Source organism: Kaistia sp. SLG-1 (assembly GCF_059699055.1).
The window spans coordinates 1,552,332-1,998,236 of record NZ_AP048544.1; the positions used below are offsets into that span (position 1 = coordinate 1,552,332).

Sequence of the window (445,905 nt, forward strand, 5' to 3'; positions counted from 1 at the left end):
CGAGTTGGACCAATTACTACGCGACCCAGTGGGCGGATTCGACGGCGAGCGCCACCGATGCCCTGAAGCGCTGGGACGAACTCGCCGGCGCGACGATCGTGTTTCGCGATGCGCTTTTCGGCACCACGCTGCCGGCCGAGGTGAAGGACGCGGCCAGCGCGACGCTGGCCCTGCTGCGCACCGCCACCGTCATCCGTCTGGAGCATGGCGAGCTCTGGGCCTGGGAGGGCCAGCATACGCATGACGGATCCTGCGAGGGGAGCTGCACGCATGTGTGGAACTATCAGCAGGCGCTGCCGCATCTCTTCCCGGCCATCGAGCGCACGCTGCGCGAGACCGAGCTTGCCTACAATATGCTGCCGACAGGCGGCCTGACCTTCCGCCAGAAGCTGCCGCTCGGCTCTGGATTCGACATCATCGGCCCCTGTGCCGACGGGCATTTCGGTGCCGTCATCAAGACCTATCGCGAGTGGAAGCTCGCCGGCGACACCGAGTGGCTGCGTCGGCAATGGCCGCTGTTGAAGCGCGCCGTCGAGTATGCGTGGAGCCCGGAAAACCCGGACCGCTGGGATCCGGACGAGACCGGCATTCTTTCGGGCCGCCAGCACCAGACGCTGGACATGGAACTGTTCGGCCCCAATTCCTGGCTCGGCTCCATGTATGTCGCGGCGCTGCTCGCGGCGGCCGAGATGGCGGCGGCCATGGGCGACGCGGAATTCTCCGAGAAGACCGCTCGCCTCGGCAAGGCCGGCGCCGACTACATCAACGACGAATTGTTCAACGGCCGCTGGTTCGTCCAGAAGATCGATCTCTCCGACCAGTCCGTCCTCGTGCCGTTCGATGTCGGCCGCACGGCCGGCGTTCTCGCCGACGGGTTCATGGAAACCTATTGGTCCGAGGAATTCTCCGAACTCAAATACCAGATGGGCGAGGGCTGCATCTCCGACCAGATCCTCGGTCAGTGGCATGCCGAAGTCGCCGGGATCGGGTCGTTCCTCGACGGAGACAAGGTCCGGACGGCGCTGCGCTCCGTGCACGCCAACAATTTCCTGCCGTCGTTCGACGACCATTTCAATCCCTGCCGCAACTACGCCTATGAGGATGAGGCCGGGCTCTTGATCGCCACCTATCCGGAGGGCATCCGCCAGCCGATGGTCGCGGCCCCCTATGCCGAGGAGGTCTGGACCGGCATCGAATACATGTCGGCCTCGCACCTGATCATGCACGGCCTCGTCGAGGAGGGCCTCGACATCGTCCGCGCCGCCCGCAACCGCCATGACGGCGCCCGCCGCAACCCGTGGAACGACATCGAATGCGGCTCGTACTATGCCCGCTCGATGTCGGCCTGGCAGCTCGTCAATGCCTTCTCCGGCCTTGCCGCCGATTTCGTCGCGGGAACGCTCGGCTTCGCGCCGAAGGGAAGCGGCGATTACCGCCTGTTCTGGTCCGCCGGCAACGGCTTCGGAACCTTGACGAAGTCCGGCGAGACGCTCACGCTTTCGGTCGAAGGCGGCTCGCTCGATGCCCGGGAGGTCCGGGTCGACGGGCGCCGGCATTCCGGGCCCGTAGCGCTCGGAGCGGGGGAGAGCCTCGTGCTGCAGGTGTCCTGATGGCTGCGATCGAACTCAAATCGGTCACCAAGAGCTTCCAGGGCCTCGACGTCATCCATGGCATCGATCTCGCCATCAAGGACGGTTCGTTCACCGTCTTTGTCGGCCCGTCGGGCTGCGGCAAGTCCACGCTGCTGCGGATGATGGCGGGCCTTGAGGAGGTGACGGGCGGCGAGGTCCATATTGACGGAACGCGCTGCGACCATCTCCTGCCGTCCGCCCGCGGCATGGCCATGGTGTTCCAGTCCTATGCGCTCTATCCGCATATGACCGTCGAGGCCAATCTGCGGTTCGGGCTGGAGAACCACAAGCTCCCCAAGGCCGAGATCGACGCCCGCGTCGCCAAGGCCGCCGGCATCCTGCAGATCGGCCATCTCCTGGCTCGCCGGCCGAGCCAGCTTTCGGGCGGGCAGAGCCAGCGCGTCGCCATTGGCCGCGCCATCGTCAAGGAGCCGAAGGCGTTCCTGTTCGACGAGCCGCTAAGCAATCTCGACGCCGAACTCAGGGTCAAGATGCGCGGCGAACTGATCAGCCTGCACAAGCGCCTGAAATCGACGATGATCTATGTCACGCACGATCAGGTCGAGGCCATGACCATGGCCGACGAGATCGTCGTGCTGCATGACGGCCGCGTCGAGCAGGTCGGCTCGCCGCTCGAGCTCTATGCGCGGCCCCGCAACCTGTTCGTCGCGCGGTTCCTCGGCGCCCCGCCGATGAACTTGCTGAAGAGCACGATCCGGCGGGACGGCAATGCGCTCGCCGTGCATCTCGACGAGGGCACGGCGATCCCGCTTCCCGGCCGCGACGTGGCGCTCGCCGATGGCAGCGCGGTGACGCTGGGCATCCGGCCCGAGCATGCGCAGCCCGCCGCCGACGGGATCGAGATCCGCATCGAGAATGCCGAGATCCTCGGCTCGCAGACGATTCTCCATGCGACGCTGAAATCCGGCGAGCCGTTCACCGCCGCGCTTTCCGGCATCCGGGCGGCCCGGTCGGGCGACGTCCTGCGCATGGGCTTCGGCGCGGATTTCGTCCACCTCTTCGACGAGGCGGGCCAGGCGATCGGCGCCACCGACGACTGGCGAGCGGCCTATCTGATCTAGGCCGCGGCCCAAAAGCGGCCGATCGCTATAGCTCGACGCGGAAGCGGTAGCGGTCGGCCCGATAAGTCACCACGGCGAATTCGACCGGCATGCCGGCGGCTGATTTCGCGATGCGGGTGACCACCAGCACCGCCGAGGCGGGCTCGACGTCGAGCAGGCGGGCGATCTCGTCGCTCGCGAGATTGGCCTCGATGAACTCGACGCCGCCCGAGATCTCGACCTCGAGATTCTCGCGCAGCCACGCATAGAGCGATCCGCCGGCCAGTTGCCCCTCGGTCGGCGGCTCGACGCTGCCGAAGAGATCCGGACGGATCCACGAGACCGAATAGCCCATCAGCCGGTCGTTTGCCCTGAGCAGGCGGTCCGAGCGGAACGGCTTGTCGGACGAGGCGAGGCCCAGCGCATGCGCGACCTCGCCGCTGGCCTGCTCCCAGCCGGCCGAAAGGACGGCGAAGGAGGGCTTCAGCCCGCGCAGCAGCATGTCTTCGGTGAAGCCGCGGATCTGGTTGACCGGCTGGTCGACCCGGCCGCCGAGCACGATTGACCCGACGCCGGAGCGGCGCGTGATCAGCCCTTCCTGCACCAGCTTGTTCAGCGCCGAGCGCGCGGTGGTGCGGCTGACGTCGAACACGTCGTTCAGATGCGCCTCGGTCGGCATGACGTCGCCGGCCTGGAATTCGCCCTCGACGATCGACTGCCTGAGGATGTTGGCGATCTGAAACCACTTCGGCGCGCCGTCGTCCGAAAGTCGTGTCGCGTCCCAGCCCATCATATCCCGCCAAATGTCATGACAATTGCATGATTTATCATCCCGGACGGCGGGACGGCAAGGGCATCGCGGCCGCTCATTCCGCGACGTGGCAAAACGCGAGAACTCCCGGACGCAGCGTTGCCGTGGATTTAGTCCAAATGATCAAATTATAGCCAATGCATTCTTCAGCGCATTTTTTGCGCAATACCCGCTTGCTCAAATGTAATGACAAAGTTACAAATCAAACCATCGCATGGGAGGACGCCTTGGTGCACTACCTTTTTGTCGGCGATATCAGTCTGGATCTGAGCCTGCAGGCGCCGCACATGCCGGCGCCGGACGAGAAGGTGCACTGCACTGCCTCGACCGAGGGCATGGGTGGCGTCGTCACCAACACCGCCGTCGCCTTCTCCCGCGCCGGCGGCGACGCAGCGCTCGCGATCCAGCTCGGCGACGACCACGCCTCCGTCCAGGTCCGCCACGAGTTCGAGGCGATGCGCCTCGATCTGCGGCCGGCGATTGTGCCGGGTGGGCTCTGCCGCGTCGTCACCGTGATCGAGCCGCATGGCGAGAAGCGGCTGCTGCTCTATCCGGGCGTCTCGATCTATCCCGACGACGCCGCGGTTCAGGCGCTCCGCCTCGACGACGTCGCCCATCTCCACACCGCCTGCTTCGGCCCCGCCGCCCCGGCGCTGGTCGCGCGGGCGCGGCAGGCCGGCATCCGCTGGTCGGTCGACCTGGAGCCGGCGAGTTTTCCGGGCGGCATCGCCACCCTGGCTCCGGTTCTGGATGGCGCCCGCGTCGTCTTCGTCAACGACCGCGCCGCCGATGTGATCGGCCACGACCCGATCGCCCGCCTGCGCGACCTCGGCGTCCGCGACGTGGTCCGCACGCGCGGCCCCCTCGGCGCCGAGCTCTACCTTGAGACGGGCGAGATGTTGTACGCGCCGCCGCCCAAGGGCCTCACCATCGTCGACACGACCGGCGCGGGCGATTGCCTCGCCGGCTGGTTCCTCGCCGGCCTCGCCGCCGGCTGGCGCATCGACATCGTGCTGGCGCGCGCCGTGCGCGCCGCGTCGATCGCCTGCACCCGGGTCGGCGCGCAGACCGCCTATCCGACGCTTTCCGAACTCGAAATTCACGAACAGGACTGAAGAGGTAAAATGTCTCCCCCCATCGTGATGCCGGCCAAGCCGAGCGCCCTCGAAACCCATTTCGACAAGAAGAAGCCGATCATCGGCGTCGTGCATCTGCGCGCGCTCCCCGGCGCGCCCCGCTATGAGGGCGAGGCGATGCGCGACATCATCGCCGCGGCTCTGCGCGACGCGCGCACGCTCGCCGATGGCGGCATCGACGGCATCATGGTCGAGAACGCCAGCGACATGCCCTTTTCGCGGCCCGAGCATATCGGCTTCGAGACCGTGGCGGCGCTTTCGGTCGTCTGCCAGGAGATCCGCAACGCCGTCAGCGCGCCGATCGGCATTACCTGCGTGGCGAACGGCGCCATTCCCGGCCTCGCCGTCGCCAAGGCGGTCGGCGCGCGCTGGGTGCGCGTCAACCAGTGGGTCAACGCCTATGTCGCCAATGAGGGCTTCCTGAACGGCCCGGCCGCCGAGGCGCTGCGCTATCGCGCGCAGATCGGCGCCAAGGATGTTTCCATCTTCGCCGACGTGCATGTGAAGTTTGGCGCCCACGCGATCACCGGTGACCGCTCGATCACCGAGCAGGCGACCGACGCGGAATGGTTCGACGCCGATGTGCTGATCGCCACCGGCACCCGCACCGGCTCGCCGACCCAGCCGGAGGAAGTGGCCGAGGTCCGCGCTGGCACCAATTTGCCTGTCATCGTCGGCTCCGGCCTGTCGCCCGAGCAGGTGCCGAGCCTGATGCCGGTCGCCGACGGCGCCATCGTCGGGCAATGGCTGAAGGTGGATTCGCGCTGGTGGAACCCGGTGGACCCCGTCCGCGTCGAGCGACTGATGAGCGCGGTCGAAAAGGCGCGGACATGACCAGCCTCACCGGAGATACCGACGTCTTCGCGTCGGCATCGTCAGGCGCCTCGCCCAGGGCCTCGGTGATGTTCGTCGCGACGCGTCAGGACGAGCTGCCCGGCGTCTATGGCGAGGAGCACCGCCGCGCCATCCTGGCCGTGCTCGACGAACTCGCCGCCGAGGGCTGGACGCTGTCGCTGCGCCGCGTCTTCGATCCCGATGCCGCCAACGTGGCGCGGGCGCTCGACACCGGCTTCACCCACACGCACGACATCGCCGGCGTCTTCGAGGCGCCCGACCTCGAAAGCGCGCTCGCCGGGACGATCCGGCTCGAAAAGGCCGGCTGGGCGCGGGCGTTCCGGACGGAATGGCTGATGGGCGCCAAGGAGTTCGCCCCCGTCCTGGGCAAGGGCGCGCTCACCGATCACGGCTGGTCCTTCCTGGCGCTCTGGGAATGGAACGACCAGTGGTGCGAGGCGACGCCGGAAGAGCGCACCGAATACGACTTCGAGTGCGACATCGCCTTCAAGGGCGACCTGGCGCTCGGCGTCAACATCGCCGGCCGCCACCGCATGGACTGGTCGCATTCCTGGCACCATCTCGGCGCCTGGGAGATCGACGGCCCCGACACCGCCGACGCCGCCATCCGCGGCCACGAGCGCGTGGCCGACTTCAAGTTCACCACATCGCGTCACATCGTGGGCCGCCTCGCGCCGCTCGCGGACCTGATCGCTCCGAGGCACGGCTGACATGACCCAATCCGTCTGGATCCACTATTCCCGCCCGCGTCCGCACTGGTACCTGCTGGACGACAAGGACAAGCAGGCGCTCGCCGACGCCTGGCAGGCCGTCCGCGACGGCGCGAAGGCCGCCGGCGCCGAGTTCCACGGCCGCTTCCACATCCGCGGGCAGCACGACTTCCAGGAAGTCGAGATCTGGAAGTTCGCCGGCACGACCGAGGCGTTCAACCATTGGCAGGCGCTCTGCGCGGCGCGCTACAACGAGTTCTACGCCTTCTCGAACAATATCGGCCTGGAAACGGGCACATGAGCGCGCCGCTGCTGGAAGCGACCGGCATCCGGCGCACATTCGGCCATGTGCAGGCCCTGAAAGGCGCCGATTTCCGCGTCATGCCGGGCGAGATCGTCGCGCTGATCGGCGACAACGGCGCCGGCAAGTCGACCCTCGTCAAGATCCTCTCCGGCGCCGACAAGCCGGACGAGGGCACGCTCCGGGTCGAGGGGAGGGCGGTGACCTTCACCTCGCCACTCGACGCGCAGGCATGCGGAATCGCCACGGTCTACCAGGATCTGGCGCTCGCCCCCGATCTGACGCCGGCCGACAATCTCTTCCTCGGCCGGGAGCTCACCCGCAGCGGCCTTCTCGGCAAACTAGGCTTCCTCGACCGTCGCACCATGCAGCGCCAGGCGGTCGACCAGTTCGCCAAGCTCGGCGTCCAGCTGAAGTCGCAGCGCGTGTCGATCGCCTCGCTCTCCGGCGGCCAGCAGCAATCCGTCGCCATCGCCCGCGCGGCGATGTGGGCGAGCAAGCTCGTTATCCTCGACGAGCCGACTGCCGCGCTCGGCGTGGTCCAGACGCAGCGCGTGCTCGACCTCTGCCGCCGCGTCCGCGACGCCGGAACCTCCGTCGTCCTGATCAGCCACAACATGCCCCAGGTGCTGGAGGTCGCCGACCGCGTGCACGTGCTGCGCCTGGGCCAGACCGTCGCCGACCTCCGCGCCGCCGAGGCGAGCGTCGAGGACCTGGTGCGCGAAATGACCAGCGGGCAAGCCAAGGAGCTGGCAGCATGAGCAACGAACTCGCCATCGCCCCCGTCGAGACCACGGAGGACCGCCTGCTGCGGCTGGTCGCCGGCGGCTGGATCTTCCTCCTGCTGCTCGCCCTGATCGCGATCTTCCTGGTTCTGAAGCCGGCCCAGTTCGGTTCCGGCTACAATGTGCAGCAGCTCTTCATCAACGCGGCCATCCTGCTCGTGCTGGCCGTCGGGCAGACCTATGTGGTGATCACCTCGGGCATCGACCTCTCGGTCGGCTCGGTGCTGGTCTTCGCCTCGGTCGTCTCGGCCAAGCTGATGCTGCTCCTTTCCGGCGCCGGCGGCACCACCTACGGCACCACCGCCGCCGGTTGGGACATCATCGCGATCGGCACCGTCGCGGCGCTGCTCGTCGGCGCGGCCTGGGGCGCTTTCAACGGCATCCTGATCGCCGTCACCAAGATCCCGCCGCTCATCGTCACGCTCGGTACCATGGGCATGGCGCTCGGCGGGGCCCAGATCCTGTCCGGCGGCGTCGACGTCCGCGCCATGCCGGAACTGCTGGTCACCCATGTCGGCTCCGGCCGCATCCTCGGCATCCCGGTGCTGGTCGTGATCGCCGCCGTCACCGTCATCATCGCCGGCATCGTGCTGCATCTGACCCGCTTCGGCATGCATGTTTTCGCCGTCGGCTCCAACGCCGAGGCGAGCCGCCGCAGCGGCATCCCGACGACGGCGCGGCTGATCCAGGTCTACGCGATCTCGGGCCTCATGGCCGGCATCGCCGCCGTCATGTCCAACGCCCGGTTCTCGACGACCACCATCAACGGCCACGCCATGGACAACCTCGCCACCATCTCGGCGGTGGTTCTCGGCGGCACCAGCCTGTTCGGCGGCGTCGGCAGCGTGTTCGGCACGGTCGTGGGCGTCTTCATTCCCATCATCCTGCTCAATGGCTTCGTCATCCTCGGCATTCCGCCGTTTTGGCAGACGGTCGCCATGGGTGGCGTGCTGATCCTCGCCGTCTGGATCGACCAACTGAAGCGACGGCTTCGCAAACGGGGCTAGCGCCACGCACGCTCCGCAATACCAAAGGGGAATAAACAATGACAAAGACGATCGTTTCGGCGGCGGTAGGCCTCGTGCTGACCTCGCTCTCTGCCTCGGGCGCCTTCGCCCAGGATGCCAACACCGTGGCCCTCGTGCTCGGCTCGAGCGGCAGCCCGTTCTACCAAGCCATGCAGTGCGGCGCGCAGGCCCGCGCCAAGGAACTCGGCCTCTCTCTCACCGTCTCGGCCGCCGACCAGTTCGCCGCCGACGCGCAGATCCCGGTGGTCAACGCCGTGACGGCGAGCGCCCCCAAGGTCGCCGCCATCGTGCCCACCGACATGCAGGCGCTGATCCCGCCGATGCGGGAGCTCGCCGGGCGCGGCACGCAGGTGATCACGGTCGACCAGACCATCTCCGATCCCTCGATCCTGAAGACCCAGGTTCTGACGGACAACAAGGCCGGCGGCGGCATGGCGGCCGACGCGCTGGCGGCGCTGATCGGCAAGAAGGGCAAGGTGCTTGTGATCACCCAGCCGCCGGGCTCGCTGGCTCAGGACGCGCGCGAGGCCGGTTTCGCCGCGACGCTCGCCGCGAAGTACCCGGACATCCAGTATCTCGGCCCGCAATACCAGTCGAACGATCCGCAGCGCGCCGCCGAGATCGTCACCTCGACGCTCTCCGCGCATCCGGACCTCGCCGGCGTGTTCTCGACCAATGACCAGGGCGCGATCGGCGCGATCACCGGCCTCCGCCAGGCCGGCGCCGTCGGCAAGGTCAAGATGGTGGCCTATGACGCCGCGAGCGCCGAGGTCGCCGCGCTGAAGAATGGCGAGCTGCAGGGCCTGATCGCCCAGAGCCCGAGCCAGCAGGGCGCCGTCGCGATGGACATCGCCGCGAAGCTGATCGCCGGCCAGGCCGTCGAGCCCGTCACCATGGCCGAGATCGTCGCCATCGGCGCCGACCAGCCGGAACTCGCCGACAAGTACGAATACGTCGCGGGCTGCATGTAGCCAACTCCGTGGCCGCCCAACTCCCGGGGCGGCCACCTTTCTCTTCGCGTTTTGTCAGCCCGTCGGGCGACCCATCTGCGGCACCGCGTCCAGCAGCTGTTTCGTGTACGGATGAAAAGGCGGCGCGTAGACGTCTTCCGTCGCGCCGATCTCGCAGAGCGCGCCATAGCGCAGGACGGCGACGCGGTCCGCCAGCCAACGTACCACGGCGAGATCGTGCGAAATGAAGAGGATCGCGATGCCTTGGTCGCGTTGCAGCGAGCGCAGCAATTCGATGATTTCGGCCTGCACGGAGACATCGAGCGCCGATAGGATCGCGTCGCAGACCAGAACCTTCGGCTGAGCCGCCAGGGCGCGTGCGATCGCCACGCGCTGGCGCTCGCCGCCCGAAAGCTGGCGCGGGTAGCGCGATGCATAGTCTCCGCTCAAGCGCACGTCGGCGAGGAGCGCATCGACTTTCGAACGCACGGTCGCGCTGTCGAGGCGGTGGAAGGCCCGGATCGCTCGGCCGAGGATGAAGCCAATCGAATGCCGAGGGTTCAAGGAAGCGTCCGGGTTCTGGAACACGATCTGGATGTCGCGCCGGAGGTCCTGGCTCCGCCTCTCGATCGGGATGTTGATGTCCCGCCCGTCAAACCGGATCATTCCCTTGCGTGCCGTCACGAGGCCGCTGATGGCGCGCGCGATCGTGGACTTGCCGCTGCCGCTTTCTCCGACCAGCGCCAGCGTCTCGCCCCTGGCCAGGTCGAAGGAGATGTCGCGCACGGAAGCTGCCGGCTCGCGTCGGCCGAGCGCCGCGAGCCAGCCGCGGCCCGGATAGGCGATCTCGACGCCGGACAGGGCAAGCAGCGGTTTTGCTTCGGCGCTCATGCGCTCGCTCCAAGCTCGCGCCAGCGGGAGCAGGCGACCGAATGGTCCGGCGCAACGGTCTCAAGATGCTGGACGGTCGCCGCACAGGCATCGATCGCCGAGGGGCAGCGCGGCGCGAACCGGCAGCCTTCCCCCAGCGCGTCGCGCCGCAGGATGCCTTTCAGCGCCGCGCTCCTGTCCGGCGCACGGTCGAGGCGCGGCACCGACGCCATCAGCCCGCGCGTATAGGGGCTTCGTGCTCCGTTCAGAAGCTGTTCGCTCGTGCCGATCTCGACCAGTTCGCCGGCATACATAATGCCGACGCGGTCGCAGAGGCTGAAGAGCGCGCCGAGATCATGGCTGATGTAGAGGAGGGCCGAGCCGATCCGCGTGCGCAGATCGGCCAGGAGGCGGAGGATCCGCGCCTGCGTCGTGACGTCGAGGCCGGTCGTCGGCTCGTCGAGGATGATCAGGCTGGGCTCGCAGGCGATCGCCATGGCGATGACGACGCGCTGCTGCTGGCCGCCGCTCAGTTGATGCGGAAATCGCTCGGCGATCACGGCGGGATCCGGCAGGCCGACGGAGTCGAGCAGTTCCACGACACGGGCCTGCACGCCGTTCGGCGGGCGAATGCCGTGAAAGCGCAGGACCTCCGCGACCTGGCGCCCGACCGTCATCGCCGGAGAGAGGCTGGTGGTGGGATTCTGCGGGACGAAGCCGATCTCCCTGCCGCGCAGGGCGCGCAGCTCGGAAGGCGGAAGGTCGAGAATGCTCCGGCCCGCGAAGGTCACGCGACCGGCGCGGATACGGCTTCCTGCCCGCAGATAGGCGAGCAGCGCGTAGCCGACCGTGGATTTGCCCGAGCCGGACTCGCCCGCGAGCCCGAGGATCTCGCCGCGCCGGATTTCAAAACTCACGCCGGTCACCGCGTTCGACCAGCGCGACTTCGACCCGTAGTCGACGGCGAGGCCGTCTACCTGCAACAAGGAACGATCCTGGGTCACACGCGTGGCCTCGAGGCGTGGCCGGTGCCGATCCGGCCGGCGATCGCGTCGGTCACCAGGTTCAGCGAGACGACGAGGATGGCCATCGCCGCGGCTGGCGCCAGCACCGGCCAGAGCGAGACGCTGATCGTGCTGCGGCCCTCATTGATCATCACGCCCCATTCCGGCGTCGGCGGCGGCGCGCCGAATCCCAGGAAGCCGAGAGCGCCGATGAAGACGATGATGAAGCCGGAGCGGACCGCGAACTCGACCAGGATCGTGCCAAGCACGTTCGGAAGCAGCTCGACGAAGACCATGGAGAACGGCGGGACGCCGCGCGTAACGGCGGAGGTGATGTAATCTTCCGATACGATGGCCAGCGTCGCGGCGCGCACGACGCGGGCGATGCGCGGCACGTTGATGAACGCCACGGTGACGACCACGAGAACGGCCGTGTTTCCCGCGGCGCTCAGGATGAGCATGCCCAGAATGAGCGTCGGCACGCTGATCAGCGCATCGAGCCCGCGCATGAGCAACTGGTCGAACCATCCGCCGAGATAGGCCGCAAAAAGACCGAGCGTCGCCCCGACCGTGACCGCGAGCAGCGCTGCGGAGATCGACATGATCAGCACGGGCCGGCTGCCGAGCACGACGCGGCTGAACACGTCGCGGCCGAGGGAGTCGGTGCCGAGAAGGTGGTCGGCACCGGGCGGCGCCAGCGGCATCCCCACCATCACGGCGGAGGGATCGTAGGGCGCCCAGAGCGGCGCGGTGAGCGCGACGACCACATAGGCGAGCACGATCGAGGCGGCGACCAGCGCCGGCGGCTCGATCGACCTGAGCTCCCGCAGCATAGTGTCGAACCAGGTCGTTGCCGATGGCAGGGATGCGCTGCTCATCGGCGCGTCCGCAGTTTCGGGTTGAGCGCCATGATCGACACGTCCGCCAGAAGGTTGGCGAGCACGTAGACCGCGCAGAGCAGCATGACGATCGCCTGGATGACGGGCGTGTCCTTGTAGCGGATGGAATCGACCAGCAGCCGCCCAAGCCCGTCGAAATTGAAGACGGTCTCGACGAGCACGATGCTGCCGATCAGCCAGGCGATGTTGAGCGCCAGCACGTTCAGAGCCGGTCCGAGCGCGTTCGGCAGCGCGTGCCAGCCCATGATCCGCCAGTTGGGCAGGCCCTTGAGACGCGCCAGCTGGATGTAGTCGGAATCGAGGATCTGGATCAGGCTCTCGCGCATCAGCCGCACCGAATAGGCCGACATCGCCGCCGTCAGCGTCAGAACCGGCAGGAAAAGCATCCGGACGAGGTCGCCGAAACCCTGGGCCGTATCGAGAAGGGCTAGCGCCGGGAACAGGTTCAGCGTCACGGCGAACAGGGAGACCAGAAAGATCGCGATGACGAATTCCGGGATGCACATGCCGAGGAGCACGAAGACGGTGAGCCCGACGTCGACGGCCGTGCCGCGATAGACGGCGGTCAAAAGCGCCAGAGCCAGGCTGACCGGCACATAGAGCACCAGCGCGAACGCGGCCAGAATGGCGGAGTTCTGGACGCGGCTCGCAACATAGTCGGCGACCGGCTGTCCCGCGATCATCGAGGTGCCGAGATCGCCCCTGAGCAGACCGCTCATCCAGGCGAGGTAGCGATCGAGCGCCGAATGGTTGAGGCCGAGCTGCTCGCGGAGCACGGCCAGCCCCTCGGTCGTCGCATCCTGGCCGAGCACGCGCTCGGCCGCGTCGCCGGGGAGCAGGTCCACCAGCCAGAAGACGAGGATGGAGACGAGCAGCAGGCTGAGCAGCGACAGCGCAGCCTGGATCGCGATGTGACGCGTCATGTGCAGGCCGACATTCTCAGCCGCCGATCGCAATCTGCGAGAAGTCCTGGGCGTTCTTCTGGGGATGGATCTCGAAGCCGGTCAGGTCCTTGCGATGGGCGCCGACGGAATTGGCGAACATCGGCACGATTACACCGCCGTCGTCACGCAGAAGGCGCTGGGCCTTGCGATAGAGCTCGGCGCGCTTGCCGGCGTCGAGCGTCTGGCGCGCCTCGGTGATCAGATTGTCGAATTCCTCGCTCTTCCAATGCGTGTCGTTCCAGGCGGCATTCGACAGGTAGAATTGCGACAGCGCCTCGTCGGCGTTGCGCGCGCCCTTGGACGTGCAGAGGAAGGGCACCTTGCGCCAGACATTGGCGAAATAGCCGTCGCCGGGAACCTTGTTGATTGCGACCCGGATGCCGGCCTCGGCCGCCATCGCCTGGTAAAGGGCTGCCATCTCCAGGAAGCCCGCGGTTGCCTCCGAGGTGTAGAGCTCGACGTCGATGCCGTCGGGATGCCCGGCTTCGGCGAGCAACTGCTTGGCCCTTGCCACGTCGCGGGCGGGCGCCGGCTCCTCGAGCCCGTACTGGACCCAGGAGGCGACCGGCTGGTCGGAAGCCGGTTTTCCCAGCCCGCCGAGAACCAGATCGATCATGCGCTGGCGGTCGACGACCAGCTTCATCGCCTGGCGGACCCGCACGTCGTTGAAGGGCGGTACGTCGACCATCAGGGTCAGCGACATCACGTAGGGCGAGGGAACGGTCACCACGGTCAGGTTGGGTGCGGCCTGAAGCGCCTGCAGGCCGACGCGCGGCACATCCCAGGAAAGATCGATCTGCCCGGTCAGCAGCGCCGACAGGCGCGCAGACGTGTCCGCGATGGCCCGCAGCTCCACCCGGTCGACCTTCGGCAGGCCCTCGCGCCAATAGGCTTCATTCTTGACGAAGACGCTCGGCTCGCGGCCGGGCACGAATTCCTGCACCTTGAAGGGGCCGGTGCCCTGGCCGTGGGTGCGCAGCTCCTCGGCGGTCGAGCCCTCGGGCACGATGTAGGTGAAGCGGTTGGCGATCAGCGAGGGGAACTCGACGACGGGGCTCTTCAGGGTGAAGCGTACCGTCTTGTCGTCGACGGCCTCGATACCTTCGGGCGTCAGCTCGCCGAAGGTGGTGGCAACGGGCGAGGCGGTCTTCGGATCGATCAGGCGGCGATAGGTATAGACCACGTCGGCGGCGGTGAGCGGCTTGCCGTTGTGGAAGGAAATTCCGGGCTTCAGCTCGATCGTCCAGACATCGCCCTTCTCGTTGCTTGACCAGGATTGCGCCAGTTGCGGCTGTGGTTCGAAGTTCTTGTCGAGGATGATCAGGCGCTCATAGACGAGCGAGATGCGAGCGGCATCCGCGTCGATCTTGTTGAAGGCGGGATCCATGGTGCCGGTTGGCCCGTCGGACTCTCCCGAGGCGAGGCGCAGCACGCGGGACGCCGCTGCGGAAGCCTTCCCGGACCCTCCGAGAACCGCGACGCTGCCGGCCATCGCCGCCGACGACAGAAGCAGCCTGCGTCGAGAAATGCCCTTGAGAACCGACTCCATGCCCAAATCCGTCCCGTTGATCCGAATTGACTTTGTTCCAAATAGTCACATTCTGTTCCAGAATATGCAAAGAATTCGGTCCCTATCCTGCGGCGCGAATTAGAATGACGTCTTCGCGAAGCGAGGAAATCGCGGCAGGCTATTCTCGAATATCGGCAGGGCGTTTCATTATTTGGAAGAAATCCGGGAAGCTCGGGCAAGACGGTCCTTGGCCGCACGGCTGACGCTTGGTCGCGCTTCCGGGCGCGCGGGCGCCGATCTAGAAGCCGACCACCAGTGCCCCGCCGGTCAGGCCGGCGCCGGCGGCGGCCAGCAGCAGTTTCTCGTGACGCCGAAAGGGATCGGCATTGTGGGCAACCGATAGGGACAGGGGGATCGTCGCTGCCGACGAATTGCCATAGTCGGCGATGGTCTTGACGATGCGTGCATCCTCGATGCCGAGCGACTTGCTGACGGCGTCGAAGATGCGGGCATTCGCCTGGTGCGGCACGAAACGGTCAATATCCGACGCCGAAAGGCCCGCCGCCTCCAGAGCCTCCAAGGAACAGCCGCTCATCATCTCCACCGCCCTGGCGAAGACGTCGCGGCCGTTCGCGATCGTCATGCGCGTTTCGAGGATGTCGGTCTCTTCCGCGAAGGGTCGGTTGCTGCCGCCGGCCGGAATCTGGATCAGGCCATAGGCGGAGCCGTCCGAGGCGAAAGAGGCGCCAAGGATGCCGTGGCCGGGATCGTCGGACGGCGCCAGCACCACGGCGCCGGCGGCATCGGCGAACAGCACGGCGCTCGCCCGCTCGGTCGGATGGATCCTACGGCTCAGTATGTTGGCCGCGATGACGATGGCCGGCTTGTTGTGCAGGCGCACGAAGCCGTCGGCGAAGCTCAGGGCGTAGAGGAAGCCCGCGCAGGCGCCCGCGAGGTCGATCCCGCCTGCCCTTGCGAGGCCGAGCTTGTGCGCGACGAGCGGCGCGCTCGGCGGCAGCAGGTGATCCGGCGTCGATGTCGCGAGGAGCAGCAGGCCGATGTCCCTGCGATCGATGCCGGCGGCCTTGAGCGCGATGTCGCCGGCCTCGGTCGCTAATCCGGAAAGTGTGTCGCCGGGCTCGGCCCAGAAGCGCGAGCGGATGCCGGTGCGCCGCTCGATCCAGCCCGCCTCCAGCCCGAGGTCGGCCTCGATCTCGGCATTTTCGACTCTGCGCGCTGGTACGTGATGTCCGAGGCCGATGATCCGCGCCGTGCGGTTCATCGCTCATCGCCCGCGAGCCCGGCCGCCTCGTCGATGGCGTCGTAGAGCCGGTCGAGTTCGTTCGATGTCACGCAATAGGGCGGCAGCACGTAGAGGACGTTGCCAAGCGGCCGCATCAGCAATCCGCGCTCGAGGAAGAAGCTGCGCAGCGCCGGGCCGACCTCAGCCAGATAGCCGGCGCTGCCGACGCGAAGCTCGAGCGCCGCGATGGTGCCGGTCGTGCGCACATTCTCGAAGCGAGGATCTCCGTCGAACCGGGCAACCCGCTCCGCCTGCATCCGCGCCAGCGCTGCCACGCGCTCCGCCACCGGCTCGTCGTTCCAGATCTCGACATTGGCGAGCGCCGCGGCGCAGGCGATCGGGTTCGCCGTGTAGGAGCTCGAATGGAAGAAGGTCCTCGCCCGGTCGCTGGAATAATGCGCGCGAAAGATCGCGTCGGTGGCAAGCGTCGCCGCGAGCGGCAGCGAACCGCCCGTCAGGCCCTTGGACGTGCACAGGATATCGGGCGCGACCCCCGCCTGCTCGCAGGCGAACAGGCTGCCGCAGCGGCCCCAGCCGGTCATCACCTCGTCGGCGATCAAGAGCGTTCCAGAGGCTTCGGCAATGCGCTTCAGTTCGGCGAGGACGGAGGCCGGATACATCTTCATGCCGCCGGCGCCGAGCACCAGCGGCTCGACGATCAGCGCGGCGACGTCGCGGTCGCGCGCCAGCTTCTCGAAGGCGTCAAGCGTTTCCTGCTCCCTGCCCGCCGCCGGGAAGGGGATCGTGTCGACCTGAAACAGCAGCGGCTCATAGGCGGCGTTAAAGACGCCGCGCGCGCCGACGCTCATCGTCCCGATGGTGTCGCCGTGATAGCCGTGCTCCATGACGACGATGCGCGACCGTGGCGCGCCGTTGTGGCGGTGAAAGCCGAGCGCCATCTTGAGCGCCACTTCGACGCTGGTCGAGCCGCTGTCGGAATAGAAGATCCAGTCGAGGCCCGCCGGCGCCATCTCGACCAGCGCCGAAGCCAGTCGTTCGGCCGGCTCGTGGCTGAGGCCGGCGAAGATCACCTGGTCGAGCGTCTCGGTCGTGTGCCGGATGGCTTCCTGGATTTTCGGGTGGCGGTGGCCGTGGGTGATGACCCACCAGGAGGAGATCGCGTCGAGCAGGCGCTTGCCGTCCTGCGTCTCGACATAGGCGCCCTCGGTCCGCGCGATCATCGGCGGCGCCGGCTCGATGGCATGCTGGGTGAAGGGATGCCAGACGGCGGAGCGGCTCATCGCGGGATCTCCATGAAGTCGGACCGTGGACGGCGTGTTTCGGTCATCGCGATCGGCGCCGTCATCGTGGCTCCCATGCCTCGGCAAGGGCATCGAACAGGGCCGAGACCTCGTCCTCGCCGACATTCAGCGTCAGCGAGACGCGCAGCCTCGCCGTGCCCTCGGGCACGGTCGGCGGGCGGATGCCGCGCACGTCGAACCCGCGCGACTGCAGCGCCTGCGCCAGAGCCATGGCGCGGGCATTGTCGCCGACCAGGATCGGCAGGATCTGCGAACCGCTCGCTGGCAGGCCGAGGTCCTCGGCCCGCTTGCCGGCCAGCGCGACCAGCCCCGCCAGCCGCTCGCGGCGATCCGGCTCGTCAGCGACGATGTCGAGGGCGGTCGCCGCCGCCACCGCCATCAGAGGCGAGGGCGCGGTGGCATAGATGAAGGGCCGGCAGCGGTTGACCAGATAGTCGCAGAGGATCGCGGGCGCGGTGACCAGCGCGCCGGACGCGCCGAGCGCCTTGCCGCAAGTATGCAGCACCACGACATTGTCGCGACCTTCGAGGGCGTGCGCGAGGCCGCGCCCGCCCGGGCCATAGACGCCGGTGGCATGCGCTTCGTCGATGAACAGGAAGGCGTCGTGACGCTCCGCGACCTCGGTGAGTTCGCCGAGCGGAGCCCGGTCGCCGTCCATGCTGTAGAGGCTCTCGACCGCGATCCAGGCTTGGCCGGTGCCGCCCCGCGCGCGCCAGCTCCGGATCACGTCGTCCACGGCGTTCGCATCGTTGTGCGCGACTTCCGTCGCTTCGGCCCGGCCGGCTCGCGCTCCCTCATGCGCGCTGGCATGGATGAGTTCGTCCAGCACGACCAGATCGCCCTTCTGCGGCAAGGTCGTCAGCACCGCGAAATTGGCGACATAGCCGCCGCCGAAGAACAGCGCCCGCTCGGCGCCGAAGAAGCCGGCCGCTTTCGCTTCCAGCGCCTCGTGTTCGGGATCGTTGCCGCGCAGGAGCCGCGAGCCGGTCGCCCCGACCGGCGTACCGGCGGCGAGCGCCGCCGCGACCGCCTCCGCCATGCGCTTCGATCGCGCCAGGCCGAGATAGTCGTTGGAGGAGAAATCGGCGCCGGCGCGGTCGCGGAGCGTCCGCAACCGGTCCTTGCGGGCCAGCCCGCGCAGGCTGGTCTCGTAGCGGTCGAGCATGGCCATACTGTTTGCCAACCTGCTGGCGCGTGGATCGAAGGCTGTCTTCTATGGGTAATCCAGCCCGATATCCAGGATCGGCGCGCTGTGGGTGATCCAGCCGACGGAAATCAGGTCGACGCCGGTCGCCGCGATGGCCGGGGCCGTCTGCGCCGTTACCCGGCCGGAGGCCTCGGTGGTCGCGCGGCCGCCGACCCTCGCCACCGCCTCGGTCAATTGCGCGACGGACATGTTGTCGAGCAGCACCGCGTCGATGCCGGCTGCCAGCGCCAGGTCGAGCTGCTCCAGCGTATCGACCTCCACCTCGATCCGGACCATGTGGCCGACGCCGGCGCGCGCCCGTTCGATGGCGGTGCGGATATCGCCTGAGATCGCGATGTGGTTGTCCTTGATGAGCACGGCGTCGTCGAGGCCGAAGCGATGATTGCCGCCGCCGCCAGCGCGCACGGCGTATTTCTCCAGCGCGCGCAGGCCCGGCGTGGTCTTGCGGGTGCAGACGATGGTGGCCTTGTGGTCCCGCACGGCTTCGACCACCGTCGCGGTCTGGGTGGCGATGCCGCTCAGATGGCAGAGGAAGTTGAGCGCCGTCCGCTCGGCCGTGAGCAGGGCGCGCGCCGGTCCGTGCACCGTCGCGACGACATCGCCGGCCGCGAGAACGGAGCCGTCCCGCTTGGCCACGCTGATTTCGATCCTGGGGTCGATCAGCTCGAAGGCGAGGGCGGCGACGTCGAGGCCGGCGAGCACGCCCGGCTGACGCGTTGCGAGCACCATCGTCGCGGTCGCATCGGCCGGGACGATCGCGTCGCTGGTGAGATCGCCGGCGCGGCCGAGATCCTCAAGCAGGGCGGCGCGCACCAGCGGCTCGATCATCACGCGCGGCAGCGGGGTCAGGGGCATGGTCAAGCGCTCCGGTCGAGCCGCGCTTCCGCGGCGGATGGGATGTCGGCAACGGCTGCTGCCGCCTGGAAGGTTTCGTCGATCGTCAGCCGCAGCGAGCGCGGCTGGGCATCGCGTCCGGGGAAATCATTCCGGAGGTGCGAGCCCCGGCTCTCCTCGCGACGCAGGGCGGCAATGGTGATCATCAGCGCGACGAGGGCGGGGTCCGAGGCGGCATCGTCGCCGGTGGCGATCGGTGCCAGAACTCTCGCGGCTTCGCGCAGCGTCTCTCCGTCCCGTTCGATGCCGAGCGCCTTCGAGGCGATCTGGCGGATGCGAGAGGGATCGGGTCGCCCCGGCACGATCGCCGGCATCGGCCGTCTCGGCGTGCCCGGCGACGCGGCGGCGACGCTCGCGGCGGTCCATGCGGCTGATGTCGCCGCCTCGATGAGCGAGTTGCTGGCGAGGCGGTTGGCCCCGTGCAGCCCGGTGCGGGCGATCTCGCCGCAGGCCCAGAGGCCGCGAAGCGAGCTGCGGCCGTCGGCATCCACCGCCACGCCGCCCATGTGATAATGCGCGGCGGGACGCACGGGGATCGGCTCGATGGCGGGATCTATGCCGGCTTCGCGGCAGAGCAGGGCGATCGCCGGGAAGCGCTCGGCAAATCGCGGCCCGAGACACTGCCGCGCGTCGAGGAACACGCGATGCCCGGCGGCGAGCTGGCGCCAGACGCCACGCGCAACGACGTCGCGCGGCGCCAGTTCTGCGCCCGGCGTGTCGGCGAGGAAGCGCCGGCCGCGCTCGTCGACGAGAACCGCGCCTTCGCCGCGCACCGCTTCGCTGATCAACGGCATCGGACGCTTCGGGCCGTCGAGCGCGGTCGGGTGGAACTGGACGAATTCGAGATCGGCGAGCTCCGCGCCGGCGCGCGCGGCAAGCGCCAGACCCTGGCCGAACGAGCCGAGCGGGTTGGTCGTATGGTCGAACAGGCCGCCTATGCCGCCGGTCGCAAGCACCACGCGGCCGGTCGAAAGCGAGATCGCCTCGTTGTTGCCGACGGCGAGCACGCCGGTGATCTCGCCGTCCTCGAAGAGCAGGCGCCGCACTTCGACGCCTTCGAGAACCGCGATCGAGGGTGTTCGTCTGACCGCCGCGGCGAGCGCGCGGATGAGCTCGCGGCCCGTGGAGTCGCCGCCGGCGTGGACGATCCGCCGGCGCGAATGCGCGGCTTCGAGCCCGAGCCGAAATGCGCCGTCGGGAGCACGGTCGAAGGCGACGCCGAGCCGCGCGAGTTGGTCGATCGCCTGCGGCGCCGCCTCGACGACGCGCTTCACCGCCGCCTCGTCGCAGAGCCCGTCGCCGGCGGCGAGCGTATCGGCGAGATGCAGGCCCGGGCTGTCGTCGCGGGCGAGGCTCGCGGCAACGCCGCCCTGGGCGAGGATGCTGGAGGAGGGGCCCTCCAAAGGCGAGCTTGTGATGAGAACGACCGGTTCCGGGGCCAGATGCAGCGCCGTCATCAGCCCCGCGATACCGCCGCCGATGATGACCGGCCGGCCGTGGAGGTCGCGCGCGGTCATAGGACGAGCATCCTCTCGACCGCAAGGCGTGCGCGATCGGCGACGCCGGGATCGATCTCCACGACGTGGCGGTTCTCCTCGAGCGCCGTGCGGATGTTGGCGAGCGTGATGCGCTTCATGTGCGGGCAGAGATTGCAGGGCCGCACGAAATCGACGTCGGGATGCTCGACGGCGACATTGTCGCTCATCGAGCATTCGGTCACCAGCACGACGCGCGCCGGCTTGTACCTGCCGACATAGTCGGACATCGCCGCGGTCGAACCGGCGAAATCCGCCACCGCGACGACCTCCGGCGGGCATTCGGGATGGGCGAGCACGGTGACGCCGGGATGCGCTTCGCGCAGCTCGTGGATGTCGGCGGGCGTGAAGCGCTCATGCACCTCGCAGTGGCCCTTCCAGGCGATGATCTCGACCTTGGTCTGCGCCGCGATGTTCTGCGCCAGATATTCGTCGGGCAGCATGATGACGCGCGGCACGCCGAGCGATTCCACCACCGCCAGCGCATTGCCCGACGTGCAGCAGACGTCGGATTCGGCCTTCACCGCGGCGGAGGTGTTCACGTAGGTCACGATCGGCACGCCGGGATAACGCTGCCGCATCAGCCGCACGTCAGCCGCGGTGATGGATTCGGCCAGCGAACAGCCAGCGTCCTGATCCGGAATGAGCACCGTCTTGCCGGGATTGAGGAGCTTGGCCGTCTCGGCCATGAAGTGCACGCCGGCGAGCACGATGACGTCGGCATCGACCGTCATGGCCTTGCGCGCCAGCGCCAGGCTGTCGCCGACGATGTCGGCCACGCAATGGAAGATCTCGGGCGTCTGGTAATTGTGCGCGAGGATGACGGCGTTGCGCTCGCGCTTCAGCGCCAGGATGGCGTCGATGTCGTCGGTGAAAGCAGGCCATTCCACCGGCGGAATGACCCGTCGCACGCGATCATAGAGCGATGCGGCGGTGGGGAGTGAGACAGACATCGGCGCCTCCATTATTCTCAAAGAGAGTATAATTTCGACATATACTTACTTTGAGAATAAGTACCGTCAAGCGCGCGGGAGTGGCAATTTCGTGCCCGCGGCAACCCGCTCGTCGAGGACGGCGTGGCGGAAGCGGAACAGCTTCGCCGGCCGCCCGACCGTGTCGGCGGTGGTCCCTCCGGCTTCCTCGACCAGATCCTGCTGCTCGATGAGGCGGCGGAAGTTCGGCTTGTGGACCAGCCTTCCGGAGAGCGCTTCGACGGCGCGCTGCAGCTGGAGAAGGGTGAAGACGGGCGGCATCAGCTCGAAAACGACAGGCCGGTATTTGATCTTGGAACGCAGCCGCGCGATCCCGGTCGCCAGGATGCGGCGATGATCGGCGATCATCGGGACCCCGGGTATCGGCGGGGAAGCGCTCCGCTCCGTTCCGCGCATCGCCTCCTCGATCAGGCCCGCCTCATAGAGGAGCTCGTAGCGCTGCAGGACGAGCTCTTCGTTCCACTCGTGACCATCCATGCCGAAGACGATCGCGGCGCGACGCTGGCGTTCGCGCCGCTCCGCGTCCAGCTCCGCGCCGTCCGCCCAGGCCAGCAGGCGCGGTTGCAGAATGTTGGCAAGAATGAGCGGAATCCCGGAGCGATGGTCTTCCCAGGGGAAGTAGTCATACCAGCTCCGCCAGGCGCGCTTGCCCGATGCGTCGGCGTTGTCGGCACGCGTCAGGGCCAGATAGCTGATCGAGATCACCCGCTGCTGGCGCTGCTCGCCGATCCGGTCGCGGTCGGCGAAGGTGTAGAGCTGCTCGATATAGCCGAGCTGATGGCCGGTCTGGTGTTCCACCCAGGTTCGGAGACCGAATTGAAGCGAGCGATGGCCGAGCTCGAAAGGTCCGGAGGGCAGGGCATTGGCCTGGCCGACGGTGAGAACGCTCGGCCCGTGATCGGTCATCGCCACGACCACTGCGATCAGGTCCACATTCGCATCGAGAGCTTTGCCGGAGGGGCCTTCTTTGCTGGTGGTGGCTCGCTGGTCCTGCATGATCTCGCGAATGTTTCGGCCGACCTCCTGTCGGGCGCCTGAATCGGGTCGTCGCGAAGGTGTACTGCGCCCGTCGATCCGTCAACGTGGCTGGACGACGGAGGCTGGATGGAGCCGTTGGGCCTGTGAACGGCGCGCTCAGCGCGCCGGCAGGTAGTCCAGACCGGGATCGATTTTCGTCGGGCGACCCTCGAGGAAGAGCTCGCCGATGCGCGGTGCACTTCGGGAGATTACCTTGCCGCCCTTCACGACCCAAAGTCGCGTCGGCTTGAGCCGGAGCGCCTCGACGACATCGGCGGCCTGAAGCACGATGAGATCGGCGTTGCAGCCGACCTCCAGCCCGTAGCCTTCGAGCCCCATGGTCTTCGCCGAGTTCACCGTCAGCGCCTCGAAGATCTTCTGCTTGTCCTCGATGCCGCCCATCTGCGCCACATGGATGGCCATGTGGCCGACTTCCAGCATGTCGGCGGAGCCCATCGAGTACCAGGGATCCATGGTGCAGTCCTGGCCGAAGGTGACGTTGAGCCCCGCGTCCATCAGCTCGCGCACGCGGGTCATGCCGCGGCGCTTCGGATAGGTATCGTGGCGCCCCTGCAGCATGATGTTGATCAGCGGATTGGGGATCACGTTGATCTCGGCCTCGGCCATCAGGGGGATGAGCTTCGAGACGTAGTAGTTGTCCATCGAGTGCATGGATGTCAGGTGCGATCCCGCCACCCGTCCCTGCAGGCCGTGGCGCACGGTCTCGGCCGCCAGCGTCTCGATATGGCGCGACATCGGGTCGTCGCTCTCGTCGCAATGGATGTCGACGGGAAGCCCGCGCTCGGCGGCGATGCGGCAGAGCGCCTCCAGCGAGCGGCGGCCATCCTCCATCGTCCGTTCGAAATGCGGAATGCCGCCGACGATGTCGAGGCCCATGTCCAGCGCGCGCTGCAGGGATTTTTCGCCGTCGGCGGCGCGGTAGTAGCCGTCCTGCGGGAAGGCCACGAGCTGCAGATTTATGTAGGGGGCGACCCGCTCGCGGACCTCGATCAGCGCCTCCGCCGTGACCAGCCTCGGATCGGAGGTGTCGACATGGCTGCGGATGAACAGCAGGCCCTGGCTGACGGCGAGGTCGCAGTAGCGCAGCGCGCGTTCGACCAGCGCTGCCTTGGTGAGAAGCGGGCGCAGCTCGCCCCAGAGCGCGATGCCTTCCAAAAGGGTGCCGGAGACGTTCATGCGCGGCAGACCGAGCGAAAGCGTCGCGTCCATATGGAAATGCGGATCGCAGAAGGGCGGGCTCACCAGCCTGCCGGTCGCATCGATCTCCTCTTTCGCCGACGCCTCGAGATGCGTCTCGATCGCGGTGATTTTGCCGTCGGCGAGGCCGATATCCAGGCCCTGGCGACCATCGGGCAGGTTGGCGTTTCGGAGGATCAGGTCGAACATGCTTGGCTTTCTCCGTTCAGCGCTCGCCACGCCGATAGGGTTGCATCAGGGCCTGCGGTACGCGGGCGCGCCGCGCCATGATGGCGAGCGCCGCGATCGACAGGATGTAAGGTATCATTAGGAATAGCTGATAGGGCACGGTTCCGCCCAGCGCCGTCTGCAGGCGCAGCTGGAAGCCGTCGAAGAAGGCGAAGAGCAACGCGCCAAGAAGCGCCCGTTCCGGCCGCCAGGAGGCGAACACCACGAGCGCGATGCAGATCCAGCCGCGCCCCTGCACCATGGTCGGAAAGAAGCTGTTGAAGGCCGCGAGCGTCAGGAAGGCGCCGGCCATTCCCATCAGAGCGCTGCCGACGATTACGGCGCCGTAGCGCACCACCATCGGGTTGATCCCCTGCGCCTCGGCCGCATGCGGGTTCTCGCCCGTCATGCGGATCGCAAGGCCAAGCGGCGTGCGGAAAAGGACATAGGCCAACACGAGGGCGAGCAGGATCGCCAGATAGGTCGGAGGCGTCTGGGCGAAGAAGGCGGGACCGAGTACGGGCAGGTCGCTCAGGCCGGGGATGGCAATCGGCTGGAACGGGGTGATGGTCGGCGGCGTTCCGGCAACCGGCACGGCCAGACGGAAGACGTAATAGCTGAAGCTTCCCGCGAACAGCGTCACGCCGAGCCCGGCCACATGCTGCGACAGTCCGAGCGTGACCGTCAGGCCCGCATGCAGCAGCCCGAAGACGCCGCCGGAGAGAGCCGCCAGCAGGAAGCCAGTCCAGAGGTCCGCGCCGTTGTAGACGGCGAGCCAGCCGATCATCGCGCCGAAGGTCATGATGCCTTCGATGCCGAGATTGAGTACGCCCGAGCGCTCGCACAACAAGGCGCCGAGCGTGCCGAGGATCAGCGGCGTTGCGATCCGGAGCACTGCCGCCCAGAGCCCGGCAGAGGCCAAGATGTCGAGGATGGCGCTCATCGACGGATCCTGTATTGGGTGAAGAAGACGGCGACCAGCATGGACAAGAGCGACAGCGCCACGATCACGTCGGCGATGTAGCTCGGAATTCCGAGGCTTCGGCTCATGCCGTCCGCTCCGACGAACATGGTGGCCGTGAACAGTCCCGCGAGCACGACGCCGAGCGGGCTGAGATTGGCCAGCATGGCGACCACGATGCCGGAATAGCCGTAGCCAGGCGAGAGGTTGGTCGTGACATAGCCCTGGACGCCCATGACCTCGACCGCGCCGGCAAGGCCGGCAAGACCGCCGGAGATGCAGGCGACTGCCACGAGGGTTCTGCCCAGCGGCACGCCGGCGAAGGCGGCCCCCTGCGGGTTGATGCCGGCGGCGCGTGATTGCATGCCGAACACCGTGCGCGACTGGACGAAGGCGAGGACGAACGCCAGCACGATGGCGATCACCAGGCCGAGATGGAGCCGCGACCGGGCCAGGAGCTTCGGCAGCATGGCGGCATCGGATACCGATTGCGACTGGGGCCAGCCGAAGGCCGTGGGATCCTTGAGCACCGTGTCGATCAGCATCGACACGAAAAGCACGGCGACGAAATTGAGGAGCAGGGTCGTCACGACCTCGTCGACGGAGAAGCGCAGCCTCAGCCAGAGCGGCACGAGCAGAAGGATCATGCCGGCGACGGCGCCGAAGAGGAGCAGCAGCGGGATCTGCACGATCGAAGGCCAGGTGCCGAAGAGATGCGAACCCGCCCAGGCGGCGGCGATGGCGCCGAGATAGAGCTGCCCCTCCGCGCCAATGTTCCAGAGCCGGGCGCGGAAGGCGACGGCAGCGGCAAGGCCTGTGAGGATCAAGGGTGTTGCGCGGGTCAGCGTCTCGGTCGCCGACAGGCGAGATCCGAACGCGCCCACCAGAATGCGCCAATAGGCTTCGAGAACCGGCGCGCCGGCAATGGCGATCAGGACGCCCGCAATGGCGAGAGCCGCGGCGATCGCGATCAGCGGCGTCGCGATGACGAGCGCGACCGGGCGGTGTTCCCGCCGTTCAAACCGCATAGGTCACCTCGTTCTCCCATTCGCCTGCCATCATCAGTCCGAGTTTTCGCGCCGATGCCTCTTCGGCTGAGATCGGTGGCGAAAGCCTGCCGCCGACGATGGCCTGGATCCGATCGGCGAGCGCCATCACCTCGTCCAGGTCCTCCGAGATCAGCAGCACGGCCGTTCCCTGCCGCCGCGCGTCCAGGAGGCGCTCGTGAACGGCTGCGACCGCACCTTCGTCCAGCCCTCGCGCCGGTTGCGCCGCCAGCAGGATCCGCGGCCTTTCGATCAGGTTGCGCCCCAGGATCAGCTTCTGCATGTTGCCGCCGGAGAGCAGGCGAATGCGGCTCGCCGGTGTTCCGCCGCGGACGTCGAACTGGTCGATGATCTCTTGCGCAAAGGCGACGGCGCGCTTGCGATCCACCAGCCCACGGCCCGAGAACGAAGCCAGCCGTTCGAGGATCGCGTTTTCCCAGATCGCCATTTCACCGATGGCGCCTTCCTTGTTCCGGTCTTCCGGAATGCGGCCGATCCCGGCCGCGACGACGTCGGCGACCGAAAGGGCATCGACCGCCTGGCCGTACAGCAGCAGGTCGCCGCTGGCCTTCGCGGTCGTGCCCGACAGCAATTGCGCCAGGGCGGCCTGTCCATTGCCGGAAACGCCGATGATGCCCAGCACCTCGCCGGCGCGAAGCCGGAAATCGATCGCCTTCAGCCTGTCCACGCCGCCGGAGCGAACGGTCACGGCAGCCGCCTCGAGGACTAGTTCCCCCGGTGTCGACGGCTCGCGGACAGGTCGGGTCACGGTACGGCCGACCATCAGCTCGGCGAGTTCGGACTTGCTGGTCTCGGAAGCCCGGCGTTCAGCAACGTGGCGGCCGCCGCGCAGGACAACCACGCGGTCGGCCGTCGACATGACCTCGTCCAGCTTGTGGGAGATGAAGATCAGCGACAGGCCATGCGCCGCCATATCCTTCAGCGTCGCGAAAAGCCGCTCGGCCTCGATCTGGGTCAGGACCGCCGTCGGTTCGTCGAGGACGAGAATCCGTGCCTCGTTGTAGAGCGCCTTCAGGATCTCGACCCGCTGCTGCTCGCCGACGGAGAGATCGCCGAGCCTTGCGTCCGGATCCACCTTCAGGCCGAAGCGCTGCGATATGGCGAGCAGCTTGGCGCGCGCCTCGGCCCGGTGCGAGCGCGGCGACCACAGGCTTTCCGTCCCGGTCGTGACGTTCTCGATCACGGTGAGGTTCGGCGCCAGGGCAAAATGCTGGTGAACCATGCCGATGCCGGCGCGGATCGCCGCGCGCGGCTTGCCCTGCGGCAGTTCCTGCCCATCGACCAGGACATGGCCGCTGTCCGGCACGTAGTGGCCGAACAGAATGCTCATCAGCGTCGTCTTGCCGGCGCCGTTCTCGCCGAGCAGCGCGACGATCTCGCCCTTGCCGAGCGTCAGCGAGATGTCGTCGTTGGCAAGCGTCGTGCCGAACCGCTTGCTGACGCCGACGATTTCGAGAACCGGCTTGTTCATGCGGGCAATCCTGCGACGGGCAATCCTGCGACGGGAAAGCGGTGCTGCCAGCGACCTTCCTGCTCCAGCGACGCGGCAAGCGCCAGCAGAAGCCGGTCATGCCCCATGGGGGCCAGAAGCTGGATCGGCAGCGGCAGACCCGCCGCATCCGCGCCAAACGGCAGGGTGATCGCCGGAAAGCCCGTGATGTTGGCCAGCGACGCCAGCGGGGCGAAGGACGTCATGCGCCGGACCTGCAACTCGGTATCCTCATGGTCGAACGGGAAGGATCCTAGCGGAAGCGGGGCGCTCGACAACATTGGCGTCAACAGGCAATCGACCTCGTCGAAGATGTCCCAGAGCGCCCGGCCGGCATGGATGCCGGCATCGAGCGACGCCCAGAGGGATTGGGCGGCCAGCGCCTGACCCCTGCGGATGAAGGCCCGGGTGAGGGGCTCGGCCTTCCGCGCATCCAGAGCCGCCGCGTCGACGAAATTGGCAAGATTGACCGCGACGATATCCGCGAACGCCCGACCGCTGGCGGCGACGGCGTTTTCAAGCCGGCTCCAGGCGATCGGCACGATGGCATGGCCTTGGGCTTCCAGCGATTTCGCGGCCGCCTCGACCGCAACGGCGCGCTCGGGATCCAGCGGAAATTCACTGCCGAAATCGCTGACGACGCCTATTCGCAGCGGGCCGGATCTTGGCTCGGGCAGAAACGGATCCGCGAACGGGCCGCGCGCCGTGCCGCTCGCGGCTTGGAACACCGTGGCGAGATCTCTCGATGAGCGGCAGATCGCGAGCTCGCTGGCGATGCCGCCGAGATGGTTGCCGAAGCCGGGGCCGGCCGGCATGGCCCCGCGGGTCGCCTTCAGGCCCACCAGGCCGCAGCAGGCCGCCGGAACCCGGATCGACCCCCCGGCGTCGGTGGCGTGGGCGATCGCAACGATGCCGGCGGCGACGGCCGCCGCCGCGCCACCGGAGGACCCGCCTGATGTCAGGGATGGATCCAGCGGATTGCGAGCGAGCGGCCCGACTGCGGGCTCGCTGGACAGCGACAGACCCATTTCGGGCACGGTGGAAAGTCCGAAGAAGCAGAGGCCGGAGGCGCGAAGGCGCGCGGCAAGGTCGGAGTCGGGCTCCGCCGAGCGCCGATCGAACATGCCGGAGCCGGCCGCGACCGGAAGCCCGAGAAACGGACCGCCGAGATCCTTGGCGAGGCTGGGAACGCCGGCGAAGGGCACACGGCCGGCCGCGTCATCGCGCAGCCGCTCGTCGATCGTCCGCGCTGTTTCCAGCCCAAGGTCCCGGTCGAGATAAGCGATGGCACCGAGGTCGGACCGGCGCTCAGCCTCATCGAGCGCGGCCTGCATAGCCTCCAAGGCACTGAGGCGACCCAAGCGGATCGCCTCAGCCAAGGACGTTGCATCATCCTGCATGGCCGAACTCTATTGCTTGGGCTCGTCCATGACCCTGGGCACTTCGAACGTACCGGCCTTGATCTCGGCGCGCTTGGCTTCCATGGCCGCCTCGGCATCCGCCGGCGCCACGCCCTTGACGTAGGCGATGTCGCTGCCGCCCTCTTTCATCAAGCCATAGGCCGTATAATCGCGGCCGGTCGGCTTGCCGGCAGCGGCGTCCGCGATGGCGGCGTTGAGGATCGGGCGGAAATTCCAGAGCGCGTTGGCAAAGACCGTATCCGGGTAACGCGGCGTGTAGTCGATGAGCGAGCCGACCGACTTGATGCCGCGCTCCTTGGCCGCGTCGGCCGTGCCGATACGCTCGCCGAACAGGATGTCTGCCCCGGCGTCGATCTGGGCAAGGCCGGCTTCGCGCGCCTTCGGCGGATCGAAGAAGGTGCCGATGAAGGTCACCAGAAGCTTGGCGTCCGGATTCACCGACTTAACGCCCGCCCCGAAGGCATTGATCAGCATGTTGACTTCCGGGATCGGCATGGCGCCGACGGCGCCGACGATGTTGGTCTTCGTCATCTTGCCGGCCAGCATGCCGGCTAGGTAGGCGCCGTCAAAGTTCCAGGTGCCGAACACGCCGAAATTGTCACCCGACGGCTTGCCGCTCGAGCCCATGACAAAAGCGGTTTCCGGATAGTCGGCGGCCACTTCGCGGGCCTGCTTCTCGACCGGGAAGGTCTCGCCGATGATCAGCTTCGCGCCCTGTTCCGCATATTCGCGCATGGCGCGGGGATAGTCGGTGCCGGAAACGCCTTCGGAGAAGACGTATTCGATGATCCCCTCCGAATCCGCATCCTGAAGTGCCTTGTGCAGCACCGAATTCCAGGCATTCTCGACCGGTGAGCCGTGGATGCCGGCGACCTTGATCTTGTCGGCGGCGCGAGCGGAGGGAAGGTATGCGAAGGCGCCGAGTGCGAGGCCCGACGCAAGAACGCCGCGCCGAGACATCAGAATTTTGCTGGCCATTATCTGTTCCCCAGTTTTTACCAACTGGTGAAAATCGTTAGCCAGCGCCTAAATTGGAGTCAAGGATATGATGTGCGCATAAATTGCGCATATCTGTTCGATTTAGTGCAATTATATAAATGTATTTGAGAACAAGGTGTTGGCGAGAGCGTATTGGGCGAGCAGAGGGTGCGCGAGCCTTCGAAAAGTCCGCCGATGGCTTGTTTCATTCGCTGCCTTAAACTTCATCGTCGCAACTTCGATTGATCCGATTGGCAGTTTTCTACTTCTGGTTTCGAGGCCGGGATAGCCGCTTCGTCTCGATCCGTCGTCAAAGCAAAGTAGTATCGGGTCCAGAAATTCTGTCCTGCGAAGCGTCTTCCGCAAAGTAGCTGTCGGTGCAGGCGCGGCTCAATTCCGCGTGACCGCGTGGCTTGGGATCCAGCGTTCCAACGCGCGGGACGCACCGTTTGCTCCTCAGTGTGTGGCGTAAATAGTGGCGTATTTGACATTTGAGACAAGCCGGCTTGGGCCTAGGTGAGAGGTGTCAACATCCAAGGAGCCCAGCATGGGTAAGTCGCTTGAAGGGAAGATCGCAGTCATCACCGGCGGCAGCGCCGGCATAGGCTTCGCGACGGCCAGGACGTTCGTCGACGAGGGCGCCTATGTCTTTGTTACCGGGCGACGACAGGCCGAACTCGATGCGGCGGTTGCGGAGCTTGGGCCGAACGCACTGGCCGTCCGGGCCGACGCGTCCAGCCTCGCGGACCTCGATCGACTCTATGCCGAGGTAAAGGACCGCAAGGGACGGATAGACATCCTGTTCGCCAATGCTGCGGCGGCGGAGACGGCGCCGCTCGGATCGATCACCGAGGATCACGTCGATCGTCATCTGAGCGTCAACGTGAAGGGGACCGTGTTCACGGTCCAGAAGGCGCTCCCGCTTCTGGTCGACGGCGGCTCGATCATCCTCATGTCGTCGGTTTCGGCCTTCACCGCCGATCCGGGGCTCAGCATCTACTCGGCAACGAAGGCGGCGATCCGCAGCTTCGCGCGCTGCTGGGCGCTCGATCTGAAGGAGCGGAAGATCCGCGTCAACGCGATCAGCCCGGGTTCGACGGAAACCGCGGGTCTCGCCGGGCTCGCCGGCCCGGGTGGCAACGTGCAGGGCCTGTTCGACTATCTCGGTGGACGGATCCCCCTCGGTCGCCTGGGCCAGCCGAGCGAGATCGCGGCGGCGATCGCCTTCCTCGCTTCGGACGCGTCGAGTTTCGTCAACGGGGCCGATCTTCAGGTCGATGGCGGCGCAGAGCAGATCTGAGTATCCGGAGGCCCCCGACGGCCACGCTACGGCTGTCGGTGGGGCCTCCTTTCGGGGCGATCCTCAGATCGTCCGACGCTGCGCCAGGGCGTAGCGCTTCGCAGGCTCGGCGCGCGACAGGTTCGGCCCCAGCGCGGCGCGGGCCTGCTCGAAGGCGTCCCAGTCGGACTTCTCGGGAAGCGACGGGATGGTGACGAGTTCGCCCTGTTCGAGGCCGGCGAGGGCGGCGTCGACCATGTCTTCGGCCGACATCACGATCGCCTCGGGCAGATGCTCGAGCGGCGTGCCCGCGATCTCCCAGAAATCGGTCGCGGTCGCACCCGGCAATACGGCCTGGACGCGAACGCCCTTCGCGCCCAGCTCATGATGCAGCGATTGGGAGAAGGCGAGCACGAACGCCTTGCTGCCGCCGTAGACGCCGTTCAGCACCTCCGGCGCGATGGCGACGATCGAGGCGATGTTGATGATCGTGCCTTCGCCGCGTGCCACGAAGGCGGGAGCGGCGGCATAGGCGAGCCGGGTCGGCACTAGGACGTTGAGCGTGATCATCTGCTCCATCTTCGCGATTTCGGACTGGAGCAGCGGCGCGGTTGCGCCGACGCCGGCATTGTTGATCAGCAGCGTGATGCTGGCATCCGTCTTCAGGACCGCTTCGACCCGGGCGAGATCGGCCGGGTTCGTCAGGTCGGCGGCGATCACGTCGACCGATCGTCCGTGTTTCTCGATGAGCCGCGCGGCGATCGTGCGCAGCCGCTCGGCGTTGCGCGCCACGAGAATGAGGTCATAGCCGGCGCTCGCGAGCCGGTCGGCATAAACCGCTCCAATGCCCGAGGACGCGCCGGTGATAAGGGCTGTGCCCTTCCGTGTGGTGGTGGTCATAGCTGGTTCCTCTATCCGGCCCTTGCCGGGATAGGCGGAACGTAAGCGCGCTGGCCTTTGTCTCAAATGTCATATATGCCACTTTTTATGACAGATATCGTCGTCGGAGGCTGGAATGCGCACGATCGGAATTGTCCTGAGCCCGAACTTCCAGCTTCTGAGCCTTTCGGTCATGACGGGGTTCGAAATCGCCAACACGCTGCGTGGCGAGCGGGAGTACGAGCTGCGCTATCTGTCGGAACATGGCGGCCCGGTCGTCAGCTCCACATCGCTCCCCGTCGTCACCGAGGCCTTCAGCGGTTCCTACTGCGATACGTTGATCGTGCCGGGTGGCATGGCGCCGGAAAAGGCCAGTCCGGGACTGCTTGCCTATCTGCGGGAGGCCGCAACGATATCGCGCCGCGTGGCGGCGACCTGCATGGGGGCCTTCATCGTCGCGGAGGCCGGCTTGCTCGATGGCAAACGCGCGACGACGCACTGGGCGTTTGCGCGCGCCTTCCAGAAGGAATACCCGGCGATCAAGGTCGAGGAAGACCGCATCTTCATCACCCAGGGCAATATCTGGACTTCGGCCGGCATGACGGCGGGGCTGGATCTGGCCCTGGCCCTGATCGAGCAGGATCTCGGATCGGATTTGTCGAAGGCCGTTGCGAAAAACCTGGTCGTGCACCATCGCCGCAGCGGCGGGCAGTCGCAGTTCTCGGCGCTTCTGGAGCTTTCGCCAAAATCGGACCGCATCCAGACGGCCCTGATGTATGCGCGCACGCATCTGCGGAACGAGCTGTCGGTCGAGGAACTCGCGGATGCGGCCCGCCTGAGCCCCAGGCAGTTCAGTCGGCTCTTCAGCGCCGAGACCGGCCAGTCGCCGGCGAAGGCCGTCGAGCTCCTGCGTCTGGAAGCAGCCCGCGACATGATCGAGAGGGGAAGCCACGCCATCGAAACGGTGGTGCGGGAAGCCGGCTTTGGCGACCGCGAACGGATGCGCCGCGCCTTCCTGCGCGTCTACGGCCAACCGCCCCAGGTGGTGCGACGGCAGGCCCAGTTGTCGAGGGAGGACGTCGTCTGAAGCTGTCGGGCGGCTTTGGGGGATTTGCGCGCCTTGGGCCGTCGTCAGACTCCGAAGCGAGTTCAAATGGCGCTCACCCTTTGCACTCGATTTATGATTGCGAAGAATGCGCGCCGTCTACTCCGGTGTTCGCGGCATCGAGCTTGAGTTGGTCCGCCATGCGAACCAGCTCGGCAAGCGAACCGGCCTGCATCTTCTGCATGACCCGCGCCCTGCGAACCTTCACCGTGACTTCCTTGACGCCGAGTTCAGAGGCGATCTGCTTGTTCAGGAGCCCCCGGACGACCCGGTTGAGCACGTCGCGCTCGCCGGCGTTGAGGTTTTCCCAACGTCGTTGAAGCTCCGAGGAAATCCGTGCCTGGTCCAGCCTCTGCTGATCCCGGGCGATGGCAATCTGCACCGCGTCGAGCAGATCGTGATCACGGAACGGCTTCGTCAGAAAGTCGATGGCCCCGTCCTTGATGGCCTTGACGCCCATGGCGATATCGCCGTGGCCGGTGATGAAGACGACGGGAATCCGGATGTCGAGGCTCTCCATCTGAAGGTGGAAATCCGTCCCGCTTTGCTCGGGCATCCGGACGTCGAGAACGAGGCAGGCCGGACCCGTCGTGCGCGCGTGGTCCAGGAACTCGCGAACAGAGGAAAATGCCACGGCCTGCAAGGCAACCGAGGCGAAGAGATCCTCGAGCGACACCCGCATCGAGCGATCGTCGTCGATGATATAGACGACGGGGCGGGGAGGGTTCGGTGCAGTCATACCGTCGCTCCCGTCGCCTTCACGTTGAAGAGGAAAATCACGCCCGGCCCGCCCGCGACCGGTTGCGTCCAGATGTGTCCGCCATTGTTCTCCACGATCGCGCGGCTGATGGTCAGGCCGAGGCCGAAGCCTCGTTCCTTCGTCGTCCAGAAGGCGTCGAACAGATGCTGCGCCGTCTCGGACGAGAGGCCGGGTCCGTTGTCCGAGATCGAGAACCGGATCGTTCCTGCCTTTTCCAGTTCGGTCGCGATCGCGAGCCGGAGCGTGCGGTCGGGGAGGGCCGACGCGGCCTCCATGGCGTTCAACACCAGATTGCCGACGACCTGCTGGATCTGGACCCGATCCGCGAATGCCGCCGGCAGCCCTTCTGCCAGCGACAGGGAGACTTCCGCGCCGGTTCGGATCATGTCGCCTTGCGACAGCTCCAGGACTTCGCGGACCGCCTGGTTGAAATCGAATTCGGCCTTGCGCGGCGCCTCGCTTCTCGCCATGCCGCGCACGCGGGCGAGGATATCGCTGGCCCGGTTCGCGTCGCTGGCAATCCGCTCGACCGCCGCCAGGGCTTTCTCCACATTGGGCGGTTCCTGCGCCAGCCAGCGGCTGCACGCGCTGGCGCTGGTGGCAATCGCCCCGAGCGGTTGGCTGACCTCATGCGCGATGGAGGTCGTCAATTGGCCGAGCGTCGTTAGCCGGGCCATCCGCAACAACCGTTCGCGCGCCTCATGCGCCGATTGTTCCGCGGATTTCAGCTTCAGGCCCAGATAGGCCGTCACCCCGATGACCACCACGCTGATGGTCGTGTTGATGATGCCGACCTCATAGGCGCCGGAACGGGTAAGCTCGAAACTCACAAGGGTCAGCAGGACGCTGGCGCCCGTCAGGATGACGACCGTGCGGACCGAGAGAAATCGCGTCGCGATCAGCAGGACGGCCGTGTAGAGGACGGCCGCCGCGACGGCGTAGTCGGTCACCGTATCGACGACGAAAATCACCGTCATCAGGGCGATCAACATGGCAAGCACGACCGTCGACCGCGAAATCGCGGGGACGCGTGATACCGCCTTCCTCAGCATGGCCCGGCCTTTCGAATTGTCACCCCGGATGCCTCACGTCCCAGCGACGATCCGTTTCCATCCAAGCTTCTTGCAGCATGACGGCCGATACTAACCTCTAAGCGCCTGCGATGCGCCAGCGTGCCGAGGTGATGCGCGGTTCCAGGCTGAGCCGGCCGATGATCTGCTCGAGAAGACGATGCTGCCGGTCGTCGGCGTAGATCGAGGCGCAAACCTCGACGCGATCGGTGTCCTCGATATTGGTGCTCTCCAACTCGCGGATGTGGAGCCGGTCGCCGAGGTCGCGCAGGAGCAGGGCCCGGACATGGGCTTCCGCCTCGCCATGGCAGATGATGCTGATGGCATAGCTGTTGTCGCCTTCGCTTTGGCCGATCGCCTGCCGGTCCAGCAGGCGAACCAGCGGCCGGAGCAGGCCATTCACCGCGATGACGAATGCCGTGGCGATGGCCGCATGGAAGAAGAAGCCGGCGCCGCAAAGCGTGCCGATCGCCGCGGAACACCACAGGGTGGCCGCGGTATTGAGCCCCCGGACGTTTAATCCTTCCTTGAAGATGATGCCCGCGCCGAGGAAGCCGATCCCCGAAACGACCTGTGCCGCGACGCGTGTCGGACTTGCATCCCCCGGGAACAGGCCGGCGAAGACCACGAACATCGATGCCCCGAGAGCGACCAGCGTGTTGGTGCGCAACCCGGCCATCCGCTGGTGCAATTGCCGCTCGAAACCGATCAGGCCACCCAGGAGAAACGCGCTGCCCAGAGCGGCCACCGTCGGCAAGAGACTTTCCCAATTCGCGTCCATCTTCGCCTGCTACCAACGACTTTTGCGGAGAAGCCTTATCGAGGTCCGGTTCAGGCGATTGGCCCAGCGGAACAGCAGGCCCAGCTCGGCGCGGCTGAGAAAGCCGCTTCGAGCCAGCTTCATCGTCACCTCGAACAGCTTGTGCGAAGCGGCGGCCATCAGCCAGCACAACCACCGCTCGATGCGGCAGCGCATGCGCGCCAGAAAGCCCTTGGGACGCTTGTGGGATGGCTCCGCAGCCGGTCGGTACGGTGGGGGCGTGCGACGCGGCGCCGGCGAAGACGCGGAGGTATCGACGAACGCCAGAGCGAACGGGGCATCGCGCATGGCTGGTCTCCTTTGACCCTTCAGGATTTTCGCGGGATTGGCGATGGCGGACGGCGACGATCGCCACCCGCCATCGCGTTTGTTTCCGGTCAGCCGATCACAGCCACTGGCGGAAGCGGCGGATGTAGAAAGTCTTCATGGTCTGGGCGACGAGGCAGTAGCTGAGCAGCGTTCCGGCCAGCCAGGGGAAGTATTCCCACGGCAGCGGCTGCAGGCCGACCATCGCGCCGAGCGGCGAGAACGGAATGTAGATGCCAAGGACGCAAACTAGCCCGGTCATCAGCATCACCGGCAACGCCGCCGTGCTCTGGATGAACGGAATCTTCTGGGTGCGCAGCATGTGCACCACCAGCGTCTGCGACAGCAGGCCCTCGATGAACCAGCCCGACTGGAACAGCGACTGGTGCTCGGGAGTATTGGCCGCGAAGACGAACCACATCAGCGCGAAGGTCGTGATGTCGAAGATCGACGACGTCGGTCCGATCCAGATCATGAAGCGGCCGATGTTCCTGGCGTCCCACTTGCGCGGCTTCTTCAGGAACTCCTCGTCCATCCGGTCCCAGGGCAGCGACAGCTGCGAGATGTCGTACATCAGGTTCTGGATGAGGAGATGGATCGCCAGCATCGGCAGGAAGGGAATGAAGGCGCTCGCCACCAGCACCGAGAACACGTTGCCGAAGTTCGAGCTCGCGGTCATGTTCAGGTACTTGATGATGTTGCCGAAGGTCTCGCGTCCCTTGATGACGCCTTCCTCCAGGACCATCAGGCTCTTTTCCAGAAGGATGATGTCGGCCGATTCCTTGGCGATGTCGGTGCCGCTGTCGACCGAGATGCCGACATCGGCATCGCGGAGCGCCGGGGCGTCGTTGATGCCGTCGCCCAGGAAGCCGACCGTATGGCCGTTGGCCTGCAGGGCCTTCAGCACGCGCGACTTCTGCAGCGGCGTCAGCTTGGCGAAGATCGTCCGTTCCTCGACCGCGACGCGAAGCGCGTCGTCGTCGAGCTTCTCGATCTCCCGGCCCAGAAGCGGGATGCCCGGCTCCAGGCCGACCTCGCGGCAGATCTTCGTGGTGACGACCTCGTTGTCGCCGGTCAGCACCTTGACCGTCACGCCATGGGCGGCGAGAGCGGCGATGGCCGGCCCGGCCGTCTCCTTCGGCGGATCGAGGAAGGTGACGAAGCCCCGGACGACGAGATCCCTCTCGTCGCTGATGGTGTAGCGAGCCTTCGACTCGACATCCGGAATGTCGCGCGTGGCCAGCACCAGAACGCGGAAGCCGTCGGCGTTGTAGGCCCGCGCCATGGCAGCCAGCCGCGCGCGCTCGGCATCGCCGAGATCGCGCGTGGCATCGCCGTCCCGGACACGGGTCGAGATCGACAGCATCTCCTCCACCGCGCCCTTGCAGACGAGCAGCTGGCTTCCCTTGCCGTCCTCGACCACGACCGACAGCCGCCGCCGGACGAAGTCGAAGGGCAGTTCGTCGACCTTGCGATAGGCCATCGCGGAATGCAGGATCTCGGGCGACCGCTCGGCGAACTGGACCACGGCCTGATCCATCAGGTTCTTGATGCCGCTCTGGTGATGGCTGTTAAGCCAGGCGAGCCGGAGCACGCTGCCGTCGCGCTTGCCCTCGACATCGACATGATGCTCCAGGATGATCTTGTCCTGGGTCAGCGTGCCGGTCTTGTCCGTGCACAGCACGTCCATCGCGCCGAAGTTCTGGATGGCGTTGAGGCGCTTCACCACGACCTTGCGCCGCGCCATGGCCACCGCGCCCTTGGCTAGGTTGGACGAAACGATCATCGGCAGCATTTCCGGCGTCAGGCCGACGGCGACGGCCAGCGCGAACAGGAGGGCCTCCATCCAGTCGCCCTTGGTCAGCCCGTTGATCAGGAAGACGATCGGCACCATCACCAGCATGAAGCGGATCAAAAGCCAGCTCACGCTGTTGACGCCGCGGTCGAACGCCGTTTCCGCCCGCGACCCGACGATCGCCTTGGCCAGCGAGCCGAAATAGGTTCGCGTTCCGGTCGCCACGACGACGGCCGTGGCGGTGCCGGAGACCACGTTCGTGCCCATGAAGCAGATGCTGGGCAGATCGAGCAGGCCGGCCTGGTCGTCGGCGATGGCGGCTGCCGACTTTTCGGCGACGGCCCCCAGCGTGTCGTACTTCTCGACGGGCAGCGCCTCGCCGGTCAGCGCCGCCTGGCTGACGAATAGGTCGCGCGACTCGACGAGGCGGACGTCGGCCGGGATCATGTCGCCGGCCGAAAGCCGCACGATGTCGCCCGCCACGATCTGCGCCATCGGGACTTCGCGGATTTCCGGCCGAGACGTCGCAGTTGCGCGGCGCACCACGGTCGCCGTGGTGCGCACCATCGCCTTCAGCGAATCGGCGGCCTTGCCGGAGCGGTATTCCTGCCAGAAGCGGAGCAGGGCGCTCAGGATCACCATGGTGACGATGATGGTGACCCCGGTGAAGTCGGGATCCTCGCCCTCGCGCAGCGGCAGGATGATATCCGTGACCGCGTTGATGGCGGCCAGCACGATCAGCACCGCGATGAAGGGGTTCTTGAACGCCAGCAGGAATTGAACGAGCGCGTGCGGCCGCTTGTCGTGCGCCACCTCGTTCGGTCCGGACTCGGCAAGACGGCTCTCGGCTTCGGCGAAGGTCAGGCCGTCGAGACGGCCGTCGACGTTCGCAAGCGTCATGTCGATGTCGTTGCGGGCCTCGATGACCGCCCGCATCGACAGTTTGCGGTTGTCCAGCTTCTCGGCCTTCAGCGAGGCTGGTTTTACGGCAGTGTTCATTGGCGTGATCTCCTGCCGCACGTCACGGCAACGACGCCGAGCTTTCGACAGGAAAGCTCGGGCCGAGCGGCGAGGCGCGGTCGGTGGGGTTGAAGGATCTCTTGGGAAGGTCGGCCGCCGTCGGCAGGCCGCGCGCGGCTAGGCTTGCGGCGCGCCGGGAGGCTGTTGCCGTCGCCCTGGCAAGGGCGTGCCGATCCTGCGCCCCAACCGATGCAGGCGGAGGCGCAGGATGACCGAGGCGAGCATCAGCGCGAGGACGATCGAGGTCGCCGTGCCGGCCAGGAGCGAGGTCATCGGAACGACCCCGTCCCGCGCGATGGCTGGACCGCGGCGAGGATCAAGCCCGCGCGCTCGATCCAGGGGCGGGACAGCCATTCGGCGATCTCATCACCGTCGGTCGTCCACCGGCATTCGACCCGGCCCGTGTCGGGATTGACCGACCAGACGGCCACGGGCCGTGGGTCCGTCGAGGCCGATTTGGCGCGGAACGTCAGGAAGGACGGCGCAGCGGCCGCGGCTCCGATTTTGGGGGAGAAAGCGCTCGCGGAGAAGAAGCGAGCGTTGTTGCGAGCGGATACGCTCCGCGAGGCGAAGAATACGAGGTTCATGTCTCACTCCTTGACGCGCCGCGCCGGCCGTCAGGGCGAGACCGATTTCTCAGACCCGACCGAATGGCCCTTGCGGCACGTTTATTCGACTACTGTCGCTGGGCATTTCAGGGTTTCCATTTGACTGTCGGAGGACTTCGCCGTCCGAACGCCGCACCAATATCAAGGCGATCGATGTACATCCATCCCAAAAGCGGTGCTTGGGAAAGGCAATCGAATAGGGCGTATATACCAAAGGATATCATCGACTTGCGGTTGCCAAGCCGTCCCGGTGGGGGCGGGGTTTCTTAGGCCCTTGCCGCGCCAGATCTCGGTCGGATTGCGGGGAGCAACGGCCACATCATGGCCGCTCGCGGCTTGAAGCGCTCCAGAAAGCCGATCCCTCGGGCGATCGATCTTTCCCGGAGCGTTCTCGCGGGTCCGCGCCCGACGCGTCCTGGCGCCGCCATGCCTGCTGCTTCGCTTGTCGTTCGGCGGCTCAAATAGGCGTCACCCGATTATCAATCGGTCAAAACCCACAAAATGCCCCGTCATAGCCCGCCAGGTTTAGGCTTTTCCAAACTGGCACACCCTTTGCAATTGGCTGTTCTGACCGTTTGCCAGACATGGCGGTCTCAAGAACGACAAAGGGGAACTCGATGAATTCGGAATTCAATCGTCGTCGTTTTCTGCAGGGAGCAGCCGGCGCAGCCGCTGCTGCCGGATTGATGCAGATAAATCCCGACTTCTTTATCTCTTCGGCCTACGCGCAGTCCGGCAAGGCCATGACCTTCCTGTCGGCCGAGAACATCACCGGCAATTGGGATCCGACGGCCCACACGACTCTGTCCCAGAAGAACATCGAAGGCTTCGTCATGGGCTTCCTGACGCGGACGCCGATGAAGATCGAGAGCCCCGGCGACGTCGTCTACGAGCTTGCCACCGAGATCAAGCTGCTCGACCCGAACCGCCTGCAGATCAAGCTTCGCGAAGGCATCACCTTCCACGATGGAAAGCCGTTCAAGGCGGAGGACGTCAAGGCAACGTTCGAGTACGGCTCGCGGACCGACCGCCCGGCCCAGTGGTATCCGGGGCCGACCGAGACGCTGACGATCGAGACGCCGGACGATTACACGGTCATCGTCGACACGTCGAAGGGCGGCTATCCCGCGCACCTCTTCATCTTCCTCGCCTCCTACCTTCCGATGATGTCGGCCAAGGATATCGCGGGCGGCCCGGGCGGCCCGCTGTCCCAGCGTCTGAACGGCACCGGTCCGTTCAAGTTCGTGGCGCAGCGCGGCAACGACACGGTGCTCGAAGCCAATGATGGCTACTTCAAGGGCAAGCCGGGCATTCCGGGCATCAACTTCACCTTCACAGGCGATTCCACCACGCGCCTGCTTTCGCTGATGAACGGCCAGGCGTCGATCGTCGAGCGGCTGGAGCCGGAACAGGTCGATTCCATCAAGGACAATCCCGCGATCTACATCAATCAGGTCGTCTCGGTGGAAAACAAGTATCTCTGGTTCCGCTGCTCCAAGCCCCCGTTCAACGATGAGCGCGTTCGCATGGCCGCCTGCCACGCGATCGATCGCGACATGATCATGGAGCTGATGGGAACGGCCGGCCACGCCTCGTCAAACTACGTCTCGCCGGTCAAGTTCGGCTATATCGACCTGCCGAACTACCCGAAATACGACCCGGAGAAGAGCCAGGCCCTGCTCGCCGAGGCCGGTTTCCCGAACGGCAAGGGCTTGCCTCCGCTCGAATACATTACCTCGGTCGGCTTCTATCCGAAGACCAAGGAATATGGCGAGATGATCACGTCGATGCTCCAGGAGCAGGGGTTCCCCGTAACCCTTACCGTCCTGGAGCCGGCGGCCTGGAACGAGCGGCTCTATCATCGCCCCGGCGGCGGCCCCGGCCATATGGTCGATTGCGGCTGGTCGACCGGATCGCCGGAACCCGACCTGGTTCTGCGCGCGCATTTCCATTCCACCTCGCACCGCATCTGCGGCATCGAGGACAAGGAGATCGATGCGAGCCTCGACAAGGAGCGCAGCGCGCCGACGCTCGAGGCGCGCCAGCAGATCCTCCAGAACGAGACCATGCCGCTCATCGCTTCGAAGGTGCCGTCGCTCTCGCTGTTCACCTCCGTGATGATCCACGCCATGCAGAAGGAATTCCAGGGCCTCTACATCTATCCGGACGGATCGATCGACGCCTCGAAGTCCGCCGCCTGACCCGTGATCGGCCGCGCGCCGCTGCCTTAGAGGCGGCGTGCGGCCTCTCCAGAGCCCCTGACGCGGAGTCGATGGAATGTTCGCCGTCAATTTTCTGATGCGACGCCTGATGCAGGGCGTCGTCATCATCTTCCTTGTGTCGCTGCTGATCTTCACGCTCTTGCGGGTCGTCCCGGGTGATCCGGTGCGCCTCATGGCGGGCGGAATGGCGCCCGAAGCGCTGATCGAGAAGATCGCCACTGATATGGGGCTGCGTGACCCCATCCTCGTGCAGTTCGGACGCTATATGGGCGGCGTCGTCCATGGCGACCTCGGGCAATCCTTCGTTCGCCCGGCCAATGGCGCGGCGACGGGCGGCGCGACCTTCAACGACAGCACCCGCGGCGAACGGGCCAAAGTCTTCGACCTGATCTTCGAGGCGCTTCCCATGACGCTGCAGCTCGCGGCGGTCACGCTGGTGATCGCGCTGATCTTCTCGGCGATCGTCGGCATCGGCGGAGGACTGGCGATCGGCCGCTGGCCTGACAAGGTGGCGTTCTACGTCTCCTCGATCTTCATATCGCTCCCCAATTTCTGGCTGGGGATCGTGCTGGCTTTGCTGTTCTCCGTCAAACTCGGCTGGCTGCCGGCGATCGGCTATCAGGGCTTTGGCTACACGATCCTGCCGGCAATCGTCCTGGCGGTCGAACTCTCGCCGGTGCTGATCCGCACGCTCGTCAGTTCCGTGTCGACCCAGATGATGGAACCCTATGTGTCGGTCGGTCGCGTCCGCGGCCTCAGCCGTCCGAGGATCATCGCCAACCACGCGATCCGCAACGCTTCCGTTCCCTTGCTCAATCTGCTCGGCGTGCAGTTCTCGAGCCTTCTCGGCGGGGTGATCATCGTCGAATACATCTTCGACTATCCCGGCCTCGGCCTGCTCACCATCAATGCCGTGCTGCAGCGCGATTTCCCGCTCATTCAAGGCATCGCGATCGTCACCAGCGCGATCTTCGTCCTCATCAACATCATCGTCGATCTCGCCGCGACGACCATCGATCCGAGGCTCGAATACTGATGACCCTCACCTCGACCGCAGATATTCAGATCGTCAAGCAGACCGCCTCCAAATCCATCTCCCGGCGAATTCTCGATCGCGCAGCGTCGACACCCGGGTTCCGGATCGGACTTGCCATATTCGTGATCCTGGTCATCGCTGCCGCGCTCTATCCGGACTTGAGCGGCATTGATCCGACCAAGATGGATGTCCGCTCAAGACTTCTCCCGCCTCTCTTCCTGGGCGACAAATGGAGCTGGGCGCATCCGCTCGGCACCGACCAGATCGGCCGGGATATGCTCGTGCGCTCGCTGGTCGGCCTGCGCTATTCCTTCCTGATCGGCGTGGCGTCCGTTTTCGTGACGCTGACCATCGGCTGCGCGCTCGGTACGGTCGCCGGCTATTTCGGCGGCCGGACGGACATGCTGATCATGCGGCTGACCGACGCCCAGTTGTCCATTCCCATGATCATCCTGGCGATCGCCGTGCTCGGGGTGTCGCGCCCGACCATTCCCGCCATCATCCTGGTTCTCGGTCTGTCGAACTGGCCGGTCTATGCCCGCATCATGCGCAGCATCATGATGACGGAGCGCCAGCGCGAATATGTGCGGGCGGCCAAGCTCGGCGGATCGACGGATCTGCGCGTTATCCTGACGCTTCTCGTGCCGCTTCTGCTTCCCCCGGTCGTATTCACCTCGGTGCTCGACGTCGCGCGCATGATGATCTTCGAGTCGACGCTCGGCTTCCTCGGGCTCGGCGTGCAACCGCCGACGCCGACCTTCGGAAACATCATCGCCGATGGCCGAAAGTACCTGCTGAATGCCTGGTGGATCGCCACCATGCCCGGCGTCTTTCTCGGTCTTACGCTCACCAGCATAAATCTCGTCGGCGCATCGCTGGAGCGGGCGCGCAACACGATCCACGGAGGTTCCGAGTGATGAACCCGCCGCTTCTCGAACTGAAGAATCTCACCGTATCGGCCGGCCGAAACGAGAAGGCGCGGATCATCCTGAATGACGTGTCCCTGACGCTGGCTCCGCGGGAAATCGTCGGCGTGGTGGGGGCGAGCGGCGCCGGCAAGACGGTGCTGTCCAAGGCGGTCGTCAACTGGCTGGAACCGCCGCTCGCCCTCAGCTCGGGCGCCGTGCTCTTCGAAGGCAAGGACATCTACGATCTCAACGAGAGCGAGATGCTTACGCTCCGCCGGCGCGTCGCCTATGTCGGCGCGAACCCGATGGGCGCGCTCGACCCGACCCTGCCTGTCGGCACGCAGATCGTCGAGAAGCTGCGCGCCGTCGTTCCGGGCACGTCGCGGGAGGAGGCGAAAAAGCGCGCCATCGAACTGCTGGAAGCCGTGCGCATCCCGTCGGCGCGGAGCCGCTTCCTCGATTATCCCTCGCAGTTCTCGGGCGGCATGATGCAGCGCGCCCTGATCGTCGACGCGCTCGTCACCAATCCCGCGCTTCTCGTCGCTGACAACGTCACCCAGCCCCTCGACGTGACGGTGGCGGCGCAGGTCATCCGGCTGATGAAGGAGCTGACCGAGAGCTTCGACACCGCCGTCCTTTTCGTGACCTCGTCTCTTCCCGTCGCGCGGGAGGCCTGCGGGCGGATCCTCGTGATGGATGAGGGACGTATCGTCGAGGAGCAGGAAACGGAGCGCCTCATCGTCGCGCCGGCCTCTGCCTACACGCGGGAACTGGTCGCCCAGACCCCGAAGATCTGGATCGAGAAGACCGAATTGCCGCGCCTCAACGAGAAGCGCGACGTGGTCCTGAGCCTTCGCGACGCCTCGCAGATCTACAAGGTCAAGAAGAAGACCGGCCTCGGCGGCTTCAACCAGGTGCGCGCCGTCCGCGACGTCACCTTTGATATAAGGCGCGGCGACAGTTTCGCGATCGTCGGCGAGTCCGGTTGCGGCAAGTCGACCCTGATGCGGCTTCTCAGTCGGCTCGAATTGCCGAGCTCCGGCCAGGTGCTGTGCGGGGGCGAGGATATCGCGACCCTTTCCGGCAAGTCGCTTCTGTCGTTCCGCAAGAAGCTGCAGATGGTGCTGCAGGATCCGTTCGGCTCGCTCCCGCCCCGGACCTCGATCGGCAAGATGCTGGAAGGGCCGCTGCGCACTCATGGCTGGAATGACAGCGCTAGGATTCGCCAGCGCGTGCTCAAGGTCATGGGCGAGGTGGGTCTGCCGGACCAGCTCTACGAGGAACTGCCGCTTGGCCTGAGCGCCGGCCAGCGCCAGCGGGTCAACGTGGCTCGTGCGCTGGTTCTGGAGCCGGAAATCCTCATCATGGACGAGACGCTTTCGGCGCTCGACCAGACGGAGCAGTTCAAGCTTCTCGACCTCTTCCAGAAGCTGCAGAAGGAATACGATCTCACCTACATCTTCATCTCGCATGACCTCGCCATGGTTCGAAAGGTCTGCAACCGGGTTGCCGTGATGTATCTGGGCGAGGTCTTCGAGCTTGCCGACAATGAACGGCTGTTCTTCGATCCCGGCCACCCCTACACGATGGCGCTACTCAGCGCGATGCCGACACTCGAGACGCGGCGCTACTGGCCGGAAGATTGCCTGCTGGAAGGCGAGCCGCCAAGCCCGATCAACATCCCCGCCGGGTGCAGCTTCAAGTCGCGCTGTCCGCGCGCCATCGAGGAATGCGGCAGCGTGCACCCGATCCTGACCGTTCGCGGCAGCCAGGACTTCGCCGCCTGCCATCTCGTTGAAGTGCCAACGAGCCATCCAAATGTCGTTGCCAGAAATATAGCGCCGGTCTGACGATGGCTATGACCCCCGCAGGGGCCGGGGATTGGTTTCAATACAAGGTAATACTTATGAGTTTTACGGAACATCGTCTCAATATTATTCTGGAAGAGCTGAAGCAGAAGCAGCGCGTCTATGTGAACGAGCTCGTGACGCAGCTTGGCGTCAGCCAGGAATCGATAAGACGTGACCTCAGGGAGTTGGAGCTTCGGGGGTATGCCCGACGTCTCTATGGCGGGGCGGTGATCAACCAGCAGGAAAGCGATCAGCCATTCGCCGATCGTCTGCGCGTCGGAGCCAGGGAGAAGGCCAGGATCGGCGAGGCGGCGGCCGCGCTCGTGGAAGACGGCATGAAGGTGTTCATCGACACGGGCACGACGACGCTTGCATGCCTGAAACATCTGGAGACCCGCAAGGACATCACGGTCGTGAGCAATTCGCTCGCGATCGCCGCGCATTTCTTCAATTTCCCGCAGGCGGGGGTCCGCGTTCTGGGCGGACGGATGCGACCCGAATATCAGGCGACCTACGGTCACGAGACCGTCGCGGCGATGAAGGAGCACTTCTTCGATCTCGCGATCATCGCCATCTGCGCCGTCCATATCGAGCGCGGCTTCATGGATTTCGGCGAGGACGAAGCCGTCCTTCGCCGCATCGCGCAAGCGCAATCGAAGCGATCCGTCATCGTCGCCGACAGCTCGAAGTTCGGCCGGCTGGGCTCGATCCATACCCTCGGGCTCGACGAGGTCGACGCCGTCGTGACGAGCGGCGTGATCGCCAAGGAATTCTCGGACCAATTCAACCAATCGAACGTGGAAATCATCCATGCATGACGTCTCTTCTTCCTCCCAAGCCCCGATCGACGCCGAACGCCTCCAGGAAATGATGGAGGCGGTTTCGACCTTCGGCGGCGGCCCCGACGGCTCGATGACGCGCCTTACGCTCAGCCAGGAAGACGGCATGGCGCGGGACTGGCTCGGCCGGTGGTTTTCCGCCAACGGCTTCGAGCAGGCCATCGACGCCATCGGCAACCAGTTCGGCAAGATGACGCTTGCGGGCGCCAACGCCCCTGTTGTCATGGTCGGCTCGCATATCGACAGCCAGCCGAACGGCGGCCGTTTCGACGGTGCCTTTGGCGTCGTCGCTGCCTGCGAGGCGATCCTCGCGGTCTCGGAGCGCCTGAAGGCGGAAAACCGGCTTTCGGCCTGCAATTTCCAGGTCGTGAACTGGACGAACGAGGAGGGCGCGCGCTTCCAGCCCAGCCTTCTCGGCAGCAGCGTCTTCGCCGGCGCCGCCGAACTCGACTGGGCGCTCGATCGCCGGGATGGCGACGGCATCTCGGTGCGCGAGTCGCTCGACGCGATCGGCTATGCCGGCACGGACAAGGTGGCCATTCCCGACGCCCTGATCGAACTGCATGTCGAGGGCAATTCGACGCTCGAGGATGCCGGCGAGCGGTTCGGCATCTTCACCGGCTTCTGGGGCGCCACCAAATATCGCCTCGCGTTTCTCGGGCTGCAGGCACACACCGGCCCGACGCCCATGGCGATCCGCAAGGATGCCCTGCTCGCCGCGGCCTATCTCATCGGCGACCTCAAGCAGATCGCGGGCGAGCATGGTCTCGACCTGCATACCTCGGTCGGCCGCCTCGAAGTCTATCCCAATTCGCCGAACGTCGTGCCGGCGGAGGCGGTGCTCTTCATCGAGCTGCGCTCCGGTTCGCCGGAAATCCTCGCGGAAGCCGAACGAAAGCTGAAGGTCCGGATTGACGAGGCGGCGCTGAAGGCGGGCGTCGGCTTCGAGGTCCGCTCAATCGATCGCCGCAAGGCCGGGACGTTCGCGCGCGGCCTGATCGAGCTCGCGGAGAGGGCCGCCGCCGGTCGCGGCGAGACGGCCCGGCATCTCGCGACCATCGGCGGCCATGACGCCGTCGCCATGTCGGGCGTCTGTCCGTCCGTGGTGATCGCTGTCCCGAGCCGGGATGGCGTCATCCATCATCCGACCGAATACACCTCGCCGGAGGACCAGGCGTTCGGAACGCAGCTTCTCGCGGACATGCTCTACCGGATCGCTTGCGAAGGGCTCCAGGAAGTCGAGCGCAGCGAGGCTGTCGCATGAAAGCCCTGGGGTCTCCCGAGGATGCTCTGGAGGCGCGCGCGGAGCAGGCGCTTGCCGCCTTCTCCGTCGTCGACACAGGCGCGGCGACATACGAGCCGGCGATGCCGGCTGTAGCGTCGCCCTCCTATCACGCCGTCGAATCCCGGACCTTCACCGTGGCTCGGGCCGGCGCGGAGGCGACGCATTTCCTCCGTCTCGGGCTTGAGGAAGTTGCCGATCTGGTGGACGGCGAGATGGCCTTAGCCGCAGCGAGGCGCCTTCATGCGCTGGGGTTCTCGCCCGAGGTAATAGGCCACGATCCCGGGACGGGCAGCATGCTCTTTGCCCGGCTGGGCGATGGTTGGCGGGCGGCCAGGATCGACGACCTCATTCCCGAGGCGCGGGTGACCCGCCTGATCGCGATGCAGAAGGCGATCGGCCAGGGAAAGCCCTTCGGTCGCCCATGGTCCGTCTTCGACGGCGTCGGGCAGCTCCGGCAGATCCTCGGCGACGAGGTCGACTTGCCGGATGACGTCGACTGGATGCTCGCCTGGATGGGGTCGATCCGGGAGGCGATCGAGGCCTCAGGCGTGGATCTCAAGCCGGCGCATGGCGACCCGCATTCTTCCAACGTCATGCTTGGCCCCGACGGCGCGATGCAACTCGTCGATTTCGACATGGCCGGAGACGTCGACCCCTACTACCAGCTCGGCGCGCAGATGAACGAACTCTACCAGTTCGACAGCCAGATGAAGCCGTTGCTCGAAATGCATGACGGCGCGTTCTCGGAAAGGGCCTTCAACCGTTGCCGCGCCTATGCGGCGGCCGACGATCTCTACTGGGCGCTGCGCAGTCTCGTGCTCGAATTGCGCTCGCCGCGGCGCGGCGTCGAATTCCTGAAATATGCCGGCTGGCGCTTCCTGCGCTGCCGGATGCTGCTGGGTCACCCGGACTTCGAAGGGCGGCTGCGCACTCTCTGAACGCACCGATAAACCGGAACGAACGACATGAACGAAGTGGGAATGGCCAGGTCCGATGCCGAGCGCGCGGTCGAGGCTGCCATCGTCCAGGTGGAAGCCTGGAAAGGGCGCCGCCTGCGATACAGTCCGGTCTCCGGGGGCATCAGCAACACGAATTTCCGTATCGAGGTCGAAGGCGACGACCTTGGCTATTTCCTGAAGATACCCGGTCGTGGCACGGAAATGTTCATCGACCGCAAGGCCGCCGCCGCTGCGAGCAAACAGGCAGAGGCCATCGGAGTGGGCCCGCGAACCTTCGACTATCTCGACCATTTCGGCATCGAGATCGCCGAATTCATCGACGGCCGCCGGCCCTCGACGCACCACGATTTTGCCGACCCGGCGATCCGCAACGAGGCGGTCCGTATCTATCGTCAGTTCCACGCGGCTCCTGCGCTGCCGTTGACGAAGACCGTCTTCGACATGATCGAGGAGCACTATGCGCAGGTTCGCGAACTGGGCGGCTACTGGCCGCTCGACCATGGCTGGCTCTATCGATCCTACCGACAGGCGCGCGAGGCGCTGGAGGCCTCGGGCCTGGATCTCGTGCCATGCTTCAACGATCCCATGCCGGGAAATTTCCTGATCGGCGAAGACAAGACGATCAAGCTGATCGATTTCGAATACGCCTCGAACAACGAACGTCTCTACGATCTGGCGATCTGGAGCAGCGAAGTCTTCTACTCCGAAGACGTCGAGCGCGCTGTCATCGAGGAATATTTCGGTCGCTACGACAAGGGCCTGCACGCCCGTCTCATAGTCCACAAGGCGCTCGCGGACATCAAGTGGAGCACCTGGTCGATGGTCCAGAACCGGATCTCGACGCTGGATTTCGATTTCTACAAATACGGAATCTGGAAGCACATGCGCGCCCGCTCGATCATTGGCGATCCCCGCTGGCCGCTGTTCCTGAAAGCACTGTAATGCCTGACGTCGATATCAGCCCGGCGGAAGCCGATACCTATGCCGCGTTCGCGGCCGAGCTTGCCGACGCGGCGCGGCCACTGGCCCTTTCTTACTTTCGCACGCCGCTCGAAATCATCTCGAAGCTCGATGAAAGCCCGGTGACGATCGCGGACCGGACGATCGAAAAGCATTTGCGGGAGAGGATCGAGGCACGCTTTCCCGAACACGGCATCTACGGCGAAGAGATGGGCGTGAAGGAAGGCAATGCCTTCACCTGGGTTCTCGATCCGATCGACGGGACGAAGAGCTTCATTACCGGGTTTCCGCTGTTCGGCACGCTGGTCTCGCTAACCCATGACAGCAAGCCTTTCTGCGGGCTGATCGACATACCGGCGACCGGCGAGCGATGGGAGGGCGGTCCGCGAGGGACAGCTTTCGCAGGCGCGGTCGCGCGCACGAGCGGCTGCGAAGCCCTCGCCGACGCCCGTTTCTATACGACCTCGCCCGACATGTTTTCAGGCGACGAAATCGAGCTTTACAGCGCCCTCTCGGCCGCGGCGCGAATGCGCCGTTTCGGCGGAGATTGCTATATCTACGGCCTGCTGGCGTCCGGACATTGCGATCTCGTCCTCGAGACGGCTCTTCAGCCTTACGACTACATGGCCCTGGTGCCGGTCGTGCGGGGCGCCGGCGGTTGCATCACGGATTGGGAAGGAAACGCGCTTTCCATTCATTCGGAAGGCCGGGTGCTGGCTTCGGCGTCACGGCGGCTTCACGACGAAGCGCTAAGCTTCCTCAACCGGTGATCCTGTCCCATGGCCTATCAGACGACGATCGAGCAGACGGTCTTCCGTTTCGACGACCTGAAGCAGTTGATGGCGAAGGCGACGCCGGAGCGGTCGGGCGACCAGTTGGCCGGCGTCGCGGCGGACGGTCCGGTCGAGCGGCTGGCGGCGCAGATGGCGCTGGCCGATCTGCCGCTGAAGGCGTTTCTGGCCGAGGAACTGATCCCGTCCGAGGAGGACGAGGTGTCGCGGCTGATTGCCGAGCAGCATGACGCCGAGGCGTTTTCGCCCATCGCCTCGCTCACAGTAGGCGAATTCCGCGAATGGCTGTTGAAGCCCGAAACCGGGCAGGGGCAGCTGGCAGCCGTCGCCTTCGGGTTGACGCCGGAAATGGTCGCCGCCGTCTCCAAGATCATGCGGGTGCAGGACCTGATCTCGGTCGCCTCCAAGCGCGAGGTCGTGACACGCTTTCGCTCGACGATCGGGCTCAGGGGCCGGCTGTCGACCCGCAACCAGCCGAACCATCCGACCGACGATACCTTCGGGATCGCCGCTTCCGCCATCGACGGGTTGCTGATGGGATCGGGCGACGCGGTGATCGGCGTCAATCCGGCGACCGATGCGACGGAGGACTACATCCGCATCGTCACGCTGCTCGACGAGTTGCGCGCGCGGCTGGCGATCCCGACCCAGACCTGTTGCCTGGGCCATGTGACGACGGCGATCCGGGCGATCGAGAAAGGCGCGCCCGTCGATCTCGTCTTCCAGTCGATCGCAGGCTCGCAGAAGGCCAATGACGGGTTCGGGGTCAGTCTCGCCATTTTGGGGGAGGCACATGAGGCCGTGCGCTCGCTCAAGCGCGGGGCGCCGGATGCCAATCTCATGTATTTCGAGACGGGGCAGGGGGCGGCGCTCTCCGCCGACGCGCATTTCGGCATCGACCAGCAGACGATGGAAGTGCGCGCCTACGCGGTGGCGCGGCAGTTCGCACCGCTGCTCGTCAATACCGTCGTCGGCTTCATCGGGCCGGAATATCTGTTCAATGGCAAGCAGATCATCCGCGCCGGGCTGGAGGATCACTTCTGCGCCAAGCTGATGGGCCTGCCGATGGGTGTCGATGTTTGTTACACCAACCATGCGGATGCCGATCAGGAAGACATGGACATGCTGCTGACGCTTCTCTGCGCGGCGAACGTCAACTTCGTCATCACCGTGCCCGGCTCCGACGACATCATGCTGAACTACCAGTCCCTGTCGCATCACGACGCCGTCTATTGCCGCGAGACGCTCAACCGGCCGCCGGCACCGGAATTTGAGCGGTGGCTGCGGGAGGTCGGACTGATCGATCCGAACGGCGTGCTGGTGGACGGGCCGGCCCGCCTGACGAGCCAGATCTCCGCGCTCCGGCTGCTCGAAGCATGAGAGGGCTGAGGGTGCGATGAGCACGCTGGATATCACCGCAGATATGGCCGTGCCGACGCCGGCCGAGGCGCCGGCCGCGAGCGAGCGCGGCCTCGATCTGAAGGCGATGACGGATGCGCGGGTGGCGCTCGGGCGTTTCGGCGCCGGCTTGCCGACGAAGGCGCAGCTCGCCTTCCTGCTCGACCATGCCCGCGCCCGCGAAGCCGTCTGGACGGCGGCCGACCGCCAGGGGCTAGGAGCGCGCATCCAGGCGCTGGGGCTCGATGCGGTCGAGGTCGAGAGCCTGGCCGAGGAACGCAGCGTCTATATCCGCCGGCCCGATCTCGGGCGTCGGCTTTCGGAACGCTCGCAGCAGATTTTGAAGGCCGCGAACGCCCAGCATGGCGCTGCGGATGTGGTGATCGTCGTTGCGGACGGATTGTCGTCCAGTGCCGTTGAGATCAACGCGGTGCCGCTCATCGAGGCATTGTCGGGTTTGTTCCCGCAGAAGGGCCTGTCGCTCGGCCCTATCGTGCTGGCGAGCCAGGCCCGCGTCGCGCTGGGCGATCCGGTCGGCGAGGCGCTCGCCGCCAGGGTCTCCGTCATCCTGATCGGCGAGCGGCCCGGCCTCTCGGCGGCGGACAGCCTCGGGGCCTACATCACCTATGGTCCGAAGAGCGGCACGCCGGATTCGCGGCGCAACTGCGTTTCCAACATCCGTGACGGCGGCATGGCGATCCCCCTCGCCGCCGATGCGATCGCCGCGCTGGTGCGCAACATGCTCGCCACCGGCATCAGCGGTGTCGGACTGAAGGATGCGGCGTCCAGGCTCGCCTCGTTTTAACGGCGAATGACGGCCCGTCGCGATTGTAACGAGCCGCCCGACACGTAGGCCGCAGTTCACATTGTGAGACAGGATCGGCTGCGGCCTCGGCGCGAGACTTTTCTCGCGCGGCGGCCCATGCAACAACTTTGTCCCAGGCGGGCACAAGCTGCCTTTGGGGGATAGACCGGAACCTTTGGGATTTTGGGTGCGGCAGCGAATGCGTTGCCGGCCGACGGGCGAGCTTTGCCCGGCTTCCCTGGCGAGTTGCAGATAGAACGGACATGAGATGATCAGCGAACATTTGAGAACCAACGCCGTCTGGCCGGTCATGCTGACGCCGATGACGTGGAGCGGCGCGATTGACTGGGACGGCGTGGATCGCCTGACCGACTGGTATATCGACGCGGGTTGCCGCGGCCTCTTCACCAACTGCCGCTCGAGCGAGGTCGAGTTCCTGACGGCGGAGGAGCGCGTCGAGCTGGCTGCCCGGGTGGTGAAGCGCACCAATGGCCGCGCCGCCGTTATTGCGACGGGCACGTTCGGCGCGTCGCCGGAAGAAGAAATCATCTCGATCAAGCAGATCGCCGATGTGGGCGCCGACGCCGTTTGCCTGCTCACCAACCATCTGGGACCGCAGGGTGCGTCCGAAGCGCAGTGGAGCGGAAATCTGAAGCGCATCGTCGACGGAACCGGCGATATCCCGCTCGGTTTCTACGAGTGCCCGACTCCCTGGAAACGCCTCGTCCCGACGACGGTCTACGAATGGGCCGCCAATTCCGGCCGCTTCGTCTTCCATAAGGACGTCAGCCATTCCGTGCCGGACATGAAGGCCAAGCTCGATGTCTCGCGTGGCACGCCGATGCGGTTCTACAATGGACAGATCTCCTCGGTGATCGAATCCATGCAGATGGGTGGCTCGGGCCATTCCGGCTATGCCTCGACCCTTGCGCCGGAGCTGCTGGTCTGGCTCTGCGCCAACGGCACCCGCGACGACGAGCAGACACGGCTTGTCCAGCGTCTCCTGACCGTGTTCGAGCGCATGATCAACGTGAAGTATCCGAGCTCGCTCAAGCAGTTGTTGAATGAAACCGACCGCGTGCGCATGACCCCGTTCAGCCGCATGACGGGCGCGGAGCCGCTCGGCGCTCACGAGTTCGATCCGCTTCTCAATATGGTCGACCTCATTAAGAGCCTGAACATCCAGACTCAGTGATGAAGGAAGCCCGGCGGCGGGCGCCACCCGCCGCCGGGCTGTCGTTCGCGATCAATGACAACAAGCAGGAGGAAGCCGCCCATGATGATGTTCAAGCTACCGAAGTCCCGGCAATCCCTGCCACGTCGCGCCACGCTCGCCTTTGCCCTGTTGGGAATGATGACGGCGGGCAGCTCCGCCGAAACCCTGACGCTGGCGGTCGCGCTCGACAACGGCTCCTTCGACCCGGCCATCGTCGAGAACGGACCGAGGGCCCAGTACTGGTCGGCCGTCTATGACACGCTGCTGCTGATGCGGCCCGACGGCTCCATCACGGGGAACCTGGCCGAGAGCTATGAGTACAGCAAGGACAACACGGTCCTGACCCTGAAGCTGCGGCCGGGCGTGAAGTTCACGGATGGAACGCCGTTCAACGCCGCCGCGGTCAAGGCCAATGTCGAGCATCTGCGCGGGGGAAGCGGCCAGAACAGCTTCATGGTCGGCTCGGTCACCGATATCGTGATCGTGGACGATCTTACGGTCGAGCTGCATCTCGGCGCCGCCAATCCGGCCCAGCTCACCTACCTCACGATGGCCGGCGGCGTCATGGGCAGTCCGGCTGCCCTGGGCAAAGAGGAGATCATCTCCGTTCCCGTCGGCTCGGGGCCCTATGTGCTGGACACAGGCAATTCCGCGCGGGGCGCGCGATATACCTTTGTGCGGAACCCCGACTACTGGAACCGGGACGCCTTTCCCTATGATGAGGTCGTTCTGATCCCCATGGGCGAGATTACCGCCCGGATGAACGCCTTGCGCTCCGGTCAGGTCAATGGCGCGCAGGGCACGGCCCAGACCGCGGCCGAGGCCGAGTCTTCGGGTCTTGTCGTCAATCGCACGCCGATCGACCGGCATGGCCTGATCCTCGCCGATCGCAACGGCGTGCTCGTGCCTGCCCTGGCCGACGTGCGGGTGCGGCAGGCGATCAACTATGCCATCGACGGCGAGGGCCTGCTTGCCGCCATCCAGCGCAAACTGGGCCATCACTCGACGCAGGTATTCCAGCTGAACAGCGCCGCCTATCTGCCCGAGCTCGACAAGCGCTATCCCTTCGACCCGGACAAGGCGCGTGCGCTGCTGGCCGAGGCCGGCTATGCGAACGGCTTCGAGTTGAAGTTGCCCGAGAACCCGACCGTTGCCGCGAACCCGATCATCGCCCAGCAACTGGCCGACGTCGGGATCCGGGTCGTGTGGGACAAGGTCGTCTCGGAGAACTACGTCACGGAAGCGCAGTCCAAGCGCTATGGCGCCTTCTGGATGTCGCTGAGCACGGGCAATCCGTGGTGGGATGCCACCAAGCAGATTTCCGCCGCAGGCCCGTGGAACCCCTTCGACAGTTCCACTCCGGAGCTCGATGCACTGCTCGCCCAGGCCCGCAGCGCCAGCGGGGCGGACTATGACGCCCTGATGCAGAAGATCAACACCTACGTGACCGAAAATGCCTGGTTCAACATCTGGTACCAGGCCGACGCGGTCTATTTCTCCTCACCCGACGTGACGGTCACCATGCACCCTCAGAACGTCGTTCCCTATATCCGCGACTTCGCGCCGGCGCGTTAGTTCCCAGCGGTTCTCGGACGGAGCGATCCCGGTCCCCTCCGGGGTCGCTCCTGCAATTCGGAAAGGAACGGGGATGACCGGCTTTGTCGTCCGAAAACTCGCTTCTGTCGCGCTGCTGCTCCTCGCCATCACGGCCGTCGCGTATGTCCTGATCTATAGCGGCGGCGCCAACATCTCCCGCTCGATCCTGGGAGAGCTGGCCACCGCGGAGCAGGTGGCGGCCAAGAATGCGGAACTCGGCCTGGATAAACCGCTGCCGGTTCAATACGGCAACTGGCTTGCCGGCGCGGTCCGGGGCGATTTCGGCCGTTCCTGGTTCAGCTCCGAGCGCGTATCCGATGCGATCCTGTCGCGCCTCGGCGTCACGCTCTCCATCGTCTTCGCAGCCATTCTGGTATGCACGTTCATCAGCATCGCGATGGGCGCCTTCGCAGCCGTCCGGCGCGGCTGGTGGGACAGGGCCGTCCAGATCGTCGCGGTGGGAGGCGAGGCCCTGCCGAATTTCTGGGTAGGCCTGCTTCTGGTCGCCACCTTCGCGATCTCCATGCGCGTCTTTCCTGCCACCGGTTTCATCCCGATCACTCGGTCCCCGCTCGGCTGGCTCAGCACGATCGCCCTGCCGGTGACCGCCCTGGTGATCGGCGGCGTGGCCTCGGCGGCCGCGCAGGTTCGCGGCGCGCTGATCGACGTCCTGAACCGCGACTATATCCGCACCCTGCGGGCACGCGGTTTGCCGGAGAGCCGTGTGATCCTGCGCCACGCGCTTCGCAACGCGGCGCCTGCCGCCATCACCGTTTTGTCCCTGCAATTCATCGGCATGATCGGCGGAGCGGTGATGATCGAGAAGGTCTTTGCCCTGCCCGGAATGGGCACCCTGGCCATCGAGGCCACGGTGCGTGGCGACATTCCCGTCATCATGGGTGTTCTCATCACCATGGTGCTGATCGTGGTCATCGTGAACCTCTTCGTCGATCTGGCCAATGCGTGGTTGAACCCGAAAGCGAGGGCGGCGTGAGCACGACGGATCTACAGGCTTCGGCCCCTTCGCTCCCCAGCGTTGCCCGGGGTCGCGCGGTGCTTCGGCGGTTCCTCAGCAATCCGCTGGCCCTGATTGCCAGCATGCTCTTTCTTCTCATCGTCCTCACGGCGGTGCTCGCGCACTGGATTGCCCCCTTTGGTCCGAATTACACGCGCCTCGCGCTGGTAACGGCGCCGCCGGGTGGCGAATTCTGGCTCGGCGGCGACGGGGCGGGGCGCGACGTTCTGAGCCGGCTCATCTATGCAAGCCGGCTGACCCTGTCCGGCTCCTTTCTGACCGTCATCGTCGCAGCCACCCTCGGCGTCAGCACCGGCCTCATTGCCGGCTATTTTGGCGGCTGGTTCGAACGCGTCGGGGACTGGCTCGCGAACTTCCTCATTGTTCTTCCCGGCACGATCGTGCTCGTGGCCATGTTCACGCTGATCGGGCCCAACATCTTCATCACCATGGTGGTGCTGGGCATCCTGATCGCGCCGAACTTCTTCCGTCTGGTGCGCAATCTCGTCCTGTCGGTGCGCAGCGAACTCTATGTCGACGCCGCCCGCGTGTCCGGCTTGTCCGATGCGCGCATCATTCGGCGGCACATTCTGCCCGTCGTCCGCGCGCCGATCATCATCATGGCCGCTTCCGTTTGGGGCATCGCGATCGTGGTGCAGGCCGGCCTCGAATTCATCGGGCTGGGCGATCCTTCCACGCCGACCTGGGGCAGCATGCTGCTCGACGCCTACAACAACATCTACATTGGCCGGCATCTGCTTCTGCCGCCGGGAGTTATGATCGGCGTTACCGTCGGTTCGCTGATCCTCATCGGCAATGCCCTGCGCGATGCCCTTAACGGCGACGACGTCCTGCCGCGAGCCCGGCGAACGGCCGCCATGCCGGCATCGGCAAGTGCGCGGGCGACGCAATCTGCACCCGACGCCTTGCTGGAGGTCAGCGGCCTGTCGGTCGGCTATGCCGGGCGGGACGGCAACACAACGACGGTCGTGAAATCCGTCAGCTTCACCATCGCCCGCGGCGAAATCCTCGGCCTCGTGGGGGAGTCGGGCTCCGGCAAGACCCAGACGGCTCTCAGCATCCTGCGGCTGCTGCCGGAAGGCGGGAAGCTGACCGGCGGCAGCATCTGGCTGGAAGGCCAGAACCTGATCGATGTCCCGGAAAGCCAGATGCAGGCCATCCGTGGCCGGCGTATCGGCTACATCCCGCAGGAGCCGATGAGCAATCTCGATCCGCTCTTCCGGATCGGCGATCAGCTCTGCGAGCCCCTGCAGGTGGTTGGCGGTCTCTCGCGTCGGCAGGCCGAGGAAAAGGCCCTGGCCCTGCTCGAGCGCGTCGGCATCGCCGATCCGCGTCGCGCCTTCAAGAGCTATCCGCATCAGATCAGTGGTGGCATGGCGCAGCGTGTGCTGATTGCCGGCGCGCTTTCCTGCGATCCCGACCTGCTGATCGCCGACGAGCCGACCACCGCGCTCGACGTCACCGTGCAGGCCGAGATCCTCGATCTCATTCGCGATCTCAAGGCGGAGCGCAATCTCGGCGTGCTGCTGGTGACGCACAATTTCGGCGTGGTGGCCGATCTCTGCGACCGGGTCGCGGTGATGCGTAATGGCGAGATCGTGGAGCAACGCCCGGTTCTCGACATCTTCGCCCAGCCCCAACACGACTATACGCGCACGCTCCTGGGGTCGACGTTGGAGGGCGCCCCCCTTCGTCCGCCGCTGGTTCCGCGTCCGCCACGCCAGACCCTTGCCTTGGCCCAGGAGGTCACGTCTTGAACACGCTGCACGATGCGAGCGGGATCTCAGATCTCCTGGAAGTGAAGGACGTGGTCGTCCACTACGGGCGCTATCTCGCGCTCCGGAACGTGTCGATCTCCATCGCTCCGGGGGAGACCCTGGGTCTGGTCGGGGAGTCGGGCTCCGGCAAAAGCACGCTGGGGCGTGCCGTGCTCGGGCTCGCCCAGGTCTCCTCCGGCAGCATCCGCTATCTCGGCCGTGAGATCAGCCAACTCAATCGTGCCGGGCGCAAGCAATTGTCCCGCGAGATCCAGGTGGTGTTTCAGGATCCCTATACATCGCTGAATGCCATGCTCACGGTGGGCGACATCCTGGTCGAACCCTTGCTCGTCCAGGGCATTTCCGGCGTCGAGGCCCTCCGGCGGGTTCAGGAACTGCTCGACCAGGTAAGGCTGCCGTCCGACGCCGCCAGCCGCTTGCCGCGCGAGTTTTCCGGCGGCCAGCGGCAGAGAATTGCCATCGCCCGGGCCCTGGCGATCAATCCGCAGTTGATCGTCTGCGACGAACCAGTCAGCGCCCTCGACCTGTCGACGCAGGCTCGAGTGCTCGACCTCTTCATCGAGATCCAGGAGCGCACCGGCGTCGCCTATCTCTTCATCACGCACGACCTTGCCGTCGTGCGTGCGATCAGTCACCGCGTGGCTGTGATGAACAAGGGCGAGATCGTCGAACAGGGCCCGGCCGACTTGGTCACCAGTACGCCCCGACAGCACTATACCAAACGGCTGCTGGCGGCGGCGCCGGTGCCCGATCCCGTCGCCCAGGCGGAACGCCGTCGCGAGCGGCTGGCGCTGGAAGGCTAGCCGCGCTAGTTCGGCGTCAGGCGCAGCAGCCGTCCGGGGTTGTCGTCCTCGATGACCCAGAGCGCGCCGTCGGGGCCGACGGCGACGTCGCGGATCCGGGCGCCCATGTCCCAGCGGTCGGCTTCGTCCGCGCCGCCCTTGTCGTCGAAGGTCACGCGGACGAGGGCGGAGGCGGCGAGGCCGCCGATGAAGGCGGAGCCGCGCCAGTTCGGGAACATCGTCCCCTCGTAGAAGGCAAGACCCGCTGGGGCGATGACGGGCGTCCAATACAACACGGGCGCCGTGAATTCCGGTCGCGTCGCGTGGCGCGGGATGGGCGTGCCGTTGTAGTTGTCGCCGTTCGAAACGAGCGGCCAGCCATAATTGCGGCCGGGCTCGATCCGGTTCAGCTCGTCGCCGCCGCGCGGGCCCATTTCGTGCAGCCAGAGCCCGCCGTCCGGCGCGAAGGCGAGGCCGTAGGGATTGCGATGGCCCGTGGTCCAGGTCTGCGCCGGCACGCCGCCCTCCCTGGCATGCGGATTGTCGGCCGGCGTCGATCCGTCCAGGTTGAGGCGAAGCAGCTTGCCGCGCGCCTGGGCCGGATCCTGCGCCGTCTCTGGCCGCATGCGATCGCCCACCGTCAGGAACAGGTGCTTGCCGGCCGGATCGAAGGCGATGATGCCGCCGGGCTGTCCACCGCCACCGGCCGGCGACTGCCGCCAGATCACCTCGAAATCGTCCAGGTTGGCCTTGTTCGGCGCGGTCGCGAGGGTGGCGCGCGCCAGCGCCAGCCGGCTACCTTCTCCGGCCGGCTCGACATAGGTGATGTAGATCTTTCCGTCCGACCGGAAGCCGGGCGACACGGCGACGTCCAGAAGCCCGTTCTGGCCGCCGGCGGCGACCTTCGGAACGTTGGTGACCCGGGTCTTGCGGCCGTTCCGCGTCACCAGGAAGAGCTTGCCGGGCTTTTCGGTGACCAGCAGGTTGCCGTTCGGCAGGAAGGCGAGGGCCCAGGGCGTATCGAAGCGGGTGATCTCCTTGGCGACGAACGGTTTGGTCGGGTTCGTCGGGCGGTCGCCCGCATTGATGCTCTCCGCCTGGGCCAGACCGGTCAGAGCCGCCCAAACCGCGATCACCGCCAAGATCTTCATGCCTGTTCCTTCAATCCGCCGCCGTCATCCGGGCAATACTGAACTAGCCATCGCCCGGAGCATAGTTCATCGGCGGCGGCGCGGTTCCCCGCACCGGCGCCTTGACGGTCAGCAACCGGCCCGACAAGGGCGCGTTCTCCAGAACCTCGCGCGCCAGATCCATGCGGGCCGTCGTCACATGCAGGGTGCCGTCGGAGCCATCGGAAAAGGCCAGCCCGGTGGGCCGCGGCACGGGCAGGGCGATGACGTGGTCGATCTCGCCGACATGGGTCAGCCGGGCAATGCTCCAGCCATCGTACAACGCCACCCACAAGCGCCCATCCGCGTCCACGGCCAGTCCGTGCGGTTCGCCCGATGCCTTCGATATCCGAGCCAGAATGCGAGGATTGGGCGAGGCCTGCGTCAGCGAATAGATCAGGCCGCGCTGCGGCACGGAGGCGTAGAGCGTGCCGCCGTCCGGAGACCAGACCATATGCTCGACATGGGCTGCGAGGCTCCAGCTTTCGACGATCTCGCCGCTGGCGGCCATCGTGCCGATCTTGGTTCTGGCTTCATATTCGCAATAAATCGCGCCGAACGGCGTTCCATCCGCGCGGACCGCCAGACAGGTCAGGTTCTTCAATGGTTCGAACCGGCGCTCATGCGCCAATCCGTTTTCGTCCACCAGCAGAAGCGAGCCCTTGGCAAAGGCGACCGCATACCGACTTGTGTGTCCTACCGCATCGATGGCGACTTCCGACGTGAAGCCATGCGCGCGCGTCGTCGCTTCGCTCGAATGCAGGCGGGGCGCAAACCTGTCCGCCCAGTGCAGGCACTGTCGCCCGGCGTCCCAACTCGGCGACACGCCATGCAATGCGGGATCCCGATGACCCGGATGGGCCGCAGGCCAGTCGGCCGGATGGGCCGGCGTCGGAACCGGACTGCGCAGGAGCTGGGCGATATCGTGCGCCACCTGCGCCACTTCCGGCCCGAGCCGCTCCACCCGCTCGTTCGTTACGCGATAGGTTGGCCCGGCAAGGCTGATGGCGGCCACGGGACGGCCGGCACTATCGAGTATCGGCGCGCCCACGCAACGCGTCCCGATGGCCGCCTCCTCGTCGTCGATCGCGTAGCCGCGCTGACGAATGATCCGCAATTGCGAGCGCAGGAGGTCCGGATCCGTGATCGAATGTTTCGTGCTCGAGCGAAAATTCATTCGGGCGATGAGCGCCTCGACGTCGTGCTCTGGCAGGAAGGCCAGCACCGCCTTGCCCTGGCTGGTGGAATGAAGCGGTTTCCGGATGCCAAGCCGCGCGGCGTCCTTATGTGGATGTGGGCCCTCGAACTTGCCCAGGGCCAGCATCTGGTCGCCCTGGAGCACGCCGAGATGCGTTGTTTCGCCGGTGATGTCGCGCAATCGCCGCAACTCCAGCGAGGCCGTCGTCACCAGATCTCCGGACGACCAGACGTTCTGGGCCAGCTCGATGAAGCGGAATCCCAGCGTGTAGGTGTTGCTCCTGGGATCAAGCCTGAGGAAGCCATGCGCCGTGGCCGCGCTCAAAATGCGATACAGAGTGGCGCGCGGCCAACCGGTCTGGCTGCTGAGGCCGGCAACCGTGACATCCCCCGGGCTTTGCCCCACGATGTCGAGCACGACAAAGAGCTTTCGCAGCAAAGCCGTGCCAGGAATGGTCTTTTCCAAGACTGTCGAATCCTTCCCGGATCATGCGGTCCCGTAGTCGATCCCGACAGGATAGGCTGCGAAATATGCAATCTCAAAGCCTGGAGTTGACAGCGCTTCTCACGATGTGGGCGGACGATCCATCCACGCATCCTCTGTTGTGTTTGGGCGTAAGGGAAATGCTCGGCTCTGCGAACTCGATCGAGTCGCAGAGCCGATCGTGGCGCGCGTGGCCTCTGTGACGGGCGGCAGGTTCGCGTCGGAAGTCTGCCGGCCCGCCGATCAACCTTTGACGCCGCCCGTGACCGCGCCGTGGACGATGTATCTCTGGGCGAAGAAGAACAGGATCAGCGTCGGCAGCATCATCAGGACGCAACCCGCCATCAGGTTTCCCCAGTCGGTCGTGTATTGCTGCACGAACATCTGTATTCCGACGGGAACCGTCAGCGAGTTCGCGGTCCTCAGAAACACGCTCGCAATGAAGAACTCGTTGAATGCCGCGAGGAACGAGAAGACGGAGATCACCGCGACGCCGGGACCCGAGAGGGGGATGACGATCCGCCATAGCGCCCCCAATTGCGAGCATCCGTCGATCCGCGCCGCCTCCTCGATCTCCGTCGGTATGCTGTCGAAATAAGATCGCGACATCCAGGTGACGAAGGGCAGGTTGAAGACGGTGCAGAGGATGATGACCGGTATCGGCGTGTTGATCGTGCCGAGCTCCCTGAAGATCGGGAAGACCGGGATGAGAACCAGCACGACCGGAAACATCTGTACGACGAACAGGCTGTACGAGAAGACGGTCAGCAGCGGGCTGCGATAGCGCGACATCGCATAGCCTGCCAGCAACGCCAGCACGGCGGACAGCACGGTCGTGCCGAGGGCTATCGTCAGGCTGTTCGCGAGATAGGTGAAGAAAGGCGTTCTCGCGAGCACCGTCTCGTAATTGGCCAGGGTCAGCGATGTCGGAATAACCCCGGCGGTGCTGGACATGTTCGAGGTCGTCTGGAACGACCCCAGGATTACCAGCATCACCGGAATGTTCATGAGGGCGACGGCGGCCCAGGCCACGCCGCTCAGGGATAGTCGGGAATACCACGTCATGCGGTTCATTTGGGCTGCCTCTGCTGGCGGAGGCTCATGACGATGAGGACCATCAGGACGACCAGGGTCATGATGGCGATGGCGGTGCCAAGGCCGACATTGGAGCGCTTGAACGTGTAGAGGTAGGAGAGCACGACGAGGTTCTGGGTCGCGTAGCCGGGCCCGCCCTGCGTCAGCAGCCACACCGTCTCGAAATCATTCACCGACCAGATCGCCATCATCAGGCTGAGAACGATCGAGACCGTCTTCAGCTGAGGCAGCGTGACGTTGAAAAACGTCTGCAATCGATTGGCGCCGTCGATCGCCGCGGCTTCGTAGAGCGACCGGTCGATCGCCTGAAGTCCCGCCAGCAGCGACAGCATGACGAACGGTATGCTGCGCCAGATCTTGATCACGATGACGGAGATGACGGCCCAGGTGTCGTCGCTCAGGAAGTAGACCGTGTTCTGCCCGATGGCGCGCAGGAACAGGTTCGCGAGGGCGTCCTCGCTGCCGATCACCTGCCGCCAGCCCGCCACCGCGACCACCGAGGGGATGACCCACGGCATCAGGAACAGCACGCGCAACAGACCACGGGCCGGCAGGGTTTTCTGCAGCAAGAGCGCGATGCCGAGACCGAACACATAGCAGCCGGCGATGCTGGTAACGGCAAAGATCGCCGTAAATCTCAGGGCGCTCAGAAACTCCCGGTTGGAGAAGAGGCTGACGTAGTTCGCCCAGCCGACGAAGCCGCTCGTCTTCATCAGCGAGCCTTTCGTCATGCTCAGATACATGGCGGAGACGAGAGGGAAGGCGACCACGACCACCAGAAGGATCAGCGTCGGAAGCACATAGGGCCATCCTTCGCCGATCCAGGTTTCATACCTGGACCGGGCGCGTGGGCGCCTGGTCCTGTCACTGCGCACAGCGATCGACATTACTGGCCGTTGACGATGGCTTCGAGGCGCTGCTGCGCAGCCGGGAGCAACTGATCGACCGGCTTGCCCTGCCAGATCTGCTGCACGGTCTTGGCGATGAAGCCGTCGCCTTCCACCGCGTTCAGTTCGGGGAACGACTGCTTGGCCTTGTTGTAGATCGGCTTCGCCACGGGCAGATACTGGTCGGCATACATCGTGGTGATCGGGCTCTCGGTGAAGAACGGATCCTTGCGGATCGAGGCCCGGACCGGCAGCATGCCGCCACCCGCCTTGGTCCATAGCGGGGTTTCGTTCTCCGACCACCAGCGGATGAAGGTCATCGCCTCCCTCGGGTGCTGCGTCTGGCTGTAGGCCATGATGCCGGCGTTCCATGCGGCCGTGCCCTTGTCGCCATGCGGCCCCGCTAGCGGCGGCAGGATGCCGATCTTTGCCTGCGTCTCGGCATCGGCGTTGGCCAGCAGCGACGGCCCCGAAAGGTAGAAGGCCGCCTTTCCGCTGATGAAGGCCTGGATCGCGTGGTTGCCGTCGTAACCCACCGAAGCCCGGTCGACGGAGCCGTCTGCCTGCAGCGCCGCGAGAAATTCCACGGTCTCCCGGTTTCGCTCGCTCAGCAGATCGGGCTTGCCGTCCTCGTCGAAGAAGCCGCCGTCATTGTTCTGCAGGAGCGTGATCAGGATTTTGTCGTGATCGCCCGAGGACATGATGCCGTAGACGCCATCGCCGGTGACGGCTTTCGCCGCCTCGCGCAATTCCTGCCACGACGTCGGAGGCTGGATGTTGAACTTCTCGAGAATGTCCTTGCGATAGTACCAGCCCGCGAAGTCGACGGCCCAGGGCAGGGCGATGTAGTGCCCGTCGACATGATAGGTCTCGAGATTGGCCTCCGGGATGTCGGCCAGGCTGCCGTCCTTCCGCATTGCCTCGATGAGATCATCGATGGGAAGGATGGCATCCTGGGAGTGGAAGTAATTGGGCTGGAAGCTTGCCCCCGTCGACACGTCGGGAGCGGAGCCCGAGGCGACGGCCGTCACGAAAGTCTCGAACCAGTTCGTCCACGGTACGATCGTGAGCTCCACCTGGATGTCGGGATGCTCGTTGTTGAACCGATCGACCAATTGCTGGGCGACGACCTGGTAGGAGGCATTGCCCCACTGAAGATCCCAGAAGCGGAGCGTAACGGGGGCTGCCATCGCCGGTGCGGATGAGAGCGTAGCCGCGGCAAGCGCAAGCATCGCGGCGCCGTGCTGCAGGATAGTGCGACGTCGAAGGTTCATGGTCTCCTCCCATGTTGAACCGACACATCCAATTTGTGCTGGGCCAGTTGTTGGATGGCCCAGCCAGCCGGGTCGCGCTTTCGCGACCCGGCCGTCGTGCTTGATCAGTCCTTCAGGAAGATCTCGATCACCGGAACGACTGCATCGGGCCTCTCATGCGGAAGCTCGAGCGTGACCATGCCGTCGTCGCGGAATTTCTCGATGTTGAGGTAGTTCCAGCCGAAATCCGCGATCTTGATGTCGCTGCCGTCGTGGAGGAACTGCGCGTGGCGGATCTTCCCCTCGAGGCCGGGGAGGTGCACGTGGCGGAATGGCCAGGCAAAGAGGTGGACATAGAGGCGGTTGCCGTTCTGCGTCAGCCGCGCATCCGTCGGGGGATCGAACTGCGAGGGGCCGCAGCCGTAGATGCTTCGGCTATGCAGATCCATCCACTTCGCATAGACGTCGAGCTCCGCCAGCGCCCGGTCGTTGAAGCGCCCGCGGGCGGTCGGGCCGATGCCGTACAGCATGTTCGACCCGACCGAGACCAGGTGGATCAGGGTCTGGACGATCTGGGCCGCTTCCTTCTCGTGGTTGAAGGCCCGTGCCGTCGACGAATAGGCCCACTGGTCGGAGAAGACGATGCAGGTTTCCTGCGGAATGGTCTGGGCGCTCATCTTCTTGCGCGACTGCGGAATGAACTGCTCCGGAGTATCGAAGTCCGGCAGGATCCCGCTTTCCTTGGGAAGTCCGAGGCGATTGTTGATCACCATGTCGGGCTGCAGCTCCCGGGCCAGCGCGTGGAGCTTCTCGCTTTCCCAGTCCTTGGCTCCCTTGCCCATCCAACGCTCGTGGATCACCTGGCCAGGCACCGGGATTTCGTAAGAGTAGTCGAACCACATCAGGTCGATCTTGCCGTAGTTCGTCAGGAGCTCGCGCACCTGGTTGCGCATGAACTCGGCGTAGACCGTCATGTCGCGCGTCTTGTTCATTTCCTCGATTTCGGCGAGGGGGCGCGGCGCCATCGGGGTCTTGGGGTCTTCGCGGGTTCGACACAGCGGATGGACGCTGTCGATCGGGAATTGCTCGTGGTGCCAGTCGATCAGCGAATAATAGAGCCCTACCTTGATCCCTTCTTTCCGCAGCGCATCGACATAGGGCGCGATGACGTCGCGGCCTGCCGGCGAATTCGTGATCTTGTAATCGGAATAGGCAGTATCCCAGAGCGAGAAGCCGTCATGATGCTTGGTGGCCAGGATCGCGTAGCGAATGCCGGCCTGGCGCAGGAGCCGCGCCCACTCATACGGATCGTAGAGATCGCCTTCGAAGACCGACTGATAGCGGTCGTAGTCAGCGCAAGTATTGAGACCTCGCTGGAGACCCCAGGAGGCCTCCTTGCCTGAATGCGAGTAGATACCCCAATGCAGGAAGACGCCGAAGCGGTCGTGGACGAACCACGCCTTGGGATCTGCATCGAGTGCTGCTGCGGTAGACATCTTAGGTGAGTGCTCCCTAGTTCTGGTTTGTTGGTCTAATGGTCCAACCAGCAATTTGATCATTGTCCCCTTGATCTTGCCTGTCAAGGTTATGGATAGGGTCGGATTAGATCTCGTTTGTAGAGTTGGTAAGAATTACTGACCAATATCGGTGGTTCAGCATGGCGCAGTTGTTCGTTCCGTTGCGCGAGAAGCGAACGGATCTAAGAAATGATGCGCGGCGCGATGTGTGAGCGGTCTATTCTCTAAAGAAGACCAGGATCACGGTTTTCGCGTAGGGGAGAGTGGGCGCAGCTGGGGCGATGTGCATCGAGGGACCTAACGTTTCGAAAGAAAAGTAAGTCAGCCGTCAGTCGCTTCAAGCTGGCCAACAGGTCCAGCCACTTGATCATTAGTCCTATTGAGGCATACTCGTCAATGATGAAACCGGGTAAGCTGCGTTTGCCTTGCTGGACAACGACAGGTCGCGCGACTAGCTTCAGACAAGGTGAACGAACAGCGCATCTAAGGCATTGAGATAAATGAGTAATCCTCCTAGGGGTGAGGATATCGCCCATATGCGCCTGCCTCAACTTGAGACGACCCGCCTCTATCGTCGGATCGCCGAGCTTCTCGAGACGCGGATCGACCAGGGCCTGTTTCCGGTCGGAACATTTCTTCCGTCCGAACGCGAGCTCGCCGAACAACTTGGCGTCAGCCGCACCTCGGTCCGCGAGGCCCTGATTGCCCTGGAGGTCACCGGGCGCGTCGACGTGCGTCAGGGGCATGGCGTCGAAGTGCTGGCCGGGAAACAGCGATCGGTTCGACAATCCAGTGACCTGGACATCGGTCCAATCCAGATCCTCGAAGCGCGTCGTGTCATCGAGCCGCGGATCGCGGAGCTGGCGGCGGCCAATCACCGCAAAGAGAACCTCGATGCCATGCGAGCCGCGATGGCGCTCCAGGCCTCCGCCTCTTCGGCGACGGTGGAAAATTACCGCGAAGGCGACCGCGAGTTCCATCTGGAGATCGCTCGCGCCAGCGGCAATCCGGCCTATCAGGTCGTGGTCGACAAGCTGTGGGAGTATCGAACCAAGCCCCTGTTCGAGCGCTTCGAAAGGCTTCTGGTCGGACCGGATCGCCCGCGCGATACGGCCACGGAGCACGAGGCCATCTACGCGGCGATCGAGGCTGCGGATACCGCCGCCGCCGGGCGGGCGATGAAGCAGCACCTCGACGCCGTGCTCAGTGCCTTCATCAAGGGCTCCGCCGCCGACTAGACCTTCCACGCGCGCTCGCGGGGAGGGGGAATGGCGTAGGTGCCGATTGAACCACGCGGCGCCGCGCCCCTCCTGTCGCGCGCTCAGCGATTGCGCATGGCGCGGGAGAGGAAGCTGCGCGTGCGCTCCTGCTGCGGGTTGCGCAGGACGTCGCGCGGGGTTCCGTCCTCGAGAATCCTCCCATCGGCCATGAAGATCACGCGGTCGCCGACATCCTCGGCGAAAGCCATCTCGTGGGTGACGACCAGCATGGTCATGCCGTCCTTGCCGAGCTCGCGCATGACCTTCAGGACTTCGTCGACCAACTCCGGGTCGAGCGCCGAGGTGACCTCGTCGAACAGCATCAGTTTCGGCTTCATGGCGAGTGCGCGCGCGATCGCCACGCGCTGCTGCTGGCCGCCGGAAAGCTGGCTGGGATAGTGGCCGGCGCGTTCGGCGAGGCCGACGCGTTCGAGCAGGGCCATCGCCATGTCGCGGATCTCGGCCTTCGAGCCGCGACGGTGGGCGAGCGGGGCCTCGCAGACATTCCCGAGCGCCGTCATGTTGGGGAACAGATTGAAATGCTGGAACACCATGCCGATCTGGGCGCGCTGCTGGCGCAGCAGCCGCGCCGACACGCGGGCCGGATCGTCGCTGCCGATCTGCTCGCCATTGATGCGGATGGCGCTGCCGGCATCCGGTGTCTCGAGATAGTTGACGCAGCGCAAAAGCGTCGACTTGCCGGAGCCCGAGGCGCCGATGAGGGAGACCACCTGTCCGGGCTCGACCCTCAAGTCGATCCCTTTCAGGACCATCTGCTCGCCCCAGGATTTACGCAGATTGACGATCTCGAGCATGAAACGGCTGCGGTTGGCGGAAGCGTTGGGGTCGATGGAATCCATCAGCATGTCTCTTGTCGTGCTCAAGGAAGGCTCACGCGGCGCTGAACCCAGGCCTGAAGCAGGGCAAGCAGCGAGCTCAGGGCGAGATAGGCGACGGCGGCAAAGGCGAGGAACTCCACCGACCTGTAGGTCTCGGTGATCTTGGCCATGCTTTCGGCGGTGAGTTCGTTGACCGCGACGATCGAGGCGATCGAGGTGGCCTTCATCGTCACGATGGCGCGGGTAAAATAGGGCGCGCAGAGCACTGGCAGCGATTGCGGTACGAGGATCCGGCGGGTGAAACGCCAGGGCGACAGGCCCAGTGCCTCGGCCGCCTCATACTGCCCCCGGGGCACCGCCATCAGCGCGCCGCGAAAATCTTCCGACAGATAGGCGGTGGTGACGAGGGTCAGGCCGATCATCGCCGCCACGAACGGCGGAACGAAGACGCCGAGCGCCGGCAGGCCGTAGAAGGTGAAGAAGAGGATGACCAGCAGCGGCAGCGAACGGATGACGTTGACATAGGTCGCGCCCGTCGTTCGCAGCAGCCTGTTGCGGGAGAGGCGCGCCAGCGCCACCAGGAGCGCCAGCGGCGTGCAGAGCGCCATGATCGCCAGGAACAGCCAGATCGTCGTCTCGACGCCCTGGATCAGGGGATCGATGTTGTCGAGCAGGATAGCGGTGTCGAAATTCATGCCGCGCGCCTCCGGGCTTGGCCCCAGTGCCTTTCGCACCACGTCTGAATGGCGATCAGAACCGCGTCGATCAGGCCGTAGATGACGGCGACGCCGATCAGGATCTCGAAGGGGCGGTTGGTCGCCACGATCGCCTGATTGGCCCGGGTGACGAGTTCCATCACGCCGATGGAACCTGCAAGCGCAGTGCTCTTCACGATGTCGGTCGCATTGGAGATGTAGGGTGGCACGATGACGGTCATGGCCTGCGGCAGGATGATACGGCGCAGGGCCCGAAACGGCGGAATGCCCATCGCGGCGATGGCCTCGTGCTGGCCGCGCGGCACCGCGCGCAGGCCGGCGGCGACGATCTCCGCGCAGATGAAGGTGTTGTAGAGGGTAAAGCCGAAGATCGCGGCCGGCAGCGGATCGAGCCGCCAGTCGAAGGCGATCGGCAGGATGTAATAGGCGCCGAAAAGGATGATCAGGGGCGGCACGCCTCTCGCCAGCCAGCTGAGGCAGGCGACGGCGAGCCGCAGCCACCGGTTTTTCGCCGTGAGGGCGAGACCCGCCACCAGCGCCAGGGGCGCGCTGATGGCGAGTACCGACACGATCAACGCAAGCGTCAGCCAGAAACCTTCCAGAATGTAGGGACCACGGTGCAACCAGACTGAAAGGTCCAAGGCGATCACTCTTTCCGATCAGTAGGCTAGCTTGCTCAGCAGATCGGACGTATCCGGCACGCCCCATTTCTCGTTGATGGCCTTCATCGTGCCGTCGGCGCGATATCGGGCGATCAGGAAATTGACGGCGTTGAGCAGATCGGCCTCGCGGTGATTGACGCAGAAGCTGGCGACGCCGACCGAGGTAGGCTCGGGCAGGATCGTGAACTTGTCGCCATCGGGACCTTCCATGGCGGCGGCAGCGATGTGCAGGCCGGTGCCGTACACGTCCATCTGCTTGTTGAGCAGCGCCAGACGGGCTTCGCTGATGCCCGGCAGCGAAAGGACGCCGTCCGGGGAGGCGTTGAGCTTGGTCAAGAGGCTCTGGAGTTCGACTTCGCCCTTCACGCCGCCGAGCTTCTTGCCGGCCATGTCGACATAGGACTGGATGCCCGAATCCTTGCGCACCATCGCGACGTTGACCTGAACCTGGATGGGACGGGTCAGGAAGAAGTCCTGCGAGGACAGGCGCGCATTCGTCCAGAGCGCGCCTTCGCAGCCGAGGTCGAAGCGGTTCGCCACGAGACCCGGAATGACGCCGGGCCACTCGACCTTGGCGAATTCGGGCTTGAGGCCGAGATCGTCCGCCATCTTGGTCCAGAGGTCGATGAGTGCACCCTGAAGCTCGCCATTGTCGCCGATGAAGGATTCCTTCTCGGTCTGCCCGCTGGTGGCGATCACCATCTTGCCCGGCTCGATCAGGTTCTTGAGCGGCCAGGGCTTTGGCGCGTCGAGGCTGACCTTCATGCTCGACAGGTCGATGCTGTCGGCTGATGCCGGCACCGCGGCAACGACGAGGCAGGCCGCCATGGCGAGGCCTGCGATGGTGGATTTCGAACAGGTCTTCATCGTGATCCTCTCTGGTGTTCCGGACGCCTCGCTGCGGGTCCCGTCCCTTCAGCGCGGGCTCGCCATTCCTGTGGGGCGCCTTCTGAATGACGCTTCCCAAGTCGGTGGACCTGTCCAGCTAGAGCCAACCGAGCATGAAATACAATGAAAATATTGTGAAATATATCATGAGGCCAAATATCGGTATTCATTGCTGAATTTGTCAGCAAAATGCCTCGCGGGATGCCTATGGGGCGGGCAGAAGTTGGACGATGTCAGAAAGCGACGCGGGGCGTCGCATCGGCGCCGAAGACGCGAGCGAGACGGCCTGCGGCCTCTTCCACGGCGGGCATAACGGCCGCCATGACCGCGGCAAGGTCGCCGTGTTGGCCGCAAGGTTGCTTCGGGAAGGTGCCCGTCGGCCGGCGCCGGTTGCGGCTGACGAGCCGCGTCGCTCGGTCCGCTCGGCATAGGAGCGCTCCACGATGTCAGGCGGGCTGATCCTGGGGCACCGTCGCCCCTTGAATAATTCATGCCTTGTGATATTTCATAAGAAATTCTTGTGATGTATCGTGTGGCGTTCGCGTCCGCTCGATGAGGTCATACCGTGCTCGCTGGCGTCACCCTCGACGATACCCCGTGCTCCTTCCCGGACTGCCGAAACGCCCGTGAAAAGCCCGGATCTCCGAGGCGCCTGCCGATCGCTCCCTACCGCAACTGACGATGGTCCATTCCCCATGACGCGCATTCTCGTTCTCAATCCCAACAGCTCGGTCGACGTCACGCAGTCGATGGATGCGGCGCTGGACATCCTGCGCACGCCGGGCGGTCCCGAGATCGTCTGCGCGACGCTGCGGGTAGGCCCTCCGGGCATCGAGACGCAGGAGCATGTCGAGAGCGTCGTTTTGCCGATCACGCGCTATTTCGAGGCGAACCCGGCCGACGCCTATGTCATCGGCTGCTTCTCCGATCCTGGCCTGGCGCTCGCTCGCGAGAACCTGAAGCGGCCGGTTCTGGGCATTGCGGAATCGGGGTTCCATCTGGCGACGGGGCTCGGTCGCCGCTTCGGCATCATCGCCATCAAGCAGGGTTCGATCGCCCGCCACATGCGCGCGGTCCGCAGCCTCGGCTACATGGACCGGCTAGCCGGCGACCGTCCGCTCGACATCGGCGTTACCGAGATGCAGGGCAGCGGCGTCGTCGACCGCATCGTCGAGGTGGGCATGGAACTGCGCGACCGCGATGGTGCCGACGTCCTGATCCTCGGCTGCGCCAGCATGGGCGGCTATCGGAGCGAGATCGAGGATCGGCTCGGCCTTCCGGTCGTCGATCCGACCCAGGCCGCCGTCATGCGCGCCATGAGCACGCTCTCCCTCGGCTACAAGCAGGCGGTGTGAGGTTCGTTTTGGTCGTAGCGCTCGCGGCGGGCCGGAGCGGCTGCGTTCCCTGGACCCTCTTTCGAGGCCCGGCATTGCCGGGCACCTCAGGATGATGGCGGAGTTTGGGGTATGCAGTCGGGCGGGAGGACACGGCTGCCGCTCGACCGGCGAGCTATGGCGGGAAGGAAAGGGGCCTAGAGGCTGATCTGGGCGAAGCCGGGCGAGCTCGTGAGGGCCCTGAACAGGCCCTCGCGGGTGATCTCGTTGTGCTTGATCATGATCTCGCGCGCCGCGACCGGATCGCGTGAGCGCAGCACTTCGACGATCGCCTGGTGATCGCTGATCGTTTCGTTGTTGACGTCGCGCAGGCGCGCGCCGAGGTAGAAGAAGCGCTCCAGTTCGTCGATCTGCCGCGTGATCATCAGTTGCAGCCGTTCATTGCCGGATGCCTTGGCGATGGCCGAGTGGAAGTCGCGATTGGCCTTGATGAAGCGCTGCAGGCTCGGCTGCTCGCCGCGCTCATAGACGACGTCCGCCAGCTTCTGCAGATGGTCGAGTTCGGCATCGGTGATGCGGGCGCAGGCGAGCTCGGCGGCGCCGGCTTCCAGGATCTTGCGCAGGTCGAACAGCTTGTTCAGGTCGCCGAAAGTGATCGGCACGACCTGATAGCCGCGACGCGGAAAGGTGCGCACAAATCCTTCGGAGCGCAGCGTCGCCAAGGCCTCGCGGACGGGCGTCTTGCTGACGTCGAAGCGCTGCGCCAGTTCGGCTTCCGACAATTCGCGGCCGGGCTCCAGCGCGCAGGTCAGGATCTCCGCGCGCAGGAGATTATAGACCTTGTCGGTCAGCGAAGCCTTGTCAGCCTTCTTGGGTGCGCGCGCCTTCTTCACGGTCGCCGGGATGGCCTTTTCTGCATTCTTGTCGGCGACCAAATCCATCATCCCCAAGTTTAGCCCGTCAGGCCTTCTCGGCTCGTCCGCCCATGAGGCAAACGCCGCATTATATCCTTGCTCATATCAAGCGCTACACGCTCACAATGCCCGATGCAATCCGCACGTGGCATGCGGACTCATATGCCGTCACGCACATCCTCGCGGATGCGATGAGGACGGCGGGAGGCAGTTCTCGCCGTCCTTTCTGCCTCGAGGCTAAAGCTTCAGATTGAAGCGTGCCTTGAACGCGGGCCCGCTGGACGGAACATCAGATGATCCTTCGGCGGCGCCAACGGCGTCCTTCACTCGTAGAAAGTTCGCCTAAATCCACGAATGCTGGGGCGGTCGCACGCCGTTGAGGTAATAATTCCCCACGGCATGGAATTTCCAGCGGACGGGATCGTGCAACGTGTGCGTCCGGGCATCTCGCCACAGCCGGTCCAGATTGTAGTGGCCGAGGGTCGAGCGGGTCCCGGCGAGTTCGAAGAGCTTGTTGGAGGCGCTGAGGGCCACCTCAGTCGACATAACCTTGGCTTCGGCGTTCGCGATCTTGGCTTCCGCGATCGCTGCATCGCTATTTTCAACGATCGTTCTGTCCAAGACGCGGCCGGCCCGCTCCAACAGCGCTTCCGCGGCATGCAGCCGGATCTTGAGGTCGCCGATCGCCGCGATCGTGTAGAGGTCGGCCGATGCGGTTTCCTCGCCGCTGTCGATCCATGGACGAGACTTGGTCTTGACGAATTCTATGGTCTCGCGGATCGCCGCGTCCGCTATGCCGATATCGATGGCCGAATGAATAAGCTGGCTCTGCGGGCCGACGGCGCTCGGGTTCTCGTAGACCAGATGGGCTGGCAGAACGCGAGCGGCCGGAATGTAGACGTTCTTCAGCACCACCGTTCCCGACGCCGTGGTGCGCTGCCCGAACGCCGACCAGTCGTTGATGACCTCCAGTCCCGGCGAAGCTCGATCCGCGACGGCGACCACGACGTGGCCGTCGTCATCGAGGGCGACGATCGGCACAAGATGCGCAAAGAGCGCGCCGGTGGAATAGAACTTTTCGCCAGAGACCCTGAAGCCTTCGCCATCCCGGGTGAGCCGGGTCTCGAAGGCCTCGACGTTCTTGCCCTTGAACTCGGAGAACGCGTTGCCGAGCCGATAGCCCTTCAGGACCAGGCCGAAAAGCTCCCGCTTCTGTTCCTCGGAGCCCGTTTGCCGGATCACGTCCAGGATCTCGAAGCTGTTCTGCGCGATCTGCGCCACCGACGCGTCGCCAGAGGCCAGGATGGCGAAGACTCGGCCAAGGGTCGCGAAGGAAACCCCGGCGCCGCCATACGCCTTCGGCACGGTGATGCCCCAAAGGCCGCTCTGCGAGAAGATGTCGACCTCGGCGAAGGGGAGCCGGCGCTCCCTGTCCCGCTCCGCCGCTTCCGCGGCGAAGGTGGAAACCAGCGACTGGGCAACGGAGATCGCTTCCTCGTCATTGCCGATCACATGGGCGGGGGCCGCCGGTATTTCTGGAAGCCAGCCGTCGATTCCCGGCTTGGGTTTTGCTGATGCAATTTCACTCATCCAACGTGCTCCTTCCGGCTGGCGTCCAGTTTCGAAATTGCGCGGTGCGATCAGAAGGCAGCGATGATCTGCCCCTTGTAGTGATCCGCGATGAACTGGCGCGTCTCGTCGCTGTTGAGGGCCTTGGCGAGAATTCCAATAGCCTTGTCGTCCTTGTTTTCGGGACGCGTCACGAGATACTCGCTCCACACGTTGAAGCCGTCCTGGCCGCGATCGATTAGCAGGGACTTGGAGAGGTCGAGCTTGGCCTCGAAAACATAGTTGCCATTGAGCGCCGCAAGATCCACTTCGCTCAATGCGCGGGGCAGGATCGCCGATTCAAGTTCAACGATCTTAAGATCTTTCGGATTCTCGGTAATATCCTTGATCGTCGGCAGCTTGTCGTCGGGAGCCGTCAGGACGGCCTTGCCGCTCACCTTGATGAGGCCGAGCTGCTGCAGGAGCAGCAGGCCGCGACCGCCGTTCACCGGGTCGTTCGGAATGGCGACCGTCGCGCCGTCGGCGAGCTGATCAACGGAGGTGATCTTCGTGGAGTAGGCGACGAAAGGCTCAATGTGGACCGGCACGATCGGTACAAGATTGGTGCCGCGTTCGCGGTTGTAGTCATTCAGGAACGGTCGGTACTGATAGTAGTTCGCGTCAAGCTCGCCCGAGACGAGCTGCGCGTTCGGCTGGATGTAGTCCGTGAAGACGCGAATATCGAGATCGATACCTTGCTTGGCGACAATTGGCTTCACGAACTCGAGGATCTCCGCATGGGGAATGGCCGTCGCCCCCACGGTGAGTTTTTCACCCGCATGGGCGCCCGTGAAGGTGCTGAGTGCCAGGGCAGCTGCGGCAAGAATGGATCGTACGCTTTTCATGCTCATTCTCCTTCGGGGTTTGATTGATCGGTTCAACTGCGGGAAAAGCGCCGGACGACGCGGTCGCCCGTCATTTGAATGAGCTGGACGAGCACGATCAGGATCGTGACGCAGACCAGCATGATTTCCGTCTTGAAGCGCTGGTAGCCAAAGCGGATGGCGAGATCGCCGAGACCGCCGCCACCGATGGCGCCGGCCATGGCGGTGTAGTCGATCAGGACCACCGCTGTGAGCGTGATGGCGGCGGCCAGGCTCGGATAGGCCTCGGGAAGCACGGCACGGAAAATCGTCTGGGCCGTCGTGGCGCCCATCGATTCACTGGCCTCGATGATGCCCTTATCGACCTCGCGCAGAGCCGTCTCCACGAGCCTCGCGAAGAAGGGCGCCGTCCCGACCACCAGGGGAAAGATGACGCCACGCACGCCGAGCGAGGTGCCGGTGACGATCACGGTCACCGGCATCAGGACGATCAGCAGTATGATGAAGGGGACGGAGCGAATGATGTTGAGGACAAACGATATCCCGCCATAGGCCACCGGCTGTTCCAGCGCCTGGCGCCGGCCCGTGAGAAACAGGAGGATGCCGAGGGGAAGGCCGATCAAGACGGTGAAAACAAGCGATCCCGCGAGCATGGCCAGCGTCTGGCCGAGCGCGCGAAAGATGTCGCTCCAATAGATCGCGTCAAACGACATCGGCGATTTCCTCCGGCGTCACCCGTTCGACGTGGACGCCGGCATGGCGGAGCACCTTGACCGCGCCATTCTCGTCCCCGCCAAAAAAACGCACGACGAACTTGGCGTACCGAACTTCACGGACATGGCCGACGCGGCCTTCAACGATTTCGAAATCCACGCCCGTTTCGCGCGCCGCGAGGCTGAGTACCGGCTTGTGTGCGGTCTCGCCCGTCAAGGTCAGCCGGTAGAGGCGCCCCGCATCCCCCGCGTCCAGATCCACGACGGGATCGAGATGCTCGGCTTCGCGCACCAGCTTCAGCGTTGCCGGATGTTTCGGATGCAGGAAGACGTCGAGGGTCGGCCCGGTTTCGACGACACGGCCGTGGTCGAGCACCGCCACGCGATCGCATGTCTGGCGAATGACTTCCATTTCATGCGTGATGAGCACGATCGTCACGCCGAGATCGCGATTGATCTCGCGAAGAAGCGAAAGCACCGATCGCGTCGTGACGGGATCGAGGGCGCTGGTTGCTTCATCGCACAGCAGCACTTCGGGATCGTTGGCCAGCGCCCGGGCAATGCCGACACGCTGCCGCTGGCCGCCGGAGAGTTGCCTTGGATATTTGTCGGCATGCTCGACGAGCCCGACGCGCGCGAGCAGCCCCGAAACCTTCGTATCGATTTCGCGGCGGCGGAGGCGGCCCGCGAGTTCTAACGGATAGGCGATGTTTCCGGCGACCGTGCGGGAGTTCAGGAGATTGAAGTGCTGGAACACCATGCCGATGCGTCGCCGCAGGCGCCTTAGCTCTTCTCCCCGTGCGGAAGTAATCCGCTCGTCGCCGAGAAACACGTCGCCTTCGGTCGGTCGCTCCAGAAGGTTGATGGTGCGAACCAAAGTCGACTTGCCGGCGCCAGAGGCGCCAATGATGCCGAAGATCTGCCCCGCCGGAACTTCCAGATTGATCCCGTGAAGGGCGCGAGTGATCCCGACACGCGTGGAGAAATCGCGCGCAATGTTGACGAGTCGGATCATGGCCGGGCGACGCTCACGCCGCGAACACCGGCAGCGTCGTACCCAGGCGGCGCTTGCAACGGCACCTCGCAAAGTTCAAGAGGAGCGGACATCAGGCCTCTGCAATCGCTGCTTCGATGAGGCTTTCGCGGCGCTTTACAGCCTCGATGTCCCGGTAGGCGTCAGCTGGATGGTTCTTGGGAAGATACGGCCCATCGCCAAAAAGCTTCTCGCGAAGGGTTCCCGGCTTGTAGGCCGTCGGATAGACGCCGCGCTTCTGGAGTTCGGGAACCAGCAAGTCGACGGCCTGCTCGAAACTCTCCGGCGTCACGGCATAGGCGAGGTTGAAGCCGTCGACGTCCGTCTCTTCCGCCCATTCCTGCAGGATGTCGGCGATGGTGCTCGGGGAGCCGACAAAGACCGGACCGACGCCGCCGATCCCGCCCCATTTGGCCAGTTCATCGACGGTCCAGGTCTGTTCGTTCCCTGCGAAGTGCTCGACCATCGAAACGATCGCGTTGGTCTCGACCTTCTTCAGGGCGTCCGTCGGGGCATATTGACCGAAGTCGATGCCGCTCCACCCGGACATGAAAACCAGCGAACCGTCGTAGGAAACGTAGTTCTGGTATTCCTCGAACCGCTTCTGCGCTTTCTCGTCCGTCTCATCGATGATCAGGGTAGTCAGATTGTAGATCAGAACCTTGCGAGGATCGCGGCCGGCGGCGGCCGCCCGTTGTCTGATCTCGGATACATACGCCTTGAGAAGAGGCTTGGTCGGCGCGCCCACGAAGACGCATTCCGCGTGCGCGGCAGCAAACGCCTTGCCGGGACCGGAAGCGCCTGCCTGATACAGAACCGGCGTCCGCTGGGGCGACGGTTCGGAGAGGTGGTAGCCCGGCACGTTGAAGAACTTGCCCTTGTGGCCGATCTCATGAACCTTGCTCGGATCCGTAAAGATGCCACGCGTCGGGTCGCGCAGGACGGCGTCTTCCTCCCAGCTTCCCTCGAAAAGCTTGTAGAGCACCTCGACATATTCGGCCGCTATCTCGTAGCGGTTGTCATGATTTTGCAGCCCCGCCTGGCCGACGTTCTTCGCGCCGCTTTCGAGATAGGAGGTGACGATGTTCCAGCCGACGCGCCCCTTGGTGTGGTGATCGGCCGTCGAGAGGCGTCGGGCGAAAGTGTAGGGATGCTCGAACGAGGTCGATGCTGTGATGCCGATGCCCAGATGTTCGGTCGCGAGCGCGATCGGCGCGGCCAATTGCAGGGGATCATTGACCGGGATCTGCGCGGCCTGCTCGATGGCGTGATAGTTCGACCCTTTGTAGACGTCGTAATAGCCAATGACGTCAGCGATAAAGATGCCGTCGAAGACGCCGCGCTCCAGCGTGCGCGCCAAATCCTGCCAGTAATCGAGATCCTTGTACTTCCAGGATCTGTCACGCGGATGCTTCCACAGGCCGGGCGACTGATGGCCGACGCAGTTCATATCGAAGGCATTAAAGCGAATCTGGCGGGGCATGCGGGTTCCAACGAGGACTGATGACAGCAAGCCTAGCGGCGCCCCTTCTTAAAGATAGATAATCTATAGTTATTATCGGCTAATAGTTGGAAGATTTTTCGAAGCATAGGCGCCAAATCGAACGGGAATACGTGGATTTGGATGCGTTCTGCGCGGGGCCATGCAATGTTTACTTCAAATGATGGACTTGAGGTCCTGCGCAGTCCTGGCGGCAGGCGTCCCGGCTCCAGTGGCTGAAGGATAGTGAGCCAGCCGGCCGGACCGAGCCCTTGCTGCCCGGGGGGCAAGGGCTCGCATTGCGTTGGCGACCTCGACGCCCGGCAACTTCAAGCGCAATCGTCTGTGAGGGGAGCGGGCGATTCCGCATTGCGTGGCGGCCATTGCCGGGCATGATGGGCGCCATGAATGCCGCCTCGACGCTCCGGATCCTTGTGATCGACGACAACCGTGTTCGCGTCTCCGTCATCGAGGCGGGGCTGCGCGATGCCGGCTATGACCGGGTGACCATCATCCACGACGTCACCGACATCGCGCGGCGCATCGGCGAGATCGAGCCGGATGTCATCATCATCGATCTGGAGAATCCCAATCGCGACATGCTGGAGCACATGTTCCAGCTGTCGCGGGCCGTGAAGCGGCCGATCGCCATGTTCGTCGACCGCTCCGACACCGCCTCGATCGAGGCGGCGGTCGCCGCCGGCGTCTCGGCCTATGTCGTCGACGGGCTGCGGCGGGAACGGGTCAAGCCGATCCTCGACATGGCCGTCAGCCGATTCCGCGCCTTCTCGCGCATGGAGCGGGAGCTGGAGGAAGCCCGCTCCGAGCTCGAGGGACGCAAGGTCATCGAGCGCGCCAAGGGGATTTTGATGAAATCGCGCGGGCTTTCCGAGGCGGAGGCCTATGCGCTGCTGCGCAAGACCGCGATGAACCAGAACCGCAAGATCGGCGATATCGCCCAAAGTCTCGTGACGGCGGCGGGCCTGCTCGGGGGCGACCTTTGAGCGACCACGTCATCACCGCCGGCATCATGCCGCTGCTCGACAGCGCGCTGCTCGTGGTCGCCCGCGAAAAGGGGTTTGCCGAGGCCGAGGGGATCGAGCTCCGCCTGGTGCGCGAGATTTCCTGGGCGAATATGCGCGACCGCATGGCTGTCGGCCATTTCGACGTGGCGCATATGCTGGCGCCGATGCCGATCGCCTGCAATCTGGGGCTGACCCCGCTCGCCGTCCCGACGCATGTGCCGATGGCGCTCGGCCTCGGGGGCAATGCCGTTACGGTCTCGAACGCGCTCTGGCGGCGGATGGAGGATGCCGGCGCGAAGCCGGATCTCGATCCGGCGCTCGCGGGCAGGGCGCTGCGCGCGGTGCTGCGCGAGCGGGCAAAGGCCGGCGATCCGGTCACGCGGTTCGGCGTCGTGCATCCGCATTCCGGCCATGGCTACGAGCTCCGCTATTGGCTCGCCGCCTGCGGCATCGATCCCGAGCAGGATGTCGAGATCGTCATCCTGCCGCCGCCGCTGATGGCGGATGCGCTGGGCGCCGGCCATATCGACGGCTACTGCGCCGGCGAGCCCTGGAACTCGATCGCCGTCGCCTCGGGCGTCGGTCACATCGCCACCGTCAAGGCGAAGATCTGGCGCCTGAGCCCGGAAAAGGTGCTTGGCGTCGCCGCCGGCTGGGCGGCGGAAAACCCGCACGCGCTCGACGCACTGCTCAGGGCGCTCTATGGCGCGGCGGAATGGTGCGGCAATCCCGGAAACCGCACTGAGCTGGCGGCGCTGATGGCGGAGCCCGACTATGTCGATCGGCCGGCCGAGTGGCTGCTGCCGGCACTCACGGGCGATATCCCGACAGGCTCCGGCAACAGCGTGCTGGTGCCCGATTTCCTCGTGCCCCATGCCAAGGGGGCGACCTTTCCGTGGAAGAGCCATGCGCTCTGGTTCTATTCGCAGATGGTACGCTGGGGCCAGATCCCGGCTTCCGACCAGAACGCGGCCATCGCCAGCGAGACCTATAGGCCCGATCTCTACCGCTCCGCGTTAAAACTGCTTGGCGTGGCGTTGCCGGGGGCGAACGCCAAGGTCGAAGGGGCCCTGACCGAGGCGACGCCGGTCGGCTCGGCGGGCGCCAGCCTGGTGCTCGGCCCGGACGGGTTCTTTGACGGCGGCGTGTTCGATCCAGGCCAGCTCGAGGCTTATATCGCGGGCCAGATCGGCCGTTCCTGACGGCGGGCGCCGCGTTTCGAAATTGGCCGATACAAAAGCGGGCAGCTTGATGCATTGCATATGAATTGTGCAATGCGATGCGAAGGGCTGCCGGATCTGTGCGCGTCGAATGGCGCCGCCGAAAGCGCCTCGATCCGGCGCGGGCCTTGATTTCATGGAACAATTCCGCCCGGCATGAAGTTGGCACGGTTCATGCTGGAATAGTTCCAGGCCCAGTGTAGGGCCACCGAATTGGCGTCCAACGACGGGCGCATCCAGGCAAAGCCGCCGTACAGGTCAAGCTGCGATCCCCGCTCGGGGAGCGCCGTCGATCTGTCCGGCGGCTTTTTGTTTTTCAGTCGCAGCGCGGCCGCCACGCCGCCCCATGGAGCCAGGAATGACGAATCCAGCCCCGACCAGCGCAGAACCGGACCCGGCCGCCAGCCGCGCCCTGGTCATTTCGACGATCGCCTTCACCGTTTGCTTCGCCGTCTGGACGATCTTCTCGATCATCGGCATCAAGATCAAAGCCGAGATGGGCCTGAGCGAGACCCAGTTCGGCCTGCTCATCGGCATGCCGGTGCTGACGGGATCGCTGGTCCGGATGCTGCTCGGCATCTGGACCGACCGCCTCGGCGGCCGGCTGGTCTATACGGTGACCATGCTGGCGGCGGCGATCGCGACGTTCCTGCTCGCCTTCGCGACGACCTATCCGCAGATGCTGCTCGCGGCGCTGGGCGTCGGGCTTGCCGGAGGTTCCTTCGCGGTCGGCGTCGCCTATGTGTCCCGGTTCTATCCGGCCTCAAGGCAGGGAACCGCGCTCGGCATCTTCGGCGTCGGCAATGTCGGCGCGGCGGTCACCAAATTCTGCGCGCCCTTCGTCCTGCTCGCCTGGGGCTGGCAGAGCGTGGCGTTGATCTGGGCGGCGGTGCTCGCCGTCATGGCGGCGGTGTTCTGGTTTTCGACCGAGGACGATCCGGTCATCCGCCAGCGCCGCCTTCATGGCGCCGGACCAACCCGCAGCTTCATCGCCGAATTCGCGCCGCTCCGGGACATCCGCGTCTGGCGCTTCGCCCTCTATTACTTCTTCGTCTTCGGCGGCTTCGTCGCCCTGGCGCTGTGGCTGCCGCGCTACCTGATCGGCGTCTACGGCTTCAATATCGCCACCGCCGGCATCATCGCCGCGGCCTATTCTATTCCCGCATCGGTATTCCGCGCCTATGGCGGCGTGCTGTCGGACAGGATCGGCGCGCGCACGGTCCTCTACTGGACCTTCGCGGTATCGGCGCTTTGCTGTGCGGTGCTGGCTATGCCGGCGACGGACTATACGGTGCGCGGCATCAACGGGCCGATCGCGTTCCATGTCGAGATCGGCTGGCTGCCCTTCATCGTCGCGGCCTTCGTGCTCGGCTTCTTCATGGCGATCGGCAAGGCCGCCGTCTTCAAGCACATCCCCGCCTATTACCCGCAGAATGTCGGCGCGGTCGGTGGCCTGGTCGGCATGATCGGCGGGCTGGGCGGCTTCGTCCTGCCGATCGCCTTTGGCGCGCTGAACGACCTGACGGGCGTCTGGTCGAGCTGCTTCATGCAGCTCTTCGTAGTCGCCGCGCTCTGCCTCGCCTGGATGCACGTCACCATCCTGCGCCTCGAATATCGCCGCGCGCGGGCGGAGGAGACCCTGGTCTCTCCGGCGCTTGCCTCTCCGGCCGAATGATCGACGGGAAACAGCGAACATGACCGAGAAACTCGTCATCGTCGGCAACGGCATGGCCCCGGGCAGGATGCTGGAGCACCTGCTCGAGGCGGCGCCCGACCGCTACCAGATCACCATCTTCAACGCCGAACCGCGCGTGAACTACGACCGGATCATGCTGTCGCCGGTCCTGTCAGGCGAGAAGGCGTATGAGGAAATCGTCATCCATGGTGACGGCTGGTACATCAAGCACGGCATCACCCTCTACAAGGGCCACCGGATCGTCGCCATCGACCGTGCTGCGAAGACGGTCACCTCCGACCAGGGTGTGACGGAGAGCTACGACAAGCTGGTCATCGCGACCGGCTCGCAGCCCTTCATCATCCCCGTGCCCGGCAAGGACCTGCCGGGCGTGCTCTCCTATCGCGATCTCGATGACGTCAACGCCATGCTGCTCGCCGCGCAATCGCGTAGCCGGGCGGTGGTGATCGGTGGCGGATTGCTGGGGCTCGAGGCGGCAGCCGGCCTCCGGGAGCGCGGCATGGACGTCACCGTGCTGCACGTCATGCCGACGCTGATGGAGCGCCAGCTCGACCCGACCGCCGGCTATCTCCTGCAGAAGGCGGTCGAGCAGCGCGGCATCACGGTGCGCACCAAGGCCAACACCAAGGCGATCATCGGCAACGGCAAGGTCGAGGGTGTCGAGCTCGATACCGGCGAGATCCTGCCCGCGACGCTCGTCGTCATGGCCGTCGGCATCCGCCCGAATACCGGCCTCGCCAGGGAGGCCGGCCTCGAGGTCAATCGCGGCATCGTCACCGACGATCGCATGCAGACCTCCGATCCCGACATCTTCTCGGTCGGCGAATGCACCGAGGTCGGCGGACGGGTCTACGGCCTCGTCGCGCCGCTCTACGAGATGGCGAGGGTCGCAGCCTCAGCGCTGGCGGAAAGCGAGGACAAGCGCTTCGTCCACGCGGACACGCCGACCAAGCTGAAGGTCACCGGCATCGACCTCTATTCGATCGGCGACTTCGCCGATGGCGACGACCGCGAGGAGATCATCCTGCGCGACGCTTCTGCCGGCATCTACAAGCGCGTCATTCTCCAGGACAACGCGATCATCGGCGCGGTCCTGTTCGGCGAGACGGGCGATGGCGCCTGGTTCAACGAGCTGAAGAAGAAGGCGACCAACATCTCGGAGATGCGCGACACGCTGATCTTCGGTCAGGCGTTCCAGGGGGGCGCCTCCTCGGACCCTTTGGCAGCCGTTGCAGCGCTGGCGGATGATGCGGAGATCTGCGGCTGCAACGGTGTCTGCAAGGGGACGATCACCAGCACCATCACGGCGAAGGGCCTGACCTCGCTGAACGACGTCCGCGCCCACACCAAGGCGTCCGCCTCCTGCGGTTCCTGCACCGGGCTGGTCGAGAAGCTGATGTCGCTGACGCTCGGCGACAGCTACCAGCCGGCGGCCGTGCAGCCGATATGCGCCTGCACGGAGCTCGGCCATGACGAGGTCCGCCGGCTGATCCAGGCCAAGGGACTGAAGACCATTCCGGCGGTCATGCAGGAGCTGGAGTGGAAGACCTCCTGCGGCTGTGCCAAATGCCGGCCGGCGCTGAACTATTACCTCGTCTGCGACTGGCCGGACGAATATGCCGACGACTACCAGTCGCGCTTCATCAACGAGCGCGTCCACGCCAACATCCAGAAGGACGGCACCTATTCGGTGGTGCCGCGCATGTGGGGCGGGATGACGTCGGCGAGCGAGCTGCGCGCCATCGCCGATGTCGTCGACAAGTTCGCCATTCCCGCCGTCAAGGTCACCGGTGGCCAGCGCATCGACATGCTGGGGGTCCGGAAGGAAGACCTGCCGGCTGTCTGGGCGGATCTCGGCAGGGCCGGGTTCGTTTCAGGTCACGCCTATGCCAAGGGCCTGCGCACGGTGAAGACCTGCGTCGGCACGGACTGGTGCCGCTTCGGCACGCAGGATTCGACCGGCCTCGGCATCCGCATCGAGAAGTTCATGTGGGGCTCGTGGACGCCGGCCAAGGTGAAGATGGCGGTGTCGGGCTGTCCCCGCAATTGCGCGGAATCGACCTGCAAGGACGTCGGCGTCATCTGCGTCGATTCCGGCTACGAGATCCATTTCGCCGGCGCGGCCGGCCTCGACATCAAGGGCACGGAAGTGCTCGGGCTGGTGAGGACGGAGGACGAGGCGCTGGAGGCGATCGTCGCGCTGACGCAAATGTATCGCGAGCAGGCTCGCTATCTCGAGCGCATCTACAAATGGGCCAAGCGCATCGGCCTGGACGAAATCCGCCGCCAGATCATGGCCGACCTGGACCGGCGCAAGGCCCTCTACGACCGCTTCGTCTTCAGCCAGATATTCGCCCAGGTCGATCCATGGTCGGAGCGCGTCTCCGGCAAGGACAAGCACGAATTCCGGCCCTTGGCGGTCACCGAACTGGCCCCGGCGGCGGAGTAGCGATCATGTGGCTCGACATCGGAGAGATCAACGACATCCCCCGGCGCGGCGCGCGCTGCGTGAACACGCCGCGCGGAAAAATCGGCGTCTTCCGCACGCAGGACGACCGGATCTTCGCCATCGAGGATCACTGCCCCCACAAGGGAGGGCCGCTCACCCAGGGCATCGTGCACGGCACGTCCGTGACCTGCCCGCTGCACAATTGGGTGATTTCGCTGGAAACAGGCAAGGCGACGGGCGCCGACGAGGGATCGGTGCCGACGATCCCCGTCCGGGTCACGGAGGGCCGGATCGAGATTGCCTTGGGCGAAGCGCTTGTTGCGGCGGAGTAGCCCGATGGACCCGATGCTGACAGCCGAGGTGAGGACGACCTGCCCCTATTGCGGGGTCGGTTGCGGCGTGCTGGCAAAGGTAGCCGCGGACGGAGCCGTCTCCGTCCGCGGCGATCCGGATCATCCCGCCAACCGGGGCAAGCTCTGCTCCAAGGGCATGGCGCTCGGCGAGACGACGGGGCTCGAGAGCCGGGTGCTCCATCCCGAGATCGGTGGCAGGCGCGCCGATTGGGATACGGCGCTCGAACTGACGGCCAGGCGGTTCGCGGAGACGATCGCCGCGCATGGCCCGGATTCGGTCGCCTTCTACATTTCCGGCCAGTTGCTGACCGAGGACTACTACGTCGCCAACAAGCTGATGAAGGGCTTCATCGGCTCCGGCAACATCGACACCAATTCGAGGCTCTGCATGGCGTCCTCCGTCGCCGGCCATCGCCGGGCCTTCGGCGAGGACATCGTGCCCGGCGTCTACGAGGATTTCGAGCAGGCTGATCTGATCGTGCTGACCGGGTCCAACACCGCATGGTGCCACCCGATCCTCTATCAGCGCATGCTCGCGGCGCGGGCCGAGCGCGGCACGAAGATCGTCGTGATCGATCCGCGCCGGACCGCCACAGTCGATGCGAGCGACCTGCACCTCGCGCTCGACCCGGGCACGGACGTGCTGCTGTTCAACGGGCTGCTCGCGCATCTCGCGCGCTCGAACGCTGTCGACGAGGCCTATGTCTCCGCCCACACCTCCGGCTTCGACGCCGCGATCTCGGTCGCCTCGGCGGACGCGCCCACCATCGAGAAGGTGGCGCAGGGCTGCGGCCTGTCCGCTGCCGACGTCAGGCGCTTCTACGCGCTCTTCGCCGCGACGGAGAAGGTCGTCACTGTCTACAGCCAGGGCGTCAACCAGTCGGCGCATGGCACCGACAAGGTGAACGCCATCCTCAACTGCCATCTGGCGACCGGCCGCATCGGTCGTCCCGGTATGGGACCCTTCTCCGTCACCGGCCAGCCGAACGCCATGGGCGGCCGCGAGGTCGGCGGGCTCGCCAACCAGCTCGCCGCGCATATGAACTTTGACGATGCGGCCGATATCGACCGGGTCTCGCGCTTCTGGCGCGCGCCGAACATTTCGCGAAAGCCCGGCCTGAAGGCCGTCGATCTGTTCCAGGCAGTGGGCGAGGGGCGGATCAAGGCGCTCTGGATCATGGGAACCAATCCGGCCGTCTCGATGCCGGACGCGGGTCGCGTGCGCGCCGCGCTCCGGGCCTGCGATTTCGTCGCCGTATCCGACATCACCCGCACCGATACGACACGCTATGCCGATGTCTTCCTCCCCGCCGCGACCTGGGGCGAAAAGGTCGGGCTCGTGACCAATTCCGAGCGCCGGCTGTCTCGGCAGCGGGCCTTCCTGCCGATGCCGGGCGAGACGCGGCCGGATTGGCGCATCGTCTGCGAGGTGGCCCGGCGGATGGGGTTCGGCGAGGCGTTCGACTATGAGAGCCCGGCCGCGATCTTCCGCGAGCACGCGGCGCTGTCGGCCTTCGAGAACCAGGGCGAGAGGCTGTTCGATCTCGGCGCCCTGGAGGCCATTGCGGATGCCGACTACGAGCGCTTCGCGCCGCGCCTCTGGCCGCAGCCGAAGCATGGTGAGAGCGGCGAGAGGCTTCTGTCTGACGGCCGCTTCCCGACGCCCGATGGACGGGCGCGTTTCGTGGCGGTGCGGCAGGAAGGCGTGGCGCAGGCCGCAAGCCCGGACTTCCCGCTGACGCTCAACACCGGCCGCTTGCGCGACCAGTGGCACACCATGACGCGCACCGGCCTGGCGCCCCGGCTGATGGCCAACGCGCCGCAGCCCCTGCTCGATCTCCATCCGCGCGACGCCAGCGCGAACGGGCTGGCCGAGGGCGATCTGGCACGGCTGACGACCCCGTACGGCTTTGCGCGCGCCAGGGTGCACGTCACCGAAAACCAGCGGCCCGGCCATGCCTTTCTGCCGATGCACTGGAGCGGCCACTACGCGGCGAATGCCGGCGCCGGACCACTCGCCTCTCCGGCGACCGACGTCTTCTCCGGCCAGCCCGAGCTGAAGCATGCGCCGCTCCGGATCCAGCGCGAGGCCGTCGCCTGGGAGGGCGTGCTGATCACGCGGCGGGATCTGAGGCCGACCGGCTTCGTGCATTGGAGCCGGCAGCGCGTCGAGGGCGGCTGGGTCTACGAACTCTGCGGCACGGAGACGCCCGACCAGGGCATCCTGCTCGCGCGAAAGTTCATCGAGGCCTATCCGGCGGAGCGCCTGCTCGAATACCGCGACCGGCGGAGGCTTTCCTATCGCGCCGCCGTCGTCGACGACACGGACCGGATGGCCGAGGCGCTGCTCGTCGCGCAGGCCGGGCTGCTGCCGGCGCGCGACTGGCTCGTCTCGCTTCTCGGCGCCGGCGAGCCGCTGACGATGGCCGACCGTCTGGCGCTGCTGTCCGGCCGCTCGCCGTCGCCGGCGCCCGCCGTCGGGCGGATCGTCTGCTCCTGCTTCAACGTCGGCGCCAATCAGCTCGCCGATGCCGTCGCCGCCGGCTGCGACAGCCTGCAGGCGATCGGCGAGACGTTGAAGGCGGGGACCAATTGCGGCTCATGCCGCTCCGAGATCAGGAGTATCATCGATGCAAATCGTGTCGGGGCAACGCGTGTCGAGGCCGCCGAGTGAAGCCGGTTCCGCCCGCATCCAGCCCTTAGCCGTGCTTCCGGTCTTCCTCGATCTCGATGGCAAATGTGCCGTCGTCGTGGGCGGCACCGATGCCGCCGCGTGGAAGGCGGAGCTGCTTTCGGCCGCCGGCGCGCTGGTCGATCTCTACGCGCCGGACGACGAATTGTCGGAAGCCATGCGCCGGATCCTCCGGGATAGCCCGGCGATTCTGCATCACGCCCGGCGGTGGAGGCCGGCGGATCTGGTCGGCGCGGAGTTGGCGCTGGCCGATCTCGACGCGGACGAGGCGGCCGAATTCGAGCAGGCGGCGCGCGAGGCGGGCGCTGCCTGCAATGTCATCGACAAGCCGGCCTTCTGCCATTTCCAGTTCGGCGCGATCGTCAATCGTTCGCCTGTCGTCGTCGGCATATCGACCTCCGGCGCCGCGCCCATTCTGGGGCAGGCGATCCGCCGCCGCATCGAGACGATCCTGCCGCCGTCGCTGGCAGAGTGGGCGGCGCTCGCGCAGACCCTGCGCGAGCGGGTCGCCGGGGCGCTCGCGGGGAGCGTCCGCCGGCGGGTGTTCTGGGAGAGATTGGCGGACCGCGCCTTCGTCGCCGCGCCAGACACCGGCACGGAAGCGGAGCTGCGCGAGGCCATCGCGCTCGGATCGGCTGCGTCGACCGCCGGCCATGTGAGTTTCGTCGGGGCCGGTCCCGGCGACGCCGAACATCTGACGCTGAAGGCCGTGCGCGCCCTGCAGGCGGCCGACATCATCCTTTACGACGATCTCGTCTCCGCCGAGGTGCTGGAACTGGCGCGCCGCGAGGCGAAGCGCGTTCCGGTCGGCAAGCGCGCCGGGCGGCCGAGCTGCCAGCAGGAGGAGATCAACGAGAGGATGGTGACGCTGGCAAAGGCCGGGCACCGGGTCGTCCGGCTGAAATCCGGCGATCCGATGATTTTTGGGCGCGCCGGCGAGGAGATCGCCGCGCTCGAGGCGCATGGCATAGTCTACGACGTCGTGCCGGGTGTCACCGCCGGCCTGGCGCTGGCCGCCTCGCTCGGCGTGTCGCTGACGCATCGGGATCAGGCGCGCTCCGTGCGCTTCGTCACCGGTCATTCGAAACAGGGCGGCCTGCCGGACGATATCGACTGGCGCGCCATCGCCGATCCCGCCACGACGACGATCTTCTACATGGGCGGACGCACCGCCGGCGCCATCGCCGAGCGGCTGGTCGGGGCAGGGATGCCGGCCCGGACGCCGGTCATCGTCGCCGCCTCGGTCGGCCGCGCCGGGCAGGTCGTTAAGTCGGGCACGCTGGCGGACCTGCCCAATCTGGCCGCGACGTTCGACGCGACCCAGCCCATCCTGATCGGCATCGGCACGGTCTTCGCGGCCCGCGCGGAATGCGCCACAGACGTCCCGCTCGACCGCCAGGCCTCGCGCTTCTGAGGGGTAGCTGGATTTGGCGACGCGAAGGCTGGCGCGGCGCGCCGGCCGAATGCGATCGCCATGGCATTCCGGCAGGATTGCAAGCGGCCCTCAGGATCGCGGTTGAGGTTGCTCCGTCAACACAACCCCTTCGTGCGACTGCTGGTGTGGGCAAATCGTGGGATTTCGACCTCACGAAATTTCTCTCTTGCATCCATTCGGCAATCAATTAAAACGTTTTCCGTAAATCGTTTTAAAAATGCTTGTGCTCTGGGAGGGGTGTGGCGTTATGGTTGTATCCATCAAAGACGTTGCCAGCAGGGCCGGCGTTTCCGCCGGGACCGTCTCCAACGTCTTTAGTGGCAATCGCGTCGTAAAGCCCGACCTCGCGGAACGTGTGCGCCGCGCGGCAACCGATCTTGGCTACCAGCCGGACCGCGCGGCGTCTCAGCTGCGAGCCGGCAAGGCAAAGGTCGTGGCCGCCATTGTTCCCGATCTGAACAATCCGTTCTTCACCAGCCTGATCGCTTCGATCGAGGCGAGCGTCCGGGGGGAAGGGTACGACATCATCGTCGCAAGCTCCCATGGCGATGCTGAGGAAGAAGCGCGCCGGCTGTCCGCCCTTCTTGGCTGGAAGCCCGCGGGCGTCGTGATCATCCCCTGCACGGACGAGTTTGCGAGCCGCGAACTCCTGTCAGGCAGCGGCGTTCCTTTCGTCGTGGCGGATCGCGTGCCTTCGCTATTCGATGGAGATGCCGTGACCGTCGACAACGTCGATGCTGGCGTGAAGGCGGCGGAGCACCTTGTCGCTCTCGGTCATCGTCGGTTCGTCGTCGCGGCCTCCTCCATGAAGCTGCAGAACATCCGCGAGCGCTGCGAGGGCATCGAAGCGGTGCTTTCCAGGGAGGGCCTGGCGGCGCCGACCCTCATCGAGGTCGGCCTCGATTTCGATACGGCCGCCGAGCGCCTGGGCACGTTCATGGAAGGCGAACGGCAGGCCACCGCATTCATCGCTCTGACGAACTTCGCGACCCTCGGAATTCTTGCTTCCGCCAACAAGAACGGACTGTCGGTCCCCCAGGACATCTCGGTGCTCGGTTTCGACGATTATTCCTGGATGCACGCGTTCAAGCCGCCACTGACTGCAATCCGGCAGCCAGTTGACGAGATGGGACGCGCAATCTGGAACAGGCTGCGGGGCCACCTCGGCGATGAGAGCCAGCCCTCCGCACGCGAGCGATTATTGTGTGATTTGCTGGTCCGGGCGTCGACAGGCGCGCCGGCTGCCGAAGGGGTGCGCTCCGCATAGCGTGCCGAGAAGCGCGCGCAGATAAACGTCACCCGCAAGAGAAGACCAATGTGGTGGAGCGATTCACCGCACGGGAGGAGCTTTGTCGACGCTCTGGCGCCGTCACAAGCGTAGTCGAATGCGCCTTTAACCTGGAGGAGTACTATATGCTACATGCGAAAATGATCGGTCTGCTCTCTGCCGCAGCGATGCTCACGGCATCGGCGGCCGCGGCCGAGGATATAGACTGGAAGGGCCAGCTCGGCGACCACTCGGGCAAGACCCTGCGCGTGATGACCATCACCGATCCGTTCATCGACTCGATGAAGGCCGTGAAGGACGGCTTCACCACGGCGACCGGCGCGAAGGTGGAAATCGACGGCTACGGCTATGACGCCCTGCACGAGAAGGAACTGCTTGCCTGTTCCCAGAACGACGGCAGCTACGACGTCATGCTGATCGACGGCGTCTGGATCGGCGAATTCGCCGAAGCCGGTTGCCTGGATCCCGTCGAAGCCAAGATCGCCGAGAATCCCGAAGTCTTTGCCTGGGACGACTTCACCCGGGCGGGAGCCGGCCAGGCGAGCTGGGAAGGTGAGCGCGTCTGCCTTCCGGTCGGCACCTACTATGAACTCATGTACTACCGCTCGGACCTGTTCGAGAAGGCGGGCATCAAGGTTCCGGAGACGTTCGAGGAGCTGAAGAAGGCGGCAGCCACCTTCACCAACAACAAGGATTTCCCAGGCGTCTACGGCTATGCGATGAACAACAAGCGCGGCGCGGCGGCCGGTCAGCAGTGGTTCGAGTGGATCTACAGCGCAGGCGGCAAGCCCTGGGCATCGAACGACATCGGTTCGGCGGAGCCCTACAAGGATCAGACGCCGCTCCTCAACTCCCAGGAATCGGTCGATCTCGTCCAGTTCTTCCGCGATATGGTCGCCTATGGTCCTCCGGGCGTGGAATCCTTCGCCTGGGATGAGCGCGCCAACGCGTTCGCGGCGGGCAAGCTCGCCATGATCAACGATTGGTCCGTTCGTGCGCAGATCGCCAACGATCCCAAGCAGAGTCAGATCGCCGGGAAGTTCAAGGCAGCGCTGATGCCGCACAAGGAGGGTGGAAAGACCATCACTCCGGTCGGCGGCTGGATCGCCTGCGTCAACACGCATGGCGCTCAGAAGGACATCGCCTGGGACTACCTGAAGTGGTTCGCGAGCAAGCCTGTCCATCGCGACTTCGTGCTGGCCGGCGGACCGCCGAGCCGTCTGTCGGCGATGGAGGACAAGGAGATCCAGGCGAAGTTCCCCTGGACGTCGGTCCTCTTGGAAGGTCAGAAGGATTCGTGGGCTGAAGTTCGTCCGCGCAATTCCGTTGCATTCCAGCTCATCGACACGGTCGGAGCCCAGGTCAACAAGGCGATCATCGGCGAGAAGAGCCCGAAGGATGCCATGGATGGCGCGAACGAGGACGTGACGAAGCTCCTCAAGCAAAACGGGCAGCTTTGACGAACTCTTTCCGGGGGCGGGCGATCCGTCCGCCCTCGGATTTCGTGTTTACTGGAGGATTTCACGATGGCTGATGCCGTTATACAGGCTGGTGTGCCCCGGGCAGCGCCCCGGCGCGCTTTCATTCATGGCGATCGGTTCCAGATGACGGCGTTCATCGTTCCGACTTGCATATTCCTGGCCCTGTTGACCATCTGGCCGTTCCTCTACTCCGTCTACCTCAGCCTGCATGCCGTGAAGCTGACGGCGTTGAAGCGCGCGGTGTTTGTCGGCGCGGACAACTACATCAATCTGCTGACCGATCCGCTTTTCCTGCGGGCGATGCTGAATACGGGCCTGCTTGCGGTCGTCTCGATCACATTCGAGATCGTGATCGCCTTCGTCATCGCGAAAGCGTTCGTGAGCCTCAGCCATATCAAGTGGGTGAACGGCCTCCGCTCCCTGTTCATGGTCCCGATGATGGTCACGCCGCTGATTGTCGGCATGATCTTCTCTTACGTCTTCAATCCCGTGCTCGGCATCGCGAACTACCTGCTCGGCGGCGTGGGCCTTGGTCCGGTTGCGTGGTTCGGCGGATCGACCGCCGCCATGATCTCGATCCTCCTGATCAACGTCTGGCAATGGACCCCGTTCATGATGCTGCTGATCATGGCGGGTCTGCTGTCGATCCGCTCCGATCTGTACGAGGCGGCGCGCGTCGATGGAGCGAAGTGGCATCACGTGCTGAGACTGCTGGAGATCCCTTCCATCAAGGGCATCGTCCTCCTCGGCGTCATCCTGCGCATCATCGACACCTTGCGGTTCTTCGACGTGGTCTACGTGACGACGCGCGGAGGCCCCGGGGATTCCACCATGGTTCTGACGCTCTACGCCTACCAGCAGAATTTCCAGTTCTTCCAGGCGGGCGTCGGATCGGCCGCTGCCGTCATCATCCTCGTCATCTCGATGGTCATCACAACGTTTGCCGTGAAGCTCCTCAGGAGAATTGAAGATGAATAACGCTTTCCGGCTGCGCGACCTTGGCCCGCTCGTCCTGGTTCTGCTCTTCGTGTTCGTGTCGGTGGCGCCGCTGCTGTGGCTGACGCTGGCGGCCTTCAAGCCGACAGCGGACATCATTGCCATACCGCCCGTCTGGATCCCGGACTTCACGTACCTGCAGAACTTCTATGATGTGATCACGCAGTTCTGGCCGTTCATCGTCAATTCGCTCGTGGCGACGATCGGCGCGACGATCCTGGCGCTCCTTTTTGCGGTTCCAACGGCATTTGCGCTGGTCAATCATCGGTTCCGCGGTCGCGAGGCCCTGGCGGACTGGATTCTCTCGACCCGAATGATGCCGCCGATCGCAGCCGCGGTGCCGCTGTTCGTGATCTTCCGCGGCGTCGGCCTGCTCGACTCGCTTCCAGGCCTGATCATCGCCTATGCCGGCTTCAATCTGCCGTTCGCCGTCTGGATGACGATGTCGTTCATCCGACGCGTCCCGAAGGAGCTCATCGAGGCCGCGCGTCTCGAAGGCTGCACGTGGTGGCAGGTGCTGCGGGACGTCGTTCTGCCGCTCAGCAAGAGCGGTCTGGCAGCGGTGTCGACGTTCGTCTTCATCTTCGCCTGGAATGAATTCATGCTGGCGCTGTTCCTGACGACGCGCGAGGCAAAGACATTCCCGGTCGTGATCTCGTCCTTCATCGGCACTGGCCGAGTGTACTGGGAATACATTGCCGCGGCATCTGTCATCCAGTGCCTGCCTCCGGTGCTCTTCACCTTCTTCATGCAGAAACACATCGTCTCGGGCGTCACCATGGGCGCAGTCAAAGACTGAGACACAGAAACACGTTACGGAGAATTCTCATGATACCGAACCGCGGACGGAACAAGGCGGCACTGGTGACGGGCGCCTCCCGGGGCATTGGAAGAGCGATTGCCGAGCGCCTGGCGGCGGAAGGCTACCGGGTGTTCGCCAACGATCTTCCGGCGCGCGAGGCTGAGCTCGCGGATCTCGCCGCCACGGTCCAGGCAAATGGCGGCCAATGCGAGATCGTCTATTGCGACGTGAGCAATCCCTCGTCGGTCGAGGCCATGGCGCAGGAGGTGCTGGCGAAGGCTGGTCGCCTCGACGTGCTGGTCAACAATGCCGGCGTCCGCTCGGTTCATACGGCTGAAAACATCGAGCCGGACGAATGGGATCGGATGTTTGCCGTGAACACGAAGGGCACCTTCCTCGTCACCAAGGCCTTCCTGGCGCACTTCACTGCCAACGGGCGGGGCCGCGTCATCAACATCGCCTCGATTGGTGGCAAGTTGGGCGGTCCGACCGAAACGCACTACTGCGCTTCGAAGGGCGCGGTGGTCAATTTCACCCAGGGCCTCGCCAGGGAGGTCGCGAAGAGCGGCATTACCGTCAATGCGGTCTGCCCCGGCGTGATCGCCACGGAGATGGGCCGGACACACCTTGAAGATCCGGAGACCCTCCGGAAGGTTCTTGAGAAGACGGCAATGGGCCGCGTTGGCAATCCGGAAGACGTCGTTGGCGCGGTTGCCTTCTTCGCTTCGGACGACGCGTCTTTCATTACCGGACAATCCTTGAACGTCGATGGCGGGATCGTCTTCCATTGAAGCGATCGGCGTCGATCGCGGCGCGTGCACGTCGCGTACTACCGGAGGAAACACATTGGGTCAGATAACGCTGCAGAACGTCGTCAAGAGCTTTGGCGACGTCGATATCATTCGTGATATCAGCCTGACGATCAACGAAGGCGAGTATGTGGTCTTCGTCGGCCCATCTGGCTGCGGAAAGTCTTCGTTGCTCCGGCTCATCACGGGCCTCGAGGATGTCACGAGCGGCCGCATCATGATCGACGGACGGGATGTGACCCACGTTGCCCCCTCCGAGCGGCAACTCGCGATGGTCTTCCAGTCCTACGCTCTGTTCCCGCATCTGACGGTCGCAGACAATATCGGCTTTGGCCTCCGGGTCTCCGGAAGGCCGAAGGCTGAAATCAAGGAACGGGTCCTCACGGCGGCGCGTGCCCTGGCGTTGGAGCCCTATCTGGACCGCTACCCGCGTCAGCTTTCCGGCGGTCAGCGGCAGCGTGTCGCGATCGGCAGGGCGATCGTGCGCGAACCGACCGCCTTCCTGTTCGACGAGCCGTTGTCCAATTTGGATGCAGCCCTTCGCGTCCAGATGCGGCTCGAGCTGATCCGTCTCCACGACGAATTGAAGACCACGATGATCTACGTGACGCACGATCAGGTGGAAGCCATGACCATGGCCGACCGCATCGTCGTCCTCAACGCGGGAAGGGTGGAGCAGTTCGACACGCCGATCGCGCTTTACGACGCGCCCGCCAACAAGTTCGTCGCGGGCTTCATCGGCTCTCCGAAGATGAACTTCATCGATGCAACGACGGCCGGCGACAACCGCATCGAAACCGCGGCCGGTGCAATCGAGATCGCCAACCTCAAGGCGCCCCTCACGTCCGGCAAGGTGACGTTCGGCATCCGCCCGGAGCACCTTCGCTACGATCGCGAAATTGGCCTTTGGTCCGGAAAGATCCTGGTCGAGGAGCAGCTCGGCAGCGACGCGTACTTCACCGTGGATGTGAAGGGCCTGGGAACGCTGACCGTCCGCGCGGTTGGGGAACGCGGCTATCGTCGCGGCGACACCATTTTCCTCACGCCGGATGCCGCGCGCTCGCACGTCTTCGGTGAGGACGGCCGTGCTCTGACGGCGCCGGCAGCCCCGTCTTCAGTCTCGCCGCAGCCGTTACAGGCCGTCTCCGCGTGACTGCATTTCTGTTTTGAATGGAAACACCAAATGTACATGGAAAAACTGAGACTGGACGGCAAGCTCGCGGTGGTCACCGGTGGCAGCCGCGGCATCGGGCTTGCGATCTCCGAGGCGCTCGCTGAAGCCGGCGCCAAGGTCATCCTGCTGGATCGCGATGCCAATTCGCTGGAGGAGGGGAAGGCCTCCCTCGCGGCGAAGGGTTTCACCGCCCTGTCGCATGTCGTGGACGTTACGGATTCCGCTGCGGTGCAACGGGTCGCGGATGAAATCGCTAGCGAACATGGCGCCGCGGATATTCTCGTGGCGAATGCCGGGATCGGCCGGCCGCCTGTCGCCGCCGAGGACGTCGAGGATGCCGACTGGCTCGCCGTCAATGATGTGAACCTGAATGGCGTGTTCTGGTGTGACCGCGCCTTTGGCCGTCACATGCTGGCCAAGGGTTCCGGATCCATCGTCAACATCGGATCCATGTCCGGCCTGATCGTCAACCGGCCCCAGGGCCAGTCGCACTACAATGCCTCCAAGGCCGCGGTGCACCATCTCACCCATTCGCTCGCGGCGGAATGGGCTGGCCGAGGCGTTCGCGTCAACGCGGTCGCTCCGACCTACATCGAAACCCCGCTGATCGGCCATGCGGAAAGCAGCGGCCTCGCAGCCGTATGGCGGCGCGACACCCCCATGGGCCGCTTCGGCCAGGCCCACGAAGTGGCCAGCGTCGTGCACTTCCTGGTTTCGGACGCGGCCAGCCTGATGACCGGCGCCGTCGTCCCGGTCGACGGTGGCTTCACCTGCTGGTGAGCAGGGACGCTTTCGGCGCTTGGCGCGACCGCCGTCTCTTCTGGTGGTCGCGCCGGCGCCGCGGTCACGTCGTTTCTGAACGGGATCTTTCATGAGTAGCATTGAGAGTAACGCGCGCCAGATCGCGGATATCGCGCTCGAGCGGTTCACCGGCGCAAACCGGCGCGTCCTGATCGCCGTGGCGGGCGCGCCCGGATCCGGCAAGTCGACCTTGGCGGAACGCGCCGTCGAGCTGCTCAACGAGGGCGGCGCGGCCAGCGCCGCGCTCTTCCCCATGGATGGGTATCACTACGACGATGTCGTGCTGGAGGCCGCGGGACGCCGCGCCTTCAAGGGGGCGATCGATACGTTCGATGCCCATGGTCTCCGGCACATGCTTTCGCGCCTGAAGGCGAACACGGACGACGTCGTCGCCATTCCCGTCTTCGACCGCGCGATCGAAATCGCTCGCGCAGGCGGCAGGCTCATTCCCCGGTCGGTCGACATCATCGTCTGCGAGGGAAACTACCTGCTGGCGCAGCAGGCGCCCTGGGATCTCCTGAAGCCGATCTTCGATTTCTCGATCTTCGTTGACGTCGACGAGAACGAGTTGCGGCGCCGTCTGCAGCAGCGCTGGCGCAGCTTCGGACTGGATGAAGCCGAAATTGCCAGGAAGGTCGAGGAAAACGATCTCCCCAACGGTTTGGCGATCATCGCTGGAAGCGCTGAACCGGACCTTCGTCTGAAGAACTCCGAGAGCCACACTTTGGCATCCTGAAGCGCCAAAGATTTCCGAATGCCGACGAGCTGTCGGCGAAAACATGCAGCAAAAATTCAGAGAGACTTCCATGAAGCACGGAATTTATTACTCCTATTGGGAAAAGGAATGGAGCGCCAAATTCGGCCCGTACGTCGAGAAGGTGGCAAAGCTTGGCTTCGATGTCATTGAAGTCGCTGCGCATCACATCAACGAATACAGCGATGCCGAACTGGCTGCTATCCGGCAGATCGCGAGGGACAACAACATCGTCCTGACCGCGGGAATTGGTCCTTCGAAGACCAAGAACCTGTCCTCCCCGGACAGCGCCGTGCGCCAGGCGGGAAAAGCATTCTTCGAGCAGACGCTCACCAATGTGGCGAAGCTCGATATCCAGACCATCGGTGGCGCGCTTCATTCCTACTGGCCGGTCGACTACTCGAAGCCGGTCGACAAGGAGGGTGACCGGGCGCGGGGTGTCGAGGGCATTCACGGCATTGCCGACTTCGCCGCCGACCTCGGGATCAACCTCTGCATCGAAGTGCTGAACCGCTTCGAGAACCACGTCCTCAACACGGCCGCCGAAGGCGTGGCCTTCGTGCAGGATGTTGGCAAGCCGAACGTCAAAGTCATGCTCGACACGTTCCACATGAACATCGAGGAAGACAGCTTCGGCGAGGCCATCCGGACCGCCGGCCCGCTGCTCGGACATTTCCACACGGGCGAGAGCAACCGCCGCGTCCCGGGCAAGGGCAGAATTCCGTGGCATGAAGTCGGCCTCGCGCTTCGCGATATCAACTACACCGGTGCCGTCGTGATGGAGCCGTTCGTCAAGACCGGCGGAACGATCGGATCCGATATCCGGGTCTGGCGTGATCTCAGCGATGGTGCCGACGAAGCGAAGATGGACGAGGACGCACGAAACTCGCTCGCCTTCTCGCGCTTCGTGCTCGAGGGTTGAGCAGGCGCCGGGGCCGGGGAGAATTCCCGGCCCACCCATCGCCTCCAGGCCAAAACCGCGCGCCTGGATAGCCCTTTGCAGAGGGGGCTTGCCGCGTTTAGCGCAGTCGGGATCCCGTCCGAGCTCGAACCGCTCCCGCCATCGGCAGAGGGGCTCGGACGTTCCCTGCCACTTCAGGAGAATGTCAGTCGCGGGCATGCGCGGTTAGAGGGCGCGTATCCGCTATTGGGCGGTCGGGGTATCGGAACTCAGGATTTCGCGCACGGTTCTGGAAATGAGCTGCGTCAGCGCGTCCTCGTCGACCTCACTCAGGCTGCGGACTTCGACCACGTTCTTCAGGATGCTCGCGCCCGCCAGCAGCGCCATCGCCATGGTGGCGCGCAGATGGGACGGCTCGTCTCCCTCGTCGGAAAGCCCCTTGAGAAAGTCGGGTGCATTCTCTCTCAGGGCACGCGAGGCGTCCGGGCTCGAACAGGACCGCACAAAGATATCGAGCGGGCGGACGTCCTTCGCCATGTCGGGGCTGACGACATTCTGGACCAGGGCGTCGATCAGAGCCTCGCGACTGCTCGCCTCCGCGTGGTCTTTCATCGTGGCTCTGACGCATTCTGCGAAGAGCGCTTCCTTGGATCCGAAGCAGCGATGCACATAGGCAACGTCGACCCCGACGGCAGTGGCGACGTCGCGAAGTCCGGTCGACTCATAGGAATTATTGGCAAATTGGACGATCGCCGCCCTGAGGATGCGATCGCGCGTCGTCTCTTCCTTCGGCGATGCGCCGGCCCCCTTCGCCATTGATCAGTCTACCTTAAATATTAGCCCGCTATCTTTCTCCTCCCAGAATAGTCTGATGCCCGATTTCGGTCAACGCGCGTTGATCTGGCGCTAGACACTCGTCAACCATGGTTGATCCCAATTTCATGACAATCAACAACGGTTGATTTACGCCAATTCGGCCTTGCTTCCTGCCAATAAATTGCCGATCTCGATTTACGTATTCTGCGTATATACCAAATATCTATAAAGTAATTTTATACGTTTATTACGTAAACTGACGCATATACTGAATATTGCCACCAATCGGTACTTGAGTGAGGCGTCTAAATTCAACCGGCAGATGCGTAAAGACGAGTTATGTTACAGTTATGCGTCTGGATGTTCTTCTTGGTGTTGCAATTCGGCTATATCGGGCCGTCCGACCGTCAGTAATAGTCAGTGCAGGAATCGCAAAACGAGGTTCCGTCGCATCCGCGCCCTTCCCGCAGTTGCGGGGCCGAAGGACCGAATGTGGCTAAACGGGGGTAGGACGGAATTCGTGCGAGCTGACGAGAAGGGGTGATCCCGCGGGATCGACTCGGCGGCGACGAGAAGAACGAAATGCTCTCCTGGTTTTACCTTTTTGGAGGTCAGGATATGAACTTTAAGACCCTTCTCCTCGGCTCTGCGGCAGCCATGATCATGGCTGGCGGTGCTCAGGCGGCGGATCTCACGGTCGCCGAGCCGGTCGACTACGTGAAGGTCTGCGACGCTTTCGGCACGGGCTTCTTCTATTCGCCGGGCACGGACACCTGCATCAAGGTCGGCGGCTACGTTAAGTTCGGCACCTCGTTCGGTGATCGTGGCGGCGACAAGGCCCTGGTTGGCAGCTTCAACCCGGACTATTCGAACAGCAATTGGGGCAACTTCTACACGGAAGCCTCGATCCAGCTGACGGCTTCGTCGGTCACCGAATACGGTAACCTGACCGGCTGGATCGACTACCGCGCCAAGACCGGCAACGTCCGCGGCTCGGGTGACGTCAACGACTACATCAACGCCTCGACCAACTCCGCCTATGTCGACAGCGCCTACCTCGAGCTCGGACCGCTCAAGGCCGGTTACTTCACCTCGCTGTTCGACTTCGGCCGTGGCTATGACGACACCGGCATGTTCGGTTCGGACTCGACCACCGACCACATCCAGCTGACCTACGCCGTCAACGGCTTCGGTCTGGCGGTGTCGGTGGAAGATCAGCGTGATCGCAGCTCGTTCGGCCAGGCCAGCGGCACTCTGGACGGCAACCCGATCAGCTCGACCAATCCTGCCTACTATGGCGGCCAGGACAACGTTCCGGACATCGTCGGCGCCGTCACCTACGCTTCCGGCATCTTCTCGGCCAAGGTCGCCGGGGCTTGGACGCATCAGGCGGTCAGCATCACCCCGTCGGGCATTCCGAACACGTTCGACGTCGACGCCAAGGACGGCTGGGCCGTCGGCGGCGGTCTCGAGGTCGCGCTCGACAAGTTCTCGGCTGGCGACCGCTTCTTCGTGTCGGCTGCCTATGGCGACAACGCCAACTCCTACACCGGCATCGCCGGCGGCACCTCGGTGGCTGGCTTCATCGGCCCGATCCGCAACTACAACGCGGCTTCGTCGACGGGCTCCAGCTGGAGCGCGCTCGCTTCGTACAAGCATGTCTGGACCCCGCAGCTGTGGTCGTCGCTCTCGGGCGGCTACGCTCAGTTCAGCGGCAAGGACGAGCTGGACGGCACGACCGTCGACGCCTGGCGCGCTGGCTTCAACACCACCTACACGCCGGTCAAGGGTCTCGATGTCGTCGGCGACGTCTTCTACACGGACGTCAAGCTGAAGAGCGACGATCCGACGATCGCTGAAGAAAGCGGCAATGGCTGGACGTTCAACCTGTTCCTGAAGCGCTCCTGGTAATTCCAGGACAGCTTGACGATCGAAGGCCCGGTGGAGCGATCCGCCGGGCTTTCATTGTTGCGCCGGAACCGGAGAAACGCGACGCCTTCGAATTCAAGGCATGTCAGCGCCAAATCGGGCGTTCATCTGGCGATTTACTTCGGAATGTCTTGCCGCCGGCGTGCGCGCTTTTGAGCCCAGGGGATCCGGCCGCGTTCCCTGGGGGCGAGAACGCGGCCGGCAGACTGACCTGCCGGAGGGAAGGCAGGCCCGGGGTCTCGGTCACGACTCCGCGTCAGTCGCGGATCCGGGCCTACGCCTCTTCCGGACGACTGCGCAGCGTATTGGGAAGTCGGTGAAAACGGTTTGGTTTTGGCTCGCCATTTCGAGCGGAAACTGCGGAAATAGTAAGTCAACCGCTGTTGATTTGCAAGCCGGCAGCCGTCGATTTAGATGCCCCTCCGGCCTTGCCGCGGCAGAGCAAATGGACTGCGCGCGACGCTCAGCCTGCTGCCGTCGCGGCCCGTCAGGGCGGCGGCTCTCGGCCAGGCCGGGTCACGGCGCAGCCGATCCCGTCGATGCTTCGGATAGCGATGTCAGGCGCGGCGCGCCGAAAACATGGCGGCGTAGTCCCGGTCCTCGGGCTTGTCCTTGCGGCTGATCCGGTCGCCGGGCAGGGGATGCGACCGCACCCAGTCATTGATGACGAGGATGTGATCGCGCAGCAGCTCGGCCGCCGCGTCGATGTCGCCGGCAGCCAGATGCGCAGCGATCGCCTCGTGCTCCCTGAACGAGCGCACGCGATAGCCGCCCTCGCCACCCTGCAGGCGCACGCGCAGGGCCTCCAGCGCGGTGGATGTCAGCAGATAGGCGCGCTCGATATAGCGGTTGTCGCACTCCTCGAGAAAGGCGGCGTGGAAAGCGCTGTCGTGCCGGCGATAGCCGTCCCAGTCGCTCCGCTTCAGCGCGCGCGCCATCGCGGCGATTGCCGTCTCGAGCCGCGCGAGCACGCGACCAGGATTGCGGCGCATCGATTCACGCAGCGCCTCGTCCTCGAGCAGGGCGCGGAAGCGGCTCATGGTGAGCACGTCCTCGGCAGTGGGGGAGAACACATAGGTGCCCGATTGCGGTACCACCACGACGAGGCCCTTGTCCCGCAGGGCGATGAACGCGGCGCGTACCGGCGCCTTGCTCATGCCGAGCGCGTTGGCGATCTGGGTCTCTGACAGCGGCTCGCCGAATTCGAGTCCTCCCGACACGATGGCGTCGCGGATGCGCTCGAACGCCTCCGTGGTCATCGACATGACGTCTTCTCCATTCCGATTCCGTCCGCCGTCATAGCTCAGGCGGCGACTCTTGACAATAAACTGAACTTCTAGAATTCTAGAATTGCAACGATAAGCCCGATGGGCCTGCCCGAGCAGGGCGAGGGAGGACATCATGACACCGATGACGACCAAGCTGACCGGAGCCATAGCTCTTTTGATGCTGTCGACCGCGGTCGGCCACGCCGAGCCTTTCAAGATCGCGGTCTCGAACTCGTATATCGGCAATGAGTGGCGCGTGCAGATGATCAACTTCATGCAGGCCTATGCCGACAAGGCGCTCAAGGACAAGGTGGTGCTCACCGTCGACAATTCCGGCACTGACGCGCAGAAGCAGATCGCGGTGCTGTCCGACATGATCGCCTCGGGCGCGAATGCCATCCTGGTCAATCCGGCCTCCGACACCGCGCTCAACAGCGTGATCGAGGAGGCCTGCGCCCAGGGGATCACCGTCATCGCCTTCGACCAGCCGGTCACGGCGCCGTGCGCCTATGTCGTGGCGGTCGATTTCAACGAGATCGGCCGCATTCATGCCCAGTGGCTGGCCGATGCGCTCGGCGGCAAGGGCAACGTCATCATCAATCGCGGCGTCTCGGGCTTTCCGGCTGACACCAACATGAATGCCGGCATGACCGGCGTATTGGCCAAATATCCCGACATCAAGGTCGTCGCCGAAGTCTATGGCAAGTGGGACAATGCCGTCAGCCAGCAGGAGCTGACCAAGGCGTTGACCGCCAATCCGGAGGTCGACGGCATCCTGAACCAGTACGGCACCTATGGCGCGTTGCAGGCGCTGCTCAACCTCGACCGCCCGCTGGTCGCGATGTCGGGGCAGGGCGAGAATGGCTGGCGCCAAGCCATGCTGCAATACAAGGACAAAGGCTTGAAAGGGGTCTCGGCCGGCGATCCGGCTGTGATCGGCGCCTATGCCCTCAAGGTCGCCGCCGATATCCTCAGCGGCAATCCGCCGGCCGACAAGCGTGTCGCGGTGCCGGTGCCGACGGTCTCTACCGACACGCTGAAGCCCGGCGTCAACGTGTTTCCCGATCTGCCGCCGACGCTCGATGCCGACAGCGAGATTCCCGGCGCCAACCTCGGTCTCAAGATCGCGGACGGCATGAAGAAATAGCGGCGCCGCCAGAAAACGGGTACGGCCCATGCTGCGCCTTGTCGCCATCGACAAATCCTACGGGGCGACGCGCGCTCTGCGCGCCGTCACGATGGAGGCTGCTCCCGGCGACGTGCTCGGCCTTGTCGGCGAGAACGGCGCGGGGAAGTCGACGCTCCTCAAGATCCTGAGCGGCGCCGTCGAAGCCGATGCTGGGCGGATCGAGCTCGACGGCCGCGAGGTCGTCCTGCACGGCACGCATGATGCGCAGGCCCTCGGCATCGCCTCGGTGTTCCAGGAACTGACGCTGCTGCGCGACCTCAGCGTTGAGCAGAATCTCTTCCTGGCCGAGGCGCCGCTGACACGCTGGGGCACGGTCGACCGGCGTCGCCTGCGTCGGCACGCCGCCGAGGTGCTTGCGGCCCACCAGCTTGCGCTTGTCCCGTCCGCCCGCGTCGCCGCCCTGTCGCTCGGTCAGCAGCAACAGCTCGAGATCGTGCGCGCCGTCGCCCGCAAGCCGCGCATCCTGCTGCTCGACGAGGCGACCTCGGCGCTCGGCGCCACCGAGGTCGCCTGGCTCCGCGCGCTCGTCGCGCGGCTCGCGGCGGCGGGCACGATCGTGCTGTTCATCTCGCATCGATGGGACGAGATCGTCGGCTTCTGCAACCGCGTCGCCGTGCTGCGCAACGGCGAATGCGTCGGCGAGGCCGAGACGGCCGCGCTGGACGAGCCGGAAGCCGTCCGTCTGATGACGGGCCATGCCGCGAGCGAGCATGCCTTCCCGGCCAAGGCCAATGCGGCGGACGAGGTTGCGCTGCGCGCCACGCAGCTGGCGAGCCCGGTGCTGCATGGCGTCAGCCTCGCTCTCAGGCGCGGCGAGATTCTCGGTCTGGGCGGGCTGGTCGGCCAGGGGCAGGGCCATCTGCTCGAAGCCCTGTTTGGCGCCCATCGCGCCGCCGGAACCGTCGAGATCGGCGGCAGGCCGCTACGGCCCGCCTCGCCGCGCCAGGCGATGGCGGCGGGCCTCGCCTATGTGCCACAGGAGCGCAAGACCCAGGGCCTGCTGCTGTCCAAGTCCGTCGGGCTCAACCTCACGCTCGCCATCCTGCCGCGGCTGCGGGCGATGCTGGGGCTGATCGACCCGCGGGCTGAAGCTGCGATCTTCCGCGGTGCCATCGAGCGGCAGAAGATCAAGACGGCCGGCGCGGACGAGATTGTCCGCCACCTCTCGGGCGGCAACCAGCAGAAGGTTCTGCTCGAACGCTGGCTGCTGGCGCGCCCGGTCATCCTGTTGCTCAATGACGTGACGCGCGGCGTTGACATCGGCACCAAGCAGCACATCTACGAGGTCATCGCCGGCATCGCCCGCGAAGGCGTCGGCGTGATCTGGTACTCGACCGACGCTCGCGAGCTGGTCGGCGTCGCCCACCGCGTCCTCGTCATGCTCGGCGGGCGGGTTGTCGCCGAACTCGCCGGCGAAGAGATGACGGCCGGCCGTATCGTCGAGGCTGCTGTGCTCGGCGGGGGCAGCCGATGACGCGCCTCCGCTCCGCCGTCTCGGACGCCTGGCCGGTGCTGGTCTTCCTCGGCCTCCTCGCCATGCTCGTCCTGCTCAAGGGCCGGTTCAACGGCTTCGACATGCGTGCGCTTAGCGTCAACGCCCTGCCGCTCGTCCTCATCGCGCTGGCGCAGTTCCTCGTCATCCTGACGCGCGGCATCGATCTGTCGCTGGGGCCCGTCGCCAGCCTCGCCGGGGCGCTGATGGCCCTGCACGTCACCGACAGTCCGGCTCTCGGTTTCGCGCTGCCGCTGGCCGCGGGTCTCGCCGCCGGGCTGCTCAACGGCGCCCTCGTGGTCGGGCTCCGGCTGCCGCCAATCATCGTGACGCTGGCGACGATGTCGATCTGGCAGGGCGTGGCGTTGCTGGTGTTGCCCAATCCCGGCGGCTCCATTCCCGCGCTCTACCAGTCGATCTTCATGGGCGGCTTTTCGGCGCCTGCGATCGGCCTCGCCAGCCTCGCCGTCTGGACGGTGCTGCTGAGCTGGCTCATGGCGTCGCGCTTCGGGCTGGACCTCCGGGCCATCGGCAGCGACGAGGCCGCGGCGCGCATGAGCGGCATTCGCGTGGCGCGCGCCAAGCTTGGCGCCTATGCCGCCGCGGGGTTGCTGGCCGCGTTCAGCGGCATGTATCTCGGCGTCGCCATGGCGTCGGGGTCACCCGTCGTCGGCGACGGCTACATCCTCACCTCGATCGTCGCCGTCGTCATCGGCGGCATACCGCTGACCGGCGGACGCGGCGCGCCGATCGCCGTCGTCATGGGAGCGCTGATCCTCACCATCATGGCGAGCCTGCTCTATTTCGCGCAGGTCTCGTCCTTCTACCAGAGCCTCATCAACGGCCTCATCCTGCTCGCTGTCGTCGGTACGCCCGGCGCGCGCGGCTTCGCTGCCGGACTGTTTCGTCCATGACCGCCGCCGATCGCCTGCCGGCCGCGCCCCGGGTCCGGACATCCTCGCCGCGGCTCGCCGCCGCCGTGCCGCTCTTCCTCATCCTGCTGGCCATCGCCATGCTGGGGATCGGCGCGGCGCTCGCGCCCGGCTTCGCCTCCGCTGCCAATCTGCTGCAATTGCTGAAGATCGCTTCGTTCCTCGGCCTGGTGGCGCTCGGACAGACGCTGGTGATGCTGGTCGGCGGCATCGATCTCTCAGTCGCCTGGGTACTGACCGGCTCGGCCGTCGTCTTCACCGCGCTCTGCGCGGGGCAGGACGCCAATACCGCAACCGCTTGCCTCGCCGCGCTCGCCGTCGGCATCGCGGCGGGCGCCGCCAACGGCTTTGGTATCGTCAAGCTGCGCATCTCGCCGATCGTGATGACGCTGGCGATGAACAATATCGCGCTCGGCGGAACGCTCGTCTTCACCGGGGGAACGCCGAGCGGCGGGGTTTCCCCGCTGGTGCGCGGCATCGCCACCGGCGGCGTCGGCGGCATCCCCTACATGGTGATCGTCTGGGGTCTCGTGGCGACGCTCGCCATCGTCGCGATCCGTTATTCGCGCTGGGGCAGGCGGCTGCTGGCCGTCGGCGAGAACGCCACCGTCGCCCATCTGAACGGGATCGCCAATGACCGCGTCACGATCGGCGCCTATGTGCTGTGCGGAGCGCTGGCATCGGCCACCGGCATCCTGTTCGCTGCGTTCTCGGGATCGAGCTTCCTCGGCATGGGCGACCAGTTCGTGCTGCCGGCCATCGCCGCGGTAGTGCTGGGCGGCACCTCGATGTTCGGCGGCCGCGGCGGCTATGGCGGAACCTTCGCCGCCGTGATCTTCACCACCGTGCTGTCGACGGTGCTGGTCATCGGCAATATCCCCGCTGGTGTCCGCTCGATCATCTTCGGCGTCGCGATCCTTGTGGCGCTGGTCGCTCAGCGCGTGCTGACGCGCGGCGAGGACCGCGAATGAGGAACCCCATGCCACGGCGACAGATCACCGACGCGCATCATCATTTTTGGGATGTCGACCACGGCTATGCCTATCCATGGCTACAGGATCGCGGCGGCGGCGAGGGAATGCTCGGCGACCTCGCGCCGATCGCGGTGAGCTATGGACCGGGTGACTATCTCGCCGATGCGGCGGGCTACGACGTCGTGAAATCGGTTCATATCGAGGCCGTGCCGCTGGCGCCGCTGGCCGAGACGGATTGGCTGAACGGGCTCGGCCATTCCCTGCCTTCGGCGATCGTGGCGCAGGTCCGGCTCGACGAACCCGGGGTCGAGGCGGCGCTCGCGACGCAGGCGGGCCGGCCGCGCGTCAGGGGCATCCGCCATATCGTCAACTGGCATGCCGATCCGCGCTACAGCTTCACGCCGGCCGACCTCTTGCAGAGCACAAGCTGGCAGGCTGGCTACGCCCTGTTGCGTCGCTACGACCTCAGCTTCGATCTGCAGCTCTATCCGGGCCAGATGGCGACCGCCTTCGATCTGATCCGCCGGCATCCCGAGACGCTCGCCATCATCAATCATGCCGGCATGCCGGTCGACCGCGACGAGGCGGGCCTCCACGCATGGCGCGAGGGCATGCGGCGTCTCGCCGGACTTGACAATGTCGTCGCCAAGATCTCGGGCCTCGGCATGGTCGAGCATGGCTGGAGCGAGGCCAGCATCCGGCCCTTCGTGCTCGACACCATCGCCGCCTTCGGCACCGGACGGACCATGTTCGGCTCGAACTTTCCGGTGGATCGGCTGTATTCGTCCTTCGATACTCTCTATGGCGCTTTCGAGCGCATCGTCTCCGATTTCAGCGAGACCGAGAAGGATCGGCTGTTCCGCACCAATGCGGAACGCTGGTACCGGATCTAGAACGCTGACCCTGGAAAGAGCACGACATGGCGCGTTTCAGACTGCCGACCCTCGATGCGCAAGATGCCGACCGGTGGCTGCGCAACCTCGTTGCCGCCTCGGCGCTGACGACCAGGGCTCCGTGAACGATGGACGACATACGCTACGACTTCGTCATCATCGGCGCCGGCAGCGCCGGCTGCGTGCTGGCCAACCGGCTGAGCGCTTCCGGGCGGCATCGCGTCCTGATCCTCGAGGCCGGCGGACGCGACGACTGGATCTGGTTCCACGTTCCGGTGGGCTATCTGTTCGCCATGGGCAATCCGCGCGCCGACTGGTGCTTTCGCACCGAGCCGGTGCCGGGCCTCGGCGGACGGGTGCTCGACTATCCCCGCGGCCGCGTCATCGGCGGCAGCTCGGCGATCAACGGCATGATCTACATGCGCGGCCAGGCCGCCGACTATGATCATTGGCGCCAGCTGGGCAATGCCGGCTGGGGCTGGGACGACGTGCTGCCCTATTTCATGCGCAGCGAGAATCGCGCCGCTGGCGGGGATCTGCATGGCCGGGACGGGGAGTGGCATGTCGATTCGATGCGCCTCCGCTGGCAGGTTCTCGACCGGTTCCGCGACGCAGCCGGGGAGATGGGAATTCCCGCGACCAGCGATTTCAACCGCGGCGACAACGAGGGCGCCGGCTATTTCGAGGTCAACCAGCGGCGTGGACGGCGCTGGTCCGCGGCTTCCGCGTTCCTCAAGCCGGCGCTCCGCCGCGCCAATGTCACGCTCTGGACCGGCGCCCGCGTGCGGCGCCTGCTGGTCGACGGCGCGAGGGTCTCGGGCCTCGAAGTCGAGCACGAGGGCGATATCAGGCGGATCGCCGCCGGCCGCGAGATCATCCTCAGCGCCGGGGCCGTGGGCAGCCCCCATCTGCTGCAGCTCTCGGGGATCGGCGATCCCTCTCTGCTCGGCGCGCATGGCGTCGCGCCCGTGCACGCCTTGCCCAGCGTCGGCGAGAACCTGCAGGATCATCTGCAGCTGCGCCTGATCTACCGTGTCAGCGGGCTGCCGACGCTCAACCGCCGCGCTGGCAGCCTCGTCGGCAAGGCGGCGATGGCGCTGCAATATGGGCTTGCCCGCCGCGGTCCGATGACCATGGCGCCGTCGCAGCTCGGCGGCTTTACCCGCTCCTCGTCCGAATTCGCGACGCCGAACGTGCAGTTCCACGTCCAGCCGCTCAGCCTCGATCGCTTCGGTGAGCCGCTGCACAGTTTCGATGCCTTCACGGCGACGGCCTGCAACCTGCGGCCCGAGAGCCGCGGATCGGTGCGGCTCAAGGCGGCGGACGGCGCGCTGGCGCCCGCGATCCAGCCCAACTACCTGGCGACCGAGGGCGACAGGCGCGTCGCCGCCGACAGCATTCGCCTCGTGCGCCGCATCGTGCTGGAGAGCCGCGCCTTCCGGCCGCACGATCCCGAAGAGTACCGTCCTGGCCTCGCCTTCGCGTCGGAGGAGGAATTGCGGCAGGCGGCGGCCAGCATCGGCACCACCATCTTCCATCCCGTCGGCACCTGCCGCATGGGTTCGGATCGCGATGCGGTCGTCGACGCCCGCCTGCGGTTGCGCGGCCTCGCGGGCCTGCGCATCGCCGACGCCTCGATCATGCCGACCATCACCTCAGGCAATACCAACGCGCCCACCACCATGATCGCGGAGAAGGCGGCCGACCTCATCCTCGAGGATGTCGGCCTCTGACGACGCGCTCGCCGGCACCGCTATGCTCCTTTGGACGAATACTGCTCCTCTGTCTCGAGGACGGTCTTGGGTCCCTTCCAGGCCGGCACTTTCGGTCCGATATTGGATCGCGTCCGGACCTGCCCCGCATATGACGCAAGCCTTCAGGCGGCGGCGTCATGCCCTCGGCTACCGGGTGGAGAACCAGAAGCTTCTGCGCGATGATGTCGAGCGGCAATCGTCGTTCGCATGTTCGAGCGTTATCCGGAATTGGCTGGTCTCACGCCGCGGGTCCAAGAGCCGAGCGCGGGCGGCGCCAGAACCCGAAAGCGGCAGTTCTCGCACGGGAAGGCTCCTTTCGGCGCCGTACTGCACGGTGCCGTCATGCGGGAGGTCGGCGTGGCACTGAACATCAATGTCAGCACGGTCGATATCGCGACGGTGCCAATCAACCTTCCGCGCTACACCGATCGCAAACTTGCGGTGCGCGCGCTGGCGTGTTCTCAACTCGTCGCGGCCGACATCAGCTACGGCTTCAAACCGGTCGAAACCACCGCGGCGTTTCCGAGCTGGGAGGACGCCTACAGTATCGGCGTGCGGTTCAACGATGAGAAGAGCGATATCTTCGTTGGAGGTAAAAACTATGCCGAGCCGCATCGCAGGGGCGAGGCTCACATACTCTATCTCTCCGGTGTCGAGCACATCGACTTCTCGACCCCACGGCACACCATCGAGATCCTGCTAAGGCGCAGCTTCATGCGCGAGATAGCCGACGACCTCGAAGTGCCTGATGTCTCGTATCTCGGCCATAGCCTCTTTCACGTTTCGAACGATCCGCTACTTCGACAGTTGGCGCTGCGCATCTACCCTTACTTCGACGAACCCGAAACACTCGAGCCGTTGTTCGCCGACCATCTCATATGGGGGGTGGGCATCTATGTTTGTGCGCACTATGGCGATCTTGCCGCTCGTCGCCGCCTGGTCGGAGGGTTGAGCACCTGGCAGGAGCGATTGGCCAAGGACATTATCGAGACGCGTCTCGTTGGTGGATTGGGTCTGGCTGAGGTCGCCGCGCTGTGCGGCCTGCGCACAAGTCAGTTTGCGCATGCGTTCAAGCGATCGACGGGCGTCGCGCCTTATCAGTGGCTTCTGCTTCGCAGGCTGGCTCGTGCGAGAGAGCTATTTATCAATCGCCACATATCGCTCGCTGACATCGCCATGATGTGCGGCTTTGCAGATCAGGCCCACCTTACCCGCATGTTCTCCCGCCATTTGGGGATCACGCCGGCGAGGTACCGCCTAGCCTTGCAGTGACCCATACATCCGCTGGCGGCAATCCAAGCCTGAAGGCCGACCCCGTGCGATGCGTCGAAAGGCGGCGAGTTGTGCTCGCCGCCTCCCGTTGATCGGTGCCTAGTCCAGGTATTCGACCTTCAGATGCTGGATCGTGCCATTGAAGGCGAAGGGCTTGCGGTCGAAATACGCGAGCGAGACGGGGGAATAGCTGTCCCGGCCGACGTCAAAGGCGTCGTTGGCGGTAAAGGCAAGCGCTGTCGAGCGCGGGACACGCCCCTTGCTGACCTCCTTGCCATCCACGCGGATGACGATGTCGAGCGGCGCCAGGCGGACGTCGCTGGCCTTGCGCGTTTCGACCTCGATCTTGACCTTTCCGGTCGGGAGCGGGGCGGACGTTTCCAGCTGCGTCCGCTCGATCTCGAACAGATTGTACTCGTAGTGGAGCTTGCCGTCCTCGACCCACAGGGCGACACCGCCCGAGACGGCGCCGAGCGCGTAGAGCACGCCCTTCGAGTCGGGCTGCAAATCCGCATCGATCGTGACGAGGGTGCTGCGTGAACCCAGTCGCGGCGCGGTGAACTCGGGAACGCCGACGACCTCCTGTGTGTAGTTGAATGTCTTGGCGGGATTGGACGGAGCGTCTTCCGGATGGAAGACGACGGACCACAGCCCTCCGCCAACCGGATAGACCTTGTTGTCTTTCGCGCTCGCGTCGAACGCATCCTTCAGCTCCTTGAGCTTGTCGGGATTGGCGGCCGCGAGGTCCTTCGCCTGCGAGAAATCCTTGTTGAGATCATAGAGCTCCCAGACATCGTCCTTCGGCGACCATTTCATGATCGAAGGATCGATGCCGGCTTGCCAGGGCACTCTCGGCCCGAATACCGAAGCGATCCAACCGTCCTTGTAGTAGGCGCGGCTGCCCATGACCTCGAAATACTGCTCCTTCTTGTGGTCGGGCGCCGTCGGGGACGCGAAGGAATAGGTCATGCTGGTGCCGTCGAGCTGATCCTGGCTGACGCCGTCGACGAGCTTCGGCGGCGTGATGTGCAGGATGTCGTAGATCGTCGGCACGATATCGTTGACATGGTGGAATTGCGGACGCGGCGTCTTGTCCGCCTTGATCCGGCTTGGCCAGGACACCGCGAGCGGCGTGCGCGTGCCGCCAAAATGCGCGGCGATCAGCTTGGTCGACCGGTACGGCGTCGAGCCAGCCCAGGCCCAGCCGGCATGGTACATGTTGTCCACTTTGGACGACCCGAGCACATCCAGGCCGCCGAGCTCGTTCAGCGTGCGAATGTGATCCTTGACCTCGGAAGGAATGCCATTCTGCGCCAGGAGCTCGCTGATCGTGCCGTTCTGGCCTTCCGCGCTCGAGCCGTTGTCGCCCCAGATATAGAAGACGAGGGTATTGTCGCGGATGCCGAGCTCGTCCAGGGCATCGATCAGCCGGCCTGCCTGCGCGTCCGCGTGTTCGGTGTATCCGGCGAACACTTCCATGAGCCGACGCTGGAATGGTTTTTCATCCTCGGGAATATCGGCCCATGCGGCGAGCGTCGCCGGCCGGGGCGTCAGTTCCGTGTCTTTCGGGATCCAGCCGAGTTCCTTCTGGCGGGCGAAGACGCGCTCGCGCATGACGTCCCAGCCGTCGTCGAACTGGCCCTTATACTTGTCCGCCCATTCCTTGAAGATGTGATGCGGACCATGGGAAGCGCCGGGGGCCCAGTACATGAAGAAGGGCCGCTCCGGCGTCAGCGCGTGGACCTGCTTCATCCAGGAGACGGCCTTGTCGGTCATGTCTTCTGTGAAATGATACTCGTCCTTGCCCTCGGACGGATTCACCCGGACCGTGTTTTCGACGACCGCAGGCTCCCATTGCGAGGATTCTCCCGCAAGGAAGCCGTAGAAGTAGTCGAAGCCGATTCCCTGGCCCGCCGGCCAGTTCGTATAGGGACCGACGGCCGTGGTCTCGTTGGCGGGCGTGTTGTGCCATTTTCCGAAGGCGCTGGTCGCGTAGCCATAATAGCCGAGGACCTTCGCCGCGGTCGCGGATGTGCGCGGGATCCGGCCGGAATAGCCATCCCAGTCATTCGCCAGTTCGGCGATCTGGCCATAGCCGACGCGGTGGTGATTGCGCCCGGTCAGCAGCGCCGCTCGGGTGGGGGAGCACATCGCGGCATTGTGGAAGCGGTTATAGGTGATCCCGTCCCCGGCAACGCGGCTCAACGTGCTTGTATTGATGACGCCGCCGAAGGTGCTCGGAAGCGCCGGGCCCACGTCGTCGAGCATGATAACGACGATATTCGGTGCGTTGGCCGGAAGATGCGACGCCGCCGGCAGCGGGCTGTAGGTCGATTCCGCGATCGTCGGACCGGCCTTGCTGCCGGAGGGCGTCGGCGGAAACGGCAGCGATTCCTGAGCTGCGACGGGGGATCCCAACATCAGGAGCGACGTGCTTACGCCCAACCAGCGCGCTCTGAATCGGTGACTAGGAGGCCGGTTCATTCACTTCTCCATTTCGAACAACACACCTGAACCCGACATGGCTTGTCGACGTATCGATCGCTTCGGCATGGCGGGCTGCGGGTCGATAGCGGCGGCAGTAGTTCGGCGCGCACAGATGCGATCCGCCCTTCAGAACCTTCCGCGGGATTTTTATGTGGGGGAGACACGGATCGTAGCTGGCGGACTCAAGCCCTCCGCGAGGGTTTTGGGGTATGCAGCAGGCCTTCGCCGCGTCCGCTTCGTGCTTGGGAGCGTACCAGTCGGACGTCCACTCCCAGACGTTCCCGATCATGTCGTAGAGACCGTATCCATTGGGCGGAAAGGCCTTTACGGGTGACGTGCGGGCGTATCCGTCGAGCTTGTGATTGACCGTCGGAAACGATCCCTGCCACGTATTGGCCATATGCCGACCATCCGGGGTCAGCTCCGAGCCCCAGGCGTATTCGGCCCGGTCGAGATCCCCTCTAGCGGCAAATTCCCACTCGGCTTCCGTGGGAAGATCCTTGCCCTTCCATCGAGCGTAGGCCAATGCGTCGTGGTGGCTGATATGGACGGCGGGATGATCGTCCAGCCCGGCAAGGCTGCTGCGTGGTCCATAAGGCTGGCGCCAATTGGCGTCCTTCAGGAAGCTCCACCATTGCGACCAGTCGCCGAGATCGACGCGCCCGATCGGCTCTCGGAAGACGAGCGAGCCCGCATACAGCATCTCTGGCAAGATGCCGGGATAGTCTCGAGGGTCCGGCGCGAATTCCGCAAACGTGCGATATCCGGTGGCCGCCACGAACTCGGCAAACTGTCCGTTGGTGACAGGGGTTTCGTCGATGAAGAAGCCCTCGACGCTGACACGATGAGCCGGCTTCTCTTCGGGGTAATGATGATCCGAGCCCATCCAGAAGGTTCCGGCCCGCACGAAAATCATGCCAGCGCGCGCGCTCGCCGATGACAAGTCCGTCTGAGCCGTCTCGCCCTGCATTGCCAGCCTTCCCGTCGATCTGCGTCACGATCGCGAGCGCATCCGCGATCCCGGCGAACCCATACAGGGCGTAGTGATCGAGACTGTCCCGATCGCACAATTCGCGACTGCGGCGGCATTGACGGAGCCAAGGTACTGGCTCCGATGGATGCAATCGCGGCAGGACGGTCGCGCATCCGTAGGACGAGACTGTTCCGTTGGAACAATCTCTTGGTTTGAATGTGCTATGGGCTCCATATGAGCCCACGATTGATCAAAAGAGACGCCGCCGAGGCCATTCTCCGGCAGAATGGCTGGCTGTCCCATCAGCCCGAGGCCTTCCAGAAGGAGGTCCTGCGGCGCTCCGTCCTTGTGCATTTCGAGCCGGGCGAGCTGATTTTCGATTTCGGCGACGAACTGGGAGGCATCCATGGCCTCGTGAGCGGCGTCACGACAATCAACACCGCTCCGCCAGACCATATCCCGCAGTTGATCAATGTCGGCGCGCCGGGCGCCTGGGCCGGAGAAGGGTGCTTCCTGGCGCGCCAGCCGCGGAGCGTCCAAATACGCGCCCTGGTCGAGACCTGGCTGATGTACCTGCCGCTTGAGCAGATGGATGAAATGGCCGATGCCGACCCGATGGTCGCTCACAACTTCGGCCAGATCATCATGACTAATGTCGACGCCCTGATCCGGGTGATCCATGACCTGCAGAGGGTCGATCCCGATCGCAGGATTGCCTCCGTTCTGCAGCGGGCGCGGTGGATCGGGGAGCATCCCCTCCCGTTGACGCAGTCCGAGATCGGCACCATGGCCCGCGCGTCACGAAGGCAGGTTAATGCCGCCTTGAAGCGTTTTGCGGACTATGGATGGCTGAGGACCGGCTATCGTTCGGTCACCATCCTCAATCCCGAGAAGCTGCGGCTTTTTTCCACCGAAGACGACTAGGCCAACCCGTCCAGGCGGAGCGGTTCTCCATACGAGGCGGTGGTTCATGAGCGTGACATTGAACAAGAGAGCAAACGCAGAGGCCATTCTCCGGCAGAACGGATGGCTGTCGACGCAACCGGAAGCTTTCCGGAGCGAGGTCCTTCGACGCTCCGTCCTGCTGCGTTTCGCGCCGGATGAGGTCATCTATCACTTCGGTGATGACCTCGGAGGCATCTATGGCCTTGTGAGCGGCGTCGTTGCCGTCAATACCGCGCCGCAGAGTGATGCTCCGCAGTTGGTCCACATGGGCGTACCGGGTTCCTGGACCGGCGAAGACAGCTATCTGATCCGCCAGCCGCGACGTCTCGAACTGCGGGCAGTGGTCGAGACCTGGGTGATGCATCTGCCGCTCGACCAGATGGCCCAGATGACCGCTGCCGATCCCACGGTCATTCGCAATTTCTGCCAGAATCTCCTGAGCGGCGTCGGCGTGCTCATCCGGATCGTCCACGATCTGCAAAAGCAGGATCCCGATCGCAGGATAGCCTCGGTGCTGCAGCGCATGACGTGGAGCAGCCATCAGGTCCTGTTGACCCAGACCGAGGTCGGCACGATGGCCTCGGCGTCCCGCCGCCAGGTCAATGCCGCCTTGAAGCGATTTGCCGCCAACGGATGGCTGACGACCAGTTATGGTTCGATCACAGTCCTGAATGCCGAAGCGTTGCGGCTCTTCGGCAATGAGGACGTTCGTTGAGGTCAAAGCCGATTTCCGGTTTAAGCCGAAGCGGGGCGTTTTGCCCTGACCAGCGCGATGCCTCGCGTTGAGCCTGAGCGAGGTTGGGCCGCCACCGGAGCGGCGGCCCTCGAGATCAGGTGTTTTCGGCGGCGCGGCGCCGGCGCAGTTCCGGAACGGGCAATCCGCCCCAACCCCAGTTTTCCAGCTCGACCTCTTCGATCACGACGAACGTCGAATCGAGGGGCTTGCCGAGCACGTCGAGCAGCAGCTGGCTCGTGCCGGCGATGAGCCTGACCTTTTCCTCGGCCGTGGCCGCATCACGGCCCGGAGCCGAGCCTTCGCGGGTGATTTGAATGGTGACGATGGGCATTGCGGCATCCCTTAGTGACCGGCGCTCTGGCCGCCGTCGACATGCAGGATCTCGCCCGTCACGAAGCTCGCGGTTTCGAGGTAAAGCACGGCGTCGGTGATGTCGCGGATCTCGCCCATACGCCTGACCGGGTGCAGGCCCGCCATGAACGCATGGGTTTCCGGGGCATGCATCGGGGTCTTGATGACGCCGGGCGACACGGCGTTCACGCGCACGCCCTTGCCCGCATATTCGATCGCCAGGGCTTTCGTCGCCGAATTGACACCACCCTTGGTCAGGTTGGCCAGCACGGTGGGCACCCCGGCAATCGCATGGTCGGTCAAGCTCGTGGTGATGCTGACGATATGGCCGGAACCCTGCTTCAGCATCTCGGCCGCAACGGCCTGCGTGATGTGGAAGAAACCGGCGAGGTTGGTCGAGATCTTCGACGCGAAATCCTCGGCAGTATAGTCGATGAACGGCTTGGCGATGAAGAGACCGGCGTTGTTCACCAGCGTGTCGATCCGGCCAAAGCGGTCCAGTGCTTCCCTGACGATGCGCTTCGCGGTGGCCGGATCACCGATGTCGCCCGCAATGGCGAGGATGTCGGGATCGCTGCCCTGCTTGATCGAGCGCGACGTGGCCACGACCCGGAAGTTGCGTTCGCGATAGGCCTTGACCAGCGCGGCGCCAATCCCCTGCGAGCCGCCGGTGATGACGACGACCTTTTGTTCATTGCTCATGATCAGTCCTTAGTGAATGAGTTCCGGCAGGTCAGCTGCTGCCGTCGACCCTTCCATTCGGGTCGGTCATCAACATCGGATTGATCGTCGATCGACTGAATAACCGCTCCTCGGCAGGCATCCTTCCTTCAATCGGAAGAATGATGAGCGACTATTCCGCGAGGGCGTCAGCTTGGGCTGAGAGCCGCGCAAACTCCGCTCGTAGTCGTGGAACCGCGAAATCCACGAATGCACGAACCTTGGGGGTCAGAGTTCGGCCCTCCGGGGTGATGAGATGCACGGGAAGAGGGGCGGGCTCCGCATCGCGCAACAGGATCTTCAGCGAGCCGTCCTGCACCCGCTCCGCCACATGGTAGGTATAGAGGCGCGTGACGCCATACCCGTCCACTGCCGAGGCGAGCGCGGCGCGAACGCTGTTCACCACGAGCCGGGGCTTGAAATGGATCGAGCGCGCGATCGTGCCGCCCGGAGGCGGAGGGAATACCCAGGCATCATGTCCGAAGTGCGTGGTGGTGACGATGCGATGCTTGGTCAGATCCGCCGGTTCGACGATGCGCGGATGCTCGGCCAGATAGCGCGGCGAGGCCACGATCACGCGCTTGACGTCGCCGCCCACCCGAACGGCAACCAGCGAGGAATCGGGCAACTGCGCGACGCGAAGCGCCACGTCGATGCCCTCTTCGACGAGATTGGCCGAACGATCGACCAGGATGAGATTCACGGTCACGGCCGGGAAGGCGTCGAGGAACGCATCAATGACCGGGCGCAGGATTTCCTCGCCGCTGATCGGGGGCGCCGTGATCGTCAGGGTTCCGCGCGGCGCGGCGCGCTCGCCTGTCGCGCACATATCGGCCTCTTCGAGATCGATCAGGACACGCCTGCACGCCGCGGCGTATCGCTCGCCTGCCTCGCTGAGCTTGATCGATCGCGTGGTGCGATGAAGCAGTTCGGCGCCAACATGATGCTCAAGGAAGGCAATGGCCCGACTGACCGCAGCGGGCGAACGCTGGAGCTTGCGGCCAGCAGCCGCCAAACTTCCTTCGTCCAGCGCCGCAACAAACACCCTCATTGCCTCGATACGGTCCATGTATCCTTCCCAATCGCGGAACGCTGTGGCCGGCCCCGAGCGAAGACGGCTCCAGGGAGCAACAAGTTCATACTGTTCCCGGCCGTTATGCCGATAGCCGGAAGGATGCGTGTCAAATGACGGCAATTCAAGCCGCTTCCCGCATGAACTGACAAAGCAGGATCAGCTCCGCCGCGAAGATTCCTGGCTAGTCGTAATCCAGGGCTCCTGCCGGTCATGATGCAGAGCAAACGGTCGCCAGCGCTTTACCGTCGGCCGAGACATCCGCCAACAGGCCTGCCTTGCCGCCATGGACACGATGATGTCTACGAAACGCGGGGCTGTTCATGCCGCTGCTGAGGCTGTGACGGCCTAGAGCCATTCGGGTTCAGGATTCTCCCTGCTTCCAAATGGCGTCTGGCCCGCCAAAGTGGCAGAAACGGCGAAGGACTTGCCGCGAGTTTAAGCAGACTGGTTTCTTCATGAGCAACCTGCAAGAAATCATTCGTTCATAGAAAACCAGTGTTGCGTTCCCTTCCGTTTGATGAAAAGTTGCCTATAGAGCAACCTTCGGAGGGCGGATGGAACGGTCTTCCACCACCTGTGACGATACGACAGAGCCTGCGGTCGAGGATGTGCCTGCGTCCCCGAACGGTTTCAACGTCGGTGCGCGGCTGCGCGCATTCCGTCAGCAGAAGAACATTTCGATCGATGCCGTGGCGGCGAAGGCCGGCGTCAGCAAATCCTTCCTCAGCCGCTTCGAGCGCGATCTCGTACAGGCCTCGATCGCATCGCTCCTGCGCATTTGCGACGCGATCGACGTGAAGCCGGGTGCGATCTTCGATCCGCCGGCGACGAGCTTCGTCAAGGCCGGGCAGGGCGCGCCGATCAATCTCGGCGGTGTCGGCATGCGCGAGCGCATCGTCGGCGGCGTCGGCAACGAGCACATGATGACGCTCCATTCCGTGATCGACCCGGGCGGCGGGTCCGGCCCCGAGGCCTATGCCATCCGCGCCGATCTCGACCTCGTCCACGTCATCAGCGGTGAGCTCGACATCTCCGTCGGCGGCGAGGACTACCACATGACCTCGGGCGACACGCTGAGTTTCGACCCGAAGATTCCGCATACCTGGCAAAATCCGTCCGCGAGCGAGCCCTGCGTCACGCTCTGGATGATCGTGCCGCCCCCGGCCTGACCGGCCTTCCAAGCTTTTCGTTGAGTCCGCCCATGCAGAAGCTCCACGTCACCGACATTCACAAGCGCTTCGGCGAAACCGAAGTCCTGAAGGGCATCGGCCTCGACGCCGCGGCGGGCGACGTCATCTCGATCATCGGCTCTTCCGGGTCGGGCAAGAGTACGTTCCTGCGCTGCATCAACATGCTGGAGCGGCCGAACAGTGGCACGATCCGCGTCAACGGCGAGGTCCTGGACCTCGTGCCTGACCGGCGCGACGGAACCCTGCGCGCGAAAAGCGCCAGCCAGCTGCAGCGCATTCGCTCGCGCCTCGCCATGGTGTTCCAGAACTTCTGCCTCTGGTCGCATATGAGCGTCCTCGACAACGTGACCGAGGCTCCCGTCAGCGTGCTCGGCGTATCCCGCAAGGAAGCGGTGGAGCGCGCCAAGGCCAATCTCGCCAAGGTCGGCATCAAGCCTGAAACCCACGAGCGCTATCCCTCGCAGCTTTCCGGTGGCCAGCAGCAGCGCGTTGCAATCGCCCGCGCGCTCACCATGGAGCCCGACGTGATGCTCTTCGACGAGCCGACCTCGGCACTCGATCCCGAGCTCGTCGGCGAGGTGCTGCGTGTCATGCAGACGCTCGCCGAGGAAGGCAGGACCATGGTCGTCGTCACGCACGAGATGGGTTTTGCGCGCCATCTCTCCTCGAAGGTCATGTTCCTGCACGAGGGGCGCGTCGAGGAGGAAGGCTCGCCCGAGGCTCTGTTCGGCACCCCGGAGAGCCCGCGTCTCCGACAGTTTCTGGCAGGCCGTCTCCAGGCCTGAACCATCGCCGCGTCGAGGGCGGCTCACGAGATTTCGACGCCAGGGCCCGGCGCCGAATGGAATGCCAATAATCCCTTTCAGAGAACGAGACTTCCCATGACCAAGCTTTCCACCCTCTTCCTCAGCGGCTTCATCGCCCTGGCCTCGCTTTCGCCGGCGATCGCCAAGCAGGTGACGATCGCGACCGACGCGACCTTCCCGCCCTTCGAGTCCGTCGACGCGAACGGCAAGCTCGTCGGCTACGACATCGAGCTGATGAGCGCCGTGTGCAAGGCGGCTGAACTCGACTGCAACATCATTGCCGCCGCCTGGGACGGCATGATCCCCGGCCTCACCGCCGGCAAGTATGATGTGTTGATCTCGCAGCTGACCGTCACCGACGCGCGTCGCAAGATCATGGCCTTCAGCGATATCTATTCGCACCCGACCTTCCGCTTCGTCGCCAAGAAGGGCGCCAATCTCGACGTCAGCCCGGACGGGCTCGCCGGCAAGATCATCGCCGTCCAGACCGGCACGCCGATGGACGCCTTCGTCACCAAGACCTTCCCGAAGGCGACGATTAAGCGCTACGACGGCGGCAGCGCCCCCTATCTGGAGCTCACCGCCGGACGTGCCGATCTCCACATGAGCTACGAGGCGCAGATCACGCACGCCTTCCTCAACGGCGACAACGCCGAGAAATTCGAGCTCGTCGGCCCGCAATACACCGGCAAGGACGCGCCGGAATTCGGTGAGGGCGTCGCGATCGCGATCAACCGCCGCAACGCCGACCTCCTCGCGAAAATCAATGCCGGCCTCGCCAAGATCCGCGAGAACGGTGAGCTCGCGGCGATCGACGCCAAGTATTTCGGCAAGAACTAAGGCGGATCGATGCTCGGCGGCTATGTCGCATCTGTGCTGGCGGCGGGGTGGATCACCCTGTCGCTGGCCTTCGTGTCCCTGATACTGGCCGTCGTGATCGGCATCGCGGCGGCGCTCGCCAAGCTTTCGCGCTCGCGGGCGCTGCGCGTCACCGCCACGCTCTATACATCCGTGGTCCGGGGCATCCCGGACCTCGTCATGATGCTTCTCGTCTTCTATTCGCTGCCCGCGCTCCTCAACCAGGCGGCGCAGGACTGGGGTTACGACGTCTATATCGAGTTCAGCCCCTTCGCGGCGGGCGCCGCGACGCTGGGGCTCATCTTCGGCGCCTATATGGCCGAGACGTTTCGCGGCGCCCTGATGAACATTCCCAAGGGCCAGGTCGAGGCTGCCGAAGCTTATGGGCTCGGACGGATCCGCATCTTCTGGCGCATCCTCCTGCCGCAGATGATGCGCCTCGCGCTGCCCGGCTTCACCAACAACTGGCTGGTGCTCGCCAAGGCTACGGCGCTCGTTTCGCTGCTCGGCCTCCAGGACGTCATGTTCCGGGCCAAAGGCGCGGCGGAGGCGACGGCCAAGCCCTTCACCTTCTACCTTCTCGCCGGCGGGTTTTATCTCACGATCACCGCCATTTCGCTCTTCATCCTTTCCCGTGCCGCCAAGCGCTATGAGCTCGGCGTGAAGGAACTTGCCCAATGAGCTGGGACATCATCGTCGAGAATCTCGGCTTCTATGCCGAGGGCGCGAAGCTGACGGTGATCCTCACCGTCGCCTCGCTCGCCATCTCTTTCGTTCTGGCGATGCCGCTGGCGCTCGGGCGCAATTCGCACAACGCGTTCCTGCGCAATGCGATCGCGCTTTATACGCTGGTGTTTCGCGGGACGCCGCTGCTTGTCCAGCTGTTCCTGATCTATTACGGGCTCGCGCAGTTCGATCTCGTGCGCGAAAGTCTCCTTTGGCCGTGGCTGTCGAGCGCGCTCGTCTGCGTCATCCTGACCTTCGTCCTGAACACGACGGCCTATACGACGGAGATCTTCGCAGGCAGTCTTCGACATCTGCCGGTGGGGGAGATCGAGGCGGCGCGCGCCTATGGCATGTCGCCCTTCACCCGGGCTCGGCGCATTCTCCTGCCGGCCATGCTGACGCGCTCGCTGACGCTCTACGGCAACGAGACGGTTATGATGCTCCACGCGACGTCGCTCGCCAGCACCGTGACGCTGCTGGAAGTCACCGGCGTCGCCCGCAACATCGCGCTGAACTACTACATCATGTTCGAGCCCTACGTGACGGCGGCCGCGATCTATCTCGTGCTGACGCTCGTGCTAGTCCTCCTTTTCCAATACGCCCAGCACCGCTGGGCCGGCTACCTCCAGGCGCGGCTCTGACCGCGCCCTTTCCAGCAAGGATCATCCTTCCATGAACCAGAAGCCCGATCTCGGCGCCCTGTTCGGCGCGGGCGAGACCTCGACCTTCCTCGGCCTCGACGCCTGCGACGACCTCAGCGCCCTGGACGCGCCGATCGCGATCCTCGGCGTTCCCTGCGCGACGCCCTACCGCTCCGTCGGTGCCTATTGCCGCAACGCGCCGGACGCGCTGCGCCGCGCGACGGCGCCGCTTACGGCCAATCTCGAACGCCACGATTTCGACAGCGGCGGTCAGGTCTTCCCCGAACGGCGCCTTCGCGCGGTGGATTGCGGCGACCTTCCCTTCGACGAAGCGGACGGGGCCGCCAATCGCGACGCGATCCGCGGCGCGGTGCGCACGATCCTGGAGCGGAACGCCGTGCCGGTGCTTCTCGGCGGCGACGATTCCATCCCGATCCCGATGCTTCAGGCGATCGGCGACACGGCCGGTGACCGGAAGTTCACCATTCTCCAGATCGACGCTCATATCGACTGGCGTGAAACGCATATGGACGAGCCGATGGGGCTCTCCTCCACCATGCGCCGCGCCTCCGAGATGGCGCATATCGAGCGCATCGTGCAGGTCGGCGCGCGGGGCATCGGCTCGGCCGCGACGAGCGACTACGAGGATGCCGTGAAATGGGGCGTGTCCTTCGTTCCGGCGCGCGAACTCCACCGTTCGGGCGTCCAGAAGGCGCTGGACCTCATTCCCGAGGGAAGCGACATCATCGTCTGCATCGATGCCGACGCGATCGACCCGGCCTTGGTTCCGGGCGTCATCGCCCGCTCGCCCGGCGGCCTCTCCTATGACGAAGTCACCGACCTCATCCGGGGCGCGGCGGCGCGCGGCCGGATCGCGGCGATCGACTTCGTGGAGTTCATGCCGGAGCGCGACGTCGACGGCATCGGCGCCCTGACTTTCGCGCGCGTCATCACGACGGCACTCGGCCTGATCGCCCGCCAGAAGGCCTGATCGCCTTCACCGTCATCCCAATCGAACGGCCTCCCGCGTACCCGCGCGGGGGGCCGTTTCGCGTTCAGACCGAGCTCAGGAGAATGCTCGTCTCGCTGTTGAGAATGCCGTCGATCTGGCGGACCTCGCGCAACACGCGGTCGAAATCGTGGAGCGAGGAAGCGCGGATTTCCGCGATCAGATCCCAGCTTCCGTTCGTCGTGTGGAGCGAATGAAGCTCCGGCATGCCGCGCAGGCGCTTGATGATCGCCGTGGTGGACTTGCCCGCCACCTCGATCATCATCACCGCGCGGATCGCGTTGGCGTCATGGTCCTGCCGCACGCGTACCGTGAAGCCGAGCAGCGCGCCGCTATCCAGAAGGCGGTCGATGCGCGCCTGCACCGTGCCGCGCGTGACGCCCAGAATGTCGGCGAGCTTGGACACGGGGGCGCGTCCGTCACTGCGCAGGACGTCGATCATCCGTCGATCGAGCTCGTCGAGCTGGTACATGCAAAACGTCCAATCTCTACTGGCAATCTGCTTAGCATAGCACGCATTTCTCGCCATCATTGACATTTCTAACGGCATTTTGCGCGCCTATCCTGTGGTCTTTCCAGCCTTCTCCAACCCTTCTGAAACGAGTTCCATGAGCGGTTTCGCAGTCCAGGCGCCATCGGGCGTCGTGATGATCCGTCCCCACCATTTCACGCCCAATCCCGAAACGGCGGCGGACAACGTCTTCCAGTCGGCGGACGGCTTTCGCACCCGTGGCGAGATCGCGGAAGCGGCCTTCGACGAGGTGACGCGCATGGCCGGGCGCCTGCGCGAAGCCGGCGTCACCGTCCATCTCTTCGAGGACGAGAGCACCGCGACGCCGGACTCGGTCTTTCCGAACAACTGGTTCTCGACCCATGCCGGCGGGCATGTCGCGATCTATCCGATGTTCAATCCGAGCCGGCGCCGCGAGCGCCGCTCCGACGTCATCGAGATGCTGAAGCAGCGTTACCGCGTGCAGGACGTCATCGATTATTCCGGCCTCGAGCCCGACAATGTCTTCCTGGAAGGCACAGGCGCGATGGTGCTCGACCATATCGGCCGCATCGCCTATGCGGCGCGCTCGAACCGCACCAACGAGGTCGCGCTAGAGCGCTTCTGCACGCATTTCAACTTCGAGCCCATGCTGTTCGAAGCCGCCGATGCGAACGGCGCGAAGATCTACCATACCAACGTCATCATGTGCGTCGGCACCGAGATCGCGCTGGTCGGCCTCGACTCGATCGTTGGAGACGCGCGCCGGGCCGAAATCCGCGCGCGGCTGGAGGAAACCGGCCGCATCGTCGTGCCGCTGAGCCACTCGCAGATCGCCGAGTTCGCCGGCAACGCGCTCGAACTTCGCGGCAGCAAGGGGCGGTTTCTCGCGATCTCATCGCGCGCCGCGGCCTCGCTGACGCCGGAGCAGCGCGCAAGCATCGAAGCCGTCACGCCCCTGCTTGCCCTCGACGTTCCGACGGTCGAGCTCGCGGGTGGTTCGGTGCGCTGCATGCTTGCCGGCATCCATCTCGCCGCGCGTTCCGAGCCGACGGCTTCGCTCGGCTGACCTCCCTGAAGTGGAAACGAGAGCCATGAACCCCAAGCTGAACGTCGTTCCCTTCGTGAGCGTCGACCACATGATGAAGCTCGTGCTGTCGATCGGCATCGAGCGCTTCCTTCTGGAACTCTGCGCCTATGTCGAGGACGACTTCCGACGCTGGGAGAGCTTCGACAAGGTGGCGCGTGTCGCCGCCCATTCGCCGGACGGGGTGATCGAGCTGATGCCGACCTCCGATGGTGCGGCCTACGGGTTCAAGTATGTGAACGGCCACCCGAAGAACACGCGCGACGGTCGCCAGACCGTGACGGCCTTCGGCGTCCTGGCGGATGTCGCCAACGGCTATCCTGTTCTCCTCACCGAAATGACGATCCTGACCGCGCTGCGCACCGCCGCGACCTCGGCCGTCGCCGCCCGGCACCTGGCGCCGAAGGGCGCGCGGACCATGGCGATCATAGGCAACGGCGCGCAGGCCGAGTTCCAGGCTCTGGCGATGAAGGCGCTGATCGGCGTCGATCGCTTGCGCCTGTACGACATCGATCGTGCGGCCAGCGAGAAATGCCGGCTCAACCTCCAGAGCTTCGGCTTCGACATTGCGATCTGCGAAGGGACGGAGGAAGCGGTACAAGGCGCCGAGATCGTCACCACCGTCACGGCGGACAAGCAGTACGCGACGATCCTCACCGACAATCTCGTCGGCGCGGGAATCCATATCAACGCGGTCGGCGGCGACTGCCCGGGCAAGACCGAGCTGCAGGCCGCCATTTTGCGTCGCTCCGACATCTTCGTGGAATACCCGCCGCAGACGCGCATCGAGGGCGAGATCCAGCAGCTCTCACCCGACCACCCGGTGACGGAGCTCTGGCGCGTCATTGTCGGCGAAGCGCGAGGCCGAACCGACGGGCGGCAGATCACCCTGTTCGACTCCGTCGGCTTCGCCACCGAGGACTTCTCGGCCCTGCGCTATGTCCGCGACAAGCTGGCGGGCACGACCCTCTACGAAGAACTCGACCTTCTCGCCGACCCCGACGACCCCCGCGATCTCTTCGGCATGCTGCTGCGCGCAGCAGCCTAAGGGAGGCGCTTTCGGATACTTGCGCCGCAGCAGACAGGCGACTTTCCACCCGCGTGGCCCGCCCGTGTCCGGAGGCCGAACGCATCGCTGGCTGACGGCGGCGCCCTCAATCCGCCGCTACGCGATAAGCACCTCGGCGCGACCTCGACGAATAGCCTCGGCAACCTCGTCGGGAGGAGCTGCATCCGACACCAGGCGGTCCACGTCTGCCCAACTTGCAAGCTCGAATATGCCGCGCTTGTAGTACTTGGTGCTGTCTGCCAGCACCGTGACGCTCTCGACACGGTCGATCATCGCTCGGGCGATCTGGGCTTCCCTCTCGTCGAAGTCAAAAACGCCCGCCTTGTCGACGGCGCCGACCGTCAGGAAGGCGTGGTGGGCGCGGAAGCGGCCAATCTGCTCGACGGCGAGCGGCCCCACGGTTTCGGAGGCGTCTGGACTGTAGGCCCCCCCCAGCAGGAACACCTTGTTTTCCGGGTTGGCCGCGACGGTCGCAGCGATCCGCGAGCTGTTGGTGATGACGGTCAGGCCGTTGCAAGACAATATCGCCTCGGCCAGGACCAGCGTGGTCGTGCCGGTATCGATGAAGAGTGAGTCCCCGGGGCGCAGCAGAGCGGCCGCCGCTTGGGCGATCTTGCGCTTCGCGCTCAGACTCTCCCCCATGCGCGTGGCGAAGGGCCCCTCCACCGTGGCATCAGGCGCCGAAAGCGGAATGCGTGCGCCGCCATGGAACTTGTGCACGCGGCCAATGGAATCGAGCACAACAAGATCGCGTCGCACGGTTTCCTTGGACATGCCTAGCCGGGCGGCGAGATCGTCGACGCTGACCTCGCCCTGGCTGAGGACAAGCTTGACGATTTCTTCCTGGCGTTCATTCGGACGCACTGTGCACATCCTCGGTTTGTGGATACGGCCCGCCTAACGTGCACCGTGATGACCGAATAGGCAACATTCGGTCACAAAAATAACGCTAGCGGGCCGCCATCCCAGCGTTTCGTGGCCCAATACTGCGGCCGAGGAGCACTCCCGGTGGCCGTTATCCCCAGATCAGCGCCTTGGGGTGGGCGAGGCCAGACGGGCGGCGGTCCTGCTAAGCGTCTGCGACCATTGGCGTATCGTTCACGTTCGGTCGTTCATTTTGCTCTTTCGGGCAAAAATGACAGATTCATGTTGACCGTTCGGGCATGATGAGTTGGAATGTGCTCAGCGCATAAGGGGTGCGCTAAGCAAGGGAGAGTTCAATGTCCGCCAATACCCGACGCGCGGTCCGCGGCCTGATGGCCACGGTGGCATTCGCAGCCGGCTTGTCGACCGTCGCATCCGCCCATGCCGCGGAGACGGATCCTGCGGTCCTGGCCGCGGCCAAGGAGGCCGTCGCCGCAGCCAAGCAATTGCCCTCTACCTGGCCCGGCCCGACCACCTCGCCGGCGGCCGCGGAAGGCAAGACCATCACCATCATTTCCTGCGCACAGGCTTCCAACTGCAGCGTCGACGCCCAGTCCGCGCTGGAGGCGGCGCAAGCCCTCGGGTGGAAGGCCACGATCATTGACGGCAAGGGCGACCCGGGCATCTACAACGCTTCGATCCGCTCGGCAGTGAACAGCGGCAGCCACGGCATCATCAACATTTCGCTCCCCACCTCGCTTGTGCAGGATGGCCTGCGCTATGCGGCGGCCGCCAAGATCCCCGTCATCAACGCCGCCGATATCGTCTCCAAGGATCCGCTGGTCTTCGGCAATGTCGAGCATCAGTGGGTCGACCAGGGCAAGATGCTAGCCGACTGGATCATCGCCGACAGCCAGGGCAAGGCCGGCGTGGTCATTCTGCGTGATGACGAGTTCCCCGGCGTCAAGGATCGCCAGGATACCGTGGCCGCGACTCTCGCCAAATGCGTTGGCTGCAAGGTCCTCGACCAGGTCGGCCTGACGATTCAGCAGGCCACCAACCCCGCCACGATGCAGCAGCAGGTGCAGAGCCTCGTCGCCCGTTTCGGCAACGACGTCCAATACATCGTCGCGCCGTTCGGCACGGTGGATGGTCTCGTCGTCCCGGCGCTGCGCGCCGCCGGCCGCACCGACATCAAGGTTCTCGGATATGACGGCAACAAGCAGCAGGTCCAGCTGTGCCAGCAGGGCAGTGTCTCGGCCATCGCCGTGACCATGCTCGCCTGGACCGGCTGGGGCGCCGTCGATCAGCTGAACCGCGCCTTCGCCGGCCAGCCGGCAGCCAATCAGGCGGTTCCCGCGTTCCTCTCCACAAAGGAAACCTGCACCGGCTCGGGTCTGGCCGAAGATGTGGCGACCTTCGACTACAAGGCTGAGTACCTCCGTCTCTGGGGCAAGGGCCAGTAAGGAGCGACGAGCATGTTGGACGCTTTGAACACCCGGCCGCTTCTGACCGCACGACAGGTCACGAAGACCTTTGGGGCCACCCAGGCGCTCAAAGCGTTCGACTTCGCCCTGATGCCGGGCAGCATTCACGCCCTGATCGGCGAGAACGGGGCGGGGAAGTCGACCTTCATCAAGATCCTGGCCGGGCTCTACCAGCCCGATGGCGGCGAGCTCTACATTGATGGCGCGTCCGCGGATCAGCCGTCCATCGCCTTCATCCATCAGGATCTTGGTCTCATTCCCGGAATGAGCGCCGCCGAGAATGTTATTCTGGGCAGCGACTATCCTCGCCGCTTCGGCGCGATCGACTGGAAGGCGGTCGTCGCGATGGCCCGCGAGAGCCTGGCGGTCATCGGCGCCGAATTCGATCCCGAACTGCCGATCGAGCAGCTCGCGATCGCCGACCGCGCCCTCGTCGCCATCGCCCGCGCCGTCCGTCTCAATGCCAAGGTGCTGGTGCTGGACGAGCCGACCGCCACCCTTCCGGGCAGCGACGTCAGCAAGCTTTTCGCCGTGCTGAAGCGCCTGCAGGCGCAGGGCATGGGGATGATCTATGTCAGCCATCGCCTGCGCGAAATCCTGGATATCGCCGATACCGTGACGGTGGTCCGCGATGGCGCGCTGAGCTTTTCTGGTCCCGTCGACGGCCTCAACGAAGCCAAGCTGGTCGAGCACATGATCGGCTCCGAGGCGGTCGAGCACGGGCGCGCGACGAGCCGTGCTTTCAGCGGCCCGGCCATGCTCACCGTGCGCGGCCTGCATTGTCAGGGCATTGCCGGTCTCGACCTGACGGTCGGTCGCGGCGAGATCGTCGGTTGCGTCGGCCTTCGCGGGGCGGGGCAGGAAATGCTCGGTCGCGCGCTGGCGGCGGTCATTCCCTTTTCCGGCGACGTGACGCTGGATGGGTCGGCCTATCGCCCGCGCCGCATCGACGCCGCGATCAAGGCCGGCATTGCCTTCGTCACCGGCGACCGTGACGCGGCGATCGTCCGCAATCTGACGCTCAAGGAAAACCTCTTCATCCATCCGCCGAGGACCAGCATTTCCAGCTGGGTGCGCAGTCCGGCCAAGGAAAGCGCCCATATCGGGCGGACCATCGCCAATTACGACATCCGACCCCGGCAAGCCGATAAGCTGATCGGCGAGCTGTCCGGCGGCAACGCGCAAAAACTCGTCTTCGCCCGCGGCTTCGAGAGCAGCCCCAAGCTCGTCATTCTCGACGACCCGACGGCGGGCGTGGACATGCCGACCCGCTACGCGCTCTACGACCTGATGCGCCGGGAAGCGGCCAAGGGCGTCAGCTTCATCGTCACTTCGTCGGACCATGACGAGGTGGCCGCCGTCTGCGATCGCGTCGAGATCTTCAAGACGGGCCGCATCACCCACACCCTGACCGAACAACCCTTCGACCCCGAGCAGATCGTCGCTCTGGCCCAAGAGGAAGCAGCATGACCGACATCATCCAGCCTCTGAACTCGCAACCGAGGCGTTCGGGCACGCAGCTGCTGGACGCCGTCATCAGCCGCTATGGCCTGGTGATCGTGGTCCTCGTCATGATCGGCATATTCGCCGTCCTGCGCCCCAACACCTATCTGACCGTGCAGAATCTTATGTCGATCGCCACGTCGCAGGCGATCGTCGCACTGCTCGCCCTGTCGATCCTCGGCGTCCTGATCGTCGGCGAGTTTGACCTCTCCTTCGCCTCGGTGCTGGGGCTTTGCCAGGTGCTGGTGATCGGGCTTGTGGCCAATTCCGGCCTGCCCTGGTGGGCATCCTGCGCGATCGTGCTAGCGATCGGCCTGGCGGCCGGCCTCGCGAATGCGTTCATGACCGTGCGTATGCAGGTGAGCTCGTTCGTCACCACCATGGGCGTTTCCACCGTGGTGGGCGGATTGGCCGTCGGCTATTCCGGCGGCATGGTGGTGACGGGCATCCTGCCCGACCCCTTCTACGCCCTCGCGCAGGCTTCCCCGCTCGGAATCTCCATGCCGGTCTGGTACGTCGTCGTCGCCGCGCTGGTCCTGTTCTTCCTGTTCGAATACACGACCGCGGGCCGCCACATGCGTGCCGTCGGCGGCAATCGGGCCGCGGCCCGTCTGGCAGGCATCAGCATCGGCAAGTCGCTGACCCTGGCCTTTGTGCTTGCCGGCGTCCTGGCATCGCTCGGCGCCATCATCAGCGGCAGCCAGCTCGGCTCGGGCCAGCCTCTCGCCGCCGCCGGCTATCTGCTGCCCGCCTATGCCGGCGCGTTTCTGGGCGCCACGACCATCACGCCCGGCCGCTTCAACGTGTGGGGCACGCTGGTGGGCGTCTATCTGCTTGGGGCCGGCGTCAGCGGGCTGCAGCAGCTTGGCTTTGCGCCCTGGGTGCAGGATCTCTTCAACGGCGCCATGCTTCTGCTCGCCGTCGCCCTGTCCGGCTACCTGACCCGGACCCGCGGCGCGGCCCGTCGTGCGAGCGGCGCAAAATGATCGCTCGTGCCAAGAAAGGGATCGTTGCCGCCTCGCGTCAAGAGGCGATCGGCATCGGCACCGCCGTGCTCGAGGCCGGCGGCAATGCGATCGACGCGGCGGTCGCCACGTCCTTCGCGCTGGGCGTCGCCGAACCCTATATGAGCGGCATCGGCGGCGTGGGCGAGATCGTCGTCGGTCAGCCGAGCGGCGAGGTCGTCGTCGTCGATGCCGCCGCCCGCGCTCCCCTGGCTGCGACGCCGGAGATGTTCGACGTGGTGGGCGACGCGGAAGGACTCTACGCCTGGCGCAGGGTTGCTAATGACGCCAACATCTACGGCGCGCGATCGGTGACCGCGCCGCAGATCGTGCCGGCGCTCTATCTGCTGCACGCACGCTATGGCCGCATGCCTTGGTCCGATCTGGTTCGCCCGGCGATTGATCTCGCCAGGAAAGGCACGATCCTGGATCACTTCACCGCCGCCGTGCTGGTGCATGAGCGGCCGACTTTCGAACGCGATCGGTTGGCGCGCGAGCTCTTCTACGATGGCGGCATCAATGCCCCGATCGACGGCAATCCGCGGGTGCTTCTCAACCCGGGGCTCGCCGACGCGCTCGACCTGATCGCAAGGGACGGCGCCGCGCCGATGCTGGCGGGCGGCGAGATTACCGCGGCGATCGTCGAAGCCGTCCGGGCCGATGGCGGCATCCTCGCAGAAGAAGACTTTGGCTTCGGCGAGGATCGGCTTCTTCGCGACGTGCCCGCCTATGGCGATTTCCACGGCTGGGCCATTTATGGTTCGCCGAAGCCGTCCGGAGCGGTCTCCGCCTGGGACATCCTTTCCGGCCTCGCGCCCGCCGCCGCTCGCGCTGCCGATCCCTCCCGCTATGTCGATTTCGCCCGCAGTTCCCGAGATGCCTTCCGCAGGCGTCTGTCGGTTCTGTCGGGGGAGGGCGCGGCCAACGGCCCGTCCACGGCGACCACGCATTTTTCCATCGCCGCCACCGATGGCACCGTCGTGAGCCTGACGCAGACGCTGCTGTCGCTTTATGGCGCGCAGATGGGCGTCTCGCCGTTCGGCTTCTTCCTGAACAACGGCATGATGTGGTTCGATCCCGAGGCCGGGCGGGCCAATTCCATCGAGGGCGGTCGGCGCGCCCTCATGGCCGTCAGCCCGATGATCGCGATGAATGGCACCAGGACCCGGCGCTTCGCCGTCGGCGCGCTCGGGGCCCGTCGCATCATCAGCGCGGTCGCGCAGATCGTCGACAATCGCCTGCGCTATGGCGATGCCCCGCAGGCCGCGGTCAATCGCCCGCGCATTCACGCAGACAGCATCGCCGCCGTGCAGGTCGATCACCGCCTTCCCGAAGCCGTCTTTTCGGCGCTTGCGGCAGAGGGGCCGGTTGAGCGGGTCTATCATGGTCCGACGACCCTCAATTCGGCTCGCGCTTTCATGGCCAGCGTGGACACCCGTACCGGCGATCTCGCCGCCGGCTACGACCAGCGCGCCATGAGTTCCTGGGACATGAGTGGAGGCTTCTTCGATGAGTGAGAGCAAAGACGTCCGCATCGCGTTGACGTTTGATTTCGACATCTATTCGACCTGGATCGGCACGTTCGGCGCGACCTCTCCGAGCATGTTGTCGCGAGGCGAATTCTGTCCGATCGGGGCGCGCCGCATCCTGGCGCTGCTGGAGAAGCACAACGCCAAGGGCACGTTCTTCACCCCCGGCCATGCCGCGCTGTCCTTTCCCGATGACGTTCGCGCCATCCGCGATGGCGGCCACGAGATCGGCCATCACGGCTGGGTGCACGAGAACCCGATCACGCTTTCGCCGGACGAAGAACGCCGCGTCATGGAGAGGGGGCTCGAGGCGCTCGACAAGGTGGCGGGCGTCCGTCCGGTCGGCTACCGCTCGCCAGCCTGGGACAATGCCCCCACCACCATTCCGCTGCTGCTCGAATTCGGCTTCGAATATGAAAGCAGCATGATGGGTTCCGATTTCGAGCCCTACTGGTGCCGGGTTGGCGACGAGTGGTCCAGGACCGAGGAATTTCGCTTCGGCAAGCCGGTCGACCTCGTGGAGCTGCCGGTCGCCTGGCATCTCGATGACTGGCCGTATTTCGAATACATCATCACGCCCACCCACGGCATGACCGGCCTGCGCAATCCCAACGATCCGCTGACCGTCTGGAAGGGCGAGTTCGACTATCTCTACAACCATATCGGCAGCGGCCTGCTCACCATCACCATGCATCCGCAGGTGATCGGACGCGGATACCGGATGCTGATGCTCGAGCAGTTCATCGAGCATGTCGCGCAGCATCCGGGCGTGAGCTTCACCACCATGCAGGACTATGCGCGTCACTGGCGCAAGGGCCGCACCCCCAGCCTTCCCAAGGGCGCCGGCGAGGCTCGCTCTTCGGCATGGGAGAGCTGACATGCGCGTGGATGGCAAGGTCGCCCTCGTCACCGGTGCATTTGGCGGCATCGGCAAGGCTTCGGCCGAAGTCCTTTCGCGGCAGGGCGCGACCGTCATTGCGCTCGATATCAAGCCGGAGGCGCCGACCTATTCGGAGCCTGACATCGACTATCGCGTGCTCGACGTGCGCGACAACGACCAGTGGCAAAAGTTGATCGCCGCCGTCGTCGAGCAATTCGGTCGCATCGATATCTTCGTCGGGGCTGCCGGCATCACGGCCTATGAAGATCTCGACGCCGCCAGCGACGAGGTCTGGCACAACGTCATCGCCGTCAATCAGACCGGTCTGATGTACGGATTGCGCGCCCTGATCCCGGTCATGAAGGCGGGGGGAGGCGGCAGCATCGTGCTGATTTCCTCGATCTTCGGCATCAATGCGGTCGCGGGCATCGCCGCCTATCACGCCAGCAAGGGCGCCGTCACGATGATGGCGCGGAATGCAGCGCTGACCTATGCCAAGGACAAGATCCGGGTCAATTCGATCCATCCGGGTCTGATCGATACTCCCATGGCGCGCGCTCGGGATGGCGGCGGTCAGGCGCATACGATTTCTCTGACGCCGCTCGGTCGGATTGGCACCGCCGAAGAAGTCGCGAACGGCGTGGCATTCCTGGCCAGCGATGCGGCCAGCTATGTAACGGGTGTCCAGCTTCCGATCGACGGAGGCTATCTTGCCCAATGACAGAAAGCCGGTCGCCCTGGTCACGGGCGCAGGCTCGGGCCTCGGCAATGCCATCGCTCGCAAGCTGGTTGCTTCCGGCTATCAGCTGATCCTGGCCGATATCGACGCGGAACGGATCGAGTTGGTGGCGCGGGACATCGGCGGTGGCTGCGTGGGGCTTCCCGCAGACGTCGCCGTTGAGGCGGATTGGGTGAGCCTCATGAAGCATGCGCTCGACGCCTTTGGTGGTCTCGATCTGCTGGTGAACAACGCCGCGATCTATGATCCCAAGGTGATCGCCGACCAGACCATCGACGGCTATCAGCGTGTCTTCGCGGTCAACCAGCTCGGCGTCTTCCTCGGGATCCAGGCCGCGGTCGCGCCCATGCGCAGGCGCAAGGGAGGGGTGATCATCAACATCTCCTCGACCGGCGGGCTGCGTGGTTATGCTGGGACCATCGCCTATGCGTCCACGAAATGGGCCGTGCGTGGCATGACCAAGGTCGCCGCGGTCGAGCTCGCGCAATATGGCATCCGGGTCAACTCGATCCATCCGGGTCTCTGCGAGACGCCCATGGCCTACGAAAACACCCCGGAGCTTTTGGCCGAACTCAGGGCCGGCATTCCCGCCGGGCGGCTGGGGGAGCCCGCGGAAGTAGCCGCGGCGGTCGCCTTTCTCGCCAGCCCGGAGGCCGCCTACATCAGCGGCGCGGAACTGGCCGTCGACGGCGCCGCCACGGCATAGCCCATCACTTCCGATCGCCCGTTCTGCAATCCAGGAATATTCGTGGTGACAACCCTCCAATCGCACGCCCCCAACGAAAGCTTCGACGTCGCCGTCATCGGCGCCGGCGTGGTGGGTTGCGCCGTCGCACGCCGCTTCGCCCTCGCCGGCGCAAAGGTCGTGGTGATCGAGAAGGGCGCCGATATTCTTTCCGGGGCCTCCAAGGCCAACAGCGCCATCCTCCACACTGGGTTCGATGCACCCGAAGGCAGCCTTGAACTCAAGCTCGTGCAGGCGGGGCGGCAGGAATATCTCGATATCAGCGGCGGCTTGAACCTGCCGCTGGTCGAGACGGGCGCGCTGGTCTGCGCCTGGATCCGATCCGAAGCCGAAAAGCTTGCCGAGATCGCCGAGCAGGGGCGCAGAAACGGCGTCGATCGACTGAGATTGCTGACGGCGGCCGAGGCACGCCAGGTGGAGCCGGGTCTGTCGGACGGGCTCCTGGCCGCGCTGTATGTGTTCGATGAGCACGTGATCGATCCATGGTCGGCGCCGCTCGCCTATATCAGCCAGGCCATCGCGCTTGGCGCTGTCGTGCTGCGTCAGTGCGAAGTCCTGTCGGGCCGCTTCGACGGCGAGTGGCGCCTCGAAACCAATAAGGGCGCGGTTCGCGCCGGATATGTGGTCAATGCCGCCGGCCTCTACGGCGACATCGTCGATGCGCGGCTGGGCCTTGAGCCCGCCTTCACGATCCGGCCACGCAAGGGCCAGTTCGTCGTGCTGGACAAGGCGGCGTCGCGACAGCTGAAGACCATCATCCTGCCGGTGCCCAACGAGATCACCAAGGGGATCGTGGTCTGCCCAACGGCCTTCGGCAACGTGCTTGTCGGTCCGACGGCCGAGGAGCAGGACGATCGTGTCCGCGCGACCGTCGAGCACGACACACTGGCGGCGCTCGTGGCGCATGGCAGCCGCCTTGTTCCGGGCCTCGCCAATATCCCCGTGACGGCGGTCTATGCCGGCCTTCGCCCCGCCAGCGAGAAGAAGGAATATCGAGTGATCGATCGCCCGGACGTGAGGGCGGCGACGCTGGGCGGCATTCGCTCGACGGGGCTCAGCTCCGCTCTCGGCCTCGCCCAGCATGCGCTCGACCTTTATGTCGCCTCCGGCAGCGCCGCGCTCGAAGCGAGGATCGCTCCCGCGATCCAGATGCCGAACCTGGCCGAAACCCATCCGCGCGACTGGCAGTCCGAGGGTCACGGCGAGATCGTCTGCCATTGTGAAATGGTCACGCGGCGCGAGATCGAGGCGGCGCTGAACAGCGCCTTGCCGCCCGGCGATTTCGGCGGCCTGCGCCGGCGCACGCGCGCCGGCATGGGCCGATGCCAGGGCTTCTATTGCAATGCCCGGCTCGCGGAGATGACCAAGGGCTTGCTCACCGTTCCCCTGGCCCTGGAAGCGGAGGCCGGAAAATGAGCGGCTCGGAAGCGGATGTTGTCATCGTCGGCGGCGGACCATCCGGCGTCGCCGCGGCCATCGCCATGCGGAAGGCCGGAGTGCGATCGGTCACGCTCCTGGAACGCGAACAGTCGCTGGGCGGGGCGACGCGCCATTGCAGCCATTCGCCCTTCGGCATGCTCGAATTCGGTCGTGTCTATCTCGGCGCCGCCTATGGCCGGCGGCTCGAACTGGAGGCCCGGCGACATGACATCGATGTTCGCTTCGGGCATTCCGTCGCGAGCATGGCCGAGGACGGCAAGCTGCTCGTGGCCAACCATGCCGGGCTCGAAACCCTCTCGGCGCGGCGCGTGCTGGTCACGACCGGCGTGCGGGAAACCACGCGCGCCGGCCGCCTGGTGACGGGCGACCGTCCCGTCGGCGTTCTCACCACGGGCGCCCTGCAAGCCTATGTCGCGTTCCACGGACTGATGCCGTTCAAGCGGCCGGTCATCGTCGGCTCGGAACTGGTGACCCAGTCTGCGATCCTGACCTGTCTCAGCCACGGAGCCCGTCCGGTCGCCGTGCTCGAGCCGGGTCCGCAGGCTCTCGCTGGCGCCCCGTATGGCTGGTTTCCCACCCTTGTCGGCATTCCCTTCCATCGCGACGCCCAGATCGTCGATATCCTGGGCGGGGGCAGGGTGGAGGCCGTGAAGATCCGGCGCGGCGGCGTTGAGGAGACTTTGGCCTGCGACGGCATCCTGTTCTCGGGACGGTTCACGCCGGAAGCGTCGCTGTTCCAGACTTCCGGCCTGGAGCTGGATTGGGGCAGTTCGGGACCCGCCGTGGACCAGTACGGCCGCTGCGCCAACCCGCACTATTTCGCCGCCGGCAATGTGCTCCGGGCCGTTGAAACCGGCGGGTGGGCCTTCCGGGAGGGGCGCGCGGTCGGCGAGGCGCTGGCCGCTGACCTCGGCCATGATGTTTCCGACGTTACGCCGGTGCGCGTCACGCACGATGAAGCGATCAAGCTCATCGTCCCGAACCTGATCCGCAACGGCGCGACGCTGCCGGGCGGGCTGAAGAAGTTCCAGCTGCGCTTCGCCCGCCACGCTCGTGGCACGCTGTCCCTCCAGTTGGATGGAAGCACCGTGTGGCGGCAGCGGAGCCTTTGGAAGCCGGAGTCGCGGATCCTCGTCCCGATGCCCGACGGGGTGAGCCGGGCCAAGCAGGTGCATTTCGCGTTCGAGGAGGCCGCCTGATGCGTTTTGCGGCGATCGATCAGGGCACGACCTCGACACGGTGTCTGGTCGTGAGGGATGGCGGCGATTGGACTTTGGCCGCCAGCCTCAAGCACGGCCAGAAGCATCCGCGCGCGGGATGGGTCGAACATGACCCGGAAGAACTGCTCGGCAATGTTCGCTCGGTGCTGAACGCGGCCGGTCCTGTGGATGCGATCGGCATCGCTAACCAAGGCGAGAGCTGCCTGGCCTGGGAAGCTGAAACGCGCCGGCCGCTCTCGCCGGTGATCGTCTGGCAGGATGCGCGAACGGCGCAACATCTCGCCGGCCTGGACGCGGCGTCGCATGCACTCTCGCGGCAGGTGTCGGGGTTGCCGCTCGACCCCTATTTCTCGGCCAGCAAGCTGGCCTGGTTGCTGCGGAACAGCCCTGCGGTCGCGGAGGCTTTCGGCGCTGGTCGGCTGCGGTTGGGCACGACGGATGCCTTCTTTCTCGATGCCCTGGCCGGCACCTTCGCCACCGATCTGGCGACGGCGTCGCGCACCGGATTGCTGGATCTCGCCACGGGCACGTGGAGCGACGAGCTCTGCGCGCTGCACGGCGTGCCCCGCGAATGTCTGCCTGAAATCCGGAGTGTCGATGGCCAATTCGGCGAGATCAGTGGCATCCCCGTCAGGGCTTCGATCGTCGACCAGCAGGCGGCGCTTTTCGGCCATGGCTGCCGCTATCCCGGCGATTGCAAGATTACCTTCGGTACCGGCGCCTTCCTTCTCGCGGTTTCCGGCGCGAGCCGGCCCGTTCCGGGCGATCTTCTGCCGACCGTCGCCTGGTCCCGCCGTGGCGCGGCGACCTTTGCGTTGGAAGGCGGCGTGTACGACGCGGGCGCGGCGCTGGAATGGGCCCGCAGGCTGGGGTTCTATGGGGATCCAAAGGAGCTGAACGCCTTCGACGGACCGTCCGCCCTCAGCCGCGGCATCGTCTTCGTTCCCGCGCTCTCCGGGCTCGCGGCGCCATACTGGGATCGTGACGCGGCCCCGCTGTTCATCGGCATGGATCATGCCACGAATCGGCGCGATCTCGCCCGGGCGGTGCTCGAAGGCATCGCCATGCTCACGGCCGGCCTGATCGATGCCGCCGCCAAGGTCACGACGCTCGGTCCCGTCATTTCCATCGATGGCGGGCTCTCACAGAGCCGATATTTCGCTCAGTTCCTTGCGTCGGCGTCGGGACGCACCATCGCCGTGCCCAAAATGCATGAATTGACGGCGCTCGGACTTGCCGAACTCGGGGGGCTCGACGTCGAAGCCGGCCGTTCCCAGCGGGCGATCTACCACGCCGATGGCTCGATATCGGAACAGGACCGCGCGCGCTTCGCGTCGGCAATCAAAAAGGCGCGGGGCTGGCGGACCAACTCCGCCCCCGCATAAATCACGGAGACAATGTGCATGCGAAAGATCTTCCTCGCCGGCCCCTATGGCCATTCCGATCGCGAGGTCGTCCAGAGCCGGTTCGAGGAGGCCAATGCGGTTGCCGCCAGGATTGCGCGTAGCGGCTCGGTCGTGTTCAGCCAGATCTCGATGTCGCACCCGATCAACGCGCATCTGCCCGATCTCGACCGCGCCGGTATCGGCCAGCTCTGGGCGCCGATCGATCGGGCGTTCATGGAAGCGATGACCGAAATCGTCGTGATCGACGGCCCCGGCTGGCAGGAAAGCAGCGGCGTCAGGCGCGAAATGGACTTCTTCGCCGAAAGGGGGTTGCGCGTCTCGCTCTGGAGCGAGGTGGAAGAGGAATTCGCGGTGCCGGCGATCTAGTGAGAAGGATGGGACGCCGAGGACGATCGGGCTTTCCCGTCTTGCGCCGATGCTCTGGGCCGGCCAACGGCATGAGCTGGGTCTATCGGCCGTCTGAACGCGGTAAATTCCGGACTGAGCGGGCGCGTCGTTAGCGGCGCGTCTGTTTCGTTAGCCGTTAGGCCCCCCGCGCGGCTCAATCCTGCGTTCGAAGTCGGGCTCCCTACCACGGATGCCGTCTGACTGGTCGCTCGGCATCATCGTCTGAGCGCTGAAGTGAGAGGCGTTCGTTCCGCTCTGAGCTGTTCGTTCTGATTGGGGAGCCTGTCGAGGCCGACGCCATCCGTAAGCAACGTATAAATTCGATCGGTCGCGCTCGGTCCAACGATAGCTCCAGCGCGATGCGGGTCCGATACGGCAGGTGCCTCAACAATGACGATTCGACAGATAGACCATATATTCCAAGCCATTGAATTTAGCTTGTAAGAAAGTATGCTGTCATTCGCGAATTTCTGATTTATGAAGTCTTTAGTTTTCGCCCGTATCGTAAAAGTGTAGTCGGGGCCGTGATAATGGTCAGATTTGACTACCAGGTTCGAGAAGCACTGTATAATTCCGTCTTCGTTCCTGTGGCACTCAATATAAAATGCGATCATATTCCTCAGTATCGATAGCGATGGCTCGCTTGACGATGTGATGTAATCGACTTGATCGGCGATGTTCTTAAGGATTGGGACTGTCGCATTCTCTAAGAGATCGTATCGATCCGGGAAATAGTAGCTGATAAGCGCTGGGGTTACATTCAGAAAACTCGCGATTCCTTTGCGGGAAACATCGGAATCGAAGTTTTCGCGGAGAAAATCGCGCACACCGTGCAGGATTGCATCTTTGCCTCCGACGGCTGAATCGCGAATGGGGCGGCCTTGAGATCGCGTTCCCGACATATTCGTTCCCTTCGCCACTTCGAAAAATGGAAGAAAGCAAACTCCGGAGGGAGGATATGTAAGCGCTGGCATGTTGCCTTGTTGCGCGCCGCGATAATAGAGCCAACTGATAATCTAGTATCATCTAGATAATCAGTTTGGCGCCGGCTCTCTATCGCCAGAACTGGCTACATGGTGCACTGCAAATTCATTTCAAACATTAAATTAACGGAAATCGTCTCATCCGCTCGGTGTGCGGGCCGGTTGGGCCTGTCATGAAAAGGGGCGTCGCAGGGGAGGGCGCTCGGGTCTGGCTAAGATCCCACCGCGGCGGCCGGATAGGCGTCGACCGCTTGCGGCATCTGATCTGCGCCGCCAATGCCCAAGCTCGCGTCCTGCGGGCGGAGGCGGGCGGAGGCGAGGGCGGAGAGGACGAAGAACGGCATGCCAAGATCAATCAGGGCGCCAGAAATCGATGACGCGATCAGCGCGGCGAGCATGCCCGCCTTGGCGGCGCGACGCGCGGCATGGGTGAAGCCGTCATCGCTGGCATCGCCACGCAGCATGGCTGTCGCGATGAAGAGCGCATAGCAGGCCGAGCCGAACACGCCGAGATTGGCCAGCGCCGCAAGCGGGAAGCTGGACGCGCGGACGCTGCCAATGCCAGTGCCAAGGCCAAAAGTCTCGGTGAAGGTTCTGAACGCCTCGACATTGTAGCGCGAGCGCTCGATTCCGGATTGGCTGGCTGATTTCTGGAACACCATGCCGTTCAGGACGTCCATGGTAGCGTCGTGGGCGGGCTGGTAGAGCGCGATGACGCAGACGATGGCAGCCAGCACGAGCGGGGCAAAGACAATCAGCAATCCGGTCGTCCACGGTGCCGGCCGGCCCTTGCGCAGAAGCTGCAATATCGATCCGGCGTAGAGCAGGGCGAGGCAGATCGGCAACGCCACATAGGCTGTCGTCGAGGTCGACAGCAACAGCAGCACGAGCGACAGGAGAGCGACCGGGAACGCGATCTTCGTGTAGACGCCGCCGAGCCAGAGCTGCAGTGAGAAAGCGAAGGCGCCCAGCGTCGCAAAGGCGAAGGCCGAGGCTTCCGTGAAGGAGCCGATGATGCGCCGCATGCCGCCGGAGGTAGCGTCGAGATAGATCGTGTAGGTGGCGTTGCGCATGAAATCGAGGAGATCGCCCGTTCCGGTCCAGAACGTCGCGAGGTCGAGGCCAGCGAAAAGGATGTTGGCGACGCAATAGGCGAGCAGGGCCTGCGTCACGGTCTTGAGGCCTGCTTGCGTCTGCACGAAGACCGAGGCGGCAAGGAAGCAGACCATGTCGCCGGTGAAATAGATGGATTGGGTCAAATTGCCGGAGGTCGGCCCGAGCGGGATCTGCGCGAAGCCGCCGAGAGAGGCGCTGACCCCGATGGCATTGACGTAATACTGGCCAGCCAGCAGACGCGGGAAAAAGAAGGCTCCGACGATGCCGTAGAGCCAGGTGCATAGCAGCCAGAAGCCGGGCCCCGGAAAGCGGAGCAGCAGGACTGCCGCCCGAAAATTGGCGGTCTTGCTGAATACGCCGATGGCGAGGAAGCCGAGCAGCAGATGCGCTGGCTGTATGCTGGCCCCGGTGGCGCTCAGGATCATGGCCGCCGATGAGCCGAGTAGCGTCGAAAGGATGAAGGCCTTGAAGGCAAATGTCTCCCCGCGCAGAAGCGCGAGGATGCCGACTACCATCGTCAACAAGCCCATCAATTCGATCGACATTCGTCCTGTCCGTAAGCCCTCGTTGCGGCCTATCCAGGTGCAGTCTGCCGGGTTCCTTCAGCCCAGCGCGTAGTGAACCAGGCGGTGCGCGATGGCTCCTGCCGATACCGGAAGGTGATCGGCGAGCGACCGGATCTTTGCGATGTCCTCCGCCTCCAGCCCTCCGAAGACGCGCACTGCGGCGAGATAGGTGAAGGCGCCCATGGCGATGGCGACGACGACGCCCAGCGGCGTCGGCATCACGATCAGACAGAGCCGCGCTGTGCCGGCGCAGAGCAGCGCCGCCAGCAGAAGGCGCGCCAGCGCGTTGAACGGGACATCGAAGCCGAGCCGCCGCCAGAGGAACCATGTGCCGAGGCCGATCACGACGCATTGGGTGATAGCGCGCGAATAGGCGGCCCCCATCAGGCCGAAGGGTGCGATCAGCAACAGGCCGCCGCTCACGGACAGGATGGCGCCGACGATCCCGAGATAGAAATCGACGTCGCTGCGCTCCATCGCCCAGATCAGATTGGCGCCGACCGTTGCCGTCGCTGGTACGGAAGCCGCTGCGACGAGCACGACGGCCGCCGGCACCGCGTCCGAAAACGCCTGTCCGAACAGGAGCGGCAGGAGCACAGGAACGATCGCGGCGAGGCCGAAGCAGGCGGGGAGGATCAGGAAGCCCATGATCCGCGTTCCCGACGCGTAGGCCGCGCGCAGCCCGTCCATGTCCTTCTGGCCGAATTTCTCGGAGAAGTGAGGCAGGAGCCCCCAGCTCAGCATCAAGGGGCCCTGAATGGCGAGATTGGCGAGTGTCAGGCTCGCCGCGAGATAGCCGACCGATTGGGCGCCCCAGAAGGCATGCAGGAAAAATATCTCGATGCGCGAGAAGACGAACGCCGCCCCGATTTCGGACGCCCAGCGATACCTGGCGTATTTGAACAGGCGCCGTTTCGTTTCGGCGGGCGCGTAGGGCTTTTCGCGCCAGAAATCGCGGATCGGGATGATCGGCAAGATAGCGCCGATGAGATAGCCGAACATGGCGCCCTGCACGCCAAATTGGAGGCTGCCCAGGACGATCAGGACCAATTGGATGAACATGGCGATCGACGAGATCCGGGCCACGCGGTCCATGGCGTGCATGCCGCGCAGATAGGCCTTGGCAAAGTCGCCAAGGCCCTGGGCGGCGCAGGAGAGGCCGATCAGCAGGCAGAGCAGGGGATCCCTCAGCACAGCCTGGCCCGTATCGCCCCCGCTGAACCAGATGATGCAGGCTATGGCAATTGCGATCGGGAGCATGTTGAAGGCGAAGACAGGGCGAAGCAGGAAGGCGGCCAGCCCGCGTGCCTTCTGCTCGCCATCGATGACGGCATATTCCGGCAGATACCGGGTCAGGGTGAACGGAAGGCCCGCGCCGGTGATCGTCGTCGCGACCGCGATGATCCAGACGGCGAAGGAATAGGTCCCCACGCCCTCGACGCCGAGGAGGCGCGCCACGATCAGGCCGCTCAGAAAGTTCGCGGCGGTATTGCAAACTGCCGCGATCGTGCCGAAGGCCGAATTTCTGACAAAGCGGATATTCAAATGCGCTCTCACATGGCTCTGATCACAGATGCTGGCACCTTGGCGTCAGTCCGGCTCCATCGGGGCGACAGAACTTGCGCGAAGTCTGGTTAGAGTTGCCGTCCCAATTGTTCTCGCGCAGTGTCAAAGGATGTCGGCGAAGCCTATAGTGCAGGACTGTTTGGTGCTAATTTTTTCATGAAGTAATTATTCAATATTTTCCTGTCGGCATGCCCGTCTTGATAGTAAATTGGCCTTGGAGGCGGGATGTAGAAATTTCGAAGAGAGGCGTAGATGAAAGACGAATGCTGTTGCTACGTCATCGATCAAGGCTATCTTTTCCCGACGGTATTGAGTGCTGCGCAAGCGCGTAAAGCGACTTGCGTCAATACCACCGACATCAAGATATTTTGTATTGGCTCGGAGAACGCCGAAACCCAGCCGTTCCGAAATGTCTGCGAAAGCCTGGGGGTCGAGCTTGTCTTCGCCCCGCCCGCGGCGATCGACCATATGCCGATCCTGTTCGCGCGCTTTTTCCTGTCGCGCCTGCTGGACCCGGCCTATCGCTCGATCGTCTACGTCGACGGCGACACCCAGATCTCGGGGTCGCTGCAGCCCTTGCTCGATATCGAGCTGGAACCCGGTCGATTCATCGCCGCGCCGGATCCCATGTCGATCCTGATCGACCAGCCGACGCGTATGTGGCGCAAGCGCCGCGCCTATCTTCAGTCGATCGGAATCGCCGATGCCGTCCTTCAGCGCTACTGCAACTCCGGCGTCTTGCGGTTCAATCTTAGGGATTGGGAAGCGATCAGCACGGCCGTCATCGAGACGTCCTCGCGCCATGGTCACGAGCTGAAGTTCCCTGACCAGGATGCGCTGAACCTGATGTTCGGCACCGACTATCTGACGATGTCCTATCGCTGGAATTTCCCGAGCTTCTTTCTCGCCTGCGGTTTCGAAGACCTGATCACGCCGACGATCTATCATTTCATGTCCAACCCGCGACCCTGGCATGGTCCCTTCCAGCCCTGGGGCGCCGCCTGGCACGAGCCCTATCTCCGTCTTGTGAGCGAACATCCCGAACTGGCGCGATTCCATAAGACGTTCGGGCCAATTAAGACCGCGAAGTACATTGCCCTGCAGCGGATCAAGAGTGCGATCGAACTGCCGCTTTGGCGCTCTTCCTTGGTTCGGCAACGGATCGAACGGCACGAGGCCCGGGCCTACGTCTAGGGCCGTGGCGCTGCATCTGATCGACGCCGTACAGCGCCTCAGCCGCGAGCATCAGGCCTCTGGAGATCCGGCGGCTGGTCGACATGGACGGTATCGCCCGGTTCGACCAGGTCGTTTTCGGATGTCGTATCCGTCTTGAAGATGCCGTTGATCCGTCGGGTGATGGAGTAGACCGGGGCGCGACGCGCGTTCACGGACTGCTGTGCCGTCACCTGGGGAGAGCGAACTTCGGATTGATAGATGAGGGTCTGCGTGGTGGCGATCCGTTCGTTCACGGCATCGAGGCTCGTCCTGACCTCGCGCGCCTCGGCGAGGAACTGGCTGCGCTGCTTGTCGCGGAAATCCGAAAGATCCCTGTCGATACGGGCAATATCCTGCTGGGCGCGAAGCGAAGAGAGCTGAATGTCGAGGAGATTGCTTTCGAATTGGGAGGTGTTCTGCTCCGTCTGCAACTGACGCGGCATGACGGCGAGGCCTTTGGCGACCAGGCCGTTGACCTGATCGAGCTCCTTTTTCGAAAGCGCCAGCTGGCGCGAGACGGACGCCTCCTTGGCAGAAAGCGTTTCGACTTCATGCTGCAGCAGGATCTTGGCCTGCCCGAGCGATTCCGTCTGTGATTGCAGGGCGCTTCTGCCCGTCTCGAACAAAAGCTGCTCCTCGCGCATGGCGCGGGCGACTTCCGGGGTGGTTTCCTGCGCCAGGAGCGACTTGGGGAAGGCGATGGAATCCGCGCCGTGGAGCTCGGCATCTAGCCTGGCCTGACGCGCGATCAGCGCTTGCTGTTCGGTGGCGAGAACGCGCAATTCGCCACGCTGCGTGAGCGCGTCCCGCTCGTAGTCGAGCATGTTCGCTTCCTGTGGCCGGACCAGCCCGCCAGCGATGCTGACGGCCTGCAGGACCGTCATGCCTGGACGGTAGCCGTATTCGCCCGGCTTCACGACTTGGCCGATCATGTAGAAGGGTCGGTAGTTTACGACTTCGATCGAAGCGTCGGGACGTTGGGCAAGGCCGGCCCTGTCCTTCAGTCGATCGGCGAGCGATTGTGCCAATTGTGACGTCGTCTGATCGGCCGCCGGAACCTCGCCAACCAGCGGCAGCGATACGTTACCGGCCGCATCGACCACGAATTCGCCGGTCAGCGCCGTCCATTCGTGCATCTCGGCCGAGCCCGTCCGCCAGTCGTAGACCTTGACCCGCAACCGATCCTGCGGCCCAAGCCGATAGCCATTTGCGCCGGCATCTGCCGCGATGGCTGGGCCGCCCCAGCCTATCCAGCCGATCAGGACGAGAGCCGCGATTTGCATCGCGCGCATGGCATTCCTCCGCAATACGTCCAAGTCTCAGTTTCCTGCAGTCTCGGACCAATAGAGCCGGTACTATCGCCGTGTTGGCAGAAATAGATGCCGTTAAACGGTGGGCAATTTTAATCCTCAAAGTAATTATCCATCTTCTTCGAGGGAAGTTGTTGATTTGTGATCAACGCCCGCGGTCCTAACCGTTGTATGAGTCTTGGCTTCTGCATGCCGTGGTTCGTCGGCCAAGCTGAGCTTCGTTATCAGAATGACTTCCGCTTTCGGTCTTGGTATCGGGGCGGACGGATCCGATCGTGGCCGTCTCGGCGAACGCTATAGAAAGTCGGCGCAGGGGCGGCGGTGTCATCGGGTGCCCGGTCCGATGTAGCCAATACTCCATCTGGGCCCGGCTGCCTGGCCGGGGAACGGGCTTCGGTCGCCGCGGGGCGCAGCGATCGCGCCGTCAATGAAGGTCCGGAGTTTGGTTGAGAACTGGGCTGTATCGAAAAGCCGTGCGCGAGCCATGAGCGCTCGGGAATCCCAGCTTGCGCGCTCGAGCCGATCGCAAGCGTCGAGCAGGGCCTCGACGGTCTGCTCTTCGAAGAAAATGCCCGTCAGCCCGTCCACCACCGTCTCCGTCGCGCCGCCACGGTTGAAGGCGATCACAGGCCTTCCGCTCGCCATGGCTTCGACCGGGACGATCCCGAAATCTTCCTCGCCCGGAAAGATCAGCGCCTTGCAGCGCGCATAATAATACCGGAGCTGTTCGAAGGGCTGAGATCCGAGGAACGTGATATTGGGCTCGGCCATCGCCTTGAGCTTGGCCAGCATTTCGCCGCCGCCGATGATGACCAGCCGTCGCCCGGAACGGTTGAAGGCTTCGACGGCAAGATCGGGTCGCTTGTAGGGCACGAGCTGGCCGACCATCAGATAGAAATCGCCAACCTCGTCACGCGGCGCGCATTCGAAACTCTCGGTATCGACTGGCGGATAGATCACGGTCGCCTCGCGACGATAATAGGCTTCGATGCGCCTGGCGACGGTCTTTGAATTGGCGACGAAGTGATCGACGCGGTTTGACGAGGTTACATCCCATGACCTTATGTAGTGGGATAGCGGTGGCATCAACAATTTGTTGATGAATCCGGCGCTCTCGCGGTAGTCATGCGCCATGTTCCAAATGTATCGCATCGGTGAATGGCAATAACAGATGCTGACGGCGTCAGGTGGCGGGATTATTCCTTTGGCTGGGCCTGCCTCGCTGCTCAGGATCAAATCATAACCACGCAAATCCAGCTGTTCCAATGCCAGCGGCATGAGGGGCAAATACTGCTTATACAATTTCGATGCCCATGGCAGCTTGCCGATAAAGGATGTGGTCACATTGTGTGACGCGATCCGGTCAGAGACGGCTCTGGCGTCATATACGTGCGTAAATATGTCAGCGTCAGGGTACATGGCGCATAGTTGTTCTAAGACTTTTTCTCCGCCCCGCATGCCTGTTAGCCAATAGTGGACGATTGCTATTCGCATATGAGCCTCGTTTCGAGCGGGGTTCGGGTCGAATTTTTCTTCATATTTTAGAATGAAGCCATCACCTATCAGAGTAAATTATGACGTGGTTAGGTCATATTTTTCTGAATCGATGCATATTGCAGCGCAGCAATTGTTGTGAAGGCGCTGTATAGGTGTATCGCTATACTTTAGTCGAGGATCTCGATTTTATGAATCATGGCCCGTGTAGATAGGGCGGCAGCCATGTATAGTCACTATTATCTTCGGTGTTAATTTTTATCAAAAAAAATCGAGTTGCAATGCTGTGTTCGAGGCATAGCATAAATCTCGAAGATGAAAATCTCCCCGGAGGTTGTAATGCCTAATTTTGTTGATGGCAGTATGGGAGATGCGTCCGAAATCGGGTCCATCCCGATGTCGGAAGCCGGAATTCTTCCCGAAGATAAATATATCGGCGCCGCCGTGAAGAGTGGGTTTGATTTCGTCGGCGCGCTCTGCGCGCTGGTGATCTTGCTGCCCTTCTTCATCGCGATCGCGGGCGCAATGCTGGTCCTTCAGGGGCGGCCGATCCTCATACGACACCGGCGCATCGGTCGCCACGGCAGGCCATTCGGCTGCTTCAAGCTGAGGACAATGGTCGTCGATGGCGACGAAGTGCTCGAGCGCCATCTGGCAGCCAACCCCGAGGCGCGGCGCGAATGGGCCGGAACGCACAAGCTCAAGGCGGACCCACGCGTTACGCCGCTTGGCCGCGTGATGCGCTCGTCAAGCGTCGACGAATTGCCCCAATTCTTGAACGTCGTCATGGGGCAGATGAGCCTTGTCGGACCTCGGCCGATCGTCGAGGCTGAGGTCGTCAAATACGGCCAGGTGATCAACCAGTATTGCAAGGTCCGGCCTGGAATAACCGGGTTGTGGCAGATCAATGGACGCAACGACGTATCCTATTCACGGCGCGTCGAGCTCGACGATGACTATGTCACGAACCGGAGTTTCTGGGGTGACATCGGCATTTTGCTGCGGACGATTCCCGCCGTGTTGAAGTCGAAGGGTTCTTATTGATGAAGCCCGCTGCGATCCTGATGGCGCTGTCCCGCTTCATCCCGGCGTTCGGCCGCGGCAGGAGGTTCGGATGAGCCAGGCCTCCGGCGCTGTTGAGAGATCGGTTCCGATGGTGGAGGCGCCAGTCCCGGATGGCGTGCGCCCGCCGCCGACGCTCCGTGATTTTGTCATCAATGGGCGTTTCCTCACCCAGCCTACGACCGGGGTTCAGCGCTATGCCCGGGAAGTGACGCGCCACCTCGGCCAGCTTTTGCAGCCTGAGAATGAGGGCGTCGCCCTGCTGACGCCGCATCATGAGGCGCCGGATCCCGACTATCGATCGGTCCACGTTCGCCGGGTGGGCCCCGGCGGCGGGCACCTCTGGGAGCAGTTCGTGCTGCCTTTTCGAAGCGGCCTGCCGATCCTCAATCTCTGCAATACGGCGCCGGTGTTTGGCGGGGCTCAGGTCGTCTGCATCCATGATGCAAACGTCTTCACGCAGCCGGAGAGTTACAGCCCGGCCTTCCGACATTTCTATCAGGCGCTGCAGCCCTGGATCGTGCGGAAAGCGACGCGGGTCGCCACCGTATCGCAGGACTCCGCCGCCCAGATCGCGCGCCACCTTCACATTTCGCTGACCCAGGTGACGATACTCCCGAACGGACATGAGCATGCCCTGCGCTGGAATGCCGGCGCGTCGAAGCTTCTCGATCACCACAAGCTGACGCGGCCTTACATCCTCATGCTGGGCAGCCGCGCGCAGCACAAGAATCTGGGGCTCATCACGTCGCTTGCCGGCGCCCTCGATCTGCTCGATCTCGACATCGTTATCGCCGGTGAGGCTGGCGCCATCTTCGCGCAGACGCCGGCCGCGGCCGCCGCGAATATAGTTTGGCTCGGCGGCGTCTCCGACGATGACCTTGCCCTGCTGATGTCGCGTGCGCTTTGTCTCGCCTTTCCGTCCCTGACCGAAGGCTTTGGCCTGCCCGTGGTCGAGGCGATGGCACGCGGCTGCCCCGTCGTGTCCAGCGACCGGGCCAGCCTTCCGGAGATATGCGGCGGCGCGGCGCTGATGGCCAGTCCGCTCGATGCCGGCCAATGGTACGGGCATTTCAAGCGGCTCCTCGGGTCGGAGGGGCTTCGTTCGGAACTTGCCGCACGCGGGCGCGAACAGGCGAGGAAGTTCTCCTGGCGCAGCTCCGCGGCCGGCTATCTCGATCTGCTAAGCCGCGGGGTGACAGCATGAGACGGAGATCTGGCCCTTCGCTTGCCCTCCCGGCTCTCCTTCGTGCCGAACACCGCCGCCTTCTGGCGCTCGCCGGCTTCCTGCTCGCTGCCGCATTCGGCATCGGTCTCCCGGCTCGGTCGGTGTCCGCGGAGGATCTGGATCTCGGGAACTTCGTTCCGACCTTTGTCGAGCGTTTCGAGACCTTGGACATATCGGCCCACGGGCCGGGAACCCGTTGGATCGCGCACACGCCCTGGAATGGCGATTTTGGCGATGCCGTCTTTGCCGATCCGGGGCCGGGCGGTCCGTTTGCCCTGACGCCGGAAGGCCTGACGATCACCGCCAGCAAGCGGGCGGACGGAAGCTGGCAGGGTGGTCTCATCTGCTCGATGGACAAGGACGGCGCCGGGCAAAGAGGCTTTGCCCAACAGTTCGGCTATTTCGAAATGAGAGCCAAGCTGCCGGACGGTCCCGGCGTCTGGCCGGCGTTCTGGCTGATCGGTGTAGACAAGAAGACGTCATCGTCCGAGATCGATGTCATCGAATATTACGGGCAGTTTCCGGAATATTACCATAACGTGGCCCATCTATTCCGGGATGGCAAGGATCGTCTTCAGAAAGACAATCTTGTCCGTGTGCCGGCGGGCAGTTTGACGGATCGGTTCAACGATTTCGGCGTGCTGGTCGAACCGGACTTGACGCGCTTCTTTCTGAACCGGAAGGAGATCTGGCGACTGCCGACGCCGCCGGAATATCATCAGCCCTTTTACGTCCTCGCCAATCTGGCGCTGGGCGGCGGCTGGCCGATCGACAAACTCAAGTCGCCGGCGGTCATGACCATCGCGCACATCATGGTCTTCCAGGACAAGGCCCGCCTGACGGCGCAGGGATCGGCGACCCCGCAGGGGGGTGTCGAGACAGATCGACAGGACAGCCCGGCGGCCAAGAGCGGGGGAGGCTAGCCGTGCGCATTCTTCACGTTCTCAATCATACCGGCCGGCTGAACGGCAATGTGCATGCGGCGGTGGATCTCGCCTGCGCGCAGGCCGATCTCGGACACGACGTCGCTCTCTGCAGCGCCGGCGGTGATTTCGACGGCGTGTTGCGCGCTCATGATGTCCAGGTCTTCGTCATCAACCAGGCCCGAAAGGTCGGCACGCTGGGCGGCGCCTTTCTCGCTGTCATGCGCCTGATCCGCTCCTGGCGCGCCGATCTCGTGCACGCCCACATGATGACGAGCGCCGTGCTTGCCTATCCTGCCTGCAAGCTCGCGGGCCGCCCGTTGGTAACGACCGTTCACAATGCGTTCGAGAGGTCGGCCGTCCTGATGGCGGTCGGATCGCGGGTGATCGCGGTAAGCGAGGCGGTTGGCCAAACCATGCGCAAGCGTGGCGTTCCTGCCTCCAGGCTCCGTGTCGTGCTGAATGGAACGATCGGCTCGGCGCGAATGCCGAAGCCCTATCCAGAGCCTGAATTGCTGGATCATCCCAGTGTCCTGTTCGTCGGGGGACTTCATCCGCGCAAAGGCGTGGGGGACCTGCTGACGGCCTTCGATATCGTCCATCGCGCCGCGCCGCACGCCACGCTCTACCTGGTGGGCGAGGGGCCGACGGAAGCCGAATACCGCGCGACGGTCGACGGGATGGCCTGTCGTGGCGCGATCCGCTTCTGCGGAGCCGCAAGTGATCCGCGCTCCTATTTCCGTGCTGCCGATATTCTGGTCCTGCCTTCGCATGCCGACCCCGCGCCCCTGGTGCTCTCGGAGGCCCGGGAAGGCGGCTGCGCTATCGTTGCAAGCGCGGTCGACGGCATCCCCGAACTTCTCGAGCATGGCCGCGCCGGCATCCTGGTTCCGCCCGCCTCGCCGGACCTGTTGGCCGCCGCGCTGCTTCTTCTGGTCCAGGACCCGCAGGTGCTCGCATCGTGGCGCCAGAGCAGCCAATTCAACATCGAGCGGATGTCGATCGCTCGCGTCGCGCGAGACACGCTCTCTGTTTACGCGGAATGCTTCGAACACGGCCCTCTGCAGCTCAAGGACGCCTGAGATGACCAATCCGTGGACGCATGCCGGGGACGATGTTGCCATTTGGGACGCCAAGCTCGCGGCAAAAGATCCTTGGGCGGCGCTTGGCGAAAAGATCCGGCGGGAGGCGCCGAACGACTGGAGCGAGAAGCTGCGCGTCGCCGTTGTCATCGCCACGCATGGGCGCCCGGACGCGCTGGCCGGCGTGGTGGAGAGGCTGGACCGGCAGACGGTCAAGCCCGATTCAATCTGGATTTCCTGCGCCAGCATCGCGGATGCCGGCGCCTTGGTCCATCGCACGGATATCAACGTCATCGTCGCGCCCGCGGGCTTGCCGCGCCAGCGCAATGCCGCTCTTCGCCAGATCGGTCCCGATACCGGGATCGTCGTTTTCTTCGACGATGATTTCGTGCCGCATCCGCGCTGGATCGAAATGACGGAGCTTCGCTTCCGGGTCAATCCGGACGTGGTCGCGGTCACGGGACATGTCATCGCCGACGGCATCAAGGGTCCGGGGCTCACCCTCGAGGAGGCCGACACATTGCTGGCGTCGCTGGACGGCCAGGGTGTCGACTGGCTGCATGAGAACTACAGCCCCTATGGCTGCAACATGGCCTTTCGGTGCTCGGCCATTGTCGACCTCTATTTCGATGAACGGTTGGTTCTGTACGGTTGGCTGGAGGATCGCGATTTTGGCGGTGCGCTGGTGAAGCGCGGCGGCCGAATGCTCAGGCTGGGCGCAGCCTGCGGCGTGCATCTCGGCATCAAGCAGGGGAGGGTCTCCGGCAGGCGGCTCGGCTACTCCCAGATCGTCAATCCGATCTACCTGCACCGAAAAGGCACCATGACGCTCGGCAGCCTGATGCGGCACATCGCCGGCAATTTCGGCAGCAATCTGATCGGTACGTTCGTCCCCGAGCCCTACATCGATCGGTTTGGGCGTTTGCGTGGAAATCTCCTCGGCTTCGCCAACGTTCTCGTCGGGAACGTGCGGCCCGAACGCGCCGAGCGGCTTTAGGGCGGGGTGGTCCAAGATGATGAACCAAGCCCCGTTTGCGCAAAATTTCACTGGCGCCCCCAATGCGTTGATCCGCCCAGGTCACGCGTCTGCGATACGCAGCGCCAGCGACTTCTTTCGTCATATCCGCCGCAGCCTGCCTGCCCTCGCGCTTTGGGTCGTTCTCTGCGTCGGCATCGGCTTTGTCGTCCTCTTCCGGTCGACGCCGGAATACACGGCCTCGACGCTGGTGATCGTCGAACCCCATCGCGTCGTGGCCGGGAGCACCGCGCCCGAGAACCTCAATCAGGCTCCGTTCGACACCAGCGAGTTCGAGAGCCAGATGCAGATCGTCAGGTCGGAAAGGCTGCTTCGCTTCGTGTTCGATACGCTGAAACTCGCGGATGCGCCCGAGTTGGCGCCTGAGGCGCCCAGCCTCTTGCAGCGTCTCATCGGCATGATCCGGCCAAACAGCGGCGCGCCGGCTTCGAAAGGCGATAAAGTGTCTGCAGCCTTCCTCGACTTCATGAACCGGGTCGGTGTTCGTCGCGTCGGTCTCTCCTACGTGCTGGAAATCTCCTATCGGGCGCCGTCGCCTGACGTCAGCGCCAGCCGTGCCAATTCGATCGCCGCCGCTTATATCCTCGATCAGATCGATATCCGTTTCGAGTCGGCCAAACGCGGCGGGGAGTATCTGCAAACGCGCATCGCCGATATCGCCGCGGAGCGTGCGGCGGCTTTTGCGGCGGTTCAAAGCGGGGAGGCGCTGCGCGACCGTTTTCCCGATTCCGACGCGCGCATCCTCAGCGCGGCGATTCCGCCGACCGGCAAGTCCTGCCCGAAGAGCGCGCTGATCCTGGTATTCGCCTTCACGATCGGGCTCCTGGCGGGGCTTGCTTTCCTGGCGGTTCGCTTTGCTCTCGATCGGACCATCCGGACCCCGGAGCAAGTGCGCGAGCTGGTGGGTGGGGAGGCCGTTGTGGCGGTTCCTGCCATCTCCAGGCGAGAGAGACGGCGCTTGCTCCATGTCTCTCCTGGCCTCGATCGATCGGAGCGGAGCGACTTTCTCGATGCCCTTCGCACGCTTCGCGCGGCTATCCTCGTGTCTGGCCGAGGCCGAGGACGATCTCTGTCGGTCGGCGTTCTGTCCTGCAATCCGCGCGAGGGGAGAAGCGCCATCGCGCTGCAATTGGCGCTGACGATCGCCGCGTCCGGCAGGCTGGTGAGGCTGCTTGATTGCAGTTTCGAGAACGCCACCCTGACCCGTGGCCTGGCGCCGTACGAGCAAAACAGCCTCAACGCGTTTTTTGCCTCGGGCGCAGCGGAAGTCATGCCGTCTTGCGTCGAGATTGCCCCCAATCTCGAATTCATGCCGGCGGTTACCGCCGATCATCCCCTCGACCGCGATGCCTTCGTTGGCGGACGACAAATGGAGCATTTGCTAAAGGGGGGCGCGGAGGAGAGCTACGCTGTCCTTGACCTCTCCAGTCTGCGCGCCTCGTCGGATGCCGCGGCGATCGCTTCCTTGCTGGATGGCGTCATTGTCGTCGTCGAGGCGGGCCGCACGACCATGGAAGAGCTCCAGGCGACGATGGCCGCCTGCTTCGGCAATGTTCATGTCTACGGAATTGCGTTGAACAAGTTCAAGGCATAGCAACGGCGACCGCCGACCGGATGCTCGAGAACTTCCGGAGCGTTGTTCGCCTTAGTCCGAACAAACTTCTTGTCGGAAAATGAGAGGAAGCATGAGCTTGCTTCGGAGCGTAGTTCGATGAGCTATGTCGCCGCGATCCGGAAATGCAAGATCATCCCCCATCCCGGAATTTCGAGTTTACGCTGGATCAGAGCAGTTCTTTCTCCGGAGGCATGCGGTCCACCTTGCTCCGTGTAGGGGCGGGCGTCCCGCGACGGCTCGGAGATGGACTGCGTGTCGTCCTGGCGAGGGCAAGCAGGATCAGCCCTGCCGCATATCCAACCTGTGCCGCTCCGGCAAGGAGTGCCGCCTGGAGCAAGATATCGACACCAGACTGATGCTGAATGGCGCCCATGATCGCGCTGAAAATGGCGCCGCCGAGCACGGCCAAGATGAATGGTGGGAACGAAACCATGCAGCTCGCTGCTGCGCCTGCCAGAAATGCTCCAAGGCAAAGGCCGATCACGGCGTTTCCCATTCACTAGGGCCCGTTCTTTCTTAAACCAATCGGGCCAAGACGTCATCTTTTTGCGCGGGGGGCACCTTCATCATCGGTCGCAAATCTCCGGCAGGACCTCTCGTCCGCACCGGCCGTCAAGGCGCGAGGGGCGCACGCAGTCTCGCGGTGAAGCTGCTTCGCTCGGATGCCGCCAACCAGCGCCGCATGGCGGCTTCGTTGGCGAAGCGCCCATCGGCGGGCAGGAGCCGCGCCGGGCCCTCGACGTCAAGGATGTCGAGCGCGAACGGCCAGGGCGAAAGCGTGAATTCGAAAGGATGGCCGGGGCGCTCGCGCAGGCTGAGCATCTCGACGCCGCCGTCCGCGCGGGGAGCCTCGATGTCGAGCGGGGCCTTCAGCTCGCCGCAAAGGGCGAGCGACAGCGTATCGACGAGAGCAATGAGGGTCGATTGGGCCTTCAGCAGCGCTGGATCAAGACCCAGCTTGCGGGCCCAGTCCTCCTCGGCCGGGGCTTGCGTCGCCAGATAGAGCCGCGCGGCGGCGGCATCGGCTTCGGTCAACTGGTGCCGTTCCGTAAATCGACGATAGATCACGCCGCCATGCCGCGAGATCAGCAGCGCGACATGCGAGCCCCAGGCGCCGAGCGCGCGCTCGACCCCGTTTCGCCACATCGGCGCGTGGATTGAAGCTCCGACCTCGCGGAAGAGATGCGGCAGGCCGGTTTCGGGATTGAATGTCGGCGCGACCTCCCAGTCGAGCCAGCCGATATCGTGCTGCTCCGCCGCGAGCAGCAGCGGCTCGGCGAGCGGTTCCGCCCAGGCCCGCAGGATCTGACCGGAGATCCATGCATGGGTTGGCTGACTGATGGCGAGGGAACCAGATGGCTGAAAGCGGAAGAGCATGGAATATCCTCGTGCAAGACCTGTCGGCGAGGCGGCCGACCGGAGAAGGATGGTCCGCCCGCCGGCCTGGCTGGCCGGCGACCGGTGGGGGATCTTCTGACGGCCGGCTGCCGTGGGGCTGGGATCGGCGTGACCGGCCGATCCGGCTCGTCAGGCGTCGGCGGCCGCTGGCGCCTCGTCTTCGCGGCCCTCGACCATTCTCAGGAAACGCCTTGTCCTCGCCTCGCGCGGTGCGCCGAGAACCTGCGCGGGCGTTCCCTGCTCGATGATGCGGCCGTCGTCCATGAAGATCACCCGGTCGGCCACGTCGCGGGCAAAGGCGATCTCATGGGTGACGACGATCATGGTCATGCCGGCGTCGGCCAGCTTCCGCATCAGCCCGAGCACCTCGCCGACAAGTTCGGGATCGAGCGCTGAAGTCGGCTCGTCGAAGAGCATCAGGCGGGGCGCGGTTGCGAGCGCGCGGACGATCGCCACGCGCTGCTGCTGTCCGCCCGACAGGCGTTGGGGCAGCTTTCCCGCATGCTGACTGAGGCCGACGCTCTCGAGAAGGCCCATGCCAAGCTCCCGCGCCTTGTCGGCCCGCTGACCATAGGCATGCACGGGCGCCTCGGTGATGTTCTCGATCACGGTCAGATGCTGGAACAGATTGAAATGCTGGAACACCATGCCGATGCGGGCCTCGGCGCGGGCGCGCGCCAGATTCCGCTTCGGCTTCAGCCCGCCGCCGGCGATCTTTTCGTAGCCGACATACTTGCCGTCGACCTTGATTTCCCCCCAGTCGATCCCTTCCAGATGGTTGATCAGCCGCAGGAGCGTGCTCTTGCCCGACCCGCTGGGGCCGAGGATGACCACCACTTCGCCGCGCCGGACATCGAGATCGATTCCGCGCAGGACTTCGCGCGAACCATAGGACTTCTGCACATTGGTGCACTGCACGAAGGGGCGCCCGGAAGCGTCGCCTTCCTGCAGCGCGGAGACGCCGATCTCGGCCAATATGTGCGAGAGATCGGCGTCTGCCGTCTCGGGGACTGCCGCCGCCGCGCGCCGACGGGGACGAAATCCGACCAGGCGGACCGTGGACAGGAACGCCGTGCCGTCCTGGCGTCGCTCGAGGTCGAAATGCCGTTCCAGCCACATCTGGATGCCGGCGACGGCGCTCGTCATCGCGAGATAGATGATCGCCGCCGCCGAGAAGACGACGAAGAACTTGAAGTTCTGGCCGACGATCTGCTGGCTGCGGAAGGTCAGCTCGTTCACGAAGATGATCGAGGCAATCGACGTGCCCTTGATCACGCTGATCGTCTGATTGGCGATGCTCGGCAGGATCGCGCGCATCGCCTGCGGCAGGATGATCCGCCGGAGCGTCAGCAACGGACCCATGCCGAGCGAGGTTGCCGCGATGCTCTGGTCGCGATCGACCGAGAGAATGCCGCCACGGATGATCTCGGCGCCGAATGCGGCCTCGTTCAGGGCGAAGCCGAGAACCGCGGTCGCGTAGGTGCCGAGCTTGATCCCGAATCCGGGCAAGGCGTCGTAGAGGAACACGAGTTGCAGCAGAAGCGGGGTGCCGCGGATGAGCCAGATATAGATCCAGGCCGCGCCGCTCACGAGGCGGAAGCGCGAAAGCCGCATCAGGGCCAGCAGCAGGCCGAAGACCGTTCCGCCGAGCATGGCGACGACAGCGATTTCAAGCGCGACCACCGCCCCCTGCAGCAGGAACGGATCCATCAGGTATCCGGCCATCTCCCGGAGGCCGTCCAGCGTCAGATGCGAATAGGTCGCCACTTCCTGACCGCCCGTCGACGCCGGGGCCGCCTGGACGCCTGTCGCCCATGCGAGGGAGGATCCGATTGCCAGTACGCGGATGAAAGCCATGAGGTTCTTCAGCCCAGCCATTGTCTCTGCCGGAGGCGGTCCTTCCGTCGGGAGCGGCATGATCCTTGGGCCGTCCCGACGAAAATGCGGCCGCGTCTAGGGCTTGCGGATTTCGAGCGGATAGATGAGGGCGGGGTCGATGCCGTATTTCAGCAGGATCGCCTTCTGCTTGCCGCTCTCCTGCTCGATCTTCATCGCGTCGGCGATCGCCTGGGCCAGCACCGGCTCGCCCTTGTTGACAGCCGCGCCGACGCGCAGATCGCTTTTGATGAAGAAGCCGACCTCGATCGCGGGCTCCTTCGAGGCGAGATAGGCGGCCTGTCCCATATCGTTCATGATGACGTCGATGCGCCCGTTGCCGAGTTCGCGATCGCCCTGGGCCTCGTCGTTGAAGGTCAGGAGATTGACGTCGGGCTTGCCCTCCGCCAGGCATTTCTTGCCCTGCTCGCGGAAGGCTGCCTCCTGGATGGTGCCGAGCATGGCGCCGACATTGAGGCCGCAGACGTCATCGAGGGCCTTCACCTTCTTGGGATTTCCCTTTTGCACGAGGAACCCGGTTCCGGCGGTCTCGAACAGCACGAAATCGACCTGCTTGCCGCGCTCGGGCGTATAGACGAGCGAGTCCCACATCACGTCGTTCCGTCCTTCGGTCACCGAGGTGATCAAGCCGGAAAAGGCGCCGAGATTGGGCTGCCATTTCACGCCGATGCAGGCGAAGGCATCCGTCATCAGCTCGATATCGGCGCCGATGAAGTGATCGAGATTGTCGGGATCGCGGAAGGTGTAGGGCGCCTGCGCGCCGGTGATTCCGACATTGACGACCTTGCCGACCAGCGCCGGGTATTTCTCGGCCAGCTTGTCCGGCGCGCAGCCCTCGGCGGCGGCAGGGCTCGCGGCCAGAGCCGCGCAGGCCAGGAAGAAGAGCCCGATCGGGGCCGTCAGATGTTCCTTCATCGTCTGTCTCCTCTGTGAAGTCACTGCGATCCGCATGTGCCCGATCGCGCGGGGCGTGAAAGGCGGCAGGGAATCAAAGCACGAGGGCGGCCGCGCGAACCGGGCAGCCGGTGCTGCCGACCGCCTTGATCGGAAAGGCGACGAAGAGGAACGACTTTCCGGCCAGCCGATCCAGATTGCACAGCTGCTGAACCATGCAGATGCCATTCGAAAGCCATGCCAGATGCGTCGGCTCCCACCATTCGTCGGGGTTGTCCATGCCGATGAGGTCGGTGGCGAACAGCGACACCTTGCGCTCCGCCATCCACAAGGCGGTTTCGGCCGGCACATAGGGACGCATGCGGTTCATCTGTGGCAGGCCCCAATGCTTGTCCACGCCGGTCCAGCAGATGACGGCCGTGCCCGGCCCCACCGCCTGTCCCGAGGCCGCTTCCGCCGCCTCGAAGTCAGCCACCGTGATGGCCTCGCCGAAGCCCTTGTGGGTGAAGTCCAGCAGATGGCCGGGAAGCATGAGATTGGAGAGTGGAATCTGCTCGACGGACGGTCCGTCGGCGACGAAGTGACGGGGAACGTCCAGATGCGTGCCGTTGTGCTCGGAAACGAGGATCATGCGCGAGGCGACGCCCATCCTGCCCTGGCTCATCGTCATCGTCTTCTCGATCGTGTCGATGACGGGGAACGCCGTTGCCCATCCGCCGAGGTTTATCGTGTCCTCGGAGACCTCATGACTAAGATCAACGACCTCCTTCACTGGATTGGCGAACATCGATACCATTTCCACCTCGAGTTGCGTATTGCCTGGTGAAGTAGAGTCCGAGAGTATTGGATAGAGCGCCGTTGGAATGGCCGTATATGCCCGGGATAGAGGCATCTTCAGCCGGATTTGTTGGCGTCAGTATTCCATTTCTCTTGGAGTTCTTTCGGGAACAAGGTCGCATGCTCAGGGCTGACCCGTCTTGTCTCGGCGCGCCCGAAAACTTGATCGAACGCCGGCCGCGACCGACAGCTCGCCCACATTTCAGGCGCCGTGGTCGATTTCCGTGCGGATGCCTTGCCCATTTGGGTGGCACGATACTTGCTGAAACCTTCGTGGGAAGGCTGTCGCCACGGAGAAGCCGATGCTCGCGGATCGATGGGACTTCAAGACGGGTTCTTACTCCAGCGAACAGCAGGTTTCGGCCTGGAGCGAGAACGTCGCCCGCCTGTCCTTCGCGCTGACAAGGCCCGCCGAGGGCCAGCCGATCGAAGCTTCCGCGCAGACCCGCATCGGTCCGGACGGCGTTGTCTGCGCGCGGATATCGGCCGGCCCCCAGTCGCTGGTCAGCACGATGCAAGGCGATCCTGGCGCTGTATGGCTAGCGCTGCTGATCGAGGGGCAGGGTCAGCTCAACCGGCCCGACAATGCCCTCCTCATAAGGCCCGGCGACATCGCGATCGGCCATGTCGGAACGCCGACGGAGCTGACCTTCGACACGCCCTTCCGGGCTCTTTTCGTGAAGTTTCCGGGATCCGTCATTGCGCGGCGCGTGGTGCTGCCGCCCACGGGCTATCTTGGCATCCTGCCACGCGACGGCGAGGTCGCGCCGCTGATGAGCGCGCTGCTCACCGCCGTGGGCCAGACCTTTGACAACCTGACGCCGGAGCTGATGCGGCTCCTGGAGGGCGTTCTCGCCGAATTCCTCATGGTCGCGCTGACGAGCGCGGGTGCCGCGCTTTCCGGCCCGAGCGTCAACCGGGCCATCATGCTGAACCGGATATGCGCCGAGATCGAGGCTCGGCTCAGCGACCCCCAGCTCTCGCTCAACGCCGTCGCGGATGGCCAGGGGATGTCGCCCCGCTCCCTGCAGAAGTTGTTTGAGGCTGCGGACGACAAATTCGCGCACTATCTTCGCCGCCGTCGCCTCGAACGCTGCCGTGCGGATATCGCCAATCCGGCATTTGCGCAGCTCTCGATCTCGGAGATCTGCTTTCGCTGGGGCTTCAACGACGCGGCTCATTTCAGTCGCGTCTTTCGCGAGCATTTCGGCGTCACGCCTCGCGCTACGCGGGCCCAGCTTCTCTCGGAGGTCGCCGCCGACGGCAAGTCGGGTCGTTCGCGAGGCTGGCCGGAAGGGCATGAACGGCAGCTTCGCCGGGCGAGGTCAGATCTTGAGTTGACGGACAGGAATGTCGCGGCCGGCGAGCCGCCGCCGCGGGTGTCGGAAGGGGCGGTCGCGGAGCCGGGCCGTCACCATCTCGCGGTCTCCGTCGAGACGGTGCATTGGGGCTTTCTCAACCGGGCGCTGGAACCCGTGCTCGAAGTCCGATCCGGCGATTTCGTGACGGTGGAGACGCTGACCCATCATGCCTCCGACGATCATGAGCGCATGATCAAGGGGGATGCGGCGGCGGAGAGCGTCTTTCGCTGGGACAAGCACGACAAGGCGGTCGATCGGCGCGGGGCAGGCCCGATGGGCGCCACGATCTACGGGCGAGGTGCCGGCGAGGGGTTCGGCGTCCATATCTGCACGGGGCCGATCGCCATTCATGGCGCCGAGCCGGGCGATGTCGTCGAACTGCGCGTGATCGACGTCGCGTTGCGGCCGAGCGGCAATCCGCTCTTCGAGGGCAAGGCCTATGGCAGCAATGCTGCCGCGTGGTGGGGATTCCATCATGACGATTTCCTGACCGAGCCGCGCCCCCGCGAGGCCATCACCATTTATGAAATCGCGGAGGAGAGCGACGGTCTCTTTGCCAGGCCGCTCTACAGCTACCGCTGGACGCCGCAGCGAGATCCGTTCGGCGTCCTGCACGCGACCATGGATTATCCCGGCGTCCCGGTTGATCCGGCGACGATCGAGAAGAGCGTCCCCACTCACAAAAATCTCCGCATTCCGGCGCGGCTTCATTTCGGCTTTGTCGCGTTGGCCCCGAAGGAAAGCGGCAATGTCGATTCAGTGCCGCCGGCCTATTTCGGCGGCAATCTCGATAACTGGCGCCTCGGGAAGAATGCGAAAGTGTACCTGCCGGTGAGCGCGCGGGGCGGCTTGCTCTCGATCGGCGATCCACACGCTGCGCAAGGCGATGGCGAGGTCAACGGCACCGCCATCGAGGCTTCGCTCACCGGCGAATTCCAGATCATTCTGCACAAGAAGGGCTCGACGCTCGAGCCGGCGATCACCGATCTCGACTATCCGCTGATCGAGACCGCGACCGAATGGATCATCCACGGCTTCAGCCATCCGAACTACCTCGCCGAGTTTGGCCAGTATGGACAGGGCGAGATCTATCAGAAGTCGTCCCTGACAAACGCGATGCGTGATGCATTCCGCAAGATGCGCCGCTTCTTGATGGTGGGCAAAGGTCTCACGGAAGATGAAGCGATTGCGCTTATTTCGGTTGCCGTCGACTTCTCCGTGACCCAGGTCGTCGACGGCAATCTCGGAGTTCATGCCATCCTGAGAAAGGAGCTGTTCACGGATTGCCTGTGAAGGTGATTTCGTTCGGGTTTATCCGTACCTTGTTCGAGGTCGGGTCGATGCGCTCGGCCAATGCAGCGTGGTGTCTGCCGGGGATTACAGCCTAGCTCGCGCGACCGAAGATTTCGGAGGCGTCTCTGTCTGTCTGGTCCATTCCGCCAATAGCGTTTCGCTGTCGGTGACGACGCCGAGGTGCAGCGAGATCATGGCGAGGGCGGCGGCCTCCAGGGGTTCGTCCGTGCCGCGCACCAGATCTTCGAGCACGGTCACGCGATAGCCGAGGTTGGACGCGTCAAAGGCCGTGTTCAGCACACAGCAATCGGCCATGCAACCGGTCAGGATCACGCGGCGCGCGCTCATATTGCGCAGCAGGAAATCCAGATCGGTCGGGTAGAATGCCGACAGGCGCTTCTTGCTGTCGACGATCAGATCCTGCGGCGCGACCTCGGTGACGAACTCCGTCCAGCGGCTTCCTGCCAGCGCGTGAGCGTCGGCATTGGGGATCTCGCCGACGAACAGGGGAAATGTCAGGCGCCACGCGGACGGGATGCCTTTGACGTCATCGACGCCGCCCTGACGCAGCGTACTGCGCACATGGATCACCGGCACGCCCAGCTGTCGCGCGGCGGCGTGGAAACGGTTGACGCCATCCACCACCTCGCGGGCGCGGGGGGCCGGGCAGGGGCAGTCAGGATCCGCCGATAGGTGCCCCTGATGCAGGTCGATCGAGATCGCGACCGTCCCTTCGCAGGTGGTGAACTCGCTGAATGCAGCCGGAAGTTCCTGCCTGCGACCGTAAACGATGGCTTCCATGGAATGTATCCCTCGAGAATATTGGAACTTATAGGAACGTCAGCGCCGTTCCTCGCGCACATAGGGCTGGCCAAGAGCGCCCGGCTCGTCACCCGGCGCATTCAGATGCCGGACCGACACCCAGATCATGACGGCCAGCGTCGCCAGATAGGGCGCGGTCATCAAAAGATATTGCGGCAGCGCGATGCCGGCGGCCGCCAGCTTGGGAATGACGGCCTGGATGCAGCCGAACAGCAGCGCGCCGGCAAGCGCGCGCCACGGGCTCCATCGGGCAAAGATCACCAGCGCGATGGCGATCCATCCGCGTCCGGCCGTCATGTCGTCGATCCAGATCTTGATGCTGGCAATCGCGATGTAGGCGCCGGCAAGTCCCACCAGAGCACTGCCGATCACCACCGCCAGAAAGCGCGTTCCGGACACTGGGATGCCCACGGCATCCGCCGCCTCTGGGTTCTCGCCGACCGCGCGCAGGCGCAGGCCAAAGCGCGTGCGGTTGAGCATGTAGGAAACGGCAATGAATATCGGGATCACCAGATAGGTGATCAGGTCCTGGCGGAACAGGATTGGACCGATGACGGGAATGTCGGCAAGCGGGCCCAGCGGCACGGGACCGAGGCCGGACACGGCCTTGCTGGTCCAGCCGAACAGATTGCCGAGAAGACTGGTCAGACCCTGGCAGAAGAACACCATGACCAGCCCGGCGATCACCTGGTTGACGCGGAGCACGATCACCAGAAAGGCAAAGACCACCGAGACGAGGCAGGCGCTCGCCATGCCGGCCAGCATGGCGACCAGCGGATCGACCTGAAAGGTCAGAACGACCGCAACGGAAGACAGCGCCCCCACCAGCATCAGGCCCTCGGCCGTGAGGTTGAGGATCCCCGACCGCTCGGTGATGATCAACCCGAGTGCGGCAAGCGCGTAGGGAACGGCCAGTTGCGGGATGATTGCCATCCAGGTGACAAGAAAAACACTCACGGCGCTACCTGACCCAGTGAACACGATGGACGACGAGGAAATTCGAAGCCGCGACGCTGATGACCACGAGGGCCTGGATGAGCTGCACCATCGAAGGCGGAATGGAATAGAACACCTGCAGGTTCTGGCCCGCGACGACGAGGATCGACATCAGGAAGGCAACGACGGCGGCGGCAATCGGATTGTTGCGGGCGAGAAAGCCGATCAGCACGCCCGACACGCCGTATCCCGGAAAGAACGACTGGGTAAGCCTTCCTTCCTGCCCGGCGATCACCACGAAACCCGCAAGCGCCGCCAGACAGCCAGAGACCAGCACGACCGACAGAACCATGCCGCTGACCGGCACACCCAGGGCTTTGGCAACGCCGGGATTGGCGCTGACGAACCGCATGTAGATGCCCGCTCGGCTGCGTCCGGTCACATAGGCCATAACCACGACGGCAGCCACGGCGATGAGGAGCGACACGCCGATGCCGGAGGGCAGGGCCGGCAACAGTTCGGACGGAGCGAAGGCCGCCGAATGAGGAAAGCCGTCGGCATCCTTCCATGCGCCATAGAGCAGGTGAAGCAGCACGTAATAGGCCACATAGTTCAGCAGCAATGTGGAGATGATCTCATTGACGGCGAGGCGCAGCTTCAGCAGGGCCGGGATCAGCGCCCAGAGAGCGCCGCATATCATCGCGGCTCCAGCCATCAGCCAGAGCCGGGTCTCCTCCGGGCCGAGGTGCAGCAGCGAAACGGCCGTCGCGCCAATTCCGCCGAATATCATCTGTCCCTCAATCCCCAGATTCCAGAACCGCACGCGAAACGCCATGGCGGCGCAGAGGCCGACAAGGATGAGCGGGGCTGCCTGGGTCAGGACCGCCTTGAAATTGGTCGGATCGAAGATCGTCGCCAGGATGAATTCATCGGCAAGGCTCGACGCCGGAACCCCGGCCAGAACCAGGGCGACGGCCGACAGGCCGAGACCGGCCAGAATGGCCAGGGTCACCGCGCTGAAGCGCAATAGCGGGCTTGCCGAGCGCCTGACCTCGATCGACAGCTGACCAAAACCCTGCCGCCGCTGGGTGGGCCGCCCGACCAGGGCGGGTTGCGAGGTTTGTTCAATCATGAGCCACCATTGCATGCCCGATTGTGTGCCGTTCGAACGGCGCTTCGAATTCCGCGGCAAGCCGCCCGGCCGCCATCACGCCGATCCGGTTGGAGAGTTTCATGACCTCGTCCAGATCCTCGCTGACGAGCAGAACCGCGGCCCCACGCGACGCCGCCTCCTGCAGCCGCGAATGGACCGCTGCCGTGGCGCGCGCATCGAGGCCACGGCTCGGGCTCTGGGCGAGGATGATGCTGGGTGGCTCGAAGAATTCGCGCGCGATGACGAGCTTCTGCGCATTGCCACCGGACAGGAGAGCCGCATTCTGACCGAGACTGCGCACGCCCTGCACGTCGAAATCCGCCAGCGCCTTCTCCGCGTCGGCGCGCATCCGGCCGCGCCGGGTCCACAACCATGATCCGTAGGCCCCGCGCACGACATGGCCGATGCCGAAATTCTCGGCCACCGAAAGTCCACCGGCCAGCGCATAGCGATAACGGTCGGCGGGAATGACCGCGACGCCGAGATGCCGGAGCGTTGCCGGATCAACCTCGGTCAGCGCCTCGCCGGCATCCTCGAACTGGATGGCGCCCGCATCCGGCCGGCGCATGCCCATCAGCATTTCCGCCAGTTCGTTCTGCCCGTTGCCGGAAACGCCGGCCAGTCCGTAGATTTCTCCGGCCCGCACATGGAAGGACACGTCCTCGACGGCGCGCGTGCCGTCCGGTTTGCGCACGGAAAGGCCCAGCGTTTCCAGCCGGCGCCGGTCGAAATTCCGAGGGGTGCCGCCGATCTCCGGCAGCGCATCGCCGACCGTCAGGCGGGTCAGTTCATCGACGGTCTTGGTGGCCGGATCGACAGACGCGACGGTGCGACCGCCCCGCAGAATGGTCACCCTGTCGGCGAAACGCTTGACGTCGGACAGCTTGTGCGTGACCAGCACGATGGTCGTGCCTCTGGCCGCGAGGTCACGCAGCGTTACCATCAGCCGCTCGGCTTCCCCGTCCGTCAGCACCGCCGTCGGCTCGTCGAGAATGAGGATGCGCGCGCCGCCCACCAGTGCCTTGATCACCTCGACGCGCTGCTGCTCGGCAACGGAGAGGGAATCGACCCGACTGTGGGGATCGACCGTCGCTCCGAGAAGGGCGGACGTCTCCTCGATCGCCGCGATGGCGGCTTGCCGTTCCTGCGCGGCCGAGCCGCGCCGGTCACCCGAGCCGATGCGCGACAGAAGCACGTTTTCGAGGATCGTGAACGGACGCACCAGCTTGAAATGCTGATGCACCATGCCGATGCCAAGCGCCGCCGCCTCGCGCGGGCCGGACAGGAACATCTCCTTGCCCGACAGGCGGAGATGACCGCTATCGGGCGTGTAGAGCCCGCAGCACACATTCATCAGCGTCGATTTTCCGGCGCCGTTTTCCCCGAGCAGGGCATGGATCTCGCCGGCATGCGCACTGAAGGACGCGCCGTCGAGCGCGCGAAAACCGTCGAAGGTCTTGATGACCTCATCCAGTTCAAGGGTGGCAGTCGTCATGAAGGTACTTTCGGGATCCGATCTCGTCCAGGGCGACCCGGCGCAGGCCGGGCCGCCCTCTCGGCCAGGTTATTTCTGCGAAATCACGCCATCGACGAACCAGTCCATCTTCCACAGGTCGCCATCGGCGATGGGCACGTTGGCCGCCAGACGCTCCGTGCCGTCACGGTCTTTCAGCGGGCCGACGAATACTGGCTTCCCATCGATGATCGACTGGCGGGCAGCCATGATCTTCTTCTTGTTTTCCTCGGAAACGGCCGAACCGCAGCAGGCGATGTCCGTGCCGCCTTCCTTGATGCCGGGGAAAGCGCCATAGGGGCCCGGCTCCCAGGTTCCGGCCTTGATCTTGGCCAGTTCCGGCGCGAGGAACTTCGCCCATGTCCAGACCGACGAACATTGCGTCGCCTTGGGCGCGAATTCGGTCAGGTCGCGATGGTGACCGGTGCCGAAGACGCCACGCTCCTGCGCGACGATCTGGGGTGTCGGCGTATCCACATGCTGGCCGATGACATCGATACCCTCGTCGATCAGGGCGGAAGCCGCCGCCCGCTCCTTGACTGGATCGTTCCACGCGCCGGTGAAGACAACGGTCAGAGTGGCATCCGGATTGATGGTCTTGGCGCCCAGTTCATAGGCATTGATCGTCCAGTTGACCACCGGCAGCGGATTGGCCGCGACGAAGCCGAGCTTGCCGGTTTTGGAGGCTGCGGCGGCCGCCATGCCGCAGAGATACTGGCTTTGATAGGTACGACCGTAGAAGGATTCCAGATTGGGGCCGTTGGTGATGCCGCTGGCATTCAGGAAGGCGATTTTCGGATGCGCCTCCGACAGCTTCTTGAACGCATCCGAATAGCCGAAAGCCGTTCCGATGATCACGTTATAGCCGCGCTGGATGAAGCGCTCCGCCGGCGGCATGATGGATGCGGCGTCCTCGGGCACCTTCTCCACCATCGGAATCTTTTCGCCGAGCGCCTTTTCCAGCTCCGGACGGGCCTCCTCGAAGGCCTGGCTCCAGCCGCCGTCGTTCTTCGGTCCGAACAGGATGATGGCGGCCTTCGGCGTTCCCTCCACCTTGAACTCCGCCGCAGTGGCGAACGAGGCGGAAGATATGGAAGCCGCAACCCCCAGGGCGACGGCGATCTTGAAAGTCTTCATGTCGGAATGCTCCACTGGATAGGTCCCCGGCCTCTTGCGGACCGGTGTTCGCAATTTTGGCTGACGTCACAGCATCTTGTTGATCCGGAAGACGTTTCCTTCCGGATCGAGCAGAACGGCCTGGTACCAGTTGTAGTAAGTCTTGTAGGGCTCCTTGATCAGCGTCGCCCCTCTGGCGATGGCGATCGGCGTCAGCCGGTCGACATCGCCAGCCTCGTCGACATCGATGTTGAGCAGGAACTTGACGCCGGTCGGCTGCGCATGAGTGGAAAGGTTCAGGAGGTCATAGGCCTCCAGTGCATTGAACCCGAGGCAGCTCTGCCCGGTTTTCAGGCCGACGAAAATCGGCGAGCGGATCTCCGGGATCTCCTCGAAACCGAAGAGGTCGCGATAGAATCCGGAAAGAGCCTCGATATCCCTCGAAAAGACGTTCACGTATGAGAGGTGCATGGCGTCAGGCGGCCTTCTCGCCCTTGCCGAAGGTTGTCTGCTTGACGAACTTGCTCTTGAGGTGATCGCCGGAGGTGACGGCCTCGTATTTCGGGGCCGCTCCCGGCTCGACGCAGCTCGGGAGGCATTCGATGATCGCGTCGTAGTTCGGCTGGTGGAAGAACACGATCGACAAACGATCGACGTTCTCTTCGGACGCCATCATCGGATTGATCACGCGGTGCACAGTCGACGTCCAGGTATCGTTGGTCCACTGCTGCATCAGGTCGCCGATATTGACGATGAAGGAACCTTCGATCACCGGCACGCCGACCCATTCGCCGGCCTTGTTCTTGACCTCGAGACTACGGTCGCTCAGTTCCTTGCGAAGGATCGTCATGCTGCCATAGTCGGAATGGGCACCGGCGCGCAGCTGGCCGGGAAGCGGGTCGCTCGTCTGGCGGGGATAGCGCAGCACGCGCATCATCGAGATGTTGCGGTCGATGGTCTTGTCGAAATAATGCTCGTCGAGATCCAGCGACAGGGCGAACAACCGCATCAGATCGGTCGCCAGATCGTCCACGGCGGTGAAGTACTGCGTCCAGACTTCCTTCAGTTCTTCCGGCACTACAGGCCAGACGTTCGGCGCAAAATGCGGCCCGGCCGCAGCTGACGTGTAATAGGGGTCGTTCGGCGGAACATCGACCGGTCCGATCGACAGCGATTCCTTGATGTCCGGCGGCGTCGGCTCGTCCAGGCTGAAGGACAGGCCTTCGCCGCCAACGGCAGAGTAGCCGCGCACCTGATCGGGTGCCGGCCGCTCGCACTTCATCTTGTCGCCATGCGGCAGGGCGAAAAAGGCGCTGGATACGGCATGGGTCTTGCGCACCAGATCTTCCGGAATGCCATGGCCCGAAACGACCAGAAATCCAATATCGCGGCATGCCTGGCCGATCTGCGCCGCAACAGACGCCTTTCCCTCGCGCGTTCCGGTTTTGTAGGGGCTAAGATCGATGACAGGAACTTCAAGTAGAGTCATTCGCATTCTCCTCGTCTGTAAGTTGAAGAGCTCATCGTCATTGCTTTGGAAGCAAGTGCCATGCCAGTCAAATGCGTGACTGATGCAATATGTTCGAGAGTACAATTCTGTTATTAGATCAAATTTCGAATGAAATATTCAAATGACCGTTTTCGTCGATGGGGAGATCGTTACTTGGTCGGAAGATGTCGCGACAAAGACATTTGAGTTGAGGCTTACCCATGGTTATCGATTCAATCGACGTTCGATATGAGCAGGGGGTTGGGCGATGGCACGCTGTCCCTTGAGCGGGACGCTGGTGTGCTTTTCAGGAGGGCAGCCAAGCTCACGCTCGTCAGGGCGGCGGATCAGCTCGCGATCGCGCGCACGCGGATCGAACGGTGGGATCGTCAGGTGGTAGACGCGCTGCGTGGGCTACCGGCTCCCTTCAGGTCGCGCCAGCAACGCCTTCCGACAGACAGGAAATTATTTCCCTGTGGGTCAGGACGGGCCCAACCACCTCTTACAACCATCCGGGCGAACCATAGATGCTGGCCTCCGCCCGGCCAGCACCTGAAGCACAATCCGACACGAGCGGGAATCCAGGCTATTCGGTCAAATGAGGAGCGGCATCTAGGGATGCTATTCCGTCCCACGGCGGCTCATAAACGGAGAAAAACAGCCGGATTGCAGAGGGGCATTTCAGCTGGGAATCGGCGTGCGCCGCAGCAACGATACGGGCGATCGGACCTACGAAGGCTTGATTTCGTGTGTCTCCTGCGCTTCCCGCAGCAGAGCGTTCATTTCCGCTTCGGCCAGGTTTTCTTCACGCGAAAAGACAGCATCCGCCACTCGCTTATGACGGGTGATCCAGCGATCATCTTCTTCGCTGGTAGCCTGCAGACCCGCATGGAAGAGATGGCGTAGCCCTACCGAAATCAGCTCGCCAAGCGAATAAAAGAGGCGATTTCCGGACGCGGCCAGGATTGCAATGTGAAAGGCCACGTCCTGTTCCACGCGGTCGTTTTCGTCGAGATAGGTTGCCATCCCGCGTAGCGCCCGCCGCACGGCCGCTTCGTCAGCCTGATTGTAGTTGCGCGCAGCCATGCGCGCCGCCTTGGGCTCGATCGCCATGCGAAGCGCATAGAGGTCGGAAATGGCCTTCTTCGCCTGGTTGGTGTCCTGCAGTGCCCAGTCGAGGACCATGGAATCCATCATGTTCCAACGCTCGTTGGGCTTAACGACGATGCCAATCTTCGGCTTGCCTTCGATCAGGCCCTTCGAACTCAGAATCTTCAATGCCTCGCGCGTCGCGGTTCGCGAGGCATTGAACGTCTGGCCGATGTCCGTCTCGCTGCCGATCACGGCGCCCGGCGTGTAGAAGCCGGAGACGATACGCTTCCCCATCGTCGTGACGATCGTCTCATGAATGCTGATCGATATCGCGTCCTGGGTGGCCCCGTCGTCCCGATCCGTCTTCAAGCATTGCCTCCGTGCGTCCCGTCGCTATCCGTTGACATAGCGGAAACAGCCTTGAAGCGCAAACAGTCCCACCAAAAATTCAATAGTACTACACTTGACATGATTGATAGTATTGTTATTTTCTCAAGATCGAGGGGTGGTCGAGGAGTCCGATGCGTTTGCATCGACGGGGTTGCGCCCAGGCGACCTATTGGGAGGAGCAGGAGGAACAATGAGTAGAGGTATCCGGCTGGCCGGGCGTGGGCTGATGACCCGCGCGGCAGCGACGGCTCGGCCTGCTCGATACGGATCTCGGCCGGATCCTCGCCCGTGTCGCGCTCCGGCCGTGCTGAGACTTGGGAAGCCCGGGGGATCGGTGCTGACTTCTCAGTCGCGACTGCGGGCAAATGGGGTCAACTGGCAATCACGGTCTACCTGGTCGAGCCAGCAGGCGATGTGACCCTCGTTGTCGGCGAGCTTAGCAAGGGCCGGCAAGCATTCGCCGCCGACCGGCATTTCCGATCGGAGATCGCTGCCAGCGCAGAACTCCGTCCTTCCTCCAACGGCATTCGCTTTTCGATAGCGCCACCGGCGCACGGCTGAGGATTACCCAATGAAAATCACGAAACTCGAAACCTTCGTCGTGGCTCCCCGATGGCTGTTTCTGAAGGTCTCGACCGATGAGGGCATTAGCGGCTGGGGGGAGCCGGTGCTCGAGGGGCATGCGGAAACGCTTGCCGCGAAGATCCGTGAACTCGAGACCCTCCTGATCGGGCGCGATCCACTGCTTGTCGAAGACACCTGGCAGATGATCTACCGCAACGGTTGCTACCGCGGCGGAGCGGTGCTGATGAGCGCGATGTCGGGCGTCGACATGGCGCTTTGGGACATCAAGGGCAAGGCCCTCGGCCAGCCGGTGCATGCGCTGATGGGCGGCAAGGTGCGCGACAAGGTACGCACCTACCGCTGGATCGGCGGCGATCGGCCCGGCAATCTTGTGGCCGACGCCGAAGCGCTCCTGGCGGCCGGCTACGACGCCTGCAAGCTGAATGCCACCGAGGAGGTCCAGTTCCTCGACAGCTACGCCAAGATCGACCGGATTGTCGCCAAGCTTGCCGAATTGCGCGACGCGGTTGGCACGCGCATGGATCTTGCCTTTGATTTCCATGGCCGCCTGCATGCTCCGATGGCAAAAGTCCTGCTCAAGGAAATCGAGCCGTTGCGGCCGATGTTCATTGAGGACGCCGTCGTTTCCGCCCAGGTCGACCACATGGCGGACCTGGCGCGCTACACCTCCATTCCGCTGGTCATCGGCGAGCGGCTGCATAGCCGCTACGATTTCCGCGCGGTCTTCGAAAAGCGCGCGGCCGGCATCGTCAATCCCGATACGGCCCATGTCGGCGGCATTTCGGAAATGGTTCGGATCGGCCATATGGCTGAGGCCTATGACGTCGCCCTGGCGCCTCATTGCCCGCTCGGGCCGATCGCGCTGGCGGCCAGTCTTCAGGTCGATGCGATTTGCTACAATGCCGTGATCCAGGAGCAGTCCCTCGGCATCCACTACAACCAGGGTGGCGATCTCAACGACTACCTGAAGCCCGAAAGCCGCTTCAGGGTCGAGAACGGCTATCTGCCGATCCCGATGGGGCACGGGCTCGGCATCGACGTGGACGAGGACATGGTCCGCGCCCGGGCCATAGAGGGGCATGCCTGGCGGGCGCCGGTCTGGCGCCACACGGACGGCTCGATTGCGGAATGGTGAGAACATGACAGGCTTCGACTACATCGTCGTGGGCGGCGGCTCGTCCGGTTGCGTGACCGCGGCCAAACTGGTCACGGAACATGGCGCGCGCGTCGCGTTGATCGAGCAGGGCCCGTCGAACCGTCATCCGCTTTTGCGAATGCCGGCCGGTTTCGTGAAAATGCTGAAGGGCAGCCAATACCTGACCTTCCACAAGACGGAACCGCAGCCGCAACTGGACGGCCGGGCGCACGACCTGCCGCAGGGCCGCGTGCTTGGCGGCGGTTCCACAGTCAATGCCATGGTCTATATGCGCGGGCGCCGTTCCGACTACGAGCATTGGAACAGCGCAGTACAGTCGGGTGCGAACGGCATCGGCTGGGGCTGGGATGATATCCTGCCCCACTACCGCCGGCAGGAAAACAACCAGTCGCTTGCCGGCCCGGCCCATGGCACCGACGGACCGCTGCACGTCTCCAACCCGCGCCACATCGCCGAGATATCGCATGTCTTCGCCAAGGCGTTGCAGGAAATGGGTCTGCCACTGCGCAACGACTTCAATGACGGCACGCAGGCGGGTGTCGGCTACATGCAGACGACGATCGGCGGCGCGCGGCGCTGCGGGGCGGTCGAGGCCTTCATAGATCCAATCGCGGGAAACCCGAACCTGACCATTCTCACCGGCGTGCGCGTTCTGCGCCTTGTCGTTGAGCGCGGACGGGCGGTCGGGGTCGAGATAGCCGAGGGCAATCAGGTTAGGAGGCTCGAAGCGGCGAACGAGGTGATCGTCACGGCCGGCGCCTTCGGTACGCCGAAAATCCTGATGCTCTCCGGCATTGGCCCGGCGGACGAATTGCGCCGCCACGGCATTGATGTGCGGGCCGATCTGGCGGGCGTCGGCGAGAACCTGATGGATCACCACGAGGTCCCGCTCGTCGCCGCCACCCATGAAAAGCTCGGCTATTACGGCGAGGATCGCGGCATGCGCATGCTGGCCAACGGCCTGCAATACATGCTGTTCGGCTCGGGGCCCGTCTCGACCAACGGCTGCGAGACCTGCGCCTTCATCAATCCGCTCGACCCGTCCGGCGAGCCGATGATCCAGTTTTATTGCGTTCCGACCGTCTATCTCGATCGCGACGTGATGAACGTCGCGCCTACCGATGGCTTCACGCTCAATTCCTGCCTGCTGCAGCCGAAGGCACGTGGGTCCGTGCGCCTGCGCTCGGCCGACCCGGCGGCTCTCCCGATGATCAACTCCAACTATCTCGGCCATGCGGACGATATCCGCCATGAGATCGCCGGATTGCGCTTCGCGCGCGAGGTGCTGAAGTCCGGACCGATGGCAAAAGTCGTCAAGGGCGAGATATTTCCCGGCGAGGCTTTCCAGTCCGACGCCGAGCTCCTTGCCCATTGCAAGCGTACGGTCAAGACCAACTATCACCCTTGCGGGACTGCCCGCATGGGGGCCGAAGACGATCCACTGGCCGTGTTGACGCCCGACCTGCGCGTGAAGGGGGTGGAGGGTTTGCGCGTCTTCGACGTTTCCATGATGCCGCGCATCATCAGCGGAAACACCAATGCACCCGCAATGGCGGTCGCCGATCGCGGCGTCGACATCATGATGGGTTTGGCGTGATCGATGCGCATGTCCCTGATCGACGGGATCGCCGGTGATCGCCGTTGCCGCGTTGGCAACCCGTAGCATCCCGTCGGCATGGTGATGGCCGTCCGGCTTCATCGCGCAAGAGGCGGTCCTTGGCTCTGCTCCCATCCGGCCTGTTGCGGCAAGGATCGTCAATGTTTCGCGCCTGTCGCGAGGCTTTGAGCGTCAGTCGCAAATTGGGCTCGCCGTAGATCGTCGCGCCCGTATCGCCGTCCGCACCATGTTTTCCCAAGGGAAGGGGGCGCGAAGCCGAGCGCCATCTCGGGTCGTGATGCCTCGCGCCTGACGCCAGCCCGCTCTCCGACGGCGCCCTCTCAGCGCAGAAAATCGGAATTCCATCCAGGCCGATTTTTTAATAATAGGACAATTGACTTATATGATACTACTGTTAACGTGAGCGTGTCGGTGATTTTGGGAGGATCAAATGAACACGACGCTACGCGGTCTCGTCGGCTCTGCAGCCTTGGCCCTGACCCTGACTCTGTCCTCAGGTCAGGCGTTCGCGGACGCTGCCAAGCCGAACATCCTGGTGATTTTTCAAACGGAGGAGGGGTTTCCATTCTTCAACCCGGTGAAGGCCGGTGCTGAAGAGGCGGCAGCCGCACTCGGCGCGACGGTCAATTTCCAGTACGGAAACGGCAATCCGGAGCGCATCAAGAGCCTGTTTCAAGGTGCACTCGCCGCTCGTCCGGACGGAGTCGCCCTGACGATTATCGATAGCAATGCCTTCGACGACGACATCTGCGCCTTGGTGAAGGCGGGCATTCCCGTGGTCGCCTACAACGTCGACGACGAGGAAGGCGCCGCTGGCAATTGCCGCATGGCCTTCATCGGCCAGGACTTTGTCTCGGCCGGCTATCTCATCGGCAAGAGGATGGTCGAACAATACAAGATCGGAAAGGGCGACCTCGTCTTCACCCCGGTCGATAGCGCCGATGCCGTCTATGCCCAGCTTCGTCAGAAGGGCGTCGACAAGGCCATGCAGGAGGTCGGGGCCAGGACCGAGATCTTGGCGACCGGCTTCAACGAGAGCGACATTCTCAATGCTCAGACCCAGTACCTGATCGCCAACCCCAATGTTAAGGCGATCATCGGCATCGGTCTGCCGCAGGTCGAAATGGCGGTGCGCGCCGTCGAGACGACGGGACGGGCCATCCCGATCGGCGGTTTCGACCTATCGCAAGCGATCGTCGACGGGATCAAGAGCGACAAGATCGCGGCCACGGTTGATCAGCAGCCCTTCACTCAGGGCTTCTACTCGGTCGCACAGCTCATCCACAATATTCGCTACGGCCTCTATCCGTCCGACATGAAGACCGGCGGCAACGGCCTGGTGGACAAGACAAACTACCAGAACGCCGAAGCCAATCTCGGCACGCGCCGCTGAACGATGCAAAGCACCGCCCGCTTGCCCGGCGGGCGGCTCTTCAGTCCCAAGAGGTTCTCATGATTGCGAAACTCCGCCGGCACCCGGCAGGAAATGTCATTATCGTCTTCCTGCTGGCACAGGCGCTTTGCATCGCCGCGTCCCTGCTGTTTCCCGGCAGCTTTTTCTATCTGACCAGCGCCAACATGTCGGCTCTGCTCGACTCGATCCCGATCCTCGGCATCGTGGCATTGGGCGTTGCCATCTTGATGATATCGGGCGAGTTCGATCTGTCGGTCGGATCCGTCCTGGTGTTTACCGCGCTGGCCATGGGCGAGCTGTACAGTGCCGGTTTGAGCCCCTGGCTGGCTTCTCTGATTGCCATCGTCATCGGCGGCCTGATCGGATTCCTGAACGGCTGGCTCGTGCTGACGCTGAAGCTGCCGTCTTTCATCGTAACGCTCGGCGGCATGCTGTTCTGGAAGGGCATGGCGCTGTTCATCTCCGGCGCCAGGCAGATCAAATTCGCTCCCGGGGGCCTGTTCGGCGATCTTACCTATTCGAAATTCTGGGTGGTTCCATCGACCTTTCTCTGGTTCACCCTCCTGGCGGTGGTGTTTCACATCGTCCTGCAGCATCGTCGCTTCGGTAACCATGTCTTCGCCGTAGGCGGAAACGCCAGCGCCGCCTATGCGATCGGCATCAATGTGCGCCGGGTCAAATACGCGGCCTTCACGCTCTGCGGCATGACGGCGGCTTTCGCCGGTATCCTGAGCTCCGCCCGCCTCGGCAGCATTTCTCCGACCCAGGGCGCGAACTACGAGCTTGATGCCATCGCGGCCTGCGTTGTCGGCGGCATCGCGCTGACGGGTGGCCGTGGATCGATCGTTGCCGTCTTCCTGGGCGTCATTCTGATCAACATGATCCGCGACGTGCTGCTTCTGGTCGGCGCGCCCGGCTTTTATCTCAGCGTGTTCGTCGGTGCGTTGATCGTCGCCGCAGCCGCTCTCAATCAAGCTTTCCGCCCGCAGAACTAGAACATTGGAGGACGTATCATGAAGCTCAAGGACAAGGTCGCGCTGATCACCGGCGGTAACAAGGGCATCGGCCTGGCGATCGCGCATCGCTATGCGAAAGAGGGAGCAACGAGCGTCATTCTGGCACGGGACGAGGCGGCGGGCACCAAGGCTGTCGAGGAGATCCGTGCCGCCGGCGGCAAGGCACATTTCATCCATTGCGACCTGACGCAATTCGCGTCGCTGCCGGGCGTTGTCGAGGAGGCTGTGAAGATCGCCGGATCGGTTGATATTCTGGTCAACAATGCCGGCGTCGTGGATCTGCGGCCGCTTGAGCTGGTAACCCCGGACAACTGGGACTTCATCTTCGATACTAATGTAAAGGGTCTGTTCTTCATGCTGCAGGCGGCAGCCGCGCAGATGATCAAGCAGGGCAAGGGCGGCAAGATCGTCAACATCTCCTCCCAGGCTGGCCGCCGTGGCGAGGCGCTGGTGCTCGTCTACGGCGCCGCCAAGGCCGCGGTCATTCACATGAACCAGACGGCGGCTCTCGAGCTCATACGCCATCGCATCAACGTCAACGGCATCGCGCCGGGTGTCATCGATACGCCGATGTGGGACGACGTGGACGCGCAGCTCTGCAAGTTCAAGGGGTTGCCGCTCGGTTCGGTACGCAAGTCGGCCGAGGCCGGCGTGCCTCATGGGCGGTTCGGCGTACCGGACGACCTGACCGGCGCAGCCGTCTTCCTTGCGTCCGACGACGCCGAATACATCGTCGCGCAGACGCTGAACGTCGACGGCGGAAATTGGATGAGCTGAGGGCAAAGGCCATGCAGGACTGGATCTTCACGGCGAAGAATATCAACAAGAGCTACGGTAGCCACAAAGCGCTGGCCGACGTCGATTTCGGCGTCCGTCGTGGCGAGGTGGTCGGCCTTCTCGGCGATAACGGCGCCGGCAAGTCGACGCTGGTCAAGACGATCTCCGGCGTCGTCATCCCGGACACCGTGGACTACACGGTTGAGGGCAAGCATTGGAAGATCGCATCCCGGGCGGATTCCGAGGCAGCCGGGATCGAGACGATCTATCAGGACAGCGCGCTTTGCGACAACCTGTCGATCACGCGCAACATCTTCATGGGCCGGGAGTTGACCGGCCGGGGTGGCTTTCTCGACCACGCCAAAATGCGACGGATCGCCACCGAAGTCATTGATGCGGCCGTTCACATCTCCGGCGTCGAGAACCCCGACAAGGAGGTCGGCAAGCTTTCGGGCGGCCAAAAGCAGGCCGTGGCCATTGCGCGCGCGATCTATTTCAAGAGCCGGATACTCGTTCTCGACGAGCCCACGAGCGCCTTGTCCGTGCGGGAGATCGACCGGCTGCTGGCATACATCGTCAAGCTGAGAGACGACGGCGTTTCCTGCGTGTTGGTCACCCACAATCTCTATCACGCCTGGCAGGTCTGCGACCGGTTCGTGGTGATGAATCGCGGCCGCAAAATCGCCGACGTCGAGAAGGCGGAAACCAGCCTGGAGCAGATCACCGAGTACGTGACCCGACACTGAGGCCCACCGTGCAGGGCACGGTTCGATCCCTGCGGGAACCGGATCCAAGGGCTCTCGAAGGCTTTGGGCCGGGTTCCGTTGCGCAACCCCGTTCGACCAGGGGCTCCCCATGAAAATCACGAAGCTCGAAACATGCATCCTGGGGGTGGTCGTATGACCACCTCCAGAATTCATGACGGCGTTCACGCCGTGCTCTTCGCCCTCTTCGATGCTCAGGAAGCGCTTGATCACGGCGCGATGAAAGCGCAGGTCGACTACTGCGCCGAAGCCGGCTGCCATGGCATTACCGTTCTGGGGCTTGCGACCGAGGTACTGAAACTCACCTTCGTCGAGCGCTGCGCACTGGTGGAAACGACCGCGCGTGCGAATGGTGGCCGCCTGCCGCTGTCGGTAACCGTCGCCGGTAACTCGGTCGCCGAACAGGTGGCGCTTGCCAAATGCGCCGAGTCGGCCGGTGCGAACTGGCTAATCTTCCAGCCGCCGATGGTCGGCAGCTACGGGGCGGACGTCTATCTCGATTTCTTCGCCCGCGTGGCCGCATCGACGACACTTCCGGTCGCGGTGCAGAACGCACCGCAATATCTCGGCCGCGGTCTTTCCGGCGAGGATCTGGTCCGTCTCAAGCAGCGTGCGCCGAACCTCAGTGCCGTGAAGGCGGAAGATGCGGCGCTCGGGCTTGCCCGCATCATCGATGTCGCCGGCGACAGCTTTGCTGTCGTCGGTGGTCGGGGCGGGCTCGAAATGACCGATGCCCTGCGCATCGGTTGTCGCGGCTTCGTTCTTGCGCCCGATATCGCGCCGGTCGCTGCCCGGATTTTCGATCTGTGGCTGGCCGGTCGTCGCGACGAGGCTGAGGCCGTCTACGCGGCGGCTCTGCCGGCCGCGACCTTTGTCATGCAGTCGCTCGAGCATCTCATCGCCTATGGGAAGCGGATCTTCGGCGAAAATGCCGGCATCGCTATCCATGATCGCGCCCCGTGCCTGCCCATCCAGCCTGTCGGGCTGACGATCGCCCGGCAATGGGCCGGCGCTCTTTCCCGCCTGCAACAGGAGCGGTCATGACCGCCATCGTTCTCGACAATGGGACCCTTCGCCTTTGTCTCGATCCGGATTTCGGGGCACGCGTCAGCGAGTTGACCGATCTTCGCACCGGTCGGAACTGGGTGGTCGGCGGACCGTCCGTAGGCTCGCCCGCGCAGGAGGCAAGCTTCGGTGTCGAGCAGGCGCGTGGCTGGGACGAATGCTTTCCTTCCGCGGCGCCCTGCCAGGTCGATGCCTGGCCCATGCGGCTTCGCGATCACGGTGAATTCTGGGCGCGTCCGATCGAGGTGGTGGCCTCGCCAGAGAGCGCCACGCTGACTGGGCAGGTCGGGCCACTCCGCTTCCAGCGTGCGCTTGCGCTGGATGGCGATCGTTTGACCCTGACCTATCGCGTCTTCAATGAAGGCGTCGCGGCAATGCCCTACCTGTGGGGCCAGCATCTCCTCATCGCACCGGAGGATGGCGACCGGCTGGAGCTACCGGGTCTCGACAGTCTCGACGCCGCTTTCCTCAGCCATGAGGGTCGCGTTCTTCCAGCCGGTCCCGTTGCCTTCCCCGATCCTGCGCGCGACGGCCTGCCGCCACTCGATCGGATCCATCCCCTGGCCGCCAAGTTCGCTGCGAAGTTCTTCGCGCCGGTGCGCGGACAGGCGGAAGCCCGCATCGTCGGTCGGCGCGGCGCCTTCAGCCTGAACTGGAATGCGGCGGAGGTCGGATATCTAGGCCTCTGGCTGGACTATGGCGGCTGGCCGGCCGGGGCACCCGTGAGCCAGATCTCTCTCGCGCCCACCACCGCGCCGATGGAAAGCCTCGCGGATGCGGTCGCGAGCGGCAAGGCAAACTGGCTTCAACCGGGCGCCACTCACGAATGGACCGTCGTCATTCGTATGGAAGCGGAACAGGACAATGGACATGACTGACCCCATCTACCCGGATCTTGCCGACGTTTCGGTCTTCATCACCGGCGGAGGTTCCGGCATCGGCGCCGCGCTTACGGAAGGGTTTCTGCGGCAAGGCGCGCGCGTGGCCTTCTGCCAGAGGTCGGATGCCTCGGCATTCTGCGAGGCAATGGAGCAAAAGACCGGCCGGAGACCGCTGTTCCTCCCCGCCGACATCAGCGATCTCGGGTCGCTGGCGCGAGCGCTGCGGGCGGCCGCCGATGCCCATGGCGCCATCGCCGTTCTCGTCAACAATGCGGCCAACGACCAGCGGCATGACACGCTTGCGGTCGATGAAGCCTACTGGGAGCAATCGATTGCCATCAACCTGAAGGCCTATTTCTTCGCATGCCAGGCGGTCATTCCCGACATGCAGGCGAGGAAGGGTGGATCCATCATCAATTTCACGTCCATCAGCTACATGATGGGAAATTCCGGCTACCCCGTCTATGTGACCGCCAATTCAGGCATCAATGGCATGACGCGCGCGCTTGCCCGCGAGTTCGGGCCGGATCGCATCCGCGTCAACGCGCTCGCGCCGGGCTGGGTGATGACAGACAAGCAGAAACAGCAATGGGTGACGCCAGAGGCCCTGTCGGCGCATCTTGAGCGGCAGTGTCTAAAGAACACGTTGGCACCGCAGGACATCGTCGGTGGCTGCCTTTTCCTTGCCTCCTCGGCCAGCCGCATGATGACCGGCCAATCCCTCGTCATCGACGGCGGCGTCGTGACCACTGGTTAGCGCTCGGGCCGGCGACGCAAGAGCAAGGATCGTTCCGCCAAAGTCGATAGTCTCCGTTCGCTGAAGCCCGGATCGGTACTGGTTCGCGAGTGGAAGGACGATCTTCACTCCGTCAGGGTCACCAGCAACGGCTTCCAACGTCAGGGAACTCCTGCTGAAACCCGGGAAACGGTTTTTCGTCGGCCGAGACTGTGGCGGCGAAATCGAGGCATTTCCGAGATTGGGGGCGCGCTAAGACCGCAGCATATCCGCAGCGCGCGGCTAACCCGCTGACTTGTCGTCAGTATTCCAGGCTCAGGAATATCCGGGTTTGGGGGAGGGTGCTTTGGTACACGAGGTCAGTTCGTCCAAACCTGTCTGGTTGCCGAATTCCCCGCAAATTGGGGAGAATACAGGGAAGAGCTGCATATCCGGGCCTCGGGTTGGCGCTCTATGTCGAGTATTTCCGTGCTCAGCGCTTCATCCTGGCGGATAGCTCCCTTTCGCTAACAGGGAATTGTGCGCAGTCTGACGAGGGGGCGGGCACCTTCTTGTCGCCGGGCGCCGCGCCATCGGTGCGACGCCCGGGCATCGATCAGCTCTTCGGCAGGCCGGGCGGGTTCGTTCTCGACTGGGCGATCGACTCGGCGTCGAGATGCCAGCGCTTCAGCGCGGCGATGTACTTTCCGTCGGCGATGAGCCCGTTGATGGCCTTGGTGATGGCGTCAGCGATGCCGCTGCCCTTGCGGGTAGTCACCGCGATCTCGGCCGTCAGCGGCCAACCACCGTTGATGATGCCAACGAGCCGGGTCTTGCCGCTCACCGCGGCGCGATAGGAGAGTGTCGAGTTGGGATCGAACTGCACATCGGCGCGGCCCGAGAGCAGCGCGAGCTCGGCGGCGCCGTTGTCGTCGTAATACTGGAACTCGGCCGCGACCAGGCCGTCGGCCTGGTTGCGCCGGTCCCATTCGACCACGATCTTTTCCTGGTTGGTGCCGGCGCTCACGATCACCTTCAGTCCGGCGATGTCTTTGGGCTCCTTGATCTCCTTGATCTTGCTCTCGTTCGGCACGTAGAAGCCGATGACGTCCTCGCGATAGGTCGAGAAGTCGAACTTCTCCTTGCGCTCTTCGGTGACGGTGACGTTGGAGATCACGGCGTCGAACTTGCCCGACTGCAGGCCGAGCGGCCAGTCCGCCCAGGCAACCGGCACCAGTTCGAGCTTGAGCCCGAGCGCGTCGGCGATGAGTTGCGCGGTGTCTTCTTCCGCGCCGACGGGTGTGAGCGAGTCACTCGCATAGGTGCTCTGCGGCGGGTCGCCCACCGTGAGTGCGACGGTAAAGACGCCGTCCTTCGCGGCCTTGAACTCGGGCGAGATGAGCGCGATCGCTTCCTTGTTGGGCTCGGTACGGATGCGGCCGGCTTGTTCGGGGCTCAGATCGAACGCGTCCGCGGCCAAGGTGGCCGAAGCGGAGAACAGGGTGGCGGCCAGGAGGCCGGCGGCCAGGAGAGGTCTGGTGGCTTGCATGGGGCAACCTTTCGGAAAATGGGCGCGAAGAGGTTGGCGGGCACCCTGGGGTGTCCGCAGGCCCGGCGCTTCGCGCGATCGCCGGTTCCTGTCGCTCAGAGAACCTTGGCGAGGAACGCTTTCGTCCGAGGATGCACGGGAGCCTCGAACAGCTGGCGTGGCGGCCCCTCTTCGAGAATGCGGCCGCCCTCCATGAACACCACCCGGTCGGCGACCTCGCGGGCGAAGCCGATCTCGTGCGTGACGATCACCAGAGTGGTGCCGGATTTGGCGAGTTCCTTGATGGTGTCGAGCACCTCGCCTACCAGCTCGGGGTCGAGCGCCGACGTGGGTTCGTCGAACAGCAGCACCTTGGGCCTCAGTGCCAGAGCCCGGGCGATCGCGACGCGCTGCTGCTGGCCGCCGGAAAGATGGCGCGGATAGGCATCCGCCTTGCCGGCCAGACCGACGCGGCCGAGCAGGTCGAGCGCCAGCGCGACCGCGTCGGCATGCGGCAGCTTCTGGATGGCGATGGGCGCCTCGATGATGTTCTCGGTCACCGTCAGATGCGGGAACAGGTTGAAGTTCTGGAACACCATCCCGACGCCCGCCCGGCGTTTGCGGATGGCGCGGTCCTTGAGTTCGTAGAGCACGTTGCCACGGCGTTCGAAGGCGATGATCTTGCCGTCGATGGCGACATAGCCGTCGTCCGGCCGCTCGAGATGGTTGATGGTGCGCAGGAGCGTCGACTTGCCGGCGCCGGACGGACCGATGATGGCGGTGACCTCACCGGGAGCGATGTTGAGGCTGACCGTGTCGAGCGCCGCGAAGTCGCCGAAGCGCTTGGAGATGTCGCGGATCTCGATATGGCCGACGTCGTGGCCATGCCGGTCGAAGGCGGCGAGCGGCGCGCGCGCGGTCGCCGGCAGGGCTCGGGCGGCCGCGATGGCGCGCGCCGTGCGTCCGGGCCCGAACAGGCGACTGAGGATCGACGTCTGCACCTCTCGGGTCACCCCGCGGGCGAAATAGCGCTCGATGCCGAACTGCACCAGCGACAGCACGCTCATGATGATCAGGTACCAGACCGTCGCCACCATCAGCAGCGGCACGACCTCGAGATTGCGCTTGTAGATCACCTGGACGCTGTAGAAGAGCTCGGGCAGCGCCAGCACGTAGACGATGGAGGTGGCCTTGGCGAGGCCGATGATCTCGTTGAAAGCCGAGGGGACGATGGCGCGCATGGCCTGCGGCACGATGATGTGCAGCGACTGGTGCCACCAGGAGAGCCCGAGCGCCGCCGAGGCTTCCTGCTGGCCATGGTCGATGGCGAGGATGCCGCCGCGGATGATCTCGGCCGAGAACGCCGCCTGGTTGAGGCTGAGACCGATCACGGCGACGGCGAAGACGCTGAGCACCGTCGTGGTGTGGTATTCGGCGAAGACGATGCCGGTATAGGGTATGGCGACGTCGATCGTCGGGTAGAGATAGCCGAGATTGTTGAGGATGAGCAGCAGGACGATCAGCGGGATCGATCGCAGCAGCCATATATAGCTCCAGGACAATCCGGAGAGCAGGCGCGATTTCGACACGCGGGCGAAGGCGAGCAGTCCACCGAGCAGGAAGCCGAACACCGATCCGAGGACGGTCAGCAGCAATGTGCGGCCGAGGCCAATCAGCACGGGCGTGGCCAGGAAATACTGGGCAAATACCGGCCATCCCCAGCGCTCATTGAAGAGTATAGACTGGAGGGTGATCGCAATCAAAAGCGCAGAAACGATTGCTCCAAATATACGCCAAGGATGCCGGGCCGGAACAATCGTGTACCGTTTGGGCGTTTCTCGATGCGGCGCGTCGAGAACGCCCGCCACCGTGCCGGTTTCTGCTGTCGTCGACACGCGAACCTCATCCGTAGGTTACATGAATTAAACTCTACTGAATGAATCGACTAAAGCGTACGATGGCTTTTTTGTTTCTGAGCCCGGTGCGGGTAGGGATTTGCACAACCGCGCTGTCAGGCGTGATTGTCGTGCGCGGGCGCTTTCCACCCGCCCTCCGGTGGTGGCTGTATGGCGGGCGCGTAGCCGGGCGGCGGGCCGTAAAGATACTTCTCGAACGGGAGCGTCCCGTAGAGTTCGGGAGCCAGATCCACATCGAACAGCGCTGAATAGCCGCTGGTCAGGTAGAGAGACCGTGCCTCGGGCTGGCGGAAGCCGGTCGTGAGGTAGAAGCGGCTGTAGTGCTGCCGTCGCGCCTGCGCCTCGAGCTCGGCCAGCACGATCCGTGAAAGACCCTGGCGGCGATGTGCGTGATCGGTCCAGACCCGCTTCACCTCCGCCGTCGTCTCGTCATAGCGCTTGAAAGCACCACCGGCGATGGCGACGCCGTCGCGCAGGAGCAGCAGGAAATTGCCGTGCGGCGGCGCGAAATATCCCGGCGGATAGCGGTTCATCTCCGCATCGGCCGGCTCGCCGAAGATATCGCCGTAGCGGCGGGCATATTCTTCCGTCAGTTGCTCGACCAGGGGGCGGGCAAGCTCGTGAAGCGGGGTCGTGTAGAAGAAGACGTCGGTGCTCATGCGGCCGCCTCAGTATTCTTGGAAAGGTAGTCCTGCACGAGGCTGACCCAGTAGCGGGCCGCATCCGGCAGGATGTCGTCGTTGAAGTCGTAGTTCGGGCTGTGCAGATCGGCGCTCGGACCATTGCCGACAAAAAGGTAGGAACCCGGGCGCTCCTCCAGCATGAAGGCGAAATCCTCGCTGGCGGTGATCGGTCTCAGATCCCCGACGCGATCGTCGCCGAAATGCCGGATCGCCGTTTGCCGCGCGAAGGCGGTCTCAGCGGTGTGATTGACGAGAACGGGATAGCCGCGCGGATAGTGCACCTCCGCTCGGGCGCCGAAGCCGGCGGCATGGGCGTCGGCGAGGGCCAGGATGCGCTCGCGCACCTGTTCGCGGATCGCCGGGCTGAAACTGCGGATTGTGATCTGCAGCTCGACCGCGTCGGGAATGACATTCGATGCAATGCCGCCATGGATCGAGCCGACCGTGACGACGGCCGCGTCGAGTGGATCGACATTGCGCGAGACGACGGTCTGCAGCGCGAGCACGAGCGAGGCCGCCGCGACGACCGGATCGACGGTCTCGTGCGGTCTGGCGCCATGGCCGCCCTTGCCGATGATGCGGATGATGGCGAGGTCGACCGAAGCCATCGCCGGTCCCTCGATGAAGCAGAAGCTGCCGGCCGGCACGCCGGGCCAGTTGTGCAGGCCGAAGATCGCGTCGACCGGAAAGCGTTCGAACAGGCCGTCCGCGATCATCTTGCGGGCACCACCGCCACTTTCCTCGGCGGGCTGGAAGATGACCCGCACCGTGCCGGAGAACGGCCGCGTCACCGCCAGTTCCTGCGCCGCGGCGAGCAGGATCGCCGTGTGCCCGTCATGGCCGCAGGCGTGCATTCGCCCCTTGACGGTGCTCGCATAGGCAAGCCCCGTCGCTTCCTCGATCGGCAGCGCATCCATATCGGCGCGGATGCCGATTGTGCCCGTGCCGTGACCTTGCCGGAGCGTGCCAACCACGCCTGTCCCGCCGACCCCCGTCGCGACGTCATAGCCCCATTCGCCGAGAAGTCCGGCGACCAGGGCGCTCGTCTTCACCTCCTGATAGGCGAGTTCGGGTTCGGCATGCAGCTGGCGCCTCAGCGCGATGAAACGTTCGCTGTCGATCGTCATCCAACTGCTCCGAGCACGGTCTGTCCCGCCGCATAGCGGCTCCTCGGAAAGGGCAGTCCCAGATGTTCCCGCAATGTGGAGCCGGTCAGGCCCGGTACATGCCGTCCCCGCGCTTCGAGCAACGGCAGCACATGCGCCTCGAAATCGGCGAACCCTTCCGGGATGACCTGGAAGCCGAGCACGAAACCGTCCGACGCCCCCTCGTCGACCCAGCGCTCCAGTTCGTCGGCGACTTTTTCCGGCGTGCCGATAAAGCCGCTCCGGGGCGTTGCTGTGTCGAGCGCGATTTCTCGCAGCGTCAGGTGCTTCTCGCGCGCGACTCGTTTGATGCGGTCGGTTGTGGAGCGGAAATTGTTGCGGCCGATCTCGCCGATCTCGGGAAACGGCGCGTCGACGTCATATTGTGTGAAGTCGTGATGGTCGAAGAAGCGGCCGAGATAGTGGAGGGCCTCCGTGATCGTGACCAGATCGCGGACCGCCCGGTACTTCCGCTCCGCTTCCTCCTCGGTCGAGCCGACGATGGGAGCGATCCCGGGAAACACCTTGAGTTCGTCGGAGCGGCGGCCATGCGCCACGGCGCTCGCTTTCAGCTTCCGCGTCAGCTCGCGGTTCTCGGCCAAGGATGCGCCATTGGCGAAGACGGCGTCGGCATGCCGGCCGGCAAGCGCGATGCCGTCGTCGGAGCCGCCGGCCTGGAAGAGAACCGGCTGGCCCTGCACCGAGCGGCCGAGATTGAGCGGCCCCTCGACGGAGAAGAACTGGCCCTTGTGGTCCAGCCGGTGCATGCGCGAGAAGTCCGCATATTGGCCGCTGTCGCGGTCACGGACAAAAGCGTCGTCGTCCCAGCTGTCCCACAATCCCTTCACGACATCGATATGCTCGGCGGCGATCTGGTAGCGCAGAGCATGTTCCGGGTGGTGCTCGCGACTGTAGTTTCGCGCCGATCCTTCAAGCGGTGAGGTGACGGCGTTCCAGCCGACCCGGCCGCCGCTGATGCGATCGATCGAGCCGAACTGCCGCGCGACCGTGAACGGGTCGGAATAGGAGGTGGAGAGCGTTCCGACGAGACCGATCTTCTGGGTGACGGCTGCGAGCGCGGAGAGAAGTGCGATCGGCTCCAACCGATTCAGGAAATGTGGGATCGAGACCTCGTTGACGTAGAGGCCGTCGGCGACGAAAGCGAAGGCGATGCCGGCGGCCTCGGCCCGTCGAGCGGTCCGCACGTAGTAGTCGAAGTTGACACTCGCGTCCGGCGGCACGCTCGGATGCTTCCAGGCATTCATGTGGCCGCCGGGGCCCTGCAGCATGATGCCGAAGGGGATCTGTCTGCTCATGGCTGGCTCCTGTCAGGCCGAGACGGTGGTGCGCGCGGCTGCATATGCGCGACCGATCAATTCCGCCGCTTCGAGCCGCGAGTCGCCGGAATTGAACAGGTCGACGACGAACTCGCCGACATCGAAGCGGTCATGCAGGCGGTCGAGCTCGTCGAGAAGATCGCCGGCGTCGCCGGCGACCAGGCTCGGCGTGGCGGGTGTTGTCCGGAAGTCCGTGGCCCCGGCCTGGCGCGCATATTCACGCGCCTGTTCCTCATTGACGACAGTGACGCTCTGTCGACCCTCGACATGCAGTTTGATCGGCTGGAATTTTTCGCCGAGCTCGGCCGCCTTCCGGCGGTCGCGGCCGACGATCGCCGCGATGGCGACAATCGCCTCTCGGCCTCCGTCCCGGCGGTAGGCGTCGAGCGAAGCCTCGAGCAGCGCCTCGTCGCCGTTCAGGTGGCGGGCGAAGACGAACGTCCAGCCGAGGAGGGCGGCCAGCTTCGCGCTGTCGACGCTGGCGCCGAGGAGGAAGCGCGATGCCGGCGTCTCGGCTGTCGGAGTCGCCCGGGCCCGCGTCTCGCCCTGCGCGTCATCGAGGAAGAGCGTCAGTTCGGCGAGCTTCGCCTCGAAATCGGGGCGCGTGCCGTTGACCCGCTCGCTCTGCAGTTCGCGGGTCGAGAAGGGCAGGCCGCCCGGTGCCTTGCCAATGCCGAGATCGACACGGCCGGGCGCCAGCGCCGCGAGGGTGTTGAAGATCTCGGCCACCTTGTAGGGACTGTAGTGCTGCAGCATGACGCCGCCCGAGCCGACCCGGATGGTCTCGGTCGTCGCCAGAACATAAGGGATCACCGCTTCGGGCGCGGGGCTCGCGAGATCGGCCGTGTCGTGATGCTCGGCTATCCAGAAGCGGCGAAAGCCCTCCCGCTCGGCGATACGGGCGAGGCGCGTGGTGCGCGCCAGCGCCGCAGCGGCCGTCTCGCCCTTGGCGATCGGACTCTTGTCGAGAAGACTGAGTGCGTAAGCCATGGCGCACCTCAGGGATGTATGACCGGAATGCCGTGCCGCTCGGCCAGGGTGGCGAGGATCGCTTCGGCGCCGGAGGCAAAGCTGCGTCCGTTGGCGGAGCCCGTGGCGGCCGAACTCTGCTCGCCGGCCGGCAGGACCAGCAGCGGCAGGCTCTGATGCGCCTCGCCGACGAGTTCGATCACGCGCTGGCGCGGTCGCGGGAACGGTACCCGCTCGATCTCCAGCGCATCGCGCACTTCCGGAAAGGCTTGCAGAACCCCTTCGACGAGAGTGCCATGCCGGCAGAAGAAGCGCTGGTCGGGATAGGCAGCGTCGTCGAATTCGGCCGGAAGCAGGAACAGTTTCGCCTTCTCGGGCATCATGCGCTCCAATTCTCTATCGATCCGGTAGAGAATAGGATACCGGGCAGGGCTTTGGCCGGTCACCGATTTGCGGAGTTGTCCTTACTTGCGGAAGAATTTCTGGGCAAAGCGGTTGCAGTCGGTATAGGCGTTCCATGCGTTACGCAGCGATGCACCGCTCAACGACGCCGGTAGGCGGTTGTGTACGTCGCCAGGAAATACCGACCTGTCGATTGCTGAAGCATTGGTGAAGCGGATGATTTCGCCCGTACTTTGCCCAATCGCGCGAACTTCCTGCATGCGATACGGGTAGGACATGCACAGCGCGATGCGGAACCGGCACCCGCGAACACCCAACCAGACGGTATCTTAAGCCATAGTATAGCTTTTGCGCTGGCTTTCAGAAGAACGGCAGACATGGCTTGCTAGTTAGCTTGCGGCCGAGCGGGGGATCCTGCAGCCGAGCAGATGTGTGAGCTGCCCTGGTCGAAGCCATCGCGTCGCCGGCGGGCAGATCCTGGCTGCTGATCCCGGTTCCGGTTCGGCACGCGCGATCTCCTCCGAGCAGCAGCGCTTTGCCGCGCTTTCGACAACCGGATGACGCGCAGTCACGCCAACAAGCGTGGGGTTCGCTACTATGTCTCGCGTGCTCTGGGGGAGGCGGGATTGCAGATCGGCTGGCTCAGTGCCGCGGCTCGCTGCCTGTAGGTGCCTCAACAAACTCCTCGAGCCGAAAGCAGTACGCCTTTCTCAGAGGCGTGCTCAAGGGCCCAACTTGCTCCCTATCAAAATTGCTCAAGTAGCGCGAACCACTAAAGCCGCTGACAGGCTTGTGGCCTGCGGATCGAACTGACTACGATCCCGCGGGCGGGCCTCTGCTCGCCACGAACGGGCAGGAGGGTGTGACCTTTCAGTCATCGCAAAGCACCCGCCTGTCCGCTCGTTGTTGCGCACGTCGTCGACGCAAGGCCTCAGACCTGGTCAAAACACCGGCCATGTTCCGCGCGTGCGTTTTGCTGCCGGAGGGTCCGCTCCGATTTCTCCCCTAGCAGAAGTCGACCAACTGCTTTCGACCCCGATTGGGTCGCTCAGATGAATGCATATCTATGACTTCTGCGAACCGAGTGTGCCTTCGTTTCAGGCGGGTCGATACTGACGGATGGCAAAAGTGGTGAACTGCCATCAGTTTTTAGAGCGACCACTTTGCGCCCTCAATTGCGAACGTTCGACGATCTAATCGAAGACGCTAGAAGCCGACGATGCGCGCGATGCTGCGCGGATAGTCGACATCAACGTTGCTGCCGATGACGAGGGCGGGGAGGGAGATCGAAACCTTGTAGTCGGGTTCGCGCTCGCGCCACTGATTTCGGTTGGTGTAGGTTTTCGGGACGTTCCAGAGCGGCAGGAAATTGTAGCTCAAGTGGTTATGGAGCTCGATTAGACCCGGGTAGATCGTCCCGTGGGTGTCGATTGGTGTGATGCCTGCGAATTCATTGGGGACATGACCAGGGTCGGCGACGACGGCGGCAATGCGGTCGGCTTCGATGCAGATTGCGCCATAGGGGGTAGATCGTACCATTCCCATCCATCGTGACAATGCGGCCGACGAGTACCTGTCGAACGCCGTGACTGCCGCAATAAAACTCCCCTTTGAACTTATGTGCCTGCCACAAATTCTCGAGCCGTACGAGCGTGTCGAATCTGTGTCTCTCGGTGCGGGAAATACCGCCGCGATTTCGATCTGGAGACGGAGGCGGGCACGAGACGATCCGCCAGAGTTCGGTTTTCAAGGACTACCTGCTGCTTGCGGAGCATCCGACGGCGAAGCGTAAGCACCTCTATTTGCTCGGAACGGAACATGCGATCAGGTTCATGCGTGGTGGTCGCGCCATGTCGAGCGTCTTGAGCAGAGACGCCAAGCTGCAGAGGATGTTTACGGAGCGGCTCGGGGAGCGCTTCCGGACCGTCGGTGTTTACTACGCGGTTCACGCCAACGTGGTTCAGATCGATGATGGTTCGCCCTAGCTTTCGGAATTGGCGGAGGAGTTGATTGCGGAGCCGGATAGGGAGATGAGCGATTGAAGAGCAGCGCAGATGAGCGAATGCGTTGGCGAACGGGAAAACCTTGAAGGGCTGGGATGGGGAAGACTCTTTACATCATCGGAAACGGCTTCGATCTCCACCACGGAATTCCGTCATCCTATAAGGCGTTCGGAAAGTATCTCCGGCGGTCGGATAACAAGACCTACGTGGTCGTCGAGAAATACTTCGAGATGGATGCGCAGTTCTGGGCCGAATTCGAGGATCGGTTGGCTTCCTTCGATAGCGATTCACTGATCGAGGACGCCTCCAGCTTTCTGGTCGGATATGGGGCCGACGATTGGAGCGACGCATACCACCACGATTACCAGTACGAGATTCAACAGGCGGTCGAGGCGATCTCGACGACGCTGCGGTTGCGGTTCGCCGAATGGATACGCCAGCTTCATGTCCCATTGGCTGTTGAGTTTAGCGGGCAGCGCGTTCCGGTGGATCCCTCGGCGGTCTTCTTGAACTTCAATTACACGCCGTCTCTACAACGCCTGTATGGGGTTCCCGACAACAACGTGTTGCATATCCACGGGGCGGCGGCGAACCCAACGGAGACATTGGTGCTGGGCCATGGATGGGAGCCCGATCCCAATCCGGATCCCTACCGTTTCGAGCAGGATCCGGAGGGTGCGGACATGCGTGTCGTCGAAGGGCAGAGGATTGTCGACGACTACTTCAGGGACACGTTCAAACCCACCGCCAAAGTCATCGAGAAAAACGCGGGCTTCTTTGCCGGGCTGTCGGATGTCGATCGGATTGTTGTGATGGGACATTCGGTTTCGGAGGTCGATCACCCGTACTTTGAGGAGGTTATCGCGAATATCGACGTCAATTGGGTCCGCTGGAAGGTCAGCTACTGCGGGGATCTTGATGGGTTGCGCCAGCGCATGGAGACGCTGGGTGTGCAGGCCCATCTGACTGAGTATGCCTTGCTGAATGCGTTTTGAACCATCGAAGAGGTTTGTAATCGGAGAGGAAATAAATTTGGCGACGACCGCCCCGACTAGAATTCCCAATGAAGAATATAGTCTCATCATAGACGATATTGCTCGTTTGAAGTCGATCAATCGATATCTGCGTTGGAAGCCGAGCGCACCTGGGCGGCATCTTGGCACCTACCGCTCCTGAATAATCGGGTTGGGGCTCGTATCGGCGTGGTCCTCTGGGGAGATTGTTTCTGGTCATAGTGGTCCCGACCTAGTCACATTCGGGGCGGCAATGACGACCGTGGGTGCGCTCGCATGGAAAATCATAGTCTTGTAGCATCCTGGTACTCCCCCAAGAAAAGCTGTCACTGACCGCCTAGCCCTCGACTTCGGAAGAAATGGAACAGCTGGGCTGCGTCGCGGGAAAGATGGCTTCGATTCGTCGCATTAGGTCCGCGGAAATACCAGGGCTGCGGATATGAACCCCGATTTCAGCCTCGGGAAAGTCGTCGTGCGCCCTTGCTGACCCCCAATTGAGGCTGGTCACGGCGACGTCGTCGTCGTCCCACGCCAAGAACTTGCCGTGCAGGGGGGGCTTTTCAACCCTGATCAGGTGCACCCCGTTACCCGCTGCCTCTTCGGCCAGCTTCCGAGCATGCCGGTTCTTCAGCGGACCAGAGGCTATCGTATAGAGCAGCGTCACTTCTAGAGTGGAAACGCGTTCGCGCGCCGCCTCAGCCTGGATAATGTATCCCGGCCTTGCGGTCGAACCTAGGCGATGGCTACCGGCGAGAACCTTCCGGATCGCCGACCCGCTACCAGTGCGCATCATGACGTCGTGATGGTCACCGCGGATCAAAGTGGCGGTCGCCGTGCCCTCGCTTGCGGGCCGGCGCCGCAGTTCACGAGCGAGGAAAGCCATTTCGGTGGCAATGTCTTCTGAAAGGCCACGGCGGCCGATCATCCGCTGCAGGGCGACGGCGACGTCCGCCACAATCGACGCGGCCCGCAAGACCGCAGTCAACTCGACAGCCCCGAACGGCGAGGAAAGCCAGTTGCACGATCCGACGGCCGCGACCCAGTCGCCCTCGGCATTGTCTGCGAGCAGCAATTTGGCATGGGAGCCGGTGGTCTTCATGTGGACGCGGAAGCGGCGACCAATGTCGCGATCTTCGCGTACCATGCGCGCAATCTCGACGGCTGAGAGCGCGTTCTTGCTCTCTTCGTCATCAGTTGGGGTTTCGGCGCCCCACAGCAAGTCGAAGGTCACGCCTCGCGAACAGGCCTCGCGAATTTCGGGGAGCAGATCCTTAAACTTCCTATGGTCTAGGAACGTGGAATGCATGATCACCCGCGAATGGGCCGACGCAATGACGTCCAGCAGCAATGTCTTCTGGGCAGATCCGCCGATGACCAGGTCCTCCGGCCGGAAATCCAGCCTATGTTCGGACCTGGTCTCTTCGGCTTCTTCGGGGGCCCCCTCATAGTCAACCGGAACGTTGGCATTGGCCGGTCCCGCTGAGGCTTTTTCGACCACGGCGCGCAAGGCCTCGGTTGCGTTGTCGGGCAAGTTGCGGATTACCCCGTCGATCACCTTGATGACCATGTACTCGGATCGCAGCGAGGCAGTGCGGCCGTCTATATTGGCCAGCTGCTCGTCGTAGCCGCGTGCCGCGATCTGGGAAAGGCGCGCCAGGTTGGCCTCGTGAGACATGACGGGCCCTCCTCCCTCGACCACCACGATCCGTTTGTCGGGATCGCTGTCGGCGTCCAGGATGGATCTCGAAATCACGCGGACCTGTGCACTGGGAAAAAAGCCGCCAGTCGCCTGTTCGATAACAAAGGAAACACGCTTGGTCTCCTTTTTAGGAAAGAACGGTAGTGTACGTCCGTCCTTGATTGCGTCCCGGCCGTAGTCGCTGGCGACAAATGTGGCCGCGCCGTCTTTGATCGAGAGTTCCACCAAGCGGAAACGCATCAGGCGGGACAGCGCTGCCACCACGATCTGCTTCTTCAGACCGGATGCCGAAACCAGATCGGACACAGCGGATGGCTTTCTACTCACGGTCCAGAGGAGCGCTTCCTCGACCACGCTCCAGGCGCGACCCTTGTCGATCGTGACCGTGCAGGACAGGCGAAATACGGGAATGGCGATGAGCATAAGTTAGTTGATCCCTAGCGCCTTGGGCGGGACGACCGCCGCCGGCGGCTCTCCGGCGATACGAAGACCGGGCCGTTTCTGCAACTCAGTCAAGACCTCGTCGACGTTTGTGAGGAACGAAAGGTCGTGGTCGAGGCCCTCGGGATTGACGCCGCGGACAGCCTCGCGGAGGAAGGTAAGGCTGCCGACGATCACAAGTTTAGATTTGGCTCGGCTCAATGCGACGTTCCACCGGCGCCGGTCCCTGAGAAAGCCCAACGCGCTGGCGCCGCTGCCGGCGTTATTCCTGACGAGGGAAAGAATTACCACGTCGGCTTCGTTTCCCTGGAAACCGTCGACCGTATTGGCCCAGCGGCCGTCACTGGCGGCAGGAACAAATCCCGAAAGATGGGCGAGCGCCCCCTGTTTGATCGCACCGTCGATCTTCTCGTTCAGTTTCTCGACCTGGGCATTGTAGAACGACAACACTGCCAGGGTGGGGCTCTTCTCATGCCGTTCCGAAATGGTGGGCCGCAAGCGGTTCAAAACCTCAGCAACGGCCCTGACCTCGCTCGGATTGTGGAACCGCGGCCGACTATGCTCATAGGCCGATCCTGTGCCGCGGGAGGATACGTGAGGGAAATCCACCAAGGTCACGGGAGCCGCCGTTAGGTTCCTGCAGGTGAAGCCGTCCGGCTCATTTGCCGCGTAGGCTGCGCGCCCCTCTTCGGTCAGCAACGTGCCGCCATAGAACCCTCGCGAGACGATCTCGGCTATGGCGGGATCCATGCGGCGCTGTTCGGTCAGCACGGAAGAAACCGGTCGATGGCCGGTATTGAGCTTGGCGCGGCGTTCGTCTTCGACCACCACATTCCGGAACGGTTCGAGCAGACGGAGCGCGGTATCGGCGATTTCACGAAGTTGCCCCTCGTCGGCAGCGACCTCCGCGAGCTCGGTCAATTCGCCGTCACGCATCAGAGGGCCGACGTATTGCTCAGCGATGCCTACCACCTCGGCGACCCGGCCGTGGTCAGAAAGGATTTTGGTCAGCCGCTCCGCCTCAAACGGAGGAAGCTGGTTGTGGTCGCCGATTAGCAGGCGACGGCCCGACAGCGCCAGCGCCCCGACGAGCTCTGGGCCGACGGCCTTGGCAGCTTCTTCGACCAGAACCCAATCGAATTGCTCGCGGGCTTCGACCAGCCGCTCGACGTCCGCGGAGTTAAGTGTCGAGAAGACCACATTGGCCGCGTCAAGTACGAGACTGGATACGGCGTTGAGCCCGGCACGTTCATCCTTGAGCGACGAACCGGAATCCGCCAGCCTTGCCGCAGCATCGGCGAGGGTGATCACGCGGTCACGCGCCGAAATTGGGAGGCTCTGAGCCATTCGGCTTTCGGAAAGTACCCGCAGGATCTGATGAGCTGTCTTCTGCACATCGGCATCACCGGCATCGCGGTCAGGAACGGAGGATCGCGCAATAATCACGTCGAGCTTGGCGTTATCTAGGGTTTCCTGGACCTTTTCCTGCAGATGGTCCAGCGCATCGTGTCCCTGCGCCGTGACGAGCATTCTGGTAGAAGAATCGTCAGAAAACCGTCGCCTGATGACTTCGGTCGCCAGCTTGGTCTTGCCGACGCCTGGCGGCCCGACGACGAAATAGGCGGGCAAGGTTCCCCACAAACCGGCCAGAGCCCGACGTTTGGGGGCGTCCAGATCCATCAGTTCGGTATCCTTGGTGTCGCCGATATCTATCGGATCGCGACTAGACCTCCGCACGCGCCACGAATCGTCGAACATGTCGGCTAGATCGACCCGAGTCGATAGGCCTTTTATGATCTTTAATCGGCGGCTGATCTGGTTCTCTGTGCCGGTGTCGCGTTCGGTGCGCAAGAAAAGCGTCGGCAACGCCTGGAGCTCTTCTTCGATCTCGAAGCGGTAGACCGTCGCTCCCCTATGTTCTTCTACCTGGGTGAACGTCGCCGTTACGTCTTCCCTACGGCTGGCGCCGAGGCTGGCCGCCATAGATAATCGCCATTTGCCCTCGCTGTCCCGATGGTCGTCGTCGAAAAGGCGCTTGAGTGAGGTCTGCGTATCGATCATGCCGATGCGCTTGGCGACCTTGTCCCGGTCGCTGTCGCGTGCATTGCGCAGCAGGACATAGCGCCGGCCGTTCTCGAAATCCTGCCGAACAACCTCAACGGGATAGACTTCGAGAGATTTGACGACGGCCTCGATCACTTGGATCATCATCAGCGAGCGGCGAATTAACTCGACACGACCCGGTGAATGGACGTCGCGGTTTGTGTCCGCGAATGCGCTCCAGTCTAGGGCATCGGGACCCAACCGCGCCCGGGTGTCAACCGCCACGCGGACCGATGGGCTGACTTCAATGGGCTGCAACAGGTCATGCTCTTGCTGATCGCCCATCCACAGCGCGTCGGGACGCGACTCGGCCTTAATGCAGGCAGCGATATCCCAGGTCGCCGACCCGTCCTGCCGATGCGGTATTAGGACATATCGCATCGCGGTCGTCACAAGCTGCAGTTTGCCGGTGCCTTCTTCAAAGTCGCGTGGCACTAGCAATGTGGCGCCACCGTCCAGGTCGGCCCTCACCCAATCGAGCTGCCTAAAGTATTCGTCGACGGCAATTTGGCCGTCAGATGCGTCGTAGATGGCCTCCGCCAATCCCGAATTCTGATAAAAAACCAGGACGAGCGTGCCCGAGCGGACTGTCCCCGCGCGGCCCACCTCAGCGATGACGTCGTCGACGGCCCGGGCAATGGACGCCGCTTCAAGATTGTCGGTCCGACTTGGTGCCACCATACGCTTGAGTAGAATGCGCTCGCTGGTGCTGAGCGAGATCGGCGGATCGATTCTCCCCAACGGAGAAGCTTTGCCTGAAGGGTGAATCGAGGTATCGAGCATACGTGCTATCAGCAGCCCAAGTGCCTTCCAGTCCTCCTCGTACGAGTACTTCGTCGGTCGAGTGGCGGTCGATCTTCCAACGACTTTGACGTGGGTCTTACTGGGAGTGTCCGCCGTGAGACGCAAGCTCCATTCGAACCCGGTCAACTGGAAATCGGCTTCATCGGCGCCTTCGGTCATGATGTTGTCAGCATCGATATTGCCGTGCACAAGCCCTTGGGAATGAATGATACCAAGGGCCCAGACGACGCGCTTGAAATTGCGCCAGAATAGTGTGCGCGAACGAACAGCGCCCAGGTTCTTGAGCCAATGCCCTGCTGACACTCGATCTTTCCGAGTTTTTAAGGGTTGGCCTGCATGTTCAAGTAGAATGCCGAAGTTTTCCTCATCCTCTACGAACTCGAGCACGTCGACGATGATGTCCCGCGCGCCTGCATAGGACATGACCCGCTGTACTTGGCGCATCTCGTGCACCCAAAGAGCCCGCAGGTCGGCGTCGGCCTCCGTGCCGGTTTTGCGCCAAAGTTTGAGGATACGATCATGCCCCGTCGTTTCGTCGAAGACGGCGAATTTTGCAGCTTTAAGCGCCTTGTGATCGCCAGCCGCTACAGCAGTATCGTGAAAGGTGAACCGTGCTTCTAGTGAAGGAAGTCGCTTTTTCTTGGCCTTCTGCGCGGTCGGTTTGCCCATTTGCCATCCTTGATCGTATCTCGTTGGGCGAGGTGGTTCGTACTCTCTCGACTCCTGATGGGAATATTTGTTGGTCGGCGGCCTCGAGTCAAAGCCATTGTCGTACCGTGGTCCAAGAACAATAAGGCGCGGATTGGTAGGTCATAGCCAGTGCAGCTAGCTGGCCGATATCCAGATTCCGTTCGAAGCCGCAGGCGTTCCATTTGTCGGTCAGCTCCAGCGCATCGACCCGGCCTTCCGGAATGTTTCTATCGAACGTACCCCCAAATAGGCGTTCTGCGGCACGAGACATTGCCGTGGCCCGCAACCGCGTTGATCTGCAAAGTTTCAATGGGGGCTGCGTCATTCGCCCAAAATAGGCAGCTTTTGGTAACTTGCAGAGACCGTCTAAACGGCAGAAATGAGGGCGCCAAGCCGACATTCGCAAACTCATGGCAGTTGGCCACTTTTGCCACCAGTGGCCCCCGAGCCTCTCTTGTCCTCTGGGCACGAGACTCGACACTTTCTTGAGCCCCTGCTTTGATACCATCGGGTATGGGAGGGGATATGAAATCAATGATTGTGGCCGCTTTGGCGGCTCTGACTCTGTCGACGTCCGCGGTCGCACATGGTGGCGGCTGCCGGAAGAACTCCCCACCGGGGGAGTGCTGCCACATGGATAAGCGGGCGGGATCGGTCCATTGTCACTAGTACCATTCGTTGGTCCTGCACTTATCGGGCGAAGGCTGATGCTATCCGCAATCATGTTGGGTTGGTCGATATGTTTCGCATCCGGCGCGATTGTGGAACAACTCGCCGGAAGAGCCTCCGTCGTCGATGGCGACACAATTGAGATACGAGGTGAACGGGTCCGCTTGAACGGGATTGACGCGCCAGAAAGCCGGCAGCTCTGCGGAGATTCGAAGGGCAAAGCCTACCGCTGCGGGCAGGTTTCAGCTAAGGCGCTCGACGACTTCTTGGCCAAGTCCCGACCTACCTCATGCAATTTCGTTGACCGCGACCGGTATGGACGCTTCGTCGGAGACTGCTACCGCGCAGATGGTCAGTCGGTAGCCCGCTGGCTTGTGCGAAACGGGCATGCGATGGATTGGCCACGCTATTCCAATGGCGCTTACGTCGCCGATCAGTCTGACGCAAGGGCAGAAGGTTTAGGGATCTGGTCTGGCCCCTTCCAACCGCCGTGGGACTGGCGGGCTGCCCAACGGGAAAACACAACTTCCGCGCCGATCCAGCCTCTCTCTAGCACAGTCGGTACGGCCGATTGCAAAATCAAAGGCAACATCTCGAAGAATGGAAGGCGCATCTACCATGTGCCGGGGCAAAAGTACTACGAGCAAACCGTGATTTCTGAGAGCGCAGGAGAGCGCTGGTTCTGCTCGGAATCCGAAGCTCAGAGCACAGGATGGCGAAGGTCCAAGACCTGACCAGTCAGCCATAGGCGTGCCCGACTTCATGTCCGAGCACAACAATTCAACGCTCCTGGGGAGGGGCACGTGAAGCTCAGATTCCGAAAATCTGTAAAGCTGATGCCGGGGGGTCGATTGAACCTCGGGGGCAAGAGCCCAAGCGTCAGAATTGGGCCTCGAGGTGCCGGAGTTACGGTCAGCAAATCGGGGAAGCGCTTCAGTGCTGGCATCCCTGGGACGGGCATCTATGCCACCCATAAGTTTGCCTCACCAGAAAGGTCCGCGCCAAGCTTTACCGAACACCAGCCGCGCCGGGGGCCCCGATTGGCACGGATACTGCTGCGAGTTGCGCTCATATTGATCGTGCTTGGGGCGATTGTAGTCGCTCTATCCCGCTAATTTCGGAGCCGGATAGATCTATTGCCAGCAGACATCGCCGCCTTGAGGTTCCACTACTGGGCGGAGGCGCGATCCGCATGACGTCGAACGCGGATTTCAATCCGGCGGCGCTCTTTTACATCGCCGGAATGTCTGCCGTCGGCAACTTTGTCGCCAGGCATGATCAACTGAGCGCCCGATAGAGGTAGAACCGTAACTGCCTTCAGCTTGGGATCCGCACGCAAAACGCTCGCCACGGATACGGCACGCGCCATTCCTAGTCCGGCATTATCAGCAGGGGCGAGGCTTTGGATCGGCACCTTGCCGCCAAACGCATCCACAATGTTGGCATCCAGGTTTGACGGCCGAGCAGCAATAGGCTGCTCGTCGGTGTGGCCGATGACCTCTACGATATCGACGTCATACTCGTGAACAATCGAAGCGACCCTGTCGACGACATCTGTCGTCAATTTCTTAGCGAAATCGGCTGAAAGATCTGCCCGACCGGTGACGAAGTTGTAGCCCGCCGCCTCGCTTAGGTCGATGATTGGCGGCCAGTCGTGGCCAGTCTTTCCTTTTTCGGATGCGGGTTGTTTCATGCCAGCGGCTGCTAATATTGCAAGCCCGTCGGGAGAGCGCTCTGGCACATTTTTAGCGATAAGCTTCTCCTCAAGGTCGCGTCTGAACCTCAGCGCGCTCTCTAGTTCCTCGGGGTCGGTTGCTCCGCTCGCGAGCTTAAGAACTGCGGCCACCTTCGCCGGATCGGCTAGCATTCCCGCAACACTCAGACCTGCCTTCTCCAAATCGTCAATCGCCTGTCTTGCTGCAGTCAGTTTCGTCCAATCGTCGGCAATGTTGACTGAGCTCGCCTTCTTAAACTCATTGAGCAGTGCTGCAAGGCGCCGCTTTTCATCTGCCAGTTCTTGAATAGTAGCCCTTGCGTGCGCCAATTCGCGCGCGAGGTCCTTCTGGTCCGCCTGACTTCGAGAAAAGAGTGTTGCCATGGCGATCAACAGGCAAAACACCAGAAGCAGCATTACCTCGGCCATAGTGAGACCAAGAACCATGCCCCTCCGGTATGCGCTCGTGTCCCGCCCTATCGGTTGATTGGACCTCATGGCGTAGCACTGCTATCCGAACCTAGTGACGGGGTAGCATAAGATCGAGTGCTAATATCGAAGAGATCGGAAGCCGGCTCGGTAGCGCTTTGGCTCGGCCACGCTGGTATCGCTAGCTCCTTGGTAGGTGCTTTAGATCCAGCCTCGACCAATTGCCTAAGAAGGTCGAGCTGCGATTCTATCTTAGTTCCGAGCCCGACAATCGTCTGTGACTGCCTCTCCAAGGACTGCACAAGCTCGTTGATCGAGCGGCCATCTTTCCCAAGCGCTTCCGCAACGGCGGCGCTGGCGGCTCGCTCGGCATCGCTTCTGGTGCCCATGTGTTGAGCGAAATCTTCGACCGCTTTTGTAAGTTTGGTCATGGCGGGATGCAGCTTGACTTGAATGATCTGATCCGGAGTCTGCATTTCCGCCAATCGAGCAGCGGTGGCTTCCAATGCCTCCGAAATCCGGGCTGACCCGTCAGCGAGTCTAGTGGTTTGATCGGCCAGATGATTGGCTGAAGCGTTGACATTGTCCTCGATCGCCTTCGCTAGGAGAGCGAGTGCCGTAGCCGATGTCTGAGAAGACTGCTCCAATTCTGATGAGGCCGCGGCAGTGGTTTTCGCAAAGCCTCTAAGCAGCTTCTCCGACGCCTCGTCAAAACTCCGGTGAACCTCGTCCAAGCCATCAACCAGTGACTGCTGCGACGCGAGCCTGAAGTGCGCAAATTCAAGAGCGGTGCCCTCCAGTTCGCGCCGGATACGCCGAGCTGCCTCCGACAATTCCGCACGGCTGGCCTGCTCAATATCAGTCGGATCCCGGCGCATTTGGCTGAACAAAACACGCAGCCAGACACCCGCAATTGTCGAGCCGATCGCTATACCGAAGTTCTGGACGATTTCCTGTGCGGCGCTGCTGGCATCGAACTGATAGAGCGACACGCCGAGGCTGGTGAGCGTCAGCAGAAATCCCATGTAATAGAGGTTATCGCCGCCTTGGTCTAACCGCAACCGAAACGCTGGCAAGAACAGCGTTGCCGCGTAGACCAGCATGATGCCAATGGGTATTGAGGTAACCAAATAAGCTGGGAAGCCAGAGAACTTGGCGCCTATTATATAGGCGCAGCCTATCACCACGAATACGCAAAACAGGATGGGGCTGACGGCGTCACGGTGGCCCGCCATAGCATCGTTACGCGCCATGCTATCCAGCCCCTTGGAGTTTTTCTGCTGACGTTAAGGCGCCGCCATTATCCGTGACCCACTCTCTCCAGAACTCAATGTGCTTGCCACTATCGAGGCGACTGCTCTGCCTCTGGATATAGAGGATGGTCACTTCGGCTTGATTCAGGTCAGTCCTCAGGCGGCGATAGGCCGGAGACGACTTGAAGCGGGCATAAGAGAGATCTCCGCGGTACTGCGAATAGTCACTTTCGTGCTCAATCATGTCAGACACGATGACAAGGCTTTTGGGAATAGCGCTAGCCACACTACCTAGGAAGCGCTCGACAGCAATGTTCTGGATCGTCTCCATCAGAGGCGAGCTATCAGACCTTGAAGGGCTAAGCTGCGTAGACAAGGCATTCTCTAGCGGCCTGGAAAAGCCGTCTAGCCAGCGTCGTTTCGCCATCTCCGGATTCGCAACGAGGGTATCCAAATTGGAACCGTCTCCCGGGTTGCACTTGTCGAAGACAATGCGGCCGCCCGGTTGCTCAGGCGATAGAACGCGAAGCTCGAGCCGTCCATAAGCGGGAAGCGCTTGGGCTAGGTCATGAAGAATCCCCAAGATCTGCTTCTTTGCGACCGGCTGAATGTCGTCTGAGGCGTCAATGAGTACCTCTGTGATGGACTGAGCTCCATCCACTGGACAGAAAGTATCGGCGACCAGCTTGGGTTGCTCCTTCGCCGTCAGCTTGACATATCCGATCGCGCCCGCGACAGCGAAGCACAAGAGCAAGAGAGCGATAACCCAAGCCAAGTGGGGACCGTCTCTTCTGTCCCTCATGCTTTTGCGAGCGCCGCGCGCTGCCGATGGTCTAGGCGCGCGCCTTGACATCGAATACCTCCGCGCCAGGCATGAGATCCTCGAGCCCCTTGTATTGCTTTATGGCGTCTTCGAACTCTCGGTGGATGGCTGCGCTCTGCTCGTGCAAGAGCTCTTGAACTCCGGTTATCCTCGATCGGAGCTCTTCAGCATTCCATTCACCTATCGGGTCCGACACTATCGTAACCGTTTCCAGCTTCATTGGCTTGGAAAAGCGCTTTGGCACCGAGCTGGCCGGACGCGCTGAGCGGTTGGCGTCACGGTATATACTGAAGAGCGTGCTGCCTGTCCGTTCGAGATGGCGTTGGTGTTCCTCAAACAGTCTGACTAGTCGTTGGCGACCATGCACAATTGCGTCATGCGCTTCACGGCGAAGCCCGAGGTCACGACTCAACTCCTCAATCTGATCGACATAGTCCGCCTGAATGTCCTGAAGACGCTGAATGAGATCCGAAATGGAGGCGACGTAGGCCAATCGTTGCACGTCGACGCGCTTTTGAACGGCCGCGAACCCTGGATAAGGGTCGGTCGCATAAAATCCGTCAACGCATGCGATGATTGAGAATACCAATCCAATCGCAAACAGAATCCAAGAATTCAAATCACTTAACTCGAACGGGTTCTCGCGGATGCGAGCGACCACAAGCTGTCCTACGCCATCGACGAATGTGCCGGAAACCTCCCGGTAGTGGGCCAGCACAAGATTTAGGCCAACCGCCCACGCCATATAGACGGCGAGAGCAATCAGCCCGAGAAACTCCCGAAATAGCGAACGATGAACGAGCTGGCGAAGCCCAAACCGGGCCAAAGCGTAAGCCACGACGATATTGAGGAAGGCGAACGTAATCGCCTCGAAGAAGCCTCCGATCAGTCCTTGCTCGCTGCCCTTCGCCAAGAATGATCCGTTGGCGATTGCCTCAATCAGAAAGAGAGCTAGCAGGAGGACCCATTTCATCAGCTCTCCATTGCGGGACGGTATCCTGGCCGCTCGCCGAAGCTTGTTCCGGGACCGGAAATCGTCGATCTCCCGCTCTGCAACAACGAGTCCTTCGCGTTGGATGAAGAGCTCGTTGCGCCCCTGCTTCACCTCCGCCTGGTACTCACTGATACAGGACGGTGCTGCTTGTCGGATTGAGCTGAAGCGCGCCTCGAAGTCCAAGCTCGACAAACGTTCCGCATAGGTTCGAAGCTCGTCTTCGACCGTCGCATGCGCCTGTTTCTTGGCAGACTCGATGCGCTCGACGATCTTGGCTTCAACTTCATCCAAAGCGGTCGAGTTCGTCGCCGGCTCCTCTCGCGCGCCCCGCTCACGTCCGAGGTCTTCGAGCTGCAAATCTGCAGCGACCCGGTTCACGTCGAGGTCAGGGAAGCGCTGTGTGGTAGCCCTCAAATCGTGTGGTTTTTTCCAAGCGCCTTCAATCAGGCGAGAAAGCGCAGAGCTCCTCACAGTGTGTCCCCCGCAGCGACCAAACGCACAAAACTTGCAAACAAATTCAGTGCAACCTAATCACCGGAATGAACTTCAGAGCAAGCAAGCTATGAACTTGACTGACCGAAATCGCGTCACGTTCACATCTATTCCGCGGCTAGGGCTTTCGGAGGAACATGGCAGGCATGGTGGCTTTCCCGGCCATGAGGCATGCGCGACCGATGTCCGTCTCTTCGGTACGCGTGCTCTTGCTAAGGTGGAGCCAATCAGTGATGCAGAAGGCATGGCCAAGTTCGGCGTGTGCGTTCGGCTGCCGGAGGCGCCACTTCGTCTTCTTCCTTGGGAGAAGCTGATCAACTGTTTCGATCCTGATTGGGTCGCTCAGATGAACCTACATCTATGGCTACTGCTACCCGAGGGATGCCTTCGTTTCAGGTGGGTTGATGTTGACTGATGGCAAAAATGGTGAACTGCCATGAGTTGCGAGGTCGGCTCTGCGCCCCATAACAGCCGTCAATCTGGCAAGGGCCGCAGCCCAAAAGTGGACATCAGCGAGTTGGGGCACGTCAGCACCTTTGCACCAAATGCGGACATAGGCTCTGCTCCAGGGCTGAAACTTCGAAGCATCGAGTTTTCGCACCGATCGAACACCACATTATGGTTATGGTTGGCAAGTTAAGCGCAACATATTGATCTCTACGCTGCATTGCGTAAGTTCTGGATTGCTAGCTCAGGTTCAGGACGAGGCGATGGCAGGGTTCTTTTCAGCGAACGAGATCACGTTCCAGCCGATCTCGACTCCCAATAGCGGATTCAGGCCAGGGCAGATTGGAGCGCTGCACGCCGCGCTTTCGCATTTCTCGGTCTACGACGAGCCAGCGACCCTCTGCTTGCCCACCGGTTACGGCAAGACGGCACTTATGATGGCTCTGCCCTTCGCTCTCAAGGCGAACAATGTTCTGGTCATCGAGCCTTCCGAGGCGCTCCGCCGTCAGACCACCGGTCACTTCGCAGCCCTTTCGGTTCTCAAGAGGATTGGCATCGCTGACGGGCTGACGGCCTTGCCGAACGTCTTGAGCCAGAAGGGGTGCCCTGTCGATTTGGCCGAATGGGAAGCGATGCGGGCGACCGACGTGATCATCTCGACCCCCCAGAGCACTTCGCCAATCGTCGCCCCGGACGCGCCACGTGATCTTTTCGACCTCGTTATTTTCGATGAGGCCCATCATGCCCCGGCCGATACCTGGTCGGCCTATCTTTCGCACTTCGTCGACGCGAAAGTCGTGTTTCTGACCGCCACGCCGTTCCGACGCGACCGCAAGCCGATCCCGGGACGTCTGGCCTACTGGTATCCCGTGTTGAAGGCGTCGCGGGAGCAGGCGTTCGGGAAGGTCACTTTCAAGCCAGCGATGGTGAAAGACGACCGCAACGAGGAAGAGGTCGACCGGGCGGTTGCCGCCGCGGCCGTAGCTCAACTCGCCAAGGACAGGAAGGACGGGTTCGATCACCGGATATTCGCGCGCGCCGCAACCATCGCCTCCGCCAAGCAGCTCGGCGAGCTTTACGAGAAGCTCGGGGGCAAGGTTGCGGCGATCACCAGCCATCTCTCGCTGAAGCGCCAGATGGAGATCGAAGCCGAACTGATCGACGGCAAGCTCGACGGCGTTGTGTGCGTCGACATGTTTGGCGAAGGCTACGATTTCCCGAAGCTAAAAATCGCGGCGCTCCACGCGCCGCACCGCTCGCTGGTTCCGACCCTTCAGTTCATCGGCCGCTTCGCCCGAACCAACGATGTGGCGACCGGCGACGCGACCCTGGTGGCGCCTGTCAGCCGGTTGAAGGAAGCCAACGCCCGGCTGTTCCAGGAGGGCGTCGACATTGCGGAGCTGATCGACGACGCGGCGCAGGCGCAGATCGCGGACGCCGAAGCCAACCGGGCGATCCTCGAGGTCCTCAAGCCCAAGAGACAGATGGACTCGGACTACGACGCGGTAACGCCGCTGTTGCTTCAGCTTTACGCCCACGCGCGAATTTTCGAGTGCGAAGAGCGGCCCGATTTCTCGCTGTTCGAAGAGACGATCGGCCGGAACCTGCTCCTGGTCAAACAGTGGACGTCCGAAGACGGATTGATCACGCTTCTGCTGACGATCGACAACTCGCCGCCCAACTGGGCGACGTCGGACGTCATCGCGAATGTCCGGCATGATGCGTTTCTTCTTGCCTTCAATGAAACCAGCAAGCTGTGCTTCATCGGGTCGACGCGGCGTACCGATCGTCTCTACATCAGCCTGATGGATACGGTTTGCGAAAACAAGCATCGGCCGATCAGCTACGAGCGGACGCGCCGTGCGCTGGCCGGCCTGACCGACCTGCGCTTCTACAATGTCGGCCTACGCAACACGACACTGAACACCCAGACGGAATCGTATCGGACGGTGACCGGACCGCGGGCAGAGCGCGCGATGACCGCCGGAGATGCTCGCGCTTATGTCCAAGGCCATTTCTTCGGTAGCGGCGTCATTGGAGAGGATCGCGAGACGATCGGTGCCAGCAGCAGCTCGCGCGTGTGGAGCAACCAGCGGCTAACGGTCGCCGGTTATCTCGACTGGATCTCCGCCTTGAACCACCGGCTGAGCGGCGGCGGCGCGATCGCCCCTTCGCAGCTGGACATCGTCCAGCACGCCAAGACGCTCGAAAAGCTGCCAGAGCACATCATCGCCGCTGGGTGGAACAAGGTCGCCTATCGCTCCGCGCCGCGGGTGCGGCTTAGGCGAGGCGCCGGCCAGTGGTTCTATTTTCAGGTCACCGACCTTGAGATCGACCACTTCTGCGTCGCGGCCGACCGCGCCAAGCTCGGCTTTCGTGTGGGGACGGACGAGCTCGGGATCGGCTTCGAATTTCAGATCGGCGGCGGCGCCATCATCCGGCAGACCGAGCCCGAGTGGGCGATCGAAGTCTTGTCGGGCGTCGATGACTGGACCGAGTTCTCGACCTGGATGTCGATGAACCCGCCGGTGTTCTATGCAGCGGATAAGTCGTCGTTCCAGGGCGTGAACCTCATCAGGCCCCCGAGCGTGACGATCAACAAGCTGTCCGACGACGACACGTCGACGCTGGATTGGACCGGATGCGCGATTGGCATTGAATACGACACGACGAAGAGCGGGGGCGAACTCACGGTTCACCAGCAACTCGAGAAGCATCTCCTCGCGGCCGATGGGCTCACGGCTCTGCTATACGATCACCGTAGTGGGGAGGCAGCTGACTACATAGCGGTCCGCCAGGACGGCGAACATGTCCAGATCTCGCTCTATCACTGCAAAGGCGCCGGCGGCCAACCGTCAGGCGGTCGTGTAGGCGACGTCTACGAAGTTGCCGGGCAGGTCCTGAAGTCGGTCGCCTATTGCGATCCGATCGTTTTGCGGGAGCACGTCGAACACCGGACGCACCTGACCCGGCACGTCACTCCGTCGAAATTCATCGTCGGCGACCTGACCGTGATCCAGAAGGCGCTTCAGGATACCGCTCCGGACAGGCTGAGCTTCGCGATCTATGGCGTGCAGCCCGGAATCGCGCAGTCCCAGATTGATGAGCATCTCGCGGATCTAATGGCGTTCGGTTTGGAATACGTTCAGCGCGGCGGAGCAGCAAAAGCGGCCTGGTTAATTAGCCCGTGACGAAAGGTGGACTGGCTGGACGAGCGCGTGTGCGACGCAGCCTTTGATACGATCCCAAGTCCGGAGTCTACAGGCACCATGGTAGCGGGTCTAATCGACTCTACGACAAGCGTGATTGGCGCAGAGCCTGCATTGCAGAGGTCCGCATTGGGTCAATCCCGGCCTTAGAGGTTCATTGGTGATAGGTCCGCTTTTCGTTTGAAGTCCCCAAGAGCGGACAGACCGCTAACGGCCCCATTTCGGACGTTCAATCGAATCCTCCGCCCAAGCGGGCGGTTCTATGGGGGCGGCGACGCGACTCCCGGCTCTTGGCCAGAAATCCACTTCACTTCTGCCTGCAAGCAAGCATTGGTGGTCTCGCCAGCGGCAGAGGCAGGAGGGTGATCATGAAGCGGGCCGATGTTCTGAAGGAGTATTGTGCCGAGCTCGAGATACGTCTCTATGAGGCCGCGTCCAAGGCAAAAATGCTGATGCGCTACGCGGACAATGAAGATGTTGATTCAGCGATTGCAACTTGTCTTGATATCGAACCGCTGATCCGCGAGGCCAATCAAATTCTTCAGGTCGCCGTTTTCACTTCAAGACGACGGGAATAGTGGGAAGCGCATATAGGAATCCTTGAGGGCCTCCCTGCTGACGCGGTGAGGCCTTGGTCAGTGACGGGAGAGTTTTCCGTCTGACCAGTGAGGTTCAAATGACTGCGCCTGCAAAGCTCCGACTGACCGATACCCAGCTGACGCTGCTCGGCCAATTCGCTGTCGCCGATGGAAGGCGAGCATCAACCCGTATTTCGTCCGGAGACCGCCGGAGTTGCACGGGACTGTGCAAGCGGGGCCTCCTTCAGCGGGTCGGAAACAATCGAGCTGGAACTTACGAGCTGACCCCTGCCGGCTGGACGACCCTTGGTCTCAAGCCGCCGTCCCCGAAGCCGGAGAGGGCCGAGTTCATCGGTTCGGAAGCTCCCTCCGAGATCGAAGAAGGAAAGCGGGAGATTGGTCTTCCCCGGCCCGGCTCGAAACTATCCCGCGTGGTCGATCTCCTGCGCGATCCGGAGGGCGGATCGCTCGATCTTATCCGCGAGAGTACGGGCTGGCTTCCGCATACCTGCCGGGCGGCGCTGACGGGGTTGAGGAAACGCGGCTATCAGATCGCCAGGGACGACAGCACGCTGCCTGCAAACTATCGCATCACTGGCTACTCGGCACCTGAGAGCCAGCCGTGATGTCGGGGCTTGCTATTGATGGCTTCGGCGGACCGGCGCCCTTCCAAGTTGAGGAGGCCAACAAGGAGGTCCGGCAGATCGTCGGAGCGCTTTCGCAGCACGACGATGTGCAACTCCGCTTGGTGTGGCGCAACGAGACGGGTAAACGAGCGCCAACAACCTTGCCCCGCCATCTGGTGATCCGGATGCTGGCCTATCGTGTTCAGGCCAATCGGCTGGGTGACCTCGATCCCCTCGCCATGAAGCGATTGGCGCGGAAAGGCATGCGGGCCGGCAGCGCAAAAGCCAAGGATCCTTCCGCCAAAAGCGATAGTCCCCGTTCGCTGAAGCCCGGATCGGTACTGGTTCGGGAGTGGAAGGACGAACTTCACTCCGTCACGGTCACCAGCAACGGCTTCCAATGGCAGGGAAAGGAGTTCGGCAGCCTGTCGACCGTGGCGAAGGCCATCACGGGCACGGCCTGGAGCGGCCCCCGCTTCTTCGGGCTATCGGATCCTCGACCCAATCAAAGGTCAGCCACATGAGGAACAGGGTGGCGCAGCGGCGGGCGGCGGACGGCGCCGGGGCAATCTCCAGAGGCGTGGCCTCGAAACGCTGCGTGATCTATGCGCGTGTGTCGACCGACCAGAATCTCGACCAGGAGTTCAACTCGCTCGACGCGCAACGCGAGGCCTGCGAAGCCTATATCCAAAGTCAGCGAGCGGAGGGCTGGGTTCTCACCCAGTGCTATGATGACGGCGGTTTCTCGGGTGGGTCCCTGGCGCGTCCGGGCGTGCAGCAATTGCTGTTGGACGTGCAGGAGGGAAGGGTCGACGTCATCGTCGTCTACAAGGTCGACCGCCTGACGCGCTCGCTTGCCGATTTTGCCAAGCTGGTCGAGTTGTTCGATAGCCGCGGCGCTTCCTTCGTCTCGGTCACCCAAGCCTTCAATACGACGAGCTCGATGGGCCGACTAACCCTCAATGTGCTTCTATCGTTCGCACAGTTCGAACGGGAGGTGACAGGGGAGCGCATCCGCGACAAGGTCGCCGCGTCGAAGCAGAAGGGCATCTGGGTCGGCGGTGTCGTACCCCTCGGCTATCGCGTGGAGAGCCGCAAGCTCCTGCCGGATGAGGCCGAGGCGGCGACCGTCCTTCACATGTTCGAGCGCTATCTCGAATTGCCCGGTCTCACGCCGCTGGTTCAGGAGCTGAGGGAGGCCGGCATCCGAACCCGACAGCGACAGCTTGCCGACGGGAAGATCGTCGGTGGCATCTTCTTCAAGCGTGCCGCGCTGCTGCACATCTTGCGCAATCGCGTTTATGTCGGCGATCTCAACCACCGGGGACGCAGCTATCCCGGCGAGCATCCGCCCATTGTACCGCAGCCACTCTTCGACGCGGTCCAGCGGAAGCTGGAGAGCAGCAAGACGCCGATGCGGCAGAGCGGGCATGCAGCGTCGGCACTCCTGATGGGCAAGATCCATGACGATGCCGGAAACCGAATGACACCCAGCCACGCCAACAAGCGCGGGGTTCGATATCGCTACTATGTCTCGCGCGCCCTGGGGGAGGGGGATCGCCAATCGGCTGGTTCGGTGGCTCGAGTGGCCGCGCCCGAGATAGAGGCGGTGGTTTTGGCGGGGCTACGTTCGAGAAGCGACGAGTTCGGAGGCGACAGCGAGGTTGGTGATCGCGAGTTGGTCGAGACCTCGCTTGAGAAGCTGGTCGTGAAATCCGACCGGCTTGAGCTCACCTTATTCGAGCGAGAGGATCCCGTTGCGGACCGGATGTTCGAGCTGCCCTGGTCGAAGCCATCGCTTCGCCGGCGGAGGCAGATCCTGGCTGCCGATCCCGGTTCCGCTTCGGCACGCGCGATCTCCTCCGAGCAGCAGCAGCGCTTGGTGGATGCGATCGCCGAGTCGCGGAGCTGGCTGGACGAGATCACGAAGACCGGCATCGATACCGCGGCGATCGCAGCGCGGGTCGGACGCAGCGAGCGCTCGGTTCGGATGGGCTTGTCGCTGGCCTTCCTCGCCCCCGATATCGTTCAGGCGATCCTGGACAGAACCTTGCCGAGGACGATCGGGCTTTCCCGCCTTGCGGAACTGCCGATGCTTTGGGCCGACCAGCGGCGTGAACTGGGTCTACCGGCTGCTTGAACACACCATTTCCGGACTGAGCGGGCGCGTCATCGGTGGCGCGCCTGTTTCGTTGGCGGTTAGCTCTGGGCGTGGCTCAATCCAACGTTCGAACCGGTCTGGGTTTTGCTCCCTGCTGAAACCCGGGAAACGGTTTTTCGTCGGCCGAGACTGTGGCAGCGAAATCGAGGCATTTCCGAGATTGGGGGCGCGCTGCGCGCGCGGCATATCCGCGGCGCGCGGCTAACCCTCTGACTTGTCGTCAGTATTCCAGGCTCGGGAATATCCGGGTTTGGGAGAGGGTGCTTTGGTACAGTTGGGTGGGCTCGAACCACCGACCTTCGGAGCCACAATCCGACGCTCTAACCAACTGAGCTACAACTGCCTGCCAAAAGCGAGCGGAACCTAGAACCAAAATTGGCGGGTTTCAAGTGCGGAAATCGACTTATCCCAAGATGCTTCCACAGCTTGTTCGAAGAGGCTTGCGCGTTGCGTAAGAACGGCCGCGGACGGGGCAGGCCGGCGTCATTCCGGGGCTCTGTTGGCGGTGTCCGAAAGCGGCATCGCGCGACCGCTCAGCCCGCTCGCGAAAAAAAACGGCCCGAACGAGGTTCGGGCCGGTTTCATTTCGAAGCTCTGTCGGCGGTGGTTTTCGGCTCCCCGGGGGCGGCTCGGCCGATGGCGGAGCGCGTTTCCCGATGAGCCGTCGCGCGGCGGCTCAGCCGTTCTGGAAACCCTTGAAGGCCTTCTCGACGCCCTGGCGCACCGGGCGCGCGGCGTCGGTCGAAAGCTTCTGCGTGAAGGCCTGCAGATCGCGCGTCTGCTCCGTCAGCGTCTCGAACTGCTTGCGGGCAAAGGCGGCCTGCAGTTCGACGGCCTCGGCGAACGAGGTCACCGTCAGGAAATCCCGCGCGAACGCATAGGTGGCGTCGGTGTGGGTCTTGACGTTGTCGAGCGACTTGTGGGTGAGGGCGACGAGACCCGTGCGGGTGGTCTCATAGCTGTCCTCGAACGCCTCGGTCGCCTCTTCGGCGGCCGTCTTCAGCTTGGCGTAGGCCTCCTTGGAGCCGGAAACCGCCTTGTCGGCGATATCGCGGAACACGGCCGGCACTTCAACATTCGGAACGGAGAAAGCGAACGCCTCGAACGGGGCGTCGAAGCCCTTGGCGGTCTTGGCAGCGCCCTTGGCGCTCTTCGGGGCCGTGGCGGCGGTATCGGACATGAACGAAAGTCTCCTTCGGGCTCTGTGGCCGTCGCGGAGCTTCATCCTGGATCTTCGGGACCCATTTCACTCCGATCGACTTGTCGTGAATATAAGCCGGAGCATGATGCAATGCAATATTTTGTTGCATTGCACAAAAGTTGAATGGTTCCAAGGACCTAGTCTTCGGCGGCTCCTCCGGGCAGCCAAAACCTGACGCCGTCGCGGGCATCTGCCGCCGGCGGCGTCATGCAGGGAGGCGTCAAATCGGGCGACTGCCCATTTCTTCGCCGGTCTCTACTTCTTGGCCTGCTGCTGGACGTCCGTCGCCGCCTTGCTGATGGTTTCGGCGATGTCGCGGGTCTGCGTCTGGGCGGCTTCGGCCTGTTTCTTCAGGAAGGCCTGCTGGATCTGCGCGATCTCCTCGACCGTGCGGGCGCGCACCAGCTGCTGGGCGAAATCGAACGAGGCGGCGACATTCGCCTCGAGAAAGGCCAGGGCCTGCCGGTTGACGTCGCGGGCGCTCGACTGCACCGATTTTGCCGAAGCCTCCGATTTCTCGACGGCCTTCGCGGTGGCGCCCATGAATTCGTCGAACGCCTTCTTGGCCTGGTCGACGCTCTTGTCGGCGAAAGCGCGCATCTGTTCCGGAATCTCGAATTGCGTTTTGTCGGCCATCGTTTTGCTCCCGCTTGGATGACACAAGGACAATAGTGACTGCGCGACATGACGCAAGGCAAGCGTTGGAGACGGGCGAGGGCGGGCCCGAATTCAACTTCAGGGAGGTAGTTCCGTCGCATCCGCGCTTTCAAAAAAGCGCAACATTAACCACCTGATGCAAGAGATAAGGGGGTGGCGGGCCGGTTCGTGGACCCGGGTCCGTCCGAGCTATATTAGATGATTGCTGAGGAACGGGCGCAGGGACGACACGGCCGCGCCTGCCGGCGACGAAACCCTGGTCCTGTCGAGGGCGCGGAAACGAAGGCCGACGCGGGCCGGCACCGACCCGCGAGAAGAGTGGCAGCGGAATGAGCGGACACAATCTTGCCTATCTCGACCTGTCGGCGCTGCCGGCCGTCGGACCGGCATTGCTGTCGCCGCGCCCGAGCTTCGTCTGGGCGGCGGACGGCCGGCATGTGCTCTGGGCCAATGCCGCCGGCGCCGGCTTCTTCGGCGCGTCTTCGATGGAAAGCCTGCTGGAGCGCCGTTTCTCCGATACGCTGCCGTCCACCAGCCAGATTGCCCGCCTTGCCCGCGCGCTGCCGCTCGGCGCGACGCGGCTGGAGCGCATCGGCTTCGTCACCGGCGGCCGGCTGCAGAGCCTTCCCGCCACCTGCACGCGCATCCGGCTCGAGGACGGCGCCAGCGCCATCCTGGTTATGCTGGAAGCGCCGCGCGGCGGCAGGGTTTCCCTGGTCGAGCGCGCCGAACAGCTCGCCGATATCGTGGTCGGCGAGGATTGCCTCGTCGCCATTCTCGACGCGAGCGGCGATGTCGTCGCGGCATCCGGCGGGCTGGATGCGCTGGCGGCGGCCGAAGTCGCCATCGAAGGCCTGATCGCCGGCATCGACCGTAGCCCCCAGCCGCTCCTGAAGCGCGCCATCCGCGTCGACCGTGCGCGCCGGCCTGCCGGCATCGCTCGGTTCGAGCTGGACGATCGCCGCTTCCATCTCCTCGTCATCGGACCCGCGGAATGGATCGGGGTTGAGCCGGCGGCCGCCGAACCGGAGCCGCGTGTTTCGGCCGTGACGGTCGCTCCCGTCGCTTCGGCAACGCGGGTCGCTGAGCTGCCTGAAGGCGAGCCTGAGGCCCAGGATGCGATCCCGGCGATGGATGTGAGTCCCCGGAAGGGAATCGAACCGGAGCCCCAGGGAACCGAGCTTCCGATCGAGGCCGTGTCGGAACCCGCGTCCGTTCCCGAAGCCGAGCCGATCGTCGCCGCCGTGCCCGCCGAGCCGGAAGCGTCGGATCACGCCGTTGCGCTTCCCGAGATAGACGCCGAGATCGAGATCAAAACCGTCCCCGCGATCGAAGAGGCGTTGTTGCCGTCCGTCGAGCCGGAGCTTCCGCTCGTCGAACCTTCGCTCGACGTCGAGCCTGAGGCCGAGGCGAAGCCTGTCGAGCCGGTGGCGTTCGCGGCGGAGCCGGTCGAGATGGTAGTCGCCGAAGCGCCTGCGCCCGGGCCTGACGATGGATCGACCGAAGATCTCGTCGGGCCCAAGGACGTCGTCGCGCGCGCGCCGCTTTCCATGGCCGATATCGTCGAGGCGGTGAGCGAAACTTCGCCGGCCGAGCCGGTAACGACAGCCGAAGCCGAGCCGGATCGCTCCGAGCCCGCGCTTCCGGAAGCGATCCTGGTTAAACCGGCCGACGACGAGGTTCTGCGGGTCTCCGCCGGGGAGCCTTCCGAGCCAGCCGACGACGACGCGGTCGCGCCGGTCTCCGCAGACGCGCCTTCCGAGCCGGCTGATGACGAGGTTCCGCCGGCTGCCGCCGATGAACCGTCCGTCGACGAGCCTCTTGCAGACGAACCTCATGCAGCCGAGGCCGAAGCGGCCGAGCCGGCATTCCGCTTCATGGCGCCGACAGGGCCCGTCCGCTTCGTCTTCCAGATGGACGCCGAGGGGCGCTTCAGCTTCGTCTCGCCGGAATTCGCCTCCGTCGTCGGGCCTCGCTCCGCGGCCACCGTCGGCGCGAGCTGGCAGGACGTCGCGGCCGTCAGGGGGCTGGACGAGAAGGGGACCATCGCTGCCCTGATCGCCCGCCGCGATACCTGGAGCGGCGCGACGCTGAGCTGGCCCGTCGACGACACCGACCAGCGCGTCTCCGTCGATCTCGCCGCGTTGCCGGCCTTTTCGCGGGACCGGTCGTTCGAGGGCTATCGCGGCTTCGGCGTCATCCGGCCATCCGAAATCCGGCGCGAGCCGCCGGCGCCTGTCGAGGACAAGCGGGCGACGGTCGTCGCGCTGCAAAAAGCGCCCGTCGTGGCCGAGCCGAGCAATGTCGTGCGCCTGCCGCGCCCGGCGCCCGTGCCCGGCGATGCCGAGCGGCTGACCATGCCAGAGCAGGACGCCTTCCGGCGGATTGCCGTGGCGCTCGGCGCCAAGGTCGGGCCGGTCGATCCGGTTCAGCCGGCCTCGTCCGATGAAGCCATTGCCCCCGAGGCGTTCGAGGCCGACGAGCCCGATACGTCCGTCGAGGAAACGGCCGCTGACGACGCGGCGCCGGAAGACGAGGCCGTTCCTGCCGGGGATGTCTCTGACGAGGACGCGTTGCCCGCTGGTGACGAGATCGCGGAGACCGACGTCTCGGCGCCGGAGGAACCGGTTGCGGAGGCCGCGCCGCCGGAGGCGGATCTGGGCGAGACCGTCGAAGACGCTGCCGAGGCGGCAGAGCGCATTGCCGGGGACGTCTGCGAGCCGGAGGCAGAAGCCCCCGACGTCGAGACGCCGGTCGCCGCGCTGGAAGCGCCTGCCGTCGAAGAGCCCGAAGAATTCGAGCCCGAAGAGTTCGAGCCTGACGAAGAGCTGGATCTGCAAGGCGAAATCGCGCCGGAAGAGCCCGTCGAGCCGGAGCCCGAGGCCGTCGAGCCGGCCGCGCCCGCCATCCCCGAACCCTCCGTGCACGAAGTCGTGCAGCCCGTCGCGTCCGATCCGAAGCTGCTGGAAGAGCTGGCCGAGGCCGGGCACAAGATCGCGGAGCTGGAAGCCATTCTCGATACGGCGACCGACGGCGTCGCCGTCGTCGATGCCGAGGGGCGGATCGTCCGCATCAACCGCAGCGCCGAGGCGCTGTTCGGCGTCGAGACGGGCGATGTGGCCGGCCTGCCGTTCACCCATCTCCTGGCCGAGGAAAGCCGGAAGGCGGCGCTCGACTATCTCGAGGGCCTCGCCCAGAACGGCGTCGCCAGCCTGCTGAACGATGGCCGCGAGGTGATTGGCCGCGTGCCGCAGGGCGGGCTGATCCCGCTGTTCATGACGATGGGCCGGCTCGGCGAGACCGGCAAGTTCTGCGCGGTGCTGCGCGACATCACGCAGTGGAAGAACGCCGAGGAAGAGCTGATCAACGCCCGCCGCGCCGCCGAGACGGCGTCGATGCAGAAGTCGGACTTTCTCGCCAAGGTCAGCCACGAGATCCGCACGCCCTTGAACGCCATCATCGGCTTCTCGGAAGTCATGATGGAGGAGCGCTTCGGCCCGATCGGCACCGAGCGCTACAAGCAGTATCTGCGCGACATCCACGTCTCCGGCGCGCATCTGATGAGCCTCTTGAACGATCTCCTCGATCTCTCGAAGATCGAGGCCGGCAAGATGGAGCTGAATTTCGAGGCGGTGGCGCTGAACGACATCGTGATGGAATGCGTGGCGCTGATGCAGCCGCAGGCCAATCGCGAGCGCATCATCATCCGCACCAGCCTGTCGAGCCAGGTGCCGAGCATCGTCGCCGACCCGCGCTCGATCCGCCAGATCGTGCTCAACCTCGTCTCCAACGCCATCAAGTTCACGCTGGCCGGCGGCCAGGTGATCGTGTCGACGGCGCTGGAAGAGCGCGGCGAGGTCACGCTGCGCATCCGCGATACCGGCATCGGCATGTCGGAGAAGGATGTCGAGACGGCGCTGATGCCGTTCCGCCAGGTCGCGACCTCGGCCAAGCACAGGAGCGACGGCACCGGCCTCGGCCTGCCGCTGACCAAGGCGCTGGTGGAGGCGAACCGCGCCGCCTTCCTGATCGACAGCGCTGTCGGGCAGGGGACGCTGATCCGCGTCACCTTCCCGTCGACGCGGGTCCTGGTGGGGTAAGGTAGACCTTCACCCAGCCCTCTCCCGCAAGCGGGCGAGGACTTTCCTCCGCATCCGCCCCTGGCGGTCTGCGACAGACTTCAGTCATCTGACAAAGCCGATTGAGCGCGTTCCCTCGCCCGCTCGCGGGAGAGGGACAGAGGCGTGCTGCCCTCCCGACTATTCGGCTGCGATCTGCATCGAGAGATTGTCGAGCGACGAGACGATGTGCTCGGCCAGCGCCTCGACGATCGGCGACGTCGGCTTGTTCCAGGCGCGCATCAGCGCGATTTCGCAAGGCGGCAGGCGCGGGAAGCCGTCGAACTCGCCGAGCACGCGCATGCCGGGCCGGAGCGCCGATTCCGGCAGCACGGAGATGGCGAGCCCGGCCAGCACGGCGGCGGAGATCGCGGTCGAATTGTTGCTCGCATAGAGGATGCGGTAGCGCCGGCCGATCGGCCCCAGCGCTTCAATCGCCGACTTGCGCCAGCAGCAGGTGTCGCGACCGAGCGCCAGCGGAAGCACCTCTTCCTGCTCGATCTGGTGGTGGTTCGAGACGACCCAGAGCAGGGGCTCCTGCCGGACGACCTCGGTCATCGGCGCGCCCTTGGTGTTGGTGATGATGCCGAGGTCGAGTTCACCGGCCCGCAGGCATTCGAGCAGCTGCACGGTCGGCTCGCAGACGACGGTCACCTCCACGCGCGGATTGGAGCGCGAGAAGCGCGCCAGGATCTCCGGCAGGAAGCGGTCGGCATAGTCGTCCGGCGTGCCGAGGCGTACCCGGCCCGACAGCTCCTCGTCGTCGAAGGCCGCCATGGTTTCGTCCGAGAGGCGCACCATGCGGCGGGCATAGCCGAGCAGGCGCTCGCCGTCCTCGGTCAGCTTGGCGCTGCGGCCGTCGCGGCCGAAGATCGGCTTGCCGAGCCGTTCCTCCAGCCGCCGCATCTGCATCGATACCGCGGACTGCGTCTTGTGCACGGACTCCGCCGCCCGTGTGAAGCTGCCGGCATCGGCGATCGCCACGAAGGTGCGGAGCTGGTCCAGATCGAGCATGTTGGCCATCGGTAATCTCCCTGGAGCGCGTCGCGCGGGCTTTTGCCTCTGCGCCGGGGCTCCGGACGCAAGCGCTTTGCGCCCCTGCGTCATGCATCATCAAATCCGATGGCTGATATTAAAAACATTCGTTGGAATGATCAATCGCGCAGGCGCATTCTCCATTCGTTCCCAAGAAGCATGCCGGGTCGCCTCCTTCAAACGAGATCGAAGGAACCCTGGCACGTCTGCCGATGGAGGCTGAAATGAGCACCTGTGAAACCTATTCCGCGTCAGCCCGGCCCACCCGTTCGCGCTCCTTCGCCGCGATCGGCATGGTCGTCATCGCCAACGTGGTGGCCCGCTTCCGGGTCTGGCAGAACCGTCGCTCGGTCGCCCGCCTGCTTGAATGGGATGCCCATATGCTCGCCGATATCGGCCTGACGGAGGGCGACGTCTATTCGGCGCTCGCGAGCCGCGCCAACGAGGACGCGTCGACGCAGCTCCAGATGCTTTCGCTCGAGCGCCGCTATGCCAGCCAGGCGCAGGCCCGCGAGCGGGTGGCGCATGCCACGCTGCTCCGCGTCGGCTCCGCCCAGTATCGGCGCAAGGCCTGATTGATCCTCAAGACTTGCGCGGTCCGGCCGGCCGCTTAGAGGCCGGCCCGATCGGCATACCCGCAGCCGGAACCCCGCGATCCCCTGGTGGTTCCGAACCTTGGCCCGCCGAGCTCTCGGCGGGTCATTTTTATTCGGCCTTGTTCTTGTCTTCAGTCCTTCTTCGCCGGTCCGGCGAAGCGGTCGAAGATCAGCTCCATCGACTTCCGATAGCTGTCCTGCATACTCTTGCCGGCGTCGAACAGGCGGTCGATCACCTCCTCGTTCGTCATCGGTCCCGGTTCGGGCTCCGGTTCCTTCTCCTTGCCGAGGAAGCTTTCCATCAGCGTGACGAAGGGCAGGTCGGGCCGCTTTTCGGGCCTCGGCTTCGGCTTGCTGGCGGCCCCGGTCATCTCGCGCATCATGGCGAGGAAGGGGTTGTCGTAGGTCTCGGTCTGGCGCTGGACGCCGCCCATCATCATGTTGGCCATCACCGGCATCATGCGGCGCACGACGTCCTGCGCGATGCCCGTCGACGCCTCGACCTGCAGCGCCACCGCCTTCGCCACTTCCGGCGAGCCGAACATGCGCTCCAGCATGCCGTCGCCCTCGGCGCGGGCCGAAGGCGTCATGGCGGCGAGGGGATTGTCGAAATAGGACCTGTACTGGCCGCTGCCGACCTGCTGCCAGAAGGCGGCGACGCCGAACGGGTCGGCGGCGCTCCGCCGCATGCCCTGCCAGAAGGCCGGCATCATCGCCTCGAACGCCTTCGATTGCTGCTCGAAGGAGAGGCCGAATTCCTTCGCCATGGCCGAGGCGAAGGCGCCCTGCTGGGCTTCCAGCATCAGATCATAGATCGTCTTCATCGGATCGCTCCTGCCGCCGCGCTCATCATGATCGGCGCGGCGGTCGGTCCGCGTCAACGAAACCTCGTCGATCAGTGCGTCATCAGCACCGGCAGCGTCAGGCCGGTGAGCATGCCGCGCGTCGCGCCGCCGAGAATCCATTCGAGCAGGCGGCTATGACCATAGGCGCCCATGACGATGATGCCCGCGTCGGCGTCGACGGCCGCCTGGCGGATCGCCTTGGCGACGTCCTTGCCGGGGTTCGGCACCTTGCGGATGCTGCTCTCGATGCCGTGCCGCAGCAGATGGCCGCAGAGCCGCTCGCCGGTCGGCAGCTTCTTGCCGTCGTCGACGAGCACGACCTCGACATGCTTGGCCAGCTTCAGGAAGGGCATGGCGGCGCGTACCGCGCGCGCGGCGGTGATGGTGCCGTCCCAGGCGATCATGATCCGGTCCGGATTGATCGTCACCGGGCCGTTGCGCGGCACGATCAGCAGCGGCGCGCCGGCATTGAACAGCACGGCCTCGATCAGCGCCTCGCGCACCGGCTCCGGCCGCTCGGGGTCGTCCTCGCCGATCACCACGAGGTCGGCGAGGCGGACTTCGTGGACGATGCCGTCCAGTCCGCCGCCGGCCATCACGTCGACGAGATGCGCCTCGGCGTCGATGCCCGTCTCGGCCGCGATGCCGTGGAAGGCGGTGATCGCCGTCTCGGCTTCCTTCAGCGCCTGGTTGCGGGCGCTGATCATAAAGTCGGCCGGGACCGGGGCGACGGCATAGCCGGGCACGATCGGATCATAGGCGAGCGACAGCCCGGTCAGGTGCGCGTCCAGACGCTTGGCGAGGTCAGCCGCCGCGCGCGCGGCCGGCCGATCTCCGGCGAGGTCGACGACGACGGTGATGTCCTTGATGTCCATGATGCGCTCCATTCCCAAGATCAATCTGCGGACGAGTCTAGAGTCTACTCTGCCCGAAGAGATTGAGAAGGATCAATCGCGGCTCGCGGTTAATAGGCATGCTGGCGGAAGACCTCGCCGATGTCGCCGTTCCAGCTCGTGCGGTATTCCTCGAGCAGGCGTTCGGCCGGCGTGCGGCCGCTGGCGACGGTTTCCTCGACCGGCTGCAGGTAGACCGTCTCGTCATGGCCCTCGCTGTTCAACGCATGGCGCGCGGCAAGGCCTCGGCGGGCGATCTCGACCATCTCGCGGGCGATGTCGCGCACGGTGCGGTTGCGGAAGGGCGTCGCGAGCGCGGTCCGCGGCACGCCGTCGCGCAGCGCCTGCCGCTCCTCGACGGTCCAGTCCTTGACCAGTTCCCAGGCGGCGTCGAGCGAGGCCTGGTCATAGAGCAGGCCGACCCAGAGCGCCGGCAGCGCCGTCAGCGTCCGCCACGGCCCGGCATCGGCGCCGCGCATCTCGATGTACTTCTTGAGCCGCACATCGGGGAACAGCGTCGTCAGGTGGTTGTTCCAGTCGGAGAGCGTCGCCCGCTCGCCCGGCAGGCCCGGCAGCTCGCCCTTCAGCAGGTCGCGGAACGACTGCCCGGCGACGTCGTGATAGGTGTCGCCGCGCTTGACGAAATACATCGGCACGTCGAGCGCCCAGTCGACATAGCGCTCGAAGCCGAAGCCGTCCTCGAACACGAAGGGGATCAGGCCCGAGCGCTCGTTGTCGGTGTCGCGCCAGATCTCGGCACGGTTCGACAGCAGGCCGTTGGCGGTATTGTCGAGGAAGGGCGAATTGGCGAAGAGGGCCGTCGCGATCGGCTGCAGCGCCAGCGAGACGCGCATCTTCTGCACCATGTCGGCTTCGCTGGCGAAGTCGAGGTTCACCTGCACGGTCGAGGTGCGGAACATCATGTCGAGGCCGCGCGTGCCGACCTTCGGCATGTAGCGCGACATGATCTCGTAGCGCGATTTCGGCATCACCGGCGTTTCTTCCAGCGACCAGATCGGCGAGGTGCCGAGGCCGATGAAGCCGACGCCGAGCGGCTCCGCGCATTCGCGCACCTGGGCGAGATGCGCGTGCAGCTCGCGGCAGGTCTGGTGGATCGTCTCGAGCGGGGCGCCCGAGAGCTCGAACTGGCCGCCCGGCTCCAGCGAGATGGCGCCGCCGCCGACCGGATCGACCAGGCCGATGATCAGGCCGCGATCCTCGATCGGCTGCCAGCCGAGCATGCCTTCCATCAACCTCAGGATGCGCTCGATGCCGTGCGCGCCGTCATAGGGGACGGGCGTCAGATCCTTTATGTTGAAACCGAACTTTTCGTGCTCGGTGCCGATCCGCCATTGCGTCTTGGGCTTCGACCCGCTGGCAATCACGTCGACAAGTTCGTCGCGCGATTCGACGAGCGTGGAATCGGTAGCGTCGCGGGCCATGAGTACTCCGAAGCAATGTGGCGCGGCACATTAGCGGCGCGCCGTCGGAACAGCAATGGAGCCGCGAGATGCCCGGAAAGGCGTGCTTTGGCGGTGGACCCAAGGGCGCAATTTGTGCACCGATATGGCCCGGGAAGGTTCGGACGGAGGAGGATTCGAATGAGCGATTCGGCAAGGCCCGTTGCAATCATAACGGGAGGCACGCGCGGCATCGGCGCGGCCATCGCGCGGGCGCTCGCCGCCCGGGGCGTCGATCTTGTGCTCTCCGGCCGCTATCGCGACGCCGAGGTCGAGACGCTGCTGGCGGAGCTCGAGCCGGTCACCGGCGTCCTGTTCTTCGCCGCCGACGCGGCCGATCCGGCGACGGCGACGGCGCTGGTCGAGGTAGCGCTCGAGCGCTTCGGGCGAATCGACTATCTCGTTCCGGCCGCCGGCGGCGCGGTTCCGGGCACGGCGCTCACCGTGACGGAGGAAGCCTGGGAGGACGCGTTCCGCGTGCATGTCCATGCGCCGTTCCATCTGTTCCGCGCGGCGCATGCGGCGCTGGCGAAGCAGGGCGGTGCGATGCTGCTGGTCTCGTCCGTCGCGGGCCTGCGCGGTTGCCCCGGCACCGTGGCCTACCAGACGGTCAAGGGTGCGCTGCCGCAAATGGGCCGCGCGCTGGCGCGGGACCACGGGCATGAGGGCATCCGCGTCAACACGATCTGCCCCGGCATCATCGAGACCCGCTTCCACGCCGCGATGACGCCGCAGGCGCGCGCCAACAACCTCGCCAACCGCATTCCGCTGCAGCGCCTCGGAACGTCGGAGCAGGTCGCGACCGCGGCCGTGGAACTGCTCACCAATGAATTCATTACCGGTGAGGAGCTGGTGATCGACGGCGGCATGAGCATGCGCATGGTCTGATGCCATTGGCCCGGAGTGCCTTGTCGCTCCGGGCTTTTCTTCACGCATGGATCCGACCGTCGCGGCGACGAAGTGGCCGGGCGGAATACCGGTTGGATCGAGCCGATCCGCTGAAGCGCGCCCGGGGCCGGACGGGCTGTGATGCTTCGCGCCGGTTGCCTGGCGATCCGAAATTCCGGCGTCGTAGCGCGCGTTGGAAATCGGGCGACCGTCCGAACACACACATTTTCGTGAGCGCCGGCATCACGTCGATGGATCCGGCCTTTGGTGCAGTGCGGCAAAAGTCGCGGGATTCAGCGCCGAAAGACCACGGAAGGCGCATCCATCGAGACGCAGGCAAAACCGGCGGAGCGCTGCCGGCCCGAAGCTTACCGCGATTTAACGAGCAACCCGCCGAAGGCCGTCCCATAGCAGGGCGGGGGACACAGGAAAGCTCGTCATGCGCAGGTCCGTTATCGTCACGCTCCTTGTTGTTGCAGGTCTCGGTGTCGGTATTGTCTATCGGGAGACGCTGTTCGCGTCGGTCGACAAGATCATGGGTACGCAGCTGGCGGGGACCGAAGGACCGCCGGGGCCGGGCGGCGGGGCAGGGGGCGGGACAGGCGGCGGGCGCAAGGGCGGCCGCGGGCTGTCGCCTTCCGTCGTCGTCGCAACGGCCGAGACAGGCGATCTTCCGGTTCGGCGCTCCACCATCGGCTGGATCAATTCGACCGCCTCGACCTCGGTGACCACGCAGCAGCAGGGCGTCGTCACCCGCATCGCGCAGGCGAACGGCGCGGACGTCAAGGCGGGTGACCTGCTGGTCCAGCTCGACGACCGCGCGGCCCAGGCGACGCTGGCGCGCGACAAGGCCGCGCTGGCGCGCGATCAGGCCACCGTCGTCTCGACCTCCGCCGATCTCAAGCGGGCGAAGGATCTGGTCGCCCGGCAGGTGGATTCGAGCCAGCAGCTCGATCAGGCCGTCGCGGCCGCTTCCAGCGCCGCCGCCGTGGTGACCCTCGACCAGGCGAACATCGATGCAGACCAGGTCGTCGTCGACAACATGCGCATCACCGCGCCGCATGACGGCCGCCTCGGTGCGTTCTCGATCACGGTCGGCAGCCTGGTCCAGCCCGGGACGACGGTGGTCGTGCTGACCGACATGGACAATGTCGAGGCGAACTTCACCGTTTCCGACGCGGATGTCGGCCTGCTGCGCCAGTCGCTCGCCTCGGGCGCCGTGCCGGTCCGGGTCTCCACGTCGAACCAGCCGACCGCGACCGCGACGGTGCCGGAGGCTTCCGCCAGCACCAAGGACGCCGCGCCGAAGGGCGCGCCGGTGGCGACGGAGGTCTCGGCCGCCGCGACCGTCGACTTCATCGACAGCAACATCGTTTCCGGCTCCGGCACGATGGCGGTACGGGCCGCCGTTCCGAACCAGAGCCGCACCTTCTGGCCGGGCCAGGCCGTCAAGGTCGCCATCGATCTCGGCACGAACCGGAACGTCGTGATCGTGCCGACGGTCGCCGTGCAGCCGGGCCAGTCGGGCTCCAACGTCTTCGTCGTCAAGCCGGACAACACCATCGACGTCCGCCCCGTCCAGGTCGTCGGCATCGTCGGCGACCGCGCCGGTATCGTCGCGGGCGTTGAGGCGGGTGAGAAAGTGGTGACCGACGGCCAGCTTTCGCTCGCCCCCGGCATGAAGGTCACGATCCGCCAGGCCGCGGCCACGCCTGCCGCCCCGCAGTCGACGCCTTCGGCCCCGGCCGGCAAGGCAGGCGGCGAGGTCTCGCAGAAGAAGTCCGCCGCGCCGGACGCCAAGCCTGCATCGGAGGCCAAGCTGTGAAGATCTCCGAACTCTGCATCCGCCGTCCGGTCGCCACGACCCTCTTCTTCCTCGGCATCGCCATGGGCGGCATCTTCGCCTACCAGCAATTGCCGGTCGCGGCGCTGCCGGAAGTCAGCTTCCCCACCATCAGCGTCAGCGCCCAATTGCCCGGCGCCTCGCCGCAGACCATGGCGACGGCCGTCGCCACGCCGCTGATCAAGCAGTTCGAGACGATCTCCGGCATCGACACGATCTCGGCCACGAGCTCGCTCGGCAATTCGCAGATCGTGCTGCAGTTCGCGCTGAGCCAGAACATCGACACCGCCGCCGGCGACGTGCAGGCGGCGATCGACCGGGCCGAGCGGCAGCTGCCGCCCAACATGCAGAACCCGCCGAGCTACCGGAAGGTCAATCCGGCCGACGCTCCCGTGCTGTTGCTCGCGGTGCAGAGCCCGACCCTGCCGATGTCGACGATCGACGACTTCGCCGAGAACGTCATCTCGCCGAGCCTGTCGACCTTGCCCGGCATCGCGCAGGTCAGCGTCTATGGCGGCCAGACCTATGCCGTCCGCGTCCAGGCCGATCCCAACAAGCTCGCGACCCGCAATATCGGCCTCGATCAGCTGTCGAACGCGCTCGCCGCCGCGAACGACCAGACGCCCGTGGGCACGATGCAGAACAAGAGCCAGTCGCTCGTCATCGACGCGCCGACGCAGATGACCAATGCCGAGGCGTTCAAGCAGCTGATCATCGCCAATCCGAACGGCAGCCCGGTGCGCCTCTCGGATGTCGCCAATGTCGTCGACAGCGTCCAGAACGCGCAGACGGCCGGCTGGTATGACGGTTCCCGCTCGATCGTGCTCGCGATCCAGCGCCAGCCGAGCGCCAACACCGTCGCCGTCGTCGACGCGGTCAACGCGCAGCTGCCGAAGCTGATGGCGTCGATGCCGGCCTCGATGACGATCAAGGTGCTGAACGACCGCTCGACCTCGATCCGCGCCGCCATCGCCGACGTGCAGGTGACGCTGGCGATCACCATCGGCCTGGTCATCCTCGTCATCTACCTGTTCCTCGGCAAGGTTTCGGCCACCTTCATCCCGGCGCTCGCCGTGCCGCTGTCGCTGGTGGCGGCGTTCGGCGGCATGTATTTCTTCGGCTTCAGCGTCGACAACATCTCGCTGCTCGGCCTGACGCTCGCCGTCGGCCTCGTCGTCGACGACGCCATCGTCATGCTCGAGAACATCATGCGCCATGTCGAGGAGGGCATGCCGCCCTTCGAGGCGGCGCTGGTCGGTAGCCGCGAGGTCGGCGCCACCATCGTGTCGATGACGCTGTCGCTGGTCGCCGTGTTCCTGCCGGTGCTTTTGATGGGCGGCGTCATCGGCCGGCTGTTCAACGAGTTCGGCGTCGTCGTCGCGCTGGCGATCGGCGCCTCCATGGTGGTGTCGCTGACGCTGACGCCGATGCTGACGGCGCGGCTACCGAAATCCGCCTCCAGCCACGTCCGCAGCGGCCCGGCCGCCTGGTTCGAGAGCGCCTTCCTGTGGGTCGAGGGGCACTATGATCGCGGCGTCGCCTGGTGCCTCGCCCACCGCTTCGTCATCCTCGGGCTCTTCTTCGCTTCAGTGGCGGCTTCCGTCTGGCTGTTCATGGCGCTGCCCAAGGGCTTCTTCCCGCAGGAGGACATCGGCCAGCTCTCCGTCTCCACCCAGGCGCGGCAGGACATCTCCTTCGACGCCATGGTCGGCCTGCAGCGCCAGGTCGAGGCGACGCTGCGCGCCTCGCCCTATGTCACGCATGTCGCGTCCTTCGTCGGTGGCGGTCCGGGCTCGCAGACGCTGAATTCGGCGTCGCTCTCCGTGCAGCTGAAGCCGAAGGAGGAGCGTCCGCCGCTCAACGTCGTTCTGAACGACCTGCGCGGCCAGCTCGGCCGCATCGCCGGCATCCAGTCCTACATCCAGCCGGTGCAGAACCTGCGCATCGGCGGTGTCAGCTCGCAGAGCACCTACCAGCTCATGCTGCAGGCGCTCGACCAGCAGACGCTGAACGAATGGGCGACGAAGCTGACGGCCGCGATGCGGACGGACAGCCAGTTCGTCGACGTGGCGAACAACCTGCAGAACAACGCCCTGCAGGCCCGCATCGTCGTCGACCGCGACAAGGCGGATTCGATCGGCATCTCGGCCGCCACCTTGCGCAAGACGCTGGAGGACGGTTTCGGCACCTCGACGGCCGCCACGATCCAGTCGACCGGATCGAGCTATGACGTCATCCTCGAATACGATCCGGATCTCGCCTGGTCGGACAGCCTCTTGTCCGAGATCCGGGTGCGGTCGGATTCCGGCAGTCTGGTGCCGCTGTCGAGCTTCGCCAGCGTCCAGCGCACGGTCGGCCCCGTAACCGTCAACCAGCTCGGCCAGCTGCCGGCGGCGACCATCTCGTTCAACCTGCCGGACGGCGTGGCGCTGAGCCAGGCGACCGATCAGGTCGAGGTGCTGAAGCAGCAGATCGGCGTGCCGGCCGATGTCTACACCTCCTATGCCGGTACCGCGCAGGTCTTCCAGCAGTCGCTGGCGACGCAGGGCATCCTGATCTTCGCGGCTGTGCTCACCATCTATGTCGTGCTCGGCATGCTCTATGAGAGCTTCATCCATCCGCTGACCATCCTGTCCGGATTGCCGGCGGCGGCCTTCGGCGCGCTGGTGGCGCTGAAATGGGCCGGGCTCGATCTCTCGGTGATCGCGCTGATCGGCATCCTGATGCTGATCGGCATCGTCAAGAAGAACGCCATCATGATGGTGGACGTCGCGATCGACGGCCAGCGCGAGGAGGGTCTCGAACCCGATCCGGCGATCCACCGCGCGGCGGTGCGCCGGTTCCGGCCGATCATGATGACGACCTTCGCCGCACTTCTCGGCGCCGTGCCGATCGCGCTCGGCACCGGCGCCAGCGCCGAGCTGCGCCAGCCGCTCGGCATCGCCGTCGTCGGCGGCCTGCTCGTCTCGCAGCTCCTGACGCTCTTCATTACGCCAGTGATCTATGTCGAGATGGAGCGCTTCAGCCGCTTCCTGTCGCGACTGCGCGGCGGGGCCGCTGCGAAGCCGGAAGCCGAGACCGCCGAGCCCGCAGCGGGAGCGGCGCCCTTGCCCCAGCCCGCCGCCGAATAGGCCGGCCACAAAAAAAGCGGCGTCCCTGTCGAAACGGGGACGCCTCGCTCGTCCTCCTGTCGTGACCCCGACAGGAGGATGTCTCATGCAGAAGATCACCCCGTTTCTCTGGTTCGACGGCCAGGCCGAAGAGGCCGCCAATTTCTATGTCTCCGTGTTCAAGAACGGCAGGCTCGGCCAGGTCTCCCGCTATGGCGATGCCGGGCCCGGTCCGGCCGGAAGCGTTATGGTGGCGTCGTTCGAGATCGAGGGACTGACGTTCACGGCGCTGAACGGCGGTCCGCATTTCAAGTTCACGCCGGCCGTCTCCTTCCTCGTCGACTGCAAGTCGCAGGAGGAGGTCGATTATTTCTGGGACAGGCTCTCGGAAGGCGGCCGGACCGATCAGTGCGGCTGGCTGCAGGACAAGTTCGGCCTATCCTGGCAGGTGGTGCCGCGCGTGCTGATCGAGCTCTTGAACGATCCCGATCGCGGCAAGTCGCAGCGCGTGATGGCGGCGATGATGCAGATGACCAAGATTGAGATCTCCAAGCTGCATGAGGCCTACGAGGCCGCGTAGCGGGCGCTTGAAAAGTCGTCGCCACGGTCTGGCGGAATCGTTCGGTTCGGCATCTATTGATGGGAAGCCTCTCTTCCGCGAGCCGACGTCATGCGCATTCTCGTCGTCGAAAACTATCAAGCCACGTCGCTCGGCCTGATGCGGCCGGCGCTCGCCGCCGCCGGGGCGGTGATCGATGTCCGCCAGGCGCATGAGGGCGATCCGCTGCCCGCGGCGCCGGACGGCTATGACGCGATCATCGTGCTGGGTGGCGGCCAGAGCGCCGTCGACGACGAGACGCATCCCTATCTGCCGCGCCTTGCCAGCCTGATGCGCGCCTTTGGCGACGCCGACAAATCCGTGCTCGGCATCTGCCTCGGCTCGCAGATTCTGGCACGCGGCTATGGTGCCAGGAACATCCTCGACAGGCCCGTCGAATTCGGCTGGCAGGCCGTGACGCCGACAGAGGCCGGACGCGACGATCCCGTCGTCGGCGTGCTGGACGGGCCGTCGCCGCTGTTCCATTGGCATTCCGACACCTTTACCCTGCCGGAAGGCGCCGTCCACCTCGCCACCAGCGCGATGACGCCGCATCAGGCGTTTCGCATCGGCCGCGCCGTCTACGGCATCCAGTTCCATTTCGAGGCGGATACGGCGCTTGTGCGCGATTGGAACGAGGCCTTCGCGGATGTCGCGACGTCGATCGATCCCGACTGGACGACGCGCCACGCGCGGGAGGAGGGGCCGTTGGGCAGCCAGGCCGACGAAGCCGGCCGGGCGTTGGCCCGCGCCTGGATCGCGACGATCCGGTAAGGGATCAAGCGGGCAGGAAATCCGGGTCGCGCAGCTGTTCCAGCGTCCACGGGCATTCGGCCGGGAAGCTCTCGCGCGGCAGGCCGGTTTCGATGGCGGCCTCGCGAAGGGCATATCGATAGATGTCGGCGACGATCCGGCCCGCATCGGCCTTCAGGGAGCGGCTTCGCTTTTCGCGGCGTTCGATGTTTGCCCTTTCCCGGAAGATGGTGATCTCCCAAGACGACGAACGTTGCTCAGGTTGATGTTGCCATTTCAAGAGATGGCTGATGACGAGGCGATAGGAGGACTCCAGCGCATGCCGCTGTTCGCTTCCCATGTCCTCGAGCTCCTCGATCAGGTTGGGAAGGTCCACTTCGTTGATCCGCTTCTGTCGAAGCAGTTCGATCTGCTCCAGCAGCCAGAGGTTCAGATCGTCCTCATAGTCGGTCGGCGTCTCGTAGAGCGGCTTTTCCTTCGCAAGGCCCATGCGATTTCTCCAGGCGGCATCGGCATCGAATGGCGCATCATGCCACGGTTCAGGGGCAGCGCCGAATCGTCATCGCTGTATCCGTGCCTCCGTCCTCTCCCCACCCTCCGCCGTCATCCCCGCGAAGGCGGGGATCCATACATCCGAGACCTCGGGCGTTTTGTGCATCCACCAACCCGGCGGAAATGGATCCCGGCTCGGAGGCCGGGATGACGGCGAGGGTGTTGCTGGCGATGCGTTTCGACGACAAGGGCTTAATTTCGGCGTTTCCGAAGGAAGAGGTCTACGCCCGCAGGCCGGCCGGTGAGGCAGGAGGGCTCCCGTCCTCTCCCCACACTCCGTCGTCATCCCTGCGAAAGCAGGGATCCACCGATCCGGCGCCTCGGCGTCCCGATCTTACTCGCGCCGCACCGGCCGTTTCGCCGTTGCGCGTTCCTCGAACTGCATCAGCCGCAGCGTGCCGATCTCGGCGCGGGCGCCGGCCTCGGCCGCGTCCTTCATCGAGGCGGCGACATAGCTGATGTGTTCGATCGCTGCCCGCCGCGCCGCCTCCGGCTCGCCGGCGCAGATGGCGTCGCGCAGCGCCTTGTGCTGGGCGAGCAGCTGGTCGCGCGAGCCGGCCTGGCCGTAGAGCCGGCTGCGGTTGTAGAACACGCCGTCGGCGAGCAGGCGGTAGCAGGCGCGCAGCACGTGGATGATGACGATGTTGTGCGTCGCCTCGCCGATCGCCTGGTGAAACTCGACGTCGAGCGCCGCCTCACGGCGAAAGTCCGCCTTGTCGTGCTCCGCCTCCATCGCCTCGATGATGCGGCTCAAAATGGTGCGGTCGGCCTCGGTGGCGCGCTCCGCCGCCATGGCCGCGGCGCTAGCCTCGATCTCGCGGCGGAATTCCAGATAGTCGCCGCCGGCCTTGGGCGATTGCGCGATCAGGTCGACGATCGGCGCGGCGAAGATCGCGCCCTCGATCGCCGCCACATAGGTGCCGCCGCCGGGCCGGCTCTCCACCAGCCCGCGCGCCTCCAGCGCCTTCAGCGCATCGCGCAGGATCGGGCGCGACACGTCGAGCGTCGCCGAGAGGTCGCGCTCGCCCGGCAGCTTGTCGCCCGGATGCAGCACGCCCTCCAGCACCAGCATCTCGATCTGTCGCGCCACCTCGTCGGCGGTCGCGCGGGAAGGAATCGGTTGAAAGACCATGCGGAAGAGCCTATCAGCAGAAATCAGGAAGTGGTCAAGAAATTGATCCAGTTAGCGGGTGGCACCCGCATTTCAAGAAATCAGATCAAATTGGAGCGGCGCCATGGGCGGCTTGAAGGACGCAACGAGCATTGCAGACCTGAGATTGTTGGCGAAGCGCCGCGTGCCGCGCGCCTTCTTCGACTATGCCGATCGCGGCTCCTACAATGAGGAAACGATCGACGCCAATTCGGCCGACTTCAAGGCGCTGAAGCTGCGCCAGCGCGTCATGGTCGACGTCTCCAACCGCTCGACCGAGGTGACGCTGCTCGGCGAGAAGTTCGCCTATCCCTTCGCCTTCGCGCCGACCGGCTTGACCGGCATGCAGCATGCCGATGGCGAGATCCTCGCGGCCAAGGCCTGCGAGAAGGCCAACATCCCGTTCGCACTGTCGACCATGTCGATCTGCTCGATCGAGGACGTGGCGGCGGCGACGTCGCGGCCGTTCTGGTTCCAGCTCTACGTGATGAAGAACCGCAACTTCGCCAAGCAGCTGGTCGAGCGCGCCATCGCCGCCAAGTGCTCGGCGCTGATCCTGACGCTCGACCTGCAGGTGCAGGGCCAGCGTCACCGCGACATCAAGAACGGCATGACGGTGCCGCCGCAGATCAAGCTGCACAACGTGCTCGACATGGCGACCAAGCTGCCGTGGGCGTTCCAGGTTTTGGGCAGCAAGCACAAGACCTTCGGCAATCTGAACGGCGTCGAGGGCATGAGCGGCGTCAAGTCGCTGGGCCAGTGGATTTCCGGCCAGTTCGACCCGGCGCTGAACTGGGACGACGTCGCCTGGATCCGCTCGATCTGGCCGGGCAAGCTGATCCTGAAGGGCGTTCTCGACGTGGGCGACGCGCAGAAGGCGGTCAACACCGGCGCTGACGCGATCGTCGTCTCCAACCATGGCGGCCGCCAGCTCGACGGCGCCCCGTCGGCGATCTCGCGCCTGCCGCGCATTGTCGACGCGGTCGGCAATCAGACCGAGATCCTGTTCGACAGCGGCATCCGCTCGGGCCAGGACGTGCTGCGCGCGCTGGCGCTCGGCGCCAAGGGCTGCATGATGGGCAAGGCCTTCCTGTTCGGCCTCGGCGCCGGCGGCGAGGCGGGCGTCTCCAAGGTGATCCAGATCGTCGGCAAGGAGCTCGATGTCTCGATGGCCCTGACCGGCCGTCGCACGCTGGCCGAGATCGACGAGACCGTCATCGACCGGGGCTGACATGGTTGGGGCTGACGCGCGGAGTTTCGCCGTGCGTCAGCCCCGCGTCGGCGCGAGGATCGTCTCGAGCCCTTCGTCCCAATGCGGGCGTTCGCCATAGAGGCCGGCGAGATGGTTGATGAACAGGCGGACCTTGGCGGCGAGAAAGCGGCGGCTCGGATAGACGGCGTGCACGGCGACGTGCCGCGAGGCGCGGTAGGCCGGCAGGACCGTCGTGAGCCGCCCGGCGCGCAGGTCCGGCCCGACATCCCAGGTCGAGCGGAAGGCGATGCCGAGGCCGGCCAGCACCGCCTCGCGCACAACCTCGTTGGAGTTGGTGCGCAGCCTCCCCTCGACATGCACGGTGACCGGCCCGTCCGGTCCCTCCAGCCGCCAGGGATCCTGGCTGGCGGTGGCGAGCAGCGAATGCTTGTCGAGATCGGCGATCGTCTTCGGCGTGCCGTGTTCGGCGAGATAGGCCGGCGTCGCGCAGAGCACCCGGTGATTCGGCGCCAGCCGCCGCGCCACCAGGCTCGAATCCATCAGCTCGGCGATGCGGATCGATACGTCGATGCCGTCCTTGATCAGGTCGACGAATTCGTCCGAGAGCACGAGATTGACGGTCAGGTCCGGATTGGCCGCCAGGAACGAGCCGAGATAGGGCGTGATGTGCAGCCGGCCGAAGGTCGTCGGCGCCGACACCTTAAGCGTGCCGCGGGCAACGTCGGAACGCCGGCTGACGAAGGATTCCGCCTCGTCGATCGAAGCCAGAATCTGCACGACGCGATCGTGAAAGCCGCGCCCCGCCTCGGTCAGAGCAATCTGCCGGGTCGTGCGTTGCAACAGGCGCGTGCCGAGCCGGTCCTCCAGCCGCTTCAGGCGCTTGGACACGACGGCGGGCGACAGATCGAGCTCGCGCCCCGCCGCCGAAAGGCTTCCGGCGGTGACAACGCGGGCGAAGATCTCCATATCAGTGAGGGTGCTCATTTGCGATCATACTGGCAAAAGAAAGGGGCGATTTTCAATCCTGCGGAAAGGATGTTGTTTTCCAGGCCAGCTTGGGTACAAAACCGTCCGCGCTTAGACTGTTTCTGAAGTGGGAGGGAGGTCGCCATGTCCGCGATAGAGATTCCGAAGCCGGATCCCGGCATTCTCGCGCGTCGGGATGCGATTCTTGCCGGTCTCGCCGCCTTGGTACCACCAACCTCCCTGATCACCGAGGAGGATGAGCGCCGCGCCTTCGATACGGACGCGCTCACCGCCTATCGCCGCATCCCGCTCGCGGTCGTGCTTCCGGAAACCACCGAGCAGGTTTCCAAGGTGTTAACATTCCTGAACCAGCAGGGCGTCAAGGTCGTCGCGCGCGGCGCCGGCACGTCGCTCGCCGGCGGGGCCATCCCGAGCGAGGACGCCGTCGTGCTCGGCGTCTCGAAGATGAACCGCATCCTCGACGTCGACACCGACAACCGGACGATCCGCGTCGAGGCGGGCGTCACCAATCTCGGCGTGACCGGCGCCGTCTCCCATCTCGGCTTCTTCTATGCGCCCGATCCGTCGAGCCAGCTCGCCTGCACCATCGCCGGCAACATCGCCATGAACTCCGGCGGCGCGCATTGCCTGAAATACGGCGTCACCACCAACAATGTGCTGGGCGTCAAGATCGTCATGATCGACGGCACCGTGCTGGAGATCGGCGGCGCGCATCTCGATGCGCCGGGCTACGACCTGCTCGGCCTGATCGTCGGTTCCGAAGGGCAGCTCGGCATCGTCACCGAGGCGACGCTCCGCATCCTGCCGCTTGCCGAAGGCGCGCGCCCGATGCTGATGGGCTTCCAGTCGGCCGAGGACGCCGGCGCCTGCGTCGCCGCGATCATCGCCTCGGGCATCATCCCGGTGGCGATCGAATATATGGACCGGCCGGCGATCAAGGTCTGCGAGGCCTTCGCCCATGCCGGCTATCCGCTTGATGTCGAAGCTCTTTTGATCATCGAGGTCGAGGGATCCGAGGCCGAGATCGAGGATCTGATCGGCCGGATCACCAAGATCGCCGCCGATTTCAACCCTTCGGGCCTGCGCATCTCGCAGTCGGAAGCGGAGAGCGCCGCGATCTGGAAAGGGCGGAAGTCCGCCTTCGGCGCCATGGGTCGGCTCGCCGATTATATCTGCATGGACGGCACTATCCCGACCGGCCAGCTCTCGGCGGTGCTCACCGGCATCGCCAGGATCTGCGACGGCTACGGCTTGCGCGTCTCCAACATCTTCCATGCCGGCGACGGCAATCTGCATCCGCTGGTCCTCTTCAATGCCAATGATCCGGACGAGCAGGACAAGGCCGAGCGCTGCGGCGAGGATATCCTGAAGCTCTGCGTCGATCTCGGTGGCTGCCTGACCGGCGAGCACGGCGTCGGCATCGAGAAGCGCGATCTGATGACCTACCAGTTCAACACGATCGATCTCGACCAGCAGATGCGGGTGAAAAGCGCGCTCGATCCGCAATGGCTGCTCAATCCGCACAAGGTGTTCCCGCTTCAAGGGCGCCCGGTCTGATGCCCGATATTCTGCCCTTCCAGGAAGCATGCCGATGACGTCGATCCTTCTCCCCGATACCGAGGCCGAGATCGAGGCGATCGTGCATGAGGCGGCGCAGTCGCGCAGCCCGCTGGCGATCCATGGCGGCGGTTCGCGACCGATCGGCGGCATCGTCCATGCGCACCGGACGCTGTCGACCCAGCAGATGACGGGCATCACCCTCTACGAGCCGTCCGAGCTCGTGCTTTCGGCCCGCGCCGGCACGCCGCTCTCCCTGATCCAGGAAACGCTCGCCGCCAACCGCCAGCGCCTGCCGTTCGAGCCGATCGACTATCGCCATTTGCTCGGCAATCACGGCACGCCGACGATCGGCGGCATGACCGCCTCCAACAGCTCCGGCCCGCGCCGCATCCATTCGGGCGCCGCGCGGGACGCGCTGATCGGCATCCGCGCCACGACCGGGCGGGGCGAGACGATCAAGTCCGGCGGCCGGGTGATGAAGAACGTCACCGGCTATGATTTCGTCAAGCTGATGGCCGGCTCCTGGGGCACGCTCGGCGTGCTGACCGAGGTGACCTACAAGCTGCTGCCGGAAGTCGAGACGGAAGTCACCCTGCTGCTCTTGGGCCTTTCGGCCGAGCGTGCCGTCGCGGCAATGACGGCAGCTCTCGCGACGCCGTTCGAGGTGACGGGAGCCGCGCATCTGCCGGCCGTTGATGGCGCGCCGTCGCGCACGGTGCTTCGGATCGAGGGCTTCGATGCGTCGGTGACCTATCGCACCGCCCGTCTCGAAGGCGTGCTGCGGCCGTTCGGAACGTTCGAGACGCTGGGGCTCGAGGCGTCTCGCGTGCTGTGGAAGTCGATCCGCGACGTGGAAGCGCTGGAGACGCCGCGCGACGCGGCCATCTGGCGGATCTCGGTCCGGCCGAGCGACGGCCCGGAAATCGGCGCGAAGCTCGAGGCGGCGCTGGGCAGCCGGCTGGTCTATGACTGGGCCGGCGGCTTGATCTGGGCGAGCGCTTCGGCAGACGGGGATGGCGGCGCGGCGGTCGTGCGCGCAGCGGTCGGCGCCGTCGGCGGCCATGCTCTTCTGGTGCGCGGTTCGCCGACGCTGCGGGCCAGCGTGCCGGTCTTCCAGCCGGAGGCACCGGCGGTGGCCGAGATGTCGCGCCGCATCCGCGCGACCTTCGATCCGGCCGGCATCCTCAATCCCGGGCGGATGTGAGCCATGGTCGCGGCCGCAACAGGAACGGGATGGCCGCCGGCGCTCAAGGGCGCCGGGGCCGGCCTTTCGGCCCTACTCCGTGAAGCGGACGACGCCCACTTCGCAGACGTCGATGCCCTCGACGGTTGCTTCGCTGTCGTCGACGAAGACGCCCTTGAAGTCGAATTTGCAGTAGCCGCTGCCGTCATCCATGTTGATGGTGACCGAGCCGCCGGCCGGAACCTGATCGTCGCCGAGGATGTCCTCTTCCCAGTCGGCGGAGCCGACATTGGAAGCGTAGAACTGGTCCAGATCGCTGCTGGTCTCGTTGATGATCTTGACCTTGCGGTTTTCCGCGTTGGCCGCGCCGGCGAGAACGAGCGAAGAGACGACAGCCGCGCCGACGGCCGTCCAAAGACGAAACTGCATAGAACTTCCCCTGGGTGCGCCGACGAGATGTCGGGCTCGCCGCCAATGCCAGATGCATTCAGGGCGTGCAAGCCGGATTGTGCACCCTCCAAAACCCCGCCCGCGGCGGCAGAGTGATCCATGCAAACCTCCTTCTCCCTTGCCCAGCTCGCCGACCCGGATGTTCGTGAATCCGAGAAGATCCTGCGCACCTGCGTGCATTGCGGCTTCTGCACGGCGACCTGTCCGACCTATGTGCTGCTCGGCGACGAGCTCGACAGTCCGCGCGGCCGCATCTACCTGATCAAGGACATGCTGGAAGGCGGCAAGCCCGCCAACGAGCAGGTCGTGAAGCATGTCGATCGCTGCCTGTCCTGCCTCTCCTGCATGTCGACCTGTCCGTCCGGCGTGAACTACATGCACTTGGTCGATCATGCCCGCGCGCATATCGAGGAGACCTACGACCGGCCGATCGCCGACAAGGCAATCCGTGCGGCGCTCGCCGCCGTGATGCCACACCGCAACCGCTTCCGGCTGGCGCTTGTCGCAGCGGCCGCCGCGCGACCTTTCGCAGGTCCGATCGGCAAGGTGCCGGGCTTCAAGCGCATCAGCGCCATGTTGAAGCTGGCGCCGCGCTTCCCGCATGGCCGCACCGCCTCGGAAGGGCCGGGCACCTTCCCGACGAAGGCCGAGAAGCGTGGGCGGGTCGCGCTGCTCTCCGGCTGCGTGCAGCCGGTGCTCGATCCCGGCATCAACGAGGCGACGATCCGCCTCCTGAACCGCGTCGGCGTCGAGGTGGTGATCGCCAAAGGCGAGACCTGCTGCGGGTCGCTCGCGCACCACATGGGCAAGTCCAGCCAGGCGCATGAAACGGCGAAGCGGACGATCGACGCCTGGATCGCCGAGATGGACGGCGAGGGCCTCGACGCCATCATCATCACCGCGTCGGGCTGCGGCACGACGATCAAGGACTATGGCTTCATGTTCCGCGAGGACCCCGCCTATGCCGAAAAGGCGAAGCGGGTCTCGGCGATTGCCAAGGACATCACGGAGTATCTGGAGAGCCTGAAGCTCGCGCCGGTCGCGGCGCCGAAGGCTCTCACCGTCGCCTATCATTCGGCCTGCTCGATGCAGCACGGCCAGCAGATCAAGACGACGCCGAAGACGCTGCTGTCGAAGGCCGGCTTCACCGTCCGCGACGTGCCGGAGGGGCATCTCTGCTGTGGTTCTGCCGGCACCTACAACATGCTGCAGCCGGAGTTGTCGCAGCAGCTGAAATCGCGAAAACTCGGCAACATCGCCAAGGTCGCGCCCGATGTCGTCGCCACCGGCAATATCGGCTGCATCACGCAGCTTTCCGACGGCGCCGGCGTGCCGGTCGTCCATACGATCGAGCTGCTCGACTGGGCCTATGGCGGCCCGAAGCCGGCCGGCATCGCGAACTGAAGCGGCCGGGGCCGGGCGGTCTTCCGCCCGGCGCCTCCGTATCAGATATCGCGGGCGGTGAGCGTGTAGGAAGCGTGGGCGTGGCGGGAATAGAGCCGCATCGCCGCGTGCTCGATCCGCGTCCGGTTGGCATCGAAGGCCCGAAGCGCCGAAGCCTCGTCCTGCGCGGCATCGGGATGAATCCGCTCCAGCGCGTCGGCCTCCAGGAAGAACGACACCTCCAGCGACTGGTCATGCCCCCAGAACTGAATGCGGTGGTGCGTCTCGCTATAGCTGCGGCTTCGATTGGGGAACTGGATGCTCATGCCGCCAGTATACGCCCGATCAAGCCCGAATGATTGCGCGAATGTCCCAAACTGCGATTGGCGAGGCTGGATCGTCCCGATCAGGGGCGCGGCGCATTCGGTCCCGGTGTGTTCCCATGCGCCGGGGCGGCCAGCAACACCCTTTCGACGCGGCGGTCGGGAACCAGCCAGATCAAGGCCACCACGACATAGCAGGCGATGGCGATCCACGGACTGACGAAGGCGAGCACGATTGCGGCGGCGTAGATCAGCACCGAGATCTTGCCCTTGCGATCCTGGCCGAAGGCGATCGCCAACGCCGAGTCCTGCCCCTCCAGCGCGATGAGGGAACGGGCGAGGATGTAGTAGGCGACGCCGGACATCATCAGCACGAAGCCGTAAAGCGCCACCGGAAGAGATTCGATGTGGTTCTCGCCCATCCAGGCGGTCGTGAACGGCATCAGCGACAGCCAGAACAGAAGGTGCAGATTGGCCCAGAGCACGCCGCCCCGGACGTGATGGACGACATGGAACATGTGGTGGTGGTTGTTCCAGTAGATGCCGATCATGATGAAGCTCAGCACATAGCTGAGAAAGACCGGCAGCAGTGGCAGCAGCGCGGGAAGGTCCACGTGGTGGGGGACCTGCAGCTCCAGCACCATGATCGTGATGATGATGGCGATGACACCGTCGCTGAATGCTTCGATCCGGCTCTTGCCCATGGCGCGCTCCGCGTTGTGCCAAGCCTACGCTACGCGTTCGCGGGGATAGTCTCCAGTCCCGTTCTGCGGTCCGTCATTGGCGCGAGGTGAAGGGACGCCGAGCGCATTCCGCTTGCGCGCCGGCCCGCCCGTGATAGGTTTCCGACCGTCTCATCGGGGTGCCCTGATTCATCCGAATCCTGGCTGAGAGGTCTTCGGACTAACCCGCGAACCTGATCCGGATCATGCCGGCGGAGGGATTGAGCCAAGCGCGTAGATGCTCTTGCCATCGTTCCGTCCTGCTATTTAGCAAAGGACGTCTTTTCATGTCTGCCACCCCCCAATCTGCCACCCACCAAGTCTCGATCGCCGAGGCCGTCAGCGCCCTCGACGCCCTGCGCGCCGCCCGGCCGCTGGTGCAGAACATCACCAACTATGTCGCCATGACGATTTCGGCCAATGTGCTGCTCGCCGTTGGCGCGTCGCCGGCGATGGTGCATTCCGAAGCCGAGGTCGACGAGTTCGTCGCGATCTCGAACGCGCTCGTCATCAATATCGGCACGCTGTCGCCGGACTGGCTGACCGGCATGCGCAAGGCCGCCGCGCAGGCGGTCGCCCTGGGCAAGCCGTGGGTCCTCGATCCGGTCGGCTGCGGCGCGACCAAGTTCCGCACCGATTTCGCCGTCGAATTGAGCCGGGCCGGCCCCGCCATCATTCGCGGTAATGCCAGCGAGATCATGAGCCTCGCGGGCGCGGCCGGGGCAGGGGGCAAGGGCGTCGACTCGACCGCCTCCTCCGACGCCGCGCTCGAGGCTGGCAAGGCGCTGGCCAAAGCCAGCGGCGCCGTCGTCGCGATCACCGGCGAGACCGACTATGTCACCGATGGCACCCATGTCGTGGCGATCACCGGCGGCAGCCCGTTGATGCCGCTCTCGACCGCGCTCGGCTGCGCGCTGTCCGCCACCGTCGCCGCCTTCGCCGCCGTGCGTCCGCCCTTCGAGGCCGCCGTCGCGGCGCTCGCCGTCTATGGCGCGGCCGGCGCCGCTGCCGCGGAGCGCGTGACCGGGCCGGGGCATCTTCCCGCCGAACTCTGCGACGCGCTCTACGGAGCCGACGCCGCCCTCGTCGAGCGCTATGCGACGATCAAGACCGTTGAAGAGGTGAATGTCTGATGAGCCGTCCTTTCGATCTTTCGCTCTATCTCGTCACGGACGAGGACCTGGCCGGCCCGCGCGGCGTGGTCGAGGCGGTCCGCGCCGCGATCGACGGCGGCGTCACGCTCGTCCAGCATCGCTTCAAGCAGGGCTCGACCCGCGATTTCGTGGCGACGGCGCAGGCGCTGGTGGACCTTCTGCGCCCGCGCGGCATTCCGCTGATCATCAACGATCGCGTCGACGTGGCGCTGGCGGTCGATGCCGATGGCGTGCATGTCGGCCAGAGCGACATGCGGGTCGCCAAGGTGCGCGAGCTGATCGGCCCCGATCGCATCCTCGGCCTGTCGGCGGCGCAGTTCGAGGAACTGACGCCGGAAGACCTCGCGCCGATCGACTATCTCGGCGTCGGCCCGGTCTTCGCCACGGCGACCAAGGCGAATGCGCGCGATCCGATCGGCTTCGAGCATCTCGGCCGCATCAAGGCGGCGTCCGGCCTGCCGGTCGTCGCCATCGGCGGGCTGAAGGCGGAGCATGTCGAGCCGACGCTCGCTGCCGGCGCTGACGGTCTCGCCATCGTCTCCGCCATCATCGCGGCGGAAGACCCGGAACGCGCCGCGCGCGATTTCGCCGATCGCATCGCCCGCTTCCGTTCGCAGAAATAGGCGACTTATTCCCGCCTGGAACAAGTTCTGCCCTGTTCCTGCAGGTTCAGTTGAAGAGGGTGGCGTGGCATAGTCCGCTCCAACGTGCCACCGAGGAGAGACCATGTCCGCCACCAACGCTGAACGCCTCGTCGTCAAGGGCGCCATCGGCCCCCGCTTTGACGAGATCCTGACGCCCGAGGCGCTCGCTTTCGTCGCCGAACTGCATGGCCGTTTCGATGCCAAGCGTCGCGCCCTGCTCGAATTCCGCAACGAGCGCCAGGTCTTCTTCGACAATGGCGGCCTTCCGGACTTCCTGCCGGAGACGAAGGCGATCCGCGAGGGTGACTGGAAGGTGGCGCCGATCCCGGCCGACCTGCAGGACCGTCGCGTCGAGATCACCGGCCCGGTCGATCGCAAGATGATCGTCAACGCGCTGAATTCCGGCGCGAAGGTCTTCATGGCCGACTTCGAGGACGCCTCGTCGCCGGTCTGGGCCAACATGGTCGAAGGCCAGATCAACCTGAAAGATCGCTGGGCCAACAAGATCGACTTCACCGATCCGCGCGGCAAGGACTACAAGCTCGGCCCCAACCCGGCCGTGCTGATCATCCGGCCGCGCGGCTGGCACCTGCCCGAGCGCCACATCACCTTCGACGGCGCCGACGCGTCCGGCTCGCTGGTCGATTTCGGCCTCTACGTCTTCCACAACGCCAAGGCGGCGCTGGCGCAGGGATCCGGCCCGTATTTCTACCTGCCGAAGACCGAGAGCCACCTGGAAGCCCGCCTCTGGGACGAGGTCTTCACCTATGCCGAGGAAGCGCTCGGCCTCGCGCATGGCACGATCAAGGCGACCGTCCTGATCGAGACGCTGCCGGCGGCGTTCGAGATGGACGAGATCCTCTACGAGCTCAGGGATCACATGGCCGGCCTCAATTGCGGCCGCTGGGACTACATCTTCTCGTTCATCAAGACGCTGCGGAACAACAAGGCGTTCCTGCTGCCGGATCGCGGCCAGGTCGTCATGGGCAAGGCGTTCCTGCTCGCCTATTCGGAGCTTCTGATCAAGACCTGCCACCGTCGCGGCGCCTTCGCCATGGGCGGCATGGCGGCGCAGATCCCGGTCAAGAACAACCCGGAAGCCAACGCCGCCGCCTTCGAGCGGGTCAAGGCCGACAAGGAGCGCGAGGCGAAGGCCGGCCATGACGGCACCTGGGTCGCGCATCCGGACCTCGTGCCGGTCGCGATGGAAGTGTTCGACCGCCTGATGCCGACGCCGAACCAGCTCTCGAAGCTGCGCGAGGAAGTCTCCTTCGGCCAGAAGGACATGCTCGCCATCCATGAGGGCACGCGGACAGAGGCGGGCCTTCGCCACAACATCCGCGTCGGCGTCCAGTATATCGAGGCGTGGCTGCGCGGCCGCGGCGCGGTGCCGATCTACAATTTGATGGAAGACGCGGCGACGGCCGAGATCAGCCGCGCGCAGATCTGGCAGCAGCTGAACTTCGAGGCGACGCTCGAGGACGGCCAGAAGGTGACGGAAGAGCTGTTCCGCCGTGCTCTGGCCGAGGAGATGGAAGTGGTGAAGGGCGAGGTCGGCCCGGACAATTACGCCGCCGGCCGCTTCCCGGAGGCGATCGAGCTGTTTGCGAACCTCTCGACCGCCAAGACCTTCGAGCCCTTCCTGACGGTTCCCGCCTACAAGCTCATCGACTGAGCCGATTGACGCGCTATTCGCGTCCAGTAAGATCGCGGCAGGCTGATACAGCCTGCCGCTTGCGCCCTTCGGGGTAGGGTGAATGTATCGTTAAGGACTGAGCCTGATCCGTTTGCTCCCGGCGAACGCCTCAGCAATGCAAGCGCTGATGGAACCGCGTTCGCCTTGAGGCAAAGGACAGGAAACATGCGCGATTTTCGCGATGCCAAAGCCATGGCAAAGGCGCTCCGCGCCGCGATGGCCGAGCGCCAGATCGAACTCTCCCATAGCGAAACGCTGGAGATCGTCGCCCGCCAGTTCGGGTTCGACGACTGGAACATCCTCGCGGCCGAATTGGCGGTGGAGGCAAAGCCGGCCGAGCCGGAAACGGCGGCAGGCCCGCAGTTCAAGCAGGTAATCCCGATCCTGCGGATCTTCGATATCGCCAAGGCGATGGAGTTCTATCGCGATTTCCTCGGCTTCGCGGTCGACTGGGAACATCGCTACGCCGAAGGGATGCCGCTCTACGCGCAGGTGTCGCGCGCCGGCGCGGTCCTGCATCTCTCCGAGCATCACGGCGACGCCAGCCCCGGCTCGACCGTGTTCGTCTGGATGCGCGGCATCGAGGCCTTTCACCGCGAACTACTCGGCAAGAAGTATGGCTATTCGCGTCCCGGTCTCGAAAAGACCGGCTACGACGCGCGGATGGTCGAGGTGCCGGATCCGTTCGGCAACCGCATCCGCTTCAACGAGGCGAATGCGCTGCGCGCCGACGGTGCCGGCTAGAGCGCGCCACCCGAGATCGGGCGTTTCGGAAGTGCGCCTCAGGTCGGCGGACACGTGATCGAACCCATCCCGAGCGATCGGGATGGGTTTTTCTGTTTCTAGACTTCGACGGCGGAAGGCGCGGGGCCGCGGCCGCCCCGGAGCGGACGCTCTTCCATGATGACCAGCAGCGCCAGCGCGATGGCGATGCAGATCGTCGCCGCGATGAAGACGCCGGAGAAGGCGCCCGCGAGCGAGACGCCGGCTTCCGACGCCGCGGCGATCTTGGCCTCGACCGAGGTGCCTTCGCCGCCCGAAATCGCGCCGAGGCCGCCCAGGAAGATGGCGCCGAAGGCGGCCACCAGGATGGCGCTGCCGAGCGAGCGCATGAAGTTGATCGTCGCCGTTGCCGTGCCGAGGTGATGCGCCTGGACGGCGTTCTGCGCCACGACGATCGTCACCGGGAACAGCGTGCCGAGGCCGGCGCCGATGAAGGTCAGCAGGATCTCGATCGAGACGAGCTCCAGCCTGCCGGCGAAGACGGCGAGCACGGCGGTCAGGATCATGGCGACGGAGAGGCCGATGGTCGGCGAGCGCTTGTAGTGCTGGACGCGGGCCATGACGCGGCCGGAGAACTGGGCGCCGAACACGGTGCCGATCGAGAGCGGGATCAGCGCGAAGCCGGATTCCGCCGCCGAGAGATGCAGCACCGACTGGAAGAACAGCGGCATGTAGATCGACAGGCCGACCATGGTGCCGATGCCGAAGAAGCCGGCAAGCGTCGCTGTCGCCACCACCTGGTCGCGCAGCACGCCGACGGGCAGGAAGGGCTCGGGCGCCGTCAGCACGCGGGTGACGAACAGCACCCAGGCGACCAGCGAGGCGGCGAGCAGGCCGATGATCGGCAGCGAGTCCCACGGATAGGAAACGCCGCCCCAGCTCAGCGCCAGCAGGAGCAGCACGGCGGCCGCGACCAGAAGCACGGCGCCGATGACGTCGAGCCTGTGCGGGCGATCGTTACGCGGCAGCTTCTTCAGGGCGTTGAAGGTCATGGCGAAGGCGACGAGGCCGAGCGGCACGTTGATCCAGAAGATCACCGACCAGTGCAGCGCCTCGGAAAGCACGCCGCCGAGCACCGGGCCGGCGACGCTCGCCAGCGCGAACACGGCGCCGAAATAGCCCATGTACTTGGCGCGTTCCTTCGGCGAGATCGCGTCGCCGATGATGGTGTGGGCGAGCGAGATCAGCCCGCCGCCGCCGAGGCCCTGCAGGAAGCGGGCGAGGATCAGCCCGGTCATGGTCGGGGCGGCGGCGCAGGCGATCGAACCGAGGATGAAGATCGTGATGGCGATCAGAAGCACGGTTCGCCGGCCGTGAATGTCGGAAAGCTTGCCGTAGAGCGGAGTCACGGCGGTCGAGGAGAGCAGGTAGGCGGTCACCACCCAGGCGATGTTCTGCAGATCGCCCAGCTCGCGGCCGATCGTCGGCAGCGCGGTCGCGACGATGGTCTGGTCGAGCGCCGCCAGGAACATCGCCAGCATGACGCCGAGAATGATCGAGCGGACGGTGGCATGGTCGAGCGGAGGCGGGCCGGGCCGCGCGGAAACGGAAGCATCCATGGAAAAGTCGCCAATGTAGTTTGGCCGGCCGGGAAGGGGCAGGTCAGGAGGGGTGCCGGATCAAACTCGGTTCAATCGGGTATCGGACCTTAGACCCGATACCCCGCGAGCTCAATCCGCGACGGCGACGATCTCGCCGCCGTCGCGGTCCGGCATCAGTGTCCGCCACCGCCGCCGGCAGGTGCTGCCTGCGGCTTGCGGGCGAGGGGAACCAGCAGGACGATGCCCGCGAAGATCACGGCGAGCACCAGGAACACGTCCGAGAACGCCATCACCAGAGCCTCGCGCTTGACCGAGAGGGTCAGCGTCTTGATCGCGGCGATGTTGGCGTCGGAACCCAGCGTCGCGGCGAAGCCCTTGGTCATCAGGTCGAGCCGCTCGGTCGCCGCCTCGCGTCCCCACTGAACCTGCTCGTGCAGGCGCGTGATGTGCAGGTCCCAGCGATTGTTGAGGATCGTCGTGATGACGGCGAGGCCGACCGCGCCGCCGAGGTTGCGCGTCAGGTTGAACAGGCCGGAGGCGTTCTTCATGCGCTCGGGCGGCAGCGTGCCGAGGGCGAGCATCGAGACCGGCATCATCGAGGTCATCAGCGCGACGCCGCGCATCGCCTGCGGGATGAACAGCTCGCTGAAGGCCCAGTCCTTGGTGATCGGCACCAGCTCCAGGCAGGACAGAGCGAACAGCGCCAGGCCGAAGGCCATCATGTAGCGCGGGTCCATCTTCTGGCCGAGCCGGCCGACGATCGGCGCGGTCATCATCATGAACAGGCCGGTGACGAACATCGTCTCGCCGATCTGCAGGGAATCGTAGCCGCGCACGCGCGCCAGATAGACCGGGTAGAGATAGACGAGGCCGTAGAGGCCGACGCCGAGCATGAAGGAGAACAGCGCGCCGGTCGCGAAGTTGCGGTTCTGGAAGGCGCGCACGTCGACGATCGGCTCGTTGGCGCGCAGCACCCGCCAGAAGAACAGGACGCCGGCGACGACGGTGACGACCGCCAGCGAGGCGATGGTCTCGTCCTGGAACCAATCGTTGGCCGAGCCCTCTTCGAGCACATATTCGAGGCTGCCGAGGAAGGCGGCGAGCGTGATCAGGCCGATATAGTCGAAATGCTGCAGCAGCTTGAAGTTGGGCTTGTCCCAGTCGACGAAGGAAAGCACGCCGATGGTGACGAAGATGCCCGGGATGACGTTGACCAGAAACAGCCAGTGCCAGGAGAACAGATTGGTCAGGTAGCCGCCGATGGTCGGGCCGACGGTCGGCGCGAGCGTCGCGATCAGGCCGACGATCGCCGAAACCATGGCGCGGCGGTTGGGCGGGAAGATCGTGAAGGCGGCCGCGAACACGGCCGGGATCATGCCGCCGCCGATGAAGCCCTGGGCGGCGCGCCAGACGATCATCTCGCCGATCGAGCTCGAGGTGGCGCAGCCGATCGAGGTGATGGTGAAGCCGCCCGCCGCGATGGCGAAGAGATAGCGGGTGGAAAGCGCCCGGCCGAGGAAGCCCGACAGCGGGATCATGATGATCTCGGCGATCAGGTAGGCCGTCTGCACCCAGGAGATTTCCTGCGCGCTGGCCGAAAGGCCGGCCTGGATCTCGGTCAGCGACGACGACACGATCTGGATGTCGAGGATCGCCATGAACATGCCGACGGCCATGGCGACGAAGCCAAGCGTCCGGCGCGGAGTCATTTCGGGCAGGGCGGGCTGCTGGGGACCGGCCATGATCGTCTCCTGGGGCTCTGGCCCCGAATACCGGGACTATCCCCCGGCGGCACGGCCGTGCGCGGACGGTCGGAATGGGACGAGAGAGGGCGGGCGGGGCCGGTAGGGACGGCTCTGCCCGCCCTCTCTCGCGGTTCTCCCCGTGGGGGAGAACGTCTGGTGGATCAGTTCGTCGTCGCCGCCACGCGGGCGCTGTCGCCGGTGCGGCTGTCGATATCCACGACGACGGAAAGGCCCGGGCGCAGATGGCCCTTGGCGGCTTCCGAAGCCGGAATGCGGATACGGACCGGCACGCGCTGCGTGATCTTGGTGAAGTTGCCCGTGGCGTTGTCCGGCGGCAGCAGGCTGAAGACGGCGCCCGATGCCGGCGCGACGCTATCCACCGTGCCGGTGATCGGCGTCTCGGAATAGGCGTCGACGCTGACGCTCGCGGTCGCGCCGGGCCGGATCCGGTCGAGCTGCGTTTCCTTGAAGTTGGCGTCGACATAGACGTCCTGCAGCGGCACCAGGGCCAGCAGGCGCTGACCGGTGGCGACATACTGGCCGGGCTGCACCGCGCGATTGCCGATCACGCCATCGAACGGCGCGCGCACGACCATGTGCTCGAGATCGAGCTTCTTCTGGTCGAGCGTCGTCTGGTCCTGGTCCAGCGCCCGTTCGGCTTCGACGCGCTGCGCCTGCAGCACGCCGACATTGGCCTCGGCCGTGGTCAGGCCGGCCTTGGCGGAAAGGACCGCCGCGCTGGTCTTGTCCTTGGTCGCCTGCGCCTGCTGCAGGGCCTGCTGGGTGGCGAACTGGTTCTTGGCCAGCTGCGTGGCGCGGTCCAGATCGGCGACGGCGAGCTCGGCGTCGGCATTGGCGGTCGTGATGGCCGTACGGGCCTGCTCGACACTAGCCTTGCCGGCCTCGATCTGCTTGTCGATCCGGTCGATCGCAGCCTGCTGCGCGGCGATCTGGTTTTGCGCCGCCTCGACCGCGAGCTTCTGATCGGAATCATCGAGATAGACGAGCGGATCGCCAGTCTTCACCGCCGAATTATTGGCGACGGCGACCTTTGTGACATAGCCGGGAAGCCGCGGGGCGACCGTCGATGTGTCGGCGCCGACATAGGCGTCGTCGGTCGAGACCATGAAGCGGCCGACCGTCCACCATTCGTGCCCGAAATAGCTGCCGGCCGCGATCGCGACGACGGCCACCGTCAGGAGAAGAAACCGCCGTCGCCCGCCGCGCTTGGCCGGGGGTGGGGCAGCCGCGATCTTGACCTCGCCATCGGAGCCGGGCGTGGAGGGGCGCTCGGCGATCGGCGCGGCCGCGGGCGGCGGCGGTGTGGAATCGGCGGTCTTGCGCTGGATCGGCTCCAGCTCGGAGACGCCGGTATCGTCAGGGTTCTCGACAAGTGCGACCTTTGCCATGACTTGGCTCTGTCCTTCTGCCCCGAAAAGCTCGTTGACCGAACGGTTCGGTCATTGGGTGCTTGAACTAATCCCATCGATCGCCTAAATCAAGATCGAACTGAACGGTTCGGTCAAAAAAATTCTGCGCTGCAACACAAGTTGGCGTTGATTGGATGGGCCGCCGCTTCTTGGTATTTTTGAAACGACGACGAAACGGACGCGATTCAAGGCCGCTGGCGGCCAGGGCGCCCGGGAAGGGAGAAAGACCGTGGCATTCGTAGATACGCCTGACATTGCCCAAGAGGATGGGGCAGGGCAGGATTCACGAAAGCGCGAGCAGATCATGCGCGGCGCCAGCCAGGTCTTTTTGGAGAAGGGCTTCGACGCGGCCAGCATGAACGACATCGCGCGGGCCGCGGGCGTTTCGAAGGGCACGCTCTATGTCTATTTCGCCAACAAGGAGCGTTTGTTCGTCGAGCTGATCTCGTCGGAGAAACGCGAAGAGCTTTTCCGGATCGTCACGCTCGATTTCGAAAACCACGATGTCGAGGCGGTCTTGAAGAAATTCGGCCGGGAGCTCTGCGAGATCCTGACCAAGCCCTATTACATCAAGGCGATGCGGTCGGTGTTCTCGATCATCAACCGGATGCCGGAGATCGGGGTCGAGTTCTATTCGAACGGGCCGCTGCTCTGCACGGAGCTGCTCGCCAAATATCTCGATGCCCAGACCAAGGCAGGCGTGCTCGATATCGAGGATTGCCTGCTCGCCGCCCAGCAGTTCGTCGAACTGTCGCAGAGCGGTGTCATGCGCAGCGTCCTGTTCGGGGTCATCGATACCCCCAACGCCGCGGAAATCGCGCGCCGTGTCGACAGCGCCGTCGTCGTGTTCATGCGGTCCTATCGGGCGCAGCAGGCGGTTTCCACCGCCGGCTGATCCGAGCGGGCGGGCGGCCGGAGCCGCCCGACTCCCATATCAGCGGACGACGACCTTGGTGCCGATCGGCACGCGCGAATAGAGGTCGCTCACATCGGCATTGACGAGGCGGATGCAGCCCGACGACACGTTGTGGCCGATCGTCCAGGGCTCGCTGGTGCCGTGGATGCGGAAGATCGTGTCCTGGCCGCCGCGATAGAGATACATGGCGCGGGCGCCGAGCGGGTTCTTCGGGCCGCCCTCCATATAGGCCGGCAGGATGCGGCCCTTGGCGCGCTCGCGTGCCCGCATCGAGGCCGGCGGCGTCCAGCCCGGCCATTCCGCCTTGCGGCCGACCGTGACATTGCCCTTCCAGCCGAAGCCCTCGCGGCCAACGCCGACGCCGTAGCGCATGGCCTTGCCGTTGCCCTCGACGAGATAGAGGAACTTCTCGTCCGAGTGGATGATGATCGTGCCGGGCTTCTCGTTGGTCTCGTAGCGGACGCGCTGGCGCTGGTATTTGTAGGGAACCGCGGCGCCCGGCCCGGAGGCCTGCGGGCGGAAATTGTCGCTGCCCTGGAAAAGCATCTTGAAGAAGTTCTCGGCATGGGCCGTGCCGCCGGCGGTGAAGGACACCGCTCCGGCGAGAAGCGAAGCTGCCAAGGTGCGTTTGAAATTCATCATGTCCCCCCTATCAGGCCGGTTTGCGCCATGAAGCGCCGTTTTGAATATTCGCACGATAGGATCGCGGTCTATCAGCGGCAACCTTCGTGCGAATCACGGGGCCGTGATTGTGATTGCGATCACAGAGCCTGCATTCTCCAGTTGGCTCATTAAGTTTCGGTAACGTGGCGGCCATCTCGCCGTCAGACGCCCGCCGCGATAGTGGGGCCGACAGTCAGGCCACCTGTGCCGGTTGGAGATCTACATGCGCAAGCTTAAGTCAGCACTGGCGACCGTGCTGAGGATCGCGCTTCCCTATTTTCGTTCATCAGACATGTGGGTGGCGCTCGGCCTGCTGGCCGTCGTCATCGGGCTCAGGCTCTTCAATGTCTGGCTGGACGTAAAATTCAACTATTGGAACAACGATTTCTATACAGCCCTTCAGAAGAAGGACTGGTCGACCTTCGCCTACCAGATGTTCGTCGTGTTCTCCTGGATCGCGGCGCTGACGATCATTACCACGGTCTATCAGCTCTACTTCTCGCAATGGTTGCAGATCCGCTGGCGCAACTGGCTGACGCAGAAATACGTGAACGGCTGGATGGCGAAAGGCACGCATTATCGCATGCGGCTGGCCGGTAATCCCGCCGACAATCCCGACCAGCGTATCGCCGAGGACGCCGACCGCTTTACCGACGGTGCGCTGTCGATCGGCGTGGCGTTGCTGGGCCAGATCGTCACGCTCATCACCTTCATCTTCATCCTCTGGAGCCTGTCCTCGTCGGCGCCCCTGATCATCTTCGGCAAGAGCTACGCCATTCCGGGCTATCTTGTCTGGCTGGCGCTCGGATACGCGATTATCGGCACGGCGCTGACGCACTGGGTCGGCAAGCCGCTGGTGGCGCTGAGCTATCAGCAGCAGCGCTTTGAAGCCGACTTCCGCTTCGCACTGGTGCGCCTGCGCGAGAACGGCGAGGAGGTCGCACTGCTGAAGGGCGAGCCGGCCGAGCGCGCCGGTCTCTATGACCGCTTCGGCTCGGTGCTTTCCAATTTCTACCAGATCATGAGCCGGACCAAGCGGCTGACCTTCCTGACCGCCGGCTACAGCCAACTCGCCGTCATCTTTCCGTTCATCCTGATCAGCCCCCTCTATTTCGCCGGCACGATCGAGCTTGGCGGCCTGACCCAGGTCGCCTCCGCCTTCGGCACGGTGCAGGGGGCGCTCTCCTTCTTCGTCACGGCCTATTCCACCCTGGCGGGCTGGAAGGCGGTGGTCGATCGTCTCGACGGTTTCGAGCATGCGATCGAGCATTCCGAAGAGCTAGAGCGGCAGGGGCCGTCGCTGCAGCCCGACAGCGCTGCGTCGGATCTCGTCATCCGCGACCTGACCGTCCATCTTCCGGACGGCCGCGAGATCGTCGATGTGCCGGCGCTGACGCTGGTGCCGCGCGAGCGTGTGCTGCTCACCGGTCCCTCCGGCTCCGGCAAGTCGAGCCTGTTCCGGGCGCTCAGCGGCATCTGGCCGTTCGGCAACGGCTCGATCCACATCCCGCAGGGGGCCGATCTGCTGACCCTGCCGCAGGGGGCCTACATGCCGCTCGGTACGATCCGCGCCGCGCTCGCCTATCCGCGCGATCCCGAAACGCTCTCGACGGAGCAGGCGGAGGACGCTCTGCAGGCGGTTGGCTTGTCGCGGCTGGTGCCCGAGCTCGACGTCAATGTGCATTGGGGCAACCGCCTGTCGGGCGGCGAGCAACAGCGCGTCGCCATCGCCCGCGCGATTCTCGCCGCGCCCGACTGGCTGCTGCTCGACGAGGCGACGAGCGCGCTCGACGAGAAAGCCGAGGCCGCCGTCTACAATCTGATCCGCGAAAGGCTGCCGCAGACGACGGTGATCTCGATCGGCCATCGCTCGAGCCTGACGGTGCTGCATGACCGCATCCTCGAACTCGTCGAGAACGGCGGCGGCAGTCATGTGCTCGTCGAGCGGTCCGAGCCGGCGCTGGCGCCGGCCTGAGATTGTATTTCCCGTGAGGCTCTATGGACGCAATTGTTTACCTCTGTCGAACAGTGTGTCGTGTCGCAGCTATGTTTCGGTCAGGCGTGTAATGAATTAATGTTGGCGTCAGATTAAATTGAACAGCCATGATGGCGCCTGGAGAGAGCAATGTCCGATACCACGTCGCAGAAGTTGATCGTGCCTGCCTTTAGCGGGATCTACTCGGCTACACCGGTCTTCGAGGCGCTGCTGCGCTTCGTCGTCGGCTTCTGGCTGGTGCCGCATGGCGCGCAGAAGCTTTTCGGCCTGTTCGGCGGTGGCGGCATTGAGGGCACGGCCGGCTTTTTCGCCCAGATCGGTCTTCAGCCCGCCGTGCTGCTGGCGACGCTCGCCGGCCTCGGTGAGTTCTTCGGCGGCCTGTTCCTGGCCATCGGCCTGCTGACCCGCCCGGCAGCCCTCGTCGCCGCCTTCGTCCTGCTGGTCGCGACGCTTTCGGTCCATATCGGCAACGGCTTCTTCGCAGCCAGCGGCGGCTTCGAATACGCCTCGCTCTGGTTCTTCGCCGCGCTCTACTTCGTCTTCAAGGGCGGCAACGAGTATTCGGTCGACGCCAAGATCGGCCGCGCGATCTGATCGCCACGATCCTTCGAGACATGGAAAGGCCGCCTCCGGGCGGCCTTTTTGCTTTGGTGTCATCGGCACGTGAGGTTGCCCGTTCACGGTCGATGCGGTACGAAACGCGCCGCTGGACGCGGTACAAAACGTACCAATTGATGCGGTACAAGACGTATCGCGTGAGAGACGGGATCGACGGAAATGGCCGAGAAAGACAAGACGAACGCCCTGAAGGCGCGCCTGCCGCGTGGGCTCGTCGATCGCCATGCCGGCGCGATCAAGACGGCCGACCGGATGATCTCAACGATTCGAGGCGTGTACGAGCTCTACGGCTTCGAGCCGGTCGAGACGCCGCTGATCGAATACACGGATTCGCTCGGCAAGTTCCTGCCGGACCAGGACCGTCCGAACGAGGGCGTGTTCTCGTTCCAGGACGATGACGAGCAGTGGCTGAGCCTGCGCTACGACCTCACCGCGCCGCTCGCCCGCTATGTCGCCGAGAACCACGACCAACTGCCGAAGCCCTATCGCAGCTATCGCAACGGCTGGGTTTTCCGTAACGAGAAGCCGGGCCCGGGCCGCTTCCGCCAGTTCATGCAGTTCGACGCCGACACGGTGGGCGCCGCGTCGCCGGCCGCCGACGCCGAGATGTGCATGATGATGGCCGACACGCTGGAAGCGCTCGGCATCCAGCGCGGCGACTATCTGATCCGCGTCAACAACCGCAAGGTGCTCGACGGCGTCATGGAGGCGATCGGCCTCGCCGGGCCCGAGAACGCCGGCAAGCGGCTGACGGTGCTGCGCGCCATCGACAAGCTCGACAAGTTCGGCCCCGAGGGCGTGAAGCTCCTGCTCGGCGAGGGCCGCAAGGACGAGAGCGGCGACTTCACCAAGGGCGCCGGCCTCGACGAGGCGGGTGTCGCGACGGTCATGCAATATGTCGCCGCGCAGTCGAGCGTCGGCAACGAGGCGACCGTCGAGAGCATCCGCAAGCACATCGAGCTTGGGCCGTCCGGCGTCGAGGGCCTGAACGAGCTCGACCAGATCGCCATCATCACCACGGCGGCGGGCTATTCCGACCGCATCAAGATCGACCCCTCCGTCGTGCGCGGCCTCGAATATTACACCGGCCCGGTCTTCGAGGCGGAGCTGCTGTTCGAGACGGTGAACGAGAAGGGCGAGCCGGCGCGCTTCGGCTCGGTCGGCGGCGGTGGCCGCTATGACGGGCTGGTCGGCCGCTTCCGCAGTGAATCGATCCCGGCCACGGGCTTCTCGATCGGCGTCTCCCGCCTGATGGCGGCGCTGACGGCGCTCGGCAAGGTCTCCGAGGAGGCCGAGGTTGGCCCGGTCGTCGTGACAATCTTCGACCGCGACCGCGTCGGCGAATACCAGAGGATGGTCAAGGACCTGCGCGACGCCGGCATCCGCGCCGAGCTCTATCTCGGCGGCTCCGGCCCGAAGGCGCAGCTGAAATATGCCGACAAGCGCAATGCGCCCTGCGTGATCATCCAGGGCGGCGACGAGAAGGCCAAGGGCGTCATCCAGGTCAAGGATCTGGCGCTCGGCAAGCAGATGTCGGCGGAGATCACCGACAACGCCACCTGGCGCGAGGCGCGTCCCGCCCAGGTCGAGGTGCCCGAGGCCGATCTGGTCGCGGCGGTACGCGAAATCCTGGCGCGGCAAGCGGGGTGACGGACATGGTCGATACGACGCAACTGCGCGTACTTCTTTCCGAGGCGGGCTACCGCTTCGTCGAACCGCCGATCGTCTCCGACGCCGACGTCTTTCTCGACGTGGCGGGCGAGGATCTGCGTCGCCGGCTCTATCTGACTTCGAACGCCGAAGGCCGCGAGCAGTGCCTCCGGCCCGAGTTCACCATTCCCGTCTGCCTGCAGCACCTCGCCTCCGGCGACGCGCACCGCACGGCCGACTACGCCTATCTCGGCCCGGTCTTCCGGCAGCGCGAGGGCGGCGTCAACGGCGAGTTCCTGCAGGCCGGCATCGAGTCGCTCGGCCGCACCGACCGCATCACCGCCGATGCCGACGTGTTGGCGCTGGCGCTCGACGCCGTCCGCGTCTTCGGCCTCGACGAGCCGATCGTGCGGATCGGCGATTCCGCGCTGTTCGCCGCCGTCATCGACCAGCTGGGCGTCGCCGCCGTCTGGAAGCGCCGCCTGTCGCGCGCCTTCGGCGACCGGACCCGGCTCGACGCGACGATCGAACGTCTCTCCGGCGGCAAGCCGGCCGAGGCGCCGGCGCATGCCGGCTTCCTGGCCGCGCTCGACGGCACCGACCACGACGCCGCGCACCGGATCGTCGAGGATCTGCTGTCGATCGCCGGTATCCGCGCCGTGGGTGGCCGTTCGGCCGGCGAGATCGCCGATCGCTTCCTTGAGCAGTCGGCGCTGGCTGCCGGCGGCGGGCTCGACGAGCGCGCCCGGGCGGTTCTCCTTCGCTTCCTCCGGATCGTCGGCAAGCCGACCGCCGTGATCGAGGATCTGAGGGCGCTCGCCACCGAGGAAAAGATCGACATCGACGCGACAATCGACGGCTTCGAGAAGCGCGCCGACGGGCTCGCCCGCCGCGGCATCGATCTCGACCGCCTCGACTTCGCCGCCGATTTCGGCCGTCGCCTCGACTATTATTCGGGCTTCGTCTTCGAGATCTACGACAAGGCGCTACCCGCCGGCCAGCAGGTCGTCGGCGGCGGCCGCTATGACCGGCTGATGCCGCTGCTCGGCGCCAAGTCGACCGTCCCCGCCGTCGGCTTCGCCCTCTGGCTCGATCGCGTGAAGGAAGTAACGGCATGACCGACGCCCCGCTCGTTCTCGCCGTCCCCTCCAAGGGCCGGCTGCAGGAAAACGCCAACGCCTTCTTCGCGCGCGCCGGGCTGCCGGTGGTGCAGCAGGGCAGCGCCCGCAGCTATCGCGGCCGCATCGGCGGCCTGCCGGATGTCGAGGTCGCGTTCCTCTCGGCGTCCGAAATCACGCGCGAACTGGCGGCCGGCTCCGTCCATCTCGGCATTACCGGCCGCGATCTCGTCGAGGAGGAAGTCTCCGACTTCGCCCAGCGGCTCGATCTGGTCCTGCCGCTCGGCTTCGGCCATGCCGATGTCGTCGTCGCCGTGCCGGAGGCGTGGATCGACGTTCGCTGCATGGCGGATCTCGACGACGTCGCCGCCGACTTCCGCGCCCGCCATGGCCGCTGGCTGACCGTCGCGACGAAATACGTCAACCTGACGCGTCGCTTCTTCACGCAGAACGGCATCGCCGACTACCGCATCGTCGAGAGCCTCGGCGCGACGGAGGGGGCGCCCGCGTCGGGCGCCGCCGATCTGATCGTCGACATCACCTCAACAGGCTCGACGCTCGCCGCCAATGCGCTCAAGGTCATCGGCGACGGCGTCATCCTGCAGTCCGAGGCGCATCTGGTCGCGAGCCTCTCGACCAACTGGAGCGGGGCCGCTCGCGGCGCGCTGCGCACCATCCTGGACCGGATAGAGGCAGAGGCGGCGGGGCGTTCGCTGCGGGAGATCCGCGCCGACGTCGTCGATCCCGAGGGAGCGGCCAGGGTCGCGGCCGACCGTTTCGGCGCGACGGCGCCGTTCGGCCTCGCCAACGGCCAGTTCCTGCTGCATTGCCCGGCCCCGAAGGTCTATGCCTGCGCGGAATGGCTGCGGACGGGCGCCGGCGCTCGCACCGTTTCGGTCGCCCGCATCGAGACGGTCTTCTCGGCAACGAGCCCGCTGACGGAGCATCTGCTCGGCCGCATCGACGGCCGCTCCGCCTGATCGGTAGCCGCCATGCTGGTTCGCCGGCTTGGCGACGCGTCATGCGTGCATCGCATTGCTGCATTGCGATATCGTGTTTTGCAATGCAGCGAAATGCGGCTTACCTTTGCGTCATCACCCCATGAAAGGGAGAGACGCAAATGTTCAAGTCCCTGAAGAAGCTGAAGCGCAGCTGGTCTGACTACGTCAACTACGATCCCGAGGCCGAGCGGCTCGCCCAGGCCGGCGATCTCATCGACCTCGAGATGATCCAGCGCGATCTCGACCGCCGCGGCCGGCGCTCCTACGGCGGCTACTGAGCCGCCGCCCTACCGGGCAACGTCAGCCCCTGCCGGAGCCGCAAGGCTTCTTCGCGGCAATGACAGCCTTCGAGGTGGTCGTTGACGAGCCCCATGGCCTGCATGAAGGCATAGACGGTGGTCGGCCCGACGAAGCTCCAGCCGCGCCGCTTGAGATCCTTCGAAAGCCGCACCGAGGTCGGCGATGTCGCCGGCATTTCTCCTTTGACGAACCGCGCCGGGCGCTCGCTCGCCGGCGGCTCGAAACTCCACACATAGGCTGCGATCGAGCCTTCGGTTTCGATCAGCTTCAGCGCCTGCTTCGCATTGTTGATGGTCGAGGCGATCTTGCCGCGATGGCGGACGATGCCCGTGTCGGCGAGCAGCCTCGCGACATCGGCCTCGCCGAAGCGCGCGATCTTTTCCGGATCGAAGCCTTCGAAGGCGTTCCGGAAGTTCTCGCGCTTCTTCAGGATCGTCAGCCAGGACAGGCCGGACTGAAAGCCCTCGAGGCATAGTTTTTCGAACAGCCGGCGATCGTCCGTCACCGGCCGCCCCCATTCCTTGTCGTGATAGGCCTGGTACATCTCGGTGCCGTGCGACCACCAGCACCGGGCCAGTCCGTCGTCACCGGCAAGAAGTCCATCGGGGAGGGGCATGGGGCGCTCGCGGGCTGTTGATAGGTTCGTGCTTTGTTCTAGCTTTTCGAGGGTAGGCAGGGCAAGTCCCCGCCGCGCCGGTTCCGCGCGCAGCCATCGCCGCTAGGGCTTTGTTGACCATAATGGGTGGCGGCTTCCCGGATTCATGCTTCCTTTGCCCCAGGCTGGCTAGCGTGAAGGATGGCTGGCGGAGATCCCTCGCGATCGACGTCCGGCCGAACGTCGCGCCGAATGTTCCGAGGGGGGCCATGCGAAGCCTGCTGCATCCGATGACCCTGGCCAGCCTGTTCCTGATCGGCCTGACGATCGGCGCCGCGGCCAATGACCGGTATACGCCGCGGCCGCCCGTCCTGATCGACGAAGGCTATCCGGAGCGACCGCGGATCCGCGAGCGCAGTGTGGATCGGCCGGTAGTGCGGAGATCGCGGCCGGCGACGCAGGAGAGCGCCGGGCTGGTGCCGACGCCGTCCAAGCAGCGCAAGGCGCGGCGCGACTTCGATCCGGCCTTCCTGCCGACGGTCATTCCCTATGACGGCAACGAGGCGGCGGGCACGATCGTCATCGATACGGCATCGCGCTACCTCTATCTGGTCGAGGCGGACGGAAGCGCGCGACGCTATGGCGTCGGGGTCGGCAAGGCCGGGTTCGACTGGGTCGGCACCCACAGCGTCACGCGCAAGGCCGAGTGGCCGACCTGGACGCCGCCGCCGGAAATGCGCAAGCGCCGGCCGGGGCTGCCGGTGCGCATGGAGGGCGGGCCGAACAATCCGCTCGGCGCCCGCGCGCTCTATCTCGGCTCGACGCTCTATCGCATCCATGGCTCGAATGAGCCGTGGACGATCGGCAAGGCCGTCTCGTCGGGCTGCTTCCGAATGCGGAATGAGGATGTCGTCGATCTCTACGAGCGGGTCGATGTCGGCGCGCGCGTGATCGTCCGCTAGGGCGCAAAACAAAACGGGCGCCCGAGGCGCCCGCTGATGTGATGTCCGGTCGAAGCTCTAGAACGGCCAGAGCTTGCTGACGTCGAACTTCTTCTTGACCTTCGCCGGCTCTTCCATCGGCGCGTTGGGGTCGGCCTCGCGATAGGCGACCGGCGGCTCGGTCAGATATTTGCGGGTCGCGTTGCCCTGGGCGTCGTAGGAGCCGCCCTTGCCCTTGTGTAGCGCGTCCCAGGCCTTCTTGCCTTCGGCGCGGCGGGCTTCGGAATATTCTTCCTCGCGGCGGCTGAAGGTCGTCTGGCCGGGGGCCAGCTTCAGGTTCGGCGCGCCTTCGCTATTCGGAGCAACGGCGTCGTTCTCGCGCTTCTTGCGCCTGGCGACGTCCGGATCCTTGGGCCAGTTCATGTCGGTGGCGGCCGAGGCCGTGTTGACCGGCTGCGGCAGGCTCTGGCTCGGCGGCACGACGATACCACCGCGCGGCTTGTAGTCGATCTGCGGCCGGTCCTCGGAGCCGAGGCTCGCGATGCTCATCACGTCCGTCAGCGTCTGCTTCTCGGGCGATACGCCGGTGCCGTAGGTGGTCCCCGAACATCCTGCGAGCGCGGTCGCCAACAGGGCGCCCGCAGGCAAAATCAGAAATCGCTGAACAGTCGATGCGGGCATGTCGATCGGTCACTCCTGGGCGCGCTCGAATCGGCACACCTTAACCTGTGTCGTGGTTAAACGCAGAAAAGCAGGCAAAATTCCGGCACGGTCTCGGGCGTCCTTCTAACGGATGGACAGGGCCGGGGCAACATCGGCGGATGGCGCGATGAGGGCCAGCCGCTGGTCGAGCGAGGTGCCCGGCCCGGCATCGGCGAGAATCCGGAGGGCCGCCTCCGAATCCCGATCCATCTGCGCGATCAGCGCGTCGATGCTCTCGAAACGCTCTTCGCCGCGCAGGAAACGATGGAAGGTAATGACGACGGCTTCGTCGTAGAGCGAGTCGGCAAAGTCGAATACATGCACCTCGAGCAGCACCGCGCCATTGTCGAAGGTCGGCCGGCGGCCATAGCTCGCGACGGCGTCGTGCGTCGTGCCGTCGGCGCGGGTGAGGGTGACGGCGTAGATCCCGAGCGCCAGCCCGCAATCGGCCGGAAGCCGCACATTGGCCGTCGGATAGCCGAGCTCGCGCCCGCGCTTGTCGCCATGCTGGACCTTGCCCATGACGAACCAGCGATAGCCGAGCTCGGAATTGGCCCGCTCGATCTCGCCTTGCTCCAGGCTCTGGCGCACGCGGCTGGACGAGAACGACTGGCCGTTGCCGTCGATGACTGCGCCGAGAACCGAAACCGTGAAGCCGTGTCGCGCGCCCTGATGCGCCAGGAAGGCCGGGGAGCCGAGCCGGTCGTGGCCGAACTGGAAGTCGTGGCCGATGATCGCCGCCGTGATGCCGAGCCGCTCGACCAGGATCTTGTCGACGAAGTCGTCGGCGCTGGTCTCGGCGAATTCCCGGTCGAAACGGGCGACGACGATGCCGTCCAGCCCGAACGCCGCCGCGAGCCGCGCCTTCGCCTCCATGGTCGAAAGGCGAAACAGCGGGCTGTCGGGCCGGAAGACGGAGCGCGGGTGCGGCTCGAAGGTCAGCAGCAGCGCCGGCGCCTGGTGGGCGCTGCCTTCGCTGCGCGCCGCTTCCAGCAGCGCCTGATGGCCGCGATGCATGCCGTCGAAATTGCCGATCGCGACGGCGCCGCCGCGACAATCGGCCGGAATGGCATCGAGCGGCAGGATCCGGGCCGGCAGCAGGTGCGCGGGGGCGCTGGTCATGTTGGCTCCAGGTGAGCCCGCCGGCGTGGTGTCGGCGGCTGCGGCCGGAAACTGGCCTCTCGGCTCGACAGGGTCAAGACGTCTGTTTCGTTTGCCCCACCGGAGCGGGACACTCGTGGTGGATCACCAGGCGAGGTGCGGAATATAGGCGCGGACCGCCAGCCGGTTCTCGACGAGGAAGCCGTGCACGGCGCCCGCTTCCGGGGCCTCGTCGGGGCCGAAGCTCGCCGAATGGATGCCGCCGGTGACGAACAGCACGTCGAGATCCTGCTGGCAGGCGCCGCGCAGATCCGTCGGCGCACCGTCGCCGATCGCGAGCACCTCCTGCTTCTCGACATGGCTTCCCCGGATGGCCGATGCCTTGCGGAGCGCGGCCTCGTAGATCGGCGGGTTCGGCTTGCCGGCGACGAAGCTCGTGCCGCCCAGCGCGGTATAGCGCTCGGCGAGCGAGCCGGCGCACCAGACGAAGCGCTCGCCGCGCTCGACCACGATGTCGGGATTGGCGCAGATCATCGGCAGGTCGCGCTTGCGCCAGCTGGCGAAGCGGCCGGCATAATCATCCGGCGTCTCGACGCTGTCGTCGAACAGTCCTGTGCAGGAGATCAGTTCCGCCTCGTCCTCGCCGACCAGCTGTAGCGGCAGGCCCTCATAGAGCGATTTCTCGCGCTCGTTGCCGACATGGAAGGTCTTGGCGGCGCCGCGCGCCTCGAGCAGGCCGCGGGTCACGTCGCCCGAGGTGACGATGCCGTCATAGCAGTCGGGCCCGACGCCGAGACCGTTCATCTGATCGACGATGTGCTGGCTCGTGCGCGGCGCATTGGTGATGAGCACGACGATGCCGCCCTGCGCGCGATAGCGCCTGAGCGCGTCGCAGGCCGGCGCAAAGGCGCGCACGCCATTGTGGATGACGCCCCAGACGTCGCTGAGCACGACGGGATACTGGGAGGCGAGTTCCGACAGTCCGGCGACTGCGAGGGGGGAAGTCGTGTTGGTCATGCGCCCGGGCGTATTGCTTCCCCTTGCAGGGGTCAAGCGCGCCGCTCGGCTTGGCCGGGAGTTTGCATGTTCGCCGTCCAGCTGATGCGCGGCTGCAACGGAAGCGGGTCCGGAAAGGGATCGAAGAGGCCGATCGGGGGCGGCTGCGGCAAAGCGCTCTCCGGCAACTCCCGGTCATGATCTAGACATGATAGCAGTGCGGGTTAGCGTAACGTAAGGAATGGGTTGAAAAACAGAAGGATGTCTGTTTTGCCGGTTCGGCGTGGCTTCGGGTCATGCTACCCAAGTTTATGATTTCATTGGTGTCTCGGTTCGACGTCCTGTGATTGTAGATCGCGGACCCTACACCTCTAGTTCGTTTGTCGAGATTGTGTGGGTTGGTGATCGAGTTGTCCCCCTGGCTCGGAGGTTGCCTTGAATGAGCATGCAGCCATTCCGCGGATAAGGTTGGCCCGGCTGCCCGACGAGGGCAGTGTCGCGCTTCTCCGGGAGCGGTCGCTGGATGCTGGCCGCATCCCTGCCGGCGGCGGGGAAGGGCGTTGAACTACATGCCCGACGCCGACCGCCCCGCGACCGAGATCGATTCGGCCTTCCCGCCCGCCGAGGTGCGCGCCGCGCTGCGAAAGGCGCTGGCGAGCCCGGAGCTCGTCGCCTCGCCCCAGCTCTGCGCCTTTCTCACCTACGTCGTCGAGGCCCGTCTCGCCGGCAACGAGCATCTGCTCAAGGGGCAGAACATCGGCAGGGTGGTTCTCGGCCGTCCGGAGAGCTTCGACGCCCAGCGCGATCCGATCGTCCGCGTCGAGGCCAATCGGCTGCGGCGCACGCTTACTGCCTATTACAAGGGCAGCGGCGCCGACGAGACGATGCACCTCGTCGTCGGGCGCGGTTCCTACGTGCCCCGCTTCGAGCCGGCCCCGCCGCCGCCGGCCGTGGATGCGCCCGAGCCGCCGGCCGCCGCCCCGCAGGATCGGCCCGCGCCGGCAAAGGCGCACCCGCTGCCCATGCGTGTCGGCCGCCTGGCGCTCATCATCGGCGTCTCGCTCGCCTCCATCGCCGTCGCGGTCTATGGCGCCATCACCCTTTTCGCTCCGCAACCGGTCGCCAGAACGCCGGTTGTCAACGCGACGCATGTCTTTGGCCCGGGCGTCGGGCCGGGCGCCGACCAGCCCTACCTTCCCAGCGTCGAGGTGATGGCCTTCACGACGCATACGGCCGGCAGCGCGGCCGAGCGCGCGCGCGAGCTGGTGGCGACGCTCACGGTCTCCCTGGCGCGTTTCCCCGAATTGCGCGTGCTCGCCCGGGGAAGCGAGCGGGCCGATTTTCGCCTCGACGGTGAAGTCACGCTGGGCGAGACGACCAATACCGTGGCGATGCGCCTCTCGGTGGCCGGAACGGCCGAGGTGATCTGGAGCGCCAGTGTGGAGCTGAAGCCGAACGAGCTGGGATCGGATGCGGGCATCGAGCGCGTCGTGGCAATCGCGACCACGGCGATCGCGCCGCAATTCGGCGCCATCGCCCAGTACCTCGCCGGCGGCAAGGATGTCGGCGAGGCCGATGAGGGCGGCATCGGCGACTATGGCTGCATGATCAGCGCGCAACTGCAACACCATCGCCTGGATGATGGCAGCTGGCAGAAGCTCGACGCCTGCCTGCGGGATACGATCGCGCGCTATCCGAATTTTGCGACGGCGGCCGCGTCGCGCGCCCTGCTGCTCGTCGAGGACTATCGCTTGGATCCGGTCGAAAGCTCGGCTCAGGTCGCGTTGCGGGATGCCGAGACCGAGGCGCGGCGCGCCTTGCAGCTCGAGCCGACGAATGTGCGCGCCCTGACGGCCGCGGCGGTCGTCGCGCTCGGCAAGGACGATCTCGACGTTGCCCGGACGATCGGCCTGCGGGCGGTCACCGCCAACCCGCTCGATCCGCTGTCGCGGTCGCAATATGTGCTCACTCTGATCGCGTCGGGCTACTACGATCAGGCGCTTGCCCAGTCGGCGATCGCGCGCCAGATCGACCCGGCCCATATCAGCTTCTACGACTCGCTCGACTATCTCGCCCATTTCGGCAAGGGAACCGAGCCGAACCCGTTGCGGAGCGCGGTCGTCGCCGATGTTCCGACGCTGCCTTATGGCGCAATTGCGCGCGTTCTGGCGTATAATTCGGGCGACGAGAACGAGGCGCGCGATCAGGCGCGCGCGGTTCTCTACGAGATCATGCCGGCCTTCGCCGACGATATGCCGTCGGCACTGCATCGACAGTTTACCGCTTCGCCCTTCACGGAGCGTCTCGAGGTCGCGCTGCGGCAGGCTGAGGTCGGCAGCTGAAATGGTGCCTCGATGAGCGACAGCGGCCTGAAGGATATCGGACCCTCCGATGCTTCCCCCGCCGACGTGCGCGCGGCGCTATCGGCGATCCAGTCGTCGGCTGTCTTTGGCGCGTCGCGCCAGCTGAGCCTGTTTCTCGGCTATGTCGTCGAGAAGACGCTTGCCGGAGACGCCGACAGGATCAAGGCCTACAGCATCGCCACCGAGGCGCTCGGGCGGCCCGAGACCTTCGATCCCTCGGTCGATCCCATCGTCCGGGTCGAGGCCGGCCGCCTGCGCAAGGCGCTCGAGACCTACTACCAGGGCGAGGGCGCCGCAGCGCCGATGCGGATTTCCATCCCGCGCGGCAGCTATGTGCCGAGGTTCGAGCCTCGGCAGGAGGGCACAGCCAAGCCTTCGGGCGCCTCGGACTTGCCGGCCGATGGGGCGGCCGATGCCGGCCGGTCGGACGAGCCGGGTTCTGCCGTCGTGGATTCGGCGGATGCTGCCCAGCGCGGGCGCGCATGGCGGATCGGCGGGCTGGTGCTCCTCCTGGCCCTCGCCATGGCGGGCATTTTCGGCGCAAGGGCATTTTTCTCGGCCGGGCCGTCCGACGCAGCGGGGGCGCCCCCCGTCGCGAAGGTCGAAACGGCCGCCTCCACGGCCGCGAGGCCGATGGTGCCCCGGATCTTCGTCGTGCCGTTCGCCGTCACGAACGATCTGGCGACGGGCATCACCGGCAGCCAGTTCGCCACCAAGATGGTGACCGCGCTGTCCCGCTTCGACGAGGTCACGGTGGTCACCCGCCTGGACGGCGATGCCGATTACCTGCTCAGCGGCACGCTGTCGGAAGGTCAGGGCGGGATCTCCGCCGCGACGCTGCTGACCGACCGGATTTCCGGGCGCGTGATCTGGTCCTCCAAGCTGAGCGCGCCCCGCAATCCGATCCAGCCGTCGCTGGCGATCGACGAACTGGTGGCTGACATCGCCGTCACGCTGGCCCAGCCCTATGGCGTCGTCATGTCCGACCGGCTGGCCCGCACGGATCGTCCCGACGACGGCTTCCTCTGTCTCGCCCGGTCGTTCAACTACTGGCGCGATTTCACGACCGCGACCCATGCCGAGATCCGCAACTGCCTGGAAGAGTTGACCCACCGCTATCCGACCTATGCGCTGCCCTACGCCATGCTGACCTTCATCTATCTCGATGAGGACGGGCTGGCCTTCAACGTGCAGCCCGAAAGCCCTTCCGTCGATCGCGCCGTCAAGGCTTCGGCGATGGCGGTGCAACTGGCGCCGACCAGCGCGAGGGCCCAGCAGGCGCTGCAATATGCCTATTTCGCCACCGGCCAGATCGATCGCGCCATCGCGACCGGCAAGCGGGCCGTGCAGCTCAATCCGCTCGATACCGAGGTCCGGGCCTCGCAGGGCCAGGTTCTCATCGTCGCCGGCAACTATCTGCTCGGCGCCACGCTGATCGAGGAGGCGGCCAGCCACAACCCGGCCTATCCGCCCTGGTATGATCTCTACCTCGCGCTGGCGGCGTTCCAGGCCGGCAACGAGCCCGCCATGCGCACGCTGGTCCGGCGCGTCGCCCTGCCGGAGCATCCGCTTGCCGCCACGCTCGCGCTGATCGCCGGCGGCGCCGACGGCTCGCCGGTGGCACGGCTGGATGCGCTCGCCAATATCGAGAACAAATTTCCGGAACTGCGCGCCGATCCGGCGCGGGTGCTCGCGCGGATCATTCCCAATCCCGTCCTGGTGGACAAGCTGGTCGACGCGGTCAGGACCGCCGGGCTCGTTTAGCTAAATTGCGTAGTGATTTTGGAGGGATGCGGCGCGTTTCTGAACGCTTTGTTTACCCTGTTCTGAGATTGTTCGGCTGTCGCGGCAGATATTTTGCGGCGGAAGAAGGGTCTTCCTGGCATGGGATTCGGTGGTGGCTCGCAAGAGCCCGTTCAGGTTCTGATCGTCGATGCCGATCCGGTTCAGCGGCGCACCGTTTCCGCGCATCTGGCGGCGCAGGCGGGGCTGCGTTTCGCGCCGATGGCCTTTGCCACCAAGGCCGAGGCGATCGAATGCCTCGCGGGTCGGTCGCAGTCGATCATCGTCGCCGATCTCGAGACCGTGGGCGGCGTCGACCAGCTCGGCAGCCTCGGCGGCAACGCCTCCTCGATCATCGCCATGAGCGCGCGCGGCTCCGTCCATGCGGCGGTCGCCGCCATGCGGGCGGGCGCGGTGGATTTCCTGCCCAAACCCTTTGGCGCGGCGGCGCTGCTCGACAGGCTGGAGGCGGCCATCGCGCAATGGCCGGTCGCCAAGTCGACAGCAAGAGACAATACAAGTCCTGAGGAACCCGGCCCGGCTGCGGTGGCGTCGCTGGCGCGCGAGGATTTCGAGGGCTTCATCGGCCGGTCCGCCGCGATGGCGGTCGTCTATGACCAGATCAGCCGCATCGCGCCGTCGCGCGCGCCGGTCTTCGTCACCGGCGAGAGCGGCACCGGCAAGGAACTCTGCGCCGAGGCGATCCACAACCGTTCCGGCCGCGCCGGCCGGCCTTTCATCGCGATCAACTGCAGCGCGATCCCCAAGGATCTCATGGAAAGCGAGATCTTCGGCCATGTTCGCGGCGCCTTCACCGGCGCCACCGACACGCGCCAGGGTGCGGCCGAGCTCGCCGATGGCGGGACGCTGTTCCTCGACGAGATCGGCGAGATGGACCTCGCCTTGCAGGCGAAACTGCTGCGCTTCATCCAGAGCGGCGTCGTGCAGCGGGTCGGCGACGGCACCAGCCGCCGGGTCGACGTGCGCATCGTCTGCGCCACGCATCGCGATCCCACGGCCGAGATCGCCGCCGGACGTTTCCGCGAGGATCTCTACTACCGGCTGCACGTGCTGCCGATCCAGCTGCCGCCGCTGCGCGAGCGGCCGGAGGACATACTCCCGCTCGCCTCCGCCTTCCTGTCGCGCTATGCGGCCGAGGAAACGCGCGGTTTCCGGGGCTTCGAGCCGGCGGCGGCGGCGCTTCTGATGCGCCATGCCTGGCCCGGCAATGTGCGCGAGCTGCAAAACGCCATCCGCCGCATGGTCGTGCTGCACCAGGGCAGCGAGGTCACCGTCGCCATGCTGCCGCCGCCGATCCGTGCCGCCTCCGCGCCGGTTCGGGGCAGCGAATGGACGGATCCGGACCGCGCTTCGCTTGGCGCCGTGGCGCCGTTCTGGGAGCAGGAACGGTCGATCATCGAGAGCGCCATCGAGGCGCATGGTGGCAATATCGCGCGCGCCGCGGCGGCGCTCGAGATCAGTCCTTCGACGATCTACCGGAAGCGCCAGGCCTGGCAGGAGCGGCGCACGGCATAAGCCGTTGGCGAGCCGAATTAATCCTCATTTGTTGAATCGCTTGCACGCGACGCGCCGGAACGGCATGTTCGCGCGAAATGGGGTGGCGCGGACGTTCTGCGTCCGAGATGAGGGGAAAGTCATGATGGACGGGGCGTCCCGGATTTCCGGGATTGCGGTGGCGGGTGCGTTGCTGTTCGCGGTTTCCGGCGCGGCGTTCGCCGGCGAGGTCGCCGACAAGGCCGCCGCCGCGGAGACGCTGCTTCAGGCAGGCAAGGCGGCCGACGCGCACACGGCCCTCGACCAGGCGGTCGACGCGTTCTGGAAGTCGGCGCCGCTGACCCTGAAGAACGCTCGTTTCGTCAACGAAGCCAAGGGTTTTGGCGACTATGTCGAGCATCCGGGCTCGAGCTTCGCGCCGTCCACGACGCTGCAGGTCTATGTCGAGCCGCAGGGTTTCGGCTGGCAGGAGGTCGATGGCGGCTACAAGATCGCCTTCGCCTCCGATGTCGAGATCCGCAATGCCGGCGGCCAGATCCTGACCAAGTCGGCGGCTCCGGCGGTGCTGGAGAAGACCAGCCGCAACAAGAACCGCGAGTTCCAGGTCACCGTCGGCTTCCAGCTACCGGCGCTGAAGCCGGGTAACTATGTGCTGGTGCTGACCGTCACCGACCAGGCGACGGGGCACTCGGCGCCGGTCGAGCTGCCGTTCACCATTTCCGGCTGACCGACTGCCGCCGGACTGTGTCCGACATCACTGCGTCCGCGCCCCCGCGGATGCATGACGGCGGGCATATCGGACAGGCTTTTCCCCTCGATCGGTTGCGGCGCGCTGCATGACCTCCGTCTATGATCTGAAGCCGCGCTTCCAGGCGCTGTTGCGCCCGCTTGTTAGCGTTTTGGTAACCAAGGGCGTCACCGCCAACCAGGTGACGCTGGCCGCCATGGTCGCGAGCCTCGCGACCGGGCTGGCGCTCTGGGGACTGGCCGGTTGCCGGCTCAGCCTGCTGCTCCTGCCGCTAGTGCTCTTCCTGCGCATGGCGCTGAATGCCATCGACGGCATGATCGCGCGCGAGCACAACCAGCAGAGCCGGCTGGGCGCCATCCTGAACGAGGTCGGCGACGTGGTTTCCGACGCCGCGCTCTATCTGGCGCTGGTGCCGGCCCTGGCGCCGTTCGGCGCGCATGGCTGGCCGATCGTGCTCTTCGTCGTCGCGGCGATCCTGACCGAGTTCGTCGGCGTGCTCGGCCAGACGATCGGGGGAGGGCGCCGCTATGACGGACCGATGGGCAAATCCGACCGCGCCGCCGCGATCGGCCTTATCGCCTTCCTGATCGCCGTCGGCGTGCCGGGCGGCGCGTGGCTCGACTGGATCGTCGCACTGCTGGCGCTGCTTGCGCTCTGGACCACGGTGAACCGGGCGCGGCGCGCGCTCGCAGGCGGCTGACATGGACGGATCGATCCTCTCCTTCAAACTCTTCGGCTGGTCGGGCGCCAATGTCGTGACCCTGGCGCTGGTCGTGCTCGGCCTCGCCATCGCGACCGCGCTCGTCTGGTCGCGGCCCGAGCCCTCCGGCGAGGATCCGAAGGCGACAGCCAAATATCGCGAACTGCGCGCCCGCATCGGCAGCTGGTGGGTGATGGTGGCGCTGCTGGTCGGCGCGCTGGCGCTCGGCCCAACCGCGATGATCGTGCTGCTCGGCTTCGTCAGCTACCTGGCGCTCAAGGAATATCTGACCATCATCCCGACGCGGAAGGCCGACCGGGTGGTGCTGCTCGTCGCCTATCTCTGCGTGCCGATCCAGTACTACTGGGTCGGCATCGGCTGGTACGGCATGTTCGTGATCTTCATCCCTGTCTACATGTTCCTGATCCTGCCGGCCGCCATGGTGCTGCGCGGCGAGACGCAGGGCTTCCTCAGGGCCGCCGGCACGCTGCACTGGGGGCTGATGATCACGGTCTTCTCGGTCAGCCACGCCGCCTATCTGCTGGTCCTGCCGCCGCCCGGCGCGCCCTCCGGCATGGGGCCCGGCCTCTTGATCTTTCTTCTGATCGCGACCGAGTTCAACGATGTCGCCCAGTTCCTCGCCGGCCGCCGCTTCGGCAGGCGCAAGATCACGCCCAAGGTGTCGCCCAACAAGACCGTCGAGGGTTTTGTCGGCGGCCTGATCGCGACGACGCTGCTCTCGATGGCGCTGGCGCCGATCCTGACGCCGATCGGCCTGCCGCAGGCGGCCGCGATCGGCGTGCTCCTGGCGACCGCCGGTTTCTTCGGCGACATCGTCATGTCGGCGGTGAAGCGCGACCTCGGCATCAAGGACACCGGCACGATCCTGCCCGGCCATGGCGGCATCCTCGACCGCATCGACAGCCTCGTCTTCACCGCGCCGGTCTTCTTCCATGCCGTCCGCTATTTCTATTTCTGAGACGCGCATGACCCCTCGCGATTTCCTGCGCCTCGCCTTCTTCGCGCTTCTCGTGCGGCCGTTCCTCTTGGTCGCGATCGGGCTCTCCGTCCGGCATCGCGAGCGGCTGCCGAAGGATGGCCCGGTGATCATCGCCGCCAACCACAACAGCCATCTCGACACGCTGGCGCTGATGTCGCTGTTCCCGCTCGCCAAGCTCAGGAAGGTGCGCGCCGTCGCCGCCGCCGATTATTTCCTGCAGAACCGCTGGCTGAAATGGCTCGCCGTCGACCTGATCGGCATCCTGCCGATCGAGCGCGGCACGGGCAGGGGCGGCGTCGATCCGCTGGCGCAGGCGCTCGCCGCCCTCGATGCCGGCGACATCCTGATCATCTTCCCCGAGGGCTCGCGCGGCGAGCCGGAGATGCGCCAGGCGTTCAAGCGCGGCGTCGGCCACATCGCCCGGCGCCGGCCGGACATTCCCGTCCTGCCGGTGTTCCTGCGCGGCTTCGGCAAGGTGTTGCCGAAGGGCGACCATCTTCCCGTCCCATTCTTCTGCGACGTCGTGGTCGGCGAGGCGATGACCGGCGCGGGCGAGGGCTTCATGCAGCGCCTCGAAATGGCGGTCGACGCGCTCGGCCGCGAGACGCCCAGCCCGGAATGGGTGTGAGGCGGCTTAGGAAAGCGGCCGAGGCGGGGGCGTCAGCCGCCTCCCAAGGATGGAAAAATCCTCCCGTCGCGCTATTGCGGTCTCCTTGACAATGCGGACCCCGGCTCCTAGATCGGGCTGGCCTGCTAGCACTCACCCCCGGTGAGTGCTAATGCACCCCACATTGGCGGGCGGTCCGCACCGGATCGCCCTGCACGCGAGGAGAGATCAAACATGGCATTCCGTCCTCTGCACGACCGCGTCGTCGTCCGTCGCGTTGCGTCGGAAGAGAAGACCGCCGGCGGCATCATCATCCCGGACACCGCCAAGGAAAAGCCGCAGGAAGGCGAAGTCGTCGCCGTCGGCACCGGTACGCGTGACGACGCTGGCAAGCTCGTCGCTCTCGACGTCAAGGCCGGCGACCGCATCCTGTTCGGCAAGTGGTCGGGCACGGAAGTCAAGATCGACGGTGAAGAGCTCCTGATCATGAAGGAGTCGGACATCCTCGGCATCATCGAAGGCAAGGGCAAGGGCAAGTAAGTCGCGCAGGGTTTCCCTGAACGCGATTTATTCCTGTCCGGCACAACCTCTAAGGAGCTCATTCAATGGCTGCTAAAGACGTAAAGTTCTCCGCTGACGCGCGCGAAAAGCTGCTGCGCGGCGTCGACATCCTTGCCAACGCCGTCAAGGTGACGCTCGGCCCGAAGGGCCGCAACGTCGTCATCGAGAAGTCGTTCGGCGCGCCCCGCATCACCAAGGACGGCGTCTCCGTCGCCAAGGAGATCGAGCTCGAGGACAAGTTCGAGAACCTCGGCGCCCAGCTGGTCCGCGAAGTCGCTTCCAAGACCAACGACAAGGCTGGTGACGGCACCACCACCGCGACGGTTCTCGCTCAGGCGATCGTCAAGGAAGGCGCCAAGTTCGTCGCCGCCGGCATGAACCCGATGGACCTGAAGCGCGGTATCGATCTCGCCGTCGCCGAGGCCGTCAAGGATCTCGTGCAGCGCTCGAAGAAGATCAAGACTTCCGAGGAAGTCGCCCAGGTCGGCACCATCTCCGCCAATGGCGAGAAGGAAATCGGCCAGATGATCGCTTCGGCGATGCAGAAGGTCGGCAACGAGGGTGTCATCACCGTCGAGGAAGCCAAGACCGCCGAGACCGAGCTCGAAGTCGTCGAAGGCATGCAGTTCGACCGCGGCTACCTGTCGCCGTACTTCGTGACCAACGCCGAGAAGATGGTCACCGAGCTGGACGACCCCTACATCCTCCTGCACGAGAAGAAGCTCGGCAACCTGCAGGCGATCCTTCCGGTCCTGGAAGCCGTCGTCCAGTCGGGCAAGCCGCTGCTGATCATCTCGGAAGACGTCGAGGGCGAGGCCCTGGCCACGCTCGTCGTCAACAAGCTCCGTGGCGGCCTGAAGGTCGCAGCCGTCAAGGCTCCGGGCTTCGGTGATCGTCGCAAGGCCATGCTCGAGGACATCGCTGTCCTGACGGCCGGCCAGGTGATCTCGGAAGATCTCGGCATCAAGCTCGAGAACGTCACGCTCGCTCAGCTCGGCCGCGCCAAGAAGGTCACGATCTCCAAGGAGAACACGACCATCGTTGACGGCAACGGCAAGAAGAAAGAGATCGAAGCCCGCGTCAACCAGATCAAGGCTCAGATCGAAGAGACGACGTCGGACTACGACAAGGAGAAGCTCCAGGAGCGTCTCGCCAAGCTCGCAGGCGGCGTCGCGGTCATCCGCGTCGGCGGCGCGACGGAAGTCGAAGTCAAGGAGCGCAAGGACCGCGTCGACGACGCGCTGAACGCAACCCGCGCTGCCGTTGAAGAAGGCATCGTCCCGGGCGGCGGCACGGCTCTGCTGCGCGCCAAGAAGGCCGTCGAGAAGCTGAAGAGCGACAACGCCGACATCAATGCCGGCATCAAGATCGTTCTCCGCGCTCTCGAGGCTCCGATCCGTCAGATCGCCGAGAATTCCGGCGTCGAGGGTTCGATCGTCGTCTCGAAGGTTCTCGAAGGCAAGGGTGACACCTTCGGCTTCGACGCCCAGACGGAGACCTTCGTCGACCTCGTCGCGGCCGGCATCATCGACCCGACCAAGGTCGTCCGCACGGCTCTGCAGGACGCGGCTTCCGTGTCCTCGCTGATCGTCACGACCGAGGCGCTCATCGCCGACAAGCCGAAGAAGGACGGCGGCATGCCCGCTATGCCTCCGGGCGGCGGCATGGGCGGCATGGACTTCTAAGAAGTCCTGTCCTCAGACCTACGGAAGGGCGCGGCGAAAGCCGCGCCCTTTTCTTTTGCGCATGGCCCAGGCGGGGGACGATTCGTGGAGGATGCCAGTCTCCGTATATGATGATAATATACGCGGATGATCGAATTCACTCGCATCGTCGGCTTCGACTGGGATCAGGGAAATCTGACGAAGAACGCCGACAAGCACGGCGTGTCGGTGGCGGAGTCGGAAGAGGTGTTCTTCAATCAGCCGCTTCTGGTCGTGGACGATGCGGCCCATAGCCACCTGGAGATCAGGCTCCACGCCTTGGGCGTTGCCAATGCCGGCCGGCGACTGCATGTGAGTTTCACCTTGCGCGCCGATGACACGTTGATCCGCATTATTTCTGCCCGCGACATGAGCGAGCGGGAAAGGAGGCGCTATGAGCAAGAAGCTTGAACCCATTCCTTCCTTCAAGGACGAGGCGGAGGAGCGCGCCTTCTGGGAAAGCCACGACTCGACTGACTATGTCGACTGGGGCAAGGCCGAACGGGTGGTGCTGCCCAACCTGAAGCCAAGCACGACCTCGATCTCGCTGCGCCTGCCGGTGAGCCTGCTAGACCGGATCAAGGTGGAGGCCAACAAGCGCGACGTGCCGTATCAGTCGCTGATCAAGACGTGGCTGGCGGAAAAGGTCGGTTGATCGCCATCCGACACTCTGGCTGATCCGCGAGGCTCGCCTCCGGCGCAGTAGTATGGGGGTGTTACCTCTCCGTCGTCCCGGCTCGCTACGGTCTCGGCGCTGAGGTTCGTGTGGAGGAGACCGCCATGGCCAAGAAGATCCTGTTTCTCGTCGGCGACTATGTCGAGGACTATGAAGTGATGGTGCCGTTCCAGCTTCTGGCCGCTGTCGGCCACGAGGTGTCGGCCGCCGCCCCCAACAAGCCGGCCGACGGCAAGGTCGCGACCGCGATCCATGATTTCGAGGGTGACCATACCTATTCCGAGAAGCGCGGCCACAATTTCGCGCTGACCACCGACTTCGCCACCGTCAAGGCGAGCGATTACGACGCGCTCGTCATCCCGGGTGGCCGCGCGCCGGAATATCTGCGCCTCGATGACCGCGTCATCGCGCTGGTCAAGGATTTCGTCACGGCTCGCAAGCCGATCGCCGCCGTCTGCCATGGCGCCCAGGTGCTCGCTGCCGCCGACGTGATCCGCGACAAGACGATCTCGGCCTATCCGGCCTGCGCCCCTGAAGTGCGGCTTGCCGGCGGCAAGTATGCCGATATTGCCATCAGCGGCGCGATCACCGACGATATCTTCGTCACTGCGCCGGCCTGGCCCGCTCATCCGGCCTGGATGGGGCAGTTCCTGGCGCTGCTCGGCACCAAGATCAGCCACGCCTGATCGGCCCGGGCGCGCAATCCAAGGGGGAGGTGCGCCTGTGTGTCAGATCTTCGCGTCGACGGATCCCGAGCTGTTCGCGCCGGTGACGCGGTCCGTCCGCATCGCCGGCGTCGTCACCAGCGTCCGGCTCGAAGCCATGTTCTGGTCGCGGCTCGACGAGATCGCGGCCAGTCAACAGATGCCGACGGGGCGCTTCCTGTCGGTGCTCTATGACGAGGTCGTGGAACTCCGCGGCGAGATCGGCAATTTCGCCTCGCTGCTGCGGGTGATCTGCTGCCGCCACGCCGAGACGAGCGCCGCGGCGGCCGGCCGGCGGATGCTGGACAGTTCGGCGGCCTGAGCGGGTTTCGGGAGGCGGGCGTCTACCGCCGTTCCCGGAAGAAATTCCGCAGCATCTCGGCCGCATGGCTTTCGGCGATGCCTTCATAGACTTCCGGCGCGTGATGGCAGGTCGGCTGGCTGTAGAGGCGGACACCGCTCTCGACCGCGCCGCCCTTCGGATCGGCGGCGCCGTAATAGAGCCGGCGGATGCGGGCGAACGAGATCGCCGCCGCGCACATCGGGCAGGGCTCCAGCGTCACATAGAGATCGCAGTCCGGCAGGCGCTGCGAGCCGAGCTCGGCGCAGGCGGCGCGGATCACCAGCGTCTCGGCATGGGCGGTCGGATCGTTCAGTTCGAGCGTGCGGTTGCCGTCGGCGGCGAGGACGACGCCGTCGCGGACGATGACGGCGCCGATAGGCACTTCGCCACGGGCGGCGGCCTTGCGCGCCTCCTCCAGAGCGACGCTCATGAAGGAGTTCGTCGCGCCGTTCAGTTCCCCTCGCATCGCCCTGTTCGTCCTGCCAATTTCGACTTGTCGCATTTAGTTTGCATCTAGCGGTATCCACCCGGCTGCAAAATGATCTAAGGATCCGTTTCAAGGATGGATCGAATGAAGCCGCCGCAGAAACGCACGAAGGACAGCGCCGCGCAAGACGACGCACAGGACGCCCGCATCGCCAAGGTTTTGGCGCGGGCCGGCCTCTGCTCGCGCCGGGATGCTGAACGATTGATCGAAGAGGGACGCGTCGCCATCAATGGCCGTGTCCTGACCAGCCCGGCCGTGAATGTCGGCCCGAACGACCGCGTGACGGTCGACGACGAGCCGCTGCCGACCAAGGAGCGGACGCGGCTGTGGCTCTACCACAAGCCGAAGGGCCTGGTGACCACCGCGCATGACCCCGAGGGTCGCCCGACCGTGTTCGAATCGCTGCCGGAACACCTGCCGCGCGTGATCGCCGTCGGCCGCCTCGACATCAATACCGAGGGCCTGCTGCTGCTCACCAATGATGGCGGGCTAGCGCGTGTCCTCGAACTGCCGTCGACCGGCTGGATGCGGCGCTACCGCGTCCGCGCCTGGGGCGACATCCTGCAGCCCGACCTCGACAAGCTGAAGGACGGCGTGGCGATCGACGGCGTCATGTATGGCGCCATCGAGGGAACGCTCGACCGCGTCCAGGGCTCGAACATCTGGGCGACGATCGGCCTGCGCGAGGGCAAGAACCGCGAGGTGAAGAAGGTGCTCGCGAGCATCGGGCTCGACGTCAACCGCCTGATCCGCGTTTCCTATGGCCCGTTCCAGCTCGGCGATCTCGCCGAAGGCGAGGCCGTGGAGATCAAGGGCCGCGTGCTGCGCGACCAGCTCGGCGAGAAGCTCGCCCGCGAAAGCGGCGCCGATTTCGATGCGCCGTTGCGCGAGGAAGAGGAAGCCGCCCGCCGCAGCAATCGCAAGGCAGGCGGCCGGACCATCCGTCGGGGGCCGATCAAGCCGCTGGCGCAGGTGAAGCCGATGGGCGAGCGCCCGTCACGGATCGTCACCGAGCGCGTCGACGAGGCGGAAACAGGCGGTCGCCGTGGCGGCCGTCCGGGCGCCGCGCCGAAGGGCGAGGGACGGGGCCGTCCGGGCGCCGAGCCGCGAGGGGACCGGCGTTCCCGCGACGAGCGTCCGGCCGAGGGGCGGGCGCCTCGGGGCGAGGGCCGTCACGGCCGTGGCGAGCGTGCCGCCGAGGCGGATGCGCCGTCGAGATCGTCGCATCGCGGCGCTTCGCGGGGCAGGGGCCGCAACGAAGGCGGTGAGGGCGATCGTCGCGAGTTCCAGGATGGCCGCCGCTTCGAGGGCAGCCTGCGCAATGCGCGTCCCGTCACAGGCCGCAATCCCGATGGCGACAAGCCGGCGCGCGGTCCGCGTGGCGGGCTGGTCAAGAGCGGTGGCGGTAAAGGTGGGCCGAAGCTCGGCCGCTCCTTCGACAAGCGCCCGGTGACGGGCCGCAACCCGGACGGCGACAAGCCGCGCGGCGGCGGCAGGTCGGGTGGTCGCCCCGGCGGATCCGGCGGCGGCAAGCCGTCCGGTCCGGGCAGGGGACCGGGTGGATCGGGCAACAGGACGGGTGGATCGGGTCGTGCGGATCGTCGCCGGTGAGTTTCGTGGCCGCGCGCTCGCGGCACCGCGCACGCAGACGATCCGGCCGACCGCCGACCGGCTGCGTGAAAGTCTCTTCAACGTGCTGGCGCATGCCTATGACGACATCGTCGTCGATGCGCGCGTGCTCGATCTCTTCGCCGGCACCGGCGCGCTCGGCCTCGAGGCGGTATCGCGCGGCGCGCGCTACGCGATCTTCGTTGAAGAGGGCGTCGAGGCGCGCGGCCTGATCCGCGACAATATCGAGGCGTTCGGGCTGACGGGCCGGACCAAGCTGCTGCGTCGCGACGCGACCAAGCTCGGCCCGGCCGGCACCGTCGAGCCGTTCCAGCTCGTCTTCGCCGACCCGCCCTATGGGCGCGGCCTCGGCGAGCTGGCGCTGCGATCGGCGGTCGAGGGCAACTGGCTCGCGCCCGGTGCGCTGGTCGTGCTCGAGGAAGAAGCGAAGGCCGAAATCGGCGAGATTCCGCGCCTCGAAAGGCTGGAGACGCGGCAGGCCGGCGACAGCCAGCTGGTCTTTCTAAAATTTAATGTTTGATTGCGACAATATTGTCGCAATCTGGCCGCAAGTGCTGCATACCGTCGCCCTCGAGACTGGCACGCCGACCAAATCGAGGGTGAATGGCCTCTATCTTCCAGAAGACTCTGGCTGCGCGAAAGTGCGGACCAGCCGCCCTGTTCATCGCCGTTACCATCGGCATGGCAGCTCCTTCCTTCGCCGAGAGCAAGGCGCCGGTTCCGGCGCAGACCGAAGCCGGCAAGTTGCCGCGCATCGCGCCTGACGCCAGCACGTTCCGGCTCGCCAACGGGCTCGACGTCGTGGTGATCCCCGATCATCGCGCCCCGATCGTCACCCACATGATGTGGTACAAGATCGGCGCCGCCGACGACCCGCACGGCAAGTCCGGCATCGCGCATTTTCTTGAGCATCTGATGTTCAAGGGCACGAAGGCGCATCCGGCCGGCGAGTTCTCGGCCAAGGTGTCGGAAGTCGGCGGCGTCGAGAACGCCTTCACCACCGCCGACGCGACCTCCTATTACCAGACCGTCGCCAAGGATCAGCTCGGCATGGTGATGGGCTTCGAGGCTGATCGCATGCAGGGCCTGCAGCTGACCGATCCGGTCGTGCTGCCGGAGCGCGACGTCATCCTTGAGGAGCGGCGGATGCGCACGGACAACAATCCGGGCGCGCAGCTTTCCGAGGCGATGGACGCGGCGCTGTTCCAGAACCATCCCTACGGCATTCCGATCATCGGTTGGGCGCATGAGATGGCCGGGCTGACGCGCGAGGACGCAGTCGGCCAGTACGAGCGCTACTACACGCCGAACAACGCCATCCTCGTCGTCGCCGGCGACGTCACGGCGGACGAGGTGAAGAAGCTCGCCGAGGAGACCTATGGCAAGCTGCCGCGCCGGGCCGAGCCCGCGCCGCGCAACCGGCCGAAGGAGCCGGAGCCGCTGACCGAGCGCAACGTCGTGCTGCGGGACCAGCGGGTCAGCCAGCCGTCCTGGACCCAGGTCTATCTGGCGCCGTCCTATACGTCGGGCCAGCGCGGCGAAGCCGAGGCGCTCGACATCCTCGCCGACGTCATCGGCAGCGGTGCCACCAGCCGCCTCTATCGCAGCCTCGTCGTGGAGCAGGGCCTTGCGAGCAGCGCCGGCGCCTATTTCTCCGGCGACGGCCTCGACTACGGCAAGCTCGGCTTCTACGCGACGCCGCGCGGCGATGTCTCGCTCGACAAGGTGAGCGCGGCCGTCGACGCCGTCCTCGCCGATGTGCGCGCACACGGCATCACGGCGGAAGAGCTGGCTCTGGCCAAGAAGCGGACCCGCGCCGCGACGATCTACAGCCAGGACAACCAGGCGATGCTTGCCCGCATCTTCGGCTCGGCCATGATCAACGGCCAGTCGCTGGAGGACGTGCAGGACTGGACCCGCCGGGTCGACGCCGTCACGCTCGCCGACGTCGCCAAGGTGGCGGAGAAGTATCTCGACAAGCGCCGCTCGGTCGCGGGGTCCCTTTTGCCTGCGCCGGCCGATGGCCGCAGCTAATGACGGGGGAATGACATGATGGCCAATCTGTTTTCGCGAGCGAGCCTCGCCTTCGTCGGTCTCGTCCTGCTCGCCCCGGTGAGCCAGGCGATGGAGATCCAGCGCGTCGTCAGTCCCGGCGGCGTCGAGGCGTGGCTGGTCGAGGACTACGCCGTTCCGATCATCGCCGTGAACTTCGCCTTCTCGGGCGGCACGGCCCAGGATCCGGCGGCGAAGCCCGGCGTCGCCAACATGCTCTCCGGCCTTCTCGACGAGGGCGCCGGCGACATCGACAGCAAGGCCTTCCAGGCCAAGCTCGACGATCTCTCGATCAGCCTGTCCTTCGACGCCGGCCGCGACGAGTTCTTCGGCACGCTGAAGACGCTGGAGGAGAACAAGGGCGCGGCGTTCGACCTGCTGGCGCTCGCCGTGCAGAAGCCGCGCTTCGACGCCGAACCGGTGGAGCGCATCCGCTCGCAGATCACCATCGGCATCAACGAGGCCAAGAAGCAGCCCGAATCGGTTGCCGGCGACGCCATGCGCGCGGCCGCCTATCCGGGCCATCCCTATGGCCAGCCGGGCGACGGCACGGTCGAGAGCGTCGCGGCGATCTCCGCCGACGACCTCCGCGCCTATCGCGACAAGACCTTTGCCCGCGACAATCTGAAGGTCGTCGTCGTCGGCGCCATCGACGCCAAGGGCGTCTCGACGATGCTCGACGAGGTGTTCGGCCCGCTGCCGGCCAAGGCCGACCTCGCCAAGATCGCCGATGTCGAGCCGAAGGGCGGCAATATCGACATCGACATGCCGAACCCGCAGACCGTGATCCGCTTCGGCGGTCCCGGACCGGCGCGCTCCGCCCCCGACTTCATGGCGTCCTTCGTCGCCAACCACATTCTCGGCGGCGGCACCTTCTCGTCCCGTCTGTACGAGGAAGTGCGCGAGCGCCGGGGCCTCGCCTATTCGGTCGGCACCATGCTGATGCCGTCGCGCCATTCGGCCGTCATCGTCGGCAGCACGGCGACGCGCGCCGACCGCGCCGGCGAGACCGTCGACCTGATCAAGAGCGAGATGGCCCGCCTCGCCAAGGACGGCCCGACGGAAGACGAACTCGCCAAGGCGAAGAGCTTCCTGACCGGCTCCTACGCGCTGCGCTTCGATTCCTCCTCCAAGATCGCCCGGCAGCTGCTCGGCATCGCGCTGGAGGATCTCGGCATCGACTATGTCGAGAAGCGCAACGCGCTCGTCGAGGCGGTGACGCTCGAGGACGTGAAGCAGGCGTCGCAGAAGATGTTCTCGACCGGCACCAACCTCGTCGTCCGCGTCGGCCCGCACGAGAGCTGATCCGGCAGACATCCGTCACGATTTCGAGGCGCGACCGCAAGGCCGCGCCTCGTTTCGTTTGGGGGGGCGGGGCGCTGCTAGGCGCACAGCCATCATCCTGAGGTGCCCGGCGCAGCCGGGCCTCGAAGGAGGGTTCAGGAAACGCCCTTCTGCGGACTGGCGTGCCTCACTGGAGCCTCCTTCGAGGCTTCGCTGACGCGAAGCACCTCAGGATGATGGCGGAGTGGGTCGATCGACCTATCCACCCGCTCCGCCGTCATCCCGGGCTTGACCCGGGATCCATCCCTCCGCAGCCTCGCTGCCGGGCGCGAATTCCCGATTTCCCGGCTGCATGGATCCCCGCCTTCGCGGGGATGACGGTGAGCGTGGGACGGCGGTCGTTCGAGGTGCGCGGTCGCTGGCGGTCGTGTCGTGCGTCCTTCGAGCAGCACAGCCATCATCCAGAGCTGCCCGGCGCAGCCGGGCCTCGGAGGAGGGTCCAGGAAACGCCCTTTGGGAAGCCGACGGCCACGTGCCGGTGCTGGGATCTCTGGAGTTTCGCTGGAGCCTCCTTCGAGGCTTCGCTGGCGCGAAGCACCTCAGGATGATGGCGGAGCCGGTCGATCGGCCTATCCCACCGCTCCGCCGTCATCCCGGGCTTGACCCGGGATCCATCTCTCCGCGGCCTCGCTGCCGGGCGCGAGTTCCCGATTTCCCGGATGCATGGATCCCTGCTTTCGCAGGGATGACGGCGAGCGTGGGACGGCGGTCGTGCGAGGTGCGTGGTCGCTGGCGGTCGTGCCGTGCGTCCTTCGAGCAGCACAGCCATCATCCTGAGGTGCCCGGCGAAGCCGGGCCTCGAAGGAGGGGCCAGGGAACGCTCTTCTGCGGACTGGAGTGCCTCGCTGGAGCCTCCTTCGAGGCTTCACTGACGCGGAGCACCTCAGGATGATGGCGGTGGCGGTCAATCGGCCTCCCGCTCGCCGTCATCCCGGGCTTGACCCGGGATCCATTCTTCCGCGGCCTCGCTGCCGGGCGCCAATTCCCCATTTCCCGGCTGCATGGATCCCTGCCTTCGCGGGGATGACGGCGAGCGTGGGACGGCGGTTTAGGGAATGCGGAGCCGCCTTTGGACAACGGGCGCCGGCCCGAACCCTCCCCTCAAGGGGAGGTTCAAGAAGGGAGCCCCTCAGTCCTCCGAATCCGACGTCGCCGGCTCGGTCTGCTTGTTGAGTGACTTTGCCTCGCGTCTCGGGACTGTCAGCGGTTCCGGCTGCACGGTCTGGGCGCGGATGTCGCGGCCGGCCGTCATCAGGCCGCCGAGCTGCTGGTTGGCGAGCCGGTCGGCGTCGCGGGCGCGCAGATTGTCCTCGATCTCGGCGATGCGCTCGTCCTCGATGCCGAGGCCGGCCAGCGTCGCGCCGCCGAAGCTGAAGGCGGATTCGAGCGTCTCGCGGATCTGGTAGTTCACGCCCTTGTTGAGCAGCCGCAGCGTATGGCGGCGGTCATAGGAGCGCACATAGAGCTGCACGAAGGGGAATTCCGACTGGATCAGCTCGACGATCCGGTCGGTCACTTCCGGGCCGTTGGTGCAGATGGCGACGATCTGCGAGCGCTCGATGCCGGCGGCGCGCAGCACGTCGAGCCGGGTGCCGTCGCCGAAATAGACCTTGAAGCCGAAGCGCGAGGCGGCGCGGATCATTTCGGCGTCGGAATCGATCGCCGTCACGTCGACCCCTTCTGCGAGCAGGAACTGCGCCGAGATCTGGCCGAAGCGGCCGAAGCCGATCATCAGGACGCGGCCGCCGGCGCCGTCGAAATCCTCCTCCAGCTCCTCCGGCTTCGGCGGTGGCAGGATCCATCTCAGCGCCAGCACGCCGAGCGGCGTCAGCGCCATGGAGATGATGACCGTCGCCGTCAGCATGGCGTTGACGTCGCGGCTGAAGATGCCGGCATTGGTGGCGGCGGCGTAGAGCACGAAGGCGAACTCGCCACCCTGCGCGAGCAGCGCCGCTCGCGTCAGCGCCTCGGCGTGATCGGCCTTGAGCAGGCGGGCGACGACATAGATGCCGAGCCCCTTCAGGAGCATATAGGCGACGACGCCGAAGGCGATCAGCCGCCAGTCGCGCGCGATCACGCCGAGATCGAGCGACATACCGACGCTCAGGAAGAACAGGCCGAGCAGGATGCCGCGGAACGGCTCGATATCGGCCTCGAGCTGGTGGCGGAAGCTCGATTCCGACAGGAGCACGCCGGCAAGGAAGGCGCCCATCGCCATCGACAGGCCGCCGATCTGCATGGCGAGCGCCGCGCCGAGCACGACGAGCAGCGCCGCCGCCGTCATCACCTCGCGCGCCTGCACGTTGGCGAGGATGCGGAACATCGGGTTGAGCAGCCAGCGCCCGGCCCCGATCAGCGCCGCCAGCGAGCCGATGGCGATGGCGATCGACAGCCAGCGCGACTGGTCCGGCTCGACGGCGCCATGCGCGCCGAGGAGCGCGACGATCGCCAGCAGCGGCACGATGGCGAGGTCTTCGAGCAGCAGGATCGAGATCACCCGCTGGCCGGCCGGCGTCGCCGTATCGCCGCGCTCCTCCAGGATCTGCATGACGATGGCCGTGGAGGAGAGCACGAAGCCCATGCCGGCGATGAAGGCGACCGCCGGATCGAAGCCGGCGACGACGCCTAGCCCCGTCAGGAGCGCGCCGCAGGCGGCGACCTGCGCCACGCCGAGGCCGAAGATCTCGCCGCGCAGGCTCCAGAGCCGCGACGGGCGCATCTCCAGTCCGATGATGAACAGGAAAAGCACCACGCCCAGTTCCGCGACATGCAGGATCGCCTGTGGGTCGGTGAACAGGCGGAGCCCGTAGGGGCCGATGACCAGGCCGGCGGCGAGATAGCCGAGCACGGTGCCGAGCCCCAGCCGTTTGGAGATCGGCACGGCAATGACGGCGGCGCCCAGCAGCGCCACCAGCTGGACGAGATCGGTTCCCTGGGTATCGACCGCCATGCGGCCTCGCTATGTGGAGGAATGGGTGGCGCCACGATGGGGCCAAGTCCGCCGGTTAGCAAGCGGCGCATCGGGGGCTGTGCCGGCCGCGCCGGATTGTCGCCGGGGTTGTCGCTCGCGCTTGCGATCCCTACACAAGGGGGTAACGGAGACGTACCCATGACCGCCCTGCCTGACCAGACCCGCCTCGTCGAAACCGCCGCCCAGCTTGTCGAAGCCGCGAAGCGGGCCGGCGCCGACGCCGCCGATGCCGTCGCCTTCCGCCGGATCGGCCTTTCCGTCGATATCCGCAATGGCGCGGTCGAGGAAACCGGGCGTTCGGAGGGCGATGAACTGGCGCTGCGCGTGTTCATTGGCAGCCGCCACGCCAGCGTCTCGACCAACGGCCTGTCGCCGGCGGCCGAGCTTGCCGAGCGAGCAGTCGCCATGGCGAAGGTCGCGCCGGAAGATCGCTTCGCCGGCCTCGCGCCGTCCGACCGGCTCGCCCGCTCGTTTCCCGAGCTCGACCTGCTCGATCCGGCCGTTCCCTCCGTCGAGGCGCTGATCGAGCGGGCGACGCGGGCCGAAGGCGCGGTGCTCGCCGTGCCCGGCGTCTCGAAGTCGGGCGGCACCTCGGCCGGCTGGTCGCTCTCCGGCGCCGTGCTGGTGACGTCGCACGGCTTCACCGGCTCCTATCTCGGCTCGCGCCACAGCGTCTCGGCGACGGCGATCGCCGGCGAGGGCACGGGCATGGAGCGCGACTATGACAGCGTCGGCAAGATTCATTCGAGCGACCTGCCGGATCCGGCCGAGATCGGCCGCAGTGCCGCCGAACGCGCCGTCCGCCGGTTGAACCCGACCCAGATGCCGACGGGCCAGGCCACCGTCGTCTACGACCCGCGCGTCGCCGTCAGCCTGCTCGGCCATCTCGCCGGCGCGGTCAATGGCGGCGCCATCGCCCGCAAGTCGAGCTTCCTGCAGAAGGCGCTCGGCGAGGCCATCTTCGCGCCGGGCATCCGCATCACCGACGATCCGCACCGCGTCCGCGGCCTCGCCTCGCGCCCCTTCGACGGTGAGGGCGTGGCGTCGGAGCCGTTCGACCTGATCGCTGACGGCGTGCTGCAGCGCTGGTTCCTCGACAGCGCCACGGCGCGCGAGCTGGGGCTGGAGACCAACGGTCGCGCGGTCGGCGGCGGCAGCAACCCGCATCCGAGCGCCACTAATCTGACGCTGCTGCCGGGCGACAAGACGCCGGAGGCGCTGATCGCCGAGATCGGCGAGGGCCTCTATGTCACCGAACTGATCGGCCATGGCGCCAATGGCGTGACGGGCGACTACAGCCGCGGCGCCAGCGGCTATCGCATCCGCGGCGGCCAGCTCGCCGAGGCGGTGAGCGAGATCACCATCGCCGGCAATATGCGCGACATGTTCCGCCGCCTGATCCCCGCCAGCGACCTCGACTATCGCTATGCCTTCAACGCGCCGACGGTGGCGATCGAGGGCATGATGATTGCCGGACGTTGAGCGGGTGTCGGACAGGGATGCGGATCTGGCGCTGATCGTCGCGGCGGCGCGCGAGGCCGGGCGCATCGCGCTCGGCTATTTCAAGCGCGACCCGAAGGTGTGGATCAAGGGCGCCAGCTCGCCGGTCAGCGAGGCCGATCTCGCCGCCGACCATTATCTGCGCACGACGCTGACGGCGGCGCGGCCCGACTATGGCTGGCTCTCCGAGGAAAGCGTCGACACGCCGGACCGGCTGTCGCGACACCGCGTCTTCGTCGTCGATCCGATCGACGGCACGCGCGGCTTCATCGACGGCCATCCCGACTGGTGCGTCTCGGTCGCGGTGGTGGAAGCCGATGCGCCGGTGGCGGCCGCGCTCTTTGCGCCGGTGCGCGACGAGCTGTTCGAGGGCGCCGTCGGGCAGGGGGCGCGGCTGAATGGCGAGCGGCTCGCCGTCAGCGGCCGGACGACCTTGGAAGGCGCGCGCATCGCCGGGCCGGCGCGGCATCTGCGGGCGATGGCCGCGCACGGCATGGACGCGAACGAGCGCCGCTTCACCCCGTCGCTCGCCTATCGTTTCGCGCTGGTCGCGGCCGGCCGTGTGGATGTCGCAACGGCACGTCCCGGCGCCTATGATTGGGATCTTGCGGCAGTGGACCTTTTGGTGCACGAAGCTGGCGGAACGCTGCGCGACCTCGAAGGCGCGCGGCTTCGTTTCAATGGCGCGGAGCCGCGCCATCCGGCCCTGATTGCCTCGACGCCTGCGCTTGCCGCGGCGACGGAGACCATCATCGCGGAGGCCGAGGCCGATCATCCGGCCTCGGGGCCCGCCGCGCGCTAGATACGTGCGACACCGGTTTTGACAAGGAGACGTCGACTTATGCCCGGTACGGACAAGCAGCTGCTGCATCTGGTCTTTGGCGGTGAATTGAGCTCGGTCGGAGCGATGGAATTCGCCGATCTGTCGAAGCTCGACATCGTCGGCATCTATCCGAACTACAAGACCGCCTATGACGCCTGGAAGCAGGCGGCGCAGGGCTCGGTCGACAGCGCCCAGACGCGCTATTTCATCGTGCATCTGCACAGGCTGCTCGAGCCTGACGCAACGGCGGGCTGAGCCACTCCGCCTTCGCGCCGCGGCGCTCGTGGCGGACATCATAACCGCCGCGGGGTCGCGGCGCCGGAAGGGACAGATCGGATTTGGCGGACGCACAGGCAAAGAGGCACAACAAGCGCCCAAGCCTCTTGAAGAGGATTGCGACTTCGGACGCGGTGACCCGGCTCGCCGGCCGCTCGGCGGCGGCGTATCTGCGTTTCGTGCGCCGCACCAGCACGCTCGAATTCGAGCCGAGCGAACCCTATGAGTATTTCGGCCACCTGCTGCCCGGCATCGTCGCCATGTGGCACGGCCAGCACCTGATGGTGCCGTTCATCCGCCGCGAGGGTCATGATGTCCGCGTCATGATCTCGCGCCATCGCGACGGCGAGATCAACGCGATCGCCGCCGAGAGCCTCGGCCTCGGCACGGTGCGCGCCTCCGCCGCGCGCTCGGCCTCGCGCGTCATCGAGAAGGGCGGCCTGCGCGGCTTCCTCGAGATGAAGGCGGCGCTGGCGCAGGGCGCGACCGTCGCGATGACCGCCGATCTCTCGAACCAGCGATCGCGCCGCGCCGGCCCCGGCATCGTCATGCTGGCGCGCGCTTCCGGCCGGCCGATCGTCCCGGTCGCCGTCGCCACCAGCCGGCATTTCGTCATCCGCAACTGGGACCGCACGACGGTGAACCTGCCCTTCAGCAAGGGCATCTGCGTGTTCGGCTCGCCGATCTACGTGCCGGATGACGCCGACGACGAGCTGGTGGAGCAGAAGCGGCAGGAGCTCGAGAGCGAGCTCAACCGCGTGACCGAACGGGCCTATCAGCGCGTCGGCAAACCGAATGTCTGAGCGCCCGGGGCCGGCCCTGACCGCCTATCGTCTTGCCGGCCACCTGGCGCGCCCTCTGGTGCCGCTGCTGCTTGCCTACCGGACGCGCCGGGGCAAGGAAGACCGCGCCCGGCGCGGCGAACGCTATGGCCGGGCCGGCGTCGCCCGACCGGCCGGACCGCTGGTCTGGATCCATGCGGCGAGCGTCGGCGAGACCAACGCCGTGCTGCCGCTCGTCCGTCGCATCGTAGAGGAGGGGGTCAACGTCCTCTTCACCACCATCACGGTGACGAGTGCTGCCGAGGCGGCGCGGCGCCTGCCCAAGGGCGCGCTGCACCAGTATGCGCCGCTCGACATCGCCCCCTTCATCGACCGCTTTCTCGACCACTGGAAGCCGGACCTCGCGCTCTCGGTCGAATCGGAAATCTGGCCGGCGACGATGGGCCGGCTGGTGAAGCGCGGCATTCCGCATGTCTTCGTCAATGCGCGCATGTCGGAACGCTCCTTCGCGCGCTGGCAGAAGCTCGCCAATGGTCGCGACAATCTGTTCGGCAGCGTGACGATGTCGCTGGCGCAGAGCGAGGGCGACGGCAAGCGCCTGGCCGCGCTCGGCATCCGCGATGTCCGCGTCACCGGCAATCTGAAATTCGACGTGCCGCCGCCGCATGCGGCGCCCGACATGGTCGAGCGCTTCCAGCGCCAGGTCGACGGCCGCTCGGTCTTCGTCGCGGCTTCCACGCATGAGGGCGAGGAAGAGGTGATCGCCGCGGCGCACAAGGTGCTGCGCCATCGCCGGCCCGATCTCCTCACCATTATCGTGCCGCGCCATCCCGTGCGCGGCGCCGCGATCCGCGAGCAGCTCGCCGCCCGGGGTCTCGTCGTGGCGCAGCGCAGCCTCGACGAGCCGATCACGCCCGAGACCGACATCTACCTCGCCGATACGCTCGGCGAACTCGGCATCTTCTACCGGGTCGCGCCGATCGCCTTCATCGGCGGCACGCTGGTGCCGGTCGGCGGTCACAACCCGATCGAGGCGGTACAGCTCGACGTCGCCATCCTGCACGGCCCGCATGTGCACAACGCCGCCGAGATCTACGCCGCGCTCGATCGCAGCGGCCGCGCCGAGGTGATCCGCAGCTCCGAGCAGCTCGCCAAGGTGCTCGACGATCTCTTCGCCGATCCGACCGCGATGCGCCGCCGCGCCACCAAGGCGGCCGAGGCGCTGACGCCCTTCACCGGCGCCCTCGACGCGACGATGCGGGCGCTGGTGCCCCATCTGGAGCCGCTGGCGATCTCCGCGCGGCTGCAGGACCGGGGCCATGCTCCCGGCGACGGAGGGACGCCCCGGTGATCTCGGCGCCGCGCTTCTGGTCGCTTCAGCGCCTTTCGGTTCCGTCGCTGCTGCTGGCGCCGGTCGCGGCGCTCTACGGCCATGTCGCCGGCCGCCGAATGCGCCGGGCGCCGAAGGCGGCCGCCCCGGTTCCGGTGATCTGTGTCGGCAATTACGTCGTCGGCGGCGCCGGCAAGACGCCGACGGCGCTGGCGCTGGCGCGGATCGCCAGGGCGCAGGGGCTGAAGCCCGGCTTCCTGACGCGCGGCTATGGCGGCCGGGCGCGGACGCCGCTCCTCGTCGATCTGGCGGTGCATGGCGCGGTCGAGGTCGGCGACGAAGCGCTGCTGCTCGCCGCCGCCGGCCCGGTCGTGGTCTCGCCCGACCGTCCGGCCGGCCTGCCGCTGCTCACGGAGGCCGGCGTCGACCTCATCATCATGGATGACGGCTTCCAGAACCCGTCGCTGCGCAAGGACCTTTCGCTGATCGTCGTCGACGGGACGGCGGGCATCGGCAATGGCCGGGTGTTCCCGGCCGGGCCCCTGCGCGCGCCGCTCCGCGCCCAGATCGTCCGCACCGACGCGATGATCGTGGTCGGCGACGGCAAGCCCGGCGACAGGATGGTGCGCCGGGTCTCGCGCGCCGGCCGCGCGGTGCTGCGGGCCAAGCTGGAGCCGGCGTCGCTGCGCGTCTGGGGGCCGCGTCCCTATCTCGCCTTCGCCGGCATCGGCCGGCCGGAGAAATTCTTCAACACGCTCGACCGCGCCGGCGTCCCGCTCAGCGATGTCAAGGGTTTCCCCGATCACCACGTCTACACGGCCGAGGACGCCCGCAAGCTTCTCGCCCGCGCCGACGCGGAGGGCCTCGATCTCGTCACCACGAGCAAGGACCATGCGCGCCTGGCCCGGGCGACCGGCGATCTCGCCCGGCTGCGCGAGCGCACCCGGGTATTCGACGTCGAGATGAAGTTCGAGAACGAGGCGCAGGTCGCCGGCCTGATCGCCGACATCGTCCGCCGGGCGCCGACACGGTAGGGGCGGGCGGGTTTTCACGAAGACCCTCACCCCAACCCTCTCCCGCAAGCGGGCGAGGGAGCGCGCCGGCCCTCAATGCTATGCACGAGATCGATGCAGCACGCAGACCGAAACCCTCGCCCGCTTGCGGGAGAGGGTAGGGTGAGGGTCTTGCTTCCTGCTGCTGGGTCAAGCGGCGTTGACCGGACGGAGAGGCCGGCACGCGCTAGGCGGCCCGCTCAGCTCCAGGTCAGGCCGAGCTGCTTGTGGCGGGCGAGGCAGGTCGCCGGGTCGACATAGGCTTCCTGGTGCGCGACGTTCCAGTACTTCAGTTCGTCGAGCGGGATGGGGACGCCCGTCACGGCGCAGCGCACGAACGCGCCCGGCGACAGGATCTGGTAGTCGCCATCAAGAAAACGAATGCGCGCTTCGCCGCCGCGCCCGGCTGGTTCTATACGGTTCATGTCCGGAATATCGTGCGGAACGCTCCCGCGCGCAACTGGCCTCGATGCCGCTGGAGGCGTCCGGAGGCGCTTTTCGAGTTCGGGGGCTCAGGGCTGTGGTTTGGCCCGGTTCGGGCTTGAGCTTGAGGGACGCCCTCCGCCGTCATCCCGGGCTTGACCCGGGATCCATTCAGCCGGGTTGTCGGTCATGCGACCCTCCCGGTGGCACGGCTGCATGGATCCCCGCCTGCGCGGGGATGACGGCGAGTAGGTCGAACCCCTACCTTCGCCCGAACAGGCGCTCGATGTCGGAGAGCTTCAGCTCGACATAGGTCGGACGGCCGTGGTTGCACTGGCCGGAGCCGGGCGTTGCTTCCATCTCGCGCAGCAGCGCATCCATCTCTTCCGGGCGCAACCGGCGGCCGGAGCGGACCGAGCCGTGGCAGGCCATGGTCGCCGCGACATGGTCGAGTTTTTCGCGCAGCCTGGTCGTGTCGTCCCATTCGGCGAGGTCGTCGGCGAGGTTGACGAGGAGCGCCCGCGTGTCGAGCTCGCCGAGCAGCGCCGGCGTCTCGCGCACGGCGACGGCGCCGGGGCCGAAGCCCTCGATGACGAGGCCGAGCTCGGCGAATTCTTCGGCCCGCTTCAGGAGCCGGCCGACATCGTCCTCCGGCAGGTCGATGACGTCCGGGATCAGCAGGATCTGCCGGGCGACGCCGGAGCGCGCCAACGCCGTCTTCATCCGCTCATAGACGAGCCGCTCATGCGCCGCATGCTGGTCGACGATGACGAGGCCGTTCGTCGTCTGCGCGAGGATGTAGTTCTCGTGCAGTTGCGCCCGCGCCGCGCCGAGCGGGCGGTCGGAATGGTCGATCTCGGCCGGCGCGTTGGCGCGCGCGTCGGCGGAGGGCACGTTCACCGCCGCGAAGGCCGGCTGCAGCGGCTCGGCGAAGGCGGTTGCCTGGGCGTAGGCCGGCTGGGCCGGCGCCGGGCTGCTCTGCCAAGAAGCGAAGGAAAGCGGCGTTGCAGAGGCCGACGCGGCCGGGCGCCAGGCGGGTGCGGCCGGCGGCGCGCCGGTGCGGAAGGCGGCGAGCGTGGCGCTGCCGCCTGTCGTCGCCGAGCGGTGGCCGGCCTGGTGGATGGCGTTGCGCAGCGCGCCGACGATCAGCCCGCGCACGAGGCCCGGATCACGGAAGCGGACGTCGGATTTCGCCGGATGCACGTTGACGTCGACGCCATGCGGCTCGAGCTCGATGCGGAGCGCCGCGACCGGGTGGCGGTCCCGCGACATCACGTCGGCATAGCCGGCGCGCAGCGCGCCGAGCAGCAGCTTGTCGCGCACCGGCCGGCCGTTGACGAACAGGAACTGGTGCAGGCCGTTGCCGCGGTTGAAGGTCGGCAGGCCGGCATAGCCCGTGAGGCGGATGCCCTCGCGCTCCGCCTCGATGGCGAGCGCGTTGTCGACGAAATCCTGGCCGAGGATCTGGCCGAGCCGCTCGACGAAGGGGTCGTCGCCATGCGCCACCGGATAGTCGATCGCGCCGCGGTCGCTGCCGGTAAGCGCGAAGCGGACCTCGGGATGCGCCATGGCGAGGCGCTTGACGATGTCGGTGACGGCGGTCGCCTCGGCGCGTTCGCCCTTCAGGAACTTGAGCCGGGCCGGCGTCGAGAAGAAGAGGTCGGTCACCTCGACGCGCGTGCCGGAGGAAAGGCCGGCCGGGCGCGGCGGGTGCACCAGCCCGCCCTCGACGACGATCTCCCAGGCATGCGGCTCGCTCGCATGGCGCGAGGCGATCGAAAGCCGCGCCACGGCGCCGATCGAGGCGAGCGCCTCGCCGCGGAAACCGAGGGTGCGGATGTCGAGCAGGTCGTCGGTCAGCTTCGAGGTGCAGTGGCGGTCGACGGCGAGCGCGAGGTCCTCGCGCGTCATGCCGCCGCCGTCGTCGCTGACGCGGATCAGCGACGCGCCGCCGCCGGCCGTGACGATCTCGACCCGCTTCGCGCCGGCGTCGATGGCGTTTTCCACCAGTTCCTTGACGACGCTCGCCGGCCGTTCGACCACCTCGCCGGCGGCGATGCGGTTGATCATGTCTTCGGAAAGGCGGCGGACGACGGTCATTCGGGAGCAATCTGGCTGTTGGCCGGCGATCCTGCCGGATTCGGCCGCGCGAGGGAAGCAGACCCGCGCATCGATCCCCGGACGGTTCTTCGTGGCCGCGCATTGGTTATAGTGGGGGCCGGATTATCCGCTCCTGGAAGGAAAGCTCATGATCGGAACGCGACACAGACAGGCGGGAGCCGGTTCCGGCTGGGTTCGCCGTTCGCTGGCTGCCGCCGCCCTCGCGGTCGGCCTCGGCGGGCCGGCGATCGCGCATGACATGGACCTCGCCAATCTCGGCCAGCCTGACCCGGCGGGCATCCCGGCCCCCGACGGCGTCACGCTGTTCCAGAATGTCCGCGTCTTCGACGGCCGCAAGGCGGAGCTGTCGCCGCCCTCGAACGTCCTGGTGCGCGGCAATCACATCGCGCGCATCTCGGTCGATCCGATCGAGATCCCGCCCGGCGACGATACGGTGGTGATCCCCGGCGACGGCCGTGTGCTGATGCCGGGTCTGATCGACGCGCATTGGCACGCCTTCATGGCGGCGACGCCGCAGGCGGTGCTGATGACGGCCGAGCCTTCCTATCTGCAGCTCTTGGCGGCGCGGCAGGCCGAGGCGACGCTGATGCGCGGCTTCACCACCATCCGCGATCTCGGCGGCCCGGTGACCGGCCTGAAGCGCGCCATCGACGAAGGCGTCGTCGTCGGCCCGCGCATCTATCCCTCGGGCGCCTTCATCTCGCAGACCTCGGGCCACGGCGATTTCCGCCAGCTCGCCGAGCTGCCGCGCCAGCAAGGCGGCCCGCTCAGCGTCTCCGAGCGCGAGGGCATCGCCGCGATCGCCGACAGCCCGGACGAGGTGCGGCTGCGCACGCGCGAGCAATTGCGGCTCGGCGCCAGCCAGATCAAGCTGATGGCCAGCGGCGGCGTCAACTCGCCGCCGCATAATTCGATCCAGTCGCTGCAGTTCAGCGAGGCGGAGCTGCGCGCCGCTGTCGAGGCGGCGGCCGACTTCGGCACCTATGTCACCGTGCACGCCTACACGCCCGGCGCCATCCGCCGCGCCATCGCGGCCGGCGTGCAGTGCATCGACCACGGCCAGCTGATGGACGAGGATACCGCCAAGCTGATGGCGGAGAAGGGCATCTGGCTCTCGATCCAGCCGCTGCTCGACGACGAGGACATTCCGCCGATGAGCGCCGATTCGCGCGCCCGGGCGCTGCAGGTCTTCGCCGGCACCGACAACGCCTACCGCCTCGCCAAGAAATACGGCATCAAGACCGCCTTCGGCTCGGACGCGCTGTTCGATCCGCGCGTGGCGACCCGCCAGGGCGCGCAGCTGGTGAAGCTCCTGAACTGGTACACGCCGGCCGAGGCGCTGAAGATGGCCACCGCCGACAATGGCGAGCTGATGGCGCTTTCGGGCACGGTCAATCCCTATCCGGGCAAGCTCGGCGTCATCGAGGAAGGCGCGCTCGCCGACCTGCTGCTGGTCGACGGCGATCCCCTGCAGAACCTGGCGCTGATCGAGGATCCGGAGACCAATTTCCGCGTCATCATGAAGGACGGCCTGATCTACAAGGACACGCTGCCGCAGTAATCGCGGAGATTTGATGCCCTACACCGCGTGCCGGACTGCGCAAGTGCGACTATAGCTTGCGTAGTCGGGTGCTCTTGCCGGTGGTGAGGTGCGCATGTCGATGACGGTTACTGACTATGCGAAGGCCACGAAGGAACTCGCGGACGCCAACCAGCGTAAGCTCGATCCCTATCGGCCCTTTCTTCAGTTTCTGGTCGGACACCTCACCTTCACGGGTGTCATTCTCGTCGGGGCACTCGCAACCTTGCCGAAGAAGGGCGCGGAGCTGGAACCGCCGATGGCCGCTGCGCTCGGCGGTGTCCTTGCCTGGATGGCGCTTTCGGCGCTGGCAGCAAGCTTGCTCGCACTCGTCGCGCAGGTGCTCCGGTTCGTCTACGTCCGCAGCAAGTGGGATCCGGCCTGGGATTGGAGCCGCGCTGTCGGAATCGCCTGCGTGCTGTTGCCGATAGGGCTAGGCATGGTGGCCGTGGCCTATTGCCTGCGTGCCGGCGTCGCGCTCCTCGGCGGCGCGGCGACCCTGCCGTCGCTTTTCGATACCGTCAAAGGCCTGTTCGTCTGAACGGCCTCAGGCCTTCTTGACGAACTCGGCGCGGAGCACGAGGCCCTTCACCTGTTTGGTGTTGCATTCGAAGGTGTCGGGATCGTCGATCAGGCGGATGCCCTTCACCAGCGTGCCGCGCTTCAGCGTCTCGGACGTGCCCTTGACCTTCAGGTCCTTGATCAGCGTGACGCTGTCGCCGTCCTTGAGCGGCGTGCCGTTGCTGTCGCGCACGATGATTTCGTCGGTCATGGTCTGTCCTGGGTAAGGGGAGGTCGGGGCTGGCAGCCGTCTCAGACGGCGCGCCAGCCGATGTCGCGGCGGGCGAAGCCTTCCGGCCAGTCGACCGTGTCGACGGCCGCATAGGCGCGGCTCTGCGCCTCGGCGACGCTGGCGCCGAGCGCCGTGACGTTGAGGACGCGGCCGCCATTGGCGACGAGCTTGCCGTCGACAAGCGCGGTGCCGGCCTGGAACACCTGCGTCTCCGGCAGCGCGTTGGCCGCCTCGACGCCTGAGATCAGCGTGCCCTTGGCATAGTCGCCCGGATAGCCCTTGGCGGCCATGACGACGGTCAGCGCCGCCTCCGGCCGCCAGCGCGTCTCGACGCCGGCGAGCTTGCCCTCGGCTGCCGCGAGCAGCAATTCGAGCAGGTCGCTCTCCAGCCGCATCATCAGCACCTGGCATTCCGGATCGCCGAAGCGGACATTGTATTCGATCAGTTCCGGGCCCTTGGCGGTGATCATCAGGCCGGCGAACAACACGCCCTTGAACGGGGCGCCGCGCGCCGCCATCGCCTTCATCGTCGGGCGGATGATCTCGTTCATCGTCCGCTCGATCATCGCCTCGGTCATCACCGGGGCGGGCGAATAGGCGCCCATGCCGCCGGTGTTCGGGCCGGTATCGCCGTCGCCGACGCGTTTGTGGTCCTGTGCGGTCGCGAGCGGCACGGCGTCGACGCCGTCGCAGACGGCGAAGAAGCTCGCCTCCTCGCCGATCAGGCATTCCTCCACAACGACCTCGGCGCCGGCCGAGCCGAACGCGCCGTCGAAGCAGGCGTCGATCGCGGCATGCGCCTCGTCCAGCGTCTCCGCCACGACGACGCCCTTGCCGGCGGCGATGCCGTCCGCCTTGACGACGATCGGCGCGCCCATGCTGGTCGCGTAGTCGCGCGCCGGGGCGGCTTCCGTGAAGCGCTGGTAGGCGGCGGTCGGGATGTCCGCCTCGGCGCAGAGATCCTTGGTGTAGCCCTTCGAGCCCTCGAGGCGCGACGCCTCGCGGCTCGGGCCGAACACCTTGATCCCGGCCTGATCGAGCGCGTCGGCGAGGCCGGCGACCAGCGGCGCTTCGGGGCCGACGACGACGAAATCGATCATGTTGTGGCGGCAGAAGTCGACGACGGCGTGATGGTCGAACGGATCGAGCCGGACGAGTTCGGCGAGCGCGCCGATGCCCGGATTGCCGGGGGCGGCATAGAGCTGGCCGAGGCGCGGCGATTTCCGGAGCGCCCAGGCCAGCGCATGCTCGCGGCCGCCCGATCCGATCAGGAGAATGTTGATGCGCGTCTCGCTCATGTCTGGCCCGTCCTTCGATCCCGTGCGCGGCGCTTAGCAAGCGAAGGGCGGAATGTCGAATCCGGAGGTGGGGTCCGGCGACGTTATCGCAGGTCTTTCGCCAGGAAGACGGTGCCTTCGATCGGCGTGGCGTAGTAGGGCTCGATCCTGCGGAAACCCGCCTTGCCATAGAGCGCCAGCGCCGCGGTAAGGCTCGGCAGCGTATCGAGCCGCATCTCGCGATAGCCGATGCGCCGGGCCTCGGCGACGAGGGCGTCAACCAGCGCCCGGCCGACGCCGAGCCCGCGGCCATCCGGCGCCACATAGAGCCGTTTCATCTCGCAGATCTCGGCGTCCAGCGGCCGGAGGCCGACGCAACCGAGCGGCAGCCCCGACGCGGCCCGCGCCAGAAGCAATTCTCCGCCGGGCGGCGCGTATTTCCCCGGCATGGACGCGATTTCCGTCTCGAAATCCTGGAAGCGGAGATCGATGTCGAGCGAGGCGGCGTAGGCGCGGATCATGCCGACGACGACAGCGAGATCGTCGTCGCTCCGGACGGGGCGGATCTGGAAGGAGGTTTCGGACATGCCGAAGCCTAGCCTCCGGCGTGGGCGGAGACAACGGAGGCGGGTTGGCGGGAAATGCCGCGCTTGCAGCAAGTCGTCGCGTGGCGCCCGCCGGGATCGGGTGTATGAAGGGGCCGTCACGACCGAAGCGGAAGAGCCCGATGAGCCTGAACCACGGAACCGTCGCCGATGCCGACCGGGGCAACTGGGTCGATCATTTCGCGCCGCCATGGCTGCGCCCCTATGCAAGGCTCGCGCGCTGGGACCGGCCGATCGGCTGGCGGCTGCTGCTTTTGCCGTGCTGGTGGGCGGCGGCGATGGCGAGCGGCGTCGCCGGCTCGTCGCTTCCGAATATCGGGCACCTGATCCTGTTTGGGATCGGCGCCGTCGCCATGCGCGGCGCCGGCTGCACCTATAACGATATCGTCGACCGCGAGCTCGACGCCGGCGTGGCGCGCACCCGCTCGCGGCCGATCCCGAGCGGCCAGGTCAGCGTCCGCAACGCCAAGATCTTCCTGATCCTGCAGGCGCTGGCCGGTCTCGTCGTGCTCTTGTTCTTCAACTGGTTTTCGGTGGCGCTCGGCGTCGCCTCGCTCGCGGTCGTCGCGGCGTATCCCTTCATGAAGCGGATCACCGACTGGCCGCAATTCGTGCTCGGCCTCGCCTTTTCCTGGGGCGCGCTGATCGGCTGGTCGGCCGTGTTCGGCAGCCTGTCGCTGGCGCCGCTGCTGCTCTATGCCGGCAGCGTGCTGTGGACGATCGGCTACGACACGATCTACGCGCTGCAGGACATCGAGGACGACAAGATCATGGGCGTGCGCTCGACCGCCCGCCTGTTCGGCGACCGCGCGCCTGAGATGGTCGGCCTGCTCTATGCGGGGTCGGTGCTGCTCTGGGCCGGCGCGCTCGTCGCCGCCGGCGTCCATTGGGCGGCTTGGCTCGGGCTCGCGCTCTTCGCCGCCCATCTCGCCTGGCAGGTCCTGAGCGTGCGCCTCGACAACGACGCGCTGGCGCTTCGCCTGTTCAAGTCGAACTGGCCGGCCGGCCTGGTGTTCTTCGCCGGTCTCGTCGTCGCCGGCTGGCTCTGAGGCCCGGTCGCGCAGCACGGCCCGCGGGCCGTTTCCGGTATTCACGAACACGTCACTTGATGATCTCGGGCAGTCGCGCGCTATTCAGCGCGTGACTTTGCCTGCGCATGGAGAATTGCAACAGAGATTCATTTGGGAGCGATAGCTTATGTCTACAGAAGCACTTGCCGCCGTTTCCGAAATCAATCCTGGGCCCGTCATCGACGCCGTGCTCGGCTATCGCGATACCGCCGCCATGAAGGCGGCGATCTCGCTCGATCTTTTTACCCTGCTCGGCGAGGCGCCGGCGACCGCCGCGACACTCGCGGCGCGCACCAGCGCTTCCGAGCGCGGCCTGCGCATCCTCTGCGACTATCTCACCGTCAGGGGAATCGTCGAAAAGCGCGGCGATCGCTATCAGCTGAGCCCGACCAGCGCCGTCTTCCTCGACAAGCGCTCGCCCGGCTACATGGGCAGCATCGTCGATTTCCTGGCGTCGCCGGAGATGGTGGCGCTCTGGCTCGACGATCCCGTCGCCTATGTGCGGCAGGGCGGCTCGCTCGGGCTCGCCAACATGTCGCCGGAGAACCCGATCTGGATCAAGTTCGCGCAAGCCATGGTGCCGCTGGTGATCGGCAGCGCCGAGGGGCTGGCGGCCGAGGTGGCGACATGGCCGAACCCGCCGCGCAGGGTGCTCGATATCGCCGCCGGGCACGGCTTCTTCGGCATCGCGGTGGCGCGCGCCGTGCCGGATGCCGAGATCGTCGCGCTCGACTGGCCGTCGGTGCTGAAACTCGCCGAGCGCAACGCCGCCGACGCGGGAATGGCCGGGCGCTATTCGACGATCGCCGGCAGCGCCTTCGATGTCGGCTGGGGCTCGGATTATGATCTCGTGATGATGCCGAACTTCCTGCACCATTTCGACCACGAGACCTGCGTGCTGCTCCTGCGCAAGGCGCGGGCGAGCCTGGCGCCGGGTGGTCGGGTGCTGGCGGTCGAGTTCGTGCCGGAGGAGGATCGCGTCTCGCCGGCCTGGCCGGCGGCCTTCGCCATGATGATGCTGGCGACGACGCAGCGTGGCGACGCGTATACGGCGAGCGAGCTCGATCTGATGGCGCGGGATGCCGGCTTCTCAGGCGCCAGCGTGCAGCCGATACCGCCGTCACCGGCGAGCCTGGTGGTGTTCGAGGACTAACCCGATTAGTCGCGGGCGATGATCTCGCGGCCCGAAAGCGTCTCGACCTCGTTGTAGAAGCCGGTCTTGCGGCGCTTCAGGAAGCGCGGGCGGCGGCGGGTGATCGAGGCCGGGGCGCGGCGCGCCTTGGGGTCGCCGACAACCAGCGAGCCGAGCTGCTCGAGCGGCGCGCGCACCGTGCCGTCGCCGTCGACGATCAGGAGCGGCAGGCCGAGCGCGCGGCCCCAGGCCTGCCAGTCGGCCGCGACGTCCTCGCCGTTGCCGAGATCCTCGACGACGACCAGCGGCAGCGACATGGCGGGATCGCGATGCATCAGCTCGACGACGGTGCGGACCGCGCCGGTCTCGGGATCGCCGGACATCCGGACGGCGACGCCGCGAAAGGCGCTGACCGGGGTGGAGAGGGTGGTCGGGATGCCGCCGAGGCGACGCTTGATGATCGCCTGCTCGCGGTCGAGATAGACGGCCGGGGTGGTGGCCGAGGCCGGGCCGGCGAGGGTGGCCTCGTAGCGGACGGGAAGCGCGAAGGGATCGAGGCGGAGATCGTTGCCGGATGCCTGAGCCATGCTGTTTGCCATCGTCTTCAACTCCGTCGCTGCCTTGTTTCGGTCCCGCCACCGGGCGGTTAACAGGACCTTAAGGGGAGGGATCCGCTTGACCGGGCCCGCTCTTTGTTGAGGCGACAATGCCACGCGATCGGCCATTCAGAGCTTAAGGGACATGGTTAACGGCCCGGCGATCGCGGGCAGGGTTAGCGGCCGGTGATCGAAGACGGTTGACGAAAACTTGCTGAATTGTGGCAGCGGCGGCGGCGATGGCGGCAGCCCGCCATTTGCGCCGGGGACCATCCCGGCGGCGTTCGGCCAGAGGCCCGCGCGTCGCGCAACCATCGCATGCGGAGAGGGCGCATCTCCCTGTGGGCATCTCCGACGCGCGACGGCGAACGTGAACTTTTGCAGCGCCCCGGGACCGGCGGAGTGTGAACTCTTTCGCCTTCGGCTCGTCGAGACGGAAGTCGGCAGCCCCACGCTCGGTCGTCATCCCTGCGAAACCAGGGATCCATGCATCCGAGATCTGGGGAGGTTCGTCCTGCCGGCAACCCGGCTGGATGGATCCCGGGTCAAGCCCGGGATGACGGCGAGGGTGGGGAGACGACGTCTGCCTTAGAGCCGCAGCATCTTGCCCGGGTTCAAAATGCCCTTCGGGTCGAGGGCCAGCTTGATCGTCCGCATCATGTCGATCGCCACCGGTCCCTTGGCATCCGGCAGGAGGTCGCGCTTCAGGCGGCCGATGCCGTGCTCGGCCGAGATCGAGCCATGATAGCGGGCGACGATGCCGTGCACGAGGGCGTTGACCTCGTCCCAGCGCGCCAGGAAGGCTTCCTTGTCGGCGCCGACGGGCTGCGTGATGTTGAAATGAATGTTGCCGTCGCCGAGATGGCCGAAGGGCACCGGCCGGCAGCCGGGCACGAACGCCTCGACGGCGGCGATCGCCTCCTTGAGAAAGGCGGGAACGCTCGCCACCGGCACCGAGACGTCGTGCTTGATCGAGCCGCCTTCCGGCTTCTGCGCCTCCGACATGCCGTGCCGCATCCGCCAGAACGTGTTCCGCTCGGCGAGCGACTGCGCGATGGTGGCGTCCTGCACGACACCGTTCTCCAAGGCGGTGCCCAAAATGTCCTCGATCGCGCCGCGCGCCGCCTCGTCGGAATGGCCGGACGAGATCTCCATCAGCGCGTACCAGGGCGCTGTTGTCGCCACCGGCTCGCGCGAGCCGGGGATATGGCGGAGCACGAAATCGACGCCGATGCGCGGCATCAGCTCGAAGCCGGTCAGATCATGGCCGGCGCGGTCGCGCGCGAGATTGAAGAGGGCAAGGGCTGCTTCCGGATCGGCCAGCGCCGCGAAGGCGACGGCCTGCCCCTTCGGGCGGGGATAGAGCTTCAGCACGGCGGCGGTGATGATGCCGAGCGTGCCTTCGCCGCCGATGAAGAGCTGCTTCAGGTCGTAGCCGGTATTGTCCTTGCGCAGCGCCCCGAGGCCCTCCCAGATCCGCCCGTCCGCCAGCACCACTTCGAGGCCGAGCACGAGGTCGCGCATGTTGCCATAGGCGAGCACGGCCGTGCCGCCGGCATTGGTCGAGATGTTGCCGCCGATCCGGCAGGAACCTTCCGAGCCGAGCGAGAGCGGGAACAGCCGGTCGGCCGCTTCCGCCGCGGTCTGGACGTCGGCGAGGATGGCGCCGGCCTCGACCGTCATCGAATAGCCGTCGGCGTCGACGGCGCGGATCTTGGTCATGCGATCGAGCGACAGCACGATCTCGCCGCCGCTCGAATCGGGAACCTGGCCGCCGACGAGCCCGGTATTGCCGCTCTGCGGCACGATCGCGGTGCCGGTCTCGTTGGCGAGCGCGAGGATCGCCGACACTTCCGCCGTCGAGCCGGGGCGCAGCACGAGCGGCGTTTCGCCGACATACTTGTCGCGCCATTCCATCCGGTAGGGGCGCGTCGCTTCCGGGTCGGTCAAGGCCGCGCCGGGCGCGACGAGGGCGGCGAAGCGGGCGATGAGCTCGGGGGTGGGGCGGTTCAGCATGATGGCGGGTTTCGATCCTTGGGCTTCCGCCGTGCAGGATACGCGCCTCGCGGCCTTTGTAAAAAGCCGGCATGCGGGGGCACGAAAAAATGTCGCCGGCCTGCTGCGGCAGGCCGGCGAGCACGGGCGGGTCCTCCCCAGGCGACAGGATCGCTCGACCCATCCCGTTGATCGGGAAATGGCGACGGTCTCGTCCGTCAGCGGTGGCGCGATCGTCGCGCCACCGGATGTCTTAAGCCGCTAGCGGCAGTTGTCCTGGCCGGGCCGGCAGTTGCGGCCGCGGTTCTGCTGCGGCCGGTTGCGGTTCTGGTTGTTCGGCCGCGCGTTCTGCTGCTGCGGCCGAGCGTTCTGCCCCGGCCGGGCATTCTGCGGCCGCTGCTGCGGACGGGCGTTCTGCGACGGGCGCTGCTGTGGGCGGGCGTTCTGCCCTGGCCGCTGTTGCGGCCGGGCGTTCTGCCCAGGGCGCTGCTGCGGACGCGCGTTCTGCGACGGGCGCTGCTGTGGGCGGGCGTTCTGGCCAGGACGCTGTTGCGGACGCGCATTCTGCCCGGGGCGCTGCTGCGGACGAGCGTTCTGCGACGGACGCTGTTGCGGGCGGGCATTCTGGCCAGGACGCTGCTGCGGACGGGCATTCTCCGGCCGCGACGGCCGCGTCACTTCGGGGCGGTTCGGCCGGTTCGGACGGCTCTCCGCGCCGGGGCGACCGGTCTCGGGACGGTTCGGACGCGTGTTCGCCGGCCGCTCGGGGCGATTCGGACGCCCACTCTCGGCGCCGGGCCGGTTCGGCCGATTCGGGCGGGCATTCTCCCCCGGACGTTCGGGCCGGTTCGGACGACCGCTTTCAGCACCCGGACGGTTGGGGCGACCGTTCTCGGCTCCCGGCCGATTCGGACGGCCGGTCTCCGTGCCGGGACGGCCCGGACGATTGTTGTTGTCACCGGGACGACCGGGGCGGTTGTCACCAGGACGGCCGGGGCGATTGTTGTCACCGGGACGACCCGTCTCGGGGCGGCCCGGGCGGTTGGGCCGGTCGGGGCGATTCGGCCGCTCGGGATACCAGGCGCCCGGCGGACGCGGGCGATGCGGCGGGCCGGGACGCCAGCCGGGGCTGCCATGCCAATGATGATGGACCCAGACATTGTTCCAGCCGCGATTGTTCCAGCCCCAGCGATTGTTCCAGGCCGAGCCGACCAGGATGGCGGTGCCGAACACCAGCGCGCCGGTGGCCGCCGTCGTGAAGACGTCGGCGGAATTATAGACCGGCACGTAGATGCGTTCGGGCTCGGCCGGGGCGATCGAGATCACGCGCGGCGCGCTCGGCGTCTCCTGCACGACGGTGACGACCTGCTGCGGCGTCGTCTTCAGATTGCCGACCTTCTCGGCCTGCGCGCGCAGCAGCTGGATGACGGTGGCGACATCCTCGGGCTGGCGATCGAAGGCGAAGCCGAGCGATTCGGTCCATTCCTCGTGGTCGACGAGCATCTCGACGACATCCGGGAAGCGCAGCAGCGCCACCACCGGCGCGTCGAGGCCGAGCTTCTCCGCTTCGGCGTAGTCGCCGGCTTCCGCCGCCTTCGGATTGTCGAACAGCCATTGTTCGGCCTTCGCCAGCTGATCCGGCCGGGTGCTCGCCGAAAGCACCAGCGAAAGCAGGGGATCGGGATAGAGCGCGATCGGGCCGAGCAGGTATTCGAGTTCCGACACCGTATAGAGATCGGGATCCTCGTCGCTCGCCGCCGCGGTGGCTTCCGCGGCGCCCGGCACCCGGTCGGGAAGGGCGGGGGCAGCGCGCGGCGCCTCGGGCTCGACCGGCTTCTGGTCGTCCGGCGCCGGGGTCGAGTCGGCCTGGGCGAGCCGTGCGGGAGCCGTCAGCGTCTCGGCGAGAACGGGGTAGATCGTTGTCGACCAGCCGAACAGGGCTGCTACCGCCAGTCGTGAATAGTTGCCTGTCCCGAGCCAGGTCTTGTCTTTCAAGCGTGGCGCCATGCCTGGCCCCTCCTATCGGTCGAATGCCTTAATGATTGTCACAATGCCCCCGTTTCCGGAAGCGTTCCCCGACGTCCGGCTTGCCCGATGGTTAAATCTGGGATGCCTCGCCGCGAGGCGGGATTCGGTGCCTAGGACGCGTCCCGTCCAGGTTGCATCGGCCGGTGGGGCCGGGGCTCGCTTCCGCGTTCCGCAACAGGCATACACTGAGTGTGATGACCGCTCCGTCGCTTCGTCTTGAAGCGGCAAAGGGCCTGTGCGATAGGAAGCGCGCCTCCGGACGCTACGAAGAGGGAAAAATAGGCATGACTGAAGCAGGCGGTTTGTTGAAGGGTAAGCGCGGGCTCGTGCTGGGCGTCGCGAACAACCGGTCGATCGCCTGGGGAATTGCCAAGGCTGCCCACGACCACGGCGCCGAACTGGCCTTTACCTACCAGGGCGATGCGCTGAAGAAGCGCGTCGAGCCGCTGGCCGCCGAGCTGAACGCGCTCGTCGTCGGCCATTGCGACGTTTCCGACGCAGCCTCCATCGACGCGGTCTTCGCCGAAGTCGAGAAGCAGTGGGGCAAGCTCGATTTTCTCGTGCACGCGATCGGCTTCTCCGACAAGGACGAGCTGACCGGCCGCTATGTCGACACGAGCGAGGGCAATTTCAGCAAGACCATGCTGATCTCGGTCTATTCGCTGACCGCCGTGACGCAGCGCGCCGAGAAGCTGATGACCGATGGCGGCTCGATCCTGACGCTGACCTATTACGGCGCCGAGAAGGTGATGCCGAACTACAACGTCATGGGCGTCGCCAAGGCCGCGCTCGAGGCGAGCGTGCAGTATCTGGCGGTCGACCTCGGCCCGAAGAACATCCGCGTCAACGCGATTTCCGCCGGCCCGATCAAGACGCTGGCCGCCTCGGGTATCGGCGATTTCCGCTATATCCTGAAGTGGAACGAGTACAACGCGCCGCTGCGGCGGACCGTGACGACGGAAGAGGTCGGTGATTCCGGCGTCTATTTCCTGTCGGACCTGTCGCGCGCCGTCACCGGCGAAGTCCATCACGTCGATTCCGGCTACCATGTCGTCGGCATGAAGGCCGTCGACGCGCCGGATATCTCGGTGATCAAGGACTGACGAATGCGCGCTCCGGTCCGCCGGAGCGCCGCCCTGCCTCTACCGGGCGCCGGTTCGCCGGCGCCTTCTTGCCCGATACCCCTGCGCCAATGCGGAGTCTCGCCATGCCGATCCTCGTCTTCATCCGGCACGGGGAGACGGACTGGAACGCCGAGGGCCGTTTCCAGGGGCAGCGGGACATTCCCTTGAATGCGCGCGGACGCATCCAGGCGCAGCGCAATGGCCGCGTTCTCCTCGAGCGCATGCCCGAGGCCGCCGGCTTTGACTTCGTCGCCAGCCCGCTCGAGCGTACCCGTCAGACGATGGAAATCGCCCGCGGCGCCATGGGCCTCGACCCCTCCGCCTATCGCCTCGATCCGATCCTGAAGGAAATCACCTTCGGCGACTGGGAAGGTTTCACCGCGCCGGAACTCGAGGCGCGCTGGCCCGAGCAGGTGGTGGCGCGCGAGGGCGACAAATGGGGCTTCGTGCCGCCCGCCGGCGAAAGCTACGAGATGTTGTCGGTGCGGATCGGCCAATGGCTCGAGAGCCTCGACACCGATACCGTCGTCGTCTCGCATGGCGGCGTCTGCCGGGTGCTGCGCGGCCTGCTGCTCGGGCTCGACAAGGATACGACGCCCAATCTCGACGTGCCGCAGGACCGGATCTTCGTCTGGAACGGCGCCGCGCACTGGCTCTGACGGCTCGCTGACGATCCGGGCTTTCAGGCCTGCCGACTTCTCAAATATCTGCCAGACTTCTCTGTTGCATCGCGAGCGCTGTGACGCTGACCGCGATCGCGGATGCATGGCCCCCAAACGAGAACGACGTCCGGAGGGGTGCCGGGCGTCGTTCGCGAGGTCAGTCAGGTAGAGATGAGATCGGTTGGGACCGATCGCAAGAGGTCGTGGGTCGATCGGTCGTACGACCGATTATTCAGCCGGTATTCGGCCGATCCCTTCACCGATTACTGGGTGGCTTACTTGGTCGCTTACTTGGCGGCGGGATAGGGATTGAACGCGCCGAGGCCTTCCGAGCCCTGGTGCGCGACGCCGACCGTCTGGCCCGGAAGAATGCCGAGCAGCTGGTTGCCGTTGGCGAACTTGAAGGTCTGGCCGTCCTGCAGGGTCAGCGTGCCGGTCGAGACATTGACGCTCTCGACCGAACCTTCGGTCTGCTCGGCGGCGATGGCGGCGGCACCCGAAGCGAGGAAGGCGACGGAAGCAGCGGCAAGGATGAGATTACGCATGGGAGGTCTCCTGGTCGAACCGGGGTTCGTTCGACTTATTGCGCCCGTTTTCGGGAGGGCAATTCCCGCCGCCTGTCGGGGGGAGGCAGGCGGAGGAGACAGGGTCCGGCTCGCCGGACGCTGTCAGGGGGATGCGATCCATAGAGGGAGCCGGGCTCCCCGGCGGATCAGCCTCGGCTGTTGTCGGCGCGGGCGGGGTTCGGATTGAAGGCGCCGAGACCTTCATTGCCCTGATGCGAGACACCGATGTTCTGGCCCGGAAGGATACCGAGCAGCTGCTTGCCATTGGCGAAATTGAAGGTCCGGCCGTTCTGCAGGGTCAGCGTGCCCGTCGTGGCGTTGACGCTGACGACGGTGCCTTCGGTCTGCTCGGCGGCGATGGCCGCGGCGCCAGAGGCGAGGAAGGCGACGGAAGCGGCGGCGATGATGAAATTGCGCATTGTCTTAAGTCCTTGTCGAACCACGGGTTCGACGTGATTGCGCCCGATTTCGGGAGGGCGATTCCCATTGCCTGACGGGGTGGACAGGCAGGCAGTTTCTTGGCTGGAGGCAGTGTCCGGTCTGCCGGACGCTGTCTCGAAGCTCAGTCGGTCCAGGCGGGAGGCGATCCTCCCGACGGATCAGCTATTGCTGCTGTTCGAAGCGCGGGCCGGGCTCGGGTTGAAAGCGCCGAGGCCTTCCGAACCCTGATGCGAGACGCCGATGTTCTGGCCGGGGAGGATGCCGAGCAGCTGCTTGCCGTTGGCGAAGTTGAAGGTCTGGCCGCTCTGCAGGGTCAGCGTGCCGGTCGTGGCGTTGACGCTGGTGACCGTACCTTCGGTCTGCTCTGCGGCGATGGCGGCGGCGCCCGAAGCGAGGAAGGCGACGGAAGCGGCGGCGATGATGAAATTGCGCATGGTATCAAGTCCTTGTCGAACCGGGTTCGACGTGATTGCGCCCGATTTCGGGAGGGCGATTCCCATTGCCTGACGATGTGGGCAGGCAGGAAGTCTTCTTGGCTGGAGGCAGTGTCCGGCTCGCCGGACGCTGTCTCAAAGCTTGGTCGTTCCGGGCGGGATCAGCTGTTGCTGCTGTTCGAAGCGCGGGCCGGGTTCGGGTTGAAAGCGCCGAGGCCTTCGTTGCCCTGGTGCGACACGCCGACGTTCTGGCCCGGGAGGATGCCGAGCAGCTGCTTGCCGTTGACGAAGTTGAAGGTCTGGCCGCTCTGCAGGGTCAGCGTGCCGGCGGCGGCGTTGACGCTGGTGACGGTGCCTTCGGTCTGTTCAGCCGCGATGGCGGCGGCGCCCGAGGCGAGGAAGGCGACGGAAGCGGCGGCGATGACGAAATTACGCATGATAAGTCTCCTGGTCGAACGGGGGTTCGACATGCTTGCATTCTGGGAGGGAGGGAATTCTCTCGCCCGGGGGGAGGGAGAGGCTGCGGGCCGTCCGGTTGGGGGAGCCGGACGTTGGCCCGCGGTCAGTCGAGGTCAGGTATTCAGAGAAACTTCAGGCAGCTCAGCTGTTGGTGCTGCTCGAAGCGCGGGCCGGGGCCGGGTTGAAAGCGCCGAGGCCTTCCGAACCGTTGTGCGAGACGCCGACGGCCTGGCCGGGCAGGATGCCGAGGAGCTGCTTGCCGTTGGCGAACTGGAAGGACTGGCCTCCCTGCAGGGTCAGCGTGCCGGCCGAAGCGTTGACGCTGGTAACGGTGCCTTCGGTCTGCTCGGCGGCGAAGGCGGCAGCGCCGGAAGCGAGGAAGGCGACCGAAGCGGCGGCGAGGACGAAATTGCGCATAATAAGTCTCCTGGTCGAACGAGGGTTCGACATCGTCATGTTCAGTGGGGAGGGGGGAGTGCGGGCCGCCCGGTAGGGGAGCCGGGCGCTGGCCCGCGGTCAGGGGAAGTCAGGTACTCGAAGGAACTCTAGGTAGCTCAGCCGTTGCTGTCCGAAGCGCGGGCCGGGTTCGGGTTGAAGGCGCCGAGGCCTTCCGTGCCCTGGTACGACACGCCGACGGCCTGGCCGGGGACGATGCCGAGGAGCTGCTTGCCGTTGGCGAACTGGAAGGTCTGGCCTCCCTGCAGGGTCAGCGTGCCGGCCGAAGCGTTGACGCTGGTGACGGTGCCTTCGGTCTGCTCGGCTGCGATGGCAGCGGCGCCCGAGGCGAGGAAGGCAACCGAAGCAGCGGTGATGATCAGGTTACGCATTCTATATTCTCCTGGTCGATATCGGATCGACCTGCTCTCCGGGGGCGGTTGGGAACCACGGGGTTGGTTCGCTTTCGTTTCGCTTCCGGTGAGCTGAAATTGGGTAGCAGGGTCAAAAGCTACAAGGGGTCGTTTTTTCGGTCGAGAGGCCCTTAAAAAGCTAGTGACCGATACGTAATGCATTTTTTCGTGAAATTTTCCTAATTTATGCTCCTGAATCGGGCGTTCAGGAGAAATTCGTACCAAATCGGCTATCCATTGTTCACCGAATTTGGTGAGACTGTTCAATAACATGCATTGCTTATTGTTGCTGGGGCTCACTATTTCGTGAGGCGCCCGGCAAAAAGGCGCCCAAAGCCATGGCGCAAGCAGGGCGGCGCTGGGCAAAACGTGGCGGGACCGTCCGGGAATCCATCAAATCCGCGTGATTCACGGTTCCGATTGGGAGGGCGGGGCGAAAAGATGCCTCTTGCGCGCGAGGCGGGCGCGGCCGTCATTCCGGCGGCAGAAACGATAACGGCGCCCAGAGGGGTACCGGGCGCCGTTCTCAGGGAGCGGAAGAAACGCGGAGGTCAGTCACAAACGCCGCTTCGGCTCCCCATTCGGACAGGGCGGGGGAAGCCATGTCCGATCTGAATCTCGTTTAATGTCGTTGTTGCTGATTATAGCAAAGCTTATGATATGTGCAAGTGATTGTGTGTACTGCTCATTCTGCCATCATTGCCGCGGCCTTTTGCGCCCCGGCGCAAGCCGGCGTTTGACGGGAAGGCGCTGGCTTTCTAGAACCGGGGCCAATCTTCGGGAGCGCCTTCGTCCATGTCGCACAATACCTTCGGCCATCTGTTCCGCGTCACGACCTGGGGCGAGAGCCATGGACCCGCCCTTGGCGCCGTCGTCGACGGCTGTCCGCCCCGCATCGCCATCTCGGAAGCCGAGATCCAGGCCTGGCTCGACAAGCGCAAGCCCGGCACCTCGCGCTTCACCACGCAGCGCCGCGAGCCGGACGAAGTCCGTATCCTTTCCGGTGTCATGCCCCAGGAAGATGGCACGCTGTTGACAACCGGGACGCCGATCGCGCTCGAGATCCAGAATGTCGACCAGCGCTCCAAGGACTATGGAGATATCAAGGACCGCTACCGGCCGGGCCATGCCGATTTCACCTATGACGTGAAATACGGCATCCGCGACTATCGCGGCGGCGGCCGGTCCTCGGCCCGCGAGACGGCGGCGCGCGTCGCCGCCGGCTCCATCGCCCGCAAGATCGTGCCGGGCATGAGCGTGCGCGGCGCGCTGGTGCAGATCGGCCCGCACAAGATCGACCGTTCGCGCTGGAACTGGAACGAGGTCGACCAGAACCCCTTCTTCTGCCCCGACGCCGAGGCGGCGAAGGTGTGGGAGGAATATCTCGACGGCATCCGCAAGGCGGGCTCCTCCGTCGGCGCCGTCATCGAGATCGTCGCCGAGGGCGTGCCAGCCGGCCTCGGCGCGCCGGTCTATGCCAAGCTCGACCAGGATATCGCCAGCCTCCTGATGTCGATCAACGCCGTGAAGGGCGTCGAGATCGGCGAGGGCTTCGACGCCGCGGCGCTCACCGGCGAGGAGAACGCCGACGAGATGCGGATGGGCAATGACGGCAAGCCGCTGTTCCTCTCCAACCACGCCGGCGGCATTCTCGGCGGCATCTCGACCGGCCAGCCGATCGTCGCCCGCTTCGCCGTCAAGCCGACCTCGTCGATCCTGACGACGCGCCGCTCGATCACGGCGAAGGGCGAGGAAGTGGACGTCATGACCAAGGGCCGCCACGACCCCTGCGTCGGCATCCGCGCCGTGCCGATCGGCGAGGCGATGGTCGCCTGCGCCGTCGCCGACCACTATCTCCGCCATCGCGGCCAGAACGGCTGAGGCGGCAAAACTCTATTCAAGCAGGACTGGAGCCTTTCACCGTTTCCTGGAAGCGGTGAAAGGCCGTTGAAATATGCGCGCTTCGCGGTCGGCTGACCGGCGCACGGAAGATCGGGCTCCGGGGGGAGTTGAGAGTGCCACCACGCCATCGGCGAACGCCGATCCGCGATATCTTTCGCGTTTTGAAGCGCTACCGGCGCGCCCATGGCCGCTATCCCAGCCTGTTCCGGCCGCGGCGCTTCTCGGAAAAGATCCAGTGGCGCAAGCTGTTCGATCCGAACCCGCTCTATTCGGTGTTCTGCGACAAGCTGGCCTGCCGCGACTTTATCGAGGCGCGGCTCGGGCCGGGACATCTGCCGCCTCTCCTCTGGTCGGGCGACGATCCGGCGGCGCTGCCGCTGGAACGGCTCCCAGTGCCCTTCGTCGTCAAATGCGCGCATGGCAGCGGCATGAACGTCTTTGTCGACGATCCAACGCGGGCGGATTTCGCTACGATCCGCGTGAAGCTGGCCGCCTGGCAGGCGCAGAATTTCGGCCGCGCCCTGCAGGAGGCGGGCTATGTGCCGGTGCCGCCGCGCCTGCTCGTCGAGGCCATGCTGACCGAGGACGACGGCGCGCTGCCGCTCGAATACAAGCTCTTCCTCTTCGACGGCCGGGTCGAGCTGATCATCGTGCGGATCAACGACGGTCCCGACAGCCATCGCAACCTGTTCCTGCGGCCGGACGGATCGCGCGTCGACGTCCGCTTCGATGCCCCGATCCATGCGGGGCCGCTTCCCGAGGCCGATCTCGCGGCGATGTTCGCGATGGCCGAGCGGCTCGGCGCGGGGCTCGACCATGTCAGGGTCGATTTTCTCGTCTCGCGCGGCAGGATCCATGTCGGCGAGCTCACCGTCTATTCCTTCAGCGGCCTGACGCCCTGTGAACCGGCGAGCTTCGATCTCGAGCTCGGCCACGCCTGGACGATCCATGCGCCGTTGCGGCGGGCGCTCGCCGCCATGCTGGGCCTGGCGCGCCCCGACGAGGACGGACATTCAAGCAGCAATGGGCAGTCGCGCGCCGGTCTTGCGGCCGAAGCCGGCGAGTAGGCGCGGCTGCCGCAGCATTGCCGCGATGCCGGCGCAGCCTGCCTTCCTCCAGACACGAAGGAGGGAGGCTTGCGATGAGCGTGGCACGGATCGGTGAATTTCGCGCGGCCGACGGCGATGGCGACGCGCTGGCGGCGTTTCTCGGCTCGATCCGGATGATCATCCTCGGTTCGGAGGGGGCGATCTCCTGCGAGGTGTTCCGCGACCGGGAGGACTCTGCCCGCTTCTTCGTGATCGAGTACTGGCAGACGGCCGAGGCGCATCAGGCTTCGGTCAAGAACATCCCGCCCGACATGTTCAGGACGGCGATGGCGCTGTTCGCCGAAACGCCGAAGGGCAGCTATTTCGACAGCATCGCCTAGGGAGAAGAGAAGGCGGAACGGTTGACGGACCGTTCACTCCGGCGTCATCCGATAAGCACTATATATGGTCGCGCCGCCTTATCGGATCCGCACAGGACGCCTCATCTTGCTCAAGCTTCACACCATCGTCGCCTCGACCCGCCCGGGCCGCGCCGGTCTTTCGATCGGCACCTGGTTCCACGGCATCGCCAGCGCGCACAAGGACTTCCAGGCCGAACTGATCGACCTCAAGGCCGTCAATCTGCCCCTGTTCGACGAACCGCATCATCCGCGGCTCCGCCAGTATGTGCACCAGCACACCAAGGACTGGAGCGCAACGATCGACGCGGCCGACGCCGTCGTCTTCGTGATGCCGGAATACAATCACGGCTTCACCGCGCCCCTGAAGAACGCCATCGACTATCTGTCGCATGAATGGGCCGACAAGCCGGTCGGCTTCGTCAGCTATGGCGGCGTCTCGGCCGGCACCCGCGCCGTGCAGTTGCTGAAGCCCGTCACCACCGCCGTCGGCCTGGTCGCTGCCGGCGAGGTCAACATCCCGTTCTACGCCCAGTATCGCCAGGACGAGACGTTCACGCCGCCGGAGAGCTTCAACGATGCCGCCCATCTGATGCTGGGCCGCATCGCCAAGGTGGGCGCGACGCTGAAGGCGCAGCGCCAGGTTCTGGTCGCCGCCTGAGCGGTCTACCTCGCTATCGGTTCCGAAATGGCGGCCTCCGGCCGCCATTTCTTTGCGCGCTCGGCGACAGTCCCTCCACCGCTCGCTGTCATCCCGGGCTCGACCCGGGATCCATTCAGGCGGGTTGCTGGACGCCCGGGCGCCCGGCGTGAATGCGCCTCAGGCCGTGGATAAGTGGATCCCGGCCTTCGCCGGGATGACGGTGGAGGAGGGCAGAGACCATTCTCTCAGGCTGCATAGCCGCGCTCGATCCGGCACTGGAAGCAGTTGTTGGTCGAGGAGCGGAGATGGACGAAGGCGATGTCGTCGCGCGCCAGTAATTCGCCAGCCTCGTCGCCGATCGCCGCGCGCGGCACCACCTTGCCGCTGCCATAGACGATGCGCTCGTCGGCCGAATAGCCGCGGATGATATAGGCGGCGGATGTCAGCATTGCCGGCGAGGCATCGCTCGCCTCGGCCCGGGCGCAGGCATCGGCACACAGGAAGATCGGCCCCAGCTCGGCATAGGGGTTGACTGTCTCGAACGGTCGATGCGCCACGATCAGATAGGCGGAGCCGTCCGGCACGGTGCGAAGGCAATGCCGGCAGGGCACGCCGTTGCCGTCCGAGATCTGGCGCTCCGGCGTCTGGCCGTTGGCGTCCGCCCCGCCGCCGCGATAGTGCGCGGCGACACGGCTCGGGATGGCGACAAAGCGAATGGCGGGCATCGAAGCCTCCTCATTGAAATGGAGGCTTCGATGGAACGTCAAGCCGCGGGCTGCCGCTATCCGGATCTTGCGATGGAATCGCCGGCAGGGATTGCCAGGCCGATCAGCTCAGCCGGACCCGCCTCGTCGTGGCTCCCTTGCGGGCGAGCTCGAAGGTGGCGACGACCTCGATATGGCCGGACCACAGGAACTGGTCGACCGGGGTCACCCGCGTCAGCTTGTAGCCGCCGTCGATCAGGATGCGCGCGTCGCGGGCGAGCGTCGCCGGATTGCAGGAGACGCCGACGATCTGCGGCACCACGGATTTCGCCAGCGTTTCCGCCTGCGCCTTGGCGCCGGCGCGCGGCGGATCGAACACGACCGCCTTGAAGTCCTTGAGCTCGACCGGCGCCATCGGATTGAGGAACAGGTCGCGCCGGCGGGTGGTGACCGCCCGGATGCCCTTGGAGAAACGCATCGAGCGATCGAGCGCCTCCAGGAGCTTGGTCTCGCCCTCGACGGCCAGCACCGGGAAGCGCCGCGCCAGCTTCAGCGTGAACGTCCCGATGCCGGAGAAGAGATCAAGGACGGGCCCGCTGGACTTGCTGATGGCGGCGTCGACGAGATCGGCCATGGCGAGCTCGGAGCTGGCGGTCGCCTGCAGGAAGCCGCCGGGGCTCGGATAGAGCACAACCGGATCGTTGCGGATCTCCGGCATGCGGCTCATGACGATCTCGGCGCCGTCCACCGTCAGCCGGCAGATCGCCCCGTCGACGGCGGCGCGTCCGAGCGCCTCATAATCGGCGCGGCCCGGCTTGCGGGCGCCCTCGAGCGAAACGTCGAGGCCGGTATCGGTCGAGACCACGGTCATGCGCGCGCGCTTGCCCTGGTCGACCAGGCGGTTGGCCAAGGCTGCCAGCTTGTCGCGCCGCGTCTCGATCTCCGGCACCAGCAGCGGGCATTCCTCGATCGCCAGCACGTCGTGGCTTTCGCGCTTGTTGAAGCCGAGCACGAGGCCCTTGTCGTCGCGCGCCAGCGTGAACACGGCGCGACGGCGCGAATGCGGGCCGACCGGCACGACCGGATCGACCTCCGTCTCGATGCCGCGCTGGGCGAAGGCGTGGACGACGAGGTCGCGCTTCCAGGCCTGGTATTTCTCCGGCGCCCAATGCTGCAGCGCGCAGCCGCCGCAGACGGTGAAATGCTTGCAGGCGGGATCGATCCGGTCGGGGCTCGGGGTGAGGATCTCGACCAGATGGCCGCGCTCACCGTCGATCTCGGCGGTGACGACTTCGCCCGGCAGCGTGAAGGGCACGAAGACCTTGGCGCCGGAAGCCGTCTCGGCGATGCCGTCGCCTTCATGGCCGAGGGCGGTGATGGTGAGCGTCTCAGCCATTGTCTTTCCTTACGCCGAGCAGGAATTCGTGATTGCCGTCGCCACCGGCGATCGGGGAGGGGATGAGGCCGTCGACGACCCATCCCGGCTCCGCGGCAATCCAGTCGACGATGCGCTCGACGGCGGCCTCGCCTTCGCTGGCGTCGCGAACGAGGCCATTCTTGGCGATGCCGTCCTTGCCGACCTCGAACTGCGGCTTGACCAGAAGAACGCCCCAGCTGCCCGGCTCGGCCAATTCAAGCGCCGGCGGCAGGGCAAGGCGGAGCGAGATGAACGACACGTCGCAGACGATGGCGTCGAACGGCTCGCCTATGTCGTCGGCGGTCAGGTCGCGGACATTCAGGCCCTCGCGCATGGTGACGCGCGAACGGCTGGCGACGCGCGGATGCAGCTGGCCATGCCCGACATCGAGCGCATGCACATGCCGCGCGCCGCGTTCGAGCAGGACCTCGGTGAAGCCGCCGGTCGAGGCGCCGAGATCGAGCGCCGTGCGACCGGTCGGATCATAGCCGAAATGGTCCAGCCCGGCGACGAGCTTCAGCGCGGCGCGCGAGACATAGCGCTGCGCCGGGTCGTCGATCTCGAGCGTGGCGTTCGGGCGGATGGTCGCGGCGGGTTTGGTGATCAGGACGCCGTCGACGCGGACATGCCCGCGCAGGACGGCGTCGCGCGCCTTGGCACGCGAGGCGACCAGCCCGCGCGCGAGCAAGACCATATCCAGGCGATGTGTGGTGTCGTTCATGGCGCGAGTGATGGCGTGCGCGGCGCCCAAGCGCAAGGGCCATGGCGGCGCCATCGGGCCGCAGGGCCGGTAAACCGGTCCGGCGGCACTCCCGGGGGGAGGTTCAGCGCCCCGGCGCCTGTCGGACCTCGACGGTGACATGCGACAGCCCGGCGAGCCCTGCGAGCGCCGAACGATACTGGTCCGGCGTGCGCGGATCGGCCGAAGAGAGGCTGATCACAGCCGCGTTGTGGCCGGGACCGACGCGCCAGAGATGAAGATCGGTGATCCGCGCGCCGGTCGCCTCGATGCGGGCGCGCATGGCGTCCTGCAAGGATTTGTCGGGTACCGCGTCGACGAGGATGCGGCCGCTCTCCCGCAACAGCCGGACGGACCAGCTTGCGATCATCACAGCGCCGAGGATGCCGATCGCCGGATCGAGCCAGACCCAGTCGAGGAAGCGCCCGGCGAGCAGGGCGCCAATGGCGAGAATCGAGGTCACGGCGTCGGCGAGGACATGGAGATAGGCCGCGCGCAGATTGTGATCGCGGGCGTGTCCGTGATCGTGGTGATGCGGATGGTCATGCGCATGATCATGGGGATGATCGTGCGCGTGACCGGGCGTGCCCTCATGCAGCAACAGCGCGCTGACGAGATTGACGGCGAGCCCGATGACGGCGACCGCGATGGCCGGGTCGAAATCGATCTCGACGGGCGACGCCAGCCGCCATGCAGCGTCGACGGCGATCAGCACGGCGATGATGCCGAGGATGACGGCGCTGGCGAAGGCGGCGAGATCGCCGATCTTGCCGGTTCCGAAGGTGAAGGCCGGGTCGTTGGCATGGCGGCGGGCATAGCGATAGGCGAGCGCCGCGACGAGGAGGGCGCCGGCATGCGTCGACATGTGGAAGCCGTCGGCGAGCAGCGCCATCGAGCCATAGGCGTAGCCGGCGGCGATCTCCGCCACCATGGTCAGCGCCGTGATGCCGACGACGATCATCGTCCGCCGCTGGTTGCGGTCATGCGAGGCGCCGAGGAAGACGTGCTCGTGTCCGCCAAAGCTGTCTGTCGCGCTCATGCTGTTCATCCTTCCGCCCGGCGTCCGGCGCGGTGTTTCAGAGATACTTGCTGACTTCCTTGATCTCGGCGACGAGCGCGCGGGCATCGGAAGCGGGCAACGCGCTCGCGGCGGCGCCGAGATGCTCGTCGATGTGATGGTGGATCAGCGTCCGCTTGGTGCTCTCGATCGCCTTGATCACGGCCTGCATCTGCTGGGCGATGGCCAGGCAGTCGCGGCCGTCCTCCACCATGGTGATGACGCTGGAAAGATGCCCGGCGGCACGGCGCAGGCGCTGCAGGATTTCTGGGTTCTGGGCGTGGCTCATGGGTATGATCCTATCCTAGGGGAGGGGATATGGGAAGCGGGAGATTTTGGGGGGCAGGGCGGAGGCGGGGGAAGCGTGAAGGCAGGGAATACGGGGACGTGCGGGGCGGTGGCTGGGAGGGCGGTAGGCCGGGTGCGTGGACCCGGTGGGCAGGAGGCCGGGTGGCGGGAGGCGGGGAGGCAGGAGACGGGGCTCACCGGCGGCGCAGGGCGAGGGGCCTTGGCGGCCAGACCGGCGGAGGGCAGGCTGTGAGGCAATGGCGACGCCAGGTGGAGGGCGGGGCCGAGGCCAAGCGGCCGGCGGATATGGAATGGGCAGGTCGGGAGGCAATGGTGACACCCGCTCGAGTGCGTGGCGGCGCCGGAAGGCGGACACGGGAACGGCCGTCATCTGAGAAAGGGGGCCGCTCCCCGTCGGCCCGACAAAACTCGTCATCCCTGCGAAAGCAGGGATCCATCCATCCGCGCATTCGGGAGGCTCGCGTAGCTGGCAACCCGGCCGAATGGATCCCGGGTCAAAGCCCGGGATGACGGCGAGCGTGGCGCACAGGCTGGCGTTTCATTGCAGCCGGAGCAGAGGAAGGGCCGCGTCGCGAATTTCAACCTCGGGGGCGCGCCAAAGTGGCAGTGCCAATCTCCCTCATCCCCGCGAAATCGGCGCGCCGAAGCCGCCGCGCCACCGTCCGTCATCCCTGCGAAAGCAGGGATCCATACAGCCGCGCGTCCGGGAGGTTCGCGTAGCTGGCAACCCGGCTGAATGGATCCCGGGTCTCAGCCCGGGATGACAGCGAGCGTGTCGCGCAGGCTGGGGCTCGCTCCGGCCGCAGCAAGGGGAGGGGGCCGCGTCGTGTGTTCGACTTCGGCCGCATACCGAAGCGGCAGCGCCAACTCCATCATCCTTGCGAAATCGGCACGCCGAAGCCGCCGCGCCACCGTCCGTCATCCCTGCGAAAGCAGGGATCCATACATCCGCGCATCCGGGAGGTTCGCGCGGCCAGCAACTCGGCTGGATGGATCCCGGGTCAAAGCCCGAGATGACGGCGAACGTGTCGCGTAGGCTGGCGTTTCGCTCCGGCAGCAGCAGGAGGCTGTGCGGGGCGTCACGCATTTCGGGGCAGGCGGCAGACCGAAGCGGCAGCGCCAACTCCATCCTCCTTGCGAAATCGGCGCGCCGAAGCCGCCAAGCCACCCTCCGTCATCCCCGCGAAGGCGGGATCCATACCGCCGCGCGTACGGGAGGTTCGCGCGGCTGGCAACCCGGCTGGATGGATCCCGGGTCAAAGCCCGGGATGACGGCGAGCGTGTCGCGTAGCCTGCCCCGAGCTTGCTACGTCGAGCAGCCGCGCATTGCCGCGCGGCGCGGAAAGAGGCGGCGAGGATCGCCTCTGCCCCCTTGAACACGACAGCCACGCGAGCTTCGCGCGGCCGTCCGTCGATCCCGGATCAGCTGGCGACGAGGCGGCGCAGCTTCTCCATGATCGTCTCGTCCTTCTCGTGATAATCGGCCGTGCCGACGAAATTGGCGTTGGAATCGAGCAGGTACACGGCGGCGCTGTGGTCCATCGTGTAGTCCTCGCCGTCGCCGACCTTCTTCGAATAGACCTTGTAGGCCTTCAGAATGCCGTCGATCTGCTCGCGGCTGCCGGAGAGGCCGACGATGCGCGGGTCGAAGGCGTGCAGGTAGTTCGCCATCTGCTCCGGCGTGTCGCGCTCGGGGTCGACGGTGACGAAATAGACCTTGAGCTTGTCGCCGTCGGGGCCGAGCTGCTTCAGCCATTGCGTCGCCTGGTAGAGCGTCGTCGGGCAGACGTCGGGGCAGAAGGTGAAGCCGAAGAACATCGCCGAGGGGTGGCCCTTCAGCGCCGCCTCGGTGACGGGCTGGCCCTTCTGGTCGACGACGGAGAACGGGCCGCCGATCGCGCTCAGCTGGACGACCGGATTGCTGCTCTTCGGAAGCAGCGTGAACACGCCGATCGCGACGACGACGATGGCGACGAGCGCCCAGAGCACGTAGCGGACCGTCCGCAGCGTCTTGTGGGGATTGCCCCCGGTCTTGGTCTCGCTCATTCGCCTGATCCGTGATTGCCGTGGGCCTCAGCGCCGGTGTTTTCCTGTCCGGCGCCGTGGGCGGAGGTGTCCATGTTCGGCTTGTCGCCGTCGGTCTTGGCCGGTCCCGGCGCGCCGATCGGTGAGACGGTGAGGTTCACCTCGACGGCGCCGGCCTTGGCGAAGGTCAGCGTCAACGGCACGCTCTCGCCCTGCTTGAACGGCGCCTTGGGGCGGATGAACATGACGTGGTAGCCGCCGGGCTCCAGCACCAGCGTGCCGCCGGCGGGGATCTCGACGCCTGCCTCGGCCGGACGCATGGCCATGACGCCGTCCTCGGTCTTCATCAGGTGCAACTCGGCCTTTTCCGATGCCGGCGAGGCGACCGAAACCAGCGTGTCGGGCTCCGAGCCGGTGTTCTTGATGGTCAGGTAGCCGCCGCCGACCCGCGCGCCGGGGGGCGTTGCGCGCGACCAGGGCTCGCTGATGACGAGCGTGCCGGCGGTGACGTCGGCGAAGGCTGGCGTGGCCAGCGACGCGGCGAAGAGAAGCGAAAGGGCGATGCGTTTGATCATGATTGCCAGAGATAGCCCCCTCGGAGGCCCCTGAGAAGCGTGGCGGACTGCCGCGAGGGGACGCTTTGGAGACAATTTTGGCGCGATCGGCCCGTCGCACCGGCCATTTCGTCGCCAGATCGCCGTCGCATCGCTTCGAGGCCCCCGGCCACGCCCGCGCGCAGCCCTCAGCCCGGATGCGCTAGGATGCCGGCGCAATCGACGAGGAGCCGACCATGATTCCCTGCTGCAGCCACCGCGCGACCGCCCTATCGACCCGGGGGATCGCATGATCGCCGTGATCTTCGAGGTCTGGCCGGCGGAGGGCGAGCGGCAGGTCTATCTGGACCTCGCCGCCGCGTTGAAGGCCGATCTGCAGGCGATGGACGGCTTCATCTCGATCGAGCGCTTCGAGAGCCTCGCCGAGCCCGGCAAGCTGCTGTCCCTCTCGTTCTGGCGCGACGAGGAGGCGGTCAGGGCTTGGCGCAACCGGCCGGCGCACCGCGAGACGCAGGCGCGCGGCCGCAACGGCGTCTTTGCCAATTATCGGCTGCGGGTCGCCAGCGTGCTGCGCGACTATGGCCTCGACGAGCGTGCCGAGGCTCCCGGCGACAGCCGCCGGGCGCATGGGGATGGCGTAGCCAAACCCTAGGCGCTGCGGAAGGCGGCGGCGTCGTCGCTGCGGCCGAGCGCCTCGAACACGGTCGCGACGATGCCGCGCGTATCGAGGCCGCTGTCGGCGACCATCTTTTCCGGCTTGTCGTGGTCGATGAATTCGTCGCGCATCACCAGTGTGCGGATCTTGAGGCCGCGATCAAAGGCGCCGGCGCCGGCGAGGAAGGCAAGCACCTGGCCGCCGAAGCCGCCGACGGCGCCTTCCTCGACCGTGATCACGACTTCGTGATTGCGGGCGAGGTCGAGCACGAGGTCCGTGTCGAGCGGCTTGGCGAAGCGGGCGTCGGCGACCGTGGTCGAGAGCCCGTAGGTGTCGAGCTCTTCCGCCGCCTTCAGCGCGTCCTTGAGGCGCGTGCCGAAGGAGAGGATCGCCACCTTGCTGCCCTGGCGGATGACGCGGCCCTTGCCGATCGGCAGGATCTCGCCGCGCGCCGGCAGGTCGATGCCGACGCCTTCGCCGCGCGGATAGCGGAAGGAAGAGGGGGCGTCGTCGATGGCGACCGAGGTCGCGATCATGTGCACCAGCTCCGCCTCGTCGGACGGCGCCATGACGATCATGCCGGGCAGCGCCGTCAGGAAGCCGGTGTCGAACGAGCCCGCATGGGTCGCGCCGTCGGCGCCGACGAAGCCGGCGCGGTCGATGGCGAAGCGCACCGGCAGCTTCTGGATCGCCACGTCATGCACAATCTGGTCGTAGCCGCGCTGCAGGAAGGTCGAGTAAATCGCGCAGAACGGCTTGTAGCCCTCCGTCGCGAGGCCGGCCGCGAAGGTGACGGCATGCTGTTCGGCGATGCCGACGTCGAAGGTGCGCTTCGGGAACGCCTGGCCGAACAGGTCGAGCCCGGTGCCGGCGGGCATCGCCGCGGTGACGGCGACGATCTTGTCGTCGGCCTCGGCTTCCCTGACCAGCGCCTCGGCGAAGACGCGGGTATAGCTCGGCGCGTTCGGCGTCGACTTGGCCTGCTTGCCGGTGATGACGTCGAAGCGGTTGACGCCGTGATACTTGTCGGGCGCGGCCTCGGCGGGCGCGTAGCCCTTGCCCTTCTGCGTCACGACATGCAGCAGGATCGGGCCTTCCGGCGCGTCGCGCAGATTGCGCAGGATCGGCAGCAGATGGTCGAGATTATGGCCGTCGATCGGGCCGACATAGTAGAAGCCGAGCTCCTCGAACAGCGTGCCGCCGGTGAAGAAGCCGCGCGCATATTCCTCGGTCTGCTTCGCCTTCTCGTGGAAGAAGCGCGGCAGCTTGCTGGTCAGCTGCTTCGCCACCTCGCGGAACGAGCGATAGGTGCGGCCGGAGACGAGGCGGGCCAGATAGGCGGACATCGCGCCGACCGGCGGGGCGATCGACATGTCGTTGTCGTTCAGGATGACGATCAGCCGCGAACGCTGCGCGCCGGCATTGTTCATCGCCTCATAGGCCATGCCGGCCGACATCGCGCCGTCGCCGATCACGCAGACGACGGCGTTGTCGCCCTCGTCGAGATCGCGTGCCACCGCCATGCCGAGCCCGGCGGAGATCGAGGTCGAGGAATGCGCCGCGCCGAACGGGTCGTATTCGCTCTCGGAACGCTTGGTGAAGCCCGAGAGGCCGCCCGGCTGGCGCAGCGTGCGGATGCGGTCGCGGCGCCCGGTCAGGATCTTGTGCGGATAGGCCTGATGGCCGACATCCCAGATGATCCGGTCGTCCGGGGTGTTGAACACATAGTGCAGCGCCACCGTCAGCTCGACGACGCCGAGGCCGGCGCCGAGATGGCCGCCGGTGATCGAGACGGCGTCGATGGTCTCGGCGCGGAGCTCCGCGGCCAGCTGCGCGAGCGCGCTCTCCGGCAGGTTGCGGAGGTCGGCGGGCGTGGCGACGGTATCGAGAAGGGGCGTTTCGGGCTTGCCGGTCATCTATCGAGCGTGACTGTTACATGAACGGGCACGGTTACACGACGCGGCGACGGGTGGCAACGCGGGCGGCCTCGCCGGGGCGCGGCCAAATCCCGCGTGGGTTGCGGTTGCGGCCGCGGACGCTACTGTGAATACTTGCTGCATACGGGGGCATCCATGATCCGGCACACGGTGGTTTTCCGGCTGAAACACGAAAAGGGCTCGGCGGCGGAGCAGCTCTTCCTGGCCAATGCGCAGAGGCTCGCATCGATCCCGGGCGTCGGCGGATTCGAGCAGCTGCGCCAGGTAAGCCCCAAGAACGACTATGATTTCGGCTTCTCCATGGAGTTCGCCGACGAGGCCGCCTATGCCGGCTACAACGACCATCCGGACCATGTCGCCTTCGTGCGTGACCATTGGGTGCCGGAGGTCGCGGCCTTTCTCGAAATCGATTATGTGCCGCTCGCGCCGGTCGAAAACGGCTCGTGATCCCCGCGCGATCCTGCATGGAGTGAATTCTTGCTTTTGCGACTGAAACTGCAGCGGCCACGCTTCCGGAAGCTGTCCGACCAGCCCCTGCCGCCCTGGCTCTCCCGCGATTTCCTGCGCCAGCGCCTCGTGTTCTGGGTGGGCGCCGGGACGATCGGCCTGGTCAGCGTCTTCTTCGCCTTCGCCGCCGATCAGGCGCAGACGCTGTTTCAATACATGGCGGGGCAGGGAATCTGGGTTCCGCTGATCCTGTCGCCGCTCGGCTTCATGCTCTGCGCCTATCTGGCGCGCACGGTGTTTCCGGGCGCCGCCGGCAGCGGCATCCAGCAGGCGATCGCCGCCTGCGAGACGACCGATATCGCGGCGCGCTCGAAGCTGCTGTCGCTGCGCGTCGCCATCGGCAAGATCTTTTTGACGCTGGTCGGCATCGCCTCGGGTGGGTCGATCGGCCGCGAGGGGCCGACCGTGCAGATCGGCGCGGCGATCATGCTGAAGGTCGGCGAGATCGGCGGCGCGGATCGCGCCAAGGGCCTCATTCTCGCCGGCTCGGCGGCTGGCATCTCCGCCGCCTTCAACGCGCCGCTCGCCGGCATCGTCTTCGCCATCGAGGAAATGAGCCGTTCCTTCGAGCAGAAGACATCGGGGCTGGTGCTCTCGGCCGTGATCATCGCCGGCCTCGTCTCGCTCGGCCTCGTCGGCAATTACGATTATTTCGGCCAGGTCTCGGGTTCGGTCAAAGGCGTCGATGGCTGGTTGATGGTCGTCTTCTGCGGTGTGTTCGGCGGCCTGGCCGGCGCCCTGTTCGGCCAGCTGATGCTCCGCCTGACCCAGCAGATCCGCGTCTGGACCAGCGTCATGCCGTGGAAGCGGACGCTCGCCGTGGCGGGCGCCTGCGGCCTCGCCGTCGCCCTGATCGGCATCGCGACCGGCGGCAGCACCTTCGGCACCGGCTATGAACATGCGCGCGCGGCGATCGAGGGCGAGGTCCTGCCCTGGTATTTCGCCCCGGCGAAATTCGCCTCCACGCTGCTTTCCTCGATTTCCGGCATTCCCGGCGGCATCTTCGCACCGTCGCTGGCGGTCGGCACCGGCGTCGGCAGCCTGCTCGTGCTGGTGATGGGCGGCAGCGCCGGCGTCGCGGCGCTTTTGGGCATGGCCGGCTATTTCGCCGGCGTCGTCCAGGCGCCGATCACCGCCTTCGTCATCATCCTGGAAATGACCGGCGACAGCGCCGACCTGATCCCGATCATGTGCGCCTCGGTGATCGGCTATGGCGTGTCGAGCCTGCTGGTGCCGCAGTCGCTCTATCACGGGCTCGCCGAATCGCTGATCCCGCAGCCGAAGCCGACGGTGGGCTGAGGGTGACACGGGCGGCCTGATCCGTCATAGGAGGGCATGAACAGGGGCAAACCCTTCCTGCCCGGGATGAGCATGCACGAGATTCTGACGGACTACCCGCTCGACGATTGCAACAGCTTCGGCTTCCGCGCCCGCAGCCGGCTGGTGGTTCCCCTGCGGTCCGAGGACGATCTGCAGTCGGCGCTCGCCGATCCCGGGCTTGCAAACCTGCCGCGCCGCCTCATCGGCGGCGGCAGCAACATCGTGCTGAGTTCCGATTTCGACGGCGTGACGCTTTTGATGCGGATCGCCGGCAAGCGGCTGGTGGAGGCGCATGCCGATCACTGGATCGTCGAGGCGGCGGCCGGCGCGACCTGGCACGATTTCGTCCGCTGGACGCTGTCGGAAGGCTATCCGGGGCTGGAAAACCTCGCGCTGATCCCCGGAACCGTCGGCGCGGCGCCGGTGCAGAACATCGGCGCCTACGGCATCGAGCTCGCCGACCGCTTCGACAGCCTGCGCGCCTTCGATACGACGAGCGGATCCTTCGTGACCTTCGGCCGCGAAGACTGCGCCTTCGCCTATCGCGACAGCGTCTTCAAGCATCAACCCGGCCGCTATGTCGTCACCAGCGTCCGCTTCCGCCTGCCGCGACCCTGGCAGCCAGTGCTGACCTATCCCGACATCGCGACAACGTTTCGCGACGCGGCGTCGGTCACGCCCGAAGCCGTCTTCGACGAGATCGTCGCGGTCCGGAGCCGCAAGCTGCCCGACCCGGCGCGGATCGGCAACGCCGGCAGCTTCTTCCAGAACCCGATCGTCCCGGCGGAGCTGCATGGGCGCCTCAAGGCCGATCATCCGGCACTCGGCGGCTATCCGCAGGCGGACGGCCAGATGAAGCTCTCGGCCGCCTGGCTGATCGAGCAGAGCGGCTTCAAGGGCATCCGCCTCGGCCATGTCGGTGTCTATGACCGCCACGCGCTGATCCTCGTCAACCACGGCGGCGGATCGGCGGCGGAAATCGTCGCGCTCGCGACGCGGATCAAGGACGGCGTGAAGGCGAAGTTCGGCGTGCAGCTGGTCGAGGAGCCGGTGTTTCTCTGAGGGTTCTTCGGAGGAGGGGCCCGCTCTCCGAAGAGAGATTTATGCCCGGAGCTTCCTCACGCTCGCCGTCATCCTCGCGAAGGCGAGGATCCATACAGCGGATGCCTCGGGAGGTTCGCGCGACTGCCAACCCGGCCGAATGGATCCCGGGTCTCCGCCCGGGATGACGGCGGAAGGGGGCACACCCTTCCTCATCTTCCCCTTGGGGGGCGGGCGGTGAGGGGGCGAGCCGAAAGGCCGTCCTGCAGTTCCCGATCTCCATCATCCTGAGGTGCCCGAGCACAGCTCGGGCCTCGAAGGACGCACGGCCTTGGTGCGAGATGGCGACTGCACAAGCGTCGTGCGTGCTTCGAGACGGCCCTTCGGGCCTCCTCAGCATGATGAGGAGGGGGCTCTGCACGAAGGGGAGTTGAGCCCGCCTCGCCCTACGGTCCTTCCGGCAGCGGAATGAACTCTTTCTCGTCGCCATAGACCTTGTGGAAGCGGCCCGCCTTCCAGTCGGCCTTGGCCTGCTCGATGCGATCCTTCGACGAGGAGACGAAATTCCACCAGATATGGCGCGGGCCCTCCATCGGCGCGCCGCCGACGAGCATCAGCCGGCTCGGCGCCCGCGCCGTGACGAGGATCGGGTCGCCAGGGCGCAGCACCAGCAGCCGGCCCGCCTCGAACACGTCGCCCGCGATCTCGATCTCGCCCTCGAAAATGTAGATGGCGCGCTCTTCGTGCAGGGCGTCGACCGGCAGCTTGCCGCCCGGCTGCAGCACGATGTCGGCATAGATCGTGTCGGAGAAGGTCTGGACCGGCGAGGTCTCACCATAGGCGGAGCCGACGATGAGGCGGAGGTCGACGCCGTCGCCGGTGATGACGGGGAGGTCGCCGCGGCTATGGTGGTGGAAGACCGGCGTCACCTCTTCCTGGTCCTTCGGCAACGCCACCCAGGTCTGCAGGCCGCCGATGCGGCGGTCGTTCGCCTTCTGGCGGAATTCCTGACTGGAGCGCTCGGAATGGGCGATGCCGCTGCCGGCCGTCATCCAGTTGACGTCGCCCGGCCGGATCGCCTGCTCGACGCCGGTCGAATCGCGGTGGATGATCTCGCCGTCGAACAGATAGGTCACGGTGGCGAGGCCGATATGGGGATGCGGCCGCACGTCGAGGCCTTCGCCGACCGGCAGGTCGCCGGGGCCCATCTGGTCCAGGAAGATGAACGGGCCGACCATGCGGCGCTTGACCGTCGGCAGGGCGCGCTTGACGGCGAAGCCGCCCAGATCGACGGAACGCGGCACCACGACCAGCTCGATGGCGTCGCTCGACGCGGCGTCGCCGAAAATGGGATCGATATCGGGCAGGCGGCTCATGGCACTCTCCTCTGCATCACGGGCAGCACCGATAATGGAGACGCGCAGTATGAACCGAAAGGCTCCGTTCCGGCGACGGATTGTTCAGCGATGACGTCGCCGGAAGATTGGATCAGTCCACGTCGAGCGGCTCGGTGCCGGTCGCCTGGCCGCCGGCGCCGGTCCGGATCTTCTCGACCTTCGCCTCGGCCTGCTTCAGGAGCGCGTCGCAATGCTTCTTCAGCGCTTCGCCGCGCTCGTAGATCTTGATCGATTCCTCGAGCGGAACGTCGCCACGCTCGAGATGGCCGACAATCGTCTCCAACTCGGCCAGGGCCTTTTCGAAGGAAAGGCTCTCAAGAGCGGTCTGGGTGTCGGACATGAAGCGGTCTCCGGATTGTGCGGCGAACCTTTTCGGTCATCGGGCGGCGCGATGCAAGCCGTTCCGGCCCGCGCGACCCGGATGCCCGGTCAGCCGGCCTGCATCAGCCGTTCGACATGCACGGCCGTCGACGTCGCCAGCGCCTTCAGGTCGTAGCCGCCTTCCAGGATGCTGACGATCCGGCCATGCGCATGGCGCGCCGCGCTCTCCATCAGCCGGTCGGTCGCCCAGGCGAAGTCCTCTTCGTCGAGGTTCAGCTCGCCGAGCGGATCGCGCTGATGCGCGTCGAAGCCGGCCGAAATGATGATCAGCTCCGGCCGGAAGGCGTCGAGCGCCGGCAGGATGCGGCTTTCGAAGGCGCGGCGGAATTCGGCGCTGCCGGCGCCGGGCGGCAGCGGCGCGTTGACGATGTTGCCGGCGCCGGTCTCGCTCGCCGCGCCGGTGCCGGGATAGAGCGGCATCTGGTGCGTCGAGGCGTAGAGCACGCTGGGATCGTCCCAGAAGATCGCCTGCGTGCCGTTGCCGTGGTGGACGTCCCAGTCGACGATGGCGACACGCTCGATGCCGTGGCCGCGCTGGGCGTGGCGGGCGGCAATCGCCGCCTGGTTGAAGAAGCAAAAGCCCATGGCGCGATCGGGCTCGGCATGGTGGCCTGGCGGCCTCATCGCGCAAAAGGCATTTTTCGCATCGCCGTCCATCACCGCGTCGACGGCCTGGCAGGCGCCGCCGACCGCGACCAGCGCGGCTTCCAGCGTCTTCGGCGACATCGTCGTGTCAGCGTCGATCCGGATCATGGTTTCGGACGGGCTGTAGTGGCGCATCGCTTCGAGATGCGAGCGCGGATGACAGAGCAGGATCATCTCGACATCCGCCATCCGCGCCTCCTGGCGCAGCAGCGCCGCGAAGCGCTCGTCCTCCAGCGCCGCCTCGACGGCCTGGATGCGCTCGGGCCGCTCCGGATGCCCGAAGGGCACGAGATGCCTGGCGAAGATCGGATGGTGGATCAGAAGCGTCGCCATGATGGTTCCTGGTCGTCGGTGGATCCGCCAGCCGGATCCCCGCAGCCCGCATCGCCGGCGGCGCGTACCGCCGTCAGTGCGTCTTGCGCATGTAGGCGACCAGTGTGTCCCGCGCGAGGGGGGAGCGCAGCCGGTCCGAAATATGAACGATCTCCTGGTCGATCCTGGCCAGCACGTCGCGCCGGTCGCCGCGCAACAGCCGGCGGGTCAGCTCGGCTGTTTCCAGCGAGCGGCCGATCAGGTTCTTCGCGATGGCGAAGGCAGTCTTTTCGACATCGGCGGCGGAAACGACGCGGTTGACGAGGCCGGCCTGGTAGGCCCGATCGGCGTCGAAGCGCTCGCCGAGCACGAGGAATTCGAAGGCGCGCTGCGGCCCCATGACGCGCGGCGCCAGCAGCGTCGCCGCGCCGCCCGGAATGACGCCGATCTCGACGCAGTTCGATTCGAACGCCGACCACTCGCTGGCGATGACATAGTCGCAATGCAGGAGGATGTGGGCGCCGAGGCCGAGAGCGAGGCCGTCGACGGCGGCGATCATCGGCTTCTCGATCGTCGCGATCGTCTTCAGGAAGCGGATGACGGTTTCATCGAGCCGGCCCGCATCGGCGAAGTTGAGCATTTCGCGCAGGTCGCTGCCGACCGAGAAGACGCCGGAGGTGCCGAGCAGGACGAATACCTTGGTGCGGCCGTCGCGCTCGCCCCGGACGAGGGCATCCGAGATGGCCGCCATCATGTCGACCGTCAGCGCATTCTGAGTCTCCGGCCGGTCGATCCGAATGACGGTGATTCCGCCCTTCGTCTCGATGGCAATCGGTAAACTCATGCTGTCCTTCATGCGCTGTCAGCCCCCTGCAGTCCGGCATGGAGAATTGGACTGCGCCCGCCATGAAGTAAAGTGTCCGAACGAATTTGATTGCATTTTCCGAGTGTCTCGGTTGTGCCAGAAAAACTACTCGCGCTATGCGTGGGTTGACTGGACGGGCGCGCCGGTCCTTTTGGCGTATTCCGCCGCAGATGGTTTCGGGAGATCGGCTTGGCCGCGCACAAATCCTCCAACATTCGTCCCGCCGACGACGCCGGCGCGCTCAGCGAGGCCGTGGCGGCGCTGGAGGCCGGCCAGCTCGTCGCGATGCCGACCGAGACGGTCTACGGTCTCGCCGCCGACGCCACCAATGGCGAGGCGGTAGCGCGGATCTACGCGGCCAAGGGACGGCCGAGCTTCAACCCGCTGATCGCGCATGTCGCCGATCTCGAGGCGGCCGAGCGGCTGGTGGTGTTCGACCCCGTGTCGCGGCGCCTCGCCGAGGCGTTCTGGCCGGGCCCGCTGACGCTGGTGCTGCCGAAGCGCGCTGATGCTGGCGTCTCGGATCTCGCCACGGCGGGGCTCGACACGCTGGCCGTGCGCATGCCGTCGCATCCGGCGGCGCATGCGCTGTTGAAGGCCTTCGGCCGGCCGCTCGCGGCGCCAAGCGCGAACCGCTCCGGCCATGTCAGCGCCACGACGGCGGGCCATGTCGTCGCCGATCTCGGCGCCAGGGTGGCGATCGTGCTCGACGCCGGGCCAAGCGATGTCGGGGTGGAATCGACCATCCTCGCCGCGACGCCGACCGGGCTGGCGTTGCTCCGGGCTGGCGGCCTGCCGCGCGAAAAAATCGAGGCGGTCGCCGGCATGCCGGTCGAGAAGGTGGAGCTCTCCGATCCCGATGCGCCGACGGCGCCGGGACAATTGGCCTCGCACTATGCGCCGGGCGCGATGGTGCGCCTCGACGCGGCCGAGGTGCTGCCGGGCGAGGCGCTGATCGCTTTCGGGCCGACGCTGCCCCTTCATGCCGAGCTGGCGTCAGCCGTCATCAATCTGAGCCCGCGCGGCGACCTGATCGAGGCGGCGGCGCGTCTCTTCTCGGCCCTGCGCGAGCTCGACGGCAAGGCGGCAACGATCGCCGTGGCGCCGATCCCGATGAAAGGGCTCGGCGAGGCGATCGTCGACCGGCTCCGGCGCGCCGCGGCGCCCCGGCCCTAGGTTCAGCCTTCGAACTCGGGGCCGCGCGCCGAATAGAACTTCTGGTCGCGCCAGCGCAGCATCAGCGCCTCGAATTCCGGTTCGATCGTCTCGGGCAGGACGATCTTCAGCGAGACGAGCAGGTCGCCATGGCCGCCGACCGAGGTCGGCAGGCCCTTGCCCTTCAGGCGCATGACGCGGCCGCCGTCGGAACGGGCGGGGATGGTCATCGTGCCGGAGCCGGTGAGCGTCGGAACGCGGACCCGCGCGCCGAGCACGGCCTCGTCGAGCGTGACGGGCAGGTCCAGGCGAAGCGCGTCGCCATCGACCTTGAACAGCGGATGCGGCACGAACTCGACCGTGACCAGCGCGTCGCCCGAGGGACCGCCGGTGGGGCTGGCCCAGCCCTGGCCGCGAAGCCGGATCACCCGGCCGGGCCGTGTGCCGGCGGGAATCGAGATCTCGAGCGTACGGCCCGTCGGCAGTTCGACGCGCACTTTCTCCTCGCGGACGATCTGTTCGAGCGTCACCGCGACGGCGGCCGAGACGTCCTCGCCGCGGCCGCGCGGCTGGGCCGAGGCCCTGGAACCGCCCGAGGCGCTGCTGAAGCCGCCCGTCTGGCCGCCAAAACCGCTGAAGCCGCCGCCCTGGCTGCCGCCAAAGCCGAACAGGTCGTTCAGGATGTCGTCGGCGCCGCCATTGCCGCCGCCGCTCGACGACCAGCGGAAGCTGCGGGCGCCGGAGCTGGAGGCGGAACTCGGATCGAAACCGGAAAAGCCTTCGAAGCCCTGGAACTTGGGCTTGCCTTCGGCGTCGATTTCGCCGCGGTCGAACTGGCCGCGCTTCTCGTCGTCGCCCAGAATCTCGTAGGCCGAATTGATCTCGGAGAACTTCTCCTGAGCCTTCGGGTCATCCTGATTCTGGTCGGGATGATGTTTTTTGGCGAGACGGCGGAACGCCTTCTTCACCTCGGCCGCGGTCGCCTTCTTCTCGACGCCGAGCACCTGATATGGATCACGCATGGGAAACCCCCTCTAAGGGCAGGATTCATCCCGGCCCGCCATGCGGCACCGGAACTCTCCATAACATAGGGAGGCTAGGAATTGATTCCAATCGCCTCGAATCGCTGGAAGATTAGAGAAGTGCGCTGTCTTCGGGAACGACTTCGAAGAGCTGCCACATGCCGTCCGTCGCGCGGCAGGCGTCGCCCTTGTAGCGGCGGATGCCGCGCACGTCGCTGACCGTCAGCGAGAAGGCGCGGCAATTGCGGCCGTCCGGCTCGGTCCGGGCGACGCGAACCGGCGACAGCGTGCCGTTCGAGCCGGTGTCCGGATTGGTCCAGTCGATGACGTCGCCATTGGTCGAACCCGGCATGAAGGTCGAGGCCGTCAGGCGGATATGCTCCCAGTCGGATGGCGCCACCGCTTCGACGACCGAGCGCGTGGGCTTCGCCGGTGTCGCGGGCCTGGCCGGCGCGATCGAGGCGGTGGTCATCGTGTCGAGATCCGATTCGGGTCCGCCGGGTACGAGGCCGCAGCCGGCGAGGCCGCAGCAACCGGCGATCAGCAGGAGCGGGCGCAGGCCGCCGATCATCCGCATTCCCGTGCGATCCCGTCTTGTCTGGTCATGTGCCGTCCGGTCGATATATGTCTGTCCCGTAGCAGCACGAATGACCCCCAGCGGACGCTCTGCGGATCGCAGCATCGGAAAAGATGATTAAGGATGAGTGACTTCACAGCCGCGACCGATCCCCTTGCCCTTTTCGCAGCCTGGCTGCTCGAGGCGGAGGGCTCGGAACCGAACGATCCGAACGGCATGGCGCTGGCGACCGTCGATTCCGACGGGCTTCCGGACGTGCGCATGGTGCTGATGAAGGATTTCGACGAGCGGGGCCTCGTCTTCTACACGAATTACGGCAGCGCCAAGGGCCGGGAGCTGCTCGCCAATCCCAAGGCGGCGGCGCTGTTCCACTGGAAGAGCCTGCGTCGCCAGGTCCGCGTGCGCGGGCCGGTGCAGCCGGTCACCGCCGAGGAGGCCGACGCCTATTTCAAGACCCGGCCGCGCCACAGCCGGCTCGGCGCCTGGGCCTCGAAGCAGTCCGAGCCGCTCGAATCGCGGTTCGCGCTGGAAAAGTCGGTGGCCGCGCTCGCGGCGAAGCATGCCATCGGCGAGATCCCGCGCCCGCCGCACTGGTCCGGCTTCCGCATCCTGCCGACCCAGATCGAGTTCTGGAAGGACGGCGCCTTCCGCCTGCACGACCGCATCGTGTTCCGCCGCGACGTGCCGGGCGCGGGCGACTGGAACCGCGAACGGCTCTATCCGTAAGCCTTGAGGCTGGCGCCTTCCTTCACCTCTCCCCGGGAAGGCCTTTGCAGGACACCATCCTCATCATGCTGAGGGGCCCGTAGGGCCGTCTCGAAGCACGCACGGCGGCGGTGCAATCGATCGGTTGCACCGAGATCGTGCGTCCTTCGAGGCCCGAGCTGCGCTCGGGCACCTCAGGATGATGGAAATCGAGCGCCGCAGGACGGGCGGACAACGATGCGCAAAGTCGCCTCAAGGAGAGGTGACGGGCAGGGGCTCACCCCGCCGTGCCGCCGACCGTGATCTGGTCGATGCGCAGCGTCGGCTGGCCGACGCCGACCGGCACGCCCTGGCCGCTCTTGCCGCAGGTGCCGATGCCGAGGTCGAGCGCCATGTCGTTGCCGACCATGGACACGCGCTTCATCGCCTCCGGGCCGTTGCCGATCAGCATGGCGCCCTTCACCGGCGCGCCGATCTTGCCGTCCTCGATCATGTAGCCTTCGGTACAGGAGAACACGAACTTGCCACTCGTGATGTCGACCTGGCCGCCACCGAACGAGACCATGTAGAGGCCCTTCTTGACCGAGGCGAGGATCTCGCCCGGATCGTCCTTGCCGCTCTTCATGATCGTGTTGGTCATGCGCGGCATCGGCACATGCGCGTAGGACTGCCGGCGGCCGTTGCCGGTCGGCTTCATGCCCATCAGCCGCGCGTTCTGGCGGTCCTGCATGTAGCCGACGAGGACGCCGTCCTCGATCAGCGTCGTCGATTGCGTCGGCGTGCCCTCGTCGTCGAAGGAGAGCGAGCCGCGCCGGTCGAGGATCGAGCCGTCGTCGACGACGGTGACGCCCTTGGCGGCGACCTGCTGGCCCATCAGCCCGGCAAAGGCGCTCTCGCCGCGGCGGTTGAAGTCGCCCTCGAGCCCGTGGCCGACCGCCTCATGCAGCATGACGCCCGGCCAGCCGGGACCGAGCACGACGTCGAAGGTGCCGGCCGGGGCCGGGACCGCCTCCAGATTGACCAGCGCCTGGCGCAGCGCCTCGTCGACGGCGAGGTGCCAGCGCTCAGTGGTGACGAACTGACCGAAGCCCTCGCGTCCGCCCATGCCGTAGGAACCCTGTTCCTGGCGGTCGCCTTCGCCGGCGATGATCGAAACGCTGACGCGGACCATCGGCCGGATGTCGCGGCGATAGGTGCCGTCGGGACGGAGGATCTCGATCACCTGCCAGGAGCCCGCGAGCGAGGCGCTGACCTGGCGGACGCGCGAATCCTTCGCCCGCGCATAGGCGTCGATCGCCTCGAGCAGCTTGACCTTGTCGGCGAAGCTGGGGCTGCCGAGCGGGTTCTCGTCGGTGTAGAGGATGCGGTTGGTGCCCTGCGGCGGTTCGGCGAGCGTGCCGGAATGACCGCGCTTCACCGAGGCAACCGCCTCGCCGGCGCGGCGGATCGCGTCGAGCGACACCTCGCCGGCATGGGCGTAGCCGACCGCCTCGCCCGCGACGGCGCGCAGGCCAAAACCCTGGCGCGTGTCGAAGCTGGCGCCGGAAAGCCGGCCATTGTCGAAGACGAGGCCCTCGGACTGGGCGTATTCGAGATAGAGCTCGCCATCGTCGGCGCCGGAAAGGGCCTCGGCCACGACGCCTCGGGTCTCTTCGCGGTCGAGGCCGGCGCGCGCGAGAATGGACAGTTGTTCATCGGCCATGGGAAGCTCCGGGAAAGTGTGTCAGCAGCTGAAATAGGCGATCGCGCGCCGTTTCGCACCCCTTGCAAGCCCGGACGCGACAGATCGATCCGCCGGGCAGTCGGATCATGGGTTGTTGCAGGCGTTGCCGAGCGCCGCGGGAATATCGGTTTTCAGCGCGGCGATCCGCGCGTCATAGGCGCTTTGGAGGCAGGCGACATTGCCGCCGCAGGCCGCGCGCTGGGCCAGGAAATCGCGCGCCGCGTCGTGGCGATTGCCGTTGCCGCCCATCATCATCGGGATCTTGCTGTAGGCGAACCAGAGCGCCGCCATCTCGGTATCGCGTTCGGAAAGCGCCGGATTCCGGCAGATGGCGATCTCGTCCGGCGCCGAGGCCTTGGCGCAATCGAAGCTCGCCGCCCCGGCCGGGATGGCGGTCAGGCCGGAGAGGGCCGTGGCGAGAAGGGCGATGCGGATCATGACGGCCATCCTGGGTTCGCGCGGGAATTTTCCGCGAGCTTGATGCGAAGGAGCGGCCCTGTCGAGCTGCCTGCGACGCGCGACCCATTGCCTTCCGGCCCCCGAATGGCCCATACGCTGCGGCACGGAACAGAGTGAGGGGATCGAAGGCCGCGGCGACGTCGATGACGCGCCTTTGCGCCGCGATCCCGGTGAGGAAGACGGAGACGAGAATGGCGACGGCATTCGGCCTGGACAAGCAGGCCCTGACGATCATCCCGGTGGAGGGCCCGTTGAACGGCCGCGTCACGCCGCCGGGATCGAAGTCGATCACCAACCGCGCCCTGCTGCTGGCGGCGCTGGCCAAGGGCACGAGCCGGCTGACCGGCGCGCTGAAGAGCGTCGACACCAAGCTGATGGCCGAGGCGCTGCGCGCCATGGGCGTCACCATCGACGAGCCGGACGACACCAGCTTCATCGTCACCAGCACGGGCCGGCTGAACCCGCCCTCCGCGCCGCTCTTCCTCGGCAATGCCGGCACCGCCATGCGCTTCCTGAGCGCGGCGGTAACGCTGGTCGAGGGCACGGTCGTCGTCGATGGCGACGCCCATATGCGCAAGCGGCCGATTGGCCCGCTGGTCGAGGCGCTGCGCTCGCTCGGCATCGATGCTTCGGACGCCGGCGGCTATCCGCCGGTGACGGTGCATGGCACGGGCGCGTTCGGCGCCGGCCGGGTCGAGATCGATGGCGGGCTCTCCAGCCAGTACGTCTCGGCGCTCTTGATGGCGGCGGCCTTCGGCAACGGCCCGATCGAAGTCGCGCTGACCGGCAGCGAGATCGGCGCGCGCGGCTATGTGGACCTGACGATCGCGGCGATGCGCGCCTTCGGGGCCGAGGTCGAGCAGATCGACGCGGCGAGCTGGCGCGTGCAGCCGACCGGCTACCGCGCGGTCGACTATGTCATCGAGCCCGACGCTTCCGCCGCGACCTATCTCTGGGCGGCCGAGGTGCTGACCGGCGGCAAGATCGATCTCGGCGTGCCGTCCGACGCCTTCACCCAGCCCGACGCCAAGGCGCGCGAGGTGATCGCCCAGTTCCCGCATCTTCCGGCCGTCATCGACGGCTCGCAGATGCAGGACGCAATCCCGACGATTGCCGTGCTCGCCGCCTTCAACGAGACGCCGGTGCGCTTCGTCGGCATCGCCAACCTGCGCGTCAAGGAATGCGACCGCGTCGCCGCGGTGGCGACCGAGCTGTCGCGCATCCGGCCGGGCCTCGGCACGGAGGAGGGCGACGACCTGATCGTCGCGTCCGACCCGTCGCTCGCCGGCCAGGTGTTGCCGACGCGGATCGAGACCTATGCCGACCATCGCATCGCCATGAGCTTCGCGCTCGCCGGCCTGAAGATTGGCGCGATCACGATCCTCGATCCCGGCTGCGTCGCCAAGACCTACCCGACCTACTGGGAAGCGCTGAAGAGCCTCGGGGTCCAGCTCGCGGAGTGAGGTTGGGTCGTGTCTGAGCCGGGCGTTTCCTTCACCTCTCCCTGAGGGAGAGGTCGACGGCCGCGGGCCGGCGGGTGAGGGTTTACGGCCTCGCCAGTGAGGCTCCGGTAGAGTGATGCTCTATCCTGAGGGTTCCCTAAACCCTCACCCGGAGCTTCGCTCCGACCTCGCCCTCAGGGAGAGGTGAGGGGCCTAAGCCTTTCCGAACGCATCCGTTTCGGTGAATTCATTCCCCCAGGCCGCATTCCCAACCTCGACCATCATCCTGAGGTGCCCGGCGAAGCCGGGCCTCGAAGGAGGGTCCAGGGAACTACCCTGATGCTGACTATCTGGTGGGCTGTGCCAGCTTCAGGATTCGTCGGCCAACTGCAGTGCCCGCTGGACCCTCCTTCGAGGCTTCGCTCCCGCGAAGCACCTCAGGATGATGGTGGAGCGGGTCGATAGCCTGGAAGTCTCAGAATTTTGAGGCGCTACTCAACACGATGAACGCATTGCTCCGCGTAGGCCGCCCTCAGGAGAGGCGCCCTGCGCTCAGTACAGCGACGTGGCGTAGCGGGCGAGCATCTCCGCCTGGGTCTCGGCCGCCTCGTGCGAGCGGGTGTGGTCCCTGAGCATCTCGCCCATGGTCGGCAGGCTATCGCGCGGGACGCGGCTTTCCTGCGCCCAGAGCTTCGAGCGCATCAGCGCCTTGGCGCATTGCAGATAGGCCTCGCGCACCGTCACCACCAGCACGGTGGCGGGGATCCGGTCCTCGGCCATGTGGGCGGTGCGCAACGCGATGTCGTCATCGATCACGGCCGTGCCGTTGACGCGCAGCGTCTCGTCGACGCCGGGGATCAGGAACAGGATGCCGATGCCGGGCCGCTCGACGATGTTGGCAAGCGAATCGATGCGGTTGTTGCCGACGCGATCGGGGATGATCAGCGTCGTGTCGTCCTTGACCGTCACGAAGCCCGGATGATCGCCGCGCGGCGTGGCGTCGCCGAACCCGTCGGCGCCCTGCGTCGCAAGGACGAGGAACGGCGAGAGGCCGATGAAGGCGCGGCAGTGCCGGTCGAGCCGGTCGAGCTGCTTGGCGACGGATCGGGCCTTGGGGGCGCCATAGATGGCCCGCAGTGATTCCATCGTCTCAATGCGGGCCATATGTGGTTCTTCCGTCTAGGGCAGGGCGTCGAAGCCGGGGCCGAAGCCCGTCAGCGAGATCGGAATACCGATACCTTCTTCCGGCGTCTGGAAGATGACGAAGGTCGCGGTCTTGCCGTCGCGCAGCTTCTTGATCAGCTCGTCGTCGAGGATGACCTCGGCCAGGCAGCCGTCCGGCAGGCAGCGCACGAAACCGGCGCGGCCCATCTCGTTCTGGTCGATCTTCAGGCCGAGGCCGGAGGGCAGCAGCACGCCGAGCGGCGCCAGCACGCGCATCACCTTCGCCTTCTTGTCCGCCGTCTTCAGAACGATGACGGAAAGGCCGACATTGTCGCGGTCCTCGGCCGTCACGAACTGCATCATCGAGCAGACTTCGCCCTGCGCGCCCGGGGGCTTGTCGCAGCGCGTTTCCCAGTCGCCATGCATGCCCTTGGAGACGCCCTGCGCCGAGGCGGCACCAGGCATCACGGCTGCCAGAGCGGCGGCTGCAAGGCCTGCCTGAACGATTCGCAGGGGCCTGAATGCGCCTAGGCGCACAGTCGGAAATACCTTCACCGGAGCGATCTCCTCGATTCTCACATGTGTCGCACATCCATGCACGACGAGGCGCGGCGCAGTAACCCTTGCGGGGCGCTTTGGCGAGCGCGATTTGCCGCATCTCATCTCACGATCCCCCGTTGCGAGCCAAAGGGGCATGTGGTTTGTCTCGGTCCATATTCGGCCGATTCCAAACTCTGCGCATGGCAGAAAACGCCCTCGGCCTATACTGTTGTGGAAAATGGCGCAACGGAGGCCGTTTTTCGGTTTTCGTTGCGCTGATCGGCTTCGATGCCGCGATGGCATGGATAGGGAGTGAACACGTGACGAAGGCGATCACGCGTCTCGGATCATTTTTGGCGTTCGGTGGAGCGTCTGTGGCTGTCCTCGGCGGACTGACGGGAGCGGCTCAGGCCGCCCAGCCGGCGCCCTGGTCGATGTGGATGCAGCCCTCTGGCTCTCCGATCATGGACATGATCCACCGCTTCAACGCGGGCATCACCATCGCCATGGCGATCGTGGTTATCGTTGTCCTCTTTCTGCTTGCCTATGTGGTGCTTCGCTTCAACAGGAAGTCGAACCCGGTACCGTCGAAGGTCTCGCACAACACGTTGATCGAGGTCGTCTGGACCCTGGCGCCGATCCTGATCCTGATCGGCATCTCGGTTCCGTCGTTCTCGCTGCTGTTCGCGCAGGCCGACCCGGCCCGCGTCGTCCAGAACTACGATCCGGCCAAGACGCTGACCGTCAAGGCGACCGGCCTGCAGTGGTACTGGAACTACACCTACACCGACCATGACGGCGTCTCCTTCGACTCAACCATGCTCGAGGACAAGGACCGCACCGATCCGGTCAACCAGCCGCGCCTGCTCGCGGTCGACAACGAGATGATCGTGCCGGTCGGCACGGTGGTGCGGATGCAGGTCATCGGCGCCGACGTCATCCACTCGTTCGCCGTCCCGTCCTTCGGCATCAAGATCGACGCCGTGCCGGGCCGCCTGAACGAGACCTGGTTCCTCGCCGAGCGCGAAGGCATCTACTACGGCCAGTGCTCCGAGCTCTGCGGCATCAACCATGCCTTCATGCCGATCGCCATCCGCGTCGTGACGCCGGAGCAGTTCCAGGCCTGGGTCGCACAGGCCAAGGACGATCTGCCGGGTGCCTACAAGGTTCTCGCCGCCGCCGTCGCCAAGGAGAAGGTCGCCCAGGCTTCGGGAACCGCCGTCGAGGTGGCCGCCCGCTGAGGTGGCCGCGTCGCAGGATTGAAATGGATCGGCTCCGGCGCGTGCTCTGCGCCGTGACGCCGCTGGAACACAAAAAGGGAGCAGGCCATGGCCACGGGTGCTGCACACGCTGCTGATCACCACGACCATCCGACGGGTTGGCGTCGTTGGGTCTATTCGACCAACCACAAAGACATCGGCACGATGTACCTGATCTTCGCGATCTGCGCGGGTATCATCGGCGGCGCGCTGTCGGTCGGCATTCGTCTCGAGCTGCAGCAGCCCGGTCTGCAGATTTTCGCCAATCCGAACGTGTTCAACATGTTCACGACGGCGCACGGCCTGATCATGATCTTCTTCATGGTCATGCCCGCCATGATCGGCGGCTTCGGCAACTGGATGGTGCCGATCATGATCGGCGCGCCGGACATGGCGTTCCCGCGCATGAACAACATCTCGTTCTGGCTGCTGCCGCCGTCGTTCCTGCTCCTGATCCTCTCGCTGTTCGTTCCGGGCGCCACCGGCCACAACGGCCCCTCCGGCGGCTGGACGATCTACCCGCCGTTCTCCGGCTCGGGTCCTGAAGGCCAGCCGGGTCCCGCCATGGACCTCGCGATCTTCGCGCTGCACATCTCGGGCATCTCGTCGATCCTCGGTGCGATCAACTTCATCACCACGATCTTCAACATGCGCGCCCCGGGCATGACGCTGCACAAGATGCCGCTGTTCGCCTGGTCGGTGCTTGTGACCGCCTTCCTGCTGCTGCTCTCGCTCCCGGTTCTCGCCGGCGCGATCACCATGCTGCTGACCGACCGCAACTTCGGCACCACCTTCTTCAAGCCCGAGGGCGGCGGCGATCCGATCCTGTTCCAGCACCTGTTCTGGTTCTTCGGTCACCCGGAAGTGTACATCCTGATCCTGCCCGGCTTCGGCATGATCAGCCACATCGTCTCGACCTTCTCGAAGAAGCCGATCTTCGGCTACATCGGCATGGCCTACGCCATGGTCGCCATCGGCGTCGTCGGCTTCATCGTGTGGGCCCACCACATGTACACGACGGGCCTCTCCTTCGAGACGCAGGCCTACTTCGTCGCGGCGACGATGGTCATCGCGGTGCCGACAGGCATCAAGGTGTTCTCGTGGATCGCCACGATGTGGGGCGGCTCGATCGACTTCAAGGCCCCGATGGTCTGGGCGATCGGCTTCATCTTCCTGTTCACCGTCGGCGGCGTGACGGGCGTCATGCTGGCGAACGCCGGTCTCGATCGCTCCTTCCAGGACACCTACTTCGTCGTCGCGCACTTCCACTACGTGCTGTCGCTCGGCGCCGTGTTCGCGATCTTCGCCGGCTGGTACTACTGGTTCCCGAAGATGTTCGGCTACATGTACAATGACACCATCGCCAAGACGCATTTCTGGGTGATGTTCATCGGCGTGAACCTCGTCTTCTTCCCGCAGCACTTCCTCGGTCTCGACGGCATGCCGCGCCGTATCGTCGACTACCCGGATGCGTTCTGGGGCTGGAACTTCATCTCGTCGATCGGCTCGTACATCTCGGCCTTCGGCGTCCTGATCTTCCTCTATGGCGTCATCGACGCGCTCCTGAAGAAGGTTCCGGCTCCCGACAATCCCTGGGGCCCGGGTGCGACCACGCTCGAGTGGCAGCTGTCTTCGCCGCCGCCCTTCCACCAGTGGGAAGTCCTGCCGCGCATTGGTGAGACCAAGCACTAAGCGCAACAATCAGGGGCCGGGATGCGTCCCGGCCCCCATTTACGAGTAACAGTGACGGCGATGTCTGACGTGCACCTCAACCGGATCGACGCTGTGGCCGGCAATCTCGCTAGCCCCTCCGACTATCTCGCGCTGCTGAAGCCGCGTGTGATGTCGCTCGTCATCTTCACGGCATTCGTCGGCATGATGCTGGCGCCGGGCGGCATTCACCCGGTCCTCGGATTCACGGCGCTGCTCTGCATCGCCATCGGCGCCGGCGCCTCCGGCGCGCTCAACATGTGGTACGACGCCGACATCGACCGGGTGATGAAGCGGACCCAGTCCCGCCCGATCCCGATGGGCAAGATCACCGAGGGAGAGGCGCTCGCCTTCGGGCTGACGCTCGCCTGCTTCTCGGTCGCGCTGCTGGCGCTGTTCGTCAATCTGGTCGCGGGCGCGCTGCTCGCCTTCACGATCTTCTTCTATGTCGTCATCTACTCGATGTGGCTGAAGCGCTCGACGCAGCAGAACATCGTCATCGGCGGCGCCGCCGGCGCCTTCCCGCCGGTCGTCGGCTGGGCGGCCGTGACCGGCAGCGTCAGCATCGAGAGCCTCGTGCTCTTCCTGATGATCTTCATGTGGACGCCGCCCCATTTCTGGGCGCTGGCGCTGTTCAAGTCGCAGGACTACCAGCGCGCCGGCGTGCCGATGATGCCGGTCGTCTCCGGCCTTGCCGAGACCCGCAAGCAGATCCTGATCTATTCCGTTCTCCTGGCGCCGATCGGCGTGCTGCCGACGATCCTCGGCTTTGCCTCCTTCGCCTATGGCATCGCCGCCGTGGCGCTCGGCGCCGGCTTCGTCTACCTCGCCTGGCGCGTCTTCCGCATGCCGGACAGCGACGAGACCATGGTGCCGGCGCGGCGCCTGTTCGGCTATTCGATCATCTACCTTTTCCTGCTCTTCGCCTTGCTGCTCGTGGATCGCTGCCTTGGCTTGCTGGGATTTGTCGCGTGAAGGACATCACCATGAGCGAAGACGGCGTGCGTCTTACCCCGGAGCAGAAGAAGCGCCAGCGCGCGCGTTCGATCGCCATCGCGGCGGTCCTGATCGCGCTCGTGGTGCTGTTCTATGTCGTGACCATCGTGAAGATGGGCCCCGGCGTCATCACCAATCGGCCGATATGAGGGAGCGATGAGCGAGCAACCGAACAGGAAGAATCATGGCTTGATTGCAGCCGCCTGTGGCGTCTTCGTCGTCGCCATGGTCGGGGCCGCCTTCGCCTCGGTTCCCCTCTACAGCATGTTCTGCCAGGTGACCGGCTTCGGCGGCACGCCGCTGCGCGCCGAGCAGGCGCCCACCAAGTCGCTCGATCGCACGGTCACCGTCCGCTTCGACGGCAATGTCGCCAACGGCATCGGCTGGGCGTTCCGGCCCGAGCAGCGCCAGATCAAGGTGAAGCTCGGCGAGGTCCAGGAGGTGAAGTTCATCGCCGAGAACCGGACCGACCGCGTTTCGACGGGCACGGCGGCGTTCAACGTCACCCCGGACCTGACCGGCCAGTATTTCAACAAGATCGCCTGCTTCTGCTTCACGTCGCAGACGCTGAAGCCCGGCGAGAAGGTCGAGATGCCGGTGACCTTCTTCATCGATCCCGCCATGGATGCCAACGCGCAGGCGCGGTTCATCGACACCATCACTCTGTCCTACACCTTCTTCCCGAGCTCCGACGAGCCCGCGGCGCCTGTCGCTGCGGTCAAGACGCAGGAATCGGGGAAATCGCTTTGAGAAAGACCGGGGAGCATCTCCATGGCTGAGGCCCACGCCAAGCAACACGACTATCATCTCGTCAACCCGAGCCCGTGGCCCTTCGTGGCCTCGATCGGCGCGTTCGCGCTGGCGGTTGGCGGCGTCGCCTACATGCATGGCAACAGCCTGCTCTGGCTGCTGCCGGGCCTGATTGTCACGCTCTACGTCATGTATGCCTGGTGGGCCGACGTGATCGCCGAGGGCCAGCAGGGCCACCACACCCGCGTGGTCCAGCTGCACCTGCGCTACGGCATGATCCTGTTCATCGCCTCGGAAGTGATGTTCTTCGTGGCGTGGTTCTGGGCCTTCTTCGACGCCAGCCTGTTCGCCCACGAGGCGCAGAACGTCGCGCGCTACGAGTTCACCGGTGGTCACTGGCCGCCGAAGGGCATCGAGGTGTTCGATCCCTGGCACCTGCCGCTGCTCAACACGCTGATCCTGCTCACCTCGGGCACGACGCTGACCTGGGCGCATCACGCGCTGATCCACGACGACCGCGAGGGCTTGAAGTGGGGCCTGCTCTGCACCGTCGTGCTCGGCCTGATCTTCTCCTGCGTGCAGGCCTACGAATATGCCCATGCGACGTTCTCGTTCGGCGGCAGCATCTACGGCTCGACCTTCTTCATGGCGACCGGCTTCCACGGCTTCCACGTCATCATCGGCACGGTGTTCCTGATCGTCTGCCTGCTGCGGGCACTCGCCGGCCAGTTCACCGCGAAGGCGCATTTCGGCCTCGAGGCGGCTGCCTGGTACTGGCACTTCGTCGACGTGGTCTGGCTGTTCCTCTTCTTCGCCATCTACGTCTGGGGTGGCTGGGGCGCGCCGATGCACGGCGCCTGAGCCGAGACAAATCCTGCGACGGGCGGCTTCGGCCGCCCGTCTCTTTTTCGGGGTCTTTCCAAGTGGGGAAGGCCCAGTCCGTCCGGCGGCTTCGCGCCGCCTTCGAGGAGCCTGTCGTTGAGCGAGATGCACCAGCCGGCCCGCGACACGGCCCTTTATCCGCCTCTGACGCCGTCCAGCACCGGCCTCCGCGGCCGATGCCCGCGCTGCGGCGAGGGGCGGCTCTTCAGCGGCTTCCTGACGCTCGCGCCGCGCTGCGCCAATTGCGGCCTCGACTACGCCTTCAGCGATGCCGGCGACGGCCCGGCGGTCTTCGTCATGCTGATCGTCGGCTTCATCGTCGCCTTCCTGGCGCTCTATGTCGAATTCACCTTCCAGCCACCCTTCTGGCTGCACGCCCTGCTGTGGATCCCGCTGGTGATCGCCCTGGCGCTCGGCCTGCTGCGGCCTCTGAAGGGGCTGATGATCGCCATCCAGTACAAGCACAAGGCCGAGGAGGGGCAGCTCGACCAGGGCTGATCCCGCACGCACATGTCCCAGTCATCCGTTCGATCGCCCGTTCGCAGGCTCATCTGGCCCACCATCGCGACCCTCGTCGTCTTTGCGATCCTCTGCTCGCTCGGCACGTGGCAGTGGCGGCGCATGGGGTGGAAGGAGGCGCTGATCGAGCATGTCGACAACCGCCTGAAGGACAAGCCGGTCGCCGCGCCCGGACCGGAGCTCTGGCAGGGCCTCGACCTGGCCGAGGCCGACTACACGCCGGTTACGGTGTCGGGCACGTTCCTGAACGACAAGGAGGCGCATTTCTACGGCGCCCTGATGCAGCCGCGCGGGCCGATCGGCGGCCCCGGCTGGTTCGTGTTCACGCCGCTCCGGACCGATGACGGCTGGATCGTCTATGTGAACCGCGGCTTCGTGCCGGACGCGATGAAGGACGCCGCGAAGCGCGAGCAGGCCCAGTTGCAGGGCCACGTCACCGTCACCGGCCTGCTGCGCCGGCCGGAGAACCCCGGCATCTTCCAGTCCTCGCCCAACCTCACGAAGAACCAGTGGTTCGCGCGGGAGCCGGCGCATTTCGCCGCCACCGCCGGCCTGCCGGCGGATCAGGTCGCGCCCTATTCGATCGACGCCGACGCGACGCCCAATCCGGGCGGCCTGCCGCAGGGCGGCGAGACAACGGTCACCTTCTCCAACAATCACCTCCAGTATGTGGTGACGTGGTTCGGCCTCGCCTTCGCGCTGCTCGGCGTCTACGGCGTCTTCGTCAATGGCGTGCTGAAGCGGAAGGACTGATCCGCGCGTTCGGTATGGGGCGGCTCAGCCGTGCCCGGATTCGCCGGAGAGCATGGCAGGATCGACGCCGATCAGCGCCATGGCGCGATCATATTTCGACCCGAGGTCATGGTCGAAGATCAGCTCGGGGCGGGCGGCGCAGTGCAGCCAGCCATTGGCGCGGATCTCGGCGTCGAGCTGCCCCGGCGCCCAGCCGGCATAGCCGAGCGCCAGCATCGCGCTCTTCGGGCCGGAGCCGGCGACGATCGCCTTCAGGATCTCCAGCGTCGCGGTCAGGCAGATGTTGTCGTCAATCGGCAGCGTCGAATTCTCGATGAAATAGTCGGCGCTGTGCAGCACGAAGCCGCGTCCGGTCTCGACCGGGCCGCCGCGCTGCACGATCATCCGGTTGGCGACCGGCGGCAGCCGGATCTCGGGGCCTTCCGGGATGATGTCGAGCTGCATCAGGAGATCGGCGAAGTCGATCTGCGGGGCGACCTGGTTGACCACGATGCCCATGGCGCCGTCGGCCGAGTGGGCGCAGATATAGACGACGGAGCGGGCGAAGCGGCCATCCTCCATGCTGGGCATGGCGATGAGGAGCTGCCCGTCGAGATAGCTTGGCTCGGAGATCGAGCGAAACCGGTTCCCAATCATGGCGCCAAGGGTACCACGAGTGCCCCAAAAGAAAAATCCGGCAGTTCGCGTAAAGGTCGGGACACGAACAAATGATGGGAGAGGCAAATCCCGGTCTGGAGATTGCCGGAATCGACGGATAGCCTTCCGGCATGTTGATCCGGACCTTCGCCGCAACCTGCCTTCTTCTTGCCGCCGCCGCGCCCGCCAGCGCGACGACGGGACCTTGGGTCGCCACCGACAATGTCCGCGTCCGGCTGCTCGCCACGGCGCCCGCGGCCGACGGTTCGCTGCAGGGCGCGATCGAGATCAAGCTCGAGCCGGGCTGGAAGACCTACTGGCGCTCGCCGGGCGACGCGGGCGTGCCGCCGCGCTTTGATTTCTCCGCCTCCACCAACGCCCGCGACGTGACGGTCAGCTTCCCGGCGCCGGTGCGCTACGACGACGGCTATGCCGCGTCGAACGTCTATCGCGACCATGTCGTGCTGCCGCTCAGGATGACGGTGCCGGATCCCGCCCAGCCGGTGCGGCTCGACGTCGTCCTCGATATCGGCGTCTGCGAGGAGATCTGCATTCCCGTCAACCTCAGGGCCGACCTGGAGCTGCCCGCGGATGCGGACGACAAGGAAGGCGCGCGCGTCATCGCGGCGGCGCAGGCGGCCCTTCCGGGCCCCGGCCGGCCGGGCGAATTCGAGATCCGCTCGCTGAAGCGCGTCGGCGGCCCTGACAAGAAGCCGGAATTCGAGGTGGGCTTCATCGCGGGCAAGCCGTCCGAGGCGTCTCTCTTCGTCGAGACGCCGGGAGACTGGTACGCCGACCCGCCGAAGCCCGTGGCGGCCCCGGGCGGCGAGACCGTGTTCCGCTTCGCCGTCGATCGCAAGTCGGCCGCCGGGCCGATCGACGGCACGGAACTCCATTTGACGCTGACGAATGGCGGCGCTGCGACGAGCCGGACATTCAAGCTCGACGGCGGCGACGCCAGGCCGTAACCTCCCGGCCGTGACACGGTCCCCGTGTCATCCCTTCCGCTCTATCCCTTTCCGTCCAATCGCTATCCATGGAGCCCGCGATGACCATCTCGGTCGGCGACCGCATTCCCGCCGCGAAATTCCGCGTCTCGACCCCCGACGGCGTCGTCGAAAAGACCGACGCCGACATCTTTGCCAGCAAGAAGGTCGTCCTCTTCGCCGTCCCCGGCGCCTTCACCCCGACCTGCCACAAGAACCATCTGCCGGGCTATATCGACCAGGCCGCCGCCATCAAGGCGAAGGGCGTCGACACCATCGCCGTGCTCGCCGTCAACGATCCCTTCGTCATGGGCGCCTGGGCCAAGGCGACGAACGCCGAGGACAAGATCCTGTTCCTCGCCGACGGTTCCGGCGAGTTCACCAAGGCGATCGGCCTGGAGTTCGACCTCTCCGCCAACGGCCTCGGCATCCGCTCCAAGCGCTTCGCCATGATCGTCGAGGACGGCGTCGTCAAGACGCTCAACGTCGAGGAAGCGGGCGGCGTCTCGGTCTCCGGCGCGGCGGCGATCCTCGAACTGCTTTAAACGCTGCTTGTTTCCGTAACGGAAACCTTCTAGCTAGGGATTAGCTGATGGGTTTCCGCGCCATGATACGGGTCAAGATGCACGCAGCGAAGACGAACCTCTCCCGCCTTGTGGCTCAGGCGCAGGCGGGCGAGGAGGTCGTCCTGATGCGGGGCGACGAAACAGTCGCCCGCATCGTCCCGATCGTCGGCGGCGAGCCGGCCGTCGCGCCGGATACCCCAAGGGTTCCAGGCCGTCTCCGGGGCCAGATCGATTTCGACGATCGCTTTTTCGAGCCGTTTCCGGGGAACGATCAAACCGCATGGGATCACTAGCCATGCGGCTGCTTCTCGATACCCATGTGTGGCTCTGGTGGATGATGGGGAGCGCGCGGCTGGCGCCGCCGGCGCGCGAGGCGATCGCCGACCCCGCCAACGAACCGCTGGTCAGCGCGGCCTCGATACTGGAGCTGCTGGAGAAGGCGAGGGCGGGCATCCTGCCCGGCCTGCAGCGCCTCACAGCCGACATCGAAAGCGAGATCGACGAGGAGCGCTTCGGCCGGCTGCCGATCACGACGGAGCATGCCGCGCGCGCCGAGACGCTCGCGGGCGCGCATGACGATTTGTTCGACCGGCTGCTGATCGCCCAGGCGCTGATCGAGAATGTCGAGCTTGTCTCCAGCGAGCGGCGCTTCGATGCGTTTGGCGTGCGCCGGCTCTGGGAGGGCTAGGGGCGATCAGCCGGGCGAGAAGCTTTTCTTCCGGGCCGTCTTGTAGGGCGCCATGCCCTCGCGCGCGAGCTGGTCGGCGCGCTCGTTCTCTTCGTTGCCGGCGTGGCCCTTGACCCAGTGCCAGGTCACCTTGTGGCGCTGCAGGGCCGTGTCGAGGCGCTGCCAGAGGTCGACGTTCTTGACCGGCTTCTTGTCCGCCGTCTTCCAGCCATTGCGCTTCCAGCCGTGGATCCAGCCGGTGATGCCGCCCTTCACATATTGCGAGTCGGTATGGATATCGACGACCGAGGGGCGCTTCAGGGCGTCGAGGGCCTCGATCGCCGCCGTCAGCTCCATGCGGTTGTTGGTGGTGTCGGCTTCGCCGCCCTTCAGGTCCTTCTCATGCTCGCCGGCGATGAGAACGGCCCCCCAGCCGCCCGGTCCGGGATTGCCGGAACAGGCGCCGTCGGTCCAGATGGCGATGCGGGTTTCTTCAGTCACAAGGTCAATCCATATGCGCTGACGTCCTTCACCGTGCGGTGAAAGCGCAGCTTCTTCCAATATTCGAGCGGATCCTTGGGCGCGACGAGCGCGCCGGGCGGTACGTTCAGCCAGTCATAGAGCCGCGTCAGCAGGAAGCGGAGCGCCGAGCCTCGCGCCAGCAGCGGCAGCGCCTGGAGCTCCTCCGGCGTGAACGGGCGCACCTTCTGGTAGCCGTTCAACAGCGCCCGCGCCTTGGTCACGTTCAGCGAGCCGTCCGGCTCGAAGCACCAGGCGTTCAGGCAGACGGCGGCGTCATAGGCGAGGAAGTCGTTGCAGGCGAAATAGAAGTCGATCAGGCCCGACAGCGCGTCATGCAGGAAGAACACGTTGTCGGGGAAGAGATCGGCGTGGATGACGCCGCGCGGCAGGTCGGTCGGCCAGGCGGCCTCGAGGATATCGAGCTCGGCCGCGATGTCGGCGGCGAGGCCGGGCAGCACCTCGTCGGCGCGGGCGGAGGCGCGGTCGAACAGCGGGCGCCAGCCATCGACGGTCAACGCATTGTGGCGGGTCAGCTCGAAACCTTCGCCGGCGATATGCAGCTTCGCGAGCGCGCCGCCGACGGCGAGGCAATGATCGGCGCGCGGACGGCGTACCCACATGCCCTGCAGGAAGGTGACGATCGCCGCCGGCCGGCCGGCCAGCGTGCCGAGCGCGTGTCCCTCGCGGTTGCGCACCGGCTGCGGGCAGATGATGCCGCGCGCCGCCAGATGCTCCATCAGCCCGACGAAGAAGGGGAGGTCGTTCGGATCGACGCGCTTCTCGTAGAGGGTGAGGATGTGCGGACCGGCGTCGGTGACGAGCAGGTAGTTGGAGTTCTCGACGCCCTCGGCGATCCCCTTCAGGGACAGCACGGAGCCGATGTCGTAGCCCTCGATGAAGCATGCGAGCTCATCGTCGGCGATCTCGGTATAGACGGCCATCAGGAAAGACTCATTCTGCGGCTGGAAGGCGAAGTTCGCGGGGCAGGTTGAAGGCGATGGTCTCTTCGGCGTTGCGCACGACCTCGACCGAGACCGTATAGCGGGCGGCGAAGGCGTCGATCACCTCCTCGACCAGGATTTCCGGCGCCGAGGCGCCGGCGGTGACGCCGACGCGGCTAAGGTCGCCGAAAAGCGACCAGTCGATGTCGGCGGCGCGCTGGATCAGCACGGAGACGGGGCAACCTTCCCGCTCGGCCACTTCGCGCAGGCGCTGCGAATTCGACGAATTGGGCGCGCCGACGACGATCATCGCGTCGACCCCGCCGGCGATGCGCTTGACCGCTTCCTGGCGGTTGGTCGTCGCGTAGCAGATATCTTCCTTGTGCGGCGCGGTGATCGCCGGGAAGCGCTCCGTCAACACCTTGACGATCGCCGAGGTGTCGTCGACCGAGAGCGTCGTCTGGGTGATGAAGGCGAGTGCTTGCGGATTCTTCGGCTGATAGGCCTCGGCATCGGCGACGGTCTCGATCAGCGTGACCGAGCCCTCGGGCAGCTGGCCCATCGTGCCGATCACCTCGGGATGACCGGCATGGCCGATCAGCACGATCTCGCGCTCGCGCTTGAAGTGGATCTGCGCTTCCTTGTGCACCTTGGAGACGAGCGGGCAGGTGGCGTCCAGGAAGAACATCTCGCGGGCGCGGGCGTCCTCGGGCACGGATTTCGGCACGCCATGGGCCGAGAACACCACCGGCTGGCCGTCGTCCGGGATTTCGTCCAGCTCCTCGACGAAGACGGCGCCCTTGTCGCGCAGTCCGTCGACGACATAGCGGTTGTGCACGATCTCGTGCCGGACATAGACGGGCGCGCCGAAGCGCTCCAGCGCCAGCTCGACGATCTGGATCGCGCGGTCGACGCCGGCGCAGAAGCCGCGCGGCGCGCAGAGCAGGATCTCAAGCGGCGGCTTGGCGGAGGAGGGGGAGACGGCGTCGGCCATGCTGGGTTCTCGGATCGACATCAGACGGGAATAGAGGGACCGGGCCCGCCGCTGTCAAGCGGCGGTTCCGCCTCCCGCTTCGCGCGCGGCGTCCTTCCGCCGCGGCCTCTCAGGCGATCAGCGCCTCTTCCTCGCGGAAGATCAGCTTGCTGGCCTCGGTCGCGGTCATGGCCTGGCCGAACAGGAAGCCCTGCGCGTATTCGCAGCCGAGATCGTAGAGATCGAGCGCGTCGTCCTCGGTCTCCGCGCCCTCCGCGACGACGTCCATCTCCAGCTCGTGCGCGAGGCCGATGATGGCGCGCAGGATGACGCGCTTCTGCTTGGCCGAGGGGCCGCGCACGAAGCTCTGGTCGATCTTCAGCGTCTCGAACGGGAAGCGCTGCAGATAGGAGAGCGAGGAATAGCCGGTGCCGAAATCGTCGAGCGACAGGCCGGCGCCGAGCTCGCGGACGCGGGTCAGCACCTGCGCCGCATATTCCGGGTTCTCCATCACCAGGCTCTCGGTCATCTCGAGCTTGAGCGAGCCGCGGGTGACGGCCGAGCGGGAGAGCACCGACTTCACGTCGTTGATGAGGTCGTGGCGCAGCAGCTGCCGGCTGGAGACGTTTACCGAGACGAACAGCGGCACGTCGCGGCCGAGCTGCTCCTGCCAGTCGGAGAGCTGCTTGGCGGCGCGCTCGAGCACGAACAGTCCGAGCGGGATGATCAGGCCGTTGCGCTCGGCGAGCGGGATGAACTCCGCCGGCGGGATGCGGCCGTGCTGGGGATGGTCCCAGCGCGCCAGCGCCTCGAAGCCGGCGATCGTCCGGTCTTCCAGCCGCACGATCGGCTGGTAAAGCACCTTGATCTCCTCGCGGCCGATGGCGCGGCGGAGATCCGCCTCCAGCGTCAGCGTGTCGGCGCCGTGCTGGCGCAGCGCCGGCCGGAAGGCCTCGATGCGGTCGCCGCCGAGGCGCTTGGCGTAGTACATGCCGATCTCGGCGTCCTTGACGATCTCCTGCGCGTCGCTCTGCTTGCCGTCATGCATGGCGATGCCGATCGAGGCGGTCAGGAAGATTTCCTTGTCGCCGAACGAGATCGGCGCGCGCAGCGTGCGGCGGACCGAATCCGCGAAGCCGGCAATCCGCTCGGGCTCGCTCTCCGAGATCAGCAGGAAGGCGAACTGGTCGCCGGAAATGCGGGCCAGCGTATCCTGCGGTTTCAGCAGGCGCGTCAGACGGCGGGCGATCGTCAGCAGGATCGAATCGCCGACCGAGAGGCCGAAGCCGTCATTGACGTGCTTGAAGCGGTCGAGGTCGAGCACGAAGACGGACGGGCGCGCCGCGCCCTCGGCCTGGGTGCGGGTGACGGCCGAGGCGAGCCGGTCCATGAACAGTTCACGGTTCGGCAGGCCGGTCAGGTTGTCGTGCACGGCGTCGTGCAGCAGCCGCTCTTCCGCCGTGCGCTCCTCGGTGACGTCGGCGAGCGTGCCGACACAGCGCGTCACTTCGCCGTCCGAGCCGAGCACGGGGCGGGCGCGCAGGTGGAACCAGCGATAATGGCCGTCCTCGGCGCGCAGGCGGAAATCCTGGGCGATGCGGCCGCGACGCTGCTCGATGACGGCGTCGAGCGTCGCCTTGAAGCGGTCACGGTCGGAGGGGTGCAGCACGTCGAGCCAGTCGCGCGCCGGGCCTTCCAGCGTTCCGTGCTTGAGGCCCAGCAGGTCCTCGGCGTCGGTGCCGGTATAGATGCGGTCGCGCGAGACGTCCCAGTCCCAGACGATGTCGCCGGCGCCGGTGAGTGCCAGCGCCCGTCGCTCGGTCTCGCCGATGGCGCCTTGGGCGATCGCGCCGCCGGCGAAGGCGTGCTGCATCACCGTGAAGCCGATCAGCAGCACGATCAGTACGAGGCCGCCGTTCAGCGCCGGCTGGATGACGTCGTTGGTGAGATTGCCGGTCACCGTCAGATAGGCGCCGAGGATCCAGACCATCAGCAGCACCCAGGTCGGGATCAGCATGATGGCGCGGTCGTAGTGGTGCACCGCCAGATACAGGATGACGACGAAGCCGAGCGTGACCGTGAGGCCGAAGGAGAAGCGCGCGACGCCGGCGGCGATGCCCGGCTCGAACACGGCGACGCCGAGCAGGATCAGCAGGCCGACCAGCCAGGCGATCGTCGCGTGGCTATAGCGCGCGTGCCATCGGTTCAGGTTCAGATAGGTGTAGGTGAAGATCAGCAGCGTCGCCGACAAAAGCACCTCGGCGAAGGCGCGCCACATCTTGTCGTCGCCGGGCGCGATCTGGATCACCTTGTTCCAGAAACCGAAATCGATCGCGAGATAGATCAGGACGGACCAGGCGAGGGCGGCGGTCGCCGGGAACATCGCCGTGCCCTTGACCACGAAGACGATGGTCAGGAACAGCGCCAGAAGGCCGGAAATGCCAAGGACGATGCCGTGATACAGCGTGTAGCTGTTGATGGCGTCCTTGTAGTTGTCGGGATCCCAGAGATAGAGCTGCGGCAGCACCGGGGTGCGCAGCTCGGCCACGAAGGTGACGACCGCGCCGGGATCGAGCGTGATGCGGAAGACGTCGGCTTCCTGGCTCGGCTGCCGTTCCGGCGCGAAGCCCTGGCTCGGCGTCACGGTCGCGATGCGCGAGGCGCCGAGGTCGGGGATCAGCAGGCCGGAATTGGCGAGGCGGAAATGCGGCGCCACCAGCAGGCGGTCGATCTGCTCGTCGCCATTGTTGGTGAGTGCGAAGGAGACCCAGTAGGAGGTGCCGCCGCCTTCGTTCGAGCGAACCTCGATGCGGCGGACGATGCCGTCCGCAGCGGGCGCCGTCGACACCTGGACGCGATCGGACGGATCCCGCGACGCACGTTCGACAGCCCGGGTGAGGTCGAGCGTCGTGCCGTCGAGCGGGACGTTGACGGCGTCGAGCGCCTGGACATGCGTGGATGTGCCCACGACCGCGAGCAGAACGAAAAAGACCGCGGCGACGATGCGGTTAAGCAACAAACAAACCTCCAGAGCCCGAAGGCCGTCGAGCAGTACTATCCGCGCCGGGACGGCACAAGGAATTTTCGGCCGCGTGACAAGTTAGCGACAGAACGTCGGGACTTGCAGGCGCGCGCCGGGGCGGTGTCGTGGGCGTCATGGTCGTGGGTCATCGCTGACAATCGCGTAGAGCAGGTGGTCTTGCCACCGGCCTTCGATGCAGAGGTAGCGACGGGCGTAGCCTTCCCGCGAGAATCCGGCTTTTTCGAGAAGGCGGATGGAGGCGGCGTTGTGGGGCAGGCAGGCGGCTTCGAGGCGATGCAGGCGCAGCGTATCGAAGACGAAGGGAATGACGGCCTTCACGGCCGCAGTCATCAGTCCCTTGCCGGCATAGGGCGCGCCCATCCAGTAGCCGAGTGAGCAGGACTGGGTGACGCCGCGCACGACATGCGAGAGCGTGAGGCCGCCGACCAGCTGCCGGCCGTCGGCGGTGAAGACGAGGAACGGGTAGCCGGTCGATTCGCGGATTTCCCGCTGGTAGCGGCGGAGCCGGCGCTTGAAGGCGCCGCGCGTCAGGTCGTCGACCGGCCACAGCGGCTCCCACGGCGTCAGGAAGGCGCGGCTCTCGGCGCGCAGGCTCGCCCAGGCGGCGAAGTCGGAGAGAGCCGGCGGGCGAAGCAGCACCATGCCGGTCCGGATTTCCGGCATGGGGTGGAATGGCACGACGGATCGCAGAAATTCCATTTGTCGTGCCGCGCCCCCGCTCCGCACTAGATCCCTTCATCGTTTCATGGAAGCGACGGAGGGATCTAGCTATTTGTTTGGTCGCGTTTTCTCGACGCGAACCGGGATCCACTTCGCTCGAAACGCTCTGGCACCCAGCGTGACCATTCAGGCTGGATCGAACGTCCCCACTTCCCGGCCCGCTTCCGGGCCAATCCGGACCGTCCAGCGGTGAGGCTCAGGCCGCCACGATGGGCGACCCGAGGCGCGTGGCGATCTCGTCGCGGCCGATCAGCTTCTCGATCGGGCCGATCGCGGCGACGGTCGGCGGGCTGCCGGTAAAGATGCGCTGGGCGAGGTCGCGCACGCGGGCGACGCTGACGTCGTCGATGCGGGCGACGATTTCCTCGACCGGAATGGGACGGCCGAACAGCAGCATCTGCCGGGCCACCTGGCCGGCGCGGGCTGCCGGGCTTTCCAGGCTCATCAGCAGGCTGGCGCGCATCTGGGCGCGGGCGCGTCCGAGCTCGGCCTCGGTGATGTCGAGGCTCGCGCGCTCCAGCTCGCCGAGCATGACGGGCATCAGGTCCTCGATGTCGTCGCCGCCGGTCGCCGCATGGATGCCGAACAGGCCCGTGTCGGCGAAGCTCCAGTGGAAGGCGTAGACCGAATAGCAGAGGCCACGCTTCTCGCGCACTTCCTGGAACAGGCGCGAGGACATGCCGCCGCCGAGCAGCGAAGCGAGGATCTGCACCGCGTGGAAGTCGTCCGACTTGTAGGGCATGCCCTCGAAGCCGAGCAGGATCTGCGCTTCCATCAGGTCGCGCGTCTCGCGCATGTCGCCGCCGCGATAATGCGCGGCGATGCCGTCGGTGAGCTCGGCCGAGGGAAGCGAGGAGAAACGGTCTTCCGCCAGCTTGACGAGCGCGTCGTGGTCGATGGCGCCGGCGGCAGCCAGCACCATGTTCGGGCCGTGATAATGGCGATCGAGATAGGTCGAAAGATCGTGCGAGCGCGTGCGCCGCACCGTCTCCTCGGTGCCGAGGATCGTCCGCCCGATCGGCTGGTCGGGATAGGCACCCTCGACGAAGAAGTCGAAGACGCGGTCTTCCGGCGTGTCGAGCGAGGCGCCGATTTCCTGCACGATGACGTGCTGCTCGCGCTTCAGCTCGTCGGCGTCGAAGGCCGAGTTGCAGAGAATGTCGCTCAGGATGTCGACGGCGAGCTCCGCGTCCGGCTTCAGGATGCGGGCGTAGTAGGAGGTCGTCTCGACGCTGGTCGCAGCGTTGAGTTCGCCGCCGACCGCCTCGATCTCCTCGGCGATATCGGTGGCGGAGCGCTTGTGCGTTCCCTTGAACGCCATGTGCTCGAGCAGGTGGGAAATGCCGTGCTCCGACGTTTCCTCGCGCCGCGAGCCGGCGCCGACCCAGACGCCGAGGGCAGCACTTTCCAGGTGATTCATGTCGTGGGTCGCGACCGTCAGCCCCGACTTGAGTTTCGTCACCTGCACGGTCATGCGCGGATCACCGGCGTCAGCTTTGCGTCGAGCACCATCTTCACACCTTTTCGTGGATGGCGCGGGCGCGGGCTTCGACGAAGCGGGCGATGGCACCGATGTCGTTGGGAAGAACGGTGAAGCGTTCCTCCCGCTGCATGAGATCCCCGAGCCAGGCGGGCAGGGCAGGGTCGATGCCGGTCGCCGCCTCGACGGCGGCCGGGAACTTGGCCGGATGGGCGGTCGAGAGCGTCACCATCGGCGATGAAGTGACCGGCTGGCGCGCGGCGACGGCAAGCGCCACGGCGGTGTGCGGGTCGGCCAGGTAGCCGGTCGAGGCGAGCGTGTCGCGCATGGTGGCGTCGGTCTCGGCCTCGTTGGCGCGGCCGGCGGCGAACTCGCCGCGGATGCTTTCGAGTGCGGCTTCCGGAATCGTGAAGGCGCCGGACTGGCCGAGGCTATCCATCAGGCGGCGCACCGTGTCGCCGTCGCGGCCGGCGGCCTCGAACAGCAGCCGCTCGAAATTCGACGAGACCTGGATGTCCATCGAGGGCGACTGGGTCGGCACGACGCCCGTCGTCTCGTAGCGGCCGCTTTCGAGCGTGCGCGCCAGGATGTCGTTGGTGTTGGTGGCGATCACCAGCCGGTCGATCGGCAAGCCGATCTTCTTGGCGACATAACCGGCGAACACGTCGCCGAAATTGCCGGTCGGCACCGTGAACGAGATCGAGCGGTCCGGCGCGCCGAGCGAGAGCGCGGCGGTGACGTAATAGACGACCTGCGCGACGATGCGGCCCCAGTTGATCGAATTGACGCCCGACAGCGAGACCCGATCGCGGAAGCCGTGGTCGTTGAACAGGCCCTTCACGATCGCCTGGCAGTCGTCGAACGTGCCTTCGAGCGCGATGGCGTGGACGTTGGCGTCATGCACCGTCGTCATCTGCCGCTGCTGCACCGGCGAGACGCGGCCATGCGGGAACAGGATGAAGATGTCAGTGGCGGCGCGGCCGCGGAACGCCTCGATGGCGGCGCCGCCGGTATCGCCCGAGGTCGCGCCGACGATGGTGGCGCGCCGGCCGCGTTCGGCCAGCACATGGTCCATCAGCCGGGCGAGCAGCTGCATCGCCACGTCCTTGAAGGCGAGCGTCGGCCCGTGGAAGAGCTCGAGGATGAAGCTGTTCGGGCCGGTCTGCACCAGGGGGGCGACGGCCGGGTGGCGGAAGGTCGCGTAGGCCTCGGCGCACATCCGCTTCAAATCGGCATCGGCGATCTCGCCGGCGACGAACGGATGGATCACCGCATAGGCGACCTCGTCATAGGGACGCCCTCTCAGGCGCGCGAAGCTCTCGGAAGAAAATGCCGGCCATGTCTCGGGGACATACAGGCCGCCGTCACGCGCGAGCCCAGCCAGAAGAACGTCGGAGAAGCCGAGCGCGGGGGCAATGCCGCGCGTGCTCACATATTTCACGGAAGAAACGCCTCCACATGCGGCCAGACTTGTGGCAAGCCGCCCTTTGCTGCAACCCTATCGTCGCGGGATGCGGCGGGCAAGGTGCGGCGGGTCGTCAGCCACTAAGTCGCCAAAGATCAATCGGACTGTTATAGACGTCGCGCATCAGCGTCGAGGATTATTGGGATGCATGGTTCTTCTTTCGGTGGCTCGAGCGCGTCGCGTCGCCTCGTGGCCTTTGTTTCGGTGGCCGCCCTGGCTGGCCTGGTCTCCGCTTGTTCGAGCGTGACCGATGGCTCGTCATCCGGTGGTGGCGGCAATGTCGTCAACAATGCGCTCTTCGGTGCGCCGAACAAGAATCTGCAGAACGCGACGATCGTCTCGGCCGAGAACTTCGGCTACACGGTGAATTGCCCGCCGGTCGCGGTGCGGCCCGGCACCGAGGAATTCAAGGTCCTCGCGCCCGGCAAGCCGGACCCGATCACCGGGGCCGGCCCGCCGGTGGTCTACCAGGTGGCGATCACCGACACGGCGCGGGAATGCTTCAAGGCGCCCGGCGGCGGCGTGACCGTCAAGCTCGGCATCAAGGGCCGCGTCGCTTCCGGCCCGGCCGGCAAGGCGCAGACGGTCAACGTCCCGGTCCGGGTCGTCGTCATGGAAGGCCGCGACAAGGTGCTGAAGTCGGAGCTGCATCGCATCGCGGTGCCGCTGCAGGCGCCGGAACTCGCCGCCGACTTCACCAAGATCGACGAATCGATCGTGGTGCCGATCTCCGAGGGCAACACCGACTTCCACATCTATGTCGGCCTCGACGACAAGGCGACGCCCGCCAAGCAGCGTCGTAGCTGACGATCCGGGGCTCGGCTGACGACTCGTGTCGCAGCTGACGACGAGGCGTCGCAGCTGAGATCGCCGTCTGCCGCACAATGAGGCAGGATCGCGCGCGCCGTCGATTGACAGGGGCGCGCGCGAACCTACAGTAGCTTCCAAGCTGGGTCCGTGTCGCGACCCGGCCGAGCCGGCGCCCTCGGGCGCAGGCTGAACGACCGCCGGGAGAGACCGAAGGGGTGAAATCCTCGTCGGCGCCGAAGGAGCAACCGCCCCGGAAACTCTCAGGCCAACGGACCGGACGGTCGGCGACGCTCTGGAAAGCAGCCCTTGGTCGGGATTCCGACGATGGGCTCACCGAAGGAGTAGCCGCCTCTGCCGCATCGGCAGGGCGGGAAATCTCTCAGGTTCTCGGACAGAGGGGGCGCGGAACAGGCCATTCAGGCCTGCCCGTGCCAACGACTCTGTTCAGGGATCCGGTGCATGGCTGATTCGGCCACTACAGAAGACATCCTGCTCGAGACGCCGCTCGCCGGCCTCCATCGCGAACTCGGCGCCCGCATGGTGCCGTTCGCGGGCTATTCCATGCCGGTACAATATCCGCTCGGCATTCTCTCGGAGCACAACTGGACCCGCGACAGCGCCGGCCTGTTCGACGTCTCGCATATGGGCCAGGCCTATCTCGTCGGGCCGGACCACGCGACGACGGCGCGCGCGCTGGAGGCGCTGACGCCGGGCGACTTTCTGGCGCTCGCGCCCGGCCGCGTCCGCTACACGCTGCTGACGACGCCCGAGGGCGGCATCATCGACGATCTGATGGTGACGCGCTCGGCCGATCCCAGCGAGGACGGCACGCTCTATCTGGTCGTCAATGCCGGCCGGAAGACGATCGACTACGCCCATATCGCGGCGAACCTGCCCGAAGGGGTGCAGCTCGAGATTGCCGGGCAGCTCGCGCTGATCGCCCTGCAGGGGCCGAAGGCGGCCGAGGTGCTGGCGCGCCATTGTCCGGATTCGGCCGCCATGGGCTTCATGACGGCGATCCGCACGACCATCGACGGCATCGACTGCCACATCAGCCGCTCCGGCTATACCGGCGAGGACGGCTACGAGCTCTCGGTCGTCGAAGACCATGCCGAGTCGCTGGCGCGCGCGCTGCTGGCCGAGCCGGAGGTCGAGCCGATCGGCCTCGGCGCCCGCGATTCGCTCCGGCTTGAGGCCGGGCTCTGCCTCTATGGCCACGACATCGACGAGGCGACTTCGCCGGTCGAGGCCGATCTCGGCTTCGCGCTCGCCAAGCGCCGCCGCGCCGAGGGCGGTTTTCCGGGCGCGGAGCGCATCCAGGGCGAGCTCGCCGACGGCCCGGCGCAGCTCCGCGTCGGCATCAAGCCGGAGGGCAGGGCGCCCGCCCGCGAGGGCGCCGAGATCCGAGACGCCTCCGGTCGTCAGATCGGCATCGTCACCTCGGGTGGCTTCGGCCCGACGGCCGGCGGCCCGATCGCCATGGGCTATGTCGCGGCCGAGCACGCCGCGCCCGGCACGCCGGTCACGCTCGTCGTCCGCGGCAAGGATCTGGCCGCCTCGGTCGTGCCCATGCCCTTCGTCCCGCACCGCTATTTCCGCAAGCAAGCCTGAACGGCCTTTCCAGGGAAGACCACCACATGACCGTCTACTTCACCAAAGACCACGAATGGGTCCGCCTCGAAGGCGACTCGGCCCTTATCGGCATCACCGATTATGCGCAGTCGCAGCTCGGCGACGTCGTCTATGTCGAGCTTCCCGAGGTCGGGAAGACCTTTGCCAAGGGCGACGAGGCGGCGGTGGTCGAATCCGTCAAGGCGGCGAGCGACGTCTACGCGCCGGTCTCCGGCCTCGTCATCGCCGTCAACTCGAAGCTCCCGGATTCGCCCTCGACCATCAACGACGCGCCGGAGAGCGACGGCTGGTTCATCCGGCTGACGCTGACCGAACCCAGCGAATTGGAGGGCCTCCTGGATGAGGCGGCCTACCGGGCCTTTGTCGAGACGCTCTAGGCCGGTGGACCGGATCGTTTCCGACACCTCTCCCCCAAAACCCTCACCCGACGGCGCCGCCGTCGACCTCTCCCCCGGGGAGAGGTGAAGGAGAGAACCAGAAGATGCGCTATCTTCCCCATTCCGACAGCGACCGGCAGGCGATGCTGGCGACGATCGGCGTCGGCTCGATCGACGACCTCTTCGCCGACATCCCGAGGGATCTTCGCGTGCACGGGCTCGACCTGCCGCGGGCCGCCGGCGAGATCTCGGTCGAGCGGACGCTCGGCCGGCTTTCGGCGCAGAACGTCGCGGCCTCGTCGGTGCCGTTCTTCGTCGGCGCCGGAGCCTACAAGCACCATGTGCCGGCGACCGTCGACCACCTGATCCAGCGTTCCGAGTTCCTGACCTCCTACACGCCCTACCAGCCGGAGATCACGCAGGGGACGCTGCAATATCTGTTCGAGTTCCAGACCCAGGTCGCGCATCTGACCGGCATGGAGGTAGCGAACGCCTCGATGTATGACGGCTCGACCGCGACGGTCGAGGCGGTGCTGATGGCGCACCGGCTGACCAAGCGCAACAAGGCGGTGCTGTCCGGCGGGCTGCATCCGCACTATCGCGCCGTGGTCGAGTCGCTGTCGCCGATGGCGGGCGACACGGTGACGTCGCTCCCGGCCGATCCCCGTGGCACCGAGGACATCCTCGCCGCGATCGACGCCACCACCTCCTGCGTCGTCGTGCAGTCGCCCTCCGTCTACGGCCATCTGATCGATCTCGCGCCGATCGCGGCGAAGGCGCATGAGGTCGGTGCGCTGCTGATCGCCGTCTTCACCGAGGTCGTCTCGCTCGGCCTGATCGAGCCGCCGGGCGCGCAGGGCGCCGACATCGTCGTCGGCGAGGGCCAGTCGATCGGCAACGCGCTCTCCTTCGGCGGGCCCTATGTCGGCCTGTTCGCCACGCGGCATAAATTCGTCCGCCAGATGCCGGGCCGCCTCTGCGGGGAGACGGTCGATGCGGAGGGGAGGCGCGGCTTCGTGCTGACGCTCTCGACCCGCGAGCAGCATATCCGCCGCGATAAGGCGACGTCGAATATCTGTACGAATTCAGGGCTTTGCGCGCTGGCGTTCACGATTCATATGACGCTGCTCGGCGAAACGGGCCTGGCGCGACTGGCGCGGATCAATCACGCCAATGCCGTGAAACTCGCTGAATCGCTTTCTGCGCTGCCGGGCGTAAGCCTCTTGAATGACTCGTTCTTCAACGAGTTCACCATCCGGCTTCCCGGCGACGCCGCTGATATCGTCGAGAAGCTGGCAGCGAAGGGCGTACTCGCCGGCGTGCCCGTCTCCAGGCTGGAGCCCGGCAAGAGCGAACTCGCCGACCTGCTGCTCGTCGCCTCGACCGAAGTGAATACGGATGAAGACCGCGCCGCCTTCGTGGCCGCGCTCGCGGAGGTGCTCGCATGAGCATGAACAGCCAGGGCCGTCCCACCGTCGCCGCCACCGCCGCGACCTCGGCCATTCCCGATACCTTCACCGGCAACCGCGCCCTGCAGATCGAGGAGGCGCTGCTGTTCGAGGTCGGACGCCACGACGTCACCGGCGTCGATCTCGACGAGCCGGCGGATTTCGCGCCCCGTCTCGGCAAGCTCGCGCGCAAGCAGCCCATCGATCTTCCCGGCCTCTCGGAGCCCGAGACGATGCGCCACTATGTGCGGCTCAGCCAGAAGAACTACTCGATCGACAGCGGCCTCTATCCGCTTGGCTCCTGCACGATGAAGCACAATCCGCGCCTGAACGAGAAGGTGGCGCGGCTGCCCGGTATCGGCGACGTGCATCCGCTGCAGCCGCTTTCCACCGTCAAGGGCGCGGTCGAGCTGATGGCCGAGCTCGGCCGCTGGCTGATCGAGATGACCGGCATGACGGCCGTGGCGCTGTCGCCCAAGGCCGGCGCGCATGGCGAGCTCTGCGGCATGATGGCGATCAAGGCCGCCATCGCCGCCAAGGGCGAGACGCGCAACATCGTTCTGGTGCCGGAATCGGCGCATGGCACCAACCCGGCCACCGCGGCCCTGATCGGCTTCAAGGTCGTCACCGTGCCGGCGCGCGCCGACGGCACCGTCGCGCCGGAGGCGGTCAAGGCGCTGCTCTCGCCCGACGTCGCCGCGATCATGCTGACCAACCCGAACACCTGCGGCCTGTTCGAGCGCGACGTCGTCGAGATCGCCGCCGCCGTGCATGCGGCGGGCGCCTATTTCTACTGCGACGGCGCCAACTTCAACGCGATCGTCGGCAAGGCCAAGGTCGGCGAGCTCGGCGTCGACGCCATGCACATCAACCTGCACAAGACCTTCTCCACCCCGCATGGCGGCGGCGGGCCGGGCGCGGGTCCGGTGGTGCTCTCCGAGCGGCTCGCCGCCTTCGCGCCGCTGCCCTTCGTCCGCATCGAGGCGGAGGGCCCGGTGCTGGTCGAAAGCGAGGAGGCGCTGTTGCCGGGGGAAACACCCTTCGGCCGCATGACCGCCTTCCATGGCCAGATGGGCATGTTCGTGCGGGCGCTCTCCTACATGCTGTCGCATGGTTCGGACGGGCTGCAGCAGGCGTCGGAGGACGCGGTGCTCAACGCCAACTATGTCCGCGCGGGCCTGCGCGACCTGATGAGCCAGCCCTCCGGCGACCGCACCTGCATGCATGAGGTGCTGTTCGACGACACGTTCCTGGAGGGGACCGGCGTCACCACGCTCGACTTCGCCAAGGCGATGATCGACGAGGGCTATCACCCGATGACGATGTATTTCCCGCTCGTCGTGCACGGGGCGATGCTGATCGAGCCGACCGAGTCGGAATCGAAGGCCTCGCTCGACCTCTTCATCGCGACGCTCCGCGATCTCGTGATGAAGGCGAAGGCAGGCGATCTCGAGCGCTTCCAGCAGGCGCCGCGCTTCGCCCCGCGCCGCCGCCTCGACGAAACCCGCGCCGCCCGTTCGCCCAAGCTCAAATGGGAAAAGCCGGAGCCGTGGGTGGAGGCGGCCGCGGCGGAGTAGGGCGGACGAACCCTCACCCCGACCCTCTCCCGCTCGCGGGAGAGGGGGCTCGCCTGCGTCCGCAAGGGCGATTGGTGACAGCTGGAAGAGCATGGCGCCCGGTCGATGCCGAGCACCGGCCAAAAAGCCCTCGCCCGCTCGCGGGAGAGGGTTGGGTGAGGGTCTTTCTTCCTGATTAGCCCCCTGCCAGCCGCGTGCCCTGGAAGCCGCCGCCGGCGACGCTGTCGCAGAGCCCCGACCATTCGCAGCCGCCGCAGGCCGTGCGGGTGGTTCCGGCGGCGAAGGCGGCGCGGAAGCGGGCGAGCGTCATGGCGTCGAGGGAGAGCCGGAAGCCCGGCTGGACGGGAGCGTCGAGCAGGGCGGCGATCGAGGCGGCCGCCTCGGCGTCGCGGTCGAGCACGCTCTCATTGTGGCAGTGCGGGTCCTCGGTCGACAGCAGCGGCGCGCAGACATCGTCCGGGCCGCTGACGAGGAGGATGTCCTCGCCGCGCGTCAGCCGCGCGGCGATGATGTCGTAATTGGCGCAGAAATCCGGCGTGTAGCCCTTGCCGACATAGGTCAGCATGCAGAGCAGGTGATGGGCGCGAAGCCGGACCGTCATGGGTGCGCCCCGCGGCTCAGAGGTCGTCCGGGTTCCAGGCGGCCAGCGCCTCGATGGTCGCCGGCAGGTCGGCCATGCGGTTGATCACCGTGATGGCGCCGGCGGCGGTCAGCGCGTCGGCATGGCCGGGCCAGGAGTGCATGCCGCCGGTGAAGCCGATGACGCGCATGCCGGCGGCGCGGCCGGCATGGATGCCATGGGTCGAATCCTCGACGACGATGCAGTCCTTCGGATCGACGCCGAACTCCGCCGCGCCATGCAGGTAGACGTCGGGCGCCGGCTTCGGCTGCTTGTTGCGGACGGCGACAGCCGAGAAGATGTAGGGCCGGAACCGGTCATAGAGCTCGGTCTTGGTCAGCGAGATCTTCAGCCGCTCGGGCGAGGAGTTCGAGCAGATGCAGCGCGGGTAGTCGAGGCGATCGAGCATCTCCTGCACGCCGGGGATGATCTGCAGATCCTTGGCGAGGCGCCGGTCGAGCTCCGCATTGGTCTCGGCGTGGAAGTTCTCCGGCAGCGCGTGGCCGAGATCCGCCTCGATCAGCTTGGAGATGCGCTCCCAGGTCAGGCCGGCGAAGCGGTGCGACATTTCCTCGACCGAGATATCGTAGCCGATGGCGGAAAGCCGTTCGCTGTCGACGCGGGAGGAGATGATTTCGGAATCGACGAGCACCCCGTCGCAATCGAAAAGAACAAGCATGAGGGACTTCCGGTCGGTATGAGCGCGATCTCGAATTCCGGAAGTTCGGCTGAGACGGCGCGTTGCAAGGGAGCGAAGAGGCAGGGTCGAGCGTGGAGGAGGATCGAACCCGCGAGCCAGCGGGCTCTCTACCAGATCGCGGCGGAACTGTCTTGGCCCGTTCTGTCGCGACTCTTCCGCCGGGCGGCCATCAGCGCACGGTGAGCGGCGCGCGGGCGAAGATCGCGGTGCCGTCGCCGGCGATATAGCGCAGCTCGTAACGGCCCGGATCCTTCGGAACGACGATGCTGACGGTCGGGCGATCCGGGCGGATGCGGGCCATGGTCAGGTGATCGCCGGCTTCCATGTCGGTGCGGGCGATGACGATGTCGTCGTAGCGCGCGGCGGGGCCGGACCAGTCGACGGTGATCCGGCTGCCCGCCTGGGCCGTGTCCGGGCCCTTGAGCGAGGCGGAGGGCGCGTCGACGGTGAAGGAAGCGGTGGCGGCGACCGCATTGTCCTCGGCCGAGAGGTAGCGCGCCTCGTAGCGGCCGGCCGTCGTCGGGGCGATGAAGGTCAGCGCGCGGCCGTCCTTGTTGACGGGAATGGCGGCGAGCTTCGTGCCGGGCGCGGCGCCGGCCGGCGCGATCCGGATCTCGTCCTTCGACGAGGCCGGGCCGGACCAGACCACCTTCACGGGCGCGCCGGCGCCGACATGCTCGTCGACCGTGACGGTGGTCGGCTTGACGTCCACCTCGATGGACTGCGTGGCGAGAATGACGTTGAGCTTCGGATGGTAGTACCGGATCTCGTAGGTGCCCGCCTCGGTCGGCGCGCGCAGCCGGCGCATCTTGCCGTCCTTGTCGACGAGGGCGCTGCGGATTTCCGATCCCGCCGGCAGGCCCGGCCAGACGATCTGGATGCGGTCGCCCTTCACCTTCGGGCCGTCATAGGCGACGTCGAACACGCTCGACTGGATCACCTTGGCCGGCGCCTCGATATGGGCCGAGGGCAGGTTCGCCGGTGGCGCCTTGGCGGCGGCGAGCGCCGCGGCGAGGCCGCCGGCGACGTCGGTGCCGTCCTTGGCGTTGATGAACTTGCCGCCGGTCTTGTCAGCGAGGCAGGCGACCTGCTCGATCTCCTTGTCGTCGAGACCGAGGCCGATCACCTCGACGGTCAGGTCCTTGGCGCGGCTGGCGAGCGATTCCGCCAGAACGCAGGGATTGGCGTCGCAGGCTTCCACCTTGTCGACGAAGACGATGACGGTGGCGCGGGCGCTCTTGTAGTCGAGCGCGTTGGCGGCGCGCTCGACGGCGACGGCCAGCGGCGCCTTGCCGCGCGGCTGCAGCTTGGCGGCGGCGGCGGTGACGGCCTCGTTGCCGTTGCGCTGCGGCTTCACGATGACGGAGGCGTCGGTGCAGCTCGTCTTGCTCTTGGAGCCGAAGGCCAGCATGCCGATCCGCGCCTCGGTCGGGAAATCGGCGACGGCCGCTTCGATGCTGTCGGCGACCAGGTCGATCTTGCGGTCGCGGCCGAGCTTGCCGGCCATGGAGGCGGAGGCGTCGAGCACCAGCATCACGTCGTCGGCGAGCACCGAAACGCTGGTGGCGCAGAGGAGAGCCAGCGCAGCCGGCAGGGCAAGGAAACCGCGGATCATGATGGCCTCGAACATGCGACCCGGCGCCGGGTCCTTCTTTGCCGAAACCATAACCCAAGAGATTCGGCAAAACGATGTCGAATGTACCGAAAGACGTGCAATCCGGCGTGGTTACAATTGATTAACCATACTTGCTAACGCGTCCTTCACCCTGTTCGCTAACCATAGGCGCATGTTCTTGTTGCGTCGGGGAGTTGGGAAATGAAGGCACTCGCTCGGAAGCCGGCCGAGGTCGCTCACAGGGCGCCCTGGCTTGACACCATCATCAAGGGCGATTGCGTCGCCGCGCTGGAGAAGCTGCCTTCCGCGTCGGTCGACCTCGTCTTCGCGGATCCGCCCTATAACCTGCAGCTCGAAGGCGGGCTGACCCGTCCGGACCATTCGGTCGTCGACGCGGTCGACGATCATTGGGACAAGTTCGACAGCTTCGAGGCCTATGACGCCTTCACCCGCGCCTGGCTGCTCGCGGTTCGCCGCGTGCTGAAGCCCGATGGCGCGCTCTGGGTCATCGGCTCCTACCACAACATCTTCCGCGTCGGCGCGACGCTGCAGGATCTCGGCTTCTGGATCCTGAACGACGTTGTCTGGCGCAAGTCGAACCCGATGCCGAATTTCCGCGGCAAGCGCTTCACCAACGCGCATGAGACGATGATCTGGGCCTCGCGCGGCCAGAACTCGAAATACACGTTCAACTACGAGGCCATGAAGGCCTTCAATGACGACGTGCAGATGCGCTCCGACTGGCTGCTGCCGATCTGCACCGGCCATGAGCGGCTGAAGGACGGAGAGGGGCACAAGGTGCATCCGACCCAGAAGCCGGAAGCGCTGCTCGCCCGCGTCATGCTTGCCTCGACGAAGCCCGGCGACGTCGTCCTCGACCCGTTCTTCGGCTCCGGCACGACCGGCGCCGTCGCCAAGCGCCTCGGCCGCCACTTCGTCGGCGTCGAGCGCGAGCAGAGCTATATCGACGCCGCGCAGGCCCGCATCGACGCCGTCGAGACGGCGCCGGCCGCTGCCCTCGAGCTGCTCAAGGGCAAGCGTTCGGAGCCGCGCATCCCGTTCGGCACGCTGCTGGAGCGCGGCCTGATCGTTCCGGGCGCCGTGCTGACGGATTCGCGCGGTCGCCACCAGGCCCGCGTCCGCGCCGACGGATCGCTCGAATCCGGCGCGCTGATGGGCTCGATCCATCGCGTCGGCGCGCTGGTGCAGGGTTTCGACGCCTGCAACGGCTGGACCTTCTGGCATGTCCATCACAACGGACGGCTGACCTCGATCGACGATCTTCGCAAGATCGTCCGCGATGAACTGGCTGCAGCCGGAGGCTGAGCCGACGCCGCGAAGCCCCGGCTTCGCGGTGTCCTGATTGGCTGCTGGCAGGCCGCCTCAGGCCGCCAGCGGCTCGAATATCAGCGCCTGATGCAGCGACGTGCCGGCCATGACGCCGTCGGCCGAGGCGAAGGTGGCGTTGTGCATGCCGCGCGCGATGTCGCCGGCGGCGTAGACGCCGGGAACCGTCGTCATCTTCATGGCGTCGGTGCGCAGGACCGGCCCCAGCATCCCGTCGTCGAAGGCGCAGCCGAGCTGCTCGGCGATGGGGCTCGCCATCCTTGTCCGCGAGGCGGTGAACAGCGCATCGAGCGCCACCACGCGACCGTCCTCGAACCGGACGCCGGTGAGCTCCGTCTCCGTCCCCTCCAGCGCCACGATCTTCGCCGGTTCGAGCGACACCTCCCGGCGGGCGAGCTTCTCGAGCGTCTCCTCATCCGGCATGGCGCCACCGTTCAGGAAGAACGTGGTCGGCCCCCAGTCCGGGATCATCAGCGCCTGATGCACGGATTTCTCCATCGCGTTGAGAACGCCGAGGCGCTGTCCCTTGAATTCGTAGCCATGGCAATAGGGGCAGTGCAGCACCGACTTGCCCCACTTCTGGGCGAGACCGGGGATCTCCGGCAGGTCGTCGATCACGCCGAAGGCGAGCACGAGCTTGCTGCCGCGCAGCATCTCCCCCATGCCGAGATCGACGGAGAAGCCGTCCGGCTCGGGATTGGCATACTGGGCCGAGCCGCCGACGAAATGGACGTTCGGATAGGCGAGGAGCTTTTCGCGGGCCTGGGCGATCATGGCGCGCGGCGCCGCGCCGTCCTGGCCGAAGAAGCCGTGCGAGGCGGCGGCGAAGCGGTTGCGCGGAGTGTTGCTGTCGACGACGCAGATCGCGCGTCCGGCGCGGGCGAGCTGCATCGCCGCCGAGAGCCCGGCATAGCTGCCGCCGATGATGATGGCGTCATACCGCATGGCTGATGTCCTTCTTGGTTGCATTTCTGGCCTGGAAACGGGCGTGGAAATCGGCGGCGAGCGCTGCGAGCGTGACGGTGCGGAGGCGCTTGAGCAGCAGTTGCTCGGCCTCCTGGAAGGCCGATTCCAGCGAGGCGTTGACCGCCTGCTCGACGAGACAGGCCGGGTTTTCGCTGCGATGGCCGAGCGCGAAGACGGGCGGCGAGCCGATCGCCGCATAGATGTCGTCGAGGGTGACGGCGGCGGGGGCGCAGGTGACGGTCCAGCCGCCGCCATGGCCCTTGGCCGAGCCGACGAAGCCCGCGTCGCGCAGGCCCGCCATGATGCGGCGGATGACGACCGGGTTGGTCGACATCATCGCGGCCAATTGCTCGGAGGTGAGCGGTTCGCCGGCCTCGAGCATGTGGAGGAGGACGTGGAGCACGCCCGAAAGTCTGCTGTCGTGTTTCATGCAACATTAAATGTTACATGAGTGGACGGACGTCAACCCCTCGTCATTCGCGCCCCGGGCGGAGGCGGGCGGTCAGGTGGAAGCGGAGGAAGAGGCGGCGAGGGGAATGATCACGCCGTGGCGGGCGAGGTCGCGCCGCATCGTCGCGGCGTTGACGAAGAGTTCGGCCTGCCAGCCGGCCTGCCGCGCCCCTTCGACATTCGCGGGGGTGTCGTCGAAGAAGAGCGTCGAGGCCGGCGTCAGCCCGAAGGTTTCCGCATGCAGCCGGTAGATCTCCAGATCGGGCTTCAGCATCCCGATGTCGCCGGAGACCGTGACGCCCCGGAACAGCCGCAGATAGGGAAAGCGCTCGACCGCCTCGACGAAGGTGTCGCTGGCGAAATTGGTGAGCGCCGTGACGTCCTGCCCGGCCGCGACCAGCGTATCGAGGATCGCTGGCGTCTCGGCGAGGGAGCCGGGGATCATCTCGTGCCAGTTGGCCCGGAAGGCGCGGATCATCGGCTCGTGCTCGGGAAAGCGCTCGATCAGCACGGCTTCGCCATCCGCCCAGCCGCGGCCGCGATCCTGCTCCTTGTTCCAGTCGCCGGTGCAGATTTCGGTCAGGAACCGGCGTCGCGCGGCCTCGTCGGGGATCAGCCGGCGATAGGGGATCTCGGGGTCCCAGCGCAGCAGCACGTTGCCGATGTCGAAGACGATGTGCCTGATCTCGCTCATGCCGGATCCCCGTGCCCTGCCATCCCGGTTTCGAGTTTCCGCATCTTCATGACGTTGTGATGGCGGTCACTGACAATTTCGTATGTCGGCATAATGATCATGCTGGCCGGAAAATCTGCCCTGCGATAGATTTCGGCCCAAGTAGATCAGATCGCTCCGTGTCCTTGCTCGCGGTTTTTCTGTTCTCGCCCTGCCGCGATCCTGGCCACCCATAGATGTTCCGGGAGGGACGAAATGCGGTTCCTGGTGGGATTGGCGGCTCGGGTTCAGGCGGCGGGACGGCATGCGTCCCGGCTGACCGGGGGTTCACGGCGCCTCGCGGGCGCCGTTTTGCTGTTCGCGGCCGCTTCCTGGCTGCCTCCGGCAGCTGCGCTGGCGCAGCAGGCCATCGTTGGCCCGGAGGACGCGGTGGTCACCGGCTTCTCCGGCGCGGGCGAAGGCCAGGCGCCTTCCGGCGCCGATCCGCTCGATTATCTCGTCCTGCCGCCGGACGGCCCGGCCGCCCGTGTCGTCGACCTCTCCCGCCTCGGCCAGCAGGGGCGGCTCTCCGAGGTGCGAAAACCCTTCACGGTCACGGCAGGGCAGGTCGGTCAGGTGTTCGGCGTCGCGCTCGACGATGCACCGGCGCCCTCGATCTACCTCGCCGCGACCTCGGCTTACGGACTGTCGATCGGCCTCGCCGACGCGTCGGGCGGCCCGGTGAAGCGCCTGCTGCACGGCCTCGCCGGCGCGACGTTCCTTCCAAACCAGTTCGGATCCGCCGACCGGAACGGCGGCCCGCGCTCGATCTGGCGCGTCGACGGCACCACCGGCCAGGTCGCGCTCTTCGCCAATGTCGGCGATATCAGAGGCAACGCGGCCGCGTCGCTCGGCGGGCTCGCCTTCGACCCTGAGAGCCAGCAGATCTTCGTCGCCGACCGGGCGACCGGCCTGATCCACCGGCTCGGGCTCGATGGCACGGATCGGGGCAGCTACGACCACGGCGTCGACGGCCGCGCCAGAAACGGCCTGCCCGAGGTGCCGCTGACGCCGGTCAACGTCGACATCGCCAGCCAGTCCTTCGACACGGAGCAGCCGGCGACCTGGGGTTTCGCCGATCCGGAGCGGCTGGTGTTCGCGCTCGCGGTCCGCAATGGCCGCCTGTTCTATTCGGTCGCCGCCGGGCCGGAGATCTGGTCGGTCGGCATCCAGCCGGACGGCTCTTTCGCGGGTGACGCGCGGTTCGAGACCGCGGTTCCGGCGCTCGACCCCGGCATGGAGGTGGCCTCGATCGCCTTCGACAATCGCGGCCTGCTCTACGCGGCCGAGCGGGCGCCGCCCACCGGCGCCTATGATTTCCGCAATGTGGCGGAGGGCGGCAGCAGCCGTGTCCTGCGCTTCCGTCCGAAGGCGCGGCCGGATTCCGAGCCCGGCCTCTGGACGCCCGTTCCGCAGGAATATGCGATCGGCCTGCTGCCCGATTACCAGAACGCCAATGGCGGCGTGGCGCTCGGCCGGGGCTATGATGCAAACGGCCGGATGCAGCCGAACGCCTGCGCCGTGACGCTGTGGTCGACCGGCGAGCAGCTTCTCGGCGACGTGCCGTCCGCCGGGACGGTCGATGGCCTGCAGGGCAACGACACCCAGCTCGTCCTCCCCGCCAATGCGCCGCCGAATTCGAGCTGGTTCGTCGACTATGACGACCGGCCGGGCGACAGCGCGGTCGCCGGCCATATGGGCGCGATCGCCACGCTTCCCTGCGTCGCGCCCCGCCGCGCCGCGGCACCGCCGCCACCCCCGCCGCCGCGCTTTTCGGAGCCGCTGCCGCCGCCGCCTCCGCCGATCCTCGGCTGTCCGGTCGGCACCTTCCTCGTCGGCGACGCCTGCCTGTTGCCGCCGCGCTGCCCGCCCGGCACCCGCTTTCGCGATGGCTATTGCGTCGCCATCGGTTGCCCGCCGGACATGATCCGCATCAACGGCGCATGCCTGCCGCCGCCGATCGTCTGCGATCGCTACGAGACCTTCGTCGATGGTCGCTGCATCCCCTGGCGCTGCCCGCCCGACCTGGTGCGGCTGCCCAACGGCTATTGCGGCTGTCCGCGCGACGCGATCTATGTTCGCGGCCAGTGCATCCCGCCGCGCTGCCCGCCGGACCTGTTCATGACCCCGGATGGCCGCTGCGTCCCGCCGCAAGGGTGCCGTCCGCCGATGCTGCGCGATGACCGTGGCCGCTGCGTCCCGCCGCAGGGTTGCCGCCCGCCGCTGGTGCGTGACAACGACGGTCGCTGCGTGCCGCCGCAGGGCGGTCGGCCCTGTCCGCGCGGTCAGGTGAGGGACGATAACGGCCGTTGCCGCCCTGTCCCGGTCCAGGAATGCCCGGACGGCCAGATCCGGCGCGGCGGTCGTTGCCTGCCGGTCGTCGTTCCGCCGGTCGTTGCTCCGCCCGTCATTCCGGGACCGGTCAATCCGGGGCCCGGCACGCCGGAGTGCCGTCGTGGCCAACGTCTCGTCGACGGCGTCTGCGTCGACGCCCGCCGGCCTCAGCCGCGCGAATGCCCGGACGGCACCCGGTTGCGTCGCGGCCGCTGCGTGCCGGCCGAGGCGGCGCAGCCCGAACGGCCGAACCGGCCGGCGCCGGTCGAGTGCGGCCCGGGCCAGCGCCTGCGCGGCGGTCGCTGCGTCGATCTCCAGCCGCAACGCCAGCCGCCGCCGAAGCCGGGCGCGGAGCCCAAGGCACCCGAATGCCCGGATGGCACCCGGCTGCGTCGGGGGCGCTGCGTGCCGGCCGAGGCGACGCAGCCCGCACAGCCGAACCGGCCGGCGCCGGTCGAGTGCGGGTCGGGCCAGCGCCTGCGCCGTGGCCAATGCGTCGACGCCCAGCAGCCATCGCCGCCGCGCCAGCCGGCGCCGGAGCGCCAGCCGCCGCGCCAGACCCAGCCGGAGCGTAAGGCGCCGAATTGCCCGGAGGGGACGATGTTGCGGCGTGGCCAGTGCGTGAAGGTGCAGCCGCAGAACGACGGCGACGCGACGCCGCGCCTGCCGCCCCGGATCCGCGATCAGCTGGAGCGGTTGCAGCAACAGCAACCGCAGCAGTAGCGCGCGGCGAGGCGAGCGATGGCGGCGGGATTTCCCGCCGTCATTTCCGTTTGCGCGTCGCGCCTGGAGCGGCCGCCTCGATCGCCTTCTTCATCACGCTCGGCAGCGCCTCGTGCGGCAGCTCGGTGGCGCTCGCCCACCAGGCATCGGCCGGTGCCGGATGCGCCTCGGGCAGGCGGACATGCCAGATGTCGAGCGTCAGGCGGAAATGCGTGAAGACATGCACGACGGGCGCGGTGACGCGCTGCCAGTCAGCCGGGAAGGGGGCGGCGCCCGGTCCCAGCGCTGGTGCGGGGCCGGTGATCCAGTCCGATCCCGGCACTTCGGTCATGCCGCCGAGCAGGCCGCGTTCGGCGCGTTTGCGAAGCAGGATCGCGCCGTCGGTGCGGATGGCGACGAAGGCGGCGCCGGCGCGCTCGGGCCGGTCGGTCTTGGCGGCCTTGCGGGGATAGAGCTCCTCGGTGCCGCGCGCATGGGCCGTGCAGGATTTTTCCCACGGGCAGAGCGAGCAGGCCGGCCGCTTCGGTGTGCAGAGCGTCGCGCCGAGATCCATCATCGCCTGCGCATAGTCGCCGGCCCGCTTCGTGGGCGTCAGCCGCGCCTGCAGCTCGGCGATCTCCTTCTTGGCGGCGGGAAGCGGCGTCTCGACCGCGAAGATCCGCGACAGCACCCGCTCGACATTGCCGTCGACCACCGCCGCCGGCTCGTCATGCGCGATCGCCGCGATCGCTGCCGACGTATAGACGCCGATCCCTGGCAGTTCGCGTAAGGCCGCCGCCGTTTCTGGAAAGCGGCCGCCATGCTCGCGCACGACCGTGTCGGCGCAGGCCTTCAGATTGCGGGCGCGCGAATAATAGCCGAGCCCGGCCCACGCCTTCATGACGTCCTCGTTCGAGGCCGCGGCGAGGTCGGAGACCGAAGGCCAGCGCGCCAGGAAGTCCTCGAAATAGGGCTTCACCGTCGTCACATTGGTCTGCTGCAGCATGATCTCGGAGAGCCAGACCCGGTAGGGATCGGGCTTCACGCCGGCGCGGCGCTCGGCCGGCGGCGTCCGCCAGGGGAGCCGGCGGGCGTGACGGTCATACCAGGCGAGAAGGTCGGCGGCATGGGGCGGCGGGGGGCTCGGAATCATGGCCGCGATCATGCTGGAATCCGGCCGAACGCGCCAGCAGTCGGGAAAAACCTGAGCGGCCAATGGGCCCGCCGCATTTTTCGGCCGAAGCCATTCCATGCTAGCTTGCCGCCGGCCAATCGGCGCGTCGGGTGCCGATGGCTTCTTCCAGCGCGGCATCAATTCAGGGGGCGTGCCGCATCCTTATCGTGGTCAGGCAAGGCCCGCGCGGGCGCCTGTCCCGGGAGCAGGAGCAGGGCATGAGCGATGCGACCGGCTATGACGTCAGTTCCGGGTCCCTGGCGGTGATGCCGCCGCCTGTCGATGCGACCGGCCGCGAGACGGCCGTTTCCCCCCGCGTCGACGCGTTCTTCGAGCGGGAGACGGGCAGCGTCCAGTATGTGCTGACCGACCCCGCCACAGGGCATTGCGCGCTGATCGATCCCGTCCTCGACTATGACGAGAAATCGGCGACCACCTCGACGAAATCGGCGGATGCGCTGCTCGCCTTCGTCGATCGGGAGAAGCTGCGCGTCGAATGGATCCTCGATACCCATCCGCATGCCGATCATCTGTCGGCGGCGAGCTATCTGAAGGAGCGCACCGGCGCTGCCATGGCGATCGGCGCGCAGGTGACGGATGTGCAGCGGCTCTGGAAGACGCTGTACAACCTGCCGTCCTTCCCGGATGACGGCTCGCAATGGGACCGCCTTTTCGCCGATGGCGACCGGTTTCGCCTCGGCGAGATGGACGTCGAGGTGCTGTTCTCGCCCGGCCACACGCTCGCCTCCGTCACCTATGTCGCCGGCGACGCGGCCTTCGTTCACGACACGCTGCTGATGCCGGATTTCGGCACGGCGCGCTGCGATTTTCCCGGTGGCGACGCCCATGCGATGTGGCGGACGATCCAGCGCATCCTGTCGCTGCCGGACCATACGCGGCTCTTCACCGGCCATGACTACATGCCGAACGGCCGCGCGCCGGCCTGGGAAAGCACGGTGGCGCGGCAGAAGGCCGAGAATGTCCATCTCGCCAAGGCGGCGAGCGAGGCCGAGTTCGTGGCGCTCCGCCGGGCGCGCGACGCGACGCTGCCGATGCCGAAGCTGATCCTGCATGCGCTGCAGGTGAACCTCGCCGGCGGCCGCCTGCCGCCGCCCGAGAGCGACGGCCGGCGCTATCTGAAGATCCCGCTCAACGCGCTGGGCCCGGCTTCGCAGGGCTGACCGCATTGCGCGACAGGACGATGCGCCGCGTCACGCCGATCGCGGCGAGGAAATCCTCGTCGTGGCTGGTCACCAGCAGCGCGCCGTCGAAATCGCGGAGCGCCGCCTCGATCGCCGCGATCGAATCGAGGTCGAGATGGTTGGTCGGCTCGTCGAGGATGAGCAGGCCAGGCGGCGTCGCGCCGCCGAGCACGCAGGCAAGGCCGGCCCTGAGCGTCTCGCCGCCGGAAAGCGCGTGCACCGGCTTCAGCGCCGCCTGGTTGCGGAAGAGGAAGCGCGCGAGCATGGCATGGGCGTGGTTGAGGCTGGCGTCGGGGTTCAGCCGGCGGAAATTCTCGACGATCGAAAGGGCGGGATCGAGAATGCCGACGCTCTGGTCGAGCCTCGCCGAGGCGACCGGGCGGAGGACGCGGCCCTCGGTCGGCTCGATCTCGCCGCTCGCGAGCCGGAGCAGCGTCGACTTGCCAGCGCCGTTCGGGCCGATGAGCGCGATCCGCTCCGGCCCGGTGAGGGTGATGCTGAACCCGGCGATGACGGGCGGTTCGCCCGGATAGGCGAAGCCGGCCCCCTCGAAGGCGAGCACGACGCGGCTCGCCGGTAGGCCGGTCGACGGCAGCTCGATCCCCAGCGTCTCCACGCGCTCGACCTCGGCCTCGGCGCTGGCGAGCGTCTCGGAGACGGCCTGGCGCTGGCGCTCGGCGCGCTGGCCGATCGCGCCCTTGGTCCGCTCGCTGCGGTCGCGCTTGGCGTCGACCAGGATCCTCGCCTGGTCGCCCTTGGCGCGGCTTCGCGCGCCCGCGCCGTCGCGCTTCTGCTGGCGCTCGACCGCCGCCTGGATGCGGCGCTCCGTGGCCCTGGCCTCGCTTTTGGCGAGATCGAGATCGCGCGCCGCCGTCGCCCGCTCGGCCGCCTTCCGTTCGGCATAGAGGTCGTAATTGCCGCCATAGATGCGCGCGCCGAGCGTCGAGAGCTCGACGATGCGGTCCATGTCGCGCAGCAGCTCGCGGTCATGGCTGACGACGATCGCGCCCTTCTTCCAGCTTGCGAGCAACCGGGCGACGGCGGCGCGGCCTTCGGCGTCGAGATTGTTGGTCGGCTCGTCGAGCAGCAGCATGTCGGGATCGGCAAGGAGCAGCGCGGCGAGCCCGAGCCGCGTGCGCTGGCCGCCGCTGAGGCTCGCCATCTCGCGCGCCGGATCGAGGCCGGGAAGGTTGACGGCGGCGAGCGCGTCGGCAAGCCGGGATTCGAGCGTCCAGTCGGCCTCGGCGGCGTCCTCGGCCGAGCCGAAGCCGCGCTCCATGCGGTCGAGCCGGGCGAGATCGTCGGCGATGCCGAGCGCCTCGGCGACCGTCTGGCCGGCGGTCGCGCGCACGTCCTGCCGCAACATGGCGATGCGACCGACGCGGTCGACCGAGCCCTGCGCCGGCGGCATCTCGCCGGCGAGAATCTTCAAGAGCGTCGACTTGCCGATGCCGTTGCGGCCGACGAGGCCGGTGCGCTCCGTGCCAAAGGCGAGATCGATGCGGTCGAGGAGGGGGCGTCCGTCTGGCGTCGTGAAGGAGACGTCATTCAGGGCCACGAGCGGCGTGGCGGAACGAAGAGACATGGCAATACCGGAAGATGGAGCTTGCGCTGGGCCTTGGGCCTTGCGCTGGAACAGGCGGGCACGGCGTTACGCCGTCGCGGTGGCCTGATGCTTCATCGTCTGGGTACTCCCGTTCTTCGGATGGCCGCAACATAATGGCTCGTCGCCGGATGGCAAGTCCAAAAGGCAAGTCCGAAAAGACCCTTCCTTGCCGCAGCAGTCGGTTCGCCTATTTCCCATGTCATCAACCGAGGGTGGATCATGGGCAGCGATATCGCGCGCTTCGTCGGCAATATCCCCGAGGATTACGACCGGGGCCTCGGGCCGGTGATCTTCGTCGATGCGGCGGAGGATCTTGCCCGGCGCGTCGAGAGCCGCAATCCGGCGCTGGTGCTGGAGATCGCGGCGGGAACCGGCATCCTGACGCGGCGGCTGCGCGACGTGCTGCCGGTCAGCGTCCGGCTGACGGCGACCGATCTCAACGCGCCCATGCTCGAACTGGCGCAGTCGAAATTCCGTCCCGGCGAGCCCGTCGAGTTCCAGACCGCCGACGCCATGGTGCTTCCGTTCCGCGACGCTTCGTTCGACGTGGTCGTCTGCCAGTTCGGCATGATGTTCTTTCCCGACAAGGACCGCTGCAACCGCGAGGTTTTTCGCGTCATCGATCCCGGCGGGTACTATTTCTTCAACACCTGGGGCTCGCATGCCGACAATCCCTATGGCCGGATCGTGCACGAGACCATCGGCAGCTTCTTCCCGAAGGATCCGCCGCAATTCTACCACGTGCCGTTTTCCGCCCATGAGGTCGAGCCGATCCGGACCTCGCTCTCGGCGGCCGGCTTTACCGACATCGAGGTCACGGAGGTCCGGCGCCAGGGCGTCATTCCCGATGCGCATGCCTTTGCGCATGGGCTGGTCTACGGCAACCCGGCCATCGCCGAGATCCGCGGGCGCGGCGGCGTCGATCCGGAGCGGCTGGTGGACGCGGTCGCCAAGGCGCTCCGGGCCGAATTCGGCCCCGATCCCGGCCACATGCCATTGAAATGGTTCGTCTTCCAGGCGCAGAAGGCGATCTAGAGCGTTTTCGAGCGAAGTGGGGGCCGGTTCGCGTGAAGAAAACGCGACCAGGCTAAGCGGTATCGTCCCAGGGCGGCGCCGGCAGGAAGCGATCGAACAGGGCATCGAGGACGACGCGGAGCCGGAGCGGCATCGGCCGCTGCAGCGGCCAGACCGCGTGGATCGGCAGCGCGTCGCTGGTCATGTCCGGCAGCACGGTTTCCAGCACGCCCGCGCGCAGCATCGGCGCGACGAGCCAGCGCGGCAGGCAGGCGATGCCGTGGCCGGCGATCACCGCGTCGGCGATCGCATCGGCGCGGTCGAGGGCGAGGCGGCCGCTCACAGTGGCGACATGGCTGTGTCCGGTGGCGTCGACCAGCCGCCAGGGCGTCGGCCGCGCCTGCCGCCGCTCGACGAGGCAGTCGTGTCCGGCGAGTTCGGCGAGCGTCGCCGGACGGCCGGCGCGATCGAGATAGGCGGGGGAAGCGCAGAGCTGCGTCGTCTGCGTGCCGAGCCGGCGGGCGGCAAGTCCCGCCACGTCGTCGAGCGCGCCGATCCGCACCGCGACATCGATCCCCTCTGTCGTCAGGTCGGCGCGCCGATTGGCGAAAGCGACGTCGAGGCGCAGGCGCGGATGGGCGCGGGCGATTTCGAGCAGGACGGGCAGCACCCATTGCCGGCCGAAGAGAACCGGGATCTCGACCCGCAGCCTCCCGGCCGCCGCGCTGGTGCGCTCGGCGAGGCTCGCCTCGGCGCTCTCCAGTTCGGCGAGTGCCTTGAGGCAGCTCTCGCGGAACCGGCTTCCCTCGTCGGTGAGGCTGAGGCTCCGCGTCGTCCGGTTGAACAGGCGCACGCCGAGCCGCGTTTCCAGACGGGCGATCGTCTTGCCGACCGCCGAGCGGCCGAGCCCAAGCCGCTCGCTGGCGCGGGTAAAGCTGCCGGCGTCGGCGACTTCGACAAAGGTGACGATGCCTTCGAGGCGGGCGAGGTCGATCATGGTCACATGATTGGGGAATTAGGATCCCGAGTAAAGCGACCGTGGCCACGCATACGGTCCGAAATCGCGCGGATAGTCTAGTTGCCCGCATTCAGCAGCAAGGACGTTTCGCATGACTATCGAGGGCAGGGCGACATTCGAGGGCAGGACCGTCGCGATCATCGGCGGCGGCTCGGGCATCGGTTTCCGCGTCGCCGAACTCGCCGCCCAAGCCGGGGCCGAGGTGATCCTCGGCGGCCGTTCGTCCGAGCGGCTGCAACAGGCCGTCGCGGCGATCGGGCCAAAGGCGCGCGGCGCTACGGTCGATCTGGAGGATCGCGCGTCGATCCGGGCGTTCTTCGAGCCGCTGCCGAAGCTCGACCATCTCTTCGTCCCGGCCGCCACCTATACGGTGGGATCGCTGGCGGATCTTTCGGACGAGGATGCCGAAAGCCCGTTCCGGACGAAATTCTGGGGCCAGTACCACGCCATCAAGGCCGCCGCGCCGAAGCTCGCATCCGATGGCTCGATTGTGCTGATGGCGGGCGCCGCAGGCGCGCGGCCGCTCAAGGGCGCTGCCGCCTATGCCGCCTGCAACAGCGCGATCGAGGGGCTCGGCCGGGCGCTGGCGCTGGAGCTCGCGCCGGTCCGGGTCAACACCGTGTCGCCCGGCACGATCGACGGCCATCTCTGGCGGAGCCGCCCCGAGGCGATCCGCGAGACGGCCTTCGCGCATTATAGCCGGATCGCGGCCGCCGGCCGTCCCGGCACCGAGGACGAGATCGCCGATGCCGTGCTCTTCCTGATGAAGAACAGCTTCATGACCGGGACGACGCTCTACGCCGACGGCGGCTACACGCTGCGCTGATCGTCAGCCCGCTTCGCGATACTGCTCGGCGGTTTCGAGGTCGACCGACACCAGCTGGCTGACGCCGCGCTCGCCCATCGTCACGCCGAACAGCCGATTCATCCGCGCCATGGTGATCGGATTGTGGGTGATCGTCACGAAGCGCGTGTCGGTCGTCCGCGCCATCTCGTCGAGCAGGTTGCAGAACCGCTCGACATTGTGGTCGTCGAGCGGCGCGTCGACCTCGTCGAGCACGCAGATCGGCGCGGGGTTGGTCAGGAACACGCCGAAGATCAGCGCCAGCGCCGTCAGCGCCTGCTCGCCGCCGGAGAGCAGCGTCATCGGTTGCTGCTTCTTGCCGGGCGGGCTCGCCATGATTTCGAGCCCGGCCTCGAGCGGATCGTCCGATTCGGTCAGCTGCAATTCTGCCGCGCCGCCGCCGAACAGATGCGTGAACAGCCGCTGGAAATGACCGTTCACGACGTCGAAGGCGGCGAGCAGCCGCTCGCGGCCCTCGCGGTTCAGACTGGCGATGCCCTGCCGCAGCCGGCGGATCGCCTCGATCAGGTCGTCGCGGTCCTTGATCAGCGCTTCGCGCCGGGCCGCGACCTCGACCGCCTCGTCATCGGCGCGCAGATTGACGCCGCCGAGCTTCTCGCGTTCCTGCCGCAGCCGGTCGAGGCGGGTTTCGAGCTGGCCGAGATCCGGCACCGGCGCCGAGGGATCGATCTCGGCCTGCTTGACCACCTCATGCGGCTCGCAATCGAGAATCTCGGCGATGCGCGCCTCGATCTCGAGCCTGCGCTCCTGCGTCGCCTTCAGCCGCTCCTCGCCGCGTCCGCGCTGCTCGCGCGCCTCGGAAAGCGCGGTCATCGCCTCCTGCGACGCCTTGTCGAAGGCGGCGAGCGTCGTCTCCGCCTGTCGCAGCGCGTCGGCGGCCTGGCGCTTCGCCGCTTCCGCCTTGTCGATCTCGGAGAGGAGCGCGCGGCGCTTCTGCTCGATCTCGGCCGGCGCGTCGGCGAGGCCGCCGCGCTCGGTCTCGATCTCGGTCCGGCGGCCGGCGAGGATGCGGATCTGGCTGTCGGCGTTGGTGGCGCGCTCCTGCCAGTTCTGGCGTTCGGCGGCGATTGTCCCGAGCCGGCGGCGGCGGATGTCGGTCTCGCGGGTCAAATTGTCGGCGGCCGCGCGGGCTTCCGAGAGCGCGCCGCGATCCTCCGCGACGGCGCCGCGCAGCATCATGACTTCCTGCTGCGCCGCCAGCGGATCGGCGGCGGCGGCCAGCGCTGCCTCGGCCTCGTTCCTCTGCGCCTCGGTCTCGGCGACGGTCGCAGCCATCCGGGCGCGAGATTCTTCCAGCGCGCCGCGCCGGCTGGTCAGCCGTCCGGCCTCGCGCTCGACGGCGGCGAGCCGGTTGCGGGCCTCGTCGAGGCCGCGCTGCGCCGCGCGGCCGGCGTCGCGCGCCAGTCTTTCCTGTTCCTGCGCCGCGCGCGCGGCGAGCGCTGCCTGCGCCAGCGCATTCTGCCGCTCGGTGACGAGGGCGCGGGCGCCGATCGCGGCTTCTTCCAGCTCGGCCAGGCGATTGCGGTTGGCGAGCCGCATCGCGGCGGCGGTGGGGGCTTCGGCGGTGGCGACATAGCCGTCCCAGCGCCAGAGGTCGCCCTCGCGCGAGACCAGCACCTGTCCCGTCTTCAGGAGGTTCTGCAGGGCAGGGCCGTCGGTGCGCGCGACGATGCCGACCTGCGCCAGGGCGCGCGTCAGAAGCGCCGGCGCCTTGACCTTGACCGCCAGCGGCTGCGCGCCCTCGGGCAGCGCCGGATCGTCCGCGAGCGGCGCGGCGCCGCGCCAGTGCGCGGCCACCTGGCGGTCGTCCGACGCGTCGAGCGCGTCGCCGAAGGCGGCGGCGAGCGCCGCCTCAAAACCCTTGGCGACGGATAGCGTGTCGAGGAGCGGCGGCCTCCGGCCGGCCTGCGCGCCGGAGCCGAGGATCTTGGCCAGCGTCCGCGCCTCGGTCTCGATGCCGGAAAGCGCGCGCTCGGCCTCGGCGAGCGGGGTCCGCGCGGTCGTCTCGTTGTCGCGTGCCTGGACCGACTGTCGCTCGGCCGCGACCGCCTTCTCCTCGGCAGCCGCGACCGCGGCCTCGCCGGCGGCGACGGCTTCCTGCGCCGGGGCGACGCCGGGCAGCTCGGCGATCTGGCGCACCAGCGCGATCAGCTCGCGGTCGACATCGGCCAGCTGGCTGCTGGCGCGCATCGTGCGTTCGCCCGCCTCGCGGTGGGCGCGTTCGAGCTCCGATTTCCTAGCCGCGATCGCCGCATGCGCCGTGGTTGCCTCGGCAAGTTTGCGCTCGGTCTCGCCGAGCTTCGATTCGGCCTGGCTACGGGCGGCGTCCGCCTCGGCCTGCTTGCCGACGGCGTCCTGTTCCTCGCGGCGCAGCGTCTGTTCCTCGGCATCGAGGCGTTCGAGGATGGCGGCGTTCTCGCTCACCATGCGCTGCTCGCGCTGGATGTCCTCATTGAGCTGGGCGAGGCGGCGGTCGAGGTCGACCAGCCGCTCCTTCATCCGCTTCTCGTCGCTGTCGAGCTGCTCGCGGGCGAGCGTCAGGCGCTGCAGCGCGGCGGCGGCGCCGGCCTCGCCCTCGCGCAGGCCCGGCAGCACGCTCGCGGCGACGGCCTGGTCGCGCGCGGCCTTCGCCTGCGCCTCGCTGCGCGCCACGACCGTCTCGCCGGCGGCTGCGAGCGCGGTCTCGGCGTCGCGCATCTGCACGGCGGCCGCCAGCATGCGCAGATAGAGGACGGTTGCCTCGGTCTTGCGGATGTCGGCGGAGAGATTGCGATAGCGGTTGGCCTGCCGCGCCTGCCGCTTCAGGGCTTCCAGCTGACCCTCGAGCTCGGAGAGCACGTCCTCCAGCCGTTCGAGGTTCTGCTCGGCGGCGCGCAGGCGCAGCTCCGCCTCGTTGCGGCGGGAATAGAGGCCGGAAATGCCGGCGGCTTCCTCCAGCACGGCGCGGCGCGCCTGCGGCTTGGCCGAGATCAGCTCGCCGATCCGGCCCTGGCCGACCATGGCCGGCGAACGCGCGCCGGTCGAGGCGTCGGCGAAGAGCAGCTGGACGTCGCGGGCGCGCACATCCTTGCCGTTGATCTTGTAGACGGAGCCCGATTCCCGCTCGATCCGGCGGGTGACTTCCAGCACATCGGCATCATTGAAGGCGGCCGGCGCCTTGTGGTCGTGATTGTCGACGACGAGGGTGACTTCGGCGGTATTGCGGGCCGGGCGCTTGCCGCTGCCGGCGAAGATGACGTCGTCCATGCCGGACGCGCGCATGTTCTTGTACGAGCTTTCGCCCATCACCCAGCGCAGCGCCTCGACGAGGTTCGACTTGCCGCAGCCATTCGGCCCGACGACGCCGGTCAGCCCCGGCTCGATCAGGAAGTCCGTGCCTTCGACGAAGGATTTGAAGCCGTGAACGCGGAGCCGCGTGAATTTCATGACGCGGCACCGGCGCTGGAGAATTCGATACGCATAGCAAAAACCCTCCCCGATGGGGGAGGGGAACTCAGTGAAGAGACGGAACGAGGCCGGGCGTCAGGAGGCGACGCCCCCCGACGGGTCCGGCCGGTGCGCGGCGCGCGGTCAGGACGCCAGCAGCTTTTCCATTTCCTCGAAGGAGAGCGCACCCGGATGCTTGGCCCCGTTGATAAAGAAGGTCGGGGTCGAATTGACGCCGAACTGCGACGCCGCCCGTTCCTTCACGGAATTCACACCATCGAGCAGGGCCTGGTTTTTCAAGGTCAGCTCGAAAGTCTCCTGTGTAAAACCGACCTGCTTGGCGATGGCGAGCAGCGCGCTGACCGGATCGTCGACGAAGGCCCACTTCTCCTGCTGGTCGAACAAGAGGTCGACCATCTCGAAGAATTTGTCGTTCGGCGCGGCGTGCGCCAGCATGATCGCGGCGGTCGCCAGCGGATCGAGCGGGAAGTCGCGCAGGATGAAGTACACCTTGCCGGTGTCGATGTACTTCTCCTTCAAGGGCTTCCAGGTGGTGTCGTGGAAGTGCTTGCAGTGCGAGCAGGTGAGCGACATGTACTCGATCACGGTGATCGGCGCCTTCGGATCGCCGAGCGTCTTGTCGCCGAGCGGGCCGGGCTTCATCAGCTCGGCGACGTCGACCTTCTCGCCGGCGGCCTGAGCGGCGCGCGGCAGCAGGGAAAGGGCGCCGATGGCGAGCGAGCCGGCTCCGACCTGGCCAAGAAACTGTCTGCGATTGAACGTCACGGTTCCTGTTCTCCTTGTGCGCCGGTCGACCCGGTGCGGGACGGCGGAGCGATTGACACGCTTTGCGCGAAACTTATCCGATCAATTGCGGCGTTTGTCAGCCCGAAGGCTGGCGCGGCGCTTTGACCGAAGAATAAACGCCCCGGCCAAGCCGCGCGAGCGCCTCGCGCAGACCGTCGCTTTCGACCGAGGCGACGGTCGAGGCGACCTCTTGCTCCTCGACCTTGGTCAGGGGAGGCGGCGCCACCACGCGCGGCGGCGGCCGCGAGACGACGCCCTGCACGATCTTCAATTGCGTCACCGCGCCGAAGCCGAGGAAGCCGTTGATTCGGTCGAGCAGCACATTGGTCTCGTGCTGCAGATAGATCGCCATGCCCGAATCGACCCGGATCACCAGCGTAGCGCCGCCCGGCGCCTTGGCCTGGTCGCGGCGCGGCCAGGTGATCTTTTCCGGCAGGGTGGTGGTGGCGTAGCGCGGGCCGACAATGTCGGACCAGGCGGAGATCAGGTCCGCCGTCGCGAAGCCGCGCTTGGCGCAGACGGGGGCAATGACGCCGCCGATCAGGGCACCGATGCTCTGCGGGCCGCGCCTGGCCTTGATGTTGGTGTTGTCGCTCATGCCCCTGTTGTCGCATGATGGCCGGGCGCTGTGAACGCCGTGCTCGCCACGGATTCGCCCTTTTGGTCAAAACGACTCGTTTCCGTTCGAATAAAATACAATAAAATCAAGCGGTTAAAGGTTGTTCACGGCTTCTTGACACGGTGGGGAGGCCTCACTATGGTGCGCGCGGTTTCGGGGGCGGCGAGAAGCTTTGACAGGCTTTACCGTCACTTGGCAGGGATGACGCGATGAGCGACACGGGTTCGCCAGGTGATGGAGAGAAGATCAAGCGCATGGCCGAAGACGAAGCCGCGTTGTCCGAAAGGTTGCGCGCGCTCAGCCAGAAGCTCGACAAGGCTCAGGGCGAGGCGAAGAAGGCGGACGCCGATGATCCATCGGTCCGGGTCAATGCTCAGGGTATGAGCGTGGCCCTGCGGGTGGTCAGCGAGTTCGTCTCGGGGGTGATCGTCGGCGCCGGTCTCGGCTGGATGATCGACCACTGGCTCGGCACGTCGCCGTGGGGAATGATCATTCTCCTCTTGCTTGGCTTCGTCGCAGGTGTTCTTAACGTCCTGCGTTCGATCGGCAAGGTAGCGCAGCCCGAGGCACGGCAGGTGTCGTCCCGGGACAAGAAGGCGAAGTAAGTTTTAGGGTCGTGGCATAGGCCTCGGTCGGAACTCAGGCGAAGAAGGCGGGCTCGGTGGCTAACGATCCGATCCATCAGTTTCACATCCAGGAATTCTTCCAGATCGGCACGATCGGGGACACGGAGTTCCATTTCACCAACTCCGCCTTTGCGATGGGTGCTACGGTGGCGATCGTCGCCGGCTTCCTCTACCTCGCGACCGCGAAGAACAGCCTGATCCCCGGCCGCCTGCAGTCGGTCGCGGAGCTCTCCTACGAATTCGTCGCCAGCACGCTGCGATCCAGCGCCGGCAAGGAGGGGATGCGCTTCTTCCCCCTCGTGTTCTCGCTGTTCATGTTCATCCTGGTGGCGAACTTCTTCGGAATGTTCCCCTATTTCATGACGGCGACCAGCCAGATCATCATTACCTTCCTGCTGTCGATGACGGTCATGCTGACGGTGGTCGGCTACGGCTTCGCCAAGCACGGCTTCGGCTTCCTCGGCCTGTTCGTGCCGAGCGGCGTGCCGATGGCGGTCGTGCCGCTGGTGTCGGCGATCGAGGTCATCTCGTTCCTCTCGCGTCCGATCAGCCTCTCCGTCCGTCTCTTCGGCAACATGCTTGCCGGTCACATCACCCTGAAGGTGTTCGCCGGTTTCGTGGCGAGCCTGGCCAGCCTCGGCGCGCTCGGTATCGGCGGCGCGATCCTGCCGCTGGTCATGACGGTCGGCCTCACGGCCCTCGAATTCCTGGTCGCATTCCTCCAGGCCTACATTTTCACGGTCCTCACCTGCATGTATCTGAACGACGCCCTCCATCCCGGGCATTGATCAGCAGGTCGGCGAAGTTACACGTTCTTCCAACCCGAAATTACGTCTTCAAGGAGCATAAAATGGAAGCGGAAGCTGCAAAGTTCATCGGTGCTGGTCTTGCCTGCTTCGGCATGGCCGGAACGGCTCTCGCCCTCGGCAACATCTTCTCGAACTACCTGTCGGGCGCGCTGCGCAACCCGTCGGCAGCTGATGGCCAGTTCGGCCGCCTGATCCTCGGCTTCGCCGTGACGGAAGCTCTCGGCATCTTCTCGCTGCTGGTCGCGCTGCTCCTGCTCTTCGTGGTCTGATCCTTCTGGGTCGCCGCAAGGCGGCCGGGTGAAGCCCCATGCGGCGGCCTCGTGCCGTCGCATGTGTTTTATTCTACGATCTGGGGTCTTCGATGACTTGGTTCATCTCGCCTGCCCACGCCGAGGACGCCGCGCCCGCGCCGGCTTCTACCGTCGTTCCGCCGGCGCCGACTGAGACGCACACCGAGGTCGGGCATGAAGCAGGCGGGAAGGCGGTATTCCCGCCCTTCGACACGCAGAAATTCCCGTCGCAGATCCTCTGGTATGTCGTTTTCTTCGGCCTGCTCTATCTCCTGATGAAGCGGGTCCTCGTGCCGCGGCTCACCACCATCGTCGAAGGCCGCGCACAGCGGATCTCCGGCGACCTGGAAGAGGCGCAGCGCCTGCGCGTCGAATCCGACAAGGCGCTCGGCACGTATGAGAAGGCTCTCGCGGACGCGAAGAGCTCGGCTCATGCGATCGCCCAGTCCAGCACGGACGAGGCAAAGGCCACGGCGACGAAGCAGCGCGCCGACATCGAGGCCTCGCTCGTCGCGAAGCTCGAGACGGCCGAAGCCCGCATCGGCGAGATCAAGGCGAAGGCCCTTGGCGACGTCAATGCCATCGCCGAGGAGGCGGCTGCCGCCGTCGTCGCGGCGCTGAGCGGACAGCAACCGAGCCAGGAAGAGGTGGCGAAGGCCGTCTCCGCCGTGGCGGCGAAGTAAGGGCAAGATCATGCAACTCGACGCCTCCTTTTTCGCCCTTGTCGGCCTGATCCTGTTCTTCGTGCTGCTGGTCTATGTCGGCGTGCACACCAAGATCGGCAAGGCGCTCGACGCCCGCGCCGACAGCATCGCCAAGGACCTCGACGACGCCAAGCGTCTGCGCGAGGAAGCCGCGGCGCTGCTCGCCGACTACCAGAAGCGGGCTCGCGAAGCCGAGACCGAGGCACAGACCATCGTCGACAAGGCCCGCCGCGAGGCGGTCGCCCTGGCCGAGGCCGCCAAGGCCGAGATGGAAGACTATGTCACGCGTCGCACCAAGATGGCCGAAGAGAAGATCACCCAGGCCGAGCATCAGGCTCTGCAGGAAGTGAAGGCGCTCTCGGCCGACGTCTCGATCGCCGCTGCCGAGAAGATCCTCGCGGCCAAGCTGGCGGGCGCGGCGGGTGCGGACCTGGTCGCCGCCTCGATCAACGACGTCAAGAGCCGGCTCAACTGATCCGGCTCAGTCGAAGAGGATCTCTTCGATCGGAAGTTCAACGCCGTCGGCCCAGCCGGCGGCGTTTTCGTTTGTGTTGAGCGCGCGGATCGGGGCGAAGCTGGCGCGGTGCAGCGGGCAGGCGCCGAGCGTGGAAAGCGCGGCCAGATGCGCCGCCGTGCCGTAGCCCATGTGGCGCTCGAAGCCGTAGTCCGGGAAATGCGTCGCGGCGCGCGTCATCATGCGGTCGCGCGTCACCTTGGCGATGATCGAGGCAGCTGCGATCGAGACCGAGCGGGCGTCGCCCTTGACATAGGCCTCGCCGGGGCAGGCGAGGGCGGGCGGCAGGTCGTTGCCGTCGATGATGGCGAGATCCGGCGCCCAAGGCAGGCCGGCGACGGCGCGCGTCATCGCCCAGAGCGTTGCCTGGCGGATGTTGGTGGTGTCGATCCTGAGCACCGAGGCGGCGACGACCGAGACATGCGCCGATGCCATGATCCGCTCGAACAGGGCCTCGCGTGCCAGCGCCGTCAGCTTCTTCGAATCGTTCAGCCCGTCCGGAATGTTCTTCGGATCGAGGATGACGGCGGCGGCGACCACCGGCCCCGCCAGCGGGCCGCGCCCGGCCTCGTCGACCCCGGCGATGGCCTTGAGGCCGCGCCGCCGCAGGCGACGCTCGATCGCGTCGGTCGGGACCGGGGGGAGCTCGAACAGGAGCGGCGATTCGGGTGCGGTGCGACGTGCCATGGCCGGAAAATCCCCGACCCTCCGTCGGATTGCAAGCGACAAGCATAGGCCAAAAAGCGAAGGGCGGCGATGTGGCTCGCCGCCCTTCCGAAAGTCTCGTATGCCCTGAGGCGCTTCGCTCGAAAGCGCCTTAGCTGCCGACCAGCTGGCGGAACTCGTTCTTCAGGAAGTTGCCCACCCGCTTGCCGCGGTTGCGCGTCTTCTCGAAGGCGGTCTGATCGACGAAATAGGTATGCAGGATGCTGTCGCGCGAGGTCGGCAGTTCACCGGTCGGATCGACGGAATGCCAGGTGTTGTCGCCGACCGCGAAGGCATAGCCGTGGTTCGGGATGAAATCCATCTGCTTCACCCGCGTAAAACCGCCCTCGGGCTCGCGCGAGGAGAACACGGTGCCGACGCCGTTCAGCTGCTCGTCGCGCGGCAGATAGAGCTGCACGGTGATGCCCTTCCAGCGCGTGTCGGTGTGCTCGGGAATGCGATAGCCGGACGTGTCGCGGGTCAGCATCGGGATCGGGAAGAAGTCGCTCGGCTTGTAGGCGTTGCCGAAGCGGCGCTTCAGGCCCGGTCCCAGCCGCTCGACGAAGGCGTCGCGGACGGGCTCGGAGCAGAGCGCCGCGCCGACCAGGTTCCAGATCTCCTTCCGCCGGCCCTCGAGGTGGCGCAGATATTCCGGGAACAGGTCGACCTTGACGCGCGTGGCGCTGCCGTCGGTGCGGATGTTGACATTGCCGCGACCGGCCAGCGCCCGGAAGTGGTTCGCCGACGGCATCAGTTCCTGCATCTCGGCGTAGATGTCTTCCGGGAAAATGCGGTCGAGCACCAGATGGTAGAACGGATCGTCGAAGGACTGCGACGAGCGAACGGCCTGGGCGATGTGGCTGACCAGATAGTCGAGTTCGGATTGCGCGGTCTTGAGCACGGCTGCCCCCATCGATTGTGTCATGGTTCCGTTCTATTGGACGTGGTGGAAGCTCGCAAGGCACCGGATGCCACACGCGGGGCTGGTCGCGACCGGGCGCGCCGTCGGCTAGCTAACCTGGCCGGTCGCGTCGTCTCGACGCGAACCGATATCCACCTCGCCCTGAACGTTCTAGCGCACCTTGAGCCGGATCATGACAGCCTTGCCGCCGGTGTCCAGATCCTCGCGCCGGACCTCGACGCCCGCCACCGTCTCCATCAAATCGACCAGCTTGCGGAAGCCGAAATTGCGCGGGTCGAAATCCGGCATGCGCTTGAACAGGATGGTGCCGACCGGGCCGAGATGCGCCCAGCCGTCGTCGCCCGAGACGTCCTCGATCGCGGCGAAGATCTCGTCGCGCGGCAGGCGCGGCACGCTCTTCGGCGGTGACTTGCTCTTCGTCTTGGCGGGCTCGCTCGTCTGGCGCTCCTCGGCGAGCAGCAGGTCGCAATAGAAGAAGCGGTCGCAGGCGGCGACATAGGGCTTGGTCGATTTCTGCTCGCCGAAGCCGTAGACGGCGAGGCCGTCCTCGCGGATGCGGCTTGCGAGCGTGGTGAAATCGCTGTCGCTGGACGCGATGCAGAACCCGTCGAGACCCTTCTCGTGCAGCATGTCCATCGCCTCGATGGCGAGCTTCATGTCCGTCGCGTTCTTGCCGACGGCGGCTGGCGGCACATGCACCGGCGTCAGCGCATGGCTGTGCAGCAGCGGCTGCCACTGCGACATCGAGCTGGAGGCGAAATGGCCGTAGACGCGGCGGATCACGACCCGCCCGATCGTCGAGGCCTCGCGGATGATGATGGGCAGGAAATCGGCCCGGACATTGTCGGCGTCGATCAGAAGGGCGAGTTTCGCCGTGGCTCCGGGAAGTTGATCCGCCAATTTATGCTCCGATCGCAACGGGGAGCGGCAAGCGACCGCGGCGCGAGGCGCCTGCCACATGCGCGCCAGATCCCACCTTGTTAGCACAGATGCGCTGGCCTGGCCGGGACGGCGGCGCATTTCACCACTTCCTGAAGACCCTAGAACAGGCTCAGCTGTGCCGGCTGGCGGACGGGCGGGGAAAACAGGTCGGTCCGCAGCTTGAGGCTGCGCCGGTTCAGTTCCAGCCGCCGCGCCGCGATCTCGAAGCGCCGCCCGATCTGCCAGGCATAGGGGCCTTCGCCCTTCTGCCGCTTGCCGAAGGTCGCGTCATAGTCCTTGCCGCCGCGCATCGAGCGCAGCACCGACATCACGTGCCGGTAGCGGTCGGGATAGTGGCGGAGCAGCCATTCCTTGAAGATCTCGCTGACCTCGAGCGGCAGGCGCAGCAGCACGTAGCCGGCCTCGGTGGCGCCGGCGGCGACGGCCGCGTCGAGGATGCGCTCGACCTCGCTATCGTTCAGCGCCGGGATGATCGGCGCGACGAGCACGCCGACCGGCACGCCCGCATCCGCCAGCCCGCGCACGGCGTCGAGCCGGCGGCCCGGGGTCGCCGCGCGCGGCTCCATGTCGCGCGCCAGCTTGCGGTCGAGCGTGGTGATCGACAGCGCCACCTTGGCGAGGCCGCGCTCCGCCATGCGGCCGAGAATGTCGACGTCGCGCAGCACCAGCGCCGATTTGGTGACGATGCCGACCGGATGGTTGAAGCGGTCCAGTACCTCGAGGATGTCGCGCATCATGCGGTGCTGGCGCTCGATCGGCTGGTAGGGATCGGTGTTGGTGCCGATGGCGATCGTGCGCGGCTTGTAGTCCGGGTCCGAAAGCTCCTTCTCCAGGAGCTTGGCGGCGTCGGGCTTGTAGAAGAGCTTCGATTCGAAATCGAGGCCGGCCGACAGGCCCATATAGGCATGCGTCGGCCGCGCGAAGCAGTAGGAGCAGCCATGCTCGCAGCCGCGATACGGATTGATCGAGCGGTCGAAGGCGAGATCCGGCGAATCGTTGCGGGTGATGATCGTCTTCGCCTTTTCCGGCATCACCTCGGTCTTGAACGGCGGCAGCTCGTCCAGCGTCTGCCAGCCATCGTCGAAGGGGATCGACTGGAAGCGTTCGAAGCGCCCAGAGCTGTTGCTCTGGGCGCCACGTCCGCGTCGACGGTCAGGATCGATCGACGCGGTCAGGGTCGGGTCCGCCGGCATGAGCAGCGGGTCAAGATGCGGGGGGAGGGAGCGTGCGAGCGACATGAAGCGACTCATACGCCCGTTTTGAGAACAAAACAAGAACGCATGAGATTGCGACGGAACGTCTCGCTTGTTTGATCTCGCAGACGCAAAATTTAACGCTAAGATCGAAGGAATGATCAGCGTGATCCTCTCCACCCGCAATGACGAGCTGGCGCTGGCGCATGCGCTGGCGGCCCTCGTGCCTGCCGCCGCCGACGGCATGGTGCGCGAAGTGATCGTCGTCGACAGCGGCTCGACGGACGGCACGGTCGCCGTCGCCGACGCGGCCGGCTGCAAGCTCGTCGAGGGCACGGGCGAGCGCGGCGCGGATCTCGCGAGGGGCGCGAGCCTCGCCCGCTCCGACTGGCTGCTCTTCCTGTCGCCGGACGTGATGCTCGAGCCCGGCTGGCAGCGCGAGGCGCGCGACTTCATCGACCGGCTGGCGATGGCGGGCAGCGGCGCGACGCGCGCGGCCTCCTTCCGTCTCGCCCATGCCGGCTTCGGCTGGCGCTCGCGGCTGGCGGAGACCCGCGCCGCGCTCCGCGCCCGTTTGCTGGCCGCGCCCTTGCCAGAGCAGGGCCTGCTGGTTCCGTCGAGCCTCTATCGCGCCGTCGGCGGTCATCGCGCCGAGGCTCGCCGCGCCGAGAGCGATCTCGGCCGCCGCATCGGCCGCGGCAGGATGTCGTTCCTGCGCGCCCGGGCGATCTCGCGCGGCGCCGCCGCCTGACAGCCCTTCTTCCTGCCTCCCTTTAGCGGGGTCTGACCCTTTCTTCACCTCTCCCTGAGGGAGAGGTCGGAGCGAAGCTCCGGGTGAGGGTTTAGGGAACTATCCGGTGAGGCCGTAAACCCTCACCCGCCGGCCTTCGGCCGTCGACCTCTCCCTCAGGGAGAGGTGAAGGAACAGCGTCCCCCACATTCCGGGCGAGACCCTCAGGCCTGGAGCTTGCCGCGCTTCAGGTGCTCGTCGAGGCGCGGCATGATCTCGACGAAATTGCACGGCCGGCTGCGATAATCGAATTGCAGGCTGAGGATGCCGTCCCAGGCGTCCCGGCAGGCGCCGGGCGAGCCGGGGATCGCGAAGATGAAGGTCGAGTTGGCGACGCCGGCGGTGGCGCGCGACTGGATCGTCGCGGTGCCGATCTTCTCATAGCTCAGGCGATGGAACACGGCCGAGAAGCCGTCCATGCGCTTTTCGAACAGCGGCTCCACGGCCTCGGGCGTGACGTCGCGGCCGGTGAAGCCGGTGCCGCCCGTGGTGATGACGACGTCGATGCCGTCATCCTCGATCCAGCACGAGACGATGGTCCGGATCTCGTCGACATCGTCAGGGACGATGGCGCGCTCGGCCAGCACATGCCCGGCCGACTGGATGCGCTCGGCCAGCGTCTGGCCCGACCGGTCATCTTCGAGCGAGCGCGTGTCGGAGACCGTGAGCACGGCGAAGCGGACCGGAATGAAGGGCAGGGTCTCGTCGGCCATGGCGGGTTCCTCGTCGCGCAATCTCTGCCGAGACATAGTCGCTGCCAAGCGCCAAGGAAAGCGGGATAGCTAGTCGCTACCCTCCGCGGCGGTCGCGGCGATCCACCAGTCCGGATGCGCTGCTTTGATGCGCGCCGCGGCGCGGGCAGCGCTCGCATCGTCCGGATAGATCCCGAACACGGTCGCGCCGGAGCCGGACATCCGTGCCAGCAGGCAAGCCTCCGTCGCGCCGACGGCGGCGATCCCGTCGGCGATGACGGGAAGCGTCGCGATGGCCGGCGCCTCGAGATCGTTGCGCGTGCCGCGCAGCCAGGCGGCGAGCGCGGCGGCGTCGGTGAAAGTAGTCGGCAGGTCGGGCAGGGCGGGATGGTCGGCGCGGGCGAGTTGCCGGAACACGGCCGGCGTCGAGACGGCGGCGCGCGGATTGACGAGCAGCATCGGCAGCCGGGGCAGGCCGCTTGCCGGCGCGAGCCGGTCGCCGATCCCCGTGGCACGCAGCGGCGTCGAGCGCAGGCACATCGGCACGTCGGCGCCGAGCGTCGCCGCGATCGCGTCGGGCACGGTCGCCGAGCCGGCGGGGAGGGGGGCGATGCGCGCCAGCAGGCGCAGCGTCGCCGCCGCGTCGGCCGAACCGCCGCCGATGCCGGAGGCGACCGGCAGGTTTTTGATGAGCCTGAGGCCGAGGCCGCCAATCGCGCCGCCCGCCGCCTGATGCGCCCGCGCGGCGCGCAGCACGAGATTGTCCGGCCCGATATCGAGCCCGGCCGCGAAGGGGCCATCGATCCGAAGCGCTGGCGTCAGGGCGCCGGGTTCGGCGATCGCCTCGATCGTGTCGCCGATCCCGGCGAACACGACGAGACTGTCGAGCTCGTGATAGCCATCGGCGCGACGGCCGGTGACGTGCAAAGCGAGGTTGATCTTCGCCGGCGCGAATTCCGCGCCGAGCACGGCGCCGGGATCCGCGCCGTGCGTGTTTCCAGCCGGATGCGTCACTCGGCCTTGTCGAGCTTCGGAATGTCGATGACGAGACCCGGAACGATGAGGTTCGGATTGCGCAGCTTGTCGCGGTTGGCGTCGATCAGGCGGCTGTAGAGCTCGCCGTCGCCATAGACGTCGCGCGCGATCTTCCAGAGGCTGTCGCCCTTGCCGATGGTGAAGGTCTCGCCCGCCGTCGCGGCGCTGCTGGTGCCGTCCGTGGCGGTCTCCGCCGGCGCCGAAGCGACCTTCGTCTCCTCGACCTTGTCGAGCCCCTTGGCGAGCTTGGCGAGGATGCGCTCCTTGTCCTCCGGCTCGGGGTTCAGGTCGCGCGCATGCGCCCACTGGAACGTCGCCTCCAGCTTGCGCCCGACCTTCCAGTAGGCGTCGCCGAGGTGGTCGTTGATGGTCGCGTCGTCGGCCTTCAGCGAGATGGCTCGCTCGAGCTGGCCGACGGCCTCGTCGTACTTACCCTGCTTGTAGTAGGCCCAGCCGAGGCTATCGACGATGTAGCCGTCGTTCGGACGCAGCTCGACGGCCTTCTTGATCATGTCCGTGGCGCGCTCGAGGTTCAGGCCCCGGTCGATCCAGCTATAGCCGAGATAGTTGAGCACCTGCGGCTCGTCCGGCTGGATCTCCAGCGCCTTCAGGAAGTCGGGCTCGGCCTTGTCCCATTGCTGGGCGCGCTCATAGGCGATGCCGCGGAAGAAATAGATCAGCGCGTTGCGGGCATGGTCGTCGGTGATCGAGTCGATCGCCTTCGTGTACATGGCGGCCGCTTCGGCATAGCGCTTGCCGGTGCGGTTGATGGTGGCGAGCGTGGTCAGCGCGTCGATGTCGCGCGGATTGACCGCGATCAGGCGCTTCAGCCGCTTGGCGGCGTCGTCGTGCTTGCCGACCGCGTCGTAGCTGAGCGCGATCTGCAGATCGGCGTTGCGCCGGAGCGGCGAGTTCTTCGCCACCTGGTCGAAGATCGGGATCGAGCGCTCGAAGCGCTGCGCGTTCTGCGTCAGGTCGCCGAGCGCCATCAGCACCAGCTCGTTCTTCGGCTGCAGATAGAGCGCGAGCCGCAGATAGAGCGTGGCGAGATCGGAGCCGCCGCTCTCGCTGCCGAGCGCCGAGCCGAGGCCATAGAGAACCTCGGCGGCGCCGTCCTGCGGATTGCGGACGAGCGGCCCCGGCTTCTTGCCGGCATTGATCTCGGCCAGAAGCGCCGCGATGACGGGATGGCCGACGCTTTTCTTGGTGAAGCTCTCGAGGGCCTTCTTCGCTTCCTCGGTCTTGCCGGCGCGGGCCATCAGCCGGGCATAGGCCTCGACGACGCGCATCGAGCTGCCCTCGGCCTGATAGGCCTTGGTGATCGCCGCGAGCGCCGCGTCGGTGCGGCCGGCATTGGCGTTGATCAGCGCCAGGTTGAAGTTCTTGAAGATCCCGTACCACTCGGGGCCCTGGAGCGTTTCGACGATCTTGAGCGCCGCGTCGGTCTGCCCCTGGCCCTCGGCCGCCCAGGCCGCCAGCAATCCGTAGAGGATGTTGGCGAGCGGCCCCTTGTCGTCCAGGCCGAACTCCTTGCCGGCCTCGGGGTATTTCTTCGCCTTCAGGTCCTTCACGCCGAGCACGAGCCGGCCCATCCGGTTGTCCGGATTGAGCTTGACCAGTTCCTCGGCGAGCGGGATCGCGCGGTTGATGTCGCCATTGGCGACGAGCAGCGTGAAGGTGCGCTCGAGCAGGAGCGGGTTTTCCGGATCCTGGCTCAGCGCTTCCTCGAAGAAGAGCGTCGCCGCGTCATAGTCCTGCGCATTGGTGGCGCTGAGCGCCGCCAGATAGCTGCCCGCCAGTGTCGGCATGGCGTCATCCAGCAGGTCCGAGATCGAAGGCTCGGCCCGGGCGGCTGCCGTGGCGATCAGGCTGGTGCTGGCCAGCAATGCGAAACAGACCGCAACGGTGCGAAGCGGTCGGACGAACGATGTCAGCGTGCGGTGCATCGAAATCCTGTCTGATACCGTGTGTTGGTATAGAACCTCGATTCCGAGGCTGCCCAACGAGCATGGCGCTTTTAGGACGGCCCTGCAAGCAGGCCCAGCGTCGAGGCCGTGCGATGAAACGATGCGGCGAAACGACGTGCGGAAGCCGCCTCGCGGCGCGCCTCCGCAAATCCGACGATCAGTGCGCCCGCTCGATGCAGAAGTCGATCACCTCGACCAGCGCATCCTTCCAGGCGCTGTCCGGGAAGACGTCGAGCGCCTCGCGCGCGGTCTCGCCGAACTGGCGGGCCCGCTCGATCGTGTCCTCGATCGTCCGGTGCGAGCGCAGGATGGCGATGGCCTTCTCGAGGTCGCCGTCGTGGATCTCACCCTTTTCCAGCGCGCGCTGCCAGAAGGCGCGCTCGGCCTCGGAGCCGCGCCGGTAGGCCAGCACGACGGGGAGCGTGATCTTGCCCTCGCGAAAATCGTCGCCGACCTTCTTGCCGAGATCGGCGGAATTGCCGCCATAGTCGAGCGCGTCGTCGATCAGCTGGAAGGCGAGGCCGAGATAGGTGCCGTAATCGCTGAACGCCTCGCGGCGCGCCGGATCGTTATCGGCGATGATCGGGCCGACTTCGGCGGCGGCGGCGAAGAGGGCGGCCGTCTTCGCCTTGATGACGGCGAGATAGTCCTCTTCGGTGGTCGCCATGTTCTTGGCGGCCGAGAGCTGCATGACCTCGCCCTCGGCGATCACGGTCGCCGCGGTGGAAAGCACGTCGAGCGCGTCGAGCGAGCCGACCTCGACCATCATGCGGAAGGCCTGGCCGAGCAGGAAATCGCCGACCAGCACGCTCGCCTGGTTGCCCCAGAGCATCCGCGCCGCCAGCTTGCCGCGCCGAAGCTCGCTTTCGTCGACGACGTCGTCATGCAGCAGCGTCGCCGTGTGCATGAACTCGACGCTGGCGGCGAGCTTCACATGGCCGTCGCCCTGATAACCCGACATCCGGGCAGCCGCGAGCGTCAGCATCGGCCGAAGCCGCTTGCCGCCCGAGGAGATCAGATGCTGGGCGACCTCGGGGATCATCTCGACATCGGACCCGGCCTTGGACAGGATGATCTGGTTCACCCGTTCCATGTCGGCCGATACAAGCGCGACGAGAGGCTCGATCCGGGCTGCGCCCTTCTTCTTGCTCTCGTCGAGCGGAACTACCAATCCCACGGGCAACGCTCCCGGTTCGTCTCTGTTTCGCGGGCGACAATAGGGGGCCGGGGGGATCCGAACAAGTGACACTATGGCTCAGAACGGCCCTGAAGGCCCCGTTGGCATACTTTATTGCTGCATTGCGATGATCGGCGCCCGAGCTGCCCGCGCGTCATTGCCGCCGCGCCCGGCCGGTCTTACCTTCGGGGGGACGGATCATCGTCGCAAACCGCCTTCGAGGGAATATGGAAGAGCTCATCCGCACCAATGACATGGTCATGATTTCCTTTGTCGAGGCCCTCCTGAAGGATGCCGGCATCGAACATTTGGTCGTCGACCAGAACATGAGTGTGATGGAAGGGTCGCTCGGCGTGCTGCCGCGACGCATCCTCGTGCTTGCCGAAGAGGCGGATGCGGCGCGCCAGCTCCTGACCGATGCCGGCGTGGGCGGCGAGCTTCGGCCGGAGGCGCTTTAGACATGCTCGATACGGCGTTCGAGACGACGGTGGATGCGTTCCTGGGCGGGCGGGTCGAAGCCGTCCAGCCGGCGCGCGGCCATCATCGTTCCGGCCTCGATGCGGTCATCCTCGCGGCGGCGCTCGGCGCCGGTGTTCAGGGCCGCGTCGTCGATCTCGGCGCCGGGGCCGGTGTCGCCGGGCTGTCGCTGGCCGCCCGCGCCGAGCGGGCGAGCGTGGTGCTGGTCGAGCGCGAGGAAGAACTCGCCGCCTGCGCGCGGACGACGCTCGGGCTCCCGGCCAATGCCGGCTTTGCCGGGCGGGTCGACATCGTGGTGGCGGACCTGCTCGCCGGCGAGACGCGCAAGGCGGCCGGGCTGCTGCCGGAGTGCTTCGATCACGCCCTGATGAACCCGCCATTCCACGACCAAGGCCGCGTCCGGTCCTCGCCGGATGATTTTCGCGCCCGCGCTCATGTGTTGGGAGCCGGCGGCCTCGATGCCTGGTTCCGCGCCGCGGCCGCGCTCGTCCGGCCGCAGGGCACGCTGGCCGCGATCCTGCCGGCCGACCGCCTGCCGGCGATCCTTTCGGCCTGCGAGGGCCGCTTCGGCGCGCTCGCCGTCCTGCCGGTGCACCCGCGCGCCAACGAGCCGGCGACCCGCGTTCTGGTGCGCGGCATCAAGGGCAGCCGGGGCGGCATAAGGCTGCTGCCGGGCTTGCCGCTGCATGGCAGCGCCGGCTCCGCCTTCCTGCCCGGCCTTGCCGCGATCCTGCGCGACGGCGCCTCGCTTTCCGATATTCACCCCGTCTGGTCCGACCCCAATTGGGGCGAGACCGCTCTCGATCCCTCCTGAAGGCTGATCACCGTGATCCAGGACCTCAAGCAATCTTTCCTCAAGCTGCTTCCGGCGCGCTTCCGCCAGGAGAACGTCGTCGTCCCCGTCGTCCGGCTTTCCGGCGTCATCGGCGCGGTCTCGGCGCTGCGCTCCGGCATGACGCTCGGCAGCGTCGCGCCGCAGCTCGCCCGCGCCTTCGCCATGAAGCGGGCGCCGGTCGTGGCGATCCTGATCAACTCGCCCGGCGGCTCGCCGGTGCAGTCGCATCTGATCTTCAAGCGCATCCGCGCGCTCGCCGAAGAGAACAAGAAGGAAGTCATCGTCGCGGTCGAGGACGTCGCCGCGTCCGGCGGCTACCTGATCGCGCTCGCCGGCGACGTCGTCATCGCCGACCAGAGTTCGGTGGTCGGCTCGATCGGCGTCGTCTCGGCCGGCTTCGGCTTCGAGAAGCTGATCGAGAAGATCGGCGTCGAGCGCCGCGTCTACACGGCCGGCGAGAGCAAGGCGATGCTCGATCCGTTCAAGCCGGAGAAGGAAACCGACATCCAGCACCTGAAGTCGCTGCAGCGCGACGTGCACGACATGTTCATCGAGCTGGTGCGGGCGCGGCGCGGCGGGCGGCTGGCGGACGATCCGACGCTTTTCTCCGGCGCGTTCTGGTCGGGAACGCGGGGGCTCGAGCTCGGGCTGGTCGACCGGATCGGCGATCTGCGCTCCTATCTGCGCGGCCGTTTCGGCGACAAGCTGCGGCTTCTGGCGATCCAGCCGAAGCGCGGCGTGTTGGCGCGGTTCGGCGGTGGCGGGGGCGGCGGCCTTGTCTCCGCCGCGATTGCGGCCAATATGGTGGATAGTGCTGTCTCCACACTGGAGGAGCGCGCCTACTGGGCCCGGTTCGGGCTGTAGTCGAGGGCCAGGCCATCGCCAACGATCCGGGCCACGCGGATCGAGCGACACGAGGGCTCGACAGGGAAGGATGAGATGATGCCTCAGGTTCTGATGCTGGCGCTGCTGGGTACGTTGGGCGTCGTCACCGCCCGGACCCTGATGAAAGCGCGCGAACGCGTCGAGGTTCGGCTTCGGCAGGCCGAGCGCGCCATGGCCAACCGGCCGATGGCGACGCTCGTTCAGGATCCCGTGACCGGCATCTACCGCCCCAGCGACCGGTTCTGATCCGCCTCATCCTTTCGACCTAGCGGCCCGCCATCGGCGCGCCGCCTTATAGTCTTGCTCGGAGTTCAGCAAGCTGACCAGCTTGATCGGCATTGCCCTTCACCGCTCCCTCAGGGAGAGGTGAAAGAACGGGCCGCTTCAATCTTGCATCACACTCAGAACACGCGGCGAACCGCGCCGGTGTTGGCAGCGCAATTGCGCTCGGCCGCGCGCCGCATGTTGCGCCCGACGCCTTCACAGCTCGAGGGTGCCCGGTAGCCGACGCGGACCTCATTCGGGCAGATGCAGGACATTGCCTGCGACAGGCAGCCCGACGGCATGTTGGCGAAACCGAAATCATTGCAGGAAACCGACGGCATGCCGCCGTCGCCGCCGCCGTCCGGCCCGCCGGGAACCGTCGAGGACGACGAGCCGCCGGACGGGCGGGTCGAGGCGCCCGGCGCCGTCTGGGCGACGGCCGGCGCGATGTCGGCCACGAAAAGCGAGGCAACCGCGAGCGCCGCGAGGGCGAAGGACGCGCGCTTGCTGGACTTGCCCGTGTAGGATTTGGCGAAAAACTGGGTCGTCATGATGGGGCTCCTTCGAGCTGGCCATCGATGGCGACGCGACATCCGGACCGACTTATGTCGTCCGCGCGCCTCATGCGCTCCCGTTCGGGTTTCGCACCGGGGAATTGTCCCGGTCGACGGCACGGGGAACATCCCTCAAGCCGGCCCCTCGCGGTATGACGGGGGTCACAGGATCGCTGTGACCCCCACCACTAATCAAGCTTAGCCGCTGACCTTGGAGAAATCCGCCACCGCCAGCGTCGCGCTGCGGATGGCGTTCAGGAGGTTGAGGCGGTTGACGCGGACTTCCGCCTCCTCGGCATTGACGAGCACCTTGTCGAAGAAGGCGTCGACCGGCGCGCGCAGGCGGGCGAGCGCGGTAATCGCGCCCTCATAGTCCTCGCGGGCGACGGCGGCCTCCGCCTCGGCGCGGGCCGTGGCGATGGCGACGTGCAGGGCACGCTCTTCGGACAGCTTGAGGTGCGCGGCGTCGACCGCGCCCTCGAAGCTCTCGCCCTTCTTCTCTTCCGCCTTCAGGATGTTGGCGGCGCGGCGATAGCCGGCGAGCAGGTTCTTGCCGTCCTCGGTGTCGAGGAACTGGCCGAGCGCCTCGACGCGCCGCGAAATCAGCAGCAGGTCGTCCTGGCCGCCGAGCGCGAACACGGCGTCGACGAGGTCATGCCGGGCGCCCTGGTCGCGCAGTTGCATCTTCAGCCGGTCGGCGAAGAAGGCGATCAGGTCGGCGATGATCGCCGGCGTCTTGGCGTCAAGATCGCGGCGCAGCCGGCGGCCGAAGCTCTCCAGCGCGTTGTCGAGATCCTGCTCGCCGTCGACGTCCTCGGTCGAGACGGTGCTCTGCGCCGTCTCGTAGGCGGTCAGTGCTTCCGCCTCGGTCTGGTCGTTGTAGCCGGCGATCGCCTGGGCAATGGCGTCGTTCAGCGACAGCTTGTCGTTGGTCGACAGCGCGATGCGGATGACGCCGAGCGCGGCGCGGCGCAGCGCGTAGGGGTCCTTGCTGCCGGTCGGCTTCTCGTCGATCGCCCAGAAGCCGGTCAGCGTGTCGAGCTTGTCGGCGAGCGCCACCGCGATCGCGACCGGATCGGTCGGCACGCGGTCGCCCGGACCCTGCGGCTTGTAGTGATCCTCGATCGCCGCGGCGACGGACTCGTCCTCGCCCTGGGCGATGGCGTAGTAGCGGCCCATCAGGCCCTGCACCTCGGGGAACTCGCCGACCACCTCGGTGACGAGATCGGTCTTGGCGAGCAGCGCGGCGCGGCGGGCCTTGTCGACGTCGGCGCCGACCAGCGGCGCGATCGCCGCGGCGAGCTTCTGCAGGCGCAGGATGCGCTCCGCCTGGGTGCCGAGCTTCTCGTGGAAGACGATCTGCTCGAACTTCGGCAGCCGCTCTTCGAGCCGGGTCTTCAGGTCGGTGTCGTAGAAGAACTTGGCGTCCGACAGGCGGGCGCGGATGACGCGGCCATTGCCGGCCGTGATCGCCGCGCCGCCGTCCTTCGCCTCGATGTTCGAGACGAGCACGAAGCGGTTGGCGAGCTCGGTGGTGCCGGGCCGGCGCACGACGAAGCACTTCTGGTTGGCGCGGATGGTGGCGCGGATCACTTCCGGCGGGATCGCCAGGAAATCTTCCTCGAAGGTGCCGACCAGCACGACCGGCCATTCGACCAGGCCGGCGACCTCTTCCAGCAGGCCCTCGTCCTCGACCAGCTCCAGCCCGAGCGCGAACACGCGGTCGCGCGCGTCATGCAGGATGATGTCCTTGCGGCGGTCGGCGTCCAGCACCACCGAGGCATGGTCGAGCTTCTCGATATAGTCGTCGAAGCGCTTCACGGGGATCGCGCTCGGCGCGATGAAGCGGTGGCCGTAGGTGACGTTGCCGGAACGGATGCCGTCGATCTCGAAGTCGATGACTTCGGGTTCCTCGGTCTCCGGCCCGAAGGTGCAGACGATCGCCTGCAGCGGGCGCACCCATTGCAGCTTGCCGGTGCCCCAATGCATGGATTTGGGCCACGGGAACGAGCGGATGATGGCGGGGATCGCGGTGGCGATCACGTCCTTGGTGTCGCGGCCGGGCTTCTCGATATGAGCGACGTAGAAATCGCCCTTCTTCGGATCCGAATGGACATGCGCCTGGTCGAGCGAGGTAAGGCCGGCACCGCGCAGAAATCCCTGGATGGCGGCGTCGGGCGCGCCGACTTTCGGCCCCTTGCGGTCCTCGCGGGTGGCGGCGGAGTGGGTCGGGATGCCGGTGACGGTCAGCGCCAGGCGGCGCGGCGTCGAGAACGCCTTGGCGCCCTCATAATGCAGGCCGGCCTCGACGAGCGCGTCGGTGACGAGCTTCTTCAAATCCTCCGCCGCCTTGCGCTGCATGCGGGCGGGGATTTCCTCGGAGAAGAGTTCAAGCAGAAGATCGGGCATTTATTCTTTTCCCCCGGCCGGGGTTTCGAGCCAGGCGGCGCCGCAGGCCTTGGCCAGTTCGCGGACGCGCAAGATGTAGCTCTGGCGCTCGGTGACGGAGATCACGCCGCGCGCGTCGAGCAGGTTGAAGGCGTGGCCTGCCTTGAGGCACTGGTCATAGGCCGGCAGCACCATGCCGCCGGCGGCCAGCAGCGCCTGGCACTCCCGCTCGCAGTCCGCGAAGCGGCGGAACAGGATCTCGGTATCGGCGAATTCGAAATTGTGCCGCGAATATTCCTGCTCGGCCTGCTTGAAGACGTCGCCATAGGTGACCTTTTCGTCGCCCTCGCGGCCGTTGAAGTTCAGGTCGTAGACGTTCTCGACGCCCTGCACATACATGGCGAGGCGCTCGAGGCCGTAGGTGAGCTCGCCCGAGACCGGGTTGCACTCGATGCCGGCGACCTGCTGGAAATAGGTGAACTGCGACACTTCCATGCCGTCGCACCAGCACTCCCAGCCAAGGCCCCAGGCGCCGAGCGTCGGATTCTCCCAGTCGTCCTCGACGAAGCGCACGTCATGCAGCGCCATGTCGATGCCGATGGCGCGCAGCGAGTCGAGATAGAGCTCCTGCAGGTTCGGCGGGTTCGGCTTCAGGATGACCTGGAACTGGTAATAGTGCTGCAGCCGGTTCGGGTTCTCGCCATAGCGGCCGTCCTTCGGCCGGCGCGACGGCTGCACATAGGCGGCCTTCCACGGCTTCGGACCGAGCGAGCGCAGCATGGTCGAGGGATGCGAGGTACCGGCGCCCACTTCCATGTCGTAGGGCTGCAGGATCGCGCAGCCATAATCGGCCCAGAAGCGCTGCAGCGTCAGGATCAGGCCCTGGAAGGACCGGTCGGGGCGCATGTGGGGAGGAAGTGTGTCGAACACCGGCAAACCTTGAGAAATTCGGACGCGCGCGTGATGCGACGCGAAGGCGGCGCACCCTAATCGCGCGGCGCCCGCGCGGTCAAGGAAGCGCGGTGCGCTTGGGTCCGCAGGCGGGGCGGAAGGGCGCGGCATGGCGTTCGGTATGGATCGAATCGATGCCCCGCGCCTTATCCTTGAACCTTATCGAAGCGTCCCTGGACCTTATCGAAGCGCCGTCCGCTTCCTATGATCAGGCGGACGCCGATGGCGTCGCCGCATAAAACTGCAAGGAGAATGCCCATGTCGTCCTTCAAGGCCGTCCTGATCGAGAAGGACGCCGGCGGGGCCCAGTCCGTCGGCTTCGGCACGCTGACCGACGCGGATCTGATGGAAGGCGACGTCACGGTCCGCATCGAGCGCTCGACCGTCAACTACAAGGACGGCCTCGCGATCACGGGCCGCGCGCCGGTCGTGCGGCGATTCCCCATGGTGCCCGGCGTCGATGGCGTCGGCATCGTCGAGCAGTCGAGCTCGCAGTCCTTCAAGCCGGGCGACCGGGTGCTGCTCAACGGCTGGGGCGTCGGCGAGCTGCATCTCGGCGCCTGGGCCGAGCGGGCGCGCTGGAAGAGCGACTGGCTGATTTCGCTGCCCTCCGGCTTCTCGCCGGACGAGGGCATGGCGATCGGCACGGCCGGCTATACGGCGATGATGTGCGTGATGGCGCTGGAGCGGCACGGCATCGGCCCCGCGGGCGGACCGATCCTGGTCACGGGTGCGGCGGGCGGCGTCGGCTCCGTCGCCGTCGCGCTGCTCGCCGGCCTCGGCTACCACGTCGTCGCCTCGACGGGACGGCCGGAAGAGGCCGACTATCTGAAGCAGCTCGGCGCTGCCGAGATCATCGCGCGTTCCGAGCTGGAGGGCAGCGGCAAGCCGCTGGCGCGCGAGCGCTGGATCGGCGCGATCGACGTCGTCGGCGGCCAGACGCTCGCCAATGTCCTCTCCATGATCCGCTATGACGGCGCGGTCGCGGCCTGCGGCCTCGCCGGCGGCATGGAACTGCCGGCAACGGTCGCGCCGTTCATCCTGCGCGGCGTCTCGCTCTACGGCATCGATTCCGTCTATGTGCCGAAGCCCGTCCGCGTCGCCGTCTGGGACCGCCTCGACCGCGACCTCGACCGCGCCAAACTCGCCGCGATGACGAAACGCATCGCCTTCGACGAGGTCATCGACTCGGCGCGCGAAATCGTCGACGGCAGGATCCGGGGCCGGATCGTGGTGGAGATCGGGTAGGGGAAAGCTGCGGCCGACAGGTGCACGCTCGGCGTCTCGGTGTGTCGGATGGAAAGGCTCAACCGGCGGATGGATGGATCCCGGCCTTCGCCGGGATGACGGGGGAGGATGTCGGATCGGCCGGGGGTCACGAGCCGTCCGGCGTTGCCGCTTAGGCTTCGGCACGGCCGCGTGGGACGGCCTTGGCACGGCTGCCTCGGAAAAACCCAACAGGATCAGGCTCCCCGTCTCCCCACCCTCGCCGTCATCCCTGCGAAAGCAGGGATCCACCTTTTTCCGGCATCAGGTGGTGTCGCGGCGGCGGGAGTATCCGGCGTTTCGGACCCAAAGGCTTCGGTCACGCCGACGCATGGATCCCTGCTTCCGCAGGGATGACGGGGGAGGGTGTGGGAGCGCCGGGGCTACGAGCCGTCTGGACTACCCCTTGGGTTTGGCACCATCTGTCAGGCTTCGGCATTGTCGCGTGAGGCGGCTTCGGCGGTACTGCCTCGAAAAGCCCAACAGACACAGGCTCCCCATCTCCCCACGCTCGCCGTCATCCCGGCGAAGGCCGGGATCCATCCATTCGCGTTCTTGGGAAGTTCGACGCCCGACGCCTCGGCTGAATGGATCCCGGGTCAAGCCCGGGATGACGGCGAGGGTGAGGCGAGGAAGCGTGCTATCCTGCGGGCTCCGGGTAGAAGGAAAACGCGCCCTCAGATCCAGCCGCCGCCGTAGGTCTTGTAGAAGACGTGGTGGCCGAGCTTCTGCATCTTTTTCATCGTCTTGGCCCAGCGCGGCCGGACATAGGTCGCGTGGTAGTGCGTCGACGAGCCGACGTCGGCGTTCCACCAATTGTCCTCGTTGAGCACGCGCTTGGCCAGCATCTGCGCACGCTTCCACGACTCCATGTCGGTGATGCGGTCGGGGATGCCGTCGCAGGCGAACGAGAACTGGCAGGCGTTGCGCATGTCCTTGTTCTGGTAGACGACGCCGCAGACCGTCTTCGGATAGGCCGGGTTCTTCAGCCGGTTGATCACGACCTGGGCGACCGCGAGCTCGCCCTTCAGCGGCTCGCCGCGCGCCTCGAAATAGATCGCCGTCGCCAGGCATTTCTGCTCGGTCGCCGAGCGCGCATTCGGCGGGATCTTGTTCATCACCCACCAATGGTCGGGCTTGCCGTCCTTGCCGATCGCGGTCGGGCCCATCGGCTTGCCGAGCAGCGCCTGGAAGGGGGCGCTCATCGACCGGTCGATATCGGCCGGCGCATAGGCGGAGACCACGGCGCTGCCGTCGACGACATTGCCGGAGCCCTTCGCGCTCTTCTCGGCCTTGCCGGCGGCGCGCGCGAGTTCGTTGCGGCGGGGGATCGGCGCGATCGAGGCGAGCGCGACGACCGGCTTCGCCACTGTGTCCTTGGGCGCCGCGTCCTTCGAGGCATAGCGCAGCGCGCCGTCCGGCTGGGCGACGTCCTGCGCCGTGGCGAAGGCCATCTTCGGCACGGCGTTGGCGTTGCTGAAGGCGCTGGCGAGTTCCTGGCCCTTGAGCACGCCCGCCTTGAAATGCGCGGCCGAGGCGGCGCGGACGGGGGCGGGCTTGCGCAGCGCCACGGTGATGTCGTGCTTGCCGCCGCGATTAACCTGGGGCGGCGTGAATTCCGGGGCCGAGACGGGGCCTTGCACCACCACCTGCAGCTCGGGCTCGATGATCAGGCCGTCGCTCTTGACCTCGCCGGCGACGAGCTGGGCGGTCGGCGGCGGCGAGACGAAGGTCGGCAGATAGGCTTCGCCCTTCTTCGCCGGCACGAGCCGGGCCAGCCAGCGCTGGCCAATGGGCAGGTCCTTGCCATAGGTGCTGGCGACGTCCTGCAGCGCGACCGTGGTCGACGAGAGCGCGAGGAGCCCGCCGGCGAGCAGGCCGGAGAGGAGGGCGATGCGATGGAGCGAGGGTCTCGGGCGTCGCTTGCGCAGGGCCAGCCGGGGATCGCGTCCGAGATGGGCGCGGGATGCCATTGCCGTCGTCGGACGCCGCACGAGACCAGCCATGAGGGACGCAACTCCACGCGCACGAAACAGGAGGGACCAGTGTGGTTCGCCGGTCACGTGGCTTGAATCTGCGGCATTAACCTTGAAAGACGGTTAACGGCTCGTAAGGCGGGTTCGGGGAAGCGAAGCGGGAGGAGGGGAATTGGCTCAGTCTCTGTTTCGTAAGGCTGCCTGAGCGGCTGCCAGACGGGCGACGGGGACCCGGAAGGGCGAACAGGAGACGTAGTCAAGGTTAATTTCGGCGAAAAAATGGATCGAGGCGGGATCGCCGCCATGCTCGCCGCAGACGCCGAGCTTCAGATCGGGCCGCGTCGCGCGACCGCGCACGCAGGCGATGCGGATCAGTTCGCCCACACCCTCGCGGTCGATCGAGGCAAAGGGATCGTGCGGCAGGATACCGCGCGCCAGGTAGGTGTTCAGGTACGTCGCGGCGTCGTCGCGCGAGATGCCGAAGGTCGTCTGCGTCAGATCGTTGGTGCCGAACGAGAAGAAAGTCGCCTCGCGGGCGAGCTCGCCGGCGGCAAGCGCTGCGCGCGGCAGCTCGATCATCGTGCCGAGCTGGTAGGGCGGGGCGCGGCCGTGCAGCTTCTTCACCAGCGCCTCGGCGGCGCGGATATGGCCGTTGACGAGGTCCAGCTCCGCCTTGGAGGCGATCAGCGGCACCATGATCTCGAGATCGACGGCGACGCCGGTCTGGTCGGCGACGTCGAGCGCCGCTTCCAGGATGGCGCGCGCCTGCATGGCGATGATCTCGGGGAAGGAGATGGCGAGGCGGACGCCGCGATGACCGAGCATCGGGTTCGCTTCCTCGAGCGCATGCGTGCTGGCGCGGATCTTTGCCGGCGGAATGCCCATGATCGCGGCAAGCTCGGCGATCTCGGTCTCGCCCTTCGGCAGGAATTCGTGCAGCGGCGGATCGAGCAGGCGGATCGTCACCGGCAGGCCGGTCATGATCTCGAACAGCGAGGCGAAGTCGCTGCGCTGCATCGGCAAGAGCTTGGCGAGCGCGTCGGCGCGGGCGGCGTCCGTCTCGGCCAGGATCATCTCGCGCACGGCGACGATGCGGCGCGCGTCGAAGAACATGTGCTCGGTGCGGCAGAGGCCGATGCCCTCGGCGCCGAAGCCGCGGGCGGCGCGCGCATCGGCCGGCGTGTCGACATTGGTGCGGACCTTGAGCCGGCGGAAACTGTCGGCCCATTCCATCAGCTCGGCGAAGGCGCCGGAGAGCTCCGGCTCGCGCAGCGGCACGGCGCCGACCAGCACCTGGCCGGTGCCGCCGTCGATGGTGATCGTGTCGCCGCGCCGGATGGTGCGGCCGCCCGACGTCAGCGTGCCGGCGTGGAAATCGACGCGGATCGTGCCGGCGCCGCAGACGCAGGGCTTGCCCATGCCGCGCGCCACCACGGCGGCGTGGCTGGTCATGCCGCCGCGCGTCGTCAGGATGCCGCGCGCCGCGTGCATGCCGTGCACGTCCTCGGGGCTGGTCTCGACGCGGACGAGGATTACCTTGCGCCCCTGCGTGCGGGCGATCTCCGCTTCCTCCGAGGTGAACACGACCGTGCCGCTCGCAGCCCCCGGAGAAGCCGGCAGGCCGCGTGCGAACAGGTCGCTGCCGGATTCCGGGTCGATCGTCGGATGCAGGAGCTGCTCCAGCATGCGCGGCTCGATCCGCGCCACAGCCTCGGCGCGGGTGATCAGCCCTTCGTGCGCCATGTCGACGGCGGTCTTCAGCGCCGCGTGGATGGTGCGCTTGGCGGGGCGGGCCTGCAGCATCCAGAGCCGGCCGCGCTCGATCGTGAATTCGAGATCGAGCATGTCGCGGTGGTGCTTTTCCAGCGCCGTGCAGACGGCGCGGAATTCGGCGAACACCTCCGGCATCGACGTTTCCAGCGAGGGCGCGTCCGAGCCGGTCTCGCGGCGGGCGATCTCGGTCAGGTCCTGCGGCGTGCGCATGCCGGAGACGACGTCCTCGCCCTGCGCGTTCGGCAGGAACTCGCCCCAGAGGATGTTCTCGCCGGTCGAGGGATGGCGCGTGAAGGCAACGCCGGTGGCCGAGGTCTCGCCGAGATTGCCGAACACCATCGCCTGCACGGTGACGGCGGTGCCACCGCCATCGGGCAGATTGTTGATGCGGCGATAGGCTTTCGCGCGCGGATTGTTCCAGGAGCGGATAACGGCGGAGATCGCGCCCCAGAGCTGGTCGTCGGCCGCCTGCGGGAAGGGCGCGTCCAGCTCCTCGGCGACGAGCGCCTTGAACAGATCGCAGACCGCCTGCCAGTCGTCGGCGTCGAGGTCGCCGTCGAGCGTGTAGCCGCGCTCGAGCTTGTAGTCTTCGAGCCGCTCCTCGAACACGGAATGATCGAGCCCGAGCACGACGTCGCCATACATCTGGATGAAGCGGCGATAGCTGTCGAAGGCGAAGCGGCGATCGTCGGAGACGAGCGCGAGGCCCTCGACGGTCTCGTCGTTGAGGCCGAGATTGAGGACGGTGTCCATCATGCCCGGCATCGACACGGCCGCGCCCGAGCGGACGGAGACGAGAAGCGGGTGCTCGGCATCGCCGAAGCGATGGCCGGCGACGGCGGCGATCCCCTCCAGCGCGGCGGCGACCTCGCCCGCGAGCCCGGCCGGAAACGCGTCGTCGCCCGCCAGGAAGCGCCGGCAGAGCTCGGTCGAGATGGTGAAGCCCGGCGGCACCGGCAGGCCGAGCGCGCTCATCTCGGCGAGACCAGCGCCCTTCGCACCGAGGATCTCCTTCAGCGCGACGTCACCCTCGGCGCTTCCGCCACCAAAGGTGTAGACCCATTTCGTCATCTTGGCGCACGCTCCCGCGGCAACCGGCAGGAGCCGGCGCATGATCTAGCTAGATCAGGCTCTTGGTGCGCTGCAACACGAAAATATTGAAACAACTGCGCGCAGAGGGCCGGGACGGCTGCAATTTTGGCGAGCCGGCCGGATCCCGCGTCAGGCCGAAGCCTTTCGCGCGGCCCATTCCGAGGCCAGCACGGCATAGATGTATTCGTCGCCCCATTGGCCGTCGAAGCGGTCGTTCTGCACGAGATGCGCCTCGCGCCGGAGGCCGAGGCGCTCGACCACGCCGACCGATCCCCGGTTGGCGGCGTCAAGCCGCGCGAAGATCCGGTGGAAGCCGAAGCGGGTGAAACCGAAGTCGATCATCCGCGCCACCGCCTCGGTGGCATAGCCCTTTCCGGCCGAGGCGGGATGGAAGATGTAGCCGACTTCGCCCTGCAGCGCCGCCCGGCTCGCAAGCTTCAGCAGCGTCTCGCCGATGACGGCATCGCCGTCCTTCGTCACCACCGCGAGGCGGAAAACGTCGCCATCGGCCTCGAAGGGGGCTTCGAGCGTCGCGTCGAACTGCGACCGCAGGGCATCGCCGGCCGGCGGCGCGGCATAGAGATAGCGATAGACCTCGGGGAGGGCGTGATAGGCGGCGTAGGCGGTAAAATCCGCCTCGACGAACGGCCGCAGCGTCAAGCGGTCGGTCGCGAGGGGGCCTTGCAGGTTTTCGAAGTTCATGCGGTCGGGATGTTCCGGAGCCGGGGTGGGGGATCTGGCGCGGATCAGCGTGCCAGGTCGAGATCGAGCGAGAAGGGATGGCCCTCGAAGGCGTCGCGGCCGCGGCCGATCGCCTCGACGGCGCTGACCATGCGGCCCCGGCGGCCGAGCACTTCGTCGGCGAGGCGGACCAGGCGCAGATTGGGCGTCGCCGACGGCGAGCCGGCGCGAATCAGGGCGGCGATCTCGGCCTCGTCGCGCTCCGGGCGCAGGGCGCAGACCGTGATGAAGGCGGCGGCGGTCGAGCGGCTGATGCCGGCGAAGCAATGGATGACGATCGGCTTCTCCGGCTTCCAGCCCTCGACGAAATCGAGCAGCGCCGTGACATGCTCCTCGGCCGGCGGCGTCATGCCCTCCATCGGCTCGAGGATATCGTTGAAGGCGAGGAAGAGATGGCGGTTTTCCGGGATCGCGACGGGGCGCTCGACCGGGGTTCCGGCGTTGATCAGCGTCACCAGATGGCTGGCGCCGGTCTGGGCGACGGTGGCGCCGATGCGGGACAATGAGCAGACGTGAATGCGGGACATTGTTGTTCTCCTTGCACCTTCTCGGTGTGCGCTTCGCCGGCGACGGCAGGGCCGTCCCCGTGGCAGCTTCGGGGGAAGCGCGGCGAACGCGCTCCCGGAAGGGTTATGTAGTGGGTCGGGCCGCCCGGGTCACGCCGAAATGGCGTTTGCCGCCCTCGCGCCGGCGAGCGCGTCGAAGCGCTCGAGGAAGATCCGCTGCGCCTCCGCCGTCGGCCAGGGATCGAGCGCCAGCTGCGACCGCAGGATGCCGCGCGGGCGGCCGAAGAACTTGGCCGCTTCCGTTTCGCTGAAGCCGGCGAGCCCCGTCGCCTCGAAGAACGCGGCGACCCGGTCCGCCGCCTTGATCGCGTCTGTGAGCGCTGCCGGGCGTTCGGCCGGCAGGCCGAAGCGAATGTGGATCGCCGCCTGCAGCCGCGCCTCGACCGCCTTGTATTCGCCGCCGACCAGCGCCTTGAACGGCGAGATCATGTCGCCGACGACATATTCCGGCGCGTCGTGCAGCAGCGCGGCGAGACGATCCGCCTCGCTCAGCGACGGCTTGGCGAGCGCCGCGATCTGCTCGACCAGCACGGAGTGCTGCGCGACGGAGAAGGCATGCGCGCCGCTTGTCTGCCCGTTCCAGCGCGCGACGCGGGCGAGACCATGCGCGATGTCGCTGATCTCGATGTCGAAGGGGGAGGGGTCGGCGAGGTCGAGACGGCGGCCGGACAGCATGCGCTGCCAGACGCGAGGGCGCGCGGGGCTCATGCCGCTCCCTCGTCGTCGCCGCTCGGCCAGCCGAAGCGGGCGAAGGGCGGCAGCGAGATGGCGAGCGGCACGCCCTCGGCGGTGACGGCGATGCCCTGGTCGAGCGCGCGGCGGGCGCGGTCGAGCCGGATCAGCCCGATGCCGCCCTTGCCATTCTCCGTGTCGTAGGAGCCGCCGAGCGTGCCGATCGGCTTGCCGTCCGCCTCGATCGGGCTGCCGGCGGGCGGCAGCGCCGCCTCGCTCGTCACCGCGACCGCGCGCCGGCGCGCCGTGCCGCGATGCTCCATGCGCGAGACGATCTCCTGCCCGACATAGCAGCCCTTGCGGAAATCGAGGCCGCCGAGATCGTCCATGTCGACATCATGCGGAAACGCGTCGCCGAAGGCGAAGTCGCGGCCGCCCTCGGGGACGGTGAGGCCGGTGCGCCAGGCGTGATAATCCGCCTCGGAGGCGGCCGCATAGCCGTCGACGGCGAGCGGCGCGTCGACGGGAAGGATGGCGCGAAAGCCGAGGGCGGCGAGGCGAGGATCGCGCGCGACCGGGCCTTCGATCGCGGGCCGCGCGTCGGAACCCCAGAAGGCATAGACGGCGTCGCTGTCGCTGCGATTGGCGATCTCGACCTTGGCGCGCAGCCGGTAGAGCGTCATCCGCTTCTGGAAGTCGGCGACGAGCGCGCGCGGGAGGTCGAAGAGATAACCGCCCTCGGTTGGCAAGATGATGAAATCAAACAGGATCTTGCCCTGCGGCGACAGCAGCGCCCCGAAGCCGGCGCCGGCGGATTGGACCGCCGCCATGTCCGTCGTGACGATGTTCTGGAGGAACGTTTCCGCCTCGGGACCGCCGATGAAGACGGTTCCGCGATCGGTGAGTTGGGCATATGACCCATTACGCATAGACATGGTTCCCATGCATAGGACGCGCTTGTGAAGTTGGCTCACCTTCCTTAAGCCGATGCTCGCGATCCGTCTTCAAGCTCAAGCGGATCGGCTGTGCACTGGGGAGGGCGGCCATGTCGGAAACCTACGAGTTTCTTTTTCGGAACGGAACGGTCGTCAATCAGGACGGCACGGGAACGCATGACATCGCCGTGCGCGATGGCCGAATCGCCGCCATCGGCGACGTCGACCCGCGCCGCGCCGGCAAGGTGATCGACTGCACCGGCCTGCATATATTGCCTGGCGTCGTCGATACACAGGTGCATTTTCGCGAGCCTGGCGCCGAGCAGAAGGAAGATCTCGAAACCGGATCGCGCGGCGCCGTGCTTGGCGGCGTGACCGGCGTCTTCGAGATGCCGAACACCAACCCGACCACGACCACCGCCGAGGCGCTGGCCGACAAGATCGCTCGCGGCAAGCATCGCATGCATTGCGATTTCGCCTTCTGGGTCGGCGGCACGCGCGAGAACGTCAACGACATCCCCGATCTGGAGCGCCTGCCGGGTGCTGCCGGCATCAAGGTGTTCATCGGCTCCTCGACCGGCAATCTGCTGGTCGCCGACGATGAGGGCATCGCCGCGATCCTCTCGAAGACCCGCCGCCGCGCCGCCTTCCACTCCGAGGACGAGATGCGGCTCGAGGCGCGCAAGCCCCTGCGCGTCGAGGGCGATCCGTCCTCGCACCCGATCTGGCGCGACGAGATCGCCGCCATGCAGGCGACCGAGCGCCTCGTCTCGATCGCCCGTCGCGCCGGCGCCCGCATCCATGTGCTGCACATCTCGACCGCCGAGGAAATCGACTATCTGGCGCTGCACAAGGATGTCGCCTCCGCCGAGGCGACGCCGCACCACCTGACGCTGTCCTCCGAGGACTATGCCCGCCTCGGCACGCTCCTGCAGATGAACCCGCCGATCCGCGATGCGCACCACCGCACCGGCATCTGGAAGGGCATCTCGCAGGGCATCATCGACGTGCTCGGCTCCGACCACGCCCCGCACACGCTGGAAGAGAAGGCCAAGACCTATCCGGCCTCGCCCTCCGGCATGACGGGCGTGCAGACGCTGGTGCCGATCATGCTCGACCACGTCAATGCCGGCCGGCTGACGCTGGAACGGCTGGCCGACCTGACCTCCGCTGGCCCGGCGCGCCTGTTCGGCATGGCCCGAAAGGGCCGCATCGCCGTCGGCTACGACGCCGATCTCACCATCGTCGACATGAAGCGGCGCGAGACGATCACCAATTCCTGGATCGCGTCGCGCGCCGGCTGGACCCCCTATGACGGCAAGCGCGTCATCGGCTGGCCGGTCGGCACCGTCGTGCGCGGCCGCCGCGTCATGTGGGACGGCGAGATCGTCGAGCCGTCGACCGGCGAGCCGATCACCTTCCTGGAAGCGCTGCCGCGCGGCTAGCATCGCCCTCGCTTCGAGGCGGCCGCGCCTGCGCCGACGCAGGCCGGCCGATCGAGCGGCATTCTCCCGAGTCTCTGGCCTTATCGAGGCCAGAGATATGAGGTCTTGCTCCGGCCGACCTCCCACGCTCGCCGTCATCCCGGCCCCCGAGCCGGGATCCATTCAGCCGAGACCTTGGGAGTCGTATTCGACCAAGGGCGCGGCTGCATGGATCCCCGCCTTCGCGGGGATGACGGAGGAGGGCGGAACGGCCCGATCCGCGCATCCTCGAGCCATCTCAACAGGATGAGTGTGGCGCTGTGCAAGATTTCCTCGAGGCGAGAGGTCAAGGAAGGGCCCCGCTGGAGGGGAGGGTCAGCGCCCCTCAGAGCGCTTCGATCACCACGGACTCGGCCGACCGCGTGGCGGGGCCGTGATGGACCGCCTCGATGTTGTTGCCGGCCGGATCGAGCAGGAATGCCGCGTAATAATTCGGATGGTAATCGCGCAGGCCCGGCGCGCCATTGTCGCGGCCGCCCGCCTTCAGTCCCGCCGCGTAAAAGGCGTTGACGGTCGCCTGGTCCTTCGCCTGGAAGGCGAGGTGGCAGCGTCCGGTCGTCGGCTCGCCGGCCGTGACCGCGAGGTCGTCGGCGAAGAGCATGTTATCGCCGTAGACGATCGGAACGCCGAGGACGCCCAGAACCGCGTCATAGAAGCGGCGATTGGCCTCGAAGTCGCTGACGACCAGCTGGACGTGATCAATCAGCCGTCCGCGATGGAATTGCATGCCTGCCATGCTTGTCATGATGTTCCCCTATCGAGAGAGTAGAACAAATCATGAACTTTACGCGACGTCAAGGCGGCGCGGCGGGGACTCAGTCGCCCGCTTCGAAATAGGTCCAGGTGCCGTCCGGCGCGATGCCGACGCGATAGAACAGGTAGGCGCCGAAGCTCTTCATCTCGTCATAGTCGGAGGAGGTGAGGAGGCGGAACAGCTCGACCATCTGCGGCGGCGTCAGCGCGTTGATCGGATAGCGGGCGAAATAGGGCCAGACATAGGCCTCCTGCGGCGTGCCGACATCGACATGGACATAGCCGGCGTCGAGGACCTCGCTCAGGATCGCCAGGATCTCGCGGCCTTCCGGATCGCCGGACTGCGACTTGAGGAAGGCGACCGGATCCTTGTCCTGGTTGGCGTCGGCGCCGAGATTGGGCGGCGAGCGGTTGGCGTCGATGATCGGCTTCAACTTCTCGATGTCGCCGGTCTTGGCCGCCTCGAGCAGTTTTTCGCGCAGCTGGCGGACCGGCTCGGGCAGCTTGGAGACGTCATATTCGATGACCGGCAGCGGCGCGTCCGGGGTGACCGGGGCGGGCGTTGCGGCCTGCTCGGCGTCGTCCCCAGCGCCGGCATTGTCCTCGTCGCTCGGATCCGGCTGGATGGTGATGCTCTGCGTCGGCACGCTCTTGCTCTCGCCGGCCACGAGGGCCCGGGAATGCGCCGTTCCGACCATCGTCATCGCGACCGCGATCCCTGCCACCGTCCAACGCCCAAGCATGCCTGCCTCCAAGAATTCGTCCGGAACCCGTCCGCCAGTCATAGACGACCGAGGGAGAACGGCCAAGCGCCGCACAGATGCGAAAAGCCTCGCCAGCGTCACCGCTGCGAGGCTCGTTGTCGACGGGTCAGATTGTCCAGGACCTACTGGATGGTCCGCTGCAAGGTGAATTCACCCCGGCGGACGCGGTCCGGCAGGGAGACCGCGAGATCGGCGACGGCGTCCTCGCCATAGGTGTCGATCAGGTCGGAAAGGGCGGCGAACAGCGCGGCATGGGCCAGGATGTCGGGCTCGATGCCTTCGGCGATCGCCTCGTCCCAGGCTTCCGTCAGATAGGCGAGCGCCGCGCGCTTCTGTTCCGCAATTTCGATCTCGTCGTGATCGTGTTCCATAGGGTCGCCTGCTTTCCGCGTCACTTATGGGCAGAAATCGAATCGCCCTTGTTCGCAACGTAGCACGTGCTGATGCCGGCGGGCCGGGATCCTGAAGAAGGGGTTAACGTGCGGGTAACAATTCGACGATTTTGGTTAACACTGCAAATCGTTTTTTAGCGGCCGTAGCGCGTTGTGATGTCGCGGGTCAGGCGCGTCCCCTCCGTCATGTAGCGATCGACCGCCGCGAGCGCCGCCGGCGTGCAGGTGCGATAGACGGAGGCGAAGCTGGCGAAGCCGTGGTTGAACTGCGAGACGAGGCGCGCCTTGCGCTCCGGCGTCGGCGCCTCCGCCGCCAGGAGCTGGTCCATCTGGTCGCGCCAGACGTCGGGCTCCTCCGCGCCGCAGAGCGGCCGGAGATAGTGCAGCGCGCCGAGGATTTCGGCGAGACGCTGCAGTTGCGGCTCGTAGGCGGGATCGCCGCCGGCGTTCTGGGCCGAGGCGGGCAGGGGGGCGGCGGCCAGCGCCAGCCCGAGCCAGGCCGCGACCCGCATCGCCTTCATTCCCCGCCGGATCGCTCCGCCGATGCTGTTTGTCACCCGTTTCATATCCTTCTCGCCGCGCGGGCGGATCATCGTTCGGCTTGCGCCTCGCCGCAAGCGCGACGCTCAGCGGGCGGACAGCAGGATGATCCGCTTCAGGTCCGGCGTGGTTTCCAGCGCGTCGAGCTGGTGCAGCGTGAACCAGGCCGCGTCGGCGGCGTCGGAGGCGGGGTTCGGCGTCCCCTCGGCGGTCGCCGTGAAGACGACGATGACATAGTGGCCGCGCACGGTTCCGTCGTCGGCGCGGTCGATGGCGTCCAGAGCCTCGACGAGGCGCGGGGTGCCGAGGATCAGGCCAGTCTCTTCCGCGAGTTCGCGGGCGGCGGCGGCGTGCAGGGGCTCACCCCATTCGACGCGGCCGCCGGGCAGCGACCACGCGCCGCGCCAGGGAGCCTGGCCCCGCTGGACGAGCAGCACCTTGCCGTCGCGCCAGACGGCGACGCTGACACCGAGCACGGGCCTCGACGGCGACGCGGCCGGCAGATCAGGCGATGCGGGCGAGGGGGACATCGGATTCTTCCTCGGTCCGGGACGCGGCAATAGCATCGCGCGCCTCGGCGATGACGGGGCGCAGTTCCTTGCCGGCGACCGAGGCGATCGGCCAGAGCAGCTCGAGCTTGCCGGCCCGCACCGCCTCGCGCACGGCATCCTGGGCCGCGGCGGCTTGCCGGTCGAGGCGCGTCGTCAGATCGTCCAGCCGGCGGCGGGCGCGGTGGTCCGCCGGCCCGGCGAGCACCGGACGTCGCGATACGGGGCGCCAGGCGAGGACGCCATCGACGAGGTCGAGCCGATGCGGCAAAGTCTCAAGAAGCAGCGCCAAATCTTCGGCGTGATTCAGATATTTGCTTTCCGGCTGCGCCGGCTCGAACTGCATGCGTCGTCTCCCTGGATGCGATGGCGGGTGGGCCATCGCAGAAGCGCAGCGAAATAGATGATAGGGTGCTGATCGTTAGCGGCGCTTCCTTACGAAGTCTTTACCAAATGGCCGCGACGGCGCGTGCTGGAGCAATTGGATGTGTGGACGCTACGCCCTGGCGGTGCCGAAGGAGGATGTCGAGGCCGAATTCTCGATGATCCGGATCGAGTGGTTTCCACCGCGCTACAACATCGCGCCGACGCAGCCGATCCTGATCGTTCGCGCCGAGCGGGGCGAGCGCCGGCCCGCGCTGGTGCGGTGGGGCCTCATTCCGTCCTGGACGAAGGACCTGTCGGCGCTGCCGCTTCTCTTCAATGCGCGCTCGGAATCGGCGGCCGAGAAGCCTGCTTTCCGGGGGCCGTTCCGCCATCGCCGCTGCCTGATCCCAGCCACCGGCTTCTATGAATGGCGCAAGGGGCCGGACGGCAGGAAGCAGCCCTTCTACCTGCAGCCGGCGCGCGGCGGGGTCATCGCCTTCGCCGGCCTCTGGGACGAGTGGGCCGACGACAAGGGCAATATCATCGACACGGCGACGATCCTGACGACCGCCGCCAACAGCGAAGTCGCGCCGATCCACGAGCGCATGCCGGTGGTGGTCGGGCGCGAGCAGTACGATCTCTGGCTGGGGCTGGATGAAGGGCGAGGCGAGGGCGCCGGGCGGGTTCTGCTGCCGCCGCCGGACGGCACGTTCGAAGCGATCCCGATCGGCAGCGCGGTCAACAGCTTTCGCAATGACAACCCGTCGATCCAGGCGCGCGCCGTCGTCGAGACGGCCGTCGAGAGGGCGAAGGTGCCCAAGCTGCCGCCGACCGACGACGACCAGCTGAAGCTGTTTTGATCCGGCGCATCCCCTTGCGCGACGCATTCCCCTTCGCAGGTGACGCGAAGGGCGCCGTCGTCTAGATGTGCCGGCCCCGCCCGCCATCCGACTTCCTTTCTCCGGAATTTTCTTCCCATGACCGAATTCCTGCAGCCTGCCGTCGAGGGCTTCTTCCTCGGCGCGAGCCTGATCGTCGCGATCGGGGCGCAGAATGCCTTCGTCCTCCGGCAGGGGCTGGCGCGAAGCCATGTCTTTCCGATCGCCACCTTCTGCTTCCTGGCCGATGCGATGCTGATCGCGGCCGGCGTCGGCGGATTGGGCGCGCTGGTGCAGGGCGCGCCGCGCGTGCTCTTCGTGGTGACGCTCGCCGGCGCCGCCTTTCTCTTCGTCTATGGCGCTATGGCGCTGCGCCGGGCGTTCCATGCCGAGGCGCTTTCCGCCTCGGGCGCGGCCGAGATGCGGCTCGGCCCGGCGCTGGCGACGGTCGCCGCGCTCACCTTCCTCAATCCGCATGTCTATCTGGATACGGTCGTGCTGCTCGGCTCACTGTCCGGGCGCCATGCGGGCACAGCGCGCCTCGCCTTCGGGGCGGGCGCGATGGTCGCGTCCTGCGTCTGGTTCTATGCGCTCGGCTATGGGGCCCGGCTGCTGGCGCCGGTCTTCGCCAGGCCGGTCGCCTGGCGGATCCTGGATGTCGCGATCGGCGTCGTGATGTTCTCGATCGCCGCCTCGCTGGTCGTCAGCCGGTCCTAGGACCGGCCAACGGCTCGGCCGCCTCGCGGCGAGCCGGCCATGACAGTTTGTATCGAGGCCCGGGGGCGCCTCGTATGCGGGGCGCAGGCGGAGTCGTCTCCGCCGTCACCCATGATGTATTGGATGGCCGGGCAGTCGCTTCGAGCGAACGCGCGGGTCAGTCCCGCTCGTTCGGGGGCAGGGCGGCCTGCATCTGGCGCTGCTGCTGCTCGAGCTTCTTTTTCTGCAGGATCGCCGCGACGAGCTCGGGGTTGCCAAGTTCGCCATATTTGGCCTGCAGATCCTGTTCCTGCTCACGTTGAGCCTTGGAACGGAAGGTCGGGTGCTTCTCTTGGGTCATGATAGTCTCGAAATCCTGAGCATTTCCGCCGAAAGCCGTACCGATCTTACGCCTGCTGGCCTCCGGGGATGCGCATATGAAATTCAAGTATGGCGGATTCGTGGTTTACCAACCCGTTAACATGCGGATGTCATTGTCAATTTTCATGTCGGGTTGTTGCAGGCGAGGAACACCTAGGAATGCGCGTGAGCTGCGGTAGACTTGTCGCGTCCAGCCCGTCACAGCGTGGCTGCGGAGAATTGGCATGACTGCGCGTCCGTTCGAGCGGGAGGCCGGCACCGCCAATTGGGCGTTGCGTCTCGCCCTCTTGCCCATCCCGCTCTTGATCGTCGCGGCCGTGATGCACCGGCTCGGCCAGATCGAGACCCTGCCGCTCTTCATCGTCATCGCGATCGCCTGGGGCGTGGCCTTGCTGGCGCTGGTCTTCGGCGTTCTCGCCATGCGCGATATCTGGCGCGACGGGCTGAACGGGTTCGGTCCGGCGCTGGCCGGGTCGCTGCTGGCGCTCGTCATCCTCGCCATGCCCGCCTTCGTCGTGGCCGAGATGATCCGCCTGCCGCGTCTCTCCGACATCTCGACGGATCGCGAAGACCCGCCCGGCTTCAGCGCGCCGGGCGCCGTCGCCCGGCCGCCGGCTGACGCCGCCGAAGGCGAAGCGCAGACGAAGGCCTATCCCGACATCGTCGCCCGCCACTATCCGGTGTCGCCGGAGCGCGTCTATGCCGAGGTGACGAAACTGGTCGGCGGCCGTGGCTGGGAGGTCGTCGCCGCCACACCGCCGGACTCCGAGAATGCCGATGCCGGCGTCGAGGCGGTGGCGAAGACCCTGCTGCTGGCGCTGCCCGTCGACGTCTCCATCCGCCTCGTCGCCGATGATGACGGAACGCTGGTCGACATGCGCTCGGCCTCGCGCATCGGCGCGCATGATCTCGGCGACAATGCCCGCCGTATCCGCGATTTCTTCGCCGATCTCGACAATTCCCTGCAGGGCGTGACGGAGGCGGAGGAGCCCGCCGAGCCCGACACGGACCTGCCGCCGCTGCCGCTGGCGCCGCCGAGGCGCTGAGCGACCGCCTCAGGCGGCGGGTTCGAATACGCCGGCGAGCGTCACGCCTTCGGGGGCGAGAAGCCTGTCGCGTTCGACCAGGTCCTCGAGATGGGCGAGCACCGAGAGCGCCGCGGCGCCATGCAGCGCCGACGGCGTATCCCGGTAGATGGCGGCGACGATCTCGGCGATGGTCCGGTCTCCGCGCGAAATGCGTTCGACGATCGCCGCCTCGCGCATCCGTCGGTGCGCCTTCAGCGCGCGGACGAAGCCGGGAGCGTCCTCGACCGGGCCGCCATGGCCGGGCAGGTAGATCGTCTCGGGCCGTTCGCCCAGCCGGTCCAGCGAGGCCATGTAGTCCGTCATCGCGCCGTCCGGCGGGGCGACGATGGTGGTCGCCCATTTCATCACATGGTCGCCGGAAAACAGCAGCGGGCTGTCTTCGAGCGCGAAGGCGAGGTGGTTGGCGGCATGGCCGGGCGTGGCGATCGCCGTCAGCGCCCAGCTGTCGCCCTCGATCCGCTCGCCGTCGACGAGCCGCCGGTCGGGCATGAAGTCCGTGTCGCTGCTGGCGTCGAGCCTGTGCGCCTCGCCTGTCGTCATCGGGCGCGCCAGGCGGTGCGGGCCTTCGCCGAGCAGGATCGCGCCGGTCCGCGCCTTCAACAGCGCCGCGCCCGGCGAATGATCGCGATGGGTGTGGGTGACGAGGATGTGGCTGATCCGCTCGCCCCGCGTAGCCTCGAGCAGCGCCTCGATATGGGCTGGGTCGTCGGGTCCCGGGTCGAGGACCGCGACGGTGCCGCGGCCGATGATGTAGCTGTTGGTGCCGTGAAAGGTGAACGGGCCGCCGTTCGGCGCCGTCAGTCGTCGGACGCTGTCGCCGATCGGGACGGCCTGGCCATGGGCGGGATCGAAATCCCGCTCGAATGTGATGGAGCTCATGCCCCTGAGCTAGCGGGATCGTCGCGGCGGTTCAAGCCGTGCGCGATCAAAGCCTCGTGGCCAAACGAAAACGCCCCGGCACGGGCCGGGGCGTTTCGGAGCGCGCCGCGTCTGAAGGCGGGGCGCGGCGGCGTCTCCAGCTTTTAGGCCGGCTGCAGCACCTTGCCGGCAACCTTGGCGGCGATCGCAGCGACGTGGGCGCCCTGGTAGCGGGCGGCGTCGAGCTCGATCTCCGAGGGCTGGCGGCTGCCGTCGCCGTCGGTGATCGTCGAGGCGCCGTAGGGCGAGCCGCCCTTCACCTGCTCGACGCCGGTCTGACCCTGGAACGCGTAGGGCAGGCCGACATAGGCGAGGCCGTGATGCAGGAAGGTCGGGATGAAGCCGAGGATGGTCGATTCCTGGCCACCATGCTGGGTCGCCGACGAGGTGAAGAACGAGCCGACCTTGCCGACCAGCTTGCCCTGGGCCCACAGGCCGCCGGTCTGGTCCCAGAAATTGCGCATCTGCGAGGCGACCGTGCCGAAGCGCGTGCCGGCGCCGACGATGATCGCGTCATAATGTTCCAGATCGGCGGGCGTCGCGATCGGGGCGGTCTGGTCGAGCTTGAAGTAGGAGGCCTTGGCGACTTCTTCCGGCACCAGCTCGGGCACGCGCTTGATGTCGACATGTGCGCCGGTCGAACGGGCGCCTTCCGCTACGGCTTCCGCCATCTTCTCGATGTGGCCATAGGCCGAATAGTAGAGAACGAGAACCTTGGTCATCACAACCCTCCTTCATTTGCACTGCAGCTTATGTCGGCTGCCTGAACGTCAATGGATAGCCATGGCCTGGTGAACAGTCTGTCTATGCACCGATAGGAGCGCGCGGGCGGGGGCTCCGCTCTTGCGGTGAAGGTTCGTTGGCCTATGCTCCGTCGCCATTGAAAGTCCGAGCCATCCGAGGAGGGGAAATGCTCACGAAGGATTACGTCGTCTACGACGACCGGTTCCGCCGTCTTGCCATGGGCAATGTGCATGTCGAGAAGCTGGCCGAGGGCTGCCGCTGGTCGGAAGGCCCCGCCTATTTCCCGGCCGGCAAGTATCTGATCTGGTCGGATATCCCGAACGACCGGCTGATGCGCTACGACGAGACGGACGGCTCGGTCTCCGTCTTCGCCAGCCCCTGCAACAACCAGAACGGCCACACCGTCGATCTCGAAGGCCGCCTCGTCGCCTGCGAGCATCGCGGCCGCGCCGTCACCCGCATCGAGCATGACGGCTCGCGCAAGGTCCTCGCCGACAGCTTCGAGGGCAAGAAGCTGAACTCGCCCAACGACGTCGTCGTCAAGTCGGACGGCTCGATCTGGTTCACCGATCCGAGCTACGGCATCGACGGCGAATATGAGGGCGACAAGGCCGAGAGCGAGATCGGCGCCTGCAACGTCTATCGCATCGATCCCGTCACCGGCGCCGTCACCGCCGTCGTCACCGACATGGTGCGCCCGAACGGTCTCGCCTTCTCGCCGGATGAGTCGATCCTCTACGTCGCCGACACCGGCCTCAGCCACCAGGCGGATTGCTCGCCCGACATCCGCGCCTATCCGGTCGCGGCCGACGGCAAGTCGGTCGGCGCCGGCCGCCATTTCGCGACCTGCGATTTCGGCCTGTTCGACGGCTTCCGCGTCGACATCCACGGCAACATCTGGAGCTCGGCCGGCGACGGCGTGAACTGCTATGCGGCGGACGGAACGCTGCTGGGCAAGATCAAGATCCCGGAAGTGGTGGCGAATGTCGAATTCGGCGCCCGCAAGCGCAACCGCCTCTACATCTGCGGCACGACGAGCCTCTACGCGGTGTATCTGAACACCCAGGGCGCGAAGCGGCCGGCGGCGAAGTAGGTTTTACCTGAGTTGAGAATGGATCTCGGGCGTATGTCCGGGATCCACTGCCTCTTCGATTTGGGTTCCCGAAAACCCGGCTGCATGGATCCCTGCTTTCGCAGGGATGACGGCCGCGCGTGAGGCTAGAACGCGATCTGCTCGTACAGATCGAGCCAGTTCGGATTGGTGCGTTCGATCAGCTCGATCTTCCAGTCGCGTTTCCAGAGCTTCATCTGCTTTTCGCGTTGTATGGCCTGTTCCATCGTGTCGTGAAGCTCGTAGTAGACCAGTCGCGTAACGCCAAAGCGCTTTGTAAATCCTTCGACGAGATGCTCCCGGTGCTGCCAGATGCGCTGCTGCAGGTTGCTGGTCACTCCAATGTAGAGCGTGCCGTTGTAGGAACTGGCGAGTATGTAGACACAGGGCGTCATGGCCCTGAAGATTACAGAAACAACCTCGGTCGTCATCCCTGCGAAAGCAGGGATCCATTCAGCCGATGTCTTGGGAGGCTAGACTGCTGCGATCCGATGCTCGGGGCCAGTCGCGCACCAACAGCCCAACCTCAATGCGTCTCGTGCAAACACGAGGCGTGGTCGCCCAGGACTTCGATGACGCGGCATTCGGCGACGCGGCCGTGGGCGCCTTCGTCGACCATGCGCTGGACCTCCGAGCGCAGCGCCGTCAGGCGTGCGATCTTCTCGTCGATCTCCTTCAGATGGCTGCGCGCGATGACATCGACCTCGGCGCAGGAGCGGTCCGGCTGGTCGGACAGGGTCAGCAGCTGGCGGATCGCCTCGACTTCGAAGCCGAGCTCGCGCGCATGGCGGATGAAGCGGAGGCGCTGGACGGCGGCGGCGTCATAGCTGCGGCGATTGCTGTCGGTGCGCGCCGGCGAGGGCAGCAACCCGACTTCCTCATAGTAGCGGATGGTGGGAACCTTGATGCCGGTCTCGCGGGAAACCGTGCCGATCGGAACCGTGCGGCTCATCGAGCTCAGCCTTTCGGAAAATAACCTCTTGATCCTCTAGTCGCTAGAGAATGTAGGGTCCTCCTCGAAGCACACAAGAGCCTTTCGCCACGAGGCCGAATCCGAGAGCTGATCATGGGATTTCAGGACCGCTACCGCATTACCGGCATGGATTGCGCCTCCTGCGCGCAGAAGATCGATACGGCGGTTCGCCGAATCGACGGCGTCGAGGACGTCTCGGTCTCGGTGTCCGCCGGCACGATGACGGTGCATCGCGGCGAGGTCGATCCCGCCGATCCCATCCAGAAGGTCGTCGCGAAGCTCGGCTACGGCATCGCGCCGATCGCGGCCCGCCCGGCACCGGCCGCGCAAGCACCTGCGCAGCATGACCATGCTCACGATGCATGCTGCGGCGGCCACGACCATGATCATGGCACCCATGATCACGGCGCCCATGAACACGGCCACGGCCATGATCACGACGCCCACGATCATGGCCACAGCCACAGCCATGTTCCGGCTGTGCCGGCCGCCGCTGTCGCCGCCGCGCCGCCGCTCGATCTGCACGGCCATGACGTCGGCGAGGATGACGGCGCCTGGTGGCAGTCGAAGAAGGCGAAGCTGACGCTCGCTGCCGGCGCCGCGATCGTCGCCGCCTTCGTGGTCTCGCATCTCTTTCCCGCGATCGAGCCGATCGCCTATGCCGTCGCGATGCTGATCGGCCTGGTGCCGATCGCCCGACGCGCCTTCATGGCGGCGCGCTTCGGCACGCCGTTCTCGATCGAGACGCTGATGACCATCGCCGCCGTCGGCGCGGTGATCATCGGGGCCGGCGAGGAAGCGGCCATGGTCGTCTTCCTGTTCCTGATCGGCGAGCTGCTCGAAGGGGTCGCCGCCCGGCGGGCGCGTTCCAGCATCCGCGATCTCGCGACGCTGCTGCCGGAGACGGCCCGCGTCGAGGAGGCCGGCGGCACGCGCGAGGTGCCCGCCGCCGAGCTCAGGCTCGGCGCGATCATCCAGGTCCGCCCCGGCGACCGCATTGCCGCCGACGGCGTGATCCTCGAGGGCGAGAGCGCCATCGACGAGGCCCCCGTCACCGGCGAGAGCGTGCCGAAGCGCAAGGGCGTCGGTGACACGGTCTTCGCCGGCACGATCAACGCCGACGGCGTCATCCGCGTCGAGGTGACGGCGGTCGCCTCCGACAACACGATCGCCCGCATCGTCCGCCTGGTCGAGGAGGCGCAGGAAGCTAAGGCTCCGACCGAGCGCTTCATCGACCGGTTCGCGCGCTGGTACACGCCGGCCGTGCTCGTTGTCGGCGCGCTGGTGGCGATCGTGCCGCCGCTCGCCTTCGGCGGCGACTGGAGCGAGTGGATCTACAAGGGCCTCGCCATCCTGCTGATCGGCTGCCCCTGTGCGCTGGTGATCTCGACGCCGGCGGCGATCGCGGCCGGCCTGGCCGCCGGCGCGCGCCAGGGGCTGTTGATGAAGGGCGGCGCGGTTCTGGAGACGCTGGCGAGCATCAACCGCGTCGCCTTCGACAAGACGGGGACGCTGACGCTCGGCCGTCCGGTGGTGAGCGACGTCATAGGCTACGGCCGCTCCGAGGCCGAGGTGATCGCGCTCGCCGCCTCGCTCGAGGCCGGTTCCAACCATCCGCTCGCCCGCGCCATTCTCGGCAAGGCGACGGACATGGCGGCGCCGGCGATCGTGGCGCAAGAAATCGCCGCCGTCGCCGGCAAGGGCATGACCGGCAAGGTCGGTACGGATGCACTGCTGCTCGGCTCGGCCGCGGCCGCCGCCGAGGCGACGACGCTGACGGCGGAGCAGGAGGCGGCGATCGCCGCGTTCGGCAGCGAGGGCAAGAGCGTCTCCGTCCTCCTCGTCAATGGCGGGATCGTCGGCGTCATCGCCATGCGCGACGGCCCGCGCGCCGATGCCGGCGAGGGCCTCGTGGCCTTGAAGGCGCTCGACGTCGCGCCGATCATGCTGACCGGCGACAATGCGCGGGCGGCGAAGGCGGTCGGCGGCGATCTCGGCATCGAGGTGCGCGCCGAACTGTTGCCACAGGACAAGCAGCGCATCATCCGCGAGCTGCAGGCCGGCGGCGCCAAGGTGGCCAAGGTCGGCGACGGCATCAACGACGCGCCGGCGCTCGCCGCCGCGGATGTCGGCATCGCCATGGGCGGCGGCACCGACGTCGCGCTGGAGACCGCCGACGCGGCGATCCTCAACAACCATGTCGGCGACGTCGCACGGCTGATCCGGCTGGCGCGGCGGACGATGGCGAACATCCGCCAGAACATCGCCATCGCGCTCGGTCTCAAGGCCGTCTTCCTGGTGACGACCATCGTCGGTATCACCGGCCTCTGGCCCGCCATCCTCGCCGACACCGGCGCCACGGTGCTGGTGACGATCAACGCGCTGACGCTCTTGGTGGTGAAGAAGGAAGGGTAGGGCTCGGGGCGTCTCCGAGGCCCTTGGGCCGGCTCCCTATGGGCCACTGCTCGTGTCGACACACTGTCGTCATCCCCGCGAAGGCGGGGATCCATGCGGCCCGGTTTTGGGGAGTGCGACTCCCGACCGCTCGGCTGAATGGATCCCGGGTCAAGCCCGGGATGACGGAGAGTTTTTCATTTTCAATGAGATAGCTATTGCACCGCCGCGCTGGCCGTCGCGTCGGACACCGCCGTCAGCGCCGCCGCCGCGTCGACCAGTCCCGCGCCGAAAACGTCGTCGCGGCCGGGTTTACCGAGGTCGCGGGCCGTCTCCGTCAGGATGGCGCGGACCCCGTCGGGCGAGAGTTTTGGCGCCCGCTCCAGCAGCAGCGCGGCGACGCCGGTCACCTGCGCCGCCGCGAAGGACGTGCCGGAAAGCTGCGTGTAGTCGCCCTTCGGTGCGGTGGTCAGGATGTCGACGCCGGGCGCTGCCAGCGCGATGTAGCCGCCGCGATTGGCCGCCTCGTAGACCTTGTCGGCCGGATCGGTCGCGGTCACGGCGATGACGGCGGGATAGGCCGCCGGATAGGCGGCGGGCGCCTTCGGGCCGCCATTGCCGGCGGCGGCGACGAGCACGATCCCCTTCGAATGCGCCGCCTCGATACCGGCCGAGAGCATGGCGTCGTCGGGGCCGGCGAAGCTCAGATTGACGATGCGCGCGCCGGCGCTCGCCGCCTTGTCGAGGCTCTTCAGGATATCGAGCGTCGAGCCCCGGGCGAGGCTGCCCACGGGGCCTGAAAAGCTGTCGAAGGCCAGAATCCGGACCTTCGGCGCGGCGCTGACGAGGCGGCTATGCGCGGCGATGACGCCGGCGATCGCCGTGCCGTGCGGGGCGACGGTGCGCGCGGGACTGGCGGGATCGAGCGTGCCAGCGAGTTCGGGATGGCCGCCGTCTATGCCGGAATCGATCACCGCGACGAGGATCGAATTGCCCTCCGCCGACGCATGCGCCTCGGCGAGGCGCAGTTTCGCCGGGGCGTATTGCACGCTGGCGAGGTCGCTCCCGGCTTCGCCCTGGAGCGCAAAGAGTTGGTTCAACTCGCTGGAAACGATGGAGTTCTCGGAACGGAGCGCCCGCAGCGTTCGCTGTGTGCTGGCGCCCTTCGCGACGCGGGCGCGGATGATCGTCGTGCCGGTCAGGCCGATGTCGACGGTTTCGAGCCGCGTCAGCCGATGACGCTTCAGGATCGTCTCGGTCGCCTCCGGCGAGAGGGTCGAGAACAGCACCTCGCCGTCGACATAGGAGCCGGCCACGGCTCGGCCGTTCGCGGGCTGGACGGGCTTTGCCGTCTTCTTCGTGGAAGCGGCTTTGGCGGCCTTGGCCGGTTTCGCCGGTCGGCTCGCCTGGGTCCTTGGGCGCGTCTTCCGGGGTGCGGGACGCTCGTAGTCGGCCGGCGGCGCCACTTCGCGATCGCCAAATCCGCCCGCGTTTCCAACGCCATAGACGATCGCCGGGGCGGCCCAGATCACCGGCGCGCCGCGATCCGGACGCTCGGGCCGGGGCTGCCTCTGCCGCCGGCGCCAGTCCTCGTCGTTCCCCTGGTCCATGCCGGTGGACTGCGCGACGACGATGCGCTCCTCGGCTCGCGCGGTGGGCATGGGAGCCGCCGCCAGCACGGCGAAGGCGAGGGCGATCTGTCCGATATGGCGCGTCGACATGGCGTCGCTCCCGGCGAGAAGCCGTTGGAATTGAACATCAAACCCAGTGTGAACCGGTCGTCAGGGGGCCGCTATGACCAGCTTCACCACGCCCCTGGCGTTGGCGAGCGTCTCCTGCACGATCCGGCGTTCTTCCGGGCTCAGGCTTTCCTCGCCGATCCGGAGCCGGAACAGTCCGCCGGCGCGGGGGCCGTCGACGATAGTGGCGTTGAGCGAGGTGATCAGCCTCTCGATGTCCTCGGCCTTCGCGGCCGGCTCGAAGGCGACGAGCAGGTACGCGCCTGAGGGGTTAACAGCCCGTTCGCCGGAGGCGGTCTGGTAACTCCCCGTTACCCCCCGGGGCGCGATGGCGTTGCCGACGAGGCCGCCGACGACGAGCAGCACCAGCGCAGCCGCGGCAGCGCCCATTCCGAGCTGCGGACCCGTCAGCGCGGCGAGCCATTCGCCGACCGGACCGAAGACGCGCTCGCTCCAGCTCGGCTGTCGGGCGGGGGCCGATTTCCCGATCTCGGCGAACAGCCGGTCGGCCATCCGCGACGAGGGCAGGGGCATCGCCTCGGCGCCGGCGATCGTCGCCGCGCGCTCTTCCTCGATGCGGTCGAGCTGGGCGCGGAGCAGCGGGTCGGATGCCAGCGCCGCCTCGACCGCGCGGGTCTCCTCGGCGGAAAGGGTGCCGGCCGCGTACCAGGGCAGCAGCGCCTCGATCCCACCGGGTTCGTCCATCTCGTCGCGGGTCATGGCCAACCTCTATCCAGTCCGGCTTCCCGGCAGAGTTCCGACAGCCGCTTGCGGGCGTGGAACACGCGGGTCTTCACCGTGTTCTCCGATATGCCGACGATGCGGCTGACATCCTCGATCGACTGCTCCTGGTAGTAGACCAGGTCGATCGCCTCGCGGTGCTCCGGCGACAGCCGGTCGATGCAGGCGCGCAGCACGCCGGCCTTGTCCGACTTCTGCAGCGTCACTTCGGGCGTATCGTCGAGATCCTCGATCGTCTCGGCGAATTCCTCGTCGAGCGGCGCCTCGGTGCGGCGGCGGAGCGCCGAATAGGCCTTGAAGCGGGCGATCGACAGCAGCCAGGTGGTGACGCTCGAACGCCCCTCGAAGCGGGCCGCCTGGCGCCAGACATCGAGAAAGACCTCGGTGACGACATCCTCCGCGACGTCCTCGCGCCGCACCAGCCGCAGCACATAGCGATGGACGCGGAGATGCTGGGCGGCGAAGAGCGACCGCATCGCGGCCTGGTCGCCCCCGGCGATCCGTGCGAGCAGCTGATCGTCCCTGGTGTCCAGCATGGGAGGCCCCGTCCTTCCCGCATCCTGACGAAGAGCGTGGCGGCTCCGGGGCCGGCGGTCAACTCCGCTCCGCGCGGGCCGGGCGGCCTGCGGAACCCTGTCCGCCGCCGCCCGCTTGCTGGGCCATCTGCCATTCCGGATCAATCGCAGACGACGACCCGCTTCCAGACCCGGCCGACGCCGGGGACATAGACCTTCTGGCGGACCCGGTAGCAATCCTGCGAAGCGCCGGCATAGACCGGGATGCCGATATAGATGCCGCCGTTCCAGCCACCCCAGCCGCGGCCGCCCCAGCCACCGTGACCGCCATGGCCACCATGTCCACCGTGACCGCCGCCATAGCCACCGCCGTGTCCGCCGCTGAAGCCGCCGGGGCCGCCGAAGCCCGGGCCGGCCTGGGCACTGCTCGCGGTGACGAGCGAGGCGGTGGCGATGGTGGCGATCGCCAGCGCGGCGACGGTGGCGGTGGTGCGGATCGTGTTGAGAATGGTCATCTTGGATCTCCCTCTGGATCTCCGGGAGCCGCCCTTTGCGGTCCCGATGACCATTGGTCGTCGCGACGCCGGAAAAGGTTCATGGCAACAGACGATTTTTTGAAGATTCTCGAATCCGGCCGAAGGAGGGGATTTCCGACCCTCGAAACGCCGCGCGGGACTTGACCCCGGCGCCTACATCTTCCGTGATCGGAAATTCATGTTCCGCGCGGATTCGGTCCTCGCGCGGCCTGCCGAGACCGCTGACCGAGCTACGACAGGTTTTTTCCCGATGGCATCTTCCGACTTGGCGGCGACCAGCGTTCCCGGCGCGCCCGAACAGCTCTCGACCCGCATCGCCTTCTTCATCGCCGGCTTCGGCATGGCGGCCTGGGCGCCGCTGGTGCCCTTCGCCAAGGCGCGGGCCGGGCTGGATGATGGCGCGCTCGGCCTGCTGCTGCTCTGCCTCGGCGCCGGATCGATCGTCTCGATGCCGCTTTCCGGTGCGCTCGCGGCGCGCTTCGGCTGCCGGCGGATCATCATCGCCGGCGTGCTGATGCTCGCGCTCGCTCTGCCGTTGCTCGCGACCCTGTCGAGCTTCGCCGCGCTGGTGCCGGCGCTGCTCCTCTTCGGCGCCGGCGTCGGGCTGGTCGATTGCGTCGTCAACATCCAGGCGGTGATCGTCGAGCGCGCCAGCGGGCGCACCATGATGTCGGGCTTCCATGGCCTGTTCAGCGTCGGCGGCATCGTCGGCGCCGGCGGCGTCAGCCTGGCGCTGGCGATGGGGGCGTCGCCCTTCGTCGCCGCGCTGCTCGTCGTAGCCCTCGTGCTCGTCGCGATCGTCGCTGCCGCGCCGAACCTGCTTCGCTATGGCAGCAGCGCCGGCGGCCCCGCCTTCGCCGTGCCGCATGGCGTCGTGCTGTTTATCGGCGTGCTGTGCTTCATCGTCTTCCTGACGGAGGGCGCCGTGCTCGACTGGAGCGCCGTCTTCCTGACCCAGGTGCGCAACATCGACCCGACCCATGCCGGGCTCGGCTACACGGCCTTCGCCATTACCATGACGATCGGCCGGCTGACCGGCGACTGGATCGTGCGCCGCGCCGGCCAGCGCAACGTCCTCGTCTTCGGCGGGCTCTGCGCCGCCACCGGCCTGGTGCTGGCGACGCTGGTTCCGGTCTGGGAAGCGGGATTGCTCGGCTATGCGCTGGTCGGCGCCGGCTGTTCCAATGTCGTGCCGGTGCTCTATAGCGCCGTCGGCCGCCAGAACACGATGCCCGAGCACATCGCCATCCCCGCCGTCACCACGCTCGGCTATGCCGGCATCCTGGCCGGCCCGGCGGCGATCGGCTTCGTCGCCCATGCGTCGAGCCTGTCGGCCTCGTTCCTGATCATCGCGGCGCTTTTGGTCGGCGTCGCCGTCAGCAGCCGCTGGCTGCGCCTCTGAGGAAGAGGGCTCGGGAAAGCCCTATTGGAAAGTGTTCATGCCGACGGCTCGCGCGCTCTCGTTTGCGCGTGTCGCTCTGGCCAGGACGCAGGGTTCAAACCCCCAGGAGATCCGGATCGACCGACAGGATCTCGGCGATGGCGGCGCGTTCTTCCGGCAGCAGGTCGCTGCCGCGCTCGGCCAGCATGATGATGATCAGGTCGACACCGGAGCGGTCGCTCAGTTCGCTGCAGGTGAACCCGCGCCATTGCCGGAGCGCGGTCAGGGTCGACGTGCCGTCGCCGATCGTGGTCATCACGCCTTCCGGCAGATATCCGAATGAAGCCCGGCTGACTTCCGCAGATTGCATGGTCATTGTCGCATTCCTCCCGCACCCCCAACGCGCCAGCCCGCGTTTGGATGCAGGGCAATATGACCTTCCCCAACGGCACGCGCGACCGCGCCGGAGTTGATCTGCCAACACAAGCGCGTGAGAGGATCGCGAGCGAACTCAGCCCATCCAGCTCAGCGTGATCGCCGCGAGTACCAGATAGCGGCCGACCTTGGCGATGGTGACGAGGACGAGAAACATCGGCAGCGGCTCGCGCAGGACGCCGGCGACGACGGTGAGCGGATCGCCGATGACGGGCGCCCAGCTCAAAAGCAGCGACCATTTTCCGTAGCGCCGATACCAGTTTTCCGCCTGCGCCAGCCGCTCGGGACTGACGGGAAACCAGCGCCGGTCGCGATAGCGCGCGACGCCGCGGCCGAGGAACCAGTTGATCAGCGAGCCGAGAACATTGCCGAAGCTCGCCACGGCGAGCAGCATCCACGGCGAATAATCGGCGAGCAGCAACCCGACCAGCACGGCCTCCGACTGCATCGGCAGGATGGTCGCGGCGGCGAGTGCGGCCAGGAACAGCCCGGTATAGGCGGCAAGCCCGGTCATCGGGTGGCGCGGCCCGGGCGGGCGGGTCGGGCAGGTCGTCGGCAGGGCAAACGGGCAGGCTCTCGGCTGGAAGGTGGTTCGTGATTGGGACCCTGCATAGGGGGCTGCCGGGGTGGTGGCAACCGGGAGGGTGGTTGGCTCTTTCTCCAACTACCGACCAACCGGCTCCGCCATCATCCTGAGGTGCTTCGCGCGAGCGAAGCCTCGAAGGAGGCTCCAGTATGCCCACAACGTCCGGAAGTCAGGCGAAATCCGCCCGGTGATCCAATCTGGCGGCGTTTCCTGGACCCTCCTTCGAGGCCCGGCTGCGCCGGGCACCTCAGGATGATGGCGGAATTTCGGGATTGCCGTCAGGGCGAAGAATCGGCCGCGATGGAGCCGTCGCGGAGCCGTTGTCGTCCGGCCCTGGGCCTCGGCATCCGGCTGCACCTCGTCCTTCGTCGTCTCCGGCCGCATCCCCACCCTCCACCGTCATCCCTGCGAAAGCAGGGATCCATGCATCCGCCGGGCTCCCCGATATCACGGCTGAATGGATCCCGGATCTCCGCTTCGCTGCGTCCGGGATGACGGCGAGGGTGGGGATGTGCGGTGCTTCGACGACGTTGCCGCCGCCTCTCCAGGAAGGCGCTCTCGCATCCCCACCCTCCACCGTCATCCCTGCGAAAGCAGGGATCCATCCATCCGCCGGACTCCCGATTTCCCGGCTGAATGGATCCCGGATCTCCGCTCCGCTGCGTCCGGGATGACGGCGAGGGTACACTCAACGCGAGTTGACGCGCGCCGCCGGGTTTAGCGGCGGGAGCGGCGGGGCCGCGCGCTCCGGTGGTGTCGTGAGGGCAGCGCGGCGGTAGCGGCGGAGCTTTGACAGGAGCTCGTGCGCCATCGCCCTCGACCAGGCGGACCGCCTGGCGGATTCGTCGGCGAACAGCGCCGCCTCGAGCACGCTTGCATCGGGCGGTGGCGGCCAGGTGGCCGGCAGGCGGGCGCGCCAGGTCGTGAGCGCCGCGTAGATCGCCGCCGCGTCGCCGCTGCCGCAGGCGCGGGTGAGCGCTTTGAATGCCGCCGGTTCGGACACGGCCCATTCGGCGCGGCGGCGGGCGGCGTGGGCGCGCCCTTTTCGCCAGAGCGTCGCCAGCGCCAGCACGGCGAGGATCGCGATTGCCGCGAGCGTCGCCCAGACCGCCGGGCGGACCGGTTTCGCGGCGGCCGGCGCGCCCGGCGTGGCGGCCGGCGCCGGGCCCGGCCGGACCGTGACCGTCGCGGCGGCGCCGGCGGCGTTTTCAACTTCCTTGTCGGCGAGGTTCCACCAGGGCTGCGTCACGGCCGGCAGCGCGAACGAACCGGCCTTCTCGAACACATAGGTCGCCTTGTCGACGCGCTTGCCGGCGATCGTGCCGCGCTCGCTCTGGTCCTGGCTCAGGGGCGCGTCGACATAGACGCGGACGCCGTCCGGCGCCGGGAAGGCGAGGTCGCGCATAGCGAGCGCCGGGATGTCGGTCGCGGTGCGCGTGATCGTGCGGACAAGCGCGTCGCCGGCATGGAAGGCGCCGGTCGGATCGGGCTTCCAGCTCTGTTCGAGCGTCAGCTTCTCCGTCGCGATCACCAGCGAATTGGCGTCGATGCCCTTTGGCGCGACGATCGTCGCCTCGGCCGGCGGGCCGGCGATTGTGCCGGTGACCCCGCCGGCGCGGTCGAGCAGGGTGATGGTGGCGGGCGGGATCTTCAGCGGGCCGCTCCGGCGCGGGAACACGGCGAACTCGAAGCGCTGGCCGACGACGTCGGCGCCGTCGACCGTGTCGCGGAGCGTCGTCGCCTGCGTCTCGAAGCGCATCACCTGCGCGCCCGGCATGTCGGGAATGGCGACGCGGGGCGGATGCGGCATGTCGCCGGGAAAGAGCACGTCGACATAGAGCGCGATGTGCTGGCCGATAACGGCGCCTTCCTTCGGATCGAGGGTCGCGCGGACGATCGGCGCGGCGGCGGGGGCCGTCGTCGCGGATGTCGCGGCGGGCGGCGTCTCCTGCGCGAGGGCGGGGGCAGCGGCGAGAAGCAGGGCGATGGCGAGGAGGGCGCGTCTCATGGTTGCGCTCCAGCCGCTGGCGGCGGCGCTGGCTGGGCGTCCGTCTGCTGCTGCTGCGGCGCCGCCTGCAGCTGATAGGCGAAGCGGGCGCGTAGGAAATCGGCCGGCTTGGTCTGCACCCGCTTCAGCCAGAGCGCGCGCACCTGCTCGTCGCTCATCGGCTTGTCGTCGACCTCGGTGTCCTGGCCTTCCGGGTTCTTGGCGTCCTTGTCGTAGACGATCTCGTCAGCACCTTCCTCCTGGTCGCCGAGATCGCCGCCTGGCGCCTTCATCTTGTCGGCGCGGATCTGCGCCAGCTTGCGATTCGCCGTCGCGTCGTCCCAGCCGGGCTTCAATTCCAGCGCGCGGTCATAGCGGCCGACCGCCGCCTCGTACTGGCCGAGCATGACCAGCGCGTTGCCCTGGTCATAGGCGCTTTCGGCGCTGTCGCGGCGGCTGAAGGCCTCGGCCGCCGCCTTGAAGTCGCCGGCCCGCATCAGAGCCGCGCCGCGCCAGACGGGGTCGCGAAATCTTTCCGCCGCCTCGGCATAACGGCCCCGCTCGAAGAGGTAGCGGCCGCGCTGGTCGGGCGAGGCCCAGAGGTCGCTCCAGCCGAGCTTCACAGCGCCGAGTGCCAGCGCCGCGAGGGTGGCGCCGAGGACAACAAGCGCCTTTCGGCCGATCCGGGGCGGCGACGTCGTCATGCCAGCACCCAGCCGCGTCGGAACCAGAGGAGCGCGATGAGCGCGATCAGCGGCATCAGCCAGTAGCCGGCTTCCTCCCAGCGCTCGCCCTCGCCCTGGCCGAGGGTGGGCGCGGCGCCGGCGGCGAGGCGGCGGGTCATCGTCTCGATGTCAGAATCGTCGACGCTGGTCGGGATCAGCGTCGCGCCGAGCGCCTTCGCCGCGTCGGCGAGGCCGGCATCGGCGGCGACGTCAGCCGGCGTCAGGCCGAGGATGGTCACCGGCACAGCGGGTTTTGTCAGCGTCGCGGCTTCATCGGGCGTGGCCGTATCGGCGAGCACCAGGATCGAGCCGCCGAGCTTCCCGTCCGAAAGCACCGCGGCGGCGAGCCCAATGGCGTCTCCGAGCGCGTCGCCCTCGCGCGGCATGATCTCGGGCGACAGGGCTTTCGCCATGGTCAGCACGACGTCGCCATCGACGGTCGGCGGCAGCACCAGATGGGCGGAGCCGGCATAGGCGACGAGGCCGGTCGGCGCGCCGGCGCGGCTCTTCAAGAGGTCGTCGAGCTTCTGGCGGGCGCGGTCGAGCCGCGTCGGGGCGAGGTCGGTCGTCAGCATGGACGGCGTCACCTTGAGGAGGATCATCGCCGGGCGCGCGGCGGCGGCAAACGGCGAGGGCACCTCGCGCCAGGTCGGGCCGGCGAGCGCGATCGTCCCGAGGATCCAGCCAAAAAGCGCGACGTCGCCGGGGCGGATGCGGCGGCGCGGCTCGCCGCCGGTGACGAGATGCTTCAGGAGCTCGGGATCGATCACCTTCTGCCAGCGGTTGGTGCTGTCGGCCGAGCGCCGCTCCGCCCACCAGAGCAGGAAGGCCGGCAGGAGCAGCAGCAGCCACCAGGGCCGAATGAAATGGAAGGCGGCGAGGAACGTGCTCATGCCGCCTCCACCTTGGCTTCTCCCGCCGGGCGGCGATGCGGCCAGCGCACCAGCAGCAGCGCCTGGCCGAGCATGGAGACGATCACCAGCGCGCCGAGCGGGATCCAGTAGAGCTCGGTCTTCGGGCGGAAGGTGACGGTGTCGACCTTGCGCGTCTCGATCTGGTCGAGCTTGTCGTAGATGGTCGCGAGCTGCTCGCGGTCCATGGCGCGGTAATAGCCGCCGCCCGTCGTGGTCGCGACGTCCTGCAGCGCCGCCTCGTCGAGCTTGTCCTCGCCGGCCGCGGCGGGGTCACCGACCGCGACGGTGTGGATGACGATGCCGTTGTCCTTGGCGATCCGCGCCGCCTGATCCGGCGGGATCTGGCTCGCCGTGTCGTTGCCGTCGGTCAGTGCGATCATCGTCTTGGCCGGCACGGTCGACTTGGCGAACATGTTGATGCCGAGGCCGATGGCGTCGCCGAAGGCGGTGCGCGGCCCGGCCATGCCGACCTGCATCTCGTTCACCAGCCGCTCGGACAAGGCCAGATCGGTGGTGAAGGGCGCCAGCGTGAACGGCGCGTCGCCGAACACGACGATGCCGACCCGGTCGCCCTCGCGCCGCTTCAGGAAGTCGGTCAGCACGCCCTTGACGGCGGTCAGCCGGTTGACGGTGGCGCCGCTCGCATCGGTGAAATCCTTGGTGTCCATCGAGCCGGAGAGATCGACGAGCAGCAGCAGATCGCGCGCCGGCTTGTCGAAATGCAGCGGCGGCTCGATCCATTGCGGCCGCATCAGCGCCAGGACGGCGAGGAGCCAGCAGAGCGCGAGCAGCAGGCTGCGGACGAGGCCGCGATGGCCGACGACGGCGCCGCCCTCCGGCCTGGCGCCGGTCAGCGTCACCAGCCGGGCGAAGAACGGCACGCGCAGCGCGGGCCGCCGCTCGCGATGGCGCGGCAGTAGGAAATAGACGACGAGCGGCAGCGGCAGCAGTAGAGCGAGCCAAGGGTAGGCGAAGCTCGGCATGGCGCTACCACCCCGCCGCGCGATGCCGGCGCAGCCAGTCGCGCGCGGCGTTCCGGATGGCGCGATCGTCGGCGGGCGGCGGCGCACCGAGCGCGATCGCCGGCAAGGGCGCGGCCGGGCCGGTTTCAAACGCCTGCATCCGCCCGGTCGTGTCGAGGAAGCGCAGCCAGGCGGCGCCAGTCAGCCGGGCGACCTCGGCACGCGGGAAGGCGACCAGCGCGGCGCGCTTCAGGATCGCCGAAAGCCTCGCGGCGCCCTCGGCATCGAGCGGCGCGGGCAGGGCGGCGATCTCCCGGAGCGCTGCGCGGCGATAGGCGTCATGCCGATGGCGAATGAGCTGCCGTGCGAAAAACAGCGCCAGCAGGGCTGCAAGCATCGCGGCAAGAATCCACCAGCCGGGTGCCGGCGGCCAGTAGGAAACCGGCGGCGGCAGGACGATGTCACGCAGATTGGAGAGATCGGAGGGATCGTTGTTCATGACGCCGCCCGCGCCCCGGCGCCATTGCGCGTATGCGCCAGCCGCTGGCCGAGAAGGTCGCGCAGCTGGGCCGAGACATCCCGCCCGGTTTCGATCGGCAGCACGGGAATGGTCCGCCGCCGCGAAAAGCGCTGCAGGCTGTCGCGTCGCTCGGCGAAGGTCTGGGCGAAGCCGCCGCGCAAAGCCGTCGAGCCGCTGTCGACCTCGATCTGGTCGGCGCCTTCGCCGACGATGACGCGGCCGAGCGAAGGCAGCTCCGCCTCGATCGGATCGGAAATGAAGATCGACAGCACGTCGTTATGGGCGGTGATCTTGGTCACCAGCTTCACCGTCTCGGCGTCCGCGCCATAGGCGTCGGAGATCAGGCAGACGAGGCCATCGTGATGGACGAGGCGGGCGGCGCGCCGCAGGGCCTCGTTGAACAGGCCGGGATCGGCGGCGCGCTCGTCCGTGGCCTTGAGCGCCGCATTCTGCCGCGCCACCTCGTGCAGGATCGGCAGCACGCCCTTTTCGCGCGCTTCCGGCTGGAGCTCGGTGATCCGGTCCTCGGAAAAGACGATGGCGCCGATCCGGTCGCCGAGCGAGGTGACGCGCCAGGCCGAGAGCGCGGCGGCCTCGGCGGCGGCGACCGATTTCATCATCAGCCGGCTGCCGAAGAACATCGACAGGCGCTGGTCGACGAGAAGCAGGACGCTGCGGTCGCGCTCCTCGGTGAAGACGCGGACATGCGGGCTGCCGAGGCGGGCGGTCGCGGCCCAGTCGATCGTGCGGGTATCGTCGCCCTCGTAGTAGTGGCGCAATTCCTCGAAATCGAGGCCGCGCCCGCGCAGCCGCGACGCGTGCCGCCCGGTCAGAAGGCTGTGCACCGGCTGGCGCGGCAGGAAGCTGAAGCCCTTGGCGCTATGGCGCAGCCGCAGCAGTTCGTCGAGCGTGACATAGGCTCGCGCTGATCCCGAGGTCTTGTTGGCCACAAGCGTGGGTGCCGCCATCGTCGCCTCCCGATCAAACTGCCACGGCGACCTGCTTGACGATCTCGTCGATGACATCGTCGGCATGCAGCCCGTCGGCGCTCGCCTCATAGGTCAGCGACAGGCGATGGCGCAGGCAGTCATGCGCGACCGCCTGGACGTCTTCCGGCGTGACATAGTCGCGGCCCTGCAGCCAGGCGAAGACGCGCGAGGACTTGTCGAGCGCAAGCGAGCCGCGCGGGCTGGCGCCGATGGCGATCCAGTCCTTGAGCTTGTCGCCGAACTCGGCCGGGCGCCGGCTCGCGGCGATCAGCGCGACGATGTAGCTCTCGACCGCACCGGCGGACTTGACCGCGTCGATCTCCTTGCGGGCATCGAAGATTACCTGCTGCGGGATCTTTTCCGGATCAGCCGCAGCGGTGCCGGCGGTCTCGGCGCGCACCAGCTGCAGCACCTTCACCTCGTCGCCGTCGCTCGGATAGTCGATCCGGACATGCATCAGGAAGCGGTCCATCTGCGCCTCGGGCAGCGGATAGGTGCCCTCCTGCTCGATCGGGTTCTGCGTCGCCAGCACCATGAAGAGATCCGGCAGCGTGTAGCGCTTGCCGGAGACGGTGACCTGACGCTCCTCCATCGCCTCAAGCAGCGCCGACTGCACCTTGGCGGGGGCGCGGTTGATCTCGTCGGCCAGCACGAGGTTGCCGAAGATCGGCCCCTTGCGGAACTCGAACGAGCCGGCGCCGCCGGCATCGGTACGGTAGATCTCGCCGCCGGTGACGTCGGAGGGCAGCAGGTCCGGCGTGAACTGGATGCGGCTGAATTCCGATTCCAGCGCTTTCGACAGGCTCTTGATGGCGCGGGTCTTGGCGAGGCCGGGCAGGCCCTCGACCAGCACGTTGCCATTGGCGAGCAGCGCGATGACGAGCCGCTCGACCACGCGCTCCTGGCCAATGACGGCGGCGTTCACGCGCTTTTCGATTTCGAGGATGGAGTCGCGGGCTGTCATCGGGAGCGGGATCCGTCTGGCTGGAGGTGGGTTTTTTGGCGCTCTTGAAGGGAAAGGCGGGCGGGGGGTGGAGAGGGGTGGCAGCTTTCAGGCCGATCTTCCTGCTTGATCCGAGTTGGTACACCCTCCGTCGTCATCCCGGCGAAGGCCGGGATCCATACACACTGGCCCGTGGCTAGTCGGCTGAGCCAAGCTTTCTTGGCCGGTGTTCATGGGCCCCGGCCTTCGCCGGGGCGACGGTGCCCTGCGCATGGGCCATGGACTGCATGGCGACATCCGGCGTTTCCTGGACCCTCCTTCGAGGCCGGCTTCGCCTGATACCTCAGGATGATGGTCGAGTTTGGTGGGGAGAGGGAGACGCGCTTCTCCGGGAACGGCGAAGAAGCGCGCTGAGGTTCCAATATCGCCACGGGCTGCTCCGGCTCACTTCTCGAACGGGTAGATGACCTTCCAGTCATCCTTCATGCTGACCACCGTCCAGCCGCGCTTCGGGGCTTCGTCGAGCGCCTTGGCGAGGTGACCGATATGCGAATCCCGGTCATAGGCCCATTCGCGCTTGGCGTCGGTGTGGTGGACGATCATCGCGAAGCGCGGGCCGGGGTTGAGAGTCGTCCATTGCAGCATCTCGAGATCGCCGTCGGAATTGCCGGCGGCGAAGACGGGGCGCTTGCCGATGAACCGATTGATGCCGACCGGCTTGCCGGGGCCGTCGTCGATGAATTCGATCGCCGGCAGCTTGAGGATCTCGGGCTTGTCGCCGTTCAACTTGAACTCGGTCTTGCCGGAGGAGCCGACGACCTGCTGCGGCGGGATGCCGTAGACGCCCTCGGCAAAGGCGCGCATGAACTCGACGCCGCCGCCGGAGACGATGAAGGTCTGGTAGCCGTTGGCGCGCAGATAGGCGAGAAGCTCCAGCATCGGCTGGAAGACGAGCTCGGTATAGGGCTTATCGAAGCGGGGCTCGCGCGCCGTCTTGGTCCATGCGACCACCTCGGCGTTGAAGTCCTCGACCGACATGCCGGTGGAGCTCGCGGCGACCAGTTCGCCGATGCCCTTTTCGCCGGAGGCCATCACGGCCTTCAGGTCGCCCTCCAGAACCGACTTGAACGGCTCCTTGTCCTTCCATTCCGGATGGTCCTTCGCCATCGCCTTGATGCGATCGAGCACGAAGATGCCCTGGAAATAGACCGGCTGCTCCGACCAGAGCGTGCCGTCATTGTCGAAGGTGGCGATGCGGTCGCCGACCGCGACGAAGTCGGGGCCGGGCGTCGTCGTCCGGGTCACGAAGTCGACGATCGCGGTCTTGGCGGCGCCGTCGTTCCAGGACGGCAGCGGATCGGCAAGCGCCGCCACGGGCAGCGCGACCGAGAGGGCCAGCGTCCCGGCGAGGCCGAGCTGAAGCAGGGTGCGTCGTGTCAGGCGGGCAAATGCACTCATCCTTGTCCTCCGCTTCTGTTGGGAGCGCCTAGCCGGGCCGCGTGCGACGGACGCAGCGGAACCCGACATGGCTGGTCGAGGTATCGATCGGCTCGGCGTGGCGGGCGGCCGGGCGGTAGCGCCGGCAATAGTTCGGCGCGCAGAGATGCGAGCCGCCCTTCAGCACCTTGCGCGGGATGCGGACCTCCGGCTGGCGCGGGTCGAAGCTCGCTTCCATCGGGCCGCCGCGCGGGTTCTCCGGCACGCAGCACGCCTTCGGCGCATCGGCCGGGTGGCGCGTCGACCAGAAATCCGAGGTCCATTCCCAGACATTGCCGATCATGTCGTAGAGGCCGTAGCCGTTCGGCGGGAACGAGCCGACCGGCGAGGTGCGCTCATAACCGTCGGTCTTCAGATTCTGCGCCGGAAAAAGACCCTGCCAGGTATTGGCCATCTCGCGGCCGTCCGGATTGAGCTCGTCCCCCCAGGCGAATTCGGCGCCGTCGAGGCCGCCGCGCGCGGCGAACTCCCATTCCGCCTCGGTCGGCAGTTCCTTGCCGACCCACTTCGCATAGGCTTCGGCGTCGCTATAGGCGACATGTACGACCGGATGGTCGTCGAGGCCCTTGATCGAGCTGCCGGGGCCATAGGGCCGGCGCCAGTTGGCGCGAAAGCGGAACGCCCACCATTGCGACCAGTCGCGCGTGTCGACCGGATAGTCGGGCGGCGTGAAGACCAGCGACCCCGCCTTCAGCATGTGGGGCAGGGCGTTCGGGTAATCCTTCGGGTCGGGCGCTATTTCGGCGAAGGTGACATGGCCGGTCGCCTCGACGAAGCGGCGGAACTCGGCATTGGTCACCGGCGTCGGATCGATGAAGTATCCGTCGACCGTGACGCGGTGGCTCGGCTTCTCCTCCGGATAATGCTCGTCGGAGCCCATGCGGAACGTGCCGCCGGGAATCCAGACCATCGTATCGGCAGCGGGCCGTTCTTGCGCTTTCGTCTCGGCTGACATGGCAGCGTCCTTCGCGTGTTGCGGTCTCCCGGGGGCCGGGAGACCGCTATCTTCGTGTTTATTGCGGCGCCAGCGACTCCAGCTGCTTCAGGCGCTGCAGCGCGGCCTGCTGGCGCAGCAGGCCGTAGTTGATCCCGCTCGCGTTCAGCGTGCTGCCCTCCTGGTAGGGGAACTCGCTGAAGTCGGCGAAGAATTCCTTGATCTTCCCCTGGATCGGCACCAGCAGCCACATGTTGCGCGCCAGGAATTCGGTGGCGCCGCCGCCCTCGTGCAAGCCGCGCTCGTAGGGATCCATCCGGAGATTGGTGATCAGGGCCCAGTTGGGTACCTCGCGCGTCGCCGTCGCGATATTGCCCTCGCTGGCGATGGCGAAGGAGAGCTTCCAGTCGTTCCAGCGGATGGCGTTCAGGTTGCCGCCCTGGTCGAAATAGTAGACCACGTCGCGCGGCGGGTCCTTCGCACCGCCCTTCAGCAGATCGCTGAGGTCATAGCCGTCGAGATGCACCTTGAAGGTCTTGGATCCGGCGGCGAAGCCCTTCTTCATCTGCTCCTTGACGTCGGGAATGCCGGCGGCGGTGGCGAAGGTCGGCAGCCAGTCGATCAGCGTCACGGGGTCGTTGATCTGGGTGCCGGGCTTCACGACGCCCGGCCAGCGCACCATCATCGGGATGCGGAAGCCGCCTTCCCAGGTGGTGCCCTTCTCGCCGTGGAACATCGTCATGGCGCCATCCGGCCAGAGCGCGATCTCGGCGCCGTTGTCGGTGGTGTAGAGCACGATGGTGTCTTCGGTGATGCCGAGATCGTCGAGCTGCTGCAGAAGCTGGCCGACATGGCCGTCATGCTCCGCCATGCCGTCGGCATGCAGGCCCTTGCCCGTCTTGCCGTTCGATTCCGGCTTCAGGTGGGTGAAGATGTGCATGCGGGTCGAGTTGAACCACACGAAGAACGGCTTGTCGGCCTTGTGCTGACGGTCGATGAAGTCCTTGGCGGCGGCCAGGAACTCCTCGTCGATGGTCTCCATCCGCTTGGTATTGAGCGGGCCGGTGTCCTCGATCTTGCCGTCGGCGAAGGAGTGGATGACGCCGCGCGGGCCGTATTTCTTCCGGAATTCCGGGTCCTTCGGGTAGAAATAGCCCTCCGGTTCCTCCTCGGCGTTCAGGTGGTAGAGATTGCCGAAGAACTCGTCGAAGCCGTGATTGGTCGGCAGGTGCTGGTCCTGGTCGCCGAGATGGTTCTTGCCGAACTGGCCGGTGGCATAGCCCTTGGTCTTCAGCACGTCGGCGATCGTCGGCATCCAGTCCTGGATGCCGTGCGGGTCGCCCGGCATGCCGATCGTCAGGAGGCCGGTGCGGAAGGGTTCCTGACCGAGAATGAAGGAGGCGCGGCCGGCGGTGCAGCTCTGCTGACCGTAGGAATCGGTGAAGATCGCGCCTTCGCTGGCGATCCGGTCGATGTTGGGCGTGCGGTAGCCCATCAGCCCCATCGTGTAGGCGCTGATCTGCGGGATGCCGATGTCGTCGCCGAAGATGACGAGGATGTTCGGCGTCTTGCCCGACGCGGCCGGCGTCTTCGCCGCGTCCTGCGCCAGCGCGGAAACCGGTCGCGCCGCCGACGCGGCGCCGGCGGCCAGCGCCGACGTCGCGATCAGCGCGGTCGTTCCCTTGAGAAGCGAGCGCCGGCTGACGCTCTCGGTCGAATGCCCAGTCTCTTCCTGCCGGTCTGTCATGCCATTCTCCACAAAGACAAAAGGGTTCAAAATGTCCGTTGGATTGCGATGCTGTCCGTTGCGATAGAGATGCCTTGGCTGTCTGAAACGATGCTTCCCGAAGGGAGACGGGCGAGGGGGCCCGCCCGTCTCTCCGCGGCGACTAGTTCGCCTTCGGGCCGGCTTCCAGCGTCTTCATCAGCGCCTCGACCATCTGGTCGACGCTGAAGCTCGCAGGACGCTGGCTCGGCGGGAAGTCCTTGAAGGTCTCGAGGAACGGCGCGACCTTCCAGACACCGTACTGGATCAGATAGGCGTTCTGGGCGAGCCAGTCGTAATACTGGTCGGAGACGACATCGGCGCGCTCGAACGGATCCATGCGCAGGTTGAAGACCTTCGGCGCCCGGAGGCAGGTGAAGGGGTTGGCCCAGACGGCGAAGCCGCCCGGCTCGCGCTGCTCGCAGAAGACGATCTTCCAGTCATTGTAGCGATAGGCGACGAGGTTGCCGTCGTCGTTGAAGTAGTAGAACTCGCCCCGGTTCGACTTCGGCGCCTCGCCCGTCAGGAAGGGGAGCTGGTTGTAGCCGTCGAGGTGAACCTTGGCGGTCTTGCCGCCGATCTCGGTGCCCTTGAGAAGTTTTTCCTTGATGTCCGGCTCGCCGGCGGCCGCCAGCAGCGTCGGGAACCAGTCGAGACCGGAGACCATCTCGTTCGAGACCTGTCCGGGCTTGATGTGGCTCGGCCAGCGGATCATCGCCGGAACGCGGAAGGCGCCTTCCCAGTTGGTGTCCTTCTCCGAGCGGAACGGCGTCGTCGCGGCGTCCGGCCACGACCACTGGTTCGGGCCGTTGTCGGTCGTGTAGACGACGATGGTGTTGTCGGCGATGCCGAGATCGTCTAGCGCCTTCAGGAGCTTGCCGACGTCGCCGTCATGCTCGAGCATGCCGTCGGCATAGGCGTTGCCGGGCATGCCGCTCTGGCCCTGCATTTCGGGGCGCACATGCGTGAAGGCATGCATGCGGGTGGTGTTCATCCAGGTGAAGAACGGCTTCTTCGCCTTGGTCTGCCGGTCCATGAAGTCGATCGCGGCGGCGGTGGTCTCGTCGTCGATCGTCTCCATGCGCTTGCGGTTGAGCGGTCCGGTGTCCTCGATCTTGCCGTCGGCCGATGTCTTCAGCACGCCGCGCGGCGAGTTCGACTTGACGAAGTCGAGGTCGTTCTTCGGATAGTAGGGCCGCTCCGGCTCTTCCTCAGCGTTGAGGTGGTAGAGGTTGCCGAAGAACTCGTCGAAGCCGTGCCGGGTCGGCAGATATTCGTCGCGGTCGCCGAGATGGTTCTTGCCGAACTGGCCGGTAGCGTAGCCGAGCGGCTTCAGCGCCTGGGCGATGGTGATGTCGCGGTCCTGCAGGCCGACGGTCGCGCCGGGGATGCCGACCTTGCAGAGACCGGTGCGCAGGCAGACCTGGCCGGTGATGAAGGTGGAGCGGCCGGCCGTGCAGGAGTTCTCGCCGTAATAGTCGGTGAATCGGATGCCTTCCTTGGCGATCCGGTCGATGTTCGGGGTCCTGTAGCCGACGACACCGTCGCCATAGGCGCTGATGTTGGTCTGGCCGATGTCGTCGCCGAAGATGACGAGGATGTTTGGCTGGGCGGCGGCGGCCGCGTCCTGGGCGAATGCCGGGGCCATCGGCGCCAGCAGCCCTGCGCCAACCACGACGGCCGACGCTATCAAGTGCCTCATTCTCATCCTGTCTCTCCCGTATTTCCTAGTCAGAGTGTGGCGCGGGAAGATGGCGGGTCGGTTTCCCGCCATCTTCCAGTTCGTGGATCAGTTGCCGCTGCTGCCTTCGAGCTGGCGGTTCAGCTGCTCGGTGATCTGGTCGATCGAGAAGCTCGACGGCCGCTGAATCGGCGGGAATTCCTTGAAGGTCTCGAAGAACTGGGCCACCAGCGCCTGGGTCGGCACCGCCATGAACGCGTGGCGGAACAGCCAGTCCCAATAGGTGTTCGAGGTGATGTCGGCGCGCTCGAACGGATCCAGGCGCAGGTTGAACAGCTTGGGCACGCGCAGGCAGGTGAAGGGTTCTGCCCATACTTCCAGCGTGCCGGGCGAACGCTGCTCGCAGAAGACCTGCTTCCAGTTCCCGACCCGCACGGCCACCAGCTGGCCGTCATCGTTGAAGTAGAAGAACTGGTTGCGCGCCGACTTGTCGGCCTCGCCGGTCAGGTAGGGAAGCTGGTTGTAGCCGTCGAGATGGTTCTTGAACGTCCGGCCGTTCACGTCCCAGCCCTTGAGCAGCTTCTGTGTCACGTCCGGATCGCCCGCCGCCGCGAGTAGGGTCGGAAACCAGTCGAGACCGGAGACGATGCCGTTCGAGATGCTGCCCGGCTTGACGTGACCCGGCCAGCGGATGAAGGCGGGCACGCGATAGGCGCCTTCCCAGTTCGTATTCTTCTCGCCGCGGAACGGCGTCATGGCGCCATCCGGCCATGTGTTCATGTGCGGACCGTTATCGGTCGTGTAGATGATGATCGTATTGTCCTCGATGCCGAGGTCCTTCACCTTCTGCAGCAGCTTGCCGACATCGCCGTCATGCTCGATCATGCCGTCGAAATACTCCGACAGGCCGCCGCTCTGGCCGATCATTTCCGGCCGCACATGCGTGATGGCATGCATACGGGTGGTGTTCATCCAGGTGAAGAAGGGCTTCTTGGCCTTGACCTGCCGGTCCATGAAATCGATCGCGGCGGCGGTGGTCTCGTCGTCGATCGTCTCCATCCGCTTCTTGGTGAGCGGGCCGGTATCCTCGATCTTGCCGTCGGCACTCGACTTGATGACGCCGCGCGGTCCGTATTTCTTGCGGAACGCCGGATCCTTCGGATAGTCGGGGTTCTCCGGCTCTTCCTCGGCGTTCAGGTGATAGAGATTGCCGAAGAACTCGTCGAAGCCGTGATTGGTTGGCAGGAACTCGTCCTTGTCGCCGAGATGGTTCTTGCCGAACTGGCCGGTCGCGTATCCGAGCGGCTTCAGCGCTTCGGCGATGGTCATGTCTTCGGGGCGCAGCCCGAGATCCGCGCCAGGCAGGCCGACCTTCGACAGGCCGGTGCGCAGCGTCACCTGGCCGGTCAGGAAGGTCGAGCGTCCCGCCGTGCAGCTCTGCTCGGCGTAGTAGTCCGTGAACATCATCCCGTCTCTGGCGAGACTGTCGATGTTGGGCGTCCGATAGCCCATCAGGCCGAACGAATAGGCGCTGATATTGGTCTGGCCGATATCGTCGCCGAAGATGACGAGAATGTTCGGAGGGGTCGCTGGGGTGGTTGGGTTCTGGGCAAGGACCGGCGCCATCGGCGCCAGCAATCCCGCGCCAACCACTGCGGCGGATGCTATCATTCTCGCTATTCGCATGGCCTTCTCCTGCATTTGAAAAGAGGAAGTAGCAGTACGGATGCGTCGAACTACGTCGGGAGCGGTCCTGGCTGGATCGAGACGCTCTGAAGCCAGGCAATCGGGCGATGAGGAATAGGGTAGAAGCTCCATCCGGCAAGCTGGATGGAGCAAAATTTCATACAGGATCAATTAACGGGCTTGGCCTCCGGGAAGGTCCATTTGCCGTCGAGGATATCCTTGTGGGGCCGGTAGAGCCTTACCATGTAATTCCATCCTGCCACCGTTGGCAAGCAGTTGGCAATATTGTCGGTACAGCCGCCGAACTGTACGGCAACCGATCCGTCCGCCGATTTCTTTGCCGTGATATTGTTGAGGGAATAGGCGTCGAGCGGATTCTTTGCATAGTATCCGTCGGCGTTGTAGACGCTGATCGACCAGAAACCGTCGACGGGCACATCCCTGACGTCGAGCTTGTAGATCGTCTCGCCGTCGTTCTTCGGCGGCGTGACGTTCAGGTAGATCGCCTCCGTCTCCGGATTGCCGCCCCAGGCGGAGGCCGAGCCGATCAGCCGGCGGACGGGATCGACCTGCTGCTTGGTGCCGAACATGCGGTTGGTATCGGGCAGCGTCGAGGCGAGCACGAGCAGCGCCTCGCGCACCTTGTCCTGGCTGGCCGGGTCCCAGTTCGGGACTTCGAAGACGCCGACATTCTTCTGCTCGACCTGGATCGCATCCTGCAGGGCATGCACCGCCTTCAGGTCCTCTGGATCGGCGGGATTGACCAGGATGCGGATGCCGGCGACCACATAGCGGGTGCCGATATCGTCCTTCGACAGCGTGTATTTTCCCGGCTTGTAGTGGACGCCGTGGGTGTACTGGTCCTCGTCGATCACCTGCAACGAAAAGAAGCGCTTGCCGGCGTCGGGAAGGGTGATGGTCGCCGGTCCTGCGTCGAGATCGAGGACCACCGACGAATAGAGCGTATCGCGGTTCAGCCGGATGACCGTCTGGTGGTCGATCGGTGCCGGTTCGCGCCGGTGCTGAAGCTTGCCGATCCCGACGTCCTTGATAAGTCCGGCCAGATAACGATCCGATTCCGCCCGCACGAAATTGTCCGGCGTCACCGGAATGGCGGCGCCGGGCGTCTCGGCGGCCTGAGCCGCGAGGGCGGAACTGCTGGCGGCGAGGGCGATGGCGAGGAGGACTGCGGAACGGGTCTTCATGGCGTTTCCCTGTGTCTGGCGGACGCGTTGACCGGTTTTGCTGCCAACTAGCGCCGATGGTTCCGGCGGCCAGAGGCAATCGCTGTGGTTGTCCGGAGCCGGCGCCGTTTGCCGGCGGCCTGGCTTCGGTGGAGGCTTTCCGGAAGGCGGGCCCTTTCGGATCCTCTCGGGTTCGGGCCTTCCTCCGGCGAAACGGGGTGGTGGTTCGTGATCCGGATATACTATGGCGTCGGTCTATAAATCTCTCATTCCCTATCGGAATGAGGGCAGACTAGGGAGAGGTTCGCGCGAGGTCCAGCGTCTTTTTCAGTCTGAAAACAATCTGATGTCGCCATGACCTCAAGGGAATGGCGAGGATTGTTGATACGGTTACATTATGGAAATTGTGTCGAATTTCGAAGTTTGCCGTTTGACTGGAACTTTGTTGGTTTCGCGTGAAAGTTCTCCATCCGCAACCGGGTCGTGATGAGCGCGAGGGCGCGCGGCCGGATGGCCACGGAACGTCGGCTCGCTACCGGTCTCGCCGGCCGCAACCTCTTGAAATCGCCGCCCCCTCCGGCTAGGACGGGCTTGCGCTGGACGACCTGCGCCGTGGTGACAATCGGGGACGGCCCCGCCTTCTGAGGGGGGCGGCCGTGGCCGGACCTATCGAACAATTTGAGATCAAGCCGCTTCTGCATCTGTTCGATGTCGGGGGCGTCGAGATCGTCCTGACCAATTCGGCCGCCCATATGGGGCTGGCCGTCGCGATCATCTTCGCCTTCCTGATGCTGGCGACGCGGAAGGGCCTGATCATCCCGTCCCGCTTCCAGTCGTCGGCCGAGCTGCTCTACGTCTTTGTCCGCGACATGCTGCGCGAGAATGTCGGGCAGGGCGGCATGCGCTTCTTCCCGCTGGTCTTCTCGCTGTTCATGTTCGTGCTGGTCGCCAATCTGATCGGCATGTTCCCCTATGCCTTCACGGCGACCAGCCAGATCATCCTGACCTTCTCGCTGGCGATGACGGTGTTCCTGACCGTCACGATCTACGGGCTCATCCTGAACGGGTTCGGCTTCTTCCGGCTGTTCCTGCCGTCCGGCGTGCCGCTGGTGCTGGCGCCGATCGTCATCCCGATCGAGATGGTGTCCTATCTCTCAAGGCCGATCAGTCATTCGGTGCGTCTGTTCGCCGTGATGCTCGCCGGCCATATCACGCTGAAGGTGTTCGCCGGTTTCGTCGCCGATCTCTCCGGCGCCGGCGCCATGGGGCTCGCGACGGCGATCCTGCCGCTCATCATGACCGTGGCGCTGACGGGCCTGGAATTGCTGATGTCGCTCATTCAGGCCTATATCTTCGCGATGCTCACCTGCATGTATCTGAACGACGCGCTCCACCCTGCGCATTGACCGGAGCGTGAGCGGACTGCCACGGGCTGGATGACCTGCCTGCTGGATAAGAACCACCGGGACAACCCGCACTACACATAGGCAAAACCAAATGGCCTGGGTCTATCTCATCATCGCCGGCATTCTCGAAGTCGTCTGGGCGTTCTCGATGAAGCAGTCGGAAGGCTTCTCCAAGCTGATCCCGACGATCGTCACCATCGTCATGATGATCGGCAGCTTCGGCTTGCTGTCGATCTCGATGCGGTCGCTGCCGCTCGGCACCGCCTATACGATCTGGACGGGCATCGGCGCAGTCGGCGCCTTCATCGTCGGCATCGTCGTTCTCGGCGAAAGCGCCTCGCCGACGCGGATCGCCGCCGCGGCGATGATCGTCTGCGGCCTCGTCGTCATGAAGGTTTCGTCGAGCTGAAGACGCGCCTGACGCAGCCGCCAGCCAACAGATGGCCCGCATCCCTCGCAGGATGCGGGCCATTTCTTTTGCGCGCGGTTGATTGGTGGTTTGGCTCGACAGGACCCTCACCCCAACCCTCTCCCGCAAGCGGGAGAGGGGGCTCGTCCGCGCCTGTCGTCCCGCCGCGAAACCGAGGGCGGGCGCCGGCGGAAAGCCCTCTCCCGCTGGCGGGAGAGGGTAGGGTGAGGGGCTTGCCTGGCTTCGGCTTAGGGCGGTTGCGGCGTCGCCGGGGACAACGCGTGGTGTCGACCTCCGGTGTTTGCTAGGGTCGGGTCGCAATCCCTGCCTGATCCGTCCTGCCTGCCGTCCTTGCCATCTCCAGAAGGAGTTTCCGATGCGTGCCTTTTCTGGCCTTGCGATCGCTATTGCCGCGATGACGTGGATCTGTGCTGCGCCCGCCGCTCGCGCCGCCGATTGCGGTGATCTTCAGACACAGACCGAGATGACCATCTGCGCCGGCGATGCGTTCAAGAAAACCGACGCCGAACTGAACAAGCTCTATCGCCAGATCCAGGAGCGCCTCACC

413 protein-coding genes, 1 tRNA gene, 1 pseudogene and 2 riboswitches (2 of these 417 running past the window's edge) are annotated in these 445,905 nt (G+C 65.9%); of the genes and pseudogenes, 207 read left to right on the top strand and 208 right to left on the bottom strand.

What is annotated here, in order from left to right; translation table 11 throughout:
- Both AC6HZP_RS06855 and AC6HZP_RS06860 read left to right on the top strand, forming a co-directional pair.
- A protein-coding gene (locus AC6HZP_RS06855; protein WP_497525945.1) for a GH116 family glycosyl-hydrolase crosses the window boundary here: on the top strand, positions 1–1,610 show its 3' portion. It extends 973 nt beyond the left edge of the window; 1,610 of the gene's 2,583 nt are visible here — the last part of the coding sequence; the start codon falls outside the window, past its left edge; its stop codon occupies positions 1,608–1,610.
- A complete protein-coding gene (locus tag AC6HZP_RS06860; RefSeq protein ID WP_497525946.1) occupies positions 1,610–2,713 on the top strand; it encodes an ABC transporter ATP-binding protein in 1,104 nt (367 codons plus the stop codon). The genes AC6HZP_RS06855 and AC6HZP_RS06860 overlap by 1 nt, the downstream gene beginning before the upstream one ends.
- A 25-nt stretch (positions 2,714–2,738) precedes the next feature.
- Here AC6HZP_RS06860 and AC6HZP_RS06865 read toward each other — a convergent pair whose 3' ends face one another.
- A complete protein-coding gene (locus tag AC6HZP_RS06865) occupies positions 2,739–3,485 on the bottom strand; it encodes a GntR family transcriptional regulator (RefSeq protein WP_201402891.1) in 747 nt (248 codons plus the stop codon).
- 248 nt (positions 3,486–3,733) lie between these two features.
- Between AC6HZP_RS06865 and AC6HZP_RS06870 the strand changes: the two genes are divergently transcribed.
- Genes AC6HZP_RS06870 through AC6HZP_RS06900 form a run of 7 tightly spaced genes read left to right on the top strand, consistent with a single transcriptional unit; the run spans position 3,734 to position 9,289 of the window.
- On the top strand, positions 3,734–4,618 hold the full coding sequence (locus AC6HZP_RS06870) for a carbohydrate kinase family protein (RefSeq protein WP_497525947.1): 885 nt from the start codon (positions 3,734–3,736) through the stop codon (positions 4,616–4,618).
- 9 nt (positions 4,619–4,627) lie between these two features.
- Positions 4,628–5,473 carry a BtpA/SgcQ family protein gene (locus AC6HZP_RS06875; RefSeq protein ID WP_497525948.1) on the top strand — a complete coding sequence of 282 codons (846 nt, stop codon included), beginning with the start codon at positions 4,628–4,630 and terminating at the stop codon, positions 5,471–5,473.
- Positions 5,470–6,204 (top strand): hypothetical protein, encoded by a 735-nt coding sequence (locus AC6HZP_RS06880; RefSeq protein ID WP_497525949.1) that lies wholly within the window; start codon positions 5,470–5,472, stop codon positions 6,202–6,204. Before AC6HZP_RS06875 ends, AC6HZP_RS06880 begins: the two co-directional genes overlap by 4 nt.
- A gap of 1 nt (position 6,205) precedes the next feature.
- Complete coding sequence (locus AC6HZP_RS06885) at positions 6,206–6,505, top strand: hypothetical protein (RefSeq protein ID WP_497525950.1); 300 nt, start codon at positions 6,206–6,208, stop codon at positions 6,503–6,505.
- Positions 6,502–7,266, top strand: a complete 765-nt coding sequence (locus AC6HZP_RS06890) for an ATP-binding cassette domain-containing protein (RefSeq protein WP_497525951.1) — start codon at positions 6,502–6,504, stop codon at positions 7,264–7,266. The genes AC6HZP_RS06885 and AC6HZP_RS06890 overlap by 4 nt, the downstream gene beginning before the upstream one ends.
- Positions 7,263–8,297, top strand: a complete 1,035-nt coding sequence (locus tag AC6HZP_RS06895) for an ABC transporter permease (protein WP_497525952.1) — start codon at positions 7,263–7,265, stop codon at positions 8,295–8,297. The genes AC6HZP_RS06890 and AC6HZP_RS06895 overlap by 4 nt, the downstream gene beginning before the upstream one ends.
- A gap of 38 nt (positions 8,298–8,335) precedes the next feature.
- A complete protein-coding gene (locus tag AC6HZP_RS06900; protein WP_201402898.1) occupies positions 8,336–9,289 on the top strand; it encodes an ABC transporter substrate-binding protein in 954 nt (317 codons plus the stop codon).
- Between the two features lie 54 nt (positions 9,290–9,343).
- Here AC6HZP_RS06900 and AC6HZP_RS06905 read toward each other — a convergent pair whose 3' ends face one another.
- The 12 genes from AC6HZP_RS06905 to AC6HZP_RS06960 form a co-directional block, all read right to left on the bottom strand.
- Entirely contained in the window at positions 9,344–10,054 is a 711-nt protein-coding gene (locus AC6HZP_RS06905; RefSeq protein ID WP_497525953.1) for an ABC transporter ATP-binding protein, read from the bottom strand.
- 101 nt (positions 10,055–10,155) lie between these two features.
- Positions 10,156–11,124 carry an ABC transporter ATP-binding protein gene (locus tag AC6HZP_RS06910; RefSeq protein WP_497525954.1) on the bottom strand — a complete coding sequence of 323 codons (969 nt, stop codon included), beginning with the start codon at positions 11,122–11,124 and terminating at the stop codon, positions 10,156–10,158.
- A 14-nt stretch (positions 11,125–11,138) separates the two neighbouring features.
- Positions 11,139–12,020: an ABC transporter permease gene (locus AC6HZP_RS06915; RefSeq protein ID WP_497525955.1), complete on the bottom strand. Its 882-nt coding sequence runs from the start codon at positions 12,018–12,020 to the stop codon at positions 11,139–11,141.
- The gene (locus AC6HZP_RS06920; protein WP_497525956.1) at positions 12,017–12,997 is read right to left on the bottom strand and encodes an ABC transporter permease; all 981 of its coding nucleotides are present in this window, start codon (positions 12,995–12,997) and stop codon (positions 12,017–12,019) included. The genes AC6HZP_RS06915 and AC6HZP_RS06920 overlap by 4 nt, the downstream gene beginning before the upstream one ends.
- Positions 12,981–14,534 carry an ABC transporter substrate-binding protein gene (locus tag AC6HZP_RS06925; RefSeq protein WP_497525957.1) on the bottom strand — a complete coding sequence of 518 codons (1,554 nt, stop codon included), beginning with the start codon at positions 14,532–14,534 and terminating at the stop codon, positions 12,981–12,983. The genes AC6HZP_RS06920 and AC6HZP_RS06925 overlap by 17 nt, the downstream gene beginning before the upstream one ends.
- A gap of 259 nt (positions 14,535–14,793) precedes the next feature.
- A complete protein-coding gene (gene bioZ / locus AC6HZP_RS06930) occupies positions 14,794–15,777 on the bottom strand; it encodes a 3-oxopimeloyl-[acyl-carrier-protein] synthase BioZ (RefSeq protein WP_497525958.1) in 984 nt (327 codons plus the stop codon).
- Positions 15,774–17,039: an adenosylmethionine--8-amino-7-oxononanoate transaminase gene (locus AC6HZP_RS06935; RefSeq protein WP_497525959.1), complete on the bottom strand. Its 1,266-nt coding sequence runs from the start codon at positions 17,037–17,039 to the stop codon at positions 15,774–15,776. Before AC6HZP_RS06935 ends, bioZ begins: the two co-directional genes overlap by 4 nt.
- A gap of 61 nt (positions 17,040–17,100) precedes the next feature.
- Complete coding sequence (locus tag AC6HZP_RS06940) at positions 17,101–18,231, bottom strand: 8-amino-7-oxononanoate synthase (RefSeq protein WP_497525960.1); 1,131 nt, start codon at positions 18,229–18,231, stop codon at positions 17,101–17,103.
- Between the two features lie 42 nt (positions 18,232–18,273).
- Positions 18,274–19,122 carry a carboxylating nicotinate-nucleotide diphosphorylase gene (gene nadC, locus AC6HZP_RS06945; protein ID WP_497525961.1) on the bottom strand — a complete coding sequence of 283 codons (849 nt, stop codon included), beginning with the start codon at positions 19,120–19,122 and terminating at the stop codon, positions 18,274–18,276.
- A 2-nt stretch (positions 19,123–19,124) separates the two neighbouring features.
- Positions 19,125–20,678: an L-aspartate oxidase gene (locus AC6HZP_RS06950; protein ID WP_497525962.1), complete on the bottom strand. Its 1,554-nt coding sequence runs from the start codon at positions 20,676–20,678 to the stop codon at positions 19,125–19,127.
- Positions 20,675–21,649, bottom strand: a complete 975-nt coding sequence (nadA, locus tag AC6HZP_RS06955) for a quinolinate synthase NadA (RefSeq protein WP_497525963.1) — start codon at positions 21,647–21,649, stop codon at positions 20,675–20,677. Before nadA ends, AC6HZP_RS06950 begins: the two co-directional genes overlap by 4 nt.
- A 66-nt stretch (positions 21,650–21,715) precedes the next feature.
- Entirely contained in the window at positions 21,716–22,594 is an 879-nt protein-coding gene (locus AC6HZP_RS06960) for an NUDIX hydrolase (RefSeq protein ID WP_497526748.1), read from the bottom strand.
- Here AC6HZP_RS06960 and AC6HZP_RS06965 point away from each other — a divergent pair.
- Positions 22,517–22,726 (top strand): hypothetical protein, encoded by a 210-nt coding sequence (locus AC6HZP_RS06965; protein WP_497526851.1) that lies wholly within the window; start codon positions 22,517–22,519, stop codon positions 22,724–22,726. The genes AC6HZP_RS06960 and AC6HZP_RS06965 overlap by 78 nt on opposite strands.
- 96 nt (positions 22,727–22,822) lie before the next feature.
- On the opposite strand, the gene AC6HZP_RS06970 is transcribed toward AC6HZP_RS06965, so the two are convergent.
- From AC6HZP_RS06970 to AC6HZP_RS06995, 6 genes are read right to left on the bottom strand one after another with little or no spacing between them, the layout of a single operon-like run.
- The gene (locus tag AC6HZP_RS06970; RefSeq protein WP_497525964.1) at positions 22,823–24,112 is read right to left on the bottom strand and encodes an amidohydrolase family protein; all 1,290 of its coding nucleotides are present in this window, start codon (positions 24,110–24,112) and stop codon (positions 22,823–22,825) included.
- Positions 24,113–24,128: 16 nt separating this feature from the next.
- On the bottom strand, positions 24,129–25,073 hold the full coding sequence (locus AC6HZP_RS06975; protein ID WP_497525965.1) for an ABC transporter permease: 945 nt from the start codon (positions 25,071–25,073) through the stop codon (positions 24,129–24,131).
- Complete coding sequence (locus tag AC6HZP_RS06980; RefSeq protein ID WP_497525966.1) at positions 25,070–26,119, bottom strand: ABC transporter permease; 1,050 nt, start codon at positions 26,117–26,119, stop codon at positions 25,070–25,072. Before AC6HZP_RS06980 ends, AC6HZP_RS06975 begins: the two co-directional genes overlap by 4 nt.
- Positions 26,109–27,629: an ABC transporter ATP-binding protein gene (locus AC6HZP_RS06985; protein ID WP_497525967.1), complete on the bottom strand. Its 1,521-nt coding sequence runs from the start codon at positions 27,627–27,629 to the stop codon at positions 26,109–26,111. The genes AC6HZP_RS06980 and AC6HZP_RS06985 overlap by 11 nt, the downstream gene beginning before the upstream one ends.
- The gene (locus AC6HZP_RS06990; RefSeq protein ID WP_497525968.1) at positions 27,626–29,047 is read right to left on the bottom strand and encodes an amidase; all 1,422 of its coding nucleotides are present in this window, start codon (positions 29,045–29,047) and stop codon (positions 27,626–27,628) included. Before AC6HZP_RS06990 ends, AC6HZP_RS06985 begins: the two co-directional genes overlap by 4 nt.
- A 9-nt stretch (positions 29,048–29,056) precedes the next feature.
- Entirely contained in the window at positions 29,057–30,046 is a 990-nt protein-coding gene (locus tag AC6HZP_RS06995) for a BMP family protein (RefSeq protein WP_497525969.1), read from the bottom strand.
- 547 nt (positions 30,047–30,593) lie between these two features.
- Here AC6HZP_RS06995 and AC6HZP_RS07000 point away from each other — a divergent pair.
- A complete protein-coding gene (locus AC6HZP_RS07000; protein WP_497525970.1) occupies positions 30,594–31,346 on the top strand; it encodes an SDR family NAD(P)-dependent oxidoreductase in 753 nt (250 codons plus the stop codon).
- Between the two features lie 63 nt (positions 31,347–31,409).
- On the opposite strand, the gene AC6HZP_RS07005 is transcribed toward AC6HZP_RS07000, so the two are convergent.
- Positions 31,410–32,225 (bottom strand): SDR family NAD(P)-dependent oxidoreductase, encoded by an 816-nt coding sequence (locus AC6HZP_RS07005; protein ID WP_497525971.1) that lies wholly within the window; start codon positions 32,223–32,225, stop codon positions 31,410–31,412.
- A gap of 115 nt (positions 32,226–32,340) precedes the next feature.
- Between AC6HZP_RS07005 and AC6HZP_RS07010 the strand changes: the two genes are divergently transcribed.
- On the top strand, positions 32,341–33,291 hold the full coding sequence (locus AC6HZP_RS07010; protein ID WP_201402919.1) for a GlxA family transcriptional regulator: 951 nt from the start codon (positions 32,341–32,343) through the stop codon (positions 33,289–33,291).
- A 91-nt stretch (positions 33,292–33,382) separates the two neighbouring features.
- Here the strand turns inward: AC6HZP_RS07010 and AC6HZP_RS07015 are convergent, their stop codons facing one another.
- The 7 genes from AC6HZP_RS07015 to AC6HZP_RS07045 all read right to left on the bottom strand — a co-directional run bounded on the left by AC6HZP_RS07015 (position 33,383) and on the right by AC6HZP_RS07045 (position 39,667).
- The gene (locus AC6HZP_RS07015) at positions 33,383–34,048 is read right to left on the bottom strand and encodes a response regulator transcription factor (RefSeq protein WP_497525972.1); all 666 of its coding nucleotides are present in this window, start codon (positions 34,046–34,048) and stop codon (positions 33,383–33,385) included.
- The gene (locus tag AC6HZP_RS07020; RefSeq protein ID WP_497525973.1) at positions 34,045–35,121 is read right to left on the bottom strand and encodes a sensor histidine kinase; all 1,077 of its coding nucleotides are present in this window, start codon (positions 35,119–35,121) and stop codon (positions 34,045–34,047) included. The genes AC6HZP_RS07015 and AC6HZP_RS07020 overlap by 4 nt, the downstream gene beginning before the upstream one ends.
- Positions 35,122–35,218: 97 nt before the next feature.
- Positions 35,219–35,920: an MgtC/SapB family protein gene (locus AC6HZP_RS07025; RefSeq protein ID WP_497525974.1), complete on the bottom strand. Its 702-nt coding sequence runs from the start codon at positions 35,918–35,920 to the stop codon at positions 35,219–35,221.
- Positions 35,921–35,929: 9 nt separating this feature from the next.
- On the bottom strand, positions 35,930–36,247 hold the full coding sequence (locus AC6HZP_RS07030) for a hypothetical protein (RefSeq protein WP_497525975.1): 318 nt from the start codon (positions 36,245–36,247) through the stop codon (positions 35,930–35,932).
- A gap of 97 nt (positions 36,248–36,344) precedes the next feature.
- Positions 36,345–39,059, bottom strand: a complete 2,715-nt coding sequence (gene mgtA / locus AC6HZP_RS07035; protein WP_497525976.1) for a magnesium-translocating P-type ATPase — start codon at positions 39,057–39,059, stop codon at positions 36,345–36,347.
- A gap of 138 nt (positions 39,060–39,197) precedes the next feature.
- Complete coding sequence (locus AC6HZP_RS07040) at positions 39,198–39,353, bottom strand: hypothetical protein (RefSeq protein WP_497525977.1); 156 nt, start codon at positions 39,351–39,353, stop codon at positions 39,198–39,200.
- A complete protein-coding gene (locus tag AC6HZP_RS07045) occupies positions 39,350–39,667 on the bottom strand; it encodes a hypothetical protein (RefSeq protein WP_497525978.1) in 318 nt (105 codons plus the stop codon). Before AC6HZP_RS07045 ends, AC6HZP_RS07040 begins: the two co-directional genes overlap by 4 nt.
- A gap of 638 nt (positions 39,668–40,305) precedes the next feature.
- Here AC6HZP_RS07045 and AC6HZP_RS07050 point away from each other — a divergent pair.
- The 16 genes from AC6HZP_RS07050 (at position 40,306) to AC6HZP_RS07125 (ending at position 59,170) form a co-directional block, all read left to right on the top strand.
- Positions 40,306–41,889, top strand: coding sequence for an ABC transporter substrate-binding protein (locus AC6HZP_RS07050; RefSeq protein WP_497525979.1), 1,584 nt, complete (start codon positions 40,306–40,308; stop codon positions 41,887–41,889).
- A gap of 76 nt (positions 41,890–41,965) precedes the next feature.
- A complete protein-coding gene (locus AC6HZP_RS07055) occupies positions 41,966–42,946 on the top strand; it encodes an ABC transporter permease (protein WP_497525980.1) in 981 nt (326 codons plus the stop codon).
- Positions 42,946–43,863, top strand: coding sequence for an ABC transporter permease (locus tag AC6HZP_RS07060; protein WP_497525981.1), 918 nt, complete (start codon positions 42,946–42,948; stop codon positions 43,861–43,863). Before AC6HZP_RS07055 ends, AC6HZP_RS07060 begins: the two co-directional genes overlap by 1 nt.
- On the top strand, positions 43,863–45,704 hold the full coding sequence (locus tag AC6HZP_RS07065; protein WP_497525982.1) for an ABC transporter ATP-binding protein: 1,842 nt from the start codon (positions 43,863–43,865) through the stop codon (positions 45,702–45,704). The genes AC6HZP_RS07060 and AC6HZP_RS07065 overlap by 1 nt, the downstream gene beginning before the upstream one ends.
- A 2-nt stretch (positions 45,705–45,706) precedes the next feature.
- Positions 45,707–46,522 (top strand): DeoR/GlpR family DNA-binding transcription regulator, encoded by an 816-nt coding sequence (locus tag AC6HZP_RS07070; protein WP_497525983.1) that lies wholly within the window; start codon positions 45,707–45,709, stop codon positions 46,520–46,522.
- Positions 46,515–47,807 carry a Zn-dependent hydrolase gene (locus AC6HZP_RS07075; RefSeq protein ID WP_497525984.1) on the top strand — a complete coding sequence of 431 codons (1,293 nt, stop codon included), beginning with the start codon at positions 46,515–46,517 and terminating at the stop codon, positions 47,805–47,807. The genes AC6HZP_RS07070 and AC6HZP_RS07075 overlap by 8 nt, the downstream gene beginning before the upstream one ends.
- Positions 47,804–48,766, top strand: a complete 963-nt coding sequence (locus AC6HZP_RS07080; protein ID WP_497525985.1) for a phosphotransferase — start codon at positions 47,804–47,806, stop codon at positions 48,764–48,766. Before AC6HZP_RS07075 ends, AC6HZP_RS07080 begins: the two co-directional genes overlap by 4 nt.
- A gap of 27 nt (positions 48,767–48,793) precedes the next feature.
- Positions 48,794–49,729 (top strand): phosphotransferase, encoded by a 936-nt coding sequence (locus tag AC6HZP_RS07085; RefSeq protein ID WP_497525986.1) that lies wholly within the window; start codon positions 48,794–48,796, stop codon positions 49,727–49,729.
- A complete protein-coding gene (locus AC6HZP_RS07090; RefSeq protein ID WP_497525987.1) occupies positions 49,729–50,517 on the top strand; it encodes an inositol monophosphatase family protein in 789 nt (262 codons plus the stop codon). The genes AC6HZP_RS07085 and AC6HZP_RS07090 overlap by 1 nt, the downstream gene beginning before the upstream one ends.
- A 9-nt stretch (positions 50,518–50,526) precedes the next feature.
- On the top strand, positions 50,527–51,918 hold the full coding sequence (locus tag AC6HZP_RS07095) for an ethanolamine ammonia-lyase subunit EutB (protein ID WP_497525988.1): 1,392 nt from the start codon (positions 50,527–50,529) through the stop codon (positions 51,916–51,918).
- 16 nt (positions 51,919–51,934) lie between these two features.
- Positions 51,935–52,741: an ethanolamine ammonia-lyase subunit EutC gene (gene eutC / locus AC6HZP_RS07100; protein ID WP_497525989.1), complete on the top strand. Its 807-nt coding sequence runs from the start codon at positions 51,935–51,937 to the stop codon at positions 52,739–52,741.
- Positions 52,742–53,009: 268 nt separating this feature from the next.
- Entirely contained in the window at positions 53,010–53,936 is a 927-nt protein-coding gene (locus AC6HZP_RS07105; protein WP_497525990.1) for a dihydrodipicolinate synthase family protein, read from the top strand.
- A gap of 81 nt (positions 53,937–54,017) precedes the next feature.
- The gene (locus AC6HZP_RS07110) at positions 54,018–55,532 is read left to right on the top strand and encodes an ABC transporter substrate-binding protein (RefSeq protein ID WP_497525991.1); all 1,515 of its coding nucleotides are present in this window, start codon (positions 54,018–54,020) and stop codon (positions 55,530–55,532) included.
- A 73-nt stretch (positions 55,533–55,605) separates the two neighbouring features.
- A complete protein-coding gene (locus tag AC6HZP_RS07115; RefSeq protein ID WP_497525992.1) occupies positions 55,606–56,547 on the top strand; it encodes an ABC transporter permease in 942 nt (313 codons plus the stop codon).
- A complete protein-coding gene (locus AC6HZP_RS07120) occupies positions 56,544–58,346 on the top strand; it encodes an ATP-binding cassette domain-containing protein (protein ID WP_497525993.1) in 1,803 nt (600 codons plus the stop codon). The genes AC6HZP_RS07115 and AC6HZP_RS07120 overlap by 4 nt, the downstream gene beginning before the upstream one ends.
- Positions 58,343–59,170 carry an ATP-binding cassette domain-containing protein gene (locus tag AC6HZP_RS07125; RefSeq protein ID WP_497525994.1) on the top strand — a complete coding sequence of 276 codons (828 nt, stop codon included), beginning with the start codon at positions 58,343–58,345 and terminating at the stop codon, positions 59,168–59,170. The genes AC6HZP_RS07120 and AC6HZP_RS07125 overlap by 4 nt, the downstream gene beginning before the upstream one ends.
- A 5-nt stretch (positions 59,171–59,175) precedes the next feature.
- On the opposite strand, the gene AC6HZP_RS07130 is transcribed toward AC6HZP_RS07125, so the two are convergent.
- The 6 genes from AC6HZP_RS07130 to AC6HZP_RS07155 form a co-directional block, all read right to left on the bottom strand.
- Positions 59,176–60,300: a PQQ-dependent sugar dehydrogenase gene (locus AC6HZP_RS07130; protein ID WP_497525995.1), complete on the bottom strand. Its 1,125-nt coding sequence runs from the start codon at positions 60,298–60,300 to the stop codon at positions 59,176–59,178.
- A gap of 43 nt (positions 60,301–60,343) precedes the next feature.
- The gene (locus AC6HZP_RS07135) at positions 60,344–61,981 is read right to left on the bottom strand and encodes an IclR family transcriptional regulator domain-containing protein (protein ID WP_497525996.1); all 1,638 of its coding nucleotides are present in this window, start codon (positions 61,979–61,981) and stop codon (positions 60,344–60,346) included.
- Positions 61,982–62,242: 261 nt separating this feature from the next.
- Positions 62,243–63,073, bottom strand: coding sequence for a carbohydrate ABC transporter permease (locus tag AC6HZP_RS07140; protein WP_497525997.1), 831 nt, complete (start codon positions 63,071–63,073; stop codon positions 62,243–62,245).
- Positions 63,070–63,894 (bottom strand): carbohydrate ABC transporter permease, encoded by an 825-nt coding sequence (locus AC6HZP_RS07145; protein ID WP_497525998.1) that lies wholly within the window; start codon positions 63,892–63,894, stop codon positions 63,070–63,072. Before AC6HZP_RS07145 ends, AC6HZP_RS07140 begins: the two co-directional genes overlap by 4 nt.
- A gap of 86 nt (positions 63,895–63,980) precedes the next feature.
- Complete coding sequence (locus tag AC6HZP_RS07150) at positions 63,981–65,255, bottom strand: ABC transporter substrate-binding protein (RefSeq protein ID WP_497525999.1); 1,275 nt, start codon at positions 65,253–65,255, stop codon at positions 63,981–63,983.
- A 104-nt stretch (positions 65,256–65,359) separates the two neighbouring features.
- Positions 65,360–66,730 carry an alpha-L-fucosidase gene (locus AC6HZP_RS07155; protein WP_497526000.1) on the bottom strand — a complete coding sequence of 457 codons (1,371 nt, stop codon included), beginning with the start codon at positions 66,728–66,730 and terminating at the stop codon, positions 65,360–65,362.
- 557 nt (positions 66,731–67,287) lie between these two features.
- On the opposite strand from AC6HZP_RS07155, the gene AC6HZP_RS07160 reads away from it, so the two are divergent.
- Positions 67,288–67,989: a FadR/GntR family transcriptional regulator gene (locus AC6HZP_RS07160; protein ID WP_497526001.1), complete on the top strand. Its 702-nt coding sequence runs from the start codon at positions 67,288–67,290 to the stop codon at positions 67,987–67,989.
- 83 nt (positions 67,990–68,072) lie between these two features.
- Here the strand turns inward: AC6HZP_RS07160 and AC6HZP_RS07165 are convergent, their stop codons facing one another.
- Genes AC6HZP_RS07165 through AC6HZP_RS07180 form a run of 4 tightly spaced genes read right to left on the bottom strand, consistent with a single transcriptional unit; the run spans position 68,073 to position 71,094 of the window.
- Positions 68,073–68,870 (bottom strand): amino acid ABC transporter ATP-binding protein, encoded by a 798-nt coding sequence (locus AC6HZP_RS07165; protein ID WP_497526002.1) that lies wholly within the window; start codon positions 68,868–68,870, stop codon positions 68,073–68,075.
- Between the two features lie 20 nt (positions 68,871–68,890).
- The gene (locus tag AC6HZP_RS07170) at positions 68,891–69,544 is read right to left on the bottom strand and encodes an amino acid ABC transporter permease (protein WP_497526003.1); all 654 of its coding nucleotides are present in this window, start codon (positions 69,542–69,544) and stop codon (positions 68,891–68,893) included.
- Positions 69,541–70,215: an amino acid ABC transporter permease gene (locus tag AC6HZP_RS07175; protein ID WP_497526004.1), complete on the bottom strand. Its 675-nt coding sequence runs from the start codon at positions 70,213–70,215 to the stop codon at positions 69,541–69,543. Before AC6HZP_RS07175 ends, AC6HZP_RS07170 begins: the two co-directional genes overlap by 4 nt.
- A 9-nt stretch (positions 70,216–70,224) precedes the next feature.
- Entirely contained in the window at positions 70,225–71,094 is an 870-nt protein-coding gene (locus tag AC6HZP_RS07180) for a substrate-binding periplasmic protein (RefSeq protein WP_497526005.1), read from the bottom strand.
- Between the two features lie 716 nt (positions 71,095–71,810).
- Between AC6HZP_RS07180 and AC6HZP_RS07185 the strand changes: the two genes are divergently transcribed.
- Positions 71,811–72,470, top strand: a complete 660-nt coding sequence (locus AC6HZP_RS07185) for an aspartate/glutamate racemase family protein (protein ID WP_497526006.1) — start codon at positions 71,811–71,813, stop codon at positions 72,468–72,470.
- 176 nt (positions 72,471–72,646) lie between these two features.
- Here the strand turns inward: AC6HZP_RS07185 and AC6HZP_RS07190 are convergent, their stop codons facing one another.
- The 6 genes from AC6HZP_RS07190 to AC6HZP_RS07215 all read right to left on the bottom strand — a co-directional run bounded on the left by AC6HZP_RS07190 (position 72,647) and on the right by AC6HZP_RS07215 (position 79,024).
- A complete protein-coding gene (locus AC6HZP_RS07190; protein WP_497526007.1) occupies positions 72,647–73,393 on the bottom strand; it encodes a GntR family transcriptional regulator in 747 nt (248 codons plus the stop codon).
- 312 nt (positions 73,394–73,705) lie between these two features.
- Positions 73,706–74,953 (bottom strand): SfnB family sulfur acquisition oxidoreductase, encoded by a 1,248-nt coding sequence (locus tag AC6HZP_RS07195; protein ID WP_497526008.1) that lies wholly within the window; start codon positions 74,951–74,953, stop codon positions 73,706–73,708.
- Between the two features lie 50 nt (positions 74,954–75,003).
- The gene (locus AC6HZP_RS07200; RefSeq protein ID WP_497526009.1) at positions 75,004–75,816 is read right to left on the bottom strand and encodes a MetQ/NlpA family ABC transporter substrate-binding protein; all 813 of its coding nucleotides are present in this window, start codon (positions 75,814–75,816) and stop codon (positions 75,004–75,006) included.
- Positions 75,817–75,848: 32 nt separating this feature from the next.
- Positions 75,849–76,508 carry a methionine ABC transporter permease gene (locus AC6HZP_RS07205; RefSeq protein WP_497526010.1) on the bottom strand — a complete coding sequence of 220 codons (660 nt, stop codon included), beginning with the start codon at positions 76,506–76,508 and terminating at the stop codon, positions 75,849–75,851.
- Positions 76,498–77,523, bottom strand: a complete 1,026-nt coding sequence (locus AC6HZP_RS07210; RefSeq protein ID WP_497526011.1) for a methionine ABC transporter ATP-binding protein — start codon at positions 77,521–77,523, stop codon at positions 76,498–76,500. The genes AC6HZP_RS07205 and AC6HZP_RS07210 overlap by 11 nt, the downstream gene beginning before the upstream one ends.
- A gap of 91 nt (positions 77,524–77,614) precedes the next feature.
- On the bottom strand, positions 77,615–79,024 hold the full coding sequence (locus AC6HZP_RS07215) for an LLM class flavin-dependent oxidoreductase (protein WP_497526012.1): 1,410 nt from the start codon (positions 79,022–79,024) through the stop codon (positions 77,615–77,617).
- A gap of 401 nt (positions 79,025–79,425) precedes the next feature.
- On the opposite strand from AC6HZP_RS07215, the gene AC6HZP_RS07220 reads away from it, so the two are divergent.
- The gene (locus tag AC6HZP_RS07220; RefSeq protein ID WP_201402962.1) at positions 79,426–80,025 is read left to right on the top strand and encodes an ANTAR domain-containing response regulator; all 600 of its coding nucleotides are present in this window, start codon (positions 79,426–79,428) and stop codon (positions 80,023–80,025) included.
- Positions 80,022–81,248, top strand: a complete 1,227-nt coding sequence (locus AC6HZP_RS07225; protein ID WP_497526013.1) for a CmpA/NrtA family ABC transporter substrate-binding protein — start codon at positions 80,022–80,024, stop codon at positions 81,246–81,248. The genes AC6HZP_RS07220 and AC6HZP_RS07225 overlap by 4 nt, the downstream gene beginning before the upstream one ends.
- A gap of 152 nt (positions 81,249–81,400) precedes the next feature.
- Here the strand turns inward: AC6HZP_RS07225 and AC6HZP_RS07230 are convergent, their stop codons facing one another.
- Entirely contained in the window at positions 81,401–81,604 is a 204-nt protein-coding gene (locus tag AC6HZP_RS07230) for a hypothetical protein (RefSeq protein WP_497526014.1), read from the bottom strand.
- Between the two features lie 20 nt (positions 81,605–81,624).
- Here AC6HZP_RS07230 and AC6HZP_RS07235 point away from each other — a divergent pair, with 20 nt between their 5' ends.
- The 14 genes from AC6HZP_RS07235 (at position 81,625) to AC6HZP_RS07300 (ending at position 98,918) form a co-directional block, all read left to right on the top strand.
- Entirely contained in the window at positions 81,625–82,941 is a 1,317-nt protein-coding gene (locus AC6HZP_RS07235; protein WP_497526015.1) for an MFS transporter, read from the top strand.
- Between the two features lie 19 nt (positions 82,942–82,960).
- Positions 82,961–85,411 (top strand): nitrite reductase large subunit NirB, encoded by a 2,451-nt coding sequence (gene nirB, locus AC6HZP_RS07240; RefSeq protein WP_497526016.1) that lies wholly within the window; start codon positions 82,961–82,963, stop codon positions 85,409–85,411.
- Positions 85,412–85,416: 5 nt separating this feature from the next.
- Positions 85,417–85,743 carry a nitrite reductase small subunit NirD gene (gene nirD / locus AC6HZP_RS07245; protein ID WP_497526017.1) on the top strand — a complete coding sequence of 109 codons (327 nt, stop codon included), beginning with the start codon at positions 85,417–85,419 and terminating at the stop codon, positions 85,741–85,743.
- A gap of 4 nt (positions 85,744–85,747) precedes the next feature.
- Positions 85,748–88,438 (top strand): nitrate reductase, encoded by a 2,691-nt coding sequence (locus AC6HZP_RS07250; RefSeq protein ID WP_497526018.1) that lies wholly within the window; start codon positions 85,748–85,750, stop codon positions 88,436–88,438.
- Positions 88,395–89,870: a siroheme synthase CysG gene (gene cysG / locus AC6HZP_RS07255; RefSeq protein WP_497526019.1), complete on the top strand. Its 1,476-nt coding sequence runs from the start codon at positions 88,395–88,397 to the stop codon at positions 89,868–89,870. Before AC6HZP_RS07250 ends, cysG begins: the two co-directional genes overlap by 44 nt.
- A 268-nt stretch (positions 89,871–90,138) precedes the next feature.
- On the top strand, positions 90,139–91,158 hold the full coding sequence (locus AC6HZP_RS07260) for a LacI family DNA-binding transcriptional regulator (RefSeq protein ID WP_497526020.1): 1,020 nt from the start codon (positions 90,139–90,141) through the stop codon (positions 91,156–91,158).
- Positions 91,159–91,211: 53 nt separating this feature from the next.
- Positions 91,212–92,639 carry an extracellular solute-binding protein gene (locus AC6HZP_RS07265; RefSeq protein ID WP_497526021.1) on the top strand — a complete coding sequence of 476 codons (1,428 nt, stop codon included), beginning with the start codon at positions 91,212–91,214 and terminating at the stop codon, positions 92,637–92,639.
- Positions 92,640–92,705: 66 nt separating this feature from the next.
- Positions 92,706–93,638: a carbohydrate ABC transporter permease gene (locus AC6HZP_RS07270; protein ID WP_497526022.1), complete on the top strand. Its 933-nt coding sequence runs from the start codon at positions 92,706–92,708 to the stop codon at positions 93,636–93,638.
- The gene (locus AC6HZP_RS07275; protein WP_497526023.1) at positions 93,631–94,455 is read left to right on the top strand and encodes a carbohydrate ABC transporter permease; all 825 of its coding nucleotides are present in this window, start codon (positions 93,631–93,633) and stop codon (positions 94,453–94,455) included. The genes AC6HZP_RS07270 and AC6HZP_RS07275 overlap by 8 nt, the downstream gene beginning before the upstream one ends.
- A gap of 65 nt (positions 94,456–94,520) precedes the next feature.
- A complete protein-coding gene (locus AC6HZP_RS07280) occupies positions 94,521–95,249 on the top strand; it encodes an SDR family NAD(P)-dependent oxidoreductase (protein WP_497526024.1) in 729 nt (242 codons plus the stop codon).
- A gap of 55 nt (positions 95,250–95,304) precedes the next feature.
- On the top strand, positions 95,305–96,420 hold the full coding sequence (locus AC6HZP_RS07285; RefSeq protein WP_497526749.1) for an ABC transporter ATP-binding protein: 1,116 nt from the start codon (positions 95,305–95,307) through the stop codon (positions 96,418–96,420).
- Positions 96,421–96,450: 30 nt separating this feature from the next.
- Positions 96,451–97,221: an SDR family NAD(P)-dependent oxidoreductase gene (locus AC6HZP_RS07290; RefSeq protein WP_497526025.1), complete on the top strand. Its 771-nt coding sequence runs from the start codon at positions 96,451–96,453 to the stop codon at positions 97,219–97,221.
- Between the two features lie 91 nt (positions 97,222–97,312).
- Positions 97,313–97,978 (top strand): nucleoside/nucleotide kinase family protein, encoded by a 666-nt coding sequence (locus tag AC6HZP_RS07295; RefSeq protein ID WP_497526026.1) that lies wholly within the window; start codon positions 97,313–97,315, stop codon positions 97,976–97,978.
- A gap of 70 nt (positions 97,979–98,048) precedes the next feature.
- The gene (locus AC6HZP_RS07300; protein ID WP_497526750.1) at positions 98,049–98,918 is read left to right on the top strand and encodes a D-psicose 3-epimerase; all 870 of its coding nucleotides are present in this window, start codon (positions 98,049–98,051) and stop codon (positions 98,916–98,918) included.
- A gap of 222 nt (positions 98,919–99,140) precedes the next feature.
- On the opposite strand, the gene AC6HZP_RS07305 is transcribed toward AC6HZP_RS07300, so the two are convergent.
- A complete protein-coding gene (locus AC6HZP_RS07305; protein WP_497526027.1) occupies positions 99,141–99,713 on the bottom strand; it encodes a TetR/AcrR family transcriptional regulator in 573 nt (190 codons plus the stop codon).
- Positions 99,714–100,331: 618 nt separating this feature from the next.
- On the opposite strand from AC6HZP_RS07305, the gene AC6HZP_RS07310 reads away from it, so the two are divergent.
- Positions 100,332–101,624, top strand: coding sequence for a porin (locus AC6HZP_RS07310; protein ID WP_497526028.1), 1,293 nt, complete (start codon positions 100,332–100,334; stop codon positions 101,622–101,624).
- A 575-nt stretch (positions 101,625–102,199) separates the two neighbouring features.
- On the opposite strand, the gene AC6HZP_RS07315 is transcribed toward AC6HZP_RS07310, so the two are convergent.
- On the bottom strand, positions 102,200–102,907 hold the full coding sequence (locus AC6HZP_RS07315; RefSeq protein ID WP_201402976.1) for a GntR family transcriptional regulator: 708 nt from the start codon (positions 102,905–102,907) through the stop codon (positions 102,200–102,202).
- 136 nt (positions 102,908–103,043) lie between these two features.
- Between AC6HZP_RS07315 and AC6HZP_RS07320 the strand changes: the two genes are divergently transcribed.
- The 7 genes from AC6HZP_RS07320 to AC6HZP_RS07350 all read left to right on the top strand — a co-directional run bounded on the left by AC6HZP_RS07320 (position 103,044) and on the right by AC6HZP_RS07350 (position 111,416).
- Complete coding sequence (locus AC6HZP_RS07320; protein WP_201402977.1) at positions 103,044–104,057, top strand: substrate-binding domain-containing protein; 1,014 nt, start codon at positions 103,044–103,046, stop codon at positions 104,055–104,057.
- 28 nt (positions 104,058–104,085) lie between these two features.
- Entirely contained in the window at positions 104,086–105,573 is a 1,488-nt protein-coding gene (locus AC6HZP_RS07325; RefSeq protein ID WP_497526029.1) for a sugar ABC transporter ATP-binding protein, read from the top strand.
- Positions 105,570–106,505, top strand: a complete 936-nt coding sequence (locus AC6HZP_RS07330; protein ID WP_497526030.1) for an ABC transporter permease — start codon at positions 105,570–105,572, stop codon at positions 106,503–106,505. The genes AC6HZP_RS07325 and AC6HZP_RS07330 overlap by 4 nt, the downstream gene beginning before the upstream one ends.
- The gene (locus tag AC6HZP_RS07335) at positions 106,502–107,494 is read left to right on the top strand and encodes an ABC transporter permease (protein WP_201402980.1); all 993 of its coding nucleotides are present in this window, start codon (positions 106,502–106,504) and stop codon (positions 107,492–107,494) included. The genes AC6HZP_RS07330 and AC6HZP_RS07335 overlap by 4 nt, the downstream gene beginning before the upstream one ends.
- 8 nt (positions 107,495–107,502) lie before the next feature.
- The gene (locus tag AC6HZP_RS07340) at positions 107,503–108,390 is read left to right on the top strand and encodes an amidohydrolase family protein (RefSeq protein WP_497526031.1); all 888 of its coding nucleotides are present in this window, start codon (positions 107,503–107,505) and stop codon (positions 108,388–108,390) included.
- A 128-nt stretch (positions 108,391–108,518) separates the two neighbouring features.
- The gene (locus AC6HZP_RS07345; RefSeq protein WP_497526032.1) at positions 108,519–110,123 is read left to right on the top strand and encodes a GMC family oxidoreductase; all 1,605 of its coding nucleotides are present in this window, start codon (positions 108,519–108,521) and stop codon (positions 110,121–110,123) included.
- Between the two features lie 228 nt (positions 110,124–110,351).
- On the top strand, positions 110,352–111,416 hold the full coding sequence (locus AC6HZP_RS07350) for a helix-turn-helix domain-containing protein (protein ID WP_497526033.1): 1,065 nt from the start codon (positions 110,352–110,354) through the stop codon (positions 111,414–111,416).
- Positions 111,417–111,515: 99 nt separating this feature from the next.
- Here AC6HZP_RS07350 and AC6HZP_RS07355 read toward each other — a convergent pair whose 3' ends face one another.
- Positions 111,516–113,900, bottom strand: a complete 2,385-nt coding sequence (locus tag AC6HZP_RS07355; protein ID WP_497526034.1) for an arylsulfatase — start codon at positions 113,898–113,900, stop codon at positions 111,516–111,518.
- A complete protein-coding gene (locus tag AC6HZP_RS07360; protein ID WP_497526751.1) occupies positions 113,884–114,819 on the bottom strand; it encodes a formylglycine-generating enzyme family protein in 936 nt (311 codons plus the stop codon). The genes AC6HZP_RS07355 and AC6HZP_RS07360 overlap by 17 nt, the downstream gene beginning before the upstream one ends.
- A gap of 303 nt (positions 114,820–115,122) precedes the next feature.
- Here AC6HZP_RS07360 and AC6HZP_RS07365 point away from each other — a divergent pair, with 303 nt between their 5' ends.
- A complete protein-coding gene (locus tag AC6HZP_RS07365; RefSeq protein ID WP_497526035.1) occupies positions 115,123–115,800 on the top strand; it encodes a Crp/Fnr family transcriptional regulator in 678 nt (225 codons plus the stop codon).
- A 46-nt stretch (positions 115,801–115,846) separates the two neighbouring features.
- Entirely contained in the window at positions 115,847–116,536 is a 690-nt protein-coding gene (locus AC6HZP_RS07370) for a Crp/Fnr family transcriptional regulator (RefSeq protein WP_497526036.1), read from the top strand.
- 115 nt (positions 116,537–116,651) lie between these two features.
- Here AC6HZP_RS07370 and AC6HZP_RS07375 read toward each other — a convergent pair whose 3' ends face one another.
- The 3 genes from AC6HZP_RS07375 to AC6HZP_RS07385 all read right to left on the bottom strand — a co-directional run bounded on the left by AC6HZP_RS07375 (position 116,652) and on the right by AC6HZP_RS07385 (position 118,697).
- Positions 116,652–116,888 carry a tautomerase family protein gene (locus tag AC6HZP_RS07375; protein WP_497526037.1) on the bottom strand — a complete coding sequence of 79 codons (237 nt, stop codon included), beginning with the start codon at positions 116,886–116,888 and terminating at the stop codon, positions 116,652–116,654.
- An 11-nt stretch (positions 116,889–116,899) separates the two neighbouring features.
- Entirely contained in the window at positions 116,900–117,610 is a 711-nt protein-coding gene (locus tag AC6HZP_RS07380; protein WP_497526038.1) for an SDR family NAD(P)-dependent oxidoreductase, read from the bottom strand.
- A 151-nt stretch (positions 117,611–117,761) separates the two neighbouring features.
- Positions 117,762–118,697 carry a LysR family transcriptional regulator gene (locus tag AC6HZP_RS07385; protein ID WP_497526039.1) on the bottom strand — a complete coding sequence of 312 codons (936 nt, stop codon included), beginning with the start codon at positions 118,695–118,697 and terminating at the stop codon, positions 117,762–117,764.
- Between the two features lie 560 nt (positions 118,698–119,257).
- On the opposite strand from AC6HZP_RS07385, the gene AC6HZP_RS07390 reads away from it, so the two are divergent.
- The 6 genes from AC6HZP_RS07390 to AC6HZP_RS07415 all read left to right on the top strand — a co-directional run bounded on the left by AC6HZP_RS07390 (position 119,258) and on the right by AC6HZP_RS07415 (position 123,915).
- Positions 119,258–119,872 carry a helix-turn-helix domain-containing protein gene (locus AC6HZP_RS07390; protein ID WP_201402989.1) on the top strand — a complete coding sequence of 205 codons (615 nt, stop codon included), beginning with the start codon at positions 119,258–119,260 and terminating at the stop codon, positions 119,870–119,872.
- Between the two features lie 32 nt (positions 119,873–119,904).
- A complete protein-coding gene (locus tag AC6HZP_RS07395; RefSeq protein ID WP_497526040.1) occupies positions 119,905–120,678 on the top strand; it encodes an ABC transporter ATP-binding protein in 774 nt (257 codons plus the stop codon).
- A 96-nt stretch (positions 120,679–120,774) separates the two neighbouring features.
- A complete protein-coding gene (locus tag AC6HZP_RS07400; protein WP_497526041.1) occupies positions 120,775–121,539 on the top strand; it encodes a transporter substrate-binding domain-containing protein in 765 nt (254 codons plus the stop codon).
- A 9-nt stretch (positions 121,540–121,548) separates the two neighbouring features.
- Positions 121,549–122,238, top strand: a complete 690-nt coding sequence (locus AC6HZP_RS07405; protein WP_201402992.1) for an ABC transporter permease — start codon at positions 121,549–121,551, stop codon at positions 122,236–122,238.
- Entirely contained in the window at positions 122,235–122,924 is a 690-nt protein-coding gene (locus tag AC6HZP_RS07410) for an ABC transporter permease (protein WP_497526042.1), read from the top strand. Before AC6HZP_RS07405 ends, AC6HZP_RS07410 begins: the two co-directional genes overlap by 4 nt.
- Positions 122,925–122,955: 31 nt before the next feature.
- Complete coding sequence (locus AC6HZP_RS07415; protein WP_497526043.1) at positions 122,956–123,915, top strand: arginase family protein; 960 nt, start codon at positions 122,956–122,958, stop codon at positions 123,913–123,915.
- A gap of 64 nt (positions 123,916–123,979) precedes the next feature.
- Here the strand turns inward: AC6HZP_RS07415 and AC6HZP_RS07420 are convergent, their stop codons facing one another.
- A complete protein-coding gene (locus AC6HZP_RS07420; protein WP_201402995.1) occupies positions 123,980–124,405 on the bottom strand; it encodes an Lrp/AsnC family transcriptional regulator in 426 nt (141 codons plus the stop codon).
- 136 nt (positions 124,406–124,541) lie between these two features.
- Here AC6HZP_RS07420 and ctlX point away from each other — a divergent pair, with 136 nt between their 5' ends.
- Together ctlX and ocd are read left to right on the top strand one after the other, a co-directional pair.
- Positions 124,542–125,492 carry a citrulline utilization hydrolase CtlX gene (gene ctlX / locus AC6HZP_RS07425; RefSeq protein WP_497526044.1) on the top strand — a complete coding sequence of 317 codons (951 nt, stop codon included), beginning with the start codon at positions 124,542–124,544 and terminating at the stop codon, positions 125,490–125,492.
- Between the two features lie 25 nt (positions 125,493–125,517).
- Entirely contained in the window at positions 125,518–126,558 is a 1,041-nt protein-coding gene (gene ocd / locus AC6HZP_RS07430; RefSeq protein WP_497526045.1) for an ornithine cyclodeaminase, read from the top strand.
- 117 nt (positions 126,559–126,675) lie between these two features.
- Here ocd and AC6HZP_RS07435 read toward each other — a convergent pair whose 3' ends face one another.
- Positions 126,676–127,452, bottom strand: coding sequence for a DeoR/GlpR family DNA-binding transcription regulator (locus tag AC6HZP_RS07435; protein WP_497526046.1), 777 nt, complete (start codon positions 127,450–127,452; stop codon positions 126,676–126,678).
- 347 nt (positions 127,453–127,799) lie between these two features.
- Here AC6HZP_RS07435 and AC6HZP_RS07440 point away from each other — a divergent pair, with 347 nt between their 5' ends.
- The 11 genes from AC6HZP_RS07440 to AC6HZP_RS07490 are packed head-to-tail and all read left to right on the top strand — an operon-like array spanning position 127,800 to position 139,762.
- Positions 127,800–128,909 (top strand): substrate-binding domain-containing protein, encoded by a 1,110-nt coding sequence (locus tag AC6HZP_RS07440; RefSeq protein WP_497526047.1) that lies wholly within the window; start codon positions 127,800–127,802, stop codon positions 128,907–128,909.
- A gap of 12 nt (positions 128,910–128,921) precedes the next feature.
- Positions 128,922–130,400 (top strand): sugar ABC transporter ATP-binding protein, encoded by a 1,479-nt coding sequence (locus AC6HZP_RS07445; protein ID WP_497526048.1) that lies wholly within the window; start codon positions 128,922–128,924, stop codon positions 130,398–130,400.
- Positions 130,397–131,419 (top strand): ABC transporter permease, encoded by a 1,023-nt coding sequence (locus AC6HZP_RS07450; protein ID WP_497526049.1) that lies wholly within the window; start codon positions 130,397–130,399, stop codon positions 131,417–131,419. Before AC6HZP_RS07445 ends, AC6HZP_RS07450 begins: the two co-directional genes overlap by 4 nt.
- On the top strand, positions 131,416–132,954 hold the full coding sequence (locus AC6HZP_RS07455; RefSeq protein WP_497526752.1) for a gamma-glutamyltransferase: 1,539 nt from the start codon (positions 131,416–131,418) through the stop codon (positions 132,952–132,954). The genes AC6HZP_RS07450 and AC6HZP_RS07455 overlap by 4 nt, the downstream gene beginning before the upstream one ends.
- The gene (locus tag AC6HZP_RS07460; protein ID WP_497526050.1) at positions 132,947–133,843 is read left to right on the top strand and encodes a polysaccharide deacetylase family protein; all 897 of its coding nucleotides are present in this window, start codon (positions 132,947–132,949) and stop codon (positions 133,841–133,843) included. Before AC6HZP_RS07455 ends, AC6HZP_RS07460 begins: the two co-directional genes overlap by 8 nt.
- 1 nt (position 133,844) lies before the next feature.
- Positions 133,845–134,567, top strand: a complete 723-nt coding sequence (locus tag AC6HZP_RS07465) for an SDR family NAD(P)-dependent oxidoreductase (protein ID WP_497526051.1) — start codon at positions 133,845–133,847, stop codon at positions 134,565–134,567.
- Complete coding sequence (locus tag AC6HZP_RS07470; protein WP_497526052.1) at positions 134,557–135,291, top strand: SDR family NAD(P)-dependent oxidoreductase; 735 nt, start codon at positions 134,557–134,559, stop codon at positions 135,289–135,291. The genes AC6HZP_RS07465 and AC6HZP_RS07470 overlap by 11 nt, the downstream gene beginning before the upstream one ends.
- A 45-nt stretch (positions 135,292–135,336) precedes the next feature.
- Positions 135,337–136,746, top strand: a complete 1,410-nt coding sequence (locus AC6HZP_RS07475; RefSeq protein WP_497526053.1) for an NAD(P)/FAD-dependent oxidoreductase — start codon at positions 135,337–135,339, stop codon at positions 136,744–136,746.
- Positions 136,743–137,969: an NAD(P)/FAD-dependent oxidoreductase gene (locus tag AC6HZP_RS07480; RefSeq protein WP_497526054.1), complete on the top strand. Its 1,227-nt coding sequence runs from the start codon at positions 136,743–136,745 to the stop codon at positions 137,967–137,969. Before AC6HZP_RS07475 ends, AC6HZP_RS07480 begins: the two co-directional genes overlap by 4 nt.
- On the top strand, positions 137,969–139,375 hold the full coding sequence (locus tag AC6HZP_RS07485; protein ID WP_497526055.1) for an FGGY family carbohydrate kinase: 1,407 nt from the start codon (positions 137,969–137,971) through the stop codon (positions 139,373–139,375). The genes AC6HZP_RS07480 and AC6HZP_RS07485 overlap by 1 nt, the downstream gene beginning before the upstream one ends.
- A gap of 18 nt (positions 139,376–139,393) precedes the next feature.
- The gene (locus AC6HZP_RS07490) at positions 139,394–139,762 is read left to right on the top strand and encodes a DUF1937 family protein (protein WP_497526056.1); all 369 of its coding nucleotides are present in this window, start codon (positions 139,394–139,396) and stop codon (positions 139,760–139,762) included.
- Between the two features lie 236 nt (positions 139,763–139,998).
- Here the strand turns inward: AC6HZP_RS07490 and AC6HZP_RS07495 are convergent, their stop codons facing one another.
- The 3 genes from AC6HZP_RS07495 to AC6HZP_RS07505 all read right to left on the bottom strand — a co-directional run bounded on the left by AC6HZP_RS07495 (position 139,999) and on the right by AC6HZP_RS07505 (position 143,993).
- Positions 139,999–140,685, bottom strand: coding sequence for a hypothetical protein (locus tag AC6HZP_RS07495; protein ID WP_497526057.1), 687 nt, complete (start codon positions 140,683–140,685; stop codon positions 139,999–140,001).
- A gap of 293 nt (positions 140,686–140,978) precedes the next feature.
- A complete protein-coding gene (locus AC6HZP_RS07500; protein WP_497526058.1) occupies positions 140,979–142,427 on the bottom strand; it encodes a hypothetical protein in 1,449 nt (482 codons plus the stop codon).
- Between the two features lie 57 nt (positions 142,428–142,484).
- Positions 142,485–143,993: an oligosaccharide flippase family protein gene (locus AC6HZP_RS07505; RefSeq protein WP_497526059.1), complete on the bottom strand. Its 1,509-nt coding sequence runs from the start codon at positions 143,991–143,993 to the stop codon at positions 142,485–142,487.
- Positions 143,994–144,266: 273 nt separating this feature from the next.
- Here AC6HZP_RS07505 and AC6HZP_RS07510 point away from each other — a divergent pair, with 273 nt between their 5' ends.
- The gene (locus tag AC6HZP_RS07510) at positions 144,267–145,208 is read left to right on the top strand and encodes a glycosyltransferase family 8 protein (RefSeq protein ID WP_497526060.1); all 942 of its coding nucleotides are present in this window, start codon (positions 144,267–144,269) and stop codon (positions 145,206–145,208) included.
- A gap of 38 nt (positions 145,209–145,246) precedes the next feature.
- Here the strand turns inward: AC6HZP_RS07510 and AC6HZP_RS07515 are convergent, their stop codons facing one another.
- Positions 145,247–146,521: a polysaccharide biosynthesis/export family protein gene (locus AC6HZP_RS07515; protein WP_497526061.1), complete on the bottom strand. Its 1,275-nt coding sequence runs from the start codon at positions 146,519–146,521 to the stop codon at positions 145,247–145,249.
- Positions 146,522–146,863: 342 nt separating this feature from the next.
- Positions 146,864–148,033 (bottom strand): glycosyltransferase, encoded by a 1,170-nt coding sequence (locus tag AC6HZP_RS07520; RefSeq protein WP_497526062.1) that lies wholly within the window; start codon positions 148,031–148,033, stop codon positions 146,864–146,866.
- Between the two features lie 339 nt (positions 148,034–148,372).
- On the opposite strand from AC6HZP_RS07520, the gene AC6HZP_RS07525 reads away from it, so the two are divergent.
- From AC6HZP_RS07525 to AC6HZP_RS07550, 6 genes are all read left to right on the top strand, one after another.
- Positions 148,373–149,077 carry a sugar transferase gene (locus tag AC6HZP_RS07525; protein ID WP_497526063.1) on the top strand — a complete coding sequence of 235 codons (705 nt, stop codon included), beginning with the start codon at positions 148,373–148,375 and terminating at the stop codon, positions 149,075–149,077.
- A gap of 70 nt (positions 149,078–149,147) precedes the next feature.
- Positions 149,148–150,302 carry a glycosyltransferase family 4 protein gene (locus AC6HZP_RS07530; protein ID WP_497526064.1) on the top strand — a complete coding sequence of 385 codons (1,155 nt, stop codon included), beginning with the start codon at positions 149,148–149,150 and terminating at the stop codon, positions 150,300–150,302.
- The gene (locus AC6HZP_RS07535) at positions 150,299–151,246 is read left to right on the top strand and encodes a glycoside hydrolase family 16 protein (RefSeq protein ID WP_497526065.1); all 948 of its coding nucleotides are present in this window, start codon (positions 150,299–150,301) and stop codon (positions 151,244–151,246) included. Before AC6HZP_RS07530 ends, AC6HZP_RS07535 begins: the two co-directional genes overlap by 4 nt.
- A gap of 2 nt (positions 151,247–151,248) precedes the next feature.
- The gene (locus AC6HZP_RS07540; protein WP_497526066.1) at positions 151,249–152,328 is read left to right on the top strand and encodes a glycosyltransferase family 4 protein; all 1,080 of its coding nucleotides are present in this window, start codon (positions 151,249–151,251) and stop codon (positions 152,326–152,328) included.
- A gap of 1 nt (position 152,329) precedes the next feature.
- Positions 152,330–153,325, top strand: coding sequence for a glycosyltransferase family 2 protein (locus tag AC6HZP_RS07545; RefSeq protein ID WP_497526067.1), 996 nt, complete (start codon positions 152,330–152,332; stop codon positions 153,323–153,325).
- 16 nt (positions 153,326–153,341) lie between these two features.
- Positions 153,342–154,958: a Wzz/FepE/Etk N-terminal domain-containing protein gene (locus tag AC6HZP_RS07550; RefSeq protein ID WP_497526068.1), complete on the top strand. Its 1,617-nt coding sequence runs from the start codon at positions 153,342–153,344 to the stop codon at positions 154,956–154,958.
- 633 nt (positions 154,959–155,591) lie between these two features.
- Here the strand turns inward: AC6HZP_RS07550 and AC6HZP_RS07555 are convergent.
- The 5 genes from AC6HZP_RS07555 to AC6HZP_RS07575 form a co-directional block, all read right to left on the bottom strand.
- A complete protein-coding gene (locus AC6HZP_RS07555; protein ID WP_497526069.1) occupies positions 155,592–156,356 on the bottom strand; it encodes a DUF3891 family protein in 765 nt (254 codons plus the stop codon).
- Between the two features lie 150 nt (positions 156,357–156,506).
- Positions 156,507–158,234 (bottom strand): amino acid ABC transporter permease/ATP-binding protein, encoded by a 1,728-nt coding sequence (locus AC6HZP_RS07560; RefSeq protein WP_497526070.1) that lies wholly within the window; start codon positions 158,232–158,234, stop codon positions 156,507–156,509.
- A gap of 96 nt (positions 158,235–158,330) precedes the next feature.
- Positions 158,331–159,188, bottom strand: a complete 858-nt coding sequence (locus tag AC6HZP_RS07565) for an ABC transporter substrate-binding protein (protein ID WP_497526071.1) — start codon at positions 159,186–159,188, stop codon at positions 158,331–158,333.
- Between the two features lie 73 nt (positions 159,189–159,261).
- Positions 159,262–159,954 (bottom strand): cyclase family protein, encoded by a 693-nt coding sequence (locus AC6HZP_RS07570; RefSeq protein ID WP_497526072.1) that lies wholly within the window; start codon positions 159,952–159,954, stop codon positions 159,262–159,264.
- Positions 159,955–160,341: 387 nt separating this feature from the next.
- Positions 160,342–160,515 (bottom strand): hypothetical protein, encoded by a 174-nt coding sequence (locus AC6HZP_RS07575; protein ID WP_497526852.1) that lies wholly within the window; start codon positions 160,513–160,515, stop codon positions 160,342–160,344.
- Between the two features lies 1 nt (position 160,516).
- Between AC6HZP_RS07575 and AC6HZP_RS07580 the strand changes: the two genes are divergently transcribed.
- On the top strand, positions 160,517–162,658 hold the full coding sequence (locus tag AC6HZP_RS07580) for an acetamidase/formamidase family protein (RefSeq protein ID WP_497526753.1): 2,142 nt from the start codon (positions 160,517–160,519) through the stop codon (positions 162,656–162,658).
- Between the two features lie 84 nt (positions 162,659–162,742).
- On the opposite strand, the gene AC6HZP_RS07585 is transcribed toward AC6HZP_RS07580, so the two are convergent.
- From AC6HZP_RS07585 to AC6HZP_RS07620, 8 genes are all read right to left on the bottom strand, one after another.
- A complete protein-coding gene (locus AC6HZP_RS07585; RefSeq protein ID WP_497526073.1) occupies positions 162,743–163,459 on the bottom strand; it encodes a cysteine hydrolase family protein in 717 nt (238 codons plus the stop codon).
- A gap of 39 nt (positions 163,460–163,498) precedes the next feature.
- On the bottom strand, positions 163,499–164,437 hold the full coding sequence (locus tag AC6HZP_RS07590; RefSeq protein WP_497526074.1) for an ABC transporter permease: 939 nt from the start codon (positions 164,435–164,437) through the stop codon (positions 163,499–163,501).
- 4 nt (positions 164,438–164,441) lie between these two features.
- Positions 164,442–165,563 (bottom strand): ABC transporter permease, encoded by a 1,122-nt coding sequence (locus AC6HZP_RS07595; protein WP_497526075.1) that lies wholly within the window; start codon positions 165,561–165,563, stop codon positions 164,442–164,444.
- Positions 165,541–167,064: an ABC transporter ATP-binding protein gene (locus tag AC6HZP_RS07600; RefSeq protein ID WP_497526076.1), complete on the bottom strand. Its 1,524-nt coding sequence runs from the start codon at positions 167,062–167,064 to the stop codon at positions 165,541–165,543. Before AC6HZP_RS07600 ends, AC6HZP_RS07595 begins: the two co-directional genes overlap by 23 nt.
- Positions 167,065–167,133: 69 nt before the next feature.
- Positions 167,134–168,219 carry a BMP family ABC transporter substrate-binding protein gene (locus tag AC6HZP_RS07605; RefSeq protein WP_497526077.1) on the bottom strand — a complete coding sequence of 362 codons (1,086 nt, stop codon included), beginning with the start codon at positions 168,217–168,219 and terminating at the stop codon, positions 167,134–167,136.
- A gap of 66 nt (positions 168,220–168,285) precedes the next feature.
- Entirely contained in the window at positions 168,286–168,669 is a 384-nt protein-coding gene (locus AC6HZP_RS07610) for a VOC family protein (RefSeq protein ID WP_497526078.1), read from the bottom strand.
- 4 nt (positions 168,670–168,673) lie between these two features.
- A complete protein-coding gene (locus tag AC6HZP_RS07615) occupies positions 168,674–169,687 on the bottom strand; it encodes an isopenicillin N synthase family dioxygenase (RefSeq protein WP_497526079.1) in 1,014 nt (337 codons plus the stop codon).
- A gap of 729 nt (positions 169,688–170,416) precedes the next feature.
- Positions 170,417–171,148 carry a FadR/GntR family transcriptional regulator gene (locus tag AC6HZP_RS07620; protein ID WP_497526080.1) on the bottom strand — a complete coding sequence of 244 codons (732 nt, stop codon included), beginning with the start codon at positions 171,146–171,148 and terminating at the stop codon, positions 170,417–170,419.
- A 592-nt stretch (positions 171,149–171,740) separates the two neighbouring features.
- Between AC6HZP_RS07620 and dgoD the strand changes: the two genes are divergently transcribed.
- The 9 genes from dgoD (at position 171,741) to AC6HZP_RS07665 (ending at position 181,202) form a co-directional block, all read left to right on the top strand.
- Complete coding sequence (gene dgoD, locus AC6HZP_RS07625) at positions 171,741–172,889, top strand: galactonate dehydratase (RefSeq protein ID WP_497526081.1); 1,149 nt, start codon at positions 171,741–171,743, stop codon at positions 172,887–172,889.
- Between the two features lie 4 nt (positions 172,890–172,893).
- A complete protein-coding gene (locus AC6HZP_RS07630; protein WP_497526082.1) occupies positions 172,894–174,507 on the top strand; it encodes a GMC family oxidoreductase in 1,614 nt (537 codons plus the stop codon).
- Between the two features lie 451 nt (positions 174,508–174,958).
- A complete protein-coding gene (locus AC6HZP_RS07635; RefSeq protein WP_497526083.1) occupies positions 174,959–175,921 on the top strand; it encodes a substrate-binding domain-containing protein in 963 nt (320 codons plus the stop codon).
- A 59-nt stretch (positions 175,922–175,980) separates the two neighbouring features.
- On the top strand, positions 175,981–176,937 hold the full coding sequence (locus tag AC6HZP_RS07640) for an ABC transporter permease (protein WP_497526084.1): 957 nt from the start codon (positions 175,981–175,983) through the stop codon (positions 176,935–176,937).
- 18 nt (positions 176,938–176,955) lie between these two features.
- Complete coding sequence (locus tag AC6HZP_RS07645) at positions 176,956–177,735, top strand: L-iditol 2-dehydrogenase (protein WP_497526085.1); 780 nt, start codon at positions 176,956–176,958, stop codon at positions 177,733–177,735.
- Between the two features lie 11 nt (positions 177,736–177,746).
- On the top strand, positions 177,747–178,481 hold the full coding sequence (locus AC6HZP_RS07650; RefSeq protein ID WP_497526086.1) for an ATP-binding cassette domain-containing protein: 735 nt from the start codon (positions 177,747–177,749) through the stop codon (positions 178,479–178,481).
- Positions 178,482–178,634: 153 nt separating this feature from the next.
- A complete protein-coding gene (locus AC6HZP_RS07655; RefSeq protein WP_497526087.1) occupies positions 178,635–179,543 on the top strand; it encodes a dihydrodipicolinate synthase family protein in 909 nt (302 codons plus the stop codon).
- Positions 179,540–180,442 carry an aldose epimerase family protein gene (locus AC6HZP_RS07660; RefSeq protein ID WP_497526088.1) on the top strand — a complete coding sequence of 301 codons (903 nt, stop codon included), beginning with the start codon at positions 179,540–179,542 and terminating at the stop codon, positions 180,440–180,442. Before AC6HZP_RS07655 ends, AC6HZP_RS07660 begins: the two co-directional genes overlap by 4 nt.
- Entirely contained in the window at positions 180,435–181,202 is a 768-nt protein-coding gene (locus AC6HZP_RS07665; protein WP_497526089.1) for an SDR family NAD(P)-dependent oxidoreductase, read from the top strand. Before AC6HZP_RS07660 ends, AC6HZP_RS07665 begins: the two co-directional genes overlap by 8 nt.
- A 574-nt stretch (positions 181,203–181,776) precedes the next feature.
- Here the strand turns inward: AC6HZP_RS07665 and AC6HZP_RS07670 are convergent.
- The 9 genes from AC6HZP_RS07670 to AC6HZP_RS07710 all read right to left on the bottom strand — a co-directional run bounded on the left by AC6HZP_RS07670 (position 181,777) and on the right by AC6HZP_RS07710 (position 190,679).
- Positions 181,777–182,709, bottom strand: coding sequence for an ABC transporter substrate-binding protein (locus tag AC6HZP_RS07670; protein ID WP_497526090.1), 933 nt, complete (start codon positions 182,707–182,709; stop codon positions 181,777–181,779).
- 95 nt (positions 182,710–182,804) lie between these two features.
- Positions 182,805–184,556: an amino acid ABC transporter permease/ATP-binding protein gene (locus tag AC6HZP_RS07675; protein WP_497526754.1), complete on the bottom strand. Its 1,752-nt coding sequence runs from the start codon at positions 184,554–184,556 to the stop codon at positions 182,805–182,807.
- A 143-nt stretch (positions 184,557–184,699) separates the two neighbouring features.
- Positions 184,700–185,263, bottom strand: a complete 564-nt coding sequence (locus AC6HZP_RS07680; protein ID WP_497526091.1) for a GNAT family N-acetyltransferase — start codon at positions 185,261–185,263, stop codon at positions 184,700–184,702.
- Positions 185,260–186,414: a M20 aminoacylase family protein gene (locus AC6HZP_RS07685; protein WP_497526092.1), complete on the bottom strand. Its 1,155-nt coding sequence runs from the start codon at positions 186,412–186,414 to the stop codon at positions 185,260–185,262. The genes AC6HZP_RS07680 and AC6HZP_RS07685 overlap by 4 nt, the downstream gene beginning before the upstream one ends.
- A complete protein-coding gene (locus AC6HZP_RS07690; RefSeq protein WP_497526093.1) occupies positions 186,411–187,748 on the bottom strand; it encodes an LLM class flavin-dependent oxidoreductase in 1,338 nt (445 codons plus the stop codon). The genes AC6HZP_RS07685 and AC6HZP_RS07690 overlap by 4 nt, the downstream gene beginning before the upstream one ends.
- A gap of 12 nt (positions 187,749–187,760) precedes the next feature.
- Positions 187,761–188,759, bottom strand: a complete 999-nt coding sequence (locus tag AC6HZP_RS07695; RefSeq protein WP_497526094.1) for an MsnO8 family LLM class oxidoreductase — start codon at positions 188,757–188,759, stop codon at positions 187,761–187,763.
- Positions 188,760–188,767: 8 nt separating this feature from the next.
- Complete coding sequence (locus AC6HZP_RS07700) at positions 188,768–189,121, bottom strand: DUF3088 domain-containing protein (protein WP_497526095.1); 354 nt, start codon at positions 189,119–189,121, stop codon at positions 188,768–188,770.
- A gap of 81 nt (positions 189,122–189,202) precedes the next feature.
- Positions 189,203–189,418, bottom strand: coding sequence for a hypothetical protein (locus AC6HZP_RS07705; protein WP_497526096.1), 216 nt, complete (start codon positions 189,416–189,418; stop codon positions 189,203–189,205).
- A gap of 928 nt (positions 189,419–190,346) precedes the next feature.
- Positions 190,347–190,679 (bottom strand): hypothetical protein, encoded by a 333-nt coding sequence (locus AC6HZP_RS07710; protein WP_497526097.1) that lies wholly within the window; start codon positions 190,677–190,679, stop codon positions 190,347–190,349.
- 559 nt (positions 190,680–191,238) lie between these two features.
- On the opposite strand from AC6HZP_RS07710, the gene AC6HZP_RS07715 reads away from it, so the two are divergent.
- A complete protein-coding gene (locus tag AC6HZP_RS07715) occupies positions 191,239–192,138 on the top strand; it encodes a bacteriophage abortive infection AbiH family protein (RefSeq protein ID WP_497526098.1) in 900 nt (299 codons plus the stop codon).
- A gap of 355 nt (positions 192,139–192,493) precedes the next feature.
- Here AC6HZP_RS07715 and AC6HZP_RS07720 read toward each other — a convergent pair whose 3' ends face one another.
- Both AC6HZP_RS07720 and AC6HZP_RS07725 read right to left on the bottom strand, forming a co-directional pair.
- Positions 192,494–194,278: a phospholipase D-like domain-containing protein gene (locus tag AC6HZP_RS07720; protein WP_497526099.1), complete on the bottom strand. Its 1,785-nt coding sequence runs from the start codon at positions 194,276–194,278 to the stop codon at positions 192,494–192,496.
- Positions 194,279–194,281: 3 nt separating this feature from the next.
- Positions 194,282–197,872, bottom strand: coding sequence for an AAA domain-containing protein (locus AC6HZP_RS07725; protein WP_497526100.1), 3,591 nt, complete (start codon positions 197,870–197,872; stop codon positions 194,282–194,284).
- 728 nt (positions 197,873–198,600) lie between these two features.
- Between AC6HZP_RS07725 and AC6HZP_RS07730 the strand changes: the two genes are divergently transcribed.
- Positions 198,601–199,296: a thermonuclease family protein gene (locus AC6HZP_RS07730; protein ID WP_497526101.1), complete on the top strand. Its 696-nt coding sequence runs from the start codon at positions 198,601–198,603 to the stop codon at positions 199,294–199,296.
- A 69-nt stretch (positions 199,297–199,365) separates the two neighbouring features.
- Positions 199,366–199,677: a DUF4236 domain-containing protein gene (locus tag AC6HZP_RS07735; protein ID WP_497526102.1), complete on the top strand. Its 312-nt coding sequence runs from the start codon at positions 199,366–199,368 to the stop codon at positions 199,675–199,677.
- Positions 199,678–199,730: 53 nt separating this feature from the next.
- Here the strand turns inward: AC6HZP_RS07735 and AC6HZP_RS07740 are convergent, their stop codons facing one another.
- From AC6HZP_RS07740 to AC6HZP_RS07755, 4 genes are read right to left on the bottom strand one after another with little or no spacing between them, the layout of a single operon-like run.
- Positions 199,731–200,723, bottom strand: coding sequence for an OmpA family protein (locus AC6HZP_RS07740; protein ID WP_497526103.1), 993 nt, complete (start codon positions 200,721–200,723; stop codon positions 199,731–199,733).
- Between the two features lie 47 nt (positions 200,724–200,770).
- Positions 200,771–201,958, bottom strand: a complete 1,188-nt coding sequence (locus AC6HZP_RS07745; RefSeq protein ID WP_497526104.1) for a hypothetical protein — start codon at positions 201,956–201,958, stop codon at positions 200,771–200,773.
- Position 201,959: 1 nt separating this feature from the next.
- Positions 201,960–202,733 carry a hypothetical protein gene (locus tag AC6HZP_RS07750; RefSeq protein ID WP_497526105.1) on the bottom strand — a complete coding sequence of 258 codons (774 nt, stop codon included), beginning with the start codon at positions 202,731–202,733 and terminating at the stop codon, positions 201,960–201,962.
- A 58-nt stretch (positions 202,734–202,791) separates the two neighbouring features.
- Positions 202,792–204,153 carry a hypothetical protein gene (locus tag AC6HZP_RS07755; protein WP_497526106.1) on the bottom strand — a complete coding sequence of 454 codons (1,362 nt, stop codon included), beginning with the start codon at positions 204,151–204,153 and terminating at the stop codon, positions 202,792–202,794.
- A gap of 824 nt (positions 204,154–204,977) precedes the next feature.
- On the opposite strand from AC6HZP_RS07755, the gene AC6HZP_RS07760 reads away from it, so the two are divergent.
- The 5 genes from AC6HZP_RS07760 to AC6HZP_RS07780 all read left to right on the top strand — a co-directional run bounded on the left by AC6HZP_RS07760 (position 204,978) and on the right by AC6HZP_RS07780 (position 211,267).
- Positions 204,978–207,905, top strand: a complete 2,928-nt coding sequence (locus AC6HZP_RS07760; protein ID WP_497526107.1) for a DEAD/DEAH box helicase — start codon at positions 204,978–204,980, stop codon at positions 207,903–207,905.
- 386 nt (positions 207,906–208,291) lie between these two features.
- Positions 208,292–208,501 (top strand): hypothetical protein, encoded by a 210-nt coding sequence (locus tag AC6HZP_RS07765; protein ID WP_497526108.1) that lies wholly within the window; start codon positions 208,292–208,294, stop codon positions 208,499–208,501.
- 98 nt (positions 208,502–208,599) lie between these two features.
- Positions 208,600–209,127: a DUF3489 domain-containing protein gene (locus AC6HZP_RS07770; protein ID WP_497526109.1), complete on the top strand. Its 528-nt coding sequence runs from the start codon at positions 208,600–208,602 to the stop codon at positions 209,125–209,127.
- Positions 209,127–209,651 carry a DUF2924 domain-containing protein gene (locus AC6HZP_RS07775; RefSeq protein ID WP_497526110.1) on the top strand — a complete coding sequence of 175 codons (525 nt, stop codon included), beginning with the start codon at positions 209,127–209,129 and terminating at the stop codon, positions 209,649–209,651. Before AC6HZP_RS07770 ends, AC6HZP_RS07775 begins: the two co-directional genes overlap by 1 nt.
- A gap of 74 nt (positions 209,652–209,725) precedes the next feature.
- Complete coding sequence (locus AC6HZP_RS07780) at positions 209,726–211,267, top strand: recombinase family protein (protein ID WP_497526111.1); 1,542 nt, start codon at positions 209,726–209,728, stop codon at positions 211,265–211,267.
- A gap of 287 nt (positions 211,268–211,554) precedes the next feature.
- Here the strand turns inward: AC6HZP_RS07780 and AC6HZP_RS07785 are convergent.
- From AC6HZP_RS07785 to AC6HZP_RS07795, 3 genes are all read right to left on the bottom strand, one after another.
- Positions 211,555–211,631 (bottom strand) — tRNA-His (locus AC6HZP_RS07785).
- Positions 211,632–211,964: 333 nt separating this feature from the next.
- Complete coding sequence (locus AC6HZP_RS07790) at positions 211,965–212,468, bottom strand: phasin family protein (protein ID WP_497526112.1); 504 nt, start codon at positions 212,466–212,468, stop codon at positions 211,965–211,967.
- A 276-nt stretch (positions 212,469–212,744) separates the two neighbouring features.
- Positions 212,745–213,125 carry a phasin family protein gene (locus tag AC6HZP_RS07795; RefSeq protein WP_497526113.1) on the bottom strand — a complete coding sequence of 127 codons (381 nt, stop codon included), beginning with the start codon at positions 213,123–213,125 and terminating at the stop codon, positions 212,745–212,747.
- Between the two features lie 350 nt (positions 213,126–213,475).
- On the opposite strand from AC6HZP_RS07795, the gene AC6HZP_RS07800 reads away from it, so the two are divergent.
- Positions 213,476–217,246, top strand: coding sequence for an ATP-binding protein (locus AC6HZP_RS07800; protein ID WP_497526114.1), 3,771 nt, complete (start codon positions 213,476–213,478; stop codon positions 217,244–217,246).
- Between the two features lie 159 nt (positions 217,247–217,405).
- Here the strand turns inward: AC6HZP_RS07800 and AC6HZP_RS07805 are convergent, their stop codons facing one another.
- The gene (locus AC6HZP_RS07805; RefSeq protein WP_497526115.1) at positions 217,406–218,287 is read right to left on the bottom strand and encodes a LysR substrate-binding domain-containing protein; all 882 of its coding nucleotides are present in this window, start codon (positions 218,285–218,287) and stop codon (positions 217,406–217,408) included.
- Positions 218,288–218,523: 236 nt separating this feature from the next.
- Here AC6HZP_RS07805 and AC6HZP_RS07810 point away from each other — a divergent pair, with 236 nt between their 5' ends.
- Positions 218,524–218,874, top strand: coding sequence for a DUF1127 domain-containing protein (locus AC6HZP_RS07810; RefSeq protein ID WP_497526116.1), 351 nt, complete (start codon positions 218,524–218,526; stop codon positions 218,872–218,874).
- A 152-nt stretch (positions 218,875–219,026) separates the two neighbouring features.
- On the opposite strand, the gene AC6HZP_RS07815 is transcribed toward AC6HZP_RS07810, so the two are convergent.
- The 3 genes from AC6HZP_RS07815 to AC6HZP_RS07825 all read right to left on the bottom strand — a co-directional run bounded on the left by AC6HZP_RS07815 (position 219,027) and on the right by AC6HZP_RS07825 (position 222,075).
- Positions 219,027–219,719, bottom strand: coding sequence for a DUF937 domain-containing protein (locus tag AC6HZP_RS07815; RefSeq protein WP_201403018.1), 693 nt, complete (start codon positions 219,717–219,719; stop codon positions 219,027–219,029).
- Between the two features lie 71 nt (positions 219,720–219,790).
- On the bottom strand, positions 219,791–220,615 hold the full coding sequence (locus AC6HZP_RS07820; protein ID WP_201403019.1) for a universal stress protein: 825 nt from the start codon (positions 220,613–220,615) through the stop codon (positions 219,791–219,793).
- Positions 220,616–220,704: 89 nt separating this feature from the next.
- Positions 220,705–222,075 carry a glutamate--cysteine ligase gene (locus AC6HZP_RS07825; RefSeq protein WP_497526117.1) on the bottom strand — a complete coding sequence of 457 codons (1,371 nt, stop codon included), beginning with the start codon at positions 222,073–222,075 and terminating at the stop codon, positions 220,705–220,707.
- Positions 222,076–222,234: 159 nt separating this feature from the next.
- Between AC6HZP_RS07825 and AC6HZP_RS07830 the strand changes: the two genes are divergently transcribed.
- The 5 genes from AC6HZP_RS07830 to AC6HZP_RS07850 all read left to right on the top strand — a co-directional run bounded on the left by AC6HZP_RS07830 (position 222,235) and on the right by AC6HZP_RS07850 (position 229,306).
- Positions 222,235–222,981 (top strand): SDR family NAD(P)-dependent oxidoreductase, encoded by a 747-nt coding sequence (locus AC6HZP_RS07830; protein ID WP_497526118.1) that lies wholly within the window; start codon positions 222,235–222,237, stop codon positions 222,979–222,981.
- Positions 222,982–223,420: 439 nt separating this feature from the next.
- Positions 223,421–224,806 carry an efflux RND transporter periplasmic adaptor subunit gene (locus AC6HZP_RS07835; protein WP_497526119.1) on the top strand — a complete coding sequence of 462 codons (1,386 nt, stop codon included), beginning with the start codon at positions 223,421–223,423 and terminating at the stop codon, positions 224,804–224,806.
- Positions 224,803–227,955, top strand: coding sequence for an efflux RND transporter permease subunit (locus AC6HZP_RS07840; protein ID WP_497526120.1), 3,153 nt, complete (start codon positions 224,803–224,805; stop codon positions 227,953–227,955). The genes AC6HZP_RS07835 and AC6HZP_RS07840 overlap by 4 nt, the downstream gene beginning before the upstream one ends.
- An 85-nt stretch (positions 227,956–228,040) precedes the next feature.
- Positions 228,041–228,514 carry a VOC family protein gene (locus AC6HZP_RS07845; protein ID WP_201403024.1) on the top strand — a complete coding sequence of 158 codons (474 nt, stop codon included), beginning with the start codon at positions 228,041–228,043 and terminating at the stop codon, positions 228,512–228,514.
- A gap of 90 nt (positions 228,515–228,604) precedes the next feature.
- Entirely contained in the window at positions 228,605–229,306 is a 702-nt protein-coding gene (locus AC6HZP_RS07850; RefSeq protein WP_497526121.1) for a type 1 glutamine amidotransferase, read from the top strand.
- A 4-nt stretch (positions 229,307–229,310) separates the two neighbouring features.
- Here AC6HZP_RS07850 and AC6HZP_RS07855 read toward each other — a convergent pair whose 3' ends face one another.
- Complete coding sequence (locus AC6HZP_RS07855) at positions 229,311–229,775, bottom strand: DUF29 domain-containing protein (protein WP_497526122.1); 465 nt, start codon at positions 229,773–229,775, stop codon at positions 229,311–229,313.
- Between the two features lie 396 nt (positions 229,776–230,171).
- Positions 230,172–230,969: a FadR/GntR family transcriptional regulator gene (locus AC6HZP_RS07860; RefSeq protein ID WP_497526123.1), complete on the bottom strand. Its 798-nt coding sequence runs from the start codon at positions 230,967–230,969 to the stop codon at positions 230,172–230,174.
- Between the two features lie 112 nt (positions 230,970–231,081).
- On the opposite strand from AC6HZP_RS07860, the gene AC6HZP_RS07865 reads away from it, so the two are divergent.
- The gene (locus AC6HZP_RS07865) at positions 231,082–232,218 is read left to right on the top strand and encodes an alpha-hydroxy acid oxidase (RefSeq protein WP_497526755.1); all 1,137 of its coding nucleotides are present in this window, start codon (positions 231,082–231,084) and stop codon (positions 232,216–232,218) included.
- A 36-nt stretch (positions 232,219–232,254) separates the two neighbouring features.
- Here the strand turns inward: AC6HZP_RS07865 and AC6HZP_RS07870 are convergent, their stop codons facing one another.
- Positions 232,255–233,184 (bottom strand): LysR family transcriptional regulator, encoded by a 930-nt coding sequence (locus AC6HZP_RS07870; RefSeq protein ID WP_201403028.1) that lies wholly within the window; start codon positions 233,182–233,184, stop codon positions 232,255–232,257.
- Positions 233,185–233,310: 126 nt separating this feature from the next.
- On the opposite strand from AC6HZP_RS07870, the gene AC6HZP_RS07875 reads away from it, so the two are divergent.
- Positions 233,311–234,744, top strand: a complete 1,434-nt coding sequence (locus tag AC6HZP_RS07875) for an FAD-linked oxidase C-terminal domain-containing protein (RefSeq protein ID WP_201403029.1) — start codon at positions 233,311–233,313, stop codon at positions 234,742–234,744.
- Positions 234,745–234,778: 34 nt separating this feature from the next.
- The gene (locus AC6HZP_RS07880; RefSeq protein ID WP_497526124.1) at positions 234,779–235,951 is read left to right on the top strand and encodes an FAD-binding protein; all 1,173 of its coding nucleotides are present in this window, start codon (positions 234,779–234,781) and stop codon (positions 235,949–235,951) included.
- Between the two features lie 72 nt (positions 235,952–236,023).
- Here the strand turns inward: AC6HZP_RS07880 and AC6HZP_RS07885 are convergent, their stop codons facing one another.
- Positions 236,024–236,359: a hypothetical protein gene (locus AC6HZP_RS07885; protein ID WP_497526125.1), complete on the bottom strand. Its 336-nt coding sequence runs from the start codon at positions 236,357–236,359 to the stop codon at positions 236,024–236,026.
- A 120-nt stretch (positions 236,360–236,479) separates the two neighbouring features.
- Here AC6HZP_RS07885 and glcF point away from each other — a divergent pair, with 120 nt between their 5' ends.
- On the top strand, positions 236,480–237,784 hold the full coding sequence (gene glcF, locus AC6HZP_RS07890) for a glycolate oxidase subunit GlcF (protein ID WP_497526126.1): 1,305 nt from the start codon (positions 236,480–236,482) through the stop codon (positions 237,782–237,784).
- Positions 237,785–237,825: 41 nt separating this feature from the next.
- Here glcF and AC6HZP_RS07895 read toward each other — a convergent pair whose 3' ends face one another.
- The gene (locus AC6HZP_RS07895) at positions 237,826–238,089 is read right to left on the bottom strand and encodes a DUF1488 family protein (protein ID WP_201403033.1); all 264 of its coding nucleotides are present in this window, start codon (positions 238,087–238,089) and stop codon (positions 237,826–237,828) included.
- 80 nt (positions 238,090–238,169) lie between these two features.
- The gene (locus AC6HZP_RS07900) at positions 238,170–238,790 is read right to left on the bottom strand and encodes a TMEM175 family protein (RefSeq protein WP_497526127.1); all 621 of its coding nucleotides are present in this window, start codon (positions 238,788–238,790) and stop codon (positions 238,170–238,172) included.
- Between the two features lie 144 nt (positions 238,791–238,934).
- A riboswitch (TPP riboswitch) is annotated at positions 238,935–239,046 on the top strand.
- Between the two features lie 49 nt (positions 239,047–239,095).
- Here AC6HZP_RS07900 and thiM point away from each other — a divergent pair.
- From thiM to AC6HZP_RS07920, 4 genes are all read left to right on the top strand, one after another.
- Complete coding sequence (thiM, locus tag AC6HZP_RS07905) at positions 239,096–239,941, top strand: hydroxyethylthiazole kinase (protein WP_497526128.1); 846 nt, start codon at positions 239,096–239,098, stop codon at positions 239,939–239,941.
- Positions 239,941–240,585: a thiamine phosphate synthase gene (gene thiE / locus AC6HZP_RS07910; protein ID WP_201403036.1), complete on the top strand. Its 645-nt coding sequence runs from the start codon at positions 239,941–239,943 to the stop codon at positions 240,583–240,585. The genes thiM and thiE overlap by 1 nt, the downstream gene beginning before the upstream one ends.
- Positions 240,586–240,688: 103 nt before the next feature.
- Positions 240,689–242,281, top strand: a complete 1,593-nt coding sequence (aceB, locus tag AC6HZP_RS07915; RefSeq protein WP_497526129.1) for a malate synthase A — start codon at positions 240,689–240,691, stop codon at positions 242,279–242,281.
- A 186-nt stretch (positions 242,282–242,467) separates the two neighbouring features.
- Positions 242,468–243,046: a glyoxalase superfamily protein gene (locus tag AC6HZP_RS07920; protein ID WP_497526130.1), complete on the top strand. Its 579-nt coding sequence runs from the start codon at positions 242,468–242,470 to the stop codon at positions 243,044–243,046.
- 98 nt (positions 243,047–243,144) lie between these two features.
- On the opposite strand, the gene AC6HZP_RS07925 is transcribed toward AC6HZP_RS07920, so the two are convergent.
- From AC6HZP_RS07925 to AC6HZP_RS07935, 3 genes are all read right to left on the bottom strand, one after another.
- Positions 243,145–244,644 carry an MDR family MFS transporter gene (locus tag AC6HZP_RS07925; protein ID WP_201403039.1) on the bottom strand — a complete coding sequence of 500 codons (1,500 nt, stop codon included), beginning with the start codon at positions 244,642–244,644 and terminating at the stop codon, positions 243,145–243,147.
- 155 nt (positions 244,645–244,799) lie between these two features.
- Positions 244,800–246,368: a DHA2 family efflux MFS transporter permease subunit gene (locus tag AC6HZP_RS07930; protein WP_497526131.1), complete on the bottom strand. Its 1,569-nt coding sequence runs from the start codon at positions 246,366–246,368 to the stop codon at positions 244,800–244,802.
- Between the two features lie 164 nt (positions 246,369–246,532).
- The gene (locus tag AC6HZP_RS07935) at positions 246,533–247,780 is read right to left on the bottom strand and encodes an HlyD family secretion protein (protein ID WP_497526132.1); all 1,248 of its coding nucleotides are present in this window, start codon (positions 247,778–247,780) and stop codon (positions 246,533–246,535) included.
- Positions 247,781–248,030: 250 nt separating this feature from the next.
- Here AC6HZP_RS07935 and AC6HZP_RS07940 point away from each other — a divergent pair, with 250 nt between their 5' ends.
- Positions 248,031–248,696, top strand: a complete 666-nt coding sequence (locus tag AC6HZP_RS07940; protein ID WP_497526133.1) for a TetR/AcrR family transcriptional regulator — start codon at positions 248,031–248,033, stop codon at positions 248,694–248,696.
- A 39-nt stretch (positions 248,697–248,735) separates the two neighbouring features.
- Here the strand turns inward: AC6HZP_RS07940 and AC6HZP_RS07945 are convergent, their stop codons facing one another.
- Positions 248,736–249,359: a L,D-transpeptidase gene (locus AC6HZP_RS07945; protein ID WP_497526134.1), complete on the bottom strand. Its 624-nt coding sequence runs from the start codon at positions 249,357–249,359 to the stop codon at positions 248,736–248,738.
- Between the two features lie 244 nt (positions 249,360–249,603).
- Between AC6HZP_RS07945 and AC6HZP_RS07950 the strand changes: the two genes are divergently transcribed.
- The 6 genes from AC6HZP_RS07950 to AC6HZP_RS07975 all read left to right on the top strand — a co-directional run bounded on the left by AC6HZP_RS07950 (position 249,604) and on the right by AC6HZP_RS07975 (position 256,041).
- Positions 249,604–251,355, top strand: coding sequence for an ABC transporter ATP-binding protein/permease (locus AC6HZP_RS07950; protein WP_497526135.1), 1,752 nt, complete (start codon positions 249,604–249,606; stop codon positions 251,353–251,355).
- 150 nt (positions 251,356–251,505) lie between these two features.
- Entirely contained in the window at positions 251,506–251,970 is a 465-nt protein-coding gene (locus AC6HZP_RS07955; RefSeq protein ID WP_497526136.1) for a DoxX family protein, read from the top strand.
- A 183-nt stretch (positions 251,971–252,153) separates the two neighbouring features.
- The gene (gene hisS / locus AC6HZP_RS07960) at positions 252,154–253,644 is read left to right on the top strand and encodes a histidine--tRNA ligase (RefSeq protein WP_497526137.1); all 1,491 of its coding nucleotides are present in this window, start codon (positions 252,154–252,156) and stop codon (positions 253,642–253,644) included.
- A 5-nt stretch (positions 253,645–253,649) separates the two neighbouring features.
- The gene (locus AC6HZP_RS07965) at positions 253,650–254,762 is read left to right on the top strand and encodes an ATP phosphoribosyltransferase regulatory subunit (protein ID WP_497526138.1); all 1,113 of its coding nucleotides are present in this window, start codon (positions 253,650–253,652) and stop codon (positions 254,760–254,762) included.
- Positions 254,759–255,742 (top strand): ATP phosphoribosyltransferase, encoded by a 984-nt coding sequence (gene hisG / locus AC6HZP_RS07970; protein WP_497526139.1) that lies wholly within the window; start codon positions 254,759–254,761, stop codon positions 255,740–255,742. Before AC6HZP_RS07965 ends, hisG begins: the two co-directional genes overlap by 4 nt.
- 140 nt (positions 255,743–255,882) lie before the next feature.
- Positions 255,883–256,041: a hypothetical protein gene (locus AC6HZP_RS07975; RefSeq protein WP_201403048.1), complete on the top strand. Its 159-nt coding sequence runs from the start codon at positions 255,883–255,885 to the stop codon at positions 256,039–256,041.
- Here the strand turns inward: AC6HZP_RS07975 and AC6HZP_RS07980 are convergent.
- Positions 256,035–256,679, bottom strand: coding sequence for a DNA-3-methyladenine glycosylase I (locus AC6HZP_RS07980; RefSeq protein ID WP_497526140.1), 645 nt, complete (start codon positions 256,677–256,679; stop codon positions 256,035–256,037). The genes AC6HZP_RS07975 and AC6HZP_RS07980 overlap by 7 nt on opposite strands.
- Before the next feature lie 248 nt (positions 256,680–256,927).
- On the opposite strand from AC6HZP_RS07980, the gene AC6HZP_RS07985 reads away from it, so the two are divergent.
- Complete coding sequence (locus AC6HZP_RS07985; RefSeq protein WP_497526141.1) at positions 256,928–257,620, top strand: L,D-transpeptidase; 693 nt, start codon at positions 256,928–256,930, stop codon at positions 257,618–257,620.
- Between the two features lie 57 nt (positions 257,621–257,677).
- Here AC6HZP_RS07985 and AC6HZP_RS07990 read toward each other — a convergent pair whose 3' ends face one another.
- From AC6HZP_RS07990 to AC6HZP_RS08000, 3 genes are all read right to left on the bottom strand, one after another.
- Positions 257,678–258,229, bottom strand: a complete 552-nt coding sequence (locus AC6HZP_RS07990) for a hypothetical protein (protein WP_201403051.1) — start codon at positions 258,227–258,229, stop codon at positions 257,678–257,680.
- 156 nt (positions 258,230–258,385) lie between these two features.
- Positions 258,386–259,423, bottom strand: a complete 1,038-nt coding sequence (locus tag AC6HZP_RS07995; protein ID WP_497526142.1) for a bifunctional riboflavin kinase/FAD synthetase — start codon at positions 259,421–259,423, stop codon at positions 258,386–258,388.
- 123 nt (positions 259,424–259,546) lie between these two features.
- Positions 259,547–260,419 (bottom strand): TIGR01459 family HAD-type hydrolase, encoded by an 873-nt coding sequence (locus AC6HZP_RS08000; protein WP_497526143.1) that lies wholly within the window; start codon positions 260,417–260,419, stop codon positions 259,547–259,549.
- Between the two features lie 539 nt (positions 260,420–260,958).
- On the opposite strand from AC6HZP_RS08000, the gene AC6HZP_RS08005 reads away from it, so the two are divergent.
- The 13 genes from AC6HZP_RS08005 to AC6HZP_RS08065 all read left to right on the top strand — a co-directional run bounded on the left by AC6HZP_RS08005 (position 260,959) and on the right by AC6HZP_RS08065 (position 273,079).
- Positions 260,959–262,740, top strand: coding sequence for a hypothetical protein (locus AC6HZP_RS08005; RefSeq protein WP_497526144.1), 1,782 nt, complete (start codon positions 260,959–260,961; stop codon positions 262,738–262,740).
- Positions 262,741–262,752: 12 nt separating this feature from the next.
- Complete coding sequence (locus tag AC6HZP_RS08010; RefSeq protein ID WP_497526145.1) at positions 262,753–264,525, top strand: hypothetical protein; 1,773 nt, start codon at positions 262,753–262,755, stop codon at positions 264,523–264,525.
- 120 nt (positions 264,526–264,645) lie between these two features.
- Positions 264,646–266,079, top strand: a complete 1,434-nt coding sequence (locus AC6HZP_RS08015; protein WP_497526146.1) for a sigma 54-interacting transcriptional regulator — start codon at positions 264,646–264,648, stop codon at positions 266,077–266,079.
- A 121-nt stretch (positions 266,080–266,200) separates the two neighbouring features.
- Entirely contained in the window at positions 266,201–266,785 is a 585-nt protein-coding gene (locus AC6HZP_RS08020) for a hypothetical protein (protein WP_497526147.1), read from the top strand.
- Positions 266,786–266,894: 109 nt separating this feature from the next.
- A complete protein-coding gene (locus tag AC6HZP_RS08025; RefSeq protein ID WP_497526148.1) occupies positions 266,895–267,506 on the top strand; it encodes a CDP-alcohol phosphatidyltransferase family protein in 612 nt (203 codons plus the stop codon).
- 1 nt (position 267,507) lies between these two features.
- Positions 267,508–268,485 carry a phosphatidate cytidylyltransferase gene (locus AC6HZP_RS08030; protein WP_201403059.1) on the top strand — a complete coding sequence of 326 codons (978 nt, stop codon included), beginning with the start codon at positions 267,508–267,510 and terminating at the stop codon, positions 268,483–268,485.
- Positions 268,486–268,492: 7 nt separating this feature from the next.
- Positions 268,493–269,134, top strand: a complete 642-nt coding sequence (locus tag AC6HZP_RS08035) for a lysophospholipid acyltransferase family protein (RefSeq protein WP_497526149.1) — start codon at positions 268,493–268,495, stop codon at positions 269,132–269,134.
- A 213-nt stretch (positions 269,135–269,347) separates the two neighbouring features.
- Complete coding sequence (gene groES / locus AC6HZP_RS08040; RefSeq protein ID WP_029075812.1) at positions 269,348–269,653, top strand: co-chaperone GroES; 306 nt, start codon at positions 269,348–269,350, stop codon at positions 269,651–269,653.
- Positions 269,654–269,718: 65 nt separating this feature from the next.
- A complete protein-coding gene (gene groL / locus AC6HZP_RS08045; RefSeq protein ID WP_201403061.1) occupies positions 269,719–271,359 on the top strand; it encodes a chaperonin GroEL in 1,641 nt (546 codons plus the stop codon).
- Positions 271,360–271,485: 126 nt separating this feature from the next.
- Positions 271,486–271,788: a BrnT family toxin gene (locus tag AC6HZP_RS08050; RefSeq protein WP_497526150.1), complete on the top strand. Its 303-nt coding sequence runs from the start codon at positions 271,486–271,488 to the stop codon at positions 271,786–271,788.
- Positions 271,772–272,032 (top strand): BrnA antitoxin family protein, encoded by a 261-nt coding sequence (locus AC6HZP_RS08055; protein ID WP_201403063.1) that lies wholly within the window; start codon positions 271,772–271,774, stop codon positions 272,030–272,032. Before AC6HZP_RS08050 ends, AC6HZP_RS08055 begins: the two co-directional genes overlap by 17 nt.
- 125 nt (positions 272,033–272,157) lie before the next feature.
- A complete protein-coding gene (locus AC6HZP_RS08060; protein WP_497526151.1) occupies positions 272,158–272,739 on the top strand; it encodes a DJ-1/PfpI family protein in 582 nt (193 codons plus the stop codon).
- A 37-nt stretch (positions 272,740–272,776) separates the two neighbouring features.
- Entirely contained in the window at positions 272,777–273,079 is a 303-nt protein-coding gene (locus AC6HZP_RS08065) for a ribbon-helix-helix domain-containing protein (RefSeq protein WP_201403065.1), read from the top strand.
- A gap of 22 nt (positions 273,080–273,101) precedes the next feature.
- Here the strand turns inward: AC6HZP_RS08065 and AC6HZP_RS08070 are convergent, their stop codons facing one another.
- Entirely contained in the window at positions 273,102–273,530 is a 429-nt protein-coding gene (locus AC6HZP_RS08070; RefSeq protein ID WP_497526152.1) for a nucleoside deaminase, read from the bottom strand.
- A 132-nt stretch (positions 273,531–273,662) separates the two neighbouring features.
- On the opposite strand from AC6HZP_RS08070, the pseudogene AC6HZP_RS08075 reads away from it, so the two are divergent.
- From AC6HZP_RS08075 to AC6HZP_RS08090, 4 genes and pseudogenes are all read left to right on the top strand, one after another.
- Positions 273,663–274,712 (top strand): annotated as a pseudogene (locus tag AC6HZP_RS08075) (pseudouridine synthase); the annotation flags it as partial.
- Between the two features lie 466 nt (positions 274,713–275,178).
- A complete protein-coding gene (gene rsmD / locus AC6HZP_RS08080) occupies positions 275,179–275,736 on the top strand; it encodes a 16S rRNA (guanine(966)-N(2))-methyltransferase RsmD (protein WP_201403068.1) in 558 nt (185 codons plus the stop codon).
- Between the two features lie 83 nt (positions 275,737–275,819).
- Positions 275,820–277,250: a M16 family metallopeptidase gene (locus AC6HZP_RS08085; RefSeq protein WP_497526153.1), complete on the top strand. Its 1,431-nt coding sequence runs from the start codon at positions 275,820–275,822 to the stop codon at positions 277,248–277,250.
- Positions 277,251–277,265: 15 nt separating this feature from the next.
- Entirely contained in the window at positions 277,266–278,573 is a 1,308-nt protein-coding gene (locus AC6HZP_RS08090; RefSeq protein WP_497526154.1) for a M16 family metallopeptidase, read from the top strand.
- 1,168 nt (positions 278,574–279,741) lie between these two features.
- Here the strand turns inward: AC6HZP_RS08090 and AC6HZP_RS08095 are convergent.
- On the bottom strand, positions 279,742–281,562 hold the full coding sequence (locus AC6HZP_RS08095; protein ID WP_497526155.1) for a monovalent cation:proton antiporter-2 (CPA2) family protein: 1,821 nt from the start codon (positions 281,560–281,562) through the stop codon (positions 279,742–279,744).
- A gap of 159 nt (positions 281,563–281,721) precedes the next feature.
- On the opposite strand from AC6HZP_RS08095, the gene AC6HZP_RS08100 reads away from it, so the two are divergent.
- From AC6HZP_RS08100 to lpxK, 6 genes are all read left to right on the top strand, one after another.
- On the top strand, positions 281,722–283,065 hold the full coding sequence (locus AC6HZP_RS08100) for a TldD/PmbA family protein (RefSeq protein ID WP_497526156.1): 1,344 nt from the start codon (positions 281,722–281,724) through the stop codon (positions 283,063–283,065).
- Between the two features lie 4 nt (positions 283,066–283,069).
- Positions 283,070–283,885 carry a 3'(2'),5'-bisphosphate nucleotidase CysQ gene (locus AC6HZP_RS08105; protein ID WP_497526157.1) on the top strand — a complete coding sequence of 272 codons (816 nt, stop codon included), beginning with the start codon at positions 283,070–283,072 and terminating at the stop codon, positions 283,883–283,885.
- A 39-nt stretch (positions 283,886–283,924) separates the two neighbouring features.
- Complete coding sequence (locus AC6HZP_RS08110; protein ID WP_201403073.1) at positions 283,925–284,161, top strand: DUF4170 domain-containing protein; 237 nt, start codon at positions 283,925–283,927, stop codon at positions 284,159–284,161.
- Between the two features lie 155 nt (positions 284,162–284,316).
- Positions 284,317–284,985, top strand: a complete 669-nt coding sequence (locus AC6HZP_RS08115; protein ID WP_244669862.1) for a lysophospholipid acyltransferase family protein — start codon at positions 284,317–284,319, stop codon at positions 284,983–284,985.
- Positions 284,978–286,315 (top strand): 3-deoxy-D-manno-octulosonic acid transferase, encoded by a 1,338-nt coding sequence (locus AC6HZP_RS08120; protein ID WP_497526158.1) that lies wholly within the window; start codon positions 284,978–284,980, stop codon positions 286,313–286,315. The genes AC6HZP_RS08115 and AC6HZP_RS08120 overlap by 8 nt, the downstream gene beginning before the upstream one ends.
- Complete coding sequence (gene lpxK / locus AC6HZP_RS08125) at positions 286,312–287,328, top strand: tetraacyldisaccharide 4'-kinase (RefSeq protein ID WP_497526159.1); 1,017 nt, start codon at positions 286,312–286,314, stop codon at positions 287,326–287,328. Before AC6HZP_RS08120 ends, lpxK begins: the two co-directional genes overlap by 4 nt.
- Positions 287,329–287,546: 218 nt before the next feature.
- On the opposite strand, the gene AC6HZP_RS08130 is transcribed toward lpxK, so the two are convergent.
- A complete protein-coding gene (locus AC6HZP_RS08130) occupies positions 287,547–287,771 on the bottom strand; it encodes a DUF2093 domain-containing protein (protein WP_201403077.1) in 225 nt (74 codons plus the stop codon).
- A gap of 259 nt (positions 287,772–288,030) precedes the next feature.
- Entirely contained in the window at positions 288,031–289,869 is a 1,839-nt protein-coding gene (gene mutL, locus AC6HZP_RS08135; RefSeq protein ID WP_497526160.1) for a DNA mismatch repair endonuclease MutL, read from the bottom strand.
- Positions 289,870–290,017: 148 nt separating this feature from the next.
- Between mutL and AC6HZP_RS08140 the strand changes: the two genes are divergently transcribed.
- Together AC6HZP_RS08140 and AC6HZP_RS08145 are read left to right on the top strand one after the other, a co-directional pair.
- The gene (locus tag AC6HZP_RS08140; RefSeq protein WP_497526161.1) at positions 290,018–291,451 is read left to right on the top strand and encodes a metal-dependent hydrolase family protein; all 1,434 of its coding nucleotides are present in this window, start codon (positions 290,018–290,020) and stop codon (positions 291,449–291,451) included.
- Between the two features lie 94 nt (positions 291,452–291,545).
- Entirely contained in the window at positions 291,546–292,010 is a 465-nt protein-coding gene (locus AC6HZP_RS08145; protein WP_497526162.1) for a hypothetical protein, read from the top strand.
- 6 nt (positions 292,011–292,016) lie between these two features.
- On the opposite strand, the gene AC6HZP_RS08150 is transcribed toward AC6HZP_RS08145, so the two are convergent.
- The 3 genes from AC6HZP_RS08150 to AC6HZP_RS08160 form a co-directional block, all read right to left on the bottom strand.
- The gene (locus AC6HZP_RS08150; protein WP_497526163.1) at positions 292,017–292,241 is read right to left on the bottom strand and encodes an alkylphosphonate utilization protein; all 225 of its coding nucleotides are present in this window, start codon (positions 292,239–292,241) and stop codon (positions 292,017–292,019) included.
- A 41-nt stretch (positions 292,242–292,282) separates the two neighbouring features.
- Positions 292,283–293,545 carry a phosphoribosylamine--glycine ligase gene (gene purD / locus AC6HZP_RS08155; RefSeq protein WP_497526756.1) on the bottom strand — a complete coding sequence of 421 codons (1,263 nt, stop codon included), beginning with the start codon at positions 293,543–293,545 and terminating at the stop codon, positions 292,283–292,285.
- 98 nt (positions 293,546–293,643) lie between these two features.
- Positions 293,644–294,126 carry a GNAT family N-acetyltransferase gene (locus AC6HZP_RS08160; protein WP_497526164.1) on the bottom strand — a complete coding sequence of 161 codons (483 nt, stop codon included), beginning with the start codon at positions 294,124–294,126 and terminating at the stop codon, positions 293,644–293,646.
- 140 nt (positions 294,127–294,266) lie between these two features.
- On the opposite strand from AC6HZP_RS08160, the gene ubiA reads away from it, so the two are divergent.
- Complete coding sequence (gene ubiA, locus AC6HZP_RS08165) at positions 294,267–295,193, top strand: 4-hydroxybenzoate octaprenyltransferase (RefSeq protein ID WP_497526165.1); 927 nt, start codon at positions 294,267–294,269, stop codon at positions 295,191–295,193.
- 148 nt (positions 295,194–295,341) lie between these two features.
- Positions 295,342–296,367, top strand: coding sequence for a methyltransferase (locus AC6HZP_RS08170; protein ID WP_497526166.1), 1,026 nt, complete (start codon positions 295,342–295,344; stop codon positions 296,365–296,367).
- A 5-nt stretch (positions 296,368–296,372) separates the two neighbouring features.
- On the opposite strand, the gene AC6HZP_RS08175 is transcribed toward AC6HZP_RS08170, so the two are convergent.
- Together AC6HZP_RS08175 and AC6HZP_RS08180 are read right to left on the bottom strand one after the other, a co-directional pair.
- Positions 296,373–296,933, bottom strand: coding sequence for a DUF6101 family protein (locus tag AC6HZP_RS08175; RefSeq protein WP_497526167.1), 561 nt, complete (start codon positions 296,931–296,933; stop codon positions 296,373–296,375).
- Positions 296,934–297,530: 597 nt separating this feature from the next.
- A complete protein-coding gene (locus AC6HZP_RS08180; RefSeq protein ID WP_497526168.1) occupies positions 297,531–298,958 on the bottom strand; it encodes an FAD-binding oxidoreductase in 1,428 nt (475 codons plus the stop codon).
- On the opposite strand from AC6HZP_RS08180, the gene AC6HZP_RS08185 reads away from it, so the two are divergent.
- Positions 298,957–299,202, top strand: coding sequence for a hypothetical protein (locus AC6HZP_RS08185; protein WP_497526169.1), 246 nt, complete (start codon positions 298,957–298,959; stop codon positions 299,200–299,202). The genes AC6HZP_RS08180 and AC6HZP_RS08185 overlap by 2 nt on opposite strands.
- Here AC6HZP_RS08185 and AC6HZP_RS08190 read toward each other — a convergent pair.
- Positions 299,199–300,944, bottom strand: a complete 1,746-nt coding sequence (locus AC6HZP_RS08190; protein ID WP_497526170.1) for a DUF3300 domain-containing protein — start codon at positions 300,942–300,944, stop codon at positions 299,199–299,201. The two genes, AC6HZP_RS08185 and AC6HZP_RS08190, sit on opposite strands and share 4 nt — an antisense overlap.
- A gap of 305 nt (positions 300,945–301,249) precedes the next feature.
- Between AC6HZP_RS08190 and fabI the strand changes: the two genes are divergently transcribed.
- Complete coding sequence (gene fabI, locus AC6HZP_RS08195) at positions 301,250–302,068, top strand: enoyl-ACP reductase FabI (RefSeq protein ID WP_201403087.1); 819 nt, start codon at positions 301,250–301,252, stop codon at positions 302,066–302,068.
- A gap of 104 nt (positions 302,069–302,172) precedes the next feature.
- Entirely contained in the window at positions 302,173–302,748 is a 576-nt protein-coding gene (locus tag AC6HZP_RS08200) for a histidine phosphatase family protein (RefSeq protein ID WP_244669863.1), read from the top strand.
- A 290-nt stretch (positions 302,749–303,038) separates the two neighbouring features.
- Here the strand turns inward: AC6HZP_RS08200 and AC6HZP_RS08205 are convergent, their stop codons facing one another.
- The 6 genes from AC6HZP_RS08205 to AC6HZP_RS08230 form a co-directional block, all read right to left on the bottom strand.
- Entirely contained in the window at positions 303,039–303,296 is a 258-nt protein-coding gene (locus AC6HZP_RS08205; RefSeq protein ID WP_201403088.1) for a DUF1344 domain-containing protein, read from the bottom strand.
- A 167-nt stretch (positions 303,297–303,463) separates the two neighbouring features.
- Complete coding sequence (locus AC6HZP_RS08210) at positions 303,464–303,736, bottom strand: DUF1344 domain-containing protein (protein ID WP_497526171.1); 273 nt, start codon at positions 303,734–303,736, stop codon at positions 303,464–303,466.
- 180 nt (positions 303,737–303,916) lie between these two features.
- Positions 303,917–304,192, bottom strand: a complete 276-nt coding sequence (locus AC6HZP_RS08215) for a DUF1344 domain-containing protein (RefSeq protein WP_201403090.1) — start codon at positions 304,190–304,192, stop codon at positions 303,917–303,919.
- Between the two features lie 161 nt (positions 304,193–304,353).
- Positions 304,354–304,629 (bottom strand): DUF1344 domain-containing protein, encoded by a 276-nt coding sequence (locus AC6HZP_RS08220; RefSeq protein ID WP_201403091.1) that lies wholly within the window; start codon positions 304,627–304,629, stop codon positions 304,354–304,356.
- Positions 304,630–304,792: 163 nt separating this feature from the next.
- Complete coding sequence (locus AC6HZP_RS08225; RefSeq protein WP_201403092.1) at positions 304,793–305,068, bottom strand: DUF1344 domain-containing protein; 276 nt, start codon at positions 305,066–305,068, stop codon at positions 304,793–304,795.
- A gap of 137 nt (positions 305,069–305,205) precedes the next feature.
- On the bottom strand, positions 305,206–305,478 hold the full coding sequence (locus AC6HZP_RS08230) for a DUF1344 domain-containing protein (RefSeq protein ID WP_497526172.1): 273 nt from the start codon (positions 305,476–305,478) through the stop codon (positions 305,206–305,208).
- An 816-nt stretch (positions 305,479–306,294) separates the two neighbouring features.
- Between AC6HZP_RS08230 and aroC the strand changes: the two genes are divergently transcribed.
- From aroC to AC6HZP_RS08250, 4 genes are all read left to right on the top strand, one after another.
- Entirely contained in the window at positions 306,295–307,380 is a 1,086-nt protein-coding gene (gene aroC, locus AC6HZP_RS08235; RefSeq protein ID WP_497526173.1) for a chorismate synthase, read from the top strand.
- Positions 307,381–307,514: 134 nt separating this feature from the next.
- Entirely contained in the window at positions 307,515–308,468 is a 954-nt protein-coding gene (locus AC6HZP_RS08240) for an ATP-grasp fold amidoligase family protein (RefSeq protein ID WP_497526174.1), read from the top strand.
- Between the two features lie 74 nt (positions 308,469–308,542).
- On the top strand, positions 308,543–308,830 hold the full coding sequence (locus AC6HZP_RS08245) for a putative quinol monooxygenase (RefSeq protein ID WP_497526175.1): 288 nt from the start codon (positions 308,543–308,545) through the stop codon (positions 308,828–308,830).
- Positions 308,831–308,936: 106 nt separating this feature from the next.
- Positions 308,937–309,509, top strand: a complete 573-nt coding sequence (locus tag AC6HZP_RS08250) for an NADPH-dependent FMN reductase (RefSeq protein WP_497526176.1) — start codon at positions 308,937–308,939, stop codon at positions 309,507–309,509.
- Between the two features lie 227 nt (positions 309,510–309,736).
- Here AC6HZP_RS08250 and AC6HZP_RS08255 read toward each other — a convergent pair whose 3' ends face one another.
- The 7 genes from AC6HZP_RS08255 to AC6HZP_RS08285 form a co-directional block, all read right to left on the bottom strand.
- Positions 309,737–310,216 carry a DUF1203 domain-containing protein gene (locus AC6HZP_RS08255; RefSeq protein ID WP_497526177.1) on the bottom strand — a complete coding sequence of 160 codons (480 nt, stop codon included), beginning with the start codon at positions 310,214–310,216 and terminating at the stop codon, positions 309,737–309,739.
- A 103-nt stretch (positions 310,217–310,319) separates the two neighbouring features.
- Positions 310,320–311,591: a class I SAM-dependent RNA methyltransferase gene (locus AC6HZP_RS08260; protein WP_497526178.1), complete on the bottom strand. Its 1,272-nt coding sequence runs from the start codon at positions 311,589–311,591 to the stop codon at positions 310,320–310,322.
- Positions 311,584–312,333, bottom strand: coding sequence for a TlyA family RNA methyltransferase (locus AC6HZP_RS08265; RefSeq protein ID WP_497526179.1), 750 nt, complete (start codon positions 312,331–312,333; stop codon positions 311,584–311,586). The genes AC6HZP_RS08260 and AC6HZP_RS08265 overlap by 8 nt, the downstream gene beginning before the upstream one ends.
- 103 nt (positions 312,334–312,436) lie before the next feature.
- Entirely contained in the window at positions 312,437–313,390 is a 954-nt protein-coding gene (gene dmeF, locus AC6HZP_RS08270) for a CDF family Co(II)/Ni(II) efflux transporter DmeF (protein WP_497526180.1), read from the bottom strand.
- Positions 313,391–313,427: 37 nt separating this feature from the next.
- Entirely contained in the window at positions 313,428–313,697 is a 270-nt protein-coding gene (locus AC6HZP_RS08275; RefSeq protein WP_201403102.1) for a metal-sensing transcriptional repressor, read from the bottom strand.
- A gap of 1,442 nt (positions 313,698–315,139) precedes the next feature.
- Complete coding sequence (locus AC6HZP_RS08280) at positions 315,140–315,763, bottom strand: SCO family protein (protein WP_211201074.1); 624 nt, start codon at positions 315,761–315,763, stop codon at positions 315,140–315,142.
- Entirely contained in the window at positions 315,760–316,317 is a 558-nt protein-coding gene (locus tag AC6HZP_RS08285) for a copper chaperone PCu(A)C (RefSeq protein ID WP_497526181.1), read from the bottom strand. The genes AC6HZP_RS08280 and AC6HZP_RS08285 overlap by 4 nt, the downstream gene beginning before the upstream one ends.
- A gap of 268 nt (positions 316,318–316,585) precedes the next feature.
- Between AC6HZP_RS08285 and AC6HZP_RS08290 the strand changes: the two genes are divergently transcribed.
- Entirely contained in the window at positions 316,586–316,948 is a 363-nt protein-coding gene (locus AC6HZP_RS08290; protein ID WP_497526182.1) for an antibiotic biosynthesis monooxygenase family protein, read from the top strand.
- Here AC6HZP_RS08290 and dxs read toward each other — a convergent pair.
- The gene (gene dxs / locus AC6HZP_RS08295) at positions 316,945–318,867 is read right to left on the bottom strand and encodes a 1-deoxy-D-xylulose-5-phosphate synthase (protein ID WP_497526183.1); all 1,923 of its coding nucleotides are present in this window, start codon (positions 318,865–318,867) and stop codon (positions 316,945–316,947) included. The two genes, AC6HZP_RS08290 and dxs, sit on opposite strands and share 4 nt — an antisense overlap.
- A gap of 156 nt (positions 318,868–319,023) precedes the next feature.
- Here dxs and AC6HZP_RS08300 point away from each other — a divergent pair, with 156 nt between their 5' ends.
- The 3 genes from AC6HZP_RS08300 to murB are packed head-to-tail and all read left to right on the top strand — an operon-like array spanning position 319,024 to position 321,777.
- Positions 319,024–319,335, top strand: coding sequence for a Dabb family protein (locus AC6HZP_RS08300; protein WP_497526184.1), 312 nt, complete (start codon positions 319,024–319,026; stop codon positions 319,333–319,335).
- Positions 319,336–319,371: 36 nt separating this feature from the next.
- The gene (locus AC6HZP_RS08305) at positions 319,372–320,694 is read left to right on the top strand and encodes a chloride channel protein (RefSeq protein ID WP_497526757.1); all 1,323 of its coding nucleotides are present in this window, start codon (positions 319,372–319,374) and stop codon (positions 320,692–320,694) included.
- A 36-nt stretch (positions 320,695–320,730) separates the two neighbouring features.
- Positions 320,731–321,777 (top strand): UDP-N-acetylmuramate dehydrogenase, encoded by a 1,047-nt coding sequence (murB, locus tag AC6HZP_RS08310; RefSeq protein WP_497526185.1) that lies wholly within the window; start codon positions 320,731–320,733, stop codon positions 321,775–321,777.
- A 425-nt stretch (positions 321,778–322,202) separates the two neighbouring features.
- Here the strand turns inward: murB and AC6HZP_RS08315 are convergent, their stop codons facing one another.
- From AC6HZP_RS08315 to AC6HZP_RS08330, 4 genes are all read right to left on the bottom strand, one after another.
- Entirely contained in the window at positions 322,203–323,132 is a 930-nt protein-coding gene (locus AC6HZP_RS08315) for a pirin family protein (protein ID WP_497526186.1), read from the bottom strand.
- Positions 323,133–323,244: 112 nt separating this feature from the next.
- Positions 323,245–323,493 carry an exodeoxyribonuclease VII small subunit gene (locus tag AC6HZP_RS08320; protein WP_201403109.1) on the bottom strand — a complete coding sequence of 83 codons (249 nt, stop codon included), beginning with the start codon at positions 323,491–323,493 and terminating at the stop codon, positions 323,245–323,247.
- 89 nt (positions 323,494–323,582) lie between these two features.
- The gene (locus tag AC6HZP_RS08325) at positions 323,583–324,512 is read right to left on the bottom strand and encodes a histone deacetylase family protein (RefSeq protein WP_497526187.1); all 930 of its coding nucleotides are present in this window, start codon (positions 324,510–324,512) and stop codon (positions 323,583–323,585) included.
- Between the two features lie 73 nt (positions 324,513–324,585).
- Positions 324,586–325,347 carry an enoyl-CoA hydratase-related protein gene (locus tag AC6HZP_RS08330; protein ID WP_497526188.1) on the bottom strand — a complete coding sequence of 254 codons (762 nt, stop codon included), beginning with the start codon at positions 325,345–325,347 and terminating at the stop codon, positions 324,586–324,588.
- A 198-nt stretch (positions 325,348–325,545) separates the two neighbouring features.
- Between AC6HZP_RS08330 and AC6HZP_RS08335 the strand changes: the two genes are divergently transcribed.
- Complete coding sequence (locus tag AC6HZP_RS08335; protein ID WP_497526189.1) at positions 325,546–326,532, top strand: L-threonylcarbamoyladenylate synthase; 987 nt, start codon at positions 325,546–325,548, stop codon at positions 326,530–326,532.
- A gap of 2 nt (positions 326,533–326,534) precedes the next feature.
- On the opposite strand, the gene AC6HZP_RS08340 is transcribed toward AC6HZP_RS08335, so the two are convergent.
- Both AC6HZP_RS08340 and AC6HZP_RS08345 read right to left on the bottom strand, forming a co-directional pair.
- Entirely contained in the window at positions 326,535–327,533 is a 999-nt protein-coding gene (locus AC6HZP_RS08340; protein ID WP_201403113.1) for a DnaJ C-terminal domain-containing protein, read from the bottom strand.
- A 112-nt stretch (positions 327,534–327,645) separates the two neighbouring features.
- Positions 327,646–328,110, bottom strand: coding sequence for an RT0821/Lpp0805 family surface protein (locus AC6HZP_RS08345; RefSeq protein WP_497526190.1), 465 nt, complete (start codon positions 328,108–328,110; stop codon positions 327,646–327,648).
- A gap of 123 nt (positions 328,111–328,233) precedes the next feature.
- On the opposite strand from AC6HZP_RS08345, the gene pdxH reads away from it, so the two are divergent.
- Positions 328,234–328,836, top strand: a complete 603-nt coding sequence (gene pdxH / locus AC6HZP_RS08350) for a pyridoxamine 5'-phosphate oxidase (RefSeq protein ID WP_497526191.1) — start codon at positions 328,234–328,236, stop codon at positions 328,834–328,836.
- Between the two features lie 256 nt (positions 328,837–329,092).
- On the opposite strand, the gene tldD is transcribed toward pdxH, so the two are convergent.
- Positions 329,093–330,517: a metalloprotease TldD gene (gene tldD / locus AC6HZP_RS08355; protein ID WP_497526192.1), complete on the bottom strand. Its 1,425-nt coding sequence runs from the start codon at positions 330,515–330,517 to the stop codon at positions 329,093–329,095.
- Positions 330,518–330,622: 105 nt separating this feature from the next.
- Complete coding sequence (locus AC6HZP_RS08360) at positions 330,623–330,976, bottom strand: lysozyme inhibitor LprI family protein (RefSeq protein ID WP_497526193.1); 354 nt, start codon at positions 330,974–330,976, stop codon at positions 330,623–330,625.
- Between the two features lie 212 nt (positions 330,977–331,188).
- On the opposite strand from AC6HZP_RS08360, the gene aroA reads away from it, so the two are divergent.
- Positions 331,189–332,460, top strand: coding sequence for a 3-phosphoshikimate 1-carboxyvinyltransferase (aroA, locus tag AC6HZP_RS08365; protein WP_497526194.1), 1,272 nt, complete (start codon positions 331,189–331,191; stop codon positions 332,458–332,460).
- Between the two features lie 531 nt (positions 332,461–332,991).
- Here the strand turns inward: aroA and AC6HZP_RS08370 are convergent.
- Both AC6HZP_RS08370 and AC6HZP_RS08375 read right to left on the bottom strand, forming a co-directional pair.
- A complete protein-coding gene (locus AC6HZP_RS08370) occupies positions 332,992–333,603 on the bottom strand; it encodes a pyridoxamine 5'-phosphate oxidase family protein (protein ID WP_497526195.1) in 612 nt (203 codons plus the stop codon).
- A 15-nt stretch (positions 333,604–333,618) separates the two neighbouring features.
- On the bottom strand, positions 333,619–334,068 hold the full coding sequence (locus AC6HZP_RS08375; RefSeq protein WP_497526196.1) for an invasion associated locus B family protein: 450 nt from the start codon (positions 334,066–334,068) through the stop codon (positions 333,619–333,621).
- A 371-nt stretch (positions 334,069–334,439) separates the two neighbouring features.
- Between AC6HZP_RS08375 and coxB the strand changes: the two genes are divergently transcribed.
- The 8 genes from coxB (at position 334,440) to AC6HZP_RS08415 (ending at position 341,012) form a co-directional block, all read left to right on the top strand.
- Complete coding sequence (coxB, locus tag AC6HZP_RS08380; protein WP_497526197.1) at positions 334,440–335,384, top strand: cytochrome c oxidase subunit II; 945 nt, start codon at positions 334,440–334,442, stop codon at positions 335,382–335,384.
- Between the two features lie 87 nt (positions 335,385–335,471).
- Positions 335,472–337,094 carry a cytochrome c oxidase subunit I gene (gene ctaD / locus AC6HZP_RS08385; protein WP_497526198.1) on the top strand — a complete coding sequence of 541 codons (1,623 nt, stop codon included), beginning with the start codon at positions 335,472–335,474 and terminating at the stop codon, positions 337,092–337,094.
- A gap of 60 nt (positions 337,095–337,154) precedes the next feature.
- Entirely contained in the window at positions 337,155–338,087 is a 933-nt protein-coding gene (gene cyoE, locus AC6HZP_RS08390; RefSeq protein ID WP_497526758.1) for a heme o synthase, read from the top strand.
- Positions 338,088–338,098: 11 nt separating this feature from the next.
- Positions 338,099–338,257, top strand: coding sequence for a cytochrome c oxidase system small membrane protein (locus AC6HZP_RS08395; protein WP_201403122.1), 159 nt, complete (start codon positions 338,099–338,101; stop codon positions 338,255–338,257).
- A gap of 7 nt (positions 338,258–338,264) precedes the next feature.
- The gene (locus tag AC6HZP_RS08400) at positions 338,265–338,858 is read left to right on the top strand and encodes a cytochrome c oxidase assembly protein (protein WP_497526199.1); all 594 of its coding nucleotides are present in this window, start codon (positions 338,265–338,267) and stop codon (positions 338,856–338,858) included.
- Between the two features lie 21 nt (positions 338,859–338,879).
- A complete protein-coding gene (locus AC6HZP_RS08405) occupies positions 338,880–339,719 on the top strand; it encodes a cytochrome c oxidase subunit 3 (RefSeq protein ID WP_201403124.1) in 840 nt (279 codons plus the stop codon).
- A gap of 126 nt (positions 339,720–339,845) precedes the next feature.
- Positions 339,846–340,238: a DUF983 domain-containing protein gene (locus AC6HZP_RS08410; RefSeq protein ID WP_497526759.1), complete on the top strand. Its 393-nt coding sequence runs from the start codon at positions 339,846–339,848 to the stop codon at positions 340,236–340,238.
- Between the two features lie 12 nt (positions 340,239–340,250).
- Complete coding sequence (locus tag AC6HZP_RS08415; RefSeq protein WP_497526200.1) at positions 340,251–341,012, top strand: SURF1 family protein; 762 nt, start codon at positions 340,251–340,253, stop codon at positions 341,010–341,012.
- Between the two features lie 24 nt (positions 341,013–341,036).
- On the opposite strand, the gene AC6HZP_RS08420 is transcribed toward AC6HZP_RS08415, so the two are convergent.
- The gene (locus tag AC6HZP_RS08420; RefSeq protein WP_497526201.1) at positions 341,037–341,648 is read right to left on the bottom strand and encodes a YqgE/AlgH family protein; all 612 of its coding nucleotides are present in this window, start codon (positions 341,646–341,648) and stop codon (positions 341,037–341,039) included.
- A 131-nt stretch (positions 341,649–341,779) separates the two neighbouring features.
- On the opposite strand from AC6HZP_RS08420, the gene AC6HZP_RS08425 reads away from it, so the two are divergent.
- The 4 genes from AC6HZP_RS08425 (at position 341,780) to AC6HZP_RS08440 (ending at position 343,888) form a co-directional block, all read left to right on the top strand.
- Positions 341,780–342,616, top strand: coding sequence for a protein-disulfide reductase DsbD domain-containing protein (locus AC6HZP_RS08425; protein WP_497526202.1), 837 nt, complete (start codon positions 341,780–341,782; stop codon positions 342,614–342,616).
- Positions 342,617–342,696: 80 nt separating this feature from the next.
- Positions 342,697–343,179 (top strand): peroxiredoxin, encoded by a 483-nt coding sequence (locus tag AC6HZP_RS08430; RefSeq protein WP_497526203.1) that lies wholly within the window; start codon positions 342,697–342,699, stop codon positions 343,177–343,179.
- Between the two features lie 47 nt (positions 343,180–343,226).
- The gene (locus AC6HZP_RS08435; protein WP_497526204.1) at positions 343,227–343,493 is read left to right on the top strand and encodes a type II toxin-antitoxin system Phd/YefM family antitoxin; all 267 of its coding nucleotides are present in this window, start codon (positions 343,227–343,229) and stop codon (positions 343,491–343,493) included.
- Between the two features lie 2 nt (positions 343,494–343,495).
- Complete coding sequence (locus tag AC6HZP_RS08440) at positions 343,496–343,888, top strand: type II toxin-antitoxin system VapC family toxin (protein ID WP_497526205.1); 393 nt, start codon at positions 343,496–343,498, stop codon at positions 343,886–343,888.
- Positions 343,889–343,894: 6 nt separating this feature from the next.
- Here AC6HZP_RS08440 and rnhA read toward each other — a convergent pair whose 3' ends face one another.
- From rnhA to thrC, 7 genes are all read right to left on the bottom strand, one after another.
- Entirely contained in the window at positions 343,895–344,368 is a 474-nt protein-coding gene (rnhA, locus tag AC6HZP_RS08445; protein ID WP_201403130.1) for a ribonuclease HI, read from the bottom strand.
- Complete coding sequence (locus AC6HZP_RS08450; protein WP_201403131.1) at positions 344,365–345,330, bottom strand: homoserine kinase; 966 nt, start codon at positions 345,328–345,330, stop codon at positions 344,365–344,367. Before AC6HZP_RS08450 ends, rnhA begins: the two co-directional genes overlap by 4 nt.
- Before the next feature lie 10 nt (positions 345,331–345,340).
- Positions 345,341–346,324, bottom strand: a complete 984-nt coding sequence (ispH, locus tag AC6HZP_RS08455; RefSeq protein WP_497526206.1) for a 4-hydroxy-3-methylbut-2-enyl diphosphate reductase — start codon at positions 346,322–346,324, stop codon at positions 345,341–345,343.
- Between the two features lie 109 nt (positions 346,325–346,433).
- A complete protein-coding gene (locus AC6HZP_RS08460; protein ID WP_497526760.1) occupies positions 346,434–349,307 on the bottom strand; it encodes an EAL domain-containing protein in 2,874 nt (957 codons plus the stop codon).
- Positions 349,308–349,457: 150 nt separating this feature from the next.
- On the bottom strand, positions 349,458–350,045 hold the full coding sequence (locus AC6HZP_RS08465; protein WP_201403134.1) for a GNAT family N-acetyltransferase: 588 nt from the start codon (positions 350,043–350,045) through the stop codon (positions 349,458–349,460).
- Positions 350,046–350,262: 217 nt separating this feature from the next.
- Positions 350,263–351,540: a M16 family metallopeptidase gene (locus tag AC6HZP_RS08470; RefSeq protein ID WP_201403135.1), complete on the bottom strand. Its 1,278-nt coding sequence runs from the start codon at positions 351,538–351,540 to the stop codon at positions 350,263–350,265.
- Positions 351,541–351,580: 40 nt separating this feature from the next.
- Entirely contained in the window at positions 351,581–352,987 is a 1,407-nt protein-coding gene (gene thrC / locus AC6HZP_RS08475) for a threonine synthase (RefSeq protein WP_497526207.1), read from the bottom strand.
- Positions 352,988–353,254: 267 nt separating this feature from the next.
- On the opposite strand from thrC, the gene AC6HZP_RS08480 reads away from it, so the two are divergent.
- The 5 genes from AC6HZP_RS08480 to gcvPB all read left to right on the top strand — a co-directional run bounded on the left by AC6HZP_RS08480 (position 353,255) and on the right by gcvPB (position 358,855).
- Positions 353,255–353,818, top strand: a complete 564-nt coding sequence (locus AC6HZP_RS08480; protein WP_201403137.1) for a hypothetical protein — start codon at positions 353,255–353,257, stop codon at positions 353,816–353,818.
- A gap of 191 nt (positions 353,819–354,009) precedes the next feature.
- A riboswitch (glycine riboswitch) is annotated at positions 354,010–354,108 on the top strand.
- A 172-nt stretch (positions 354,109–354,280) separates the two neighbouring features.
- Positions 354,281–355,432 (top strand): glycine cleavage system aminomethyltransferase GcvT, encoded by a 1,152-nt coding sequence (gcvT, locus tag AC6HZP_RS08485; protein WP_497526208.1) that lies wholly within the window; start codon positions 354,281–354,283, stop codon positions 355,430–355,432.
- Between the two features lie 26 nt (positions 355,433–355,458).
- Positions 355,459–355,830, top strand: a complete 372-nt coding sequence (gene gcvH, locus AC6HZP_RS08490; RefSeq protein WP_201403139.1) for a glycine cleavage system protein GcvH — start codon at positions 355,459–355,461, stop codon at positions 355,828–355,830.
- A 104-nt stretch (positions 355,831–355,934) separates the two neighbouring features.
- A complete protein-coding gene (gene gcvPA, locus AC6HZP_RS08495) occupies positions 355,935–357,278 on the top strand; it encodes an aminomethyl-transferring glycine dehydrogenase subunit GcvPA (RefSeq protein ID WP_497526209.1) in 1,344 nt (447 codons plus the stop codon).
- A complete protein-coding gene (gcvPB, locus tag AC6HZP_RS08500; RefSeq protein ID WP_497526210.1) occupies positions 357,275–358,855 on the top strand; it encodes an aminomethyl-transferring glycine dehydrogenase subunit GcvPB in 1,581 nt (526 codons plus the stop codon). Before gcvPA ends, gcvPB begins: the two co-directional genes overlap by 4 nt.
- Positions 358,856–359,030: 175 nt before the next feature.
- Here gcvPB and AC6HZP_RS08505 read toward each other — a convergent pair whose 3' ends face one another.
- The 3 genes from AC6HZP_RS08505 to AC6HZP_RS08515 all read right to left on the bottom strand — a co-directional run bounded on the left by AC6HZP_RS08505 (position 359,031) and on the right by AC6HZP_RS08515 (position 361,789).
- Positions 359,031–359,456 (bottom strand): DUF1284 domain-containing protein, encoded by a 426-nt coding sequence (locus AC6HZP_RS08505; RefSeq protein ID WP_497526211.1) that lies wholly within the window; start codon positions 359,454–359,456, stop codon positions 359,031–359,033.
- 16 nt (positions 359,457–359,472) lie between these two features.
- Positions 359,473–360,153, bottom strand: a complete 681-nt coding sequence (locus tag AC6HZP_RS08510) for an HAD family hydrolase (protein WP_497526212.1) — start codon at positions 360,151–360,153, stop codon at positions 359,473–359,475.
- 190 nt (positions 360,154–360,343) lie between these two features.
- Positions 360,344–361,789: a vWA domain-containing protein gene (locus tag AC6HZP_RS08515; protein ID WP_497526213.1), complete on the bottom strand. Its 1,446-nt coding sequence runs from the start codon at positions 361,787–361,789 to the stop codon at positions 360,344–360,346.
- 201 nt (positions 361,790–361,990) lie between these two features.
- Here AC6HZP_RS08515 and AC6HZP_RS08520 point away from each other — a divergent pair, with 201 nt between their 5' ends.
- A complete protein-coding gene (locus AC6HZP_RS08520; RefSeq protein WP_201403145.1) occupies positions 361,991–363,115 on the top strand; it encodes a site-specific DNA-methyltransferase in 1,125 nt (374 codons plus the stop codon).
- A 57-nt stretch (positions 363,116–363,172) separates the two neighbouring features.
- Here the strand turns inward: AC6HZP_RS08520 and AC6HZP_RS08525 are convergent, their stop codons facing one another.
- The 3 genes from AC6HZP_RS08525 to AC6HZP_RS08535 form a co-directional block, all read right to left on the bottom strand.
- Entirely contained in the window at positions 363,173–364,081 is a 909-nt protein-coding gene (locus AC6HZP_RS08525) for an NAD(P)/FAD-dependent oxidoreductase (protein WP_497526214.1), read from the bottom strand.
- Complete coding sequence (locus AC6HZP_RS08530; RefSeq protein ID WP_497526215.1) at positions 364,071–364,532, bottom strand: Rrf2 family transcriptional regulator; 462 nt, start codon at positions 364,530–364,532, stop codon at positions 364,071–364,073. The genes AC6HZP_RS08525 and AC6HZP_RS08530 overlap by 11 nt, the downstream gene beginning before the upstream one ends.
- A gap of 72 nt (positions 364,533–364,604) precedes the next feature.
- Positions 364,605–365,246: an HAD family hydrolase gene (locus AC6HZP_RS08535; protein WP_497526216.1), complete on the bottom strand. Its 642-nt coding sequence runs from the start codon at positions 365,244–365,246 to the stop codon at positions 364,605–364,607.
- A gap of 234 nt (positions 365,247–365,480) precedes the next feature.
- Between AC6HZP_RS08535 and AC6HZP_RS08540 the strand changes: the two genes are divergently transcribed.
- Positions 365,481–368,321: a hypothetical protein gene (locus AC6HZP_RS08540; RefSeq protein WP_497526217.1), complete on the top strand. Its 2,841-nt coding sequence runs from the start codon at positions 365,481–365,483 to the stop codon at positions 368,319–368,321.
- A 40-nt stretch (positions 368,322–368,361) separates the two neighbouring features.
- On the opposite strand, the gene mutY is transcribed toward AC6HZP_RS08540, so the two are convergent.
- Entirely contained in the window at positions 368,362–369,453 is a 1,092-nt protein-coding gene (gene mutY, locus AC6HZP_RS08545; RefSeq protein ID WP_497526218.1) for an A/G-specific adenine glycosylase, read from the bottom strand.
- 287 nt (positions 369,454–369,740) lie between these two features.
- On the opposite strand from mutY, the gene AC6HZP_RS08550 reads away from it, so the two are divergent.
- Positions 369,741–370,655: an MBL fold metallo-hydrolase gene (locus AC6HZP_RS08550; RefSeq protein ID WP_497526761.1), complete on the top strand. Its 915-nt coding sequence runs from the start codon at positions 369,741–369,743 to the stop codon at positions 370,653–370,655.
- On the opposite strand, the gene AC6HZP_RS08555 is transcribed toward AC6HZP_RS08550, so the two are convergent.
- A complete protein-coding gene (locus tag AC6HZP_RS08555) occupies positions 370,624–372,261 on the bottom strand; it encodes an ABC-F family ATP-binding cassette domain-containing protein (RefSeq protein ID WP_497526219.1) in 1,638 nt (545 codons plus the stop codon). The genes AC6HZP_RS08550 and AC6HZP_RS08555 overlap by 32 nt on opposite strands.
- Before the next feature lie 240 nt (positions 372,262–372,501).
- Between AC6HZP_RS08555 and AC6HZP_RS08560 the strand changes: the two genes are divergently transcribed.
- On the top strand, positions 372,502–373,317 hold the full coding sequence (locus AC6HZP_RS08560; protein WP_497526220.1) for a class I SAM-dependent methyltransferase: 816 nt from the start codon (positions 372,502–372,504) through the stop codon (positions 373,315–373,317).
- Between the two features lie 52 nt (positions 373,318–373,369).
- Here AC6HZP_RS08560 and AC6HZP_RS08565 read toward each other — a convergent pair whose 3' ends face one another.
- Positions 373,370–374,293: a LysR family transcriptional regulator gene (locus AC6HZP_RS08565; protein WP_497526221.1), complete on the bottom strand. Its 924-nt coding sequence runs from the start codon at positions 374,291–374,293 to the stop codon at positions 373,370–373,372.
- 112 nt (positions 374,294–374,405) lie between these two features.
- Here AC6HZP_RS08565 and AC6HZP_RS08570 point away from each other — a divergent pair, with 112 nt between their 5' ends.
- On the top strand, positions 374,406–375,140 hold the full coding sequence (locus AC6HZP_RS08570; protein WP_497526222.1) for an SDR family oxidoreductase: 735 nt from the start codon (positions 374,406–374,408) through the stop codon (positions 375,138–375,140).
- A 3-nt stretch (positions 375,141–375,143) separates the two neighbouring features.
- On the opposite strand, the gene smc is transcribed toward AC6HZP_RS08570, so the two are convergent.
- The 3 genes from smc to AC6HZP_RS08585 all read right to left on the bottom strand — a co-directional run bounded on the left by smc (position 375,144) and on the right by AC6HZP_RS08585 (position 380,010).
- Positions 375,144–378,605, bottom strand: coding sequence for a chromosome segregation protein SMC (smc, locus tag AC6HZP_RS08575; protein ID WP_497526223.1), 3,462 nt, complete (start codon positions 378,603–378,605; stop codon positions 375,144–375,146).
- A gap of 144 nt (positions 378,606–378,749) precedes the next feature.
- The gene (locus tag AC6HZP_RS08580) at positions 378,750–379,391 is read right to left on the bottom strand and encodes a DsbA family protein (protein ID WP_201403156.1); all 642 of its coding nucleotides are present in this window, start codon (positions 379,389–379,391) and stop codon (positions 378,750–378,752) included.
- A 97-nt stretch (positions 379,392–379,488) separates the two neighbouring features.
- The gene (locus tag AC6HZP_RS08585) at positions 379,489–380,010 is read right to left on the bottom strand and encodes a DUF721 domain-containing protein (RefSeq protein WP_201403157.1); all 522 of its coding nucleotides are present in this window, start codon (positions 380,008–380,010) and stop codon (positions 379,489–379,491) included.
- Between the two features lie 230 nt (positions 380,011–380,240).
- Here AC6HZP_RS08585 and AC6HZP_RS08590 point away from each other — a divergent pair, with 230 nt between their 5' ends.
- The 5 genes from AC6HZP_RS08590 (at position 380,241) to atpF (ending at position 382,935) form a co-directional block, all read left to right on the top strand.
- A complete protein-coding gene (locus AC6HZP_RS08590) occupies positions 380,241–380,636 on the top strand; it encodes an AtpZ/AtpI family protein (RefSeq protein ID WP_201403158.1) in 396 nt (131 codons plus the stop codon).
- A 56-nt stretch (positions 380,637–380,692) separates the two neighbouring features.
- Positions 380,693–381,445, top strand: coding sequence for a F0F1 ATP synthase subunit A (locus tag AC6HZP_RS08595; protein ID WP_201403159.1), 753 nt, complete (start codon positions 380,693–380,695; stop codon positions 381,443–381,445).
- 62 nt (positions 381,446–381,507) lie between these two features.
- Positions 381,508–381,735: a F0F1 ATP synthase subunit C gene (locus AC6HZP_RS08600; protein WP_018182554.1), complete on the top strand. Its 228-nt coding sequence runs from the start codon at positions 381,508–381,510 to the stop codon at positions 381,733–381,735.
- 92 nt (positions 381,736–381,827) lie between these two features.
- A complete protein-coding gene (locus tag AC6HZP_RS08605) occupies positions 381,828–382,439 on the top strand; it encodes a F0F1 ATP synthase subunit B (protein ID WP_201403160.1) in 612 nt (203 codons plus the stop codon).
- A 10-nt stretch (positions 382,440–382,449) separates the two neighbouring features.
- Positions 382,450–382,935: a F0F1 ATP synthase subunit B gene (gene atpF, locus AC6HZP_RS08610; RefSeq protein WP_201403161.1), complete on the top strand. Its 486-nt coding sequence runs from the start codon at positions 382,450–382,452 to the stop codon at positions 382,933–382,935.
- A 6-nt stretch (positions 382,936–382,941) separates the two neighbouring features.
- Here the strand turns inward: atpF and rnhB are convergent, their stop codons facing one another.
- The 4 genes from rnhB to AC6HZP_RS08630 form a co-directional block, all read right to left on the bottom strand.
- Complete coding sequence (gene rnhB, locus AC6HZP_RS08615; protein WP_497526224.1) at positions 382,942–383,661, bottom strand: ribonuclease HII; 720 nt, start codon at positions 383,659–383,661, stop codon at positions 382,942–382,944.
- A gap of 130 nt (positions 383,662–383,791) precedes the next feature.
- Positions 383,792–384,604 carry a hypothetical protein gene (locus tag AC6HZP_RS08620; protein ID WP_244669868.1) on the bottom strand — a complete coding sequence of 271 codons (813 nt, stop codon included), beginning with the start codon at positions 384,602–384,604 and terminating at the stop codon, positions 383,792–383,794.
- Between the two features lie 147 nt (positions 384,605–384,751).
- Positions 384,752–385,501 carry an NYN domain-containing protein gene (locus AC6HZP_RS08625; RefSeq protein ID WP_201403163.1) on the bottom strand — a complete coding sequence of 250 codons (750 nt, stop codon included), beginning with the start codon at positions 385,499–385,501 and terminating at the stop codon, positions 384,752–384,754.
- A gap of 140 nt (positions 385,502–385,641) precedes the next feature.
- A complete protein-coding gene (locus tag AC6HZP_RS08630; RefSeq protein ID WP_244669963.1) occupies positions 385,642–386,736 on the bottom strand; it encodes a PA0069 family radical SAM protein in 1,095 nt (364 codons plus the stop codon).
- A 157-nt stretch (positions 386,737–386,893) separates the two neighbouring features.
- Between AC6HZP_RS08630 and AC6HZP_RS08635 the strand changes: the two genes are divergently transcribed.
- Positions 386,894–387,487, top strand: a complete 594-nt coding sequence (locus AC6HZP_RS08635) for a glycosyltransferase (RefSeq protein WP_497526225.1) — start codon at positions 386,894–386,896, stop codon at positions 387,485–387,487.
- Positions 387,488–387,690: 203 nt separating this feature from the next.
- Here AC6HZP_RS08635 and moaB read toward each other — a convergent pair whose 3' ends face one another.
- The 4 genes from moaB to AC6HZP_RS08655 form a co-directional block, all read right to left on the bottom strand.
- Entirely contained in the window at positions 387,691–388,239 is a 549-nt protein-coding gene (gene moaB / locus AC6HZP_RS08640) for a molybdenum cofactor biosynthesis protein B (protein WP_497526226.1), read from the bottom strand.
- Between the two features lie 69 nt (positions 388,240–388,308).
- The gene (locus AC6HZP_RS08645; RefSeq protein WP_497526227.1) at positions 388,309–389,232 is read right to left on the bottom strand and encodes a 4-(cytidine 5'-diphospho)-2-C-methyl-D-erythritol kinase; all 924 of its coding nucleotides are present in this window, start codon (positions 389,230–389,232) and stop codon (positions 388,309–388,311) included.
- Positions 389,229–391,139, bottom strand: coding sequence for a tetratricopeptide repeat protein (locus AC6HZP_RS08650; RefSeq protein ID WP_497526228.1), 1,911 nt, complete (start codon positions 391,137–391,139; stop codon positions 389,229–389,231). The genes AC6HZP_RS08645 and AC6HZP_RS08650 overlap by 4 nt, the downstream gene beginning before the upstream one ends.
- Before the next feature lie 238 nt (positions 391,140–391,377).
- A complete protein-coding gene (locus AC6HZP_RS08655) occupies positions 391,378–392,397 on the bottom strand; it encodes a polyprenyl synthetase family protein (protein WP_497526229.1) in 1,020 nt (339 codons plus the stop codon).
- A 227-nt stretch (positions 392,398–392,624) separates the two neighbouring features.
- Between AC6HZP_RS08655 and AC6HZP_RS08660 the strand changes: the two genes are divergently transcribed.
- The 4 genes from AC6HZP_RS08660 (at position 392,625) to AC6HZP_RS08675 (ending at position 394,840) form a co-directional block, all read left to right on the top strand.
- Positions 392,625–392,855, top strand: a complete 231-nt coding sequence (locus AC6HZP_RS08660) for a putative signal transducing protein (RefSeq protein WP_497526230.1) — start codon at positions 392,625–392,627, stop codon at positions 392,853–392,855.
- Positions 392,856–392,857: 2 nt separating this feature from the next.
- Complete coding sequence (locus tag AC6HZP_RS08665; protein WP_497526231.1) at positions 392,858–393,688, top strand: tRNA1(Val) (adenine(37)-N6)-methyltransferase; 831 nt, start codon at positions 392,858–392,860, stop codon at positions 393,686–393,688.
- Between the two features lie 3 nt (positions 393,689–393,691).
- Positions 393,692–394,573, top strand: a complete 882-nt coding sequence (locus tag AC6HZP_RS08670) for a S49 family peptidase (RefSeq protein WP_497526762.1) — start codon at positions 393,692–393,694, stop codon at positions 394,571–394,573.
- Between the two features lie 75 nt (positions 394,574–394,648).
- Positions 394,649–394,840 (top strand): hypothetical protein, encoded by a 192-nt coding sequence (locus AC6HZP_RS08675; RefSeq protein ID WP_244669869.1) that lies wholly within the window; start codon positions 394,649–394,651, stop codon positions 394,838–394,840.
- A 155-nt stretch (positions 394,841–394,995) separates the two neighbouring features.
- Here AC6HZP_RS08675 and AC6HZP_RS08680 read toward each other — a convergent pair whose 3' ends face one another.
- The 3 genes from AC6HZP_RS08680 to AC6HZP_RS08690 all read right to left on the bottom strand — a co-directional run bounded on the left by AC6HZP_RS08680 (position 394,996) and on the right by AC6HZP_RS08690 (position 398,706).
- The gene (locus AC6HZP_RS08680; RefSeq protein WP_497526232.1) at positions 394,996–395,409 is read right to left on the bottom strand and encodes a hypothetical protein; all 414 of its coding nucleotides are present in this window, start codon (positions 395,407–395,409) and stop codon (positions 394,996–394,998) included.
- 201 nt (positions 395,410–395,610) lie between these two features.
- Positions 395,611–397,821 carry a glycine--tRNA ligase subunit beta gene (gene glyS, locus AC6HZP_RS08685; RefSeq protein ID WP_497526233.1) on the bottom strand — a complete coding sequence of 737 codons (2,211 nt, stop codon included), beginning with the start codon at positions 397,819–397,821 and terminating at the stop codon, positions 395,611–395,613.
- Entirely contained in the window at positions 397,822–398,706 is an 885-nt protein-coding gene (locus AC6HZP_RS08690) for a glycine--tRNA ligase subunit alpha (RefSeq protein WP_497526763.1), read from the bottom strand.
- Between the two features lie 297 nt (positions 398,707–399,003).
- On the opposite strand from AC6HZP_RS08690, the gene acuI reads away from it, so the two are divergent.
- Positions 399,004–399,999 carry an acrylyl-CoA reductase (NADPH) gene (gene acuI, locus AC6HZP_RS08695; protein WP_497526234.1) on the top strand — a complete coding sequence of 332 codons (996 nt, stop codon included), beginning with the start codon at positions 399,004–399,006 and terminating at the stop codon, positions 399,997–399,999.
- A gap of 695 nt (positions 400,000–400,694) precedes the next feature.
- Here the strand turns inward: acuI and AC6HZP_RS08700 are convergent.
- From AC6HZP_RS08700 to ygfZ, 6 genes are all read right to left on the bottom strand, one after another.
- Positions 400,695–402,023 carry a cell wall hydrolase gene (locus AC6HZP_RS08700; RefSeq protein WP_497526235.1) on the bottom strand — a complete coding sequence of 443 codons (1,329 nt, stop codon included), beginning with the start codon at positions 402,021–402,023 and terminating at the stop codon, positions 400,695–400,697.
- A 147-nt stretch (positions 402,024–402,170) separates the two neighbouring features.
- Positions 402,171–404,837 (bottom strand): pyruvate, phosphate dikinase, encoded by a 2,667-nt coding sequence (gene ppdK / locus AC6HZP_RS08705; protein WP_497526236.1) that lies wholly within the window; start codon positions 404,835–404,837, stop codon positions 402,171–402,173.
- Positions 404,838–404,987: 150 nt separating this feature from the next.
- Positions 404,988–405,560: a GNAT family N-acetyltransferase gene (locus AC6HZP_RS08710; protein WP_497526237.1), complete on the bottom strand. Its 573-nt coding sequence runs from the start codon at positions 405,558–405,560 to the stop codon at positions 404,988–404,990.
- Positions 405,561–405,604: 44 nt separating this feature from the next.
- Complete coding sequence (locus tag AC6HZP_RS08715; protein ID WP_201403178.1) at positions 405,605–406,126, bottom strand: tyrosine phosphatase family protein; 522 nt, start codon at positions 406,124–406,126, stop codon at positions 405,605–405,607.
- A gap of 129 nt (positions 406,127–406,255) precedes the next feature.
- On the bottom strand, positions 406,256–406,873 hold the full coding sequence (locus AC6HZP_RS08720) for an HD domain-containing protein (RefSeq protein ID WP_497526238.1): 618 nt from the start codon (positions 406,871–406,873) through the stop codon (positions 406,256–406,258).
- Complete coding sequence (gene ygfZ, locus AC6HZP_RS08725) at positions 406,870–407,766, bottom strand: CAF17-like 4Fe-4S cluster assembly/insertion protein YgfZ (RefSeq protein WP_497526239.1); 897 nt, start codon at positions 407,764–407,766, stop codon at positions 406,870–406,872. The genes AC6HZP_RS08720 and ygfZ overlap by 4 nt, the downstream gene beginning before the upstream one ends.
- A gap of 116 nt (positions 407,767–407,882) precedes the next feature.
- On the opposite strand from ygfZ, the gene AC6HZP_RS08730 reads away from it, so the two are divergent.
- Positions 407,883–409,217: a dihydroorotase gene (locus AC6HZP_RS08730; RefSeq protein WP_497526240.1), complete on the top strand. Its 1,335-nt coding sequence runs from the start codon at positions 407,883–407,885 to the stop codon at positions 409,215–409,217.
- A gap of 364 nt (positions 409,218–409,581) precedes the next feature.
- On the opposite strand, the gene AC6HZP_RS08735 is transcribed toward AC6HZP_RS08730, so the two are convergent.
- From AC6HZP_RS08735 to AC6HZP_RS08760, 6 genes are all read right to left on the bottom strand, one after another.
- Positions 409,582–409,992, bottom strand: a complete 411-nt coding sequence (locus AC6HZP_RS08735; protein ID WP_497526764.1) for a VOC family protein — start codon at positions 409,990–409,992, stop codon at positions 409,582–409,584.
- A 79-nt stretch (positions 409,993–410,071) separates the two neighbouring features.
- Entirely contained in the window at positions 410,072–410,752 is a 681-nt protein-coding gene (locus tag AC6HZP_RS08740; protein WP_497526241.1) for a hypothetical protein, read from the bottom strand.
- Positions 410,753–410,895: 143 nt separating this feature from the next.
- Complete coding sequence (locus tag AC6HZP_RS08745; RefSeq protein ID WP_018182523.1) at positions 410,896–411,144, bottom strand: hypothetical protein; 249 nt, start codon at positions 411,142–411,144, stop codon at positions 410,896–410,898.
- Positions 411,145–411,299: 155 nt separating this feature from the next.
- Entirely contained in the window at positions 411,300–411,722 is a 423-nt protein-coding gene (locus AC6HZP_RS08750) for a TIGR02301 family protein (RefSeq protein ID WP_497526242.1), read from the bottom strand.
- 69 nt (positions 411,723–411,791) lie between these two features.
- Positions 411,792–412,235, bottom strand: a complete 444-nt coding sequence (locus tag AC6HZP_RS08755; protein ID WP_497526243.1) for an NUDIX hydrolase — start codon at positions 412,233–412,235, stop codon at positions 411,792–411,794.
- Positions 412,210–412,599 (bottom strand): hypothetical protein, encoded by a 390-nt coding sequence (locus AC6HZP_RS08760; RefSeq protein ID WP_201403182.1) that lies wholly within the window; start codon positions 412,597–412,599, stop codon positions 412,210–412,212. Before AC6HZP_RS08760 ends, AC6HZP_RS08755 begins: the two co-directional genes overlap by 26 nt.
- 139 nt (positions 412,600–412,738) lie before the next feature.
- Here AC6HZP_RS08760 and AC6HZP_RS08765 point away from each other — a divergent pair, with 139 nt between their 5' ends.
- Together AC6HZP_RS08765 and AC6HZP_RS08770 are read left to right on the top strand one after the other, a co-directional pair.
- Positions 412,739–413,479 (top strand): SOS response-associated peptidase, encoded by a 741-nt coding sequence (locus AC6HZP_RS08765; RefSeq protein ID WP_497526244.1) that lies wholly within the window; start codon positions 412,739–412,741, stop codon positions 413,477–413,479.
- Positions 413,480–413,596: 117 nt separating this feature from the next.
- Positions 413,597–414,214 carry a LysE/ArgO family amino acid transporter gene (locus AC6HZP_RS08770; protein WP_201403184.1) on the top strand — a complete coding sequence of 206 codons (618 nt, stop codon included), beginning with the start codon at positions 413,597–413,599 and terminating at the stop codon, positions 414,212–414,214.
- A gap of 157 nt (positions 414,215–414,371) precedes the next feature.
- Here AC6HZP_RS08770 and AC6HZP_RS08775 read toward each other — a convergent pair whose 3' ends face one another.
- Positions 414,372–414,554 carry a hypothetical protein gene (locus tag AC6HZP_RS08775; RefSeq protein WP_201403185.1) on the bottom strand — a complete coding sequence of 61 codons (183 nt, stop codon included), beginning with the start codon at positions 414,552–414,554 and terminating at the stop codon, positions 414,372–414,374.
- A gap of 244 nt (positions 414,555–414,798) precedes the next feature.
- On the opposite strand from AC6HZP_RS08775, the gene AC6HZP_RS08780 reads away from it, so the two are divergent.
- A complete protein-coding gene (locus tag AC6HZP_RS08780; RefSeq protein WP_497526245.1) occupies positions 414,799–415,620 on the top strand; it encodes a DUF1499 domain-containing protein in 822 nt (273 codons plus the stop codon).
- Positions 415,621–415,629: 9 nt separating this feature from the next.
- On the opposite strand, the gene AC6HZP_RS08785 is transcribed toward AC6HZP_RS08780, so the two are convergent.
- Both AC6HZP_RS08785 and wrbA read right to left on the bottom strand, forming a co-directional pair.
- Positions 415,630–416,541, bottom strand: coding sequence for an MBL fold metallo-hydrolase (locus tag AC6HZP_RS08785; RefSeq protein WP_497526246.1), 912 nt, complete (start codon positions 416,539–416,541; stop codon positions 415,630–415,632).
- 143 nt (positions 416,542–416,684) lie between these two features.
- A complete protein-coding gene (gene wrbA, locus AC6HZP_RS08790; protein ID WP_497526247.1) occupies positions 416,685–417,302 on the bottom strand; it encodes an NAD(P)H:quinone oxidoreductase type IV in 618 nt (205 codons plus the stop codon).
- Between the two features lie 188 nt (positions 417,303–417,490).
- Here wrbA and AC6HZP_RS08795 point away from each other — a divergent pair, with 188 nt between their 5' ends.
- Positions 417,491–418,417, top strand: a complete 927-nt coding sequence (locus AC6HZP_RS08795) for an SMP-30/gluconolactonase/LRE family protein (RefSeq protein ID WP_497526248.1) — start codon at positions 417,491–417,493, stop codon at positions 418,415–418,417.
- Positions 418,418–418,542: 125 nt separating this feature from the next.
- Here AC6HZP_RS08795 and AC6HZP_RS08800 read toward each other — a convergent pair whose 3' ends face one another.
- A complete protein-coding gene (locus tag AC6HZP_RS08800; protein ID WP_497526249.1) occupies positions 418,543–418,830 on the bottom strand; it encodes a GIY-YIG nuclease family protein in 288 nt (95 codons plus the stop codon).
- 131 nt (positions 418,831–418,961) lie between these two features.
- The gene (locus tag AC6HZP_RS08805) at positions 418,962–419,387 is read right to left on the bottom strand and encodes a MerR family transcriptional regulator (protein WP_201403190.1); all 426 of its coding nucleotides are present in this window, start codon (positions 419,385–419,387) and stop codon (positions 418,962–418,964) included.
- A 114-nt stretch (positions 419,388–419,501) separates the two neighbouring features.
- Between AC6HZP_RS08805 and AC6HZP_RS08810 the strand changes: the two genes are divergently transcribed.
- Positions 419,502–421,823 (top strand): heavy metal translocating P-type ATPase, encoded by a 2,322-nt coding sequence (locus AC6HZP_RS08810; protein ID WP_497526250.1) that lies wholly within the window; start codon positions 419,502–419,504, stop codon positions 421,821–421,823.
- A gap of 194 nt (positions 421,824–422,017) precedes the next feature.
- On the opposite strand, the gene AC6HZP_RS08815 is transcribed toward AC6HZP_RS08810, so the two are convergent.
- The 4 genes from AC6HZP_RS08815 to AC6HZP_RS08830 form a co-directional block, all read right to left on the bottom strand.
- Complete coding sequence (locus AC6HZP_RS08815; RefSeq protein ID WP_497526251.1) at positions 422,018–423,523, bottom strand: S8 family serine peptidase; 1,506 nt, start codon at positions 423,521–423,523, stop codon at positions 422,018–422,020.
- 60 nt (positions 423,524–423,583) lie between these two features.
- The gene (locus AC6HZP_RS08820) at positions 423,584–424,261 is read right to left on the bottom strand and encodes an anti-sigma factor family protein (protein ID WP_497526252.1); all 678 of its coding nucleotides are present in this window, start codon (positions 424,259–424,261) and stop codon (positions 423,584–423,586) included.
- Entirely contained in the window at positions 424,258–424,818 is a 561-nt protein-coding gene (locus AC6HZP_RS08825) for a sigma-70 family RNA polymerase sigma factor (protein ID WP_497526253.1), read from the bottom strand. Before AC6HZP_RS08825 ends, AC6HZP_RS08820 begins: the two co-directional genes overlap by 4 nt.
- A 140-nt stretch (positions 424,819–424,958) precedes the next feature.
- The gene (locus AC6HZP_RS08830) at positions 424,959–425,312 is read right to left on the bottom strand and encodes a hypothetical protein (protein ID WP_497526254.1); all 354 of its coding nucleotides are present in this window, start codon (positions 425,310–425,312) and stop codon (positions 424,959–424,961) included.
- A gap of 271 nt (positions 425,313–425,583) precedes the next feature.
- Here AC6HZP_RS08830 and AC6HZP_RS08835 point away from each other — a divergent pair, with 271 nt between their 5' ends.
- On the top strand, positions 425,584–426,735 hold the full coding sequence (locus AC6HZP_RS08835; protein ID WP_497526255.1) for an MFS transporter: 1,152 nt from the start codon (positions 425,584–425,586) through the stop codon (positions 426,733–426,735).
- A 94-nt stretch (positions 426,736–426,829) separates the two neighbouring features.
- Here the strand turns inward: AC6HZP_RS08835 and AC6HZP_RS08840 are convergent, their stop codons facing one another.
- From AC6HZP_RS08840 to AC6HZP_RS08910, 15 genes are all read right to left on the bottom strand, one after another.
- Positions 426,830–427,090 carry a hypothetical protein gene (locus AC6HZP_RS08840; RefSeq protein WP_201403198.1) on the bottom strand — a complete coding sequence of 87 codons (261 nt, stop codon included), beginning with the start codon at positions 427,088–427,090 and terminating at the stop codon, positions 426,830–426,832.
- A gap of 135 nt (positions 427,091–427,225) precedes the next feature.
- Positions 427,226–427,663 carry a YqaA family protein gene (locus AC6HZP_RS08845; RefSeq protein WP_497526256.1) on the bottom strand — a complete coding sequence of 146 codons (438 nt, stop codon included), beginning with the start codon at positions 427,661–427,663 and terminating at the stop codon, positions 427,226–427,228.
- Between the two features lie 760 nt (positions 427,664–428,423).
- Positions 428,424–429,743, bottom strand: a complete 1,320-nt coding sequence (locus AC6HZP_RS08850) for a hypothetical protein (protein WP_497526257.1) — start codon at positions 429,741–429,743, stop codon at positions 428,424–428,426.
- Complete coding sequence (locus AC6HZP_RS08855; protein WP_497526258.1) at positions 429,740–430,426, bottom strand: tetratricopeptide repeat protein; 687 nt, start codon at positions 430,424–430,426, stop codon at positions 429,740–429,742. Before AC6HZP_RS08855 ends, AC6HZP_RS08850 begins: the two co-directional genes overlap by 4 nt.
- Positions 430,423–431,340, bottom strand: a complete 918-nt coding sequence (locus AC6HZP_RS08860; protein WP_497526259.1) for a VWA domain-containing protein — start codon at positions 431,338–431,340, stop codon at positions 430,423–430,425. The genes AC6HZP_RS08855 and AC6HZP_RS08860 overlap by 4 nt, the downstream gene beginning before the upstream one ends.
- Positions 431,337–432,344 carry a VWA domain-containing protein gene (locus AC6HZP_RS08865; RefSeq protein WP_497526260.1) on the bottom strand — a complete coding sequence of 336 codons (1,008 nt, stop codon included), beginning with the start codon at positions 432,342–432,344 and terminating at the stop codon, positions 431,337–431,339. The genes AC6HZP_RS08860 and AC6HZP_RS08865 overlap by 4 nt, the downstream gene beginning before the upstream one ends.
- A 4-nt stretch (positions 432,345–432,348) precedes the next feature.
- The gene (locus tag AC6HZP_RS08870; RefSeq protein ID WP_497526261.1) at positions 432,349–432,822 is read right to left on the bottom strand and encodes a DUF4381 domain-containing protein; all 474 of its coding nucleotides are present in this window, start codon (positions 432,820–432,822) and stop codon (positions 432,349–432,351) included.
- Positions 432,819–433,811, bottom strand: coding sequence for a DUF58 domain-containing protein (locus AC6HZP_RS08875; protein ID WP_497526262.1), 993 nt, complete (start codon positions 433,809–433,811; stop codon positions 432,819–432,821). Before AC6HZP_RS08875 ends, AC6HZP_RS08870 begins: the two co-directional genes overlap by 4 nt.
- Positions 433,812–433,824: 13 nt before the next feature.
- The gene (locus AC6HZP_RS08880) at positions 433,825–434,796 is read right to left on the bottom strand and encodes an AAA family ATPase (RefSeq protein WP_497526263.1); all 972 of its coding nucleotides are present in this window, start codon (positions 434,794–434,796) and stop codon (positions 433,825–433,827) included.
- A gap of 423 nt (positions 434,797–435,219) precedes the next feature.
- Positions 435,220–436,233, bottom strand: a complete 1,014-nt coding sequence (locus AC6HZP_RS08885; RefSeq protein ID WP_497526264.1) for an HAD family hydrolase — start codon at positions 436,231–436,233, stop codon at positions 435,220–435,222.
- A gap of 28 nt (positions 436,234–436,261) precedes the next feature.
- The gene (locus AC6HZP_RS08890; protein ID WP_497526265.1) at positions 436,262–437,227 is read right to left on the bottom strand and encodes a formylglycine-generating enzyme family protein; all 966 of its coding nucleotides are present in this window, start codon (positions 437,225–437,227) and stop codon (positions 436,262–436,264) included.
- A 58-nt stretch (positions 437,228–437,285) separates the two neighbouring features.
- Complete coding sequence (locus tag AC6HZP_RS08895; RefSeq protein ID WP_497526266.1) at positions 437,286–438,953, bottom strand: arylsulfatase; 1,668 nt, start codon at positions 438,951–438,953, stop codon at positions 437,286–437,288.
- Positions 438,954–439,095: 142 nt separating this feature from the next.
- Entirely contained in the window at positions 439,096–440,619 is a 1,524-nt protein-coding gene (locus AC6HZP_RS08900) for an arylsulfatase (protein WP_497526765.1), read from the bottom strand.
- A 141-nt stretch (positions 440,620–440,760) separates the two neighbouring features.
- A complete protein-coding gene (locus AC6HZP_RS08905) occupies positions 440,761–442,338 on the bottom strand; it encodes an arylsulfatase (RefSeq protein WP_497526267.1) in 1,578 nt (525 codons plus the stop codon).
- Positions 442,339–442,505: 167 nt separating this feature from the next.
- On the bottom strand, positions 442,506–443,543 hold the full coding sequence (locus AC6HZP_RS08910; protein ID WP_497526268.1) for a DUF1254 domain-containing protein: 1,038 nt from the start codon (positions 443,541–443,543) through the stop codon (positions 442,506–442,508).
- Positions 443,544–444,178: 635 nt separating this feature from the next.
- Here AC6HZP_RS08910 and AC6HZP_RS08915 point away from each other — a divergent pair.
- From AC6HZP_RS08915 to AC6HZP_RS08925, 3 genes are all read left to right on the top strand, one after another.
- A complete protein-coding gene (locus AC6HZP_RS08915; RefSeq protein WP_201403213.1) occupies positions 444,179–444,928 on the top strand; it encodes a F0F1 ATP synthase subunit A in 750 nt (249 codons plus the stop codon).
- A 91-nt stretch (positions 444,929–445,019) separates the two neighbouring features.
- Complete coding sequence (gene sugE, locus AC6HZP_RS08920) at positions 445,020–445,337, top strand: quaternary ammonium compound efflux SMR transporter SugE (RefSeq protein ID WP_201403214.1); 318 nt, start codon at positions 445,020–445,022, stop codon at positions 445,335–445,337.
- 376 nt (positions 445,338–445,713) lie between these two features.
- Positions 445,714–445,905, top strand: the start of a protein-coding gene (locus AC6HZP_RS08925) for a lysozyme inhibitor LprI family protein (protein ID WP_497526269.1). It continues 228 nt past the right edge of the window; 192 of the gene's 420 nt are visible here — the first part of the coding sequence; it begins with the start codon at positions 445,714–445,716; its stop codon lies off the right edge, out of view.

What these genes read in the sequence shown, in the direction of transcription:
- AC6HZP_RS08395 (WP_201403122.1), top strand. Translation starts at nt 338,099, where the DNA reads ATGAGCGAAGACGGCGTGCGTCTTACCCCGGAGCAGAAGAAGCGCCAG.
- mutY (WP_497526218.1), bottom strand. Translation starts at nt 369,453, where the DNA reads ATGATTCCGAGCCCCCCGCCGCCCCATGCCGCCGACCTTCTCGCCTGG.
- AC6HZP_RS08900 (WP_497526765.1), bottom strand. Translation starts at nt 440,619, where the DNA reads ATGGCCCCGGCATTCGCCCAGGACGCGGCCGCCGCCGCCCAGCCAAAC.
- AC6HZP_RS06935 (WP_497525959.1), bottom strand. Translation starts at nt 17,039, where the DNA reads ATGAGCCGCTCCGCCGTCTGGCATCCCTTCACCCAGCATGCCATCGAG.
- AC6HZP_RS08220 (WP_201403091.1), bottom strand. Translation starts at nt 304,629, where the DNA reads ATGCGTAATTTCGTCATCGCCGCCGCTTCCGTCGCCTTCCTCGCCTCG.
- AC6HZP_RS08360 (WP_497526193.1), bottom strand. Translation starts at nt 330,976, where the DNA reads ATGATCCGCATCGCCCTTCTCGCCACGGCCCTCTCCGGCCTGACCGCC.
- AC6HZP_RS06885 (WP_497525950.1), top strand. Translation starts at nt 6,206, where the DNA reads ATGACCCAATCCGTCTGGATCCACTATTCCCGCCCGCGTCCGCACTGG.
- AC6HZP_RS08675 (WP_244669869.1), top strand. Translation starts at nt 394,649, where the DNA reads ATGATGCCTCAGGTTCTGATGCTGGCGCTGCTGGGTACGTTGGGCGTC.
- AC6HZP_RS08185 (WP_497526169.1), top strand. Translation starts at nt 298,957, where the DNA reads ATGATGGCGGGTTTCGATCCTTGGGCTTCCGCCGTGCAGGATACGCGC.
- dmeF (WP_497526180.1), bottom strand. Translation starts at nt 313,390, where the DNA reads ATGAGCGCGACAGACAGCTTTGGCGGACACGAGCACGTCTTCCTCGGC.
- AC6HZP_RS07835 (WP_497526119.1), top strand. Translation starts at nt 223,421, where the DNA reads ATGCGCAGGTCCGTTATCGTCACGCTCCTTGTTGTTGCAGGTCTCGGT.
- AC6HZP_RS07975 (WP_201403048.1), top strand. Translation starts at nt 255,883, where the DNA reads ATGTTCAAGTCCCTGAAGAAGCTGAAGCGCAGCTGGTCTGACTACGTC.
- AC6HZP_RS07195 (WP_497526008.1), bottom strand. Translation starts at nt 74,953, where the DNA reads ATGAGTGAAATTGCATCAGCAAAACCCAAGCCGGGAATCGACGGCTGG.
- AC6HZP_RS07495 (WP_497526057.1), bottom strand. Translation starts at nt 140,685, where the DNA reads ATGTCGGGAACGCGATCTCAAGGCCGCCCCATTCGCGATTCAGCCGTC.
- AC6HZP_RS08530 (WP_497526215.1), bottom strand. Translation starts at nt 364,532, where the DNA reads ATGAAACACGACAGCAGACTTTCGGGCGTGCTCCACGTCCTCCTCCAC.
- AC6HZP_RS08590 (WP_201403158.1), top strand. Translation starts at nt 380,241, where the DNA reads ATGAGCGACACGGGTTCGCCAGGTGATGGAGAGAAGATCAAGCGCATG.
- AC6HZP_RS07535 (WP_497526065.1), top strand. Translation starts at nt 150,299, where the DNA reads ATGAGACGGAGATCTGGCCCTTCGCTTGCCCTCCCGGCTCTCCTTCGT.
- AC6HZP_RS07275 (WP_497526023.1), top strand. Translation starts at nt 93,631, where the DNA reads ATGAATAACGCTTTCCGGCTGCGCGACCTTGGCCCGCTCGTCCTGGTT.
- eutC (WP_497525989.1), top strand. Translation starts at nt 51,935, where the DNA reads ATGAGCACGCTGGATATCACCGCAGATATGGCCGTGCCGACGCCGGCC.
- nirD (WP_497526017.1), top strand. Translation starts at nt 85,417, where the DNA reads ATGTGGCTCGACATCGGAGAGATCAACGACATCCCCCGGCGCGGCGCG.
- AC6HZP_RS06915 (WP_497525955.1), bottom strand. Translation starts at nt 12,020, where the DNA reads ATGAGCAGCGCATCCCTGCCATCGGCAACGACCTGGTTCGACACTATG.
- AC6HZP_RS08845 (WP_497526256.1), bottom strand. Translation starts at nt 427,663, where the DNA reads ATGACCGGGCTTGCCGCCTATACCGGGCTGTTCCTGGCCGCACTCGCC.
- AC6HZP_RS07820 (WP_201403019.1), bottom strand. Translation starts at nt 220,615, where the DNA reads ATGGACATCAAGGACATCACCGTCGTCGTCGACCTCGCCGGAGATCGG.
- AC6HZP_RS08875 (WP_497526262.1), bottom strand. Translation starts at nt 433,811, where the DNA reads ATGGCGGCACCCACGCTTGTGGCCAACAAGACCTCGGGATCAGCGCGA.
- AC6HZP_RS08205 (WP_201403088.1), bottom strand. Translation starts at nt 303,296, where the DNA reads ATGCGTAATCTCATCCTTGCCGCTGCTTCCGTCGCCTTCCTCGCTTCG.
- AC6HZP_RS08570 (WP_497526222.1), top strand. Translation starts at nt 374,406, where the DNA reads ATGACTATCGAGGGCAGGGCGACATTCGAGGGCAGGACCGTCGCGATC.
- AC6HZP_RS07165 (WP_497526002.1), bottom strand. Translation starts at nt 68,870, where the DNA reads ATGGATTCCATCGACCCCAACGCTTCCGCCAACCGCAGCCGTTTCATG.
- AC6HZP_RS07580 (WP_497526753.1), top strand. Translation starts at nt 160,517, where the DNA reads ATGCAAGGCGATCCTGGCGCTGTATGGCTAGCGCTGCTGATCGAGGGG.
- AC6HZP_RS07770 (WP_497526109.1), top strand. Translation starts at nt 208,600, where the DNA reads ATGACTGCGCCTGCAAAGCTCCGACTGACCGATACCCAGCTGACGCTG.
- AC6HZP_RS07415 (WP_497526043.1), top strand. Translation starts at nt 122,956, where the DNA reads ATGAACCAGAAGCCCGATCTCGGCGCCCTGTTCGGCGCGGGCGAGACC.
- AC6HZP_RS08775 (WP_201403185.1), bottom strand. Translation starts at nt 414,554, where the DNA reads ATGACCCAAGAGAAGCACCCGACCTTCCGTTCCAAGGCTCAACGTGAG.
- AC6HZP_RS07075 (WP_497525984.1), top strand. Translation starts at nt 46,515, where the DNA reads ATGCATGACGTCTCTTCTTCCTCCCAAGCCCCGATCGACGCCGAACGC.
- AC6HZP_RS07085 (WP_497525986.1), top strand. Translation starts at nt 48,794, where the DNA reads ATGAACGAAGTGGGAATGGCCAGGTCCGATGCCGAGCGCGCGGTCGAG.
- AC6HZP_RS07090 (WP_497525987.1), top strand. Translation starts at nt 49,729, where the DNA reads ATGCCTGACGTCGATATCAGCCCGGCGGAAGCCGATACCTATGCCGCG.
- AC6HZP_RS07215 (WP_497526012.1), bottom strand. Translation starts at nt 79,024, where the DNA reads ATGCCCCGCCAGATTCGCTTTAATGCCTTCGATATGAACTGCGTCGGC.
- AC6HZP_RS08890 (WP_497526265.1), bottom strand. Translation starts at nt 437,227, where the DNA reads ATGTCAGCCGAGACGAAAGCGCAAGAACGGCCCGCTGCCGATACGATG.
- AC6HZP_RS07485 (WP_497526055.1), top strand. Translation starts at nt 137,969, where the DNA reads ATGCGTTTTGCGGCGATCGATCAGGGCACGACCTCGACACGGTGTCTG.
- nadC (WP_497525961.1), bottom strand. Translation starts at nt 19,122, where the DNA reads ATGCCCCTGACCCCGCTGCCGCGCGTGATGATCGAGCCGCTGGTGCGC.
- AC6HZP_RS08415 (WP_497526200.1), top strand. Translation starts at nt 340,251, where the DNA reads ATGTCCCAGTCATCCGTTCGATCGCCCGTTCGCAGGCTCATCTGGCCC.
- AC6HZP_RS08535 (WP_497526216.1), bottom strand. Translation starts at nt 365,246, where the DNA reads ATGAGCGAGATCAGGCACATCGTCTTCGACATCGGCAACGTGCTGCTG.
- cyoE (WP_497526758.1), top strand. Translation starts at nt 337,155, where the DNA reads ATGTCTGACGTGCACCTCAACCGGATCGACGCTGTGGCCGGCAATCTC.
- AC6HZP_RS08600 (WP_018182554.1), top strand. Translation starts at nt 381,508, where the DNA reads ATGGAAGCGGAAGCTGCAAAGTTCATCGGTGCTGGTCTTGCCTGCTTC.
- AC6HZP_RS08210 (WP_497526171.1), bottom strand. Translation starts at nt 303,736, where the DNA reads ATGCGCAATTTCATCATCGCCGCCGCTTCCGTCGCCTTCCTCGCCTCT.
- AC6HZP_RS08110 (WP_201403073.1), top strand. Translation starts at nt 283,925, where the DNA reads ATGCCCGGTACGGACAAGCAGCTGCTGCATCTGGTCTTTGGCGGTGAA.
- AC6HZP_RS08680 (WP_497526232.1), bottom strand. Translation starts at nt 395,409, where the DNA reads ATGACGACCCAGTTTTTCGCCAAATCCTACACGGGCAAGTCCAGCAAG.
- AC6HZP_RS08050 (WP_497526150.1), top strand. Translation starts at nt 271,486, where the DNA reads ATGATCGAATTCACTCGCATCGTCGGCTTCGACTGGGATCAGGGAAAT.
- AC6HZP_RS07790 (WP_497526112.1), bottom strand. Translation starts at nt 212,468, where the DNA reads ATGTCCGATACCGCCGCCACGGCCCCGAAGAGCGCCAAGGGCGCTGCC.
- AC6HZP_RS08255 (WP_497526177.1), bottom strand. Translation starts at nt 310,216, where the DNA reads ATGCCCGCCATTCGCTTTGTCGCCATCCCGAGCCGTGTCGCCGCGCAC.
- acuI (WP_497526234.1), top strand. Translation starts at nt 399,004, where the DNA reads ATGCCCATGTCGTCCTTCAAGGCCGTCCTGATCGAGAAGGACGCCGGC.
- AC6HZP_RS08275 (WP_201403102.1), bottom strand. Translation starts at nt 313,697, where the DNA reads ATGAGCCACGCCCAGAACCCAGAAATCCTGCAGCGCCTGCGCCGTGCC.
- AC6HZP_RS07710 (WP_497526097.1), bottom strand. Translation starts at nt 190,679, where the DNA reads ATGGTACGATCTACCCCCTATGGCGCAATCTGCATCGAAGCCGACCGC.
- tldD (WP_497526192.1), bottom strand. Translation starts at nt 330,517, where the DNA reads ATGGCCGATGAACAACTGTCCATTCTCGCGCGCGCCGGCCTCGACCGC.
- AC6HZP_RS07220 (WP_201402962.1), top strand. Translation starts at nt 79,426, where the DNA reads ATGAATGCCGCCTCGACGCTCCGGATCCTTGTGATCGACGACAACCGT.
- AC6HZP_RS07700 (WP_497526095.1), bottom strand. Translation starts at nt 189,121, where the DNA reads ATGATGCCCGAGAAGGCGAAACTGTTCCTGCTTCCGGCCGAATTCGAC.
- AC6HZP_RS07330 (WP_497526030.1), top strand. Translation starts at nt 105,570, where the DNA reads ATGACGCGCCTCCGCTCCGCCGTCTCGGACGCCTGGCCGGTGCTGGTC.
- AC6HZP_RS07545 (WP_497526067.1), top strand. Translation starts at nt 152,330, where the DNA reads ATGACCAATCCGTGGACGCATGCCGGGGACGATGTTGCCATTTGGGAC.
- AC6HZP_RS07805 (WP_497526115.1), bottom strand. Translation starts at nt 218,287, where the DNA reads ATGGCCAACATGCTCGATCTGGACCAGCTCCGCACCTTCGTGGCGATC.
- groES (WP_029075812.1), top strand. Translation starts at nt 269,348, where the DNA reads ATGGCATTCCGTCCTCTGCACGACCGCGTCGTCGTCCGTCGCGTTGCG.
- AC6HZP_RS06980 (WP_497525966.1), bottom strand. Translation starts at nt 26,119, where the DNA reads ATGCGGTTTGAACGGCGGGAACACCGCCCGGTCGCGCTCGTCATCGCG.
- AC6HZP_RS07715 (WP_497526098.1), top strand. Translation starts at nt 191,239, where the DNA reads ATGGGGAAGACTCTTTACATCATCGGAAACGGCTTCGATCTCCACCAC.
- AC6HZP_RS07465 (WP_497526051.1), top strand. Translation starts at nt 133,845, where the DNA reads ATGCGCGTGGATGGCAAGGTCGCCCTCGTCACCGGTGCATTTGGCGGC.
- AC6HZP_RS08170 (WP_497526166.1), top strand. Translation starts at nt 295,342, where the DNA reads ATGTCTACAGAAGCACTTGCCGCCGTTTCCGAAATCAATCCTGGGCCC.
- AC6HZP_RS07900 (WP_497526127.1), bottom strand. Translation starts at nt 238,790, where the DNA reads ATGGGCAAGAGCCGGATCGAAGCATTCAGCGACGGTGTCATCGCCATC.
- AC6HZP_RS08605 (WP_201403160.1), top strand. Translation starts at nt 381,828, where the DNA reads ATGACTTGGTTCATCTCGCCTGCCCACGCCGAGGACGCCGCGCCCGCG.
- AC6HZP_RS07140 (WP_497525997.1), bottom strand. Translation starts at nt 63,073, where the DNA reads ATGAACCGCATGACGTGGTATTCCCGACTATCCCTGAGCGGCGTGGCC.
- AC6HZP_RS08330 (WP_497526188.1), bottom strand. Translation starts at nt 325,347, where the DNA reads ATGAAGGACAGCATGAGTTTACCGATTGCCATCGAGACGAAGGGCGGA.
- AC6HZP_RS07745 (WP_497526104.1), bottom strand. Translation starts at nt 201,958, where the DNA reads ATGGCGCGTAACGATGCTATGGCGGGCCACCGTGACGCCGTCAGCCCC.
- AC6HZP_RS08405 (WP_201403124.1), top strand. Translation starts at nt 338,880, where the DNA reads ATGGCTGAGGCCCACGCCAAGCAACACGACTATCATCTCGTCAACCCG.
- AC6HZP_RS08430 (WP_497526203.1), top strand. Translation starts at nt 342,697, where the DNA reads ATGACCATCTCGGTCGGCGACCGCATTCCCGCCGCGAAATTCCGCGTC.
- AC6HZP_RS07610 (WP_497526078.1), bottom strand. Translation starts at nt 168,669, where the DNA reads ATGCACCTCTCATACGTGAACGTCTTTTCGAGGGATATCGAGGCTCTT.
- AC6HZP_RS08290 (WP_497526182.1), top strand. Translation starts at nt 316,586, where the DNA reads ATGATCGCCGTGATCTTCGAGGTCTGGCCGGCGGAGGGCGAGCGGCAG.
- AC6HZP_RS07705 (WP_497526096.1), bottom strand. Translation starts at nt 189,418, where the DNA reads ATGTCCTACCCGTATCGCATGCAGGAAGTTCGCGCGATTGGGCAAAGT.
- AC6HZP_RS08175 (WP_497526167.1), bottom strand. Translation starts at nt 296,933, where the DNA reads ATGGCTCAGGCATCCGGCAACGATCTCCGCCTCGATCCCTTCGCGCTT.
- AC6HZP_RS08070 (WP_497526152.1), bottom strand. Translation starts at nt 273,530, where the DNA reads ATGAGCGTCGCTCTGGAGGAGGCGCGCAAGGCCGCCGCCCGTGGCGAA.
- AC6HZP_RS06890 (WP_497525951.1), top strand. Translation starts at nt 6,502, where the DNA reads ATGAGCGCGCCGCTGCTGGAAGCGACCGGCATCCGGCGCACATTCGGC.
- AC6HZP_RS08200 (WP_244669863.1), top strand. Translation starts at nt 302,173, where the DNA reads ATGCCGATCCTCGTCTTCATCCGGCACGGGGAGACGGACTGGAACGCC.
- AC6HZP_RS07060 (WP_497525981.1), top strand. Translation starts at nt 42,946, where the DNA reads ATGACCCTCACCTCGACCGCAGATATTCAGATCGTCAAGCAGACCGCC.
- ispH (WP_497526206.1), bottom strand. Translation starts at nt 346,324, where the DNA reads ATGGCCGACGCCGTCTCCCCCTCCTCCGCCAAGCCGCCGCTTGAGATC.
- AC6HZP_RS07115 (WP_497525992.1), top strand. Translation starts at nt 55,606, where the DNA reads ATGACCGGCTTTGTCGTCCGAAAACTCGCTTCTGTCGCGCTGCTGCTC.
- AC6HZP_RS07445 (WP_497526048.1), top strand. Translation starts at nt 128,922, where the DNA reads ATGTTGGACGCTTTGAACACCCGGCCGCTTCTGACCGCACGACAGGTC.
- AC6HZP_RS07645 (WP_497526085.1), top strand. Translation starts at nt 176,956, where the DNA reads ATGAAGCTCAAGGACAAGGTCGCGCTGATCACCGGCGGTAACAAGGGC.
- thiE (WP_201403036.1), top strand. Translation starts at nt 239,941, where the DNA reads ATGAGCCGTCCTTTCGATCTTTCGCTCTATCTCGTCACGGACGAGGAC.
- AC6HZP_RS07885 (WP_497526125.1), bottom strand. Translation starts at nt 236,359, where the DNA reads ATGCAGTTTCGTCTTTGGACGGCCGTCGGCGCGGCTGTCGTCTCTTCG.
- AC6HZP_RS06875 (WP_497525948.1), top strand. Translation starts at nt 4,628, where the DNA reads ATGTCTCCCCCCATCGTGATGCCGGCCAAGCCGAGCGCCCTCGAAACC.
- gcvH (WP_201403139.1), top strand. Translation starts at nt 355,459, where the DNA reads ATGACCGTCTACTTCACCAAAGACCACGAATGGGTCCGCCTCGAAGGC.
- AC6HZP_RS07400 (WP_497526041.1), top strand. Translation starts at nt 120,775, where the DNA reads ATGACCAAGCTTTCCACCCTCTTCCTCAGCGGCTTCATCGCCCTGGCC.
- AC6HZP_RS08315 (WP_497526186.1), bottom strand. Translation starts at nt 323,132, where the DNA reads ATGAGCCGCCTGCCCGATATCGATCCCATTTTCGGCGACGCCGCGTCG.
- AC6HZP_RS08265 (WP_497526179.1), bottom strand. Translation starts at nt 312,333, where the DNA reads ATGAACGACACCACACATCGCCTGGATATGGTCTTGCTCGCGCGCGGG.
- AC6HZP_RS08715 (WP_201403178.1), bottom strand. Translation starts at nt 406,126, where the DNA reads ATGTCCCGCATTCACGTCTGCTCATTGTCCCGCATCGGCGCCACCGTC.
- coxB (WP_497526197.1), top strand. Translation starts at nt 334,440, where the DNA reads ATGGCATGGATAGGGAGTGAACACGTGACGAAGGCGATCACGCGTCTC.
- AC6HZP_RS08765 (WP_497526244.1), top strand. Translation starts at nt 412,739, where the DNA reads ATGTGTGGACGCTACGCCCTGGCGGTGCCGAAGGAGGATGTCGAGGCC.
- AC6HZP_RS07930 (WP_497526131.1), bottom strand. Translation starts at nt 246,368, where the DNA reads ATGGCCGGTCCCCAGCAGCCCGCCCTGCCCGAAATGACTCCGCGCCGG.
- AC6HZP_RS07380 (WP_497526038.1), bottom strand. Translation starts at nt 117,610, where the DNA reads ATGAGCAATGAACAAAAGGTCGTCGTCATCACCGGCGGCTCGCAGGGG.
- AC6HZP_RS06990 (WP_497525968.1), bottom strand. Translation starts at nt 29,047, where the DNA reads ATGCAGGATGATGCAACGTCCTTGGCTGAGGCGATCCGCTTGGGTCGC.
- AC6HZP_RS07500 (WP_497526058.1), bottom strand. Translation starts at nt 142,427, where the DNA reads ATGTCGATCGAATTGATGGGCTTGTTGACGATGGTAGTCGGCATCCTC.
- AC6HZP_RS07950 (WP_497526135.1), top strand. Translation starts at nt 249,604, where the DNA reads ATGCGCAAGCTTAAGTCAGCACTGGCGACCGTGCTGAGGATCGCGCTT.
- AC6HZP_RS07810 (WP_497526116.1), top strand. Translation starts at nt 218,524, where the DNA reads ATGAGCACCTGTGAAACCTATTCCGCGTCAGCCCGGCCCACCCGTTCG.
- AC6HZP_RS08870 (WP_497526261.1), bottom strand. Translation starts at nt 432,822, where the DNA reads ATGAACAACGATCCCTCCGATCTCTCCAATCTGCGTGACATCGTCCTG.
- AC6HZP_RS08300 (WP_497526184.1), top strand. Translation starts at nt 319,024, where the DNA reads ATGATCCGGCACACGGTGGTTTTCCGGCTGAAACACGAAAAGGGCTCG.
- AC6HZP_RS07290 (WP_497526025.1), top strand. Translation starts at nt 96,451, where the DNA reads ATGTACATGGAAAAACTGAGACTGGACGGCAAGCTCGCGGTGGTCACC.
- AC6HZP_RS07730 (WP_497526101.1), top strand. Translation starts at nt 198,601, where the DNA reads ATGCTATCCGCAATCATGTTGGGTTGGTCGATATGTTTCGCATCCGGC.
- AC6HZP_RS08690 (WP_497526763.1), bottom strand. Translation starts at nt 398,706, where the DNA reads ATGCGCCCCGACCGGTCCTTCCAGGGCCTGATCCTGACGCTGCAGCGC.
- AC6HZP_RS07200 (WP_497526009.1), bottom strand. Translation starts at nt 75,816, where the DNA reads ATGAAAAGCGTACGATCCATTCTTGCCGCAGCTGCCCTGGCACTCAGC.
- AC6HZP_RS07570 (WP_497526072.1), bottom strand. Translation starts at nt 159,954, where the DNA reads ATGTTCGCCAATCCAGTGAAGGAGGTCGTTGATCTTAGTCATGAGGTC.
- AC6HZP_RS08795 (WP_497526248.1), top strand. Translation starts at nt 417,491, where the DNA reads ATGCTCACGAAGGATTACGTCGTCTACGACGACCGGTTCCGCCGTCTT.
- AC6HZP_RS07045 (WP_497525978.1), bottom strand. Translation starts at nt 39,667, where the DNA reads ATGAACCTCGTATTCTTCGCCTCGCGGAGCGTATCCGCTCGCAACAAC.
- AC6HZP_RS08780 (WP_497526245.1), top strand. Translation starts at nt 414,799, where the DNA reads ATGACTGCGCGTCCGTTCGAGCGGGAGGCCGGCACCGCCAATTGGGCG.
- AC6HZP_RS07985 (WP_497526141.1), top strand. Translation starts at nt 256,928, where the DNA reads ATGCGAAGCCTGCTGCATCCGATGACCCTGGCCAGCCTGTTCCTGATC.
- AC6HZP_RS08835 (WP_497526255.1), top strand. Translation starts at nt 425,584, where the DNA reads ATGGCATCTTCCGACTTGGCGGCGACCAGCGTTCCCGGCGCGCCCGAA.
- AC6HZP_RS07180 (WP_497526005.1), bottom strand. Translation starts at nt 71,094, where the DNA reads ATGAAGACCTGTTCGAAATCCACCATCGCAGGCCTCGCCATGGCGGCC.
- AC6HZP_RS08425 (WP_497526202.1), top strand. Translation starts at nt 341,780, where the DNA reads ATGTTGATCCGGACCTTCGCCGCAACCTGCCTTCTTCTTGCCGCCGCC.
- AC6HZP_RS08805 (WP_201403190.1), bottom strand. Translation starts at nt 419,387, where the DNA reads ATGAGCCGCACGGTTCCGATCGGCACGGTTTCCCGCGAGACCGGCATC.
- AC6HZP_RS07595 (WP_497526075.1), bottom strand. Translation starts at nt 165,563, where the DNA reads ATGCAATGGTGGCTCATGATTGAACAAACCTCGCAACCCGCCCTGGTC.
- AC6HZP_RS07720 (WP_497526099.1), bottom strand. Translation starts at nt 194,278, where the DNA reads ATGCTCATCGCCATTCCCGTATTTCGCCTGTCCTGCACGGTCACGATC.
- AC6HZP_RS08885 (WP_497526264.1), bottom strand. Translation starts at nt 436,233, where the DNA reads ATGAGTGCATTTGCCCGCCTGACACGACGCACCCTGCTTCAGCTCGGC.
- AC6HZP_RS07410 (WP_497526042.1), top strand. Translation starts at nt 122,235, where the DNA reads ATGAGCTGGGACATCATCGTCGAGAATCTCGGCTTCTATGCCGAGGGC.
- AC6HZP_RS08635 (WP_497526225.1), top strand. Translation starts at nt 386,894, where the DNA reads ATGATCAGCGTGATCCTCTCCACCCGCAATGACGAGCTGGCGCTGGCG.
- AC6HZP_RS07615 (WP_497526079.1), bottom strand. Translation starts at nt 169,687, where the DNA reads ATGACTCTACTTGAAGTTCCTGTCATCGATCTTAGCCCCTACAAAACC.
- AC6HZP_RS07335 (WP_201402980.1), top strand. Translation starts at nt 106,502, where the DNA reads ATGACCGCCGCCGATCGCCTGCCGGCCGCGCCCCGGGTCCGGACATCC.
- AC6HZP_RS08815 (WP_497526251.1), bottom strand. Translation starts at nt 423,523, where the DNA reads ATGTCGACGCGCCATATCGGACAGATCGCCCTCGCCTTCGCCGTGCTG.
- AC6HZP_RS08740 (WP_497526241.1), bottom strand. Translation starts at nt 410,752, where the DNA reads ATGCTTGGGCGTTGGACGGTGGCAGGGATCGCGGTCGCGATGACGATG.
- AC6HZP_RS07925 (WP_201403039.1), bottom strand. Translation starts at nt 244,644, where the DNA reads ATGGATGCTTCCGTTTCCGCGCGGCCCGGCCCGCCTCCGCTCGACCAT.
- AC6HZP_RS07420 (WP_201402995.1), bottom strand. Translation starts at nt 124,405, where the DNA reads ATGTACCAGCTCGACGAGCTCGATCGACGGATGATCGACGTCCTGCGC.
- AC6HZP_RS08225 (WP_201403092.1), bottom strand. Translation starts at nt 305,068, where the DNA reads ATGCGCAATTTCGTCCTCGCCGCCGCTTCGGTCGCCTTCCTCGCTTCC.
- AC6HZP_RS08700 (WP_497526235.1), bottom strand. Translation starts at nt 402,023, where the DNA reads ATGGCTGGTCTCGTGCGGCGTCCGACGACGGCAATGGCATCCCGCGCC.
- gcvT (WP_497526208.1), top strand. Translation starts at nt 354,281, where the DNA reads ATGGCTGATTCGGCCACTACAGAAGACATCCTGCTCGAGACGCCGCTC.
- AC6HZP_RS07560 (WP_497526070.1), bottom strand. Translation starts at nt 158,234, where the DNA reads ATGGCTTTCATCCGCGTACTGGCAATCGGATCCTCCCTCGCATGGGCG.
- nadA (WP_497525963.1), bottom strand. Translation starts at nt 21,649, where the DNA reads ATGTCTGTCTCACTCCCCACCGCCGCATCGCTCTATGATCGCGTGCGA.
- sugE (WP_201403214.1), top strand. Translation starts at nt 445,020, where the DNA reads ATGGCCTGGGTCTATCTCATCATCGCCGGCATTCTCGAAGTCGTCTGG.
- AC6HZP_RS08555 (WP_497526219.1), bottom strand. Translation starts at nt 372,261, where the DNA reads ATGTCTCTTCGTTCCGCCACGCCGCTCGTGGCCCTGAATGACGTCTCC.
- AC6HZP_RS08630 (WP_244669963.1), bottom strand. Translation starts at nt 386,736, where the DNA reads ATGCCGGCGGACCCGACCCTGACCGCGTCGATCGATCCTGACCGTCGA.
- AC6HZP_RS07965 (WP_497526138.1), top strand. Translation starts at nt 253,650, where the DNA reads ATGGTCGATACGACGCAACTGCGCGTACTTCTTTCCGAGGCGGGCTAC.
- gcvPA (WP_497526209.1), top strand. Translation starts at nt 355,935, where the DNA reads ATGCGCTATCTTCCCCATTCCGACAGCGACCGGCAGGCGATGCTGGCG.
- AC6HZP_RS08245 (WP_497526175.1), top strand. Translation starts at nt 308,543, where the DNA reads ATGAGCGTGGCACGGATCGGTGAATTTCGCGCGGCCGACGGCGATGGC.
- AC6HZP_RS07655 (WP_497526087.1), top strand. Translation starts at nt 178,635, where the DNA reads ATGACCACCTCCAGAATTCATGACGGCGTTCACGCCGTGCTCTTCGCC.
- AC6HZP_RS08550 (WP_497526761.1), top strand. Translation starts at nt 369,741, where the DNA reads ATGCCGCCGCCTGTCGATGCGACCGGCCGCGAGACGGCCGTTTCCCCC.
- AC6HZP_RS08450 (WP_201403131.1), bottom strand. Translation starts at nt 345,330, where the DNA reads ATGGCCGTCTATACCGAGATCGCCGACGATGAGCTCGCATGCTTCATC.
- AC6HZP_RS08520 (WP_201403145.1), top strand. Translation starts at nt 361,991, where the DNA reads ATGAAGGCACTCGCTCGGAAGCCGGCCGAGGTCGCTCACAGGGCGCCC.
- AC6HZP_RS07665 (WP_497526089.1), top strand. Translation starts at nt 180,435, where the DNA reads ATGACTGACCCCATCTACCCGGATCTTGCCGACGTTTCGGTCTTCATC.
- AC6HZP_RS08190 (WP_497526170.1), bottom strand. Translation starts at nt 300,944, where the DNA reads ATGGCGCCACGCTTGAAAGACAAGACCTGGCTCGGGACAGGCAACTAT.
- AC6HZP_RS07550 (WP_497526068.1), top strand. Translation starts at nt 153,342, where the DNA reads ATGATGAACCAAGCCCCGTTTGCGCAAAATTTCACTGGCGCCCCCAAT.
- AC6HZP_RS06860 (WP_497525946.1), top strand. Translation starts at nt 1,610, where the DNA reads ATGGCTGCGATCGAACTCAAATCGGTCACCAAGAGCTTCCAGGGCCTC.
- thiM (WP_497526128.1), top strand. Translation starts at nt 239,096, where the DNA reads ATGTCTGCCACCCCCCAATCTGCCACCCACCAAGTCTCGATCGCCGAG.
- AC6HZP_RS06925 (WP_497525957.1), bottom strand. Translation starts at nt 14,534, where the DNA reads ATGGAGTCGGTTCTCAAGGGCATTTCTCGACGCAGGCTGCTTCTGTCG.
- AC6HZP_RS07605 (WP_497526077.1), bottom strand. Translation starts at nt 168,219, where the DNA reads ATGAAGACTTTCAAGATCGCCGTCGCCCTGGGGGTTGCGGCTTCCATA.
- AC6HZP_RS07980 (WP_497526140.1), bottom strand. Translation starts at nt 256,679, where the DNA reads ATGCCCCTCCCCGATGGACTTCTTGCCGGTGACGACGGACTGGCCCGG.
- AC6HZP_RS07080 (WP_497525985.1), top strand. Translation starts at nt 47,804, where the DNA reads ATGAAAGCCCTGGGGTCTCCCGAGGATGCTCTGGAGGCGCGCGCGGAG.
- AC6HZP_RS07880 (WP_497526124.1), top strand. Translation starts at nt 234,779, where the DNA reads ATGACGTCGATCCTTCTCCCCGATACCGAGGCCGAGATCGAGGCGATC.
- AC6HZP_RS08020 (WP_497526147.1), top strand. Translation starts at nt 266,201, where the DNA reads ATGATGGACGGGGCGTCCCGGATTTCCGGGATTGCGGTGGCGGGTGCG.
- AC6HZP_RS07825 (WP_497526117.1), bottom strand. Translation starts at nt 222,075, where the DNA reads ATGGCCCGCGACGCTACCGATTCCACGCTCGTCGAATCGCGCGACGAA.
- AC6HZP_RS06970 (WP_497525964.1), bottom strand. Translation starts at nt 24,112, where the DNA reads ATGTTCGACCTGATCCTCCGAAACGCCAACCTGCCCGATGGTCGCCAG.
- AC6HZP_RS07995 (WP_497526142.1), bottom strand. Translation starts at nt 259,423, where the DNA reads ATGACCAGCGCCCCCGCGCACCTGCTGCCGGCCCGGATCCTGCCGCTC.
- AC6HZP_RS07565 (WP_497526071.1), bottom strand. Translation starts at nt 159,188, where the DNA reads ATGAAGGAACATCTGACGGCCCCGATCGGGCTCTTCTTCCTGGCCTGC.
- AC6HZP_RS07830 (WP_497526118.1), top strand. Translation starts at nt 222,235, where the DNA reads ATGAGCGATTCGGCAAGGCCCGTTGCAATCATAACGGGAGGCACGCGC.
- AC6HZP_RS07020 (WP_497525973.1), bottom strand. Translation starts at nt 35,121, where the DNA reads ATGCTGAGGAAGGCGGTATCACGCGTCCCCGCGATTTCGCGGTCGACG.
- AC6HZP_RS07690 (WP_497526093.1), bottom strand. Translation starts at nt 187,748, where the DNA reads ATGAGCAGACAGATCCCCTTCGGCATCATGCTGCAGGGCCCCGGCGGC.
- AC6HZP_RS07015 (WP_497525972.1), bottom strand. Translation starts at nt 34,048, where the DNA reads ATGACTGCACCGAACCCTCCCCGCCCCGTCGTCTATATCATCGACGAC.
- AC6HZP_RS08720 (WP_497526238.1), bottom strand. Translation starts at nt 406,873, where the DNA reads ATGAGCCCCGCGCGCCCTCGCGTCTGGCAGCGCATGCTGTCCGGCCGC.
- AC6HZP_RS08215 (WP_201403090.1), bottom strand. Translation starts at nt 304,192, where the DNA reads ATGCGCAATTTCATCATCGCCGCCGCTTCCGTCGCCTTCCTCGCTTCG.
- AC6HZP_RS08855 (WP_497526258.1), bottom strand. Translation starts at nt 430,426, where the DNA reads ATGACGACGTCGCCGCCCCGGATCGGCCGAAAGGCGCTTGTTGTCCTC.
- AC6HZP_RS08015 (WP_497526146.1), top strand. Translation starts at nt 264,646, where the DNA reads ATGGGATTCGGTGGTGGCTCGCAAGAGCCCGTTCAGGTTCTGATCGTC.
- AC6HZP_RS07815 (WP_201403018.1), bottom strand. Translation starts at nt 219,719, where the DNA reads ATGAAGACGATCTATGATCTGATGCTGGAAGCCCAGCAGGGCGCCTTC.
- AC6HZP_RS07450 (WP_497526049.1), top strand. Translation starts at nt 130,397, where the DNA reads ATGACCGACATCATCCAGCCTCTGAACTCGCAACCGAGGCGTTCGGGC.
- AC6HZP_RS08440 (WP_497526205.1), top strand. Translation starts at nt 343,496, where the DNA reads ATGCGGCTGCTTCTCGATACCCATGTGTGGCTCTGGTGGATGATGGGG.
- AC6HZP_RS07185 (WP_497526006.1), top strand. Translation starts at nt 71,811, where the DNA reads ATGACGCGCATTCTCGTTCTCAATCCCAACAGCTCGGTCGACGTCACG.
- wrbA (WP_497526247.1), bottom strand. Translation starts at nt 417,302, where the DNA reads ATGACCAAGGTTCTCGTTCTCTACTATTCGGCCTATGGCCACATCGAG.
- glyS (WP_497526233.1), bottom strand. Translation starts at nt 397,821, where the DNA reads ATGCCCGATCTTCTGCTTGAACTCTTCTCCGAGGAAATCCCCGCCCGC.
- AC6HZP_RS07235 (WP_497526015.1), top strand. Translation starts at nt 81,625, where the DNA reads ATGACGAATCCAGCCCCGACCAGCGCAGAACCGGACCCGGCCGCCAGC.
- AC6HZP_RS07725 (WP_497526100.1), bottom strand. Translation starts at nt 197,872, where the DNA reads ATGGGCAAACCGACCGCGCAGAAGGCCAAGAAAAAGCGACTTCCTTCA.
- AC6HZP_RS08085 (WP_497526153.1), top strand. Translation starts at nt 275,820, where the DNA reads ATGGCCTCTATCTTCCAGAAGACTCTGGCTGCGCGAAAGTGCGGACCA.
- AC6HZP_RS08905 (WP_497526267.1), bottom strand. Translation starts at nt 442,338, where the DNA reads ATGCGAATAGCGAGAATGATAGCATCCGCCGCAGTGGTTGGCGCGGGA.
- AC6HZP_RS08895 (WP_497526266.1), bottom strand. Translation starts at nt 438,953, where the DNA reads ATGACAGACCGGCAGGAAGAGACTGGGCATTCGACCGAGAGCGTCAGC.
- AC6HZP_RS07935 (WP_497526132.1), bottom strand. Translation starts at nt 247,780, where the DNA reads ATGGCAAAGGTCGCACTTGTCGAGAACCCTGACGATACCGGCGTCTCC.
- ygfZ (WP_497526239.1), bottom strand. Translation starts at nt 407,766, where the DNA reads ATGCGTAATGGGTCATATGCCCAACTCACCGATCGCGGAACCGTCTTC.
- ocd (WP_497526045.1), top strand. Translation starts at nt 125,518, where the DNA reads ATGAACCCCAAGCTGAACGTCGTTCCCTTCGTGAGCGTCGACCACATG.
- AC6HZP_RS08140 (WP_497526161.1), top strand. Translation starts at nt 290,018, where the DNA reads ATGATCGGAACGCGACACAGACAGGCGGGAGCCGGTTCCGGCTGGGTT.
- AC6HZP_RS07635 (WP_497526083.1), top strand. Translation starts at nt 174,959, where the DNA reads ATGAACACGACGCTACGCGGTCTCGTCGGCTCTGCAGCCTTGGCCCTG.
- AC6HZP_RS08280 (WP_211201074.1), bottom strand. Translation starts at nt 315,763, where the DNA reads ATGAGCGAGACCAAGACCGGGGGCAATCCCCACAAGACGCTGCGGACG.
- AC6HZP_RS07460 (WP_497526050.1), top strand. Translation starts at nt 132,947, where the DNA reads ATGAGTGAGAGCAAAGACGTCCGCATCGCGTTGACGTTTGATTTCGAC.
- ppdK (WP_497526236.1), bottom strand. Translation starts at nt 404,837, where the DNA reads ATGACGAAATGGGTCTACACCTTTGGTGGCGGAAGCGCCGAGGGTGAC.
- AC6HZP_RS08060 (WP_497526151.1), top strand. Translation starts at nt 272,158, where the DNA reads ATGGCCAAGAAGATCCTGTTTCTCGTCGGCGACTATGTCGAGGACTAT.
- AC6HZP_RS08660 (WP_497526230.1), top strand. Translation starts at nt 392,625, where the DNA reads ATGGAAGAGCTCATCCGCACCAATGACATGGTCATGATTTCCTTTGTC.
- AC6HZP_RS07355 (WP_497526034.1), bottom strand. Translation starts at nt 113,900, where the DNA reads ATGAACCGGCCTCCTAGTCACCGATTCAGAGCGCGCTGGTTGGGCGTA.
- ctaD (WP_497526198.1), top strand. Translation starts at nt 335,472, where the DNA reads ATGGCCACGGGTGCTGCACACGCTGCTGATCACCACGACCATCCGACG.
- AC6HZP_RS07600 (WP_497526076.1), bottom strand. Translation starts at nt 167,064, where the DNA reads ATGACGACTGCCACCCTTGAACTGGATGAGGTCATCAAGACCTTCGAC.
- AC6HZP_RS06960 (WP_497526748.1), bottom strand. Translation starts at nt 22,594, where the DNA reads ATGACCGATCACGGGCCGAGCGTTCTCACCGTCGGCCAGGCCAATGCC.
- AC6HZP_RS07765 (WP_497526108.1), top strand. Translation starts at nt 208,292, where the DNA reads ATGAAGCGGGCCGATGTTCTGAAGGAGTATTGTGCCGAGCTCGAGATA.
- AC6HZP_RS07850 (WP_497526121.1), top strand. Translation starts at nt 228,605, where the DNA reads ATGCGCATTCTCGTCGTCGAAAACTATCAAGCCACGTCGCTCGGCCTG.
- mutL (WP_497526160.1), bottom strand. Translation starts at nt 289,869, where the DNA reads ATGACCGTCGTCCGCCGCCTTTCCGAAGACATGATCAACCGCATCGCC.
- AC6HZP_RS07305 (WP_497526027.1), bottom strand. Translation starts at nt 99,713, where the DNA reads ATGGCGAAGGGGGCCGGCGCATCGCCGAAGGAAGAGACGACGCGCGAT.
- AC6HZP_RS08400 (WP_497526199.1), top strand. Translation starts at nt 338,265, where the DNA reads ATGAGCGAGCAACCGAACAGGAAGAATCATGGCTTGATTGCAGCCGCC.
- AC6HZP_RS07680 (WP_497526091.1), bottom strand. Translation starts at nt 185,263, where the DNA reads ATGAGCACCGACGTCTTCTTCTACACGACCCCGCTTCACGAGCTTGCC.
- AC6HZP_RS07000 (WP_497525970.1), top strand. Translation starts at nt 30,594, where the DNA reads ATGGGTAAGTCGCTTGAAGGGAAGATCGCAGTCATCACCGGCGGCAGC.
- AC6HZP_RS08820 (WP_497526252.1), bottom strand. Translation starts at nt 424,261, where the DNA reads ATGACCCGCGACGAGATGGACGAACCCGGTGGGATCGAGGCGCTGCTG.
- AC6HZP_RS08785 (WP_497526246.1), bottom strand. Translation starts at nt 416,541, where the DNA reads ATGAGCTCCATCACATTCGAGCGGGATTTCGATCCCGCCCATGGCCAG.
- AC6HZP_RS08850 (WP_497526257.1), bottom strand. Translation starts at nt 429,743, where the DNA reads ATGAGACGCGCCCTCCTCGCCATCGCCCTGCTTCTCGCCGCTGCCCCC.
- AC6HZP_RS08340 (WP_201403113.1), bottom strand. Translation starts at nt 327,533, where the DNA reads ATGCGTGATCCATATCAGGTGCTCGGCGTCGAGAAGAAGGCGACCGCG.
- AC6HZP_RS07205 (WP_497526010.1), bottom strand. Translation starts at nt 76,508, where the DNA reads ATGTCGTTTGACGCGATCTATTGGAGCGACATCTTTCGCGCGCTCGGC.
- AC6HZP_RS07340 (WP_497526031.1), top strand. Translation starts at nt 107,503, where the DNA reads ATGCCACGGCGACAGATCACCGACGCGCATCATCATTTTTGGGATGTC.
- AC6HZP_RS07695 (WP_497526094.1), bottom strand. Translation starts at nt 188,759, where the DNA reads ATGGCTTACGCACTCAGTCTTCTCGACAAGAGTCCGATCGCCAAGGGC.
- AC6HZP_RS07295 (WP_497526026.1), top strand. Translation starts at nt 97,313, where the DNA reads ATGAGTAGCATTGAGAGTAACGCGCGCCAGATCGCGGATATCGCGCTC.
- smc (WP_497526223.1), bottom strand. Translation starts at nt 378,605, where the DNA reads ATGAAATTCACGCGGCTCCGCGTTCACGGCTTCAAATCCTTCGTCGAA.
- AC6HZP_RS08860 (WP_497526259.1), bottom strand. Translation starts at nt 431,340, where the DNA reads ATGAGCACGTTCCTCGCCGCCTTCCATTTCATTCGGCCCTGGTGGCTG.
- AC6HZP_RS08285 (WP_497526181.1), bottom strand. Translation starts at nt 316,317, where the DNA reads ATGATCAAACGCATCGCCCTTTCGCTTCTCTTCGCCGCGTCGCTGGCC.
- AC6HZP_RS07640 (WP_497526084.1), top strand. Translation starts at nt 175,981, where the DNA reads ATGATTGCGAAACTCCGCCGGCACCCGGCAGGAAATGTCATTATCGTC.
- murB (WP_497526185.1), top strand. Translation starts at nt 320,731, where the DNA reads ATGAACAGGGGCAAACCCTTCCTGCCCGGGATGAGCATGCACGAGATT.
- AC6HZP_RS07250 (WP_497526018.1), top strand. Translation starts at nt 85,748, where the DNA reads ATGGACCCGATGCTGACAGCCGAGGTGAGGACGACCTGCCCCTATTGC.
- AC6HZP_RS08505 (WP_497526211.1), bottom strand. Translation starts at nt 359,456, where the DNA reads ATGACGGTCCGGCTTCGCGCCCATCACCTGCTCTGCATGCTGACCTAT.
- AC6HZP_RS08230 (WP_497526172.1), bottom strand. Translation starts at nt 305,478, where the DNA reads ATGCGTAACCTGATCATCACCGCTGCTTCGGTTGCCTTCCTCGCCTCG.
- AC6HZP_RS08525 (WP_497526214.1), bottom strand. Translation starts at nt 364,081, where the DNA reads ATGCGGTATGACGCCATCATCATCGGCGGCAGCTATGCCGGGCTCTCG.
- aroC (WP_497526173.1), top strand. Translation starts at nt 306,295, where the DNA reads ATGTCGCACAATACCTTCGGCCATCTGTTCCGCGTCACGACCTGGGGC.
- AC6HZP_RS08760 (WP_201403182.1), bottom strand. Translation starts at nt 412,599, where the DNA reads ATGCAGTTCGAGCCGGCGCAGCCGGAAAGCAAATATCTGAATCACGCC.
- AC6HZP_RS08095 (WP_497526155.1), bottom strand. Translation starts at nt 281,562, where the DNA reads ATGGCGGTCGATACCCAGGGAACCGATCTCGTCCAGCTGGTGGCGCTG.
- AC6HZP_RS07515 (WP_497526061.1), bottom strand. Translation starts at nt 146,521, where the DNA reads ATGCGCGCGATGCAAATCGCGGCTCTCGTCCTGATCGGCTGGATAGGC.
- gcvPB (WP_497526210.1), top strand. Translation starts at nt 357,275, where the DNA reads ATGAGCATGAACAGCCAGGGCCGTCCCACCGTCGCCGCCACCGCCGCG.
- AC6HZP_RS07130 (WP_497525995.1), bottom strand. Translation starts at nt 60,300, where the DNA reads ATGAAGATCTTGGCGGTGATCGCGGTTTGGGCGGCTCTGACCGGTCTG.
- AC6HZP_RS06895 (WP_497525952.1), top strand. Translation starts at nt 7,263, where the DNA reads ATGAGCAACGAACTCGCCATCGCCCCCGTCGAGACCACGGAGGACCGC.
- AC6HZP_RS08410 (WP_497526759.1), top strand. Translation starts at nt 339,846, where the DNA reads ATGCACCAGCCGGCCCGCGACACGGCCCTTTATCCGCCTCTGACGCCG.
- AC6HZP_RS07350 (WP_497526033.1), top strand. Translation starts at nt 110,352, where the DNA reads ATGTTCGAGCGTTATCCGGAATTGGCTGGTCTCACGCCGCGGGTCCAA.
- AC6HZP_RS07005 (WP_497525971.1), bottom strand. Translation starts at nt 32,225, where the DNA reads ATGACCACCACCACACGGAAGGGCACAGCCCTTATCACCGGCGCGTCC.
- AC6HZP_RS08035 (WP_497526149.1), top strand. Translation starts at nt 268,493, where the DNA reads ATGACCCCTCGCGATTTCCTGCGCCTCGCCTTCTTCGCGCTTCTCGTG.
- AC6HZP_RS08800 (WP_497526249.1), bottom strand. Translation starts at nt 418,830, where the DNA reads ATGACGCCCTGTGTCTACATACTCGCCAGTTCCTACAACGGCACGCTC.
- hisS (WP_497526137.1), top strand. Translation starts at nt 252,154, where the DNA reads ATGGCCGAGAAAGACAAGACGAACGCCCTGAAGGCGCGCCTGCCGCGT.
- AC6HZP_RS08420 (WP_497526201.1), bottom strand. Translation starts at nt 341,648, where the DNA reads ATGATTGGGAACCGGTTTCGCTCGATCTCCGAGCCAAGCTATCTCGAC.
- AC6HZP_RS07920 (WP_497526130.1), top strand. Translation starts at nt 242,468, where the DNA reads ATGCGCGATTTTCGCGATGCCAAAGCCATGGCAAAGGCGCTCCGCGCC.
- AC6HZP_RS07050 (WP_497525979.1), top strand. Translation starts at nt 40,306, where the DNA reads ATGAATTCGGAATTCAATCGTCGTCGTTTTCTGCAGGGAGCAGCCGGC.
- AC6HZP_RS08560 (WP_497526220.1), top strand. Translation starts at nt 372,502, where the DNA reads ATGGGCAGCGATATCGCGCGCTTCGTCGGCAATATCCCCGAGGATTAC.
- AC6HZP_RS07260 (WP_497526020.1), top strand. Translation starts at nt 90,139, where the DNA reads ATGGTTGTATCCATCAAAGACGTTGCCAGCAGGGCCGGCGTTTCCGCC.
- AC6HZP_RS07405 (WP_201402992.1), top strand. Translation starts at nt 121,549, where the DNA reads ATGCTCGGCGGCTATGTCGCATCTGTGCTGGCGGCGGGGTGGATCACC.
- AC6HZP_RS07585 (WP_497526073.1), bottom strand. Translation starts at nt 163,459, where the DNA reads ATGGAAGCCATCGTTTACGGTCGCAGGCAGGAACTTCCGGCTGCATTC.
- AC6HZP_RS06900 (WP_201402898.1), top strand. Translation starts at nt 8,336, where the DNA reads ATGACAAAGACGATCGTTTCGGCGGCGGTAGGCCTCGTGCTGACCTCG.
- mgtA (WP_497525976.1), bottom strand. Translation starts at nt 39,059, where the DNA reads ATGAACACTGCCGTAAAACCAGCCTCGCTGAAGGCCGAGAAGCTGGAC.
- AC6HZP_RS07065 (WP_497525982.1), top strand. Translation starts at nt 43,863, where the DNA reads ATGAACCCGCCGCTTCTCGAACTGAAGAATCTCACCGTATCGGCCGGC.
- AC6HZP_RS07070 (WP_497525983.1), top strand. Translation starts at nt 45,707, where the DNA reads ATGGCTATGACCCCCGCAGGGGCCGGGGATTGGTTTCAATACAAGGTA.
- pdxH (WP_497526191.1), top strand. Translation starts at nt 328,234, where the DNA reads ATGAGTGACTTCACAGCCGCGACCGATCCCCTTGCCCTTTTCGCAGCC.
- AC6HZP_RS08515 (WP_497526213.1), bottom strand. Translation starts at nt 361,789, where the DNA reads ATGATCCGCGGTTTCCTTGCCCTGCCGGCTGCGCTGGCTCTCCTCTGC.
- AC6HZP_RS08010 (WP_497526145.1), top strand. Translation starts at nt 262,753, where the DNA reads ATGAGCGACAGCGGCCTGAAGGATATCGGACCCTCCGATGCTTCCCCC.
- AC6HZP_RS07360 (WP_497526751.1), bottom strand. Translation starts at nt 114,819, where the DNA reads ATGATTTTCGTGCGGGCCGGAACCTTCTGGATGGGCTCGGATCATCAT.
- AC6HZP_RS08375 (WP_497526196.1), bottom strand. Translation starts at nt 334,068, where the DNA reads ATGCCTGGTGCCGCCTCGGCGCAGGGCGTCTCCAAGGGCATGCATGGC.
- AC6HZP_RS07105 (WP_497525990.1), top strand. Translation starts at nt 53,010, where the DNA reads ATGATCAGCGAACATTTGAGAACCAACGCCGTCTGGCCGGTCATGCTG.
- AC6HZP_RS07520 (WP_497526062.1), bottom strand. Translation starts at nt 148,033, where the DNA reads ATGCGAATAGCAATCGTCCACTATTGGCTAACAGGCATGCGGGGCGGA.
- AC6HZP_RS07855 (WP_497526122.1), bottom strand. Translation starts at nt 229,775, where the DNA reads ATGGGCCTTGCGAAGGAAAAGCCGCTCTACGAGACGCCGACCGACTAT.
- AC6HZP_RS08810 (WP_497526250.1), top strand. Translation starts at nt 419,502, where the DNA reads ATGGGATTTCAGGACCGCTACCGCATTACCGGCATGGATTGCGCCTCC.
- AC6HZP_RS07670 (WP_497526090.1), bottom strand. Translation starts at nt 182,709, where the DNA reads ATGCAAGCCACCAGACCTCTCCTGGCCGCCGGCCTCCTGGCCGCCACC.
- AC6HZP_RS06950 (WP_497525962.1), bottom strand. Translation starts at nt 20,678, where the DNA reads ATGACCGCGCGCGACCTCCACGGCCGGCCGGTCATCATCGGCGGCGGT.
- AC6HZP_RS08435 (WP_497526204.1), top strand. Translation starts at nt 343,227, where the DNA reads ATGGGTTTCCGCGCCATGATACGGGTCAAGATGCACGCAGCGAAGACG.
- AC6HZP_RS07310 (WP_497526028.1), top strand. Translation starts at nt 100,332, where the DNA reads ATGAACTTTAAGACCCTTCTCCTCGGCTCTGCGGCAGCCATGATCATG.
- rnhB (WP_497526224.1), bottom strand. Translation starts at nt 383,661, where the DNA reads ATGGCACGTCGCACCGCACCCGAATCGCCGCTCCTGTTCGAGCTCCCC.
- AC6HZP_RS06865 (WP_201402891.1), bottom strand. Translation starts at nt 3,485, where the DNA reads ATGATGGGCTGGGACGCGACACGACTTTCGGACGACGGCGCGCCGAAG.
- AC6HZP_RS08770 (WP_201403184.1), top strand. Translation starts at nt 413,597, where the DNA reads ATGACCGAATTCCTGCAGCCTGCCGTCGAGGGCTTCTTCCTCGGCGCG.
- AC6HZP_RS07650 (WP_497526086.1), top strand. Translation starts at nt 177,747, where the DNA reads ATGCAGGACTGGATCTTCACGGCGAAGAATATCAACAAGAGCTACGGT.
- AC6HZP_RS07325 (WP_497526029.1), top strand. Translation starts at nt 104,086, where the DNA reads ATGCTGCGCCTTGTCGCCATCGACAAATCCTACGGGGCGACGCGCGCT.
- moaB (WP_497526226.1), bottom strand. Translation starts at nt 388,239, where the DNA reads ATGGCCGACGAGACCCTGCCCTTCATTCCGGTCCGCTTCGCCGTGCTC.
- AC6HZP_RS08100 (WP_497526156.1), top strand. Translation starts at nt 281,722, where the DNA reads ATGACCGCCCTGCCTGACCAGACCCGCCTCGTCGAAACCGCCGCCCAG.
- AC6HZP_RS07300 (WP_497526750.1), top strand. Translation starts at nt 98,049, where the DNA reads ATGAAGCACGGAATTTATTACTCCTATTGGGAAAAGGAATGGAGCGCC.
- AC6HZP_RS08830 (WP_497526254.1), bottom strand. Translation starts at nt 425,312, where the DNA reads ATGACCATTCTCAACACGATCCGCACCACCGCCACCGTCGCCGCGCTG.
- AC6HZP_RS08910 (WP_497526268.1), bottom strand. Translation starts at nt 443,543, where the DNA reads ATGAAGACCCGTTCCGCAGTCCTCCTCGCCATCGCCCTCGCCGCCAGC.
- AC6HZP_RS07510 (WP_497526060.1), top strand. Translation starts at nt 144,267, where the DNA reads ATGAAAGACGAATGCTGTTGCTACGTCATCGATCAAGGCTATCTTTTC.
- AC6HZP_RS07390 (WP_201402989.1), top strand. Translation starts at nt 119,258, where the DNA reads ATGGAACGGTCTTCCACCACCTGTGACGATACGACAGAGCCTGCGGTC.
- AC6HZP_RS07490 (WP_497526056.1), top strand. Translation starts at nt 139,394, where the DNA reads ATGCGAAAGATCTTCCTCGCCGGCCCCTATGGCCATTCCGATCGCGAG.
- AC6HZP_RS07480 (WP_497526054.1), top strand. Translation starts at nt 136,743, where the DNA reads ATGAGCGGCTCGGAAGCGGATGTTGTCATCGTCGGCGGCGGACCATCC.
- AC6HZP_RS07155 (WP_497526000.1), bottom strand. Translation starts at nt 66,730, where the DNA reads ATGTCTACCGCAGCAGCACTCGATGCAGATCCCAAGGCGTGGTTCGTC.
- AC6HZP_RS07870 (WP_201403028.1), bottom strand. Translation starts at nt 233,184, where the DNA reads ATGAGCACCCTCACTGATATGGAGATCTTCGCCCGCGTTGTCACCGCC.
- AC6HZP_RS07845 (WP_201403024.1), top strand. Translation starts at nt 228,041, where the DNA reads ATGCAGAAGATCACCCCGTTTCTCTGGTTCGACGGCCAGGCCGAAGAG.
- AC6HZP_RS08730 (WP_497526240.1), top strand. Translation starts at nt 407,883, where the DNA reads ATGTCGGAAACCTACGAGTTTCTTTTTCGGAACGGAACGGTCGTCAAT.
- AC6HZP_RS08090 (WP_497526154.1), top strand. Translation starts at nt 277,266, where the DNA reads ATGATGGCCAATCTGTTTTCGCGAGCGAGCCTCGCCTTCGTCGGTCTC.
- AC6HZP_RS08180 (WP_497526168.1), bottom strand. Translation starts at nt 298,958, where the DNA reads ATGCTGAACCGCCCCACCCCCGAGCTCATCGCCCGCTTCGCCGCCCTC.
- glcF (WP_497526126.1), top strand. Translation starts at nt 236,480, where the DNA reads ATGCAAACCTCCTTCTCCCTTGCCCAGCTCGCCGACCCGGATGTTCGT.
- AC6HZP_RS07440 (WP_497526047.1), top strand. Translation starts at nt 127,800, where the DNA reads ATGTCCGCCAATACCCGACGCGCGGTCCGCGGCCTGATGGCCACGGTG.
- AC6HZP_RS08565 (WP_497526221.1), bottom strand. Translation starts at nt 374,293, where the DNA reads ATGATCGACCTCGCCCGCCTCGAAGGCATCGTCACCTTTGTCGAAGTC.
- AC6HZP_RS07875 (WP_201403029.1), top strand. Translation starts at nt 233,311, where the DNA reads ATGTCCGCGATAGAGATTCCGAAGCCGGATCCCGGCATTCTCGCGCGT.
- AC6HZP_RS08325 (WP_497526187.1), bottom strand. Translation starts at nt 324,512, where the DNA reads ATGGCGACGCTTCTGATCCACCATCCGATCTTCGCCAGGCATCTCGTG.
- AC6HZP_RS08145 (WP_497526162.1), top strand. Translation starts at nt 291,546, where the DNA reads ATGTCGATGACGGTTACTGACTATGCGAAGGCCACGAAGGAACTCGCG.
- aroA (WP_497526194.1), top strand. Translation starts at nt 331,189, where the DNA reads ATGGCGACGGCATTCGGCCTGGACAAGCAGGCCCTGACGATCATCCCG.
- AC6HZP_RS08025 (WP_497526148.1), top strand. Translation starts at nt 266,895, where the DNA reads ATGACCTCCGTCTATGATCTGAAGCCGCGCTTCCAGGCGCTGTTGCGC.
- AC6HZP_RS07055 (WP_497525980.1), top strand. Translation starts at nt 41,966, where the DNA reads ATGTTCGCCGTCAATTTTCTGATGCGACGCCTGATGCAGGGCGTCGTC.
- AC6HZP_RS08260 (WP_497526178.1), bottom strand. Translation starts at nt 311,591, where the DNA reads ATGGCTGAGACGCTCACCATCACCGCCCTCGGCCATGAAGGCGACGGC.
- AC6HZP_RS07455 (WP_497526752.1), top strand. Translation starts at nt 131,416, where the DNA reads ATGATCGCTCGTGCCAAGAAAGGGATCGTTGCCGCCTCGCGTCAAGAG.
- AC6HZP_RS08510 (WP_497526212.1), bottom strand. Translation starts at nt 360,153, where the DNA reads ATGCTTGTTCTTTTCGATTGCGACGGGGTGCTCGTCGATTCCGAAATC.
- AC6HZP_RS07025 (WP_497525974.1), bottom strand. Translation starts at nt 35,920, where the DNA reads ATGGACGCGAATTGGGAAAGTCTCTTGCCGACGGTGGCCGCTCTGGGC.
- AC6HZP_RS07170 (WP_497526003.1), bottom strand. Translation starts at nt 69,544, where the DNA reads ATGAATTTCGACACCGCTATCCTGCTCGACAACATCGATCCCCTGATC.
- aceB (WP_497526129.1), top strand. Translation starts at nt 240,689, where the DNA reads ATGTCCGCCACCAACGCTGAACGCCTCGTCGTCAAGGGCGCCATCGGC.
- AC6HZP_RS07685 (WP_497526092.1), bottom strand. Translation starts at nt 186,414, where the DNA reads ATGACGATCGACAGCGAACGTTTCATCGCGCTGAGGCGCCAGCTGCAT.
- AC6HZP_RS08370 (WP_497526195.1), bottom strand. Translation starts at nt 333,603, where the DNA reads ATGGCCCGCATTGAGACGATGGAATCACTGCGGGCCATCTATGGCGCC.
- AC6HZP_RS08120 (WP_497526158.1), top strand. Translation starts at nt 284,978, where the DNA reads ATGTCTGAGCGCCCGGGGCCGGCCCTGACCGCCTATCGTCTTGCCGGC.
- AC6HZP_RS07370 (WP_497526036.1), top strand. Translation starts at nt 115,847, where the DNA reads ATGAGCGTGACATTGAACAAGAGAGCAAACGCAGAGGCCATTCTCCGG.
- dgoD (WP_497526081.1), top strand. Translation starts at nt 171,741, where the DNA reads ATGAAAATCACGAAACTCGAAACCTTCGTCGTGGCTCCCCGATGGCTG.
- AC6HZP_RS08585 (WP_201403157.1), bottom strand. Translation starts at nt 380,010, where the DNA reads ATGAGCGACAACACCAACATCAAGGCCAGGCGCGGCCCGCAGAGCATC.
- AC6HZP_RS08540 (WP_497526217.1), top strand. Translation starts at nt 365,481, where the DNA reads ATGCGGTTCCTGGTGGGATTGGCGGCTCGGGTTCAGGCGGCGGGACGG.
- AC6HZP_RS08825 (WP_497526253.1), bottom strand. Translation starts at nt 424,818, where the DNA reads ATGCTGGACACCAGGGACGATCAGCTGCTCGCACGGATCGCCGGGGGC.
- AC6HZP_RS07630 (WP_497526082.1), top strand. Translation starts at nt 172,894, where the DNA reads ATGACAGGCTTCGACTACATCGTCGTGGGCGGCGGCTCGTCCGGTTGC.
- atpF (WP_201403161.1), top strand. Translation starts at nt 382,450, where the DNA reads ATGCAACTCGACGCCTCCTTTTTCGCCCTTGTCGGCCTGATCCTGTTC.
- AC6HZP_RS08880 (WP_497526263.1), bottom strand. Translation starts at nt 434,796, where the DNA reads ATGACAGCCCGCGACTCCATCCTCGAAATCGAAAAGCGCGTGAACGCC.
- AC6HZP_RS07010 (WP_201402919.1), top strand. Translation starts at nt 32,341, where the DNA reads ATGCGCACGATCGGAATTGTCCTGAGCCCGAACTTCCAGCTTCTGAGC.
- AC6HZP_RS08345 (WP_497526190.1), bottom strand. Translation starts at nt 328,110, where the DNA reads ATGCGGATGATCGGCGGCCTGCGCCCGCTCCTGCTGATCGCCGGTTGC.
- AC6HZP_RS08710 (WP_497526237.1), bottom strand. Translation starts at nt 405,560, where the DNA reads ATGAACTTCGAAAACCTGCAAGGCCCCCTCGCGACCGACCGCTTGACG.
- AC6HZP_RS06975 (WP_497525965.1), bottom strand. Translation starts at nt 25,073, where the DNA reads ATGAGCGCCATCCTCGACATCTTGGCCTCTGCCGGGCTCTGGGCGGCA.
- AC6HZP_RS07945 (WP_497526134.1), bottom strand. Translation starts at nt 249,359, where the DNA reads ATGATGAATTTCAAACGCACCTTGGCAGCTTCGCTTCTCGCCGGAGCG.
- AC6HZP_RS07345 (WP_497526032.1), top strand. Translation starts at nt 108,519, where the DNA reads ATGGACGACATACGCTACGACTTCGTCATCATCGGCGCCGGCAGCGCC.
- AC6HZP_RS07110 (WP_497525991.1), top strand. Translation starts at nt 54,018, where the DNA reads ATGATGATGTTCAAGCTACCGAAGTCCCGGCAATCCCTGCCACGTCGC.
- AC6HZP_RS08130 (WP_201403077.1), bottom strand. Translation starts at nt 287,771, where the DNA reads ATGAACCGTATAGAACCAGCCGGGCGCGGCGGCGAAGCGCGCATTCGT.
- AC6HZP_RS08465 (WP_201403134.1), bottom strand. Translation starts at nt 350,045, where the DNA reads ATGGAATTTCTGCGATCCGTCGTGCCATTCCACCCCATGCCGGAAATC.
- ctlX (WP_497526044.1), top strand. Translation starts at nt 124,542, where the DNA reads ATGAGCGGTTTCGCAGTCCAGGCGCCATCGGGCGTCGTGATGATCCGT.
- AC6HZP_RS07895 (WP_201403033.1), bottom strand. Translation starts at nt 238,089, where the DNA reads ATGAGCATCCAGTTCCCCAATCGAAGCCGCAGCTATAGCGAGACGCAC.
- hisG (WP_497526139.1), top strand. Translation starts at nt 254,759, where the DNA reads ATGACCGACGCCCCGCTCGTTCTCGCCGTCCCCTCCAAGGGCCGGCTG.
- AC6HZP_RS08735 (WP_497526764.1), bottom strand. Translation starts at nt 409,992, where the DNA reads ATGGCAGGCATGCAATTCCATCGCGGACGGCTGATTGATCACGTCCAG.
- AC6HZP_RS07555 (WP_497526069.1), bottom strand. Translation starts at nt 156,356, where the DNA reads ATGCTCTTCCGCTTTCAGCCATCTGGTTCCCTCGCCATCAGTCAGCCA.
- AC6HZP_RS08320 (WP_201403109.1), bottom strand. Translation starts at nt 323,493, where the DNA reads ATGTCCGACACCCAGACCGCTCTTGAGAGCCTTTCCTTCGAAAAGGCC.
- AC6HZP_RS07315 (WP_201402976.1), bottom strand. Translation starts at nt 102,907, where the DNA reads ATGTCGATGACCACGGAGGCGTTCGAGCGCATCCGCGACGCCATCGTG.
- AC6HZP_RS07530 (WP_497526064.1), top strand. Translation starts at nt 149,148, where the DNA reads ATGAGCCAGGCCTCCGGCGCTGTTGAGAGATCGGTTCCGATGGTGGAG.
- AC6HZP_RS07860 (WP_497526123.1), bottom strand. Translation starts at nt 230,969, where the DNA reads ATGGTCTTTCAACCGATTCCTTCCCGCGCGACCGCCGACGAGGTGGCG.
- AC6HZP_RS08055 (WP_201403063.1), top strand. Translation starts at nt 271,772, where the DNA reads ATGAGCAAGAAGCTTGAACCCATTCCTTCCTTCAAGGACGAGGCGGAG.
- AC6HZP_RS07160 (WP_497526001.1), top strand. Translation starts at nt 67,288, where the DNA reads ATGCGCCTGCCTCAACTTGAGACGACCCGCCTCTATCGTCGGATCGCC.
- fabI (WP_201403087.1), top strand. Translation starts at nt 301,250, where the DNA reads ATGACTGAAGCAGGCGGTTTGTTGAAGGGTAAGCGCGGGCTCGTGCTG.
- AC6HZP_RS06995 (WP_497525969.1), bottom strand. Translation starts at nt 30,046, where the DNA reads ATGGCCAGCAAAATTCTGATGTCTCGGCGCGGCGTTCTTGCGTCGGGC.
- ubiA (WP_497526165.1), top strand. Translation starts at nt 294,267, where the DNA reads ATGAGCCTGAACCACGGAACCGTCGCCGATGCCGACCGGGGCAACTGG.
- AC6HZP_RS07320 (WP_201402977.1), top strand. Translation starts at nt 103,044, where the DNA reads ATGACACCGATGACGACCAAGCTGACCGGAGCCATAGCTCTTTTGATG.
- AC6HZP_RS08665 (WP_497526231.1), top strand. Translation starts at nt 392,858, where the DNA reads ATGCTCGATACGGCGTTCGAGACGACGGTGGATGCGTTCCTGGGCGGG.
- AC6HZP_RS07270 (WP_497526022.1), top strand. Translation starts at nt 92,706, where the DNA reads ATGGCTGATGCCGTTATACAGGCTGGTGTGCCCCGGGCAGCGCCCCGG.
- AC6HZP_RS07030 (WP_497525975.1), bottom strand. Translation starts at nt 36,247, where the DNA reads ATGCGCGATGCCCCGTTCGCTCTGGCGTTCGTCGATACCTCCGCGTCT.
- AC6HZP_RS07795 (WP_497526113.1), bottom strand. Translation starts at nt 213,125, where the DNA reads ATGGCCGACAAAACGCAATTCGAGATTCCGGAACAGATGCGCGCTTTC.
- AC6HZP_RS07095 (WP_497525988.1), top strand. Translation starts at nt 50,527, where the DNA reads ATGGCCTATCAGACGACGATCGAGCAGACGGTCTTCCGTTTCGACGAC.
- groL (WP_201403061.1), top strand. Translation starts at nt 269,719, where the DNA reads ATGGCTGCTAAAGACGTAAAGTTCTCCGCTGACGCGCGCGAAAAGCTG.
- dxs (WP_497526183.1), bottom strand. Translation starts at nt 318,867, where the DNA reads ATGACCGGCAAGCCCGAAACGCCCCTTCTCGATACCGTCGCCACGCCC.
- AC6HZP_RS06940 (WP_497525960.1), bottom strand. Translation starts at nt 18,231, where the DNA reads ATGGCCATGCTCGACCGCTACGAGACCAGCCTGCGCGGGCTGGCCCGC.
- AC6HZP_RS08620 (WP_244669868.1), bottom strand. Translation starts at nt 384,604, where the DNA reads ATGACACAATCGATGGGGGCAGCCGTGCTCAAGACCGCGCAATCCGAA.
- AC6HZP_RS07385 (WP_497526039.1), bottom strand. Translation starts at nt 118,697, where the DNA reads ATGGACCGTATCGAGGCAATGAGGGTGTTTGTTGCGGCGCTGGACGAA.
- bioZ (WP_497525958.1), bottom strand. Translation starts at nt 15,777, where the DNA reads ATGAACCGCACGGCGCGGATCATCGGCCTCGGACATCACGTACCAGCG.
- AC6HZP_RS06965 (WP_497526851.1), top strand. Translation starts at nt 22,517, where the DNA reads ATGGCCGAGCTCGAAAGGTCCGGAGGGCAGGGCATTGGCCTGGCCGAC.
- AC6HZP_RS07150 (WP_497525999.1), bottom strand. Translation starts at nt 65,255, where the DNA reads ATGAACCTTCGACGTCGCACTATCCTGCAGCACGGCGCCGCGATGCTT.
- AC6HZP_RS07210 (WP_497526011.1), bottom strand. Translation starts at nt 77,523, where the DNA reads ATGATCCGACTCGTCAACATTGCGCGCGATTTCTCCACGCGTGTCGGG.
- AC6HZP_RS08865 (WP_497526260.1), bottom strand. Translation starts at nt 432,344, where the DNA reads ATGCCGAGCTTCGCCTACCCTTGGCTCGCTCTACTGCTGCCGCTGCCG.
- AC6HZP_RS08030 (WP_201403059.1), top strand. Translation starts at nt 267,508, where the DNA reads ATGGACGGATCGATCCTCTCCTTCAAACTCTTCGGCTGGTCGGGCGCC.
- AC6HZP_RS08745 (WP_018182523.1), bottom strand. Translation starts at nt 411,144, where the DNA reads ATGGAACACGATCACGACGAGATCGAAATTGCGGAACAGAAGCGCGCG.
- cysG (WP_497526019.1), top strand. Translation starts at nt 88,395, where the DNA reads ATGCAAATCGTGTCGGGGCAACGCGTGTCGAGGCCGCCGAGTGAAGCC.
- AC6HZP_RS07395 (WP_497526040.1), top strand. Translation starts at nt 119,905, where the DNA reads ATGCAGAAGCTCCACGTCACCGACATTCACAAGCGCTTCGGCGAAACC.
- AC6HZP_RS08160 (WP_497526164.1), bottom strand. Translation starts at nt 294,126, where the DNA reads ATGTCCGAAACCTCCTTCCAGATCCGCCCCGTCCGGAGCGACGACGAT.
- AC6HZP_RS06880 (WP_497525949.1), top strand. Translation starts at nt 5,470, where the DNA reads ATGACCAGCCTCACCGGAGATACCGACGTCTTCGCGTCGGCATCGTCA.
- AC6HZP_RS08000 (WP_497526143.1), bottom strand. Translation starts at nt 260,419, where the DNA reads ATGACCAACACGACTTCCCCCCTCGCAGTCGCCGGACTGTCGGAACTC.
- AC6HZP_RS08755 (WP_497526243.1), bottom strand. Translation starts at nt 412,235, where the DNA reads ATGTCCCCCTCGCCCGCATCGCCTGATCTGCCGGCCGCGTCGCCGTCG.
- AC6HZP_RS07660 (WP_497526088.1), top strand. Translation starts at nt 179,540, where the DNA reads ATGACCGCCATCGTTCTCGACAATGGGACCCTTCGCCTTTGTCTCGAT.
- AC6HZP_RS06985 (WP_497525967.1), bottom strand. Translation starts at nt 27,629, where the DNA reads ATGAACAAGCCGGTTCTCGAAATCGTCGGCGTCAGCAAGCGGTTCGGC.
- AC6HZP_RS07525 (WP_497526063.1), top strand. Translation starts at nt 148,373, where the DNA reads ATGCCTAATTTTGTTGATGGCAGTATGGGAGATGCGTCCGAAATCGGG.
- AC6HZP_RS07775 (WP_497526110.1), top strand. Translation starts at nt 209,127, where the DNA reads ATGTCGGGGCTTGCTATTGATGGCTTCGGCGGACCGGCGCCCTTCCAA.
- AC6HZP_RS08470 (WP_201403135.1), bottom strand. Translation starts at nt 351,540, where the DNA reads ATGACCGTGCAGGTGACGAAACTCAAGTCGGGGCTGACGGTCGCGACC.
- AC6HZP_RS07760 (WP_497526107.1), top strand. Translation starts at nt 204,978, where the DNA reads ATGGCAGGGTTCTTTTCAGCGAACGAGATCACGTTCCAGCCGATCTCG.
- AC6HZP_RS08840 (WP_201403198.1), bottom strand. Translation starts at nt 427,090, where the DNA reads ATGACCATGCAATCTGCGGAAGTCAGCCGGGCTTCATTCGGATATCTG.
- AC6HZP_RS07375 (WP_497526037.1), bottom strand. Translation starts at nt 116,888, where the DNA reads ATGCCCATCGTCACCATTCAAATCACCCGCGAAGGCTCGGCTCCGGGC.
- AC6HZP_RS07740 (WP_497526103.1), bottom strand. Translation starts at nt 200,723, where the DNA reads ATGGTTCTTGGTCTCACTATGGCCGAGGTAATGCTGCTTCTGGTGTTT.
- AC6HZP_RS07800 (WP_497526114.1), top strand. Translation starts at nt 213,476, where the DNA reads ATGAGCGGACACAATCTTGCCTATCTCGACCTGTCGGCGCTGCCGGCC.
- AC6HZP_RS07040 (WP_497525977.1), bottom strand. Translation starts at nt 39,353, where the DNA reads ATGACCTCGCTCCTGGCCGGCACGGCGACCTCGATCGTCCTCGCGCTG.
- AC6HZP_RS07190 (WP_497526007.1), bottom strand. Translation starts at nt 73,393, where the DNA reads ATGATGGATTTGGTCGCCGACAAGAATGCAGAAAAGGCCATCCCGGCG.
- AC6HZP_RS08150 (WP_497526163.1), bottom strand. Translation starts at nt 292,241, where the DNA reads ATGACCGACGAAATCATCGTGCGCGACAGCAACGGCACGCCGCTCAAG.
- AC6HZP_RS07955 (WP_497526136.1), top strand. Translation starts at nt 251,506, where the DNA reads ATGTCCGATACCACGTCGCAGAAGTTGATCGTGCCTGCCTTTAGCGGG.
- nirB (WP_497526016.1), top strand. Translation starts at nt 82,961, where the DNA reads ATGACCGAGAAACTCGTCATCGTCGGCAACGGCATGGCCCCGGGCAGG.
- AC6HZP_RS07435 (WP_497526046.1), bottom strand. Translation starts at nt 127,452, where the DNA reads ATGTGCACAGTGCGTCCGAATGAACGCCAGGAAGAAATCGTCAAGCTT.